This is a genomic window from Bacillus sp. 1021 (genome assembly GCF_014534735.1).
GTDB classification, from domain to species: Bacteria; Bacillota; Bacilli; order Bacillales; family Bacillaceae; genus Bacillus; species Bacillus siamensis.
The window spans coordinates 1-404967 of the sequence record NZ_JACVSR010000004.1 but is presented as its reverse complement, the minus strand read 5'-3'; the positions used below and the strand labels follow the sequence as shown (position 1 = coordinate 404967).

At 46.0% G+C, this 404967-nt stretch carries 378 protein-coding genes, 14 tRNA genes, 17 pseudogenes, 2 riboswitches and 1 other annotated feature; of the genes and pseudogenes, 135 read left to right on the top strand and 274 right to left on the bottom strand.

Going from position 1 to position 404967, the window contains the following annotated elements; all coding sequences use genetic code 11:
- Positions 1-59: 59 nt before the first annotated feature.
- From ICW23_RS16565 to ICW23_RS16550, 4 genes are all read right to left on the bottom strand, one after another.
- Positions 60-133: transfer RNA gene (locus ICW23_RS16565), tRNA-Gly, on the bottom strand.
- Between the two features lie 9 nt (positions 134-142).
- Positions 143-219, bottom strand: a tRNA-Arg gene (locus ICW23_RS16560).
- A 306-nt stretch (positions 220-525) separates the two neighbouring features.
- A complete protein-coding gene (locus tag ICW23_RS16555; protein ID WP_188154811.1) occupies positions 526-1944 on the bottom strand; it encodes a sugar porter family MFS transporter in 1419 nt (472 codons plus the stop codon).
- Positions 1945-2364: 420 nt separating this feature from the next.
- Positions 2365-3366, bottom strand: a complete 1002-nt coding sequence (locus tag ICW23_RS16550) for an NADPH:quinone oxidoreductase family protein (protein WP_045926943.1) — start codon at positions 3364-3366, stop codon at positions 2365-2367.
- 126 nt (positions 3367-3492) lie between these two features.
- Here ICW23_RS16550 and ICW23_RS16545 point away from each other — a divergent pair, with 126 nt between their 5' ends.
- The 6 genes and pseudogenes from ICW23_RS16545 (at position 3493) to ICW23_RS16520 (ending at position 8142) form a co-directional block, all read left to right on the top strand.
- Complete coding sequence (locus ICW23_RS16545) at positions 3493-3960, top strand: SRPBCC family protein (RefSeq protein ID WP_188154810.1); 468 nt, start codon at positions 3493-3495, stop codon at positions 3958-3960.
- Between the two features lie 111 nt (positions 3961-4071).
- A pseudogene (locus ICW23_RS16540) lies at positions 4072-4917 on the top strand (manganese catalase family protein).
- A 249-nt stretch (positions 4918-5166) separates the two neighbouring features.
- A complete protein-coding gene (locus ICW23_RS16535; RefSeq protein ID WP_047478243.1) occupies positions 5167-6729 on the top strand; it encodes an APC family permease in 1563 nt (520 codons plus the stop codon).
- Positions 6730-6845: 116 nt separating this feature from the next.
- Entirely contained in the window at positions 6846-7427 is a 582-nt protein-coding gene (locus ICW23_RS16530; protein WP_016937079.1) for a TetR/AcrR family transcriptional regulator, read from the top strand.
- A gap of 71 nt (positions 7428-7498) precedes the next feature.
- Positions 7499-7828 (top strand): DMT family transporter, encoded by a 330-nt coding sequence (locus ICW23_RS16525; protein ID WP_016937080.1) that lies wholly within the window; start codon positions 7499-7501, stop codon positions 7826-7828.
- Positions 7828-8142 (top strand): DMT family transporter, encoded by a 315-nt coding sequence (locus ICW23_RS16520; protein ID WP_007409295.1) that lies wholly within the window; start codon positions 7828-7830, stop codon positions 8140-8142. The genes ICW23_RS16525 and ICW23_RS16520 overlap by 1 nt, the downstream gene beginning before the upstream one ends.
- 59 nt (positions 8143-8201) lie before the next feature.
- Here ICW23_RS16520 and ICW23_RS16515 read toward each other — a convergent pair whose 3' ends face one another.
- Positions 8202-9416 carry a CynX/NimT family MFS transporter gene (locus tag ICW23_RS16515; RefSeq protein ID WP_188154809.1) on the bottom strand — a complete coding sequence of 405 codons (1215 nt, stop codon included), beginning with the start codon at positions 9414-9416 and terminating at the stop codon, positions 8202-8204.
- Entirely contained in the window at positions 9406-10092 is a 687-nt protein-coding gene (locus tag ICW23_RS16510) for a FadR/GntR family transcriptional regulator (RefSeq protein WP_188154808.1), read from the bottom strand. Before ICW23_RS16510 ends, ICW23_RS16515 begins: the two co-directional genes overlap by 11 nt.
- Positions 10093-10449: 357 nt before the next feature.
- Positions 10450-10549, top strand: a riboswitch (purine riboswitch).
- A gap of 55 nt (positions 10550-10604) precedes the next feature.
- On the opposite strand from ICW23_RS16510, the gene ICW23_RS16505 reads away from it, so the two are divergent.
- Positions 10605-11765: an MFS transporter gene (locus tag ICW23_RS16505; RefSeq protein WP_016937083.1), complete on the top strand. Its 1161-nt coding sequence runs from the start codon at positions 10605-10607 to the stop codon at positions 11763-11765.
- 53 nt (positions 11766-11818) lie between these two features.
- Here the strand turns inward: ICW23_RS16505 and ICW23_RS16500 are convergent, their stop codons facing one another.
- Positions 11819-12385: a YdhK family protein gene (locus ICW23_RS16500; RefSeq protein WP_188154807.1), complete on the bottom strand. Its 567-nt coding sequence runs from the start codon at positions 12383-12385 to the stop codon at positions 11819-11821.
- A gap of 203 nt (positions 12386-12588) precedes the next feature.
- Here ICW23_RS16500 and ICW23_RS16495 point away from each other — a divergent pair, with 203 nt between their 5' ends.
- Positions 12589-12762 carry a hypothetical protein gene (locus ICW23_RS16495; protein WP_016937085.1) on the top strand — a complete coding sequence of 58 codons (174 nt, stop codon included), beginning with the start codon at positions 12589-12591 and terminating at the stop codon, positions 12760-12762.
- A 50-nt stretch (positions 12763-12812) separates the two neighbouring features.
- Here the strand turns inward: ICW23_RS16495 and ICW23_RS16490 are convergent, their stop codons facing one another.
- Positions 12813-14171, bottom strand: a complete 1359-nt coding sequence (locus ICW23_RS16490) for a serine hydrolase (RefSeq protein WP_188154806.1) — start codon at positions 14169-14171, stop codon at positions 12813-12815.
- 139 nt (positions 14172-14310) lie between these two features.
- Positions 14311-14580, bottom strand: a complete 270-nt coding sequence (locus tag ICW23_RS16485; protein WP_047478256.1) for a hypothetical protein — start codon at positions 14578-14580, stop codon at positions 14311-14313.
- A 233-nt stretch (positions 14581-14813) separates the two neighbouring features.
- On the opposite strand from ICW23_RS16485, the gene ICW23_RS16480 reads away from it, so the two are divergent.
- Positions 14814-15068, top strand: coding sequence for a hypothetical protein (locus ICW23_RS16480; RefSeq protein ID WP_016937088.1), 255 nt, complete (start codon positions 14814-14816; stop codon positions 15066-15068).
- Positions 15069-15126: 58 nt separating this feature from the next.
- On the opposite strand, the gene ICW23_RS16475 is transcribed toward ICW23_RS16480, so the two are convergent.
- Both ICW23_RS16475 and ICW23_RS16470 read right to left on the bottom strand, forming a co-directional pair.
- A complete protein-coding gene (locus tag ICW23_RS16475) occupies positions 15127-16314 on the bottom strand; it encodes a macrolide family glycosyltransferase (RefSeq protein ID WP_016937089.1) in 1188 nt (395 codons plus the stop codon).
- Between the two features lie 140 nt (positions 16315-16454).
- Positions 16455-17141, bottom strand: coding sequence for a GntR family transcriptional regulator (locus tag ICW23_RS16470; RefSeq protein ID WP_029575258.1), 687 nt, complete (start codon positions 17139-17141; stop codon positions 16455-16457).
- Between the two features lie 180 nt (positions 17142-17321).
- On the opposite strand from ICW23_RS16470, the gene ICW23_RS16465 reads away from it, so the two are divergent.
- Both ICW23_RS16465 and ICW23_RS16460 read left to right on the top strand, forming a co-directional pair.
- On the top strand, positions 17322-18377 hold the full coding sequence (locus tag ICW23_RS16465) for a tartrate dehydrogenase (protein WP_016937090.1): 1056 nt from the start codon (positions 17322-17324) through the stop codon (positions 18375-18377).
- A gap of 21 nt (positions 18378-18398) precedes the next feature.
- Positions 18399-19304 carry an alpha/beta fold hydrolase gene (locus ICW23_RS16460; RefSeq protein ID WP_188154805.1) on the top strand — a complete coding sequence of 302 codons (906 nt, stop codon included), beginning with the start codon at positions 18399-18401 and terminating at the stop codon, positions 19302-19304.
- A gap of 131 nt (positions 19305-19435) precedes the next feature.
- On the opposite strand, the gene ICW23_RS16455 is transcribed toward ICW23_RS16460, so the two are convergent.
- Positions 19436-20053, bottom strand: a complete 618-nt coding sequence (locus ICW23_RS16455) for an NUDIX hydrolase (protein ID WP_188154804.1) — start codon at positions 20051-20053, stop codon at positions 19436-19438.
- Between the two features lie 273 nt (positions 20054-20326).
- Between ICW23_RS16455 and bltD the strand changes: the two genes are divergently transcribed.
- Both bltD and ICW23_RS16445 read left to right on the top strand, forming a co-directional pair.
- Entirely contained in the window at positions 20327-20797 is a 471-nt protein-coding gene (gene bltD / locus ICW23_RS16450; RefSeq protein WP_188154803.1) for a spermine/spermidine acetyltransferase, read from the top strand.
- 145 nt (positions 20798-20942) lie between these two features.
- Positions 20943-21686 carry a sulfite exporter TauE/SafE family protein gene (locus tag ICW23_RS16445; RefSeq protein WP_016937094.1) on the top strand — a complete coding sequence of 248 codons (744 nt, stop codon included), beginning with the start codon at positions 20943-20945 and terminating at the stop codon, positions 21684-21686.
- 39 nt (positions 21687-21725) lie between these two features.
- Here ICW23_RS16445 and ICW23_RS16440 read toward each other — a convergent pair whose 3' ends face one another.
- Entirely contained in the window at positions 21726-22565 is an 840-nt protein-coding gene (locus ICW23_RS16440; RefSeq protein ID WP_016937095.1) for a helix-turn-helix transcriptional regulator, read from the bottom strand.
- 108 nt (positions 22566-22673) lie between these two features.
- Here ICW23_RS16440 and fabF point away from each other — a divergent pair, with 108 nt between their 5' ends.
- A complete protein-coding gene (fabF, locus tag ICW23_RS16435; protein WP_016937096.1) occupies positions 22674-23909 on the top strand; it encodes a beta-ketoacyl-ACP synthase II in 1236 nt (411 codons plus the stop codon).
- 22 nt (positions 23910-23931) lie between these two features.
- Here fabF and ICW23_RS16430 read toward each other — a convergent pair whose 3' ends face one another.
- Both ICW23_RS16430 and ICW23_RS16425 read right to left on the bottom strand, forming a co-directional pair.
- Positions 23932-25149: a Bcr/CflA family efflux MFS transporter gene (locus ICW23_RS16430; protein WP_016937097.1), complete on the bottom strand. Its 1218-nt coding sequence runs from the start codon at positions 25147-25149 to the stop codon at positions 23932-23934.
- Positions 25150-25304: 155 nt separating this feature from the next.
- Positions 25305-26417, bottom strand: a complete 1113-nt coding sequence (locus ICW23_RS16425; RefSeq protein ID WP_064778145.1) for a glycerol dehydrogenase — start codon at positions 26415-26417, stop codon at positions 25305-25307.
- A 301-nt stretch (positions 26418-26718) separates the two neighbouring features.
- On the opposite strand from ICW23_RS16425, the gene ICW23_RS16420 reads away from it, so the two are divergent.
- From ICW23_RS16420 to ICW23_RS16405, 4 genes are all read left to right on the top strand, one after another.
- Positions 26719-27576 (top strand): YitT family protein, encoded by an 858-nt coding sequence (locus ICW23_RS16420; protein ID WP_003156057.1) that lies wholly within the window; start codon positions 26719-26721, stop codon positions 27574-27576.
- Positions 27577-27689: 113 nt separating this feature from the next.
- A complete protein-coding gene (locus ICW23_RS16415) occupies positions 27690-28217 on the top strand; it encodes a GNAT family N-acetyltransferase (protein ID WP_099744147.1) in 528 nt (175 codons plus the stop codon).
- A gap of 275 nt (positions 28218-28492) precedes the next feature.
- Complete coding sequence (gene abc-f, locus ICW23_RS16410) at positions 28493-30121, top strand: ribosomal protection-like ABC-F family protein (RefSeq protein WP_188154802.1); 1629 nt, start codon at positions 28493-28495, stop codon at positions 30119-30121.
- Positions 30122-30262: 141 nt separating this feature from the next.
- A complete protein-coding gene (locus tag ICW23_RS16405) occupies positions 30263-30985 on the top strand; it encodes a gamma-glutamyl-gamma-aminobutyrate hydrolase family protein (protein WP_016937100.1) in 723 nt (240 codons plus the stop codon).
- A gap of 33 nt (positions 30986-31018) precedes the next feature.
- Here the strand turns inward: ICW23_RS16405 and ICW23_RS16400 are convergent, their stop codons facing one another.
- From ICW23_RS16400 to ICW23_RS16390, 3 genes are all read right to left on the bottom strand, one after another.
- Positions 31019-33172 (bottom strand): MMPL family transporter, encoded by a 2154-nt coding sequence (locus tag ICW23_RS16400; RefSeq protein ID WP_188154801.1) that lies wholly within the window; start codon positions 33170-33172, stop codon positions 31019-31021.
- A gap of 98 nt (positions 33173-33270) precedes the next feature.
- The gene (ydfI, locus tag ICW23_RS16395) at positions 33271-33906 is read right to left on the bottom strand and encodes a two-component system response regulator YdfI (protein ID WP_188154800.1); all 636 of its coding nucleotides are present in this window, start codon (positions 33904-33906) and stop codon (positions 33271-33273) included.
- Complete coding sequence (locus ICW23_RS16390) at positions 33899-35116, bottom strand: sensor histidine kinase (protein ID WP_316936484.1); 1218 nt, start codon at positions 35114-35116, stop codon at positions 33899-33901. The genes ydfI and ICW23_RS16390 overlap by 8 nt, the downstream gene beginning before the upstream one ends.
- A 382-nt stretch (positions 35117-35498) precedes the next feature.
- On the opposite strand from ICW23_RS16390, the gene ICW23_RS16385 reads away from it, so the two are divergent.
- From ICW23_RS16385 to ICW23_RS16365, 5 genes are read left to right on the top strand one after another with little or no spacing between them, the layout of a single operon-like run.
- Positions 35499-35744 carry a hypothetical protein gene (locus ICW23_RS16385; RefSeq protein ID WP_016937104.1) on the top strand — a complete coding sequence of 82 codons (246 nt, stop codon included), beginning with the start codon at positions 35499-35501 and terminating at the stop codon, positions 35742-35744.
- Between the two features lie 17 nt (positions 35745-35761).
- Positions 35762-36130 carry a spore coat protein gene (locus ICW23_RS16380; RefSeq protein WP_016937105.1) on the top strand — a complete coding sequence of 123 codons (369 nt, stop codon included), beginning with the start codon at positions 35762-35764 and terminating at the stop codon, positions 36128-36130.
- An 18-nt stretch (positions 36131-36148) separates the two neighbouring features.
- Positions 36149-37285, top strand: a complete 1137-nt coding sequence (locus tag ICW23_RS16375) for a zinc-dependent alcohol dehydrogenase (RefSeq protein WP_188154799.1) — start codon at positions 36149-36151, stop codon at positions 37283-37285.
- Between the two features lie 18 nt (positions 37286-37303).
- Positions 37304-37501: a hypothetical protein gene (locus ICW23_RS16370; protein WP_016937107.1), complete on the top strand. Its 198-nt coding sequence runs from the start codon at positions 37304-37306 to the stop codon at positions 37499-37501.
- A gap of 14 nt (positions 37502-37515) precedes the next feature.
- Positions 37516-37815 (top strand): spore coat protein, encoded by a 300-nt coding sequence (locus tag ICW23_RS16365; RefSeq protein ID WP_016937108.1) that lies wholly within the window; start codon positions 37516-37518, stop codon positions 37813-37815.
- A 179-nt stretch (positions 37816-37994) separates the two neighbouring features.
- On the opposite strand, the gene ICW23_RS16360 is transcribed toward ICW23_RS16365, so the two are convergent.
- Positions 37995-38573, bottom strand: a complete 579-nt coding sequence (locus ICW23_RS16360; RefSeq protein WP_029575260.1) for a TetR/AcrR family transcriptional regulator — start codon at positions 38571-38573, stop codon at positions 37995-37997.
- A 248-nt stretch (positions 38574-38821) separates the two neighbouring features.
- Here ICW23_RS16360 and ICW23_RS16355 point away from each other — a divergent pair.
- Positions 38822-40012, top strand: a pseudogene (locus tag ICW23_RS16355) (MFS transporter).
- 92 nt (positions 40013-40104) lie between these two features.
- Here the strand turns inward: ICW23_RS16355 and ICW23_RS16350 are convergent.
- The 4 genes from ICW23_RS16350 to ICW23_RS16335 all read right to left on the bottom strand — a co-directional run bounded on the left by ICW23_RS16350 (position 40105) and on the right by ICW23_RS16335 (position 43196).
- Positions 40105-40740, bottom strand: coding sequence for a TVP38/TMEM64 family protein (locus ICW23_RS16350; RefSeq protein WP_316936483.1), 636 nt, complete (start codon positions 40738-40740; stop codon positions 40105-40107).
- Between the two features lie 119 nt (positions 40741-40859).
- On the bottom strand, positions 40860-41933 hold the full coding sequence (locus ICW23_RS16345) for a sensor histidine kinase (RefSeq protein WP_064778153.1): 1074 nt from the start codon (positions 41931-41933) through the stop codon (positions 40860-40862).
- Positions 41930-42616, bottom strand: coding sequence for a response regulator transcription factor (locus ICW23_RS16340; protein ID WP_016937113.1), 687 nt, complete (start codon positions 42614-42616; stop codon positions 41930-41932). The genes ICW23_RS16345 and ICW23_RS16340 overlap by 4 nt, the downstream gene beginning before the upstream one ends.
- Positions 42588-43196 (bottom strand): class I SAM-dependent methyltransferase, encoded by a 609-nt coding sequence (locus ICW23_RS16335; protein WP_016937114.1) that lies wholly within the window; start codon positions 43194-43196, stop codon positions 42588-42590. Before ICW23_RS16335 ends, ICW23_RS16340 begins: the two co-directional genes overlap by 29 nt.
- 203 nt (positions 43197-43399) lie before the next feature.
- Here ICW23_RS16335 and ICW23_RS16330 point away from each other — a divergent pair, with 203 nt between their 5' ends.
- Complete coding sequence (locus tag ICW23_RS16330) at positions 43400-43762, top strand: hypothetical protein (RefSeq protein WP_188154798.1); 363 nt, start codon at positions 43400-43402, stop codon at positions 43760-43762.
- A gap of 48 nt (positions 43763-43810) precedes the next feature.
- Here the strand turns inward: ICW23_RS16330 and ICW23_RS16325 are convergent, their stop codons facing one another.
- Positions 43811-44431: an FMN-binding negative transcriptional regulator gene (locus tag ICW23_RS16325; protein WP_188154797.1), complete on the bottom strand. Its 621-nt coding sequence runs from the start codon at positions 44429-44431 to the stop codon at positions 43811-43813.
- Between the two features lie 117 nt (positions 44432-44548).
- Between ICW23_RS16325 and pdxR (ICW23_RS16320) the strand changes: the two genes are divergently transcribed.
- Positions 44549-45931: a MocR-like pyridoxine biosynthesis transcription factor PdxR gene (gene pdxR / locus ICW23_RS16320; RefSeq protein ID WP_188154796.1), complete on the top strand. Its 1383-nt coding sequence runs from the start codon at positions 44549-44551 to the stop codon at positions 45929-45931.
- A gap of 30 nt (positions 45932-45961) precedes the next feature.
- Here pdxR (ICW23_RS16320) and ICW23_RS16315 read toward each other — a convergent pair whose 3' ends face one another.
- Positions 45962-47251: a Na+/H+ antiporter NhaC family protein gene (locus ICW23_RS16315; RefSeq protein WP_188154795.1), complete on the bottom strand. Its 1290-nt coding sequence runs from the start codon at positions 47249-47251 to the stop codon at positions 45962-45964.
- A gap of 223 nt (positions 47252-47474) precedes the next feature.
- Positions 47475-47879, bottom strand: coding sequence for a MerR family transcriptional regulator (locus ICW23_RS16310; protein ID WP_047478556.1), 405 nt, complete (start codon positions 47877-47879; stop codon positions 47475-47477).
- 159 nt (positions 47880-48038) lie between these two features.
- Between ICW23_RS16310 and ICW23_RS16305 the strand changes: the two genes are divergently transcribed.
- Positions 48039-49088 (top strand): NAD(P)-dependent alcohol dehydrogenase, encoded by a 1050-nt coding sequence (locus ICW23_RS16305; RefSeq protein ID WP_188154794.1) that lies wholly within the window; start codon positions 48039-48041, stop codon positions 49086-49088.
- Between the two features lie 57 nt (positions 49089-49145).
- On the opposite strand, the gene ICW23_RS16300 is transcribed toward ICW23_RS16305, so the two are convergent.
- The gene (locus tag ICW23_RS16300) at positions 49146-50108 is read right to left on the bottom strand and encodes an arsenic resistance protein (protein WP_016937122.1); all 963 of its coding nucleotides are present in this window, start codon (positions 50106-50108) and stop codon (positions 49146-49148) included.
- Between the two features lie 157 nt (positions 50109-50265).
- On the opposite strand from ICW23_RS16300, the gene ICW23_RS16295 reads away from it, so the two are divergent.
- The gene (locus tag ICW23_RS16295) at positions 50266-50460 is read left to right on the top strand and encodes a hypothetical protein (RefSeq protein ID WP_081484454.1); all 195 of its coding nucleotides are present in this window, start codon (positions 50266-50268) and stop codon (positions 50458-50460) included.
- Between the two features lie 69 nt (positions 50461-50529).
- On the opposite strand, the gene ICW23_RS16290 is transcribed toward ICW23_RS16295, so the two are convergent.
- The 5 genes from ICW23_RS16290 to ICW23_RS16270 form a co-directional block, all read right to left on the bottom strand.
- Positions 50530-50916 (bottom strand): hypothetical protein, encoded by a 387-nt coding sequence (locus ICW23_RS16290; RefSeq protein WP_047478546.1) that lies wholly within the window; start codon positions 50914-50916, stop codon positions 50530-50532.
- Between the two features lie 136 nt (positions 50917-51052).
- Positions 51053-51574, bottom strand: a complete 522-nt coding sequence (satA, locus tag ICW23_RS16285) for a streptothricin N-acetyltransferase SatA (protein WP_045926968.1) — start codon at positions 51572-51574, stop codon at positions 51053-51055.
- A gap of 342 nt (positions 51575-51916) precedes the next feature.
- Positions 51917-52477 carry a cupin domain-containing protein gene (locus tag ICW23_RS16280; protein ID WP_016937126.1) on the bottom strand — a complete coding sequence of 187 codons (561 nt, stop codon included), beginning with the start codon at positions 52475-52477 and terminating at the stop codon, positions 51917-51919.
- A gap of 422 nt (positions 52478-52899) precedes the next feature.
- Positions 52900-53937: a flavin-containing monooxygenase gene (locus ICW23_RS16275; RefSeq protein WP_188154793.1), complete on the bottom strand. Its 1038-nt coding sequence runs from the start codon at positions 53935-53937 to the stop codon at positions 52900-52902.
- A 63-nt stretch (positions 53938-54000) separates the two neighbouring features.
- Positions 54001-54942, bottom strand: coding sequence for a cation diffusion facilitator family transporter (locus ICW23_RS16270; RefSeq protein WP_188154792.1), 942 nt, complete (start codon positions 54940-54942; stop codon positions 54001-54003).
- Between the two features lie 207 nt (positions 54943-55149).
- On the opposite strand from ICW23_RS16270, the gene ICW23_RS16265 reads away from it, so the two are divergent.
- On the top strand, positions 55150-55572 hold the full coding sequence (locus ICW23_RS16265) for a VOC family protein (RefSeq protein WP_188154791.1): 423 nt from the start codon (positions 55150-55152) through the stop codon (positions 55570-55572).
- Positions 55573-55649: 77 nt separating this feature from the next.
- On the opposite strand, the gene ICW23_RS16260 is transcribed toward ICW23_RS16265, so the two are convergent.
- The 5 genes and pseudogenes from ICW23_RS16260 to ICW23_RS16240 form a co-directional block, all read right to left on the bottom strand.
- Complete coding sequence (locus ICW23_RS16260; protein WP_016937130.1) at positions 55650-56996, bottom strand: FAD-binding oxidoreductase; 1347 nt, start codon at positions 56994-56996, stop codon at positions 55650-55652.
- Between the two features lie 344 nt (positions 56997-57340).
- Positions 57341-57661, bottom strand: a complete 321-nt coding sequence (locus ICW23_RS16255; protein WP_016937131.1) for a hypothetical protein — start codon at positions 57659-57661, stop codon at positions 57341-57343.
- Between the two features lie 264 nt (positions 57662-57925).
- The gene (locus ICW23_RS16250; RefSeq protein WP_016937132.1) at positions 57926-58111 is read right to left on the bottom strand and encodes a hypothetical protein; all 186 of its coding nucleotides are present in this window, start codon (positions 58109-58111) and stop codon (positions 57926-57928) included.
- 112 nt (positions 58112-58223) lie between these two features.
- Entirely contained in the window at positions 58224-58589 is a 366-nt protein-coding gene (locus ICW23_RS16245; RefSeq protein ID WP_188154790.1) for a cupin domain-containing protein, read from the bottom strand.
- Positions 58590-58655: 66 nt separating this feature from the next.
- Positions 58656-59092 (bottom strand): annotated as a pseudogene (locus ICW23_RS16240) (DinB family protein).
- 178 nt (positions 59093-59270) lie between these two features.
- Between ICW23_RS16240 and cotR the strand changes: the two are divergent.
- A complete protein-coding gene (gene cotR, locus ICW23_RS16235) occupies positions 59271-60233 on the top strand; it encodes a sporulation hydrolase CotR (RefSeq protein WP_188154789.1) in 963 nt (320 codons plus the stop codon).
- A gap of 65 nt (positions 60234-60298) precedes the next feature.
- Here the strand turns inward: cotR and ICW23_RS16230 are convergent, their stop codons facing one another.
- Both ICW23_RS16230 and ICW23_RS16225 read right to left on the bottom strand, forming a co-directional pair.
- On the bottom strand, positions 60299-61561 hold the full coding sequence (locus ICW23_RS16230; RefSeq protein ID WP_016937135.1) for an MFS transporter: 1263 nt from the start codon (positions 61559-61561) through the stop codon (positions 60299-60301).
- Between the two features lie 21 nt (positions 61562-61582).
- Complete coding sequence (locus ICW23_RS16225; protein WP_016937136.1) at positions 61583-62488, bottom strand: bifunctional helix-turn-helix transcriptional regulator/GNAT family N-acetyltransferase; 906 nt, start codon at positions 62486-62488, stop codon at positions 61583-61585.
- A 306-nt stretch (positions 62489-62794) separates the two neighbouring features.
- On the opposite strand from ICW23_RS16225, the gene ICW23_RS16220 reads away from it, so the two are divergent.
- Both ICW23_RS16220 and ICW23_RS16215 read left to right on the top strand, forming a co-directional pair.
- On the top strand, positions 62795-63112 hold the full coding sequence (locus ICW23_RS16220; RefSeq protein WP_015416893.1) for a PadR family transcriptional regulator: 318 nt from the start codon (positions 62795-62797) through the stop codon (positions 63110-63112).
- Positions 63099-63668 carry a DUF2812 domain-containing protein gene (locus tag ICW23_RS16215; RefSeq protein WP_016937138.1) on the top strand — a complete coding sequence of 190 codons (570 nt, stop codon included), beginning with the start codon at positions 63099-63101 and terminating at the stop codon, positions 63666-63668. Before ICW23_RS16220 ends, ICW23_RS16215 begins: the two co-directional genes overlap by 14 nt.
- Positions 63669-63997: 329 nt before the next feature.
- On the opposite strand, the pseudogene pdxR (ICW23_RS16210) reads toward ICW23_RS16215, so the two are convergent.
- From pdxR (ICW23_RS16210) to ICW23_RS19310, 5 genes and pseudogenes are all read right to left on the bottom strand, one after another.
- A pseudogene (gene pdxR / locus ICW23_RS16210) lies at positions 63998-64960 on the bottom strand (MocR-like pyridoxine biosynthesis transcription factor PdxR); the annotation flags it as partial.
- Positions 64961-65236: 276 nt separating this feature from the next.
- Positions 65237-66640, bottom strand: coding sequence for an MFS transporter (locus ICW23_RS16205; protein WP_188154788.1), 1404 nt, complete (start codon positions 66638-66640; stop codon positions 65237-65239).
- A gap of 167 nt (positions 66641-66807) precedes the next feature.
- A pseudogene (locus ICW23_RS19130) lies at positions 66808-66989 on the bottom strand (BCCT family transporter).
- A 532-nt stretch (positions 66990-67521) separates the two neighbouring features.
- Positions 67522-68292, bottom strand: coding sequence for a TSUP family transporter (locus tag ICW23_RS16195; RefSeq protein WP_016937142.1), 771 nt, complete (start codon positions 68290-68292; stop codon positions 67522-67524).
- 160 nt (positions 68293-68452) lie between these two features.
- The gene (locus tag ICW23_RS19310) at positions 68453-68623 is read right to left on the bottom strand and encodes a TauD/TfdA family dioxygenase (protein ID WP_223152404.1); all 171 of its coding nucleotides are present in this window, start codon (positions 68621-68623) and stop codon (positions 68453-68455) included.
- A gap of 411 nt (positions 68624-69034) precedes the next feature.
- On the opposite strand from ICW23_RS19310, the pseudogene ICW23_RS16185 reads away from it, so the two are divergent.
- Positions 69035-69758: pseudogene (locus ICW23_RS16185) on the top strand (T7SS effector LXG polymorphic toxin); the annotation flags it as partial.
- Between the two features lie 326 nt (positions 69759-70084).
- Positions 70085-70546, top strand: coding sequence for a CarD family transcriptional regulator (locus tag ICW23_RS16180; protein ID WP_016937143.1), 462 nt, complete (start codon positions 70085-70087; stop codon positions 70544-70546).
- Positions 70547-71165: 619 nt separating this feature from the next.
- Here ICW23_RS16180 and cspC read toward each other — a convergent pair.
- Both cspC and ICW23_RS19290 read right to left on the bottom strand, forming a co-directional pair.
- Positions 71166-71369: a cold shock protein CspC gene (gene cspC / locus ICW23_RS16175; protein WP_003156143.1), complete on the bottom strand. Its 204-nt coding sequence runs from the start codon at positions 71367-71369 to the stop codon at positions 71166-71168.
- Between the two features lie 355 nt (positions 71370-71724).
- On the bottom strand, positions 71725-71856 hold the full coding sequence (locus ICW23_RS19290) for a molecular chaperone TorD family protein (RefSeq protein ID WP_080752466.1): 132 nt from the start codon (positions 71854-71856) through the stop codon (positions 71725-71727).
- A gap of 184 nt (positions 71857-72040) precedes the next feature.
- Between ICW23_RS19290 and desA the strand changes: the two genes are divergently transcribed.
- Positions 72041-73069 carry a Delta(5) desaturase DesA gene (gene desA, locus ICW23_RS16165; protein ID WP_188154787.1) on the top strand — a complete coding sequence of 343 codons (1029 nt, stop codon included), beginning with the start codon at positions 72041-72043 and terminating at the stop codon, positions 73067-73069.
- Between the two features lie 191 nt (positions 73070-73260).
- Here the strand turns inward: desA and ICW23_RS16160 are convergent, their stop codons facing one another.
- The gene (locus ICW23_RS16160) at positions 73261-73899 is read right to left on the bottom strand and encodes an NAD(P)-dependent oxidoreductase (RefSeq protein ID WP_016937145.1); all 639 of its coding nucleotides are present in this window, start codon (positions 73897-73899) and stop codon (positions 73261-73263) included.
- A 199-nt stretch (positions 73900-74098) separates the two neighbouring features.
- On the opposite strand from ICW23_RS16160, the gene ICW23_RS16155 reads away from it, so the two are divergent.
- On the top strand, positions 74099-74542 hold the full coding sequence (locus ICW23_RS16155) for an Rrf2 family transcriptional regulator (protein WP_095242165.1): 444 nt from the start codon (positions 74099-74101) through the stop codon (positions 74540-74542).
- A 107-nt stretch (positions 74543-74649) separates the two neighbouring features.
- Here ICW23_RS16155 and ICW23_RS19125 read toward each other — a convergent pair whose 3' ends face one another.
- Both ICW23_RS19125 and ICW23_RS16145 read right to left on the bottom strand, forming a co-directional pair.
- Positions 74650-74730 (bottom strand): hypothetical protein, encoded by an 81-nt coding sequence (locus ICW23_RS19125; protein WP_235714282.1) that lies wholly within the window; start codon positions 74728-74730, stop codon positions 74650-74652.
- Positions 74731-75021: 291 nt separating this feature from the next.
- Positions 75022-75462 carry a MarR family winged helix-turn-helix transcriptional regulator gene (locus ICW23_RS16145; RefSeq protein ID WP_045925211.1) on the bottom strand — a complete coding sequence of 147 codons (441 nt, stop codon included), beginning with the start codon at positions 75460-75462 and terminating at the stop codon, positions 75022-75024.
- A 244-nt stretch (positions 75463-75706) separates the two neighbouring features.
- Here ICW23_RS16145 and ICW23_RS16140 point away from each other — a divergent pair, with 244 nt between their 5' ends.
- The 3 genes from ICW23_RS16140 (at position 75707) to ICW23_RS16130 (ending at position 77555) form a co-directional block, all read left to right on the top strand.
- Positions 75707-76126 carry an organic hydroperoxide resistance protein gene (locus tag ICW23_RS16140; RefSeq protein ID WP_029575264.1) on the top strand — a complete coding sequence of 140 codons (420 nt, stop codon included), beginning with the start codon at positions 75707-75709 and terminating at the stop codon, positions 76124-76126.
- Positions 76127-76201: 75 nt separating this feature from the next.
- Positions 76202-77149, top strand: a complete 948-nt coding sequence (locus ICW23_RS16135; protein WP_188154786.1) for an alpha/beta hydrolase — start codon at positions 76202-76204, stop codon at positions 77147-77149.
- A gap of 148 nt (positions 77150-77297) precedes the next feature.
- Complete coding sequence (locus tag ICW23_RS16130) at positions 77298-77555, top strand: MarR family transcriptional regulator (protein WP_016937150.1); 258 nt, start codon at positions 77298-77300, stop codon at positions 77553-77555.
- A gap of 448 nt (positions 77556-78003) precedes the next feature.
- On the opposite strand, the gene ICW23_RS16125 is transcribed toward ICW23_RS16130, so the two are convergent.
- The 4 genes and pseudogenes from ICW23_RS16125 to ICW23_RS16110 all read right to left on the bottom strand — a co-directional run bounded on the left by ICW23_RS16125 (position 78004) and on the right by ICW23_RS16110 (position 79644).
- A complete protein-coding gene (locus tag ICW23_RS16125) occupies positions 78004-78528 on the bottom strand; it encodes an NAD(P)H-dependent oxidoreductase (protein WP_188154785.1) in 525 nt (174 codons plus the stop codon).
- 198 nt (positions 78529-78726) lie between these two features.
- Entirely contained in the window at positions 78727-78846 is a 120-nt protein-coding gene (locus ICW23_RS16120) for a phosphatase (protein WP_076982778.1), read from the bottom strand.
- Positions 78803-78931 (bottom strand): annotated as a pseudogene (locus ICW23_RS16115) (tetratricopeptide repeat protein); the annotation flags it as partial. The gene ICW23_RS16120 and the pseudogene ICW23_RS16115, both read right to left, overlap by 44 nt.
- 71 nt (positions 78932-79002) lie before the next feature.
- Complete coding sequence (locus ICW23_RS16110) at positions 79003-79644, bottom strand: FMN-dependent NADH-azoreductase (protein ID WP_188154784.1); 642 nt, start codon at positions 79642-79644, stop codon at positions 79003-79005.
- Between the two features lie 196 nt (positions 79645-79840).
- On the opposite strand from ICW23_RS16110, the gene ICW23_RS16105 reads away from it, so the two are divergent.
- On the top strand, positions 79841-80344 hold the full coding sequence (locus tag ICW23_RS16105; protein ID WP_188154783.1) for an RrF2 family transcriptional regulator: 504 nt from the start codon (positions 79841-79843) through the stop codon (positions 80342-80344).
- Positions 80345-80777: 433 nt separating this feature from the next.
- Here the strand turns inward: ICW23_RS16105 and ICW23_RS19020 are convergent.
- Positions 80778-80875 (bottom strand): annotated as a pseudogene (locus tag ICW23_RS19020) (cystatin-like fold lipoprotein); the annotation flags it as partial.
- 238 nt (positions 80876-81113) lie between these two features.
- On the opposite strand from ICW23_RS19020, the gene ICW23_RS16100 reads away from it, so the two are divergent.
- A complete protein-coding gene (locus ICW23_RS16100; RefSeq protein WP_188154782.1) occupies positions 81114-82835 on the top strand; it encodes a ribonuclease YeeF family protein in 1722 nt (573 codons plus the stop codon).
- A gap of 130 nt (positions 82836-82965) precedes the next feature.
- A complete protein-coding gene (locus ICW23_RS16095) occupies positions 82966-83376 on the top strand; it encodes a hypothetical protein (protein WP_223152403.1) in 411 nt (136 codons plus the stop codon).
- Positions 83377-83493: 117 nt separating this feature from the next.
- On the opposite strand, the gene gapS4b is transcribed toward ICW23_RS16095, so the two are convergent.
- From gapS4b to ICW23_RS16080, 3 genes are read right to left on the bottom strand one after another with little or no spacing between them, the layout of a single operon-like run.
- Entirely contained in the window at positions 83494-84606 is a 1113-nt protein-coding gene (gapS4b, locus tag ICW23_RS16090; RefSeq protein WP_016937157.1) for a GapS4b family protein, read from the bottom strand.
- A gap of 2 nt (positions 84607-84608) precedes the next feature.
- Positions 84609-85562 (bottom strand): GapS4a family protein, encoded by a 954-nt coding sequence (gene gapS4a / locus ICW23_RS16085; protein ID WP_016937158.1) that lies wholly within the window; start codon positions 85560-85562, stop codon positions 84609-84611.
- A gap of 15 nt (positions 85563-85577) precedes the next feature.
- Positions 85578-86639 (bottom strand): nucleoid-associated protein, encoded by a 1062-nt coding sequence (locus ICW23_RS16080; protein ID WP_016937159.1) that lies wholly within the window; start codon positions 86637-86639, stop codon positions 85578-85580.
- A 175-nt stretch (positions 86640-86814) separates the two neighbouring features.
- Here ICW23_RS16080 and ICW23_RS16075 point away from each other — a divergent pair, with 175 nt between their 5' ends.
- Positions 86815-88050: a toll/interleukin-1 receptor domain-containing protein gene (locus ICW23_RS16075; RefSeq protein WP_016937160.1), complete on the top strand. Its 1236-nt coding sequence runs from the start codon at positions 86815-86817 to the stop codon at positions 88048-88050.
- Between the two features lie 329 nt (positions 88051-88379).
- On the opposite strand, the gene ICW23_RS16070 is transcribed toward ICW23_RS16075, so the two are convergent.
- The 3 genes and pseudogenes from ICW23_RS16070 to ICW23_RS16060 all read right to left on the bottom strand — a co-directional run.
- A complete protein-coding gene (locus ICW23_RS16070) occupies positions 88380-89555 on the bottom strand; it encodes a Rap family tetratricopeptide repeat protein (RefSeq protein WP_016937161.1) in 1176 nt (391 codons plus the stop codon).
- A 339-nt stretch (positions 89556-89894) separates the two neighbouring features.
- Entirely contained in the window at positions 89895-90362 is a 468-nt protein-coding gene (locus ICW23_RS16065) for a GNAT family N-acetyltransferase (protein WP_016937163.1), read from the bottom strand.
- 114 nt (positions 90363-90476) lie between these two features.
- Positions 90477-90659: pseudogene (locus ICW23_RS16060) on the bottom strand (IS1595 family transposase); the annotation flags it as partial.
- A 19-nt stretch (positions 90660-90678) separates the two neighbouring features.
- Between ICW23_RS16060 and ICW23_RS16055 the strand changes: the two are divergent.
- Positions 90679-91224 (top strand): annotated as a pseudogene (locus ICW23_RS16055) (site-specific integrase); the annotation flags it as partial.
- Between the two features lie 99 nt (positions 91225-91323).
- On the opposite strand, the gene ICW23_RS16050 reads toward ICW23_RS16055, so the two are convergent.
- The 8 genes from ICW23_RS16050 to ICW23_RS16015 all read right to left on the bottom strand — a co-directional run bounded on the left by ICW23_RS16050 (position 91324) and on the right by ICW23_RS16015 (position 92603).
- Positions 91324-91407 (bottom strand) — tRNA-Leu (locus tag ICW23_RS16050).
- A gap of 62 nt (positions 91408-91469) precedes the next feature.
- Positions 91470-91551, bottom strand: a tRNA-Leu gene (locus ICW23_RS16045).
- 8 nt (positions 91552-91559) lie between these two features.
- Positions 91560-91635 (bottom strand) — tRNA-Lys (locus ICW23_RS16040).
- Between the two features lie 33 nt (positions 91636-91668).
- Positions 91669-91743, bottom strand: a tRNA-Gln gene (locus ICW23_RS16035).
- An 11-nt stretch (positions 91744-91754) separates the two neighbouring features.
- Positions 91755-91829 (bottom strand) — tRNA-Glu (locus tag ICW23_RS16030).
- A gap of 19 nt (positions 91830-91848) precedes the next feature.
- A tRNA-Ser gene (locus tag ICW23_RS16025) sits at positions 91849-91939 on the bottom strand.
- A 3-nt stretch (positions 91940-91942) separates the two neighbouring features.
- Positions 91943-92017: transfer RNA gene (locus ICW23_RS16020), tRNA-Asn, on the bottom strand.
- A gap of 136 nt (positions 92018-92153) precedes the next feature.
- Positions 92154-92603, bottom strand: a complete 450-nt coding sequence (locus tag ICW23_RS16015) for a SprT family protein (RefSeq protein WP_016937165.1) — start codon at positions 92601-92603, stop codon at positions 92154-92156.
- A 98-nt stretch (positions 92604-92701) separates the two neighbouring features.
- On the opposite strand from ICW23_RS16015, the gene cmpA reads away from it, so the two are divergent.
- Entirely contained in the window at positions 92702-92815 is a 114-nt protein-coding gene (cmpA, locus tag ICW23_RS16010; protein WP_003156164.1) for a cortex morphogenetic protein CmpA, read from the top strand.
- A gap of 9 nt (positions 92816-92824) precedes the next feature.
- Here the strand turns inward: cmpA and ICW23_RS16005 are convergent, their stop codons facing one another.
- From ICW23_RS16005 to acpS, 14 genes are all read right to left on the bottom strand, one after another.
- Positions 92825-94984, bottom strand: a complete 2160-nt coding sequence (locus ICW23_RS16005; RefSeq protein ID WP_188154781.1) for a Tex family protein — start codon at positions 94982-94984, stop codon at positions 92825-92827.
- A 72-nt stretch (positions 94985-95056) separates the two neighbouring features.
- Positions 95057-95659 (bottom strand): phosphoserine phosphatase RsbX, encoded by a 603-nt coding sequence (gene rsbX, locus ICW23_RS16000; protein ID WP_016937167.1) that lies wholly within the window; start codon positions 95657-95659, stop codon positions 95057-95059.
- Positions 95659-96447, bottom strand: a complete 789-nt coding sequence (gene sigB / locus ICW23_RS15995; protein WP_016937168.1) for an RNA polymerase sigma factor SigB — start codon at positions 96445-96447, stop codon at positions 95659-95661. Before sigB ends, rsbX begins: the two co-directional genes overlap by 1 nt.
- Positions 96413-96895 carry an anti-sigma B factor RsbW gene (gene rsbW, locus ICW23_RS15990; RefSeq protein WP_003156173.1) on the bottom strand — a complete coding sequence of 161 codons (483 nt, stop codon included), beginning with the start codon at positions 96893-96895 and terminating at the stop codon, positions 96413-96415. The genes sigB and rsbW overlap by 35 nt, the downstream gene beginning before the upstream one ends.
- Complete coding sequence (locus ICW23_RS15985; RefSeq protein WP_016937169.1) at positions 96892-97221, bottom strand: anti-sigma factor antagonist; 330 nt, start codon at positions 97219-97221, stop codon at positions 96892-96894. The genes rsbW and ICW23_RS15985 overlap by 4 nt, the downstream gene beginning before the upstream one ends.
- Positions 97222-97284: 63 nt before the next feature.
- A complete protein-coding gene (locus tag ICW23_RS15980) occupies positions 97285-98292 on the bottom strand; it encodes a PP2C family protein-serine/threonine phosphatase (RefSeq protein WP_016937170.1) in 1008 nt (335 codons plus the stop codon).
- An 11-nt stretch (positions 98293-98303) separates the two neighbouring features.
- Positions 98304-98705: an anti-sigma regulatory factor gene (locus tag ICW23_RS15975; protein ID WP_045927020.1), complete on the bottom strand. Its 402-nt coding sequence runs from the start codon at positions 98703-98705 to the stop codon at positions 98304-98306.
- 2 nt (positions 98706-98707) lie between these two features.
- Complete coding sequence (rsbS, locus tag ICW23_RS15970) at positions 98708-99073, bottom strand: RsbT antagonist protein RsbS (protein WP_003156180.1); 366 nt, start codon at positions 99071-99073, stop codon at positions 98708-98710.
- Positions 99074-99077: 4 nt separating this feature from the next.
- Complete coding sequence (locus tag ICW23_RS15965) at positions 99078-99899, bottom strand: STAS domain-containing protein (RefSeq protein WP_003156182.1); 822 nt, start codon at positions 99897-99899, stop codon at positions 99078-99080.
- A gap of 120 nt (positions 99900-100019) precedes the next feature.
- Positions 100020-100370 (bottom strand): type II toxin-antitoxin system endoribonuclease NdoA, encoded by a 351-nt coding sequence (gene ndoA / locus ICW23_RS15960; protein ID WP_188154780.1) that lies wholly within the window; start codon positions 100368-100370, stop codon positions 100020-100022.
- Positions 100371-100375: 5 nt separating this feature from the next.
- A complete protein-coding gene (gene endB / locus ICW23_RS15955; RefSeq protein WP_003156188.1) occupies positions 100376-100657 on the bottom strand; it encodes a type II toxin-antitoxin system antitoxin EndoAI in 282 nt (93 codons plus the stop codon).
- Between the two features lie 119 nt (positions 100658-100776).
- Complete coding sequence (gene alr, locus ICW23_RS15950; protein WP_016937171.1) at positions 100777-101946, bottom strand: alanine racemase; 1170 nt, start codon at positions 101944-101946, stop codon at positions 100777-100779.
- Between the two features lie 116 nt (positions 101947-102062).
- Positions 102063-103070 carry a LolA family protein gene (locus ICW23_RS15945; RefSeq protein ID WP_016937172.1) on the bottom strand — a complete coding sequence of 336 codons (1008 nt, stop codon included), beginning with the start codon at positions 103068-103070 and terminating at the stop codon, positions 102063-102065.
- Positions 103071-103234: 164 nt separating this feature from the next.
- Positions 103235-103600, bottom strand: coding sequence for a holo-ACP synthase (gene acpS / locus ICW23_RS15940; RefSeq protein ID WP_188154779.1), 366 nt, complete (start codon positions 103598-103600; stop codon positions 103235-103237).
- A 92-nt stretch (positions 103601-103692) separates the two neighbouring features.
- Here acpS and ICW23_RS15935 point away from each other — a divergent pair, with 92 nt between their 5' ends.
- Positions 103693-104292, top strand: a complete 600-nt coding sequence (locus tag ICW23_RS15935) for a rhomboid family intramembrane serine protease (RefSeq protein ID WP_188154778.1) — start codon at positions 103693-103695, stop codon at positions 104290-104292.
- Here the strand turns inward: ICW23_RS15935 and ICW23_RS15930 are convergent.
- From ICW23_RS15930 to ICW23_RS15910, 5 genes are all read right to left on the bottom strand, one after another.
- Entirely contained in the window at positions 104289-105755 is a 1467-nt protein-coding gene (locus ICW23_RS15930) for a PH domain-containing protein (RefSeq protein ID WP_188154777.1), read from the bottom strand. The two genes, ICW23_RS15935 and ICW23_RS15930, sit on opposite strands and share 4 nt — an antisense overlap.
- Positions 105745-106224, bottom strand: coding sequence for a PH domain-containing protein (locus ICW23_RS15925; RefSeq protein ID WP_029575265.1), 480 nt, complete (start codon positions 106222-106224; stop codon positions 105745-105747). The genes ICW23_RS15930 and ICW23_RS15925 overlap by 11 nt, the downstream gene beginning before the upstream one ends.
- A 117-nt stretch (positions 106225-106341) precedes the next feature.
- A complete protein-coding gene (cshA, locus tag ICW23_RS15920) occupies positions 106342-107829 on the bottom strand; it encodes a degradosome RNA helicase CshA (protein WP_047476319.1) in 1488 nt (495 codons plus the stop codon).
- Between the two features lie 329 nt (positions 107830-108158).
- Positions 108159-109529, bottom strand: a complete 1371-nt coding sequence (locus ICW23_RS15915) for a UDP-N-acetylmuramoyl-tripeptide--D-alanyl-D-alanine ligase (protein ID WP_064778180.1) — start codon at positions 109527-109529, stop codon at positions 108159-108161.
- Positions 109530-109606: 77 nt separating this feature from the next.
- Positions 109607-110692: a D-alanine--D-alanine ligase gene (locus ICW23_RS15910; protein WP_013351087.1), complete on the bottom strand. Its 1086-nt coding sequence runs from the start codon at positions 110690-110692 to the stop codon at positions 109607-109609.
- Between the two features lie 153 nt (positions 110693-110845).
- On the opposite strand from ICW23_RS15910, the gene ICW23_RS15905 reads away from it, so the two are divergent.
- Complete coding sequence (locus tag ICW23_RS15905; RefSeq protein ID WP_016937180.1) at positions 110846-111163, top strand: thioredoxin family protein; 318 nt, start codon at positions 110846-110848, stop codon at positions 111161-111163.
- On the opposite strand, the gene ICW23_RS15900 is transcribed toward ICW23_RS15905, so the two are convergent.
- Positions 111160-112053, bottom strand: a complete 894-nt coding sequence (locus tag ICW23_RS15900; RefSeq protein WP_047476314.1) for a cation diffusion facilitator family transporter — start codon at positions 112051-112053, stop codon at positions 111160-111162. The genes ICW23_RS15905 and ICW23_RS15900 overlap by 4 nt on opposite strands.
- Before the next feature lie 216 nt (positions 112054-112269).
- On the opposite strand from ICW23_RS15900, the pseudogene ICW23_RS15895 reads away from it, so the two are divergent.
- Positions 112270-112444 (top strand): annotated as a pseudogene (locus ICW23_RS15895) (Fur-regulated basic protein FbpA); the annotation flags it as partial.
- Positions 112437-112583, top strand: coding sequence for a Fur-regulated basic protein FbpB (fbpB, locus tag ICW23_RS15890; protein WP_003156206.1), 147 nt, complete (start codon positions 112437-112439; stop codon positions 112581-112583). The pseudogene ICW23_RS15895 and the gene fbpB, both read left to right, overlap by 8 nt.
- A 25-nt stretch (positions 112584-112608) precedes the next feature.
- Here the strand turns inward: fbpB and ICW23_RS15885 are convergent, their stop codons facing one another.
- The 8 genes from ICW23_RS15885 to ICW23_RS15850 form a co-directional block, all read right to left on the bottom strand.
- Positions 112609-113754, bottom strand: a complete 1146-nt coding sequence (locus ICW23_RS15885; protein ID WP_188154776.1) for an acyl-CoA dehydrogenase family protein — start codon at positions 113752-113754, stop codon at positions 112609-112611.
- Positions 113755-113868: 114 nt separating this feature from the next.
- Positions 113869-114204 carry a hypothetical protein gene (locus ICW23_RS15880; RefSeq protein WP_045927183.1) on the bottom strand — a complete coding sequence of 112 codons (336 nt, stop codon included), beginning with the start codon at positions 114202-114204 and terminating at the stop codon, positions 113869-113871.
- A 94-nt stretch (positions 114205-114298) separates the two neighbouring features.
- Entirely contained in the window at positions 114299-115039 is a 741-nt protein-coding gene (locus ICW23_RS15875; protein ID WP_095242095.1) for an ABC transporter permease, read from the bottom strand.
- Positions 115040-115058: 19 nt separating this feature from the next.
- Positions 115059-115985, bottom strand: coding sequence for an ABC transporter ATP-binding protein (locus ICW23_RS15870; RefSeq protein WP_188154775.1), 927 nt, complete (start codon positions 115983-115985; stop codon positions 115059-115061).
- Between the two features lie 100 nt (positions 115986-116085).
- Positions 116086-117135: an AI-2E family transporter gene (locus tag ICW23_RS15865; protein WP_016937187.1), complete on the bottom strand. Its 1050-nt coding sequence runs from the start codon at positions 117133-117135 to the stop codon at positions 116086-116088.
- Positions 117136-117320: 185 nt separating this feature from the next.
- A complete protein-coding gene (gene dctP, locus ICW23_RS15860; protein WP_012116859.1) occupies positions 117321-118577 on the bottom strand; it encodes a C4-dicarboxylate transporter DctP in 1257 nt (418 codons plus the stop codon).
- Positions 118578-118685: 108 nt separating this feature from the next.
- A complete protein-coding gene (locus ICW23_RS15855) occupies positions 118686-119357 on the bottom strand; it encodes a response regulator (protein ID WP_095242084.1) in 672 nt (223 codons plus the stop codon).
- A complete protein-coding gene (locus tag ICW23_RS15850) occupies positions 119332-120954 on the bottom strand; it encodes a two-component system sensor histidine kinase DctS (protein ID WP_188154774.1) in 1623 nt (540 codons plus the stop codon). The genes ICW23_RS15855 and ICW23_RS15850 overlap by 26 nt, the downstream gene beginning before the upstream one ends.
- An 80-nt stretch (positions 120955-121034) precedes the next feature.
- Here ICW23_RS15850 and ICW23_RS15845 point away from each other — a divergent pair, with 80 nt between their 5' ends.
- Positions 121035-122087, top strand: coding sequence for a TRAP transporter substrate-binding protein (locus ICW23_RS15845; protein WP_188154773.1), 1053 nt, complete (start codon positions 121035-121037; stop codon positions 122085-122087).
- Positions 122088-122169: 82 nt separating this feature from the next.
- Positions 122170-122991, top strand: a complete 822-nt coding sequence (locus ICW23_RS15840; protein ID WP_016937192.1) for a manganese catalase — start codon at positions 122170-122172, stop codon at positions 122989-122991.
- Positions 122992-123015: 24 nt separating this feature from the next.
- Here ICW23_RS15840 and ICW23_RS15835 read toward each other — a convergent pair whose 3' ends face one another.
- From ICW23_RS15835 to ICW23_RS15820, 4 genes are all read right to left on the bottom strand, one after another.
- Positions 123016-123375 (bottom strand): YdbC family protein, encoded by a 360-nt coding sequence (locus ICW23_RS15835; RefSeq protein WP_016937193.1) that lies wholly within the window; start codon positions 123373-123375, stop codon positions 123016-123018.
- Entirely contained in the window at positions 123369-123710 is a 342-nt protein-coding gene (locus ICW23_RS15830) for a cupin domain-containing protein (protein ID WP_099744902.1), read from the bottom strand. The genes ICW23_RS15835 and ICW23_RS15830 overlap by 7 nt, the downstream gene beginning before the upstream one ends.
- 133 nt (positions 123711-123843) lie before the next feature.
- A complete protein-coding gene (gene gsiB, locus ICW23_RS15825; protein WP_003156229.1) occupies positions 123844-124215 on the bottom strand; it encodes a glucose starvation-inducible protein GsiB in 372 nt (123 codons plus the stop codon).
- Between the two features lie 100 nt (positions 124216-124315).
- On the bottom strand, positions 124316-125122 hold the full coding sequence (locus tag ICW23_RS15820; protein WP_188154772.1) for an EcsC family protein: 807 nt from the start codon (positions 125120-125122) through the stop codon (positions 124316-124318).
- A gap of 162 nt (positions 125123-125284) precedes the next feature.
- Between ICW23_RS15820 and ICW23_RS15815 the strand changes: the two genes are divergently transcribed.
- From ICW23_RS15815 to ICW23_RS15805, 3 genes and pseudogenes are all read left to right on the top strand, one after another.
- Positions 125285-125650, top strand: coding sequence for a DMT family transporter (locus ICW23_RS15815; protein WP_188154771.1), 366 nt, complete (start codon positions 125285-125287; stop codon positions 125648-125650).
- The gene (locus tag ICW23_RS15810; protein ID WP_188154770.1) at positions 125647-126054 is read left to right on the top strand and encodes a DUF5360 family protein; all 408 of its coding nucleotides are present in this window, start codon (positions 125647-125649) and stop codon (positions 126052-126054) included. The genes ICW23_RS15815 and ICW23_RS15810 overlap by 4 nt, the downstream gene beginning before the upstream one ends.
- Before the next feature lie 57 nt (positions 126055-126111).
- Positions 126112-126327 (top strand): annotated as a pseudogene (locus tag ICW23_RS15805) (DUF2188 domain-containing protein); the annotation flags it as partial.
- Between the two features lie 58 nt (positions 126328-126385).
- On the opposite strand, the gene ICW23_RS15800 reads toward ICW23_RS15805, so the two are convergent.
- Positions 126386-126739: an SH3 domain-containing protein gene (locus ICW23_RS15800; RefSeq protein ID WP_188154769.1), complete on the bottom strand. Its 354-nt coding sequence runs from the start codon at positions 126737-126739 to the stop codon at positions 126386-126388.
- A 636-nt stretch (positions 126740-127375) separates the two neighbouring features.
- On the opposite strand from ICW23_RS15800, the gene ICW23_RS15795 reads away from it, so the two are divergent.
- The 5 genes from ICW23_RS15795 to ICW23_RS19185 all read left to right on the top strand — a co-directional run bounded on the left by ICW23_RS15795 (position 127376) and on the right by ICW23_RS19185 (position 130657).
- Positions 127376-128653 (top strand): Nramp family divalent metal transporter, encoded by a 1278-nt coding sequence (locus ICW23_RS15795; protein ID WP_156524397.1) that lies wholly within the window; start codon positions 127376-127378, stop codon positions 128651-128653.
- 107 nt (positions 128654-128760) lie between these two features.
- Positions 128761-129027 (top strand): hypothetical protein, encoded by a 267-nt coding sequence (locus ICW23_RS15790; protein ID WP_029575267.1) that lies wholly within the window; start codon positions 128761-128763, stop codon positions 129025-129027.
- A gap of 518 nt (positions 129028-129545) precedes the next feature.
- Complete coding sequence (locus ICW23_RS15785) at positions 129546-129830, top strand: hypothetical protein (protein ID WP_016937203.1); 285 nt, start codon at positions 129546-129548, stop codon at positions 129828-129830.
- Between the two features lie 72 nt (positions 129831-129902).
- The gene (locus ICW23_RS15780) at positions 129903-130460 is read left to right on the top strand and encodes a hypothetical protein (protein ID WP_095242074.1); all 558 of its coding nucleotides are present in this window, start codon (positions 129903-129905) and stop codon (positions 130458-130460) included.
- Positions 130461-130477: 17 nt separating this feature from the next.
- Complete coding sequence (locus tag ICW23_RS19185; RefSeq protein ID WP_095242073.1) at positions 130478-130657, top strand: hypothetical protein; 180 nt, start codon at positions 130478-130480, stop codon at positions 130655-130657.
- Positions 130658-131196: 539 nt separating this feature from the next.
- Here ICW23_RS19185 and ICW23_RS15775 read toward each other — a convergent pair.
- Both ICW23_RS15775 and ICW23_RS15770 read right to left on the bottom strand, forming a co-directional pair.
- The gene (locus ICW23_RS15775) at positions 131197-131358 is read right to left on the bottom strand and encodes a hypothetical protein (RefSeq protein WP_007410191.1); all 162 of its coding nucleotides are present in this window, start codon (positions 131356-131358) and stop codon (positions 131197-131199) included.
- Positions 131359-131531: 173 nt separating this feature from the next.
- Positions 131532-131735: pseudogene (locus ICW23_RS15770) on the bottom strand (ArpU family phage packaging/lysis transcriptional regulator); the annotation flags it as partial.
- 179 nt (positions 131736-131914) lie between these two features.
- Between ICW23_RS15770 and ICW23_RS15765 the strand changes: the two are divergent.
- A complete protein-coding gene (locus tag ICW23_RS15765; RefSeq protein ID WP_188154767.1) occupies positions 131915-132352 on the top strand; it encodes a GNAT family N-acetyltransferase in 438 nt (145 codons plus the stop codon).
- 120 nt (positions 132353-132472) lie between these two features.
- On the opposite strand, the gene ICW23_RS15760 is transcribed toward ICW23_RS15765, so the two are convergent.
- The 10 genes from ICW23_RS15760 to lrpC all read right to left on the bottom strand — a co-directional run bounded on the left by ICW23_RS15760 (position 132473) and on the right by lrpC (position 146939).
- The gene (locus tag ICW23_RS15760; protein WP_095242071.1) at positions 132473-134194 is read right to left on the bottom strand and encodes a pyruvate oxidase; all 1722 of its coding nucleotides are present in this window, start codon (positions 134192-134194) and stop codon (positions 132473-132475) included.
- 58 nt (positions 134195-134252) lie between these two features.
- Complete coding sequence (locus ICW23_RS15755) at positions 134253-134699, bottom strand: NUDIX hydrolase (protein WP_095242070.1); 447 nt, start codon at positions 134697-134699, stop codon at positions 134253-134255.
- A gap of 53 nt (positions 134700-134752) precedes the next feature.
- A complete protein-coding gene (locus tag ICW23_RS15750; protein WP_095242069.1) occupies positions 134753-136573 on the bottom strand; it encodes an APC family permease in 1821 nt (606 codons plus the stop codon).
- Between the two features lie 156 nt (positions 136574-136729).
- Positions 136730-136876, bottom strand: a riboswitch (cyclic di-AMP (ydaO/yuaA leader).
- A gap of 134 nt (positions 136877-137010) precedes the next feature.
- Entirely contained in the window at positions 137011-139128 is a 2118-nt protein-coding gene (locus ICW23_RS15745; protein WP_188154766.1) for a cellulose biosynthesis cyclic di-GMP-binding regulatory protein BcsB, read from the bottom strand.
- Positions 139129-139133: 5 nt separating this feature from the next.
- On the bottom strand, positions 139134-140396 hold the full coding sequence (locus tag ICW23_RS15740) for a glycosyltransferase family 2 protein (protein WP_016937212.1): 1263 nt from the start codon (positions 140394-140396) through the stop codon (positions 139134-139136).
- Positions 140389-142116, bottom strand: a complete 1728-nt coding sequence (locus ICW23_RS15735) for a DUF2334 domain-containing protein (RefSeq protein ID WP_188154765.1) — start codon at positions 142114-142116, stop codon at positions 140389-140391. The genes ICW23_RS15740 and ICW23_RS15735 overlap by 8 nt, the downstream gene beginning before the upstream one ends.
- Complete coding sequence (locus ICW23_RS15730; protein ID WP_188154764.1) at positions 142106-142954, bottom strand: diguanylate cyclase domain-containing protein; 849 nt, start codon at positions 142952-142954, stop codon at positions 142106-142108. The genes ICW23_RS15735 and ICW23_RS15730 overlap by 11 nt, the downstream gene beginning before the upstream one ends.
- Positions 142935-144020, bottom strand: a complete 1086-nt coding sequence (locus ICW23_RS15725) for a lipoprotein YdaJ (RefSeq protein ID WP_188154763.1) — start codon at positions 144018-144020, stop codon at positions 142935-142937. The genes ICW23_RS15730 and ICW23_RS15725 overlap by 20 nt, the downstream gene beginning before the upstream one ends.
- Positions 144021-144253: 233 nt before the next feature.
- Complete coding sequence (locus ICW23_RS15720; RefSeq protein ID WP_049627906.1) at positions 144254-146440, bottom strand: DNA topoisomerase III; 2187 nt, start codon at positions 146438-146440, stop codon at positions 144254-144256.
- 64 nt (positions 146441-146504) lie between these two features.
- Positions 146505-146939: a transcriptional regulator LrpC gene (gene lrpC / locus ICW23_RS15715; RefSeq protein ID WP_045926223.1), complete on the bottom strand. Its 435-nt coding sequence runs from the start codon at positions 146937-146939 to the stop codon at positions 146505-146507.
- A 176-nt stretch (positions 146940-147115) separates the two neighbouring features.
- Here lrpC and ICW23_RS15710 point away from each other — a divergent pair, with 176 nt between their 5' ends.
- Positions 147116-147406: a DUF3817 domain-containing protein gene (locus ICW23_RS15710; RefSeq protein WP_013351048.1), complete on the top strand. Its 291-nt coding sequence runs from the start codon at positions 147116-147118 to the stop codon at positions 147404-147406.
- Between the two features lie 38 nt (positions 147407-147444).
- On the opposite strand, the gene ICW23_RS15705 is transcribed toward ICW23_RS15710, so the two are convergent.
- The 9 genes from ICW23_RS15705 to ICW23_RS15665 form a co-directional block, all read right to left on the bottom strand.
- Positions 147445-148254, bottom strand: coding sequence for a lipid II flippase Amj (locus ICW23_RS15705; RefSeq protein ID WP_064778194.1), 810 nt, complete (start codon positions 148252-148254; stop codon positions 147445-147447).
- A 498-nt stretch (positions 148255-148752) separates the two neighbouring features.
- Positions 148753-149175, bottom strand: a complete 423-nt coding sequence (locus ICW23_RS15700) for a pyridoxamine 5'-phosphate oxidase family protein (protein WP_045926226.1) — start codon at positions 149173-149175, stop codon at positions 148753-148755.
- Positions 149176-149181: 6 nt separating this feature from the next.
- Positions 149182-149805: a GNAT family N-acetyltransferase gene (locus ICW23_RS15695; protein ID WP_029575270.1), complete on the bottom strand. Its 624-nt coding sequence runs from the start codon at positions 149803-149805 to the stop codon at positions 149182-149184.
- Between the two features lie 87 nt (positions 149806-149892).
- Positions 149893-150396 (bottom strand): D-lyxose/D-mannose family sugar isomerase, encoded by a 504-nt coding sequence (locus tag ICW23_RS15690; RefSeq protein WP_016937220.1) that lies wholly within the window; start codon positions 150394-150396, stop codon positions 149893-149895.
- 12 nt (positions 150397-150408) lie between these two features.
- Positions 150409-151269: an SDR family oxidoreductase gene (locus ICW23_RS15685; protein WP_099744424.1), complete on the bottom strand. Its 861-nt coding sequence runs from the start codon at positions 151267-151269 to the stop codon at positions 150409-150411.
- Positions 151270-151427: 158 nt separating this feature from the next.
- A complete protein-coding gene (locus ICW23_RS15680) occupies positions 151428-152942 on the bottom strand; it encodes a class I adenylate-forming enzyme family protein (RefSeq protein ID WP_188154762.1) in 1515 nt (504 codons plus the stop codon).
- Positions 152943-153162: 220 nt separating this feature from the next.
- Positions 153163-155247 (bottom strand): BglG family transcription antiterminator, encoded by a 2085-nt coding sequence (locus tag ICW23_RS15675; protein ID WP_188154761.1) that lies wholly within the window; start codon positions 155245-155247, stop codon positions 153163-153165.
- A gap of 301 nt (positions 155248-155548) precedes the next feature.
- Positions 155549-156451 carry an aldo/keto reductase gene (locus ICW23_RS15670; RefSeq protein ID WP_099744421.1) on the bottom strand — a complete coding sequence of 301 codons (903 nt, stop codon included), beginning with the start codon at positions 156449-156451 and terminating at the stop codon, positions 155549-155551.
- Between the two features lie 114 nt (positions 156452-156565).
- On the bottom strand, positions 156566-158569 hold the full coding sequence (locus ICW23_RS15665; RefSeq protein ID WP_188154760.1) for a penicillin-binding transpeptidase domain-containing protein: 2004 nt from the start codon (positions 158567-158569) through the stop codon (positions 156566-156568).
- A gap of 155 nt (positions 158570-158724) precedes the next feature.
- Between ICW23_RS15665 and ICW23_RS15660 the strand changes: the two genes are divergently transcribed.
- Positions 158725-159045 carry an antibiotic biosynthesis monooxygenase family protein gene (locus tag ICW23_RS15660; protein WP_016937227.1) on the top strand — a complete coding sequence of 107 codons (321 nt, stop codon included), beginning with the start codon at positions 158725-158727 and terminating at the stop codon, positions 159043-159045.
- On the opposite strand, the gene ICW23_RS15655 is transcribed toward ICW23_RS15660, so the two are convergent.
- From ICW23_RS15655 to ICW23_RS15615, 9 genes are all read right to left on the bottom strand, one after another.
- Positions 159016-159231 carry a YczI family protein gene (locus ICW23_RS15655; RefSeq protein ID WP_395941101.1) on the bottom strand — a complete coding sequence of 72 codons (216 nt, stop codon included), beginning with the start codon at positions 159229-159231 and terminating at the stop codon, positions 159016-159018. The two genes, ICW23_RS15660 and ICW23_RS15655, sit on opposite strands and share 30 nt — an antisense overlap.
- A 196-nt stretch (positions 159232-159427) precedes the next feature.
- Positions 159428-160069 carry a GDSL-type esterase/lipase family protein gene (locus tag ICW23_RS15650; protein WP_016937229.1) on the bottom strand — a complete coding sequence of 214 codons (642 nt, stop codon included), beginning with the start codon at positions 160067-160069 and terminating at the stop codon, positions 159428-159430.
- 64 nt (positions 160070-160133) lie between these two features.
- Entirely contained in the window at positions 160134-160883 is a 750-nt protein-coding gene (locus tag ICW23_RS15645) for an IclR family transcriptional regulator (protein ID WP_016937230.1), read from the bottom strand.
- 18 nt (positions 160884-160901) lie between these two features.
- On the bottom strand, positions 160902-161909 hold the full coding sequence (locus ICW23_RS15640) for a 5-oxoprolinase subunit C family protein (RefSeq protein WP_155816730.1): 1008 nt from the start codon (positions 161907-161909) through the stop codon (positions 160902-160904).
- A gap of 2 nt (positions 161910-161911) precedes the next feature.
- Positions 161912-162643 (bottom strand): 5-oxoprolinase subunit PxpB, encoded by a 732-nt coding sequence (gene pxpB / locus ICW23_RS15635; RefSeq protein ID WP_188154759.1) that lies wholly within the window; start codon positions 162641-162643, stop codon positions 161912-161914.
- A gap of 28 nt (positions 162644-162671) precedes the next feature.
- The gene (locus ICW23_RS15630; RefSeq protein ID WP_047476258.1) at positions 162672-163466 is read right to left on the bottom strand and encodes a putative hydro-lyase; all 795 of its coding nucleotides are present in this window, start codon (positions 163464-163466) and stop codon (positions 162672-162674) included.
- A gap of 4 nt (positions 163467-163470) precedes the next feature.
- Complete coding sequence (locus ICW23_RS15625; protein ID WP_188154758.1) at positions 163471-164685, bottom strand: NRAMP family divalent metal transporter; 1215 nt, start codon at positions 164683-164685, stop codon at positions 163471-163473.
- A gap of 22 nt (positions 164686-164707) precedes the next feature.
- Positions 164708-165472, bottom strand: coding sequence for a 5-oxoprolinase subunit PxpA (locus ICW23_RS15620; RefSeq protein WP_047476256.1), 765 nt, complete (start codon positions 165470-165472; stop codon positions 164708-164710).
- A 200-nt stretch (positions 165473-165672) separates the two neighbouring features.
- Positions 165673-166422: a Cof-type HAD-IIB family hydrolase gene (locus ICW23_RS15615; RefSeq protein ID WP_188154757.1), complete on the bottom strand. Its 750-nt coding sequence runs from the start codon at positions 166420-166422 to the stop codon at positions 165673-165675.
- Positions 166423-166549: 127 nt separating this feature from the next.
- Here ICW23_RS15615 and ICW23_RS15610 point away from each other — a divergent pair, with 127 nt between their 5' ends.
- A complete protein-coding gene (locus tag ICW23_RS15610) occupies positions 166550-166714 on the top strand; it encodes a hypothetical protein (RefSeq protein WP_016937237.1) in 165 nt (54 codons plus the stop codon).
- 39 nt (positions 166715-166753) lie between these two features.
- On the opposite strand, the gene ICW23_RS15605 is transcribed toward ICW23_RS15610, so the two are convergent.
- The 5 genes from ICW23_RS15605 to ICW23_RS15585 all read right to left on the bottom strand — a co-directional run bounded on the left by ICW23_RS15605 (position 166754) and on the right by ICW23_RS15585 (position 170753).
- Positions 166754-167149 carry a 3-hydroxyacyl-ACP dehydratase FabZ family protein gene (locus ICW23_RS15605; protein WP_045926238.1) on the bottom strand — a complete coding sequence of 132 codons (396 nt, stop codon included), beginning with the start codon at positions 167147-167149 and terminating at the stop codon, positions 166754-166756.
- Between the two features lie 69 nt (positions 167150-167218).
- Entirely contained in the window at positions 167219-168340 is a 1122-nt protein-coding gene (locus tag ICW23_RS15600) for a mannitol-1-phosphate 5-dehydrogenase (RefSeq protein ID WP_188154756.1), read from the bottom strand.
- Between the two features lies 1 nt (position 168341).
- Positions 168342-168773 (bottom strand): PTS mannitol transporter subunit IIA, encoded by a 432-nt coding sequence (locus ICW23_RS15595; RefSeq protein WP_012116817.1) that lies wholly within the window; start codon positions 168771-168773, stop codon positions 168342-168344.
- Between the two features lie 25 nt (positions 168774-168798).
- Positions 168799-170229 carry a PTS mannitol transporter subunit IIBC gene (locus tag ICW23_RS15590; protein ID WP_188154755.1) on the bottom strand — a complete coding sequence of 477 codons (1431 nt, stop codon included), beginning with the start codon at positions 170227-170229 and terminating at the stop codon, positions 168799-168801.
- A gap of 182 nt (positions 170230-170411) precedes the next feature.
- The gene (locus ICW23_RS15585) at positions 170412-170753 is read right to left on the bottom strand and encodes a hypothetical protein (RefSeq protein ID WP_016937241.1); all 342 of its coding nucleotides are present in this window, start codon (positions 170751-170753) and stop codon (positions 170412-170414) included.
- A gap of 176 nt (positions 170754-170929) precedes the next feature.
- Between ICW23_RS15585 and ICW23_RS15580 the strand changes: the two genes are divergently transcribed.
- The 3 genes from ICW23_RS15580 to ICW23_RS15570 are packed head-to-tail and all read left to right on the top strand — an operon-like array spanning position 170930 to position 173784.
- Positions 170930-171502, top strand: coding sequence for a DeoR family transcriptional regulator (locus tag ICW23_RS15580; RefSeq protein WP_047476249.1), 573 nt, complete (start codon positions 170930-170932; stop codon positions 171500-171502).
- Positions 171503-171534: 32 nt separating this feature from the next.
- Complete coding sequence (locus ICW23_RS15575) at positions 171535-173160, top strand: copper resistance CopC/CopD family protein (RefSeq protein WP_188154754.1); 1626 nt, start codon at positions 171535-171537, stop codon at positions 173158-173160.
- A 12-nt stretch (positions 173161-173172) separates the two neighbouring features.
- Positions 173173-173784 carry a YcnI family copper-binding membrane protein gene (locus tag ICW23_RS15570; protein WP_060963597.1) on the top strand — a complete coding sequence of 204 codons (612 nt, stop codon included), beginning with the start codon at positions 173173-173175 and terminating at the stop codon, positions 173782-173784.
- Between the two features lie 45 nt (positions 173785-173829).
- On the opposite strand, the gene gdh is transcribed toward ICW23_RS15570, so the two are convergent.
- The 4 genes from gdh to gabT all read right to left on the bottom strand — a co-directional run bounded on the left by gdh (position 173830) and on the right by gabT (position 178457).
- Complete coding sequence (gdh, locus tag ICW23_RS15565) at positions 173830-174615, bottom strand: glucose 1-dehydrogenase (protein ID WP_188154753.1); 786 nt, start codon at positions 174613-174615, stop codon at positions 173830-173832.
- 21 nt (positions 174616-174636) lie between these two features.
- Entirely contained in the window at positions 174637-175500 is an 864-nt protein-coding gene (locus tag ICW23_RS15560; RefSeq protein WP_016937246.1) for a RhaT/GlcU family sugar-proton symporter, read from the bottom strand.
- A 155-nt stretch (positions 175501-175655) separates the two neighbouring features.
- Positions 175656-177044: a succinate-semialdehyde dehydrogenase gene (gabD, locus tag ICW23_RS15555; RefSeq protein WP_016937248.1), complete on the bottom strand. Its 1389-nt coding sequence runs from the start codon at positions 177042-177044 to the stop codon at positions 175656-175658.
- A 105-nt stretch (positions 177045-177149) separates the two neighbouring features.
- Positions 177150-178457, bottom strand: coding sequence for a 4-aminobutyrate--2-oxoglutarate transaminase (gene gabT / locus ICW23_RS15550; RefSeq protein ID WP_188154752.1), 1308 nt, complete (start codon positions 178455-178457; stop codon positions 177150-177152).
- 108 nt (positions 178458-178565) lie between these two features.
- Here gabT and gabR point away from each other — a divergent pair, with 108 nt between their 5' ends.
- Entirely contained in the window at positions 178566-179975 is a 1410-nt protein-coding gene (gene gabR, locus ICW23_RS15545; RefSeq protein ID WP_188154751.1) for a MocR-like transcriptional regulator GabR, read from the top strand.
- Positions 179976-180001: 26 nt separating this feature from the next.
- Here the strand turns inward: gabR and ICW23_RS15540 are convergent, their stop codons facing one another.
- Complete coding sequence (locus ICW23_RS15540) at positions 180002-180316, bottom strand: ArsR/SmtB family transcription factor (protein ID WP_003156322.1); 315 nt, start codon at positions 180314-180316, stop codon at positions 180002-180004.
- 141 nt (positions 180317-180457) lie between these two features.
- Here ICW23_RS15540 and ICW23_RS15535 point away from each other — a divergent pair, with 141 nt between their 5' ends.
- The 4 genes from ICW23_RS15535 (at position 180458) to ICW23_RS15520 (ending at position 183987) form a co-directional block, all read left to right on the top strand.
- The gene (locus tag ICW23_RS15535) at positions 180458-180745 is read left to right on the top strand and encodes a putative quinol monooxygenase (RefSeq protein WP_012116809.1); all 288 of its coding nucleotides are present in this window, start codon (positions 180458-180460) and stop codon (positions 180743-180745) included.
- A 16-nt stretch (positions 180746-180761) separates the two neighbouring features.
- Positions 180762-181508: an NADPH-dependent oxidoreductase gene (locus ICW23_RS15530; protein WP_188154750.1), complete on the top strand. Its 747-nt coding sequence runs from the start codon at positions 180762-180764 to the stop codon at positions 181506-181508.
- A 161-nt stretch (positions 181509-181669) separates the two neighbouring features.
- Positions 181670-182545 (top strand): TetR/AcrR family transcriptional regulator, encoded by an 876-nt coding sequence (locus ICW23_RS15525; protein WP_188154749.1) that lies wholly within the window; start codon positions 181670-181672, stop codon positions 182543-182545.
- A gap of 17 nt (positions 182546-182562) precedes the next feature.
- A complete protein-coding gene (locus ICW23_RS15520) occupies positions 182563-183987 on the top strand; it encodes an MDR family MFS transporter (RefSeq protein ID WP_188154748.1) in 1425 nt (474 codons plus the stop codon).
- 41 nt (positions 183988-184028) lie between these two features.
- Here ICW23_RS15520 and ICW23_RS15515 read toward each other — a convergent pair whose 3' ends face one another.
- The 4 genes from ICW23_RS15515 to ICW23_RS15500 are packed head-to-tail and all read right to left on the bottom strand — an operon-like array spanning position 184029 to position 187637.
- Complete coding sequence (locus tag ICW23_RS15515) at positions 184029-184973, bottom strand: siderophore ABC transporter substrate-binding protein (RefSeq protein WP_016937255.1); 945 nt, start codon at positions 184971-184973, stop codon at positions 184029-184031.
- Between the two features lie 21 nt (positions 184974-184994).
- Entirely contained in the window at positions 184995-185753 is a 759-nt protein-coding gene (locus tag ICW23_RS15510; RefSeq protein ID WP_016937256.1) for an iron ABC transporter ATP-binding protein, read from the bottom strand.
- Positions 185747-186694, bottom strand: coding sequence for an iron chelate uptake ABC transporter family permease subunit (locus ICW23_RS15505; RefSeq protein ID WP_064778210.1), 948 nt, complete (start codon positions 186692-186694; stop codon positions 185747-185749). Before ICW23_RS15505 ends, ICW23_RS15510 begins: the two co-directional genes overlap by 7 nt.
- Complete coding sequence (locus ICW23_RS15500) at positions 186684-187637, bottom strand: ABC transporter permease (RefSeq protein WP_045926248.1); 954 nt, start codon at positions 187635-187637, stop codon at positions 186684-186686. The genes ICW23_RS15505 and ICW23_RS15500 overlap by 11 nt, the downstream gene beginning before the upstream one ends.
- Positions 187638-188051: 414 nt before the next feature.
- Between ICW23_RS15500 and ICW23_RS15495 the strand changes: the two genes are divergently transcribed.
- Both ICW23_RS15495 and ICW23_RS15490 read left to right on the top strand, forming a co-directional pair.
- Positions 188052-189416, top strand: coding sequence for an aspartate kinase (locus ICW23_RS15495; protein WP_016937259.1), 1365 nt, complete (start codon positions 188052-188054; stop codon positions 189414-189416).
- 96 nt (positions 189417-189512) lie between these two features.
- A complete protein-coding gene (locus ICW23_RS15490) occupies positions 189513-189611 on the top strand; it encodes a YjcZ family sporulation protein (RefSeq protein ID WP_016937260.1) in 99 nt (32 codons plus the stop codon).
- A gap of 141 nt (positions 189612-189752) precedes the next feature.
- Here the strand turns inward: ICW23_RS15490 and phrC are convergent, their stop codons facing one another.
- From phrC to yclJ, 4 genes are all read right to left on the bottom strand, one after another.
- Positions 189753-189872, bottom strand: a complete 120-nt coding sequence (gene phrC / locus ICW23_RS15485; RefSeq protein ID WP_016937261.1) for a phosphatase RapC inhibitor PhrC — start codon at positions 189870-189872, stop codon at positions 189753-189755.
- Positions 189856-191004: a response regulator aspartate phosphatase gene (locus ICW23_RS15480; protein ID WP_016937262.1), complete on the bottom strand. Its 1149-nt coding sequence runs from the start codon at positions 191002-191004 to the stop codon at positions 189856-189858. Before ICW23_RS15480 ends, phrC begins: the two co-directional genes overlap by 17 nt.
- A gap of 153 nt (positions 191005-191157) precedes the next feature.
- Positions 191158-192591: a two-component system sensor histidine kinase YclK gene (gene yclK, locus ICW23_RS15475; protein WP_162183917.1), complete on the bottom strand. Its 1434-nt coding sequence runs from the start codon at positions 192589-192591 to the stop codon at positions 191158-191160.
- Complete coding sequence (gene yclJ, locus ICW23_RS15470; RefSeq protein ID WP_016937264.1) at positions 192578-193261, bottom strand: two-component system response regulator YclJ; 684 nt, start codon at positions 193259-193261, stop codon at positions 192578-192580. Before yclJ ends, yclK begins: the two co-directional genes overlap by 14 nt.
- A gap of 212 nt (positions 193262-193473) precedes the next feature.
- On the opposite strand from yclJ, the gene ICW23_RS15465 reads away from it, so the two are divergent.
- Entirely contained in the window at positions 193474-194910 is a 1437-nt protein-coding gene (locus ICW23_RS15465; protein WP_188154747.1) for an ABC transporter permease, read from the top strand.
- A gap of 14 nt (positions 194911-194924) precedes the next feature.
- The gene (locus ICW23_RS15460; RefSeq protein WP_188154746.1) at positions 194925-195608 is read left to right on the top strand and encodes an ABC transporter ATP-binding protein; all 684 of its coding nucleotides are present in this window, start codon (positions 194925-194927) and stop codon (positions 195606-195608) included.
- A gap of 102 nt (positions 195609-195710) precedes the next feature.
- Here the strand turns inward: ICW23_RS15460 and ICW23_RS15455 are convergent, their stop codons facing one another.
- The 10 genes from ICW23_RS15455 to gerKA form a co-directional block, all read right to left on the bottom strand.
- Positions 195711-197057, bottom strand: coding sequence for an MmgE/PrpD family protein (locus tag ICW23_RS15455; protein ID WP_188154745.1), 1347 nt, complete (start codon positions 197055-197057; stop codon positions 195711-195713).
- Complete coding sequence (locus ICW23_RS15450; RefSeq protein WP_188154744.1) at positions 197054-198205, bottom strand: M20 peptidase aminoacylase family protein; 1152 nt, start codon at positions 198203-198205, stop codon at positions 197054-197056. Before ICW23_RS15450 ends, ICW23_RS15455 begins: the two co-directional genes overlap by 4 nt.
- A 17-nt stretch (positions 198206-198222) precedes the next feature.
- Positions 198223-198972 carry an amino acid ABC transporter ATP-binding protein gene (locus ICW23_RS15445; RefSeq protein WP_060963614.1) on the bottom strand — a complete coding sequence of 250 codons (750 nt, stop codon included), beginning with the start codon at positions 198970-198972 and terminating at the stop codon, positions 198223-198225.
- A gap of 13 nt (positions 198973-198985) precedes the next feature.
- Entirely contained in the window at positions 198986-199660 is a 675-nt protein-coding gene (locus tag ICW23_RS15440) for an amino acid ABC transporter permease (protein ID WP_016937270.1), read from the bottom strand.
- Positions 199661-199682: 22 nt separating this feature from the next.
- Positions 199683-200474 carry an amino acid ABC transporter substrate-binding protein gene (locus tag ICW23_RS15435; protein WP_045926256.1) on the bottom strand — a complete coding sequence of 264 codons (792 nt, stop codon included), beginning with the start codon at positions 200472-200474 and terminating at the stop codon, positions 199683-199685.
- 28 nt (positions 200475-200502) lie between these two features.
- Positions 200503-200994, bottom strand: coding sequence for a GNAT family N-acetyltransferase (locus tag ICW23_RS15430; protein ID WP_045926257.1), 492 nt, complete (start codon positions 200992-200994; stop codon positions 200503-200505).
- A 13-nt stretch (positions 200995-201007) separates the two neighbouring features.
- The gene (locus ICW23_RS15425) at positions 201008-202330 is read right to left on the bottom strand and encodes an LLM class flavin-dependent oxidoreductase (protein ID WP_045926258.1); all 1323 of its coding nucleotides are present in this window, start codon (positions 202328-202330) and stop codon (positions 201008-201010) included.
- 170 nt (positions 202331-202500) lie between these two features.
- Positions 202501-203619 carry an endospore germination permease GerKB gene (locus ICW23_RS15420; RefSeq protein ID WP_016937274.1) on the bottom strand — a complete coding sequence of 373 codons (1119 nt, stop codon included), beginning with the start codon at positions 203617-203619 and terminating at the stop codon, positions 202501-202503.
- Between the two features lie 24 nt (positions 203620-203643).
- Positions 203644-204870 carry a Ger(x)C family spore germination protein gene (locus ICW23_RS15415; RefSeq protein WP_016937275.1) on the bottom strand — a complete coding sequence of 409 codons (1227 nt, stop codon included), beginning with the start codon at positions 204868-204870 and terminating at the stop codon, positions 203644-203646.
- On the bottom strand, positions 204857-206497 hold the full coding sequence (gene gerKA / locus ICW23_RS15410) for a spore germination protein GerKA (protein ID WP_188154743.1): 1641 nt from the start codon (positions 206495-206497) through the stop codon (positions 204857-204859). Before gerKA ends, ICW23_RS15415 begins: the two co-directional genes overlap by 14 nt.
- A 121-nt stretch (positions 206498-206618) precedes the next feature.
- On the opposite strand from gerKA, the gene ICW23_RS15405 reads away from it, so the two are divergent.
- A complete protein-coding gene (locus ICW23_RS15405) occupies positions 206619-206840 on the top strand; it encodes a YczF family membrane protein (protein ID WP_047476210.1) in 222 nt (73 codons plus the stop codon).
- A gap of 92 nt (positions 206841-206932) precedes the next feature.
- Here ICW23_RS15405 and ICW23_RS15400 read toward each other — a convergent pair whose 3' ends face one another.
- Positions 206933-208678 carry a right-handed parallel beta-helix repeat-containing protein gene (locus ICW23_RS15400; protein ID WP_188154742.1) on the bottom strand — a complete coding sequence of 582 codons (1746 nt, stop codon included), beginning with the start codon at positions 208676-208678 and terminating at the stop codon, positions 206933-206935.
- A gap of 277 nt (positions 208679-208955) precedes the next feature.
- Here ICW23_RS15400 and ICW23_RS15395 point away from each other — a divergent pair, with 277 nt between their 5' ends.
- The gene (locus ICW23_RS15395; protein ID WP_095242023.1) at positions 208956-210434 is read left to right on the top strand and encodes a peptide MFS transporter; all 1479 of its coding nucleotides are present in this window, start codon (positions 208956-208958) and stop codon (positions 210432-210434) included.
- A gap of 44 nt (positions 210435-210478) precedes the next feature.
- On the opposite strand, the gene ICW23_RS15390 is transcribed toward ICW23_RS15395, so the two are convergent.
- The 4 genes and pseudogenes from ICW23_RS15390 to ICW23_RS15375 form a co-directional block, all read right to left on the bottom strand.
- A complete protein-coding gene (locus tag ICW23_RS15390) occupies positions 210479-210940 on the bottom strand; it encodes a hypothetical protein (RefSeq protein ID WP_016937280.1) in 462 nt (153 codons plus the stop codon).
- Positions 210940-211167, bottom strand: a complete 228-nt coding sequence (locus ICW23_RS15385; protein WP_016937281.1) for a non-oxidative hydroxyarylic acid decarboxylases subunit D — start codon at positions 211165-211167, stop codon at positions 210940-210942. The genes ICW23_RS15390 and ICW23_RS15385 overlap by 1 nt, the downstream gene beginning before the upstream one ends.
- A gap of 17 nt (positions 211168-211184) precedes the next feature.
- Positions 211185-212606: a phenolic acid decarboxylase BsdC gene (bsdC, locus tag ICW23_RS15380; RefSeq protein ID WP_016937282.1), complete on the bottom strand. Its 1422-nt coding sequence runs from the start codon at positions 212604-212606 to the stop codon at positions 211185-211187.
- Between the two features lie 2 nt (positions 212607-212608).
- Positions 212609-213228: pseudogene (locus ICW23_RS15375) on the bottom strand (non-oxidative hydroxyarylic acid decarboxylases subunit B).
- 84 nt (positions 213229-213312) lie between these two features.
- Between ICW23_RS15375 and ICW23_RS15370 the strand changes: the two are divergent.
- The 6 genes from ICW23_RS15370 (at position 213313) to ICW23_RS15345 (ending at position 218061) form a co-directional block, all read left to right on the top strand.
- Positions 213313-214185 (top strand): transcriptional regulator BsdA, encoded by an 873-nt coding sequence (locus ICW23_RS15370; RefSeq protein WP_045926264.1) that lies wholly within the window; start codon positions 213313-213315, stop codon positions 214183-214185.
- Positions 214186-214314: 129 nt separating this feature from the next.
- A complete protein-coding gene (gene tcyA / locus ICW23_RS15365) occupies positions 214315-215112 on the top strand; it encodes a cystine ABC transporter substrate-binding lipoprotein TcyA (protein WP_016937284.1) in 798 nt (265 codons plus the stop codon).
- Positions 215099-215803: an amino acid ABC transporter permease gene (locus ICW23_RS15360; RefSeq protein WP_016937285.1), complete on the top strand. Its 705-nt coding sequence runs from the start codon at positions 215099-215101 to the stop codon at positions 215801-215803. The genes tcyA and ICW23_RS15360 overlap by 14 nt, the downstream gene beginning before the upstream one ends.
- A 12-nt stretch (positions 215804-215815) precedes the next feature.
- Entirely contained in the window at positions 215816-216559 is a 744-nt protein-coding gene (gene tcyC / locus ICW23_RS15355) for a cystine ABC transporter ATP-binding protein TcyC (RefSeq protein WP_060963627.1), read from the top strand.
- Positions 216560-216658: 99 nt separating this feature from the next.
- Positions 216659-217288: a YczE/YyaS/YitT family protein gene (locus ICW23_RS15350; protein WP_016937287.1), complete on the top strand. Its 630-nt coding sequence runs from the start codon at positions 216659-216661 to the stop codon at positions 217286-217288.
- A 98-nt stretch (positions 217289-217386) separates the two neighbouring features.
- Positions 217387-218061: a 4'-phosphopantetheinyl transferase family protein gene (locus ICW23_RS15345; RefSeq protein ID WP_016937288.1), complete on the top strand. Its 675-nt coding sequence runs from the start codon at positions 217387-217389 to the stop codon at positions 218059-218061.
- A gap of 35 nt (positions 218062-218096) precedes the next feature.
- Here ICW23_RS15345 and ICW23_RS15340 read toward each other — a convergent pair whose 3' ends face one another.
- The 6 genes from ICW23_RS15340 to hxlR form a co-directional block, all read right to left on the bottom strand.
- Complete coding sequence (locus ICW23_RS15340) at positions 218097-219407, bottom strand: aminotransferase class I/II-fold pyridoxal phosphate-dependent enzyme (protein ID WP_188154741.1); 1311 nt, start codon at positions 219405-219407, stop codon at positions 218097-218099.
- A gap of 121 nt (positions 219408-219528) precedes the next feature.
- On the bottom strand, positions 219529-220260 hold the full coding sequence (srfAD, locus tag ICW23_RS15335; RefSeq protein ID WP_016937291.1) for a surfactin biosynthesis thioesterase SrfAD: 732 nt from the start codon (positions 220258-220260) through the stop codon (positions 219529-219531).
- An 18-nt stretch (positions 220261-220278) separates the two neighbouring features.
- Positions 220279-224115, bottom strand: coding sequence for a surfactin non-ribosomal peptide synthetase SrfAC (gene srfAC, locus ICW23_RS15330; RefSeq protein ID WP_188154740.1), 3837 nt, complete (start codon positions 224113-224115; stop codon positions 220279-220281).
- 34 nt (positions 224116-224149) lie between these two features.
- Positions 224150-234910, bottom strand: coding sequence for a surfactin non-ribosomal peptide synthetase SrfAB (srfAB, locus tag ICW23_RS19010; RefSeq protein ID WP_188154739.1), 10761 nt, complete (start codon positions 234908-234910; stop codon positions 224150-224152).
- 21 nt (positions 234911-234931) lie between these two features.
- Positions 234932-245686 (bottom strand): surfactin non-ribosomal peptide synthetase SrfAA, encoded by a 10755-nt coding sequence (gene srfAA, locus ICW23_RS15320; protein WP_188154738.1) that lies wholly within the window; start codon positions 245684-245686, stop codon positions 234932-234934.
- A gap of 591 nt (positions 245687-246277) precedes the next feature.
- Complete coding sequence (gene hxlR, locus ICW23_RS15315; RefSeq protein WP_016936795.1) at positions 246278-246640, bottom strand: transcriptional activator HxlR; 363 nt, start codon at positions 246638-246640, stop codon at positions 246278-246280.
- Between the two features lie 232 nt (positions 246641-246872).
- Here hxlR and hxlA point away from each other — a divergent pair, with 232 nt between their 5' ends.
- From hxlA to comJ, 4 genes are all read left to right on the top strand, one after another.
- The gene (gene hxlA / locus ICW23_RS15310) at positions 246873-247508 is read left to right on the top strand and encodes a 3-hexulose-6-phosphate synthase (protein WP_016936796.1); all 636 of its coding nucleotides are present in this window, start codon (positions 246873-246875) and stop codon (positions 247506-247508) included.
- Positions 247505-248062 (top strand): 6-phospho-3-hexuloisomerase, encoded by a 558-nt coding sequence (gene hxlB / locus ICW23_RS15305; protein ID WP_016936797.1) that lies wholly within the window; start codon positions 247505-247507, stop codon positions 248060-248062. Before hxlA ends, hxlB begins: the two co-directional genes overlap by 4 nt.
- A gap of 356 nt (positions 248063-248418) precedes the next feature.
- On the top strand, positions 248419-248856 hold the full coding sequence (locus ICW23_RS15300; protein WP_188154737.1) for a NucA/NucB deoxyribonuclease domain-containing protein: 438 nt from the start codon (positions 248419-248421) through the stop codon (positions 248854-248856).
- A 21-nt stretch (positions 248857-248877) separates the two neighbouring features.
- The gene (comJ, locus tag ICW23_RS15295) at positions 248878-249276 is read left to right on the top strand and encodes a competence protein ComJ (protein WP_016936799.1); all 399 of its coding nucleotides are present in this window, start codon (positions 248878-248880) and stop codon (positions 249274-249276) included.
- 153 nt (positions 249277-249429) lie between these two features.
- Here the strand turns inward: comJ and ICW23_RS18995 are convergent.
- The 5 genes and pseudogenes from ICW23_RS18995 to ICW23_RS15270 all read right to left on the bottom strand — a co-directional run.
- Positions 249430-249572 (bottom strand): annotated as a pseudogene (locus tag ICW23_RS18995) (family 1 glycosylhydrolase); the annotation flags it as partial.
- A gap of 55 nt (positions 249573-249627) precedes the next feature.
- Positions 249628-249906 (bottom strand): YckD family protein, encoded by a 279-nt coding sequence (locus ICW23_RS15285; RefSeq protein ID WP_395941100.1) that lies wholly within the window; start codon positions 249904-249906, stop codon positions 249628-249630.
- A gap of 117 nt (positions 249907-250023) precedes the next feature.
- A complete protein-coding gene (locus ICW23_RS15280; protein WP_016936803.1) occupies positions 250024-250458 on the bottom strand; it encodes an RDD family protein in 435 nt (144 codons plus the stop codon).
- A gap of 16 nt (positions 250459-250474) precedes the next feature.
- On the bottom strand, positions 250475-251611 hold the full coding sequence (locus ICW23_RS15275) for a zinc-dependent alcohol dehydrogenase (RefSeq protein ID WP_029575240.1): 1137 nt from the start codon (positions 251609-251611) through the stop codon (positions 250475-250477).
- Positions 251612-251674: 63 nt separating this feature from the next.
- Positions 251675-252877 carry a GTP-binding protein gene (locus tag ICW23_RS15270; protein ID WP_095241778.1) on the bottom strand — a complete coding sequence of 401 codons (1203 nt, stop codon included), beginning with the start codon at positions 252875-252877 and terminating at the stop codon, positions 251675-251677.
- Between the two features lie 147 nt (positions 252878-253024).
- On the opposite strand from ICW23_RS15270, the pseudogene ICW23_RS18990 reads away from it, so the two are divergent.
- The 4 genes and pseudogenes from ICW23_RS18990 to cobA all read left to right on the top strand — a co-directional run.
- A pseudogene (locus tag ICW23_RS18990) lies at positions 253025-253163 on the top strand (hypothetical protein); the annotation flags it as partial.
- 109 nt (positions 253164-253272) lie between these two features.
- Positions 253273-255690, top strand: a complete 2418-nt coding sequence (gene nasD, locus ICW23_RS15265; protein ID WP_188154735.1) for an NADPH-nitrite reductase — start codon at positions 253273-253275, stop codon at positions 255688-255690.
- A 20-nt stretch (positions 255691-255710) separates the two neighbouring features.
- Complete coding sequence (gene nirD / locus ICW23_RS15260) at positions 255711-256031, top strand: nitrite reductase small subunit NirD (protein ID WP_064777951.1); 321 nt, start codon at positions 255711-255713, stop codon at positions 256029-256031.
- 47 nt (positions 256032-256078) lie between these two features.
- The gene (gene cobA / locus ICW23_RS15255) at positions 256079-257518 is read left to right on the top strand and encodes a uroporphyrinogen-III C-methyltransferase (RefSeq protein WP_188154734.1); all 1440 of its coding nucleotides are present in this window, start codon (positions 256079-256081) and stop codon (positions 257516-257518) included.
- A 33-nt stretch (positions 257519-257551) separates the two neighbouring features.
- On the opposite strand, the gene ICW23_RS15250 is transcribed toward cobA, so the two are convergent.
- From ICW23_RS15250 to ICW23_RS15210, 9 genes are all read right to left on the bottom strand, one after another.
- Positions 257552-258562 (bottom strand): NAD(P)/FAD-dependent oxidoreductase, encoded by a 1011-nt coding sequence (locus tag ICW23_RS15250; RefSeq protein ID WP_188154733.1) that lies wholly within the window; start codon positions 258560-258562, stop codon positions 257552-257554.
- 205 nt (positions 258563-258767) lie between these two features.
- Positions 258768-260003: a proline utilization transcriptional regulator PutR gene (gene putR, locus ICW23_RS15245; protein ID WP_188154732.1), complete on the bottom strand. Its 1236-nt coding sequence runs from the start codon at positions 260001-260003 to the stop codon at positions 258768-258770.
- A gap of 157 nt (positions 260004-260160) precedes the next feature.
- Complete coding sequence (putP, locus tag ICW23_RS15240) at positions 260161-261615, bottom strand: sodium/proline symporter PutP (RefSeq protein WP_016936811.1); 1455 nt, start codon at positions 261613-261615, stop codon at positions 260161-260163.
- A 91-nt stretch (positions 261616-261706) separates the two neighbouring features.
- Positions 261707-263254 carry an L-glutamate gamma-semialdehyde dehydrogenase gene (gene pruA / locus ICW23_RS15235; protein WP_064777953.1) on the bottom strand — a complete coding sequence of 516 codons (1548 nt, stop codon included), beginning with the start codon at positions 263252-263254 and terminating at the stop codon, positions 261707-261709.
- Between the two features lie 17 nt (positions 263255-263271).
- Complete coding sequence (locus tag ICW23_RS15230) at positions 263272-264183, bottom strand: proline dehydrogenase family protein (RefSeq protein WP_095241879.1); 912 nt, start codon at positions 264181-264183, stop codon at positions 263272-263274.
- A gap of 187 nt (positions 264184-264370) precedes the next feature.
- Positions 264371-265156 carry a nucleotidyltransferase domain-containing protein gene (locus ICW23_RS15225; RefSeq protein WP_188154731.1) on the bottom strand — a complete coding sequence of 262 codons (786 nt, stop codon included), beginning with the start codon at positions 265154-265156 and terminating at the stop codon, positions 264371-264373.
- A 65-nt stretch (positions 265157-265221) separates the two neighbouring features.
- Complete coding sequence (gene cah / locus ICW23_RS15220; RefSeq protein WP_016936815.1) at positions 265222-266178, bottom strand: cephalosporin C deacetylase; 957 nt, start codon at positions 266176-266178, stop codon at positions 265222-265224.
- Between the two features lie 176 nt (positions 266179-266354).
- On the bottom strand, positions 266355-266915 hold the full coding sequence (locus ICW23_RS15215) for a shikimate kinase (RefSeq protein WP_003156609.1): 561 nt from the start codon (positions 266913-266915) through the stop codon (positions 266355-266357).
- Positions 266916-267009: 94 nt separating this feature from the next.
- Positions 267010-268320 (bottom strand): MFS transporter, encoded by a 1311-nt coding sequence (locus ICW23_RS15210; RefSeq protein ID WP_016936816.1) that lies wholly within the window; start codon positions 268318-268320, stop codon positions 267010-267012.
- A gap of 214 nt (positions 268321-268534) precedes the next feature.
- On the opposite strand from ICW23_RS15210, the gene ICW23_RS15205 reads away from it, so the two are divergent.
- Together ICW23_RS15205 and ICW23_RS15200 are read left to right on the top strand one after the other, a co-directional pair.
- Positions 268535-269323 carry a sugar phosphate isomerase/epimerase family protein gene (locus ICW23_RS15205; RefSeq protein WP_188154730.1) on the top strand — a complete coding sequence of 263 codons (789 nt, stop codon included), beginning with the start codon at positions 268535-268537 and terminating at the stop codon, positions 269321-269323.
- Positions 269324-269454: 131 nt separating this feature from the next.
- Positions 269455-269739 carry an antimicrobial peptide LCI gene (locus tag ICW23_RS15200; protein WP_045926280.1) on the top strand — a complete coding sequence of 95 codons (285 nt, stop codon included), beginning with the start codon at positions 269455-269457 and terminating at the stop codon, positions 269737-269739.
- Positions 269740-269789: 50 nt separating this feature from the next.
- Here ICW23_RS15200 and nadE read toward each other — a convergent pair whose 3' ends face one another.
- Positions 269790-270608: an ammonia-dependent NAD(+) synthetase gene (gene nadE / locus ICW23_RS15195; protein WP_188154729.1), complete on the bottom strand. Its 819-nt coding sequence runs from the start codon at positions 270606-270608 to the stop codon at positions 269790-269792.
- A 134-nt stretch (positions 270609-270742) separates the two neighbouring features.
- Complete coding sequence (locus ICW23_RS15190; protein WP_011996295.1) at positions 270743-271339, bottom strand: DUF1989 domain-containing protein; 597 nt, start codon at positions 271337-271339, stop codon at positions 270743-270745.
- A 123-nt stretch (positions 271340-271462) separates the two neighbouring features.
- Here ICW23_RS15190 and ICW23_RS15185 point away from each other — a divergent pair, with 123 nt between their 5' ends.
- On the top strand, positions 271463-272791 hold the full coding sequence (locus ICW23_RS15185) for an amino acid permease (protein ID WP_016936820.1): 1329 nt from the start codon (positions 271463-271465) through the stop codon (positions 272789-272791).
- Here ICW23_RS15185 and ICW23_RS15180 read toward each other — a convergent pair.
- The 3 genes from ICW23_RS15180 to ICW23_RS15170 all read right to left on the bottom strand — a co-directional run bounded on the left by ICW23_RS15180 (position 272786) and on the right by ICW23_RS15170 (position 274763).
- Entirely contained in the window at positions 272786-273541 is a 756-nt protein-coding gene (locus ICW23_RS15180) for a YqcI/YcgG family protein (protein WP_045926283.1), read from the bottom strand. The genes ICW23_RS15185 and ICW23_RS15180 overlap by 6 nt on opposite strands.
- A 67-nt stretch (positions 273542-273608) precedes the next feature.
- The gene (locus ICW23_RS15175) at positions 273609-274238 is read right to left on the bottom strand and encodes a LysE family translocator (RefSeq protein WP_014469715.1); all 630 of its coding nucleotides are present in this window, start codon (positions 274236-274238) and stop codon (positions 273609-273611) included.
- A 63-nt stretch (positions 274239-274301) separates the two neighbouring features.
- Positions 274302-274763, bottom strand: coding sequence for a MarR family transcriptional regulator (locus tag ICW23_RS15170; RefSeq protein ID WP_016936822.1), 462 nt, complete (start codon positions 274761-274763; stop codon positions 274302-274304).
- A 113-nt stretch (positions 274764-274876) separates the two neighbouring features.
- On the opposite strand from ICW23_RS15170, the gene ICW23_RS15165 reads away from it, so the two are divergent.
- On the top strand, positions 274877-276409 hold the full coding sequence (locus ICW23_RS15165; protein WP_016936823.1) for an MDR family MFS transporter: 1533 nt from the start codon (positions 274877-274879) through the stop codon (positions 276407-276409).
- Between the two features lie 41 nt (positions 276410-276450).
- On the opposite strand, the gene ICW23_RS15160 is transcribed toward ICW23_RS15165, so the two are convergent.
- The 4 genes from ICW23_RS15160 to ICW23_RS15145 all read right to left on the bottom strand — a co-directional run bounded on the left by ICW23_RS15160 (position 276451) and on the right by ICW23_RS15145 (position 281852).
- Entirely contained in the window at positions 276451-277404 is a 954-nt protein-coding gene (locus ICW23_RS15160; protein ID WP_016936824.1) for an L-lactate dehydrogenase, read from the bottom strand.
- Between the two features lie 238 nt (positions 277405-277642).
- Entirely contained in the window at positions 277643-279622 is a 1980-nt protein-coding gene (gene amyE / locus ICW23_RS15155; protein ID WP_188154728.1) for an alpha-amylase, read from the bottom strand.
- A 215-nt stretch (positions 279623-279837) separates the two neighbouring features.
- Positions 279838-280326: a DUF6773 family protein gene (locus ICW23_RS15150; protein ID WP_016936826.1), complete on the bottom strand. Its 489-nt coding sequence runs from the start codon at positions 280324-280326 to the stop codon at positions 279838-279840.
- Positions 280327-280418: 92 nt separating this feature from the next.
- Positions 280419-281852 carry a YfcC family protein gene (locus tag ICW23_RS15145; RefSeq protein WP_188154727.1) on the bottom strand — a complete coding sequence of 478 codons (1434 nt, stop codon included), beginning with the start codon at positions 281850-281852 and terminating at the stop codon, positions 280419-280421.
- 133 nt (positions 281853-281985) lie between these two features.
- Between ICW23_RS15145 and ICW23_RS15140 the strand changes: the two genes are divergently transcribed.
- The gene (locus ICW23_RS15140) at positions 281986-283107 is read left to right on the top strand and encodes a M20 peptidase aminoacylase family protein (protein ID WP_047476153.1); all 1122 of its coding nucleotides are present in this window, start codon (positions 281986-281988) and stop codon (positions 283105-283107) included.
- A 34-nt stretch (positions 283108-283141) separates the two neighbouring features.
- Here the strand turns inward: ICW23_RS15140 and ICW23_RS15135 are convergent, their stop codons facing one another.
- The 10 genes from ICW23_RS15135 to ICW23_RS15090 all read right to left on the bottom strand — a co-directional run bounded on the left by ICW23_RS15135 (position 283142) and on the right by ICW23_RS15090 (position 293228).
- The gene (locus tag ICW23_RS15135; protein WP_016936829.1) at positions 283142-284023 is read right to left on the bottom strand and encodes a glycine betaine ABC transporter substrate-binding protein; all 882 of its coding nucleotides are present in this window, start codon (positions 284021-284023) and stop codon (positions 283142-283144) included.
- Positions 284023-284871: a glycine/proline betaine ABC transporter permease subunit OpuAB gene (gene opuAB, locus ICW23_RS15130; protein ID WP_003156639.1), complete on the bottom strand. Its 849-nt coding sequence runs from the start codon at positions 284869-284871 to the stop codon at positions 284023-284025. The genes ICW23_RS15135 and opuAB overlap by 1 nt, the downstream gene beginning before the upstream one ends.
- The gene (gene opuAA / locus ICW23_RS15125) at positions 284872-286128 is read right to left on the bottom strand and encodes a glycine/proline betaine ABC transporter ATP-binding protein OpuAA (RefSeq protein ID WP_188154726.1); all 1257 of its coding nucleotides are present in this window, start codon (positions 286126-286128) and stop codon (positions 284872-284874) included.
- 367 nt (positions 286129-286495) lie between these two features.
- Positions 286496-287698 (bottom strand): MFS transporter, encoded by a 1203-nt coding sequence (locus tag ICW23_RS15120; protein ID WP_188154725.1) that lies wholly within the window; start codon positions 287696-287698, stop codon positions 286496-286498.
- Positions 287699-287812: 114 nt separating this feature from the next.
- Positions 287813-288901 carry a toxic anion resistance protein gene (locus ICW23_RS15115; RefSeq protein WP_064777966.1) on the bottom strand — a complete coding sequence of 363 codons (1089 nt, stop codon included), beginning with the start codon at positions 288899-288901 and terminating at the stop codon, positions 287813-287815.
- A 6-nt stretch (positions 288902-288907) separates the two neighbouring features.
- A complete protein-coding gene (locus tag ICW23_RS15110; protein ID WP_188154724.1) occupies positions 288908-290530 on the bottom strand; it encodes a YceG family protein in 1623 nt (540 codons plus the stop codon).
- A gap of 73 nt (positions 290531-290603) precedes the next feature.
- Positions 290604-291377, bottom strand: a complete 774-nt coding sequence (locus ICW23_RS15105; protein WP_003156644.1) for a TerC family protein — start codon at positions 291375-291377, stop codon at positions 290604-290606.
- Positions 291378-291415: 38 nt separating this feature from the next.
- On the bottom strand, positions 291416-291994 hold the full coding sequence (locus ICW23_RS15100; RefSeq protein WP_003156645.1) for a TerD family protein: 579 nt from the start codon (positions 291992-291994) through the stop codon (positions 291416-291418).
- A 32-nt stretch (positions 291995-292026) separates the two neighbouring features.
- Positions 292027-292608, bottom strand: coding sequence for a TerD family protein (locus ICW23_RS15095; protein WP_016936834.1), 582 nt, complete (start codon positions 292606-292608; stop codon positions 292027-292029).
- Positions 292609-292631: 23 nt separating this feature from the next.
- A complete protein-coding gene (locus ICW23_RS15090; RefSeq protein WP_003156649.1) occupies positions 292632-293228 on the bottom strand; it encodes a TerD family protein in 597 nt (198 codons plus the stop codon).
- Between the two features lie 275 nt (positions 293229-293503).
- On the opposite strand from ICW23_RS15090, the gene ICW23_RS15085 reads away from it, so the two are divergent.
- Complete coding sequence (locus ICW23_RS15085) at positions 293504-294499, top strand: LLM class flavin-dependent oxidoreductase (protein ID WP_045926292.1); 996 nt, start codon at positions 293504-293506, stop codon at positions 294497-294499.
- Between the two features lie 44 nt (positions 294500-294543).
- Here ICW23_RS15085 and ICW23_RS15080 read toward each other — a convergent pair whose 3' ends face one another.
- The 6 genes from ICW23_RS15080 to ICW23_RS15055 form a co-directional block, all read right to left on the bottom strand.
- Entirely contained in the window at positions 294544-295383 is an 840-nt protein-coding gene (locus ICW23_RS15080; RefSeq protein ID WP_016936837.1) for a metal ABC transporter permease, read from the bottom strand.
- Complete coding sequence (locus ICW23_RS15075; RefSeq protein ID WP_045926293.1) at positions 295341-296036, bottom strand: metal ABC transporter ATP-binding protein; 696 nt, start codon at positions 296034-296036, stop codon at positions 295341-295343. The genes ICW23_RS15080 and ICW23_RS15075 overlap by 43 nt, the downstream gene beginning before the upstream one ends.
- Positions 296037-296090: 54 nt before the next feature.
- Complete coding sequence (locus ICW23_RS15070; RefSeq protein ID WP_045926294.1) at positions 296091-297044, bottom strand: metal ABC transporter substrate-binding protein; 954 nt, start codon at positions 297042-297044, stop codon at positions 296091-296093.
- 181 nt (positions 297045-297225) lie between these two features.
- Positions 297226-298908, bottom strand: coding sequence for a glycoside hydrolase family 13 protein (locus tag ICW23_RS15065; RefSeq protein WP_016936840.1), 1683 nt, complete (start codon positions 298906-298908; stop codon positions 297226-297228).
- A gap of 82 nt (positions 298909-298990) precedes the next feature.
- Positions 298991-299770 (bottom strand): glucose 1-dehydrogenase, encoded by a 780-nt coding sequence (locus ICW23_RS15060; protein WP_188154723.1) that lies wholly within the window; start codon positions 299768-299770, stop codon positions 298991-298993.
- Between the two features lie 113 nt (positions 299771-299883).
- Positions 299884-301005 carry a response regulator aspartate phosphatase gene (locus ICW23_RS15055; RefSeq protein WP_016936844.1) on the bottom strand — a complete coding sequence of 374 codons (1122 nt, stop codon included), beginning with the start codon at positions 301003-301005 and terminating at the stop codon, positions 299884-299886.
- A 110-nt stretch (positions 301006-301115) separates the two neighbouring features.
- Between ICW23_RS15055 and cwlK the strand changes: the two genes are divergently transcribed.
- Complete coding sequence (gene cwlK / locus ICW23_RS15050; RefSeq protein ID WP_016936845.1) at positions 301116-301619, top strand: peptidoglycan L-alanyl-D-glutamate endopeptidase CwlK; 504 nt, start codon at positions 301116-301118, stop codon at positions 301617-301619.
- On the opposite strand, the gene ICW23_RS15045 is transcribed toward cwlK, so the two are convergent.
- Together ICW23_RS15045 and ICW23_RS15040 are read right to left on the bottom strand one after the other, a co-directional pair.
- A complete protein-coding gene (locus ICW23_RS15045) occupies positions 301616-302974 on the bottom strand; it encodes a YcdB/YcdC domain-containing protein (RefSeq protein WP_188154722.1) in 1359 nt (452 codons plus the stop codon). The two genes, cwlK and ICW23_RS15045, sit on opposite strands and share 4 nt — an antisense overlap.
- A gap of 200 nt (positions 302975-303174) precedes the next feature.
- Positions 303175-304575, bottom strand: coding sequence for a YcdB/YcdC domain-containing protein (locus tag ICW23_RS15040; RefSeq protein ID WP_188154721.1), 1401 nt, complete (start codon positions 304573-304575; stop codon positions 303175-303177).
- Positions 304576-304703: 128 nt separating this feature from the next.
- Here ICW23_RS15040 and ICW23_RS15035 point away from each other — a divergent pair, with 128 nt between their 5' ends.
- Positions 304704-305699 carry a DUF5105 domain-containing protein gene (locus ICW23_RS15035; protein WP_047476136.1) on the top strand — a complete coding sequence of 332 codons (996 nt, stop codon included), beginning with the start codon at positions 304704-304706 and terminating at the stop codon, positions 305697-305699.
- Positions 305700-305742: 43 nt separating this feature from the next.
- On the opposite strand, the gene ICW23_RS15030 is transcribed toward ICW23_RS15035, so the two are convergent.
- The 4 genes from ICW23_RS15030 to ICW23_RS15015 all read right to left on the bottom strand — a co-directional run bounded on the left by ICW23_RS15030 (position 305743) and on the right by ICW23_RS15015 (position 309967).
- The gene (locus ICW23_RS15030) at positions 305743-306675 is read right to left on the bottom strand and encodes an aldo/keto reductase (RefSeq protein WP_188154720.1); all 933 of its coding nucleotides are present in this window, start codon (positions 306673-306675) and stop codon (positions 305743-305745) included.
- 129 nt (positions 306676-306804) lie between these two features.
- The gene (locus tag ICW23_RS15025) at positions 306805-307875 is read right to left on the bottom strand and encodes a helix-turn-helix domain-containing protein (RefSeq protein WP_016936850.1); all 1071 of its coding nucleotides are present in this window, start codon (positions 307873-307875) and stop codon (positions 306805-306807) included.
- 136 nt (positions 307876-308011) lie between these two features.
- Complete coding sequence (estA, locus tag ICW23_RS15020) at positions 308012-308656, bottom strand: lipase EstA (RefSeq protein ID WP_016936851.1); 645 nt, start codon at positions 308654-308656, stop codon at positions 308012-308014.
- A gap of 195 nt (positions 308657-308851) precedes the next feature.
- A complete protein-coding gene (locus tag ICW23_RS15015) occupies positions 308852-309967 on the bottom strand; it encodes a type II asparaginase (protein ID WP_016936852.1) in 1116 nt (371 codons plus the stop codon).
- A gap of 176 nt (positions 309968-310143) precedes the next feature.
- Here ICW23_RS15015 and lmrA point away from each other — a divergent pair, with 176 nt between their 5' ends.
- Both lmrA and lmr(B) read left to right on the top strand, forming a co-directional pair.
- A complete protein-coding gene (gene lmrA / locus ICW23_RS15010) occupies positions 310144-310710 on the top strand; it encodes a transcriptional regulator LmrA (RefSeq protein ID WP_016936853.1) in 567 nt (188 codons plus the stop codon).
- A gap of 37 nt (positions 310711-310747) precedes the next feature.
- Positions 310748-312187, top strand: a complete 1440-nt coding sequence (gene lmr(B), locus ICW23_RS15005) for a lincomycin efflux MFS transporter Lmr(B) (RefSeq protein WP_032864767.1) — start codon at positions 310748-310750, stop codon at positions 312185-312187.
- 35 nt (positions 312188-312222) lie between these two features.
- Here the strand turns inward: lmr(B) and ICW23_RS15000 are convergent, their stop codons facing one another.
- On the bottom strand, positions 312223-313350 hold the full coding sequence (locus tag ICW23_RS15000) for an aminotransferase class V-fold PLP-dependent enzyme (RefSeq protein WP_188154719.1): 1128 nt from the start codon (positions 313348-313350) through the stop codon (positions 312223-312225).
- A 71-nt stretch (positions 313351-313421) separates the two neighbouring features.
- On the opposite strand from ICW23_RS15000, the gene pcp reads away from it, so the two are divergent.
- On the top strand, positions 313422-314069 hold the full coding sequence (pcp, locus tag ICW23_RS14995; protein WP_045926304.1) for a pyroglutamyl-peptidase I: 648 nt from the start codon (positions 313422-313424) through the stop codon (positions 314067-314069).
- On the opposite strand, the gene tatC is transcribed toward pcp, so the two are convergent.
- The 4 genes from tatC to ICW23_RS14975 form a co-directional block, all read right to left on the bottom strand.
- Entirely contained in the window at positions 314066-314794 is a 729-nt protein-coding gene (gene tatC, locus ICW23_RS14990; RefSeq protein WP_188154718.1) for a twin-arginine translocase subunit TatC, read from the bottom strand. The two genes, pcp and tatC, sit on opposite strands and share 4 nt — an antisense overlap.
- 60 nt (positions 314795-314854) lie before the next feature.
- Positions 314855-315052, bottom strand: a complete 198-nt coding sequence (locus ICW23_RS14985) for a twin-arginine translocase TatA/TatE family subunit (RefSeq protein WP_003156681.1) — start codon at positions 315050-315052, stop codon at positions 314855-314857.
- A 12-nt stretch (positions 315053-315064) separates the two neighbouring features.
- Positions 315065-316816 (bottom strand): alkaline phosphatase D family protein, encoded by a 1752-nt coding sequence (locus ICW23_RS14980; protein ID WP_045926306.1) that lies wholly within the window; start codon positions 316814-316816, stop codon positions 315065-315067.
- Positions 316817-317077: 261 nt separating this feature from the next.
- On the bottom strand, positions 317078-317506 hold the full coding sequence (locus ICW23_RS14975; RefSeq protein WP_188154717.1) for a cell wall hydrolase: 429 nt from the start codon (positions 317504-317506) through the stop codon (positions 317078-317080).
- Positions 317507-317657: 151 nt separating this feature from the next.
- On the opposite strand from ICW23_RS14975, the gene ICW23_RS14970 reads away from it, so the two are divergent.
- Positions 317658-318041 carry a DUF2512 family protein gene (locus tag ICW23_RS14970; protein WP_016936861.1) on the top strand — a complete coding sequence of 128 codons (384 nt, stop codon included), beginning with the start codon at positions 317658-317660 and terminating at the stop codon, positions 318039-318041.
- 64 nt (positions 318042-318105) lie between these two features.
- Here the strand turns inward: ICW23_RS14970 and ICW23_RS14965 are convergent, their stop codons facing one another.
- The 4 genes from ICW23_RS14965 to ICW23_RS14950 form a co-directional block, all read right to left on the bottom strand.
- Entirely contained in the window at positions 318106-318444 is a 339-nt protein-coding gene (locus ICW23_RS14965; RefSeq protein ID WP_045926308.1) for a thioredoxin family protein, read from the bottom strand.
- A gap of 179 nt (positions 318445-318623) precedes the next feature.
- Positions 318624-319013, bottom strand: a complete 390-nt coding sequence (locus tag ICW23_RS14960; protein ID WP_007609195.1) for a DoxX family protein — start codon at positions 319011-319013, stop codon at positions 318624-318626.
- Positions 319014-319143: 130 nt separating this feature from the next.
- Complete coding sequence (locus tag ICW23_RS14955) at positions 319144-320082, bottom strand: ring-cleaving dioxygenase (RefSeq protein ID WP_016936863.1); 939 nt, start codon at positions 320080-320082, stop codon at positions 319144-319146.
- 24 nt (positions 320083-320106) lie between these two features.
- Positions 320107-320727 (bottom strand): nitroreductase family protein, encoded by a 621-nt coding sequence (locus ICW23_RS14950; RefSeq protein WP_188154716.1) that lies wholly within the window; start codon positions 320725-320727, stop codon positions 320107-320109.
- A 428-nt stretch (positions 320728-321155) separates the two neighbouring features.
- On the opposite strand from ICW23_RS14950, the gene ICW23_RS14945 reads away from it, so the two are divergent.
- Positions 321156-322049: a cation diffusion facilitator family transporter gene (locus tag ICW23_RS14945; RefSeq protein ID WP_016936865.1), complete on the top strand. Its 894-nt coding sequence runs from the start codon at positions 321156-321158 to the stop codon at positions 322047-322049.
- 385 nt (positions 322050-322434) lie between these two features.
- On the opposite strand, the gene ICW23_RS14940 is transcribed toward ICW23_RS14945, so the two are convergent.
- The 4 genes from ICW23_RS14940 to glnK all read right to left on the bottom strand — a co-directional run bounded on the left by ICW23_RS14940 (position 322435) and on the right by glnK (position 326442).
- Positions 322435-322599 (bottom strand): tryptophan RNA-binding attenuator protein inhibitory protein, encoded by a 165-nt coding sequence (locus tag ICW23_RS14940; protein ID WP_016936867.1) that lies wholly within the window; start codon positions 322597-322599, stop codon positions 322435-322437.
- A gap of 88 nt (positions 322600-322687) precedes the next feature.
- Positions 322688-322937: a binding site (T-box leader), on the bottom strand.
- 48 nt (positions 322938-322985) lie between these two features.
- Positions 322986-323906 (bottom strand): macrolide 2'-phosphotransferase, encoded by a 921-nt coding sequence (locus ICW23_RS14935; RefSeq protein WP_188154715.1) that lies wholly within the window; start codon positions 323904-323906, stop codon positions 322986-322988.
- A 296-nt stretch (positions 323907-324202) separates the two neighbouring features.
- Entirely contained in the window at positions 324203-325150 is a 948-nt protein-coding gene (gene glnL / locus ICW23_RS14930; protein WP_188154714.1) for a glutamine utilization two-component system response regulator GlnL, read from the bottom strand.
- Positions 325150-326442 carry a two-component system sensor histidine kinase GlnK gene (gene glnK / locus ICW23_RS14925; protein WP_316936481.1) on the bottom strand — a complete coding sequence of 431 codons (1293 nt, stop codon included), beginning with the start codon at positions 326440-326442 and terminating at the stop codon, positions 325150-325152. The genes glnL and glnK overlap by 1 nt, the downstream gene beginning before the upstream one ends.
- Positions 326443-326686: 244 nt before the next feature.
- Here glnK and ICW23_RS14920 point away from each other — a divergent pair, with 244 nt between their 5' ends.
- From ICW23_RS14920 to ICW23_RS14905, 4 genes are all read left to right on the top strand, one after another.
- Positions 326687-327670 (top strand): glutaminase, encoded by a 984-nt coding sequence (locus ICW23_RS14920; protein WP_016936871.1) that lies wholly within the window; start codon positions 326687-326689, stop codon positions 327668-327670.
- A gap of 24 nt (positions 327671-327694) precedes the next feature.
- Entirely contained in the window at positions 327695-329131 is a 1437-nt protein-coding gene (locus ICW23_RS14915; protein ID WP_188154713.1) for an alanine/glycine:cation symporter family protein, read from the top strand.
- A gap of 116 nt (positions 329132-329247) precedes the next feature.
- A complete protein-coding gene (gene mmuM / locus ICW23_RS14910; protein ID WP_188154712.1) occupies positions 329248-330195 on the top strand; it encodes a homocysteine S-methyltransferase in 948 nt (315 codons plus the stop codon).
- A gap of 113 nt (positions 330196-330308) precedes the next feature.
- A complete protein-coding gene (locus ICW23_RS14905; protein WP_188154711.1) occupies positions 330309-331712 on the top strand; it encodes an amino acid permease in 1404 nt (467 codons plus the stop codon).
- Between the two features lie 41 nt (positions 331713-331753).
- Here the strand turns inward: ICW23_RS14905 and ICW23_RS14900 are convergent, their stop codons facing one another.
- The gene (locus tag ICW23_RS14900) at positions 331754-332821 is read right to left on the bottom strand and encodes a branched-chain amino acid aminotransferase (protein WP_016936875.1); all 1068 of its coding nucleotides are present in this window, start codon (positions 332819-332821) and stop codon (positions 331754-331756) included.
- Positions 332822-333190: 369 nt separating this feature from the next.
- On the opposite strand from ICW23_RS14900, the gene gltP reads away from it, so the two are divergent.
- On the top strand, positions 333191-334441 hold the full coding sequence (gltP, locus tag ICW23_RS14895) for a glutamate-aspartate/proton symporter GltP (RefSeq protein WP_016936876.1): 1251 nt from the start codon (positions 333191-333193) through the stop codon (positions 334439-334441).
- 36 nt (positions 334442-334477) lie between these two features.
- Here the strand turns inward: gltP and trhO are convergent, their stop codons facing one another.
- The 8 genes from trhO to ICW23_RS14855 form a co-directional block, all read right to left on the bottom strand.
- The gene (trhO, locus tag ICW23_RS14890) at positions 334478-335446 is read right to left on the bottom strand and encodes an oxygen-dependent tRNA uridine(34) hydroxylase TrhO (protein ID WP_016936877.1); all 969 of its coding nucleotides are present in this window, start codon (positions 335444-335446) and stop codon (positions 334478-334480) included.
- Between the two features lie 106 nt (positions 335447-335552).
- Positions 335553-335828, bottom strand: coding sequence for a hypothetical protein (locus tag ICW23_RS14885; RefSeq protein WP_016936878.1), 276 nt, complete (start codon positions 335826-335828; stop codon positions 335553-335555).
- Positions 335829-335870: 42 nt separating this feature from the next.
- Positions 335871-336686, bottom strand: coding sequence for a phosphatidylserine decarboxylase (locus ICW23_RS14880; RefSeq protein WP_016936879.1), 816 nt, complete (start codon positions 336684-336686; stop codon positions 335871-335873).
- Positions 336679-337167, bottom strand: coding sequence for a DedA family protein (locus tag ICW23_RS14875; protein WP_016936880.1), 489 nt, complete (start codon positions 337165-337167; stop codon positions 336679-336681). Before ICW23_RS14875 ends, ICW23_RS14880 begins: the two co-directional genes overlap by 8 nt.
- Positions 337158-337691, bottom strand: a complete 534-nt coding sequence (gene pssA / locus ICW23_RS14870; RefSeq protein ID WP_188154710.1) for a CDP-diacylglycerol--serine O-phosphatidyltransferase — start codon at positions 337689-337691, stop codon at positions 337158-337160. The genes ICW23_RS14875 and pssA overlap by 10 nt, the downstream gene beginning before the upstream one ends.
- 477 nt (positions 337692-338168) lie before the next feature.
- Positions 338169-339323: a phosphoribosylglycinamide formyltransferase 2 gene (purT, locus tag ICW23_RS14865; RefSeq protein ID WP_188154709.1), complete on the bottom strand. Its 1155-nt coding sequence runs from the start codon at positions 339321-339323 to the stop codon at positions 338169-338171.
- Positions 339324-339405: 82 nt separating this feature from the next.
- Positions 339406-340473 carry an iron-containing alcohol dehydrogenase family protein gene (locus tag ICW23_RS14860; protein ID WP_188154708.1) on the bottom strand — a complete coding sequence of 356 codons (1068 nt, stop codon included), beginning with the start codon at positions 340471-340473 and terminating at the stop codon, positions 339406-339408.
- Positions 340474-340545: 72 nt separating this feature from the next.
- Entirely contained in the window at positions 340546-341016 is a 471-nt protein-coding gene (locus tag ICW23_RS14855; protein ID WP_016936884.1) for a helix-turn-helix transcriptional regulator, read from the bottom strand.
- Between the two features lie 146 nt (positions 341017-341162).
- On the opposite strand from ICW23_RS14855, the gene ICW23_RS14850 reads away from it, so the two are divergent.
- The 4 genes and pseudogenes from ICW23_RS14850 to ICW23_RS19285 all read left to right on the top strand — a co-directional run.
- A complete protein-coding gene (locus tag ICW23_RS14850; RefSeq protein WP_188154707.1) occupies positions 341163-343139 on the top strand; it encodes a T7SS effector LXG polymorphic toxin in 1977 nt (658 codons plus the stop codon).
- Positions 343140-343152: 13 nt separating this feature from the next.
- Positions 343153-343551, top strand: coding sequence for a ribonuclease toxin immunity protein CdiI (cdiI, locus tag ICW23_RS14845; protein WP_016936886.1), 399 nt, complete (start codon positions 343153-343155; stop codon positions 343549-343551).
- A 142-nt stretch (positions 343552-343693) separates the two neighbouring features.
- On the top strand, positions 343694-344695 hold the full coding sequence (locus ICW23_RS14840) for an ADP-ribosylglycohydrolase family protein (protein WP_016936887.1): 1002 nt from the start codon (positions 343694-343696) through the stop codon (positions 344693-344695).
- 87 nt (positions 344696-344782) lie between these two features.
- A pseudogene (locus tag ICW23_RS19285) lies at positions 344783-345020 on the top strand (IS3 family transposase); the annotation flags it as partial.
- A 360-nt stretch (positions 345021-345380) separates the two neighbouring features.
- Here ICW23_RS19285 and ICW23_RS14835 read toward each other — a convergent pair.
- Both ICW23_RS14835 and ICW23_RS14830 read right to left on the bottom strand, forming a co-directional pair.
- On the bottom strand, positions 345381-346442 hold the full coding sequence (locus tag ICW23_RS14835; protein ID WP_223152413.1) for a DNA sulfur modification protein DndB: 1062 nt from the start codon (positions 346440-346442) through the stop codon (positions 345381-345383).
- A gap of 16 nt (positions 346443-346458) precedes the next feature.
- Positions 346459-347517 carry a DNA sulfur modification protein DndB gene (locus tag ICW23_RS14830; protein WP_188154706.1) on the bottom strand — a complete coding sequence of 353 codons (1059 nt, stop codon included), beginning with the start codon at positions 347515-347517 and terminating at the stop codon, positions 346459-346461.
- Positions 347518-347750: 233 nt separating this feature from the next.
- Between ICW23_RS14830 and ICW23_RS14825 the strand changes: the two genes are divergently transcribed.
- The 3 genes from ICW23_RS14825 to hpaB all read left to right on the top strand — a co-directional run bounded on the left by ICW23_RS14825 (position 347751) and on the right by hpaB (position 352019).
- Positions 347751-349925, top strand: a complete 2175-nt coding sequence (locus ICW23_RS14825; protein WP_188154705.1) for a glycoside hydrolase domain-containing protein — start codon at positions 347751-347753, stop codon at positions 349923-349925.
- Positions 349926-349997: 72 nt separating this feature from the next.
- Complete coding sequence (locus ICW23_RS14820) at positions 349998-350423, top strand: hypothetical protein (RefSeq protein ID WP_188154704.1); 426 nt, start codon at positions 349998-350000, stop codon at positions 350421-350423.
- A 150-nt stretch (positions 350424-350573) separates the two neighbouring features.
- Positions 350574-352019, top strand: coding sequence for a 4-hydroxyphenylacetate 3-monooxygenase, oxygenase component (hpaB, locus tag ICW23_RS14815; RefSeq protein ID WP_188154703.1), 1446 nt, complete (start codon positions 350574-350576; stop codon positions 352017-352019).
- 54 nt (positions 352020-352073) lie between these two features.
- On the opposite strand, the gene ICW23_RS14810 is transcribed toward hpaB, so the two are convergent.
- Positions 352074-352316: a DUF2651 family protein gene (locus ICW23_RS14810; RefSeq protein WP_016936891.1), complete on the bottom strand. Its 243-nt coding sequence runs from the start codon at positions 352314-352316 to the stop codon at positions 352074-352076.
- Positions 352317-352651: 335 nt separating this feature from the next.
- Between ICW23_RS14810 and glpT the strand changes: the two genes are divergently transcribed.
- Together glpT and ICW23_RS14800 are read left to right on the top strand one after the other, a co-directional pair.
- Positions 352652-353986 carry a glycerol-3-phosphate transporter gene (gene glpT / locus ICW23_RS14805; protein WP_016936892.1) on the top strand — a complete coding sequence of 445 codons (1335 nt, stop codon included), beginning with the start codon at positions 352652-352654 and terminating at the stop codon, positions 353984-353986.
- Positions 353987-354082: 96 nt separating this feature from the next.
- Positions 354083-354970, top strand: coding sequence for a glycerophosphodiester phosphodiesterase (locus ICW23_RS14800; RefSeq protein ID WP_188154702.1), 888 nt, complete (start codon positions 354083-354085; stop codon positions 354968-354970).
- Between the two features lie 95 nt (positions 354971-355065).
- On the opposite strand, the gene ICW23_RS14795 is transcribed toward ICW23_RS14800, so the two are convergent.
- Positions 355066-356685 (bottom strand): glutamate/serine transporter AimA, encoded by a 1620-nt coding sequence (locus tag ICW23_RS14795; RefSeq protein WP_045926328.1) that lies wholly within the window; start codon positions 356683-356685, stop codon positions 355066-355068.
- A gap of 185 nt (positions 356686-356870) precedes the next feature.
- On the opposite strand from ICW23_RS14795, the gene ICW23_RS14790 reads away from it, so the two are divergent.
- Positions 356871-357131 (top strand): hypothetical protein, encoded by a 261-nt coding sequence (locus ICW23_RS14790; RefSeq protein WP_016936895.1) that lies wholly within the window; start codon positions 356871-356873, stop codon positions 357129-357131.
- 43 nt (positions 357132-357174) lie between these two features.
- Here ICW23_RS14790 and ICW23_RS14785 read toward each other — a convergent pair whose 3' ends face one another.
- From ICW23_RS14785 to ICW23_RS14730, 12 genes are all read right to left on the bottom strand, one after another.
- Entirely contained in the window at positions 357175-357873 is a 699-nt protein-coding gene (locus ICW23_RS14785) for a YqeB family protein (protein WP_188154701.1), read from the bottom strand.
- 109 nt (positions 357874-357982) lie between these two features.
- Positions 357983-358231 (bottom strand): sigma-G-dependent sporulation-specific acid-soluble spore protein CsgA, encoded by a 249-nt coding sequence (locus ICW23_RS14780; RefSeq protein ID WP_029575245.1) that lies wholly within the window; start codon positions 358229-358231, stop codon positions 357983-357985.
- Positions 358232-358306: 75 nt separating this feature from the next.
- The gene (locus tag ICW23_RS14775; RefSeq protein ID WP_188154700.1) at positions 358307-358783 is read right to left on the bottom strand and encodes a DUF4879 domain-containing protein; all 477 of its coding nucleotides are present in this window, start codon (positions 358781-358783) and stop codon (positions 358307-358309) included.
- 105 nt (positions 358784-358888) lie between these two features.
- Entirely contained in the window at positions 358889-359068 is a 180-nt protein-coding gene (locus tag ICW23_RS14770; protein WP_047476096.1) for a hypothetical protein, read from the bottom strand.
- A gap of 13 nt (positions 359069-359081) precedes the next feature.
- Complete coding sequence (locus tag ICW23_RS14765; protein ID WP_188154699.1) at positions 359082-360224, bottom strand: ABC transporter permease; 1143 nt, start codon at positions 360222-360224, stop codon at positions 359082-359084.
- Positions 360221-361408: an ABC transporter permease gene (locus tag ICW23_RS14760; RefSeq protein WP_188154698.1), complete on the bottom strand. Its 1188-nt coding sequence runs from the start codon at positions 361406-361408 to the stop codon at positions 360221-360223. The genes ICW23_RS14765 and ICW23_RS14760 overlap by 4 nt, the downstream gene beginning before the upstream one ends.
- Entirely contained in the window at positions 361405-362352 is a 948-nt protein-coding gene (locus ICW23_RS14755) for an ABC transporter ATP-binding protein (RefSeq protein WP_188154697.1), read from the bottom strand. The genes ICW23_RS14760 and ICW23_RS14755 overlap by 4 nt, the downstream gene beginning before the upstream one ends.
- 138 nt (positions 362353-362490) lie before the next feature.
- Complete coding sequence (locus ICW23_RS14750) at positions 362491-363135, bottom strand: response regulator (RefSeq protein ID WP_047476092.1); 645 nt, start codon at positions 363133-363135, stop codon at positions 362491-362493.
- A 4-nt stretch (positions 363136-363139) separates the two neighbouring features.
- Positions 363140-364270 carry a sensor histidine kinase gene (locus ICW23_RS14745; RefSeq protein ID WP_188154696.1) on the bottom strand — a complete coding sequence of 377 codons (1131 nt, stop codon included), beginning with the start codon at positions 364268-364270 and terminating at the stop codon, positions 363140-363142.
- 10 nt (positions 364271-364280) lie between these two features.
- Complete coding sequence (locus ICW23_RS14740) at positions 364281-364994, bottom strand: YjjG family noncanonical pyrimidine nucleotidase (RefSeq protein WP_045926332.1); 714 nt, start codon at positions 364992-364994, stop codon at positions 364281-364283.
- Between the two features lie 92 nt (positions 364995-365086).
- Positions 365087-366472 carry an amino acid permease gene (locus ICW23_RS14735; RefSeq protein WP_016936906.1) on the bottom strand — a complete coding sequence of 462 codons (1386 nt, stop codon included), beginning with the start codon at positions 366470-366472 and terminating at the stop codon, positions 365087-365089.
- Between the two features lie 422 nt (positions 366473-366894).
- The gene (locus tag ICW23_RS14730; RefSeq protein ID WP_016936907.1) at positions 366895-367326 is read right to left on the bottom strand and encodes a MarR family winged helix-turn-helix transcriptional regulator; all 432 of its coding nucleotides are present in this window, start codon (positions 367324-367326) and stop codon (positions 366895-366897) included.
- 194 nt (positions 367327-367520) lie between these two features.
- Here ICW23_RS14730 and ICW23_RS14725 point away from each other — a divergent pair, with 194 nt between their 5' ends.
- The 3 genes from ICW23_RS14725 to ICW23_RS14715 all read left to right on the top strand — a co-directional run bounded on the left by ICW23_RS14725 (position 367521) and on the right by ICW23_RS14715 (position 369542).
- Positions 367521-367925: a CidA/LrgA family holin-like protein gene (locus ICW23_RS14725; RefSeq protein ID WP_016936908.1), complete on the top strand. Its 405-nt coding sequence runs from the start codon at positions 367521-367523 to the stop codon at positions 367923-367925.
- Positions 367895-368587 carry an LrgB family protein gene (locus tag ICW23_RS14720; RefSeq protein ID WP_016936909.1) on the top strand — a complete coding sequence of 231 codons (693 nt, stop codon included), beginning with the start codon at positions 367895-367897 and terminating at the stop codon, positions 368585-368587. Before ICW23_RS14725 ends, ICW23_RS14720 begins: the two co-directional genes overlap by 31 nt.
- Positions 368588-368699: 112 nt before the next feature.
- Positions 368700-369542, top strand: a complete 843-nt coding sequence (locus tag ICW23_RS14715) for an aldo/keto reductase (RefSeq protein ID WP_188154695.1) — start codon at positions 368700-368702, stop codon at positions 369540-369542.
- Between the two features lie 240 nt (positions 369543-369782).
- On the opposite strand, the gene ICW23_RS14710 is transcribed toward ICW23_RS14715, so the two are convergent.
- The 16 genes from ICW23_RS14710 to ICW23_RS14635 form a co-directional block, all read right to left on the bottom strand.
- Positions 369783-370625, bottom strand: coding sequence for a class I SAM-dependent methyltransferase (locus ICW23_RS14710; RefSeq protein WP_188154694.1), 843 nt, complete (start codon positions 370623-370625; stop codon positions 369783-369785).
- A gap of 163 nt (positions 370626-370788) precedes the next feature.
- Positions 370789-370926, bottom strand: coding sequence for a class III lanthipeptide (locus tag ICW23_RS14705; protein WP_188154693.1), 138 nt, complete (start codon positions 370924-370926; stop codon positions 370789-370791).
- Between the two features lie 62 nt (positions 370927-370988).
- Positions 370989-373604 (bottom strand): class III lanthionine synthetase LanKC, encoded by a 2616-nt coding sequence (gene lanKC / locus ICW23_RS14700; RefSeq protein ID WP_188154692.1) that lies wholly within the window; start codon positions 373602-373604, stop codon positions 370989-370991.
- Positions 373605-373701: 97 nt separating this feature from the next.
- Positions 373702-374355 carry an ABC-2 transporter permease gene (locus ICW23_RS14695; RefSeq protein ID WP_188154691.1) on the bottom strand — a complete coding sequence of 218 codons (654 nt, stop codon included), beginning with the start codon at positions 374353-374355 and terminating at the stop codon, positions 373702-373704.
- Complete coding sequence (locus ICW23_RS14690) at positions 374333-375205, bottom strand: ABC transporter ATP-binding protein (RefSeq protein ID WP_188154690.1); 873 nt, start codon at positions 375203-375205, stop codon at positions 374333-374335. Before ICW23_RS14690 ends, ICW23_RS14695 begins: the two co-directional genes overlap by 23 nt.
- A 664-nt stretch (positions 375206-375869) precedes the next feature.
- Positions 375870-377672 carry a glutamine--fructose-6-phosphate transaminase (isomerizing) gene (gene glmS / locus ICW23_RS14685; protein WP_045926342.1) on the bottom strand — a complete coding sequence of 601 codons (1803 nt, stop codon included), beginning with the start codon at positions 377670-377672 and terminating at the stop codon, positions 375870-375872.
- Positions 377673-378103: 431 nt separating this feature from the next.
- The gene (gene glmM, locus ICW23_RS14680) at positions 378104-379450 is read right to left on the bottom strand and encodes a phosphoglucosamine mutase (protein ID WP_016936920.1); all 1347 of its coding nucleotides are present in this window, start codon (positions 379448-379450) and stop codon (positions 378104-378106) included.
- Between the two features lie 17 nt (positions 379451-379467).
- Positions 379468-380907: a CdaA regulatory protein CdaR gene (gene cdaR / locus ICW23_RS14675; protein WP_016936921.1), complete on the bottom strand. Its 1440-nt coding sequence runs from the start codon at positions 380905-380907 to the stop codon at positions 379468-379470.
- Complete coding sequence (gene cdaA, locus ICW23_RS14670) at positions 380900-381721, bottom strand: diadenylate cyclase CdaA (RefSeq protein WP_003156763.1); 822 nt, start codon at positions 381719-381721, stop codon at positions 380900-380902. Before cdaA ends, cdaR begins: the two co-directional genes overlap by 8 nt.
- 174 nt (positions 381722-381895) lie before the next feature.
- Positions 381896-382513 carry an anti-sigma-W factor RsiW gene (gene rsiW / locus ICW23_RS14665; RefSeq protein WP_016936922.1) on the bottom strand — a complete coding sequence of 206 codons (618 nt, stop codon included), beginning with the start codon at positions 382511-382513 and terminating at the stop codon, positions 381896-381898.
- 13 nt (positions 382514-382526) lie between these two features.
- Positions 382527-383090, bottom strand: coding sequence for an RNA polymerase sigma factor SigW (gene sigW, locus ICW23_RS14660; protein WP_003156766.1), 564 nt, complete (start codon positions 383088-383090; stop codon positions 382527-382529).
- A 228-nt stretch (positions 383091-383318) separates the two neighbouring features.
- A tRNA-Gln gene (locus ICW23_RS14655) sits at positions 383319-383390 on the bottom strand.
- A 4-nt stretch (positions 383391-383394) separates the two neighbouring features.
- Positions 383395-383479, bottom strand: a tRNA-Tyr gene (locus ICW23_RS14650).
- A 19-nt stretch (positions 383480-383498) separates the two neighbouring features.
- Positions 383499-383571, bottom strand: a tRNA-Thr gene (locus ICW23_RS14645).
- Positions 383572-383576: 5 nt separating this feature from the next.
- Positions 383577-383652: transfer RNA gene (locus ICW23_RS14640), tRNA-Val, on the bottom strand.
- Positions 383653-383655: 3 nt separating this feature from the next.
- Positions 383656-383727 (bottom strand) — tRNA-Glu (locus ICW23_RS14635).
- A gap of 180 nt (positions 383728-383907) precedes the next feature.
- Between ICW23_RS14635 and ICW23_RS14630 the strand changes: the two genes are divergently transcribed.
- From ICW23_RS14630 to ICW23_RS14575, 12 genes are all read left to right on the top strand, one after another.
- On the top strand, positions 383908-384360 hold the full coding sequence (locus ICW23_RS14630) for a 2-thiouracil desulfurase family protein (protein WP_016936923.1): 453 nt from the start codon (positions 383908-383910) through the stop codon (positions 384358-384360).
- A gap of 17 nt (positions 384361-384377) precedes the next feature.
- Positions 384378-384854, top strand: coding sequence for a GNAT family N-acetyltransferase (locus ICW23_RS14625; RefSeq protein ID WP_016936924.1), 477 nt, complete (start codon positions 384378-384380; stop codon positions 384852-384854).
- Between the two features lie 79 nt (positions 384855-384933).
- Positions 384934-385863 (top strand): N-acetylmuramic acid 6-phosphate etherase, encoded by a 930-nt coding sequence (gene murQ, locus ICW23_RS14620; RefSeq protein WP_188154689.1) that lies wholly within the window; start codon positions 384934-384936, stop codon positions 385861-385863.
- Positions 385864-386000: 137 nt separating this feature from the next.
- Positions 386001-387368, top strand: a complete 1368-nt coding sequence (locus tag ICW23_RS14615) for a PTS transporter subunit EIIC (protein WP_188154688.1) — start codon at positions 386001-386003, stop codon at positions 387366-387368.
- 18 nt (positions 387369-387386) lie between these two features.
- A complete protein-coding gene (pbp4b, locus tag ICW23_RS14610) occupies positions 387387-388670 on the top strand; it encodes a penicillin binding protein PBP4B (RefSeq protein ID WP_095241891.1) in 1284 nt (427 codons plus the stop codon).
- A gap of 46 nt (positions 388671-388716) precedes the next feature.
- Positions 388717-390630, top strand: coding sequence for a glycoside hydrolase family 3 protein (locus tag ICW23_RS14605; protein WP_188154687.1), 1914 nt, complete (start codon positions 388717-388719; stop codon positions 390628-390630).
- 15 nt (positions 390631-390645) lie between these two features.
- Positions 390646-391890, top strand: coding sequence for an exo-beta-N-acetylmuramidase NamZ family protein (locus ICW23_RS14600; protein WP_188154686.1), 1245 nt, complete (start codon positions 390646-390648; stop codon positions 391888-391890).
- 137 nt (positions 391891-392027) lie between these two features.
- Positions 392028-393623 (top strand): bacillibactin transport transcriptional regulator Btr, encoded by a 1596-nt coding sequence (gene btr / locus ICW23_RS14595; protein WP_188154685.1) that lies wholly within the window; start codon positions 392028-392030, stop codon positions 393621-393623.
- A gap of 87 nt (positions 393624-393710) precedes the next feature.
- Positions 393711-394667: an iron-hydroxamate ABC transporter substrate-binding protein gene (locus tag ICW23_RS14590; RefSeq protein WP_045926353.1), complete on the top strand. Its 957-nt coding sequence runs from the start codon at positions 393711-393713 to the stop codon at positions 394665-394667.
- A gap of 19 nt (positions 394668-394686) precedes the next feature.
- Positions 394687-395694: a FecCD family ABC transporter permease gene (locus tag ICW23_RS14585; protein ID WP_016936932.1), complete on the top strand. Its 1008-nt coding sequence runs from the start codon at positions 394687-394689 to the stop codon at positions 395692-395694.
- A gap of 1 nt (position 395695) precedes the next feature.
- Positions 395696-396706, top strand: a complete 1011-nt coding sequence (feuC, locus tag ICW23_RS14580; RefSeq protein WP_188154812.1) for an iron ABC transporter permease FeuC — start codon at positions 395696-395698, stop codon at positions 396704-396706.
- On the top strand, positions 396703-397455 hold the full coding sequence (locus ICW23_RS14575; protein WP_188154684.1) for an alpha/beta hydrolase: 753 nt from the start codon (positions 396703-396705) through the stop codon (positions 397453-397455). Before feuC ends, ICW23_RS14575 begins: the two co-directional genes overlap by 4 nt.
- Here the strand turns inward: ICW23_RS14575 and ICW23_RS14570 are convergent.
- From ICW23_RS14570 to ICW23_RS14550, 5 genes are all read right to left on the bottom strand, one after another.
- A complete protein-coding gene (locus tag ICW23_RS14570) occupies positions 397444-398385 on the bottom strand; it encodes a bile acid:sodium symporter family protein (RefSeq protein WP_099743946.1) in 942 nt (313 codons plus the stop codon). The two genes, ICW23_RS14575 and ICW23_RS14570, sit on opposite strands and share 12 nt — an antisense overlap.
- Positions 398386-398535: 150 nt before the next feature.
- The gene (locus ICW23_RS14565; RefSeq protein WP_188154683.1) at positions 398536-399969 is read right to left on the bottom strand and encodes a SulP family inorganic anion transporter; all 1434 of its coding nucleotides are present in this window, start codon (positions 399967-399969) and stop codon (positions 398536-398538) included.
- Positions 399970-400200: 231 nt separating this feature from the next.
- Positions 400201-401247 carry a zinc-dependent alcohol dehydrogenase gene (locus ICW23_RS14560; RefSeq protein ID WP_016936937.1) on the bottom strand — a complete coding sequence of 349 codons (1047 nt, stop codon included), beginning with the start codon at positions 401245-401247 and terminating at the stop codon, positions 400201-400203.
- Positions 401222-402172: an inositol monophosphatase family protein gene (locus tag ICW23_RS14555; protein WP_095241903.1), complete on the bottom strand. Its 951-nt coding sequence runs from the start codon at positions 402170-402172 to the stop codon at positions 401222-401224. The genes ICW23_RS14560 and ICW23_RS14555 overlap by 26 nt, the downstream gene beginning before the upstream one ends.
- Positions 402169-403437 (bottom strand): aspartate aminotransferase family protein, encoded by a 1269-nt coding sequence (locus tag ICW23_RS14550; RefSeq protein WP_188154682.1) that lies wholly within the window; start codon positions 403435-403437, stop codon positions 402169-402171. Before ICW23_RS14550 ends, ICW23_RS14555 begins: the two co-directional genes overlap by 4 nt.
- A 228-nt stretch (positions 403438-403665) precedes the next feature.
- Here ICW23_RS14550 and ICW23_RS14545 point away from each other — a divergent pair, with 228 nt between their 5' ends.
- Positions 403666-404877: an MFS transporter gene (locus ICW23_RS14545; RefSeq protein ID WP_016936940.1), complete on the top strand. Its 1212-nt coding sequence runs from the start codon at positions 403666-403668 to the stop codon at positions 404875-404877.
- Positions 404878-404967: the final 90 nt, after the last annotated feature.

Below are 404967 nucleotides of genomic sequence, written 5' to 3'. Positions count from 1 at the left end.
TTAAAACTTTGAATTAACAGGTACGTTTTGTCTTGTTTAGTTTTCAAAGATCATTATAATGGAGCGGGTGATGAGAATCGAACTCACGACATCAGCTTGGAAGGCTGAGGTTTTACCACTAAACTACACCCGCATTTTAAATTGGCGCGCCCGAGAGGAGTCGAACCCCTAACCTTTTGATCCGTAGTCAAACGCTCTATCCAATTGAGCTACGGGCGCTTATCAGGCGACTTAACTATCATACTATCAATCAGTGATGATGTCAAGTGTTTTTTTATTTCTTTTTGAAGTTGTTTTCTCAACCTCATTTATTATACACGTTTCTGAGAATTTGTAAAGTCTTTTTTCAAAAGCTCATTTTCTCTTTTAGCGTGATCGCTTTGTTCATCAGCGACGTTTAATAATATACCATGCCCCCTTAAATCGCGTCAACACTTTTACAAAAGTTTTTTCTCGCTTATTACTTCCTTCTATATATATAGAAAATAAAAAACAGGATTCCTAAGAACCCTGCATCTCTCTTGATTACCCGCTCACCTTGACCTCTGCACTTTTTCGCTCTGGTTTTTCATAAGTACGGAAGTTTTGTTCAAGCTGTTCAAGCGACAGACCTTTTGTTTCCGGCAGGAACCTTTTCACGAATATGACGGACGCTATTCCTAACAGAACAAAAATAAAGAAGGTTGCAGACAATCCGATGTTTGCGAGCAGAACCGGGAAAGTTAAACCGACAAGGAAGTTCGCGATCCAAAGGCAGAAGACAGTGACTCCCATACCAAGCCCCCGCAATCGAAGCGGGAATATCTCCGACAGCATCAGCCAGGTCACAGGAGAAACCGCTCCCTGCTGAAACGCAAGGAAAGTGACGGTTAACCCAAGAACTACATAAGGAAGTGAAGGGGATCCTTTCAGCACGACAGATAAAATGCCGATCAGCAGCAGCACGGCAGTCGTTCCGATCAGCCCCGTCATCAGCATCGGGCGCCGGCCGACTCTGCCGAGAAGCCATATGCCCACAAAAGTCGCAAGCACGGAAATCACACCGTTAGCGATATTGCCGATCAATGCAGCTTTTGTTTCGAAGCCGGCATCTTTTAGTATTTGAGTTCCATAGTACATAATTGAATTTACGCCGGTGAGCTGCTGCACTACAGCAATTCCGATTCCGATAAACACAATGCGGCGCACCCACGGAACGGCAAGGTCCTTAAATGTCGCCTGCTCCATCTCCGCTTCCTTATGAAAAGCAGATTCAATCTCGGCGAGTTCTGACTTTGCTTTCTCGTCATTCCGTATTCGCCGGAGAACGCGCAAAGCATCTTCTTTTCTTCCTTTAGAAACCAACCAGCGCGGACTTTCGGGAACTTTCAGCATACCGAAAAACAAGAATACCGCCGGAAGAGCCGCGATAACGAGCATGTAACGCCAAGCGTGGGACGTATCACCGAGCACATTGCCGATGATGGCATTACACGTGAAGGCAAGCAGCTGGCCCGTTACAATCATCAGTTCATTTTGGGTAACCATTCTCCCCCGGCTTTCCGCCGGCGACATTTCAGCCAAGTATGCCGGAACTGTTACGGAAGCTCCCCCGACAGCAAGCCCCAGCAGAAAACGAGAGATAATCATAACCGATACGTTAGGCGCCAGTGTACATCCCAGCGTCGCCGCAAAGAACAAAACGGCAAGGAAAAGGATATTTTTACGTCTGCCGTTATAGTCTGACAGCCGCCCTCCGAAAACTGCGCCGATCGCAGCCCCCAAGAGAAGGGAGCTTGCCACCATGCCTTCAGTCAGGGCCGTAAGATTAAGCTGGTCAGCTTCCGCCATAAAAGGAAGCGCTCCATTAATTACACCTGTATCGTAACCGAAAAGAAGCCCCCCGAACGTCGATACTAAAATGATGGTTCTCAAAAATGAATACTGGCTGCTATTTTTATTCATCTTCAAATCCTCCCAGTTTTTATACAGAGATATAAACCGAATATTCAGTTATCTATATTTACGCCTATAATGACTTACCCACGTTTCGACAATTCAAAACAGCTTTTATATAAAAAATCACTCGAAAGTGTCATCATTTATATTTGCTCTCTCCTTTCGTCGAATTGTTACTTTATAGTTATTTCTTAGTTAAGTTGTAATAATATTATTGGCACTTATGTTATTATATTAATTTTAAAAGCGCTTTCAGTCAATAAATATTTCAGATAATTTAAAAACTTTTCTAAATATGATCTACATATAACCAATATTTGTTTAAAATCAGCTCACTTTCAGAATATACTCAATAATCATCTCAGTTTTAATCAGTAAATGATTATATAATGAAAAAACCCCCAACTGCTGATCGGGGGTTTTTGTTTATTCTTCGTTCAGTTTAACGATCGTTCTCCCTCTCGCTTTTCCTTTTAAGAGAGCAGGGAGCGTGTCCGGCAGTTCCTCAAGTGTAATTTCCTTTTGAATAAAGGTCTCGAGATCCGCTGGCTTGAAATCTTCAGCCAGACGCTGCCATGTTTTCTTTCTTGTCTCCATCGGACAGGATACGGAATCAATTCCCAGGAGGCTGACGCCGCGCAATATAAACGGAAAGACCGTAGCCGGGAGTTTCGTTCCCGCTGTCAGTCCGCTCACTGCAACTGCTCCGCCGTACTGAATCTGGCTGAGAACTGAAGCAAGCGGCTCACCTCCGACCGGATCGACGGCCGCGGCCCATTTTTGTTTTTGCATCGGTTTTAACGTGCCGTTGTAAACTTCGTCACGGTGAATAACCGATTTCGCACCGAGACTCTTCAGATAGCCGCTTTCTTCTTCTTTTCCCGTACTGGCCTCTACGTCATAGCCTAATGCAGAAAGAATGGAAACCGCAAAGCTTCCGACGCCTCCTGTTGCTCCCGTCACCAGCACTTTCCCTTTTTCAGGGGCGGCATGGTTTTCCTCAAGCCGCTGAACGGACAATGCGGCCGTAAAGCCGGCGGTTCCGATCGTCATGGCTTCTTTAAGAGTCAGACCTTCAGGCAGCGGCACAATCCAATCTGCTGGAATGCGGGCCATCCCGCTATAGCCGCCAAAGTGGGAAACGCCTATGCCGTAGCTTGTCGCAATGACTTTGTCCCCTTCTTTAAAACGGGCGTCATCTGAGGAAACGACGATTCCCGCTAAATCAATTCCCGGCACGAAAGGATACGAGGTTACGATCTTGCCGTCAGGAATGGCAGCCAAGCTGTCTTTGTAATTCACGCCTGAATAGCAAACCTTAATCAGCACTTCACCCTCGGGAAGGTCCTGAACTGCGAGCTCCTGTACGCTGACTGAAAACCGGTCTTCACGTTGATCGACTACTAACGCTTTAAATTGATCTGTCATCACTACGTCTCCTTAAAATGTATTGAATGGCTTTGAAAAAGCATAAACTAAGTTTGATTTGTTTTCAAATGTCATGCCCCGTGTAGTATGATCAAAAGAAAAAACAGCGAAAGAGTGGTTAGCAGCATGTCTGATAAACAACACAATGATAACAAAAATAACAACAGCAGTAATCAAACATTACCGGACATTATTCATACCGCCGTTTTCAAGGCGCCGCTGCAAGTGGTCTGGGATACGGTCTCCACTGCGGACGGACTGTCTCTCTGGTTTATGCCGAATGATTTCACGCCTCAAGAAGACAGTGATTTTCAGTTGGAATCTCCATTCGGTCCGTCTCCGTGCAAGGTGCTGGATATCGAAGCGCCGTACCGCCTTTCTTTTTCATGGGATACGGAAGGCTGGATCGTTTCTTTTATCTTGAAAGAAACGGAAAGCGGAGATACGGAATTCACTCTCATTCACGGCGGATGGAAAGAGCCGGATGCCGTCATCAATAAAGTCAATCGGAAAAGCTCGGAGATTCACAGTACGATGGACCAAGGATGGAACGGGCTTGTCAACACGAAGCTCCGCGGGGCGGTCGAGGCTTAACGCAAAAGGACGGGACACACTTTCCGTCCTTTTTTGCTGCCGATACACAAAAACCGACTTTGCTAAGACACTAACAGAAGAACTGAAAACTGATTTCAGGGTGCGCTGTTCATGTACTATTACAAAGAAGAACTGATCAATATCATTAAGCCGGATCCGGCCGCCGCCAAGGTGCTTCAGGAAATTTTAGGCGGGCACTACGGAGAAATGCGGACGATGATGCAATACTTTTTCCAAAGCTCTAATTTCAGGGGAAAAGAAAAGCAGTTCCGCGACCTGCTTCGCGGCGTATTTTTAGAAGAAATTGCACACGTTGAGCTCGTCCAGCATACGATTAATGCGCTGCTCGATGAAAGCGGGGCTGAGGGCCCCGGAAATCAGGCTTCAGATCAGGCGCCGATTGACGAAGCGGTGAAGCATGCCAATCCGCACCATTATATTATCGGGGCGCAAAGTTCTCTTCCTGTAGACGCCGGCGGCAATCCATGGAATGGGTCTTGGGTATACAACCACGGGAATCTGATTGCCGACTTATTGGACAATGTCGTGCTGGAATCAACCGGCGTGCTGCAAAAAACGCGCATTTATGAAATGAGTTCTAATCAGACGTTCAGAGAAACACTCGGTTTCCTGATTGTCCGTGACAATGCTCATCAAAATGCTTTTACAAAAGCGCTGGAAACACTTGGTGTTGAATGAGGAAAATTATTCCCCGTGCCGAATTATGACATTGAGAAATATCCGGAGTGCCGTAAATTCGTTGAGATGGGATATCACAATACCCAATTTAATTTCAGACTGGATTCGACACGGATCGGAGAAATTCTGCAGGGACAGACGCCGAGCCGAAACGGCGGCGAATTAAGTGTGTCTGAGCCGCCTAAAGGGTTCCCTGTGCCGGAACTTCCTGAGCTTCCGAATGAGCACAGCCCCGGACTGAAAGATATGAACTTGTAATAAAAAAACGCCTGCTTCGGGCGTTTTTTTATTTTTATAGATGTAAGGTTTGAACGTGAGCAAAACGGGGAATATAAGCGGGGAGATCTTGACATGCGGCCGTATCAAGTCACTCCATTATGATTTGAGCATACTGCTGTACATACTTCAGCATATAAAGCTGTCCTAATTTTCCAGCCGGCCGGCTGGGTATGTTCGAATGATAATGGGAATTATGTAAATAGAACATGTCTTATAAGGAGGCAGCGAATGTCTAAGCAAGGAAACTTCCAGAAATCTATGTCACTTTTTGATCTTATTTTAATCGGCATGGGAGCCATATTCGGTTCAGCATGGCTGTTTGCCGTCAGTAACGTCGCCTCTAAAGCGGGCCCATCAGGCATTTTTTCCTGGCTGATCGGCGGGGGAATCATCTTATTGATCGGCTTAGTTTATGCGGAACTGGGCGCCGCGCTGCCGCGGACCGGGGGAATTATCCGGTATCCCGTATATTCACACGGACACCTGGTCGGATATTTAATTTCCTTTGTCACCATTGTGGCCTACACGAGCCTTATTTCTATAGAAGTCACGGCAGTCCGCCAATACGTGGCGTATTGGTTTCCAGGGTTGACCGTGAAAGGTTCTGACTCGCCGACAATTGCCGGGTGGATATTGCAATTTGCGCTGCTCTGCATGTTCTTCCTCCTCAATTACTGGAGTGTCAAAACCTTTGCAAAAGCAAACTTTATTATTTCGATTTTTAAATATGTCGTTCCGATTACGGTTATTATAGTACTGATTTTTCATTTTCACCCGGGCAATATGACCGTTCACGGATTTGCGCCTTTTGGTTTCACCGGAATTCAGGCCGCGATTTCTACCGGCGGTGTCATGTTCGCCTATCTTGGGCTGCACCCGATTGTGGCTGTCGCAAGTGAAGTGCAGAATCCGAAGCGGAACATTCCGATCGCATTGATTGTCTGTATTATCGTTTCTACTATTATTTACACCGTGCTGCAGCTCACTTTTATCGGGGCGATTCCGGCGGATACCCTGAAGCACGGATGGCCGGCTATCGGGACTGAATTCTCTCTTCCGTTTAAAGATATCGCCGTTTTGCTCGGATTAGGGTGGCTGGCGACATTGGTTATTTTAGATGCGATTTTATCACCGGGCGGTAACGGTAATATCTTTATGAATACGACTTCACGTCTCGTCTACGCCTGGGCCAGAAACGGAACTTTATTCAGCATCTTTTCTAAAGTCAATAAAGAAACCGGGACACCGCGTGCCTCCCTTTGGCTTTCGTTCGGTCTGGCTGTTTTTTGGACGCTGCCGTTCCCTTCTTGGAACGCTCTTGTGAACGTGTGCTCCGTCGCATTGATTCTGTCTTATGCGATTGCGCCGATTTCTTCAGCGGCGCTGAGGGTGAACGCGAAGGATATTAACAGACCGTTTTATTTAAAAGGGATGAGCATCATCGGGCCGCTGTCGTTTATTTTTACCTCTTATATTGTATATTGGTCCGGATGGCGCACCGTATCCTGGCTTCTCGGTTCTCAAATTGTCATGTTTCTGATCTATCTCTGTTTCAGTAAATATGCTCCCAAAGATGATGTCAGCATACGGCAGCAGCTGAAATCAGCCTGGTGGATCGTCGGCTTTTATGTGATGATGCTGATTTTCTCCTATCTCGGCTCGTTCGGCCACGGATTGGGTATTATCAGCAATCCGCTTGACCTGATTCTGATCGCCATCGGTTCGCTCGGTATTTATTACTGGGCAAAATATACGGGACTGCCGAAGGCTATGATCGACAGTGATAAATGATGAACGCCGGAAAGAAGCATGATCTTCTTTCCGGTCTTTTTATTTTTAAGGATGACAAAAAAGCGAAAATACGATAAAATGAATGACAGTCATTCATAAAAGGAGGAACCCCTCTATTGGCAAAACAAAGCTCGGGAAAATATGAAAAGATCCTGCAAGCCGCGATTGAAGTCATTTCTGAAAAAGGATTAGACAAAGCATCCATCTCAGAAATCGTCAAAAAAGCCGGAACGGCCCAAGGGACGTTTTACTTATATTTTTCTTCTAAAAACGCCCTCATATCAGCGATTGCAGAAAACCTGCTTGATCATACGCTGGACAGAATCAAAGGGAAAACGGACGGCACTGAAGATTTTTGGACGGTGCTGGACATTTTGGTTGATGAGACATTTCACATCACCCGGCTTCATAAAGATATTATCGTCCTCTGTTATTCCGGTCTTGCCATCGATCACTCAATGGAAAAATGGGAGGCCATTTATCAGCCTTATTATTCCTGGCTGGAAGGCGTCATCAATACGGCCATTGAGCAGGGTGAGGTCATCAGCGGCATTCATGTCAGATGGACGGCCAGAACGATTATCAATGTTGTCGAGAACGCGGCTGAACGGTTTTATATCGGCTGTGAACAGGATGTTGATCTCGAAGTATATAAAAAAGAAATATTCAGCTTTCTCAAAAGAAGCTTACAGAAATGATTGGCAGAGACCGATCATTTTTGACCGCCATAAAAATGACTGACATTCATTCATAATTGAGGTGACTGTAAATGTATTGGCTGCTTGTACTGATAGCCGGACTGTTAGAAGTGGTTTGGGCGTCCGCTCTGAAACATGCGGACTCGCTCATTGATTGGATCGGTATTTTCCTGCTGATTGCCGTCAGCTTCCTGATGTTGATTCGTTCTTATAAAAAAATACCGATGGCTGCCGCATACACCGTTTTTGTCGGAATAGGCACCGTCGGCACATATGTAACGGGCGTCATTTTAGGAGAACCTTTTTCAATCGGGCAAATCTTCTTTTTGGCTCTGCTGTTGTCCGGTATTTTAGGAATGAAGGTATTTACGAAAGAAACTGAAACAAGGGGTGAACATTAATGGCTTGGCTGCTGTTATTTATTGCCGGAGCGGAGGAAGTTGTAGCGGCCGTTGCCATGAAACATATTGACGGTTTTAAAAAAAAGTGGCCGCTGATTGTCATGGTAACAGGCTTTATGCTTTCATTCTTTTGCCTTTCCGGAGCGATGCAGGTTCTTCCCACAGGTGTCGCGTATGCGGCTTGGACCGGCATGGGAAGCATCGGCGTATCAGCCGTGGGTATACTTTGGTTTAAAGAAAAATTCAATCTGTCACAATTGGTGTCTCTGGGGCTTATCCTCATCGGGGTCATCGGTTTGAAACTGACAACGTGATGTCCGGAGACAGCTTTTTAAATAAAAAACAAAGGGCCCTAAGCAGACCCTTTGTTTTTTTATGCAGTTTTAATCTGTTCCGCTTTTCCGGCCCCGACACCGAAAATGAAAATCAGAACGGAGACCGCGATCAGCATGAATAACGGAACCGTCCAGCCGTGCGTGATATCATGCAGCAGGCCGAATACGAGCGGTCCGAACGCGGCAAGCAAATATCCGAATGACTGGGCCATTCCCGAAAGCGCCGCGGCTTCATGGACATGGCGGGTCCGCAGGCTGAAGAACATCATTGCCAGACTGAACGCACAGCCTCCCGCAATTCCGATCAAAATGACCCATAGCGGAGTGAGAGCCGGGCTTCCGAAAAGAACGCCGGCAATGCCGATAAGGAAAAATAAAGCCGTCAGTCCGGCGAGTGCGCGCTGGTTTTTCATTTTAGCGGCAGCGATCGGCACGATAAAAGTAATCGGCAGGACTGAGAATTGCATTAATGAAAGCATCCATCCCGCCTTACTTGAGCTGAGTCCATTCTGCTGAAGAATTTCCGGCAGCCAAGCGATGATGGTGTAAAAAATAAGGGATTGCAGCCCCATGAACAACGTCACCTTCCAAGCCAGAGGAGACCGCAGCAGACTGCTTTTCTTCTCTCCATTTGTCCCAGTCGTGCGGACGGGCAGTTCGCGTCCTTTCATTTGCGGAATCCACATGATAAGCGCAATGAAAGAAAGGATAGCCCAGCAGCCGAGCGCGCCTTTCCAGCCTAACCCCGCTGAGGAGGCGATCGGAACGCTGATGCCGGATGCAATCGCGCCGCACAGATTCATAGAAACCGAGTAGACGCCGGTCATGACGCCTAAATTTCCGGGAAACTTATGTTTAATGAGACTCGGCAGCAGGACGTTGCATACGGCGATCGACAATCCTAACAGGATCGTTCCGAAAAAGAGAGTGCCGATCCCTGCGATGGAGCGCAGCAGAGTTCCGGCTGTCAGGACAATTAATGATGACAGTAAGACAATCTCGGTCCCGAAGCGCCGGGACAATAAAGGAACAAACGGCGACAGACATGCAAAGGCCAAAAGCGGCACTGTCGTAATGGTGCCGGCAGCCGCATTGGTCATTCCGAGGCTGTCCCGAATTGAGGAAACGAGCGGTCCGACCGATGTCAGAGGCGCTCTGAGGTTGGCCCCTATCAATATGACTCCGATAACCAGCAATATCAGTTTTTTACGCTGACTTGCTTGCAGAATTTGATGTTCGTCTTCAATTTTCATGTTCATCCTCCATGTGTATTGTATCTTTAAATACTGTGATGTATTGGTTGACGGCCTCCATGGCCTCATCCGGTTTCTGTCCGGCAATCGCAGCGGCAAGCTGGGTATGGATCCGGATAGCAGGGGTGATTTCCAAGAGATTATGGACTGACGCACAAAGCGCATCCGTCATATGCTCGTATAAATCAGAAAGCATATTGTTATGGGCCGCCTGTACAATTGTTTTGTGCAGTTTAATGTCAGCTTCGGCATACCGTTTTCGATCTTCATTTTGCAAGGCCGCCTCACATTCACCTAAGCATGCCTTCAGTGCTTTAAGGTCTTCGTCATTACGCCTTTGGGCCGCCAATCGTGCGGCTTCTCTCTCAAGTGCGTATCTGACTTCTAATGTTTCAAGCAAATTTGATTTTTTTATATGGCGGTAAAATGCAGCGCCGAGGACGCTGGATGAGCTGACATACGTACCGCTCCCCTGCCTAGTCTGAAGAAGGCCGGCATGTACGAGCGCCCGAATGGCCTCACGCAATGTGTTTCGGCTCACATCAAATTGCTTCATTAAATCCAACTCAGGGGGAATGCGCGTCCCGACCGGCCATTTATCCGATTGTATTAACGATTCAATTTGCGCCACCACTTGTTCTACGAGCGACAGTCTGCTTGTTTTGGATATTTCCATCAGAACACCTCTGTAATTTGTAGGATGATTCTATCATTGGGTAATATAACATAAATGAAGCGAAGATGTAAATCAGCCGCAACGAAAAAAAGTGAGATTTCTCTCACACTTCGGCGCTTTATGAACGTTTTAAATTGACTGACGTTACGACGAACTTGTCATGGCGGCGGCGATTTTTTCGTATTTATTCATCGGTTTCCTCCGGCTGTGTAATGTTTGATCTGTATAGACTCCTTATGGTTATCATAAATTTTTTTCTGCTTCATCAATGACCCGCTGTTGAAATTGAAAGGATTTCCTCGAATTTTCTATGGAATCTCTCTCACTATTATGGTAGAATTCTTTGCAGAAACGGACACAAACGAATATTGTATACATTGTATAACCTCAATGATATGGTTTGAGGGTGTCTACCAGGAACCGTAAAATCCTGATTACAAAAAATTGTCCCGCACACTTTTTGTAATCAGGATTTTTTATTTTCTAAAAAATAAAAAAAGGAGTATCTGTACATGAATTTCAAAGTATTTCTGCTTGCAGCATCTACTATTGCAGTCGGATTGGTTGAGTTAATTGTGGGCGGTATTCTTCCGCAAATCGCTTCCGACTTAGATATATCCATCGTCAGCGCGGGGCAGCTGATCAGCGTATTTGCGCTCGGTTACGCGGTATCCGGCCCGCTGCTTTTGGCAGTGACGGCAAAAGCTGAACGAAAGCGGCTTTATTTAATCGCACTTTTTGTTTTCTTCCTGAGTAATCTGGTCGCTTATTTCAGTCCTAATTTCGCCGTGCTGATGGTGTCACGGGTGCTCGCTTCCATGAGTACGGGACTGATTGTCGTCCTTTCTTTAACGATTGCCCCTAAAATCGTAGCGCCGGAATACAGAGCGCGGGCGATCGGCATCATTTTCATGGGCTTCAGCTCCGCAATCGCTTTAGGCGTGCCTGTCGGCATTATCATCAGCAATGCTTTCGGATGGCGCGTTCTGTTTTTGGGAATCGGCGTATTATCTCTTGTTTCCATGCTGATTATCAGCGTCTTTTTTGAAAAAATACCTGCTGAAAAAATGATTCCGTTTCGTGAGCAGATCAAGACGGTCTGGAACGCCAAAATTGCCAGCGCACATCTTGTCACCTTGTTTACACTGGCTGGGCATTACACACTCTATGCCTACTTTGCGCCTTTTTTGGAAACAACGCTTCATTTGAGTTCCGTTTGGGTCAGTGTATGCTACTTTTTGTTCGGCCTGTCAGCGGTATGCGGCGGACCGTTCGGCGGCTGGCTGTATGACCGTTTGGGATCATTTAAAAGCATCATGCTTGTGACTGTTTCTTTCGCTTTGATCCTGTTTATCCTTCCGCTGTCAACGGTTTCTTTAATCATTTTCCTGCCTGCGATGGTGATCTGGGGATTGCTCAGCTGGAGCCTTGCGCCGGCGCAGCAAAGTTATTTGATCAAAATTGCGCCTGAGTCTTCCGATATTCAGCAAAGCTTCAATACATCCGCTTTGCAAATCGGCATTGCGCTCGGGTCAGCCATCGGCGGCGGCGTGATCAGACAAACGGGTTCTGTCACAGCTACCGCCTGGTGCGGCGGTTTAATTGTCATTATCGCTGTCGCGTTAGCTGTGTTTTCTTTAACGAGACCCGCTTTGAAAAGAAAATCCGCATAAGTGTGAGACCGCAAAAAAGCCAAAGGAGTTCCTTCGGCTTTTGCGGTCTTTTTTTATTTTGCGGCGGACAGCTCGTCTTCTGTCACCCATTTATGGTTCGTTACTTTTTGGCCGCCGTCCGTCGGTGTATAGTCGACCATATAAACGGTTGTCTTTTTGGCTGAATCAATAACGGCTTCGGCGCCCTTCATGCCTTGCATATGGGATGCCTCGATGACGGCCTTGTCACCCGGCTTTAACGTCTTATCACCGGCGCCCTTTAATTCTTCCTGAATGACCCATTTATGATCTTTAACGCGCTTCCCTCCAGTTGTCGGCGTGTAAGATACACTGTAAACCGTTGTATCATAAGCACCTGTTACCGTTCCTTGCGCATTTTTCATGCCCTTCATATGAGAAGCTAAAATCATGACGTCACTGCCGACTTTATAAGTCGGATTTTCGGCCTTCTTTAAACCTTTCGGCACCTCGGATGAACCTGAGTGATTCATGTCTTCGTGAGCGTGCGTTTCTTTGTCTTTCGCTTTTTCGCTTCCTCCTGAAGATTGGCTGTTGCATCCGGCAAGCGCCAGGACGGGAATGAGGAGAAACATGCTGAATAAAAATAATCTTGCTTTCATTTCAAGAACTCCTTTGCCTTTTTGATTTTTTACTTTTCCCTTTCGGTTCGTCAGTAAAACAAAAGATGAATTGCAGCCGGTCATCTCTCCTAATTCTTCAAATCTCTCCTCATTGCCTTTCGTCAGGTGAAATTGTTCACAAAATGTACACATTAATGGAAATGCAGTATAATTCAATTATCAGATAATAGGGGGAACTCATCATGAAAACGAAGGTTTTTGCGGTGGTATTGGGCGCTGTTTTAATGGTTGCAGGTTTGATTTTGGCAGAGGTTTCACTTTATATGGAATACATCACCATGCTCGGAGCTATGATTTTCTCTTCTATCTTTATGTCAGAGCCGAAAAGGAAATTTCGCGTCATCAAAGGGGTTTGACTTTTCTATTACCGCCGTCTTCTCAGGACGGCGGTTTTTTTGTATGTCACTCAGTCTATTCGCAGAGCGGTTTCTTCTGTGCCGTCTTGATATAAAACGAAATGTGAGGCCGCTTGGTCTTTATCACCGGCAAATTCAATTTCAAGCGGCAGCGCCCGGACAAAATAACGGGTTTCCGCCATTGGGAATAATTCGAATGGTGTCTGCCCGTCTATAGTAAGATACAATCGATTTTCTTTTACCGCCACCGATGCATGTGTATCATCCTGAAATGAGTAATCACCGGTAAATCTGCTGTAAATCGCAGGATCGATATCTGCTTTTTTCTGATCCGCCGGACGTTTCGGAATCACGTATGGCTGATCAAATAAGATGTTTACGGCCGCGGCAATCACAGCTTGTTCAAATTGATACGGTTGTTCCATATTGCTGAGATAAATCAGTGTTTTGTTCTGGTCAATATATCGGATCATCAGAGTTGAATAGCCCGGCCAGCCTCCGTCGTGACTGACAACCTTCCCTTTTTGGGGGCTGTTTTGAATCATCCAGCCAAATCCATACCCGAAATGCTCTTCTTCATTCCAATAGCCAGGTGTAAAAGCTTGGTCTTTCGTCTCTTTGCTGATGATTTCTTCCGTATAAAGAGCCTGATCAAACAGATATAAATCTCTTATCGCCGAGTTAACGGTTCCGTCACCTTGAATGCCGTCAAGGAAGACGACATAATCGGTTTCCTCAAGTTCATCAGGCAGGACATACTCTCCGGAATGCACATCATAGACATAGCCATATGCATAGTTCGGGATGTTTTCTTTACTCAGCCTTCTGTTATAAACCCGCGTATCGTTCATACGGAGCGGATGAAATACAGCTTGCTGCATAAATTCAGCAAAACTCATGCCTGATACAATTTCAATCATAACCGCTAACACAACATACCCCGTATTACTGTAAAGCCACCCCTTACCCGGCGGGAAATAAGCATCCGGTTTATGCTGCTTAAGCATATCGATCACATCTTGATTAACGGCAATTCTGTCCCGGTCCCAATGTGTTAAGAACAGCTCCATATAATCCGGCAATCCTGACGTATGATGAAGTAAATGCCGAATGGTAATGCCCGGATAAGGAAAATCAGGAAGCCACCGCTCTATCATATCGTCATACCGCAGCTTCCCCTGCTGCTCTAACTTCATAATCCCGAGAGCTGTAAACGGCTTCGATACTGAGGCCAATTCAAAGACAGAGCGGTCATTCAGCATCCTGTTTGTTTCCAGTTCTGCAATGCCGAATGAACCCTGATATAAAATGCGGCCGTTTTCTGCCGCTAAAACAGCTCCGTTTATTTCATGCCTTCCGTCTAAAGTGCTGAAAAGCTGTTCAAAAGCTTGTTTTTTCTTATCCTTCATTATGATCCCCCCATATAAAAACTGTATTTCTCTTTTATACGAATGGCTTTTATATGAGTTTCAATATTATTCCTTAACCGGCACAAGTCGGTAAATATACGATGATAATCAGAAGCCGCGGAGTTTTTATGACGATCTTTTATTCACACAATACAGTACAGGCTTCGAATTCAACATGCTTCTCATCTTTTTTGGCCCCGGCAATTTCCATAGTTGAAAACATCGCACAGACGACAGCTTTGTATTCGTTCATGACGGTTTGAATTTCAATCAGGAACCGTTCGGATGAAGCCGCGCATTCCGTTACGTACTCTTTCATTTTGCCGATAATATCATCTGCCTGACGACTGAATCCTGCCGCCTCCAAATCACTCTCAAACTGGTTTTTGTTCATCATATGAATATGCATTTCCAGGCCCCTTTCAGCAGTGTGTTTGTGGTTTACACCTACTGTAAAGGACAGGGTTGGATAAACTTTTAATAAAATATGAACAAACTATGAATTGGCGCATCAGCCTGACCCGCGTGCATCCGGCTGTTCTCCATACCATTTGAACTACCTGAAAATAATACTTCTTTACTCTATTAAAAACAGCTCATATATGATCTAATACTGTAAAACAATCGTTTAGGAGGCGGCCTATGTCAACAGCAGGAAACCGGCAAAAATTTTGGGTTAAGGCGATGCTTATAGCGGTCTTTGCTGTGTTTGTCTTCTCTTTTTCTGAGAATCATTCACAAAAGGACTGGCACGCGACAGTAGATCAGGCGTCCGTGAATGTTTTCGGCCAGCAGATCTTTGAAAAAGACCGTCTGGAAAAAACACTCGGCGCACGTGAGGCAGAATCTCTTCTGACTCTTATCAAACTCGCAAATGAAGAGCATCACATCATCTAGGAATCTTTATAAAAAGCCTGTTTCCCTTTTTACAGCGGAAACAGGCTTTTTTCGTGTATTATTTTTTTTGTTCAATAAACCGGTCGATCCGGGCCAGAACATCTTTCATGTCCATGCATTCTTTAAAGCTTTCGTTAATGGCTTGAATGCCTTGTTTATATTTCCGGTTATGCAGCACTTCTTCTGCAGCAAGCTTTAACTTTTCAGCGCTTAATTCATCTTTTTGCACTGTATAGCCGGCATTCAGTTCAGTCAGGCGGCGTGCAATCATCGGCTGATCTTTATCATGCGGGATGACAACCAGCGGCACTTGATAATGAATGCCTTCATTTACACTGTTCATTCCGCCATGTGTAACAAATAGGTCAGCCTGCTCCAGCACCTCAAGCTGCGGCACGTATGGAGCGATGATAAAGTTTTCCGGCGCCTGTTTGATTTTCGACAGATCGGCTATTTCTCCGGCGGCGATGACAACCTTGCCTTCAAAATCTGAGAACGCGTCTATGCACAGATTGAAAAACGCTTCCGTGTCCCAGAGTACCGTCCCCATTGAAATATAAATGACTTTTTCATCCTTTAAAGAATCAATCGGGAAGTCGGCGTGCCCCTTTCTCTTCGGAAAACTTGGACTGATAAATAAATACTCATCTCCGAACGTCTCGCTTTCGGGCTGAAAATATCTGCTTGTATAGACGACGTTCAGTTCACCCGTGTTGTTCATAAATTGGAGCAGGCTGTCAGGAGCAACGCCGTATTTGTCTTTCATCTCAGCCAACAGCTCTTCACATTCCCTATCCGGCTGAAACGGCACGCCCGATTCCGGATGGAGCGGGAGGGTTTTCAGGCCGTCTTCGTTGAGCAGGAAGGATGCTGAAGAAGAGATGCCGGGAATGTTGAGATAATCTCTCACCAGCTCTCCCGCACCGAATTTATCATAATAGACGGCGTCGAATTGAATGTCCTCAGCCAGACGCTGCACAATATGTAAAATCTCCAGTGACGTTTTGATATGAATTTTTAAGAATGGCAGTATGCCGGACGGGCTGTCTGGATCAATGGGTGTCATTCTGAGCAGATCGCGGTGAAGGTGAACCTCCGCCCCTACTCCTTCCAGCCTGCTTTTGTATTTTTCCGTTGAGATATAATGAACGTGATCGCCCCGTTCACTGAAGGCCTTTGTCATACCGAGGGTCGGGTTTACGTGTCCTTCTGCGGGAAAATTGACCATGAGAATATGTTTTGCCATTTTCAAACTCCTTTGCCTTTTTTGCGCTTTTTCCATATCCATCATAAATGAGCAGAAAAAATCATGCAAGAAACATCAGTCAGGTCTTTATTGCAGTTTGATGACACCGCAAAAAAAAAGGACAAGGCTTTTCGCCTTGTCTATCGTGATGATTCGTCTGTTTCTTGTGCTTTCAGCACGCCTTTCAGATGTTCTGCATCGTGCTTGAGATGTTCCGTCATATAGTGCACAGCTTTTGTTTTGTCGCCTTTTTTTATTTCTTCAAAGACTTTCCGGTGCTCATGTAAGATCACTTCCGCACGGTCATCCCCTTTAAAATTAAGGACTCTGCAAAAATGAATCAGCACATTGACATGCTCAAGCAGCTTGGCCAGCTGACTGTTATGGCTGAACTCCACAAGGAGCTGATGAAACGTTTCATTCAAGGAAATAATCTCCGTCTCTTTGACGCCTTTATGGATGGCTTCTTCCGTCTCCCGCAGCTGTTTTTCGATGAGTTCAATTTCACTCTCAGCCGCTTCATCAATGACGAGTTCGACCGCCAGTGATTCAAGTGACATTCTGATTTGATAAATCTCTTCAACATCCTTTACGGATAAAGAATAGATGACAAAGCCGTTTCGATCGTCTGCCGTCAGAAGTCCGTCCTTTTCAAGGAGCCGCATCGCTTCTCTGACCGGCGACCGGCTGACTCCGAAATCCTTGGCCAGCTGTGTTTCATTCAGCCGTTCTCCCGGTTTAAAAATCCCGTCAAATATCATTTTTTTCAATTGGGAATAAAATTGCAGATAATACGGGGTTGGCTTATCTAATTTAAAGTTATCCATCTTTCCTACCTCTTCATACAATTTAGGCCTTATTGTTACCAAGATCATATAACAGTTTATCTATGGAAGCAACATTCCCGAGCTTGTCAGCATAGCGAATGTGGCGTAATATGGAATTATAACAAACGACGGTCGACGGTCTGCCGTAAACCGAAACAATTCATTCAGGGGGGATGGAATATGAAAACATACAAGATTGCCAGCATACCGGGGGACGGTGTGGGAAAAGAAGTCGTTCCGCAAGCGGAGCGGGTGTTGAACGCAATCGCCGAATTACATGGGGGCATGGCATTCGATTTTACTTCTTTTCCGTGGAGCTGCGAGTATTACTTGGAGCACGGAACCATGATGCCGGATGATGGATTAGAAACGTTACAGCACTTTGATGCTTTGTTTTTAGGAGCGGTAGGGAATCAAAAGCTCGTCCCCGACCATGTTTCGCTGTGGGGGCTGCTCATCAAGATACGCCGGGAATTTGAACAGGTGATCAATGTGCGGCCGGCGAAGCTGCTGCCGGGCATCACGTCCCCTCTCGTTAACCCTAAGGATTTTGATCTGCTGGTCGTCCGGGAAAACAGTGAGGGCGAGTACAGCTCTGTCGGCGGCAGAATGTATCAGGGCGAAGACGAAATCGCCATTCAAAACGCGGTCTTTTCCCGCAGAGGAACGGAAAGAGTGATGCGGTATGCCTTTGAACTGGCGGCAAATCGGAAAAAACACGTCACAAGCGCGACGAAATCCAACGGTATTGTTCACTCGATGCCGTTTTGGGATGACATCTTTAAAGAGGTCAGCCAGGAGTATGCCGGGATTGAAACGGACTCGCAGCATATTGACGCACTGGCGGCCTTTTTTGTCACTCACCCAGAGCGCTTCGATGTCATTGTCGCTTCAAACCTGTTCGGAGATGTGCTGACAGATATCGGCGCGGCGATTATGGGAAGCATCGGGATCGCTCCCGCCGCCAACATCAATGTAAACGGCAAATACCCTTCCATGTTTGAGCCTGTTCACGGCTCCGCTCCGGATATTGTCGGAAAAGGGATTGCCAACCCTATCGGCCAAATATGGACGGCTAAATTAATGCTCGATTCATTCGGAGAAGAGGAGCTGGGCAATCTCCTCCTGCAATCAATTGAAACGGTCACAAACAGCGGCGTCCTGACCCCGGACGTCGGCGGAAAACATTCAACGGAAGACGTCACTTCCGCTATTATTTCTCAAATAAAAAAATAACATTTTATAAGGAGAGAGAAAATGGATTCTTTTCGTGAACAATTTGAAAAGCATGTGACCCATGATTCAATTGAGGTAAATGGCATCCGCCTTCATTACGTCTTTGCGGGAAAGGAGGAGGCTCCCCCCGTCATTCTCCTGCACGGCTTTCCGCAAAGCTGGGTGACGTGGCGTTATGTAATTCCGACGCTTGCCGCTTCTCACAGAGTCATCGCTGTTGATCTGAGGGGCTACGGCGATTCTGAAAAGCCGGGCGGCATAAACGGCTATGATAACAAAACGATGGCAAGCGATATACAAGGTCTGATGCGCCGCCTGCATATACAAAAAGCGTTAATTGCCGGGCATGACAGAGGCGCCAGGGTAGCAAGACGGCTTGCTTTAGATGCTCCGGAGCTGGCGGCAGGCCTTGTGCTCATTGACATTATGCCGACTGAATACGTCTATGATTCTCTGACGGCAGCTGAAGCGGCAAAAAAATACTGGCACTGGACATTTCAAGTCGTTCCCTATCTGCCGGAAGAATTAATAAGAGGAAAAGAAGAGGAATATCTTAGATTTTTATTAAGCAGAGGTGACGGGCTTTTTGACCTGCTGACATCAGACGGCGCCTGGGACCGGTACTTAGCCGCCTGGAAGCAGCCCGGCGCTGTCCAAGCTGCGCTTAACGACTACAGAGCCGCTTATCACATTGATTTGCCGAGATATCGTTCAGAAAAGGAAGCACAGAAAAAACTGGATGTTCCCACGCTTTTGCTGTGGGGAGAAAAAGGGAACTTAGCCGGCCTTCCCGTGCTTGACACATGGAGAGAATCAATTCGTGAAGTCAGCGGATTTGAGGTAAAAGGCTGCGGCCATTACGTCCCCGAGGAAAAACCGATAGAAATTGCCCGCAGGATTATCGATTTTTCAAAAACGGTTTTTTAAGGGGCGCACCACACCGAAACAGGCAGACTCTTAAAACCCGGCCTGATGATTTACCATCTCTATCACAGGCCGGATCATTCATAAGTGAAATGGTTCTGAACGAGTTCCTCTCTTTTTCCTGCTTGCCTGCCTTAATCAAAATAAACGGGTTCGTCCGGATGTTTGAGATATGCAAACATCCTTTCAATCTGACTTTCCGTATTGCGGGCTTCAGACAGCGGCGGCAGCTCCGTTTCTGCAAAAAAAGCGGCCGCGCTGGTTTCCGTTCCCTCCCTGAGCTGTCCGCCGATGATCTCACATTTGATAAACACTTTGTAAACGTGGGCGGCGGACGGCGGATGGGAATGGCATTTCTTATCCATTACAGCTAACAGTTTAACGGGCTTTACGTCAATTCCCGATTCCTCTTTTACTTCTTTGACAGCGGCTTCGCCCGGAGAGACCCCGATATCGGCCCACCCGCCCGGCAGCGCCCATCTGCCGTCGCTTTTCTCTTTCACCATTAATATGCTCTGATCTTTAAAAACTGCCGCTCTGACATCAACTTTCGGAGTGGGATACCCGCTGTCCCCTGCGAAGACGTCTTGTATAATCTCTTTGCCGGTCCCGGTATGATGCGCCATGATATCCACGCTTATTTTTCTTATTTCTTCAAATCTCTCAATATCATATATGTCTTTGGAATAAGCCAGCCCCGCTTGCGCCGCGGATTGAAGCTGTTTTGCCCATTCAAGCCATTTTGGCTCCATTTTCAATCACCCGCCGATCTTTATGTTTTCACGAATACAGAAAATGCTGCCGGTTCATTAAACCCCAGTTTTTCCGCCGATGAGACTGGGGCCGGTTCTCCCCCCTGCCGGAGAAAGCAGACGGAACAGGGTTTGTTTTTTTACATGAATTCAACTGTTATGAAGTATTTTTTGACGTCTTCGCTCATAATACCTCCTTGACGATATGGCAACCATATCCATTATGATGATCATTGGATGATCTTCAGAAAAAGCGGAAGAGGAGTATGAAGGATGACGATTGAAATCAGAGCAGTGACGGAAGAAAACCGTGCCGATATACTGGCGCTTCATGTAAGTGAAAGCCAGGCTTTATTTATTGAAACCGCGGAAGAGTGTTTACAAGATGCTGAGGATTGCCGGCATTATCAGCCGGCCGGCCTTTATGTTGACGGGGAGTTGGTCGGCTTTGCCATGTACGGCTGGTTTCCGGAATATGATGAAGAAAATAAAAACGGCAGAGTGTGGCTTGACCGTTTTTTCATTGATGAACGATACCAGGGACGGGGATTGGGCAGACTGATGCTTGATGCCCTTATCCATTATCTCGCTCAATTATATGATTGCAGACGGATTTATTTAAGCCTGTTTGAAGATAACGTGCACGCACTGCGCCTTTATCAAAAATTCGGCTTTAGATTCAATGAAGAGCTGGACTCAAACGGGGAAAAAGTGATGGTCAAAGAGCTTCAGAGCGCTGTATAAAAGCATTCCGGCTTCTTGCCAATACTTTAAATTTGAGGTAACATAAAGATATTGAACGACGGTCGACGGACAACGGTCGATCGTTAAACATCTGGTACAGCGGATCGAAACATTGTCATCAGGCATCTAAATGGAGGAGAAGATTGTGCTTATTATACTCGTTATGTTTCTGCTCGGGATTATTCTCGGGTTTATCGGCGCGGGGGGAGCCGGCTTTGTCATTGCACTTTTAACCATACTTTTTCACGTCCCGATTCACACGGCTTTGGGCACTTCCTTAGCCGGAATGGCTTTCACAAGTTTGTCCGGGGCTTTCAGCCACTACCGTGAAGGCAATATTCAGATGAAAATCGGTCTCATCGTCGGCGTTTTTGCGGCATTCGGTTCATTTTTCGGGGCCAGACTTACTTCTCTTATCCCCGCAGATTTGCTGCATTACTTGACGGCGGGCATGCTGTTTTTATCTGCTCTATTGATTTTAGTCCGGTTATTTATTTTAAAAGAAACACAAGAGGACACCGGACCGCAAAGCAATCTGAACATATGGGTGAAAGCCGTTGTTCTCGGTATCATCGCAGGAATCTTGTCCGGAACATTCGGCATCGGCTCCGCCCCTTTCATCCAAATCGGCTTAATGATTCTTTTGCGCTTATCCATCCGCCAGTCGGTCGGCACAACCATGCTAGTCATTATCCCGCTTGCAGTCGGCGGAGGTCTCGGTTATGTGACGGAAGGGTTTGTCGACTATATGCTGTTGGTCAAAGTGCTGATCGGAACGATGTGCGGCGCATATGTCGGAGCGAAATTCACCAATCTCGTGCCGAAAGTCATTCTGAAATCAGCTATCTTTTTAACACCGGCCATCGCCGGTCTGATGCTTTTATTTTAAACTGAACGGAAGGCAGCGGCCTTCCGTTTTTTTCTGTTTTCACCTGTTTTCGAAGAGCTTTTTCAGCTTTGCTTCCGTTTCGGTATGATCTACCGGCGTATAGACGCTGCAGCGCAGGTCACTGTTGCCCTGAACCTGAAAAGAAGTCAGATTAAAGACCATTTTTCCCGCCTTCGCGTGGCGGAACTCAATTAATACTTCGGGAGCCGAGCTGACTTCGCTCTCATTCCACAACGTATGAAACTCTGAATATGTCTTCTCCATTTCTTCTATAAACTGAGAATACCACGTATCCGCTACATATTGGCCGTAATACGTTCTGAAAATGGCAATGAAACCTTTCACAAAGTGCTCCCAGTTCACGGCTAGACTTCTTAATTCTTTTCTTGAAAACAATAGCTCAATGAGATTCCGTTTTTCGGGGGGGATTTGTTCAAAATCTAAAAACACGTGAGCCGCCGCCTGGTTCCACCCTACGATATGACACCGCCTGTCCGAGATAATGGTGGGACAATAACGGAGTTCCTGCAAAATTTTTGAAAGGGACGGGCTGATGACCGCTTCTTCCTCTGCGGTAAACGGCTGTTTCACGCCCTCATCAATGGCAAGCGCGTACAAATAATTTCTTTCATCTTTATTCAGCTGCAACGCATCGGAAACGGCGTCCAATACACCTGCCGACACTTTAATGTCTCTGCCCTGCTCCAGCCACGTATACCACGTGGTGCTTACGCCGGCTAATTGCGCGACCTCTTCTCTTCTGAGTCCCGGCGTTCTTCTTCGCGTACCCGTCGGCAGGCCGGCCATCTGCGGAGAAATTTTAGCCCGCTGCGTTTTTAAAAACTCTGAAAGAGCCTGGAGTCTTCCTTCTGGTATCATTCCGAATCTCTCCTCTCCTACCCTGGTATTCATTATACTAGGATAAACAACAACTTGTAATAGGATAATTGCGAGTTACAATAAATACATACCGAAGGAGGAATGACCATGAAAAGAGTTGTAATCACCGGAATGGGAGTGATTTCACCTCTCGGCAATGATGTAAATACATTTTGGAAACACCTGACGGAAGGAAAATCGGGAATTTCTTTCATAGATTCTTTTGATGTCTCCGGCTCCAAGACAAAAATAGCCGGCACCGTCCGCGATTTTGACGCAGAAGAAAGATGGGGCAGAAAAGAAGCGAGACGGCTTGACCGTTTCAGCCAGTTTGCTTTAGCGGCAGCGGAACAGGCGCTGGAAAGCTCCGGAATTCAGCTCGATCAGATTGACCGTGAACGCCTCGGCGTGTACGTCGGCTCCGGAATCGGCGGCATCACGACTTTGATTGAGAATGTTCATACTTTAAATGAACGGGGAGCACGAAAAGTGAGCCCGAGCCTTGTCCCCATGATGATCTCAAATGCGGCCGCCGCTCAAATCAGCATCAGATTAGGCGCGCTCGGCCCCTCACTTTCTCCTGTGACCGCGTGTTCCATCGGCAATACGTCGATCGGGGAAGCATTCAACGCCATTCGGAATGATGACGCGGATATCATGTTTGCCGGGGGCGCGGAGGCGGCGATTACCAATCTGTCACTGGCCAGCTTCGGCAATGCCCATGCCCTTTCAGCAAGAAACGAAGATCCCGCCGCGGCAAGCCGGCCGTTTGACGCGGATCGTGATGGATTTGTCATGAGTGAAGGCGCAGGCATCTTAGTATTAGAATCATTGGATAGCGCAATCAGCCGAAACGCCCCTATCCTCTGTGAGGTGCTCGGCTACGGCGCGAGCTCGGATGCCTATCATATGGTAGCCTCTCATCCGGAAGGAACGGGCGCTTACCTGGCGATGAAAAACGCTTTGAAGAAGGCGAACGTTTCAGCGGAAGACATTGATATCGTAAGCGCCCATGCGACAAGCACAAAAGCCGGAGATCTCTCTGAAACATTGGCCATCAAGAAATTATTCGGGGAGCTTGCCTATGACATTCCGGTCACGGCAAACAAATCAATGCTCGGCCACATGCTTGGCGCGGCAGGCGGAGTTGAAGCCATCGCTCTGACAGAAAGCTTGAGACACGGCATCATCCCGCCGACAATCAATCTGCAAAACTCTGATTCGGCGTGTGATTTGGACTATGTATCAGACGGTCCGCGACATCAATCGTTAACGATCGGCCTTTCCAACTCATTCGGCTTTGGCGGGCATAATTCAGCGATCGTGCTCAAGACATATGAATAACGGGAACAAAAAAAGGAGTGAATCATTTCACTCCTTTTTTTGCTTTCTCCGGTTTAGTTGTTAAGGTGAAAAAAGCGATGGAACCGATAACGGATGTCGTAAACATAATCGCCCCCATCGGGACGGCTGTCGCTTCATTCATTCCGACAAGCGGCGACACGATGGAACCGAGAAGAAGCGGAAGCATGCCGAGCAGTGCGCTTGCGCTTCCCGCGCGGTGTCCCTGCTTTTCCATCGCCAATGTAAAGGTGCTTGTCAGCGTCATGCCGATCGTAATCATATAAATAAAAATTGAAATCACCAGTGCCGCCAGCGGCCCGTGAATGATCGTCATGACGAGCAGAACGGCAGTCGCCGTCATCGCTGTAATCACGCCGATTCTCAGCAGGCTTTTTTCATGAATAATTCCGCCGAAACGCCCGATGATAAAACTTCCGGAAATGATCGCCAGACCGTTTATGCCGAATAAAATACTGAATACCTGCGGCGAGACTCCGTAAATATCCTGATACACAAAAGGCGTCCCGGAAACATACGCAAAGCTCCCGCCGTGAATAAAGCCGACCGTCAGCGCATAGCCGATAAATGACCGGTCTTTCAGCAGGCTTCCCATTGTCCGCACGGAATTTCCGATGGAACTCGGAATCCGCTTTTCCGGCGGGAGGGTTTCTGTCAGCTTGAGCGCAATGATGAGAACAAGCAAAAACCCGATAACGGTTAAAAAGAGAAAAATCGTATGCCATGATGCAAACGGGAGCAGTAAAATCGCGCCTCCCGTCATCGGCGCCACCATCGGCGCGACGGCGGTAATGACCATCAGCAGCGAGAAAAACTTAGAAAGCTCTCTTCCCGTAAACACATCTCTGACGATCGCACGGGACAGAACGAGCCCCGCCGAAGCGGTGAATCCTTGAAGAAAACGGGCAATCACTAATGTTGTAATGTTCGGTGCAAGCGCGCAAAACAGAGAAAACAAAGCAAATAAAAAAATACATAGTAATAACGGTTTTCTTCTTCCCTTCGCGTCACTTAACGGGCCGACAACAACCTGTCCAATTGTCAGTCCGATCAGACATGCGGTTAAACTGAGCTGGACAAGTGATGCGCGGGCGCTTAAATCTTCAGCGATTTCAGGGAAACTCGGCAGATACATATCTATATTCAGCGGCCCCAGTATCGCAAGCATGCCGAGAAGAAAAGCCAGCGCAAGCCGCTCCTTGCCGGTCGGATTATGCAGCATATCGTTCCCACCTTTCCTTTGTTAGTCTCTCAAAACATTTGTATATTGTATCATAATTTTTTCTTTATTTTTAAAAGTTTTCAAGCAGGGCAAGAAGACATAAAAAAACCAAGAGCCGTCACAGCCCTTGGTTTCAAATCGCGCGATGAAAATGTTTACGCATGCTTTTCTTTAAACGCTTTTGCGTATTGGTCGGCCGCTATGATAGCATCCGCCACGTCATCAGCCGTCACATCAAAAGCGGCATGAATCGTTTCTTCCTCAATCGTCGCGGCTTCTGCCACTTTCATAATATCCTCTTTCGAAGCGTCTTTTAATTTGATGTCTTCAAGTGTGACAGGCAGCCCCAAGCTGATATAAAACGCAATATACCGCTCAATTTCTTCAAGTGAACGTTTTTCCAGCGCCAGCTGAACGAGCGTGCCGAATGCCACTTTTTCACCGTGGGTTAAGTGATGAATTTCTCCTTCAAGCGCGGTGAAGCCGTTGTGAATGGCATGCGCCGCAGCCAAGCCGCCGCTTTCAAATCCCAGTCCGCTCAGAAGTGTATTGGCTTCAACCACCGCTTCCAATGCGGGCGTAACGGCTTTCGCTTTTACAGACTCATAAGCGAGACGGCCGTATTTGAACAGAACTTCCTCACATTTTTCCGCGATAGCCTCTCCGGCGATTGTGGGAATTCCGCCTGCCATCGTTTTTCCGCCGCTGGCGATGACACTGCGCGCCTCTATCCACGTCGCCATCGCATCGGCAATCCCTGATGCTAAAAAGCGCGGCGGAGCTTCTGCGACGATTTTCGTATCGACCAGAACCAGATCAGGATTCTTATGGTAGAAACGATAATTTTCAAACGCGCCTTGTTCAGAATACACGACAGACAGCCCGCTTGTCGGGGCATCCGTCGAAGCGGCCGTCGGCACGATAACAGTGTAGCCGTTTATTTCATCTGATACCGCTTTGGCCGTATCAAGCGTTTTACCGCCGCCGACTCCGATTACAATGGACGCGCCCGCTTTCTCTGCGATGCCCGCAATTCTTTTCATTTCTTCTTGGGAGGCTTCCCCGTTGAAAACCGCCTCTTCAGCCGAAATGCTGCTTTTCTTTAATTCAGCCGTCACTTTGTGACCCGCGATATCCCATACGGTTTTGTCTGCAATGACGATGGCTTTTTCACCAACGCCCTCAAGGTGTCCGCCGATCGTTTCAATTGCGTTTTTTCCCTGCACATATTTAGCCGGACTGATAAAAATTCGTTCCAATGTTCTCATCCCTTCTTTGTTGCTTTATTCCATTTCTCTAATCAATAGATTAGAAGTAAAAACTCTTCTGATATAATTCCTTGTTTTTATTTCATTCAAACCTCATATATACAATAGAAAATTCAATTTTTACGTCATTGACAAGATGTGAAGGTGTCTATATAATCTTCGATATTGAAGCTGATCATTCTTTACTGAATGAACAAACGAGATTGTGAATGATTCGTCTTAAAAATTATTTAGTTCTGCTGGATAATTTTTGAGGCGTTTTTGTTTTGTATATATTTTTGACTGCGGAGGAGGTTTGCACATGAAGAATATTTGCAAGGATATACTGATGATTATGGCCGGAGCCTTTCTTATCGCGGCATCCGTGGAATTTTTCGTCATCCCGAATCATCTGGGGGACGGCAGCACCGTGGGAATCGCTCTCGTTTTATATTATCTTTTCCATATACCTGCAAGCATTACAACTCTGGTTGTAAATTTGATTTTTATCGGGCTGGCTTATAAATTTTTAACGAAAAAGACAATTTTATATACGATACTCGGCACGGGAATGACTTCTGTTTTTCTCAGTATCGTCAGCTTTATTCCATTCGGCGTGCACGACATGGTGCTCGGGATTGTATTCGGCGCTCTGCTGATGGGAGCGGGGCTGGCATTGATCTTTATCGCTGACGGATCTACCGGCGGAACCACGCTTTTGGCTTATTTATTGAATTATACAAAGGGCTTTAACATCTCCAAAAGCATGTTTTATATGGATTGCGTCATTATTTTCGCGTCCGTTTTAGCGATCGGCATCAATCATATGCTGTATACGTTTATATTCGTTTATCTGTGTGCCAAAATCGTCGATATTGTCATTGAGGGTTTCCATAATAAAAAAGCTCTCACCATTATGTCTGACCAATACGAAGAGATCGCCAAAGCCATCACGTCCGAATACGGCAATGCGGCGACGATTTTTTACGGATACGGGTATTACGGCAGCAAAGACAAGCGTATTATCTATGTCGTCATTAAAAAGAACGAATTGCTGAAAATCAAAAAACACGTTCAAAAAATTGATCCAAAATCATTTATCGTTATTCATGAAGTAAAAGAAGCTGTCGGAGGGCAATTCGGCTTTACTAACCTGCCTGCCGCCGCCAATGAGAAATAACCGCCTGCAGTGTACAGCTGCAGGCTTTTTATATCGCCCTTCCCCGCTCAAAGGTTTTTGCATCTTTTCGATCGAAGTATTAGGATGAAACCTTTTGGATGGGAGAATGTAAAATGAAGATCAAAACCGACAGGCTCGTGATCCGGACATTTGAACGGGAAGATTGGCAAGACGTTTATGAGTACACGTCAAATCCGGAGGTCATGAAGTATATACCGGAAGGCGTCTTTTCCGAAGAAGACGCCAAGAAATTCGTTATTGAAAACAGCGGTGAACATGCTGAAAAGTATCCCGTTTTATTGAAGAATGAAAAAACGGTCATTGGCCACATTGCTTTTTTTAAGTATTTTGGCGACCATACGTATGAAATCGGCTGGGTATTTCACCCGGATTATCAGGGCAAAGGATATGCTTCAGAGGCTGCACGCGCCGTGCTGGCATTCGGGTTTAACGAGATGAAATTGCATCGGATCATTGCGACATGCCAGCCGGAAAATACGGCTTCGCACCGGGTGATGGAAAAGATCGGAATGAGACGGGAAGGTTTCTTCAAAAAATGCATCCCCCATGAAAATCACTGGTGGGATGAATATTATTATGCGGTGTTAGAAGAAGAATGGGAAGCCTCGAATCTGGAATAAAAAGGCGAACACCCTTTGCTCTTACAGGTAAGTGTGTGCTACACTGTTTGTAACAAATACGAAGGGACGATGGGTGGACAATGATTAACTAATCTTATTTTGACCGTTTGAAATCAAATATTTCAAATCAGAAAAAATAGGATTAGTCTGCCCATTTTCTATACGATACGAAAGCTATGTGAAAATAGCTTATTTGATCATGCACAGGTACGGCTAATCCTTCCAAATCAATTGGGAGGATTTTTTGTCCTCCCTTTAAAGCGAGGGATTGACATATGAAAGAAATATTAAAATTAAGCGGCATCAGTTATGAAATCAACAGTGTGCCCCTTTTTGAACAGATCAGCGCAAGCGTTCAGCAGGGCGACATCATCGGCGTTATCGGCAAAAACGGCGCCGGCAAATCTTTATTGCTGCAAATGATCTGCAATAAAACAGCGCCGTCACAAGGACAGATTCAGATGATGCAAGATGTGAACATATATATGGTGGAACAAGAAACGGAAGCTTATGATTCCGGCCAACCGGAGCCTGCAGAAGCAGCCCTGTTAGAAAAATGGAACGTGCCCGCCCGCACCTTTTCACAATTAAGCGGCGGAGAAAAACTGAAAGCCCGGCTTGCCAAAGGATTCTCCTCCTCAAGCGGTCTTTTGTTATTAGATGAACCGACGAACCACCTCGATCAGCAAAGTTTAGACATATTGCTTAATCAGATCAAGAACTATAAGGGCACCATTATTTTCGTATCACATGACCGTGCATTTTTGGATGCGGCGGCGACAAAAATCTGGTCGATCGAAGGAAAGAAACTCATTGAACATAAAGGGAATTATTCAAGCTATATGGAGGTCCGCAAACAGAGAAGACTGACACAGCAGCGGGAATATGAGAATCAGCAGCATATGATCAGACGGATTGAAGCTCAAATGAACGAGCTGAGCGCCTGGTCAGCAAAAGCCCATGCCCAATCAACGAAATTAGAAGGCTTTAAAGAATACCATCGCGTAAAAGCAAAACGCACGGACGCCCAGATTAAATCAAAACGGAAGCGCCTTGAAAAAGAGCTTGAAAAAGCGAAAGCAGAACCGGTGGAGGCGGAGTATGAAGTCCGTTTTTCCATTGAGCACCGCAAAAAAGCGGGAAAGCGTTTTTTAGAAGTACGTGATCTCACAAAATCGTATGACGGCCGAACGCTGTTCAAAAACGTAAATTTCACTGTTATGCACGGCGAAAAGATTGCCATTACAGGCCCGAACGGGAGCGGGAAAACAACATTATTGAAGGTCATCCTCGGTCAGGAAAAAGCGCAGGGAAGCATATGGATATCTCCGTCTGCAAACGTCGGATATTTAACGCAGGAAGTATTCGACCTCCCGCTTGATAAAACCCCCGAACAGCTTTTTCACAAAGAAACGTTCGAAGCAAGGGGAAATGTTCAATCTCTCATGAAACATTTAGGATTTACCGCAGCGCAATGGACGGAACCCATCGGCAAGATGAGCATGGGAGAGCGGGTCAAATGCAAGCTGATGGCGTTTATTCTGGAGGAGAAAGATGTGCTGATTCTGGATGAACCGACAAACCACCTTGACCTGCCGTCACGCGAGCAGCTTGAAGACACATTGGCTCAATACGACGGTACGCTCATCATCGTATCGCACGATCGCTACTTTCTCGAAAAGACGACAGACATCCGGCTTGATATCACGAACGGCAGCGTTCAAAAAAAATGGAAAGAATCCCCCGCCGCCAGAGATGATATTGAAGAGCTGCGGTTAAAGCTTGAAACCGAACGGCAGGAAGTCCTCGGAAAGCTCAGCTTCATGACTCCGGCTGATAAACAATATCGTGAGCTTGACCAAAAATTCAAAGAGCTGACGGAAGAGATCAAGAAATTGAAATGAATGTAAAGACCCGTGATTGTTGTCACGGGTTTTGTTTTAGAAAGCTTACGTATAAAGAGAATAATTTCAAACTGATTTGTACAACCTACGTTCAGATTTGTTATGAACAGGCTCAGAAAGAAAGGTTCAGGTGAACGAAGAATGGCCAAGCGCATTGGTATTACGGGAAACATTATGGCTGATCAATCCGGTCCTTTCCCGGGTTATAATCGGGCGTATGTCAACAATGATTATATTCAGTCTGCTGCCGAGGCCGGCGGTGTGCCGTTTATATTGCCGGTAATTCAAGAAACTGAGCTTTTAAAGGAACAGGTCTCTCATGTTGACGGCATTATTCTGTCCGGCGGCCAGGATATAGACCCGCTGATGTACGGTGAAGAACCTTTACAGGCTTTAAGAAAGACCTTTCCTGACCGGGACGCCTACGAGAAGGAGCTGATCCAAACGGCGGTTGCTTTGGAGAAGCCGATACTGGCAATCTGCCGGGGGATGCATATATTAAACGTCACTTTCGGGGGGACTTTATACCAGGATCTGACACACGCTTCGTTTGCTGAAATTAAGCACGATCAAGAAAAAGATCCCCCCTTAAGAACCCATCATGTTTCTTTTGAAAAAGGAACCCGTCTTCATTCCTTGTTTGGCGATTCAACGCTTGTGAACTCGTTCCATCACCAAATCATAAAAGAGACAGCGCCATCGTTTAAAGCCGCGGCTTATGCGAAAGACGGGGCCATTGAAGCGATTGAACGGACGGGTGAATTATTTGTCGTCGGCGTGCAATGGCATCCTGAAATGCTGACAAAAAAACATGAAGATATGAAAAAGCTTTTTTCTCTTTTTATGGATGCGGTCAGCACATAAAAAAAGCAGATCATTATGATCTGCTTTTTCATTTTATTCTTCCGGTTTCTCCGGCGTTTTGCTTTGTGTCAGCTTATGGCCTTCGATATCCACGTTCGGAATGATCTTATCCAGCCACTTCGGCAAGTACCAGGCCGCATGTCCCATCAGCTTCATGACACTCGGAATGATGGTCATTCTTACAATGAACGCATCGAAAAGAACACCGAATGTCATTGCCAATCCCATGGATTTGATCGTAGAGTCCCCTGCGAAGATGAATCCCGCAAAGACGAAAATCATGATCAGTCCCGCCGCTGTTACGACAGGCCCACTATGTTTCAATCCGGCATGGATGGCTTGTACCGGATTTTTTGTTTTGACATATTCTTCTCTCATTCTGCTGACAAGGAATACTTGATAATCCATCGCCAGTCCGAAAAGAATACCGATCGCCAAAATAGGCAGGAAGGCGAGAATCGGGCCTTTTTCCGGAATGCTCAGCAAGCCGGTAAAATTCCCATCCTGCAGGACGAATACCGATAATCCGAGTGTAGCGGTCATCGTCAGCAAAAAGCCGACGACGGCGGCAAGCGGCACGAGAAGAGAACGGAAAACAACGGTCAGCAATACAAACGCAAACCCGACAATAAGAATGGCGAATTCCGGAATCGCATCGTTTAACCGGTCTGAAATATCAATATTCACCGCTGTTGACCCGGTGACGAGCAGGCGGATGCCGTTTTTGTCTGATCGTTTCCGTATATCCTGCACTAACTCTTTCGTTGCCTTATCATTCGGCCCGGTTTCAGGCACTGCCGTAATGATGGCATAATCCCCTTTTTGATTCGGCATGGCAGGTGTGACGCTCGCCACATTGTGCAAGTCCTTTATTTCTTTCACGGCGTCTTGGAATGCTTCATTTTTATTGCCCTTGACATCTTTTGCATCGGCAACAATTGTCAGCTTGCCGTTAAAGCCTTCGCCGAATCCTTTAGATAAAAGATCATAGGCACGGCGATCCGGACTGTCTTTCGCTTTCATTCCTGCATCAGGCAGCCCCAGCTCTAAATGCATGGCCGGCAGACTGATGACGGCTAAAAGAATAATGCTGAAAATGCTTAACAGAATAGGCCTCCTTGTAACGAAGCGTCCCCAGGCATTCGTGTCGGCACTTTTCTTTTCTTTCTTCTTATTTGATTTCGGAATCATCCTTTTTCCTGAAATTGATAACACCGCAGGCACCAGCGTAACAGAAGCCAATACAGCCATCAGCACACTGAGTGCCGCAGTCAGCCCCATCGCAGACATGAACGGAATGCCGACAACAGTTAATCCGCAAAGCGCCACGATCACAGTCAGTCCGGCAAAAACGACGGCGCTGCCAGCCGTTCCCGCAGCTTTAGCGATCGATTCATTTTTTTGTACACCTTCGCCCAAAAACTGACGATGCTTCGTAAAGATAAACAGCGCATAATCAATCCCGACGGCCAGTCCGATCATTCCGGATAATGAAAGACTGACCGAGGCTATCGTAAAGAACTGTGTCCCAATTAACGTCAGCGCGACGCTTACGCCTAACCCAATCAGGGCCGTGACAATCGGCAGCCCCGCTATGACTAATGAACCAAATGTAATAGCCAGTACGACGAATGCCAGCACAATGCCGATAATTTCTGATACACCGCCGACTTCAACACCGGCCCCCGGCACATCACCGCTGAGCTCCGTCTGCAGGCCCTTGCCTCCGGCGGCGGACAGACTGTGTTTAATATGTGAAACAGACGCATCCGTAATGTCATCCGCCGCTTTTTTGTACGTAACATCGGCATATGCCACTGATCCGTCTTTAGAAATGGTTCCTGTCTCAAAAGGACTTGCAATTGAAGCGACTGAATGATCTGTTTTGATCTTCTTTAAAGTATCTTCGATCGCTTGTTTTTCCGATTTTGAAGTCAGTTTTTTCCCATCTTCAGCACCGAAAATAACACGTATGCTTCCTTTATCAGGCCCCTTTGAAAATTCTTTTTGAATCATATCCATTGCCTTTTCAGAAGGTGTGTCGGGTATTGACATATCCTCAGAAAAAGCAGGTTTTAACGAGATGGCGATCACAGCCGAAGCGATCAGTATCACAAGCCACGCACTGATCATTTTTAATCGGTTGCGGGCAGACCATCCCCCTAATTTATATAAAAATCCAGACATCGAATACTCCTCTCCAATCATTACTTTCTGCCTAATTGTAGTTCACATTCACATAAAAAAAACGTACATAGGGGCATGTACGTTTGGGCAGTTTTTTATTATATATTCAGTTTCAGAATACCTTTTTGCATGGCAATGGTGACGGCTTCAGTCCGCGAATCCGCTCCTAATTTGTTATAAATCGATGTTAATCTCGCTTTTACCGTCCGCTCTGAGATTCCTAAATCGAAGGCAATTGCTTTGCTTTTATATCCTTTCGCCACGGCTTCCAGAACTGTGATTTCCTTTTCCGTCAGCTGTGTTTCATTGGCAATTGCCCGTTCCATTTTCATTTTCCGGAAACGCTGCAAGATGTCCGGCTGCAGAAGCACTTCTCCCCTGACTGCCGCATCCATCGTATGAAATAAGGTTTCTGAGCTTGTGTCTTTCAGCAGATAACCGTTTGCGCCTGATTCAATGCCTTCTATCATCAGGTGATCTTCATTATAGGTCGTCAAAATAATGATCGGCACATCAGAATGCTCTTTTATCTGTTTAATGGCTTCCAGCCCGCTCATTTCCGGCATGTACAGATCCATGAGAATGACATCGGGCTTTAGTTCCTCTGCGAGGCGGACGGCGGTTTTCCCGTTTTCCGCTTCTCCCGTTATGGTGTAATGGTCATTTGTTTCTATCAAAAGCTTCAGACCTTCTCTGACGACAAGATGGTCATCTGCTATTAACACTTTATACATGTTCCGCCTCTCCTTGAATTGGTATGATGATCTCAATTTGAGTTCCCGCTGATCTGGTGCTTGTGATACGGCAGGTGCCGTTCATCATATTGACACGTTCTTGTATCCCAAGCAGCCCGTAATGTCCGCTTTTTCTCATTTCCGTTCCGGCATCAAAGCCTTTCCCGTCATCTTTGACGGTTATGCGGATCTGTCCCTCTTCTTCCCGGACGGATACCCAGACGTTATCTGCTTCCGCATGCTTGGCGGCGTTTGTCAGGCCTTCTCCGATCATATAATGGCAGTTCTCCGCCATATGAACGTCAAGCACATGATGCACGCTGTACTCTAAAAAACAAGACAGCCCGGAGGCTTCTGTAAAATGATTGATTTGTTCAGTGATGCTTTCTTCTAAAAATCCGATCTCTTCTGATTTGCTGCGAAGGTTGTCAATGGCCGAGCGCGCATCAGCCAATGTGCCCTTCACTCTTTTCATTGACTGGCTGATGATGTCTTTCGCTCTGTCAGTGTTATCTTTCGAAAGATGAACTTGCACCGCTTCAAGCTGCATATGCAAGCTGACCAATCCTTGGGCAAGCGTATCGTGCAAGTCTCTCGCCATCCGCTGCCTTTCGTTTTGAAGCGTCAGCTGTTTCACTTGCCGGTGAGCGAGCTCTAATTTTTCAAGCGTCATCTGTGTTTTTATTTTTTCATCCACTTGCGCGAAAAACGTTGCCGCATACGTAATAATCACAATCATAATGGGAGCGGCGATAACGATGAAACGAAGCAGATGATGCGGATGCTCCTCGTGCAAGGCTGTTATGGACATTAAAATGAAAAGATAGAGTATGAGCAGCGTTTTGCCCTTATCCGTCATTCCGATAATCTGCCCGATTAAAAAGGCATAGAGACCGACGACCACCGCGATATAGCCGCCGGCCATCAAGTTAGCCGATGTATATATGATTAATCCCTGTATGATGAAATAAAGAAACGTTTTTCTCTTGACCCAGCGATAGGAATGCCAGTGCAGCACGGCAAAAGTGACGATCAATATCGTAAATAACAGCAGCAAAAAAACCGTCCAGCTTTCATAAATGTACTGCAAAGAGACTGATGCGGCATATACCATAAAAATAAATGCCAGACCGGGCACCCGAAACGCAAGCATATGCAATGAGCGTCTGTCACGGGAGAAATAGTCTTCTTGATGTTTTGTACCAAACAATCTCTGTCCACTTCCTTTTAGCCGACCGGCCTCACGAGATTTTATTCTATTTGTCATCATACCATAAGTGCCTGCCTCTCACCTTCCCCTTCTGTCCTGCATGACGGGTGAAAGAAAAAACAGCCAGCCGGAACCAGGTTCGTTGCCCTGGACAGCGTTCTGTTTGTTATCAGCACAGAGGCTTCTGCCGCTTTAAAAAGCATCTCATTTGGACTCGTTTACCATATTAGGTATATCGTTACAGGAGGGGTATGCTTCCTCTTTTTTGATGGGCCCCCAGACTTCTTCTCTGCTTTTTTTATAAACAAAATGTGCAAGAATAAAGTCCTTTTCTCAGGGGAAATTAATTACGTAATTGAGAAGAGGAGGTTTAAAGATAATTATGGAAAAGCGTGAATTAGCGGCTCACGAGTCGCTTGACTTACATGAAATGATTAACTTCAAGACGCTTTGTGTAGCGAAGTCCAAGCTCATGCAAGGGCTTGTGTTTGATCAGGACCTGAAAACGTTAATGGAGAAAGATGTTCAGCAAGCCTCTCAAGACCTGGCTGATTTACAGGCGGTTTATGAACGTGCATCTTTTCAGGCTCCTGTTCCTCAAAACCGGCCGACTTCGATCATCAATTGAAAGGAAGGTAAGCATCATTGAATCATGACTATTTAGATCCAATCAATTCATTACACGTCCCTGAACTCGCAGATACGACATTCGCAATGGATTTTCTTTTACGGGCAAAAGAAGGCGTCAGAAATACCGCCGTCGCTTTAACAGAAACCGCTTCACCTGATGTAAGAGCTTTGCTGCGCAAACAGCTCATGCAAGGAATCGCGATGCATCAGGAAATTACAGACTTGATGGTCAGCAAAAAGTGGTTTCACCCGCATGATCTGAGCGAACAGTATAAACTGGATCAGCTCTCTGCGAAAAATACCCTCATGGTCGGAAACATGAATCTGTTTCCCGTTGAAACGAACAGAAAAGGGATGTTTGACCGCACACCTGATGAACACTAACACTGGAGGTATTACAGCATGAAGGCCGTAACGTATCAAGGAGTTAAAAACGTCGTCGTCAAAGACGTGCCTGATCCGAAGATTGAAAAACACGATGACATGATTATAAAAGTCACAAGTACGGCAATTTGCGGGTCAGATTTACATTTAATCCACGGACTCATCCCGAACTTGCAGGAAGACTACATCATCGGGCATGAACCGATGGGCATCGTGGAAGAAGTCGGCCCCGGCGTGACGAAAGTCAAAAAAGGGGACCGTGTCATTATTCCTTTTAATATCGCCTGCGGAGAATGCACTTATTGTAAAAATCACCTGGAAAGCCAATGTGATCAATCAAATGATAACGGCGATATGGGCGCTTATTTCGGCTATTCAGGGAGTACCGGCGGCTATCCGGGCGGCCAGGCCGAATATTTACGCGTCCCTTTTGCGAACTTTACTCATTTTAAAGTCCCCGAAACATGCGAAGAACCGGATGAGAAATTGAGTGTTATTGCCGATGCAATGACAACCGGCTTTTGGAGCGTTGACAATGCCGGCGTAAAAGCAGGCGATACGGTCATCGTTCTCGGCTGCGGGCCTGTGGGTCTCTTCGCTCAAAAATTCTGCTGGTTAAAGGGAGCGAAACGCGTAATAGCTGTAGACTATGTCAACTACCGTCTCCAGCATGCGAAACGGACGAATAAAGTGGAAATCGTGAACTTCGAAGACCACGAAAATACGGGCAGCTACCTGAAGGAAATCACCAAAGGCGGCGCTGATGTGGTCATTGACGCCGTCGGCATGGACGGAAAAATGACGGACCTGGAGTTCCTCGCCAGCGGATTAAAACTTCAAGGCGGGGCGATGAGCGCTTTAGTCATTGCCTCCCAAGCTGTGCGCAAAGGCGGAACGATCCAGATTACGGGTGTGTACGGCGGCAGATATAACGGGTTTCCTCTTGGCGATATCATGCAGCGAAACGTCAATATCCGATCAGGACAAGCTCCGGTTATCCATTATATGCCGTATATGTTTGAACTGGTGTCAACCGGCAAAATTGATCCGGGCGATGTTGTAAGCCATGTCATTCCGCTTAGTGAAGCGAAGCACGGCTATGAGATGTTTGACACGAAAACAGATGATTGTATTAAAGTTGTACTCAAACCTTAGAGAACGGAGGCTACAGAAATGGCCAGCGCCTTACATGAATTACTCGAAATTCAGGAGATGGCTTCTTTTAAGTCACTTTGTCTGACGAAATCCAAAACCATGAAAGCGCTCGTATCCGATCCGCAGCTGAAAGAAATCATGCAGCAGGATACGGATACATCAACAAGGCAATTGCAGGAGTTTGCCTCGATTTTATCTGATGCAAAGCATGAATAGGAGATGAATAACGAATGAATCCGATTATGGAATACCTGACGGGGATGGATGCACTGACAGACCAAATTGTCGCTATGGATTTATTGAATTCGGCAAAAAGCGGAGTCAGAAACTATGCGATGGCGGCGACGGAAGCCGGAACGCCTGAAGTGAAAGCGATCCTCACCCGTCACTTAGAAGAAGCCATCGACATGCATGAGCAAATCTCACGCTATATGATGGAAAAAGGCTGGTATCATCCGTGGAACACAGATGAACAAGTCCGGTTTAATTTACAAAATATTGATACGGCGCTCCGCCTGCCCGTCCTATAAATCGTTTTGCTGCTGAGACAGCAGCTTCAGTATGTCAAACTGAGAACTGCCTTTACAGCGCCCAGGCAACGATACCCCCGCGAATATCGCGTGCGTGGCAGCCGCCCGGCGGTTCTCTAATAAAGCAGAAAAGGCAGAACAATAACCTTGTTCTGCCTTTTCATTATTTTCCGCTTTATTCAGGTAGCTTGAACTCCCTTAAACGCATTCATCACCAAATCATGCACATAGGCATCATTGACCTCGTCCCCTGTTACAAGCAGCCGATAGAAAATCGGTCCGTAAATGAGATCAATACTTACTTCAATATCAAGATCCTCTCTCAATTCACCTTTCTGAATTCCCTTTTCCAGAAGGCCTTTCGCTTGGAGGCGGCGGGGCCGGAAAAATCGTGTGCGATATTCTTCTGCCAATTTGGCATCCAGCTGCCCAGCACCTATTAATTCCTTAATCACGGTTCCTTCCCGGCTTGTCAAAAACCTTGCTAAATTCGCGGCGTGGATCGATACATCGTGTACTGTTGATCCCGTATCAGGCACAGGCAGTCTTTCCGTAGCGGTCGAAAGAAAGCTGTCCATGATAACGGCAGCTTTGTTTGCCCACCATTTATAAATCGTTGCTTTACTCACTTTTGCGCGCTCTGCAATTTTATCGACTGTCACCGCATCAAAGCCTTTTTCCAGCAAGAGGTCATAGGCCGCAGAAAGAATCGCCTTATGTGTTCCTTCATCACGCGGCCGCCCTCGTTTACTCTGCACATACATCATTCCTTCCCGAAATATAAACGATACGTTCAGTATACTTAACATGATAAAAAAATAAAACAGAAACCCATTTACAAAACTGAACGTTTAGTATATCATTCACTTATAAACAAAACTGAACGTCCAGTTTAGTAAATGCTCAACACTCCGCTAAACCTTAGCATTAAAAATCTATGGAGAGGAGAGGAATCAGCAAAATATTTATCAAGCATCATAAAATCATTAAAAAGGAGTTCATTCACATGGCTACATTAAACAAACAAAAAGCAGATCAGGGGGTCTCAACTGGTTTAACCCTTCTTCTTGCAGCTGCATGCGGCATCATTGTCGCTAATCTTTATTATGCACAGCCCTTGGCAGGATTCATCAGTGCGGCAATTGGGCTTTCTCCAAGCAGTGCCGGATTGATTGTCACGCTGACCCAGATCGGATACGTTGCCGGCTTACTGTTTCTCGTCCCTTTGGGAGATATTATCGAAAACAAAAAACTAGTCGTGGTATCGCTCCTTCTAAGCGCAGCCGCTTTGACACTGACAGCATGTGTGAAGCATGGAACACTGTTTTTAGCCGCTGCGTTTTTCATCGGATTGGGATCGATCGCAGCCCAAGTGCTTGTTCCGTTCGCATCCTACCTTGCACCGGACGCCGCACGCGGCCGGGTTGTCGGCAATGTGATGAGCGGCCTATTGCTCGGTATTATGCTTTCCCGCCCGATATCCAGTCTGGTCGCTGATATATGGGGGTGGAATGCCATATTTGCTTTCTCCGCCGCGTTAAGTGTTGTCCTGGCAATCGTCTTAGCAAAAGTGCTTCCTGCCAGAAAACCAACAGCAAACACACGCTATACCGTCTTACTCGGTTCAATGTGGAAGCTGCTGCGCACGACTCCGGTCTTACGCCGCCGCGCCATTTATCATGCGTTTGTATTTGGAGCTTTCAGCTTGTTCTGGACGACTGTACCTTTATTATTGTCCGGTCCTGCTTTTCATTTTTCTCAGAAGGCAATCGCGCTATACGCACTGGCGGGCATTGCGGGGGCAGCCGCTGCACCGATAGGCGGCCGTCTGGCTGATCGCGGCCTGACCCGGCTTGCCACCGGAATCGCTCTTGGTGCTGTCATCGTTTCTTTATTACTCCCGCTCATGATTCAGAGCAGCTCCCCCGTCGGAATAGCAGTTCTGGTGGCCGCAGCTATCCTGTTAGATGTGGGTGTATCCGCCAATCTCGTACTCAGTCAGCGTGCCATTTTTTCGTTGGCGCCTGAATTTCGCAGTCGATTAAACGGTTTATTCATGGCAATCTTCTTTCTGGGCGGTGCTGCAGGTTCATCAATCGGAGGATGGGCATACGCTTCAGGCGGGTGAAGTATCACATTATGGATTGGAATCGCTTTTCCGGTCATAGCATTGCTTTATTTCACCACGGAGAAATAAGCCTTTCACCCAAAATAAGCCGTCAGTGACCAAGCTGACAGCTTTTTTTGGGTGTATTCTTCTTTAAATCCTTCCGAACAAAAAATACGGATTCATGAAAAATTTTGCTTCATGCGGTTCCATATTCTCACCGTTAAGACCGTAATCAATATAAATGAAACAATAATAAGTGCAATGCCTGCAAAAGACTCACTGAAATTGATAACAACAAAGCTGGACAATACGATCACAGGAATATTTGAAAGCAATACAGTTAACATGTAGACAGAATACTTTAACCCGGCTGCAGCGGATAAAAAACAAATCACATCCGTAGGAGCTGCCGGGCAAAGCATCCCCAATGCCAAAAACTTATAATTGTACGCCTCCAATAACACTTTCAAATCAGGATATTTATCTTCCAGTAATTGAGTCGTTTTTTCGCTGGCGAATTTCCTCGAAAAAAGATAAACCAATGTTTCGCTTATAAACAGACCGGCCAATGATAATAAAATGCTGACCATCGGATCAAAGCATATTCCGCCCAAAAACATCAGCGTCATGCCGGGAATAAAAAAGAGAAGCCTGACGACCCACAAAGCCAAAAACAGCAGCATCGCGTATTCCGCATGCCCTGATATAAAATCCGTTACATCATTCATATCAAATGACAGCAAGTCCAGTTCCTTCAAACAATAAATGCCTAAAAACCATATACATAATAAAACAATTTTATTTTTCAATTTCACCGCTCTCCTCGCTTTCCATCACATCATAAGCAAAGAAAATGAAGAAACAGCCGGTAAAATTCTTAAGGATTCTTAAGTTATTCTAAAAAAAAGCTTATGGAATGTTTGTGCCGCAAGCTCTAATCAATCTGGTGTTCAACAGTAAAACGAAGCCAGCCGCCGCTGTAATCCGCATGAATACGGCCGCTGTGAAGCTCAACAATTCTTTTTGAAATGGCAAGTCCGAGCCCGGTGCCATGATGACCCGTCCTGGCCTTATCCCCTCTGAAAAACCGTTCAAACAATTGATTTATATCGTCAGCCGGAACATTTTCGGCCTTGTTTGATACTTGCAAAATCGCTTTTTCATCTTTCAGCTCAAGGTTTATGAAGAATTCAGAAGGTTTGATACTGTACTTTAACGCATTCATAAAAAGATTATCATAAACGCGAACCATCTTTTCTATATCAATACATACAGGTACATGTTCTTCCGTAATTGATTTTCGGACAGTTAATTGTTCCTTTTCAAACATAGGAAAGTACTCTCCGACGATTTGTTCCAATAAAGCAGACAAGTCTGTTTTGCTGCGGTTCAAAATAACATCCGGACTCGATAAATGCGTATATTCAAACAGTTCATCTATCAAATATTTCAGTCTTTGTGATTTGGAATAAATCGTTTCAAGGTATTCCTGAAATTGTGCTTTACTATTGTATTGTTCTTTTTTAAGCAGATCCAAATATCCGATAATCGATGTTAACGGGGTTCTTAAATCGTGCGATACATTTGAGATCAGCTCACTTTTCACTCGTTCCAATTGTCTTTCATGTTCAAATTTACTCTCTAATTCTTCGGACATATAATTGATATGTTGTGCAAGCTGAGTCAATTCATCCCTACTCTCCATCCTAATGGTCAAGCCCAAATTTCCATTGGCAATATGGTGAACACTCTCAGTAATGAGCTTCAAATATCCTATTTTTTTTCGTATCAATAACCAAAAAACCACAATAAAGGTCAAAATAGTTGCAGTAAACTGAAGCAATATCTTAAAATAGGCGCCGCCTACGCTCATATTTGTCAAATGGTATATTTTATCCAAATATGAAATAGATAATATAACAAGAATCAATACACCGAATGCAACAAGATAACTAATAGCGATCGCGACCAGAAGCCTGACAATCAGCTTATTTCCAAACTTCCTCATATTTTATATCCCGTTCCCCATACCGTTTTGATATAAATCGGATGTTTAGAATCCTCTTCTATCTTGTCTCTGATCTTTGTGATGTGGACCATTACAGTATTGTCCGACTTAAAAAAGTCTTCCTTCCATACCGCCTCATATATTTTTTCAACACTCATGACAATTCCTTTGTTTCTCGAAAGAAGCTCCAGAATATCAAACTCTTTCGGAGTGAGCCTGACTTCTTCTCCCCGCACCCACACCTGCCTTGTATCCGTATTAACGGTCAAATCACCGATTTCAATAACGTTTGCCGTGCTGACCGCATCTGTATTGTATTTTTTATACCTTCTCAGCTGAGATTTCACTCTGGCGATCAATTCCAACGGATTAAACGGTTTCGTTAAATAGTCATCTGCACCGGAAGCCAGCCCTTGAATTTTATCCATATCTTCTGATTTGGCGGACAGCATGATGATGGGCAGATTTCGTTCTTGTCTGATCTTCATGCATGCCTCAATCCCATCCATATTGGGCATCATAATATCCAAAATAATCAGGTCAAACTCCTTTTGCTCCAATAATTTCAAGGCTTCAGCAGCATCTTCCGCCTTGCGCGTGCTTATTCCTTCATTTTCCAAATATACAGAAATAAGATTTCGGATATCTTTGTCATCATCCACGATAAGAATGCTTGTCCCCATATGAATCCTCCCTCGTTTTTGGCGGCAATGAACAGCTGAAAACATAAGCCGGCGGAATATTCCTGAATTCTCTCCTTACTTCTGTTTTGGGAAAGAATTGCTCAATCAATGCCTTCTTATATTGAGTATATTGGAATGTGATAAATTCTCCATGATTTCTTAAGATTTTAGCTGTATCCGTCAAAATATCTTCAGAAACATTTTTTGGCAGGCTTGCAAAAGGAAGTCCGGAAACGACATAGTCGGCATAAGGGATTCCATGCTCTTTTATATGCCTCTCAATATGTTCGGCTGATCCGTGCACAATGAATAGGTTCTGTTCATCTTTATATTGTTCTTTCAGCAAAGCATAAAATTCTTCATTTTGTTCTATCAATAAGATTATTGTCCCGGGTTGCCGTTTTTCAAGCAGCTTTTTTGTAAATACTCCCGTACCGGGCCCGTATTCAACAATGTATTCAGCTTTATGAAAATCAATTTTTCCCATCATCTTCTCAGCAAGAAAACGCGAGCTGGGCAGAACGGCGCCAACAGATCTGGGATTCATAATATATTGAAATAAAAATAACAGACGTTTCATCTTTAATCTCTCCATTTGTTTTGAATTTATAAAACACACTCTACATTCAAAACCTGAAGAAAAAGCGGTGAAAGTTCTTAAGAAATCTTAAGATATAAAAAAGACGGCGGGATTTGCCGTCTTTTTCAGCTGCCGATTCTTTCAGCAGCGGTAAAACCATGTCATAATTGATAGACATAATTGCGCTATAGGCAGGTGAACACATGAAGAAGTATTTATATAAACACCTTTTGCTGGCTCTGATTTCGTCCGTTTGCTTTTTAATGATCTTTTATTTTGGTTTAAGAATGACACAAGAAGACACACCGCCGTTGTCTTCTTATCCGTTTTACCTTTTTATTTATATTTACATAGCAGCCGGATATTTGACGGTCGGCCTTTTGTCAGCATGTATGACTGATGTCTTGAAGAACCGCTGGGCATTGAATAAAACGTCTTCCATTCTATTGAAACTTATCGTTTATTTACTCATAACGTATGCTATTTCCCGTTCTTTCTTCGTTTTATCGGCGCCGTTGATTTATTTGCTGTTTGAGTCGTTATTCATCCTGAGAAAAGCTTCATAATCAGAAAAAAACATACCGCATGCTGCCGGTATGTTTTTAAGATGCGTATCAGTTTTTTGCAGTGATCCGCTTGATGTTTTCTTCCATCAGGCCGGAAATGAGCTGTTCGTTTGTGTGCGGGATCTGTTTGAGCTGTTGTACGACCATTTTCTGTCTTTGTGCTGAATGATTTTGACTCAGCTTCGCTTGCCCCTCTATCTTGCTGATTTTAATTTTAAAGCCTTTTACCCCTTTGTTCATGCCTGACAGGAATTTTGCATCGACATCCTCTAATTTGTACGGGCTGTCGGGGCTTTCGTATTTCAATACGAGATCGCCCATCGAATGCACGGTTTCTTCCTCATCCAAGAGCTCTGCCTCTCCGTAAACATGAACCGCCACATAATTCCATGTAGGAACAGCCAGATTCGTCTCATACCATTTGGGCGAGATATAACAATGAGGCCCTTGAAAAACGGCTAATACACTTTGGCCTTCAATCTCTTTCCATTGGGGGTTCGGCAAGGCAAAATGACCGTATAAGCATTCGTTGTCCTTGCTCATCATCAATGGCAGGTGGGTTGCATACGGCATGCCTCCTGCCGTTGAGAACAGTGCTGCGAAACCATACTCTTTAATAACATTGCACGCTTCGGCTTCACTCAGCTGAAATGGAGCGGGAATATACATAAAAACTCTCCTCTCTGAACCTGGATTGGTAAAGCGCTTTCCGCTATAATAAAATATCAACTGACATTTAAAAAGGTACAGTTTCGGATAAATGCACATGTCAGAGGAGAACATCTGATGAAAAATATGATTTTTGCTTTCAAAAGCGACACCCCGAAATACAAACAAATTTACGAGCAATTTAAGACATTGATTGAGCAGGGAACGATTCAGGCAAATGAGCGGCTGCCATCCATTCGGGAGCTGGCAGATTCCCTGCGGGTAAGCCGCAACACGACACTGATGGCCTATGATCTGCTTTTCGCGGAGGGATACATTCGCGGCGAAACGCGCAAAGGATATTTTGCAAATGAAATAGAGCCCTCTTTATTTCAACAAGAAAACGATGTTGTTCACGCAGAGAATACCGAATCAACTCAGCCGGCCCTGATTGATTTTCGCGCCGGAGCCGTCGATCAAAAGCATTTTCCTCTGAAAACATGGAGAAAATTATTCAATCAAGTTTTGGCATCAGAGAAAAGCTTTCTGTACGGTGAACCGTTCGGCGAGAGAAACTTGCGTGAACAAATTGCCGCTTATCTCTTGGAATCACGCGGGGTGAAAACAGATGCGGATTCGGTTATCATCGGCAGCAGCACACAGCAGATGCTGATTTATCTCAGCCGGATTCTGAAAGAAGATTTTTCCGGAGTTATAGTAGAAAACCCGGGCTTCGACGGTGCCAGAGAGGCTTTTCAATTTCACGGGCTTTCTCTTGAAACGATACCCGTCTATGAAAACGGAGCTGATTTTTCTCAATTGCATGCAATGAAAGAAAAATTAATCTACGTGACTCCTTCCCACCACAGCCCTTACGGCGTAAGCATGTCCATTCAGCAGCGCCAAACTCTGATCAATTGGGTGAATAAAAGAGAGGGATATATTCTTGAAGATGATTATGACAGTGAATTTCGTTATACGCAGCAGCCGTTTCCCGCCCTTGCTTCCATTCAGTCAGACCGGGTGATTTATTTAGGGAATTTCTCAAAATCCTTTCTTCCGGGCATCCGCATAAGCTATATGGTTTTGCCGCAGCGCATTTTGCATCGGTATAAAAAACGTTTCATTCATTTCGAAAGCACCGCTTCTTCGCTTCACCAGCTGACCATGGCTGAATTGATGAAGACCGGGGAATGGACCCGCCATATTAAGCGCATGCGCACTGTCTACAAGCGTAAGATGCAGCACTTGACTTCACATATCAAGCAGCAGTTCGGCGATCATGTGACGGTCATCGGCGAGCAGTCCGGATTGTATATATTGGTGAGAGTTCACTTGAACTGTACAGAAGAAACGTTAATTGAGAGCGCTTTTCAGTACGGAGTGAAAGTATACCCTACCTCCGTTTATTTCGTTGCCGGAAAGCCTGAACCGCCGATCATAAAGTTAGGTTTCGCCCACCTCGATACTGAACAGATCGCACAGGGCGTGCAGCTTTTGAAACATGCTTGGCTGAGATGAAAGAAAAAAGGCGCCGAACGGCGCCTTTTTTTATTTCGTATTCCTTGTGAATTTCGGCAGGCCAAACATAATGGCGATGATGCCGCAAATTCCGATTAAAACGGGGTAGAAAGAGTATGGCAGGATGCTGACGGGGGAAATATTCCCGAATTTCCCGGCCGATAACAGCTGCGCGCCGTAAGGAATCAAACCTTGCACCATGCACGAAAAGATATCCAGAATACTTGCCGATTTTCTGTTGTCGATCTTAAATTCATCAGCGATATTCTTCGCGATCGGACCGGCTGCGATAATGGAGATCGTATTATTGGCAGCAGCCAGATTCGTCACGCTGACCAGTCCGGCAATGCCGGCTTCGGCGCCTTTTTTCGAACGGATTCGTTTCGTGATGAACTCCAGTAAAAAGTCGATTCCGCCATTTTGTTTCATCACGCCGACCATTCCGCCGATCAGCATGGACAGGATGATCAGATCGCTCATTCCGGCAACTCCATCCGTAATCGCTTTAAAATAGGAATCAAACGTCAGGCTGCCGCCTGCTAAACCTATGATTCCCGTCAAAACCAATCCGCCGAATATGACAGCCATCACATTAATACCGATTAACGCAAAAACTAACACGGCGACATAAGGAAGCACCTTAATCCAGCTGTAAGATGCAGCACCCGTATGGAGGGCGTGGCCTGCCGGAATAAAAAATAAGATAATAACAGTCACAATGGCAGCGGGCAAAACAATCAGAAAGTTCGTTTTGAATTTATCCCTCATTTGTGTTTTTTGCGTCCGGACTGCCGCAATGGTCGTATCTGAAATAAAAGAAAGATTATCTCCGAACATCGCTCCGCCGACCACAGCCGCAATCGGTATCGCGCTGGAGATGCCAAGCTCGCCGCTCAAACCGGCGCTGATCGGCGCAACCGCCGCAATCGTGCCCATTGATGTTCCCATCGATATAGAAATGAAACAAGCAATGATAAACAGCCCCGGCAGCAAAAACTGCTGCGGAATAATGCTCAAAGCAAGATTGACAGTTGAATGCACCGCTCCCATCGCTTCAGCCGCTGAAGCAAAGGCACCTGCCAATATAAAAATCATAACCATAATGATAATATCAGGATGTCCCGCGCCGGAAGCAAACCATTCTATTTTTTGATTGAGCGATTTCTTCCGGTTAAATAGCAGCGCAAAAGCTGACGCAATAATCGCGGCAATCAAGATCGGCAATTTATAAAAATCTCCGGTCACCAGACCAGAGCCGACGAAAAGCCCTACGAATAAGACTAAAGGCAATAACGCCCAAGGGTTCTTTTTATTGTTCATCTGGGTAAACCACCTCTTTTCAGCATTAAAGTCGCTAATCACAGTCTAAGCAACATTTCACACTTTAAAAGTCTGCAGTAAAAAAGTCAAGCTGAAAAAAGGATAAGTAAAGATTGATAAGATAGGAAAAACTGTTTTGTCTCCTCTCTTTAGAAAATAAAAAAACCAAGGTTCGTTTCCCTTGGTACATTTCATGCGGCCCGGCGCCCGGGACATCTACTCTTCATTCAGAAATATATTCAGCTTTCAATCTGTTTTTAAGTTTCGCTTCATTTTTGAGGATGTCTTCGTAATCCTCAATCTTCCTGTTTAATCGTTTTATAGTTTCATCAATTTCCCTCTGTTTCTCCGTCAGCCTTTTCCTTTCATTGATAAGGATGTTTTTTCGGGGTTCAATCGTATGATCGGCTCCTTCAATAAATAAAGCGGTATATTCAATCAGCGCCTCAATCGACAGCCCGGCACTTCTCATGCATTTTATAAATTGAATCCAATTCACATCATCTTCGTCATAATCGCGGATGCCGCTTTCATCGCGTTTTACCGGAGGAATCAGTCCTATACTTTCATAATACCTAAGCGTCGCGGCTGATAACTCAACCTGCTTTGCAGCCTGCGCAATTTTCATCTTCTTACCACCCATCCTTCATCCCTTTCATAAGCGTGCCATTATAGAATATCATTTCATAAAAAAATAAACCAAACCCCTTGACTTAAAGTTCGCTTTAACCTTTAAAGTAAAACCGAACAGAGGATTCATCACTTTATCTTGGAAAGGAAGATAACCATGTGCAATAATCATCCGACTCGTGTATTAAGCGCTCCGCATGCAAAAGCTAAATTTGAGCGGACGACGATTGAGAGAAGAGCATTACGGCCGCACGATATCCTGATTGATATTAAGTACAGCGGGATTTGTCACTCAGACATCCACAGCGCATTCGATGAATGGGGCGGCGGAATCTTTCCGATGGTTCCCGGGCATGAAATTGCCGGAGTTGTGGAAGCCGTGGGTGAAGAAGTCACCAAATTTGCCGTCGGCGACCGTGTAGGTGTCGGCTGTTTTGTAGACTCCTGCGGGGAATGTGAATACTGCCTTAACGGAGACGAACAATATTGCACAAAAGGCGTTGTTCAGACCTACAATAACCTGGACTACGACGGAAATCCTACGTACGGCGGCTACAGCCAGAAAATAGTTGTCACTGACAGATTCGTTGTCCGGATTCCGGATCAGCTGGATTTGGATGCTGCCAGCCCGCTATTGTGCGCGGGCATTACCACGTATTCTCCGCTGAGACACTGGAATGCCGGTCCCGGCAAAAAAGTGGCGATCGTCGGAATGGGAGGGCTCGGACACTTAGCCGTTCAATTCGCGCACGCTTTAGGCGCAGAGGTCACCGTCCTCAGCCGCTCAATGAACAAAAAAGACGAAGCTCTTGAATTTGGAGCCGATCATTACTTCGCGACAAGCGATCCGGATACATTCACTGAGCTGGCCGGACATTTTGATATCATTTTAAATACGGTATCCGCGAACCTTGATGTAGATGCCTACTTATCCCTGCTACGCATTGACGGTACATTAGTAAATGTAGGAGCGCCTGCTGATCCGGACTCATATAGTGTGTTCTCCTTAATCACGGGCCGCCGCAGCATCGCGGGTTCACTCGTCGGCGGTATTCCGCAGACTCAGGAAATGCTTGATTTCGCCGCCGAGCACGGCATTGCTCCTAAAATTGAAGTGATTCCGGCCAATCAAGTCGACGAAGCATACGAACGGGTTCTTCGAAGCGATGTCCGCTACCGTTTCGTCATTGATATTTCAACTTTATAATCATCAAAAAAACATACCAATATTTATTGGTATGTTTTTTTCAGCGCAGATTATTTTTTATTTCAGCAGCCATCCGGGCACCGCTTTGATATAAATCAATTCGCCTATCAGTTCAACAATCGTCTGTGTGACGATAACAGCTGCGGCTAATGAGGCCCAAGCATCCGGCAAGGCCAGCGCTAACGGAAGGACTGCGAGAGAATTTCTTGTGCCCGTGCTGAAGATCAATGCTCTTCCTTCGCCTGTATCCAGACGGAACGCATATGCGATAAACCGGGAAACAAACGGCATCATGAGCAGGAATAACAGATAAATCGGAATTACGCGTATAATGACCTCAAAATCACTGTATACCTTGCCGATTTGTGTGGCAACGACCGCCAGCAATACGAGAGCCATAAAAGGAACAGGCAGCCAGGCCGTCCACTCTAACATCCTTTCTCCAGCCGGCTTCTTATCAGCCCACAATTGTGTCATCACTGCCGCCAGCAGCGGTCCCGCTATTAAACATAAGAATGCTTCCAGAAACGGCCCGGCATGAACAGCCCCTATGACTTCTTTCCCGATAAACAGCCACAAGTATAACGGAAGCAATACCATCTGAACGACGAACAAAACCGGCGTGGAAGCCAGTATTAATTTCTCATTACCTTTCCCGAGCTGAGTAAAGACGATGACGTAATCAATGCAAGGTGTAAGCAATACTAAACAAACTCCTAATAATATAGGAGGAGATTGAGGAAAAATGGCGGTCAAACCCCATACAACAACAGGCACAGCTAAGAAATTACCAATCAGTAAAGCCGCCATAAACTTGAGGTTTGAAATGGCTTCCCTCAGCTTCAAGAATGGGATTTGGGCAAACATGGCATACATGAGAACAGCGATTAGCGGTGATATCGTCCAGCTCCAGCTGAGTCCTGAATCCTTCCCGGCGATCCCCGCTATTCCTCCGATCACAAGAAACACACCATATATCCAAATTTGCTGATTTTCTAATGTCTCTCTGGTTATTTTCATTGACTGGCACCCCTTCCCGCCCATTATACCTTCTTTTCTGATGCTCTTGTTATTACCGGCTGCATGAGTATATTCCGCCTCGTTTTTTTATAAATAATGGTTAACAAGGTAAAAAGTATGATATATTATGATTGAAATAAATTGGGAGTGTGATAACTTGCTGAAAAATCCACCTATTCTGTTGGTTCTGTTATCAGTTGCAGGATTTCTGGCTTATATCAGCCGGACCGCTGAATTATCAGTTCCTATTAGTTGGATCGTTTTATTACTGGGTGTTGCTTTGTCATTTTACAGCGCTGTATGTCTTGTAGCATATAATGCCAATCTAAAGAAACAGCTTCGTGATAACTGAAATGTTCCAAAGAAAAAAACAAGCATGTAACAATATGCTTGTTTTTTTACTTATGCATGATCAGACCTTCTAGCCGTGTTTTGTTTTAACATCCTTATTCCTTCCAATGAATAAGGTCACGGCAACACTCGCTAAACTGACCAAAGTCCCCAGAACGGCAGCAAGAATTGTCAAAAAGCCATTAGGGATAAGAAATCCAATTGGAATGAGCCCCGCAAACGTGAGAACGATAAAACATTGATAAACTCCGGATATGATTCTCACAATCAAGCTGCCAAAAAAGGACATCACTAATGGGGGAATGAATAAACATAAGATGATTCCGAGTGAGATCAATAAAATCATAGGCTCGTCAAAAGAAATGACATGATCACCGGGAGACTCCTCAGCAGCCGCGAATACAGCAAATACAGACATTATCAGCGTAAGAAAAACAAGAAAAAACCTTTTCAGCAACGTATTATACTCCTTTTTATAAAAAATTGAGCAAGGGCCTGCTCCAACTGCAGCTGAATTTATCTCAAATTCCCTTTAGATGATCAATTTAGAATCAATGCCAAACAATTAACCTCTCATCACCCTTAAGCAGCAGTTAAAATTGATAATACCAAAAAATCGCGATCTCATTTGCCGTTGAAAAGTTGGAATAAAGCATAGTATCAACTGCGCCTATTACAAAGCCGTGTTTAGCATAAAAATGACAAGCTGATACATTAATATCTTGTGTTTCAAGCATCAGACCGCAAAAATCATTCTCCTTTGCCCATTCAATCCCTTTATTTAATAATGCCGTTCCAATACCATTGTTTCGATAGTCCTTTGCAACCGCAATGTCCTCTATCAGCGCATATCCATTCCAATTAGAACGTATCTTAATCCGGCCGATGCAGTTATTTTCATCATAATAAAAAAAGACTGCTTTCCCCTCTTCTTCAACATAACTGACATCAATTTCGTCATCTTCATATTTCTTAACATAAGGCTTAGAAAACCGTTCCTCAGTATATGTCCAAACATTGTTTTCAAGTGCGGGTATAATTCTCCCGAAAACAACCAGAGGTTCATTTGGTTTATTGAAGTCTTTCATATGAAACGAAGTCATTTTAATGATCATCTCAATCTCCTTCTCAACGAGATTACATTCCACCATTTCCATTATATGTTACTGCACAAATAAATCAATAACGTTTGCCAAATGAATGAAGAAGCAAAAAAAGAGGGTCTCTTTCTTTGCTGAAAAGCCTAATCAAGAAGGCTATTGGACTCGTGCCGAGGTATACTGGAGAACTTGAGACCGTTAAAACCGATACATTGCCCGCAGCGATCAAAGGCCGATTTAAGGAAAAATCCAACAAAAAATAAGCCGATTCATATTAAATCGGCCTTATTTACCGTACTCTTGGGCAGCCAGAAAGGCGTAATCCCAGTTTGTCAAACCTCTGCAGCATACTTTATGCTAGCCTTCCGCAGCCTCTGCATCTGCCTTAGTCGCATGAACCGTACCAAATGGATGGTTGGGAGGCGCATAAATTGAATATAGTTTTAACGGCGTATTACCCGTATTAATCACATTGTGCCAAGTGCCGGCAGGTACAACAATGGCAAAGTCATCATAGACATTTCTTTGGAAAGTTAAATTTTCCTTGCTCCTGCCCATTTTAACGATTCCCCGGCCTTGCTCAATCCGTAAGAATTGATCTACGTGGGGGTGGATTTCCAAACCGATATCTTCTCCAATGCCGATACTCATCAAGGTAATTTGAAAATGTTTTCCTGTCCATAAGGCAGTACGGAACGTGTGATTTTGTTTTGCGGCTTTATTGATATTCACAACAAATGGTTTTGGTCCATAATCTTTCAAGAGAAGGTTTCTATCTTCGTATGAAGATCGCAAATCATCATTTCGGTCTGCATACCCCATGTCGTTTGGATAAGTCCAATAAACAGATCTTCCATCGCTATACATCGGTACATTCACACAATAATAACATTGATGCGAAAAAGGTATATAATACATTTTTCATCCCCGCAATTTCAAATTTTTATGATGTTATCCTATGCTTTTTGTAATGAGAGTGTGCCACAGCAGAAACGGCCACAAAACCTGTTTGCATAAAAAATACCAAAGGTCTGCAACTCTTGGTAACACTGTTGCAGCCGGGAAACTTGAATCTGCCCGGGGTATGCACTCACCATTTCGACAACCAAGAGATATTGTATTTTCTGTTCAACAAGCCGATTAAAACAGCGTTTTTGGCGGGTTTCCTTACGTGCCGCGCAGTTAGCTCGGGAAGTACGTCAGAATGTTGCACAATCAGTGAGTCAGGGATCTTCTTACTTAATAAGTCAAAAGATTTTTTCGGCTTTACACAGTCACATAACTGGACTTATTCAATACAAAAAAGAGCAGTAAACCCGTAAGTTACTGCTCTCCTCAGTCTATCCACCGTTCATTTGTTTTACAATGTATTCAGCATCATTTCCTACACCTTGAAGCAGCGCTGAACCTCGCCTATGCTGCCAAGGCAAACCAATAAAGTACAATCCTTTCACAGCTGAAACACCCCGGTGATGTATAATTCGGCCTTCCTTATCCAAAACACCTTCTATTTTCATCCACCAAAGCGGATTCTTAAAACCAGTTGCCCAAATAACATTGTTTACTTCTAATGAAGATGAATCTTTAAAAATGATTTCATTTTGCTTTCCGGCTATGACTCTTTGTTTTAAAATGATCTTCTTCTGTCTTATTGCATGTTTTAATTCATACCCAAATATGGGGTCGCCTTTCTTTTGAATGAACTTGCCTAATATTGATGTATGACTTGCATGTAAAACTCCTAATTTATCAAACCACCAAAAGATGCTTCTTTTTCCAATCCATAAAGGGAAATAAACCGGTTTATTACTGCAAGACAAATATGTAACTCTTTCTTTGGATAATTCAACAGCTATCTGAGCCCCGCTATTCCCGCCGCCGACTACCAGTACATTCCCAGGCGCCAGTTGTTTTGAATGTTTATATTGTGAAGAATGTAATTGATGAATATGACCGGCTACATCCTTTGATATTGATGGAATGTTAGGGGTATGAAAAGGACCTGCGGCCATCACAAGATTCTTCGTTTGATAATCTTCCCGGTTTGTTTTTATTAAGAAATAGTTGTTTAATTTTTGGACACTTATTACTTCTGTCCGTAATTGGATCGGGATTTCAAATCTTTCAACATATTTTTTCAGATAAGCAGCAATTTCATTTTTTGAAGGGAGCCCATGCTTGTCTCCTTCAAGATGCATTCCAGGCAAAGAGCTGTACATTCGAGAAGTAAATAAAACCAATGAGTCATACCGGTTTTTCCAGTTTTCTCCCACTTCATGACTTTTATCTAAAATGATAAACTTTTGTTTCGACTTCTTTAGATAATATCCTGCTGAGATTCCTGCCTGACCGGCTCCGATTACTATCGTGTCGTACATCCGAATCCCCCTCCGGTTTTATCTTAATTGTCAGAGAGACAAAGTGAGTCCCTATCTCCTCCTTTAATGATGATGGTGGCCGTCCGTCTGCTCACTTTTTGCCTGACAAAGGATTGCATTGTCGTGATTATGCGCTGCTGTTTCCATTTGAATTGTTACATGCGTAATGCCTTTATCTCCAAGCTCATGTTCAATTTTGCGTAAAATACTTTCGCTTTCTGAAATGGTCAGCTGATCATCAACAACAGCGTGACAGGAAAGAGCATTCAACCCGCTTGTGATGGACCATATATGTAAATCATGAATATGCTGAATGCCCTCTGTCTCTTCAATCGTATGGATGATGTCAGTCACGTCAATATTTTCCGGGGTTCCTTCCATTAATACGTGAATGGAATCTTTCGTCACATGGAAACCGCTTCTTAAAACAAGAACAGCTACAATGACACTGGCCAATGGGTCTGCCCAGCCCCACCCGAAGAAGATGATAAGCACCGCAGCCAGAATGGCACCTACAGAGCCGAGCATATCACTTATTACATGTAAATAAGCTCCCCTTATGTTCAGGTTATTCTTTGTATCTCCGCCGTTCAGCATAATCCAAGCGACCAATATATTCACAGCTAACCCGATGATACTAATGATAAGCATGCCGGTTGTTGCCACTTCCGGCGGATGAGAGAAACGTTTGATTGCTTCATAAATGATATAAAGGGAAATCAATATTAAGGCAACACCGTTTATCACAGCTGCGAGAATCTCAAATCGTTTATAGCCGAATGTCTTATTATGACTTGCCTTTTTTTCGGCCAATTTAAAAGCAATCAGAGCAACCATTAATGAGATTGAATCACTCAGCATATGACCGGCATCTGACAAAAGCGCTAAACTATTGGTTACAAATCCGCCTATAGCTTCTATTATCATATAACCTGTAATCACGATAAAAGAGATCAATAAAACCTTCTTATTGGACCCGCCGGCGTGATTGTTATTGTGACCCATAAAAAATCTCCTCCTGCATTTATTATTCCTTTTCTGTTATGAAGCATTCTAACATGTACACAAAAATATTCATATATGATTATGTGCTCATATATGAATATATAGATTCTTTACTGAAATGTCAAAATCTTTTTCTATATGATGCTGCAGTGCAATAATGAAACTTGATATCATTTTCTTATCATCAGCTTGGGAGGTTATATTTTTATGAAACCGCGGGTTACAGTCATCACTTTAGGCGTAGATCATCTGGAACGATCACTTCGCTTCTATCGGGACGGCCTCGGACTGCCTACTGAGGGAATAGTCGGAAAAGAGTTTGAACATGGCGCCGTTGCCTTTTTTGACTTACAAACAGGACTGAAACTCGCCCTTTGGAATCGTAAAGACATCGCACATGAGACAAACGTTGCTTTAACTGCACCAAGCCCGGCAGAATTTACATTAGGACATAATGTTACGAGTAAAGCTGAAGTCGATAAAGTCATGGAACAGGTAAAACAGGCAGGAGCGACGATAACTGATCCCGCTCATGATACTTTTTGGGGCGGGTACTCCGGTCACTTCCAAGACCCCGATGGGCACCTATGGGAAATCGTTTGGAATCCGCACTGGGATGCAAGTGAATAACCAAATTTTATAGCAACAATAAAAACACACCTGAATGTTCTGGTGTGTTTTTTATTTTGTTTCCCAAAACGATCAAACTATTTATACGATGGCGGGATGCTTTGCGGAAAATGAAATACATTTTCGGGATCGTATTTCGCCTTTACTCTTTGAAGCCTTGCAAAGTTTGAGCCATAATATGCTTTTCCGAAATTTTCAATATTCTGATCCGGAACATTGACGTATGAACCTGTTACATATGGTTTCAACAGCTGACGCACTCTTTCAACTGATGCAAGGTTCGAGGCTTCTTGTGATTTATTTTTCCAACTGGCCGTCCATTCCGTATAAAACAATGGACGGCGCCAAAAGAAGGCTGTTTCGCTGCTGGGAACTCTGCTTATCGCACCGCCCCAATTGATAAAAAAGAAATTTGTTTCTGTCCCGGTGGCTTTTTCTAAAAATTGTCTCATCACTGAAATAGGTTTTTCCGGCCAAAGATTTAGCGCCCACGCCGAGGAGAATTTAACACTCTGATCAGATCTTCCCGGGATCGGTTCATCAGGGTCCAGGAAATCTATGCAATCCGGATAGTATAATGTTTTGATAATTGTCCGTGTCGGGGTTCCGGCATTTAATAAAGGTTTTAATAATTGAATCAGCTCAGGTTTTGAACCGAGGAACAATCCTTCCGCATGACACAAGCCATTTACTTTGCTGTAAATCTCAAGGTAGCACCCCAATCGTTCGTCTGTAAACGGCGCCCACTTTTGCCAAGCTTTAAAGACCGTCTCCAACTGCTCCCATGGCCAAATAATATTAAAGACGGTTGCAGTTTTAGGAGCACGGTGAACTTTGAACGTGTATTGGGTATTATATCCGAAGTTGCCTCCCCCGCCGCCTCTGGAAGCCCATAGTAAATCTTCATTGTGAGATTGATTTGCTTGAATGATCCTGCCTTTTGCATCTACCATTTTCAGTGCGAGAAGGTTATCACTTATCAGGCCGATTGATCGTGAAAGCACTCCAAACCCGCCGCCCATCGTAATTCCTCCGATTCCCACTGTCGGACTGTCTCCAAACGGAGCCATAAAACCATCCCGGGCCAATCCTTTCACAAGCGGGCCGACGTGAATGCCGGTTTGAACGGTTGCAATCGCGTTTTTTTCGTCTAATAAAACTTTATTCATGTCACTCACATCAATAACTATTCCATCACTTACGACTGAAAGGTTTCTATCCAGAGCATGGCGGCCGCTTCTGACACGCAAAGGCACATTATTCTCACGCGCCCATTTAATCGCATTACTTACATCGTATGAATTTTGTGCAAAAACAAAGACAAGCGGACAGACATCAACATAAGGGTTCCAATTCTTAACCGCCTGTGCATAGCCGGGGTCCCCTTTGAAGATGACGCGCCCTGTTAACTGTGTTGATCCCATCTGTTTCACTCCCCATAAACATTTGATTCCGATTCCAGTATATGCAGGATTTGGACAAATTCTTAGACGGATGATCTGCTGACTTAAAAATAAATACAAATACGCGAAGATGATATAAAAACACAAAAAAGACAAGAGCGGCAAGTTGCCGAAACTCTTGTCTCTCCTATCTTTTTAATATGATTGGCGTGATATACTGACCCGGCTATGGAAGCTCATAGGAAAGTTTTTGTTTGCCCTGCTATGCGTCCTTTTTGCCGCACCAGCTGAGTAATCTTCCTGTTTGATCCTCCAACAAGAATCTTTTTCTTTATCGTTTTTGCAGCCTTGGGCCGGAATTTCTCTTATTTTTTCTTCTTGTGTTTCCGTTTGCAATCATGTTTTTTCTCTTTCTTATGATGTTTTTTACATTTCGCTTTTGCTGCTGCTTTTGCTGCTTTTGCCGCTTTTACCTTTGCTTCTGCTGCTAGTCTTTCTGCTTCTGCTGTTCTGGCTCTTGCTTCTTCCGCTCTTGCTATTGCCTCTTCCGCTCTTGCTCTCGCTTCTGCTTCTCTTGCAGCTTCTGCTCTTGCTTCGTCTTCCGCCATATCAAAATCATGGCCAAGGTCACAGGCTTCGTCGTATGGTTTTTTCTGAACGTGATTTTCACCTGGGTTATAATACATGAACTACCACTCCTTCTCATATTTTTTAATCTCTTCATACTATGTATATAAAAGACTCCAGCTTGGACTATTCATTTAGTTAACCAGCACATTTCAGCCTCAATTTTCATTTATCCATACAACAGACTCTGGATGCCTGCAATAAACTTGAAAAAAATAAGCTGCGAAAACCACAAAAAAACCAAGGGGCTGAACCCTTGGTTTTTTGTGAGACTGAGAGATGCTGCACGCTGCAGCCTCCTTCTGTACCAACTTTTTTGACTTTTAATTTGCTTGCTGTGTTTGTTTTACCGGTTCTTTGCTAAAAAGTCCAACAATGTTCCACAAGACAACTACTGAAGCTATTATTAAACGAGTAGTGTTCACTTCTTGGTTAGTCAATAATTTATAACCATATATTGATCCCAATGCAACTATACAAAAAATATTGAACCATTTACTCCAACGCAATTAGAAAACTCCTTATCAAATGATAAAATTTCCAAACAATGTATTATAATATTAACAAAATTTTTCAATATTTAAACTTAAACCTTTCTTAATTTCGGTTTATCACTACAGGCTAGATCCAGACATCATTTTCAGCTGTTTGATCAGTTATTTCTTCCCCGGTATTCACAACACCTTTAGGCTCTACAAGCAAAATTTTACACTTTGATTCTGCATAAGGTTTATGTTCAGCATTTTTCGGAATGACAAACATTTCACCTTCATTTAATTTTACTTCTCCATCCCGAAATTCAATGATTAAATTCCCCTCAATCACAATAAAGACCTCAACTGTTTCCTCATGCTTATGCCAAACAAAGTCCCCTTGTACTTTAACAAGTTTAAATTGATAATCATTCATTTCAGCAATTACTTTTGGAGACCATTGATCTTGGAATGCAGCTAATTTCTCTTGAAAATTAATCGGTTTATAATTCATTCTTTCTCCTTCCCGTGTAAAACTAAAGACATCATATGTCCGCCTTTGTTCTTCTCCTGATTTTAACTAGTCCCAAATGAAAGGCCGCTCCACTTCAGCAGTTCTGAGATAGTCTAAAAGCTGACCGGTATGTACTGACTCATGATAAGCAATCCTTAATAACATGTCCCCCAGTTCACGGACGTACCCAACATCAGACCTATCAATCTTTATATTTGTTAAATCGGTTTCATTTAAAGATTTGATGAATGTCAAAAACTCGGTCCGAAACGGTTTTGCAAATTCTAATTCTTCGGCTGCTGTGGTAAACGTTTTTGATTCATAAGGATTAGCAGATTCCTCTGAAGTCTCATTCATATGTTTTAGTAAAATTTGATGATAAAGACATTCTGCTTCTAAAACATGTCTTATCATTTCCTTACACGACATGGCTTCGGAATCCGGGCGCCAGTCCATCTTTCCTTAGATATACCTGTCCATAACTTAATGCTTCGCCGTCTCACTTATTTTTAAATCATTCTCCTTCTTCCCGGAAAAACCTCTTCAAATAAAGAAGATATTATTTCCCAACCCGCTGGATTGATAAATTTTTAAGATAAAGAGATCTTCATTCATCCATACAATAGACTCTGGTTGAGCATATACTGAATGATAGTTTTCATTAGAAAGGAGACATCAGCTTTGGCAAAATATCGGATCATGACCTTTGATGGGGGAGGTACGTTAGGTGCTTTAAGTTTACAGCTATTGAACAGACTGGTTAAACAAAATCCCACTTTAATAAGCCGAACCCACGTGTTTTCAGGAAATTCAATCGGTTCATTCACTGCCCTTGCATTAGCCAGCGGAAGATCGCCGCATGAGACATTCCGCTATTTTAAGGAAAAAATCCTGCCCACATTCAGCGTTTCCCGGCCGGGCGGACCCGTTTTCAATCAACAATTACCATATTCCGGTTTTATTAAAGCGGTACGGAATTTTTTCCCGGCAGATCTTCGTCTCAAAGATTTAAGAAAGCGAATTGTTGTCCCTTCATTTAAATTATACTCTCCAAAACTGGATCGTTGGACTCCTGTATTATTTCACAACTTTCCCGGCTCTCCCTATTTAAATGAGAAAGTGAGTGATGTCATACTGCGGAGCAGCGGTGCCCCTGCGACGCAACGCGCCTATCAAAACTACGTGGACGGATATGTAGTAGCAACGAACCCCAGTACAGCCAGTATCGCGTTTGCAGTTGGTAAAGCCAACGTGCCATTGGATCAAATTGCGGTATTGTCCATCGGAACAGGTGAAGCCCCGACCCGGTTAAGAAGAGATACGAGGGGATGGGGAATGGTAAGTGCAGATAACATACGTCCCGAAAATCTGAAGAACCTTCCTCCAAATTGGGGAGTCCTTTTGGACAGGTCGCCTAATGAACCTTTACTGCCATTTCTTCAGATAATTGCTGGCGGAAATGGTTACTATGAATCCATGGTCAGTGCGAATCTTCTGGGAGATCGTTTTTTCCGATTAGATCCGCGGATTCCGAACTTCTCCAAAACGGACCCTGCCGTCGTTCCCGCTGTCATTGAAATTGCAAACAAAACCAACTTACAGCCTGCGATTGAATTCATAGAGAAAAACTGGAACAACAAATAAGAACAGACAAAATACCAAGGGTGGAAAAACCCTTGGTATTTTTAGATGCGGCCGGAGAGGACTGCTTAATATGAAACTGAATCGGTCTCCGGCTTTTGCTCTTTTTTTATTTTCACCGTTTCAGGCAGTAAGCAAGTAAATATTGCCGCTCCAAACAAAATAATAATTGAGAAATAAAAAGAAGGATCATAGTTACCCAATTCACTATAAAGAAAACCCGGTACATAAGCTCCCAGTGCTGATCCTATCTGATGGCTCAGGAATAACCAGCCTAAAATAAATCCAACTGAATATTGCTTAAAATATTGCGTGGCTAACATTTGGGCAGGAGCTACAGTTGCAAAATCAACCAGCCCAAACAGAATTGCAAAAATAAGTAATATAACCGGATGATGACTGTATAACAGGATGCAAATTGATAATGCGCGGATGACATATAAAAGAATAAGCATCTTTTTACTGCTCCAGCGGTCTGCCGCAATTCCTGAAATGATTATCCCCAAAATATTAAATCCCGCCAACACACTAACTGCAGCACTGGTTACACTTGTTGAAAACCCATGGTCATGAGAAAAAGGAATAAGGTGAGTATCCATCAGACCTGTAGTTGTAAAACCGCATATCGCAAAGGGTAATATTAAAAACCAGAATTGTTTCTTGCAAAATACTTCCCAAACAGAAATGCGGGTCGTATGCTGCCCACTTCCAGCTTCTTCTTTCATCAAGCCGCCCATAGGAGATAACCCCATCTCGCCGGGATGATTCCGTAAAAATAACAGGATGACAGGAAACACAATAACCATTAAAAGCAGACCCAAAATCACTACAGTTAACTTCCAGTCAAACCATTGAATCAAAATGAGAGAGCCGGGAACAAGAAGCATCTGACCAGCGCCAAACCCCGCCTCCATAATGCCAAAAGCAAGCCCGCGTTTTTCATTAAACCAATTTGTAACCACAACTGTTGCGGCTACATTAGATGCCCCTCCAACACCGATGGAGATAACAATTCCGTAAAGGATAAATAATTGCCATGGATGATTCACAAAAGAAGTTAAAATAAAGCTAAGCCCGACCAAGAAAGTGCTGACTGACAAAATCATTCGGGGGCCTAATTTATCAACCAGCCTCCCTATTATGGGCTGAGATATGCCATATATGATAAAACTCAGAGTAGAAATAAGGGAGATTGTTCCTCTGTTCATGGAAAAATCTTTTTCCCACGGTTCAACAAAAGCTCCAAATGAAAGACGTGCCCCTTGAACCGCTAATAAGGTTAAAAAACTGACAAAAACAATGATCCATGCGTAGTGATATTTTATTCGCATCCTATCCCCCCTCACTCTTATTTATAATTCCAAATCCCAGCGCTCTTCTATTAAATTTGATCCCCATAAAGGTTTCTCTTCATGAACTTCTGTCATTTCGAATCCGGTTTTTTTATACAATGGCCGGGCTGTTGACATGTCTTTTACCGTCCAAAGAAATATGCGCTCGTATCCATTTTCTTTACAATATTGAACAAGTTCCTTCATCAGACGGCTGCCGACACCTTTTCTTTGAAAAGACGGATCGACTAAAAACCATCTTAACTGTCCTGTTTTTTCATCGTCATTCACTAAGCCGATACAACCCGCAAATTGATTCCCGCTTTCTGCCACCCATATTTTTTCAATATCAGCTTTAAACGTATCGCGAAGATAAGATAAGAATGTGTCATCCCACCCATGGGATTTGGCATAAAATAATCGCTGTTTTTCAATTATGTTTTTGACATCCTCTGAAGTATAATAGTCTCTTATTGAAATCGGAGATTCTTTATCATAAAAAGAATGCTGCAAAATGTTTTGAATGGTTTCCATTGATTCTACAAGTTTTTCTTGTTCCTCTTTGTCTATGCATTCAAGGATATATTCAACTTGCTGATTGGCTTTTTTCTCCAGACTTTTATAAAGACTTTTCCCTGACTCGGTGACATAAAGGAAATGATTACGTGCGTCTTCTCTGCATTTTTGCTTATATATGAAGCCTTCCTTTTCTAATTTTCTGATAATTCTGCTTACATATCCTCTGTCCAGGTCTAATTTTTCTTGAATGATTTTTGCTGTACAATCCGGCGTATTATAAATTTCGTATAAAATCCTGGTTTCTGTTAAGGAGAATGGACTGTCATAAATATGTTCATTCAGAAAACCCAAAATATCTGTATAAAATCTATTAAATTGTCTGAATGCCAAAACACGTTTTGTTTCCAAATTGATGTTCCTCCTCCAAATGATTGACTTAAGCAACTTTTTTTCATCGTAATCGAGACAGTTGCTTAAGTCAACTATATTTTTCAATCCTTCTACCTTTTTTGTAATGAGCACCTTTTATTTCTAAAAAACACATTGAAAATAAACGGCACTGTTTCATCGGAGAACCGTTATGCACCGCCATAAATTCTTTTTTACTTCAAGTTCCTTTTACAAATTTTGAAAAACTCATTGACTATTCAGTTGAACTGTATTACATTATTATAAAGTTGAACTATATAGTCGAACTGAATAGAGGGTGAGGATATGAAACATAAATTATTACCGCTGTCTGAAACCATGCATTACATTTTATTAGCTCTGCGTGAGCCGCTTCATGGCTATGCCGCCATGCAGAAGATAGAAAAGATGAGTAACGGTACTGTTATATTAGCGGCCGGCACTTTATACGGCGCGATTGAAAATTTGAATAAGCATGGCTGGATTGAGCCTGTCGGAGAGTCGGGCCGGAGAAAAGTCTATATGATAACTGCGGAAGGAAGCGCCATTTTGAAAATGGAACAAAACAGGTTATTGCATATTTTATCCCTGTACGAAGGAAGTGAATCGAATGAAGAAATTTAAGATGTTTTTTGATATTGAAAAAGAGGAGCAATGGCTGAACGAGCAATTACAAAACGGCTATCGTTGTACAAATATTAGCGGATTAGGAATATACACCTTCGAAAAAACCGATAAGAGATATGTAATGCGAGTGGATTATCAAGATTATTTATCAAACAAAAAGTTCAAAGATTACAAAGGAATTTATGAAGACTTCGGCTGGAGTTATATAAATGGCCCTTGGGGGCTTGGAACTCGATATTGGCAAAAAGAAGATGATGGTCAAAATGAAATCTTCTCGGATCGCCAATCAAAGAGTAATTATTATAAAAGATTAATGAGTTATTCATCAAGTTTTGGTTTCCTGTGTTTGTTTATTTCTTATATGTTTTACAAGGATTCAGGTTTATATTTAGCTGAAGGCCTGTGGAGTATGGAAGGCTCAATGTTTTGGAAAGCATTTTTATTTGAAACTCCATTTGCCATTTTGAGGTCGCTTCCCGCCCTTATGGCTGTTATCTTCGGCATCAGTTTCTATAAAGCGTATCGAAAGTATTCAATGTTAAAAGAAGAATAATGCGGGGAAGTTACATTCAAAAAAGTAATGAAGGATCATGTACCTGTCACAGTCGGGCGCAACAAAAAATACCAAGGGCGTAAAACCCTTGGTATCATTGGGATGCTGCCGAGACGGCTTAAACCTTCACAGAGATAGTGACGTTTTTAAAACAGATGAAGCAAAACATTCTTGAAACCAGCTCTTCTACTCGTTTCATCCCGAAATGATCCTCCCCTGTTTAACGGGGATTTTTTCATTCGAGGCTTTTGGAAATATATCATAGAATGTTGCATGTTAGACTGGATACAATTTAAATTTTCAGAAAAATACCCATTCAAGTACAGCGCCTATAATGTTAATGCTTTTGCAGACAAAGCAGCTTTCAATCTTCGTATCCCTTCTTCTATTTCTTTCTCAGCTAAATTTCCGTAGCCTAAAATAATTTTGTTTTTATGAACCCCTTTCTCGATCGTATGGAGTTCAACCGGGTAAATTTTAATTTTATGCTGATCTAACTTTTTCAGCACCTGTTCAGAAAAAATGACATTTTCAAAACTGGCTATTAAATGGAGACCTGTCGAATCTCCAAATATCTTGACCTCATCTCCAAATTCACGGTTCAGGCTTTGTTTTAAAGCCTCACGACGTTTCTTATACACTTTTTTCATTTTACTAATATGGTGTTCTAGATAACGATCCTCAATAAAGTTTGCAAGTGTAAGCTGCTCCAAGGAAGAGGTATGAAGATCTGTAAACCATTTTAGATTCTTACACTTCTCAACGAGAGACGGCGGAAGAACTAAATATCCAAGACGCAGTGCCGGTGATAAGATCTTACTGAATGTACCGATATAAATAACTCTTGACGGGTCTAATCCCTGAAGGGAACTTATAGGTGATCCCTTATATCGAAATTCACTATCGTAATCATCCTCTACGATATAACAATTTGATTGACGCGCAAACTGTATTAATTGAATACGGCGTTGAATTGTTAATGTACCGCCGATTGGGAATTGATGAGACGGAGTAACAAATACAAAACTTGGTTTTTTATCGTGGGGCAGCAGCTCCGTTCGCATCCCATTATGATCTACTGGTATAGGGTAAAGCGAGCTGCCGGGTGATGAAAAAATAGTTTGAATTTCATGTGTAATAGGATCTTCAATAATGACTTCATCACCCGGTGACAATAACAATTTTGCTATAAGGGAAAGTCCTTGGGTTGCACCTGAAGTGATGACAATTTGGTCAGGATGACAATGAACCCCTCATGTTCTTCTAAGATACCTTGAAAGGACATGCCTTAATAGGATTATTAGTTAGCGTACAAGTTCCCCATATAGAAAATAAAAAGCCAGCTCTCCTTCGGGAGAAGAACTGGCATACCAAAGCTTCTTGCTTCTTATTTTGCTGTATTGCTCGGACCTTTTAATTTCTCTTCGTTCTTGCGTCAATGTTTTATTATTAGGACACAACCAATTAAATAATGACGATCGAGAAGCTGCAGTCATTGCTGCTGGGATAATCCCGGATTATTCTGAGTCTGTATTTCGAGTAGTCGGTCAATTAAATTGATGCTTTTTTCATTCCTTTTCTGTTTGCTCCATTTTCCACCACAGTGAATCTTTTGGATTTTCAACAGCTTCTTGAAACTCAGCTTTAGAAGCAACTGTTGGGTAAGAACCTTTTAAAGATTTACCTGAAGTATCTTTAAATAAGGTTAACACAACGATTAAGCCAATTAAACTGACTGCCAATAAATAGAAACCTGGCGCCAAATTGTTTCTTGTCACATGGGTTAACCAAGAAGCAACTAAAGGTGTTGTCCCGCCAAAAATAGAAACCGATAAGTTGAATGTCCAGGATAATGTACGATATCTAATGTCAGTATGGAACAACGTAGGTAAAGATCCTGGCATAGTACCTTCATATACAGATAATACAATACCTAACAATAAAAGTCCTATAAATAAGAATGTTATATTCCCCATATTAAGAAATTGGAAAGAGATAATCGAAAATACAATTCCTAATACTAATCCAATTGTTATAACTTTTTTATTTCCTAATTTATCTCCCAGTTTACCAAAAGTTAAAGCGAACGGTACCATAATAATCAATACAATTGCTGTAACCGGTGTACTTATATTATCACTTATACCAAGGTTCTCATCTAAATAAGAAGGCATATAACCTAACAATAGGTAATTGGTTATATTGAAAAACGCCACAAATACGATACATAAAAAGATATCTTTTTTATATGTTTTAATTACTTCTAATAAACCTGGTTGTCGTTCTTGGTTTTCAGAGATGTCATTTTCGAAGATTGGTGATTCATCTAAATGACTTCTCAAATACAAACCAAATAATCCAATTGGAATACTTAAGAAGAAAGGAATCCTCCATCCCCAACTATTCATTTGAACATCAGATAAAGCCCAGAAAAGTACTGTAACTAAAACAGAAGCTACTATATAGCCAGATAATGTACCGATTTCTAAACCACTGCCTAACCTTATACGTTTATTATCTGGAGAAGATTCTGCGATATATACCATTGCACCAGCGTACTCTCCACCCACAGAAAAACCTTGCAGAATACGAGCTAAGAGTAATAATATAGGGGCCCATACACCAATCTGATCATAGGTAGGAAGTACACCAATTATTAAAGTAGATAAAGCCATCATTAAAATAGTAATTGTTAATACCATTTTCCGGCCAAATTTATCACCCATTTTACCAAAAATAATTCCGCCTACCGGTCTAAGTAAAAAGGCAATTGCAAATGTAGCAAAAGTAAATATTAACTTTAATTCATCGTTTTGAACCGGACTGAAAAAGTTTTTACTAATAATAACTGCCAAATAAGAATATAAAGCAAAATCAAACCATTCCATCGCGTTTCCTATCCCTGTAGCAAACACGCTTTTCTTCGCTTTTTGAATATCTACAACGTTAATTTTTTTCTTGTTGAACTTCATTTAATAATATCAACTCCTTAATGATCAAATCCACATGATACAAGCGGATAAACGGTCCAAGCGTGCAGTCCCAGAATGTATAGCGTAATGCTTCTCTAAAAGTCTGGGGGTTTCTGTTTCACCTGATGGAGAGCTAATGGCATAGTGGCGATTGGTTCAACTGGACCTTAAAAGACTGGACCAATATCCATCTCAGCGCCAAATAACATTGTAAACCAGGAAAGAAGGATGAAATTCAGCTTTTCCGATGGTTTTCTTAACTTATTTTTGCCGATTGGACTAAAAATAATACAAACACAACAAAAAGAGAAACAACCAACAGATAATGCCAGCCAAAGTGGTTAGTGATATATCCTTGGGCTGTGGTTGATATTTTCTGCAGACTGTTTGGAGAAATGATTCTCCTTCATACAGCTCTATTGTGAATATTATCACAATCAAAAAAACTTTTATTTCTTCAAAGTATCCTAAACCTTTATTTTAGTTCTTCCATTACGTCTTCCAATATGTTTATTATGTGTTGCAGAAAGATTGAGGTCATTCCTAAGAATTATTTACTGATCCTATCTTTATTACCCCGCAATCAGGTGAAACAAAACATTATAAACGTAGCATACCTTTTTAAAACCTGACAAGCCCAACAGGGTGATAGAAACCCGGCTAAAGCCAAGCTAATCAATGGATAGAAGAAATTTTTTTTGTTTTTCCCAAGGAATAACCGTCTGTGTTTAATCTAGCCCAATAGAAAGAAAAAGAGCAGGAGTCATCCTGCTCTTTCATTCAAAACTTTAATTTGTATGACGAATTTCGTAAACCTTTTCGACTTTCTTTACCTATTAATTAGTATGCAGACTGCAACAGAAATACTCATATCGCCATCATCAATAATGCATTATAAAATCAAAGATATTTTTTCCTATTAAGATAACAGTAACTAAAATAAATAACATTCTCACATAGGTTACACCTTTTTTAATTGCGAAGTTAGATCCCACAAGCGCTCCTAATATCATTGATATACCCATTGGTACACCATATAAAAAATTAATTTTATGAAGAAAAAGAAACATAATTAGAGCTGCAATGTTACTGCCGAAATTAAGAAATTTTGCATTTCCTGCAGATTGTAAAAAATCGAAGCCTATAATCAAAAAGGCAAATAAAATAAATGAACCCGTTCCTGCACCTAAAAATCCATCATAAAAACCAATAGCGAATATTACAAAAGAAAAAAGAATGGCTTTTTTCCAAGTCAGTTTTTTATAAGTAGATTCATTACCCCAGTTTTTCTTCAAAATAGTGTAAATAGCTACACCTACTAAAAGAATTAATATTAATGGTTTTAATAATTCAGACGAAATAAAATTGACAACTAAAGCACCCAATAAGGACCCTATAAAAACAATCGGAAACAATTTAGAGACTAACTGAAAATTAACTTTTCCTGATCTTATAAAGGAAATCGTACTCGTTAATGTACCCATTGTACTGGCTAACTTATTTGTAGCGATAGCAACTGAAGGCGGGAGACCTGAAAATAACAAAGCTGGTATAGAGATCAGTCCTCCTCCTCCCACTACTGAATCAATAAAAGAAGCAAGAAATCCGAAACATACTACTATTAATAGTGTATAAAAATTAATATCCTCCACTTATAAAATCCCCCCATAATGGTAAATAATAAGAGTGATCAAACTATTTTTCAATAAATAGTTTGATCACTCTGTCCATTATTTTTGCAATTCAAGTTCGATTTTTAAAGGCATACATACATGACTTTTAATAGAACGACTTGCACTTGATTTATTACTATCAACTACAGCAAACATTCTTTGTAACCATCTGTCTTTCCCCATATTTTGGTTTAAAGGCCGTTCGAGCATGTGCCGCTAAATGGTTGTCTAATATAATAAGGTCACCAGGTTTTAGAACTACTCCTGAAGACACTTCCGATAGTGCTTTTTCAGCTCTTCTAATGCCCATCTGGCTTCATCATTTAATCCTTCCATTAAGGAACCATGAATACATAAGTCCGGTTTAATAAATCTTTTTCATTTCAATCCCTTAATGATTTAATTCCAGTATATAAAAAATTTTTTAAAAATTCCACATCTTATTCATTTCCTTTAGGTGACACGTATGGATACGTTCAAAAACACACCAAAAATTCAGGTGTGTTTCAAAAAGGCACTCAAAATTGTAAATCCATTTCACTTGTAATGAAGGTTTGTTGCATTGCACTTTCTAACTCCACATTCATCATTTCTATATGTTTGGATAAGTTGGGTTAACCATAATTAGTTAACAAAAACCACCCTTACTTTCCCACTTCTATTCCCATTACGTTCAATTTATTACCTATCCTTCAACAATTTTTTGGGAAGCCCATAACTTATCTATGGTGATATTTGGTTATTAAGTCGCCAAAAAGATTATAAAGAATTGAAAAATCAAATGATTAATTTGAAAAAGCATTTAAGGCTGTTGCTGATCTTGATGATTGTGAGTTCTCTGGGACGGGAGCAAACAATATTTAAAGCATTTTTTCACGATCACACAGGTGTCTCCGTTCAATGGATTGATTTAATTGAAATGAAGATCGTTTTCCTTTAGCATTTCCGATGTGCTGGAACATGCCAGCTTATCCGATGCATATGTCGAAGAATCCTTCTTAGAACACGAACTGACAAACGCATATAGAAAATCACAAGCAATGATGTCCGAGCAGAAGAAAGCAATGAAAGATATACTGAGTGATATTGATGACATTCTTCCACTTGATTTATTTTCAACAGAGACTTTTAAGGATGAGCTCTCTTCTGCCGAAAACAAACGGAAAAAGACGGTTGATAAAATAGACGATGTGGACGAACACTTAAAAACTGAATATGCACTGACTGGACCTAACGAACAATTCATTAAAGCAGACTTTCAAAAGTTACAGGAGTCAACAGGTAAGGGCAAAAATGCTACACCCATTCACTATAATGCCAAGGCATATCGCGACAGTGACATACATAAGAAAAAAGGCGATATCGAAAAGCAATCTAAAGCTTATTTAAAGATCAAAAAAGAAGAAGCTAAAAAACGTGAAATAAAAGATTTGAAGAAACAGCTTGTAATGGTTAAAAATCGGTGATTAAATTGTGCCCATGTAGATTGAAAACATGTCATTAATGTCAAGTCATGAACTCCTAATGGATATTTAATAACTCATTTTCAATGAAAAACTGAACTCTGATCATTAGTCGAGATTCTAAGATATACACGGACCAATCGAACTTCCCTTTTTTTGGAAACACAATGGTTCCCTCTTGTTTTGATGTTGTTTTTTTAAAAAAAGTTATTGACACCAAAAAATTATCATGTTATTATTATAAATTTGATATCGATTTCCATATATGTTAACCTTAAGTTGAGTTACCATATATGGAGGTGGATGATATGTTTCAAATTGGCGATAACATTGTTTATCCAATGCACGGAGCAGGTATAATTGAAGCCATAGAAGAAAAAGAATTCTTAGAGGAAAAAGAACATTATTATGTCATAAAAATGTCAATCAGTCATATGACAGTTATGATTCCAACGCGTAAAATAATGAGTTTAAATATACGACCAGTTACTGATATACTTGCATTAAAACACATTATCCACATTTTTCAGCATGGAGAATCAGATAAGTTGCTGCCGTGGAAACAAAGATATAAAGTAAACACAGACAAAATAAAAACGGGTAAAATCCAAGAAGGTGCTGAAGTTGTACGTGATTTAATGCGTATGAAGAAAGAAAAAGCACTTAATGCAAGCGAAAAAAAAATGTTGGATAGTGCATATGAATTTTTGATTAGTGAACTGGAAGTTATTAAAGGAATCACTGAAAATCAAATAAAAAGTTTCTGTTAAGGTTAGATAATGTTTGCTTTCCAAAACATCCTTAAGTTTTCGGAAAATTACGATTAGACGTTTAACTTCTTCAACTTACTTTTAGAACATTAACCTCTTTTATTACTCCTGCAATCTAATCTGTTTTATTTTTAATTTTCTTCAACGAACATTTTAATTTTTATCAAAAACTCGATGGAATAGTCACTTGATTTTTGTAATCCTGATTCACACTGGCACGGACAAGGAGACGTAAGGATGGAAGAGAGGCAGGTTTTTCATTGTTTTAGGTCTAAGTGATTATTTCCAGAAGAAAAAACAACCCCTCTCCTCTTTATCTTTAAGAATTTCTTACAACTGCTTCCACAGTGAATAGCAATTGTTTATCTTCTTTTCATAAAAGAGATATGCGAATTGTAACAAAGAATAACATACCGTTACAAATCATTTATATATATTCCACATATCGTCAATCCGTTATGTTATACTGTAAACAATCCTTTGAGGTTTTAAACCTTTTTTTTACCTTGTAGCATCTGTCCCTACTCGAACGTTGAGTAGGGTTTTTTATTCAGTATTATACAGAGAACATAAAAAAACAGGCCCTATAAAAGAGCCTGTTTGTATAAACGATTGAAGATTAAGCAGTTTTTTGAACGTTAGCAGCTTGGGCTCCACGAGCACCTTGCTCAACGTCAAACGTTACTTTTTGACCTTCGTCTAAAGATTTGAATCCGTCACTTTGGATTGCAGAAAAGTGTACGAATACATCGTCTCCATTTTCACGTTCGATAAATCCAAAACCTTTTTCTGCATTAAACCATTTAACTGTACCTTGTTCCATTTTTGTTGCCTCCTAGTGTGTTACACATTGTATTACTATCCTTGCCCAAAGTATCATCAAGACGAAAAGTCGATATTCATACTATCCTTTACACGAACAAAAATAATTCTCCTTTATCATAACACGAAACGGAAATAACTGCAAATTAATATCATGTTTCATTTTGTTAAACGTGTCGATACGAGTGCAAAATAAGATGCCTACTAATAACGATGGTTTGAAAACACCGTGAAAATGGATCACGAGTGTCTTCAAAAAAGCTCAGCTGTTTCTTGTTCAAGTACAAGATATTCTTTTAAAAGCAGGGCTGTTCACTGGTATAGCTTTGTTTCTGCAGATGTTTCCAAACGATCACTCAGGTATACTGTAGTGTTTGTTCCTCAAACAATGAATGTTTATGGTCTAAATAGACCGATCCCCATAGGGGAGCATGGAGAGAGTTTGGCCCGATAAAGAGCTGGGTATAATCTTCATACGCTTTTTGTATCCCGGCTGGCCATTGCTCATAAAGATTTAATCGAGATGGAGATCATTTTCTGACCTTCAATCATTTTACATAGGATGAGGAAAGATACTTATTATACATGGGGTATGACAGCTGGGACTTCAAAGGCAATAAAACGTTTTCTATACGCAGATTAAGAACATCAGGGAAGGGGAAGCTTTTAAAAATGAATGAACAAAACCTAAGGACTTTGAGAAAACTGGTTACCCCTTATGAAAAGTCCGATGCACAAAAAAGTATTTATCAAATCATTAACACATTGGTTTCATTTTTTCTGTTATGGTGTTTGGCCTATAAGAGCTTATCGATTTCTTATATCCTTACATTAGCGATTTCTGTCGTTGCAGCAGGTTTTTTAGTGAGAACCTTCATTATCTTTCATGATTGCTGCCACTATTCCTTTTTTAAGAACCGAAAGGCGAATCGAATCCTTGGAACAATTACAGGAATTCTGACTCTGCATCCGTTTGATCATTGGGCACACGATCATTCTGTCCATCATGCGACAAGCAGCAACCTGGACAAACGCGGTACGGGCGATATTTGGGTACTGACCGTTGAGGAATATAAGGAAGCCTCAACTAAGACAAAAATAATGTACCGTTTGTACAGAAATCCGTTTGTTATGTTTATTATCGGACCGATTTACGTCTTCGGGATAACCAATCGTTTTAATCGTAAAGAGGCAAAACGCAAAGAACGGATGAATACATATGTAACGAACCTGGGGATCGTCGCTTTGGCAGCACTTTTATGTTGGGCTATCGGCTGGAAAAACTTTCTGCTGGTCCAGACGCCAATTTTTATGATATCGGGATCCCTCGGAATTTGGATGTTTTATATTCAGCATACGTTTGAGGATTCATATTTCGAAGAAGATGAGCAGTGGGAATATGTAAAAGCAGCAGTTGAAGGAAGCTCTTTTTATAAGCTTCCAAAAGTCATGCAATGGTTAACAGGCAATATCGGTTTCCATCATGTTCATCATTTAAGCCCAAGAGTCCCAAACTATAAGCTTGAAATCGCACATAACAACACTGAACCATTGCAAAACGTTCCGACCATCACACTGGCAACAAGTCTTAAGTCGTTAAAGTTCCGCCTATGGGATGAAGAAGGCAAAAAATTTGTTGGTTTTAACCACTTAAAAAAAACTTCTAAAAGCCAAGTATCAGCTCGGCTAAGAACGGATTAAAAACACTCCCATAATCGATGATAATGGGCAATGTATCTTGCAGAATAAAAGTGCAGACTCGCGCAAAGATTTTGTGCAGAGATCAGCACTTTTTTAATGCCAAATGCACTTACAACAAAAAATACCAAGAGTGTCAAAACCCTTGGTATCATTGAGATGACGGCTGAGAGCCTTTGTTTCTGCTCAATAACTTATTCAGCTTCTCCAACAACTGTAAAGCGTTCATTTATATGTTTTGGATTTTCGATTTCATCCAATACTGCAATTGCATAGTCTGCATAGCTGATATAACTTTCGCCTTTCGAATTCACAAGAAGATGATCTTTTCCTGACTGATAAAATCCAGTTCTTTTCCCGTCTGGGTCAAATACCGCTGAAGGACTGATAAATGTCCAGTTAATATCAGAAGTTTCCTTTAGTTCTTGCAAGTTACGGCCTTGCCCTTTAGCTGTTGGAATAAAAATCTCAGGGAAATCAGGTGTATCCATTACACTGACAGTTTTATTTTCATCTACATAAAGACTCCCTGCTCCACCTACAATTACAGCTCTTGTACCTGTTCCTTTTAATGCCCTAATTAATGCCCGGCCAGCATCTACATGTGCCTGTTCTTCTCCTAATGGAGCACCGAAGGCATTAACTGCTACATCTAACTTTTTTAGATCATCCGATGTAAGATCAATTATATTTCTTTCAATGATTGAAATCTTATCCTCTTTAAGTTTTGCAGCATCTCTTACAATTGCAGTTACTTCATGTCCCCTGCTTACCGCTTCTTTCAAGATAAGACTTCCAGCTTTTCCGGTTGCACCAATGATTCCAATTTTCAATTTCCATTCCTCCTAATAATTCAACATTTTTAAATGTAACCACATTGATTACATGTAATCATTTTAGTTACATCATGTTTATTTGTCAATACGTTTATCATCTTGTTAATTGAGCATATTAGAGTAAAATAAACTTGTAATACATTCAGTTACAAGTGTACTATAAAGAGTGTAAAGTAATTAGGATGGTGAAGAAATCATGTCTATTAGCAGCCGTTTTGCTGTAGGAATTCATATATTGGCTCTTGTTGAAATAAATGAAGACGGAATTAGCACTTCTGAATTTTTAGCTGGGAGTGTAAATACAAATCCCGCCTTAATAAGAAAAATTATGGGGATGCTGAAAAAAGCAGGTTTAGTAAATGTACGGCCAGGTATTGCAGGAGCCGAATTAGCGAAGGATTTAACTGATATCACCTTACTTGATGTTTATAGAGCAGTTAATGTTGTTCAAGATAAAGAATTGTTTAGTATACATGAAAATCCCAATCCTCAATGTCCTGTAGGCCGGAACATTCAAAGTACAATTGGTCCAATATTTGAAATCGCCCAATCTGCCTTGGAAAAAGCTCTTAGGCATATCACAATTGAGGATGTGGTAAAGGATATTATTGAAAAAGAAAAATTGACCAATAATTGTTAAATAACTCCCTGGAAAATCTTTTATCAGAGTGAAAACAAAAAGGGACTGGATCATATTGAATCCAGCCCCGTATTGATATTGATTTTTCGATTGAAAAAATGGCTTTTTCAAGTAGTAAGCTTGCGAGAACTTTCTTCTGGTTGATAAAACGCAAGCTGAATATACTTCCCGTCATCATATACACGAATTATGGCGTTATCTCTCTTGTACTCATCTGAATCCTCGCATTACTTTTCTGACTTTCTTCTCCTGCTTCATCACTTCATTAATCATTATCATATTTACTACCGCCGCACGCAGTCAGCAGAAGGATGAAGGTGACTGACAAATCATACGACTTACTATAAGTAACTGGGCAGTAACAGATAAATTTTCTAAAAACAAAAATACCAAGGGTATCAAACCCTTGGTATCATTGATGCGGCCGAGAGGACTTGAACTTCCACTGGTTATTCACCCGCTAGGCCCACCATTTATAACTATTGCTCAGTTGTCAGCATGTTAAGTAAATTACGAATTTCCTTGTTATAACTTTTAATTTCTTCTTCATTACAACCGGTTTTATCAAATACTGCATTAGGTATCAATGTGACTTTTTCTTTAAACTCATTCCCTTCAGTTGTTAACGTTATAATTACACTTCGTTCATCCTCTTTTGAACGCTCTCTTATAATAAGACCTCGCTCCTCAAGTCGTTTTAAAACTGGAGTTAATGTTCCGGAGTCTAGATATAATTCTTCGCCTAAACCTTTAACAGATATTTTTTCCTTCTCCCATAAAACAAGAAGAACCAAATACTGCGGATAAGTAATTCCTAATTCTTTTAAGAGAGGATGGTATAACTTTATCATTTCACGGGAAGCTGCATAAATCGCAAAACATAGATGATTACGTAACAGTAATTTATCATCATTCTTCATGTTAAATCCCTCACAATATTTATATTCATTGTTACACATAATAGCACAAGAATTACATTAAGTAAAATTGAATGACTAACAATTTAATTAATCACTGTTCTTTATTTTAGTCTAATCAATAATTTAGAGGATTTTAATTGTGATTTTCAATTGAGAACAATTTAATTTCTAAAAATTTAATTGACAACGCTAATTATATTGATTAAAATTCAATTGTGTTAAACTTAATTTAGAGGAGTGTTTGATGATGACAGTATATTTTACAGCAGAAGCTACAACAAAAGGCGGAAGAGAAGGTCATGTAAAATCTAATGATCTTATTATTGATTTGGATTTAGCTATGCCAAAACCAAATCAAGTATCCACGGCTACAAATCCAGAACAATTATTTGCAGCAGGCTATTCAGCTTGTTATGACAGTGCTCTTCATTTAGCCGCCCAAAGAAAAAGATTAAAAATCGAATCAGCTGTTACTGGTAAAGTAAGTTTATTAAAAGATGAAAGTGATAATGGTTATAAACTTGGAGTTGTTTTGGAGGTGGAAATTCAAGGGGTATCTCAAGAGCAAGCGGAAGAATTAACACATGCAGCTCATCAAGTATGTCCATATTCTAAAGCTACTCGCGGAAATATTGATGTACAAATCATTACAACAGCAATGTAAGACGAAAGATGCCAAGATCAATAGGTAATGGAATAAAAAAAAGAATGATTAAAACATATATAAGGAGAGAGATTTATGCTAAAGAGAGTACAATTGGAAAAAGAAGCACAAGAATTTGCAGAAGCAACCGCGAACCCACCCTATCTATTCGACCTTGGACCTGAGAAAGGACGAGAAGCTGTAGATGAGGTTCAATCTGACCCAATTGATAAACTGCCAGTTGATATTGAAGACATTATGATTTCAGGAGGGCCGAGCGGACAGGTATCAGTAAGAATAATGCGCCCACAGAATGCGCCTGCGCACCTTCCTGTCATCGTGTACATTCATGGAGCCGGCTGGGTATTCGGTAATGAGCATACACATGATCGGCTCATCCGTGAGCTAGCAGTCGGAGCACAAGCAGCTATTGTCTTTCCAAATTACACCTTATCTCCAGAAGCAAAATATCCGACAGCCATTGAAGAAATCTATGCAGTAGTGAAGTGGGCATCTGAAAATGGCCGTGAGAACGGCATGATTCCCGAGAGTCTAACAATTGCAGGTGATAGTGTTGGAGGCAATATGACTGCTGCTGTCACGCTAATGGCCAAAGCACGAGGTGACTTGAATATCCGGCAACAATTACTTTTCTATCCGGTAACAGACGCTTCTTTCGATACAGAATCCTATCATCAGTTTGCTGAAGGATACTTTTTACGCAAGGACGCGATGATGTGGTTTTGGGATCAGTACACAACCAATTCGAATGAGCGTGCTGAAATTACAGCATCACCTCTACGTGCAACTACTGAGCAGCTTCAAGGGCTTCCGCCTGCATTGATTATCACAGCTGAAGCTGATGTACTTCGTGACGAGGGAGAAGCATATGCCAATAAACTTCGTGAAGCCGGTGTTCCGGTCACTGCCGTACGTTTCCAAGGTATCATTCACGATTTCGTGATGCTCAACGCCTTAGCTAAAACTGAAGCTGCGCGCGGAGCAATTGATCTTGCCACAGCCTGGTTGCGTAAAGGGTTTTAATTCATCTATTGTTTCGTCACATAGAGACTGCTGCAAATAAATAAAAAAACAAACAGATCCACTCAAATAATTGAGTGGATCGTATATTTATTCATACAATGATTATATAAAAACAGCACGTGATTATGGTACCGGTGAGATCTTTCATATGGTTGAAGTACACACTCTCAGTGTTATTGAAGAGAACCCAGGAATTACAGTTACTGAGGCAGCGTTGAAGCGGAACCGAACAAGGGGTGCTGTATCACAGATTATCTCTAGTCTGGAAAAACGCGATTTGATTATAAGAAAAAAAGAAGGCGGAAACGCCAAGAATGTACGTGTGTATGCAACCGAGCTGCTGGATAGACCTCTTGACATGTATATGACCATCTTAATAAACAAAAAGAGATGGCTGACAAATTAGATGACTTCCTATAAGTTAGTGGACACTTTTGGTCACAAAACACATAAAAAAATACCAAGGGCGTCTAAACCTTGATATCATTGATGCGGCCGAGAGGGCTTGAACCTCCACGGGTTATTCACCCGCTGAGCCCTCAACCTAGTAAAAACATGTCGTCATTTACAAAAGCCTCTATTCAAAGCATCTGTTTATTTTATTGACAGCTATTTTCATCATTTTTCATGAATTCTGAGCATAAATTGGGCACCTGTTAGAGACCAAGGAACTCTACATTTCATCAAGAAATATGTACTCATTGCCCTGCTGTAATTAATTTTAAGCCCTCGCTCTATGCTCCCCTGCATTCAGTATTCGATGTAAAACTTTGAAATTAAGTTTATTAAAATCTATCACAAACCCTTATTTTCACAACACATAATTTATTTCAGCTTCCCTCGCGAATACCGGATCAATGCTCAGCTTTAAGATAGCCAACCAATTTCTCCGCACTGTTCTTAACATCTTCTTTTGAAAGGTCAAGTGTCCCATATTGTGTAAAGGCAGGAAGAAAACGCATTCCTATATAGTTAGCAGTGACTTGAAACGGTCTGATAAGCTCGCTGATCGTGATATTATATTCTCCGCCTGCTTGATAATCAGATTCCGGTGCGCCTAAGGAGATAGCTAAGAGTAGTTCTTTTCCATGCAATTTAGTTCCTCCAGTTCCATAAGCCCAGCCATGTGTTAACACATCATCTTCCCATTGTTTGAGTAACGCGGGACTGCTGTACCAATACATTGGGAACTGAAAAACGATACGCTCATGATCTAACAGGAGCTGCTGCTCTTTTTCTACATCAATGATAAAATTAGGGTATTCACCGTACAGGTCATGAACCGTAATGTCATTCTCTTGCTTTAAACGATTCATCCAGGTTTTGTTGACAGCGGACGTTTCCAAATTAGGGTGTATAACGATAACTAATGTTTTCATTTGACTGATTATCCTTTCTTCGCCGATTAGTTATTATTGCTTTTGCGATAATGAATTGATTCTAATTTTAAAATAGCAACTTTATTACACCTATTTTATCCTTTTTCAAAAATTCAGGGCAACTAATTGGGCACCGATTACATTTATAGCCCAAAAAAGGCTTAACCTTTTAAAAAAGATTAAGCCTTTTTAGGACCCTCATGCCCCTACCCTATCTGCAGCAACTTTGATCTCAGTATTATGTTCACTTTGAAAATAAGTTATTGAAAATACACTACTTAAAATCAACACTGCCAGAAGAATCCGGCTGATTTTCATCAATAATCTCCCCTTTTTTTATTTTGCGTCTTGCTTCAATACTCATACGATAATATTCATTAGAGAGCATTAAATTTCCTTTTTGTATTAATGCAGGAAGGAGGGCTCGGCCAATTACTCCAGTCCCCCCAGCAACAATGATCTTCATCCTATTTCTTATTTACCTGCTAATCTTGAAGCAGCTTCTTCAACTTCTTTATTTGCTTTTTGTAATACACCCTCCGGATTTAGTACATCAGTTCCTTGCACTCGGATAGTTTGATAATCCTCAATACCTAAGAAATTGAACATTGATTTCAGGTATTTATGAGAGTATTCAACTTCTGTATACCAATCATTATTTGTATAGATTCCTCCACTTGCTTGGATGACAAGCATTCTTCGTCCGTCTTTAAGCAGACCCACTGAGCCAGTTTCAGTATATTTAAATGTTTCACGTGCGATCATGATATTGTCCATATAGTCTTTTAATTTTGATGGAATATTGAAATTATGCAAAGGTATAACGATGACATATGTTTTTGCGCTTTTGAATTGTTCCAATACTTCTGTCATGCGTTCTGTTACTTTTTGTTCCTCGCTTGTCAGTTCTTCGCCCTTGCCTGCCTTTTCCCATGCGCTTAAAACTGTTTTATCAATCATAGGCACTTCATCACTATATAAGTTAATTTGCTCAAGCTCTTCACTCTCTGGAATTAATTCTTTGTAAGCCTCTAAAAAGTGGTTCATTACCCCTAAACTGTATGACGATGTATCATCTACTTTTGGATGTGCGTTAATGATAAGTGTTTTGCTCATTTGAAACTCTCCTTTTAATTTATATTAAAGACTAAGTTAATCGACGATTGATTCAGTCACTAATATAAACCCTGTATTTTTTTTTGTCAAACGGAACAAATAATATACCTAAAGAGGGTTTTATGATTGACTATCACCAAAAATACTCCTAAGATACAATGTGATAACCCTTAAAATCAAAAGCAGGTGAGTTTATATGCAGTATAGTGTTGGGGTTGAATATGCTTTACATTGCCTGGTTTATTTAATAGATGTTCCCTCCAAGGAAAGTGTCGGGATTCGGGACCTTGCAGAGTTCCAAGGACTTTCAGAAACATTTCTTTCAAAAGTTTTCGGTAAATTATCTAAAGCTGGTATTGTAAATTCTGTCCCTGGTGTAAAGGGAGGATATAGGTTAGCAAAAACCCCAGAAGATATTTCCTTTTGGGATGTAATAGAGGCTGTTGAAGGACCAAAACCCATTTTTCAATGTAAAAATATTGTAAGCAATGGTCTGCTTTATCGAGACAAATGCAACTCCTGTGAATCCAGCAATTCCTCTTGTACAATTAACTTGGTAATGCTTGAAGCAGAAGAACACATGCGTAAGTATCTTCGTAATAAAACGCTCGCATGGTTAAATAAAGAATTGGACGCAGTATTGCCTAAAAAAACCAGGATAGATACTCGGGAATACTTCATAAAAAAAAGCTCTGACTAAATTAATTAGTTAGAGCTTTTTTGTGCTTAAAGATGCCTTTAAATTACAAGTCATATTATGTTTTTTCGTTTCTCTTGCATAAGAAAGCGCACATGTTTTACTTATATTAAAGACTGCATTAATCGTCGGTTTATATAGTCTCTTATAAACAAGAATAACTGCTGTATTGAGTGGTGCTATGTTGATTATTTTCGCTCTAGGTTTAACAGTAGGAACAGGTTTTAAGACTTCTCTTGACTATTCTGTATTCTCTGCATCTGCAGGTGCATTCATATTAATTTATTTTTAAAAAATACCCGATAGTATAGATGCTTTACTGATGAAAAAAACTGTAGAGGCTAAATCATTTTCACTAGAGTCAGACAAATAGCCCCAAACCTCTAAAAAATAGGGAAAGAAATTTTAAGCATAAAAAAGGAGCAGACATATAAATCTACTCTTCCAACTTCGTTTCCTTCCCTTTAACTTCTTCATAACCAGGTGTTTTCTTATACAGACCAAGTCGGTCGCCATCCCCGGCATATGTGCCATTTCCTCAAAAGAATCTATGAAAGCTTGTTTTCATTACACTTTCTAACATCACCCTACATCATTTCTATAGGTTTGAATGAATTATGGTTAATAATTGGTGAGCAAAAAACACCCTTACTTCCCCACTTCTCCAAATCTCATTACGTTCAATTCATTACCTCTTCTTCAACATTTTTTTCGAACTTCACATCCTATCCATGGTAATATTTAGATATAAACTTGCTGAAAGGATTGGACAATGAAGGTATTTGAAGCAAGGTCTTTGTTATCTGAAGCTGAAAACCGAGCAAAAGATTATAAAGAATTGAAAAATCAAATGATTAATTTGAAAAAAGCATTTAAGGCTGTTGCTGATCTTGATGATAGTGAGTTCTCTGGGAAGGGAGCAAACAATATTAAAGCATTTTTTCACGATCACACCGGTGTGGCTGATCAATGGATTGATTTCATTGATATGAAAATCGCTTTCCTTACTAGTATCTCCGGTATTCTGGAAGATGCCAGCCTATCAGATGCATATATCGAAGAATCCTTCTTAGAACACGAATTGGCAAACGCATATAGAAAATCACAAGCAATGATGTCCGAGCAGAAGAAAGCAATGAAAGATATCCTGATTGATATTGATGACATTCTTCCACTTGATTTATTTTCAACAGAGACTTTTAAGGATGAGCTCTCTTCCGCCGAAAACAAACGGAAAAAGACTATTGATAAAATAGACGATGTGGACGAACACTTAAAAACTGAATATGCAATGACTGAACCTAACGAACAATTTATTAAAGCAGACTTTCAAAAGTTACAGGAATCAACAGGTAAGGGCAAAAACGCTTCACCCATACATTATAATGCCAAGGCTTATCGCGAGAGTGACATACATAAGAAAAAAGGCGATATCGAAAAGCAATCTAAAGCTTATTTAAAGATCAAAAAAGAAGAAGCTAAAAAACGTGAAATTAAAGATTTGAAAAAACAGCTTGTAAATGTAACAGATCCTGACGAGTATTTAAAAATTGCTGAAAAAATTGGATACGAGAATTTGGAGCCTGACCAAAAAGTTTATTTCCGCCAGCTCGAAGAACTTCAACAAAAAGCCGATATCGGAAAAGGTATTGCAGTTGGAATGTATGAAGCCGGTAAAGATACCGTGATGGGTCTCTATCAACTTGCAATGCACCCTATTGAAACGCTTTCTGGAACGGTGAACGCCTTCTTACATCCAATCGATACTTATAAGATCATAGCAAAAGACATAGAAGACACTTTCCAACGTGATATGATTAATGGAGATAGCTACAGCAGGGCAAAATGGGTGTCCTATGTCGGCAGCACTGTTGTTCTTGCAATAGCTGGTCCGAAGGGTATTGATAAAGTATCCAAAGTTGCAAAAGCCGGTTCAAAAGTTGCTGCAATTAAGACGCTCGAAGTTTCAAAAGCAGGAATAAAAAAAGGTATTGAATACGTTAAAATACCAAATGTTTTTGAACAACAATATGCAATGGCTGGCGGTTCAGGAACTTTTCCTTTCAACACAATTGATGGACAGAGTTATAAAAACTCTGCACTTGAAGTTTTTAAGAACCAGTCTGCTACACATGGTATAAAAAAAGCAAAGCCGCATGAAGTTGTAAACGAATTAGAGACTTTTCAAAGCAGAAAATACATTTTTGGAGGACAGTCATTTCTCATTGATAAACGTGGAATGAAGCATATTTTAGAGCGCCATCATCCTAGTTTATGGGATGGTTCAGTTAAGTCTCGTCAATCTTTTCTCAATAAAGAGATGACTGTTAGCGATGTTGCAGATGCGATAGAATCAATCATGAAACAAAACCGTGAAGAGTTAGTACAAAAAGGAACAAAATTCAGTTATCAAATTAGAGGAACGTATAAGGGTCTGCAATATGTTGTAGGCTTTCAAAAAGGAAGAGTAGGTCAATTCTATCCGGAAAAATAGGAGAGGTAAAATGTTTTATATACAATCATTAATTTTCAAGCCAAATAAGAAGATAAAGAATCTTTCAGTCTTAAAAAATAATGTTGACGATTACTTTGTCCCACTTAACAATATAGGGGAACTTAAGAACATGAAATCACAGTTAGACCCAAACTATTTATCAGGAGCGATTATTTTAAAATATGGTGAACAAGAATTGCTTGATGTCACGATGTGGGACCTGATTGACCAATTATGGGCTTATTTTTTAAATCTAATTGAAGAAGCTATTGAAACAGGAAAAAGCGAAACTTATTTTCCAGATCAACCCCTTCTATTGAAAATGAAATCAATATCGAATGATATGTTGTTATTTGAAATTGACCAAAAACAAAAAGTATTACTGCCGAAACTTGATTTTTTCGAATCACTCTTAAAGAATGCGAGAAGTTTCTTTGAAACTATGAATTTTGTTTTAGAGGAAAACTGTGATTATGAATATGAACTTAATAAGGTCGATAAATTGCAAGCAAAAATTAGAAATGTGCAAGACTTAATGTAAAATAGTTAAAAAACCTGCTCATAGAGTAGGTTTTTTATTTCTCACCGTAATCACTTTACTTAAAAACACCCTGTGTTTAACTGTAAACAAGAAGAGGAACTATAACATATCTCTAAATTACTTTGTCATAATCTCTTTTAATTTATGGGCTATAAAGTTCTCAAAGGAATCATAAAGTGCTCTTTCACACTGTCTTTTATTTAAGTGTTTTATTCCTCCAATATTATTTATATTGAATTCGAACTCGATATTTTTTTCACTCTTTTTTTTCAGCAACTTTGGAAAACCATAATTGATTTTACACTTTAATGTGTGAGAATTATATATTAATTTATAACTTGCTTCTATTTCTTCTAATATTATTAACCTATTGTACGATTCATCTGTTAATAAATCAGAAGAGTGCAAAGATTTTCCATCAAGTACAATTTTGTTAACCTGATCTGTAAGCAACTTTATTTCATCAGGAAATTCTTCTACACTAGTGTCTGGACCAAATTCTATATTTGTTACTTCTATAAACTCCAGATCACCAAAGTTCCCCAGTAAACCCAATAAGAATTTATTACGATGTTCCGTTTTAAACATATTAGAAGTAATTTTCTTAGGTTCTTCTTTTTCTTCTATAAACTTCTCTTTTTTAAAGTTTTCAACTATCTTTCTCATAAATGTTTCATTACATTCTTTAGTTTCAGTCGATGTATGCTCCATTGTAATTTGAACTTCATTATTGTCATTTTTGAAGAGTTTTATTAATCCTTTATGATTAGTAAAGTGATCAGTCCAATTTTTGGTTAAATCATGTCTTTCTATCTCATATTGAAGAATAACTTCATTTTTATTTTCAATTGTAAAACTTGGAGCTCCTAATATCTCAAAGTTTTTTTCTTCATTCTCTATTATAGAATTAAAATTTATTTCTTCAGAGTTAACAAAAGCACCTATAAAGTCTGCTTCGTCATTCCATTTTAAAGATTGAGAACGCCTTTTTATACTATCTTCTTTTGTTTTTTGTTTCTCTTTTAACTTCTCAAATTCATAAGGCGCTAATAAACAAGTAGTTAAAATGGGTATTGTGTTCTCGTCGGTAGGATCTGAAATAAAAACGCCTCTATCAGCAAGAAGACTTTTAAGATCCGAATTGCTGAGATTAGAAGATAGTAATAATGGTTTTAAACTATCCCCATAAGGTAACAGATAACTCAAATGGAGTGCTTTTTCATTTTCCATCATCAATCCTCCAATTTTCTGAAGTCTCCAAAAGAGAACTTTCGCACTTCTATTTTGTTAGCATATTTTTGATCCTCGAAACTATGTAAAACTTCACTAATTGAGTGCTCATGGGTTAACTTATGATAGTCGGGAAAACAGAAAATGATTTTATTTCCCCATCCAACTGTCAAAGAATAAGACATTCCTACAAATCTTTTAAAATGATCTCGATCAAACCCAGTAATTGAAAAAAGAACCAGAATTTCCTCCGAATCACTTTTTTGTTCTTTTATTAATTTAATTGGTATAACGCTGCTATTTACAAATTGCAAAGGAAGAATCTCACCGCTTGATCTTACTGTAGTAATATCTTGATTTAATTGGTATGAAGTTTTAGGATAAAAGAATTCATGTTGATAATCAGAATAACCACTTTTTAAAAAATCAAAAATTCCTAAAATAAAGTTCGCTCGTTTATTGTCAACTAAGTAGACAGTTCCATAATTATTATCAAAAGTTTCTGTAGATCGGAAATCAGTAATCCTTTCAATTATATCTGTTTCTTGATCCTCATTATATGCTAACCATAATATTACTCCGCTAAATTTTTTTTGCTTAATTGACTTTGTTTTTTTTAAGTTTGCTATATTATTATATTTCAAACACTCTTTCGCACCAGAAATATCAATTATAAAATCCTTAAATTCTGCAGTAGGATTTTTTTTAGGGTATTCTTTACGATACTTCATAGATACAGGTATACAATCAAGTCTATGGTTTATTAAAGGAGACTCATAACTTGCAAAAAAATCTAAACCGTGCGTCCTACGCTTTGATTGGTTGATTCTGTGTTCTGCAGAGTGTAAACATTTGATATCATATCCCTCTAATAAATTATTCCAACCTAACTTTTCGAGAAATTTTTTTGCAACAGTCTCTCCAGCTTCCCCAGTACTCTTACTTTTTTCCCCCATTATATAACCTCGCTCTTATAATTCTTGATTAAAGTAAACTTTATAATAAGACATTCGTTTTTCATCATCAAAGCCCTTTTCAATTAAGTTATTTTCTTGATGTTCATTAGGGTTAATCTTAATTTTAATTTCAATTCTGTTGTCAAGTTTTATTATCTCATTTAACTTTTTTCTTTCCTTTTTTATCGGCGTTGATTCTATTAAAAACTCTCTAGGTAAGGTTTCCTTTTCAATAAAATCCTCAAATGTTTTAACCTCTTGTTTATCTCCCTTAAAAACATTTGAAGTAAATGTGTTCAAATCAAATTCACTATTCTCCTCAAAGTACTCTAATGTTTTACTTAAAAATTCAACTTTTTTTAACTTCTGTGGAACTGTTTTCTCTTTAACATATGAGTCAGAATAATTTTTACAAATATTTAAATACTTCTGAGTATGATAACGGTTATCAACATAATCTGTGACACTTAAAAAATTCTCTGTCCAATATTTTGCCTCATCGGCTTTCTTACTTGAAGTGTCTATAGTGTAAATCTTGTATCCATTTTCTTTGTCAATATTAAGAATTATGGCACCTTTATCTAATTTTTTTGCATTAATGCCTTTATCAAAATTCAGAGTAACATTATCAGATTCAGTATTAACCTGTAAAAAAGTATCTTTATTTTCGGATTTAAATATACCTATTGCATCTACTTCTTTTCCCGTAATAAAACATGATGTTAGGTAACCGATGTATAACTCTCCACCCTTTACATTTGGATGATTAGATTTGTTATATAAATGCTTTAATATGTTAATAGATTGTTCATTAAATTTCTGTAAATCTTCAAAAATAACTTTACAATACGCATAAACTTCATTAAGGTCTAAATCTGTTGTATGGTCAAATCTAAAGGCTCGATCATAAGTAAAAGAAGATAAGAAATAATTCATTAATGTTTCATTTGCATTTATGCCTTCTCTTTCGCTTAAGTTCGGAGAAGATTTTGATGCAAAATATCCTTCTTGTTTCAACTTATTACCAACTTTGTGAACAATCAATTTGTTGAGCGTAGCGCTTGTATAATCAATCATATTAAGCCCCCTTCACAAGGAAATTTTATCACTTTATTCCTTTATTTTAAATGTTTTTCAAAAATTTGTTTTTGAAATTTGCATTTAACGCTCGAAAAAAAAAACAGTTCTTTGGCACCGCGAAGAGAATAAATGTGATAACATTTAGATAAAAAATTCCTATTAGGAGGATTATATGGAGGAAGATGTCAAGGTACCAAAAGTTTTTATATCTTACAGTTGGTCTTCTGATGCTCATAAACAGTGGGTACTTGAATTAGCTAAAAGATTAGTAGCTGAAGCTGGAGTTGAAGTCATTTTAGACAGATGGCACTTAAAAATTGGACATGATAGATATAAATTTATGGAAGAGAGTATAAGACAAGCTGACAAGGTAATAGTAATTTGCGATAAAACTTACTGTGAAAAAGCAAACAATAGAGTTGGAGGAGTAGGATCAGAAACCATCATACTTACACCCGAGATTTATGAAGACACTAAACAAGATAAATTCATTCCTATTGCAATGGAATCATCAGTCGATAACCAGTTGCTCTTACCTGATTTTATAAAGTCAAGATTGGTTTTACCGATTTTAGACAAAGGAGATTTTGAAAAACAGTATGAAGATTTAATACATCTTATTTGGGATGAGCCAAGGCTAACTCCCCCAAAAAGAGGAAGTAAGCCAGACTTCAAAAGTAGTAGCGAGAGAAATGATGATTATGATATTGTCTTTGATAAAAGTAATAGCGAGAGAATAATTTGGTTACTCCCAAGGGGATTTTTATTATTGAAAGACATAACATATCAAACACATGACTCTTGGGCAATAACTGTACATTATTTCAATTACAATGGAGAGTGGCAACACAGTACACATTATCACGATTCATACTATAGAGACTGGGATAGAAATATGGAAATTCAGTTTAGTAAACTTTCAATCCCTAAAGCTGATTGGCTATGGTGTCGAGCGCCTTTAAACTTAGTTAGGGATCTAAGAGATGCAACTACAATTATTGATATAGCTAAAGTTATTCAAAAAGAACAACAATGTGATTATCCCGTTTATTATTATGGTCCACAAGAACCTATCCATTTACCTAAAGTTCCTTCTGATTACCATTTTTATTATAAGAATGGTAAGCTTAGAGATATTTTAGAGTATTTAAATAATAAACAACTAAAAAATGAAACCGACTTAAATGAACTACATTCAAATGCGTTAACAATAAGGCAACGCACCTACATTGAATGTCTTAAGTTCTTAGGCGAAAAAAATCCCTTATTTCATTTTGTCAAAGAAGTCCTTGATGAATATGATAAATCTTTTTCAATTGATGATTTAATTATATGGTTCGATAGAATTGAAAACATACTTTCTAGTACATTAAGTCACGCTTATGATGATTGGAATCTTAAAAATTAAGTTAGAAATGAAAAAGAGCAAATTTTTAATATATGCTCTTTTTCTATGTTCGCTTAACAACAACTTTATCTTATGCGATTTTTATCTCAATTGATTTGCTTATGCCCATGTAAATGAGTGAAGGCAAAAATACGCCTCAATACCACGCTAATTAATATGAGTGTTGCACAGCTTCATCTATTAGCTCGATATCCACTAAAATTTCCATGTCCATAAAATGAAAATATCGATCTATTATAATCACCTGTTAAGCACCTACTCTGTCATCAGCAACATGAAAAGGAGCTTTGATAACAGGGACATCATTTGTTAAAACCACTCCTCCTATGCTACCCAATAAAATGACTGTAAACAAAGTCCGGCTGATCTTCATTAATAATCTCCCCTTTTTTTATTTTTCGTCTTGCTTCAATACTCAGTCGATAATATTCATTGGAACGTGATAAATCCCCTTCTTCATAAAAATAATCCGCTACTCTGATTGCAAAATTTTCAATGTCTCCGAACATTCTTTTTTCATTCAGATGCGAAAAGGCTTCTTCAATTAAAGAATATTCATCATCACTAAAATAAAGTCCTTCTATAATCTTGAACTTTGCATCATATTCTAAATCCCCGTATTTCTTTGCGACAGATTGCCCCTTTTTTAAATAAGGTAAGGCTTCAACCAGAGCTTTCTGTTTTGTTTTAACGTTTACTATATTGAACAATGTTTTTGTCACAAATATATGTTCAGTCTTTTCAAAAAACTCTAATGAAGTTTGTAAATATTCAGTGGCTTTATCATATTCACCTATGTAATCATAACAAATACCAATATTCATTTTAGACATGCCAATCAAGTAATCTGCACCAATCGATTCAGCTATACGCAATGTGTCTCTAAACACATCTAATGCTCTTTCATAATCCAAAGAGTCAATTAAATTACCCGCAATTATATTTTGACATCTTATGGTTTGAACTGCATACGCATCGTACTGTTTGAAAATTTTAAGCGCCCGATTGGCATAATTTAAAGAGAAATAAGTCTGCTTCATGTAGTAATACACATGGGAGACTTTGAAAAAGAACTCCGCCCTTTCAATTTCGTCTTCCACCTCAAATAACTTTTTCTCCGCGATTCGATAAGCACTTATTGCTGTAGTAAGCTCTTTTCTTCTAAATTCATACATTCCCATAAAGAAATAGAAATAATACTCCAACATGCCGGTTAATTGGCCTTGGGATTCAATTTCCCTTAGCGTCTCATATGCAGTTTCTAAGCTATCCATATTCTTTGATTTCATATAGCTCAACATGATTTCATGTCTGAATTCTAGCAGCTGATAATATAATAGAGCATCGTGATTTTCAACTATATCAGCTAGTTCAGCTTCAGCTTCCACTTTAATTCTTTCTGCTTCATCAACCAAATCACTCTTTATCGCCATGTACCAAGCATTTAGTTTTTTTGTCACCAAATCATATGGAATTTTGCTTCTCTTTAAAAAACCCTGCTGCAAGAAAGCTCCCCCATCTTCACTAAATTGTTGTAATATTTAGATTAATCGTATTATGGCAGATCGAACATTTCTTGACAGATTTTAAACATAAAAAAAGAGCAGACTTCTATGTCTGCTCCAAATCCTTACCAATCCAATCCGCCAATATCAGCATAGACACCAGGATAATTAGGAAGAAAACGCAAGTTTGCTCCTTTAAATGTCATGCTATTCCCATATAACTTAATCCTCTTATTCTCACCCGTAAAATGACCCTTAACATATTTGGTTCCCCATACCATATCTCCCATTATCCCCTTTCTACAACAGCATATTTGATACCTGTATTGTTATGTATTTTTATAACTTTAAACTCATAATGTACTGCTCACCGATTATGCCCATTTTTCTAATTCCTGTATCTTGAAACCCAACTTTTAGATACAGTTTTTGAGCAGCTATATTTTTATGATTAACAGCTAAAACAATTTCATTACAGTCGGGGAATTCATCAGCAACGAATTTCCTTAGTAATAACAAAGCTTGCTTAGCGTAGCCTTTTCCTTGTTTGACTTGATTAATTGATAATGCTGTTAGCAACATAGCATGCGGATTATCCGAATAGTCCTTCACTTCGTCAGTTGCGTGTAATAAAAAAAACCCAACTGGTTCTCTATCATTAAGTATAACAATCCGATACTGTCCTTCTGTTACTTCTTTATAATTGCCCGGTAACGAAGTAAATTGAACTTGCACTTTAGGAAGTTCAAAAGAATCCAAAATATCACTATATTCTTCCGAAAAGTATACTAACTCAGTTTTATTCATTTGTCATTCCCCCTTAATTTCATAATACAATAAGAACTTACGTTTTGTGAATTGAAGTAAATATGAAGATAATTCTTTCACTAAACTGCCCGTTAGTTGATAAAAGAAATAACCTTAAACAGTAAACTTTGATAATCTAAGTGTATTATACGTTTCTATATTTGGAATTAAATTCTCTTTTATTATCATATCGTTCACCGTAACTTCATTTCTCTGATGATGGATGCTTTCTAATACTTGAAATCACGCCCACGCAAGGTAATTGTTCAGATATTTGGTCGCCACACCGTTAAAACGCAGACATAAAGTCTACTCATTCAAAGTGTTTTATACTACTGATTATTTAACAGGAATGCGTTTAGGTGAGATTTTAGCTCTCAAATGGAAAGACTTAGACAATTTTAGAAGAGAAATCAATGTATACAAAGCAATAACGTACATCAACCAAGAATACATTATTACTCCACCAAAAACCAAAAACTCAATTCGCAGAATAAGTATCAATTCAAAACTTATAGCACTGCTAGATCAGTGGAAGCAAAAACAAAAAGAAATTTTTGATGGATTAGGAATTAAACAAACAGAGGAATCCTATATGTTTCAGTACAAAGATAGACCGCCTACAAAGGATATTTTCAGCAGAAAGATAAAACAGATATGTAAAAGAGGAAATATTGAACCTATTCGTTTTCATGATTTGAGACACTCACACGTCGCTTTGCTTATCAACCAAGGCGAAGATTATCTAGTGATAAAAGAACGACTGGGACATGGTTCAGTTGCCTTTACAATGAACACCTATGGACATCTTTTTCCTAATAAGCAGAAGGAAACTGCCGACCGTTTGGACGAATTACTTTAAGTAACTGGTGAGTTTTGGTGAGCAAGTCCTTTTTCAAGGCCGTATTTTCAGCATAAAAAAATGATACCAAAGGCGGTTAAACCCTTGGTATCATTGAGATGCGGCCGAGAGGACTTGAACCTCCACGGGTTATTCACCCACTAGGCCCTCAACCTAGCGCGTCTGCCATTCCGCCACGACCGCGTGTTATGAAGCTGTTTTTCCACTAAGCATGTAAGCTAGTGATCAGCACTTTGAAAATAAAGTGCGGGTGAAGGGACTCGAACCCCCACGTCGTAAGACACTAGATCCTAAGTCTAGCGCGTCTGCCAATTCCGCCACACCCGCGTGACAAGTGGTGAGCCATGAAGGACTCGAACCTTCGACCCTCTGATTAAAAGTCAGATGCTCTACCAACTGAGCTAATGGCTCGCTCTAAAAGTGATTCAAAATTTTAAAATAAAATGGCTGGGCTAGCTGGATTCGAACCAACGCATGACGGAGTCAAAGTCCGTTGCCTTACCGCTTGGCTATAGCCCAACGAAGGTAAATGGTGACCCGTACGGGATTCGAACCCGTGTTACCGCCGTGAAAGGGCGGTGTCTTAACCGCTTGACCAACGGGCCGTCTGGTTGAGAACTTATCTGGCGGAGAAGGAGGGATTTGAACCCTCGCGCCGCTTACGCGACCTACACCCTTAGCAGGGGCGCCTCTTCAGCCACTTGAGTACTTCTCCATATGGCTCCACAGGCAGGATTCGAACCTGCGACCGATCGGTTAACAGCCGATAGCTCTACCACTGAGCTACTGTGGAATAATCAGACTTTCTTCATTATAAATGATGCGACATATTGTGTCAATAAGCAACATTTATTTTTTTTAAGAAAGTGTCGTTGTCTCTCAACGACTTTTATAATTTAACATAGAACATTAAAATGAGTCAAGTCTTTTTAAAAAATTCTTTTGATTTTTCCCCTGCACTTTCCGCAGGCATATCTTTCCGGATTCATTGCCCGCTTCTTTATATACTGTTGGCCGCAGGCCGTGCATCTATACATATATGTTTTCTTTTGTGTCTTTTTTGTTTGGAGCGGCGTGCAGAATCTCGGCGCTCCGACTTTCTGAAGCAGGTCTCTGAAGTCTTTGTCTCTGTGCTTGTACCCTTTTCCTTCAAGGTGAAGGTGATAATGGCAAAGCTCGTGTTTGATGATGCCTATCAGCTCGCTCCGGCCGTGTTCGAGCAGATATTTGCGGTTTAATTCGATGTTATGGGAAGACAGCATGTACCGGCCGCCTGTCGTTTTCAGCCGGTCATTGAAAAAGGCCCGGTGACGGAACGGCTTCCCGAAATCCTGTGCAGAGATGTCTTCCGTCAGCTTTTGAAGTTGTTCGTTATCCATATGTGCACCCCGCTTAAAAACATCGAACGGGACAATTTACCGTTCGCATACAATATGTTAAAACCGCCCTCTAACTAAAAGCTGAGGAGGAATGAGCCATGCCGAATTGGCTGATGAAACAAATGCAAAAAGCGTTTTTAGAAAAGGACAATTATCAAATCAAACTGCTGAACCAGTGCTGGTATTTCTACAGAAAAAAACACTGCTCGTAAGCAGTGCTTTTATTTTACCATAGACAGCGACACTCTGCCCTTTTGCACGTCCACCCCTTCGACCCATACGGTGACAATGTCTCCGACCGATACGATGTCGAGAGGATGTTTGACGAACTGATTGCTCAGTTTTGAGATATGCACAAGCCCGTCTTGCTTGACGCCGATATCGACGAAAGCGCCGAAATCCACAACGTTGCGGACGGTGCCCTGCAATTCCATTCCTTCCTTTAAATCCTCAAGCTGCAGAACGTCTTTTTTCAGCAAAGGCTTCGGCACTTCGTCACGGGGATCGCGTTCCGGCCTTGTCAGCTGTCCGCAAATATCTGCAAGCGTAATTTCCCCTATACCGAGCTCCTCAGCCGTCTCAGACAGCGGCAGTGCGCTGATTTTCTCTTTTACGTCCGCGCTTCCGATCTGATCTGCAGTGAGCTGCAGTTTTTTGAGCAGCGCCTTTGTCTCTTTATAGCTTTCCGGGTGTATCCCGGTGCGGTCAAGCGGCTCCTGGCCTCCGGGCACTCTCAAGAAGCCGATGCATTGTTCATATGTTTTTGCGCCGAGGCGCGGGATTCCTTTCAGCTCTTTACGATTTGTAAATTTGCCGAGTTCTTCCCTTTTTTTGACGATATTGCCGGCGACGGTTTTGGATAATCCGGCTACATATTGAAGCAGCGCGGCGGATGCTGTGTTGACATTTACCCCGACTTGGTTGACGACGGTTTCTACGACAAAACGGAGAGATTCGTTTAATTGCTTTTGGCTGACATCATGCTGGTATTGCCCGACACCGACGGATTTAGGATCAATTTTTACAAGCTCGGCCAGCGGGTCCTGCAATCTCCGCGCGATGGAGACGGCGCTGCGCTCTTCGACTTGAAAATCTGGAAATTCCTCACGGGCGATTTCTGACGCGGAATACACGCTTGCTCCGGCCTCATTGACGATGACGTAATAAATGTCCCGCTCTGTTTCTTTTAACACATTAACGACGAATTGCTCTGTCTCCCGTGATGCCGTGCCGTTCCCGATCGCTACAACCTCGACTTCGTACCGGTCCAGCAATTCTTTGATTTTTTTCCGGGCTTCCGCTGTCTTTTTGACGGGAGCGTGCGGATAAATGACGTCGATTTTCAGCACTTTTCCCGTCTCGTTAACGACTGCCAGTTTGCAACCCGTACGGAAAGCCGGATCGACGCCGAGCACGACCTTTCCCTTCATCGGCGGCTGCAGCAGGAGCTTACGCAGGTTTTCAGCGAAAATATGGATCGCCTGCGCGTCTGCTTTTTCTGACAGCTCTTTGCGGATGTCACGCTCAATAGCCGGCTGGATCAGGCGTTTGTAACTGTCCTCAATGACTTCTTTCAGCGTTTCTTTCACAGGCGTTTCACGGTGTTTGATGATTTGCTTTTCTAAATAAGCTTTTATCTGATCGGCGGGCGGTTCGATCGCAATCTTTAAAATGCCTTCTTTTTCACCGCGGTTCATCGCGAGCACTCTGTGAGGAACGACCTTTTGAATCGGCTCTTCGTACTCATAGTACATTTCATAGACGTTTTTCTCGTCGTCTGCGGCTGACTTGCCTGCCGCGGATGTGAGAATTCCTTTTTTATACGTTTCCTGGCGGATCCACTTTCTGAAATGAGGATCATCCGAGATTTGTTCGGCTATGATGTGCTTCGCGCCTTCAATGGCTTCTTCCCTTGTGGCGACTTCCTTTTCTGCATTGATATATTGATCAGCCGTTTCGTGTAGACGGTTTTCTTTCGGGAGTGAAAGAATATAGTCCGCAAGCGGTTCAAGCCCTTTGCTTTTGGCGACGGTCGCTTTTGTTTTCCGTTTTTGTTTGAAGGGACGGTATAAATCCTCGACTTCCTGAAGCTTGGCCGCTTGTTCGATTTTTTGCTTCAGTCCGTCCGTCAGCTTGTCCTGTTCGGCGATCAATCTGATGACTTCTTCTTTCCGCTGCGTCAGGTTTTGTATGTACTGCCACCGCTCGGAGATTGCCTGAATCTGCACCTCATCCATTGAGCCGGTCTGCTCTTTTCGGTACCGCGCAATAAACGGAACGGTATTGCCGTCTTCAAGCAGGCGGATGACACTTTCGACATGTTTTTGGGATAACGCTGTTTCTTCAGCAATTTGTTTTTTCAAAAGGGCTAATGTTTCCATCTCACCAAAGCCTCCATCTCTTCATTCTTTCTCTAGTGTATCAAAAAACGGCGGAACATAAAAAAAGCAGCCTTACGATAAAAGCTGCCCGAGAATATAGGTCAAATCATCACGTCTGGATGTTGTGTACGGATGAATTGATTTTGATATATCTTCTATTGAGTGTCCCTGCTTTAAGCAGGTGCGGATATGCGGAACCTCCAGCCCATCCGTGTAGATGATGAATGTCGCCCCTTTTTCGTATGATGACGTATACGTTTTGTATTTTTGCGGTTTGCCTGAGAGGTAACCCGAAATCGGGAGCGGATGAAAGACTTCGCCTGATGGGGAGTGCAGAAAGAAACGGACATTCCCGATCGAACAGTATGTCAGTTCTCTTTTGGTGAAATTGATTTTTAAGATGGAGGCAGTCGCCCCTCTTTTGTTTTTCATCGCTTGGTTACAGCGCTCAATGATGCTTTCCACATCCTCATCCGCATATGTTTCCACGATGTCTTTAATAGCTGAGGAGGATTCGTTGGCAAGGGATCCGCTGCCGAGACCGTCGGCTACCGCGCAAACCAATTCCTCTTCATCCGCCTTTATGAAAAAGCTGTCCCCGCATATGGACTTGCCTTCTTTATTTAATTGGTATACAAGAGTTTGAACATGTTCGTTTTCTTCAACCTGAATCATTACATTAGCTCCATGGAGGGATCTCCAATCAAGGCCTCTCTCAGTTTTTTCACCGCTTTCCGCTGTAGGCGCGAGACGTGCATTTGAGATATTCCGAGAATGTCCCCTGTTTCTTTTTGGCTTTTATTTTGCACAAATGTTAGATCGATAATTTGTTTTTCGCGGTCAGACAGCACATGAAGCACGCTTTGGATCATCATTTGCTGGTTGACGCGTTCGTATCCTTCCTCGTGCGAACCGACGATATCAAGGATCGTGACGGTGCTTCCGTCTGCATCCGCTTCGATGCTGTGATCGACAGAAAGCGCCTGATAGCTTTTTCCCATCTCCATCGTTTCAAGCACTTCCTCTTCTGACACATCGAGAAAGGCTGCGATTTCTTCGACTTTCGGCGACCGCTGTGTCTCTGTCGTCAGCTGATCCACCGCCATTTTAATGCGCGGCCCGAGTTCTTTAATCCGTCTCGGGACGTGTACGCTCCATGTTTTATCTCGGAGGAAGCGTTTGATCTCGCCGATGATGGTCGGAATCGCAAATGCTTCAAAGGATTTGCCGACCTCCGGATCATAGCGTTTAATGGCGCCGAGAAGCCCGATCATCCCGACCTGGCGCAGATCCTCGTGAAAGCTTTTTCCTTTTGAATATTTCTTTGCCAGCATTTCGACGAGATTGGTATACACCTCGACGAGTGTCTCCTGGGCTTTTTTATTATCATGTATTTGAAAGTCGCGTATGAGCCGATCAACTTCATCTTTAGTTAGTTTCGTAGTTTTTGATGGTTGTGCCATGATCAACTCGCTCCCCATTTAAATACTTTGTCATCGCCACGGTTACGCCAGAGTTGCTTTGAACTTTGACTTCATCCATGAGCGTTTCCATTAAATATAGACCGAGTCCTCCTTCTGACAATTGATCGACTGTGTGCGAAGGCGTGTACGGCCCGAGATCCTGCTGCTTCTGATCAAAATCAAAGCTGTCTCCCTGATCGGCGACAATGACCTCCAGCCGATCCTCAAACACACCGAACCGCACGGATACTTCTCCCTTGTTTTCATCTTTGTATGCATGCTGGACAGCGTTTGTACAAGCTTCGCTGACAGCAATTTTCAAATCTTCAATGTCATCGTAGGTATAGCCCATTCTGCTGGCGACACCTGATAATGTAAGCCTGACGATCCCTACGTATTCCGGTTCGGCCGGAATTTTCATCTCAATATAATCAACTGATGTACTCATTGCACGCCACCTTCTGACTTTGCCGAAATGTCGATGATATCCTTAAGCCCCGTAATTTCAAACAGACGGACGAGCCGATCGGAAAGATTCTCAAGCTTCAAAGAACCGCCTTCCTTGCTCACCGTTTTAAACACGCCTACAAAAACGCCTAAACCCGTACTGTCCATATAGTTTACATCTTTTAAGCAGATTCTCATGTTTTTCCCCTCGTTTGCCAAGGGCATCAGCTTTTCACGAACCACCGGAGCTGAGTATACATCAATTTCTCCAGCGATATTGATTTGTATATCTGAAAGATTCTCCTTCATATCTACCGTTAAATTCATCGTATCACCTCTGAAAGTTATCCTTACTCGTGCTAATGGCTTTTTACCCGTGCTGCCGTCTTGTTAAACCTTTCTTTTCAAAACTATTAACGTAAAATCGTCATGAAGCTGAAAGTCCTGGAGTCTCAGCAGGCTGTCGTAAATATTTTTGACCATATCCTGCGCCGAGCATTCCATATGTTCTTCCAGCATGCGCTGAATGTCGCTGCGCTCCAAGAAACCGTTTTCCGTACGGCATTCGGTGACGCCGTCAGAAAAAAGAACGATCATGTCTCCTTCGTCCATGTGCTGTTCGTATTGGCTGTAATCAAAATCCTGAGAAATTCCCAGCACCAATCCTTTTGCCTCCAGATCATAAAACTTCTTTTCTTTTTCAGAGTAGTAGAAGCCCGGTTCATGCCCCGCAGAAGCATACGTAAATTGGTGATTTTTCGTATTGTAGTTTGCGTAAAACATGGTGATAAACATGCTTGAGTCCACATTCTGTTCTACAACGCGGTTAAGGTTTTTCAACACTTGGGAGGGGTGAATGCCGATCTCTGGAAGAGAGTCCATGGCATACTTGATCATCGACATGCACAATGCGGCGGGAATTCCTTTTCCGATGACATCGGCTATCGCGATGTTAATCGATTCCTTGTCTTTGACAAAGTGATAATAGTCCCCGCTCATCTGCTTGGCGGGAACGCTGATCGCCCCGATATCCAGCTCTTCTTCTTCAGGAATTTTTGTGCCCAGCAGCGTCTGCTGGACATTTGCGGCAATTTCAATTTCTGAACGAAGCTCCTGCTGGATATCTCTCAGACTTTGATGTTCCTGATAAGCCATCCCGTAGCCAATCATGACTTCTATTAAAAAATCCAGCGAATGAAAAACATCTTCCGGCAGATCCGGATACAGTTCCTTTATTACTTTTCGGTGGATGCTGATAATTTCCTCCGGAGGAACCTGATGTTCAATCGTTTTTCGGCTGAATTTTTGGGCTTGATATAAAGATGTTTCTGTTAATTCGGCTATATATCGGCTAAGCAGCTGATGGTACCGCTGCTCTATAACCTCCCTGAAATCCACGTTCTAACCTCCTACCGAAGCCATTTCACGGCTTGAATCTCTGTTCCTTCCTCTGCAACAGATTGCAGGCTGAATTCATCCATCAGCCTTTTGACGCCCGGAAGCCCCGCTCCCAGTCCGCCAGACGTTGAAAAGCCGTCTTCCATCACTTTACGGATGTCGGGGATTCCGGGTCCTTTGTCTTCTGCTATGATTTTAAGGCCTTTTTTACCTCTGTCGTTTACTTGTTCTATGCTGACCTGGCCCTTGCCGGCATATAAGTAGATATTTCTGGCCAATTCTGAGATAGCCGTCGTGATTCTGGCCTGATCCACCGTGCCGAAGCCTAATTCCCTCGCAACGTTGCGGCCAAGCTGTCTGGCGGCTACGATATCCCATTCTGTCATGATTTTCACACAGGATTGGTCGTTCATCGCTATTCCCCCAATTCCCGCTTCAATGTCTCAAGCCCTTGCTCTAAGTCGAGCGCTGTTTCGATTTCCTCAAGTGAGATTCCGAGTTCAATCAATGTGACCGCCACAGCCGGCTGAATTCCCGTCAACACGACTTTTGCGCCCATTAATTTTGACATGGTAATAACATCGCCGAGCACTTTCGCGATAAATGAATCGATCATATCAACGGATGTCAGGTCGATGACGACCCCGTTCGCGCCGGTTTCATAGATTTTGTTCAGCAGGTCTTCCTGAAAATGCAAAGCAGTCTGATCGTCAAGTTCCCATTGAATGGATACCAATAAGCAGTTATACAGTTTCAAGATCGGGATTTTTGGATGTCTCACAATGTTATTCCCCCAATGAAACGATTTTTCGATTTGTCATTTCAAGCGCTGTTTGAATTCCTTTTTGAAGGGTATTCTTCGTAATAACCTGTGACAAATCAATTCCCAGATTAACGATCGTCTGCGCGATTTCCGGACGGATTCCGACGAGCAGGCATTTCGCGCCGACAAGCCGCACCGCTTCCGATGCCTGGATAATATGGTGCGCCACCATCGTATCAACGACCGGCACGCCCGTAATATCAATCAATACAACCTGTGAACGGTGCTTCACGACGCCGTTTAACAGATTTTCCATAATGTGCTTTGCACGCTCCGTATCAATCGTCCCGACAAGCGGCATGACCGTTACATGCTCAAATACCGGGATCAGCGGAGCCGACAGTTCCTGAAGCGCGATTTTTTGCAAAGTAACCGTTTTTTCCCAGGAGATAGAATACTGATTTAAGATTTCCGTGTTGATCGGATTGAAAAAGCTGTCTATTTCCAAAATCAAATCCGCTCTGTCCTGATCGGCCATATTAAGGTCGACCATCGTTTCGTAAAGCAGTTTCCAAAACTCTGACAGGGTGGCTGAAAGAAGTTTCAGTGACAGGCCGAGCTGAACGGCGCGCAGTGCGAGTTCACTGATCTGCTCTTCGGTAGCCTCGTCATTTTTAGTCGATAATAAAAGAATGTCTATATAATCTTTACAAATATTTTCACATATGTGATTCGTAAGCTGATAGTCTTCCTGATTGCCTACTTCTTTTAGTTTGGCTGTCCAAGTATCAAGCAGTTCATCATGCTGATCAATAATGAACTGATACACTTTCTGATTCGACATGGGTTTCACTGACCTCCCGACACAAAACAACAAATTTTGTTTGATTATCTCTTTATTATAGCGCTTATGTTTTTCGAAAACAAAAAAAGTTGCTCTTTATGAGCAACCAGAAAAATATGACTAAAAATCAATGAGTGCCAAACTGATTTGCAGGGCTTCATCAACCTTATCCATCATTTCATTATCCAGATGAGTTATTTTATCCGTTAATCTTTGCTTGTCAATCGTCCGAATTTGCTCCAGCAAAATAACGGAATCTCTTTCAAAACCGTAGCGTTTTGCATCAATTTCGACGTGGGTTGGTAATTTCGCTTTCTGTATTTGGGCTGTTATGGCTGCAACAATAGCAGTCGGGCTAAAGCGATTTCCGATATCATTCTGGATCACTAAAACCGGGCGTACGCCGCCTTGCTCTGAGCCAACAACAGGAGATAAATCAGCAAAATAAACATCGCCGCGCTTTACAATCAAAATGATTATCCTCCGCTGACTAAGCGCTCAACGGTCGTTTCTGCTTCGCACTCAGCATAGTGAGCCTCAGAAGAAATGTTCAAGTTGATTTTCGCCATTTCCATATACCCGCGTCTCATCAAATCACGGTTGTGGCGAGTTGTCCGTTCGCTGACATACGCTCTCACTGCTTGTGATATCAGTTCGTTTCTGCTTCGTTTCTCCCGCATCGCTACACCATCCAATTCAGCTACTAAGTTTTCAGGCAAGCTGATTTTCATTTCGGTTCTTGCGCTGGATTCAGACAAAAAACATACACCTCCACCAAACTTACGGATACGACCAATTCATCCATCCAGACATAATGATACCATTATTCAAACGTCAAGCAAAGCTGTTTTATAAATTCTCTTTTTCCGGATGACGGCTACTTGCTTGTATTTTCTTGCAGTAAAGGATTTCTTACTTCCATTATACTCTCATTTTCCAAAAACATACGGGGAACGCGGGAACTAATGGTACAAGGGACCTCGTAATTAATCGTCTCAAGCCGCCCGGCGATTTCGTCCATCGTGATCGTTTCTTCTTTCTGGCTGCCGATCAGGGTGACTTTGGTGCCCGGCGGATAAGATTGGTCTAATTCGACCATCAATTGATCCATGCAGATCCTTCCGGCAATGTTCATCCGTCTGCCGCCGATCAGCACAGCCGTGCCGCTCAGCTTGCGGAGCCATCCGTCTGCATAGCCGATGGGAACGGTTCCGATCCATTGATCCTTCTCTGCCGTATATGTTGCACCGTAGCTGACGCTTTCCCCTTTGCGGATTTTTTTCACATGGGATAAAACAGAGTGCAGTGCAAAAGCCGGCTTTAATTGAAACGGAATTTCGTTTTGGATGTCAGCGGAAGGACGGAGCCCGTACATACTGATGCCGAAACGAACCGCGTTAAAGAAGCCTTTTTTAAGACGAAGTCCGGCAGCGCTGTTCGCGCAGTGAACCATCAATTCTTTTAAAGGAAGCGGAGCGATCAATTTTTTAAAGCGTTCAAATTGGAAGAGGAAATAATCCCTGTTTTTTTCATCCGCGGTTGCAAAATGGGTGAATACGCCTTTACAGACTAAACCGGGATTTTGGCCGAGGATTTTTAACACGCTTTGGATTTCTTCCTCCGTTTTGACTCCGAGTCTGTTCATGCCGGTATCGACTTTCAGGTGAAACGGCACTGTTTCACTTCCGAGGTGGCGCGCAGCTTCCTGAAGCCATTCAACAGAATATCCCGTCAGTGTGACGTCATATTCGGCAGCGGCTTGTACATATTCAGGGGGCACGGCGCCAAGGACGAGAATCGGCGCTGTAATGCCCCGTTTTCTCAAGGAGATCGCCTCATCCAGTATCGCTACGGCAAGACACGAGGCACCCGCTTCAAGCGCGGCTTTCCCGACTTCCAAATCTCCGTGGCCGTAAGCGTTCGCCTTTACAACCGCCATGAGATGGACGTTCTCGCCGATGTGTTTTTTCATATGTGTGACATTTTCTTTAATCGCAGACAGGTTGATTTCCGCCCACGTTTCTCTGTAAAAGGATGCTGTGTTCACTCGATACACTTCCTAGCATTATTTTCAAACCATATTGTTATTATCATACTAAAATTATTCTGCAAAGTGAAATGGAATCAAAAAAAGAGGCCGGCAGCGGCGGCCTCTTTTTGACGTTATTTTGAAGACTGTCCCTGCATGCTTTTGGCGGCGGCCACCATTTCGTCTTTCGTAAGATCCTTCGATGACAGGAGATAATCCACTCCGTCATATGTCCACGTTAAAGACGTATCGGATAGTGCGGCGACCGTGAAGCCGAGATTAACCGGTTCGCCTTTCAGCGTGACGGCAGAGGCTGCTTTTGCGATTTGGGCTTTTTCTTGAATGAGCGTGAATGATTTTTCCCCGCCGTATGTCATGACGACCCGTTTGCCGTCCGCGGTTGAAATATCTTTCTCTTCAAGCTTTTTGACGCCGGCCGGGACTTGAAGCGGTGTTTTGACGGCAAATGAATCAGACGGCTTAGCGCTTGTGGCGACGTCCATCTGGGAAAGCGTCATGTTTTTCTTCTCGTCAAAAGAGTCTTTGTCAAACGGTTTGTTGAATTCAAAGCTTTTGAATTCCACTTTTACCATCACTTTCCGGTCTGTATCCATGACTTTGACGAGCGACGGGCTCATGTCCTTTTTGTTGAAAGTGATTTCTTGCGTCGGCAGCATTTTGTTATGCTGATAGTTTGTTTTTGTTTCAAACGTGTACTTTTTATCTTTGGCGGAATAGACGGCGTCTTTGTCATTTTGCACGTCTTTTACAAGTGACTCAAACAAATATACTTGGCTGCTGTTATTCGGCCAGTCGCTTTGGAAGCGGAAGCTCTTATTTAAAGACGGCGTGAGGACAAAGACTCCGTTGGCGTTCCGTAAAATGACTTGATTTTGGTCTTTTTTCGGATTTTCCAGATAGACCCGGTACAGGGAAGGTTTTTTATGCCAGATTTCCACATTGTATACTTGCGGATCACTCCCCGTTTCAATGGTCATTTTGGCTTTTGCTTTGTACGAGGTGTATTCTTTCGCCTTCTTATCTAAACCGGTCACGATATCTTCCTGTGATTTTTGGCCGCAGGCCGAAAGAATAAGGACGGCAAGCAGTCCCGTTAAAAGCAAAACAAAGCTTTTTCTCACCTTTTTCCAACCCCTTCTTCTCAATTGATGTAAAGGGAAGAAATCGCTTGTTTGACTTTAACGGTACGCCCTGAACGGCCGGACGCGTACCATAAAAGCCTCAAACAACTTGTCTCCCTTAATGCACTATCAAATATATGAAGGGGTTTCGGCTAATATGCAGACTAGCGTGACAACCTTTCAATCACGACCTGCGCCGCGGCGTATTCTTTTGTATGGGTAATAGAGACGTGAATTGCCGCGCCGTCAAGCTTGGCGCAGGTCAGCATTGGCTTTCCGGCCGTGTCCTTTCCGATTTCAATATCCTGAAAGCTGAGCTCTTTGCCGATACCCGTGCCGTACGCTTTCGAAAATGCTTCTTTTGCCGCGAATCTTCCCGCGAGAAATTCAATTTTCCTTTTGTCCGACAGCTGTGTAAAACGGACGTATTCACCGTCCGTCAATATTCTTTGCGGAAATCTCGTCTGCCGGCTGAGCATGTTTTCAATTCTGTGCAGTTCAACGATGTCGATTCCGATTCCGAAAATCATGTGAATTCCTCCTAAAAGTCCGTACTAAAAAACGGTTTGTGTCATAAACGTGTTACTATATATGTAACAAATCAAGTGCAAAGGGGCTTGCGATGTTTATACGAACGGAAAATTTCCAGACTTTTATCAGACATTATCCCGCCGTCAGCTGTATTCTGGCGCTTCAGGCGTTTTTATGGCTGTTTTTCAGCCTGCCGCTTCATTCCGTCATGATGTGGTCAGATGCAGTGACCGGCTATAATTACGGTGTTTTCGAGGGAGAATGGTGGCGGCTGGTGACACCAATGTTTTTACACGCGAATTTCACCCATCTCCTGTTCAACTCCATGTCTCTGTTTTTATTCGCGCCCCCGCTTGAGCAGATGCTCGGAAAAGTCCGTTTTCTGATTGTGTACATCGCGTCAGGCATCATCGGCAATATCGGCACGTATCTTGTCGAGCCGCTTGATTATGTGCATGTCGGCGCATCAGGGGCGATCTTCGGACTTTTCGGCGTGTATGTGTTTCTGACTGTCTTCCGGAAAGAGCTGATCGGCCGGGACCAGTCAAAAATGATTATGACGCTGCTTGTCATCGCGGTACTGTCGACCTTTATCAATTCTAATATTAACATTATGGCGCATTTGTTCGGACTGGCAGGCGGATTTTTGTTTTCTTTTTTATGCGTGCAGCAAAAAAAGCGGCGGTATTAACCGTCCGCTTTTTCATATGAATACCAGCGCCCGATGCGTTCGGCATCTTCCTCACTGACATCCTTCAGCATGACATGCTCCATGTGGTGAGCTGATTTCACTGCGGTAGCCACGGATGCGAGCCGTCTTCTTTTTTGCAGAATAGACCGGCTGACTTCCAGCATCTGCATTCTTCTTCTCAGCATAATCGTGGTCGTCTTCCCGACCAGCCTCGTGGTGATCTGAAGCCTGCCGCCGTTTATGCACCATGACGCTGTCCTAAACGAGGCATATCCAAGCACCAGTTCGGCAGGAAGCACAAGCAGCGATGCATATCCCCACGGTTTAAACAGAATACAAAGCGGGATGATCACGAAAACCGAAAAGATAACGGATCGGAATAAATACCGGCGCAGCGCCCTTTTCGGCAAATGATTCCGGTTTTCTTCCAGCACGTAATCCAGTGTGAAACCGTTCAGCATCACACCGAGCTTGGATCTGCGGATGATCGGAAACAGAATCGTTTGAGCGCCTTCTTTCTCATTCCCCGCCCTGCCTGCACTGACAATCGCAACCGTCGCGTATCCGAATAGCTGTCTGATGACATTTTCTTTAATTTTAATGGCCTGAATTTTACGGAGCGGGATCGTCACTTGATGCTTTTCAATAATTCCGCGTGTAATGACCAATTCATGTTCCTTTTTCTCTATTTTGAAGTTGGCATGCTTGATCATCATACCGGCGATGCTTAACAGCCAGGCGATGAACAATCCTATGAAAATGATCACGGCGTAAATGCCAATGCTCGCATGCTTGAGAAAAGAGAACCTGTCATAGAGCCAGTCCATCGGAAATACTTCATCAATCTGAGAAAAGAGGGCGAATACCGCTGAGATGATGACACCGATTCCCCCGGATGTTGAAGCCGCCATAAGCAGCTCGCCTAAAGACAGCCGGTAGACGGATTGCACATCACCCCTAGGCATCGGCTCCTGCTCCGCCGCTGTCTCTCGGTGTTCTTCCAGCTCGGCTTTTTGCTGAAAAACCGCCGCTCTGATCCGTTCCGCCTCTTCCACGGTAATGGCGGATAAGACGGCCTCGGCATTTTTTCCGTCGCCGGCCGTTTCGATTTGCAGCTTAACCAGCTTAAAAAGCTGCTGAATGACGCCTGCACTCGTATTCATTGATTGAATCCGGTCAATGGAGATGTATCTTTTTTTTGTAAAAAATAAGCCTTCTTCTATTCTGAATTCCCCGTCTTCAATGCGATATGTAAACTTTCTCCATTCGATCACGCTTGCTGCAATCAGCCAGATAAGCAAAACGGCGAGCGCAATGCCTCCGTAAAAGCGGATGAAATGGTTGGAATTAACAATATAGACAAGAAAAAATGGCAGAATAATGTTTTTAATGGTTTCGATAATAATATGGAATAAGTTCAAAATCACGGCCGCCGGGTGCAGACGTTTCGGTTCAGACATCATCTTCCGTCACCCTTGCCAGACGGGAAATGGAATCCCTCAGCCGGTCAGCTTCCTCCATATCAAGCGCCGGAATGGAATGAACGGTCGCCGCCGTGGAGATTTTGACTGAGGCCAGGCGGTATCTTCTGAGAAGCGGGCCTTGTGAAGTATCTACGTGCTGCACCCTCACCATCGGCACAATGACCCGTTTGACAATAAAAATGCCGGATTGAATATCTATTTCATTTTCATGGACTTCATAGCGCCAGATCCTGTGCCTGATTTTCGGTATGGCATAGATGGATATCACTGAGCCGATGATCCAAATGATGCCGAGGACTCCGGTGATCCAATACGGCCAATGGAAGAAATGGCTTAAAACAGCTGCTGCTATAACGGCCAGAAGACAAACGGCGGACAGGATGATTTCCTGAAGACGCCAGACTTTTAAGCCGCTTGGACTGATTCGATTTTTTGGCTGTGCTCTCAACATACCTACCTCCCATTTTTTATCATACATACAAATACGGCTGATTTGCAAAAAAGATTCACTTTCCGGCATATCAAAAAAAAAGCGGACCCTGTAAAAGGGTCCGCTTCCTGTGTTTTAGTATGATTTTTTCTGGCGTCTGTCACCTGAAGAACGGCGGTCAGTTGAACGTTTTTTATCGTAGGAAGAACGGTTGGTGTTTTTCCCTTTGCCGCCGCCGCGGTAGCCGCCGCCTTGGCCGTCTCTGCGCTTAGAAGTACGCTGGTTTTTATAGCGTTTGCTGACCATCGGCGCTTCATCAGTGAGGCGTACAGGCGTGCTGTCCGGCTCTTTTGTCGCCATTTTGATGGCTGCAGCCACAACTGTCACTGCATCATGATCTTCTAACAATTCCGCAGCTGCCGTCATGTAGAAGTTCAGGTTGTTTTCGCTGATCGCCGTGCGCAGACGGTCAACCGTCACCTGCTGCTGTCCTTCTAATGCTTCGTCAAGCGTCGGCTCTTTCATGCGGTCCATTTTGCGTTTTGTCGTTTGTTCAATCGCGCGAAGCATGCTTTTCTCACGCGGTGTGATAAACGTCATCGCCATACCCGTTTTTCCTGCACGGCCCGTTCTTCCGATACGGTGAACGTAGCTTTCAGGATCTTGAGGCACGTCAAAGTTGTACACGTGTGTTACGCCTGAGATATCAAGTCCGCGGGCGGCAACATCAGTCGCTACAAGAACTTCGATTGCACCTTCTTTAAATTTACGAAGCGCAACCATACGCTTCGCCTGCGTTAAGTCGCCGTGAATTCCTTCAGCTGCATATCCGCGCAGGTTCAAGGCTTCAGCCAGCTCATCGACACGGCGTTTTGTACGTCCGAATACGATCGCAAGTTCCGGAGACTGAATGTCAAGAAGACGAGTCAGCGTATCGAACTTTTTACGCTCTTGCACTTCCAAGTAGAACTGCTGAATGTTGGAAACAGTCATTTCTTTCGCTTTTACTTTTACATGCTCAGGCTCAGTCATGAAACGCTCTGCGATCCGTTTGATCGGAGCAGGCATTGTTGCTGAGAATAGAAGCGTTTGGTGCTCGCTCGGCACGTTTGAGAGAATTGATTCGATATCATCAATGAATCCCATGTTCAGCATTTCATCAGCCTCATCCATGACAACCGTATTCACGTTGTTAAGACGGATCGTGCGGCGGTTGATATGGTCAAGAAGACGCCCCGGCGTACCTACGATGATATGCGGGTTTTTCTTCAATGCGCGGATCTGACGCCCGATATCCTGGCCGCCGTAAATAGGCAGCACTTTCGCGCGCTTATCTTGTCCGATTTTATATAACTCTTCAGATACTTGAATGGCTAATTCACGGGTTGGCGCGATTACGATTGCTTGAATATTAGGAGACTCGGGGTTCATTTTTTCAACAAGGGGTATACCGAACGCAGCTGTTTTACCTGTACCTGTTTGCGCTTGTCCGATGACATCTTTATTTAAAAGTCCGAGCGGAATCGTTTGTGCCTGAATCGGTGTTGCTTCTTCAAATCCCATACGGTTGATTGACTTCATGAGATCAGAACTTAATTGGAAATCTTGAAACGTTATAGTCAAATTATTCAAACTCCTTCTGATTGCTGTTTCAGTAATGTCGTGATTTACCACTAAAAACTGCCCTTTCATCAAAGGACAGGATCATACGTATACAAAGCCCGAATTACTTTACGTTTAATCTTACCATTACACTATGTGTTTTTCAATAAGGCGAGATGTTCAAGCTGCCGGAAGCGGCCTGACCGGATTCTTCCCGCAAATGACGCCGGCCCCCGCGCCGGGCGGGATTTTCCAGCCGGCGGTCTTTCTTTTTCATACGGACAGAATTATTTCACCCGGATTTAGTTTCTTCATTTTTATAAATTTTTATGAGGCTGATCAGTATTTCTTCAGTTCTCCTCTAATAAATCTTTAACGATTTCTTCAAGCTTCATACCTCTTGATGCTTTAAACAGAAGGAGATCGCCGGAAGCGGCCTTTTCCTGTATGGCGTGAAGCAGTTCTTTTTTTTCGAGATAATGGCTGACGCGGCCTTCTTCAAAATGCCGGCGTGCTCCGTCAGCGATGAACGCGCCGAGAGTGCCGTACGTAAATACATGGTCGATCTCCTCCGGATTGATCGCGGCTCCGCATTCTTCGTGGAATGCTTTTTCATGATCACCGAGTTCAAGCATATCACCGAGCACGAGCATTTTCTTCCGGTAGCCTTTCATCGTTTCGATTAATTCGACCGCCGCTTTCATTGACGTCGGACTTGCATTATACGCGTCGTTAACGATTGAGATGCCGTTGTCCGTTTTGACCAATTCCAATCTCATTCCCGTCACTTTCAGGCGGCTCAGTCCAAGAGCGGCATTTTCGGGCGTAATGCCGAAATAGATGCCCGCGGCGTATGCAGCCATGGCATTCATGACATTATGTCTGCCGAGAACGGGAACAAAGAAAGAACGATCAATACCGTCGATACTGAAATAAGTGCCTTCTTCCGCCTGTTTCATTTCTTTCAGGCGGAGATCATTGTCCGCGCCTGCGCCGTATGTCGTTGTCCGGCAAGTGTACGCCCTTTCGCGAAGCAGCGGCTCATCCCCGAAATAAAACAGAACGCCGTCTTCCCGAAGTCCGTTTATAATTTCTAGTTTCGCCTCCGCAATTCCTTCTCTTGAACCTAAATCCTGCATATGGGATTCACCGATATTGGTAATGACGGCAGCTTCCGGTTCGGCGAGACGGCTCAGAAAATCAATTTCGCCTCTCGCGCTCATCCCCATTTCTAAAACGGCGATTTCTGTATCTTCGGGCATGGCCAACACCGTCAGCGGCAGGCCGATATGGTTGTTGAAATTGCCTGCGGTTTTGTGAACGCGGTATTGAGTGCCGAGGACGGCGTGAAGCATGTCTTTTGTTGTCGTTTTTCCGTTGCTTCCGGTCACCCCGATAACCCGTGTGCCGAGCTCTTTTAAGTAAGCTTTTGCCAATGTTTGCAGCGCCTCCAGCGTGTCATCGACAAGGATCACGGCACGCTCTTGCGGCGGATTCGGCTCAGAGCGGTCCCACAATACCGCGGAGACGCCTTTTTCGAATGCTTGCGGCACAAAGGTATGACCGTTAAAATGCTCTCCTTTTAAAGGAATGAACAGCTGATTTTTTTCCAAAGTCCGCGTATCGGTTGCGGCGCCCTCAATCATCGTTTGTTCAAATACAGGATTTGTCAGTGTGCCTTTGACCATGTCTGCGATTCGTTTTACAGTTCGCTTTATCAAAGGTGGCACCTCGCTTTCTGAAAATGTTGTCTGTTACGGGAAAAGACACTGCCCTCTTCAGGCAGTGTCCGTCTTCATTAAAATGTATGTTTAATCAGCTGTTTTTCGGCATGGCGTTCTTTTGCCAGCTCAACCAGCTGCTCGATCAGATCGCTGTAATCTACGCCGGCTTCTTTCCACAGCAGCGGGAACATGCTGAATGGCGTAAAGCCCGGCATTGTGTTCACTTCGTTAATGAGCACTTGACCGTCATTGGTCAGGAAGAAATCGGCGCGGACAAGGCCTGAGCCATCAATCGCTTTGAAGGCTTTAATCGCCATCTCGCTGATTTCCGCGTACTGTTCATCCGTCACTTGCGCGGGAATCATTAAATCCGTATCGCCGTCTTCGTATTTCGCTTTATAGTCGTAAAAGTCGGTCTTCGGAGCGATTTCACCGACGGCGGAACATTTCGGTTCGTCATTTCCGAGCACGCCGATTTCGATTTCTCTGCCGGCGATTCCTTCTTCCACAACAATTTTCCGGTCATACTCAAAAGCCAGTTCGAAAGCTTTTTCAAGCTCTTCACGGTTTCGGCATTTGCTGATTCCGACACTTGACCCGAGGTTCGCCGGTTTGACAAAGCACGGATACCCCAGCTCCTCTTCAACTTGCTGTAAGCAGCTGTCCGGCGTCTGTTTCCAATCCTTTTTTAAGAAAGCGGCATACTTCGCCTGCGGAAGCCCCGCTTGAGCGAACAAATGCTTCATGATAACTTTATCCATGCCGGCTGATGATGCAAGCACTCCGTTGCCGACATAAGGAACATTCAGCAGCTCCAGCAGCCCTTGAATCGTGCCGTCTTCACCGTTCGGTCCGTGGAGAAGCGGAAATACGACGTCAATCGGCGCCTTCTCGTCAGCCGACGCTTCAGGAAACATTTCCCGGTTCAATGCTGAAAGAGCGAAACTTTCACCATTTTGTTCCAGCTGAAGCATTTTCACGTTGGAAACCGGTTCAGTCAGAAGCGGGCCTCTTTGCCACTCTCCTTTTTCAGTGATGTAAATCGGATGTATATCAAACTTATCAGTATTAAGCGCTTTTGTTACAGCCAGTGCTGTCTGCAGCGATACATTGTGTTCGGCTGACTTTCCGCCGTACACCAATCCTAGACTTGTTTTCAATGGATATTCCCCCCACAGCAATTCATCTTTACTATCTTATCATTTTCATCAGAAAATGATCTAATTATTTTTGGGCATTCTGAATATGAAAGCATTTGTATGTAATTCCTTTTTATTTTATATTAAAATGGCATGGAAAAGGAGATGTGTCATATGAAAAAAATCAGTACAACAGAACAATTTAATGAACTTATTCAATCCGACAAGGAAATCATCGTGAAATTTTTCGCTGACTGGTGCCCTGACTGCACGCGCATGAATATGTTCATCGGCGATATTTTGGAAGAATATAATCAAAATGATTGGTATGAGCTGAACAGAGACGAACTCCCTGAGCTTGCCGACAAATATCAAGTGATGGGCATCCCGAGCCTTCTGGTCTTTAAAGACGGTGAAAAGAAAGCGCATCTGCACAGCGCAAACGCGAAAACTCCGGAAGAAGTCACAGAGTTTTTATCACAGCATATTTAATTCGTTTCGTGATCTTTGTTTATGACTTCAGGCTCTACATGAACATGGACATGAGTCACATCATGTTCATGTTTTATTGCACATTCGACCTCATCGGCTACTTCATGACCTTCTTTCACAGACAGTCCCGGATCTACCGTAATGACCATTTCCACATGAACCGTGCTTCCCAAATACCTTGCTTTCACGTCCTTCAGCCTGCTGACTTCTTTTATTTCTTTCACCGTATGTTTGTACGGTTCCAAATCTTTCAAGTCAAATCCGTCCGTCAATGAGTGGGAAGCATCTTTGAAGATGTCCCATGCCGTCTTACAGATGATGATCCCGATCAGAAAAGCAATGACCGGATCAATCCACGGCAGATGAAAGCGGGCCGTTATGACACCTATAAACGCCCCAATACTGACATATGCGTCAGATCGGCTGTCTTTCGCCGCCGCATGAAGCGCCGAACTTTTGATCCGATTTGCAAGACGGCTGTTATATACATACATGCCGTACATGACGATCGCGCTTCCGAGCGCCGTCCATGCCGCAATGTAGCTCGGCTCGGCCTCCGTTCCGCTGACAACCGCCTTCGCCCCACCGATCAGCACTTCAATCCCGACCGCCATCATAATAAAAGACGCAATTAGTGAAGAAATTGTTTCAGCCCGATAATGTCCGTAGGCATGATCGCTGTCCGCGGGGCGCTGGGAAATCCGGAGCCCGATCAGCACAGCAAGAGATGCGACAATATCCGTGGCATTATTTAACCCGTCCGCTCTGAGCGCTTCGGAATGATAAATAAGACCGATCGCCAATTTGACGGCGGCAAGGATGAGGTATGCGGCGATATTCAGAATCGCGCCTTTCTCGCCCCGTTTTAAATTTGCCGTTTGATCATTCATGTAAGGACTCCTCCATTCTCATTCATAGTATGGATGGAAAAGCAGAAAAATAGCAGCTTTGATATGCCGGAAATGCAATCAATTCGACAGCATTATTCCCCGGGAAACTTTTTGTCGAAAAATTGGCGGTATTTTCTCTTTACATATGAATAGGCTCATTGTATACTTTCATTAACTGATAATGATTCTCAATATCATTTGATTAGAAGGGTAATCATGAGATCTTCTCCTCAACTCAGATCATCATTCGAAGGACGTAAAAAACATCTGATCCATTTGCTGATCAGTAACGGAATATACAAGAAGTCGGAACGGCACTTATATGAATTATCGCTTGGAGAGTTAGAAAGCGAATATCAAATATGTAAGGAAGGTGCGGGCTCATGGCGAAACGGAAAATAAAAACATACGAACAGCTGATAAAAGAAAACAAGGCGGCCATTATGAATAATCAAAAGCTGATGAATGTCATTTATGACAGAATCGACCGCAAGCATCAAAAATTGCTCCGGCACAACAGCCATACATAAAAAGAGCCTATTTCAGGCTCTTTTTTTATTGCTCAAAGGCTTCCGCCGCTAATTTGCCGATTACCGCATCGTCCATCGGCGGGTTGTGAAGGCCGGCGCGGACGTCCCGGTAATACCGCTGAAGCGGGTTGTTTCGCTCCAGGCTTTTCGCGCCAGTGATTCTCATGGCTTTATCAACAACGGAAAGGACGGCATTTGTCACAATATGTTTTGCCGCGCCGAGTTCGCTTTTGATGAAAGGGCGGCGTTTCGGGTCATCATACATTTGCGCCGCCGTGAAAAGAAACTGTCTCGCTTTTAACAATTCAAGCTCCATTTCCCCGACCCGCTGCAAAACGGCCGGCACGTCTTTAATCGGTCCGTTCAGGCTGTTCGGCGAATATTCGGATGCAAACCGGACGGCATAGTCCCTTGCTGCTTGAGCGATACCCAAATAAGCAGCGGGAATGTGAAGCAGCCAGCCATTCACTTTCGCCGCTCTCGGCCCGCTGATAAGCTCCACGAGCCGCTCGTCACTGACCGTGACATCATTTAAAATGAGGTCGTGGCTTCCGGTCGCCTTCATGGCGATCATATCCCACGTTTCTTCGACTGAAACGCCTGCCTGATCTTTATGAATGAGAAAAACACCGGTCGTTTGTTTTTCTTCAATCCATGCCGTCACAAGCATATAATCCAAAGTCAGCGAAAGGGTTGTAAAAGTTTTCCGGCCGCTCAGCACCCATTTTCCGTCTTTTTTGACAGCGGAAGTGCCGGGTCTTCCTCCCCTCGTCGGACTGCCGGTCTGCCGTTCAGTCGCTGCCCGGTTCAGGACGGCTCCCTTTTTCACCTCTTCTGTGATAAAAGAAAAGACATCTTCATTCCAGCTGTTTTCTTCTCCGAGCTCTCCCATGACAGATAAATGCCAGCCGATTCCGAGAGCAACGGCCGCGTCTCCCCGCGCCAGCCGTTCCTGAAACAGCACCATATCATAAACGGAAATGCCTGCACCGCCGAAGGTCTCAGGTACCGTTAACGCCGTATATCCCGCGGCCCGCAGTCTTTCAATTTTCTCCGCGGGAAAACGGCCCTCTTCGTCATCAAGCGCGGCTGTTTTTTGAAATTCGTCTGCAAGCAGGCCGATTTTTCCCATCCATTCTCTCTGCCGTTCGTTCTGTATCCATAAAGACACTGGAATCCCCCCATTATAATTCCGATAAAGTTAATAAGTATTATAGAGATTCAAGTCCCGTTTCGCAACTGTAAGGCTGTACAAAAAAACACGCTATTCCATAGAATAGCGTGTTCAGACTGCTTCCGGGCCGCGGTCCTGCTTGAGCCCGAGATAAATCAGCATATATGTGAGGTAACCCATCGTCATCACCAGTCCGCCAAAGAAAAAGCTTGAGAAAATCGGCTCCTCAAACGCGGTAACCGCCGCAAGCACGATCCAGCTTGTATACAGGTAGATGATGAAATAACGGAATCCCGTCTTCATTTTATATAAGAGAAACAGACCCACTGTAGAAAACAATCCCAGCGCAAGCCTGAAATAAACAAGATGTTCGAATTGGAACATGAATGACACAAAGGAAAAACCAAGCAATAACACAATCGGTAATGCGGTAATAAAATTTCTCAAGTGAGCACCTCCGTCATTACCTTTATTATAAATCAAAATAGCATAAATTATTGATTTATCGTGATCTTTTTCACAAAAATGTCATTCCTTTACTTTATACCCGAACATCGCGTTTGCAAAAGCTCCACCAAGCGACGGCTAAGAAGAAGACGATATGGATAATGATAATGCCTGTCGAAAATAACGGCGTCATTCCCGCAAACAGCGGTTTCGCCCCGCTCATGTATTGCGTCAGGTCCGTATTCGCGAACAGCAGGAAGCTTCCCCATTTGTTTTGGAAGACTGACATAATCGTCACAAGTGATTTCGCGCCGTACAGGACGATAAATGACAGAATGACGGCCGTTGCGCTGTTACGGAATAAGGAAGAGCACAGCAATCCGAAGCATGCCATCGCAAATGCCTCGACCCAGTTCGTGCCGATTACTTTCAGTGTGTTCACAAGAAGCGTCCCTGATTCAGATGTCACCGACACTCCGAAGAAAGCCATACCGAACAGCAGAGACAGAATATAGTACGCCGCATACAGGTACAAGCTGACCAAAAATACGGTAATGAGTTTAGATATAAAAATCCGCTCCCGTTTTACCGGACGGATTAACAAAAATTTAATCGTTTTCTTATCAAATTCAGCTGAAATGATCGTCGCCGCAATGACAATCGTTAATGCTTCAAGCAGAATATTGAGCCCGGGCGCGTACGCCATATAGCCGATGAAATTCTCGTCCGTTCCGGAGCTGATGACAAGCCGTTTAATGACGAGCGCCATAATAAACTGAAGAACGGCCATCAAAATCAGCGCCACTAATGAGACTTTACGATTAAAGAGTTTCATATGCTCATTCGCTGTCAATTTAAACATTCGTCTCCCCCTCCTCTTGAAGCGCCGTCGTCACTTTCATGAATTCATCCTCAAGCGATTCCGCATACGGCATGATGGAATACACGAGAAAGTCTTGTCCGACGAGCGCCCGGTTTAATTCCGGGATGTCCTTCTTCGCTACGGTGACGGTAATGCCCCCGCCGTTTTTCTCCGGAGCAAACTGCTGTTGGGACAGCCATTCGAATGCTTCGTCAGCAGGCTGTATGTCGAGGATGGCTTTTTCTTCTTTTTCCGCTGCGCCTCGCAGAACGACCTCTGTTTTGATTTCACCTTTTTGAATGATGATGACACGGTCGCAAAGGTCCTCCACTTCACGCAATAAATGCGTCGCAAAGAGAATACTCGTCCCTTCAAGCTCCGCGAGCTCTTTTAAGTGATCGCGAAAATCTTTCATTCCGCCGGGATCAAGCCCGTTTGTCGGTTCATCTAAAATGAGCAGATTCGGACGGTGAAGAATGGCCTGTGCAATCCCGAGACGCTGACGCATGCCGAGGGAATACGTTTTAACTTTGTCGTGAACGGCATTTGCGAGCCCGACCCGCTCGATGACTTCCTGAAGCCTGTCCTCTTTGATGTTTTTGTGCATGTTGGCAAAGTGCTTCAGGTTTTCCCATCCCGTCAGATACGGGTAGAATTCAGGGTTTTCCACGATCGCGCCGACGGATTCCAACGCTTTTTCGAACTCAGTATCGTGCTGAAAGCCGTTAATTGTAATCGTGCCGCTGTTTTTCTTTAAAAGACCGACGATGATGCGGATCAATGTAGTTTTTCCCGACCCGTTCGGACCGAGCAAACCGATGATCTCGCCCTGCCTGACATCCATGCTGATGTTTTTCAAAATGTGCTTTTTGCCTATTGTTTTGTCAAGGCCTTCAATATGTAAAATCGGCTCAGTCATACAGCCTTCCTCCCTTTTCAAAAAAAAATAAACAGTGCCCGTACATAAGGCACTGTCTGCATTATAACATTTGTCATTTATTCGTGAAGAGCCGGGGCTGTTACGTCTTCTCCGGCCCCGGTCCGGATTTTTCTTTCTCTTCATTATTGACGACATCCAGAATATCCAGAAGGAACACAAAAATCGGAATCCCGATAATCAGGCCCCAAATGCCGAAGAAATGTTCCGAGAAAATCAAAACCGTAAAGGTAAAAAAGATCGGAAGTTCCGTTTTCGCTGACATCAGTTTCGGATTGAGGAAGTACGTCTCAATCGCATGAATGACGAAAATGACCAATACGATGTAGATGACGTACGCAGCGCCGCCCGTCGTATACGCGATGATACTGAGCGGGATGAGCGAAATCACCACACCCGCCACGGGAATGAGCCCGAGGAAAAAGACCATGATGGACAGGCCGAACAGCTGCGGAAAATGCAGAATGGCCAATGCGATGAAGGTGAGGATACAGTTCACCAGCGCGATAATAAATTGTGCTTCAATCACTTTGCCGAATGTTCTCGCAAACTTGCTGCCGAAAAAAGCAAGTTCATAGTAAAAGACAGACAGCTTGCTGTGCTGAAATTTTTTCATGAATTCCGTGAGCCGCTTTTTCTCGAACAGGAAAAACATGCTGAGAATCAGTGACATCACGACCTGCAAACCGAAAGTGCTGATATCGGCCAAGTATGTATACAGTACATTAAATCCTTCTTTTACATAAGAACCGATATTAATGTCCCCGAACACGCTCGATATTTCATCATAAAACGGGATGACATCGGGATGATACGCGATGTGCTTGATCTGCTTAATCAGCTGTTCAATCTGCTTGGCAACAATCGGGTAGAAGACAAAACCTCCCACAGTCGCTCCGACAGCCAGCGCAATATATAAAATGGTGATGACCACCCTCTGACTGATACGGAAAAAATGGTTCAACACGTGCCGGATGACAGTCTCCAGCCGATCCATCAGAAAAGTAAAAATAAACGTAAGCAAAATCAAATTAATCATACTTCGGAATACAACTAACACCCCAGTCAAAACAAGAAAAACGGAAAAACGTCTGACACCCGGATGCTGAAAAAATTTAAAAATAGCCGCCATTTATACACTCCTGCTAGGACAAAAAGCCCTTAGATTTCATCTTTCACTCTCTAATTGTAAATTATATAACAAAATGACGCTAAGGTCTTTGTCCACCTCCTAATAAATTTAAACAAATTTATCTTTTTTACTCATGGCAGACAAAAAAAAGAACGGCATGCCGGATGCAGGCCGTTCCTCCCATTTTATACCGCCGTTTTCATTTCTTTTACGGCCTGTGTGCTTTTTGCTTCGTCAAACTCATTTTCGCTCTTGGCTACGATGATCGTGGCGATTCCGTTTCCGATCAGATTGACGATCGCCCTTCCTTCACTCATAAAGCGGTCAACACCGAGGAGCAGCGCAAGCCCCTCCAGCGGGATCACCTGGAGCGCCGACAAAGTGGAGGCGAGCACGATAAATCCGCTTCCGGTTACGCCCGCCGCGCCTTTTGATGTCAGCATTAACACGAGAATGATTGTAACCTGCTGACCGATGGTAAGGTCAACGCCGAACACCTGCGCCAGAAAAACCGTCGCCATGGAAAGGTAAATCGAGGTGCCGTCCAGATTAAAGGAATACCCCGTCGGAATCACAAGACCGACAACCGATTTGGAACAGCCGTAGCGCTCCATTTTATCCATCATCCGCGGCAGAACGGACTCAGAAGAGCTTGTGCCGAGAACGATGAGCAGTTCATCTTTAATAAACCGGAGATAGTTCCACAAACTGAAACCGAAAAGCTTGCAAATGATATTCAAAGCGACAAATACAAACAGGAACATTGTAACGTATACAGACAGCATCAGACTCGCCAGCGGCTTGATGGAATCAAGTCCGAAGTGCCCGATCGTATAGGCCATGGCCCCAAATGCGCCGATCGGCGCCGCGCGCATGATGTAGCCGATGATCTTGAAAAAGACGTGCGACAGTTTATCGAAGAAATCAATAATGCTTTTGCCTCTTTCACCGAGCGCTGCCAAGCCGACTCCGAATAAAACAGAAAAGAATAAGACCTGAAGAATGTCACCTTTCGCAAAAGCGTCAACCATGTTTGACGGAACGATGTGAGTGATAAATTCAATCCAATCAATTCCCTGTCCCCCGTTTTGCGTGTACTGAGAGACATCCCCTTTTTCAAGCTTGCTGTAATCAAGCCCCTCACCGGGTTTCATGATATTGACGACCAGAAGTCCGATAATAAGGGCAATGGTGGTCACGACTTCAAAATAAATAAATGCTTTTCCCCCGACTTTGCCGACTTTTTTCATATCTCCCATCTTGGCGATGCCAAGCACGATCGTCAGGAATATGATCGGTGCGATAATCATTTTTACCGCATTGATAAATGTATCGCCGAGCGGTTTCATCTGTTTCCCGGCCTCAGGCCATACAAGCCCGACGATGACGCCGATGATGACCGCCGTGATGACTTGCACCGTGAGATTTTTGAATATTTTCATCCCTGCTCCCCCTTGCCTCTCGCTGTGTCTATGCTGAAATGATAGCGTTTTCAAATGAAGAGGGGAAGCTTATGTTCATAACGGACATTTTGGTCTTTTTGGTCTCGGCTAACGGACGAATTTGTAGCGGTTAATCGGCCGGCCCACTCCCCCGTACTGAATGTCGAGCTTAATCTGACCGTCTTTCTCAAGAAAATCAAGATAGCGCCGCGCCGTCACTCTGGCGATTCCGAGCGCTTTGGCGGCTTCTTCAGCTGAAAGCGGCTCCGTCTGCCGTTTCATATAGGTTATAATTTCATTCATCGTAAAATGATTTAACCCCTTCGGCAGATCCCGGGACGGATTTTGCGGAATTTTAAGCAGCGCGTCAAGCTGGTCTTGCGACATGGTGTCATGCTGTTCCATTTTCCGTTTATATTGTTTAAAGTTTTCGAGCGCCTGTCTCATCCGCTCCAGCTTAAACGGCTTCAAAATATAGTCGGCCGCGCCGTTTTGCAGCATAAGCTGGATCGTTTCTTTGTCTTTTGCAGCCGAGACGATGATGACGTCCACTTCGAGCTTTTGTTTTCTGATTTCCTGAAGCGTTTTAATTCCGTCTTTTTTCGGCATGTACACGTCTAATACCACGAGTTCGGGCCGAAGATCTTTTATAAGCCTGATTCCCTCGTCTCCGTCAGCTGCCGTGGCAATGACGCTGAATCCTGAAACGCCGGTGATAAATTCTTTATTCACCTCCTGCACCATCGGATCATCTTCAATAAGCAGCACCTTGATGTCCATCTATCGATTCCTCCCCCTTCATCGGAAATAAAATAGAAAATGCCGTTCCCTGTCCCTGCCGTGTGTCGACTTCAATGATGCCCATCCCTTTGTCGACGATCTGTTTGACGAGGTACAAGCCGTATCCCGTGCCGCCCGTTTTATTGACGGTAAACCCTTTTTCATAAATGTGCGGGATATGCTCATCTGAAATCCCGCTTCCATTGTCTTCTATTAATATCGCAAGCACTTCTTCATTTTGCTCGATACTGATGTCAATGTGTTTGTCCTCCGTGTCAGCTGTTTCGAATGCGCCGAACGCGTTTTCGATTAAATTGCCGAGCAGGACGACGATATCATGCTGGTCCACATGCACCGGAAATTGTGAAAAGCTGCTGTTTTCATCAATTTTCACAGAAATGCCGAGCTCTTTGCCTCTTTTGATTTTGCTCAACAGAAGCCCCGCCGCGGCGTCATTTTGAATGGCCTGATGAAGGAATTCTGTGACGCTTTCTTGTTCTGATGATGCCTTGAAAGCAAGCTGGAGCGCTTTTTCTGATTTTCCGAGCTGAATCAGTCCCGCGATGGTGTGAAGCTTGTTCATGTGTTCGTGGTTTTGGACTCTGAGCGCATCGACAAAATTTTTCACACCTGTCAGTTCTTCAGCCATTTTCGCCGCTTCCGTCCTGTCCTGGAATATGGCGACGGCGCCGATGACCTTCTTTTTCATGACGATCGGAATTCTGCTGCTCATGATCACCTTTCCGCTGACTTGGATTTCTTCGTTATATACAGCCCGGTTCCGCTCGACGATCTCCGGGAGCCGCGAATCTTTTAACACGTCCCAGATCAGCCTGCCATCGGTCTCTTGTCTGACATTGAATATCTGCTTCGCTTTTTCATTAAAAATGGTGATGTGATGCTGGTTATCAATGGCGATGACACCTTCATTCATTGAGTGAAACGTAGCGGTCCGTTCTTCATACATTCTTACGATCTCATGGGGCTCCAACCAAAACATCTGTTTTTTGATGTGGCGTGCCAGCAAAAAGGAGCCGGCCAGTCCGAAACAGAGCGCCAGCAGAACGATAAAGAGAATGTCATGTTTCAGCTGAAGAAGGATTTCACCAAAGCCGGGCAGCGTTTTACCGGCAAGGACGACGCCGATCTGATTCAAATCCCGATCTTTTATCGGATAAAAAGCGCGGACGGCGGTGCCGATTTCTCCCTTTGCTTCGGAAAAATAAATGTGCTCGGCAAACGCCGCCGCTTCGTCTTCACCCCTTGAACGCTTTCCGATCATCGTGCTGACGGGATGTGAATAACGGATATGGTCCATATCCATGACGACGATGTAGTCCGCTTCATTGATGATCCTTATTTCTTCGACCGCATGGCGCACGTCTTCCCTCTGCTTTTTCTGCTCCAGGGCGCGTTTGACATCGGTCATCTCAGATACCGTCCGCGCCGTATTCATCAGCCGTTTTTTCAGCTCGCGCTCCTCTGTATGCTGAATATTTCCGATCAGCACGATGCCGACGATCAAAAAGGTAAAAAGCACGACGATATAAGAAAGTATGGTGATTTTCCAGCGGATGGTGAGCTTTTTTTTCGTCATTGGCCTCTTCCTTTCCGTCTCTTTACGAAAACGGCCCGCCCGATTATGCTTGTTATAGAAAATGGCGGAGGGGGTTTTCGATGAAAAGCTTGCTGACGTGTCTCAGCCTGATGGTACTCGGTATCGGAACCGCTTTATTCATCGGCTTTCATGATCGTTTCCCAACGGATGAACCGTATTATGATGACGAACAGGAAGGCCTGAAAGATCAAATGGTGTTCAAATTCAGCCATGTCGTTGCTGAAAACACGCCTAAAGGGCGGGCGGCGAATAAATTCGCCGATCTGGTCTATCAAAAGTCAGGCGGGACCATTAAAGTAGAGGTGTTTCCAAACGGGAGCCTCTATTCAGATAATGAAGAAATAAACGCCCTCCAAAACGGGGACGTGCAATTCATCGCTCCCTCCACCTCAAAGCTCGGATTACTGTCGCCCGAATGGGGTGTTTTAGATCTGCCGTACGCGTTTACAAACTATAAAGCCGTACAAGAAGGCCTAAACGGCAAAATCGGGACTCGCCTGTTCGCTTCTTTAGAAAAGCATCATTTGAAAGGCCTGGCATACTGGACGAACGGATTTAAGCAGCTCACGTCGAACAAAGGGCCTATCTTCACTCCGGACGACTTGAAAGGACAGGCGCTCAGGATCATGCCGAGCAGCGTGATCGAAGACCAATACCGCCTGCTCGGCGCGAACCCGCGGCAGGATTCGTTTAATTCCACGTTTCAGCTCTTGGAAAGCAATCTCGTAGACGGAGAGGAAAATACGATTTCAAATATCTATTCTAAAAAATTTTATAATGTTCAAGATTATTTGACAATCAGCAATCACGGATACCTCGGTTATGCCGTGATGACCGACGAACATTTCTGGAATTCACAGACGGAAAAAACGAGAACCATCTTAACGGAGGCGATGAAAGAAACAACGGAATGGAACGAAACCTCCGCTGAGAAAATGAATAAAGACCAGCTTGAAGAAATCAAGAAGAATTCATCCATCAATATTCACATGCTGACGAAAGCGGAAAAGAAAAAGTGGATGAAACGCCTCGATCCGGTTTACGGACAATATGAACAGGTGATCGGCCGGGGGCTTGTGCAAGACTTGTTATCTTTGCGGAGCGATCCTTAGCAGGACCAATACGCCCATCTCCGTTTCATCCCTTTTCCTGATGGGGAAGTAAATAGGGACAAATAAAAAAGGAGATGGAGACATGTTTACACATACGAAAAAACTGCAGCATCCGGCTAAACCGGATCGTCCTGACCCGCTGTTCGCAAAAAAGATGCAGGAAATCTTGGGCGGACAGTACGGGGAAATATCCGTCGCCATGCAATATTTGTTCCAAGGCTGGAATACACGGGGCAATGAAAAATATAAAGATCTCCTGATGGATACCGCGACGGAAGAAATCGGCCATGTCGAAATGATCGCGACAATGATTGCGAGACTGTTAGAAGATGCCCCGCTGGCGGAGCAGGAGAAAGCGGCTGACGATCCGGTCATCGGGTCCATTTTAGGCGGAATGAATCCGCATCATGCGATCGTCTCAGGACTGGGCGCCATGCCGGAGAGCAGCACGGGCGTTCCTTGGAGCGCAGGCTATATCGTCGCAAGCGGAAACCTCCTGGCAGACTTCCGCGCCAATCTGAACGCCGAATCACAAGGAAGGCTTCAAGTCGCACGCCTGTATGAAATGACCGATGATAAAGGCGTGAAAGATATGCTCAGCTTTTTACTGGCCCGCGACACCATGCATCAAAACCAATGGCTTGCGGCCATTAAAGAATTAGAAGCACAGGAAGGCCCGATCGTTCCTTCCACTTTCCCGAAGGCGCTGGAAAAGCAGTCATTCTCGCATAAACTTATCCATTTCTCAGATGGAGCAGAAAGCGCTGAACAAAATTGGCTGAAAGAAAAAGCGCCGGACGGCGAACCTTTTGAATACGAAAAGGAACCGAAAGCGCACGGCGAAATAGCGAAGCTGGATCCCGTCCCGCCTTATGTCCACAACACGCTTCCCGGACGAAAATAAAAAAGCCCTCTAAAGGGGCTTTTTTTAGGTGCGCACAACTGTCCAATCCGGTTCGTATCGGATGTCCGGGTGATGTAACAGCTCGTGAATGAAAGGTTCATCCTCTTCGTACAGCATCACTTCTATTGAAAGAATCGCAGCCTTCTGCTCGTTTTCTTCGTATATGCGGTCATGTTCGTTCTCCATAAAATGATCATAGGCCTGTCTGTTCTCCCAAACGCTGATGATCTCTGCGATGAACAGACCGTCTGCGTTTTTCCGCCAGCCGCCGGCCTGTTTGACGAAACCATTTACACGTGATAATGCTCCCCACCGTGACTGTGCTTGCGAAAATGCTTCAGCGTTTGCAGCGTCTGTTTCACATACAATCTTTTTGATCAGCACGGCAGTTCCTCTGTGATGACTGTTTTCGCATGCGTATGCTCGACACAAAGATTCACGGTTCTGACGTATGAGCGTGTACGGTGAATCGTGCCTTTCGGGATGAGCAGGCTGTCATTTGCTTTGAGCACTGCAGTTTCTTTGTCCTTAAAATCGATCAGCAGCTCACCTTCAAGAACAATGAACCATTCATCTGAGTCAGGGTGATGGTGCCAGTCATATTCTCCCGTAAACACTGCGAGGCGCACACAGTGGTCATTGATCTCCGCGATTGAAAAATTGTCGTGTTTTTCTTTGACTTTATTAGCGATGGCGAGTAAATTTTGCATTTCAGACACAAGTAAAAACTCCTTTTTTCATTTATTGTACTGCAACGCCGGCCCAGATCAAGATTTTTCCAAAACAAAAAGCGATCCAGCTGATGCGCCGGATCGCTTTTGATCTGCAAGTTGTCTGCCTTTTATGCTTTTATTAGCTGCTTCGTCTGTTTCCGCCTTTTTGGCCGATTTCTTTATAAAACTCTTTGTCATGATTTTTGCTTGTAGCTTCTCCGCCTTTTTGGCCGATTTCTTGATAGAATTCCTTGTCATGGTTATTGCTTGTGGCTTCTCCGCCTTTTTCACCGATTTCCTGATAGAATTCTTTGTCGTGATTTTTGCTTGTGGCTTCTCCGCCTTTTTCACCGATTTCTTGATAGAATTCTTTGTCGTGATTTTTGCTTGTGGCTTCTCCGCCTTTTTGACCAATTTCCTGATAGAATTCTTTGTCATGGTTATTGCTTGTAGCTTCTCCGCCTTTTTTACCTGCTTCTTCTCTGCTCATTTTGTTATTATCTTGTGCCATTTTTGAATTCCTCCTTTAATTGGTGTTGGTTGTTGGTTTCCCGATTTCAGAACTGCTAAACAAAGAAAACACATTGAATGTGTTTTCGGGTGATTTTTTATCATTCTGCATCCTTCAGCCGGCTTAGAATCCGGCGCTTTTTATAAAGCATGATGCCTGTTTCCGCGATGCTTTCTAAAGCTGAACGGTTGGCGGATGCACCAAAGATGATGCCTGCGGCCGGAACCATTTGCAGCAGTTTTTTCGCGGCGAACGTATCGCGGTAGCTGTAAACGACTTCCCGCCAGCCCTGTACCTGCGAGGCAACGCGCTGATAGGTGCGGTCGTTTTGATCATATTGCCGTAAATCCTGCAGGATCGCTTTTTTTCCGATGACGTCACTCGATACCAGCTGAAGCAATTTGACGATAAACACGCGTTCTTTTTTGTCTTTCGGGTCAAAGCCGTAGGCGATCGCGATATCCTGCAGTGTCTTTAAAGACAGACCGAGCATCGCCGGGATGTCTGCCGCAAGCGTAAACACGCCGCCGACTCCCGTTGCGGCTCCCTGCACCGTCGCGGCCTTTACGCTTGTGCGCGCCATGGCTTCTGCAATTTCGTCCATGACGGCAAGCGGCGCATTGCGAATGTCGTGAAGCGTTTGACATGTTCCGTGCGGAAGCCGTTTTTGAAACTTTTTCATGATGCGCTTTTCTGATGTAAGATACTGTCCGCCTGACTGAATAAACGTTCCCGTTTCATCGAGTATGCGTCCGATTTTCCGCTGAATAAATTGCGGTGTCAGCTTGTCCAAAAGCTGAAACGGCAAGCGGGTGAATGTTTGCCAGAACATCACCCTCTGCTGCGCCTTTTCCCATTTTTGAATGTCTCTCAATTGTCTTTCCAGGTCTGTCCGCTCTTCTGTCACCCGTCCTGCACGTCCTTTCTGAATTCTTTCTTCATAGTATACCTTTATGGTGTTTTCTTACCCGACCGGGTTTTTTATCCGGAAGGGCATTCCATCGTTTAATTTTCTTTAAATTCTATATATTGTATAATTTTGAATAATACGAATGAAGGAGAATGTTGAATGCATTGGATTTATTTGAGTTTAGCGATTATTTTTGAAGTATTGGGTACGATCAGCATGAAATTATCAAATGGTTTCACAAAACTTGTCCCCAGTATTTTATTATTATTGTTTTATATCGGCAGCCTATGTTTTCTTACTTTGACTTTGAAATATATAAGTGTCTCCATCGCGTATGCGGTCTGGTCGGGAATGGGGATCGTACTGATTTCCTTGATCGGAATTTTTTTCTTCCATGAACAGTTCTCTGTCATAAAAGCTGTCTCTGTTCTTCTGATCATCATCGGTGTCGTTTCCTTAAACTTTATTTCTGAAAGTGAAACGTCTTCAAACGGCATCAGCGTTCATACGGACAGAAACAGATGATGAAAGGCTTAAAGGTTCTCTTCCTCATTACAGATATAGGATTTATCATTTATTGGATTGTTACTTTTTTTGAGTGGATTCCAAAAAACATGGTGTTTAAAGATTATGATAACGCCATGATCATGGCTTGGAACTGGTCATTCTTTCCCTTAGATATTTTCATTTCGATAACCGGGCTGTACAGCTTGTTTCTTTATAGACGGAAACATGCGTTATGGCGCCCTTTCGCATTAATATCACTTGTGCTGACTTTTTGTTCAGGTCTGCAGGCGATTGCCTTTTGGGTATTTATCGGTGATTTTGATCTTATGTGGTGGACATTCAACCTGTACTTGCTTCTTTACCCTTTGTATTTTATTCGGAAATTGCTGGCCTCTCGTAAAAATAGCTGTCATTCTTTTTGATGAGGCGGTTTTCTTTTTCTTCAGGCGGGAAACACTTTTTATAAAGGAGTGATAGACATGCCTTGGTCAATGAAGGATTATCCGCAATCATTGAAGAATCTCGAGGAACCTGTGAAGAAAAAAGCGATCGAAATCGCGAATGCGATGGTGGATGAGGGATATGAAGAAGGACGGGCCATTCCCATTGCGACAAGTCAGGCGAAAGAGTGGAAAGAAAATGCCTCTAAGGAAGAAATCGATCAGCTGATGAAACACGATGATGAAACGAAGCGCGGAAATTGATCCGGTATATATGGAAAAACCCCGCTCTAAAGAGAACGGGGTTTTCTGATTATAAACCGTAATAATAAGAAAGAGTGGTAACTGACACGTAGCCTGTCGCTCCGGCATACGTGACTTTCAGCCATTTATTAGAATTGGTGTAGTGGCCTTGAACATATTCACCGGTTACCCAAGAACCTGTAATTTTTTTACCGCTTGAAAATGTTGTAATTGTTGAACAGCTGACCTTAGAGCATGAGCGCATATTAGCTCCGTAAATACCGACTGTTCCCCCGCTGGCTAAAATGGAAACGTCCGGTTCAGCTTTAGGTGTAAAAGTTGCAGCTGATGCAGAGCCGCCAAAAGCGAATAAAGAAACAGCAAACATCATGGCTAAAGAAAAGACCGACAAACGACGTACCAAGAAAATTCCCCCTCTTTTATCATATGGCTGGAAAGCTTTCCTGAGGTTATTATACGTTTTCGCCCGGAAGACTGAAATAAGTCTAATGCTCCAACTTCTTTTCTGCGCGAATGATAAAGCGCTTTCTTTGTTTCGATAAATAACAGCGGTTTATTGGACTTGAATCACTGATATATCGTTGATTCAAACATTTATTCAGAGCGTCCGGAGTTTTTCCGGAGGTCATTTGAATGGTACAGGAAGGTTTTATCTTCCAATGGAAAGGTTCATTATTATTCTATTTACCCGGCAAAATGGAGGAAATGTGCCGTCTTTTTTCAAATCTTTGCTGGCGGACGGAAGGTTCTGACGATTTATGGGACAGTGTACTCTTTCACCCTTTTTAAAATGGAGAACCCGTGCGGAAACATCGTTGAGAACGGCATCGTTTCTTTCCGAATACGATGTCTTTTTCATTTTCGGACCTTTCTCGGGCGGGATACATATCATAGATAAAACAGGGCATACATGTACTGATTTATTGAACATAAAGAGCTTGACATCTCATATTAGCGGATTTATGATGTAGATAAAATAATTTGCACCTAGGAAACTTTTTGTTATTTAGCTAAAAATCTATCGGAATTTAGGTGAGACATAATGAGCAAAGACATCTCAGCACAATCATTGCAAGCAAAAGCCATTCAGGATGCACTTGACGGCAAAAGCAAGGGATTCAAGCGGCTTCTGCCTTTTTTAGGTCCCGCATTTATCGCGGCGATTGCCTACATTGATCCGGGAAACTTCGCTACGAATATCTCAGCTGGTTCGAAATTCGGGTATATGCTGTTGTGGGTCATCCTCTTTTCAAACTTGATGGCTTTTTTAATTCAAGTCCTTTCCGCGAAGCTCGGCATCGCCACGGGTAAAAACCTGCCGGAAATCGCCAGAGACCGGTATCCGAAATGGGTATCGGCCGGGTTGTGGATACAGGGTGAATTGGTGATTATGGCGACTGATCTGGCTGAGTTTATCGGAGCGGCCCTCGGGCTCAATCTGCTGTTTGGCATACCGATGATGGAAGCGGCCATTATCGCGGCGATCGGCTCATTCGCGATTTTAGAGCTGCAGCGCCGCGGTTACCGGGCGCTGGAAGCGGGCATTGCCGGACTTCTGTTTGTGGTGGTGATCGCCTTCGCCCTGCAAACCTTCTTCGCCAAGCCTGACGCCGCTTCCGTTCTCGAAGGGCTGTTTATCCCGAAAATTGACGGAATGGACAGTGTGCTTCTGGCAACCGGGATACTCGGCGCAACCGTGATGCCGCACGCCATTTACTTACATTCCGCACTGACACAGCGCCGTGTCATCGGAAAAACGGATAACGAGCGGAAAAAGATTTTTAAATTCGAGACGATTGACATTCTCATCGCGATGGTGATCGCAGGGGCGATTAACGCAAGCATGCTGATTGTAGCGGCGGCGCTTTTCTTCAAGAACGGGCTGTATGTAGAAGATTTAGACGTGGCTTATCAGCAATTCGGCCACTATATCGGGCCGGCATCAGCCGCTCTCTTCGGAATCGGGCTGCTGGCCGCGGGGCTTTCGAGCTCTTCTGTAGGCACATTGTCAGGCGACATTATCATGCAGGGCTTCATCCGTTACCGTATCCCGCTTTATTTGCGGCGTTTCATTACCATTATTCCGCCGATGGTCATCATTATCTCAGGGGTCAACGCCACAGAAGCGCTTGTATGGAGCCAGGTCGTTCTTTCATTCGGCATCTCCTTTGCGCTCGTGCCGCTGATTATGTTTACGAGCAACAGACGCCTGATGGGCGCCCTGACGAACCGTAAATGGGTGACGGCTCTCGCCTGGCTGATTGCGGTTTTGGTGATCGCGCTTAACCTGTTTGTGATTTACGATTCTTTCCGTTAGAAACACCGGCCGATATGGGCCGGTTTTTTTCTTTTGGCGCCGGCTCTCGTTCGTATCTTTTTCCGGGGGTTTTTGGTATGATAGAAGAAAAAATCGGAGTTTTGCTTATGTCAGTATTTATCCTTTTTTATCTGTGGATCGTGCCGATTGTCATCGGCATCTTCTGTTCTCTTATTGCTTATCGGACAACGGGGAAGAAACGCCTGATTCCCGGCTTTGTGATGGTTGCATTGAGTATCGTTTCCTTAATCACGGGGCTTTGGATCGGCGGAGTGAACTATCATGTGTTCATCGGGGGCATGTTTTTATTCGGTACGTTATTAGCCGGTTCCGCCTTCCCGTTTTTCTTCGCTCTTTCACGCAAAAAAAAATAAACAGGCAGCATGCCTGTTTATTTTTTTTAATTAACCCTAAATTATAAAACCGCTCCGATCATGTGGTTCCGCCTCAATCAGCCTGTACATTTGTTATATAGGCTTTAGCCCATGTTCTATTTCACGAAACTGCAGCTAAAATGAATTCTGCTAAAGAATATTTTGGATCACGAGAAAAATACTGTATAAAAATCCTATTTACCCAAAAAATACCTATTGATAGAATGGTATCTAAGAGGGGAAAATGTTCAAAGCGGATCATATAGGACCCGCCTAAATACATAGTCTTTCATTTCTCTCTACACTACATTTCTAAAGGAGGATTTCCCATTAGACACGCAGCTAAAGGCATTCTGTTTGCCGCATCTTTAGCCCTTGTAACTACTTCTTTTGTCCCCGCATCCTTAGCTAAAGAAAATCATAATAATACTGCCAATGCCACTGGAACGGCCAAATCATTTTTTTATCAGACTGATACACAATTTTCCTACGGACTAAAAGCACAAAGCGATGCATCTGTGTCAAAACCAGTTAAAGATGCAATCAGAGAGGTGCTGAAAAATAAAACAAAATTATTTAATCTTGTTGAAAGATTAGCAGGAAAGAAAATAAGAAATGAACTTGAATCTGTTTTCAATGAACACATAGAACCGGTTTTAAAGAAAATGCTGAACGAGTATGTCGCCTTAAGCTGGACTGACGTGGAAAAGAATCTTTATCTTTCACTTAAAAAGTCCGGACTTTCTGACAGCCAAGCTAAAAACCTCGCTCATTTGACAACTTTAGCAATGAAAACATTTTAAACTGATTCATAAATGATCATGCAAAGTGCTGTTAGATTCACTCTAATAGCACTTTTTCATTGGAGATTTCACATGACTATCTTTTTTACTGTTTTACTCACTCTCTTATGCTGCCTTGTTATTTCATCTCTTATTTTTATGATTCTATTAAAAAAGGAGATTGTGAATACACCACCCAACCACTTAGCTCATGCAGCATTCATAGGGCTTATTGGATTCTCCCTGTGCTTCGCTGTAACTGTACCCAGCCTAGTTATTTATTTTGCAGCTATAACTGTAAATCATTTTTTCGGAGAATATATCTTCTATGGTTCACTTTCAGACTTATACATATTTTCTGTCGTCGTCAGTATTTTAGCTTTCATTTATATGCTAATCCTTATGGCAATTGTAAAAGGAATGACTCATGTTTTTAAATTACCTGCTTGGTTAGCCTATATCCTTGAATTCATTTTTGCATGGGCTGCTGTTTACTTCTCAATTAAATATGTTTCCAATCATATCATTGAGAACATAGCTATATTTCAAGGTGGAGAAATTCTTCTTTCATTCTTCATAACTTTCTTATTTTCGGGCCTGGATATTCTTTTTACTCATTTGGATAAGATCGCAAAAGGGAAATTAGGCTAATAAAGGGGGAATTGGGTATGAAGAGCATTAAATATATATCTTATTTTTCTATTTCTTTAGTTTTGCAGGTGGTATGGCTGCTGCTAATAAAAGAAACCCCTAATATATCTCTAATAGATATGATGACGATGTCCTTTTTATTCACTCTCTTTATGTTCATCTTGGATCACATTTTTAAAGAAAAGCGGGCAAAATAGAGCCTGCTTTTTTATTTTAACATTCCTTCAGCTTCGCTTTCATTTTCGGTCTGTAAATTCCGCCAGCAGCCAGACCATACATTGACTTTTTTTAAAAAAACCCTCTTCGTCATGAAAAGAGCTTCATTCATCATACGGCCGATACTTTTATCGAATGTAAATGCAAATCCCCCGCATTTACGGAGGGACAAAAATGCTCATTAATTATCTTGTGCAAAGCTCACAAACACTTGGCTTAATATGCTTCGCGGCTAAACCAACAACTCCACCTCTAACTGCATTTTTTCCGACGATTTTTAAGATGGAATAGCCGCTTCTATCCACATTTTTTCAAGTAATTTTTGCAGACCTCCGGAAATAAAGTCAATAATTTTTTGTTTTAAGCAACCCATATAAGATGCTGTTGAGAAATCACTGTCAGTGTTCGGAACTCAGGAACGAATTTCCCAAAGACTAATTGCTCATTCACGATGTACTTCCCATCTTTAAGGAGGGATGCTTCATCAAAAGTGAACTGAAGTGGGGGCAGGGATTTTTTGTTAAAAACTTTTGAACATGAAATTCAAAAAAATAAACAGCACGATGATCGTCACAACAATAAAGGCTTCTCTTGTGAAGTTTTTATCATCTTCTTTTTGCTGTTTCTTTCTCTTAATCTCTTCTCTATATTTTCTTTGAACCTCTTTCTTTTTCTCATCCATTATCTAAACTCCTCTGAGTCCTTTTTTCTTTTTATCACTTGCACCCCTCCTTTCAGTTACTGCCATTTTATCGCGCAACAAATAAGTACACCAGTGAAAAATGCCTTGACCATAAAGCCTTCTCGCACAGCTGAGACTCTAAAAGGTGAATTTAACGGATTAAAAAACAGCCCTCAGATGATTCCGAGCGCTGTCGCGATATTGTAGATGGCCTGCCTTTTCACCTGATAAAACTTATCACTTTTCAGGCCGAGCTCAATCATAATTTCTAAATCCTTTATTTTTCTTGATGACAAATATTTCTTTTGAAGAATACTGCGCTCATCTTCATCAAGACAGTTCTCTAGCGGCGCCCTATCCATCTGCTTGGCCGTCAGTGATTTTTCCGGGAAGCGGCGGCTCATTTGAGTTAAGCGCTTCATGAGAACGGTTCCGCCTTCTTATTTTTTCTTAAACAACAAACCGGTTCTAAACCAATTTAAAACATTGCATTATTTGGAATATTTGTGTAAGTTTTGTATGACAAAAATTAAAAACAGAGTGAGGGGGGAAACATATGATCATCAGGAGCGCGGAACCTTATGATGTAAACCAATTGACCGATTTAATGTATTTATATATCGTGGATTTTTATCAAAGGCCTAAACCACCGATTGAACATATACATCGTTTGATTGAAATGCTATTTGAAAAGGACAGAGGTATTCAATTCGTTGCTGAACAAGATGGAGAACTTATTGGCTTTGCAACATTATATTTTAGTTTTAGTACGACGAAAGCAGATAAAATAACAATAATGAATGATTTATTCGTGGCAGAAAAAGCAAGAGGCACAGGAGCAGCCCAAGAACTATTTAAAAGTTGTGAGGCATTTACAAAAGAAAACGGATATGCGCATATGTCATGGATAACAGCAACTGATAATTACCGTGCACAAAAGTTCTATGAAAAAATGGGCGGCTCCCTTGGAAATTGGCTGACCTATTCCATTTAACTGAAGAAAAATGATCATACGGCTCATCTGAGTAAATAGAAGAGCCTATATGCAAACAAGCTGCACGGCAAAAAAATAAACAGGCATGCTGCCTGTTTATTTTTTTATAAGCGCCGCTTTTTAAAACAGCCGTTTCAAGCTTTTCTTGAGCGACGGCATTTCGATTTTTTGGTTTTCAAAGAAGTTTTTCAGCATGTATTTGCTGAAGCCTTTCGCTTGGCCGTAAGTGATTTTTCCCGGAAGCGGCGGCTCGTCGCCGATGACGGCGTCAATGACGACCGGTTCATTTGAGTTGAGCGCTTCATGAAAAGCGGGAGCCAATTCTTCGTGTTTCGTCACTTTGATCCCTTTTGCCCCGCAGCTTTTTGCAAAAGCGGCATAATCCACATTTTGCAGATGGGTGACGTAGTCAATGTTGCCTTTGACTTGCTGTTCATATTCAATCATGCCTAAATTTTCGTTGTTTAAAATAACAACTGTAATCGGCAGTTTATATTTAACAGCCGTCGGCAGATCCTGCATGACCATTGAAAATCCGCCGTCTCCGCAAATGGCGATGGACTGCCGCTCAGGTTCGGCAAGGCTTGCGGCAATTGCTCCCGGAAGCCCGCATCCCATCGTGGCAAGCCAGCTTGAGACGATAAAGTCCTGCTTTTTCATTTTAAAATGGCGGGCCATCCATACCGTAACTGTTCCGACATCCACTGACAGGACGGCATCCTCTGCGGCCGCATCCTGGAGCCGGGCGATGACCTGCTGCGGCTTGAGCGGATGAGTCGCCTCGGTTTCATCTTTTTCGATTTCCTTCCACCAATGCTTCATGTGCTCGGTGCAGGCGTCTAAAAATCTTCTGTCTTCTTTATATTCAATGTAATCCGTCAGCTCTTTCAGGCCCAGAGCCGCATCACTGACGATTCCCGCATTGACGGGATAGCGCTTGCCGATTTTGGCCGGATCCGAATCAAGCTGGATGGCGGGCGTATCCTCCGGGAGATAATCCCTGTATGGGAACGATGTGCCGAGCATGATCAGCAGATCGCATTCCTCCATCGCTTCGTAGGCGGGCTTTGTGCCGATTTGCCCGAGATTTCCGAGAAAATGGGGATGGCTGTCAGGTATGACCCCTTTTGCCGGCAGGGTAATGACAATCGGAGCGGCCGCTTTATCGGCGAATGCGAGCAGCTCCTCTTTTGCTGACTTTAACCCTTGGCCGGCGAGAATGACCGGTTTTTTTGCGTTGTTAATATATTGCGCGCATGTCACGAGATGTTCTTTTTTCGGCTCGATATCGGCTTTTAAGTATATCGGCGACGTGTAGACCGGCTCCCGTTTGATTTTTTGCGCAAATAAATCATCAGATACGGTTAAGACGGCAACGCCTTTTTTACTGTAAGCCGTACGGATCGCCTGGTTCAGAAGATCGGGCAGCGCTTCTGCTGTATGTACTTGCTGGTTGAATACCGCCACGTCCTCAAACATTTGCTCTAATTTGATTTCCTGAAAGCTGTCACGGCCGATTTCATCTGAGGCAACCTGTCCCGCAATCGCCAGCACCGGAACACCGTCCGCTTTGGCGTCGTATAAACCGTTCAGCAGATGAACGGCTCCCGGCCCTGCGATTGAAAGGCAGACACCGATCTTCCCGGTCAGTTTTGCCTCAGCCGCGGCGGCCAGGGCTGCGACTTCCTCGTGCCGGGTTTGGATGAATGTCAGGTTGTTTCGTTCATGTCTCAATTCTTCGATAAATTCATTAATGCTGTCTCCGGGAATGCCGTATATATGTCCGACTCCCCATTGTTCAAGCAGCTCTGTCATTACGTGTCCTGCTGTTTTACTTGGCATACTGCATCCTCCTTTTACCTGTATTCATCCCCTTTTTAAAACGGGTTGAAACACGGGGCTATCTGCCTGACTTTTTTCTCAGCAGATCAAGGATGGATAACAGATGCCGGTCTTTCAGCGTTACCTTCATATTTGCCGCACCGTTGATTCCGTCTTTTACTTGGCGTTTTCTGTTCGGCACCATCAACAGCGGCAGCCGGTTTTGGGAAAACCAGCGTAATGCGGCGGTTTCCGGCCCGTCCATCAGCGGGGTTCCGCCAGTAACGGCTCCGATGAACACGTGCTGTGTATCTTCAAATGCAGGCCTTTCATACTCACCGGATTTTTGCAGAATGGTCACGTTATAACCGGTTTCTTCGAAGGCCTCTCTGATGGCTGCGGCTTCAGGTGTTTCACCTTCTGCGATCCCGCCGCCGGGCAAATCCCATAAGGGAACGTCTTTTCGTTTTACGAGCAATATGTCCCGCCCGTCATTTTGAATGATGACAAACGCGCCTTGAGTCATGTCGTCCTCCTTTACAAAAAAGACCGCGGCACTAAGGCCTGCGGTCTTTACTGTTACTTTTTAAAATGATACGGCAGTGTGGCGACGATTATGTCCTTCTTCCAAAACAGCCGGACGCGGAGCAAGAAGGCTGATTGGTTGTGAAGGATGGTCTGCCAGCGTTTTTTCGTAATGAATTGCGGAAACAGAACCATCACGGAGAACTGTTCTTTTTTCGCTTTTTGTTCGACCGTCTCTAAAAACTTATCAAACGGGTGAACCAGACTGCGGTATGAGGAATGCAGGGTGACGAGGCGGACGCCGTTATGAAGCTCTTCCCAGCGCTTTTCCACCTTCTTTTCGTTTTCCCTGTCAAAGGAAACATGAACCGCAATGACCTGATCCGATAATGATTTCGCATACTGAATCGATTTTTGGACGACCGTGGTGACACCGGCGACAGGCACGATGACGACGGTTCCCTTAATTTCCTCAGGCTGCTGATCAACAACCCGCAGCTGTTCGCCGACCGCGGTGTAGTGATTTTTAATAACGAAAAACAAAAAGACGACAGCCGGCATGAATAACAGCACGGGCCAGACAAGATTGAATTTTGTCGCGAATAAAATGCACAGCACCATAAATGAAATGGCGGCGCCGCATGAGTTGATCAGCATTTTTACAGCCCAGCCCTTCGGCTTCTGCCTGATCCACTTGATGCACATTCCCGTCTGCGACAGCGTAAATGGAATGAACACGCCGACGGCATAAAGCGGAATGAGATGTTCCGTGCGGCCGCCGAATAAAAGAATAAGCAGGATGGACGCGATACCGAGAAAGATAATTCCGTTTGAAAAACCTAATCGGTCGCCGCGAACCGTAAACATTCTCGGCATATACTGATCGCGCGCTAAATTAAACGCCAGCTGCGGAAATGCGGAAAAGCCCGTATTCGCTGCAAGCACGAGAATCAATGATGTAACGCCTTGAATGAAATAATACACCGTATGGCGTCCGAAGGTTTCTGCGGCGATTTGCGAAATAACGGTCTCGTTAGGCTTCGGACCCGTGCCGTAGCCGTACGCCAGCACCGTAATCCCCGTAAATAAGATCGCCAGCAGAATCCCCATCATGGCCAGAGTGCGGGCCGCGTTTTTCGCCGGAGGATTTTTAAAAGCCGGGATCGCGTTTGAAATGGCTTCAACACCGGTCAGCGCCGAACACCCTGAAGAAAAGGCCTTCAGCAGCAAAAACAGCGTGATGCCCGCTACGGGCGTGCCGATCGGTGTATGCTCGGCCGGATGAACCTGGCCTGTCATGAGCTTAAACAGCCCGACGACGATCAAAAGGACAAGCGCCGCCACAAACAGATAGACGGGATACGCCAAAATGGACGCCGACTCTGACAGCCCTCTCAAATTTAAAATCATAATCAGAACCACTAGCAAAACAGCAATGAGCAAATGATGCGGGTGCAAAGCCGGAAATGCCGATGTAATGGCGTCAGTTCCGGCAGAAATGCTTACCGCCACCGTCAGAATATAATCAACAAGCAATGAGCCGCCCGCAATCAGACCGGGCTTCTCACCAAGGTTTTCTTTAGAAACCATATAAGCGCCTCCGCCTTGCGGATAAGCGTAAATAATCTGTCTGTAGGACAGAATCAAAGCAAGCAGCAAAATAAGAACGCCGGCTGCGATCGGAATGGAATACCAAAACGCGGCCGCGCTTACCGCAGCCAAAATGATCAGAATCTGTTCCGTTCCGTAAGCAACTGATGAAAGCGCGTCTGAAGAAAGCATGGCAAGCGCCTTGAGTTTCGTCAGTTTCTGCTCTCCGGCAGCCTGTGATTTCAGCGGTTTCCCAATCAAAAATCTTTTGATTGAATGATACATTTGTTGTCTTCCCCTTTTTTTCATTTTCCGTTTGATTTACAAACCCTTACTGCTATGATGTCTCCGAATGCTGATTGCATGCCTTATTTCAGGACAGCAAAAAGACACAGAGGCAAACGGATGCCCCTGCGCCATATTCGTGCACAGGTTTCATTCATCTCCTCTCATGAACGCTTACGAGGTTAGCTGTCGGATTCGGGCTTATGAGAGTTGGCCCTACCTGAAAAAGGATTCACCCCAAGCGGCATGACGCGCCGCAAATTGGTTCCCCCGCTCTGGATACAGATTAAGCGATATAGATTATAAAAGAGATCATACTCCCGTCCCGTCCGGTTGTAAAGGGGCTTTTATGCTGTTTCAAAAATAAAAAAATCACCGCCAAAAATGGAAATAAAAATACAAAAAAAGAGGCCTGTTAACAGCCTCTTTTGCTTTCATTACTCTTCACTTTTTTCATTATCCGCTTTTCTTTTTTTCCTTCTTGCCGTCAGCCAGATCAGGCCGGCAGCAATGATCATAAGCGCCGCGAAAACAGCGATATACGTGACGTTCAGTGCTGCGGAACGGCTTTTCGTATCAGCCGATGGACTGCTGTCATCGGATTTGATTTGCTGATGGTTCGAAAACAGCTGCTTGCCGCCCGTTTCGTTGACGACGGTTGCGGCATCGCTTGTGCTGTCTAAAAAGCTGATCAGCTCTTTTGTGACAGCCGCGCCGCTTCCTGATAACGGAGCAAAAACAGCAATACTGCTGTCTGAGTCCCAAGGTGATTTCTGTGTAAACGCGACTTGTTTCGTCGTCTCATTCAGCATCTGAAACGACGAAACATCGTAAGCGCCGCTGCGGTCTGACGGCACGAGAAGCTTAGAAGCGTTTGACTTCAAAAGCGGAATTTGCGGCAGACTTCCGATAAACACAACATTCCGGCCTTTGGCGTCCGCTTCCTTCATATCTGATGCCGTCTTCACGGTAAATGACTGCCGGGCGCCGTTTCCGAATGAATCGGCCACTAAAGAAAGCTCTTTAAGTGTCTGCATGGTCACGTCATCCGGGATGACGATCACTGTTTTCTTATTCACGCTACCGGCAAACGGGAGCGGCCATTGCCCGAAATCCGCTTTCTGCGCCGCATCGCTTACCGGATACGTCAGCGTACTGCTTTTATCAATATAGACCCATTTGTTTTCGTCACGGTCGATACACGGATTGTTATGTTTCAAACCTGAGGTGACAAATTGCAGATCAATGTATCTGCTGCTGCGCAGAAGCTTCGGATCAATCGGGATTGAGACGTGGTAAAAGCCGTCTTTATCCTTATTGCCGAGATCATCAAGACGCACCGCATTCGGCTGTCCGTTGACCATGACGTTCAGTTCCGCTTTCTCGGCGTCATCACCAGAATCCGCCTTCGTCCGGACCGCTTCCGACGTCTTTAATGTAAGCGAAAACTTGACCTTCCCGTCTTTATCAACAGCGGCCGCCGCAGGGTAAAAGAAATGCTCTGACGCCGTTTTGTTTGATCCGATCGTTACATTTCCCGCGCCGAAATCGTCTAAAGTCAGTTTATTGCCTGTCTTTTCAGCAGCGGGCTGAAGACGGCCGATCAACAGTGAATCTCCGCTCAGCTGGCCTGAATAAGCGCTGTCTGTCATGACGCGGATTTTTTCTGCCAGCGTTTTGTCTGATTGTGCCGTGACAAACAGGACGGGCTGCCGTTTATCCCCGGCGGTCAGCACCCGTTCAGCGAGAAGGAGTTTGTTGTGTTCCGCTTTGATGTTCCCGCGATCGATAAGCTCTTTTATTTTGCCGTTCCAATGCTGCCCGGCGCCGATGACAATTGACGGATTGCTGATTTTGCCGGCGGCGGATTCTTTTACGTATGACACTTTCAGCCTGCTGTCAGCCGTTTTCAGAAATCCTTCTGTTTTGACTGCGGCTTCAGCTTCCGCAGAGGTCGGTTTGTCAGGAAGGATAATATCGGTTTCTTCACCCGTATTGCCTGATTGGGCAAACGGATACGGGAAATGGCTCAGATCCGCCCCCTTTGACTTGCTTGCTTCTGAAAGCACAAGGCGGCTGTCCGGATAAATCTTTATCCAGTTCCCGGACGTATCCTGCCTGACGCAGACGCCCTCTTTTAATACGCCGTAAAACTGCAATGATACGTTGTGATAGCCTTGGGCGGCTTGGCTTTTGCTGAGATTGAGCTTTACTGTTTTCCGCTTGGAGCTGCCGTCAAGCTTTATGGATTTGACGGGTTCATTATCAATGGCAATCGTTAAAGAAGACGGAGCTATTAATAAGTTTGACGCCTCGTAATCAATCAGAAGCGACTGATTGGCATTCGAAGCTCCCGCAGGAATCTGATAAGTCAGCTCCGAGCTGTCTTTCGCCCCGTAAAGAGTAATCAGATCGCCCGTCAGCGCCTGCTGCTCTTTAGCGCCTGCACTTGTTCTGAGGGCGGAACCGTCTGTTTTCAGTTCCTGGGCCGCGGCCGTCTGCCCGTTATATATCAGCAGCAAAAGGCCGGTTATCAATATGATCGCTTTTTTCAAAAAGGTCACCCGCTTTTATTTTGATTGTATCGCTCCGTTTTGTACCACTTGACTTCCTGCTTGAACAAGCGGTGCTTGATCTCTGTGAATAATGACCAGATGACAAGCACGATCCAAGCCTGGGAGTATGTAAAGTACATGAGAAATACGATAAAGAAGTTTTGTTTGTTCATTTCTGTTTTTTCAATGCTTAAGGTAATCATGACCTCGGTCATAAACAGGAAAAAGGCCAGTATCCACAAAATCATCGCCAAAAACCCGACTGCCAGATGCAGGTCGTAAAAAAGATTGATGATAAAAATCGTGTTTGACATGATCACACCGAAGAAAAACAAAAAATACGTAAAAAAGAAATAAAACAGATCGAAGATGATCCGCTTGCGTTTCAGCTTAAAAAATTGGGATAAAAACTTGAGAACGACGTATTGATTGCCGCGCGCCCATCTTGTCCGCTGGCGCCACCAGACCTTCCATGTCTCAGGCTCCTGCTCCCATGTCACAGCCGCCGGGAAAAAGCGGATATGGTACCCGAGATTATAGACGCGGATCGTCAGCTCGGTGTCCTCCGCCAGCGCCTTATCATCCCAGCCGCCAAGCCGTTCGATAATGCTCCGCCTGATCGCGAAGTTTGTTCCCGGGATGGTGGCGATTTTGAACCATTTCCATCTGCCGCCCTGCGCCATCCATTGAAAGCAGATGGTTTCAATATTGATAAACTTCGTCAGGAGCGTTTTGGCCGCGTTGATGACACGGAATTTCCCGACAACCGCTCCTGCTTTCTCATCATTCATCAGACCGAGAACGAGGTAGTACACCGCCATTTTTTCCGGCGTATTGTCCGCATCATATACGCAGATCACGTCTCCGTTCGATTCGGCAAACCCTGAGTTCAGCGCCGAGGATTTTCCTTTTCCGGCGTTCGGGGGCTTTGTGACAACCATTTTAATGAAATCATACTGACGGGAAAATTCATTGACGATGTCTCCCGTCCGATCGGAGGAATTATCGTTAACGACGATGATCTCAAGCCTGTCTTTCGGATAATACAGATTCACCATCGCCTTCAGCGTCTGCCTGATGACGACTTCCTCATTATGCGCGGGAATCAGGACGCTGACCTTCGGGAGCTCCCCCGCCTTTGCGCGCCATTTCGGAATGTTTTGTTCGAAGGTCATATAATGCCTGAATCCGCCCTGCATCAGAAACATGTGATAGAGAAGCATCACCCATATTAAACTTAATGAGATAAAAAACAGAATGTTACTCAAGGGTTCTTCTCTCCTTAAAGATTCGTTTTTTTAATGTGGCGCGCAAATAAAGGACGTAGCATGCGAACATGATGATGAACAATAACACCACGCCGGAGAGAATCCAAAGCGCTTTTTCCAGAGGCGTCTGCTGATGATGATTGAAAAAGGATGTTATCGGGTGAATCTTGTTTTCCACATGAATGATTCCGTCTCCGTTCGTTTTGATTCTGACGCTGTCCGACGTTACCGTCTGCTTCGTTTTCTTCAGATCGAGCCACTCGCCGCCGGGGATTCGTTCCATCTGATTGACGAGCTCAGGGAGGTATTTCATGCCGAGATACGGATGATAGAAACCTCCCGCCACTCCGCCGCCGAAGTCAATCATCTGCGAGATATGATCCTCCATATCTCCGAGCGGATTTTCCTTTGAGTTATCGGCATAACCGATGGTTTCAGGGTACAGCGTCATCCCGTCCAGCATAGCCGGCTTTGAGACGAACGGAGGGGCGCCCGAGGTTTTCCACGTCGTGCCGCTGAGCTGCACTTGGCCGAAAATGCTGGAGAAATAAGAAGATGCGATTTTGTACCCTTCTTCAGACATCGTATAGTGCGGCGCTTCGAATGACAGCGGATAAAGGCCGAGCTCTGTCAGGTCATCAATCGCCTGCTCCAGCTTCGTTCTCGTGTAGATTTTTTCTTTTTCACGGAAAGGCTTCACATACGCCCGGTACGCTTTTTCATTCGGAAAATCCTGTTCCTTTTCAAGCTTGACCGGAGCATCGTCCGCATTTTCTGACGTAATCGGCTGATCCGTTTTGGCATCCCAAAATTCAAAGCCTTCTCCCGTTTCGCTGTACCGGTATGCGTGCGTATAGCCGTGGATAATGATGCTGCCGCCCATTTGCTGAAGTTTTTTCAGGACGCTGACCATTTTCGGCTTGTCCGCCAAATATACTTTTTCTCCGTTTTCCGGATTGAGGTAGACGGGAATCACCGCCAGAATAAACGGTATGTGTCGTTTATGCAGGTAAGTGCCCGCTTCGTAAAGCAATGTTTCATCTGACATCGGACTGATGTCTTCAAGCCGCAAATAAAGGAGGGTGCCGCCCTCTGATTCTCCAAACGCCTTGCGCAGTTCTTTTGCTGTCAGGAACGAATCATTTAACAGACTGGTCACACCGAAATAATAGTCAGAGCGCGCCGTTTTCCATATAAAAGGGCGGGTGCTGCCGTCACCGGACCGGTATGTATAAAGGGGCTCCCCTTTTATTCCCGCTGCACCGAGCACGGACATTCCTTTTTCAAGCGGCATATCTGTTTTTTCTTTCTTACTGTAAATGCGGTATACCGTTTCTTTTTCTGTGAGGGACAACCCCGCAAATCGGTTGAACTGGCCGGCGTTATACCCGATGCCGATAAGTTGCTGCGGCATGCTGCCGATCAGCGACACAAATGGTTTGCTGAGCTTTTTCTTCGTGACGCCGTAATAGATGACGCGCCGATTCTTTTCGAGGTCGGCCGCTGTGATATCTCCGTCGCTTTTCAAGGTCACGGCGGATGAGAAATGGCCCGCGATCAAATCAAGCATTTTGACTTCAGCGGTTTCTTCGCCGTCCGCGCTTGTATAAATAATGAGAATTCCGTCCTTTTTGTCTATTGCTCCCGCCGTACGGGGAATATAAACCGCCGTAATCATGAAGAGCGCCGAGAGTAAGAGACGTATCCATTTAGAGTTCATTCATCATCATCTCGTTTTCCAGTTCATTTAAGAATTGATCGGCCGTCTGTAAATCTTTTCGGTACGCCAAGTAACATACACGGAAGGTGATGGAGACGTATTTACCGTTTTGCAGCCGGTATGTATCCAATTCCTTTTTCAGCTTCGCCAGAACGGCCGGCATGTTCTCTTCAGGCGTATGGGTCAGCACGATGCCGAACCGTTCGGCGGACGGCCTGAATTTTTTATCTGTTTCCCGTACGCTTGACCGGATTTGACGGCTGATAAATGCCAGCAGGCGGTCGGTCTCTTTTTCTCCGTAGAGAGATTTGAATTCCTTGAAATAATGCATGTGCAGCAGCAAAAAGACAAAGGAATTGCCGTAGCGTTCCGCCCGCTTGATTTCCTCAGACAGTTCCAGCTTCATCCGGAGATGATTGTCAAAGCCCGTCACCCTGTCGACGGCGACAAAGCTCGTGATCTCTTCCCGCAGCTGCTTCACTGAGCGCTCAAGCCCCTTGGCCAAATCGTGTATTCTTCCCGATATGTAGGAAAAGACGAGGAGCGCAATCCCCCAAACGGCCAGCATCTGCAGACCTTCGGCACCGGCAGACGCCATAAAGCTCCCGGTCTGAAACCACAGGAGCAGGCTGCCGAGAACAAATAAGACGAGTAAGGTGATGACGAGCGCGTAGATCGCCCCGAACCATAAGCCGGCTCCCGCGACAAGCAATGTGATGCAGGTTATCAGGAGCCCTGCGGATTGCTGTGACACATAGTAAATAAAAAAAGACAGCAGCGCTAACATAACTGCTGTGTAGCTGCACAGTTTTTGTGATTCATTGAATGATATGTTCATTAAACAATTTCCTTTCAGCCAAAAGCGGCAGCAGGTTATCGAAAGAATGTGTATCGCTCCCGCTCATATAGCCGCCGTAATCAGGTTTCAGCGTGTCCAGCGTTTCAAATGAAGTCATTCTTTCATAAAGCGATCTGATGACAGCCGGATCAGCTTTTTGCTCTGTTAAAAAAAGAACGGCGAGAGCGTAAACGGACGGTGATTCGTACTGAACCGCCGGCTCCTTCGTGTCTGCGATGTACCGTCCGTACAGCTGTCCGCGCGACTTCCATTCTTCTATGATCCATTTTGACAGCGCGGCGGCTTTGTCATCGCCCCGCTTCAGATTCACGGCAGCATACAGCTGGTCGATGACATTGACTTCGCTGTCATATTTGTATTCCTTAGTTTCGGTATTGAACGATTTCGGCAGAAAACCATTTTTCACGGGCCCAAGATTGAGAACATCAAGGTTCCGTTTTTCCGTTTTCTCATCGATAATCCCCTGTTCTCTGAGCATCTGTAAGGCACCGGGGGCGACATAGGACAACGTCACGGTCTTTGATGCGGCATTTGAAGCGGCATCGTAATAATCCGTAAAATACCCTTCATTCATATTGTATTTTTTCAGAGCCTTCCCGATCTGCACCGCTGTTTTCCCGTATTCACTGTTTCCCCACAGGGTTCCAGCCTCATTCAGACAGTTCATGATTCTGAAATCATCAATCAAGGCGTTGGTGCCGCTCGCTTTATTCCCGGCAATTTTCCACGACACGAGCCCGTTGTCCGTCAAAAATGAATCGGTAAGAAGCTGATATTGGGCTTGAAACTGCCGTTCATCTTTCCTGCCGAGCAAAAATTCCATCCATAGTCCGAGAGACTCAGATAAATATTCCGGCTCACCGGATATGTTCGTCTGAATCATTCCCCGCCCGTTCATCAATTTATGATAAATAAAATGCTCCGCGGGCTGAAGCGATCCGGACGGTTCAGCAGCCGTCTGTTTTTCGGTGCCGGCCTCTGCGCATCCCGCCGTCAGCACAATTGAAATCAAAAGGATCATCAGACTAAAACCGAATTGTTTCACGTACCATCCTCCTATTTAGCAATTCCTTTTTTATACCTATATCTTATTTTTCACAAAGCAATTTTTACTATATAAGAAACGATAAAAGAATACTAGCATATTTTCACATTGGGAAATTTTAAAATAGGGGCGCCGCCGGTTCTCCTTTTCCCTGTTTGTTTGGATTTCATTCCCAATACAGCAAAAACAAGACAAAAGGCAGCATTTATTTAAAAATGCTGCCTTTCTCTGATTTATTTATCCAGGCCGAGTTTTTTCAGCTGTTCTGCCAGCGCGTTGTTCAGCGGCTCCTCTTTATTTTGGGTTTTCATATAAGAGTTGATGTCCCGCTTGGATGCGCGTCCGGATTTATCTTTCGCCTTGCGCTTTTCAAAGACGGACAGTTTCTCCCGGTGGCCGCATACACATGCGAAGGTTTGGCCTTCCCCCTGGCCGCGAAGCTCCATTTTCTTATGGCAGTTCGGACAGCGGGCGTTGGTTTTTCTCGCCACCGTTTTTCGGCTGCCGCATTCCCGATCTTGACACACGAGCATCGTGCCGCGTTTGCCATTGACTTTAAGCATCATCTTGCCGCAATCAGGGCAGGCGGTGCCTGAAATGTTGTCATGTCTGAAGGTTTGGCTGCTGTTTTTGATTTCCTTCACCGTTTTGTCCGCATATGTTTTCATGTCTTTAATAAACACGGCGGATTTCAGTTTGCCCGCTGCGATGGCGGAGAGCTTTTGCTCCCACTCGGCGGTTAACGCCGGCGATTTTAAATCTTCCGGGACGAGCTGTAAGAGCTGCTTCCCTTTTGACGTGATGAAAATATCTTTTTCTTTTTTCTCGATTAAGAAACTGTTGAACAGTTTTTCAATAATATCAGCGCGGGTGGCGACTGTTCCGAGTCCTCCGGTTTCACCCAATGTTTTCACAAGGTTCTTCTCTTCTCCCTGCATAAAGGCGCTTGGGTTCTCCATCGCGGATAACAGCGTGCCTTCATTAAAACGCGCCGGCGGTTTCGTCTGTCCGCTCGTTTCTTTCAGCGACGAGACGGACAGGCGCTGACCCTGCTGAAGGGCCGGGAGCGTCTGATCTTTGTCTTCCTCATGATCGTCGTCATCCTCATACATATCGTACACGGCTTTCCAGCCCGGCGATTGAACGATTTTCCCTTTTGCGGTAAATGTTTCGCCGCCGATATCGGCTGTGACCTTTGTTTCTTCGTATTCGAACGCCGGCATTAACACGGCGAGAAAACGTTTGGCGATCAGATCGTAAAGCTTGCGTTCTTTGTCGCTGAGGCTTGAAAGAATCAGCGGCTCCTCTGTCGGAATGATGGCATGGTGATCCGATACTTTCGCATCATTGACGAATCCTTTATGCGCTTTGACGCCGCGCTTCAGTATTTGATTGACGTATTGTGCGTACGGCTTGACTTCCATGCCGTTTAAACGGTCTTTTAAAGTCGGCACGATATCGGCGGAAAGGAATCTGGAATCCGTCCGCGGGTAAGTGACAAGCTTGTGCTGTTCATACAGCTTTTGAAGCACGGACAGCGTCTCTTTTGCGGAAAAACCGAAGCGCTTATGAGCGTCCCGCTGCAATTCCGTCAAGTCGTAAAGACCGGGAGCAAAGCTTTTCTTCGCCGTTTTTTTCAATTCTGAAATGACTGCCGGCTTTCCTTGGAGGTCTTTTGCCAAACGGCCGGTCACCGTCTGGTCGAACGTTCTTGTCTGCTTTGTTTTTTTATCCTGCCATGTCAGCGTCAACTGATCAGCCGCCGCGCGGAGACCGTAATATGGGACGGGTGTGAACGCCTGAATGTCCGCTTCACGCTTGGCGATCATCGCCAAAGTCGGAGTCTGGACGCGTCCGCATGACAGCTGCGCGTTAAATTTTGTCGTCAGGGCGCGGGTCGCATTAATGCCGACGATCCAATCCGCTTCCGCTCTGGCGACGGCGGAATGATACAGATTTTCGTACTCTTTGCCGCTGCGGAGCTTTTGGAATCCTTCTTTAATCGCCTTGTCTGTTACAGAGGAAATCCACAGCCGCTGAATCGGTTTGCGGACGTTTGCCTTTTCGATAATCCAGCGGGCCACAAGCTCCCCTTCCCGCCCTGCGTCTGTTGCGATTACGATCTGGCTGACGTCTTTCCGGACAAGCTGGGCTTTGACCGCGTTGAACTGCTTTCCTGTTTTTTTGATGACGACGAGCTTCAAAGGCTCCGGAATAATCGGCAGATCCTCAAGCCGCCATGATTGATATTCTTTGCCGTACCCTTCAGGATCAGCGAGCGTTACCAAATGCCCGAGCGCCCATGTGACGATGTAGCGGTCGCCTTCAAGATATCCGTTTCCTTTTTTATGACACTTCAGAACGCGGGCCAAGTCCCGGCCGACTGAAGGTTTTTCAGCTAATACAACTGTTTTTGACATGCTTTTTCACTTCTCTTTCTTTCACACTCATCCTGTTATTATAACAGACTTCCTCACGCTCTCTCTAATCGAGGACGTTTTTTGTGTCAATTTCTGAGAAAATGACGTGGGTCACGGTTTGGGCATACGGAGAGGTGCGGTCGATAAAGTGTTCGATCGTTTCCAGGCTGTCCGCGTTCATCTTCAGCATATAACACGCCGCGCCGGCAATCCGAAAACAAAATTCAATGTTGGGAATGGATTGAATGTAGGTTTTAAATTGATCGTATTTTCCGTTTTTCACTGTTGCTTCGACAATGCAGGAAACGGGAAGCCCGATCTTTTTTTGATCAATGTCCAGCGTATAGCGCTTAATAACGCCGAAAGATTCAAGCTGCCTGACACGCTCTGTGACCGACGGGGCTGACAATTTGATTTTTCTGCCCAGCTCCCGCATGGACAGGCGGCTGTCCCGCTGCAGCTCTTTTATGATGCTCAGATCAACATTATCTAGTTTCATGACTGTAGTCCTTTCTTACCTTTTTGGCTATATTATCAAGAGAAATCCGAAAAATGACAAGAATAACAATCTGAAATGAGGAAGGTTTTTTCAGGAACAGACGCGAAATGGTCATATTAGGACTGCCCATTGCTTATAGTATAGAGGAAAAAAGATGTCTGACAGGAGGGAATTGTATGTTACACACGCCGATCGGCAGGCTTCGCACGATGGGTTTTATTGAAGGCATGTCACTTTTGGTGCTGCTGTTTATCGCGATGCCGCTGAAGTATTGGGCTCATCATCCGCTCGCCGTCACCATTGCCGGCTCCATTCACGGCGGTTTGTTTATCATTTATTTGGCAGTGCTGGCGTATGCGGCGTTTACCGTCAAATGGCACGTGAAATGGTCAGCCGCCGGTTTTATCGCGGCCTTTATCCCATTCGGCAATTTTATTTATGATCGCGGCCTGAGAAATTATAAATGAAAAGCTCCTCTTTTTTGCAGAGGAGCTTTTTTTATGCGTTACATCCATTTCGTCACCCAGGCGATATAATAAGCGCCGGGGAGGAATACGAGCTGGGCGAGAAGCGTGCCCGCGACCCTTGAGGTCACCATCGTCAATGATGTCCATTTTAAGGAGACATAGCTGCGCTTGCCCTTCGCCACATCGTCTGCCAGTACGGATACTTTCGGATCAACAAACACGGCCAACAGCATGGTCGCAACCCCGTTGATTAAACCTGATGCCATCACCGCCGTCGTGCTGTGCTCAGGCGCCAGAAGGCCGGCGTACAGAGCGGACAGGACGCCGATCGTGTAAATGGACGTAATGACCATATTAATGACAAACAAGCGTTTCGGGATCATTCGGAATTGAAGCCCTTTTAAATAGGAGACGGACGGACGTCTGATATAAGAACGCGCATGCTTCAGCCCGTTCAGTGAAAACCCTTTTTTAAATACCTGCATGACGGAGCCTCCTCCGTCCGCCAAGTGTATAATCGCCCTGGTGAATAACGCGACGAATGTCGGCAAAAGACAGATGCCGAGTATCGTTCCGACCGTGGAGCCGAATATTAAAAACCGAAACTGAGCGCCCACAACAGACAGGGCGTTTGATCCGGCGGCATCAATCAGATGTCCGGTAAACGGCTGCTGGACCATGTTTGACATGCGAGATACGATGACCATGACATTAAATAATGACAGCGCGGACGCGATAAATCCGACTCTCGCGCCGGAAAGCCGTGTTGCATAAGCAAGCGTTTCAATCGAATGTATCAGCAGCAGAAAACAGAAGATAAACAGTACTTGTGAAGTCATAACGTGCAATGTATGATTCCTCCAAATCTTTTCATACTGATTAGACTCTGCAGACTGCGGCGAGGTTTCGGCCGGTCAAATAAAAAAACCGCCCGGATGTCCGGTGCGGTTTTGTCTTATTCTTTTCTTACGCAAATAAATAATATATGGTTTCCCGCCTTAGCCCGCGGGTGATTCGTAAATTACAGTTCCGAGAATCATTCTTCGAAAGTAAACACCATGGAAGTTCTTGAACACAAGACAACGAAAGCCCTACCTCTCAATCGTCACTGCGGCTCCGAAGCCGCGCCGGTGTGAATTGTAAAACAAAAAGTCTTTTTTCCATCTCTTCGTTAGGGGCGAATAGTCAGAAGGAAAAGAATAAGCTCAGCTTTTTTTCAAGCTGTCCGTTGAAGCCTGAAGCTTCTATATCAAAACAGAAAAAAGAAGTTTACTTTCTTTTTTATTTGCATGTTGTCACTTAGCAGTTAATTATAACAGATTGCCCCCGAATGATCAAATGATTTATTAAAGTTCCAGCTCGGCCGGCGTTTTTTCACCCGCGTTCATGAGCTTGATCTGCTTCGGTTCAATTTCGAGAATCACCAGGTTCGGATCGTCTTTTCCTTCGAACCAGCGTTCCAGTTTCGAATCCCACAGCTTTTCTTTTAAATCTGCTGAGTTGTTCAATTTGGCGGTTCCGGCCACTTCCACATAAGCGTCACCGAATCCGTCACAGTCATACCCTAACAAGATATGAACATTCGGATTGTTTTCAATTTCTTCCGCTTTATGAGTGTCTTTGCTCGTCGGCGTATAAATGGTTAAGCCGTCATGGAAAAATGTCATGTAGCGTGAATGCGGCTTGCCTTGCTCTACTGTCGCAAGCGAACCGACTTTATGATGATCCAGTACTTCAAGCACTTTTTCTTTGATTTCATTTTGATTCATGAAGAATCACTCCTTTTTAACGTCTCCGCTGTTACTTTTCCACATTGGGGAGACATTTAAACCAAGAAATGTGCTCTTCTGCCGTTCTTCGCTCCATTCCCGCTTCAGCATGCTGTAATTCACCGTGTCATGGTATGCGCCCTGTACGAAAATGCCTTCTCTCGTCAGTCCTTCTTTCTGAAATCCAAGCCGTTCCGCCACCGCCCTGCTTTTCGTGTTTTTTTCAGCGGCGCTGATCATGATGCGGTTCAGCCCGAGGCCCTGAAATGCATGGGTGATAACCGCCCTGCAGCTTGCGGTGATGATGCCGAATCCTTCATGCTCCCGATCCAGCCAGTAGCCGATTTCCGCTTTTTGATTGACTGTATCGACATTATGGATGCTGATCATGCCGCAAAACCGGCCCTTTACAAAAATTCCGGCGTCGAAACCATTCTCTTCCGCGTATTTATAGCGCCATTCCGGAATGATCACATCGCGGTACGTATCGATATCAGCCAGTTCTTCCGCCCAGCTGAGCCATTCGCTGAGATGGTTTTGATTTCGCTTCATAACAGAATACAATTCGTCCGTATCTTCTTTGGTAAGCAATCTGATCGTCAGATGTTCCCGGATTTGACAGGAAAACACGATCACACCTTCTTTCCTTTATTAGCCATTATACAGGTAAATTCATTTTTTTCCATACAAAAAAAGATGAGGCGTGCAGCCTCATCTTTAAATGCGCGGGTCGGTAAAAATGTCATGATCATCCGTGCTTGGCGATGACATTTCCGTAACGACGGCCCCTTCCTCTCCTGCTTGGAACCAATGTTTCGTATCCGGCGGAATGGTGTATTGTCCGCCCGGTTCCAGCACAATTTCATTCCAGACGGTGTAGTATTCCTTATCTTCTTCCGGCGGAAGGACGCTTGGGTTCTCTGCCTTTTCGCCTTCCACGTAGAGATACACCTTCCCCCAGCGGCAGCGGAATGTCTCTTGTTTTCCCTTTTCGCCGCCGACCGGCGGATGACGGTGTTCCGGACACGTCTGGCGCGGGAAGAGCACCAATTCTTTTGAACAGTAGCGGTCGGTATTCACATAAATAAACAGCTGAAGCCCGGTTTCCTCAAGCTTGCCTAAGCCGTAATCCATGATTTGAATATCTTCGACTTCATCATCAGTCAGAACGATTCCCGCTTTTTGATAGTATGCATTTACGTCTTGCTTCGATATCGTCATGCTTCAGCCCCCTTATGTGTTTACAAATCCGCCGCCGTTGACATGCAGCGTCTGCCCGGTCATATAAGATGATTCATCTGAGGCCAAGAGCACATAGCAGCCGACATGCTCAACAGGCTGGCCTGCCCGGCCCATCGGCGTAGTCTGACCGAAGGAAGCGACAGTTTCTTCCGAGAAGGTCGCCGGAATTAGCGGTGTCCAGATCGGCCCCGGCGCCACGGCGTTGACACGGATACCGTCGTTGACGAGCGCTTGCGCCATGGATCTCGTAAAACCGTTAATCGCGCCTTTCGTAGCCGTGTAGTCAATCAGTTGCGGATTTCCAATATATGGATTAATGGATGTCGTATTGATGATCGCGCTGCCCGGCTTCATGTAATCAATTGCTTTTTTAGTCAAATAAAATTGTGAGTAAAAGTTTGTCTTAAAGGTTCTGTGAAGCTGCTCGCTTGTAATGTCCTTAATGCTTTCTTTCGGATGCTGTTCCCCGGCATTATTCACGAGAATATCAAGACGTCCGAATTCTTCAACCGTTTTTTCAACGGCTTCATTGCAAAAGTCTTCCTCACCGACATCGCCGGAGATTAACAGACATTTTACGCCTTCTTCTTCCACTCGTTTTTTTGTATCCTCCGCATCTCCGTTTTCATCAAAATAAACGATCGCGACATTTGCGCCTTCCTTTGCGTAAGCGACCGCTACGGCGCGTCCGATACCGCTGTCGCCCCCTGTGATAAGCGCGGTTTTCCCTTTTAGTTTATCAGCGCCTTTATATTCTTTGTATTCGTAAACAGGCGCCGGATTCATTTCGTTCTCAATGCCCGGCTGGCGGTTTTGTGATTTTGCAGGGAATTCCTTCGGATAGTTTTCCATGTCAAGTTCCTCCTTATTGTTCGTTGTCATATTTCTTGTCTACCTCTGCTGGCTTTTGGATAAACATGAATGAGACAGTTCAAAACGTTTTCGGAGAAAAATGTTTCACATGAAACGCAAGAAAAAAACCCGGCTGGCAGCCGGGTTTTTGTTTTCAATTATGAACGTACCGCTTGTTTGCGGAGAACGTCTTTTCTCACTTTTCCAAGGTTGTTTTTCGGAAGTTCGCTGACGAACTCAATGTCCGGAATTTTAAAGGCAGCAAGACGTTCTTGAAGGAATCGGGTCACTTCTTCTTCTGTCAGGTCTTCTCTGCTGTTTGTCACGATGAACGCTTTCGGTTTTTCACCGTAAAGCGGATCAGGGATACCGACAACCGCTGTTTCGAGAATTCCCGGCACTTGCTGAATGACCTCTTCAATCTGGTCAGGATAAATATTGTCGCCTCCGTAGATGATGACATCTTTATAACGTCCGGTGATAAAGATAAATCCGTCTTCATCCACATATCCGGAATCGCCCGTATGGAACCAGCCGTCTTTCAGCACTTTTCGTGTCGCTTCTTCGTTACCTTCGTATCCTTTGAATAAAAACGGATTTGTCACAACGACTTCTCCGATTGAGCCTTGCGGAAGGACTTCGCCTGTTTCCGGATCTACAATGCGGACGTCCACTTCTTCCATCGGTTTACCCGCAGAAGCGGCTTTATCCATTCCCATTTGCGGATTCCAAGAGCTGATGCCCCACGCTTCAGTGCTTCCGTATCCGTGCATGAGCGGAATGCCGATGTCGCGATACTGCTGGATCAGGCTGCTTGGCACCTTTGTTCCACCAGTCATCAAATAAACGATAGAAGACATGTCAGTCTGGTGCTTTTCCCAAGCTTTCAGCAAGTATGTGTAATAGACAGGAAGCGCCATGATGGTTTGAATTTTCTCTTTTTCGATGAGCTTCAAGTTTTCTACAGGATCCTGATTGTCTGTCATAATGAATGTCGTTCCGCTCATCGTGCCGACCATCTGGCAGATAATCGCGCTCGTATGGTAATTCGGATGGCATGCTAAGAAGCGGACATTCTGCATTCTCCCCGTGTATGCCAATGTCGCTTTTACGTAGTTGTATATGCCGCCGTGAGTGATCATGCAGCGTTTCGGATTGCCAGTAGTACCCGAGGTAAACATCAGCAATGCCGTATCGTTTTCGGACACTGTTTCGACGTCTGGTGTATCGCCGGAGCCTGTCAATAAAGCGTCAAACTCAGGTGTTGTCTCCGCAGCTGTTCCGGTCACGACCTTCAGTTTAAGAGAAGATGCAAGCGCAGGAAGCACTTCTTCCATAATCTCTTTAAATTCAGTGCCGTAAAAAACAGCTTTCGGTTCACAGGCTGCTAAAATGCCTTTCATTTCATACGGTGTTAATTGCCAGCTGACCGGCACAACCACCGCTCCGATTTCAAGTGCCGCAAACATGACGATAGATGCCGCGTGGCCGTTTTTACAAAGCATCGCCACTCTGTCGTCTTTTTTTATTCCTTTATTAAGAAGCGATTGCGCAAGCTGGTTGATTCGTTTTCGATATTCCGCGTAAGTCAGGGTATGCGCACCGCTTTTTACAGCTTCGATCTCTTCGCTATTTGAAATGTCGTGCAGAATCAGATGCTGTAATGTCTCCATATTTTCATCTCCCATAATCATAAATCACAAAAAACTCTGTCAGATTTTCTTCCTCACGCAACCCATTTTAAACCAAAAAATATAACTTGTAAAACTATTTTGTTTTAGAACTATTCCATTCGTGAATGATACAATAGTCCCATGTTTTAGTTTCTTCCCTTCCCCTTACCCTCATACATGCAGAAAAAAACACACCCCATATGAGGTGTGCACCGTCTGTTCAGCGCTGTCCTTTCTCCTGAATGAAATGATAGAACAGCCTGTTTAAACGTTTGTATAAATCAGCCTGATCCTCAGTCTGGAAGGCTTTTATACTGGCTTCGGATTCAATGATGGCCGAGCTGACCGCACTTAATATTTCCGATCCTTCAGCGGGCATATCAGCCGGCGCCATCATCACTAAAGCGCGGCCGACGGTCAGGGAATTTCCGTCCATGCCTTTGACACTGCATGGAGCTGTCAAATCATAAATTTTGAAAAAAGGTGTGACAATATCTTCATTTTTGAGATGGTACAGCGCCATTGCCGTTCCCGGAATGCCGAGACCGCCCTGTTCTTCACGCTCTGCAAGGCGCTGTGCGGTTTTTCGGGCATGATGAACCAATCCTTCTTCCTCCAGCATGGCAAACATACGGTTCAAAAACAGCTCATACACCATGTTTGAATCAATGGATTTGATCGAAAAGTTCCGCAGCACGCTTTGGATAACCGCCGCATAATGCGCCATACGCCCGGCCGCTTCCAGCATATCAGGCGTCTCCGGCTGGTTCTCTTCTCTTCTGCCGTTTCTTTTCTTGTCAAGAATCAGCGGAATCTTTCTTTTGATGTACTGCTTGACCTGATCGGCGTCTTCTTCATTTAAAAGCGGACTGACCATGACATAATCAATGTTTTCATACGGGATCGGCACGGTGGACACGATCATGTCGTACGCGGCGGTATCACGGTCCTTCAGTTCAATAAGGGAAGACATATCAAAGGAACGGATTTCCGGGAGCTCTTTTTTCAGTCTGGATGCGAGCATTTTGGACGACCCGATGCCGCTTGAACAGACGATCAGCGCTTTGATTTTCGCTTCTTCCCGTTTGATTTCCAGGGCGGAGCCGAAGTGCAGAACGATGAAAGCGATCTCATCATCAGGGAAATGAAGCCCCGGAAAGAATTTTTCCATTCCTTCTTCTACGGCCATATACAGCAGGAAGTAGTCGCGTTTAATTTGCTGAGTCATCGGGTTGTACATGTCGATACTCTCTTTTACCCGGTTAATCGCAGGCTCGAGATGGGCGATTAAACCGTCGTATAAAGAGCCGTTTTCCGTCAGATCCATTTTAATTTTTTCTGAAATGAAGCCGATCAGCTGCTTTGTCTGCAAAGCCGTTTCAACTTCAATGTTCTCAGGCTTGAATTCGGTTTTGTATTGGCGGTTGGCGCTCCGTAAATGGATGGTGATATAGCCGATCTCAGCCTCCGGTATCGAAACGCCGAAGACTTTTTCAAGCTCTTTTGCCATTTCGAGCGCGGAGCCGTATTCCTTCGTCTGCTGCAGCGCTTTTAGTTCAGAAGCCTCCATCGTGATGGTTTCTCCGAGTCTGATCCGCTCCATCGCAAAGGTTAAATGAACCGCCAGCGCCATATAGGAGCTGTCAGATAAGGCGATCGAAATTTTTTCCTTGAGCTGGATCAAGAGCCGGTCCATTTTCAAAAGTTCCGCTTTATTTACGACGCCGAACATTTTATCATCAGCGTCGGGTTTTCCTTTAATATTCAATTCAACCGCTTCCAAAAAGCTTTGAATATCAAGGCGGTTGACCATGAGATTGCCGACGATTTTCCGTTTCGCATTTTCCGGTCCCGTCAGCTGAATGCCGAAGCCTCTTTTTCGGATCAGCGTCAAGCCGAAGGGCGCAATCCAAGTCTCCAGCTCATCAAGATCATAACTGATCGTCGCGTTTGTCACTTGGAGTTCGTTCGCCAGGCTGTAGAGCTTGATCGGATCTTGGGACTCTAATAGTGAACATAGGATTAAAAGTTTCCGCTCCTCAGCGCTGTATTCTTGCTGTTCATAGGACAGGTCTGACAGGAGCTTCTGTTTATCCTCCGCGTTTCCCACCGCTTTCAGTCCTTTGCCGGGCTGTTTATCAAGTGCCAAACCGAATGATTCCATCAGCGGTTTGATTGTTTTTAATTCGCGGTGAACGGTTCTTGTGCTGACTTGTAAAGCTTCCGCCAGTTCATGCACTGTTTCGTACCGGTTCTGCAGTAAAAGATGTTTCATTAATTTTTGTTCTCTCGCTGTCATATACATGAAACGCGCCTCCAGATTTTCTAGTTGTGGGGGATGCGGCACATGGGGGGTGCTTCCGGGGAAAGTGTTGTAATTAAAAATATAAAACGCTTTCAAAGATTATTCAACCATTTTCTAATGGCAATTTGGCACTGGTCCGTGTGACAGTATTGAATAAGAAAAATGTGTCAGATAATATGCCGTGATGCTTGGTTCCTTTCATCTGAACGGCTATACTTCAAAGTGACCTTACTTGTTTTTAGACATTGCACACCACATAAACAAACGCCCGGGAAGATACCTTCCGGGGCGTTTGTTTTGTTTATGGAATATCATAACCTTGGACACTTGTATAAACCCGAAACCATTGATCATGGCTGAGTGTGTAAGCTGATGCATGCACCGCGGCGGAAATGCGGCTCTGTTTTCCGCTGCCGACAATCGGCATGATGTCAGCCGGATGGGTGAACAGCCATGCGTACATGACTTCGTCAATGGACGCAGCGCCGATTTCTTCCTGTACGGAACGAAGCGCCGCGCGGATCCGGACGTCCTTATCTGATTGGCCTGTAAAAACGCTTCCGCCCGCAAGCGGTGACCACGCCATCGGCGGGATGCGTTTTTCCTGACAGAAATCCAGCGTGCCGTCATGAATATTTTCCAGCTCGTAAGCAGAAATTTCAATTTGGTTCGTGATGAGCGGATCATCCAAATAGGATTCGAGCATTCTGTACTGGTGCGCTTTAAAGTTTGACACTCCAAAATATCTGACCTTGCCCGAGCTTTTCAGCGCATGAAACGCTTCAGCCACAGCTTCCGGGTCCATAAGCGGGTCAGGTCTGTGAATGAGCAGCACATCGAGATAATCCGTATTCAGATTCAAGAGCGACTGCTCAGCCGACGCTAAGATATGAGATTTCGACGTATTATAATGGTGCGGCTTGTTGCCGGGCCGTTCCGGCGACTCAATGACGATCCCGCATTTTGTGACGATTTCGATTTGCTCCCTTATCGAAGGTGAAAGGGACAAAGCACCGCCGAACAGCTTTTCACATGTATAACTGCCGTATATATCGGCATGGTCGAAGGTGGTAATGCCTTGGCTGATACACCATTCAATCAGATCCAGCAGCTCTGTGTCCGAATAATTCCATTCGTTCAGGCGCCAAAGCCCGTGTATCACTCTTGAAAATTCCAGGTCTTCAGCCAGTTGAATACGCTGCATGTGAAATCCCCCTTTTTCTTAGTGAGCCCTTGTCTCTCTGTTTTCAGGAATTGCCCATGCTGTTTCATTCTGCTTCGGCGGCTGATTTTCCTTTCAGCCCGCAAAAATCGTCATTTAATGATTCTGAAACTGTTTTTTTGCTTTTTCAACGACGTAATGGCTTCCGCCGCGTTTTTTGACGTCTTGAATCATCATCGCGATCAAGAGGTCTTTCTTTTTATAATCGTAGCCGACAAACCAGCCGTTTTCTTTGCCGTCTTTATCTTCTTTTGACGTTTTCAGCTCGGCTGTGCCGGTTTTTCCGGCTACGGTAATGCCGCTTACGGCCGGCTGATATGCAGAGCCGCGCGGATCTTCAACGACGCCTCTCAGCCCTTTTGTGATTTCTTCGGCATTGGCTTTGGATACCACTTGCTTATGCCAGATTTGCGGTGTTTTTTCTCCGTCTTTGATTAATGTCGGTTTGACGAGATTTCCGTCTGTTACAAATGCGGTATAATCAGCCGCTAAGTGCAGCGGAGACATCAGCATCTGCCCTTGGCCGTAGCCCGTATCTCCGAGAAGAATCTCGGAATCAAGCTTGCCATTTGCGATTGACGACTTTTCAATCGGGAATTGGTACGGAATGTCTTCGTCAAAGCCAAATGTTTTTAATCCTTTTGTAAACGCGTCCGCTCCGGCGTCTATGGCATTTTGCGCAAAGTAGATGTTGTCCGATGTAATCAGCGCGTTTTCGAGATCCACTTCATTCAGGCGCTCTGATACGCGTGTGACATGGTAACCGCCCCAGCTTGAATCCTTCTGCCACTCTTTTCCGGTGATTTTTTTCTTTTCCGACGCTTTCAATGTGCCGTTTGTCAGGCCGACCGCCGCGGCAATCGGTTTAATCGTTGATCCCGGTGCATACAGCTTGTTGAATTTCGCTGAAAATGGATTGTCTTTATTTTCATTCAGCTTTTTCCATTCTTTGCCGCTCCAGCCGAAAATAAAGCCGTTCGGGTCATAAGACGGTGCGCTGACAAGCGCGAGGGTCTCTCCCGTTTGCGGTTCAAGGGCGACTGCCGCTCCGCTGTCATCTTTCATGGAATCATACAGCTTCGTCTGCGTTTTCATATCAATCGTTACATGAATATCCTGCCCGTTTTCGGCTTTCTTTTCAGCAATGACCTCTCCCGTTTGCGGGACGTAAATTTTCCAGCCGGTCGTGCCGCGCAGCTTGTCTTCGTATACATTTTCAAGGCCGGCGGTGCCGATTTTGGAGGTGTCGCTGTATTGGCCTTCTTTCGCTTTTTTCAGCTGCTCCGCTGTGATTGTTTTAATATATCCGGTCAGATGGGCCGCTTTTTCACCGTACGGATAGTAGCGGGAGCTGACTTTCGTTTTCGTCACGCCGTCTAATGCGAGCAGGCTTTTGACCTTGCTTTCATCATCCGGTCTGATTTTTTGAATCGGAACATAGGAGTCATCTTTTACCCAGCCCTGATTCAGTTTGCTTTTGATATCGTCTTCAGAAAGGTCCAGTTTTTCAGACAGTTTTTTGATCACGCTGTCTTTATCCTTGCCGAGTTTTCCAGGGATAATGCCGATTTCCGGCACCTCCGTATTCACGGCCAGGCCTTTGCCGTCTTTGTCGTAGATTTGCCCGCGCTTCGGTTCTTCATTTGCGATCTGCACGGTTTTGTCATCGGAAAGCTGTTTGAAAATAAAAGAAGGATTCCAGTCGATGTTCCATGATTCTCCATCGTCTGTTTTTTCTTTTTTCAGGACGGCCGTATTTTCAAAGGCGACCTTCCCTGCTTTTGTATCCATGCTGACTTTATAATCGATGTGCTGAAGGTCATCTTTTTTCTTATCGTCTTCGTCCTGTTTTTCGGCAGTGACTTTCAGATTTTTGACCCCTGCTTGTTCATAAATGGTTTCATATCGTTTTACAAAATCCTTTTTGGATAGTTTTTTCTTTTCATCCTGGGTGAGGCTTTGGTACATTTTATCGTAATGACCGCCATTCCAGTCTTTTACGAAATCTTTCATTCTGTCTTCGGCTGACTCCGATTTCGAGCAGCCGATTAAACCTATGATTCCTGCGAGTAAAAGTAATAGGTATAATCCTTTTTTCACTGTCTATTCCCCTGCCTTCCAATTGTTATTTTCTCCTAAACCAAATGAGGCTTGCAAGGATTTTTTATTTATAGTGTTTTAAATTTTTATGTTTTTCAGCTATTTTTGTCCATATTTTTATACAATGTATCTATTAATAAAAGGGGGAGTTTCGAATGATCAGAGAAGCAGCCATGCTGCATGTAAAAGAAGGTCTTGAAGGAGAATTCGAAGCGGCATTTCGCCGGGCGGAGCCTATTATAGCGGGGATGAAAGGTTATCTGTCCCATTCCTTGTCCAAATGTATGGAGGAAACGCATAAATATTTGCTGCTGGTGGAATGGGAAACATTAGAGGATCATACAAAAGGCTTTCGCGGATCGCCGAAATATCAGGAATGGAAAGCCTTACTGCACCGTTTTTATTCACCTTTTCCCGTTGTGGAGCATTTTCAGGATCTATCAAACTCAGATTACGTGAAGCGTAAAACCGATTAAAGAGATCGACCATACAAAAACGGCGGTATATATATTGAATTTCCCGGAGCTATCGTTTTCTTTCCATTTTTCTTCCAGCCCCTGAATGAACATGACCGCACCGAGAAACACGAGCATAATCGGCTGTATGACAGATGTATGTTCTGCATACGTAAATGCGGCAGCAGCAAGTATAATAATCAGCATCGCGAGTGACAGTTTTAAAACGCGCAGCAAAAAAATCCATCCTTTCTGTTAGCATTTTTTGAACACAATTCTATTTCTGTCTTTATCCCCCATTATTCTAGCGTACTTTTTACGCGGATAGAACGAAAGTCGGACAATTTTAAGTTTGTTTTAAGGAGAACAAAAAGCGCGCTCCCGATGAAAAGGAGCGCGCGGTTTATGAGCGGGCGAGGCTTCCGTATCCGAGCCCCCTGAGAACGCATGCCATGACTTCATATCCTCTGCCGTTGGGGTGTACGCGGTCATGAGAGAGATATTCGTTCAGCTTTCCTTTGAAAGCGCTGTGGACATCGGCGATTTTGACGTGCGGCGCCGATGCGAGTGTGCTGAGGTGCGCATTATAAGAAGATATCCATTTCTCTGCAATGGAAATACCCGGGAAAGGGTTGTATAAATTGAAGACGCGGATCTCATAAGGAGACGGGTGCGGCCCTTTTAAGGCTGTGATCTTGGCTATCATCTTTTCAAAGTTCTCGTGACAGTGACTGGACACACTGGTGAACACCGAAGCGTCCGATGTTTGCTGATATTCCCGAACCGAATCGATCAAATCGTTGCCGCAGCCTGTAATGGTAATCATATCAGCAGCCTGAATCCGCCTCTGAATGTACGGCCAGGACATAAGCCCGAGAATTTCTCCCGTCTCAAGGCCTGATTTGGCAAAGATGGATACGTCGGTTTTTGTCTGTAAATCTTCTGCCATCATACGTCCGAACCGCTGAACAAAACCGGCGGAAAACGGGCCGGATCCCCTTCCCGTCGTCAAAGAATCCCCAAGCGCCGTATAAACAAGTCCCATTTTCTTTCCTCCACTCGTTACTATCGATATTGTAATGTACGCGAGTGAAGAAAAATTGGCTCGGTCAATAACCCAATTTCTCAGAAATATGCCGAGCGGCGTTTTTGACTTTTTCGGTTAAGTACGGCAGCCTGTCCTCTGAAAACCTGGCTTCAAAGCCGGCGATGCTGATTCCCGCAGCCACCTTACCTTCGTGATTGAAAATCGGCGCCCCGATCGCTGCCGTGTAATCCTCTAATTCCGAATAGCTGATCGTATATCCTGATTGTAATGACGTTTCAATGGATTGAAGCACTTCAGCCGGATTCGTCATCGTGCCTGAAGCGATTGCGGCAAGCTTTGTTTTCTGAATGTATGTGTCAATCTCCTCACGCGGCAGAAAGGATAAAATGCTTCTGGCGCACGCTCCCGCATACAGCGGCGACCGGCGGCCGATTGCAGTATAAAGCCGTACGGTTTGCGTTCCCTCAATTTTATCGACGTAAATGGCTTCATCGCCGTCCCTCATAATCAGCTGAACGGCCTCATCCACTTCACCGCACAGCTTTTCCATCACTGGCTTGGCTATTTTCCTGATGTCCAGACGGTCAGAGACGAGCTGGCCGAATTGTAAAAAGATCAGACCAAGCTGATAACGGCCATCCGCTGCCCGGGTGAGAAATCCCATTTCCTCCAGTGAACTTGCCATCCGGTGAACCGAGGTTTTCGGCATTTCCGATAGAGAAACCAGCTCATTTAAGCTCAGGCTCGGTTCGGTCAGGAATAAATGAAGCAGCTCCATTGATTTGATGACGGTTTTGTTTTTGTTTTCCATGACCTTTCATCCCCTTTGTCAGATCAGCCATTCCATTTTGAGTCTTGCTTTCAGCTCCTTCAGCTGCTGTTCCTTCTCCAACAGCAGCATTTCCGCCTCCTCCAGCGAAACAGCAGCGAACGTGATATGTTCCCCCGGCATCGTTTGGGCGGCAAGAGGAAGATCGGCGGATATGATATGCGCCATTCGCGGGTAGCCACCCGTCGTCTGTCTGTCAGCCAGCAGTATAATCGGATTGCCGTCCGGCGGCACCTGCACCGTCCCGAATGTCACAGCCTCAGATACCATTTCAAGCGGCTCCCGCAATTCAAGCGGGGCGCCCTTCAGGCGGTAGCCCATTCGGTCGGATTGCGGCGTGACCGTATACGATTCTTGGTAAAAACGCTGTTTTGCTTCTTCTGTAAACGCATGAAATTGAGCGCCTTCAAGCACGCGAATGACCGGATTTCTTTTCAGCGGCAGAAATCCTCTGCTGCTGACAGACCAATCAGGCGCTGAGAAACCATGCTGCCCGGGAGATTCGCTCAGACGGGCAGCGATCAGTTCCGAGCACTGCGTCATACCGCCGAGCGGCAGCTCATCATCTTTTTGCAGCGCTCTTCCGCAAAAGCCGCCGATCCCCGCTCTGACATACGTGCTTTTGCTTTCCATGACGGCGGGCACGTCAAATCCCCCCGCAACGGCAAGATAAGCCCGGCTCCCCATTTTACACGGCCCGAATGAGACGACGCTTGTTTCCTTTATCAAAATCGGTTTCCACAAAGGAGCTGGTTCTCCATTAATATGAAAGGCGAAATCGGCCCCCGTGACTGCAATGACCGCCGGTTCTGAAAACTCAAAGGAAGGCCCGGGCCCCATGAGCGTAATTTCCAGCCCCGCCTCTGTTTCTTTATTTCCGGCAAGAAGATTGGCGATGCGCAGAGAGATTGTATCCATTGCGCCGCTGCCCAGTACGCCGTATTTCTGATACCCTGTTCGGCCCGTATCCTGAATCGTCGTCAGAAGACCGGGTTTCATCACTTTCATGCTCATTCGGCTCCCTCCTTGATGCGGCTGTATTCTTCCGCTGAGATCCGGACGAATTTCACAGTATCGCCCGCTCTCAACAGGCTCGGCGGTTGTTCTTCAGGCCTGAAAAGCCGAAGCGGAGTGCTGCCGATCAGCCGCCAGCCGCCGGGGGTGGATATCGGATACACACCGGTCTGCATCCCTGCGATTCCTACTGAACCAGCCGGGATCGACGGCCTTGGCGACGACTTTCTCGGCGCTCTGATCCGCTCAGACATTCCTCCTAAAAACGGAAATCCCGGCGCAAATCCGAGCATATAAACGAGATATTCGCCTTCGGTATGGATGCGGATGACGTCTTCCGGCGTCAGATCGTTCATCTCAGCGACGTCTTCTAAATCAGGACCGAAATCACCGCCGTAGCAAACGGGGATTTCCATCACCCGGCGCTCTTCCTGCCGGCCGGCCTTTATATGGCTGAGGCGTTCTGTCACTTCTTTCTTGACCAAAGCAAAAGGAGAGACGCCTTTTTTTATTTGTGAGACGGCATACACATCATAAAAGATCGTTAAGCTTGTGAATGCCGGAATACATTCAACGAAGCCCGGAAACGGCCGTTCTTCAATACAGGCGGCCGCCGCATGAACCCGGCTGTTGACTTCTTCGCTGATGTGCCCGCCAAAGCGGATGATAACGGCGGAATCACCGTGCGGCTGTATATCAAGCGCTGTATTGCCGCTATACTGCTTCATTGTCATCACCTCGTTGTTTTCTTTCTACTTACAGAACAGCAAGCGATTCGTTCCGTATATCAGTGATCAGCATGTGCCCAGGTGAATGGGTTATCACGATATCGGGCTTTGTTTCCATGATCACCGCCTGCGGTGTAACGCCGCACGCCCAGAATACAGGAACTTCGCCTTCTTTCACCGTTACGGCATCTCCGAAGTCCGGCTGATTCAGATCGCTGATGCCGATGCTTTTCGGATTCCCGATGCGGACGGGGGCGCCGTGCACGGCGGGAAAACGTGACGTGACCTGTGCTGCGCGGACTGCCAGTCTTTCCGGAATCGGCCTCATGCTGACGACCATTTTTCCTGAAAACGGGCCCGCCGGAACACAGTCAATATTTGTTTTATACATGGGAACGTTCACGCCTTCATCAATATGCCTGATTGGAATGTGCTGATTGATAAGGGCTTGCTCGAATGAAAAACTGCAGCCGATCAAAAAGCCGACAAAATCTTCCTTCCAATATGGCGTGAGATCCGTTACCTCTTCAGTAAGCACGCCATGCCGATAGATTCTGTATTTCGGAAAGTCCGTCCGGATATCAGCTCCCGGCGCCGCTATTGCCGGAACGGGTGAACCCGCATCCGTCACGTCAAGCACCGGACAAGGCTTTTGATTGCGCTGGCAGAATAAGAGAAAATCAAAGGCAAGATCCTTTTGCAAAACGACAAGATTGGCTTGTGCGTAAGAAGCGGCCAACCCCGCCGTCGGCCCGGTCATCCGCCCTTTTCTGATAAGCTGCCTGACTTCTTCGGGACTCATGTCACTCATATGTTTTTTCATGTCATCAGCCCCATAGCTGCGGCATTTGCGAGAATAATGTATAGATGCCCATAACCGCCATGACAACGACTACGATTGCCCCCGCGATTGTCAGCCAGATCGGATGCTTGTAGTCGCCGACGACTTTTTTCTTATAAGCGCCCAACAAAATCATCGCTAATGCAAGCGGCAGAATTAAACCGTTAAGCGAACCGACCGCGACCAGAATTTTGGCAGGCTGGCCGATCGTGACAAAAATGAGAGTGGATACGATGATAAAAGCGATAATTACGCCGTTCGAATGCTTTTCGATTTTTGCCGAGAACGATTTGAAGAAAGACACTGACGTATATGCGGCGCCGATGACAGACGTAATAGCCGCAGACCACATGATGACACCGAAAATTTTATAGCCGACATTTCCCGCCGCAAGCTTGAACACAGAAGCCGCGGGATTATCAGGATCAATGCGCAGGCCCTTTGAGACGACGCCGAGCACGGCGAGAAAAAGGGCAATCCGCATAACAGATGTAATCAATACGCCTGTGACGGAGCTTTTCGTGACTTGAGGAATGACTTCCTTCCCTTGAATGCCTGAATCAAGCAAACGGTGGCCGCCGGCAAATGTAATGTATCCGCCGACCGTGCCGCCGACAAGCGTCACGATCGCCAGCACACTGATATGATCAGGCATAAAAGTTTTCACAACGGCGTGTCCGACCGGCGGAGCCGTCGTTACGGCAACATACACCGTCAATACGATCATGACAATTCCGGCGATCTGCATAAAACGGTCCATGACTTTTCCGGCTTCCTTTATGACGAAAATCAAAACCGCAATCGCAGCGCTGATTAAAGCGCCGATCTCCGGTTTGATTCCGAATAATACTTGAAGGCCGAGACCCGCGCCGCCGATGTTTCCGATATTAAACGCCAGTCCGCCAAGCACCACCAGAAAAGCAATGGCATAACCGGCGCCCGGAAGTACCATATTTGCAATCTCTTGGCCGCGCTTTCCGGAAACCGCGATAATCCGCCATACATTGGTTTGCGCGAAAATGTCCAAAATAATAGAGATTAAAATGATAAAGCCGAAGCTTGCCGCCAATGTATTGGTAAACGTGGCCGTCTGCGTCAGAAAGCCGGGCCCGATTGATGATGTCGCCATCAGAAATGTCGCGCCTAAAAGCAGCGACCATTTGCCGGAAGCCTTTCCGGCTGTGTTTTTCTTTTGCTCCATGCTGTCTTCCTCCCTCTGCTGCTCAGTCTTTTGAAAGCGCACTGATTTGAATGTCCGCCGCTTTTAATTCGTTTCTGATCGTTTTTGCGAATGTCAGCGCGTGGGCGCCGTCTCCGTGAATGCAGACGGTGTCCGCTTTCAGGCTTACGGCTTGTCCTTTACGTGATGTCACCGTGTTGTCTTTCACCATTTGAATCACTTGCCCGACCGCTTTTTTGTCATCCTGAATCAGCGCATCCGGCTGTGAACGCGGCGTCAGCGTGCCGTCTTCCTGATAGGTGCGGTCTGCAAACACTTCGCTTGCCGTCTGCAGGCCGATTCGATCTCCCGCTTTAATCAGCTCGCTTCCGGCTAGCCCGAAAAGAATGAGTCCGGGATCAAAATGAGAGACCGCCTGAGCGATGGCCTCTGACAGGCCGCGGTTGACGGCGGCCATATTATATAAAGCGCCGTGCGGCTTTACATGCTGCATCGCGACACCTTCTGCTTTTAAAAAACCTGACAGCGCGCCGATTTGGTACAGTGTCAGATCATACGCTTCCTCGGGCGTAATCGCGATCTGCCGCCGCCCGAATCCTTGAAGATCGAACAGCCCGGGATGAGCGCCGATTTTCACGCCCTTTTCCGCCGCAAGCGCAACCGTTTTGCGCATCACGCTGGGATCACCCGCATGAAAGCCGCAGGCGATGTTTGCAGATGTCACATAATCCAAAATCTCTTCATCCATCCCGATCTTATATGCACCGAAACTTTCTCCTAAATCACAATTGATGTCAATCTGAAACATAAGCTCCCTCCTGTATTGTAAACGTTTTATATGATTATCATTCCGCTATTCGGAACGACTATTCCGAATTGTTGGATTTCACTCAATTATATCAATTCTGACACGTTTGAACATCCCTTTGTCAGAAAACCTACCATGGACCTAGTCACTAATGTGACAAACAAAAAAGAGAGCCTCATCCAGAGACTCTCTTTTTTCTATTATAATACCCAGTGGCGGATCGCTTTGGCGACTCCGTTTTCCGTGTTGACATCAGTCACCCAGTCAGCGGTTTCTTTTACGATATCCTGCGCATTTCCCATGGCGACGCCGACACCCGCTTTTTCAATCATCGCAATGTCATTCAGACTGTCACCCATAGCCATCACATTTTTCATCGTAAAGCCGAGTTTTTCCGATACCTTCGCCAGCGCCGCCGCTTTATTGATGCCGAGGGCATTGACTTCGATATTGATCGGGCTTGAGTTTGTGACTTCGAGCTCCTTGTTTTCTTTCAGCTCTTTCAGCACCTCATTCCGCACATCGTCATCCTCGATTTCAAATCCGAACTTGAGCCACTGGTGATCCGTAATCGTTTCCGGGAATTCCCCTCTCCACACTTTATCGACAGTAGAGGCCCAGAAATTCGTATTGTGCTTATTTCTCAGATCCCATAATTTTTGAATATGATCGGTATGAAGAAGCTTGCGCTCAACCAGCTCAAAGTTGGAATCCCAGATTTCGCTGCCGTTTGCCGTAATTAAAAAGGATGACAGCTCGAGAGACTCAGCCAGTTCGCGGCATGTCATCAGCGTGCGTCCGGTGCTGATGACGACGTGAACTCCTTTCGCCTCCGCTTCCTTGATCGCCCGCCGGTTTTCCTCCGGGATGAGCTGCTCGTCATTGAGCAGGGTTCCGTCCATATCGATCGCGATCAGTTTAATATCTGCGTCTTCTCTTTGTATCGGCATATATGTACCTCACTTTTTATAATGTAGTCGTCTCTATTTTAATACATATGACCCACAGGAACAAAAAACCGCTCCTGACGTTTGGCGGGGAGCACGTTGAGGAAAAGAAATATTGAGGTGATGGAGGATGACAGAAAGAAAACAGAAAAACAAACCGAATGAAAATCCTGAACATCATGATTTAACCGATCCGATTCCGCTGGAAGAGCTGAAGGAAAACGCCAATGACGAAAAACACAAACACGACCAAAGAGACAATTCACAGAGTGAAAGAGATTATGATACAAAATAACAAACTTGTCCGAAAGCCGCCGCTGGAGGCGGCTTTTTTTTACGATGGTGCGATAAATATGCTGATCTCAGCTTCCGCTACCGGATTCCCGGCAACGGACGCTTTCGCCCGGCCGAATACAAACCCGCGCCTCGTTCGCGTGACTTCAAACAGCAGATCCAGACGGTCTCCCGGCAAAGCGGCGCCTAATCTTTCCGCTTTCTTCACCGCGGATAAAAGACCGAGGCTGTCACCGCCGGTAATTCCCGCGCAAGCCGCCGTTTGGGCCATCGCTTCAATGACGAGTGAAAACGGCATCTCTCTTTGTGATTCGGTTATAAACCAGTCATTTTCAGTGATGTTTTTGTAAGCAGCCGCCCATTTTCCGGCTTCGCTGTTTGTCGTGCCGTCAATCAAAAGAAACGGAAAACGGTGGGGTAAGAGCTTTTGAGTCATCATACAGCCTCCCTTCCCCAACATTATAACAGAAGAAAAAAAAGCCGCGTCCCCCGACGCGGATTCATCTTATTGATTGAGTTTTTTGAGCACGATGCCGTGCAGCGGCTCATGCGGCTGAATACCGCAAATGTCTTGCAGAACACCGCTCGTTCCTTTTTCCGCGATAAGCTTCTGCAGCTCAACCGCTTCCGGATCATCCTGATAGTCAAAGCGCAGGGCGGCGGCGATGCCTTCTGCCAGCGCGTTCGGTTCTTTTATTTTTTTGGCCGGCCCTACTAATCTATCATTCGCTCCGAGTTTTCTGAGCGGTGATCTGGCGACTCTTGTCACATCATCCGTGATGTATTCATTTTCAAAACGGCCGATGATTTTCTTCATGTACTGCTCGTGTTCAGCTTGCTTAAAGCCGTACGCTTTCACCAAGTACTCGCCCGTTTCTGAAAGTGCATCGTACACGACACGCCGGATTTCCGGATGGTCGATGGCCTCTTTGACGGTTTTTAATCCGCGCTGATAGCCGACGTACGCCGTAACGGCATGGCCGGTATTGACAGTAAACAGCTTTCTCTCGATGAAAGGTGTAAGATCATCCGTAAATATCGCACCTTTAAGTGCCGGCTGACCGCCGGCAAAGCCGGTTCTGTCTATGACCCATTCAAAAAACGGCTCTACGGATACTTTCAGCGGGTCTTCATGGTGCTGAATCGGCACGATCCGGTCAACCGCAGAATCAGGGAAGCCGACCGTCCGGTCCACGAGTTCCCGCTCCCCTTCCGTCAAATGTCCGAAAACTTCTTTTTTCAGAAAACGGCTGCCGCCGATCATATTTTCACAGGCAATGATATTGAGAGGCTCAGAGGACGTTCTGCGCTTCAGCCCTTCCGCGATGGACGGGGCAATGAGTCTGAGAACGTTCGGGCCTACTGCCGTCGTAATGATCGCCGCGTCATTGATCAGCCTGTACAGCTCTTGTTCTTGCACCGCGCTGTTGATGGCTGAAACGGGGCCGATAATTTCTGTCTGCCGGCCGCCGTCGGCAAGCTCCACGGTATATTCCTTCTTATCATTGAGAAAGCCGACCATCGTTTCATTCACATCTGCAAAAACAACCTCATAGCCGGAATGATGGAGCAAAGCGCCGATAAAGCCCCGCCCGATGTTTCCCGCTCCGAAATGAAGGGCAATCATGTCAGTTCACCTCGCTGAAAATCGCGGCCAGTTCTTCTTCCGTCTTTGCACTGATCAGCCGCTCGATGTTTTCTTCCTCTGAGCAGATGATGGCGATGTTTGACAGAATGTCTAAGTGTTCATTGTTTTTTCCGGCGATACCGAAAACGACCTTTGCCGTATTGCCTTCACCGTATTCCACCCCGTCCGGAATCTGGATGACGGAAATGCCTGAATGAAGCACCTCATCCTTCGCATCTTCCGTGCCGTGCGGGATCGCAATGAAATTCCCCATGAAAGTGGATGATGTTTCTTCACGTTCGAACATTTTTTCCACGTAGCCGTTTTTCACGTAACCGTTATCAATCAACGTCTGTCCCGCCAGGCGGATGGCATCCTCTTTTGAGTTCACTGTCTGGTTCAGTTTGATGTTCGCTTTAGCCAATACTTCCATGATGAAAATCCCTCTTTCTGTTTGATTAGTTTTTAAGCCTTTCAATCAGTTCATCGTATTTCGGGCTGTTCAAGAAATTATCAACCGAAATGTGCACCGCCTGCGGCAGCTTCGCTTTCGCACGGTCAGTCAGATCCTTATGCGTAATGACGATATCCGCGTCATTCGGAAGATTATTGATTGATGTATTTGTCACATCAATGTCAAGTTCTGCTTTTTTCACTTTGTTTCTTAAAATGGAGGCGCCCATTGCGCTCGATCCCATACCTGCATCACACGCGAAGATAATGCGGCTTACTTGGTCAGCGGAAATATCAGCGGCGTTTTCCTGTTCTTCCTCTTTGTCCGCCAATGCGGCCGCCGCTTCGCTTTTCCTGCCTTTCATTTCCTGCATTTTTTCCGCAGCGGCTGTCAGATCTTCTTCTCCCGCTTTAGACGATTTCAGAATAAGCGCCGAGACGATAAACGATACGGCCGCGGCAACGATGACGCCCGCCAGCACGCCGAGATAGCTTCCCTTCGGTGTCAGCGCCAAAATGGCGATGATGCTGCCCGGAGATGATGCCGCGACAAGACCCGCGTTAAAAATCGAGAATGTGAGCAGCCCGCTCGCTCCCCCGGCGATCGCCGCGAGGATCAGCATCGGTTTCATTAAAATGTAAGGGAAATAGATTTCATGAATCCCCCCGAAGAAATGAATGATCGCCGCTCCCGGAGCCGTCGATCTTGAAGAACCTTTCCCAAAGAACATGTATGCCAGTAAAATACCGAGTCCCGGCCCGGGGTTCGCTTCCACTAAGAACAGAATGGATTTACCCGCTTTTGCTGCCTGCTCGATTCCGATCGGACTTAAAATGCCGTGGTTGATCGCGTTATTCAGGAACAGGACTTTCGCCGGTTCTACGAAAACGCTTGCAATTGGCAGCAAATTCGCGTGGACAATGACTTCCACACCCGCCGCCAGCAATTTGTTAAGAGACAGGACGACCGGGCCGATCGCATAAAACGCGATAATCGTCAGCACCGCGCCGATAATTCCCGCCGTGAAGTTGTTGATCAGCATTTCAAAACCCTGTCTGACTTTATCTTTAAACACACGGTCTAATTGTTTAATGAGATAACCGCCCAAAGGCCCCATAATCATTGCCCCTAAGAACATCGGTATGTCCGCTCCGACAATAACTCCGATGGCGGCTGTCGCTCCGACGACTCCCCCGCGGTGATCATAGATCATTTTTCCGCCCGTATATGCGATTAAAAGCGGCAGAAGATACGTAATCATCGGGCTTACCAATGTATTCAGCTGCGGATTCGGAAACCATCCCGCAGGAATAAACAGCGCGGTGATAATTCCCCATGCGATAAATGCGCCGATATTCGGCATGATCATACCGCTTAAATAACTGCCGAACCGCTGTATCTTTACTTTCATGCCAGCTTGCTGTTCTTGCTGCATATCATTTCCCTCCCTGTTTGCCTGCCTTAAGATGAAAATAAATAAGACACGGGGTTTTCTTTCGCCCCTGTGCCTTCATCATAAAACGCTTACAATCCTCATTCAATGAAAAGTAAAGAGGAGTTTGGCACAGAGACTGTGACAAATCCTTAACTAAAAAAAGACACCTCATCAAAGGTGTCTTACCGCTTCCTGTATATAATGTGTCCTTTTGTAACGACGAGTTTGGCAATGATCCGCTCACTGACAATAAACACCGGATATGCACATACGAGCGCAAAAATGGCGGCCGGCACATACCGCGCAGCCGGAAACATCGGCATGACGGCGGTTCTGGCCATCTGCACAAGATAAATCAAAAGCACGGTTATCGCAATGGCTACAGCCATAATCGGAGCTGATACTTTATATTCACGCAATTTCACATGGCAATGTCCGCACTGAAACTGGCACGGGATCATGGATGATCTGACCATGTCGCCTGTAATCGGCTTGCCGCAGTTCGGGCAGGTCGTTTCTTTCATATTTATTCCTCCATTCAACTCTTCTATTATAACAGAGTCTGTCTCCGCGTTTTACATTTGTGATTGTTCAACATATTTTCACACATTTTATCATCAGGCTCTTGTGCACATTTGTGAAAACATCTACTCTTAAAAGGAGGTTCATCACTCATTCGCATAAAAAGGAGGATGCAGAATTGCTTCCGATTAACAGACAGCAAACCTTGCTTGAATGGCTGAAAGAGGAGGGCGCGCTGAAAATCTCTGACATAAGCGAGAGATTCGGCGTCTCCGAGATGACCGTGTACAGAGACGTCAATCAGCTGGCGGATGCAAACCGGATTATCCGGACACCCGGCGGCATTACGCTCCCGCCCGCTTCAGAAAAAAGCGCCAATCAATGCGGCTATTGCCTGCGGCCGATTCAGCATTCATATTCTGTCCAGCTCATTACTGTTTCACAAGCCGTTGAGCAGATGTGCTGCATTCATTGCGCGATTTTGCGGTATGAGGATAAAAAGGAAGAAGTGTCTCATGTCATTTGTAAGGATTTTCTTCTCCAGACGACGCTGACGGCCGCTTCTGCTTACTTTTTAGTCCATGCCGATATTGACCTTCACTGCTGCCGGCCTCAGGCGATTCCCTTCTCAACGCGTGATTACGCAGAACGGTTTCAAAAAGGATTCGGCGGGGTCATTTGCACCTTTGACGAGGCGGCGGACATCATCTTACACGACAGGCAGAAGGGATGCACCTGCAGCAAGACATAACAACAACCAACCGGAAGGCGGTGTCACAAGCCATGAGACAGAACAAACGCTGGCTCATCTTTTTGCTGTTCCTTGTTTTGATTCCGAAAACAAGCTTCGCCCACGCCTACATCACAAACTCAAATCCGGGTGAGAACAGCGAATTAAAACAAGCGCCGAAGCAGATTGAAATTACGTTTAATGAACAGGTTGAAGAAGGCTTCCACTCCATTAAGGTCTATAATTCATCCGGTGAACGGGTCGATGCCGGCAAAACGGTGATTCAAAAAAGTGATGCCCGCATCATGACCGCGGCCTTGAAAAAAAATCTGCCGCATGATATTTACAGAGCGGAATGGAACGCGGTGTCGGCCGACGGTCACCCGGTATCCGGCGTCATTCCTTTCAGTATCGGGAAAGCCGGCGGTGAACTTCAGGAGCAAACATCATCGCAAGCGGCGCTTCATCCCGAAGCGGCCATCGACCGCGGTATTTTGTATACCGCTCTCTCCCTGTTTATCGGCACGGCGTTTTTTCATCTGTTTTGGTACAGAAAAAATGATTCATCAAAAGCAAAACGAACTGTAAAGCTGCTCGTGATTTCCTTATGTTTAACGGGGCTTGCGCTTGTCTGCCAGCTCCCGATCCAGACGAAAGAAAACGCGGGCGGCGCTTGGAGTTCCGCGTTTCAGCCGGACTATGTAAAAGAAACGCTTCTGAAAACGGCAGGCGGGTGTGTCTGGATGATCCAGATCAGCCTATTTATCCTGCTTGCCCTGTCCATGATCCCGCTTTTGAAGAAGAAAGCTTTCCGCTCATTTGCGTACTGGACGGCGCCGCTGCTGTTCTTTTTCGCTTCGCTTTTGGCAAAAGCGTTCGCCGGGCATGCGGCAGTTATTGACGAAAAAGCGGTCGGCATCACGATGGACTTTCTCCATTTATCAGCCGCGTCTGTATGGACCGGCGGTATAGCCGCGCTTGTGCTCCTTCTTTCATCAGAGTGGAGAACAACAGATAAAACCGCCGCATGGGAAACGGTCAGACGCTTTTCTCCTTGGGCGTTCGCTTCTGTCGGCGTGCTTTTATTTTCAGGTGTGCTGAACGGATTTTTCATTATCCGTTCGTTTGATTCACTCTTTCACACCGCTTACGGCAAGACACTCCTTTTGAAAATCGGGCTGTTTGTCATCATGCTTGCGCTCGGCGCCATTCACGTATGGATGACGAAGTTCCGCAGAAAAAGGAGCATCAGCGCAACGATAAAGGCCGAATGGGCAATCGGCATTGCGGTATTATTTACAACCGCCGTCTTCACAAGCCTGCCCAGCCCGCCGCCGCCCGCGCCATTGCCTTTTAACGGCTCAGAAATGATCGGAAACGGGGAAACCCTGTCCCTGCATATTACGCCGAACCAGCCGGGTAAAAATGAATTTCAAGTCATTGTCACCGATCATAACGGCGGCTTGGTAAAAGACATTCAGCAATTTACGGTGACGGTTTATCAGACGGGCTTCAGCGGCAAACAGCATGAAAGCACCTTTGATTTGAAGAAGACGAAGGAAGGCATATTCGAAGCCGCCAACCTGTCCATCACCGAAAAGGGAAACTGGAAGATCAAAGTCCACGGACTGACAAGCGATTTCAATGAAATCAACCAAGTATTCTCAACGACTAACTAAGGAGTGTATCTCATGTTGAAAAAAAAGGCTTTCGTATTCATATTTGCCGTGACCCTGTCACTCACCGGTTTTACGGCTGCAGCAAGCGCCCATGTCTCCGTCAAACCCGCGGAATCCGCGGCGGGTTCTTGGGAAACGTACACAATGAAAGTGCCTGTGGAAAAAAATGAGCCGACAACGAAAGTCGTGCTGAAAATGCCCGCGGGCGTTGAATTCCAGCAGTATCAGCCGATTCCGGGCTGGAAAACGTCCGTATCAAAGCATGATGACAAGGCGGTCTCCGTCACTTGGGAAGCAAAGGACGGCGGCATTCAGCCCGGCCAATTCCAGCAGTTCACATTCGTTGCGAAAAACCCTGAAAAGACCGCGGATGCGGCTTGGGACGCCTACCAATACTACAAAGACGGCAGCATTGTAGAATGGACGGGTGATGAGAACGCCGACACGCCTCACTCGATTACGAAAATCACAAAAGCGGCGAACGTGACGGATGCGCACGGAGCTGAACAGTCAAATGAAGAAAGCAAATCCGGCGTATCTGCGCTTGATATTGCGGCCATCGTTCTGTCAGCTGCGGCGATTATCCTTTCGATCGCGGCGCTTGTAAAGAAAAAACGTGCGTAAGCAAAAAGCGATCCGGCTCTAAAGAGCCTGAGATCGCTTTTTTTCTTATCCGCGGCCTGCCTGGAATGAAGGATATTTGGTCATTCCGCCGTCAGCAAACAGTGTAATGCCGGTCACGTAGCTTGATTCCTTTGAAGCGAGCCAGACGGCGACGGCCGCGATTTCTTCCGGCTCACCGATATATCCCATCGGAATCATGCTTTCCACATCTTTTTTCTGGACGGGGTCCGCGAATTTTTCCGCATTGATCGGCGTATTGATCGCGCCCGGTCCGATATTGTTAACACGGATGCGCTTCGGCGCGTACTCAAGCGCCAGCGTTTCCGTCATCAATTTAATGCCGCCTTTACTTGCCGCGTAGTGGACAAACAGCGGCCACGGAATCATTTCGTGCACGCTCGACATGTTAATGACGTTTCCTTGAATATCATTTTCTACGTAATATTTAATGGCTTCGCGGCTTCCCAGAAAAGCGCCGGTCAGATTGGTATTAATGACTTTGTTCCAGTCTTTTAACGGCATTTCATGCGACTGAACCGGGTTTTCCATGCCGGCGTTATTGATCATGATATCCAATGTGCCGAATTCTTTCATCGCGGTCTGGACGATGTTTTTCACATCTTCTTCTTTTGTGACGTCACCTTGAATGATGACTGCTTCACCGCCCGCTTTTTGAACCTCTTCTTTTACGGTTTGGGCCTCTTTTTCATTACTGTAGTAGTTAATGACGACTTTCGCCTGCTCCTGTCCGAAGCGGAGCGCCATTGCTTTTCCTAATCCTGATGATGCTCCCGTAATGGCTACGACTTTTCCTTTTAAATCCGTGTACATGTTCAAACCTCCTGCATGTTGTTATGAATTTGATTTTGCAATGCCTAAGAATATTGCGGCCACGATGATCAGGATAATCCCGATGGCAATGGCGACCAGCTGGCGCTTCGTTTTGCTCTCACGGAGGATGAAGATTCCGCCGAGCGTGCTGATGACGATTCCCATTTGAGACAGGGAAAAACTTGTCGCAACACCGACGCGCGGCTGTGAGATGAACAGAAACATATTCCCGAGCGCCCAGATGATTCCCGGCAGAATGTTCTTGAGGGCGTACTTATTAAACGGTTTATGCTTGTACGTCAGGAGCAGCCCGCCGATAACCATCCCGATCGCTTGCGGCAGAAGCGCTGACCAGCCGGATACGCCGAACAGCCGGGCCACGACGACATAGACCAAATAACCGAGCGTAGAGATCAGCAGGATGACAATGCCTTTTTTTAAGTTTCCCGGTTCTCCGTCCGCCCGCCCTTTTTTATCTTCTAAAGATGTGAGCACTATACCGACGATGATTAAAATAAGGGCGAGAATGCCCAGCGTAATCGCGATGGGGGTTGACCATTCTTTGAATACGATCACCCCGAATAAAGAAGTCGAGACGAGCTGCATTCCCGTTGATATCGGCATCGTTTTTGAAACGCCCATCAGCTGGATGCTTTTTAGCTGATTGCTTTGGCCGAGCGACCAAAACAGCCCCGATATGATGCCGACAATAAAAATGCGCCCGGACAGCACCGGGTGGACAAACAGATACAGCACAAACGAAACGATGAGCGCCCCGATTGTCGTACCCAGCGTCTGGCTGTAAGGCCCGCCGCCTAATTTGACGTTAAATAACACGATGCTCCCCCAAAACAAAGCCGGGAGAAGAGCCAGTAATATATCCATGATGGCGACCTTCTTTCAATCGTATTTGCTGTTATTTTGTCTGGAATTGAACCGATTATTCTCAAATCAGAACAAAAAAGCCTGCCGGCGATTTTACCGGCAGACTGCCCATTAAAAAAAGCCCCGCTCAGAAGCAGGGGATCTTTTTTTGACTATTAAAGTCCGATTGACATGTATTTGGTTTCCAGATACGGCTCAATGCCTTCCGTACCGCCTTCACGGCCGATGCCGCTTTCTTTCATTCCGCCGAACGGCGCTTGAACCGCTGACGGGCCGCCGTCATTCCAGCCGATGATGCCGTATTCAAGCTGTTCAGAAATATAGATGCCGCGGCGGTAGTTTTCTGTAAAGAAATAAGCCGCAAGCCCGAACGGCGTATCGTTCGCAAGCTTGATCGCTTCATCGATATCTGAGAACGTAACGATCGGCGCAACCGGGCCGAAAGTTTCTTCATGCATGATGTTCATGGATGTATCTACGTTTGACAGCACGGTCGGCGTCACGAAATAGCATCCTTTTTCATCGTTTTGGTCATATGTTCCGCCTGTCAGCACTTCTGCGCCTTTTTCCACGGCGTCATTAATTTGAGCGACGATTTTATCGAAGCCTTTTTTGTTGATGACTGGGCCGACGTTTACGCCTTTTTCAAGACCGTTTCCGACTTTGAGTTTCGCAGCTTCTTCACTCAGTTTTTTCGCAAACTCGTCTTTCACGGATTCGTGTACGATCAGACGGTTCGCACAGACGCAGGTTTGGCCGGCATTTCTGAATTTAGAGGCCATTGTTTGGGCTACCGCCAGATCAAGATCAGCGTCTTCATCTACGATCAGCGGCGCATGTCCGCCAAGCTCCATTGACATATGTTTTACGGTGTCGGCGCTGTTTTTCATCAGGATTTTGCCGACAGGCGTTGAACCGGTAAAGGTAATTTTGCGGATTTTCGGGCTGCTGGTAAAAACGTTTCCGATTTCGGCTCCGTCACCGATCACCACTTGCAGCACGTCCTTCGGAATTCCCGCTTCATATGCGAGACGCGCAAGGGCGTAAGCGGAAAGCGGCGTATCCTCCGCGGGTTTGATGATGAACGTACAGCCTGCGGCCAAAGCGGGCGCGGCTTTTCTTGTAATCATCGCATTCGGGAAATTCCACGGCGTGATCGCGGCTACCGGGCCGACCGCCTGGCGGGTGACGATGATCCGTTTGCCCGTTGTCGGCGCAGGTACGGTTCTGCCGTAAATCCGTTTTGCTTCCTCGGCAAACCATTCAATATAGCCGGCGCCGTATAAAACTTCTCCGACCGCTTCTTCGTACGGTTTACCGTTTTCCTTCGTAATTAATTCCGCCAGTTCTTCTTTATTTTCAACAATCAGCTCATACCATTTTCTCAAAAGTGAGGCACGTTCTCCCGCTGATGTTTTGGACCATGATTGAAACGCTTGATGTGAACGTTCAATCGCTTTTTCAACTTCTTCGGCCGTCTGCTGGGGGATGCTTTCGATCGCCTCTCCCGTTGCCGGGTTGTACACTGTTAATTGTTCTGGCATATTGAACATTCCTTTCTCTGCTATAGTAAAGCCATTGAATGCTTGTTGATATATCTCACACTTTCATGATAGCAGACCCATCCGCCGGCATACCAATAATTGAACTCACAGAGCTGCTTCGATAATGGAAAGGCCTTCTTTGAGCTGTTCATCCGTCACGACAAGCGGCGTCAGAAATCTGATAATATTGCCGTTAATCCCCGCCGTCAGCAGCAGCAGTCCGTTCTCATTCGCCGTTTTAGCGATCGCCGCGGCTTTTGCTTTGTCCGGTTCCCGCGTGTCCGGATCTTTGACAATTTCGATGGCCGCCATCGCGCCGAGTCTGCGCGCTTCTCCGATGCAGGCATGCTCTTTTTTCCACTCGAGCGCTTGATGCTCAATGATGCGGCCGATCTCTTCAGAACGCTGATTAAGTCCTTCTTCTTCAATAATATCCAGGACGGCAAGCGCAGCCGCACAGCCGAGCGGGCTTCCCGCATATGTGCCACCGAGTTCCCCCGGCGCGGCGGCATCAAGCATTTCCGCCCGGCCGATGACGCCGCTCAGCGGCAATCCGGCTGCAAGTGATTTGGACACGGTGATCAAATCAGGGACGGCCCCGAAATGCTCGATTGCAAAATACGTTCCCGTTCTCGCAAAACCGGTCTGAATCTCATCCGCTACAAAAACGATGCCATGTTTTTTACAAAAAGCGGCGACGTGCTGCACGAAACGTTTTGAAGGAATGATGAAACCGCCTTCTCCCTGAACCGGTTCCATTACGACACAAGCGACCGTTTCCGGCGCAACTGCAGCGATAAAGAAATCATCAAAAGCGCTGATGATAAAGTCGTCATACTGCTCGTCAGTCATGCCGGCCGGCTTTTGATAATAGTAAGGAAACGGCGCCTGATACACTTCCGGGGCAAACGGGCCGAATCCGTATTTATAAGGTTTCACCTTGCTTGTCATGCTCATCGTCATGTTCGTACGGCCGTGAAACCCTCTTGTAAATGACACGACAGCCTGGCGCTTCGTATATTTTCTGGCGATTTTCACGGCGTTTTCGACCGCTTCCGCTCCGGAGTTGAGAAAAATCGCTTTTTTCGCATGATCTCCCGGCGCAAGGGCGCAAAGTTTTTCGGCAAGCTCAATATAAGACGGATACATCATGACGTTAAATCCCGGGTGAATCAGTTCCTCCGCCTGTTTCTTCACCGCCTCCACCACTTTCGGATGGGAATGGCCGACATTCAGCGTTCCGATCGCGCCGGCAAAATCAATGAATCGTCTGCCGTCCAAATCGTATAAAAGCGCCCCTTCCCCTTTTACCGCCATGCTGCGGTTTCCGTTGCCGACCCCTTTGGAAACGAATTGATCCCGTTTTTGCTGCCACTGGGCAGTTGTCACTTCCGTTGATGCTGTTTGACTCATAGATTTCATCCCCCTGCATTGTTTTCTTATCATTCTGACTTCTTTTTGGTATGATGAAAAGTACCAAAATCAATTTATCTATGGTACCAGAAAGGGGGGATGGACTTTATGCTGACAATTTCCATTGATCATTCGGAAACGGCGGATTATATATACCAGCAGATCTATCAGCACATAAAAGCGGCCGTTTTGAAGTGCAGCCTGATGCCCCACACAAAGGTGCCGTCTAAACGGGAACTTGCCGAGACACTGAAGGTCAGCGTGAATTCAGTGAATTCGGCTTATCAGCAGCTGCTTTCGGAAGGTTATTTATATGCAGTCGAAAGAAAAGGTTTTTTCGTGGAGGAAATTGATACGGTTTATCATGAAGAAACGCCTTCGCTCTTATTGCCTGAAGATTTAAAAGAGCGGGAGACGGATAAAAGCGGCTGGATTTCATTTTCGCATATGAGCGTGGATACGGCGCATTTCCCCCTGAAAAGCTGGTTCCGCTGTGAGCATAAAGCAGCCGCCCGTTCATTTCATACACTCGGAGAACTCGTCCATCCGCAAGGCTTATACGAAGTCCGTGAAACGATTTCGAGGCTTATTTCCCTGACAAGGGGCGTTACATGCCGCCCGGAACAAATCGTGCTCGGGGCGGGCACGCAAATGCTGATGCAGCTGCTGACGGAACTGCTGCCAAAAGACGCGCTGTACGCGATGGAGAACCCGGGATATATGAGGATGTACCGGCTGCTGCAAAACCTCGGGAAAAAGACGGCCACGATCAGCCTCGATGAAAAAGGCATGTCCATGGCCGAAATCGAAAGGCGCCGGCCCAGTGTATTGATCACCACGCCGTCCCATCAATTTCCCTCAGGCGTAATCATGCCCGCTTCCCGGCGGATTCAGCTTTTAAACTGGGCCGCCGAACAGAACGGCCGCTTCATTATTGAGGATGACTATGACAGTGAATTTAAATATGACGCCGACACGATCCCTGCGCTTCAAAGCCTTGACCGGTTTCAAAATGTCATCTACATGGGGACCTTTTCAAAGTCCCTTTTCCCCGGCCTGCGCATCAGCTACATGGTTCTGCCGCCCGGGCTTTTGCGGACGTTTAAAGAGAGAACGTATGACCTTAATACGTGCAGCACGCTTGCTCAGCTGGCGCTTAAAGAATTTATCGATTCAGGTGAATATCAGAAACATATAAAAAAGATGAAGCAGCATTATAAGAACATGCGGGAGCGCCTTATTTCGGCTTTGGAAGAAACCTTCGGGGAAAGAATCAATGTAAAGGGCGCCAATGCCGGGCTTCATTTTGTCACGGAGTTTGACTGCGCCCGTTCAGAAAAAGAAATGTTGGCGCGGGCGGATGCAGAACAGCTTGATCTGTTTGCGATGAGCCGGTTCCGCCTGAAAACGGGAGGCGATTCAAATAAGCCGCAGCTCATTCTCGGCTTCGCCCGCCTGAAGGAGAGCGATATTCAGGAAGGCGTCGCAAGGCTTTACCGGACGGTTTTCGGCGCATAAAAAAACCCCCGGAATTCGGGGACTATTTACCAGCGGTCCGGCTCTGTCTGCAAAATCGCCTCCAGCAGGCCGGGAAACGCCGCTTGTAAATCATCTTTGCGCAGGGAATAATAACGGTGCTTCCCGTCTATGCGCACTTGGGCGATCCCCGCTTCCCGGAGCACTTTAAAGTGATGGGACAGCGTTGATTTGGCGACCCGGACATCCGCACATGTGCCGCACGTTTTTTCAGTTGTTTCCGCCAATTGTTTGACCAGCTCTAAGCGGAGCGGATCACTCAGAGCATGAAGAACCTTTGTCAGCTGTAAGCGGTCGGTTTCAGGATGATTTGGAATGTTCATGAGTCAAATGTAACACATAAAAGCGGCGGGTGACAATTTAGGCGGTGAGGGTTTTTTCTTTACCATTCCCTGCGAAACATGTTACAGTTAGTTCGATAATATTCGAACTATAACAAATAAACCCAATCAGGAGGAATAACAATGATCGTCTTACAGGCTTACATGAAAGTAAAAGCGGATAAACGCGAGGAATTTTTAGGAGAAGCGCAATCACTTGTTCAGCATTCACGCGCGGAAGAAGGAAATGTGCAATACGACCTTTTCGAAAAAGTCGGTGAGGAAAATACGTTCGTTATGCTTGAGCAATGGAAAGATGAAGAAGCGATGAAATCCCACAACGCAACTGACCATTTCCAAGGATTCGTGGCAAAAGCAAAAGAAGTGCTGAGTGCGCCGCTTGACGTCGTCCGCACAGAACTGTCAGAGTAACGAAAGGATGAATGACATGAACGAAGTCCTTCAAATATTAACAGACCACCGTTCCATCCGCAGCTACACAGATGAACCCGTATCGGATGAGCAGCTGGATCTTATCATCCAAGCAACTCAGGCAGCGCCGACTTCCATTAACGGCCAGCAATTTACCGTTATTGCGGTGAAAGATAAGGAGCGGAAGAAAAAAATATCCGAATTGGCCGGCGGCCAGCCGTGGATTGACCAAGCGCCTGTTTTCCTTTTATTCTGCGCTGATTTTAACCGCGCCAAAATTGCGCTTGAAGAATACAATGATACGCCGCTTGAGATCACGAACGGTTTAGAGTCCGTTCTTGTCGGCGCAGTAGACGTCGGGATTGCGCTCGGTACGGCAACAGCCGCGGCTGAATCAATGGGACTCGGCACTGTGCCGATCGGAGCCGTGCGCGGCAAGCCGGATGAACTCATTGAAATGCTGAAACTCCCGAAATACGTTTTCCCGGTTTCCGGTCTCGTCATCGGCCATCCGGCAGACCGCTCCGCGAAAAAACCGCGTCTGCCGCAAGCAGCCGTTCTGCATCATGAAACGTATCAAGAGGAAGATTTAAGAACACATATCGAAGCCTATGACAAGCAGATGTCCGAATACATGAAAAACCGCACAGGCGGACAGGAAACAAGAAACTGGTCACAAGGCATCACCTCTTACTATAAGCAGCTTTATTATCCGCACATTCGTGAAATGCTTGAAAAACAAGGGTTTAAAACGGATAAATAAGCGCATCAGCCTGCCGGAAACGCTCCGGCAGGTTTTTTCTTTTTCTCAAACAAAAGCGTTGACACTGCGCAAAAATTTTTGTTAATATTTTCATCATATACTCATTGGTTTTCTGTGAACCGATGGGTTTTCTATTGTGACGAAAGAAGGAATCTGGGCTTATGAATGATAAGAAAACGGATATTCTGCTGGCGGCAAGAAAGCTTTTTTCGGGGAGAAGCTTTTCGTCGGTATCGATGCAGGCGATTGCTGAGGAGTGCAAAGTCTCCAAAGCATCTTTATATAAGCTGTTTGAATCGAAGGAAGACCTGCTTCTGGAGCTGCTCGATTTTAACCAGAAACAGATGGTAGCGGCCGCTTCACTATTGAATGAAGAAACAAGCCTGTCTCCTGAGGAACGGTTTGCCAAAAAACTGATGGCTGAGCTTGAAGGCTTCAGGCGCAATCAGCAGTTTTTTAATATGCTGATGTACGGAAGCCCTTCCTCTATTAATGACCGGGTAAAACGGCATATTCACAGGGCCCGTTCCACTTTTATCTGCTGGCATCGCGATTCACTGATTCAGACGTACGGCGAAGACATCATTCCTTATGTATGGGAGCTGGTGATTGTCCTGCAGGGGCTCCTGAGAGAATGCATCACGCTGATTAAGCTGGAAAAAGAACCGCTCGACCTGGAACCTCTCACGGAGTTTATCATCCGCCATCTCAATCTCATCGTCGAACACAGGAAAACCGAAACCGCTTTGCCGCAGGAGATGATTGACCTTTATATCGCCTCCGCTTCCTCATTTGAGCCGAAAGACAAAACCGTATTGCTGGCTGAAAGCCTGAAGGAGCTGAAAGAAGCCGTCTCAGCCCTTCCTGAGGAGAAATATGATGCCGCGGGTCTCGCTTCCGCGGCGGCCATGCTGGAGAAAGAATCAGCGGACAAACAGCCGCGGGATTTTCTCATAAAAGCGCTCATCGGTTATTTGGAACAGGCCGGACCGCTGCACCAGCCGCTTGCAGCCGTTAAAACATTGCTCAAACTATAAAGAAAGAAGGAATCAGCTTGAATAAGAGTATTAAAACTGCACCATACAACCGCTCTGTCATTGTCGGGATTCTTTTGGCGGGAGCGTTCGTCGCCATTTTGAACCAGACGCTGCTTATTACGGCGCTGCCGCACATTATGAATGACTTCAATATAGACGCCAACAAAGCGCAATGGCTGACAACATCGTTTATGCTGACGAACGGGATTTTAATCCCGATTACAGCGTTTTTAATAGAGAAATTTACGAGCCGCACCCTCTTGATTACCGCCATGAGTATTTTCACTGCCGGAACCATTGTCGGTGCATTCGCTCCGAACTTTCCGGTACTGTTAACAGCCCGGATTATCCAGGCGGCCGGCGCCGGAATCATGCTGCCGCTCATGCAGACGGTATTTCTCACGATTTTTCCGATTGAAAAGCGCGGCCGCGCAATGGGTATGGTCGGCTTGGTGATCTCGTTCGCGCCGGCAATCGGCCCGACGCTTTCCGGATGGGCGGTCGAAGCATTCTCTTGGCGCTCTTTGTTTTATATCATCTTTCCGATCGCGGTCATCGATTTGCTTTTAGCGATTATTCTGATGAAAAACGTCACGACATTACGAGAAACACAGATTGATATTTTATCCGTGATCTTATCGACCCTCGGATTCGGCGGCCTGCTTTACGGCTTCTCAAGCGCCGGTTCATCAGGGTGGACCAGTACTGAAGTGCTGACCTCGCTGCTTGTCGGAGCGGTCGCGCTGATTTTCTTTATCGCAAGACAGATGAAGCTCAAAAAACCGATGCTGGAATTCCGCGTGTTTTCTTTCGGGATTTTCAGCCTGACCACCCTGCTCGGCACGCTTGTTTTCGCGCTGCTGATCGGAACGGAAACCATTCTCCCGCTCTACACGCAGAAGGTCCGGGGCGTATCCGCGTTTGATACCGGATTAATGCTTTTGCCGGGCGCGGTTGTGATGGGGATGATGTCTCCGTTTATCGGCCGGATTTTTGACAAAATCGGCGGAAAGGGCCTTGCGATGACCGGATTCTTTATCATCCTGCTCACGTCCCTGCCGTTTATGAATCTGACGGACTCGACTTCTCTCATTTGGATTGTCGTCGTTTATACCGCGCGGCTTTTGGGAACAGCCATGATTATGATGCCGGTGACGACAGCGGGAATCAACGCCCTGCCGCGCCACTTAATTCCGCACGGCACAGCCATGAACAATACCGTCCGCCAAATCGGCGGTTCTATCGGTACGGCGCTGCTTGTTTCCATTATGAGCAGCCAGGCCGCACACGCAAATACGTCAGCTCCGGCAAACGCCGCTCTGCACGGCATGAATGCGGCATTTGTCGTGGCCGCCTGCATCGCGCTGGCCGGCTTCCTGCTATCTTTCACTTTGAAGAAAAAACCGCGTCAGCCTGAGCGGCAGCAGGCCGTCACGCGTTAAACCAAAAAGAACCCGATCACGTATGTGACCGGGTTCTTTTTTTACTTCTCGATTCCGTCTTTTACTTCTTTCACCATTTGCGCCATGGATTCCAGGCCGCCTCCTGATAAATACCATGTAGCTGAGTCAAGGTAGACAACATGGTTGTTTTTCACGGCTTTCACCGATTTCACATAATCATTTTCAACCACTTGTTTTGTTGAAGATTTTGTGCCGATCGCTGTTCCGCGGTCAACGACAAACATGTAATCAGGGTTTGTTTTGGCGATATATTCATAGGAAATGCTTTGTCCGTGCAGTGAGGCTTCGATGTTTTTGTCAGCCGGTTTAACGCCGAACACATCATGAATGAAGCCGTATCTTGATTTAGATCCGAACGCGCTGATTTTGCCGTCGTTCGCCATCACCACTAAACCGTTTTTATCCGTGCTGCTTGTCTTTTTCTTCAGATCGGCAATGGACTTGTCAATTTTCGCAAGCTTATCTTTCACTTCATTTTCTTTGTTAAAGATTTTGCCGATCACTTCGGTGTTGTGTTTGAATCTGTCAACGTAGTTTGTATAGTCATCATCAAGATAAATCGTCGGCGCGATTTTTGAGAACTCTTTATAAGAATCAGATTGTCTGTGGGCGATAATGATTAAATCCGGATCAATATCTGCGACTTTTTCAAAATCCGGTTCTTTTAAACCGCCTGTATTGGCGTATTTATCACTATTGTATGAAGATAAGTATTTTGGAAGGTTTTGTTTCGGAAGTCCCGCCACATGGTCCTGTAAACCGAGTTCATCCATCGTGTCCAGCATTCCGAAGTTGAATACGACGACTTTTTTCGGGTTCTTCGGCACTTTGACTCCTTCTTTGTTCATGTCGTCCTTAATCGTGATCATTTCTTTTGATTTGCCGGATGTTTTGTCCCCGTTTCCGCATGCAGAAACAACAAAAATCGTAACTAGCGCAATGAATAGCAATGCGAATTTTTTCATGTCTCTCACCTCATCTGGTTTTTAAGAAAAATACACACCGATCCGCTGACTGTCAATCTCTTGAATCGGAATGGTCATATCATAAATGTCTTCAAGCACGGAAGTGTCAATAATCTCCTCCGCCGGCCCTTCTTTGACGATCCGGCCGTTTTTCAGAGCAACGATATGGTCTGAGTATACGGAAGCGAAGTTGATATCGTGAATCACTACGACGACCGTTTTTCCGAAGTCTTCCACAAGCCGCTTCAACAGCTTCATCATTTCAACGGAATGCTTCATATCTAAATTGTTCAGCGGCTCATCGAGAAAAATATAATCCGTATCCTGAGCGATAATCATCGCGATAAACGCCCTCTGGCACTGTCCTCCGCTGAGCTGATCGAGATATTTATCCTTTAAGTCGTCAAGCTTCATATAACTGAGAGCCTGGTTGATGTGCACCCAATCCTCATCCGTCAGTTTCCCCTGGGAATACGGAAATCGGCCGAAGCTGACCAAGTCTTTAATCGTCAGCCTGATATTGATTTGGTTCGTCTGTTTCAGGATGCTGATTTTTTTCGCCAGCTCATTGCTTTTGCAGGAACCGATCTCTTGCCCGTCAACCGTGATTTCTCCGGAATCCGTCTTAATCAGCCGGCTCATGATAGACAGCAGCGTGCTTTTTCCCGCGCCGTTCGGACCGATAAACGAGGTCAGCCTGCCCTTTTGAATGGAAAGAGACGTTTTCTCAAGGACGACTTTCCCGCCGTATTGTTTGCTTACATTTTTGACCTCTACCATGATTTATTCTCCTTTAACAGCAGATAGATAAAATAAATCCCGCCGGCAAAATTAATGATGACGCTCAGCGTCGTGGAAAACGTGAACACTTTTTCCACGACGAACTGGCCTCCGACAAGCGCAATGATGCTGATCAGAACAGACCCCGCGATTAAATACGTGTGCCTGAAGGTTTTTAAAAACTCTCTCGCCAGATTGACGACAAGCAGCCCTAAAAACATAATCGGCCCGACAAGAGCCGTAGAGACAGACACAAGAACAGCGACAACAATGAGCATCTGCTTCACAAGCTTATCGTAATCAATCCCAAGGTTGACGGCGTGTTCCCTGCCAAGCGACAGCACGTCAAAAAACCGTGTGAACCGCCAGACATAAATGCCTGTCAGAAGAAAGACGGCACCGGCAAATCCTAAAAGATCGGTGTTGATATTGTTAAAGCTGGCAAACATTTTGTCCTGAACAACCTGAAACTCATTCGGATCAATCAGCATCTGCATAAATGATGACAGACTGTTGAACAGCGTGCCGAACACGACGCCGACAAGCAGAAGGAAAAACACGTTCCGCCCCTCGCCTTTAAACATGAGTTGATACAATACGAGTGACAAGAGCACCATCAGCCCGACGGAGATGACGAAATTAAGGTTTTTGTTCATCATGACGATATTCATTGAACCGAACAGGAACACGATGACGGTCTGAATGAGCATATACAGGGAATCGAGGCCTAGAATGCCCGGTGTCAGTATGCGGTTATTTGTAATCGTCTGGAAGATGACCGTTGAAAATGCGATCGCTCCCCCGGTGAGCATCATGGCGAGCACTTTGAAGCACCGTCTCGGCAGGGAGTATTCCCAGTTGCCCAGTCCGTAGAACAAAAAGAATCCGATACATATCATGGCGAGCGCCGCCAGCAGCGTAATTTTTTGATTATGACTCATATGCTTTTCTCCTTAGCAGCATATACAGGAAGATGCCGCTGCCGATAACACCGACCATCAGGCCGATGGAAATTTCGTAAGGGAAGATGATCACCCTTCCCAAAATGTCGCAAAACAGCACAAAAACAGCGCCCAAGAGAGCTGTGTGGGGCAGGCTGCTCCTCAGGTTGTCCCCTTTGTAGATCGACACGATATTGGGAATGATCAAACCGAGAAACGGCAGCATCCCGACGGTCAGAATCACAAGTGACGCGATGAGCGACACGATAATCAGACCGATATTGACGACGCGTTTGTATTTCATGCCGAGATTGACGGAAAAGCTCTCTCCCATTCCCGCCACCGTAAATTTATCCGCATAGACATAAGCGATGATCACCAGCGGGATACTCAGATATAAAAGCTCGTACCGGCCTTTGACGACCAATGAGAAATCCCCCTGCAGCCAGGACGACAGGTTTTGGATCAGATCGTATTTATACGCGATAAACGTGGCGACTGAACTGACGATATTCCCAAGCATTAAACCGACGAGAGGAATAAAAATCGCATCATTGAACTTGATTCTCTCGAGGATTTTCATGAACAGGAAATTTCCCGCCAATGCGAAAATAAAAGCGATAGACATTTTCACAAGCGGACTCGCTGACGTAAAAAGCATTAATGAAATCAAAATCCCGAGCCTTGCCCAGTCCATCGTTCCCGCAGTCGTCGGCGATACAAATTTATTTCGGCTGATCTGCTGCATGATTAATCCGCAGATGCTCAGGCTCATGCCGGCAATGATAATGCTCACCAAACGCGGCAGCCGGCTGTCAAATAATGTACTTGCCTGTTCTTTATTTAAATGAAAAATATCCAGCGGCGACAAGTCTTCTACACCGATAAAAATAGAAGTACACGCCAATACCGCCAGTAGCAAAAGTAAGTAACGTAGCTTCATGCTGCCTCCCCGCACCCATCACAAACGGTATGACTCATTGCCAAACAACTCCCATATATCCCCACTCGTAATGATTATCATTATCAACGACAATTATAATCTTATCATCTTTCCAAGCGCAGTCAATACAGTTTTGCTTTTCAAAGCGGTCATCCGCGGGCCGTACACTAAATTCTTTTACAATCAGTCTATCAAGAATTTTCAGGATTTACTATAACCTTCATTTGGCTGCTTATCATTTTTTGCACAGGATGACACACTTTAAGGAAGCAAATCTGACAAACAGCGACGAAATTCCTCCCGGAGAATACAAATGTTCTTACCAAGTAGAAAAAACCCTTGATTTACCTCTTTGAAAGAGAGATAATAAAATTTAAATTTGTGAGAAAATTTAAATATTAGGGGATGTAAATCATGAAAGTTGTAAAATTCGGAGGCAGCTCCCTTGCGTCAGGAGCCCAGCTTGAGAAAGTGTTTCAAATCGTGACGGCCGATCCCGCGCGGAAAGCCGTCGTTGTATCGGCGCCGGGAAAACGCTTCTCGGACGATACAAAGGTGACGGATCTGTTAATCCGGTGTGCGGAGCATTATTTGCAAAAAGGAGCGGCGCCTGAGCTTGCCGAAGCGGTCATTGAGCGGTACGCCGCCATCGCGCGCGAGCTGGATCTCGATCCCTCTATTATAGAAAGAATCCGCCGTGACTTATTCGCTCTCTTAAACAGCAGCAAAGCCAATCCCGATCAGTATATGGATGCGGTGAAAGCGAGCGGCGAGGACAATAACGCGAAGCTGATTGCGGCCTACTTCCGCAGGCGGGGCGTGAAAGCCGAATACGTAAGCCCGAAAGAAGCGGGGCTGTTTGTGACGAATGAACCCGGCAGCGCACAGGTGCTCCCTGAGTCTTATGATCATTTGTACCGTCTGAGAAACCGTGAAGGCTTGATCATTTTTCCTGGTTTTTTCGGCTATACGAAGGAGCATGAGATTGTGACGTTTTCCCGGAGCGGTTCAGATATTACCGGCTCCATTCTCGCCAACGGCTTAAAGGCCGACCTGTACGAAAACTTTACCGATGTGGACGCCGTCTATTCCGTCAACCCGTCGATCGTGCAGCACCCGAAAGAAATTAACGAACTGACGTATCGGGAAATGCGTGAACTCTCCTATGCCGGGTTTTCCGTTTTTCATGATGAAGCGCTGATTCCCGCTTTTCGGGCCGGCATCCCCGTTCAGATTAAAAACACGAATAATCCTGATGCGAAAGGAACGCGCGTCGTCAGCAGCCGTGACAATACGAACGGGCCTGTCATCGGCATCGCAAGCGACACGGGCTTTTGCAGCATCTACATAAGCAAATATTTAATGAACCGGGAAATCGGTTTCGGCCGCAAAGCCCTTCACATTTTGGAGGAAGAAGGATTGACGTATGAGCACGTTCCATCTGGGATTGACGATATCACAATCATCCTTCGGCACAATCAGATGGACTTAGAGCTGGAACAGAAGCTCGTCACCCGTCTGAAGCAGGAACTTCAAGCAGATGAAGTCACCGTCAGGCACAATCTGGCGCTGATTATGGTAGTGGGCGAAGCGATGCGCCAAAATGTCGGCACAACCGCCAGGGCATCCAAAGCACTGTCGGGAGCCGGCGTCAACATCGAGATGATCAATCAGGGATCATCGGAAGTCAGCATGATGTTCGGGGTGAAAGAAGAACAGGAAAAACACGCGGTGCGGGCACTGTATGACGAATTTTTCGCCGGGGTCTTACTCTCATAGGGCACAGCCTCTTTTTTTCTCTTGTCCACTACTATCCCTTACAAAACAGCTTCTGAAACATATTGTATGGTATAGACAATATGGAGGTGAAGCATAATGGGATACTCAGGAGAAGGAATTAGCTCTTTCGCTTTGATCGTTGTTTTATTTATCCTGTTAGTAATTGTAGGTACTGCCTTTGTTGGCGGTTTCTAAGCATCACTCCGTCTATATGAGGACGCTGCGGGTTTTGACCTGCGGCGTTTTCTTTTTTTCTTTGAGCCGCTTCCGTACGCAAAAAAAGACTGCCGAGAACATTCTCTGGCAGTCTTTTCTTTTGTTCAGGTTATTTTCTTCTCACGTCATTCCTCTTTCAGTTACATGGAAGTCAGCCTGATCTGTCTGGCCTGCACCTGCAACTGTAAAAATCGCGGCGGCTGCTAAACAAATAACAAACCATTTAGATTTCAATTTCATACAAACCCTCACTCCTTTGTATTTGTTTTCTTGCCTCTTCGACTTTCAGAAAATAGTCAGAAGAAATTTTAAAGCAATTTTGTTCATAGTAATATTTAGCTGCTTCTAGTGCTAAATCCTCTATATCGGCGTACAAATTTTTATTCTCCAGGTAACGGAAACATGCGCTGATTTTTTCCTCATCCGGTTTCGCCTGATACAGAGCCTGCAGCCATTCGAATTTTACCGTGTAAACGGGATCGTCTGTTTCTTTAGCATATTCATATCCCCGCTTGTGATATTCCGACGCTTTATCTTTTTTTCCGAGTTTAAAGTAAATGAGTGTGATTAGAAAATATGCTTGAGGAAGAGAATTGACGATTCTTTGTGATTCAAATGTATCAACCGCCCGTTCAAAGTACGGAATCGCTTCGTCGGTGCGGTCCTGATTGTAGTAGCACAGTCCGAGGTTATACAGCGCCCTCCCGACAAGCTGCGCTTTTTGTTCTTTTTCAGCCATTTGCAGAGCGTGCTGAAAATGTTTGGCCGCCTGTTCAAAACGTCTTTCATCCATTAAATTGACGCCGAACACAAAATGGCATTGAATGATCCGGACGTTGTATGTGTCCTGCTCTACGTAAATTTCATAAGCATTCTTTATATGTATCAAAGAAAAATACGTTTGTTTCATATGATAATAAGCTTCGGCCACCTTAAAATAAAACTCTGCCCGCTCCACGTGGTCCGATACGAAGGCCAGTTTTTTCTCAGCCTGTTTATAATACGTAATCGCTGATATAAATTCTCTTTTATCAAATTCAAACATGCCTTTGAAAAAGTTGACGTAATAATCGAGAAGCCCTTTGAGCCCGGCCTGGCTGTTATCAATGTTATCAAGAATTTCCGACAGGGTCGGCTGGTCTTCTATCTTCAGTTTTTCCAGCGGCTCCAAGTAGTCCAGCATCAGCTGATGGCGAAATTCCATGAGGGAATAATAAAGCACCAAGTTCGAATCAGGCTCCATATGGTCAAGCTCCTGTTTGATCTCGGCCTTCAAGATCTCCGCATCCGGCACGCTGAATGTTCTTATGTATCGATACCACTCGTTAATCTTCTGCCCGACTGCTGAAGAAGGAATTAACCCGCTCTTCATTCCTTCACCCTCCCCATCCAAGACCTGTTTACCAGTTATTTTATCACGTTTCCGTGTCTTTCCATCCCGAAAAACACGCAAACTTTGTTTCGGCAGAGCGCAATTTTGCGCAGTGAAGATGAAACAGCCGGCAGCCAAACAGGACTGCCGGTTTTAACATGATTCATGTTTCGTATTCAGCGGAAGGCGGATTGTAAAGGTTGTGCCTTTTTCCTTTTCGCTTTCAATGTCTATCGTGCCTTTGTGCATTTCGACGAGCTGCCTGACGATGGACAGGCCGAGTCCGTATTCGCCGTATGCCGTATTCGTTCGGGACACATCCGCCTTATAAAAACGCTCCCATATGTGCTCGATTTCTTCTTTCGAAATACCGATTCCGGTGTCTTCAATTTCAATAACCGTTTCCTTATAGCCTTCATACCCGCGCAGCGTAATGTCTCCGTTTTGCGTAAATTGAATGCTGTTTTTCGTAATGTTGACGAGAATCTGGATCAGCCTGTCATAATCGGCGAACACTTTGACGCCGTCCCCTGCTTCAATCCGGAGCCGGTTTTGTTTTTCCTCGGCCTGCTGATTGAGATGCTCTTTAATAATCTCAAACACCTCGATGAGCGGCAGACTCAGCTTGTCCAGCTTGATCTGCTGGGATCTGATTTTTTCATAATCCAGGTTTTCTTTCACGAGCCTGAGCATCCGCTTCGTTTCTTCGCTGATCAGCGAGAAGCATTTCTCTTTATCTTTTTCCGGGATGGTGTTGCTGTTAAGGCCCTCCACCAGCCCGTTAATGGTCGTCAGAGGCGTTCTCAGCTCATGGGAAACATCGGCGATAAATTGGCGCCTCCGCTTTTCAAGGCGGTCAATCTGCTCTCTCGATTGCTTCAGATTTTTAGCCATCGTATTGAAATCGGACGCCAGCATGCCGATTTCATCGCCGCCGCTGTTCTTGAGCGAAATATCGTAATCACCGGAAGCCACTTTTCCCGTCGCATCCCGCAATGTCTGAATCCGCTTGACGTGAAACTTAGATAAAAGCCAGCTTAACAAAATCGTGATGATAAGGGTGCTGATAATCGCGTAAATCATATAGCGGTTGACCTGGCTGATCATCTGCTCGACCCCTTTGACGGGAGACACGAGCAGCACCGCGCCTTTAAATTGACCGTTGATAAAAAGCGGTTTTGCGACGAGCGATACTTCTAAGCCTTCCGTATTAAAACGATTCACCTCCGCTCTGATCTGAACGGTTTTCCCTTGCTTCAGCATGTGCCACTCTTTACTTTTCAGCTTCTCGCGCGGCGGCATATCGTCAGGAAAAAAGTAAGGCCGCTGATGTTCATCAAAAATAATAAACCTTGTCTCGCGCGTTTTTAACATGTCCTGATACGGATACAGGCGGCGCAGATCAAGATCGCGTCCGTTCAGCTCACTTGTGATCTGCTGGGCGTAAGAAGACAGCTCATCCACTTTATTTTGATACGCAAAATCTTTTACAAAATGCGAAAACAGGGAAATGATGATGAAAAAGGCCAAAATCAAAATGCTGACATGGCTCAGCAGCAGCTGATATAAGTATTTAATCCTCATCAAATTTATATCCTACCCCCCACACCGTGTATAAAAACGTTTTTTCGTCACTGGACAGTTTTTTGCGCAGCCGTTTAATATGAACATCAACCGTACGTTCATCGCCGTAAAATTGATAGCCCCACACCTGCTCAAGCAGCTGCTCTCTTGAAAAAACCTGGCGCGGGTTCTGCGCGAGATAAAAGAGCAGATCAAATTCCTTCGGCGTCAGATTCTCGACAGGTTTTCCGTGCAGAAACACTTCCCGCGTCTTCTTATTGATTGAAAAACACGCTGTTTCGATCAAGTCATCGCTTTTTACGGCCTGCCCCGTCGCCCGGTATCTTCTGATCACCGCTTTAATTCGCGCTACAAGCGTCAGCGGGCTGAACGGCTTGGTGACATAGTCGTCAGCCCCCATCTCAAACCCGATCACCTGATCAGACTCCGTGTCCTTTGCGGTCAGCATAATAATCGGCACACTGCTCGTCTCTCTTATTTTTCGGCAGATCGTCACTCCATCCATAGACGGAAGCATAATGTCCAAGATGACCAAATCCCACTCCTCTTCTGTGAACCGCTGATAGCCCTCCACTCCGTCATGGACAAATTCGGCTTCAAATCCTTCTTTAAAAAAGAACATTTCCGTCATGGTGCATACGCTTATATTGTCTTCTATCATTAATATCTTCATTGGTTCCTCCGCTTATCTTGACGCTTTTACTTATAATAGCACCATTTTACCCGGATATTTTCGCGTTTCACAATTGTTAGTTTTTATTTCATCACCCGGAAATAGTTTGTTCATATTTTTTTCATACATTTCTCCTACTATATACATATCGGATAACCGGTTCTAAAGAAGGGTGTTTTCACAATATATGACACCCACATGGAGGAACAGACATGAACTTTATTAAAAGAGCCTTTTGGAGCATGAAGGCAAAAAAGGGAAAAACGTTTATGCAGCTGGTTGTGTTTTCAGTGATTTGCATTTTTGTCCTGTCCGGTCTTACGATCCAGTCAGCGGCAAAGAAATCAAGCGAACTGGCAAGGCAGCAGCTCGGCGGGAGTGTCACACTCCAGGCTGACCGCCAAAAGCAAATGACGCAGCAGCAAAAAGACGGTGAAAAGAGGACGTTTGAATCAACGCCAATTTCCGTTTCGGATGCTAAGAAGCTTACATCCTTACAGCATGTTAAAAATTACAACTTCCTCACGACAGCGTCAGCAAACGCAGAAAGCTTTGACGCGATAAAAAGCTCAGGCGACTCAGCCGATAACAGTTTCGGCGGAAGGCGTTTTCAAGGCGGCGGAAGACAGATGATTTCAGCGGACATTTCGGTCGAAGGCGTGCTCTCTACGGTGTTGCTTGATGATTTCACAGGCGGGAGCTCAAAAATCACTGACGGCCGCGCCATCACAAAAGCAGATGCGGACGTAAAAGTCGCCGTGATTAATGAAACGCTGGCAGATCAAAACAAGCTGAAGGTCGGCGGCTCCATTACGGTTTCCTCAGCAACGGATGATTCTGTGAAAACGAAGCTTAAAATTGTGGGAATCTATAAAACAACATCATCAGGAGACGATCAGGCAGAGCATTTTTCATCCTTAAATCCTGACAATAAAATCTATACGCCTTACACCGCCGCGGCGGCGTTAAAAGGGTCTGATAACAAAAACAAAATCAGCTCAGCCGTTTATTATATGGATGATGCAAAATATATTGATTCATTCGTTGCGGCTGCGAAAAAAACATCTATAGATGATAAAACCTACACGCTGACGACAAATGATCAGGTGTATCAGCAAATGGTCGGCCCGATTGAAAATGTCGCGTCATTTTCTAAAAACGTGGTGTACCTTGTATCCATCGCGGGCGCGGTCATTCTCGGGTTGATCGTGATGATGTCGATCAGGGAACGCAAGTATGAAATGGGTGTCTTGATGGCGATCGGCGAAAAGCGCCGGAAGCTCATCGGACAATTCTTAACGGAAATTCTGATTGTCGCGGTTATCGCCATCGGGATCGCATCCGTCACGGGCAGCCTTGTGGCGAATCAGCTGGGAAATCAGCTTCTTTCCCAGCAGGTCAGCTCAGCCGATAATTCACAGCAGCAAACAAGCGGCTGGGGCAGCGGGGAAATGCCGCGGGGAGGCGGCATGTTCGGTCAGCATTCATCCGGTGCAGATGTCATCAGTACAATGCAGGTAAACGTTTCGCTGAATGACCTTCTGATTCTCGGCGGGATCGGCGTCGCAATTACCGTCATCGCCACATTACTGCCGTCTGTATCAGTCATGCGGCTTCACCCTAAAACGATCCTGACCAAGCAGGAATAAGAGGAGGCAGCATAATGAGCCTATTAACCTTTCAACAGACTGGCTACTGGTACCAAGATAAATCACAGCCGCTGTTTCAGGATATAACGATCAGCTTTGAAAAAGGGAAGTTTTATACAATTGCCGGCGCCTCCGGAACGGGAAAAACCACGTTTCTGTCTCTGGCGGGCGGCCTTGACACACCTAAAAAGGGAAACATCCTTTATAACGGCGAAGACATCTCCAAAATCGGATTAACCAAATTCAGAAATCAATATGTCTCTATCGTCTTTCAATCTTATAATCTGATTCCGTATATGACGGCGCTCCAGAACGTCACAACGGCGATGGAGATTACCGGATCTAAGGAGAAAAACAAAGATGCGTTCGCGCTCAGCATGCTGGATAAAGTCGGCATCACCGAACAGCAGGCCCGTCAGCGGGTGCTGACATTAAGCGGCGGACAGCAGCAGCGCGTTTCAATTGCGCGGGCTTTCTGCTGTGACACGGATTTGATTTGCGCGGACGAGCCGACGGGAAACCTCGACGAAGATACGTCAAAGGAAATCGTCCGGCTCTTTCAGGATCTGGCGCATAAAGGCGGCAAATGCGTCATCATGGTTACGCACGACGAACAAATTGCCAAAGTGTCTGATATCAACATCCGCTTATCAAGAGGAAGTTTCACAGTAAAAGAAAACGGCCCGGCCGTTTCCTGATACCGCGCCCCTGCCAGCGCAGACAGGGGCGCACCCTATATCCCCCTATTCAATAGAAGTGAACGTAAAAAAAGCGAGGGCTGCATCCCCTCGCTTTTTTATTTATATCAGCTGTAAATAGCGTTCAATATTTGATTGACCGGCTGCTTTGATCAATTCTTCCGCCTTTTCCTCTTCCCCCGGCAAAGCGAGCCGGAGTTTGTCTTCAATGTCTTTTTCAGAAAGACCGTTTCCCGGTGCTCCCTTCGGACAGTCGATACGTGTTTCATAGACATGATTGCCGGAAGCCGTGACCCGTACAATTGTAAAACGGCCCTTCGGAACGGCGTTGTCAGCCGGCAGAATTTGATCATCATAGCTTCGGTGAATTCTCGCAAACCCCTTTTGAAGGGATTCGGGAATCGGCTCGGAGGTGAAGTGTTTTGCTGAAAAATCTTTACCGTGCAGAGCCAGGGCAATCACATATTCCACACTGAAGCGCCCCGCTTCGCCTGTTTTCGGGCGCCGTTCTGTCAATGCGGCATCCCCGCCCGGCGGATAAATAACGTCGGTCCGTTCCATTTGGCCGAAAGTGAGGCCGTGCTCAGCCTTCAGCTTGAGAATGGCGTCCGCCGCGTGATGGGCCGCCGAACAAAACGGATAAACCTTAAACCAAAGCCCCGGGCTCACAATCCGCCAAGGTTTTCCCCATCCGTTTAAAAGCACGGTTTCTGCCCGTTCAAGATCGCCGTACACCCCGAAGAAGCCTTTCTCCCCGTCAAGCGCATGATCCGACCCGCCAAAACCGGCCTTCGCAAGCTTTACGGCGAACAACCCGGCTTGAGCGGCCAGTCCGGCATGAAGCGGCTTCATTTCTGTCCCGAACTGCACCCGCATGCCTCCGGAACGGGCGGCCGCAAATCCGATCGCTTTTTGCAATTCGTTTTGATTGAGATTCTCCGCGAAACCGACGGCGCAGGCCGCCGCAATCGCGCCTAACGTTCCCGTATTGTGCCAGCCTTTCTCGTAATGGTGTCTTCCCGCTGACTGACCGAGCCGCGCCATCACTTCGATGCCTGTCACGTAAGCACCGAGAAAACGGGTTTTGTCTATATGGCCGGATGATGCCGCTGCGATCAGAGCCGGAAGGATGACCGCGCTCGGATGTCCTCTTACATCAGAATGAACATCGTCAAAATCAAGCGCATGGGCGATGAATCCGTTAATCAGCGCGGATTGGGACGGCGTTGCTTTTTGATTTCTGCCGATAAGCGGAGCTGTCGGCGCCCCGCCTTCTTCTTCGGCCAGTTTAATCAGCTTCTCAATGCCTTTATCCCGTCTCCCCGCAAAGGCTGCCGCTGTAAAATCAAGCAGGCCTTTGCGCGCTTCTTTCATCGCTTCGGCGGATGTTTCCGGTACAGACGACATGACGGCCTGAGCAAGCCCGGCCGTCAGATGTTCCGTATTCATTCCGTCTGCTCCAATACATTGACGGCCAGCCGGGCGAAAAAATCAGCCGCTTGTGGGAGCGCTTTTTCGTCGAGTGTGAAGGCCGGATGGTGCCATTCTTCCGTGCCGTTTGTTCCCATCCAGACGAAGAAGCCGGGGATTTTTTCTTGATATAACGCGAAGTCTTCCCCGCCGGGAGACTGTTCTGCCCGAACCGTTTGAAGCCCGAGATCTTCAGCCGTCTGTTCCGCCGCCTGGATGAAACGGGCGTCGTTTACCACTGACGGAAGATAAGGATACCAGCGGAATTCGGCTTCTGCTCCGAATCCGGCCGCGATTCCTTCGGCAACCCGCTTCATATGTTCCGGAACAGCCTCACGCGCTTCTTTTTGAAACGTCCGGACGGTGCCTTCCATTTCAACATGGTCCGGGATGACATTCCAAGAGCTGCCGCCTTGAACTCTTGTGATGCTGACGACGGCATTGTGAAGCGAGCTGATGTTTCTGCTGACAACCGATTGCAGGCCGCCGATGATCTGCCCTGCCGCCTGAATCGGGTCAATGCTGTTATCAGGGATTCCGGCGTGGCCGCCTTTTCCTTTAACAGTGATTTCAAAGCGGTCCACACTCGCCATCAGCGGGCCTTCTTTCAGGCCGACCGTGCCGACGGGGAGGTCGGGTTTGTTATGCATGCCGAATATTGCCGATACACCGTCAAGCGCGCCGGCTTCAATGACCTGTCTCGCTCCGGCGGCGATTTCTTCCGCGGGCTGAAAAATAAACCGCACCGTTCCTTTCAGCTCGTGCTTTCTCTCATTTAATAAGAAAGCCGTGCCGAGAATAGATGCCGTATGGAAATCATGGCCGCATGCATGCATGACGCCGCTGTTTCGCGAAGCAAACGGAAGGTTTGTTTTCTCTTCGATCGGCAATGCGTCAATGTCCGCTCTGACGGCGATGACGGGGCCGGTTTTGTCTCCTTTGATTTCGGCGATCACTCCGGTTTGAAGTTTCGGAACATCAAGAACCGTGATACCCTCTTCCTCCAGCCAACGGCGGATTTTATTCGTCGTTTCGTATTCCTCGCCTGACAGCTCAGGGTGTTCATGAAGGTCGCGGCGGATATTGATTAAACGTTTGTTTAATGATTCATACGTTTCTCTTGCCATTTCTTCTTCGTCCCTTCCTATACAAGCTCAGCAGGCTCTCCCACTTGCTTTATAAATTTTTTCGTCCGTTCGTTCTGCGGATTGTCAAACAGCTCTTCCGGTGTTCCCTGCTCGATAATGCGTCCGTCCGCCATAAAGATGACCTGGTCGGCCACTTCACGCGCAAAAGCCATCTCATGTGTGACGATGACCATGGTTGTCTGTTTTTCGGCAATTGATTTGATGACTTGAAGCACACCGGTTACAAGCTCAGGGTCAAGGGCCGAAGTCGGTTCATCCAGTAAAATCGCGTGAGGGTCAACTGCCAAGGCGCGAGCAATGCCGATCCGCTGCTGCTGCCCGCCTGACATCGTAATCGGGTAGCTGTCCGCTTTTTGCTCTAAACCGACTTGCCGCAATAGATCCATACCGATCTGTTCCGCTTCTTTTTTCGGTTTCTTTTGCGCGGTGATCAGCGCTTCTGTCACGTTTTGCAGCGCGGTTTTGTTTTTGAACAGGTTGTAATTCTGAAACACCATCGCCGTCTGCTGGCGAAGCTTGTGTACGTCTTTGCGCGAATAGGAAACTGCATTCAGCTTGGCATCACCGATTTCAATGATGCCGTCATCCGGGCGCTCCAGCAGATTCAGGCAGCGGAGGAGCGTTGATTTTCCCGAGCCGGACGGGCCGATAATGGCCGTGACTTCGCCGCTTTTGATCTCAAGATCGATCCCGTCAAGTACGGTAAGGTCTTTAAATGCTTTTCGAATATGTCTGACTTGTATCATCCTGAGCCTCCTCCTATGTGCGATAAGGCTTGCTGATCGCCCGTTCGAGCAGATCCTGCAGCACGCTGTAAATAATCGTAAGAATCCAGTACATGATCGCAACGGCTAAATACGTCTCAAAATATTTGAGATTGCCTGATGCGTACATTTTTCCTTGGGCGAACATCTCCATCACTCCTAATGTAAAGGCGAGCGATGTTTCTTTTAACAGCCCGATAAACGTATTTCCCGTCGCGGGAAGCGCGTTTCTGACGGCCTGCGGGAAAATGATCCGTCTGTATGCCTGTGATTTTGTCATTCCGACGGACAGGCAGGCTTCAAGCTGCCCCTCATCGACTGAGTTGAGCGCGGCGCGGAAAATTTCAGCGAGGTAGGCGGCATTTTTCAGGCTTAGCCCGATAATCGCCGCCGTTAACGCCGTCATCTTGCTCATTCCTGGGAACAGCTGAGGCAGTCCGTAATAAATTAAGAAAAGCTGGACGAGCGTCGGCACGCCCCGAAAAAATGAAATATACACCTTTGACAGCTGGTGAAGCACAGGAATACGATTTTTTGTTATAAGCGCTAATATAAGGCCGCCGATCACGGCAAATACCATGGCTGCGACGGCCATTAGTAATGTGATCGGCAGGGCTTCAATTAACGCGGGAAAAGCTGAAAACATAAATCCCCAATCAATGCTGTTCATTCTCGATTTTCACCGCCGTTTCTTAATGCTTTGCTTCCGTTGTGATATCTTCTTTAAAGTACTTTTCAGACAGCTTTTTCAGCGTGCCGTCTTTCCGCAGTTCTTCAATGGCTTTGTCTACTTTTTTGCGGATTTTATCGTGAGCCGCATCCTTCGCAAACGGGAAGGCGACTTTTTCATAGACAATCGGATCTCCTGCTAGTTTCAGAGGCAGGCCGGTCTTTTTGATCTGGGCGATCAGGACGCTGCGGCTGTTTACGTAAGCGTCAACGCGCCCGTAAGCCACGTCTTTCAGCGTGCCTTCTTGTGTTTCATACGTTTTAATGTTGATTTTTTTATCCGGGTCCTTGCTCTCAAGGTTTTTCGCATGGTTTGAGCCGAGAACGGCCGCCACTGTTTTTCCTTTTAGATCATTGACTGATTTGATGTCTTTGTTATCGTCTTTGACGACGATTTGAGTGCCCGCATACGAATACGGTTCTGTGAAGTTATACGTTTTCTTGCGTTCGTCCGTGACAGCGACCTGGTTTGAGATGGTGTCGAGTTTGCCGGTCTGGAGCTCTCCCATCAGGCCGCTGAATTCGAGCAGCTTCCAGTCCAGTTTCATGTTGATTTTTTTCGCAACGGCTTCCATGACATCCACGTCAAAGCCGGTCAGCTTGCCGTTTTCTTTATATGCGAACGGATAGCTTTGCCCCGTGGCGCCGACATGCAGCACGTTATCGCCGCCTTCGCTTTCTTTGCCGTTACCGCATGCTGATAAGACCGCCAGAAGAGCGGCAGACAGCAGCAAAGCCCATGTTTTCTTCTTCATTGAAATCCCGCCTTTTCCTATTTCTATGTTAATCGTGCAATTGTTTTTTTAAATAGATGGTGATGTGCCCTTTTCCTAAATCCTTTTCGCCTGCGCGGACGTAGCCTTTCCGCTCGTACATGCCGATCAGCCACGGATGCTTGTCCGCTGTGCCCAATGATACGAAGGGCGCTTTTAATGTATCGCGGAGCACTGTATTCTCCAGCCACTCCAGCATGTCTGAGCCCGTCCCTTTTTTTCCGGTTTCAGGGTCGACGGCGAACCACCAAATATGAGGGACACCGTACGGACCGGGATTCGGCCCCCACGGCATCCGCAAAGAAATCGTCGCCACGATGCGTCCGTCTTCCTCCAGAACGTAACAGGTGTTTTTTTGTATGTTATTCAAAACGAGCTCTTTATCCGCCGTTGCCGCGGCAAAGTTGATGCCGAGCTTGCGGATCGGTTCATATGCCCTCAGTGTCAGTGAAAGCAGTTCATCAGCGTCCGCTTCAGTTGCGAGCCGGTATCGTTTTGACATAATGAGCCCTCCTTTAATCAGCATATCGGTTTGCCGGTTTTTCCAGTCCGAAATGTTCTCTCAGCGTCGTTCCTTCATACTCTTTTCTGAACACGCCCCGTTCTTGTAAAATCGGAATCACTTTGTCTACAAAAAGAGTGAGACCTTCAGGCAGCAGCGGCGGCATGATGTTGAAGCCGTCACAAGCTTGTTTTTCGACCCATTCCTCCATCTTATCGGCAAGCTGTTCAGGCGTTCCGACAAAGATGTGATGGCCTCTTGAACCCGCCACATATTTGTACAGCTCGCGGATGGTCATGTTATCGCGTTTGGCCATCTCCTGAACGAGCTTGAACCGGCTTTTAACGGCATTTGACGCTTCCGCATCCAATTCAGGCAGCGGGCCGTCAAGCGGGTAAGCGGAAAGATCGACGCCGCCCAGATAGTTTTGCAGAATGGTCAGGCCGACAGACGGGATGATGAGGTCTTGAAGCTCTTCATATTTGGCCCGCGCTTCTTCTTCGGTATCGGCGATAACGGGAAAAATCCCCGGCATGATCGCGATTTTTTCAGGATCCCGGCCGTAAGAAGCCGCTTGTTCTTTAATAGATTGATAGAATTCCTGAGCAGATTCCAGATGATTTTGCGCGGTAAAAATGACCTCGGCAGTTTTGGCTGCCAGCGCCTTTCCGTCTCCTGATGAGCCAGCCTGAATAATGACCGGGCGCCCTTGAGGTGTGCGGGCGACATTCAACGGCCCTCTCACTGAAAAATAGGTTCCTTTATGATTCAATTCATGCATTTTGTCTTTTTCGAAAAATGTCCCTGACTCTTTGTCGCGGATAAAGGCGTCTTCCTCCCACGAATCCCATAATCCTTTGACGACTTCCACGAATTCTTCCGCGCGCTGATATCTGAGATGATGCTCAAGATGCGTTTCGCTGCTGAAATTAAGCGCGGTCGATTCAATTGATGATGTGACGACATTCCAGCCCGCGCGGCCGTTGGAAAGATGATCCAGCGATGCAAATTGTCTCGCGATATGGAACGGTTCGCTGTATGTGGTAGACGCGGTCGCCGTCAGACCGATGCGGGATGTGACCTGAGCCAGCGCCGACAGCAGGGTAAACGGCTCAAAGCGCGTCAGCACATTCGGATGCGATTTGCTGTCTATTGATAAACTGTCCGCCAAAAACAGCATGTCCAATTTCCCCCGCTCCGCTGTTTTCGCCAGTTCTTTGAAATAATCCAAATTCATGCTCGCGTCCGCCGGCGCCTCAGGATGTCTCCAAGAGGCGACATGATGGCCGGTGCCTGCGAGAAACACACCGAGTTTGATTTCTTTTTTCTTTGTCATGACGATCTCCTTCTATAATGAAATACGGTGCGGAACATATTAACACCACTAAACCTATATTTCCTATTAAATTTATAAGAATAAATCAAAATGTACAATTGTCAGGCAAGTTTGTCAATGCATTAAGAAAAAAATCATGATTTTAAAAATAACCCGGCGCACCGGCCGGGTTATTTCTTCGAAACTGTATAGACGCTCCCTTTGACTTTTTTCTTGATGACGGCAATGATAAGCAGCAAGACGGGGAACAGCACTTGAAAAGGAAGATGAATATATATCGGGACAATTTTTAACCCTTCGTTCATGTGTTCCGACAAATTGCTTGCGATGCTGATGGAGAGAATCAGCACCCCCAACCCGACCGGGAAGGCCAGCTGGGACGGATTTTTTTCTTTAAACAGCGTGGACACGCCCACGACAACCGCATATGTAAAGAGGCTGACTTTGAAAAAACCGCCGATGACGAGCACGAGCATGAAAAAGACATCCAGCCGGTCTAAAAACTCTTCCACTTTAATCGTCTGTATGGTGCTCAGCAGCGGGAATTGAGAGCGGAGCATTAAGTTGACGTCAAGCACACAAATATTAATCGCCACTGACATCGCCAAAAACAGACCGCTGATGATAATCGCCAGAACCCCTGTTTTCTTCACCTTTTTCCGATCTTTTAAGTAGGGGAATATCATGACAAACACAATCAATTCACCGAACGGGATGAACATGGTCTGTTTAAATACGGAATAAATGACCGTCCCCATCCCGTCCGCTAAAACAGGCTGGAGAAATCTCAGGTTTATCGTGCCGGAGCTGATAATGAGGATCAGCCCGATGGCCGTCAGGAAATACATAATGCTAAACAGCAGCTCGCCGGCTCTCGCTATGACTTCAATTCCCTTTCTGACTGCAAATATCGCGGCGAGCATCAGCATGCCATTCACAATTAGAAGGGGCGTGTCCTGATATGCGAAGGTGACAAGCATTTCGCCAAAATCCCTCAATATGCGGGCGGCGATATAAGCAAAATAGAGAATATAAAGAAGAGAGACCGCCCAGCTCAGATGCCTGCCGATCAGTTCGGTCATGTAATCTCTCGGAGAGGACTCAGGAAAATATTGATACAGCGCCTGATATACGTAGAAAAGTCCGAGACCGGTAACGCACCCGAGAAGCACGGACAGCCATGCATCCCGCCCCGCCATCGTGCCCGGCGGGATCAATAACGAACTGCCCAATTCAAACAAAATGATCATCACAAACAGCTGGCGTGTGCCGATTTTCGCATTTTCCATACGCTTCGCTCCTTTCTCCTCAAATCAATCGTGATCAAGCTTGTCTGAGAGAGGGTTATTCCGCAAGCCCGTTCTTCTGATAATGACTTCCGTTTTTACGTCCACGGGGAGGTTGGGGAAAATTTCTTCATCCCACTTCCCTTCGAGCTTTTTCCATTTGTCCGGATGTTTCCGATAGATCAGGTCTCCGAACCCGACGAAATCATTCTTATGGGCTTTAATATCTTCAAGTGATTTGGTGATATCTCTATCAAGCTGCGTGCTGAGCGCCTTTTGCATGACCATGATCACTTTCGGATCAGACAGATGGAAAGGGTATCTGACAGCGTCCACCAGCCCTTCAACCTGAGCACGAACGTGAATATGCGGTTTTCCGTCCTGAAAAGTAGCCGTCACCTTTGTATTCTGACGGGTGACCTGCAGACTGATTGCATGCTTCACGTTCTTCCAATCCGCATTGATAAACGTATGCTTGATTTTGTTCAGCAGCCATACAGCGCCGACACTGTCGTCATCCTCAATCCAGTAATCCAGTCTCCCATCCTTTTTGAACACTGCCAGTCCGTCCGCTGACAGCACCGCTTTCGGTTCAGTCGTCTGCGTATTTTCCATCGTAGGGCCGGCTTTATCGTCTCCGTGCATTTCATAACCCGGTATAAACGGCGACCCGGTCGGAGAAGCAAGATCAATCAGAACGTCCTGAAGGCTTGTTTTCACGACTCTGCCGTATTGTTCCTGTGTGAAGCTGAGCGTCTTGTTCACTTTATTGGAAGGGATTTTATCAATCGGCGTCAGCACTTTAATAATGTCTTCAGCATTGCAATTATGCGCAATAACCGCGGTTGCGGTTGTTCTGAATTCGGTATCACGATCAAGATTGTCCAGAATAAAATTGAGTCCTTCCTCTTTCGCGAGCTTTTCACTGAACACCACAAGATTCGTATGCGCAAAATAGAGCCTTCTGGACACCTTCATCGAGGCTTTTCTCAAAGCCTCCGTCATATTGTCTCCGGACACGGAATAGACGGAAACCGGCGGCCGGTCTCCCGCTCCGCCGCCCTGCAGGCCGCCGGCTACGTTTCCCGGGTTGATAATCTGAAAGTGAAGGACATATTTTCCCGATTCGGTACGGTCAATACCGATGGCGGAGATTACGGCCAAATCGGTCAGCTCTCTTTTATCCCAGCATCCTGATACAAACATAAGGGAAACCATCGTACAAAGGAGGAGTATCCATTTACGTCTTTTCATTGCCGCCGCCCTCTTCTACATCTTTATTAACCATTCCTCTGGAGGTCTCCGGTTTCGGTCTTTGATGTTCTCCTTGGCGCCTGTTGTTTTTCTGCACAAGCAGCCCCGGCCTTTTTTCATCCGCCCATAACGGAGCGCGGAAAATGGAATCCTTCAGCCCGCCCGGGGTCAAAGGAGCGAGCGGGGACATATACGGAAAACCGAACGAACGCAGTCCGCACAGATGGACAAACATTATGATAATGCCCAGAATCAGCCCGTAAAATCCCATGACGGCCGCGATCAGAATAAAGACAAACCGGATCAGGCGCGCAGATATCGCCATGTCAAAAGCAGGAGTCGCAAAGCTGGCAATCGCCGTCAGCGCGACAACGATCACCATGGCCGGGGAGACGATGCCGGCCTGTACAGCAGCCTGGCCGATGACAAGCGCTCCGACAATGGAAACGGCGGAGCCGACCACTCTCGGAAGACGGACACCCGCTTCCCTGAGAATCTCGAAGGCCACTTCCATCGTCAGCGCTTCAATTACGGCCGGGAACGGCACGGTCTCCCGCTGGGCCGCGATGACGATCAGCAGCTGCGTCGGAATCATTTCTTGATGAAAGGTCGTCGCCGCCACGTAAATCCCCGGCGCCACCAGCGAAATGAAGAAAATCAAAACCCGAAGCAGCCGGATGCTCGTAGCGATATCAAATCGGGAATAATAATCCTCAACCGATTGAAAAAATTGGATGAATAAGGCCGGGGCGATAAGAACAAACGGCGTTCCGTCCACAATAATCGCAAATCTTCCCTCCAGCAGATTCCCCGCCACAACGTCCGGCCGTTCCGTATGATACACAGTGGGAAATACGGAAAACGGCGCGTCTTCAATAAGCTGTTCAATGTAGCCGGATTCAAGAATGCTGTCGATGTCAATGTGCTTCAGCCGTCTGCGGACTTCCTTAACCAGCTTTTTTTCACAGATTCCGTTAATATACATCAGCGCGACGTCCGTATTCGTTTCGTGCCCGATCTCCATTTTTTCCACCCATACATCAGGATTTTTTACATACCTGCGGATCATGGAAATATTGGTTTGCAGGGATTCAGTGAATCCCTGCCGCGGTCCGCGGAAGGACACCTGGGTGCTCGGTTCTTCAATGGACCGTTGCTCTCCCCCTTCCGTGCTGGCGATCAGCGCCTTGTCAGCCCCGTCGACAAAAATGAGCGTGCTGCCCGCCACCAGCCCGGCATAAAGGCTTTTCCATTTCTCTTCCTCTTTTACTCCGCCGATCGCAAGCGTTTTTTCATATATCAGGCAGACAGCCTGTTCCGGCTGAACGGACGGGATGTCAATTAAATCCTCCAGCAAGGATTGGCTGATAAGCTGCTCGTCTACCAAACCGGCGATATACACGATCGCAGCCGGAAGCTCTTCTTTTCCGATTTTCAGCCGGCGGATGACGACATCGGCACTGTTGCCGAATCTCTCAGACAGCTTCTTCATATTTTCCTTTAAGCTGATGGAGATCGGCTCTTCCCGCTCTTTATCTGATTTGGTTTCCGCTTCTTTTCTGTCTTCATTGTCACCGTTCTTTTGATCGTCTTTTTTTCGTTTCTTCTGCTTAAAAAATGGCGGCATATCGCAAAAAACCTTTCCTTGTTTTTTTCATATTCTTCCTGTACAGCAAAAGATTATGCACGGCGGATAGTCTGTATAAGTTTTGCGTAATCGAAAAGGATAAAAAGGGAGAGTGATGCGCATGAAAATATTGGGGGTTTCAATTTTTTTGCTGGCTTCCTGTCTGATGATTTCGATAGGAATGGATATGCTGCAAGGATTCAGTCTCTATGGAGCGGTTCGAAACAACCTGTCCGCTTTTAAATTGATGACCTTCTCAGAATGGCTGATGCTGTTTTTCTTCGCCCTCTTTTTAATGAAAGAAATGCTGGCTTTATATAAATCAGGTAAAAAAGATGCCTGACAGACGCACGTCTGTATGGTGTCAAAAAAGAACACATCCCTCCCTTTGTCGGAGTTCATGTGTTCTTTTTATTTTTCCGGCGGGGATTGTTTTCAGATGACGATATTTCCGATTTCCGTATCTGTCGTGTGTTTCACAATGATGCCTTTGATAATGCAATTGCCGATAATTTTGGTGCTTGCCGAGGAACTGGTTTGGATGGCGGAAGCAGAAGCGGCGGAAAGGTTGTTGATGGTATTTCCCGAAATGAGGGAATTGGAGGCACCGTTCAAATAGATGCCGATCGGGCTGCCCGCCGTTCGGTTGATCGTGATCGTATTGTCTATGACTTCATGCGTGCCTGAGTTCAGATACACGGTAACGATAAGCGGTGATGATTCAAAGCGGTTGCCGATGACAGAGGTCCCTGAGGATGTTGAACTGAAAATGGGGTAGTTTTTGTAGCTTTTGAAGAGATTTCCCTTGATGACGGCCCTGGCGTCATTTGTAACAGATACGGCATAGGACTCCGCGGCGCCCTGAAACGCATTCGGGATGAGCGTATTTCCTTCAATGACGGCATTTCCGCCTGTGACCCATATGCCCCGGCTGAATGATTTCAGCACATTCTGTTTTACGGTGATATTGCCGGCTGACATGCTGATTCCGTCTGTTACCTGATTCAGTGTGTTATTCATAAAGACGGCGTTGTCCGAGAGCGTCGCCCGCATCCCCGTGCTTCGTCTCGTTTCGGAACGTCCGTTTTCAATGACATTGCCGTCAACGGTCACATCTTCCGCCTGATAGACGGAAATACCCGCATTTTCAAATTGATTGATTTTGTTGTGAGTGACGAGGACGCTTTTTCCTCTTACATCTATTCCCGTGGAAAAACCGGTAATCAGATTGTTGGAAATGACGGCATTGCTGCTGTCCTGCCCTTGGGAGACACCTTGTCCGGCGATTCCGGTCCTTGAGCCGCCGTTTGACCAAAAGAGAACATTCCCGGAAATGACGGTATGTGCGCTGTATCCGTAGCTGATTGTGTTGTCGGAATGATTTCCTTCAATTAACACATTATATCCGTTAAAGTTGGTGACTGAGCTTGCGGCGTTTCCGTAAAAGAAGTTGTTTCGGATGGTGATGTGAAGAGCCTCTTCATAATCAACATCGCCTTCTCCGTACGATTCAATGTCGATTCCGAATTTCGGAGCCGTTCCGTTCCCTTGCCCGGCGTCTTCGATCACGCATTCTTCCACCGTAATGGTATTGCAGCCGGTGATTGAAATGTTGTTCCGTCTTGACTCCCTGATCTCACAGCGGCGGATGGTCACATGTTCTGATGTTTCGTAATCACTGTTTGTTTTTAAACCGAGCGGGCTGACAATAATGCCGTCTCCCGTAAAATTCGATATTTTCACATTTTCGATCAGCACATTGCTGCTGCCTTCAATACAGATGCCAAACCCCCATTCATGAGTCGACCGTAAAGGAACATTGGTATACGTGTGTTCATCCCGTTCCCCGATGATGCGGCCGCCGGTGATGGTGACATTTTCCCGCCTGCCTATATAGAAAGCCGAATAACCCCAGGAGCTGTTCGGCGACACTTTAATCGTGCATTCCGGATCCATGATGATGGAGAGATGGCTCGGCACATTAATTCCCGCGTTCCTAAACGGCTGGCTTTTGTCACCGCCAAGCGTGCCGTTGATTTTATATGTTCCGGGCGGAAAAAACACCGTATGACTGCCCTCGCTGACAGCCTTGGCCAAGCATTGATTGATGGCGGCCGTCACATCGGCAGTCCCGTCTGCTGCCACACCGCAATCCGTTATATCTAAAATACGATTCGGCAAGTAATAATCTCCTCCTTCCTCTCTTATTTCATCTTATTCCGTCATAATCCGCTCCGCCTGTACATACTTTAAATTTTATTAAAAAAGTTTATATAGATAGTTTAGTCAGATTATATGACAAAATAAGCCATTGGAATTAGGAAAATCCATCTATATTCAACGTTTTAATATCTTTTCATTCTGGAATTTTTTGAATTCAGTATAAATTATATTGACACAAGTATTATATAAGAATATGATTTTTGTAATACACTTTTTTAAGAAAGGGTTGGCTCAGGTGGCATCTATTGAAAAGGAATCTATAACAGAAACTGTGCCGCAACGAGGCTTTTTCGGTCATCCCCGCGGCCTGTTCACACTGTTTTTTACTGAATTTTGGGAGCGTTTCTCCTACTATGGTATGAGAGCTATACTGCTTTACTATTTATACACGGAAGTCGCTCATGGCGGTCTCGGATTTGATAAAACCACCGCAGTTGCCATCATGTCCATATACGGGTCTCTCGTATACATGTCGAGCGTCATCGGCGGGTGGCTGGCCGACCGGGTATTCGGTACGGCAAACACCGTTTTTTACGGCGGAATTTTAATTATGTTCGGGCACATTGCTCTTGCCTTCCCTGGCAGCACGGCGGCGTTTTTTACCAGCATGACTCTGATCATTATCGGAACCGGCCTGCTTAAACCAAACGTATCCAGCGTTGTCGGAGCTTTATATACGAAGGAAGACGAGCGCCGCGACTCAGGTTTCAGTATCTTTTACATGGGAATCAACCTCGGCGGATTGCTTGCGCCGCTAATTGTCGGAACACTCGGACAGAAGTACAACTACCACTTAGGCTTCGGATGCGCCGCGGCCGGTATGTTCCTCGGACTGATTGTTTTCGCTCTTACGAGAAAGAAATACCTCGGCAAAGCAGGCTCCAATGTACCGAATCCGATTTCTAAATCATCAGTGATCGGAACGGGAATCGGAATTATCATCGCAGCAGCGATTATCATCGTTCTGATTCAAACCGGCTGGCTGACGATCCAGCGTGTGATTGACATCGTCAGTATCCTCGGCATTGCCATTCCGGTTGTTTACTTTATTGTGATGTTCATGAGCAAAAAAGCGACAAAAACGGAAAAATCACGGCTTGCAGCTTATATTCCGCTGTTTATTGCGGCGGTTATGTTCTGGGCGATTCAGGAACAGGGCGCGACGATTCTTGCTTTATATGCCGATCAGCGCACGAGACTTTCTTTTGCGGGCATACATCTTGAGTCATCATGGTTCCAGTCTCTGAACCCATTATTCATCGTCATTTTCGCACCGGTGTTCGCTTGGATCTGGCTGAAGCTCGGCAAACGCCAGCCTTCAACACCGATTAAATTCGCGATTGGCATTATTCTTGCCGGACTGTCATTTTTAGTCATGGTGCTTCCGGTTATGGGCGGAAGCGGCGAGCTTGTGAGCCCGCTTTGGCTTGTGCTCAGCTTCCTTTTGGTTGTGCTTGGTGAGCTTTGTCTTTCACCGGTCGGTTTATCCGTCACAACGAAGCTCGCGCCTGCCGCCTTCTCAGCGCAGACCATGAGCATGTGGTTCTTAACAAACGCCTGCGGTCAAGCCCTGAACGCAAAAGTAGTCGGTTTGTTTGATAAGGTTTCTGAAGCGGCCTACTTCGGCTCAATCGGTCTTATTTCGATCATTCTCGGTATTATTTTAGTACTTCTTTCTCCTGTTATTAAACGGGCGATGAAAGGCGTACAATAACTAAAAAAGCCTGCGGACGGTTCCGCAGGCTTTTTTTTGTGCGTCTATCGTTTTAATTCCTCAAGCGTTTCGCTCCACCTCTTCAGGACACCTTCCGGCTCGTGAAGACGGATGACCGGTCCGGATGTCAGATCCGCGTATTTCGCCCGATCTTCCTTGACGGTGATCACGCGGCAGCTGAACCGCTCCCTTTCGTATTTCGCCTCTTTCAGCGGCGGAAGCGCCGCACATTCCAATGTCACGTAATATGCGGCTCCTCCGTGCCAAGCGATGAAAAGAGCTTGTCCCGAATGCAGCAGGCTGTTTACGGTCGTCGTGTTTTTCCATAAGGCGAGCCGGAGATTTGTGCGGCTTACAGCCACTATTTCACCGGCGCTGATCATGGCCGCGTGCGGACGGCCTTCTTTTGTCACGGATTGCAGCACAAATGCGTCGTGCTGTTTTTTTTCAAGCTCCGTTCCGTCTAAAAGCGTGTAAAGCGCCGCCGGCAAGTGCTCCGTCAGCATTACGCTTTTCTTTCCGGGACAGCGGGAACATGTGTGGCCGTCTCCGTTTCTTTCGGATCAATTTTAAATGCTGGGTTGAATGCCGCCGGATTGGTGATGCTTTCCGGTTCACAGGATCTCCATGTGAAAAAGCAGGTTTGGCATTGGTATATTTCCCAAGCGCCTTTGACCGGCGATTGGCTGACGGTTTCTCCTTTTTTCGATTCACAGCGCGGGCATGTTTTCATAGCAAACTCATCCTTTCTTATTGATTCATTAAGTCCATCAGTTTTTGTTCCCACTCTTTCGTTGTCAGCGGAGAATCAAGCGGCTGCGAATAATGGCCTCTTGTTTCCGGCGCGACAGGCGTCGTGGCGTCAAGAATCATTTTGTGTGTCATCCCAGCCGGATCGGATCCCGGGTCAAGCGGAAGGACGGACAGGTCAGGAATGATGACTGCGTCGTGTTTCGGATGCATTTTCGTTGAGAGCGCCCACATGACTTGCGGGAGGTTAAACGGATCGACATCCTCATCCACGACAATGACCATTTTGCAGTAGCCGAGTCCGTGCGGCGTCGTCAGGGCGCGCATGCCGACCGCCTTGGCAAAGCCGCCGTAGCGTGTTTTCGTTGAAATGATGGCGATCAGGCCGTGCGTATACATCGCGTTGACGGCGACGATTTCGTTCGGGTAGGCTTCCTTCAGCTGCTGGTAAAGCGGCACGCACGTATTAATGCCGATCATATAATCGCACTCCGTCCACGGCATGCCTAAGTATAAATGTTCAAAGATCGGATTGTTTCTATGATATACCCGTTTGATTTTGATGACCGGCATGCTGCGGCCGCCTGAATAATGGCCCGTGAACTCACCGAAAGGGCCTTCGTATTCCCGTTCTCCCGCAAGGATCTCTCCTTCCAGAACAACTTCGGCGCCCCAAGGAATGTCTAAATCGGACAGCTTAGATTTGACGATTCTGTAGGGCTCCCCTTGAATCGCGCCGGCCATTTCATACTCGGATTGATCGTATAGCAGCGGAGTTGACGCGGCCGTCGTAATCACCGGCTCACAGCCGAGCGCGATTGTAACAGGAAGATTGACGCCGCGTTCTTCAGCCTGGCGAAGATGAATCGCAATATCATGCTGAGGCACCGGCTGAATGCCGAGGCGGTCTTTTCCCTTCACCTGCATTCTGTAAATGCCGACATTCTGCTTGCCGAAATTGTCCGGATCTTCAAGATCGCGGGAAATGACGCACGCTTTATCCAAGTAATACCCGCCGTCCCCCTGGTTGATTCTGAATAGCGGAAGGATGTCAAAAAGGTTGATGTCCTCAGTAATTTCATTTTCATGAAACGGCGCGGTTTCTTCACGTTTGACCGCTACCGGGAATGAATCGTACCGTTTGGCGAACTCAAAGAATTGTTCTTTTACAGGCGTATCTTTCGGCATGCCCAGCATCATCGCGTGATTCGGCCATGAGCCGATGACATTCAGGGCGACCTGCGCATGGTGATGTCCGTAAATATTGTTAAACAAAAGCGCGGGGGTTTTATCCCCGAGGTTGCTGGCTGCACGCGCGGCGGCGCCCAGATCCGGCTCCGGTTTTACCTCTTCGTTGACTGTCAGCAGCTGCCCTTCTTTTTCAAGAGCGGCGAGAAATTCCCTAAAATCCTGATAGGCCATTATCAGATTCCTCCTTTTTGTTTTTCAATTCCGTACCACCGTTTCGCTTCCGGCAGACGGATCCCAAACTGGTCGAGCGTCCGGAACACGATGTGGTCGATCAATTCGTCCATGTCAGCCGGCTTGTTGTAAAAGGCCGGCATCGGCGGAAGAATGACGGAACCCATTTTTGTAAGCGCTAGCATATTTTCTAAATGAATTTGGCTGAGCGGCGTTTCTCTTGTCAGCAGCACAAGTTTTTTCCTCTCTTTCAGGATGACGTCTGCCGCTCTTGTCAGCAGATTGTCAGCCATTCCGGTGCGGATGCTTGCAAGTGATTTCATGCTGCACGGAGCGATGATCATCCCGTCCGTTTCAAACGAGCCGCTTGAAATCGCCGCCGCCTGGTCTTTGTGAGAATACGTATAGGACGCCAGTTTCTCGACATCTTTTAACGTATAATCGGTTTCATGTGTGATGGTGACATTTGCCCAAGGTGACACGACAAGATGGGTTTCGATCTCCGCGGCTTTTAAATATTCTAAAAGCCTGATCCCGAATATGGCCCCCGTAGCCCCGGTCATTCCGATGACGAGCTTCATATTGACCCTCCTTTACGCTTGAAATATGGTGTCAAAACCATCATACTCCTGATATATCCATATGAAAAATATTCGTTAAATCTATGTATCATACTTTAAAGGTATAAAATAAAGGAGCGTTGTTCATGGATATCAGGCAATTGCGTTATTTCGTCACCATCGCCCAAGAGCAGAAAATCACGACGGCCGCCAAAAAGCTTCATATGGCGCAGCCGCCGTTAAGCAGACAGCTGAAACAGCTGGAAGATGAATTGGGCGTCATCCTGTTTGACCGCAATAAAAAGAAACAAATGACCCTTACATATGAAGGAAATGTCTTTTTGAAAAGAGCAAAAGAGATTCTTCATAAGTTTGAGGACGCCATTATCGAGGTACAAGAGCTGAAGGAGGAAGTGGCCGGCACGCTTGCCGTAGGGTCAACCATTTACTGCGCCGCGCTCATGCTTGAAAAAGTGTCACAGATGAAAGAACGGTATCCGCATCTTACCTTTAACATTTGGGAAGATGAACCCGTCTCACTGCTGGAGCTATTGGAATCCAGACAGATTGACGCCGCCGTCACCACCACCTTGATTAAAAACGACGGCATTGAATCGAAGGAACTTGAAGACATTCCGTGCGTCTTGGTGCTGTCCGAGCATACGAAACGTCTGTGCGGTGAAACGATTAAACTGAATGACATCGCCTCTTTGCCTCTGATCCTTTTGCGCACCGTCAATGGAAGGGGTGTGTATGATCAAGTCCTCCATGTTTGTGAACAGTACGATCTCGACCTACGGGTTGTCTGTGAATGCCATGATTCCGCGACGCTCTTGAGCCTCGTATCATCAGGATTCGGCGCCACGATTCTGCCTTTGACGATGATTCCCGTCCATATGCGTTCGCATGTCAAAACGGTTATCATCGAGGACAACCCGTTTGTCATGACGCCGGCCGTCATCTGGAGAAAAGACAGCTATCTCCCGAAGCCGGTCAGACAGTTTTTGGAATTATTTTGATCGTGAAACACGAAGATTTCACACTCATGAAAACCAATTACTTGACTCATACTAAAAAAAAGTTATCCTTTACAATTGGGAGCTATTTTTTCTCAATAAAACTACTCAGAAAAGTGGGGAATAAAGAAGATGAAAAAAGCATTGTTCGCTTTATTCATGATGGTCAGCATCGCGGTGCTTGCAGCCTGCGGAAACTCACAGGGCAGCGGATCTAAGTCAAAAGACAGCGATCTTTGGGCTTCTGTCAAGAAAAAAGGCGTACTGACCGTCGGTACAGAAGGAACGTACGAACCGTTTACCTTCCATGATAAAAAGACTGATAAACTGACCGGATATGATGTGGAAGTGATTCAAGAAGTCGCGAAACGTCTCGGTCTGAAAGCTGACTTCAAAGAAACGCAATGGGACAGCATGTTTGCCGGTTTAAACTCGAAACGGTTTGACGTCGTCGCCAACCAAGTCGGCAAAACAGGCCGTGAGAACCAATATGATTTTTCTGATAAATACACAACGTCAAATGCTGTCGTCGTGACGAAAAAAGACAGCACGATTGCGAAAGAAGCTGATGTCAAAGGAAAAACAGCGGCTCAGTCATTAACAAGCAATTACAATAAATTAGCGAAAGATGCCGGCGCGAAAGTTGAAGGCGTTGAAGGCATGGCGCAATCCCTTCAGCTCATTCAGCAGGGCCGCGCTGATCTGACTTACAACGATAAACTTGCCGTACTGAACTACTTAAAAACGTCCGGCAATAAAAACGTGAAAATCGCGTTTGAAGCAGGCCAGCCGCAGCAGACATATTTCGCATTCCGAAAAGGAAGCGGCGAACTTGTGACTCACGTCAACAAAGCGTTAAAAGACATGAAAGAGGACGGGACTCTTTCTAAAATAGCTAAAAAATGGTTCGGCGAAGATGTTTCTAAGTAACATGCCCGAGCCGGTGATTGCGGCAGCCATTCCTTGGGACCTGGTGCAGCAGTCATTCTGGCCGATTCTTTCCGGGGGAATCTATTACTCGATTCCCCTTACTATTCTTTCCTTTATTTTCGGAATGATCATCGCGCTGATTACGGCGCTCGCCAGAATGTCAAATATGAAACCATTGAGATGGGTGTTCAGCGTATACGTATCAGCAGTGCGCGGCACTCCTCTTCTCGTTCAATTGTTCATCATTTTTTATCTGTTCCCGACCTTTAATATTACGCTGGACCCTTTCCCAAGCGCAGTCATCGCGTTTTCATTAAACGTGGGCGCCTATGCTTCTGAAATCATCCGGGCATCTATTTCATCCGTGCCGAAAGGGCAATGGGAAGCCGGTTATACGATCGGCATGACCTATCGCAAGACATTGTTCCGCGTGATCCTGCCGCAGGCGTTTCGCGTGTCCATTCCGCCATTATCAAATACATTTATCAGCCTGATCAAGGATACATCTCTCGCGTCACAGATTCTCGTCGCAGAGCTGTTCAGAAAAGCGCAGGAGATCGGCGCGCAAAACCTTGATCAAATCTTGGTCATCTATATTGAAGCCGCCTTTATTTATTGGATCATCTGCTTCTTGCTGTCAATCGTACAGCATGTGATCGAACGGCGTCTCGACCGTTATGTGGCCAAATAAGGAGGTTTCGATATGCTTTCCGTCAAAGGATTGAATAAATCATTCGGCCAGAATGAAATTTTAAAAACGATAGATATGGAGATAGAAAAAGGGAAAGTCATCGCCATTCTGGGACCGTCCGGTTCAGGAAAAACGACGCTCCTGCGCTGTCTGAACGCGCTTGAGATCCCCAACCGCGGCGAACTGGCATTCTCCGATTTTTCTATAGATTTCTCTAAAAAAGTGAAGCAGGCTGATATCCTCCGCCTCCGCCGCAAATCAGGCATGGTCTTTCAGGCGTATCATCTGTTTCCTCACCGTACGGCGCTTGAAAACGTCATGGAAGGACCCATTCAAGTGCAAAAACGCGACAAGGAGCAAGTCAGAAAAGAAGCGATGGAGCTTCTTGAAAAAGTCGGGCTGAAAGACAAAATGAACTTATACCCGTTCCAGCTTTCCGGCGGTCAGCAGCAGCGTGTCGGCATCGCCCGCGCGCTTGCGATTCAGCCCGAGCTGATGCTGTTTGACGAACCGACGTCAGCGCTTGATCCTGAGCTGGTCGGCGAGGTGCTTAAAGTCATTAAGGATTTGGCGAACGAAGGGTGGACGATGGTTGTCGTCACGCACGAAATCAAATTCGCGCAGGAAGTGGCCGATGAAGTCATCTTCATTGACGGCGGCGTCATTGTGGAACAAGGACCGCCGGCCCAAATTTTTTCCGCGCCGAAAGAAGAACGTACGCAGCGGTTCTTAAATCGTATACTGAATCCTTTGTAGGAGCCGGAGAAGAAGCGAAACACTGATTTCGCTTCTTCTTTTTTTCGGCGTTTATGCTACAATGACAATTAATGAGATTTTATGAAAGAAGGGACCTCTTTGAAGCGGGAATTCGTGATGCGCTGGACGTTTTATTTTGCCGGTCTGTTGATTTTGTCTTTCGGGGTATCTTTAACCATTAAAGGAAAAGCTCTCGGCATCAGCCCTTGGGATGCCTTTCATTATGGGCTTTTTCAGCATTTCGGGCTTTCCGTCGGCCAATGGTCCATCTTGGTCGGCGCGGTGATCGTCGTTTTAACCTGCCTGTTCACGAGGACGCTCCCGAAAATCGGCGCCATCTTGAATATGGTGCTGATGGGAATGTTTATTGATTTCTTTTCGTTTCTGCTTCCTGAGGCGCACGCTTTTTCCTTAGCAGCCGTGTTTTTCTCTTTCGGATTGCTGCTGATCGGCTGCGGCGTCGGGGTTTACGTATCAGCCGGGCTCGGTGCGGGCCCCCGGGACTCTCTGATGATGCTGATATCTGAAAAAACGGGCTGGAACGTGCAATGGGTGCGGAACGGCATTGAGCTGACGGTTCTGGCCGCAGCTTGGACGATGGGCGGACCGATCGGAGCCGGAACGATTATTACGGCGGTTTTGACGGGGCTGATTCTGCGCTTTTCTTTGCCGCAGTCCTCTAAACTGTTAACATATGCGATCTCAGGGCGGGCAACGTCCGTTCATTAAAAACAAAGCCGAAATGGTTTTGTTTTTTTATTTTCGGACAGCTTGCGTCTGATATGATAGGATGGTTTTGACAATATTTGCAGACGGAGGATCTGGACATGAAGATTTACGGAGTATATATGGACCGGCCGCTTTCTCCGGAAGAAGAAGATCGGATGATGGCGGCCGTGTCCGCCAATAAGCGGGAAAAATGCCGGCGCTTTTACCATAAGGAGGATGCTCACCGCACCTTGATCGGCGATATGCTGATCCGCACCGCCGCGGGGAAGGCTTACGGACTTGATCCGGCCGCGATTTCATTCAGCGTCCAGGAATACGGAAAACCGTATATCCCCGCGCTTCCGGACATGCACTTTAACATTTCCCACTCCGGGCGCTGGGTCGTGTGTGCCGTTGATTCAAAACCGATCGGCATTGATATTGAAAAAATGAAGCCCGGCACGATTGATATCGCCAAACGGTTTTTTTCGCCGACGGAATACAGTGATCTGCAAGCAAAACACCCTGACCGGCAGACCGATTATTTTTACCACCTGTGGTCGATGAAAGAAAGCTTTATCAAACAGGCCGGAAAAGGGCTTTCCCTGCCGCTTGATTCATTCAGCGTCCGCCTCAAAGACGACGGCCATGTGTCCATTGAGCTCCCGGACGGACATGAACCTTGTTTCATCCGCACATATGATGCGGACGAGGAATATAAGCTGGCCGTTTGTGCGGCTCATCCCAATTTTTGTGACGGAATTGAGATGAAAACGTATGAAGAGCTGCGGTAAAAATAGAAAAAGGAGGGTGTCCCCCTCCTTTTTTGTCAGCCTGATATTTCCGCCTGTTTCTGCAGCTGCTTTGCTTCTTGATAAATTTCTTCGAACAGATCCGCGATGTGTTCTTCTTCGACGCATGAAAATGCGATTCGCAAATCCGTCTCATTGATGGATATCGTCCCGATTCCTCTTTTTTCAAGCAATGAGACTCTCAATTCACCGGCGTTTATATCTTTCAGCCGGACACACATGAAATAGCCCGAGTTAAACGGATAAGGCGTCCATACGTCTTCATAGTGCTTGTTTTCTGCAAGAACGGCTTTTACTTTGTCAGCCCGTTTTTTCATAATGTTATATTTCAGCGATTTTTCTTTCTCGTACTCCGGTGACTGCATCGCCCGCAGCATAAACGTTTGGGAAGGGTGCGGGGCGCTTGAAATCGTCCCTCTGATAATCCCTTTTGTTTTTTCCTCGAGCACGCGCAGCGCTTTTTCGCTTTTTGTGCTGTACGTAATAAAACCGACGCGGAAGCCCCACGCGTAATTTTCCTTCGTCGCGCCGTCTATTTTCACGCAAAGCACCCGGTCGTGCACTTGGGCGAGTTTGCTGAAGATGGATTCCTGAATGGCCGTTTCATCGTAAAACAGATTGTAATACGCATCGTCTACGAGCACGACAATCTCTTTGCCGGCCTCCGCCGCCTCCAAGATCACGCTGACGATTTCTGACGCTTCCTCTTCTCCCGGCGTATAGCCTGTCGGATTATTCGGGAAATTCAGCACGACAATCGCCTTCTCTTCCTGCTTTTTCAGCAGCTCGGACAGCCCTGCCGCATTAAAACGCCCATCGTGCTGAAAGAGCGGGTACGTCTCAATAGATGCCTTGCGCCGGACACCGAAAATGAAGTTGTAATTCCCCCAATATTTATCAGGGAGAAGGAGCGTATCCCCTTCATTGACGAACAAGTCGGCGGCAATGCTCAGCCCGTGTGTCAAAGCGTTTGTCACGATCGGCGTGCTGATGTCTTTGCCGGCTAATGAAGGATTTTCGAGACGCATTTTTTTCAGCCATTCCTGTCTGAGCGGCTCTTTTCCCTGCGGCGGAGCATAATCGTAGATATCATCGGGGTTATAGGCGGACAATGTCTCTTGAATATGGGAAAAGTGCATGGACTCCCCTTGTGAGGTGGCGATTCCGATCGTGGCATTATACTTTCCGGCCTTGGCTTTCGCTTCCGCTGATTGCGTCAGCACCCCTTTCGGATAAAACAAATCTTTGCCCAAATCAGAAAGCATATGAAGCACGTACGGGTTTTCTTCAGATAATGTTCTGTTCAGCTCTTTTGCTGCATCATTCATGTACGACAATCCCTTCAAAATTATATTCCATCAAATCATAACATAAAATTTTTGATAAATGAGAAAACGATCGGGCAGATTTTGTTACAAAAAACAGACAGCGAATGCTGTCTGTCATAACCTATAACAATTGGCCTGCAGTGCTCCTGTTAATAATCTCATAGATTCGTTCCGCCACTTTTGCAGTTTCACTTAATATGAACATGTGGCCGTCCGAAAACTCGTGAAATACGGGATTTGCGGCCCATTTTTTCCATCCGTCCGCATCTTTGATACATTTTTTATCCTTCCGCCCATTAAAAATATGGACGGGTGATTGAATGGTGTGAAGATCAGACGGCCGGAAGCTTTCAAGCGCGCGGTAGTCGGATCTGAAAGAAGGCAGGAAAAATGACATGACCTCCTTATTTTCCACTAACTCCTGCGGCATTCCGCCAAGCTCGATAATATGGGCGAGAAATTTTTCATCATCAAGATGAGAAACCTTTTTCCTTTCCGCATGCGGCGGCTGAATGGCTGAGATGATCACGGCCTCAGGGTAAATGCCTTCCCGCTCCAGCTTTTGCGCCAGCCTGAAAGCGACCATGCCTCCCATACTGTGCCCGAACAGCACAAACGGACGGTCAGGACGGAGATTCAGCTCCTGCTTGTACAAGCTGACGAGCTGTTCAAAATCCTCAACGGCGGACATTTGATTTGTCCCGTGTCCAGGCGGTTCCGCGGCAAGCATCTCACATTCACCTTGGAGATAGGTGTGGAGCGGGCGGAATGATGCTGAATAGCCTCCTGCGAACGGAAAACAGATGAGCTGCGTTTTTTCTGTGGTATCGAACGATTTAAAGAGCTGGACCATTAGCGGCTTCCTCCTTGTCTATCGTGAAGTTGTCAGCTTCAGATGTTCATTTCTTAGGAATTCGAGCAAAAATGCCGCATTCCTTTCGAGACATTCACCCTGAAGCATTTCTGCGTGAGTGCCGCAGCCTTTTTTCACACGGTATTCACCTGCCGTAGCTTCCTCCCACGAAGCGAGCCACGGCGGCATCGCAAAGTCCGGTTCTGATGTTAATAGATCTATGTCCGCATTGACGGTGCCGGTGCTGACGGCATGCACGAAATAAGAATAAAATGCATTTGTTTTTTTGGCGAGTCCTTCTTTGACGGCTTCGTTATTCAGTGCTTCATTGTCCCTGTTTACCTTCATCAGCGCCTCGACATCACTTTCTACGGTGCGGCCTTCCAAGTCGCTGACGCCTTGTTTTTTATAGGAATCAACCATGATCAGCCGCTCCACTTTACGTCCTTCGGCTTCAAGCCGTTTGGCGGTTTCAAAGGCGAGCGTGCATCCTGCCGAGTATCCGAACAGCTTGACCGGGCCTTCCGGCTGCAGCTGATTGATCAGCTCTGTGTAGCGTTCGATACGGCTGTCTTCCTCGATAAAATCGAACGCGCAGATTCTATAGCCGGACAGATGTTTTGCCAGCGGCTGGTACATCAGCCCGTAACCGAGAACAGGCGGGAACGCAAACAGTGTGTCAGACTGATTTTTATTCATGATGGTGAGGTCTTTCATCCCTTTTTCTTCACCGTGAATCAGATAATCGGCAATGCCTGCGATTGTCGGCGCTTCGAACAACAGCTTCACCGGGATATCCGTACCGAGCTCTTTTTTAATACGGGACGCAGCCGTCATCGCTTTTAAGGAGTGCCCGCCGAGTGCAAAGAAATCATCATGAATGCCTATCTGCTGTCTGCCGAGAATTTCGGACCAGATGTGTGCAATCATTTCTTCCGTCGCATTTCGGGGCCCAATCCATTCTTTCGCCAGCTGAGCGGGATCAGGTTTTGGCAGCATCCGTTTATTGACCTTCCCGTTTGTCGTTAAAGGAAGCTCCTCTAAGAAAGTAAAGGTTTGCGGCACCATGTAAGCAGGAAGCTGTTTTTTCAGGTGCCCTTTTACGTCTTCAGCTGACAGCTGCGCCCGGTTCACGAGGTAGGCGTTGATTGATGCATCTCCAGACTCGTGGCGGTCAACAACAACAACCGCATCTTTCACACCCGGATATTCCTGCAGCTGCTTTTCAATTTCTTCAAGCTCGATCCGGTGTCCGCGAATTTTGACCTGATCGTCAATTCGACCGGCGTATTCAATCGTCCCATCCGGCAGCCAGCGTGCCAAATCCCCTGTGCGGTAAAGCGTTTCTCCCGGCTTGAACGGATTTGGGATAAACATTTTCTCCGTCAGATCATGACGGTTCAGATACCCTTTTGATACACCCATTCCGCTGATGCACAGTTCACCGACAGCTCCAAATGGCTGAAGCTGATTTTGCTCGTTAAGAATATAAACACTGGCATTGCTGATCGGCTTTCCGATCGGCAATGAAGAGATGGAATCCGGTAAATCATGCACGACGTGAGCTGTCGCAAACACTGTTCCCTCAGTCGGCCCGTAGCAATTAATCAGCTTGCCCGGCCCCATGATCTTAAGCGCTTTTCTGACGTGAGGCACAGACGCGCGCTCACCTCCGAATAACACGCAGCGAAGCCCCCTCAGCCAATCCTCTCCCGCATCGGTGAGAAGATTGAAAAGTGCGGTCGTCGCAAACATGACATTGACATTCTCCTGCCGGATCAGATCAGTCAGCCGTTCTGTATCAAGCAGTGTCTGTTCATCTGCGATAATGAGCCGTGCCGCATTCAGTATTGACGCGTAGAAATCAAAGGTAAATGCGTCAAAGGCGTAATTCGAAACGGATAAGAACGTATCTTGTTCAGAAAATGCCATGTAGTCTACATGCTTGACCAATCCTTGAATATTGGCATGAGTGGTGATATTGCCCTTCGGCTTTCCGGTTGTGCCGGACGTATACATAATATATGCCGGATCATCGGGTTCAATTGCGGCTGCAGGGTTTCTTGCCTGCTCTTCGAATCGTGCAGGATCATCAATGAAGAGTGTTGTTCCTGTATACGGCAGCTGATCCGCTTTTTCTTTCATCTCCTGATGTGTCAGCAGACAGGCTGCATCACTGTCAGTCAGCATATACGAGATTCGGTCCTCCGGCAGCTTCGGATCAACCGGGAGATAAGCCGCTCCTGCTTTTAATACGCCGAGAATGCCGATCACCAGTTCAAGCGAGCGCTTCGTGTACAACGCGACAACGGTGTCTTTACCCGCACCTTGCTTTTGCAAACGGCGCGCAAGACGGTTCGCTTCCTCATCTAATTCGCGATAGGAAAGAGTCTGGCCGGAATACGTAAGCGCCGGCGCATCAGGATGAACATTCACCGCCTCTTTGAACCAATCCGTCAGAGGCTTCGCCTGATGGTTTTGAGCAGGCGGGTTTAAGCCTGTAAGCAGAAACTCTCTTTCCTTTTCATCAACAAGACTGATCGTATGAACAGGCTGATCCGGCTTCTGGATGAGCTGCTGAATCGCTGTGAGAAGCTGTGATTTTAAGCGCTGGATAAATGCCTCATCAAACACATTCTCATTATAGGCAAGCTTGATCAGCATCTCGTCTCCCGGGGAAGCCATCAGGTTGAGATCATAATTCGACTTCTCAAAAACATGGACATCCTCCATTTCAAAGCCGTTTTCATTGTTTTCTTCATTTTTTGCATCCTGAAGCGGATAATTTTCAAACACAATGATGTGGTCAATCAGCTTTGGCTGATCGGCCTGGCTTTGGATGTCATAGAGCGGCACGTATTGATGCGGCTCAGACTGCAGCGATTGTTCCTGCAGCTGCTTGAGCAATCCGTTAAATGTGGTATCCTCAGACAGTTTCACCCGCCTCGGGACAACATTGATAAACAGCCCGACCATATGTTCAACGCCTTTGATTTCTGCGGGACGCCCGGAAACGACTGTGCCGAAGATCAAATCGCCGGACTGCTGGTAGCGGCTGATTAATACACTCCACACTGCCTGCAGCGCCGTACTCAAAGTGGTATGCTGTGATTTTGCAAGCTCGTTAAACGCCTTTGTGTCCGCCTCCGGCAGTGAGAAGAGCAGCTCTTTCGGCTCATAGCCGTCCTTTTGTTTCTTTCTTTGCTCCGCAAATGTCGTTTGTCCTTCAAATTCCTCTAAGTACTCGCGCCAGTAATGCAGTGATGCTTGTTTATCCTGCTTTTCAAGCCATTTGATATAGTCCTTGTATGGTTTGACCGGCGGCAGGCTGTATGGCTTTTGTTCGCGCAGGGCATTGTATACCTTGAACAGATCCTGCACGACGATGCCAAAGCACCAGCCGTCCAAAATCATGTGATGATAGCTCCACACCCATTCAAAGCTTTCTTCAGCTTTTTTAAAAATAGCCGCACGCATCGGGATATCCCGCGTCAAATCAAACCCCTTGATTTTATCCTGTTCTTTGTATTCATTGATTTTGGCTGCTTGCTCGCTGCCCGGTAAGTGTGCCAGATCGATTTCTTCTATCTGAAACTGCCGTTTTTTCAATACGACTTGAACCGGCCTTTTTACTTTTTCGTGAATGAACACGGTACGAAATACATCGTACCGGTCCATGATCACATTCATGCTTTCTTCAAGGCATTTGATATTTAAGCTGCCTTTTACTTTCATTGTCATTTGTTCGATATAAAAGCTTTGGCCGGGATTCAGGAGAGTATGAAACAGCATTCCCTCCTGCATCGGCGACAAATAATACATGTCCTGAACTTGATCTTTTTTGAACTGGCTCATCTGCTCCGCTCCCCCCTTCTGTTAACTGTTTTTATCACGTTAAATTCTCCTCAAGCATGTCAAAGATGTCTCCCATTTCATCCATCTCCAGATCCTGCGCGCTGAAGTCGCTCGGCGTAAATTCTTTCTCCTCTTTGGCCGTGCAATGGCGGATGATCATTAAGAGGTTTTCTTTAAATCGCTGCATCTGTGCTTCGACTGTGCTTCTTTCATATTCTTCCTGATTGTATGAGCAGGAAATGACGAAGCGGCCGCCTGTAACCATCCCGCTGAAGCTCAGTGCGTATAACGCCTCTGACTCTTCGCTGACTTGACGCCCCATATCATATGGAGACGGTTCAAACCATTCAGTTTTCACTTCATTGTCAAACTGCCCTAGGTAGTTAAAACTGATTTCAGGCGTGACGCCTTTTTCTGTTTCATCGGATGACAGATACCGGAGAATCCCGTATCCTACGCCTTTATCAGGAACGCGCCGCACCGTCTCTTTTACCGTTTTAATGACGGAAGAGACGCCGTCTTCTTTGCTGATCTGCAGAATCAACGGATATTGAGCCGTAAACCAGCCGACCGTCCGTGAAACATTGACATTCGGTATGATTTCTTCCCGGCCGTGCCCTTCTAAGTTGATGCCGACTTTACCGTTTTCCGTCCATTCACCGATTGTTAAGCCGAGCGCGCTAAGCAGAATGTCGTTGATTTCCGTTCCGTACGGATGATGAACATCTGTAAGCAGCTGCGCCGTTTCTTCCTCGGTTAGTTCACATTTCACGGCCGCCGTATGTTTGACGAGCCGTTTTGTCGGCTCATGGTCTTTCGGCAGCGGCTGGAGTTCTTCTGCATCTGCCTGCGCCCAATAATCCGCCTGCTTCTTCAGCTCTTCTGATTGCGCAAACGTGCTCAGCGCCTCTGCCCAATCCTTAAAGGAGTGGGTTTTCTGCGGAAGGACGATGCTGTTTTGCTGCTGCGCCTGTTTATAACCTGAAGCGAAATCCTCAAGCAAAATTCTCCATGAAACCCCGTCCACGACGAGATGGTGAACCGCAATTAACAGGTGGTCGCCTTGTTCTGTCCGATATTGCTCTGCTTTTAACAGCGGGCCGTTCTTCAGATCAAGACTGCCCTGAAGCTGATCGGCAAGCCGCTGAATCTGGCTTTTCAGCATGTCTTCGTCTGTTCCGTACAGATCAACGATTTCAAAGCTTGCCTTGCATTCACTGACAGGGAGATATGTCTGAATGATGCCTTCCCTTTCTTCACGGTAAACCATCCGCAGTGCATCATGGTGTTCCATCAATGCTCGCAGGGTTCTTTCCACCAGAACCGGATCAAAGCCGTCTTTTGCGTGAAGCATGACGGATTGGTTCCAGTGGTGTTTGTCCGTAAAGTTTTTCTCAAAGAACCAGCGCTGGATCGGTGTTAATTCCGCTTCGCCTTCGACAGGTCCCTGGTCGGCCTGCTTGCCTTCCGTCCGATCCACGTAAGAGACGAGCTCTTCGATGGTCGGGTGCTGGAAGAGGTCTTTCATCTCAAGCTTGTAGCCGTGCTGATTCAGGCGGCTCGCCATTTGAATGCCTTTGATCGAGTCGCCGCCGAGCGTGAAGAAATTATCGCTTACGCCGATCTGATCCAGTCCGAGTACTTCCTGCCAAATGTCAGAAAGCAGCGTCTCCATCTCCGTTTCCGGCGCTTTGTACGCGGCGCTTCCCGCCTCAATGTCCGGTGCCGGCAGGGCTTTTTTGTCAATCTTTCCGTTTGCGGTGACCGGAAGCTCGTCCATCTCCACCCAGAACGCCGGGACCATGTAGTCCGGAAGCGTGTTTTTCAGCGCGGCTTTGAGCGCTTCGATATCATCCTGCTGAGGTGCGACATAGGCGCAAAGCGCGGTATTGCCCGCTTTGTCTTCCACCGCCGTCACCGCCGCGTCATGAACGTCCGCAAGCTGCGCGAGGCGGACTTCGATTTCTGAAAGCTCGATTCGGTATCCGCGCACTTTGACCTGCTGGTCGATGCGGCCGATGTATTCGATGCCGCACTGCGCGTTCCATTTGACGAGGTCGCCGGTCCGGTACATGCGCTCGCCTGGCACGAACGGATCTGCGGTAAACCGCTTCGCCGTTTCTTCCTCACGGTTCAGGTATCCGCGCGCAAGTCCGCGGCCTGCCACGCACAATTCACCGGCAATGCCTTCCGGCTGCACCTGATCGCCATCACCGAGAATATACGCTCTCGTATTGGCAATCGCCCGTCCGATCGAAAGCGATCCTTCCTCCGGATTGATGACGCCGCTTGTCGCAACGACGGTGTTCTCCGTCGGGCCGTAGTTGTTGACGATCGTGTACGGCTGCTTCACCGCCCGCTTCAGCTTGTCGCCTCCGACGAGAAGCATACGGAGAGAGGTATTTTCCAGCTCCATAAATTGTTCGGCCAGCTGCGTCGGCAGGAAAGTGATCGTCACGCCGTGCTCTTCGAAATAGTGATTTAAGCGGGTGATATCCAGCCGGATCGCTTCATCAATGACATGAAGCTCAGCACCGATGGTCCATGTCGGGAACATCTCCCAGATGGAGGCGTCAAAACCGAAGCCAGCGTATTTGGCGCTTTTGTCCTCAGCCGTCATGGCGAATGCGTCGTGATGCCAGAAGCACAGGTTCACCAGCGCATGGTGTTCGACCATGACACCCTTCGGCTGTCCGGTCGTTCCTGACGTGTAAATCATATAAGCGAGATGATCCGCCGTTGTTTCCGTCTGCGGGTTCGCTTCATCGTTTTCATCAAGCGGCAGGCTCAGGATGGAGCGGCTGCCGTCAAGCAGGATCGTATCTCCTGTGTAGCTTTCCGGCACGTCGAGCGCTTCCTGTGTGAGAAGCAGCTTGGCGCCGCTGTCCTGCAGAATGTAGCTGATCCGCTCTTTCGGGTAATCCGGGTCAATCGGCACAAATGCCGCGCCCGCTTTCAGGACGCCGAGTACGCCCGCGGCCATTTCCAAGGACGGTTTCGTCAAAATGCCGACACGTTCGTCAGCTGTAATACCGCAGTCCATGAGAATGCGCGCGATCCGGTTCGCCCTTGCGTTCAGCTCGCCGTACGTCCATTTCGCGCCGTTGTATGCCACAGCCGGACGGTTCGCGTGGCGGGCGGCCGTTTCTTCAAAGAGACGGTGAACCGTTTTGTTCCGCGGCACGGAAATTGTTTTTCCTTTCCATGCGTTGAGGAGGGCTTGTTTTTCAGCATCGCTGATCAGTGAAATCTCAGGCAGCTTTCTGTCCGGACTTTCTGCCGCTTGCTTCAGAATCCGCAGGAACCCGGCGCTCCACTTTTCAATTGTTTCTTTTTTAAACAGATCAGTCGCATATTCAAACTGAAGACCGAGGCCTTCTTGATCCGTAAAGCCGCCGAGTGTCAGATCGAATTTCGCCGTGCCTTGGTTCGACTCATACGGAGTGATGCGCAGGTTCTCCAGTTCCAGTGTTTCTTTATCCGGATCTTCTGTCGTCACCATGACTTGGAACAATGGATTTCGGCTCATATCTCTCGGCAGGTCAAGCTTTCCGATCAGATCTTCAAACGGATAATCTTGATGCGCCAGCGCGTCGAGATTGGTTTGTTTTACCTGTTCGAGCAGCCCGGCGAATGTCTGTTCTTTGCGCGTTTCATTGCGAAGCGCAAGCGTATTGACAAACATCCCCGGCATTTCCTGAACTTCGGCGCTCGTTCTTCCGGCAGTCACCGAGCCGATAATGATATCGCGCTGCCCCGTAATTTTGCCTAAGAAAACATGGAACGCGGCATGAAGCACCATATGAAGAGTCGCTCCCGATTGCTCCATTAATTCACGCACCGCTTTTTCCGTTTCACGCCCCGCTCTGAAGCGGACGGACTGTCCTTTAAAGCTTTGAACCGGTGGACGCGGAAAATCGGTCGGCAAGTTCAGTTCAGGAAGCTCACCGGAGAACGCGGAGAGCCAATATTGCTCATGCTCTTTCATCCGTTCGGCCTGCTCGGGTTCATTCTGCCAGACGGCGAAGTCTTTATAATGCAGGCTCGGCGCCGGCAGACTTCCGCCTTTGTAAAGATGAGCGAGCTCTTTGACCAGCATGCTTCTGGACACGCCGTCGGCAATAATATGATGCATATCCAGCAGCAGGAGGTGTTTCTGTTCATTCAGTCTGATAAGAGCGGCCCGAATGAGCGGAGCCTCACTCAAATCAAACGGCTTAATGAATGCCCGAATGATAAGATCGGCTTTCTCTTCATCCGCTGCTTCAAAGATGTGAAGTTCGATGTCAGCCTGTTCTGCGATCCGCTGCATCGGCAGGCCATTTTGATCGATAAAGGACGTCCGCAAAGATTCGTGACGATTGATCATCTGATTGAGCGCTTCCTGAAGCCTTGAAATATCGACTTCTCCCTCCATCAGAAGAACGGACGGCATATTGTAGCTGATTGTGTCCCGGTCAAGCTGGTTCAGGACGTACATCCGTTTTTGGGCGGATGATAAAGGGTATGCGTCAGCGCTGTCTGCCGGTGAGATCATCCGATATTTCTCAGATACCGCTGAATTCTCGATATATGCGGCAAGCTGACGGACCGTCGGCTGTTCGAACAGCGCTTTTAACGGAACCGTTTTGTCCAGTTCAGCCTGGATATTGGCAAGGAGCATCATGCCTTTTAAAGAGTGCCCGCCGTAATCGAAGAAATTATCGTCGATGCCGAGTGTATCCGCACCGAGAGTCTTTTTCCAAATGCGGCACAGCTTTTCCTCCAATTCCGTTTCCGGCAAGGCTGAAACTGTTTGCGCCGTCTGGCTTGCGCCCGGTTTCGGAAGGGCGTTTTTATCTGTTTTTCCGTTGGCTGTGAGCGGAATGCGGTCTACTTGCACGAAATAGGCCGGAAGCATATGAGACGGCAGTGTTTCGGAAAGCTGTTTGCGAAGCTCAGAGCCTTTCAGCTCGCTGTCGGCTTTATAGTACGCGCACAGTTCCGGCAGTCCGCCTTCGCTGACTGCGAGAACGACCGCCTCCTGAATGCCGTTTACGCTTAACAGCACGGTTTCAACCTCTTTTAATTCGATACGGTAGCCCCGGATTTTCACCTGATCATCGGCGCGGCCGATAAATTCAATCGTCCCGTCAGAAAGCCTTCGGACGACATCTCCCGTTTTGTATATCAGGCTGTCCGGTGAAAAAGGATTTGAGAGAAATTTCTCCGCAGTCAGTTGCGGACGGTGAAGATATCCTCTTGCAAGCCCCTTCCCGGTAATATAAAGCTCGCCGCTTGCGCCCGGAGGAACGAGCTGCATTGATCCGTCCAGCACAAGGGCGCCGGTATTTGCGATCGGGCGGCCGATGACGGGACGCTGCTCATATTGATCAAGCCGTTCCATATTGATCCGTCCGGCAATGGCGCCGATCGTCGTTTCTGTCGGCCCGTAGTGATTGATGAAGTCAGTATGGGCGTATACGTCATGAAACTTGCGGACATCGGACGTGATGATTTTTTCACCGCCGAGCACCACTAAACGAAGCGGGCTGAAACGGCGTTCTGCCGTAAAACGGGCAGTATTGACGATCATATGGAACAACGACGGCGTCAGTTTCATATACGTAATGCCGTTTTTCTGTATATATTCACCAAGCTGTTCAGGCGAAGTGTACGTCTCTTTCGGCACAATGTGCAGCTCGCCGCCCGCCTGAAGAATCGGGAATATGGCCGTATATCCGAGATCAAATGCGTAAGAAGACAGCAGCACGGATTTGTCAGCTTCGGTCAAACCGGCTTCACGGCTGAACCACGTGACATAATTGACTAGATTGCGGTGCTCCAGCTGGACGCCTTTCGGTTTGCCCGTTGTTCCCGAGGTATAAATGATATATGCAAGCTGGTCGGCGTCAGGATTCGTTTCGATCCGATCGGCGCTTTCGTTCCGCCATTCTCCGCCTTCCATTACGACTGTTTTTCCTTTATAAACGGCGGCAGCGGTCATGTTTCTCTCATTGACGACCAGAAGCTTCGTTCCGCTGTCTTCAAGAGAATAGCGGATTCTCTCTTCAGGAGTCTCCGGATCAATCGGGAGAAATGCCGCTCCGGCTTTCATGACGCCGAGAATCGCGGTAATCAAATCGGCCGAACGATCCATCATAATAGCCACGATGTCCTCACTGCCCGCTCCGCACGCCTGAAGGTGGCGCGCAAACCGGTTCGACTGTTCATCAAGTTCCCGGTATGTCAGATTTGTTCCGCCTGCAACCGCCGTGAGATCAGGCGTTTTTTGCGCTTGCCGTTCAAACAGTGAAACAAAAGTGCCCTCAGGGAGATCCGCTTCCGTACGTTTTTCATCAGAGAGGAGCGCTTCCCGCTCAGGTTCAGATAACAGGCTTGCTTCGGCCAGCTGAATATCCGGATTTTCAGCGCAGGCTTTAATCAGATTGACAAAATGAGCGCTCCAGCGGCGGATGGTTTCGTCCGCAAATAAGGCTTTCGCGTAATCAAAGCTCAATCCGACCTCTTCTCCGCGCTCAGCCGCTTCTAAGGAAAGATCAAATTTAGCGACATGATGATGCATGGAGTAAGAAGAAATCTCCAAATCTCCGAGCCGCAGAGACGGGATCTCCATGTTCTGCATATTAAATAACACGCTGAACAGCGGACTCCGGCTTGTGTCCCTCGTTAACGGCAGTTTTTCAATTAATTCTTCAAGCGGATAGCTTTGATGCTCGAAAGCTTGAAGACTCGCCGTCTTCACTTCGTCCAGGAATTGCTTGAACGTTTTTTTGCCGGCAGGATGCGACCGAAGCGCGACTGTGTTGACAAACATGCCCGGCACCTCTTGGAGATCAGGATGCTGTCTTCCGGCCGCCGGAGATCCGACTATGATGTCTTCCTGCCCTGAATATTTGGACAGCAGCACTTGAAAAGCGGCTAACAAGAACATGTACATCGTCGTATCCGTATCAGCCAGCAATGTCTTAATCTGCGCCGTCACCTGTTTATCAAGCCCGAAGATGACGCGTTCCCCTTCAAAACTGCGCTCGGCAGGACGCGGGAAATCAAGCGGCAGATCCAACACCGGCAGTTCGCCTTTGAACGTTTCGAGCCAGTAGGCCTCGTGCTGATCCAGATTTGCTTTTTCACGCTGCCAGACTGCAAAATCCTTATAATGAATCTTTGGCAGCGCAAGCTCCGTGCCTTGATAAAGTTTCGCCAGATCACCGATGAAAATGCCCATAGAGCTTCCGTCCGTAATAATGTGATGCATGTCAATCAACAGAAGATATCGGTCAGCTTCAAGCCGGATCAGCTTCGAACGGACGAGCGGCGCACGGTTGAGCGCAAAGGGTCTGATAAAGGCTTTTGTCAGCTCTTCCGCATCTTCTTCCCGGCCCTCGGCGGTTTCCAGCTGAAAGCTCACATTTTCATGAATGGTCTGCACGACTTCTCCATCCGCCATGTCAAACGATGTACGCAGTGTCTCATGACGGTTGATTAATGCCTGCATGGCCTCTTCAAGACGGTTTTTGTCTACTGATCCTTCCAGCAGAAGTACAGCAGGGACGTTGTAGCTCGTGCTGGCCTGTCCGAGCTGATTAAGGATATACATCCTGCGCTGTGCTGAGGAAACAGGATAATGCTTCTGATGAGGCGCTTGCCGGATCGGTTCAAACTGCTGCTCCTCCTCACTCTCATGCTCCAAATAATGCGCAAGCTCCTGAATGGTCGGCTTTTCAAATAACACTTTGATCGGCACTTCTTTTTGAAAGTGCTCCTGAATTTTAGCGGTCATCATCATGGCTTTTAAAGAGTGTCCGCCAATCGTGAAGAAATTGTCAGTCACACCCGCTTTTACGCCGAGGATGCCTTCCCAAATGTCCGCGAGTTTCTGCTCCGCTTCCGTTTTCGGCGCTTCGTATTCTTTTTGAACGGCTTCAGTCTGCGGTTCAGGCAGCGCCTTTTTATCAATTTTTCCGTTCGCCGTCAGCGGAAACTGACTCATCTGTATGAAGTGCGCGGGAATCATGTATTCAGGAAGTGATTCCGACAGCGTTTTGCGCAGGTCTTCCGGTGAAAGGTCCCGGTCTGCGGTAAAGTAAGCGCAGATTTCATTTTCATCCGCTTTATTTTTCCGGATCACAGCTGCGGATTCCGTCACATTCTGCACCTGGCTGATTTTCGCCTCGATTTCACCGAGCTCGATTCTGAAACCGCGGACCTTTACTTGATTGTCAATTCTGCCGAGAAACTCGATCGTGCCGTCCGGAAGCCACTTCGCCAAGTCTCCCGTCCGGTATATCATTTCATCCGGTCTGAACGGATCGCGGACAAATTGCTTCTCCGTTAGTTCAGGCAGATTCACATAGCCCCTTGCCACTCCGCTTCCGCCGACGCACAGCTCACCGGGAGCGCCGATTGGCTGGAGGTTGCGGTTTTCGTCCATAATGTACGCAGTGGAATTTCCGATCGGCTTCCCGATCGGGATCGAGCCGTCGTAGTCCTGATCAATGAGAAAACTCGTCGAAAACGTCGTATTCTCCGTCGGGCCGTAGCCGTTCCAAAGAGACAGCTCCGGTGACGCCTTTCTCACTTTGCTGACGATATGCGGTACAAGCGCATCACCGCCGATAATAAGGTGCCGGAGCGTGTTAAACATGCCGGCATCTTTTTGGGCAAGCTGGTTAAACAGCGGAGACGTCAGCCACATGGTCGTGATCCGATGCTCTTTCAAAAATTGGGCGAATTGTCCGGCGTCAAGCAGCATCTCTTTTTTAACAGGATAAAGCGCAGCTCCGTTCAGCAATGCACCGAAGACTTCGAAGGTTCCGGCATCAAAGCTGACGGCTCCCGTTTGCGCCATGCGGTCTTCTTCATGAACCGGCACATAATTCGAATGTTTGACGAGCCTGATGATATTTCTGTGTTCAATCATGACGCCTTTCGGTTTGCCGGTCGATCCGGATGTATACATAATATACGCCAAGTCGTTTCCGCCGGCAGGGAGACTCAAGTTTGCTCCGCTTACCGTTTCATCCGCGCTTTCATCCAGCATGATGACCGGGACTTGCAATGCGCCCGCTTGCTCCAGATAGTCCTGAACTGTCAGCACGATCTGAATCGAACTGTCTTCCGCCATAAAGCGGAGACGGTCCTCCGGAAAAGCAGGATCAATCGGCACATATGCGCCGCCTGCTTTTAGGACGGCAAGCATGCCGATAACGGTTTCCGCAGACCGGTCGTTCATAATAGCGGCGGTCCGGCCTTTTTCCAGCCCGTTCTTCACAAGATGTCTCGCCAGGCGGTTGGCCGCTTCGTTCACTTCACGGTACGTCCATTCGCGCCCCTCTTCTTTTATCGCGATGCTTGCGGGCGTCCGGTTTGCCTGTGCTTCAAACAAACGGTGAACGGCCTCCTCTTCCGGAAGCGCCGTTTTCGTATCATTGAATATGTCAACAATCTGCCGCTCTTCTTCGCCTGAAACAAGGCCGAGATCCCGCACGGGCGCGTCAGGCGTTCCGACCGCCGCTTTCATCATGCGGGTCAGATGGTGCGCCGTTCGTTCGATGGCATCATGAGCAAAAGCCGCTCCGTTGTATTTGATTTTGACAGTCCACGTTTTTCCCGGATACACGATGAGATTGAAATCAAAGCTCGTCTGCTCAAAAGCATGTTCAACTTTAATGGAAAAGCCGAGTCTTTCCTCCATGCCCCCGTTTTCCAGCTCTTTGTCCAGCGGATAGTTTTCAAAGGCGACCAAATGATTCAAAAGGCTGCCGTCCAGAGCAGAGCGCTTTTGAATGTCATAGAGCGGCACATAATCATAGCGCTCGGCTTCCACGGCGTTTTTCTGAACTGCCGTCATCACGTCAGAAAAGGTTGCTTCTTTGTCAATCTTGATTCTGACAGGGATCGTATTGATGAACAGCCCGGCCATTGTTTCTATGCCGTTGATTTCTGAAGGACGGCCTGATACAACAGTGCCGAACACCACATCGTCTGTATAGTTGTATTTGCTGAGCACTGCGCCCCACACCGCTTGAAACAGGTTAGGCCCCGTGACTTGATGCCGGTTGGCGGTCTGCTGAATCTGCGAAACCAGCTCTTCATCCCAGACAAAAGAATATTCTTCATTTTGATAGTCTTTCTTTTCCGCTGCCAGACGGCCCGGGAGCAGGCTCGGCTGTTCGAAATCCGCTAAGCGGCTGCTCCAATATTGTTCCGCCTCATCATAATCCCGGCCTCCGAGCCATTTGATATAGTCAGAGTAAGGTTTGCCCTGGCTTCCTCCGGCGGGCCGGCCGGCACGAAGCGCTTCATAGTTTTGAAACAGGCTTTTCATCAAAACGCCCATACTCCAGCCGTCCATGACGATATGATGATTGCTCCAGACGAGATAAAGCTCCTTCTCACTGAGTCTGAATACCGCCGCTTTAAAAAGAATATCCTTCGCCAGATGAAAGCCCTGCTGCTGCACGTCGCGTTTATAACGTTCAATATATTCGGTTTGACGAGCTTCATCTAATTGACTGATATCTTCATAGTGCACTTTCGTCTTCCGCTCGGCCAATACGACTTGGCGCGGTTTTTGAAGCTGCTGATGCACGAATACCGTTCGCAGGATGTCATATGTCCGGATCAGCTCATTGACGCTTTTTTCAAAAAGCTCGAGCTGAAAACTTCCGTGAATCCTAAGCTCTAATTGTGTGAAGTAGGAGGAAGAATGCGGATCAAGCAGCGCATGATACAGCATTCCCTCCTGCATCGGTGTGAGTGCATACACCTTTTGAATCGATTTTTTGCTCATATGTCACCTCTGTCTTTTCTGTTAGAGAATTTCCATTAATTTATCAAGTTCATCAAGCGTCAGATCATCATCACCAAGATCACTAGGCGTAAGTTCAGGACCGTCTTGAGCCAGGCAATGATCTATGATTTTCAGGAGGTGCCCTTTAAAGCTGTCACTGAACGATTGGATGGTTTTTTCATGAAATTCGAGAGAATGATAGGCAAACGTCATCGTCATCTGCCCATTTTCTATAAATCCGACAATATCAAGCGCATTCGGCTTCTCTGTGTCCGGGCTCAGCGATTGTCCGGACGGCATATCGGATCTTGTAAATAAGCCGGAATCCGACATCTCATTAAACTGGCCTAAGTAGTTAAAGCTGATATCCGGATCAATCTCAAACGAAAGATTCTCTTTATGCTCAGGCGCCGTTACATAACGCAGAATGCCGTAGCCGACTCCTTTGTTCGGGATATGCCTGATGTCTTCTTTCATTTGTTTCAGCTGATATGAAAGGTCGTCGGCGTGTTTCATCTCAAGGATCATCGGATACATGCTCGTAAACCAGCCGACCGTCCGGGTGATATTCAAGCCGTCAAGAATGTCTTCACGTCCGTGGCCTTCCAAATGAACGCCGATCGTGTCTTCACCCGTCCACTCCTTGAGCGCCAGTCCGAGCGCCGTCAGCAGAATATCATTCATTTCTGTGTGGTAGGCTTCATGGACGTTTGTGGTCAGCTGTTCAGTTTGTTCAGCCGTCAGAGAGAAGCTGACCGTTCTTGTATGTCTCATGCGCTGATCCCCAGACTGCCTGTCTTTCGGGAGCTGAGTGCATACCTCTTTCTCCTCAAGCTCTTTCCAGTAATCAACTTCTTTCAGAAACGCCTTCGTATTTGCGTATTCTTTGATTCTCTCGGCAAATTCGGCGAATGAATGTGTTTTCGGCGGCAGCGCCGGGTCATTGCCTTGCTTGAGCTGTGTATAAACAGACGTGAAGTCCTCCAGTAAAATCCGCCAAGATACACCGTCTACGACTAAGTGATGGATCGCAAGGAGAAGGTGGTCTCCGTCTTCCGCCCGGAAGAGCCCGGCCTTCAGCAGAGGTCCCGCTTCCAGTGAAATACTGCTTTGAAGACGGTCTGCTTCCCGTTCGATACGGTCTTCATGATCTTCGCTGAGTCCGTTCAGTTCAAAGACGTTCAGTTCAACAGACGCCTCCTCAAGCCCTTTGTAATATGGCTTTTGCTCACGGTAAACCATACGGAGTGCATCATGGTGTTCCATCAATGCTTGCAGGGTTCTTTCCACCAGAACCGGATCAAAGCCGTCTTTTGCGTGAAGCATGACGGATTGGTTCCAGTGGTGTTTGTCCGTAAAGTTTTTCTCAAAGAACCAGCGCTGGATCGGCGTTAATTCCGCTTCGCCTTCGACAGGTCCCTGGTCGGCCTGCTTGCCTTCCGTCCGTTCCACGTAAGAGACGAGCTCTTCGATGGTCGGGTGCTGGAAGAGGTCTTTCATCTCCAGCTTGTAGCCGTGCTGGTTCAAACGGCTCGCCATTTGAATGCCTTTGATCGAGTCGCCGCCGAGCGTGAAGAAATTATCGCTTACGCCGATCTGATCCAGTCCGAGCACTTCCTGCCAAATGTCAGAAAGCAGCGTCTCCATCTCTGTTTCCGGCGCTTTGTACGCGGCGCTTCCCGCTTCAATGTCCGGCGCCGGCAGGGCTTTTTTGTCAATCTTGCCGTTTGCGGTGACCGGAAGCTCGTCCATCTCCACCCAGAACGCCGGGACCATGTAGTCCGGAAGCGTGTTTTTCAGCGCGGCTTTGAGCGCTTCGATATCATCCTGCTGAGGTGCGACATAGGCGCAAAGCGCGGTATTGCCCGCTTTGTCTTCCACCGCCGTCACCGCCGCGTCATGAACGTCCGCAAGCTGCGCGAGGCGGACTTCGATTTCTGAAAGCTCGATTCGGTATCCGCGCACTTTGACCTGCTGGTCGATGCGGCCGATGTATTCGATGCCGCACTGCGCGTTCCATTTGACGAGGTCGCCGGTCCGGTACATGCGCTCGCCTGGCACGAACGGATCTGCGGTAAACCGCTTCGCCGTTTCTTCCTCACGGTTCAGGTATCCGCGCGCAAGTCCGCGGCCTGCCACGCACAATTCACCGGCAATGCCTTCCGGCTGCACCTGATCGCCATCACCGAGAATATACGCTCTCGTATTGGCAATCGCCCGTCCGATCGAAAGCGATCCTTCCTCCGGATTGATGACGCCGCTTGTCGCAACGACGGTGTTCTCCGTCGGGCCGTAGTTGTTGACGATCGTGTACGGCTGCTTCACCGCCCGCTTCAGCTTGTCGCCTCCGACGAGAAGCATACGGAGAGAGGTATTTTCCAGCTCCATAAATTGTTCGGCCAGCTGCGTCGGCAGGAAAGTGATCGTCACGCCGTGCTCTTCGAAATAGTGATTTAAGCGGGTGATATCCAGCCGGATCGCTTCATCAATGACATGAAGCTCAGCACCGATGGTCCATGTCGGGAACATCTCCCAGATGGAGGCGTCAAAACCGAAGCCAGCGTATTTGACGCTTTTATCCTCGGCCGTCATGGCGAATGCGTCGTGATGCCAGAAACACAGGTTCACCAGCGCGTGGTGTTCGACCATGACACCCTTCGGCTGTCCGGTCGTTCCTGACGTGTAAATCATATAAGCGAGATGATCCGCCGTGGTTTCCGTCTGCGGGTTCGCTTCATCGTTTTCATCAAGCGGCAGGCTCAGAATGGAGCGGCTGCCGTCAAGCAGGATCGTGTCTCCTTTGTAGCTTTCCGGCACGTCGAGCGCTTCCTGCGTGAGAAGCAGCTTGGCCCCGCTGTCCTGCAGAATGTAGCTGATCCGCTCTTTCGGGTAATCCGGGTCAATCGGCACAAATGCCGCGCCCGCTTTCAGGACGCCGAGTACGCCCGCAGCCATTTCCAAGGACGGTTTCGTCAAAATGCCGACACGTTCGTCAGCTGTAACACCGCAGTCCATGAGAATGCGCGCGATCCGGTTCGCCCTTGCATTCAGCTCGCCGTACGTCCATTTCGCGCCGTTGTATGCCACAGCCGGACGGTTCGCGTGGCGGGCGGCCGTTTCTTCAAAGAGACGGTGAACCGTTTTGTCCCGCGGCACGGAAATTGTTTTTCCTTTCCATGCGTCAAGAAGGGCTTGTTTTTCTGTTTCATTCACCAATGAAAGCTCAGAAAGCTTCGCGGCCGGATTTTCCGCGGCGGCTTCTAACAGATGAAGCCAATAATGCTTCCACGTCTCTGCCGTTTCCGGTTTAAACAGCGCAGTGTTATATTCAAGCACAAACGTTAAGCCTCCGTCTGTGTCATCAGCCGTCATCGTCAGGTCAAACTTGGCTGTTTTTCTGTCAAACGGATGGTGCTTCAGCTCAATTCCTTCCATGACCAGATCTTCAGCATTTGCGTTTTGCATGGAGAATACCGCATCGAACAGCGGATTTCGGCTCGTATCACGCTGCACCTCAATCTTTTGCAGAAGGTCCTCAAGCGGATAATCCTGCGCATCAAATGCACGTAAAGCGGTTTGTTTTACTTCTTCAAGATAATCTGTGAACGTTTTGTCCGCTTCCGGATACGACCGAAGCGCGAGTGTATTCACAAACACACCGATGACGTTAGCGAGATCCGCATGTGACCGTCCCGCAACCGGAGAGCCGACAATGATGTCATGCTGTCCGCTCAATTTTGAGAGAAAAGCGCTGTATGACGCCAGCAGCACCATGTACATGGTAGAATCCGTTTGTTTCGCAAGACTGCGAAGAGCCGACGTCTGTTCTTCAGTCAGTGAAAAGACCAGCTTGTCTCCTTCAAAGGTTTGCACAGCCGGACGGCTGTAATCAGCCGGCAGCGTCAATACCGGAAGCTCGCCGTCAAGCTCCCGAAGCCAATGCTCCTCCTGCTTGCGGTACTGCTCTGATTGAATAAATTTCTGCTGCCATACCGCATAGTCTTTATAATGAATCCGCGGCTGCTCAAGCGTTTCGCCGCCATACAGGCGGGACAGTTCATCTATCAGCACGCCGACTGAAGCGCCGTCCGAAATGATATGGTGCATGTCAAACAGCAGCAGGTGATCATGTTCAGCCAGCTTAACCAGCCCCGTTCTGACGAGAGGAAGCTGATCCAGGCGGAACGGGCGGATAAAGCTCTGAATAATTTGTCCAGCGTCTTCCTCAGAGGCTTCGTAATATTCCATGTCAATATCAGCTTCGGCCCATATACGCTGAACTGTTTCTCCATCCTTTATGTCAAACGTCGTTCTGAAGGCTTCATGGCGTTCTGTCAGCTGTTTCATGACAGATTTCAGCTTTTCTGCATCAAGCTTCCCTTTTAAGCGGAGCACAGACGGCATGTTGTAGCTTGTTTCAGCGCCTTCCAGCTGCTGAAGCACGAACATCCGCTTCTGCGGTGAAGAAACCGGATACGTTTCCTGCACAGCCGCCGGTACGATGCTTTCAGCCGTCTTCTGCTCAGCGCCTTCAATCAGCTGCGTCAGTCCCGCAACCGTCGGAGAAGTGAACAGATCCTTTAATGTAAGCTGCACGCCGAATGTCTTCTGGATGAGAGCAAGCAGTTTCATTCCCGCTAACGAATGGCCTCCGATCTCAAAGAACTGATCGTGCACGCCGACCCGCTCCATTTGCAGCACCTCAGCCCAAATATCCGCCAGTTTTTGTTCTGTTTCATTGCGCGGCGCCGTATATGACACAGCATTCGCTGCGGTAACATCAGGCATCGGCAGCGCCCGTCTGTCGATCTTCCCGTTTCCTGTAAGAGGCAGTTCATCCATTTGAATAAAGACGGCCGGAATCATGTAAGCCGGAAGATCCTTCGCCGTATGCTCCCTCAGCTCCTGGGAAGAGATTTCTCGGAGGCCGACAAAATACGCGCAAAGAAGTTTGTCACCCGCTCCCTGGTCCACAGCGAGCACGATGCATTCCTGGATCTGGTCATGGCTTTGGATCTGGTGCTCAATTTCGCCAAGCTCAATCCGCTGGCCGCGGATTTTCACCTGATGGTCGATACGTCCGATAAACTCGATATCGCCATTCGGCAGCCATCTGGCCAAGTCGCCCGTTTTATACATCCGTTCACCTTCTTTAAACGGATGCTCCACAAATTTTTCTTCCGTCAGTTCAGGACGGTTGTAATAGCCTTCCACGAGACCTTCCCCGCTGACGCACAGCTCGCCCGGGATACCTGCCGGCTGCATTCGTCCGGCCGTGTTCATGATGAAGATTTCCGTATTGCTGACCGGTTTTCCGATCGGAACGGAGAGCGTATCCTCTTCAATCACATCTACCGGGTGGTATGTCGCAAACACCGTGCTCTCAGACGGACCGTACATATGAAGCAGTTTTCCTTTTCCGACTGCCGCCAGCGCCTTTTTGACATGCTCAACAGACGCCCTTTCGCCCCCGAACATGATTTTCCGAAGCGTCGTCAGACAGGACGGCTCCATATCAACAAGCAGGTGGAACAGGGCCGTCGTAATCATCAGAATGCTTACATTCTCCCGTTTGATCACGCGGGACAAACGGGTCATGTCCAGCACCGTATCTTTCGGGACGATCACAAGCTTTGCACCGTTTAACAGCGAACCGAACATATCAAACATAAAGGCGTCAAAGACGTAGTTTGACAGTCCGAGCACAGTATCTTCTTCAGAAACGGTCAAATAGTTCGTGTTCTTTACCGTCCGCAAAATGTTGGCATGTGTGACGATGTTTCCTTTCGGCGTTCCCGTCGTTCCTGATGTATAAGTGAGATTGGCAATCGTCTTGGAGTCAAACGGCAATGCTGGATTATGAGAGTCCTTTTCATAGCTTTCCTCATCATCAGCAAGCACAATGACGCCTTGAAAACCGGCCTTTTCCGCAATCGGCTTGAGGCTTCGCTGAGTCAGGAGCACACTCGCCCCGCTGTCGCGGAAGAAATGCTGAATCCGCTGAACCGGATGTTCAGGATCAATCGGCACATAGGCTGACCCCGCTTTTAATACAGCCATAATGGAAACAATCATGTCCATTGACCGTTCATATAAAACAGCCGCGGTTTTCCCGCCGCCTCCGACCGAAAGAATATGCCGCGCAAGCCTGTTGGCGCGTTCATTCAGCTGCTGATACGACAGGGTTTCCCCTTCGAACTGAAGAGCCGTCCGGTCAGGGTTCTTTCGGGCCTGTTCTTCAAAGATCTGCACGATCGTTTGCTCTTTCGGATAGGCCGTGCGCTCCGGATTGAACCGCTGTAATTGATTCAAAGCCTCCCGTTCAGAAAGCAGGTCATATTCGCTGATTTTTGCATCCGGCTGAGCTGCCGCACTCTCCAGCAGGCGGACATAGTGCGCAAGCAGGCGATCCGCCGTCGAGCGCTTAAACAGCTTCGTGCAATAATCCAAATCGAGCGCAATGCCTTCCGCTGTATCCCGGGCCTGCATTGTCAGATCGAATTTGGCGATATTGAAGTTGGTTTCATGAAGAGACAGCGTAAGATTGCCGATCTCCGGAATTCCGTCCGAAGCATTTTGCAGACTGAACATCGTATCAAATATCGGATGCCTGCTCATATCCCGGGGCACATTCAGCTCCTCGGTCAGCCACTCAAACGGATAGTCCTGGTGAGAAAACGCGTCCAGCACCTGCTTGCGAACATGACCTAACAAGTCTGTAAATGTCTGATCCTGCTTCACGGAGCTTCGCAGCGCAAGCGTGTTGACAAACATCCCGATCAGTCCCTCGGTATCGGAATGATTTCTTCCCGCCGATGGTGTTCCCACGATGATGTCTTCCTGTCCTGAATACTTAGAAAGCAGCGTATAATATGCCGATAACAGCACCATATAAAGGGTGGCTCCGTTTTTCCCGGCGAGCTTCTGCAGCCGGTCCCGCAGCTCTTTCGGCAGCTTGACTGATACGCGGTCACCCTCAAAGCTTTGCACCTGCGGCCGCGGGTAATCAGGGAGCAGCTGAAGCACCGGCAGTTCGCCGCTAAAGACTTCTTTCCAATACGCCCGCTCTTTCTTGTAGCCTTCTTCCGCCCGTTCCGCTTGCCAAACGGCGTAATCTTTATATTGAATATGCAAGTCAGGCAGCTGTTTTCCGCTATAGATCTCTGCCAGTTCCTTCAGCATGATGGAAATTGACACTCCGTCTGAAATCAGGTGATGCATATCAAACAGCAGCATATGGCGATTGTGACCGAGCGTTTGCAGGCCGATTCTGAACAAAGGCGCCTCCGCCAGCTCAAAACGGCGCACAAAATCCTTCATTACCTGTTCATTCGTTCTCCCGCTCGCTTCGATCATTTCAATATGAAACGGAACATGCTCGTGAATCACCTGTCTCGGCGTGCCGTCCTCTGATTGAAACGATGTTCTGAGCGCTTCATGCCTGCTGATTAAGACAGAAAATGCACGCTCAAGTTTTTCACGGTCTAACGCGCCTTCGATAACGGCTGCTGCCGGCATGTTATACCCGACCCCCGCATCTTCAAATTGGCTCGCGATATAGATGCGCTGCTGGGCGAGCGAAAGCGGATAGCTCTCCTGCTTCTCAGCCGGCTTAATCGCACTGTAATCCGGCCCTTCGTTTCGGCTTACCGCATAATCGGCAAGCGCCGCGATTGTCGGATGCTCAAACAAGTATTGCAGCGGGATTTCCACGCCCATTTGCTTATGAATTTTCGTCAAAAGCGTCATTGCCTTTAAGGAATGACCGCCAGACTCGAAGAAATGGTCATAAATACCCACCTTGTCCATTCCGAGGACTTCCTGCCAGATGACGGCGAGCGTTTTCTCCGTCTCATTTCTCGGCGCCGCATACTCTGACGAACTGACAGCCTGCACATCAAGCGCGAACAGCTTTTTGCGGTCTGCCTTCCCGCTCGGCGTAAGCGGAATTTTATCCGTTTTTGTAAAGTAAGCGGGCACCATGTAATCAGGAAGGTGTTTGGACACATACTCCCGGTACTCGGCAGGGTGAAACTCAGTTCCTTTTTCTTGAACGATATATGCGCAAACATCTAAGCTGCCCTGCTGATCCGGTCGTGCCAGCACGACGGCCTCCGCCGCGCCCGGAGCTTTTCTGAGCACCGTTTCAATTTCTCCCAGCTCAATACGGTAGCCGCGGACTTTCACTTGATCGTCTTCTCGGCCGATATATTCGATTGTTCCGTCCGGCAGCCAGCGCGCCATATCACCCGTGCGGTACATGCGGCCGCTCTCGTTAAACGGGTCCTGCAAAAACTTCTCTGCGGTCAAATCCGGAAGATTTAAATAGCCGCGGCCTACACCGTCTCCCGCGATATACAGCTCACCAGCAGTGCCGTCAGGCTGAAGCCGTTTGTGCTTATCCAATATATACAGCCGGGCGTTGCCGAGCGGTTTTCCGATCGGAACGTACGCCGCCTGCTGATTCATTCCGTTATCTTGTGACACCTCATACACGGACGCATCTACGCACGTTTCCGTCGGCCCGTAGACATTTGTCAGCCGCGGCGCTTTGCCCGATTGATGAAAGAGCGTCATCAGCTGTTCAGCAACAGCGGCGGACAGACCTTCTCCCCCAATGAGCATGTGGCGCAGTTCAATTCCGCTGACATCTCCCGTTGCGACCATCATCTGCAGATGCGCAGGCGTTCCGTCAGTGGCTTCAATCCGGTTTTGACGATAATAGTCCAGCAGTGAAGAGCCGTTTGTTACAGTTGTTTTCGGCACGATATAAAGCGTCTGACCTAAAAGAAGCGAGGCGAAAATCTGTTTAACGGACGCATCAAAATGAAACGGGGCCAACAGCGCCATTCTTAATGTCAGTTCACCGCACTGATAAATCTCCTGCTGCAGTGATTGAACCAGGTGATGAACTTGCCGATGTTCAATCATCACGCCTTTCGGCCGCCCAGTTGTACCGGACGTATAGATAATGTAAGCCAGCCGGTCTGATTGTGTGCAGACACCGTCAGCGGCCGTCTCATACTGAACGGCCTCATCAAAATCAATCTGTTCGGCATTCGTTTCAGGCGCCTGTATTCCCGCCTCTGTCAGAACAGCCTTCGCTCCGCTGTCCTCCAAGATGTACTGAATCCGATCCGCCGGAAAGTCAGGATCAATCGGCACATATGCGCCGCCCGCTTTCAAAATTCCCAATATTGCCGCAATAACACGGTCAGATCGGCCAAGCAGCACAGCGACAGGAGAATCGGCTGATATCCCGGCTTTAAGAAGGCGTCCGGCGATACGGCCTGACTGTTCATTCAATGTGCGATAGGACAATGTCCGGCCTTCATATACAACCGCGGGTTTGTCAGACAGTGCCTTCGCTTTCTCTTCAAACAGCGCCGGAATCGTCATCTCCTTGCGATAAGCGACCGGATTGCCGGAGGCACGCTTCAGAAGCAGCTCTTTCTCCGATTCTGAAAGAAGAGCGAGCTCATCAATTACACGGTCAGGAGATGATATCGCATCTTCAATCAGCGTGATCAAACGTTCAGAAACAGAAGCAATTTCGTCCGCCTTGAATATGTCACTGCGATAGTCAAAATCAATCGTCAATTTCCCGGTGTCCCATCGTTCCTTCACGTGAATCGATATATCATTTGTTCCGCTTCCGCTGAAGATCGGGTCCGTCAGGAAGGACAGATTCTCTTTTTTCTGCCACTGCATCACTTGATACTCCAGAGCCACCGTAAACAATCTGCTCAGCGAACTTTTTGAAGCACGCAAATCATTGACAAGCAGGTTATACGGATACTTTTGGTGGCGAAGAATTTTCATCAGATCCTTCATCCGGCCTTTGACGAATTCCAAGAACGGCTGGCTTCCGTCAACACTTGTCCGCACAGGCACCGTGGATACGAACATCCCGAGCATCTGCTTTTCTTTCGCATTCGTCCGGTTTCCCATAAACGTACCCGTGACGACGTCATCCCGGCCTGTCACTTTGTAGAGATAAGCGATCAGAGCTGACTGGAACAAGGAAAGAACGCTGACTTTATGCTCCCCGCAAAATGATTGAATCCGGCCGTACAGGTCATGAGGAATTTCTTGAGAAAACCGTTTCGCATCAAGACCCGCATCTGCCTGGCTCCGTTTTAAAGACACAAGCTCCGGTACGGTCTCAAACTGTCCGTTCCAAAAATCCCGATCCTTTTTAAACCGCTTCGACTGCACATATTCCTGCTCTGTCAGCACATGCTCGATGAAGGAAGGAATCTCCGCCTCGTTCTCACTTGCTCCGCCCGAAAGCTCCAAATAAATATCAGTAATCGTATTGCCCAGAATCGTCATGGAAATTCCGTCTGAAATAACGTGATGCACATTAACGTAGAACCAGACCTCATTTTCGCTGATAGTGTACACGGAAAAACGGAATAAATCCTGATCATATAACGCCAGAGGTTTGCTTGCCTCGTCACGTCCCCATTTTGACAGCTCTTCCGCAGAGCAGCCGGCTTGCCTGATGTCTGTATGCTCGATCGTCAGCGGACGGTATTCGCTCACATATTGAACGGGCTCTCCCTCATCATCAAGCCGAAGACGGATTCTCATCGACTCATGGCGACGGACGAATTCCTGTATCGCTTTCTCAACGATATGAGCTTGTACGCCGTCCTCAGAAATGAGCTTTCCGAAACCCGCAAGATTTGAAATACTTGTGTTCGGATAGAATTTTTCTGTATACCAGATACGTTTTTGTGCATTTGTTAAAGGATAAAAAGTTATTTCCATATGTGTGCGCCTCCCCTTTTTAAGATAAATTTGTCAGTTCTCCCTTAGAAACAGCCTCCCTCAATGTCCCTAACTCATTATCAAGCCAAAAGAACCACTTACCTCCAAAACGATCCCGATTTAATCACCGCCGAAATCCGCAATCCATTCACCCGCACAGTCCGAAATTCGGCTCAAATTTATGAGAAATCAAGACAAGAATCCAATGTTTGTAAGCAACAGGGTTTACCTATTTCTTCATGAATTACTATATATCTACTTACGTTCACTTTATATGAAATTATTGTTTTTATCACCGAAAAATGGGTGAAAAGTTTCATGCGGCACACCGAAAAAAATTCCGACAATTCCAGAGGGTATTTTGCGGCATCCCGCAATTTATTTTTAAAAATATTATTTATGTAAAATTAAAAATCTTTAAACTATAGTATAAATCTTTCGAATATCCAGTTATGGCAGAATGAAAATAGTTTTCATATATTAGCTGACGGGGAAAAAACAGCGCAAGAACCGAAACAGGAGATTTAATCGTTCGCAATATGATTTCATTAAACCGCGCAAAAAAAAGCGCCCTATTTTCCATAGAGCGCTTCAAAAAGATTCCTTTATTGCAGTTTTATCAATGTTGATTAATTCCATATATTCTTTTCCCCACTTATACATAGCGTCCAAAATCGGCATAAGGGTCTCTCCTTGCTCCGTTAATGAGTACTCCACTTTCGGGGGAACAACAGGGTAAACTTCCCTGTGAACGATCAGATCCTGCTCCAGCTCCCTGAGCTGATTCACAAGAATTTTGTGCGTAATATCAGGAATTAAAGCTTTCAGCTCATTAAATCGTTTTGTCCCTTCTTTTCCCAGGTGCCACATAATCAGCATTTTCCACTTCCCGCCTATCACGGCAAGCGTCAATTCCTTTTCGCAATTAAACGTTTTCTTATCCATTCGGCTCACGGGCCATTCTCCTTCCTCTTACTTTTCGTACGTTGATCATCTATAAACACTTGCTTACTTTTTCACAGAGCTTTCATCCATTTATACTACCACGCAGTTTTGCTGAGACAAAACACATTGCCTGCGGGGGACAGTATCCTCAAAGTAACTATTAGACTTTAAAGTGCGTACTTTTCAACATGCAGGGCACTCTATAGAATGTAGATACATTAAGAAGAGGAGTGAATATACAGTGGAATTACAGCTGGCATTAGACTTAGTGAATATCCCTGAAGCAATTGAACTTGTGAAAGAGGTCGAACAATATATAGATGTTGTAGAAATCGGCACTCCCGTCGTCATTAATGAAGGACTGAAAGCCGTGCAGGAAATGAAAACAGCCTTTCCTCACCTGAAAGTGCTTGCCGATCTTAAAATCATGGATGCAGGCGGTTACGAGATTATGAAAGCGGCAGAAGCAGGCGCCGACATCATCACCGTTTTAGGGGCGACAGATGATTCGACGATCAAAGGAGCGGTTGCCGAAGCAAAAAAACAACAGAAAAAAATCCTCGTCGATATGATCAACGTAAAAGACCTTGAAACACGGGCAAAAGAAATTGACCAACTCGGTGTTGATTATATTTGTGTCCACACAGGTTATGATCTTCAAGCAGAAGGAAAAAATTCATTCGAGGAACTGACGGCGATTAAAAAAGCAGTCAAGAGCGCTAAAACCGCAATTGCCGGAGGCATTAAACTTGATACGCTTCCTGAAGCCATCAAACAAAACCCAGATTTAATCATTGTCGGCGGAGGCATTACGGGAGCTGACAATAAAGCGGATACTGCTTCTAAAATGAAACAGCTGATCACACAAGGATCATGAAAACGACGGAATACTTACATGAAATCCTAAATGAATTATCCCGTACTGCAGCGTTAATAGCCGACAATGAAGCTGACAAGCTTGCGGATCAGATTTTAGCTGCAGATCAGATCTTCACGTCCGGAGCGGGCCGTTCTGGTTTTATGGCTAAAGCGTTCGCCATGAGGATGATGCATATCGGGCTGAACGCTTACATCGTCGGTGAGACGCTTGCCCCTCCCCTCAAAGAAGGCGGTCTCGTCATCATCGGCTCAGGCTCAGGCGAAACAAAAAGCCTGCTTCATACCGCTGAAAAAGCCAAAAGCCTTAATGGCACCATCACTGCATTAACGATTAATCCTGACTCGAGTCTCGGCAGACTTGCGGATCTTACGATAACGATTCCCGGCTCTCCTAAGGATGAGACCGGCGGAGACAGAAAGACGATTCAGCCGATGGGCTCTTTATTTGAACAGACTCTCCTGCTGTTTTACGATGCGGTTATTCTAAAAATCATGGAGAAAAAAGAACTGAATTCGGCAGACATGTTTGCAAATCATGCAAATCTGGAATGATATACTGGCGGCCTTCTTATCAGATGGCCGTCTTTTTATCGTCCTGCGGCGCTCGATTACACCCGGCCAAGTCTTCACCCGGAAACTCGCTGACGAAGATACCCTGCCGGTGAGCTTATCGCTATAATAGCCAATTATTCAGACGGCCGCAATCATTCATTTCTGAATAGAGAAACTGCAAAAAAGACTTTCTGACCGGTTTTTTATTGGATAAAACTGATTTGTGCAGACGGTTTTACAGATATTCAGTTGAATTGAGGCTGAAAAATATATTTTAACAGCTTTACAGCGGGCCGATTCTGCTTTATTCTTGGACCAGCTTTACAGCAATTTAAAACTGGAGGTGATTGATACTCTTGAAAACATTAAAAGCACTGCTGCTTGTTCTTATCATCATTGCCGGAGCAGTTGCGGCCCTGATCAAGGGTGATATTTTCTCAGATAACGAGCAGACCGTTCAGAAAAGCGATTACGACAAAGTAATCCTATTTCCGTCCGATCGATATCCGGAAACAGCAAAGCATATTAAGGACGCGATAAAAGAAGGACATCCCACCATATGCACCATTGACAGAGACGGAGTACATAAGCGGCGTGAGCAATCTCTTAAACATGTGCCTGTAAAAACGGGGTACGACAGAGATGAATGGCCCATGGCGGTTTGTAAACAGGGCGGAAACAATGCCTCCGTAGAATATATTTCTCCGGCAGACAACCGCGGGGCCGGCTCTTGGGTCGGACACCAGCTTACCAATGATCCAGATGGAACGAGAGTATTATTTAAAATCAAGTAACGAAACAGGAGGAGCAGCGCATTGATTAAATCATGGAAACCGCAAGAACTTATCATTTCTTATCATCAATTTACAATCTTCCAAAAAGATTCCGAACCGCCTGTTATCGATTGGACGGATGAAGCCATTGAAAAAGGATTTGCGGAGGCTGACGGAGCTGTTTCATTTGAAGCAAGGAGAAATACGAAGGCATTTATTGTCCTCAGGCTTAATACAAATGAACCGGTGCCATCCTATGAGAAAAAAGCGGCTGTTTCCTTTGAAGCTGTAAAAGATGGAATTGAGATTGAAAGCGTGATGTCAAAACGGCTTTTCTTCGATCTTCCGAAAGGCCGATACAGCCTTACTTGTTATTCAGTGCCTGCCGAATTATCCGATCTGCATGCAGATACGTATATTATCGATGCGGCCTCAATGTAAAAGAAAACCCTGAGAGAAACATATTTCTCTCAGGGAACTCTTATAAACTCTTACCGTTTATTTCGATCACGTTCCGATACCAGTAAAAACTTCAAATGCAGTTTTGTCTTCAGGGTGACTTGTAAGCGGATAAGCCGGTGAATAATCGAAGCTCGGAAAAATCCTCGGCCAGCTGACAGAAAGCGGTAAGCTTTCAAACCCATTTCTGCCATAAAGGCGACATCTTCTTTATAACGTTCATAACGGCCGGCTGCTGTATCGCCGTTTGAGCCTTTAAACGTTTTACCTGTTATTTTTGCGTTCCAGAGCAATCCCGCTAAAACAAAAAAAAGCACCCATCTTGCCGGATGCTTAAGAATGATGATGCCGCTTTTCCAATTTATGAGGGGGAGGCTTGGGGATAAAGCCATTTTGTTTCATCATGTTAAAGTGCCTGTCCATATGCTGTTTAATATGCTCTGCTTTTTCTTTCGGCAGGACACCGTATTCAACATATTTGGAAATGACATGTTTACGTTTTTCGAGTATTTCCTTTTCAAGAGATTCAATTTCTTTTTTCTGCTGTACCGTAAGTGACATTGTTGAAGGCATTTTTGTTTCAGTTGCATGTGCCGGCATTATGAAAACCATTGCCGTAATGAAAAACGCAGCCAATGATAACGCAGCTTTTTTCATGACTTTTTCCTCCTTTAGCGTTTGTTATATGTTGTGCCTCCATCCAGTTTTTATGCAAAAAAAAGAGCGAAATTATTCGCTCTTTTCAATCGATTCGTCCGGCAATGCGTATGTAACATACGTTCCTGCCACAAAATCATGGATCGACCGTTTGTCTTCTCTCATTCCGACCATAAATGCGCTCACGATCACACCGATTCCTAACGTCACACCATAAATTAAGGCGCCCACAAGCACTCTTAAAATCATAGTGAGAAAGCCTACCTGAGTGCCGTCTTTTTTGACGATGCGGATACCGCAGATCTTTTTGCCGATAACATAACCGTTCCAGTATACAGGAAGCAAGATAGAATAAAGAGTCAAAATGATGCTGATCATTGCGCTCTCCTCCGGATCTTTTCCCGTTGCCAGCATATAAATAATCGCCAAAGGCACTGAAATAATTAAATAGTCGAGTACTGCGGCTCCCAATCTGATCCAAAATCCCGCCGGTCTGTAAATATTCATTGTGTTTCCCCTCGCTCTATGGCTTCAAAATCACTTTAATGTTGCCATCTTCTTTTTTGTCAAATATATCATATGCAGCAGGGGCTTCCGCAAGACTCATTTTGTGCGTAATAATATCCGTCGGATCAATTTCATTTTGTTCGACCATTTGATACAGCATCGGCATCAGATGGATAACGGGTGCCTGGCCCATTTTTAGAGAAACGTTGCGCGTGAAAAAATCACCGATCGGAAAACCGTCCGCTTCGGAAATATATGCGCCTGTGAGCTGAACAGTACCGAACTTCTTAACGGCTTCTGACGCTGTCAGAATCGGACTGATGGTTCCGAACTGATTCGGTTTTTGCTTTTCTTTTTCTTTTGAAAGCGGCGTGCCGTCCATTCCGACACAATCAATCACAACATCCGCGCCCCCTGACGTTTGTTCATGCAGCAGTTTCCCGATCTCTTCATGCTCTGAAAAATTGAAGGTCTCTGCTCCGTTTATGCGTCTCGCATGTTCAAGGCGGTGCGGGACTTGATCGACTGCGATGACCCGCTTTGCGCCTTTTTTCCAAGCGAATTTTTGCGCCATTAAACCGATCGGACCTGAGCCCAGAATAACGACTGTGTCTCCTTTTTTCACTCCGCTGTGCTGGACGCTCCAAAAGGCGGTCGGCATGACATCTGACAGAAGCAGTACCTGTTCATCTTCTAGCTCGCTGTCTGCCGGAACCAGAAAAGAAGAGAAATCAGCATAGGGCACTCGTAAATATTCAGCCTGCCCGCCGGGATAATTACCGTTAAACTCCGAGAAACCGAATAAGCCGCCGGCATCTGTATGAGGATTGGGATTTGATTCATCACACTGGCTTTCCATCTGGTGCTTGCAATAATGACATTCTCCGCAGCCGATGTTAAAAGGAATCACGACCCGGTCGCCTTTTTTCAGCTTTTTCACTTGACTGCCCGTTTCTTCAACAATTCCCATTGGCTCGTGTCCAACGATGTAACCCGGATCAGCGGGTATTCCGTTTTTATATAAATGAAGGTCTGAACCGCAAATTCCGGTTGCGGTGATTCGAACGATGACATCCCTCTCATCTTGAATGACGGGTGCAGGGACTTCTTTCACTTCCATATGTTCTTTTCCTTGGTATGTCAGTGCTTTCACATTGTTCAGCTCCTTTTTCATCACTCCTTCCCTTCTCACATGCTTCTAAACTTGGCTGGTATGTTATTCAGCCCGCTGAATATCCCATTGAAAAGGATCTTCAAATTGAGACCAGTCAGAATCGAACTCAGACGGCGTGAGCAGACACTGATCTAATTCCTTTGTAATGGCTGCTTCATCTAAATCAATCCCGATAAATACCAGATTCGTATGACGGTCTCCGAATTGAGCGTCCCAATCCTCCAGAATCTCCGGTTCCTGCTGTTTGATCTGCTCCTGCTCAAGTTTCGGCATCGCCGCCACCCAATAAGAGACAGGCTCAACTGAGACCGCCGGACCCGCCTGAGACATCAGCAGCGCGAAGCTGTTGTGGGTTGCGCACCAGGCAATTCCCTTTGCGCGCACAATGCTGTCAGGCATTGATTGATGCAGCCAGCTGTCAAAACGAACGGTATGAAACGGCAGACGCCGTGAATACACAAACGAAGTGATTCCATACTCTTCTGTTTCCGGAGTGTGCGCTTCATGGCCTGCCGTCAGCTCCTTTATCCATCCTGCTGATGAACTCGCTTCTTCAAACTCAAATAAACCGGTATTCAAAATGCATTCGGCAGGCACTTCTCCGCGGACGGATCGGATCAGCTTGGCACGGGGCTGTAATGCGCGAAGAACTGTTTCAAGCTGTTCAAGCTCTTTTTCGCCCACCATGTCGCACTTATTTAAAATAAGCACATCACAAAACTCAATTTGATCAATTAATAGGTCGGCAATCTCCCGTTCATCCTCTTCTCCCGCAGCTTCTTTCCGGTCAAGGAGGCTGTCACCGGACTGGAAGTCATACCAGAAGCGGTTTGCATCTACCACGGTAACCATTGTGTCCAGCCTGCAGAATGTTGTCAGATCAATGCCCATTTCTTCATCTATATAAGAAAATGTCTGGGCAACGGGAATCGGTTCACTGATCCCTGTTGATTCAATCACGATATAATCAAATCTGCCGTCTTTGGCGAGTTTCTCAACTTCGACTAATAGATCCTCACGCAGCGTGCAGCAGATACAGCCGTTCGATAATTCTACGAGTTTTTCGTCTGTCCGTGATAAGCCCCCTCCCTGTTTCACCAGGCCAGCGTCTATGTTTACTTCGCTCATGTCATTAACGATGACGGCAATTTTTAAACCGTTGCGGTTTTGTAAAATATGATTCAAAACTGTCGTCTTTCCAGCACCAAGATAGCCGCTCAATACTGTAACCGGAATTTTCACCATAAAAATAGCCTCCCAACAAAATAGAATGATTACGATTTATTATCTGTGACTGTCTCTGTTCAAATAATATGTACAGTGTATTAAATCGTAATCGTTACTATTTATTCTGATGCATTCTCTATTTAAAATCAAGTAAAAGTCAGACATCATACACTGTTTGTCCCCATCCATTGGTCTGACACGCAAAACGTCAACGATTTAATTGGTGAAGCTTTGGATCCGGACTGTAAAATGACCGGTTTAAAAGATGTGCGCTGCACGTATCAGACCAATATATTTTTCATAAAATTTTTAGATTTTTTAGTATTTTTTGTTACATCTCATAACATGTATCTTAAATATCTGTTTTCGCTGTGCTACGCTAAAGAAAACACAGGTAAGGAGCGGATCATCTGATGGGAAAAAAACAGCTAGTCCTTGTTGGAAATGGAATGGCCGGGGTAAGAGCGATTGAAGAAATACTGCGTGTTTCAAAAGACGAATTCGAGATTACAATATTCGGGGCCGAACCTCATCCCAACTATAACCGAATCCTTCTGTCAAAAGTGCTTCAAGGCGATACAGATATTAAAGATATTACGTTAAACGATTGGGACTGGTACAAAGAAAACAACATTCAGCTGCATACCGGTGAAACAGTCATCAAAGTGGACCAGGATAGCAAAACCGTCATTACAGATGCAGACAGAATCCAGCCCTATGATGAACTCATCCTGGCGACAGGCTCTGTCCCTTTTATCCTTCCGATTCCGGGCGCAGATAAAAAAGGCGTCACGGCATTCCGGGACATAAAAGATACCGACACAATGCTCGCCGCGTCGAAACAATATAAAAAAGCAGCCGTCATCGGCGGAGGACTGCTTGGTTTAGAAGCCGCTCGCGGGCTGCTGAATCTCGGAATGGACGTGTCTGTCATCCACCTCTCTCCATACCTGATGGAACGCCAGCTTGATCCAACTGCAGGGCGCCTGCTGCAAAACGAATTAGAAAAACAAGGCATGACCTTTTTACTTGAAAAGCAAACCGAAGAAATTGTCGGTACTGACCGTGTCGAAGGCGTACGCTTTAAAGACGGCACAAGCATCGAAGCTGATTTAGTCGTCATGGCGGTCGGCATCCGCCCGAATACACAGCTTGGCGCGGAAAGCGGCATTCCGGTTAACCGCGGAATCATTGTTAACGATTATATGCAGACTGAAATCCCGCACATTTACGCTGTCGGTGAATGTGCCGAGCACCGCGGAATCACATACGGTCTTGTGGCGCCGCTCTATGAACAGGCAAAAGTGCTGGCCAAACATATTTGCGGCATTGAAACAAAACCGTATGAAGGCTCCGTTCTCTCCACTCAATTAAAGGTATCAGGCGTCGAGGTATTCTCTGCCGGTGACTTTAACGAATCAGAGGAGAAAAAAGCGATTAAAGTTTTCGATGAGCAGGACGGCATCTATAAAAAAATCGTTCTGAGAGGCAATCAAATTGTCGGCGCTGTTTTATTCGGCGACAGCAGCGAGGGCAGCCGCCTGTTTTCAATGATTCAAAAAGAAGCCGATATCTCCGAAACTTCCAAGATATCAATCTTACAGCCTCTTGACCAGGAAGCAGGCGCAAGCATGACCGCGGCGATGAGCGGCGATGAAATCATCTGCGGCTGCAACGGTGTATCAAAAGGCGCGATTATTCAAGCCATTCAGGAAAAAGGCTGTACATCAACGGACGAAATCAAAGCATGCACTGGGGCATCCCGTTCCTGCGGAGGCTGTAAACCGCTCGTGGAAGACATTCTTCAATATACACTGGGCTCAGAATTTGACGCATCCGCGCAAAAAGAAGCGATTTGCGGCTGCACCTCGCTTTCGAGAGATGAAGTCGTAGAAGAAATCAAAGCCAAAGGGCTATCACATACGAGAGAAATCATGAACGTGCTCGGCTGGAAAACGCCGGAGGGCTGCTCCAAATGCCGGCCTGCCCTCAACTACTACTTAGGCATGATCAATCCGTCTACATACGAGGATGACAGAACATCCCGTTTTGTTAACGAACGGATGCACGCCAATATTCAAAAAGACGGAACATACTCTGTCGTGCCCCGGATGTACGGCGGCGTGACCAACTCTCAGGATCTCCGCAAGATCGCCGATGTCGTCGACAAATATGAGATCCCGCTCGTTAAAATGACAGGCGGCCAGCGAATTGATCTCATCGGCGTCAAAAAAGAAGACCTGCCGAAAGTATGGGCCGAGCTTGATATGCCTTCAGGCTACGCGTACGGAAAAACACTCCGCACGGTAAAAACATGCGTAGGCGAACAATTCTGCCGCTTCGGCACGCAAGACTCCATGGCACTGGGCATTGCGCTTGAGAAAAAATTCGAAGGGCTCAATACGCCTCATAAGGTCAAAATGGCCGTGTCTGCCTGCCCGCGGAACTGTGCGGAGTCCGGCATTAAAGACCTTGGTGTTGTCGGCATCGACGGAGGCTGGGAGCTTTATGCCGGCGGGAACGGCGGAACACATTTGCGAGCCGGTGATTTGCTGATGAAAGTGAAAACGAATGAAGAAGTCTTAGAATACGCGGGCGCTTACCTTCAGTACTACAGAGAAACGGCTAACTATCTGGAGCGCACATCCGCATGGCTTGAGCGCATCGGTTTATCCCATGTCCAATCTGTGTTGAACGATCCGGAAAAACGGCAGGAGCTCAACGGCAGAATGAATGAAACACTCTCTGTTCACAAAGATCCGTGGCAATATTTCCTTAAAGATAAAAAAGCTTCTAAAGATTTATTTGAAAATGTCGTCACGACTTCATAAAACAGGAAGGAGGAACGGACATGGTTAACAAAGATATGACAAAGGTTTGCTTAGGCAGGCTAAACGAATTTCCTGAGGAGTTAGGAAAAACCGTATATATAGAAGAGAAAGAGCTTGCTGTATTTAAGCTTTCTGACGGAAGCGTCCGCGCCGTCGAAAACCGCTGCCCTCATAAAGGGGGCGTCCTGGCTGAAGGCATCGTCAGCGGAGAATACGTCTTCTGCCCGATGCATGACTGGAAAATTTCCTTAGAAGACGGAAAAGTCCAAGAGCCGGATCATGGCTGTATTAAAACATACGAAACACTGATCGAAGGAGAGAATGTATACCTCCTGTATTGATCAAAGGGTCGGATCACTTTTTAAACAGATGAAGGGATGACGTCATCATGAGAAACGGAATTGTATATTTTGTCGGTGCCGGACCTGGAGACCCGGGGCTGATGACAGTAAAAGGGAAACAGGTTCTGGAGAAAGCGGATATCATTTTGTATGACCGGCTTGCAAACCCAACATTTCTTGAATATGCCTCTCCAGACTGCCGGTTCATTTATTGCGGAAAACTGCCCGACCGCCATTTTATGAAACAGTCGGAGATAAATGCCCTGCTGATTGAAAAAGCGGCGGAAGGCTTCACCGTAGTCCGCTTGAAAGGCGGAGATCCAAGCGTGTTCGGCAGAGTCGGCGAAGAAGCGGAGGCGCTTCATCGGCACGGCATCCGCTACGAGATGGTGCCCGGCATCACCTCGGGAATCGCGGCGCCGCTGTATGCGGGCGTCCCCGTCACCCATCGTGATTGCGCTTCGTCCTTCGCCATGATCACTGCTCATGATACATCATTACAAGGCCGGCCGAATCTCGATTGGGAAGGGCTGGCTCGAAGCGTTCAAACGCTTGTGTTTTACATGGGTGTTAAAAATCTGTCATTTATATGCCGGAAGCTTATGGAGCACGGGAAATCCCCCTCCGTCCCCGTACTCGTCATTCAATGGGGAACATGGGGCCGCCAGCGCAGCGTAAAAGGAACGCTTCAGGATATCCATGAAAAAGTACAAAGCCAAAACATCACCAACCCCGCCATTATCGTCATCGGAGATATCGTAAATCTTCAAACATATAGCTGGTTTGAAAGCAAACCGTTCATCGGGCGGCATATCATGGTGGTCACTCATGGCGACGATGAACATACATTGACAGGCAGGCTGCGCGAGTATGGCGCAGATGTTATCGAATGGCCGAAGCGGATTGTTAAAAAAATGCCCGCAAACGAAAACATCCTGAAGCGTATCAGCACTTTTGAACAGATCTTTTTCACATCACGCCATGCGGTCTGTGAATTCTTTGACACACTGGCTCTCAAGCAGATTGACATCCGCCGGGTGACAGCAAGCCTGAATGCGGCGACTGAAGCGGCAAAGACGGAACTGACAAAACGGGGCTTCCGCCTATCCGGCCATCAAGGTGATTCTCCGCATTCGCTCATTGTAGGAAGCCGTCAAGCAGCAGAAAATATGCCAGACTCAGTATCATGCCCGTTTTATATCACTCATGAACATATCGCAGATGAGCGGTTCACTTCGATGATCGAACGCACAATCAGTGAGTCTCCTCTGCAAATGATTATCTGTCCGGGCAAAGAATCCGCTCAGCATTTGCTCAGCGCCGGAAAACAGATCGGCATATCACCGAATCCGACAGCAAACCGCCCTCCCGTCATCTGCATCGGTGAAGACGTACCCGCCGGTTACGGATTTACCGCCGTGAAAAATCAGGAACAGTTATTTGCGTTTATACAAAACGAAATGAAAGACATGCTCGTTCACAGCTGACCCCCGGCTCAACATCGGGGGCCATTCCCTTTTTTATTGTGTTACCAATTTCTTATGATGAGTCGAATACATCGCCATCTGATCCGCCTGCGGGTCCAAATAGGCTTTGGCGCTGTTCACGGCGGTCGGTCCCTCCGTGAAACCGCCGGCAATCAATCTGAGCTTGCTTTCATAATGGGCGGCGTCACCTGCAACAAACACGCCCGGAAGATTCGTCCGCATATGTCTGTCGGCTTTAATCCGGCCTTCTTCTATCTCAAGCCCCCAATCCTCCATCGGGCCGAGATCAATTTTAAACCCGTGATTGATAATGAGCTCATCGACCTTGATGTCTTCAGAAAGGCCAGACTCGGTATGACAAACGGTTACGCTCTCGATCCGTTCCCCGGTGCCGTTGAGATGCTTCAAACGATACGGCGCAAACACCCGCACGGAAGACCGCTTCATTTTCGCCACGCTGCTTTCTAAACCGCCGAACTCCTCACGGCGGTGCAGGACGGTAACAGACGCCGCAATCGGTTCCAGTTCATTCGCCCAGTCAACCGCGGTATCTCCCCCTCCGGAGATCACGATATGCTTACCTTCAAACGCATCCAGCTTCTCCACTTTATAATGAAGGTTTTTCCCTGAATAACGGCTCGCATCCGCGCTGTTGAGCTCATTGACCTCAAGCGTTCCCATGCCGACAGCCAAAATCACGGTGCGTGTATAGTGCTTTTCCCCTTCGGAACTTTCCAGCACAATGGTCCCGTCATTCAGCCGCTCAAATCCGGTCACCCGCTGATTCAACACGATATCCGGCTCAAATGTCGCCGCCTGCTCCTTCAGCTGCTTAATCAGCTGTTCCCCGGTGATCCCCGGAATTCCGCCGATATCACGGATGATTTTTTCCGGGAAAAACATAGACACTTTCCCCCCGAGCCGCGGCAAAAATTCAATCACTTTCGTTTTCAGCTCGCGCATCCCGCAATAAAAAGCCGTAAACAGGCCGATCGGGCCCCCGCCTATAATCGTGACGTCATACACCTCATGATTTTCCGCCATTATTCTGCCTCCCGTTTATATCTATACTTCAAACATTTTTAATTGAGAATCAATATCAATAAAAGTATACCATACATCGGAAAACAGTGTTTGTTCAGTTCTCATCTTGCGGAAAAGGATGGAGATTCAAGAAGCACGGCCCAATGAGATGTTGAGATTGAGGAGGGTATTAAAGCTGAAACCAGTACGGCGACTGGTTTCTTTTTTATTTCTTTTTCATCAGCATGATATCAAGATACAGCTGGCACCTTGTCCTGAAGTCGTTTAAATTAATTGATGTCATGTCAAGAATCTGTTTGATACGGTAGTTCAATGTGTTTTGATGAATAAAAAGCTGTTCTGCGGCTGGTTTTGTTTTGCAGTTATTGAGGAGATAGATTTCTAACGTTTTCAGCAGTTCGGTGCTGCTTTCTCTATCCTTGGCTTTTAATAAAGCTAGATCATGGTTTACATATTCCAGTGAGGCGTTTTTTTCTTCGATGCTTTCAAGATAGCGGTAGATCCCGAGCTTGCTGTATTCATACGGGATATTTTCCTGGTTTCCGGTAATTTCTGCGGCCTTTATGACTTCAAGGGCTTCTATATAACTTTTCCCGAGCTTCAGGATGCTGCTGTATTCATTGCCGATTCCGATATAGATGGGAGTGGGGATCTTCTGAAAGTGAAAATGAGTCAGCAGTTTGTGGATGAATTCAGATGCTGCCGAAGTGCCGGAGCTTTTTTGCGAGAAGCTTGCGACGACGATGACAATATTGGAATCAATGGTTAAGACGTGACTGACTTTATCCCGCAAATTCAAGTACGATTTGATATTTTCCTTCAAATCTTCGACTGCCTCCCCATCCCCATTTGCGGCATGCAGGACAACCACCGAGAAAACCGACGGCAGCACGGCGTTCATCTTTTCCGCCTCCCGCCTGAACTCCTTTTCAGAGGAGAATTGCTGAAAGATTGCCCGTTTCACCAGGTCTTCCGCTCTCTCTTCCTTTTCCTGTTTCAGCCGGTTCGTTTTATAGATGATTTTTCCGACATGGAATGAGGTTTCATATAAAAAGTCGAGCTCCTCCTCCGTCAAATCGCGGTCGAGCTCCTGAATCCAGATGTAGCCCATCACTTCCCCTTTATGTTTTGCGCTTACGACCACTCTCTGATTCAGCCCGATACTGTCTATTTTTTCAACACGGAACGGTTCAGGAACGGTTTTCAGTTTTTCGATCACCCCGTCCTTCAGAAACCTCTCAAAAATCTGCACGGGGCATTTTTTTGAAAATATCGTCTGCTGGTTGGCGGAGTCGAAGTGATTAATGTAATAAGAATTATAGGCAAGCAAAAAGAAATCCGCACTTTCCAGAATGACGGGCTTCTGCAATTCGTAACTGATGAAATCAATTAATTTATCAATGTCCGTAAATGAAAAAACTCTCTCTAAAAGCTCTTCCATACCTATTTCTCCTATGCTCTTTTTATCTTTATCATACTCTGAGGGGTGACTTTTTGTATAGAAAAAAATTCATATATTCCCAAAACGGCATAATCCGGAATTCTGTATCGTGAAAAGAGGAAAAAGGGCGGTCCCTTCTTCCTCTCGTTCCTTGCTTTTATTGAGAAAGTGTATCACGGTACTCATGAAACTGATCTGTGACATCTTTTGACGGAGCCTGTGTCAACAAGCTGACGACAAATACAGCGGCAAGGCTTACAGCAAACCCCGGAATGATTTCGTACAAAAAGTCTGAAAGACCGGCATTCGCCCAAATGATTACGGTAATCGCTCCCGCAATCATGCCGGCGAGTGCCCCCCATTTCGTCATCCGTTTCCAAAATAAACTGAGCAGTACGACCGGCCCGAATGACGCGCCGAATCCCGCCCATGCATAGCTGACAAGACCTAGTATCGTGTTGTTTTTCTCCCAGGCGAGCACCAAGGCGATGATTGACACCGCAAGCACTGCCATTCTCCCCAGAAATACGAGTTCCTTATCAGAAGCCGAACGTCTGAACATGGACTTATACAAATCCTCTACTAAAGAACTGGACGTAACGAGCAGCTGAGACGAAATCGTACTCATAATGGCCGCTAAAATCGCAGAAATGAGAAATCCCGTAATAATCGGGTGGAACAGAATGTTGCCGAGCTGAATAAAAATGGTTTCCGGATCAGCCAGCTTCAGTCCGTGCTGATGGTAATACGCGATTCCCGCAAGACCCGTAAACAGCGCGCCTAGCGCAGACAAAATCATCCATCCCATGCCGATCCGTCTGGCGCGTTTGATTTCTTTCACAGATGTGATCGCCATAAAGCGCACAATAATATGCGGCTGCCCGAAATAGCCGAGCCCCCACGCAAATAAAGAAATAATGCCAAGGACGGTCGTTCCTTTGAACATGTTAAACAGTTCCGGATTGACGGAACGGATATCGGCAACGGTTTCTCCCGGGCCGCCCGTATGAAAAATCGTCACAATCGGCACGAGAATAAGCGCCGCAAACATGATGATCCCTTGGACAAAGTCCGTCCAGCTTACCGCCAAAAAGCCCCCGAACAAGGTGTAGGCGACAACGACGCCTGTCACAACCCACAGGCCGGTGTGATAGTCCAACCCTAAAATGCTGTTGAATAAGACGCCTCCTGAGACCATGCCCGATGATACGTAAAATGTGAAAAAGACGAGAATGACAAGACCCGAAAACAGTCTGAGAAGCTTCGTATGATCACCGAAACGATTTTCAAGGAAACCCGGAATGGTGATGGAATTCCCTGCTTTTTCAGTATACGTTCTCAGTCTCGGCGCCACGAAAAGCCAGTTCGCCCATGCTCCGAGCACAAGGCCGATGACAATCCAAGCGCCGCTTAATCCTGTTGAGAACATGGCGCCCGGAAGCCCCATCAAGAGCCATCCGCTCATATCCGCCGCTCCCGCGCTGAGCGCTGTGACGGCAGGACCTAAAGAACGCCCCCCGAGCATGTAATCCGTCAGATTTGACGTCCGTCTGTAGGCGAAATAACCGATAAACAGCATGCCCGCCATATAAATACAAATGGATATAATCAACTGAATGTTTGCTATGGCATTTCCTCCTCCGCTTTATATGTTTATGGTGAAATGGACACCCCCCGCGAGGAGGATGCCCATTCAGTCCCTCTTAAAACATTTCACTGATTGTTTTCGCCTGCATGTGGAGGGCCAAATAATCCGGGCCGCCCGCTTTTGAATCAGTGCCGGACATTTTAAAGCCTCCGAACGGATGGTATCCGACAATCGCTCCCGTACAGTTGCGGTTGAAGTACAGGTTGCCGACATGGAATTCCTGTTTCGCCCGTTCAATATGTTTGCGGTTATTTGTAATGACCGCTCCTGTCAAACCGTATTCAGTGTTGTTTGCCACTTCCAGCGCTTCATCAAAGTTTGATACTTTAGAAAACCCGACGACCGGCCCGAAAATTTCTTCCTGCATGAGTCTGGCTTTCGGATCAAGGTCAGCGAAGATCGTCGGCTTGATAAAGTAGCCTTTTGAATCATCTCCGGTGCCGCCGCTTACTAAACGGCCTTCTTCTTTTCCGATTTCAATGTAGCTCATGATTTTATCGTAAGAGCCTTGGTCGATGACAGGCCCCATATACACGTCAGCGCTGTCAGGGCTTGCCGTCACTTTTGATTCAGTGATTTCGATGACACGCTCCAAGACGGCATCGTATACTTTTTCATGCACAACCGCGCGGGAACCTGCAGAACATTTTTGTCCCGCGAAGCCGAATGCTGATGTAAAGATGGATTGAGCCGCCAATTCAATGTCCGCATCTTCGTCAACGACAACCGTATCTTTACCGCCCATTTCTGCAATGACGCGTTTCAGATGCTGCTGTCCCGGCTGCACTTTTGCCGCGCGTTCAAAAATTCTCGTACCGACTTCGCGTGATCCCGTAAATGTAATGATGCTTGTTTTCGGGTGATCGACGAGATAGTCTCCTACTTCCGCCCCGCTTCCCGGCACAAAGTTGACAACGCCCTTCGGAAGGCCTGATTCTTCAAGCACTTCTACGAATTTCGCCGCGATGACCGGTGTCGCACTAGCCGGTTTTAGAACGACTGTGTTTCCAGTAACGATCGGCGCCACTGTTGTTCCCGCCATGATCGCGAACAAGAAATTCCAAGGCGGAATGACGACCGTTACGCCTGTCGGTGTGTAGACATATTGGTTCTTCTCGCCTTCGCGGCTGTTGACCGGCTTGCCTTTTGCCAATTCAACCATCTGGCGCGCGTAGTATTCCATAAAGTCGATGGCTTCAGCGGTATCCGCATCAGCTTCGTTCCAAGGCTTTCCCGCTTCCTTGACGAGCAAAGCGGAGAATTCATGTTTTCTTCTGCGGACTTTGGCAGCCGCGCGGAACAGGACAGCCGCTCTTTCTTCAGGAGATGTGTATCTCCACTCTTCGAACGCTTTCGCAGCCGCTTCGATCGCTTGCTCAGCGTGCTCTTGAGAAGCTTTTGACACTCTTCCGACGACTTCTTCTTTATCAGCCGGGTTGATTGAAACGATTTTCGCTTCTGTTTCCACTCTTTCACCGTTAATGACAAGAGGATAATCTTTTCCCAGATACTCGCTTACCTTCGCAAGCGCTTTCTTGAATTCTTCAACGTTCGATTGATCTTGGAAATTCGTGAATGGTTCGTGTTTATAAGGTGTAGTCATTGTCATCTCTCCCTTTTTTACTTCTTAGTCATCCCTTTAAAGGCGAATGCGATATTTGAGGGGCGTTCAGCGAGCCGTCTCATGAAATAGCCGTACCAATCATCGCCGTAAGGCAGGTAGACTCTCATGTTGTATCCTTCTTCTACTAGGCTGAGCTGGGTTTGCGAACGCATACCGTACAGCATCTGAAACTCAAAGCGGTCGTTTGGAATGCCGTGCTCTTTGACAAGCTGCTTTGTAAACTCGATCATCTTGTCGTCATGCGTGGCAATTGCCGTATAATGTCCCTTTAAAAGCTGTTTGCGGATGAGTCTTTTATAATTTTCATCTACATCGCTTTTTTCAGGATAGGCCACCTTTTCCGATTCTTTATAGGCTCCCTTGACAAGGCGCAGAAACGGATTCAGCGGGTCAAGATCATCAAGGTCCTTCTCCGTTCTGTACAGATAAGCCTGCACCACGGTGCTTACGTATTCATACCGGCTTCGGAAGTCTTTAAAGATATCCAGCGTTTTCTGGCATCTCGTCTCATCCTCCATGTCAATCGTCACCATGACTTTATGTTTTTCCGCCGTCTGGAGGATTTTCGTCATATTTTCATAGACGAGATCGAGATCTATATCAAGACCTAAAGACGTCATTTTTAATGACACTTGGGAATTCAGCTGTTCATCAGCGATTAAAGCGATGGTCTGCATGCACTCCTCGGTGCGTTCTTTCGCGACATCACCGCTGTTGACAAATTCACCCAAATGATCGACAGTAACTGACAGCCCTTGGCTGTTCAAATGTCGGATTGTCGGGATAGAACTGCGGATATCCATTCCTCCGATGATTTTGCCGGCTGCCACACGGCTTCCCCAGCCTCGCGCCATCTTATTGAGAAAGCTGCTCTTGGATAAAAATAAGAAAAAATCTCTTGTAATCACTTCCAACCTTAACACCCCGCAATCTAAGAAGTATTTGTATGAGTCTATTGTAAATGGACAAAACATCCTCTCACAATATTCTAAAAATACAAAGATTCTGATAAATTTTTGTGGTTTTTCCACAATCAGCTTCTTAGAGAGCAGGCGGATCATGCCGAAAAAAGGCGGACGAAAATGACAGAAATCGTCAATTCCCGCCTTTTTCTTCCCAAGCCTCTTCGAGAGTCTGAATCAAAAGCTGATTCAGTTCGTCCGTTATATCCGGTTTCGGTGTTTTGACCGTTTTGGCATACTGCCCGATGCGTTCTATTTCCTCTTCTATAAAGGCATGAATAATCGTATTTCCGGGTTCCGGAGCCAGTTCCTGTCCGCTTTTTTTCCTTGTAAGCAGTGTGCTGATTTCAGAAATGAGCGCTTCATCCGTCAATAGGGCATCTGCCATTACTGGAAATGACATCGGCGGTACGGTGCCGAACGTTTCAATCCACTTGCAGGCAAGGAGAGGCCGCAGGACATAAAAATACTTTTTAATCTTCACTGCACTGCCCCGCAATTCCGTTTTTTCATTCCGCTTTGCCATATTGAGATAATGATAGAGGCATGCTTCGGGCGAAAAGGCGCGGGTTTTCAGTTTTCGGAGCTTTTCAGCCGCTGTGAAAGCCTCATAATAGATCATCTCAGAAGAAAGCCATTCCAAAAGAGGCGGATTTGATTTTTTAAAGAGCCGCAGGGCTTTTCTCAGTTCCCAGCCGCTGATGTCAAGCATGTCATGGATCGGCTCCTCTATGACATCCCTATGCGGTTCAATGGAAAAGTACCATTCTTTTTTCGGCACATAGAGAAACCGTACATCGTAGTCGCTTTCGCTTGACGGAAATCCCCATGCGCGGCTTCCCGATTCTACGGCGTAAAGCACCTTAACGTCGTGCTTTGCCTCAATTCGTTTTAATTCTTCGATGATCCTTTGTTTCATTTGTATCCGTCCTTTTCCGTCATCATTCATGAAAAAAGCCCAAGTACTTGGGCTTTTCACTGCTGTCAGCCTTTCAGATGCGCTTTCAGAAAGGCCAGCTTCTCCGTATGGAAAGAAGGTATATATTCATGGCCGAAATACCGGTAAACCTTCAATTCTTTTTCCGTTTCCAGATGATTGTAGGCGGCAAATACCGTCGACGGCGGAGTCACCCGGTCAATCAGCCCGATGGACATGAGAACCGGCACCTTTACGCGGTCCGCCAGATTCATGATATCAAAATAGGCCAGTGTATTCATCGCGGCCTTCTCCGTTTCAGGGCTTCCGTTTTTTCTGAAAAAGGAGTTAATCTCAAGATACGGCTCATCAAGTGCGACATCAATCGCCCGCTCAAAATTGCTTAAGTACGGATAATCAGCCGCAACCGCTCTCGGAATGTCGGAAAGCGCCGCCGCGGCGATGGAAAGCCCGCCTCCCTGGCTCCCCCCGATGACGGCGATTCTCGTTTCATCCACTTCATCAAAGCTGCTGATGACTTCAAGAGCCCTTACTGCGTCTAAGTACACACCGCGGTAATAATATGTATCTTTGTCTAAAATCCCTTTCGTCATCCAGCCGGGAACGTGTCCGTGCGGTGAGACGCTTGTATCTGTGCTGCTGTGCTGGCCGCGGACAAGCATCCCGAACGCGGCATATCCGTGAAGCGCCCAATTGACGATGTCATGTATGTCCCCGTCATAGCTTGCGTTGTAGCCGTGGTATTTCACGATGGCCGGATGCGGGCCTTTTCGGTCGGGAACGGCGTACCATCCCTCAATTTCCGCCTTGCCGAAGCTTCGGTATTTCAGCCGGAATACTTTCACGCCGTCAGCCGGGTAGCTTTCAGGCGTCAAATCAGGCTTTGCCTCTTCCTTTGCAAGCTCATGTAATGATGATGCCCAAAAATCCGCAAAGTCATGAGGAGCGGTTTTATTTGGTTTATAGGTCTGCAGTTGGTCAAGCGGCAAGTCGTATAATTGCATATCCGATTATTCTCCTTTGTTTTATAAGATTTAATTTTCTGACTCTATCTTAACACGATTTTACACTTATTTTCTAAAAATTTTTATAAATGATCGGCGGACGCTTTCACTTTTTATCAAACGTTTGTTTAACAGAAAACAAAAAAGAGCTGTGCGCTCACAGCGGCACAGCTCTTTTACATCGGCTGATACAGGTCCCAGCCGATTTTTAACGTTTCAACGATATAATCGGCAATTTCTTCAGGTTCCAGATTATCCGTTGCCACTTTTGAATTATGTTTATCATAGATGCTTTGGCGCTCGTTAAAGAGCTGCTGCATTTCATCCATTGAACGGTTATGCAGAACGGGACGGCTTTCAATCAGCAGGTCAGCCCGCTGCTTCCAATTCTCCCATGATAAATCAAGATGGAGCACGAGACAGTTTTCCAGGCAGCATTGTCTGATTTCCTCTTGTTTAAACGAACCGCCCCCAAGAGACACGATCTTGAATTTCGTATTGCGGCAAATATCTAATATATAGTCCTTTTCAGTCTGACGGAAAAAGGCTTCACCCTTTTTCTCAAACATTTCCGGGATGGACATGTTGAAATCTTTCTCAATCTGCAAATCAATATCAATGAAGTCTCTGTATAATTTTTTAGCGACCAGCTGGCCGATTGTTGTCTTACCGACACCCATGAATCCGATCAGTACGATATTTCTTTCTCTTACGGGAATGGCACGTTTTGCGTTCATCTTCGGCGAAATCCTCCTAAGGAATGAAAAAGTTATGTTTATTATATGATAACTCCATATTGAAATATAGAGATAATGCGATGAGTTTTTCGATCTACCGGAGCGTAATGCGTTCCACCTTTCCGACAATGAAAATATAAGAAAACGCCCCGATAAAGGCGACAGCGCCGACAAACAGAATCGCTCCGTTGTATGAACCGGTCGCAGAGACGATAAACCCGATGATAAGCGGCGTAATAATACCGGCCATATTGGCGAAAAAGTTAAACACGCCCCCTGCCAATCCGATTGTCTCGCTTGGCGCCACTTCACTCAGCATCGTCCAGGAAATATTGGACATGCCCTGCGCAAAAGAAGCAATGGATAAGATCGCCAAAACCGCCGGGGAAGAATCCGTAACATTCGCGAGCACGATGGAGCCCGTCAGCAGAAGACCGAGGATAACGGGCGTCTTTCGGGCAACGTTCACCGATACGCCCCGCTTCATCATGCCGTCAGACCAAAATCCGCCGAACAATACGCCGAAAAAGGCGGCGATATACGGGATTGATGCGGCGAAGCCGACTTTTAAGAAAGCCATGTGCTTTGCCTCCGCCAGATAAGTCGGAAACCATGTCAAAAAGAAGAACAGCGTGGACGCTACGGCGAATTGACCGATATACAAGCCGACAAGCTTGCGGTATTTAAGAAGCTGGACGAAATCCCGCCACGTGATCCTGCCGGCTGATTCAGACACCTCTGTCAGCCCGCCGCCTTCTTTAATATATTCAAGCTCTTCCCGGTTCACTTTCCGATACCGGTTCGGCTCCTGATACATCTTAAACCAGAAAACAGAGAAAACAAGCCCGAGCAGCCCTGAGGAAATAAAGACGGCTCGCCAGTCGAATGCCGTTAACACCCAAAATAAAACCGGTGTGGCGAATGCCAGTCCGACATATTCCCCCGCTGTATAAACCCCCGTCGCAAAGGCGCGTTCCCTCCTCGGAAACCATGTCGTGACAATCCGGTTGTTTGCGGGAAACGCAGGCGATTCAGCCAGCCCGATAATCAGGCGGCAGCCGAATAAAAATCCGAAACTGGCCGCAAAAGCTTGCACTCCGGTGAAAACCGACCAGACGAATAAAGAAACCCCGTACGTCCGTTTTGACCCGAATTTGTCCAAAATGAGCCCGCCGGGAATCTGCATACCCGTATAGGTCCAGCTGAATGCGGAAAATACGACGCCCAAAAGCGCGGGGCTTATGTTCAGCGAAGTCTGAATGGACGGGGCGGCGATGGATACACTTGCACGGTCTATATAATTAATCGCAGTGATAAAAAACAAAAGAATCAGTATCACATAACGAGCGCGAGTCGGTTTATTGCGGACGGGCCTGAAGTCCGTCAGCTCCGTTTCATTTTTCAATGGCTTCTCCCCCTTACTCGAATGAAATTAATTGTACAACACTTCGAGCAATTATTTAATACTTTGACGCAAAAAAGCGCTAAACAATTTGTGTTCAATACTGACCGGATGCACCGCTTCCATAAAAAAAGTGTTTACCCTTTTCGTCTGTTTATCCGCAGCTTATCCGGGGAAAAAACACATATAGGATAGACAGTTAACGGGAGGATTACCGATGAAACTGAGCTTTTGCACGACAGGGTTTAAAAAAAAGCATATTCTCGATGTCATTTCTTTCGCAAAAGAGCACTCCTTTGACGGAATCGAACTGTGGTACGGGCACGCCCAACAATATATAAAAGAAATCGGCCCGCTCGACAGGCTTGATCAGCAGCTTCAGGAGGAGGGCATCGAGGTACCGGCTGTCAGCTTGTACACTGACTTCGCCACTCAGGATGAAAGGCAGGCGTTAAAGGATGTTCAAAGGGCATTAAGCGCGGCACGGCAGCTTCACAGTCCCTTGATCAGAGTGTTTGCGGGCAACCTGGCTTCGCACCGGACGTCACCGGAAAAGTGGGAGCGTGCGGTTGATCAATTTCAGGAGGCGGCACTGCTCGCAGATGACTATGACGTCAATATCGGGCTTGAGATTCATTATGATACGTACGCGGATACACCGGAAGCGGCGCTGGCATTTTTAGAGGATGTCGGACATCCGCGGGTCCGCATCATTTTTGACGGCTCCAACCTTCACGTCAATCACGTGGACCAAATGTCCGCTTTAGAAAAACTGTATCATACCGTCAGCCATATCCACCTGAAAAACTATCACTGGAATTTTGACAACTGGTATCTCAGCAGGCCGGTGTCTGTTCTGCAGGGCGACTTACGGCAGGAACCCTTTCTGAAAGAACTGTTGAACAGGCAGTACGGCGGATTCGTGTCACTCGAATACTTCGGTCGTCATGCTGAAGCGCATATGAAAGAATCTCTGAATGAGATCAGACACTGCTTTAAGAAATAAAAAACATCCCCTTTGAAGGGATGTTTTTTTCAAATTAAGAAAAAAATTTTAGAAACAGAGAAGGAATTTTATGGATAATAGTCTAATTATTAACACTGTAATACATTTCTTTTGAAAAGGGAGTGTTCGAAATGAAATTCAAAAAAGTGTTAACCGGTTCTGCGCTGTCTCTTGCCTTACTGATGTCTGCCGCTCCTGCCTTTGCCTCATCACCAACAGCATCGTCATCCGTGGAAAATAGCCCAATCTCAACAAAAGCAGATGCCGGCATTAATGCTATCAAACTCGTTCAAAGCCCTGACGGCAATTTCGCTGCTTCTTTCGTTTTAAACGGAACAAAGTGGATTTTCAAAAGCAAATACTATGACAGCAGTAAGGGATATTGGGTAGGGATTTATGAAAGTGTAGATAAATAAAAATGAGATAAACAAAAAACCTCCCTTTCAAAAGGGAGGTTTTTTTATTTCTATTTCCACCAATCATCAAACATTGATGCCGGCACCTGACGCTTATGTTCCGTACTGAGATAGCGTTTTTCCAGCGCCTCAATCACTTCGGAAGAGACGTTCTTGCCTTCTAAATAATCATCAATGTCATTGTATGTGATGCCGAGCTCTGTCTCGTCCGTCTGCTGCGGCTTTTCATCGAGCAGATCAGCCGTCGGTAATTTCAAATACAGACGTTCCGGTGCGCCGAGCTCTTCTAATAAACGTCTGCCCTGTCGTTTCGTTAATCCGGTCAGCGGCAGCAGGTCAGCTCCGCCGTCACCGTATTTCGTGAAGAAACCGGTCACCGCTTCAGCCGCATGGTCGGTACCGATGACAAGCAGCCCCTCTTGTCCGCCGATGGCATATTGCGCGATCATTCTCATTCTGGCTTTTACATTTCCTTTGTTAAAATCAGTCAGCTGATCGCCCGTTTCTTTTTTGTACTGATCGGCGAACGCGCTGACAGCGGACTTAATATCAAACGTCCATGATTTATCAGGCTTAATGAATTTGAGTGCCAATTGGGCGTCATCCTCATCCTGCTGTGCGCCGTGCGGAAGACGGACGGCGATAAACTCCGCGTCTCCGCCTTCCTCTCTGATGCTTTCAGCCGCCAATTGGGCGAGGCGTCCCGCAAGCGTGGAGTCCTGCCCCCCGCTGATGCCGAGCACAAAGCCTTTGGCACCTGTTTTTTTCAAATATTGTTTCAGAAAGTTCACTCTGTCCTCAATTTCTTGTTTCGGATCAATTGAGGGTTTTACATGGAGATCATTCATAATTTGTTTCTGGATGCTCATCCCAATCACTCCTCCTGCATTGTTTCTTTATGATTCATTTCCCGTTCATGCTGAAAATGAATCATGCCACTATGTACGACTCTCTGTTAAATATAGCACAGGTGCAGTTTTTAAGTGAATCAAATACACCGGGATCAGCTGATTTCCACCCGCAGCGCCGTAATGCTGTCTCCGTTGCATTTTCCTTTTTCGATCGGGCAGGATGAAAACGCGACGACGAGATCCATTTCCGCACGGAGCCGTACGTAATCACCCGCGTCAGACAGAGGCGTTTCGACTGACAAGTTCCCCTTCTCATCAAGCACCGTATTCATAAAGATGGCAAACGGGTAATGCATATGCGGCCGCGGCACCCCGAATGGTTCAAGCGCCCCGCTCATATTGTCATAGCACGTATCCTGGAGCTCATCTTTATGCTTTCCGTATAAAAGCCTGTTCATATCCGGGCGGCAGGCTGGAAGCAGCAGGTCATGCTTGCCGACAGTATCTTCAATCAGCGTCAGCATCGGCTTATATAAATTTGAATAAATATGATCGCCCGTTTTCACATGAATGGACTGATTGGCATCAATCGTCGCGCCCTGATCAAGATGCTCATAGAAGTCCTTGGCATGATATGCCGTAAAATCAGCCACCTGCTGCCCTTCCACATCGACTACTTTTATAATCTGCCCTTTGTGAACCTTCAGGCCGAGCCCTTTTTTCGGCGGTACGATAAATTGCTGTGTCATCAGACTGCTCCTTTTTTCTTCTATTATGAACTCCGGCCGTTTGTTTCATGTAAAGCAATTTATTGGATGTATATTCCCGTTCTGCCGGCCGCAATCTAAGCTTTGATAAAGGGGTTGAATTACATGGGTAAATCACAGGACCAGCCTAAAGGAAATCTCGCTTGGTGGCAGCTCTCTTTAATCGGCGTCGGCTGCACGATCGGGACGGGCTTTTTTCTCGGGTCCAGTATTGCTATTGTTAAAAGCGGATATTCCGCGCTGATCTCATTTCTTATTGCCGGGCTCGGCACCTATTTTGTCTTTGAGCAGCTCGCGAAGCTTTCGGCTAAGCAGCCCGAAAAGGGGTCTTTTTGCGCTTATGCGAGAAAGGCTTTCGGCTCTTGGGCCGGTTTCAGCAACGGCTGGGTGTACTGGTCGTCTGAAATGCTGATTACGGGAAGCCAGCTGACAGCCATCTCGCTGTTTACGAAGCATTGGTTTCCGAATATGCCGCTGTGGATCCTCGCCTCCATCTATGCGGTGCTCGGTCTTTTAATTATTTTTACGGGGCTGTCCGTTTTTCAAAAAACGGAGAATGTGCTCGCTGTTGTCAAGACGGCGGCCATTTTTATGTTTATCGTCATCGCCATTTTGGCGCTGTGCGGTATATTTTCTCATAAACCGGATGTTCAGGTGCCGAATGACTCAAAGGATTTGTTCCCGCACGGAGCGATGGGTTTGTGGACGGGGCTGATTTATGCGTTTTACGCTTTCGGGGGAATTGAAGTCTTGGGGCTGATGACCGTACATTTGAAAAAGCCGGAGGAAGCCTCAAAATCAGGCAGACTGATGCTTATCGTTCTTGCGGTGATTTACGTCATTTCTCTCGGCCTGGCGTTATTGTTAGTGCCGCTGGGTAAATTCACCGAACAGGACAGCCCGTTTATTACATCTCTGAAAGGCTTTCATTTAGATATCATTCTTGATATTTTTAACGGGATTTTTATTATTGCGGGGTTTTCTACGCTCGTCGCCTCGCTGTTTGCCGTGACGACATTGCTTTGTACGATGGCTGATGACGGAGATGCGCCGAAATGCTTCAGATTGAAGGAAAATAAAAAAATCTGCTGGCCTGCGCTCGGATTGACATTCGCCGGACTCATCGTCTCCATCATCCTGTCTTTGGTGCTGCCGAAAAATATATATGAACACATGACCACCGCGGCAGGCCTGATGCTTCTGTATACATGGGTGTTCATTTTGTTCTCAGGCAAGAAACTGATCGAACCGACAAAAGTGGGAACGGCACAGATTTTTATCGCCCTGGTGCTGATTGCGGCCGCCGTCTCCGGGACGCTGTTTGAGAAATCGAGCCGGCCCGGTTTTCTGGTCAGCCTTTGTTTTCTCGCCGTCATTGCGATCGTGACATGGATCGTACAAAAAAAGCAGGGACACAGCCCTGCCGGATCATAGCTTAAACAATCTTTTCAAATAGGAAAAAGGACATTTTGACACTTGCGTCTCATCATCACGGAGGAAATATTGCTTCCATTCTAAATTATCTTTTCCTCCGTACCACCCCAATTGGGGATGAAGAGGGGCTTCGTCGTATGCCTCCAAACGTTTTCTGATCAGCCGGCTCATATTGCGTCCGAACGCGGTTGAATCATTTAACCCTTCGAAAACCCATCTCGGCTGAAACGCCAGCATAAAAAACGGGAAGCTTCTGCTTTGTCTCGCTTCATGCGCAGGCGTTGCGCACAGAATAAAATACGGCTCGCCGTCAAAGCAGAACTCCCATTTATAATGTTCAGGATCTTCCGGCATATCTTCCGGCCAGTCTTTCGGGTCGCAGCCGCTCAGCCGGTTTAAAAAAGACCAGAACAGCTCTTCATACGCCTCAATGGAATAATGCTCAGCTAAATCCTCAGGCGTATCAAAAATCACAAGCAGCGACGCGTATCTTCCGGTTTCCCTTGAGATTTTTCCGTATTCGGACAGCAGCAGCCCCACTTCCTCCGGGGTCCCCTGCTCGCGGGGATCACCCGCAAAGGATATCCGAAGCTGATCTGTCAGAAATCCCTGACGTCCGGGTATGCACGGAAACGTATCCGCTTCATCGCCTACTTTTTCTGATAGAAGCTCAAAAGCGATTCTCTGCCAATTTGGCAGATCCAATAACTTTTCCTCAAGGCAACTTTTTGTGTACAGCCCGCTGGCCATCGCCCCACCTCCAGTATCGTCATGATACGTTATGATGGGGATAGGCGATGGGTGACAGTCCTTCTATTTATGAGATGAGCATTTGAATCCCCTGCCATCCGAAATAAAAACCAAAAACGATCAAAGACACACCTGCCGCTCCCGTCAGCCAGCGAAGCGCTTTTTCGTGGAGAAGATTTCTGAAAGTGCTTGCGGCAATCGCCATGCAGAAATCCCAGATCAAAATGCCGAGAAGAATGCCGGAGCTGTAAATCAAAAGCTGGTTCGCATCGAAGGATTCAGCGGTTTTGGCGAGAATGCTGCCGTATATGCCGAGCCAGAATAAAATGCTCAGCGGATTGGAAAGAGAAATAAAAAATCCCGCACCGAATGTTTTGTAAAAAGCCGGTTTTCCTTTTCCGCTTCTGACGTTCATGGCTTCCCTTATATTTTTTAACGTTTCGACGCCCGTGTAGGTCAGCACGAAAAAACCGAAAAGCCACAAAAACGTTTTCACGAAAGGCGCCGTCAAAAATTGAGACAGCCCGAAATAGATCAGAATCATATACAGCCCGTCTGCCGCCATGGCGCCAAGACCGAAAATCCATGCATGCCAAAAGCCGTTCTTGATGCCTTTGTCAATTTGCGCCGCATTGACCGGGCCGACAGGTGCTGACAATGACAGCCCGAGAACGATGTAGCTTAAAAAGATGTTCATTGGCTTCCCCCTCATTCATGCAACTTGTACAAATTATTCATGAATGGGCCGGGCTATGATATATTATTTTAATTTCTCAAGCTCGTCTTCCATTATGTCCGTCACTTTTTTGAGAAAATCGAATATCAGGTGCAGTTCTTCTTCTTTATATTGCCGGCAAAGGCTGATGGTGGACTGGGATAAGGAGCTGAACAATTGTTTCACGTTCGCTTTTCCGGCTGTCAGCGGCACAATGATCACCCGCCGTTTATCTTCAGGATCTTTTTTCCTCATGACATATCCCGCTTTTTCGAGCCGGTCAATGAGCGCCGTTACCGAACCTGTGCTGAGGCCGGTTTTTTTCCCAAGCTCCCCCGCGGTCATCGGGCCTGCTTCATTTAAAATATCAGCTGATTTCAAATCGGTCGGAAACAGACCGAGAGATTGAGCGGCCGCCTGATGAAACAGGATCGTCCTTGTGGCCATCTTCCGGAATAACTGTATCGCGGTTTCCTCCGTCTCGCTTCTGGTATTTCTTGTTGACAACTGACAGGCCTCCCTATAAAATCAATTTATCTTGACGATCAAGATAATTTTCGGCAAATCTATTATGATCATAGCAAATTTGATGATCAAAAGTAAGTATAGGAGGAAAAATCATGGAACAAACAGCCGCGAAGGACGCCTCGACGAAGTTTGTCGTCATCGGCCTTTTGCTGGGCATTTTAATGTCGGCTATGGACAATACAATCGTTGCCACCGCGATGGGAAATATCGTGGCGGACCTCGGAAGTTTCGATAAGTTCGCATGGGTGACGGCATCATACATGGTAGCCGTAATGGCCGGTATGCCGATTTACGGCAAACTGTCCGATATGTACGGGCGGAAACGTTTCTTTTTATTCGGTCTCATTCTTTTCTTAATCGGATCGGCATTATGCGGAATCGCCCAAACAATGGACCAGCTCATTATTTACCGCGTTATTCAGGGAATCGGCGGAGGCGCGCTGATGCCGATCGCTTTCACCATCATTTTTGATTTATTTCCGCCTGAAAAACGCGGAAAAATGTCAGGGATGTTCGGCGCCGTTTTCGGCCTGTCCAGCGTTCTCGGGCCGCTTTTAGGCGCGCTTATTACCGACTCCATCAGCTGGCACTGGGTATTTTACATCAACGTGCCGATCGGCATCCTGTCGTTATTTTTCATTCTTCGTTATTATAAAGAATCACTTGAGCACAAGAAACAGAAAATCGACTGGGCCGGCGCGATTACGCTGGTGGTTTCCATTGTCGGTCTGATGTTCGCTCTTGAGCTCGGCGGAAAAACGTATGATTGGGACTCCGTTCAGATCATCGGTCTGTTCGCTGTGTTCGCCGTGTTCTTTATCGCCTTTTTCATTGTAGAAAGAAAAGCGGAAGAACCGATTATTTCTTTTTGGATGTTTAAAAACCGTTTATTTGCTACGGCACAGATTCTTGCTTTCCTTTACGGAGCCACATTTGTGATTTTAGCGGTATTTATCCCGATTTTCGTTCAGGCTGTGTACGGCAGCACCGCGACAAGCGCGGGCTTTATTTTGACGCCGATGATGATCGGTTCTGTTATCGGAAGTATGATCGGCGGAATTTTCCAGACGAAAGTACGGTTCCGTAATTTGATGCTGATCTCCGTGGTCGCTTTCTTTATCGGAATGCTGCTGCTTTCCAATATGACTCCGGATACGGCGCGCACGATGCTGACGGTATTCATGCTGATCTCAGGATTCGGCGTCGGCTTCAACTTCTCACTGCTGCCGGCCGCGTCCATGAACGATCTCGAGCCGCGCTACCGCGGGAGCGCCAACTCAACAAACTCGTTTTTGAGATCATTCGGCATGACGCTCGGTGTGACGATTTTCGGAACCATCCAGACGAATGTGTTTACCAACAAGCTGACCGATTCATTCAGCGGCATGAAAGGAGCGGGCGGCGCGATGCAGAACATCGGAAATCCTCAGGACATTTTCCAGGCCGGCACGCGCGCTCATATTCCGCCGCACATTCTGGATCAAATTATTGACGCAATGTCGCAGAGCATCACGTATGTATTCACGCTTGCTCTGGCGCCGATCGTCATCGCAGCCATCACCATTTTGTTTATGGGAAAAGCGAGAGTGAAAACCTCTCAGGAAATGGCGAAAAAAGCGAATTAAAAAAAGCAGTACATGGCATTTGCCATGTACTGCTTTTTTGTTTACTCCGCGAAATGCGGAGCGAGAATGTCTTTGAGCACGTTTGCGCTATGACTGAATTGACGCTGTTCTGTTTCGTTCAGTTCAAGTTCCGTCACACCGGCGATGCCGTTCCGATTGACGACGGCCGGAATGCCGATAAAGACGTCGTTTACACCGTATTGCCCGTCCAGATATGTGCTGACGGTTAAAATACTGTTTTCATTACGCAAAATCGCTTTTGTGATGCGGGCGAGGCTCATCGCCACTCCGTAATATGTCGCGCCTTTTTTCTCAATAATATGATAGGCGGCGTTTTTCACATCGTCCACGATCTGATCCAGCTCGTCCTGTTTGTAAGCTGCATTTTTCTCCAGCAATTGCTGCACCGGCACTCCGCCAATATTGGCGTGACTCCATACAGGAAGCTCGGTATCGCCGTGCTCGCCGATAATGTGGGCGTGTACGTTTTGCGGAGCGGCTCCGAAATATTCACTCAGCATATAACGGAATCTCGCAGAATCCAGTGTCGTGCCGCTGCCAATGACGCGTTCTTTCGGCAGACCGCTGAATTTCCATGTCGCATAAGTGAGAATGTCGACCGGGTTTGTGGCAACGAGGAAGATGCCGTCAAATCCGCTTGCCATGACTTCACCGACAATGCCTTTGAAAATGGCGAGATTTTTTTCGACCAGCTCAAGTCTCGTTTCGCCCGGCTTTTGGTTGGCTCCGGCACAGATGCACACGATATCGGCATCCTTGCAATCTTCATACGTTCCGTAAGACGTTTTCACCGGATGAGGCGCAAATGCCTTTCCGTGATTTAAATCCATGACATCTCCCATGGCTTTTTCTCTATTTACATCAATGATCACAAGCTCATCTGTGATCCCTTGGTTAATTAACGCAAATGCATAACTGCTTCCAACAAAACCTGCTCCGATTAATGCTACTTTGTTCACTCGTTCGTTCATCATGTATGCTTATCCTCCAGTGTTTCGTGGTGTCTGTTTTTATTGTGAAGTATTTCACATTTATATTGTGCACTATTTCACAAACTTTTGCAAGAGAAAAGTTTTGTCTTGAAAACCCCCAGATTTTTGACAGAATCCTAAAACGGTTGGGTTTTAGGATTCTGTCATCTTTTCAGCTTGATTAAATCATTGAAGGCGGCGCTTAGTCAGGCATTCTGAGAAATCCTGATTTCTCTATTCATTAATGCCGAAGATAGCCATTCAAACCAGAATTGTTATACAAACCATTCTTTACATAATCAAAGCCGGGCTGGTTTTGTCCGGGCACTTGGGCGCTGCCATTGTTAAAAATCACTTTGGCGTTGGCCGTATCCGCATTCTCAGGCAGCGTCAGCGTGTAAATTCCATCTGCATTCTTAGTCATGGCTTTCCCTGGCCACGATCCGGTTAATTCTATGGCCCTGCCTCCATCATGTTTATAGATATAAGCATTTACCTGGCCCCAATGGTCCGGATTTTGATAGCCAATGATGTTGGTTTGAGACGGGTCTTTTTTGATAAACATGTATTCTTGGGTTCTTGCTGCACCCTCGCTGTTCGTTCCGGTTAACTTGAGGTTGTATGCCGTGCCGATTGGATCTCCTTTTCCGATCGTTAATCGGTCTCCGTCCTTAAACCCCGTCTGCTGCCCATTATTGATCTGATAAACGGCTTTTGTTGTTTTCGCATTTGCACGCAGGGTGACCGTCAGCTGATCGTTGAAAGAATGGACTGCTCCCGTTTGATAATTCTCAAGGAAGACATGAGGCGCATTTCCGATATCGTCAGGATAAAGAACAGCCGCGGATCTGGCATTGATCGTGCCTGTCAGTTTGCCGTTCGTTACTTGAAATGAACCGGTGCCGGCTCTATTATCATACCTGCCGTCAGGTAATTTCGTTGACGTATTGACGGCAACGGCAGACGATCCTGCATTTGCCAGCACAACGCCTTTTGAGCCGCGCTGATTCATAAAGATTTGATTGTTGCCATTCGGATTTGAGAGTTCCTCAGGCTGCCCGGCCATTTCGTTGTGAAATTGATTGACCGCAGTGATCGCCTGATCTTTAAATAAGGCACTCCCGCGATCGCCTATTTGACTTTTTCCGGGAAATCTTACACCATTTCCTCCGCCCTCAGGTCTGGAAAAGAAAAGAGGTGTACTTCCTGAGCGGGAACCGATCACTGCCCAGCCTAAACGGATATCGTCATCGCTCATCCATGTAGACTCTTCCTCATCATTGGCATACGTATCATGTGATTCCACCCATGTGACCAACTTGTCCGCAGACACATCAGATGCATAATGGGAAATATTCGACACACTCAGATTGCGGTTCTTCAAGGCGGACCTGATGGAATGCCCATAATTTGAAGCGGTCACGTTCATATAATTCGCATAAGCAGTATCTCTGGACGCGCTGTCTTGCAGGATTTCTCCGTATTGGAATTCCGCCGCTGTATTTGTGATATTCGGCCAAAATCGGCTGCCGTAATTCCCGTCATCCGGAAGCTCTATATGCTTGGCGGCATCATAGCGGAATCCGTCCGCTCCGTCATTCAATGCTCTTTCCAAGAAGCGTTTCAGATAGGTTTGCACCTCAGTATTTTGAGTATTCCAATCATACAGCCCCAATAGTGAATTTTGAGTGACATCCCATCTGTCCGACCAATTTTTAATTTGTGTGTTTCCATGGGTCCAGTTTGGAATACGCTTAATCTCGTCAGAAATCGCGCCATAATCACTGGTCGTATGATTGATGACCGCATCGACAATGACTTTTACGCCATATTTTTCTGCGGCTGCGCACATGTCCTTAAATTCTTGTTCAGTTCCTAAGTAACGGTTGCCGATTTGGTACGATGTCGGCTGATACAGCCAGTACCAATTCCTCATGCTCTTATCTCCTTGGTTCCCTTCCTTTACTTGGTTAATCGGAGACGTCTGAATGGCTGCATAGCCTGCATCACGAATATCTTTCATATTTTGTGTTAACGTATTGAATGACCAATTCCAGGCATGAAGGATGGTTCCGCTTTTGACTGAAGATGCGGTCACCTCATTTGATTTGTCAGCGGTTTCAGCGTTTGCAGCCGCAGGCCCTGACAAAACCAAATGAAACAGCAATAAAAATCCGGCGAATAACGGCAGTAAAGAGGTTTTGAATCGTTTTTCAAACATTTTTGACACTCCTTATTTGATTTTTTGAAGACTGACTGCGGAGTCAAAAATTCCTCTTACCCTTTCTTCAGCTTCCTCCTTTCGAATGTTGTGAAGACTGGAGAATTTTGTTAACGCTTTCATTTCAACTTATCACACACTCTCTATCAAAGCAACGTGTCAGAGTGAAATCAAATCTATATTCCTATCAGATCAACAAAAAAAGAAACCACCTATCAAGATGATTTCTTTTTCACTTCTTTTATCGCTCTTCTGTAAGACAGCTTCACAATGACATACCGAAGCAAAAACAGAACGCCTCCGCAGACGATAAAAAGAAAGATCATTTTCAGCCAAGCAAAGAATGTATGGGGCAGCCCCCTGTCGTACATCGTAAGCGCAGCTGCCGCAAAAGCAACCGCAATTGAATCGATCCGCTGCTGCTTCACTCGTTTTCGCAGTTCTTCCTTGGTGTCTATTCTCGGCATGAGCATTCCCGCCGCTCCTGCTCTGATACAATAATAAACAATTATAATGAAGAAAACCGCCAAGCTTCCGGCCCATTCCCTAAACGGACAGTTCAGGACAAGCCCGCGTACAATGATATCAAGCAAAGACAATGTGCCCACAAGCATTCCGACTTCTGACCAAATCATTCGTTCTTTCTCTTTCACACTCTCACTCTTTCCATTCACGTTTGAAAGTCGGTTCCGATGCTGATTCATGACTTCCTCCCGTACTTTTAAGAATGGCTTACAACTCCCATTATATCTTGCCGATTCATAATGATAAACCGAAATATCATTGACAAAAACGTTTAATAGGGACCCCATTTGATCAAAACGCCTATGCAGATAAACACCAGGCCGATCACAAACCAGATCAGCGCCAGCGGAATCATAAAGCGCAGCCACTTTACGTACGGAATACCGCTTGCGGCCAGCACGGCCATCAATACGCCCGATGTCGGATTGACACAGTTTACAACGCCTTCTCCGAGCATGACCGCTTCAACCGCCACCTGTCTCGTGATGCCCATCAGATCGGCAAGCGGAGCCAAAATCGGTATAAATACAACCGCCTCCCCCGATCCTGATGAAATCAGAAAATGAAGCAGAGCACTGGAAATATACATTCCGATTGCGCCTGCCATCGGGCTGAAACCGTGGAGCAGTGACGCAAGTCCATTGACTACCGTATCAAGCAGCTTTCCGTGTTCCAGGATAACGGAAATGCTTCTCGCCATTCCGACGATCAGCGCGCCGTAAACGAGACCCTGGCAGCCTGTGATAAACGTTTTTGCGATATCATTTGCCGCCATCCCCGCAGTCAGTCCGGAGACGATCGAGATGAAAATGAACACGGCGGCCATTTCTGAATCAGACCAGCCAAGGGTTAGCGCACCGTACAAAAAGCCGGCAAGCGACAAAGCCGCAACAGCCAGAATCAGCTTATGGCGGACAGTAAACGGGACATGCTTGTCCTCCTGATCAGAAACCTGCCGGATTGAGCCTGCCGCCGGAAACCAATCGTTCCCCAGCAGACTGGCGTCCTTTGCTTTTCTGAGTCTTCTCGTATACCGATAAATATATAAAATAGATGATAGTAGAAAACAAATGTAGACGGCAATCCTCAGGCCGATGCCGGAAAACATCGGCAGCTCCGCGATGCTTTGTGATAACCCGAGCGGTGAAGGTGATAGAATCGTCGCGTTAAACCCCGCATAACAGCCGATATAAATGACGGCTGCTCCGGCCACGGCATCCCATTTCAGCGAACGGGCGACGATCAGGCCGATCGGAATAAAACCGATCACGGAATTGACGACGATGCCGGTTGTGCCGAGAATCGAAAATAGAGATCCGACAATCGCAATAAACAGCAGCTGTTTTGTGCGGAACGTACTGATCACGTTATTAATCAATCCATTGATGGCGCCCGTTTTCTCTAAAATCGCAATGGTGCCGCCCGTAAACAGGATCAGAAAGATAATCGGTGCGGAACTTGTCATCCCTTCCTGAATCGCCGTAAAAAAGGCGATCGGGCTGACCGGGGACTGATCCAGAGAATGATAACTTCCAGGGACGGCAGACGTCACACTGCCCTTTGTCACCCTGTCGAATTCTCCAGCGGGAACGATGTACGACGCTATCGCGCAAAGTAAAGCGACAATGAACAGCAGCACATAAGCATCGGGCATGACAAATATTTTTTTCTTTTTCAATACAGGTTCGGTCTTCGGCACAGCCATAACATCACCATCCCGCTTTAAATTTATAAACTATTCAGAAAATACAGATATGTGCTATATTATATACAGACCGATTGCCTGTTTTCAATATCAAAAATAAAAAACAGACAGCTTTTGAAGGAGGACTTACGGCATGAACAGACTCACAGAGCATGACAAACAAGTCATTATGGATATTTTTAACCACCTGCACGCCCATCCCGAAGTAAGCTGGAAAGAATATCAAACGACTGAATATCTGGCTGAAAAACTGAAAGCGTCCGGCTGCCGGACCCGCACGTTTGATGATTGTACCGGAGTTGTCGGCGAAATCGGAGAAGGCTCCCCCGTTGTGGCTGTCCGGGCGGATATTGACGCGCTGTGGCAGGAAGTGGACGGTGTTTTTCAGGCGAACCATTCATGCGGACATGATTCACATATGACGATGGCGCTCGGCACGATGATGCTTTTAAAGAGTCAGCCGAAGCTTCCGAAGGGAACCATCCGCTTTATTTTTCAGCCGGCAGAAGAAAAAGGCGGCGGGGCGCTGAAAATGATTGAAAAAGGCGTGCTTGATGATGTTGACTACTTATACGGCGTGCACGTACGCCCCGTACAGGAAACGGCAAACGGCCGATGCGCCCCCTCCATTCTGCATGGCTCAAGCCAGCATATTGAAGGCCTGATTATCGGAGAAGAAGCCCACGGCGCGAGACCGCATCTCGGGCTTAACAGTATTGAAATCGCCGCCCTTCTCGTGCAGAAACTCAGCTTCATTCATCTCGATCCCGGCATTCCGCATTCGGTGAAGATGACAAAGCTTCAGGCAGGCGGAGAGAGTTCCAATATCATCCCGGGAAAAGCCTCCTTCAGCCTTGATCTCCGCGCGCAAACCAATGCCGCCATGGAGAAATTAACCGCCGAAACCGAAAGAGCCTGCGAGGCGGCGGCTGCCGCATTCGGCGCAAAAATCGAACTGCAAAAAGAACACAGCCTCCCGGCAGCCGAGCGAAACAAAGAAGCGGAAGCCATCATGGCGTCTGCGATAAGCAGCATTCTCGGAGAAGAACATGTGGATGAGCCTCTCGTGACAACCGGAGGAGAGGATTTTCATTTCTACGGACTGAAGGTGCCGAACTTGAAAACGACGATGCTCGGCCTCGGGTGCGGACTTCAGCCGGGGCTTCACCATCCTCATATGACATTTGACCGAAGCGCCATCTTTACAGGTGTTGAGATATTAACAGCCGCCGTCCTCGCATCGTTTGAAGCATAAAAAAAGCAGCCCGTTACAGGGCTGCTTTTCTTCGTTATTTCTTCAAATCTTCAATTGAATTGACGTTTTTCATATACTGAGGAACGACCAGACCCATCTTGACGCCTGTCAGACTCGTTCCCACATCTTCATATTTGCCTTTATATTTAGACGCATATGCTTTATGAGTGTTCGGAAGCCAAGCAGACAGTGACGCATCCGCGCTGCCTGTCGCAATCGCAGTCCACATCGGGCCTGCCTCCACTTGCGTCAGCTTCACGTCATAGCCGAGGTCTTGAAATACTTTTCCGATCACGTTCGTACTTGCGATTTCACTGTCCCACGCCACATAAGCCAGGTTGATTTTATCACCTTTTACTTTATGAGCGCCTTTTGTCCATTGAGCTACTTGATCTTTATGTTTTTTCACATATTCAGCAGCGGCTTTGGCCGGCTTTTCGCCTTCTTCAACGGCAATCATGACTTCTCCCATATCGTCCTGCGTCCAGTTGAACTGGCTGAGAACCTTGGCCGCGTTAGGCTGTTCCTTACTGAAGCCGGTTCTTGTAATCGTATGAATCTGCTCGGCAGTTCCGTACGTCTTTTTCGGATCATCGAGGAACTTCAGCTTATATCTGGAAAACATCCAGTGCGGCGTCCAGCCCGTTACGATGATCGGCTTTTTCCGGTCATATGATTTTTTCAATGTCGCCGTCATGGCGGCGCTTGATGCTGTGACGACATTCCAGTCTTTCAATCCGTAATCGTTAACGGCCTCATCCGTCAGGGCCATGATTCCCGAGCCCGGATCAATACCGATAATGGTTTTGTTCACCTGATCCGCAGCCGTTGCCTGACCATCAGTCTGCGAACCGCAGGCAGCCAAAGAAAGAGCCAGCGCAGCGGTAACGCCGACACCGATGATTTTCTTAAGCATCAGGCATTCCCCCTGCTCTTTTTCTTCACTTTAATGTTTTGCGTGATACGGTCGAGTGTAATCGCTACGATGACGATCGCGATACCCGCTTCCACTCCGACACCGGTTTTCAATTGTGTCACGGCGCTGTATACTTCAGAACCGAGACCCGGCGCTCCGACCATGGCCGCGATAACGACCATTGACAAAGCAAGCATGATGCTTTGGTTAATACCGGCAAGAATGGTTTTGGTGGCAAGCGGAAGCTGTACCTTGAACAGACGCTGAGACGTCGTTGAACCGAATGCTTCCGTCGCTTCAATCAGATCAGCCGGAACTTGTTTAATACCGAGAACCGTCATGCGGATCGTCGGAGGCATCGCGAAAATAACAGATGCCACAACGCCTGGCACAACCCCGATATTAAAGAAGAAAATGGCAGGCAGCAGGTATACGAAAGCCGGCATGGTCTGCATTAAATCCAGAATCGGTGTGACAATGCGGCGGACCGTTTCTTTCTGAGACGCCCATATGCCGATCGGAACCCCGATAATAATGGAAATCAAAACAGATGTGACGACAAGCGCCAGCGTTTGCAGCATCGGCGACCAATAACCCAAATAATCAATAACAAGGAATCCGATTAACGTAAAGAGTGCAATTCCTCTCGTACTGATCCACCAAGCGAGAGCTGCAAAAATAACAGTCAATAAAATAGACGGGATGAAACCCAATCCGCTCACAATCGCGTTTACGAAAGCGGCCAAACCGTTTGAGATTCCGTCAAAGAAACCTCCGAACGTCATGGTAAGCCAGTCAACAAACCGGTCAACGATATCTGCTAACGGAATTCTAGGCAATCTGTCCATTTACTTCACCCCCTGAACAGAAGAATCCTGAGCTTGTTCAGCAGAATCTTCAACATTTATATAATCGTTATTGCCTGAAAGCGCGCCGATTAATGCACCTTTTACGACAATGCCTTTCATGCGGTCCTTATCGTCCGTGACGGCGATCGGAATATTCGCATCAGACACGACATCGAAAATTTCCGTCAAGTAGGTGCTTTCGTGCACAGTCGTAAATTCAGTATTTAAAATATCCTGAAGCGATAAGTCGGATTCCACCGCTTTTTTCGCATCCGCCGCATGAATGACGCCGAGAAGCTGTTTCTGTTTATCAACGGCGTAAATAGAAGAAATACCCAAGTTCTTCATCAGCTGCAGCGCTACACGAGGCCCTTTGTCAATCCGCACAGTTTCAGCGCGCTTCATGATATGGCCCGCTGTCAGAACTTTTGATAAATCTACATCTTCAACGAATTTTTCAACGTATTCATTGGACGGGCTCATCAGAATTTCTTCAGGTGTCCCGATCTGAACGATATTTCCGTCTTTCATCAGCACGATTCTGTCGCCGATGCGCAATGCTTCATCAAGGTCATGCGTGATGAAGATGATCGTTTTGCCGACAGAGTCATGAAGGTCTAAAAGCTCATCCTGCATATCTTTACGGATCAGCGGATCAAGCGCACTGAAAGCTTCATCCATCAGAAGAATGTCAGGATCATTCGTTAATGCGCGGGCAAGGCCGACACGCTGCTGCATTCCTCCGCTGAGCTGATCGGGGAATTGGTGTTCAAAGCCTTCAAGACCGACAAGCTTAAGCGAATCAAGCGCTTTTTGCTCACGCTCTTTCTTGTCAACGCCTTGAAGCTCCAAACCGTATTCCGTATTTTCAAGAATCGTTCTGTGCGGAAACAGCGCAAATTTTTGAAAGACCATGCTGATTTTTTTCCGGCGCACTTCCCGGAGCTGGTCTTTTGACATATTTGTTATCATGTCACCATCAATATAGATATTCCCGGCAGTCGGTTCAATAAGCCGGTTTAACAGCCGAACTAAAGTTGATTTACCGCTCCCCGATAGACCCATGATGACAAATATCTCCCCATCATAAACATCAAAGTTTGCTTGATTGACACCAACGGTTGATCCGGTCGCTTTCAGGATCTCTTTTTTGTTTTTTCCGTTGGACAGCATCTGAATGGCTTTTTTTGTCTGTTTTCCGAAAACCTTAGATACATTTTCGACTTTTATCTTAATTGGTTTCTCATCTACACTCATATTTTCCCTCCATAATAAGCAATCCTTAATACCGTAACACGTTTGTAATAAGTCAAACAAACATCATAATCCCTGTTATTTTGTATCATTACTTTAAAAACATCCATGTGTCTGATTTTCCTCTGGTATGCTTCTAAATACTCTCTAATCCTCCTTAATGAGGATAAATTACAAAGGAAACCGGGCTTTTATCAGGCTTGAGAACGTTTCCATCGAATCTGCTGCAAACTGATTTCCTATCCTTTTTTTACAATTACAAGAATTTCTTTGCGACATTGTCCTAGTTAAAGGAGTTTCCTCATCCTAAAAATAAGGAATATCAAGGAAAAATATAGGTCTCCAAAAAAAAAGCACCCCAAAAGGGTGCTCATTGCGCAAGCTCAGTCTGTTTCGTTTCTTTACCGAGAATAAGAATGGTGATGACGGCAATCAGAATGGCCGCACAAAAGACGGCAAAAATAGCTGTAAACGAAACGTTCCGGGCTGCAAGAGATCCGACGAGAAGCGGGCCGAAAATACCGCCGATTCTGCCGACGGCCGCCGTTGTCCCGGAGCCGGTCGCACGGATCGCCGCAGGATACTGCTCCGGTGTATAGGCGTAAAGCACGCCCCACGCGCCGAGATTGAAGAAGGACAGCAGCATGCCGGCCGCCAATAACATAACCAATGAATCTGCGGCACCGAAGAAATAAGCGCTGCCCGCCGTTCCGAGCAAATAGATGACTAAGATGGTCTTCCGCCCCGCTTTTTCGATCAGCCATGCAGCGGAAAAATAGCCCGGAAGCTGAGCAAGTGTCATCAGCAGCACGTATTCAAAGCTCTCAATCATGCTGAAGCCTTTCATCAGCATCACGCTCGGCAGCCACAAAAACATGCCGTAATAGGAAAAGACGACGCAGAACCAAACGACAGACAGCATCACCGTCGGCCGGATATACGGTTTCGCCCAGACACTTCCCGCCTGGCCGCGTATACTTTTTTTCTGCGATAAAGCCTGATGCGTCGGTGATTCCGGAAGGCTTCTCCGCAAATACAGCGCATAAAACGCCGCCAGCGCCGTTAAGAGCAGCGCGGCCTGCCACCCGAATGCCGGTATGACAAAGTAAGAAATAACCGCCGCAAGAAGCCAGCCCGCCGCCCAAAAGCTCTCAAGCAGCACGATGATCCTCCCCCGCTTTTCAGGGGCGGACGCTTCTGACACGAGCGTCGAGGCGACAGGCAGCTCCCCGCCAAGCCCCATTCCGATCAGAAAACGCAATATGAGAAAAACCGTCAATCCCGTTGCGAAAGCGGATATGCCGCTTCCGACAGAAAAGAGCAACAGCGTGATCATAAACACTTTTTTCCGGCCGATCCTGTCAGCCAGCATTCCGAATACAAAGGCGCCCGCTGCCATACCGATGGAATTGACGCTTCCGATCCATTTCATTTGATCAGGCGTTAAATTCCAATCAGCGTGAAGCGCGGCGATAATAAACGATAAAATTCCGACATCCATTGCATCAAACAGCCAGCCCATTCCGGCGATAGCCAGAAGTTTGCGCGGAGTAACGGCAGGTTGTTTGTTCATAAGCAGCACCTCAAATCGAAAATGATTACCGTATAAGTTTACATCTGTCTTTACACATTGTCATTATCTTTTTCACAAAAAAATCCCGCTTGCCGTAAGCAAGCGGGGTGCAGATTAATTCTTTAAGACTGCGTTTTTAATATTATCCTGGAGCTGTTGAATCCGTTTCGCTCCGTCTTCTCTGATACGTCTGTTCTCTTCCTCGATCTGTTTTGTTTCCTGCATACCGCTGACAATCGTATTCCAAGACGTTTCGATCGTCTCAATGTCAATGCTCGGACGGCCTGCCATACGGGCGATCTCCACGCTTTGGTTTGAAATATTTTCAGCGTTGCGCTTCAGCATTTCATTCGTGCGTCGGTCCAGTTCGCTCATTGAATCAGCCACAAGCTTTTGGCGTTTGACGGTGACAGCCTGAATGATGCCGTTTTTGAAAATCGGAATCGTAATGACGAATGCGGAATTGATTTTCCCGATGAGCTTCGTGTTCCCGCGCTGAAGGAGGCGGATCTGCGGTGCCGTTTGCAGCGCCACCATCCGCGCCATATCTAAATCATACACACGTTCCTCAAGCGCTTGAAGCCCGTCGCGCAGCGTATCGAGCTGCATTTGCGCAAGCTGGTTCCCGCCGGCCGCTTTTTCTTCATAAGAAGGAATGAGCGCCTGCATTTCCTCAAGCTTCATCTGCCCGGCAACGACATATTTTTCAAGCTCCATGTAGTAGTTAATGTTGTTTTCGTACATCTCTTCAAGTGTATGGTTCGTCTTTGCCATTTCATCTTTGTATTTCGAAATTTCAACATGGATTTTTTCAATTTCTCCGCCCAGAGTGCGGTACTTCTGAAAAATCTTTTCAATCATGCTGTTGCCGCGTTTGAACATTTTAGCGAGGAATCCTTTTGGTTCATCGAAATCATTTTTGTCGAAACGGTCCATGATTTTCCCGAGTTGCGTCAGCATTGTGCCTGAATCTGTGACACTTGTTGTTTTCATCATATTTAAGATGCGGTCGGAAAACTTCGAGATCTCAACTGCCGGTTCTTTTCCGTACTCCAGCAGTTCCATTTGGTTTTTCACGTCAATCTGCTGCGCAATGCGCTGCACCTCAGGGTCTTGGCGCAGCTGCACTCTGATGTCATCTGCTTTTTGTTCAGAAATCTCTTCATTTTTATCAAGAACAAGCGGATTTTGATTTTCTGTCATGTTTATTTACTCTCCCTGCTTTTGCGTAATGGTTCTAAACAGCTTTCTTACGAGTGACGGCTCTTTATATTCCTGCCGAAACACCATGTCCTCCAGCCAATGGACATCGAATTGGCTTTCTTCTATATAATGCTCGATGTCTTGATGCCCCGGCGGATTATACAAGATGATATCAACGCCGAATTTATTTAAAAACAAAAGAGCGGCTGCGTCCGAACGTGTGAGTTCGCCATTTTGTTCGGTATGATATAAAACGAGTTTCGGAACGGTTTGGGCGTAATCAAATGTCTGAATCAATTGCAGCAGCGAGGCGGGCAGGTTCGTCGCCTGGCGGAACAAATAGATAGCGGCATCCCTTGCCTGCTCCCCGGGCAAAGCCTTCAGTCCGGGGTTTCTGCACATGTCAGAAATCACATTGGCGATCGCGCTCTGCACACCTGAAGGCAGATGCTTGTACTGCCAGATGTTGCTCCTTTTCAGCCTGTCCGCGTCAATCGCTCCTTCTTCGTTCAAAACCTGACTATAGTGATACTGGTAGTTGGCTTTCAGCTCTTCCGTAAACGGAAAACTGCGGATCATATGTGTCTCCTGGTAGTCCGCGGCGGTATGGAGTCTGTTCCAATATTCCTTCGTATCTTTGGAAACCCCCATCACCTTCGCAAAAAGGTTCGGAACGGCCACCCGCTCCCTGTCCGCTTTAAATTGCGGCCGGATAAACGCCCGCTCCTTCGCAATGAGAAATAACTCATCATACGTCGTTTTTAAGGTTACGGACTGCGGGGTGTGCTCCCTGAACTGCCAAGGCTTATACATCATGGATTCCTCATGGTTCAGCACATGCTCAATTTCTTTCGTTGACCGGTAGGCCGTCGTGGACGTTCTGTCCGGCTTTTCTTTCGGAAAAGGCTGAAGGCCGCCTGTTGCGGGGAGCTTTATCACAAGACTGAGCTCCTCATCCGGATCAATCATGCTGAACGGATCTTCCGCTGACGGATGAAACAATAGGACATCACAGCCGATCAGCATAAGATAATAGAGAAAATAGAGCTGGCTTTTGGTAGCGTCTCCATACCACACCACCTTCGGCATCTCACGCTCTATATCGGCTTGTTCGAGCCATGGATTCAGGTGGTTCAGCGAAAACTTTGACACATCTAAAAGCACCCGCCTGAAATCGGGATGATTCAGCCCGTTTTCATGCCGGTCCGCAAAAGTTTCCAAAAGCGTCATAAAAGCCGTTCTCAGCCGGCGGTGCATATGCGGATCAGCATGTTTGGCAAGCAGCCTGCCCCCGTCGAGAAACGCGACAAATCTGGAAACAGAAAGGCCTTTTTCCTTTTGATTGACCGAATGAATGTGCTGCAGCGCCTGAAACGTTTCCGGCGCGATGGTCTTATCCAGTGTCTCGCTCAACACATGAATGTTTTCATGAGAAGACAGCTCGAAAAGCTTATTGTAGTACTCCGTCTCATCATAAGGAGTGCCTAGAATCCGGACGGCTAGACGGGTAAACGCCAGCCCGTTTTGCCGCTCGTAACCGGGGCGTTCCGGAAGCGGCTGCATCAAAAACGTTTCCCAGTCATCGTTTTCCGGCTCGGCTTTTCGGATCACCAATTCTTCCTGCCTCATGATCTTCCTCCTTTCTCTTCATGATAATCGGTACAAAAAAGGAAGGAAATCAACTCTCCCTCCTTTTTTGGTTTTATTCTTCTTTAGATGCAGCCGTCTGCTCCTGAACCTGCTTTTGTTTGTTGAAATAGTGGATGATAAACGTCACCACAAACGCAGCGATGATGATTCCGAAGAACACCACGTGCGGCATTTCATAATCAAAAGCGCTCGCCGCCATTTTCACGGCGATAATCCCGATCAGCACGAAAGCTGTGTTTTCAAGCTCAGGGATTTTATCAATTAAAACAAGGAATACTTTTGCGACTGTACGCATCATGAGAATACCGAGCATACCGCCGATCAAAAGCACCCACACTTTTTCCGATACCGCGAACGCGGCCAAAATGCTGTCCACAGAGAAAGCAAGATCCATCAGTTCCACTGAAACGACAGTGGCCCAGAAAATCCCGAACGTACGGACCATCCATGAATTTTTCTTCATGCCTTCCGTATCGTCATCACCTTCTCCGATCCAGAAATGCTTAATGACGAGCCAAGCCAGGTACAGCGCGCCAAGCACTTTGATCCACCAGAACTTAATGAGCAGCATTCCGATTCCGATAAAGATAAAACGGAAAATATATGCCCCGAACAATCCGTACGTTAATGCTTTCTTCCGCTGTTTTTCCGGCAGATGCCTTACCATAACCGCAAGCACTAACGCATTGTCGGCCGACAGCAGCCCTTCCAGCAGAACCAGAGAACCGATCAGCCCCCATGATACAGGGTCAGTCAGCACCTCACCCCACATTTTCCAATCAAAAAAGGAAGCGTAGGTCGACATAATATGATGTAGAAAATCCAAGTTTTTTCCTCCTATTTAGTAAAACGGTAATTTCCTGCTTACACCTGCAAGCCGTAATTCCGGCAAAGTGATGCCAGACCGCCGGAAAACCCGCTGCCGATGGCGTTAAATTTCCACTCAGCCCCATGGCGGTAAAGCTCACAAACGACAACCGCCGTTTCAATCGAGAAGTCTTCCCCTAAATCGAAACGAAGCAGTTCATTCTGGCTGTTTTCATCGACGACGCGCACAAACGCGTTGGAAACTTGTCCGAAATTTTGGCCGCGCGCTTCCGCATCATGAATCGTGACGGTAATACCGATCTTTTCAATATTTGCGGGTATTTTTGAGAAGTCGACGATAATTTGTTCATCGTCTCCCTCGCCCTCGCCCGTCCGGTTGTCTCCCGTATGGATGACGCCGCCGCTCGGGTGTTCCAGGTTATTGTAGAAAACAAAATCAAGATCATTTACACAGTTGTCATGGGCATCGACCAGAAAAGCCGACGCGTCAAGGTCAAAGTCATGCCCTCCGGAGTACTTGTTCGTATCCCAGCCTAAGCCGATCACCGCTTTTGTAAGGCCGGGGTTCGTTTTTGTCAGATCAACACGCTGTCCTTTCGCCAATTGAATAGCCATGTGCCGTCTCTCCCTTCTGTGTTTGATATGGTTCAGCCGATTTGCAGACCGTAATCTGTCGCAATACGGGCCAGTCCGCCTTGATAGCCTGATCCGATCGCGGAAAATTTCCATTCGCCGTTATGTCTGTAAAGCTCCCCTGCGATAATGGCTGTTTCAATTGAGAAATCTTCAGCCAGATCATAGCGAATCAGCTCTTCATTTGTTTCTTCATTGACAATGCGTACAAACGCGTTGGAAACTTGTCCGAAGTTTTGGCCGCGCGCTTCCGCTTCATGAATCGTGATGACAAATGAAATTTTATCAATAGCGGCAGGCACTGCGCTCAGGTTGACTCTTACGCTTTCATCATCGCCCTCGCCCTGGCCTGTCAGGTTGTCGCCTGAATGTGCGACAGAGCCGTTTCCGCCTTCAAGCTGATTGTAGAAAATGAAATCATCGGGCGACGCGCATCTTCCTGCTTCATTTAATAGAAAGACGCTGGAATCTAAATCAAAATCATGTCCGCCGTCGTATTTGTTTGTATCCCAGCCAAGGCCGACAACGACTTTAGTAAGCCCCGGATTTGTTTTAGTCAAATCTACTTTTTGTCCTTTTGCCAATGAAATTGCCATGTGTGCACTCTCCTTTTTTTCGTTTAGGCGTATCGGTTAACGATATCGCCGATTTTCGTATCGTTTGTGCCTTCACCTACCGCAGCGAATTTCCACTCGCCGTCCTCGCGGTAGATTTCAGCCGCGATCAGGCTCGTTCTGCCTGAATAGTTATCTCTTAAATTGTAAGTCACCAGTTCTTCTCGGTTAGCCTGATCAACGACGCGGATGAACGCGTTTTGAATCATGCCGAAGTCCTGTTTTCGTCTGACGCAGTCGTAAATATTGACGACAAACACAAGTTTATTAATCTGAGCGGGCACTTTCGCCAAATCGATGAGAATTTGTTCATCATCGCCGTCGCCTTCTCCCGTCAGGTTGTCACCCGTGTGTACGACACCGCCGCATCGGCTTTTCAGATTGCCGAAATAGATGACATTTTTACTGTCTGTCATTTTATCATTTTCAAGCATCAGTACGGAAGCGTCACAGTCGATATTGGCACCGCCTCCGCCGAACAGTTTTCCGAAAAAGCCTCCGGATGATACAGGGTCCCAGCCGAGTCCGACCAGCAGTTTTGACAGGCCGGCTTTTCCTTTTGTTAAATCAATCCGCTGGCCTTTTTGTAAAGAGATCGCCATATGATTCACTCCTATTCTGTAAGGGTGCCGCTAAGCACGCCGCAAGTGCGCATTTTCACAAAATGTCGGGACATGAATCCCGGTATTTATTAAGATATACGTCTTTTATTATATCAAAGTTTCATAAAACATAAGAATTTTTGACGAAAATCGGCGAAAAATCACTTCCTATATTCTCCTTCGTTCCGGAGAGAATAGAAAAAACAAAGAAATTGACGGGGACTGAACATTTTTCCTATCCTTGTATCAAAACATGTCAGGAAAGGGGCAGACGAGTGATTGATTTAAGCATACTTGATCAGGCGCCAGTATCCAAAGGAAAAGGGCCGCACGAGACGCTCCGCCATTCTGCGGAGCTCGCCCGCCTCAGCGAAGGATGGGGCTATAAGCGGTACTGGTTTGCCGAGCATCACGGCACAAGAGGGCTCGCAAGCGTTTCGCCGGAAATTATGATCGCTCATACCGCCGCAGCCACAACGACTATCCGGGTCGGCTCAGGCGGCGTTCTGCTGCCGCAGTACAGCCCCTATAAAGTCGCGGAAACATTCCGCCAGCTTGAGGCGCTCCATCCGAACCGGATTGATCTGGGGGTCGGACGCTCACCGGGCGGCACGACGAAAATCCGGCTCGCCCTCACAGACGGGGTAAAGAAAAGCATGACTGAGTTCAACAGGCAGCTTCAGGATCTGTCATCCTTTTTGACAGATTCCGTCCCCTCGGACCATGCTTATGCCGGAATAAAAACAGCGCCTTTGATTGAAACAGCCCCGCAGCTTTGGGTGCTCGGCCTCGGGGAAAACAGCGCCAGGCGCGCCGCTCTTCAGGGTGCGGGTTATGTCTTCGGCCATTTCATTAATCCGGAACGCGGGGAAAAAGCTTTTCAGATCTATCGGGACCATTTCCGGGCCTCCGCCCATTTCTCCGCTCCCGCCTCGCTCTGTGCCATTTTCGTCATATGCGCGGCTACGGATGAGAAAGCGGAAGAACTCGCGTTAAGCCAGGATTTATGGCTGCTTCGTGTCGGGAAAGGTGCCGACAGCCGCGTGCCGAGTGTGGAAGAAGCAAAGGCTTACCCGTATTCGCCGGAGGACCGTAAGCAGATTGAAGAAAACAGGAAGCGGATGGTGATCGGCTCTCCCGCCGCAGTCAAACGCCGTCTGCTTGAACTTTCCGAACGTTATCAGACAAAAGAGATGATGGTGCTGTGCAACGTCTTTGATTTCGAAGCAAAAAAAGAGTCATATGAACGTCTCGCTGATTTATTTCTGTAAAAAAAAGCCGCCAAACGGAGCAGCAGATGAGCCTGCTGCACCGCTTAACGGCGGTTTTTTCGTTCTTTTCCTTTTTTAAACGCATTCCAAATCCCCTGCAGCGTAAAGCCGAGCAGAAGCAGAATGATTAACAGTAAAGTGATTGACGGCCCCGGAGGCGTTCCGAGCTGGTATGAAGACGTCAGCCCCGTGAACACACTGAACAGAGATATGGCAATGGCTGCCGTAAACACCCATTTAAATCCTTTGGCGATACGGATCGCAAAAGCCGCGGGCAATACGAGGAGCGCGGAAACAAGCAGCACGCCGATAATCGGAATAATGACCGAAATCGCAAGCCCCGTCACGATGCTGAAAGACATTGACAGAAGATTGGTGTTAATGCCGGATGTCTTCGCCGTCGCTTCATCAAAGGTAAGCAGATAGAGCGGCCTGTTTAAAATAATGAAATAAAGCAGGATCAGCAGGGTAATTCCGCCGATAATATAGACTTGCTGCTGGCTGACCGTCACAAGCGATCCAAATAAATATTGATCAATGCTCATCGACGCGCCGCCTTTTGACAGGCTGATCAGAAACATCGCAAACGACAGCCCGGCCGCCATTAAGATTGCGATAGAAACCTCTGAATATGTACGGTATGCCCGCCGCATGTATTCGATGCCGATGGCCCCGATCGTGACGACAACGATGCTCGCCGCCGTAATATTGGTACTGAGAAAAAAACCGATGGCGACGCCCGACAATGAAATATGAGACAGCGTATCCGCCATCAGCGCCTGTCTTCTCAGCACGAGATATACGCCTAATATCGGCGCCATAATTCCGATCATGCTTCCCGCTAGAAAAGCTCGTCGCATGAATTCCAAGTCAAACATTTCCATCCGCCTTTTTCCCCCCTCTCAAGCCGTATGACTTTATCCAAATACTGCTGTACTTCGTTTTGTTCGTGTGTCACCATGACGACGGTGCGGTTGTGATTTTTCACCTGATGGTGCATAAATTCGTAGAAGCCCTGTCTGCTTTCATAGTCAACCGCTGTTGTAGGCTCATCAAGCATCAGCAGATCCGGATTGCTCGCAAGCATTCTCGCAATGCAGATTTTCTGCTTCTGTCCGCCGGATAAGTCGCCGATTTTCCGATTGCGGAAATCCCACATCTCCACCATCTTCAGCGCGTTTTCTACTTCGTGATGATCCGTTTCGTTCAATCGTTTAAACCATTTTCCCTTCGTATAACGGCCGGATTGCACAAGCTCAAGAACCGTGCTCGGGAACCCCGCGTTAAATGAAGAAATCTGCTGCGGAACATAGCCGATTGTCAGGCGGTTTCCGGCTGCGTTTTTTTTACTGATCTCGGCCGTTCCTTCCCAAGGTCTGAGCATGCCGAGCATGACTTTCATGAGCGTCGATTTTGACGCGCCGTTCGGCCCTGTAATGCCGACGAATTCGCCGCTTTTGATTTCCAGCGACACGCCGTCAAGCACCGGTGTATGCGAATAACCAAAAACGATATCTTTTAATGTAACGAGATTCATGCTGACCTTCCTTTCCCGCATAGAAATAGTGTGCACCCTGCGGCGCACACTATGTTATTTAACCAATAGCGAATCTTTCAGTGCATCGAGGTTTTTCTCCATAATGTCGATATATCCGATGCCTTTATCCCGTTCTTTTTGGCTTAAACCTTCCAGTGTATTGAGCACTTCCGTTTTCGCGCCGATTTCACCGGCAAGTGTATCTGCAACTTTAGGCGATGCGACTTCTTCAAAGTAGATGATCTTCACATCATGCTGTTTGGCAAACGTTTTGAGATCTGCCAGTTTGGCCGCACTCGGCTCTTCTTCAGGAGAAAGGCCTGCAATCGCGACCTGTTTCAAGCCGTACTCTTTAGCGAGATAGCTGAACGCCGCATGCTGTGTGATCAATTCTTTTTTCGCCGCTTTATTTAATGTTGTACGGTATAGTTTATCAAGATCCTTCAGTTTTGCAATATATTCTTTACTATTTTTCTCATAGTATGCCTTATTCTTCGGGTCCTGTTTTACGATCTGCTCCGTAATGGTTTTGACCTCTTTTTGCGCAAGAACCGGGCTCAGCCAGACGTGAGGGTCCATGCTGCGGTCATGACCGCCGTGTTCATGCTCTTCTTCCTCTTCATCCGAGCCTTTGAGCAGGTCAATTCCTTTTGACGCCTTTACAAACTTCGCATGATTAGAACTCATGCTTTTTTCCGCTGACGGAACCCATGTCTCCATATATTCGCTGTTGTATACGAAAAGATCGGCGTTTTGAATGCCGGCGATATCCTTCGGCGTCGGCTCCCAATCATGGGGTTCGACCGAAGACGGGATGAGAATGTCTACATCGCCTTTGTCTTTTACAATTTGTTTTGTGAATTCGTACATAGGATAAAAGGTCGTCACGACGTGCAGTTTGCCGTTTTTCGAAGAACCTGACGAACCTTTTGAAGATGAATTGCCGCAGCCCGCCGCGATTAAAAAGCATGCCGCAATGACGATGATTCCGCTCCATTTTTTAAACAAGCCGTTTCCCCCTGTTCTTCAAATCAGAATGATGACGATTTCCGAATCGTACTTTCTCGCTCATTTGTTACCTATACCATAATAAAACGAAGTAATTACGTTTTGCAAGATATTTTTTCTAAATTGATATCCGATTTACCTATAAAGCCCCCGTCAGGTAAGGACAGGGGGGGTCTGACTCTTAGCAGGCCAGCAGATAGACTCTTGTTTCATAAGGGCGGAATGTGATGCGGGATTCCGCGCCGCCGCCATTTTCATAGTTGCTGAGAAGAAGCTCGGCGCTTTCAGGTTTGGAGCCATCCGGCCAATAAAAAACGGCTTCTTCTTTCGATACGTTGCTGATGGAGATGAGTTTTTGTCCGTTTGCCTGTCTTTCATACACAAACAGCTGCGGGTCATCAGGAAGCAGCAGCGTGTAGCTGCCTTTTATGACATCAGCATACTGTTTTCGCAGGCGGATCAGTTTTTTGTAAAAGTTCAATACAGAATCGGGATCATCCTGAGCCTCGGCTGCATTGACGGTTTTGTAATTGGGATTGACCTTCAGCCACGGTTCTCCCTTTGTAAACCCGGCATTCTTGCTGCCGTCCCACTGCATCGGTGTACGGGCATGGTCACGGCTTTTCGCCATAATGGACGCCATGACTTCTTCTCTGTCACAGCCCTTTTCAAATACCCTTTTGTGATACATATTGACGGTCTGAATATCCTGATAGTCCTCAATCCTGTCAAACGGGGCGTTTGTCATGCCGAGTTCTTCTCCCTGATAAATGTATGGCGTGCCTTTCATGAAATAAAGCAGGGCGGCAAGCATTTTGGCTGATGCCTTTCGGTATTTGCCTTCGTCTCCGAAGCGGGATACGATCCGGGGCTGGTCATGATTGCACCAATACAGCGTATTCCAGCCCTGATGTTCAAGTGTTTTCTGCCAGTCTGTAAGCACTTTCTTCAAATCGGCCAGCTCAAGCGGCTTTACATCCCAATGCTCTTGGCCCGGCTTCTGGTCAAGCTCCATATGCTGAAAATGAAAAATCATATTCAGCTCATGCTCATCGGTTCCCGTATAAACGAGCCCCTCCTCAGGCGTCACTGATCCGGCCTCGCCGACCGACATCACGTCATATTTGGAAAATACCTCTTTCGTCATTTCTTTTAAATAATCATGTATCCGTGCTCCGTTTGGCCGGAAAGGCTTCGGATCGGCCCGGCGAGCGATATAATCTTCATACGGCGGCAAGTATTCTTTTTTGGACAGAAAATGGAGCTGGTCTATACGCAAGCCGTCCACGCCTTTATCGAGCCAGAATCTCATCATCTCGTACACGGATTGCCGCATTTCGGGATTTTCCCAATTCAGATCGGCTTGTTTGACGGCGTTCATATGCAGATAATATTCGCCCGTATGTTCTTCGTACTGCCAGACGGATTGTCCGTAAGCCGACACCCAATCGGTCGGCGGGCCGTCCGCGGTGCCCGGCCGCCAAATATAATAATCGCGGTATTTGCTGTCGGGATTCATTTCCGCCTCTTTGAACCAAGGATGCTCTGTGGATGTATGATTTAAGACGAAGTCCATCACAAGCTTTAATCCTCGGCTGCGGCATTCCGCAAGCAGATCGTGAAAATCCTCCATCGTTCCGTATGATTCCATAATCGCTTGGTGATCTGTCACATCGTAGCCGTTGTCAACGTTTGGCGACGGGTAAATCGGGCAGATCCATATCACATCGGCGCCAAGCTCTTTTATATAATCGAGACGCGCGATAATTCCCCGCAAGTCACCTATGCCGTCACCATTCGTGTCTTGAAAGCTCCGCGGGTAGATTTGGTAGACAACGGCGTCTTTCCACCAGTCATTCGGCATCTTGGAGTCCTCCTGTTTTTTAGAGAACCATTTCCTTTATGATCCTTACCTAAACAAAAAAGAGAAGGTTTCCCCTCCTCTTTTATCTTTCCAGCTGAGACGGATAAAGCGTCATGCCTCCGTCGACGAAAAGTGTCGTTCCGGTCACGTAACTTGCTTCCTCCGACACCATCCATGCGGCGGCGGCTGCGACTTCTTCCGGTTTTCCGAAGGCGTTCATCGGAATTTTTTTCAGCTGGGCCTGTTTATGTGTTTCATCTTCCAGGTCCTTATTAGACTCCGTGGCGATCGTGCCGGGAGCGATGGCATTGACCCGGATGCCTTTGGATGCATAATTGAGCGCCATCGTTTCCGTCATCATTTTGATCCCGCCTTTGGATGCTGAGTACTGCACGTTTTCAGGGCGGGGTATTTGCTGATGGACGCTCGATATGTTTAAGACCGTTCCTTTTTTCCCGCGATCGAGCATATGTTTAAGGGCCGCTTTCGCCCCCAAAAAGGTGCCGGTCACGTTGACGTCGATGACCTTTTGCCAATCCTCCAGGCTCATTTCATGGGGCATCGCTTCGGCACCGTTAAAGCCGGAATTGTTGACCATCACGTCCACTCCGCCGAAATGCTCCTGTGCGGCATCAAACAGCGCCTGAATCTCATTCTCTGAGGATACATCGGCTTTTACGGTGACGGCTCTGCCTCCCGCTTTCTCAATCATGGCCGCTGTTTCATCTGCTCCGGCAGCATCACCGAGGTAGTTTACAACCACATTCATCCGCTCCTTGCCGAAGCGTTCGGCAATGGCTTTTCCGATTCCTTTCGAAGAACCTGTTACAATCGCCGTTTTTTCCTGTAAATCCTGATACATTGTCTCTTTTCCTCCCTGATGTTGATACAGGGCATGTACCCGGTTTTGATCGGCTGAAAACAGAAGGAATCATAAAAAGAACGATGAGACCGAAGCTCCACCGTTCATTTTCATTATGCGTAGTTGTTCATCTGCAGCCTTTTTTGCACGCCGACAAGCCGGCTGAAAAAATAAGATGCCGCTTTGTAGTTCCCCCGTTTATGAAAGAAATGGGCCGCATCCTGAAGCAGCTCCTCCGTGTCAGCCAACAGTTCCTTAGATTCCAGAATATCAAAATACTCTTTGAGCGAGTCCTGCCCGCCTTCCCCCTGATAAAGCTCTTTAATCAGACGGAATTTTGTCATATAGATCTCATCTTCCCACTCCGCCGCGCTTTTCATGCCCCGTGCGCAGCTGGCGGCGGCTTCACTGTATTTTTCCATTTTAAAGTATATATGTGTGAGTGAAAAAACAGCCTGAATGACCTGTTGGAAGCTGTGCGCTTCAAAGCCGGCAGCCGCACGTTCAAAGTCATCGGCCGCCTTGCAAAAGTCACCCAGACTGTACATACAGTGCCCGATATTATAATAGGCCGCAGCTATCATATATTGATCATCAAGCCGCTCCGCGTGCTCCAAGGCGCATTCGAGGTATTCCAGCGCTTTTTTATGCTGCTGGGCGTCCATCAAATTTCCGGCAATGATAAACTTGCACTGCACCCTTCTCATTCCGTATAATTCATATTTCTTGTAAATATCAAGCGCCTGTCCCGCGTAATTCATCGAAAAGAAAGTCTGCTTGATATGATAGTACACTTCAGAAATTTTATACAAAAACTCGGCTTTCTCTATGTCATCTTCCACATATTCAAGCTTTTCCTCAGCCCGTTTGTAATGAGAAATCGCTGAGATGAAGTTTTTCTGCTTAAATTCATACATTCCTCTGAAATAGTAAAAATAGTATTCCAGTAAACCGGTCAGCTTTTGCTGGTTCATCTCAATCTCAGTGAGCATTTCAGAGAACGGAGGCCGGCCGTCGCAGTCTTTCATGGGTTTTAATTTATCCAGCATGATGCGGTGCCGAAATTCCATCAATGAAAAATACAATAATAAGTCCTGGTTCTCTTCCATATCTTCGAGTTCATATTGAATCTCCCGCTTCAGCGCTTCAGCTTTATCGGCTTCAAACGCGCGGATCAGCTTATACCATTCATTCATCTTTACGGCTACTTCTTCAGATGGAATCTTGGATTTCATAGATTTGCCTCCTTCCTCCGGCTACTAATTATGTTATATTTTATCATAGCAAATTTATAACAGTGAGCAAACAAAGATTTTAACCAATTAAAGAAAGAGAGTATTCCGCCATGAGATTACCAGCCAGAATAGCGCTGCTTTTCATCCTCTTCTTTTCCGCAGACCTATGTTTTTCCTATGTGCAGAAAGAACTGAGGCTGCAAACGGCATTACAGGAAAGAGATATACCAAGCGATCTTCATCCGCTCGTTAAACAGAATGCGCAGTTATTGCAGACGGCCGCACTGAAAAAAGGCATCACCGTCGTTATCACAGAGGGTTTCAGATCAATTGAGGAACAAAACGAATTGTACCGTCAAGGACGTTCAAAAAAAGGAAACATCGTCACCTACGCAAAAGGCGGAGAATCATACCACAATTACGGCCTTGCCATCGACTTCGCCCTGCAGAAAAAGGATGGCAGCCTGATTTGGGATATGACGTATGACGGAAACCGAAACGGCACGCCCGATTGGCTTGAGGTCGTATCGATTGCCAAAACGCTCGGTTTTGATTGGGGAGGCGATTGGAGAGGCTTTAAAGATTATCCTCATTTACAAATGATCCCTGGCTAATAAAACCTTTTCTTTTTTCGCTTTTGCGCATCAATATACGGAGGATATACAGGCCTGTACACAAGCTTATACCCTTCACTGCCGGACGGCGTAAAATCGCGCTGCCATTCCAGCTGCAGATGGAAATCAGATAAAAAAGCTGCCTTTGCTTCTTCAAGGGTAACGGCCGGCACCGGATTGATCCGCTCCAGCTGCTCCGGATCAATATCAGGCGCCATGTAAGCTTCCACAAGCCCGGTTACGGGACTGACAATGATCCTCGCAGCGCCGAAACGGAGCGGAATATCCCGATACCATACGGAAAAATGGAAGCGGAACCGTCCCCTGCCGTCCGTTTTCAGCGGATTCATTTTGAAAAACTCGTCCGCTCTCGGATAAAGCTTGTATAAAAACTGAAGTGCGACTTCCTCACACTCTTCCGCTGAATAAACGGCCGGGCCCGTATGCTCAATAAAAGATTTAAAGGCCGTCATTTTCCCTGTCTTTTTGTCCGTTTTCATCTTCATTGTATTTTTGTTGCTGCTTTCAAAATAGCTTTCTATACTCAAATCTTTCCGTTCCGGAACTGACCCTTTCCGCCATGTCGTTCCGATCTCATCTCCGAGGCCGCGGCGGCGTGTCTGAATCATATCCGCGGTAAACCCCATCAATTCATAGATACTGGCTTCCCCTTTATATTTAAGCGCGGGAAGCGGTTTTGCCGGTTCGTTTCTGTCTTCGCAAAGCGGCTGATCCGGAACGATTTCATCTTCTCCGGCAGGATAGCTGTAGGCCGGCAGGATCGGTTCATAGACGAGACGCGGCGTTTTCTCAAAATTGACAACGTCATAGACGAGACTGAATGACAGCCCGCTCATATAATGCGAGATCACTTTCTCCTGATCGACGAATGTTTCCGGGACGGGCGCTTCACCCTTATCCCCATAATAGATAAACTGCACGACGAAGCCGCTCTCGGTTACATCAACGAAAAAACCCGAATCGGGAAGCGGCCTGCCGAACACTTTTTTTGTATAGTTAAAACGGATGCACCCATTGCGTTCTTCCCTCGCCTGAAAAGTGAAGTTCATAAAAGTAAGCGGGCGGTGTCTGGCCGCAAACCGAAGAGCCGTCAGCTTTAATTCGGCATCTGACAGCTGAATGTCTGAATCCGGACGGTCATTGCGCGAATATGCAAGCAAAGATCCGTCGCCGCCCAGCTCAATCGTTACCGTTTTGTCCGGATGGTTGCGATCTTTCCATATATAATAGGCTCTCGTTTTTTGTTTTTCATCAAAATCTTCTATTTCAAGCTCATAGTGCGGCGGTATGTTCCCGATCTCCAGCGCTTTTTTTCTCAGATGTTCTTTCAGCAATGGGGTCATCCTTTCAGAAGAGTGTATAAAAAAGAACTGTTTTTTATTATATAAAAACGTCCTTATCCTTTTAAAGGGAAGAAAGTGCCTTTTATGTGTCTATTTTTAGCAAAGAGGGAAAACAGCCGTATTCAAAGCGGCTGTTTTTCATACAAATGTCACACTTCCCGCGAAAGCCCCGGGACGAACGCCTATAACCTTCAGCCTATTAAACTCATAATCGCTTCTCCCGTATGAGCCTCAATAAACCGCGGGAAAACCGGCTTGTATACGAGCCTGTACACATTTCTGCCGCTGTCGTCATCGTAACAGCGATCCCAAGCGAGCTCGGCTTTGATATTCCGGCGGATCGCGTCCTTCGCCTCTTCCATTGTCAATGAAGGAACGGGATCGATATGATCAAGCTCTTTCGGATCAATTTCCGGCGGCATATATACAGTGACAAGACCCGTCTTTTTGCTGACACAGATTCTCCCCTCTCCGAATCGCAAATCAACGCCGCCCGAACAAGCCTTATATGTAAGTCCCACGTTTTCTCCTTCATCATCCGGTTCATCATATTGAACCCGGAAATACTGATCCGCTTCCGGAAACATGGCGAATAAAAAGCGGATGGCCATGTGATGGCATTCTTCCTCGGAAAACTCCGGTTCGCCTTCACTTTGTATAAATGACATTACCCCGGTGAGCCGGCCCGATTCTTTATCATACCTTGTTTTCAATACATGTTCATTCCGCTCTTTTAACAGACTTTCAAAGCTTTTATCTTCCCGTACGGATTTTGTTTTTTCAGGGCGCCACGCTATGCCGATACTGCCCTCTCCAAGATCGCTTTCCCTCTCTTTATAAAAACCGTCATGCAGCCCGATCATGTCATTGATGCTCATCTTTTCCGCTTCAGGTGCAGGGCGTGAAATCGGGACATACGGACGCGTGTCGTCTTCCAGCTCTTCACACTCTTCTAATTCTTCATTCTCTTCCTTCAGGTCAGCCGATATCGGCCGCGGCGGAGATACGATTTCATAGACGAGATGGGGCTTGTCATCCCCCTGCACATAGACGGACTGGTGCAGTACGGTGAACAATAGCTCTGCTTCTATTTGTTCGACAAAGTGATCCAATGCATCCCGCTTGTCCGCAATTGTCCCGGGTCTTAACAGCTCATCCGCCCTCCCATAATAAGAAAAACCGGTTACTTCCCCTGTCACAGCCTGGTCAATGTAAAACCCGGTCATCGGAAGCGGCAGACCGTCAGCCATCTGAACATAGGAATATCTCACATCACCATCATTTACGGAGCTTTTTTTCTCCCATTCGAACTCAGCCAATGCCCCCGGACGATGGGTTTCTGCAAACGCCCGCATCCGTTCTTCTATGTCCGATTCCGAAAGAGGCGGCAGATCAGTCCGAAAAGCCGGACGGGATAAGGATTTCAGTTTTCCGTCCCCGTCCAATTCGACCATGATGCCGGCTTCCGGATCATTCTTGTCTTCCCACCAAAACAGAACCTCATCTTCCTGGTATTCTTCCACCTTACTCTCGTAGCCTGCAGGTACGTTTCCGATTCTGAGAGCCAGCTGTTTCAATTCTTCTTTTTTCATCATAACACTTCCTTTTCTTCCAAAAAGATTAATGATTACCAAGACTCTTTTAAACAAATCTAGTATAATTAACCTGCCTTTCTTCATGACTATTGAATCAACCATTACAACAACAGGGGGTTAACCAGATGTCCATCAAAAAAATGAGCGCCGTGTTTTTCATTTTGCTTCTCACGGCATTTACTGCTGCATGCAGCAGCGAAACGAGCAGCGGCCAGGAAAGCGGCACGGCGAAAGTGAATATAAAAGATACGGCGTGGGCCGCTTCAGACGATACCGAACATCCGGCCGCACTTAAAGTAACGGTCACTGTCAAAAATACGGGCAAAGACCCGCTTACCGTCAAAAGCAGCGACTTCTCGCTTTACCAGGATGACGCGAAAACAGCGGCGGCCGATAAGGAAGACCAGATGCAGAGCGGCACGCTTCATGCGGGCAAGACAGTGACGGGCAATCTGTACTTCACGGCTGACGAAGGCAAATCATATGAATTGGTATATCAGCCGCAGGCAAAAGACGCGAAGCCTTTATCTTATAAACTGAAAGTCAAAGGCACAGCCTCAAACGCAAAACCTGAACCGGCGGACGCATTATCCGCATACATTGATGTGATGCTGTACGGCAAGCACAATAAAGATTTCACCCGCCTGACCGGTGTAAATGAAAAAATGACGGCCGCCGCCTATCAGGAATCAGCGAAAGCCAGCTTTATCGCTTCAGCAGGCATTTCACAGGAGCAGGCGGATTCAAAAGCCATTTCCGCTATTATTGACGCCATGTCATCAGCGCTGCGGGATAATACAGAGCTCAAGGTGCATACCAAATCCATGTCAGGCAAAAAAGCCGTCCTTGAAGCCAATGTGACGCCGCTTGATATGTCTCCGCTTGCGGGCCGGCTGCAAGACCGCGTGCAAGACTATGCCGGAAAGCACCCCGATGCTGATGAAAACGAAATTGTCAGCCACCTGCTTTCTGTCTACCCAGAAGAGTTTATGCGCCTGAAACCGGCTTCTTCTTCAGTGACAAAAGAAATTGAAATGAAGAAAAACTCCCGCGGCCAGTGGTATCTGGATACAGATGCCGATCTGGAAGGATTGACGGAAGCGTTTTTGAAAACGTCCTGACAACAAGAAAGGAAATAGCGCAGGCTATTTCCTTTTTTTATTTTCACTTAAAGATATCACTGATATATTGAACTTCGTCCTCGGTTAACTGCACATCAAGCGCGTCCAGATTGTGTTTCAGCTGGCCGGGGCGTTTGGCTCCGGGAATGATCGCATCCACCGCAGGCTGTGACAGAAGCCACGCGAGTGCGATATGCGCTGTCTGCACGCCTTTTTCTTCAGCAACGGCCCGCATCTTATCCACTCTCTCCAGGTTTTGGTGAAAAGCTTCTCCCTGAAACGGCGGCCTGTTCTTTCGGCTGTCCTCAAAGACTGTGTCTTTTGTAAACTTTCCCGTCAGCAAGCCGGAAGCAAGCGGAAAATAAGGAATAAAGGAAATGCCGTTCTTTTCACAGTAAGGCAGCAGATCGCGCTCCGCCTCACGCTGAATCAGTGAATATTCCGACTGAAAAACCTCTAAATAGCCGTCCGCGTTAAACTCCTGCAGTTGTCCGAAGCTGAGATTGGACGCGCCGATTGCTCTGATTTTCCCTTCGTCCTTCAGTTCTTTTAACGTACCCGCCACCTCGGACAGCGGTGTTTTTCCGTCAGGGAAGTGAACGTAGTACAGATCAATCACATCTGTTTTCAGCCGCTTCAGGCTTTTTTCCGCCTCACTTCGAAGAAATTCACGGCTGTTGTCCAGTTCGATCTGCCCGTTGACTTCTTTGGGCGCGCCCTTTGAGGCAATGACGAGGCTGTCCCGCACGCCGCGCTCTGCGACAACTTCACCGATTAACTCTTCTGACCGCCCCAAACCGTATATAAACGCCGTATCAATAAAATTGACGCCGCCATCCAATGCTGTGCGGATGAGTTCTTTTCCCGTTTCATCATTGAGATTAGGAAACAGATTATGTCCTCCGACCGCATTTGCGCCAAAACCGATACGCTTTACCCGTAAATCCGTCCTGCCCAGCGTACGTGTTTCCTCCATGGCTCAGGTCCCCTTCCTTTTATACCTCTGTTTAGTATTAGATAGACGGTAAGAATTATCCTGCCTGAGAGCCTATCTACAGAAAAAACCTTGAAAAGCGTTTGCCCTTCAAGGTTTTTTTGCCGTGTATTAAGATGTCAGAGCTGCGGCGAAGCGTTCGGCTTCATCCGTGAGAGCACCCTCGATTTCCTTATAGCGGCTGGAAATCGTTGAGGCGCTGACGCCGTACTTCTTCGCCAGCTTCGCTTGAGAAACGGACGCGCCGTTCAGAGAAATGCTGTTCACATAATATTCGACCGCCGCCGCGAAAGCTTCCGGCTTTCTGATCGTCGGTGCTTTTTTGACACAGAACGTTTTCCACAGATCAATAACGGCCGGAACCAGCTCAGCCGGGTATTCATCCCCGCTCAGGCCTTTTTCAATGGCGTCTGCCGTTTCCTTCTCCATGTCGTTGGCCCACTCTGTCTGTTTTTCTTCAGCAGCCTGCTCAGGCTCTTCCGCAGTTCCTAAAAGAGCGGCCAGCACAGTGTCGAAGTTTTCCTCCATAAAGCGCTCAGGCGATTTTCCTTCCGCAAGGGCCGGGGCCGCCGCTTTTTTCACTTTGCTGATCAAAGCTTCAGTCCGCTTCACAGGGAAGATCGTAAATTGCATGAAGAACTCCGCTTTTTCCGCTTCGTGGATCGGATAGCCGAGAATCAGGCTTCCCTCCGGCGGAAGATCCTGCTGGCTGACGTCCATTTCCACTTTGAATTGTTTTTTCGTCATCACATCTTCAAAGTGAATCATTCCTTCTTTCACATCTTCAAGCACCATAACCGCTGGTGTCATGCTTTTCCATGATTCAACGATTTCTCGTGTTTTCGGACGGTTGATGCCGCCGGCTTTTTTCTGAAGGTATTCTTCAAAAATCGTCTTGCCGCCTGCCAGCGGTCGGAAGAAAATGCCCCAGATGCCGAGGTTGAAGACTCCGATGTCTTTTGTCTGTCTGTCCAGCTCCGCAATGAACTCGTGCTGGTTAATAAATGATGATATGCCGTCTCTATGTGCTGTAAAGGCGTACTCCATTAGGCTTTCCTGAATCTGTTTCGCTTCTTTTGCCGCGATGTCTGCCGGAATGGCAGCTGCTTTACTTCCGCAGCATTTTTTATATTTCTTCCCGCTGCCGCATGGGCAAGGGGCATTTCTTTTCACTTTTCCCACAATAAACCCTCCGAATTCTGATATAACTTTATTATTTTAACAAAAATAACTTCAGAGGGCTTGGTTTACGGCTAAAAAAGAATTTGGAAGAAAAAAAGGCCCCGGGAGATTCTCTTTCTCCGGGGCTTTGAAACGGTTAATTTGTATTTTGTCCGCCGCCGTTCAGACCTTCTTTAATCAGCCCGTTTACTTGGCTGTTCATTAAAAGTCCGATGTGCCCGACACCGTGAATCTGCACGTTTTTCCCGCCGATCAGCCGTGACAGCGGGTTCATGACGATTAAGTCCGCTGAGCTGTAAATCGATGTATACAAAATCTTTTGGTTCGGATCAGTTCCCGGAAGCGCTCTGTTGGTCACAAGACCGTTCGCTCCGCCGAGTGTGACGACGTTTGCGATTTTGTCCCCGCCGTCAAGATTTTTAATGTAATAGAGCGTGTTGGCGCCGCCCATGCTGTGCGCGACGATATCGACTTTTTTCGCGCCCGTTTCGCTGAGCACTTTTTTCACGTAATTTGACAGTCTCGGTGCATTGTGTCTGTTGTTTCCGGTTTTGTCCAGAAAATCAATGGCGTACATCTCATTTCTTGACCAGCCTTGGGATGCCAAGTACGTTTTGATTCCCGCGAAATTAAAGGACGCCCCGCCGATTCCGTGGACCATGACAACCGGGTTATGCTCTGAGGAGGCTTTCGATACGGTCGGCTGGAAGGCAAATACGGAAATGACGGACAGCATGCAGACTGTAAGAATCGCTAGGATTTTGCTTTTGATTTGTTTCATGAACTTTCCTCCTGTTATGTAATTTTTTGCAATTTTCATTCTATTAGAGAAGAAAAGGAAAAAATAGAGTATTTTTTCCTGTTTTCAACAATTGAAAAAGAGGCGGAAAAATGAGAAAGACGCCCCTTTCCCGAAAGCACACTTATACTTTAATACGGCAAACAAAAAAAGGAGAGAACACCTGGTTCTCTTCTCCTAGTACTCATTGAAATAGGTTTGAATCCGCTTAGGGTCATGCGTTTTTGTCAGCGCGAGCATCAGCAGAATCCGCGCTTTTTGAGGGTTGAGAGAGTTTGAAGCTGTCAGATGGTCTTTTTCATACTCTCGATTAGGTGTTACCGCCCCGTTTCCCGTCCTTGTGGAGCGGACAACCGCCAGCCCGCTTTTGACCGACTTTACGGCGCCTTTTTGCGCCGCATCAGACATTGAGCCGTTTCCCGGGCCTGCAAAAATAATGCCTTGCGCTCCTGATTTTGCGGCGGCTTCAAAGAGATAGCTTCCGTCATTTTGATAGCCGTATATAATATCGACCTGCGGCAGTTTATCAAGTTTATCGATCTGGAAATCTGTATCTTTCGTATGCTTTCGGGTCATGATGTTATTAAAATAGATGTCATCAGCAATCGTACCGATATAACCCATTTCTTCCGATTTGAATGTGTCGGTCGCGGTTGTATTGGTTTTTGTCACATATCGCGCCGAAGCGATTCTGTCATTTAATACGACAAGCGTCCCCTTGCCTTTCGCATCAGGCGCAGCCGCGGTTTTTACCGCGTTATATAAGTTGGACGGCCCGTCAGCTCCGATCGCCGTGGACGGCCTCATTGACCCGGCGACCACGACGGGTTTGTCACTTTTGACCGTCAGATTGAGAAAATATGCGGTTTCCTCAAGTGTGTCTGTTCCATGTGTAATGACAATGCCGTCTGTATCATCAGACTTGAGCAGCTTGTTTACCCGTTTTGAAAGTTTCAGCAGGGTCTCGTTATTCATATTCTGGCTGCCGATATTCACAATCTGTTCTCCGCTGACATGCGCGATCTCCTTCATCTCCGGGACTGCCTGAATCAGGGCATCAACTCCGATCGCCCCTGCGGTGTACTCCGTGGCGGACGTCTTTGAAGGAGCAGCGCCTGCAATTGTGCCGCCGGTGGCAAGAATTTTAATATTCGGCAGTCCGTCTTTTTTTGCTGAGGCTGAGGCTGCCATCTGGTGCGGTGTTTCTTTCGCCTGAGGAGATTGGGAGCAGCCGGCCGCTATGAAGAATAGAGCCGTGATAAATGTAATGAATGGCATGAATTGTTTTTTCATTCTTTTCTCTCCTTTTCTTTATTTATGAAGATTTCCCTCTCATCGGTCAACGCGCTTGTCAGGCAATCTTCCGAAGAAAATAACTGTAAAAACCCTTGACACCGTCATGGGAAATCAAGATAATAGACCAGTCACTATATTTTAAATTTGTCATCAATCAGTAAGGTGGGAACATTATGAGTTATGGAGATTCTCGTGAAAAAATCCTCGCTGCGGCAACCAGGCTGTTTCAGCTTCAGGGGTATTACGGCACGGGACTGAATCAGATTATTAAAGAAAGCGGCGCGCCGAAAGGTTCTCTTTACTATCATTTTCCGGACGGCAAAGAGCAGCTCGCCATTGAGGCTGTCAAAGAAATGAGCCATTATATCCGTATGAAAATAAAAGAAAGCCTTGATGCCTATCCCGACCCTGCGGAAAGCATTCAAGCGTTTTTACAGGACTTATCAAGCCAATTCACATGTCCGGAGAATTTCGAAGGGTTTCCTGTCGGTTTACTGGCTGCCGAGACGGCTTTAACGAGCGAAAAGCTCCAGCAGGCCTGTCAATGCGCTTATCAGGAATGGGAGAATCTGTTCGCCGGCAAATTGAGATCAGCCGGTTTTTCCGATGAGAAAGCGGCGGAAATCAGCACTGTTTTAAATGCCATGATAGAAGGCGGCATCATTTTGTCTTTAGCAAAAAAAGACAAAATGCCGATCATCCATATTTCCAAACAAATCCCCAACCTGCTGAAGACATAAAATACAAGAGACATGTTACGTAAAGAAAGAGAGGAGAATGTTTTTGGAAAACGCTCAGCCTTCCAAACAATATAAAGTTATGCCGATCATGATTTCTTTGCTGATGGCAGGATTTATCGGCATGTTCAGTGAAACGGCGCTGAATATTGCCCTGACCGACCTGATGAAGGAGCTGCATATCACTCCCGCGACCGTCCAGTGGCTGACGACGGGCTATCTGCTCGTTCTCGGTATTCTTGTCCCGGTTTCAGGTCTGCTTTTGCAATGGTTTACGACGAGACAGCTGTTTATCGTTTCACTCGCTTTTTCCATTATCGGCACGCTGATTGCAGCGCTTGCACCGAGCTTTCCGTTTCTTTTGGCGGCAAGAATCGTGCAGGCTTTAGGAACCGGACTGCTGCTGCCGCTGATGTTTAATACGATCCTCGTCATCTTCCCGCCGCATAAGCGCGGAGCGGCGATGGGGACGATCGGGCTTGTCATCATGTTTGCTCCTGCAATCGGTCCGACGTTTTCAGGGCTTGTGTTAGAACACTTGAACTGGCATTGGATTTTCTGGATTTCCCTGCCGTTTCTCGTCTTGGCTCTTTTATTCGGCATCGCCTACATGCAGAATGTATCCGACATTACAAAGCCGAAAATTGACGTGCTTTCCATTATTCTGTCTACGATCGGATTCGGCGGCATCGTCTTCGGTTTCAGTAATGCGGGCGAAGGATCAGGCGGCTGGTCAAGCCCGACGGTTATCGGTTCGCTTACTGTCGGTGCGATCGCGCTCATTTTATTCTCCATCAGGCAGCTGAAAATGAAGCAGCCGATGATGAATCTGCGCGCTTTCCGCTATCCGATGTTTATTCTCGGTGTCGTGATTGTATTTATCTGTATGATGGTTATCTTATCAACAATGCTTCTCTTGCCTATGTATTTACAAAGCGGATTGCTGCTGACGGCATTTACGTCCGGGCTCATCCTGCTTCCGGGCGGTATTTTAAACGGATTTATGTCTCCGATAACGGGACGTCTGTTTGATAAATACGGACCGAAGTGGCTTGTCATTCCCGGGTTTGTCATCACGGCAACCGTGCTTTCGTTTTTCTCAAACATTAACGGCGCTTCAACGGCGCTTCTGATTGTCGCGCTTCATACATGCCTGATGATCGGAATTTCCATGATCATGATGCCGGCGCAAACGAACGGCTTAAATCAGCTGCCGCCGGAATTTTATCCGGACGGAACAGCCATTATGAATACGCTCCAGCAGATGGCCGGCGCAATCGGCACTGCGGTGGCAGTCAGCATCATGGCTGCCGGCCAGAAGAATTATATGAGCACCGCGAAAAACCCGAATGATCCTTCCGCATACTCTCACGCGCTGATTGCGGGCGTCCAGCACGCCTTTATCTTCGCGATGATTGTCGCCGTTATCGGTCTGATCAGCGCTTTCTTTATGAAACGGGTCAAAGTGAATCACTCATAAGAAAACAGCAGACTCCCCGCGGGTCTGCTGTTTTTTTATATCTTGAGCGCTTCAGCCAATTCATCAATCGCACAGATAAGGTCATCGGCCGTGTTATAGAAATGAGGCGCCAGCCGGATGATTTGTCCGCTGGGTGCGCATATGATGTTTTTCCGCTTCAAAAGCGCAGCGGTCTCCGCCGCTTTTTCATCCCGTATGGAAATCATGCCGGGTCTGTCATCGGCAGACGGCGGGCCTGTAAGAGTCAGTCCTTTTTCAAAAGCGTATTCATACGCAAATGCGCTGAGTTTTTTTACTTCCCGATGAATGCGGTCTGTGCCGACATCGTTTAAAAGGGATAAAGCCGCCTGTGCCGCATATATGCTGATAAATGCCGGGGTTCCGGTTTCAAAGCGTTTGGCTCCGTCCGCATAAGAAAAACGGGTCAAATCCAGCATCGACTCCCGCTGCTGTCCGAACCACCCGGTGACTTTCGGCTTCAGCCGTTCGGCAAGTTCCTTTCTGACATAGAGAAACGCCGTTCCCGGTATGCCGAGCATATACTTTCTCGCGCCCGCAGCGAGCATATCAACTCCCCATTCTTTTACGTCAATCGGGATGTGCCCAGCCGATTGATAAGCATCGACAAAAAGAAGCGATCCCTTCTTTGCGGATATCTCGGCAATGCGCTTCATATCCTGGACAAACCCCGACGTATATGACACATGGGGCACACAGGTGAAAAGCGTCTGCTCCGATATGTACGTCTCATACCGCTCTAGCGGGATCATTCCATCTTCAGACGGCACGACTGAAAGCTCCATCTCAGTCTGTGCCTTCAAAATGTGGGCGATCGCCGGAAAATCCAATTCCGTATACACCGCCTGTTTCTTTCGGCAATCCGGTAAAGCAGAAACGACGGCAGAGACAGCAGCCGTTACTGAAGGTAAAATGGCGATTTCTTCAGGCTTAGCGCCGATTAATTTCGCAAATTCACACCTTGCCTGCTCCGTGCGGCCCATGGCTTCATCCCAGTTTCCGCCGTTCTGAAGCAGGCTTTCCTGGTAGTCATTGATCGCTTTTGAAACCGGCCGGGCAAGAGCGCTTTGGGAGCAGCTGGCGAGCATCGTATGTGTGCGGAGCGCAGGAAATAAAGATCGGTATGGCACCAAAGACGAATTCAAGGCATGTTTCCCCCTTCGGCAGGAATATATGTCCATTATAGAGTATGGTAAAAAGAAAAGGAGGGTTTTTGATGGAGAAAAAAGTATTGCTGACAGGCTTTGACCCCTTCGGCGGGGAAACGGTCAATCCTTCATGGGAAGCGGTCAAACGGCTGGACGGTGCCGCTGAAGGCCCCGCTGCTATCGTATCTGAACAAGTGCCGACCGTTTTTTATAAGTCCCTTGCCGTGCTGCGGGAGGCAATCAAGAAACATCAGCCCGACATTATCATCTGTGCCGGACAGGCAGGCGGCAGAATGCAGGTCACGCCGGAACGGGTCGCGATCAACCTGAATGAGGCGCGCATACCGGATAACGAAGGGAATCAGCCTGTCGGGGAAGACATTTCTCAAAGCGGTCCCGCGGCCTACTGGACCGGCCTTCCGATCAAACGGATCGTTGAAGAAATAAAAAAGGAAGGCATTCCCGCGGCTGTATCCTACACGGCGGGGACGTTTGTATGCAATCATCTCTTTTACGGGCTGATGGATGAAATCAGCCGCCATCATCCGCACATCCGGGGCGGGTTTATTCACATCCCGTACATTCCGGAGCAAACCTTGCAGAAGTCCGCGCCGAGCCTCAGCCTGGATCACATCACTAAAGCGCTCAAAATCGCCGCGGTGACCGCCGCGGCGCATGAGGACGATATTGAAACCGGCGGAGGCGAGCTTCACTAAGCGGCTGACGCCGTCTCGGCCCATTTCTTCTTTCGGTAAACAATGCGGGACAGCGTCACACTGATTTCATAGAGGACGAGCAGCGGAATCATGACGAGAAAGTCAGACATAAAATCCGGCGGCGTAATCAGCACCGAGACGACGATCAGCATGAAATACGAAAGCTTCCTCGCCTTTGCCAGCCGGGATGGGTTCACAATCCCGATCCGCGTCAGAAACATGACGGCCAGAGGCATTTCAAACAAAAACCCGAACGGCAATGTCATGTTAAGCATAAAAGTAAAATACTTGTCCGCCGTAAATACTATGTCAAAATGGCCGGCGGATAATTGTGTTAAAAATCCGAGCACAATCGGAAACAGTACAAAATACCCGAAGGAAATTCCGATAATAAACAAAACCGAAAGCCCCGGAATGTAAAGCAAAGCGGCGCGGCGTTCAAACGGGGTCAAAGCCGGCGCCGTAAAACGCCAGAGCTGAAAGGCCGCAACCGGAATCGCTGCCGTAATGGCGCATATTCCCGCAATCATCATATACACCCATAAAATCTCGCTCGGCCCTAAAACGGCCAGCCTTCCATGCAAATCCTTGATCAGCCAGTCATAAATATCCTGCACAAACCAGCATGCGCCGATAAAAAACACGAGAAAGGCGATAACGGTTTTAATGAGACGCTGCCGGACTTCCTCTAAATGCCCGATCAAGTGGGTTTCTTTTTTATCCAATCGTACTTCCTCCTTATATCAAAAAGGGGCAGAAGCGGATCTCTGCCCCCGTGTCAGGATTCAGCCTGCCGTTTTGTCTTTCTCAGCCGTCTGCTTGTCCGGCTCTTCATTTGAGACCAGTGTTTTTGCGGCGCTTTTAAATTCAAGCAGCGTGCGGCCGGCGGCACGGCCTATTTCCGGAAGCTTTGAAGGCCCGAAAATGATCAGAGCGATGACAAAAATCAAGATTAACCCGGGAATGCCGATATTTGAAAACATAAGTATGCCCCCTTATTGTGAAATTTTGGCCCGTTTCTTTCTCATTTGCTTTTCATGCGCACTGTTATGGGCGAAGAAACGATCCTCTTCCACCTCATTTGACTGCTTTAAGCCGCCTGCAACCGCTGCCTGTGAGACCTTCCGAATTCCCGTCTGGTCTTTTTGATAAATGAATGAAGCCCGCGTGGAAACCTCAGCCCCCGGCTCCGTCACATAAGGCACCACTCTGTAATCCGCCCTCCATTGGGCAGGCGTCACCGTACAGCGGACATAGCCGCGGTAGTCGTTAAAAAACTTAATATGCGGGTTTTGTTTTAAGATTTGATCCGTATCCGCCCGTTTATCCGCCCCGTTTCCTCCCGATGTGATGGAAGTCCCGACGAATTCGGCTCCGAAGATCTTTGAATTCGTTTGATTAAAATCGGTATGCAGGTTTGACGCCCAGCTTGCATGAACATCACCCGTCAGCACGATGACATTGTTCAGGTTTTTGCTTTTTATAAAATTGATGACCCGCTCCCGCTGCGCCGGGTAGCCGTCCCATGAATCCATGCTGAAAATCGGCTTGTCAGTTGTTCCGAAATTCCATTGCGCGAAAAAGATTTGCTGGGCCAGCACATTCCACTTCGCTTTTGAAGCGGCTAAGTTGTCGAAGAGCCATTGCTCCTGCTCTGTCCCCATCAATGTACGCTTCGGATCTCTCCACTCATCAGAAGGCGGTTTATTCCCATCGCCGTTGGCCTGATCATCTCTGTACTGTCTTGTATCAAGCACATTGAACGACGCTAAATTGCCATAAGAAAATTGCCTGTACAGCCGCATATCAGGGCCGTTCGGAAGCGACATGCGCCTGAGCGGCATGTGTTCATAATAAGCCTGATAAGCCGCAGCCCTTCTGAGCACAAACGCTTCAACCGATTGGCCTTTTTCGGGAATGACATTGGCATAATTGTTCTCCACCTCATGATCGTCCCAAGTCACGACCCACGGAAATGCGGCGTGGGCGGCTTTCAGATTGGCATCTGAGCGATATTGGGCGTGACGGTTGCGGTAATCTGACAGCGTGTATACTTCGGCGCTGCTGTGCGTCCTGACATTCCCCGTCTTTGCCACATATTCGTTCGGCCCGTATTCATAAATGTAATCTCCGAGATGGAATACGAGATCAAGCTTTTCCTTCGCCATATGTTTATACGCCGTATAATAGCCGTGTTCATACTGCTGGCAAGAGGCAAACGCAAACGTCATGGCGGATACGTCAGCACCGGGAGCAGGCAGCGTTTTCGTCCGGCCGACGGGGCTGAGCTCATGCCCGCTTTTAAACCGGTAATAGTACACTTTATTGGGCTTAAGCCCGTCCGCTTCAACATGGACGGAATGTCCGAGATTCGGTTTGGCCATTTCCGTTCCGCGTTTGACGACATGGCGGAAATGTTCATCTGCGGCGATTTCCCATTTAACCGGAACGGCCTGATTCGGCATTCCTCCCCCATTCAGCGGGTCCGGGGCAAGACGTGTCCAGAGAATGACGCTGTCAGACAGCGGATCACCGGAGGCCACGCCGAGGGTGAACGGATAGTTTGAAAATGTCGGAGCGGCATTCACTTCAAACGCGCCGATGGATTGCGCGATCGCCAGCCCGAGGGAAAGGCCTGCGATTTTCCCGGCGCCCTGTATAAATGCGCGGCGGTCAAACGTATTGTTTTGAAAGCTTTTGTTCTCCAATTCCTTGATCCATTCATCTAAACGGCCGTCATGTGTCATGTCAGTTCCCCTTTCGTCTCATTGATCGCCCCCATTATAGAAAAGAAATGTTAAACCGTTATGAAGAAGTGTGAAGGATTTGTAAGGGCGGAAAGTGATCGGCGGGAGACATTTTTCACATTGTTTCGACAAATCTTTCCCGTCCGGGAGAAAACCCCCTCTGTTTCTGTTTGGCTTTTCATCCGTCAAGCGCACTTTGTTCCTATTTTTCTTCACAAGAAATTAAAAAACACCGTTCATTCTAAGAACGGTGCTCCGGGATTAAAATGTATTGTACACGTTTTCGCACGTTTCCCCTGTCGGCTGATAGAAGCAGTGGGATTTGAATCTGGCGACAAACGGCTGATTGTACCATGTCGGCGGGCAGTTTCCCGGCGGCCTAAAATACCACAGGCTGAATTTAGCCGGCCAAAACCGTTCTCCGCTAATATTCCGGCGGGCAAGCCTCCGCTCAGATTCGCGCGGCCTTTGGTAAAAATATCCGTGAGTCACCGCTTCAAACGCGTGCGGCTGAAACACCATCTGTCTGATGGTGCGCAGGCCTTTAAAATCAGAACAATTCGCCCGCACCCGATTGATTCCTACATTGCCGACCAAAAGCATTCCCTGCTTTCCTTCGCCTTCCGCTTCCGCCCTGAGCAGCCTTGCCATTAGATCGACATCGGCGCTCGACGCTTTTACGACTGCCATCATGACACCTCCCGTTTTTCTCCCTTCATCATATTCAGCCGTTGCCCAGTGATGACAGCCAAAAGCCAGAAAACAAATGTTCACAAAAAAAGGTTTATATTTCACGGGATGAGGAAACATACTAACATGATTTCCATAAGGAGGAATTCGCATGGAACATATTAAAGCGCTTGCCATTAAAGGCATCATGACCATCATCATTCTGTATCTCGTACTCGGCTTAGGTTTTCGCTTTACATTCGGCGACGTACTGCTGATGACCATTGTGTTGGGAGCTGTTTCCTACTTTACGGGCGACCTGTACGTGCTGCCGAGATGGAATAATATCACGGCGGCGTCCGCTGATTTCGGAATCGCGTTTCTTGTTGTCTGGCTGATGGGAATGCCGCTGTCCATGGGCATTTCAGGAGGAAGACTGGCGTTTGCGGCTCTTATTTCCGCTATCATCATCGCGGTCGGAGAATATTTTTTCCATATTTATCTGATGAGAAAAGATTTGGGCGGGTCACGTTTTTTGGAGCCTCGGTCCGAATAACGCAAAAAAGGCCGGATAACGGCCCCCTTAAAGGGGGCTTTTTATTTGTAAAGGTATAAACGCTTTATACATCTTGATATAACTGATAAACCCTTTTCAGCCTTTCTTCGAGCTGTTCAAAATGAACAAAGCGGGCTTCTCTCAGAAACTCAGTCCCATCAATGAACAAAAGAAGCACGGGGACAGTGAAGACTGAAAATCTGCCGGCCACCTCTTCTGCCTCGTCAGCATTGATATGCCCCAATTTGATATTCGGAAACTGATCCAATACCTTTCTGAGCTGCGGCAGAACAGCGTGACATACTGTACAGGCGGGTCTTGAAATGTAGATAAAACTGAATTGATGCTGTTTAATAAAATTCTCGATAGAATCTAATGAATGTAAGTCTGTCAGCTCTTTCATCAAAACCCTCCTTCAAATCGGCTCGTCTTTCATGACCAAGCCCATCAATACTCGTACATTCACTATACACATTTATATTGAACATATCCGCTTTTTTGCTATTCAGAGCACCTTAACGTTGTGCTTGAAAAATAAAAGAACAGTTACCGCTTTTCAGCAACTGTTCTTAGATCCTTATATTAAAAATGCAAAGCGTAAGCTCCTGAACCGATGAGTGCAACTCCGATGGAAACTGCAATCAGCACCAAGTTATATTCAAAACCGCCGGCACCGTTCGCAAACCCTTTCGCTCCATGGACTTTTACAATGGCACCTAACATAATGATTGTTATGATAGCAGCTCCAAGCGGGAGGAATACACCTAAAATAAATAAAATTCCGCTTGCGAGTTCCCCGAGACCTGATAAAGCGGCCGCGGCATTGCCTGGTTTAACTCCAATTGACTCGAACCATTGTCCGGTTCCTTTAATCCCGTATCCGCCAAACCAGCCGAATAGTTTTTGTGATCCATAAAACAGAAACACCACACCAATCATGATTCGAATAAGTAATAGTCCTGCATCTTCCATTTTTATCTCTCCTTATTTTTCATATTATATGATGTCTGCAAGGCAGCTGTTTACCAACAGCCGCTTCCAGCAAACATCTGTTAAATGTATGTCTTTTTATTTTTCTTCATGCTTCACGTTCATCTATCAATCAATCTAGTTCTCTCACTTCAAACGGCAGCAGCCCTTGTTCAATTTGTGCCCGGTGGGGTTCATACTGCTCAGGGAGCATCAATTTCCCGCCCATTGTTTCTTGTGACTCATCATGGGCAAAGCCCGGCGGATCAGTTGCGATCTCAAATAAGATTTCCCCATGTTCTCTGAAGTAAACCGCATTAAAATAGTTTCTATCCTGAACAGGAGTTACACCATATCCGTGCGCAGCAATGAATCTTTGCCAATCTAATTGATCTTCATCATCCTGAGCCCGCCAAGCGATGTGATGGACCGTGCCGACACCCATTTGTCCGCGGCCGATAGGCGTTAATTTCAGATCAATCACATTTCCGATATCACCGGCAGAACGATAACGAACGAAGTCTCCTTCTTTGCCGACTCGCTCAAGCCCCATGATGTTTTCTAACAATTCACCTGTTTTTTCAGGCTGTGCTGATAACAGGGTTGCACCGCCAAAGCCTTTAATGGCAACATCCGGGGTTACATCTCCGAAAGTCCACGTATTGGCGTCCCCTGCTTCTCTTTCCACGATTTCTAAATGCAGGCCATGCGGATCATCAAATTCTATATATTGTTCTCCAAAACGCTCGATTTTTGTGTATGGCACGTTGAACTTTTCAAGTCTCTTTTCCCAAAATGCCATAGCACCCCTCGGCACGACGTAAGATGTCACGCCGACCTGTCCGTCTCCAATGATGCCTTGGCGGGCGCCCGCCCACGGAAAGAAGGTGATGATTGTTCCCGGCTTCCCGCCTTCATCCCCAAAATAAAGGTGATACGTAGCCGGATCATCAAAATTGACCGTTTGCTTGACCAATCGCAGCCCCAGCACTCCAGCGTAGAAATCAGCATTCTCTTGAGGATGACCGACAATTGCTGTAATATGATGGATTCCCATCGTTTTTTTAGCCATTTTTATCCGCCCCTTTACAAATAGTTAAATATACTCCACAAACTCATTCACAGGCTTTCGGTAGCCGCGCGGCCTTCTGCTTTCTGTTTTTTCTTTCCCGATTGTAATCATCATGACAACCTCAAATTGATCATCTATATTCAAAATCTCTTTCACGGCTTCAGCATCAAACCCGATCATCGGACAGGTGTCCCAGCCTTTTTCCTTAGCACTCAGCATAAACATCATCGCAGAAAGTGAAGCATTTCTTATCGCCTCATCTCTCTTAAATGGTTCTCCCCTGTTTTCATAAAACGAAACGGTGTCTTGAACCATGTGATCATACTCTTGTTTATTTAATACCCCCAGCATCTTCAACCCTTCATAGATGTCAGCCGCTTGCTGATATGCCTGCTTATCCCCTAAAACCAAAAGAACCGCTGATGAGCTAAACACTTTATATTGTCCGTTTGCGGCCTGCTTCAGCTTTTCTTTTACATCCGGGTTAAGAACTGTCACATATTTTGTATGCTGCAAATTAAAAGCTGATGGAGCCAACGCAACCAATTCAAACATTTCGTTGAGTTCATCTCTTGTGATTGGATGATCTGGAAGAAAGTTGCTTGCAGATCTTCTTTCCTTCACCAGCTGTACAAATTCAGTCATTTCTCTCGCACTCCTTTTTATCTCGAATTCGAGATATTATGGTATAAAAAATCAAATAGCATATGATCAAAAAACGAAACGTTCTCTTACTGATCTTTTCGCGATTTAAACGATCGGCAGGTTCTTATCCTGCACTCTAATTAAATTATCTTGAATTAAAATATCTTGACTTCGAGATAATAATAAAGGATAAATACTTAAATGTCAACAGTTCATTTTTAAATTCAGCGCCATTTTGTCTATGTACTGTTTAGCCCTGCTCCAACTTTTTTTCTGTCACCTTATTTATTAGTAAACAGGAAAAAACCTTGCTATAGACCCACTCGAAACTGAATTGGTATGATAAGCAAAGTGATTACACAAGAAAGGATACGGAGAGCGAATCAAAAGCGCTCCTCTTTTTTTGCGCAGTTTTATAGGAGGACAAAATGACAAGTGAAAGAGAACAAATAAGCAAAAAGGTCGCTTTGATTGCATTGATAGCCAATCTGATCTTAATGGCAGGAAAGATCTTTTTTGGACTGATAGGCGATAGTGAAGCCGTTTTTGCCGACGGTATACACTCTGCAGCGGATGTCGTGGCTTCGATTGCTGTCCTGGCCGTCATCGGCATTTCTAATAAGCCGCCCGATCAAGACCATCCTTTCGGGCATGGCAAAGCTGAGGTCATCAGCGAAGCAATTGTAGGAATCATATTAGTGCTCGTTTCTGTGTATATTCTAATAGAAGCGATTTCGTCCTTTGTTGAAGGTCCAAGCGTTCCGCAATACAGCGCATTGTTTGCGGCTCTGATATCCTACGCGGCTAAGCAGATCTTATATCGTTATTCGATCAAACAAGGAGAAAAATGGAACAGTAAAGCGATTATAGCGATTGCATACGATCATAAAGGCGATATCGTTGCCTCTCTTGCCGCTTTTATCGGCGTCCTATTGGCGATTATCGGGAACACACGCGGATGGTCCTATCTGTTGTACGCCGATGCAATTGCCAGTGTCATCGTGGCATACCTCATTTTTAAGATTTCAATGGAATTAATTAGGCCGTCTGTTGACGTTCTCATGGAAAAAAGTGTCGATCCCGAACTGATAGAGGAATATAAAGCGGTTATTTTGCATTGTCCTCAAGTCAAACGGCTCGATAAAATCCGAGCGAGAGAACACGGCCACTATAAATTGCTTGATGTCCGGTTATCTTTGGATCATGATTTGACGATTAAGCAGGGACACGATATAGCCCGTGAAATCCGAAATGAAATCAAAAGACATTTTTCAGATGTTGAAGAAGTGCTCATCCATGTGAATCCTTATTTTGAAGAATGAAAAAGCAGCTTGTAGAGAAAATGATGTTTCTCTACAAGCTTTTTTCTTTTGTGCTGTTTCTTTCCATATTCATTTGATTTCAGGTGCAGAAAAAGCACTCCCGCATGCCTGGCCTTGCTTAGCTGGGTATGTGGCAACTTTTCAACGATGAAAAAGATTATGTTTTATATCAATTTTTCGAAGCAAATGATCCTCTTCGACGAGTTGGTCAAGCAGACGAATTCGGCTGTGTTTTGAGAAGAATTTCTTGTGTGGCACATGAGAAAGACACCGTCCTTTTCAGTCTTTCTTTTATTTTATGACAGGATATTTTAAGGGAAAAATAAAGACTGTCGAGATTTTCTCGACAGCCTGAAGGCCGGATAACGGCCTTTTTCGTTTGATTTCACTGATCAAGATGCTTTTTGATAAAATACAGCAGCGTGTTTCCCTGAGCCGTCAAAATGACCCCCTTCGCGCCGCACTTCGGGCAGGGCGCGCCTTCCTTCTCCGCCCCGGTTCCTTCACAATGCGGACAGGTGAGTTCAAGATCGTCGGTGGCGATCACCATGAATATCCCTCCTTTTTTGATTGTTTGTCCGTCTCCAGTCACTTTCCATGGCCATCACCTCCTTAACGATACAAAAAAACCCCGTCCATCAAAGGACGAGGTTTTCGCGGTGCCACCTTTATTAACGGCTGTAAAGCCTTCACTCAAAAAGTACAGAAACACACGGTTTCAATACTCCTTTCTTGATAACGGGGAAAGAATCCCGGCACCGCCTACTGTCATTTCAGCGCAGCAATTCAGAAGCCCATTCGGCACCGGACGGGGATCGGTTCACAGCGGCCACCGACTCTCTGAACCCCGCGCGCTGATGCGTACTTACTCTTCCTCAGCATTGTTCATTCGTTCTATGATTTTAAAATGTATCATACGCTGTCTTCCGGCCGAAGTCAATAACCTTTCGAATCGGACAGGCCGAGCATTTCCCGCGCCATTTGCATATGCTCCTCTTGCCCCGTTTGAAGCGCAAACTTCGCTGTTTCCATAGGATAGGCGGCCTGCCATTCTGTTACATGCTCCTGCATTTTCGGCCAGACGCGTCCGCCTTCAGCCTCGTAGCTCTTCATCAAACGTTTCGTTTCTTTTTCTCCTAATATCATTTGATAAAGAACAAAATCTTTGGCCGGATCGGCAACCTTTGCCTCCGTCCAATCGAGGAGACCCGTCACACGCTGATTTTCGCCGATTAAAATATGCGGAGGATGCAAGTCACCATGGATCAGCACGGAAAAATCAGGCCAGTACGAGCTGTCATTTATCCACGTTTGCCATCTTTGCCAAAGCTGTTCTGAGACCCCGATTTCTTTTTTTATATGATCCATTGATTCCGCCGCCCTTTGCCTGACGTCATCCGGTTTTATGATTTCGATTCCGGATCTGGAGGCCGCATCCGGGTCTGCTCCGTGCAGCTCGGCTAATGCCGCGGCAAGCGAGCCGACAAAACCGTCTGAAGGCGGCTCGTGTTCCATGTTCCAGACATACTGTTTCTTATCCAGATCAATTGCGGCAGCGGGTTTTCCGTCCAGTTTCGGATAAGCGATCAGTTCCGGTGTATGAATCCGCCAATCGGGGACTGATACCGCGGCATGGCTGCGGAGAAACGCGAGAACATCGCTTTCTGCAGCCGCTCTTTCGATAACATCGGGACGGCGCGGCTTTCGGAGCACCCATGTCACGCCGCTGTCATCTTCAGCAAATACGACTTGGAAGTCCATACCCGTTTCATTTATGTCCGCCCCTTCATGTTTTAACCGTAAGCCATTTTCCTTTGCGATGTTCAGAACGGATTCTATTTCCCTTTGTTTTGTCATCTTGTTTCCCCATTTCCCTTATTTACTGACACAGAGCTTCGCCTGAGGCGGAGGAGAAAGAGATATGTGAAGACGCCAAAAAGAGGGCGGCATAATCGCCGCCCCCTCACTATTGCTGTCAGGTTCCTTTATTCAGGCAGACAATCCCGGTTTCCTCCGCACTCAAGGCAGAGACTTTGACACTATTTCATTAGTGCGAAAACCGGAATTTGATCAGCCATCAGGATCCCTCCGTCCCTTCTTAGTTAACATTATTTTACACAAAGACCTTATATAAGTAAACCCCATTTATCAGCTTACCTGCTCCCTCCGCTGACAAACTTCGATCCTTCGCGTAAATCTTTCGCCTCCAAAAAGAAGACGTGAATAAATTTTTTCATATTCACTTTAACCGGAGAAAGCGAAACGGTTTCTTTCGCCTGCATTTCTTTCATTCTCTTGCTGACAGCAGGGAAATCAAAGAATTTCGAGGCGTAATATTCAAATTTGGGGTTTGAAAAATCAGTTGTGCCCAATGAGGCGAAATGGTTTAACGAATGAATGATCGCTCTTCTGATCCGCTGTTCGGAGGCTTTTGTCTCCCTGCTGATGTCTGCTTCCGACGCCGCCGGTCCCAGTTTCCGCAGCGCGACGTTTGTAAACACACGCTTCAGCGACGGAACGCTTTTTTGCGCCTGCTCATCCTCAAATAAAAAATGCAGCACGGCCATCAGGTCGTGCGCGCCGCTTTCTCCCACAATCCCTAGTTCTGATAACAGAAATTTCCCGGTCTCTTTCACGGATTTTTCGCAGGATTTAAAAGAGCGGCTTTGCTGCGGTTCATTGCGCTGAACAAGCCGTCTTAGCGAATTTTGGATGTCGCCGATCGAGGTTTCCAGTTCGATCCGCTCTTTCACTTTTCGGAGCACGGTGATGATTTCAATTTTGTTGATCGGTTTGTGGATAAAATATTCAATACCGAGAGAATAGGCTTCTCCCACCATTTCCTTCGCTTCCACCTGGGATATCATCACCGTTTTTCCGGTGTACGAATCCTGAAGATGCCGTATCGTCTCAATCCCGTCCCGCCCCGGCATCAGCAGGTCAATTAATAAAATATCGACTTGTTTAAAATGGAGATAATGCCCTTCAATCTGGCTTCCGTCCTCCGCCTCGCCGACGACTTCGCCTAAGTCCTCATCTTCAATGATCTGTCTTAAAATGGAACGGATCGCCCGGTCATCATCAGCTATAAAAAAGCGCATTATGAACTCACCCTTTCTGCAATTAAATGCCTCACCGGCAGCTTAATCGTAAATATGACGCCTTTTGGCTTGTTGTGAAAGGAGATGCCGCCTTCAAGTTCGGTTACGATTTCCTTCACGTATGAAAGCCCGATGCCCGTTGAAGGTGTGCCGAATTCATCGTATTTGGACGTAAATCCGGGATCATAGATTACCTCTCCGATTTTTTCCGGAATGCCGGGACCGTCATCTTCCGCCTGAAATTCGGCCATCTCCCCCTCCGCCCTGCGCAGCGTGAGGCGGATCTCACCTCTGTCCCCCATGGCCTCTACGGCATTGGCGGTCAGGTTATTCAAGATCGACAGGACGGTAAAGACGTGATAATCGGGATGTTCTCCTTCAATCACGCTCCGGAACTGAATATCCTTGCCTAAAGATTCGGCGTATTTTTCATTGATTCGGATGACGATTCCGATCAGAGCGGCGGCATCCATGTAATCCCGGAATCTCTCATTTGAAATCAGCTTCGACAGGCCGGCGAATATCCGCTGATTGTCTTTTTTCACTTCATGGATTTCTCCCGCAAGGCGCAGCATTCGGCTGCCGAGCTCCCGGTCGTTCCCGCTCATTTCCCGATACAGCTGATAGGATTCTTTCGTCACATGCTCCGTCGTTTTCAGCGTTTTTTTCAAATGAATCGTTTCTTCGTATAAGTTAGACACAATCATCAGCATGTGCTCGTGCTGCTTTCTCGTTTGCTTTTCCCTGACCTGGGATTCGTGCAGCTTCATCACGTTGAAAAAACTCAGCACAATAAATGTGTGAGAAACGGCGATGACCGCAATATCTGCCAGTTTGCCCGGCATCATAATCAGCCGGCCTCCTGAAAACTGAACGGCCATTTCAACGGTGTCGGAAGCGATTTCAATGAGAAAGCCGAGGAATCCGATCATGAGCGGCCGATCCCGAAAGAACCTGACCCTCAGCACATAAAACAAGCAGGCATATGTAAAGTAAAAAAAGAAACTGGGATATTGGCTGAAAAAAGCCTCCGTAAAGCCGGCATGCTCTCCTCCCCAGCACGACAGGCCGATCCGGAATGCCACAACGGCTGCACCTGTCAACAGCCCTGACAATACTGCCGGCACATGCCGCAGCAGCAGCAGAAAAAAGAAAAAAGCCGGGGCGCCGAAGCTGATCCGGTACACCTCATTCAGGGGGTAAAATTTTAGTTCCCCCGCCAGCGGCACGGTGATCAGCATAAGTGCGAAAAGATAGCCGTCTTTTTTTAGTAAATAGTCGAGCCTGATCACAATCACTTCCTTCTTCTATCTATTTTGAATAAGACCGAGTGAGTCCGCAAATTTCTTTAGACCCGTATGGCGGGACGTTCCTGCTGATTTATAAATCTATCGGCTTATTTTAAGAATGATTTTGTCGTATTTTATATGATTCTGTAGATGTCATTATACATTAACATGGAACACGCTATATTTGAAAACGTTTTCCAAGACCGGTTTCCGCTTGCGGACAGGCTTGTAATAGAGGAGGAATGTTATGAAAGATATGGTCAGAGAGCGCCTTGAAAAAGAGGAACTGGCTTCACTTTTACAAGATTGGGTCGAACATTACCGACCGTTTTCCGTCAATGGAAAAAGCGCAAATTATATCCCCGCCCTCGGAGAAATCAACGACTCTCAGCTGGGCATTTGCATATTAGAGCCGGATGGCTCAATGATTCATGCCGGTGAATGGAATGTGCCGTTCACATTGCAGAGCATCTCAAAAGTCATCAGCTTTATTGCCGCCTGCATGTCCAGAGGCATACCTTATGTGCTGGATCGTGTGGACGTGGAGCCGACAGGTGATGCGTTTAATTCTATCATCCGGCTTGAAATTCATAAACCCGGGAAGCCCTTCAACCCGATGATCAATGCCGGCGCCATTACCGTCGCCTCGCTTCTTCCCGGTGAAACGGCGCATGATAAATTAGAATATCTCTTTTCCGTTTTTGAAAAATTGATAGGAAAACGGCCTCACATACACGAGGAGGTCTTTCGCTCAGAATGGCAGACCGCACACCGGAACAGAGCGCTCGCCTACTATTTAAAAGAAACGAACTTTCTCGAGGCGGATGTCGAAGAAACGCTTGAAGTGTATTTAAAGCAATGCGCCATGGAGGGGACAACCGAGGACATCGCTTTGATCGGATTGATTCTTGCGCATGACGGCTACCATCCGATCCGCCGGGAACAGGTCATTCCGAAAGATGTCGCAAAACTCGCCAAAGCCCTGATGCTGACGTGCGGGATGTACAATGCATCAGGAAAATATGCGGCTTTCGTCGGCGTCCCGGCCAAAAGCGGGGTATCCGGCGGCATTATGGCATTGGTTCCCCCAAGCGCCAGAAGAGAACAGCCTTTTCATAACGGCTGCGGCATCGGCATTTACGGTCCGGCCATTGATGAATATGGCAACAGCCTGACCGGCGGCATGCTGCTGAAACATATCGCACAGGAGTGGGAGCTCAGTATTTTTTAATCAAACGAACCAAGAGGTGATTGGATGCAGGAATTCCTTGAAAATGTAATCGGCTCGGCAAATGATTTTTTATGGTCAAAACTGTTAATCGTACTGCTTCTTTCTCTGGGACTGTTTTTTACGTTCAGATCAAAGGGTCTGCAAGTCCGCATGCTGAGGGAAATGATCCGGGTTTTGAAAGAAGGCGCGGCCGCCCGGTCAAAAAACAGCATTTCCCCGTTTCAGGCATTTTGCATCAGCATGGCGGCGCGTGTCGGAACCGGGAATATTACCGGAATCGCCATTGCGATCGCACTCGGCGGCCCGGGCGCTATTTTCTGGATGTGGATTATCGCAGTCATCGGTTCGGCTTCAAGCTTTGTTGAAAGCACGCTGGCCCAAATTTATAAAGTAAAAGATCAAAACGGATTCCGCGGCGGCCCGGCCTATTACATGGAAAAAGGCCTGAAGAAACGCTGGATGGGCGCGCTGTTCGCCGTTTTAATCACGCTGTCATTCGGAGTCGTCTTTAATTCCGTTCAGTCCAATACGATCAGCGTCGCCTTTCAAAACGCATTCGGCACCAGCCGGCTTACACTTGGCATTATTTTAATCTTGGTTTTCGGCGGCGTGATTTTCGGAGGCGTCAAACGAATTGCGAAAATGGCGGAATACATCGTAGTCGTCTTAGCCGTTTTATATATCGGGGTCGCTTTCTTTGTCATTCTGACGAACATCACCCAATTGCCCGGCGTTCTGTCGCTTATCGTAAAAAATGCGTTCGGTATTGATCAGGCAGCGGGCGGCGCTTTAGGGGCGGCTTTGATGCAAGGTGTGAGACGCGGAATTTTCTCAAATGAAGCGGGAATGGGAAGCGCTCCAAACGCGGCGGCGACAGCTACGACGAGCCATCCGGTGAAACAGGGGCTCATTCAGGCCTTCGGCGTCCTGACGGATACGCTCGTCATTTGTACAAGCACGGCACTTATCATTTTATTTTCAGACGCTTATCACCAGCCGGGACTGAGCGGCATCGCGCTTTCTCAGGCTGCCTTGAGCGACCATGTCGGCGCGTGGGCATCAGGTTTCCTTGCCGTCTTAATGCTTTTGTTCGGCTTCAGCGCTCTGATGGGCAACTATTATTACGGAGAAACCAATATCGGATTTTTAAGCCAGAACAAAAAATGGCTGTTCATTTACCGCATCTGTGTACTCGGAATGGTTCTGTTCGGGTGCATTTCCAAAGTCCAGCTTGTGTGGGATATGGCTGACTTGTTCATGGGCTTAATGGTGGTCGTGAATTTAATTGCGATTTTCCTTCTGTCGAAAAAAGCGTTTGCCGCTTTGAGCGATTATGCCCGGCAAAAGAAAGCCGGAAAGGACCCCGTCTTTTACAGAGATGTGCTCCCTGATGATGACGGGATCGACTGCTGGGAGTATTCAGACATCGCGAAAAGTGCGAAAGGCAAACATATTTCCTAAACAAAAGGTGTTCGGGCAGCGTCCTGAACATCTTTTTTTCTGCCGGTTGATTGACAAAGAGGAAACTGTCCATTACCCTTTTCATATATTTTCAGGAAAGTCAGAAAGGAGCGCCTATGAACCCCATTACACACATATTAGATGAATACCCGGTTATGATCATAGACGGAGCAATGGCAACCGAGCTTGAACGGATGGGCTGTGATTTACATGACGATCTGTGGTCGGCCAAAATTCTTTTGGAAAAACCCGAACTGATCAAACAGGTGCATGCCGAATATTTTGCCGCCGGCGCTGATTGCGCGATCACCGCCAGCTATCAATCAACGATTGAAGGATTTGCGGCTCGCGGCATCTCAGAAACCGATGCGATCCGCCTGATTCAGACATCAGTTGAGCTCGCCGTCCAAGCTCGCGATGAATTTTGGGCGCATGAAGAAAACCGTTCAGACCGTCCCAAACCTTTGATCGCCGCTTCTATCGGACCTTACGGCGCGAGCCTTGCCGACGGCTCTGAATATCGCGGGCATTACGGACTGACGGAGGATGAGCTGATCAGCTTTCACCGCCCCCGGATGAAAGCCCTTATAGAATCCGGCGCCGATCTTTTGGCGTGCGAGACCATTCCGTGCCTGTCAGAAGCAAAAGCGATCATAAGGCTGCTGGAGGAATTCCCCGGCACTTATGCGTGGATGAGCTTCAGCGCCAAGGACGGACGGCATATCAGCGAAGGCACGCCTATTTCCGAATGCGCGGCCCTGCTCGGCTCCTGCAGCCAGATCGCGGCGATCGGCATCAACTGCACACCGATCGAACATATTCCGCCGCTGATAAAAGAAATCAAACGGGGAGCGTCCAAGCCGATTATCGTCTATCCGAACTCAGGCGAACAATATGACCCGAAAACAAAAACCTGGAAAGGTGAAGCGTGCGCAAAACATTTCGGAAAGAGCGCGCAAAGCTGGTACGAAAACGGCGCAAGCCTGATCGGAGGCTGCTGCCGGACGAAACCCGCGGATATTCAGGCCATTGCCGCTTGGGCCAAAACCATAAAAACAACTTGACTAATCGGAATAGTTTGTATATTCTAATCAAAAAGCCGGTTCGCCGGAATCTCGTGCCGTTCCCCGGCATGAGATTTTTTATTAGAACGGCTCTCGCAGAAAGTTGGAAAACAATGAACAACAAGAACGAGACGAATTTTCAGAGAAGTATGAAAAGCAGGCACCTCTTTATGCTCTCACTCGGAGGTGTAATCGGAACGGGGCTGTTTTTAAGCTCGGGGTATACCATTCATCAGGCGGGTCCGGCGGGTACCATTTTTGCATACCTTTTGGGCGCGGGCATCGTCTATCTTGTCATGCTTTGCCTCGGTGAACTGTCAGTGGCCATGCCGGTGACGGGCGCATTCCACACCTATGCGAAAACCTATATCGGGCCCGCCACGGGCTTTACGGTCGCATGGCTGTACTGGCTGACGTGGGCGGTGGCGCTTGGCTCTGAATTCACGGCGGCCGGGCTCTTCATGCAGCGCTGGTTCCCGCATACTTCGGTTTGGATGTGGAGTGCCGTATTCGCTCTTTTCATCTTTTTATTAAACGCCTTCTCCGTGAAATTTTTTGCTGAATCGGAGTTTTGGTTCTCAAGCATTAAAGTCTTAGCCATCCTGCTGTTTATTTTATTGGGCGGAGCGGCGATGTTCGGCATCGTTCCGATGAAAAGCGGTGAGGCGGCACCTATGCTGTCGAACTTTACGGATGGCGGCAGTCTTTTTCCAAATGGTTTTTTTCCGATACTGATGACGATGCTGTCAGTAAACTTCGCCTTTTCAGGGACGGAATTGATCGGAATTGCCGCCGGGGAAAGCGCTGATCCGGAAAAAACCGTTCCGCGCGCCATTAAGACTACAGTCTGGCGGCTGGCGCTTTTCTTTATCGGAACGATTTTTGTGCTGTCGGGCATGATCTCCATACAAGAAGCGGGTGTGATTGAAAGCCCGTTCGTCACGGTATTCGACAGAATCGGCGTGCCGTATGCGGCCGATCTGATGAATTTCGTTATTTTGACGGCGCTTCTGTCTGCGGCGAATTCGGGGCTGTACGCCTCATCACGAATGCTGTGGTCCCTGTCTAAAGAAGGTGAGCTTCACCCCGCCTTTGCCAGGCTGACGTCTAAAGGCATCCCTTTTAACGCCCTGATTTTCAGTATGATCGGCGGCATTCTGTCACTGCTGTCAAGCGTGTTCGCAGCGGATACAGTGTATCTTGTTCTCGTCTCTGTCTCAGGATTTGCGGTAGTGGCGGTGTGGATGAGCATTGCCGCATCGCAATTTTTGTTCAGAAGACGGTTTCTTAAAGAAGGCCATCAGCTTTCAGACTTAACATACAGGACACCGGGATATCCGGCCGTGCCGATAGCGGCCTTTATCCTGTGCCTTGCCTCCTGTATCGGCATTGCTTTTGATCCGAATCAGGCCATTGCCCTTTATTGCGGAATTGCCTTTATGGCCGTCTGTTACAGCGTTTATTACTTAAAAAACCGGAACAGCCGCACCCGTGTTCAAGCCGCAAAATCTCAATAAACAAAAAAAAGAACCCTGCAACGCAAGGGTTCTTTTTTTGTTTATACTTCAACCACCCATCTGAACGAATCCGGCACCTTCCCGACCTGGATGCCGGTAATCGTTTCATAGAGCCTTTCTGACACTTCACCGATCAAACCGTTATTCAGCTCAATTGTTTCTCCGTGAATGTGCAGTTCGCCGACCGGTGAGATGACTGCTGCGGTTCCCGTACCGAATACTTCTGACACCTCGCCTCTCATCGCGGCATGATAGATGTCATCAATGGCAACCCGTTCTTCCCTGACGCGGATGCCCCAGCTTTTTAACAGCTCTATCACAGATGCGCGGGTGATGCCCCCGAGAATGCTTCCGTTTAGCGCCGGCGTTACAGCCTCTCCGTTTATAATGAAAAAGATATTCATACTGCCTACCTCTTCGGCATATTTCTTTTCCACTCCGTCGAGCCAAAGCACCTGATCATAACCCAGTTCTTCGGCTTTCCGCTGAGCCTGTAAACTGGCCGCATAGTTTCCGGACGTTTTGACATCGCCCACTCCTCCGGTGACGGCACGCACATACTCATCCTCGACATAAATACGGATCGGTTTCAGCTGATCGCCGTAATACGAACCGACCGGCGTCAGGACAACCATGAATTTGTACCGCTTGGAAGGCCGGACGCCTAAAGAAGGCTCGGTCGCAATCACAAACGGACGGATATATAAAGAAGTTCCTTTTTCTTTCGGAATCCATTCCTGCTCCAGCTCCACCAATTGTACCAATGCTTCCAGCGCAAGCTTCTCATCGAGAGGCGGCATGCTCATCCGCCGCAGCGATTTATTCAGCCGCTTTATATTTTGGTCAGGTCGGAACATCAATGCCCGTCCGTCTTCTGATCTGTAAGCCTTCAGCCCTTCAAATACGGCCTGCCCGTAATGGAAAACGGATGCGGACGGATCAAGATGAACCGGTTCATATGGTGTGATTCTCGGATCATGCCAGCCTCTTTCTTCTTCGTAATCCAGGACAAACATGTAATCAGTGAAGTACTTGCCAAATCCCAATGAAGCGGAATCCGGTTTTTCTTTTCTAGCTGTGACCTTACGTCTTTCAATCAGTTGATTCAACAAAAGCACACCTTTCTTGTAATTGTTTAAATTTTCAGTCTTTTATAAGCTGCCTGTTTTCTCTGCCTGAATCGTGTATGCACAGATATATAAGGATGCAGTTGACCGTATCATATCAAATATACCACTTATAAGAGGATAATTATCAAAATTTTTGATATTTTCAAGCGAAAATCTGACTTTATTTTATTCTCCTTCATTTTTTTCAATGAGGACTTTCTGTCATATTAAATGATTGCGCTTACATAATGTAAAGAAATCCTCTCTTTCGCAAAGTCAATTTTGTGACAAATTTATGGCGGAGAGGAAGGTGGTTGCCGCCTGCTTCACGAATTACGTAAGAAATGCGCAAGTAAAAGGGGGATTCGCTTGAAAAAATTTATCGCATTTCAGATTTTGATCGCCTTAGCCATCGGAGCACTGATCGGCCATTTCTTCCCGGATTTCGGGATGGCGCTGCGGCCCGTGGGAGACGGATTTATCCGCCTGATTAAAATGATTGTCGTGCCGATCGTGTTCTCGACCATTGTCATCGGAGCCGCCGGCAGCGGCAGTATGAAAAAGATGGGCAGTCTCGGCATCAAAACGATTATTTGGTTTGAAGTGATTACGACGCTTGTTCTGGGGCTCGGCCTCCTATTGGCAAACGTGCTGAAGCCGGGAGTCGGCCTTAACCTCTCTCACCTTGCTAAAAAAGACATTCACGAGCTTTCCGGCTATACGGAAAAAGTAGTCGACCTGAAACAAATGCTTCTTGATATTATCCCCGTTAATATCATTGACGTTATGGCGAAAAACGATCTTCTCGCCGTCATCTTTTTCGCGATCCTATTCGGTGTTGCCGCAGCCGGCATCGGCAAAGCCTCCGCACCTGTCATGAATTTCTTTGAATCAACGGCAAATATTATGTTCAAGCTGACGCAAATGGTGATGGTCACCGCTCCGATCGGCGTTCTTGCCCTTATGGCCGCCTCAGTCGGACAATTCGGAATCGCGCTTTTGCTCCCGATGCTGAAGCTGATCGGCACTGTGTTTCTCGGGCTGTTTTTGATCCTCTTCGTTCTGTTTCCGATTGTCGGGCTTATCTTTAAAATCAAGTACTTTGAAGTGCTGAAAATGATTTGGGATCTGTTTTTGATTGCTTTTTCCACGACAAGCACAGAAACCATTCTGCCTCAGCTGATGGATCGGATGGAGAAATACGGCTGCCCGAAGCGGGTCGTCTCCTTTGTGGTTCCGTCAGGCTTATCGCTGAATTGTGACGGCTCCAGTCTCTATTTATCGGTGTCATGTATTTTTCTGGCGCAGGCTTTTCATGTGGAGATGCCGCTTTCTCAGCAGCTTCTGATGATGCTTGTGCTCGTCATGACAAGCAAAGGCATTGCCGCCGTCCCGTCAGGCTCACTCGTCGTGCTTCTGGCGACAGCGAATGCCGTCGGTCTCCCTGCGGAAGGCGTCGCCATCATTGCCGGTGTCGACCGCGTCATGGACATGGCGAGAACCGGCGTCAACGTGCCCGGCCATGCGGTCGCCTGTATCGTCGTATCTAAATGGGAAAAAGCCTTCACATATAAAGGGTCCGTCACGGCGGACCAGACCGCCCGGACAGAAAGTATGTAAACACAAAAAAGACCACCTCATTGGTGGTCTTTTCTATTAATCAATCGCCGCATGATCTTCTTTTTCAATCAAAGCAAGGCGTTCATTGATTTCTTCTTGAGTCATTTCGTGCTCTTTCACATACATGTTGCGTTCGTTTGTACGGCATTCGTGACTGCAGCTGCGCATGTACTTGTATTCATTCTCAGGTGTGCAGATCATTTTTTTATTACATGCCGGATTTGCGCAGTTCACATAACGCTCGCAAGGCTCGCCCGTGAAATAATCTTTTCCGATAATGACATGCTCTACGCGGTTGACCGGTACGCTGATTCTTTCGTCAAATACGTAGCACTGTCCGTCCCACAGTTTGCCTTGGACTTCAGGATCTTTACCGTAAGTGACGATACCGCCGTCAAGCTGGGACACGTCTTCAAAGCCCTGCTTCAGCAGCCAGCCGGAAAATTTCTCACAGCGTACGCCGCCTGTGCAGTACGTGAGGATTTTTTTGCCTTCGAGCATGTCTTTGTGCTCTTCAATCCAGTCCGGCAGCTCACGGAACGCCTCAATATCAGGTCTGACCGCTCCGCGGAAATGACCGAGATCATACTCATAGTCGTTTCTGGCGTCAATCACGATCGTGTCAGGATCCTGCATTTGCTCATAAAAGTCTTTCGGTTTTAAGTGTTTGCCCGTCGTGGTATTCGGATCAACATCATCTTCGAGACGAAGCGTCACCAGCTCTTTTTTATGGCGGACAAACATTTTGCGGAACGCATGTCCGTCAGTCTCATCAATTTTGATCGGCATGTCGGCAAAACGCGGATCAGCTTTCAGCGCATTCATGTATTGATCCGTCTGTTCAACCGTTCCGGACACCGTACCGTTAATGCCTTCCTCAGAAATCAAAATACGGCCTAACAGACCGAGCTCCTTACAAAACTTCAAATGCTGAGCCGTGAATTCCTCAGGCTCATCAATCTTTACATATTTATAATAAAGTAAAACTCTATATTGTTTTTCCATGATTTATACACCCTGTTCAATTATATTAATGATCACGCACACTATACTATATCATACAGGAAAACGGGCGAAAGATGAACATTTCCGTCCGGACTCTTTCTTCCAGTCACGCTTCTCCTTTTATTACCTGCTGAAAATAAAACCGATACGTATTGCGCAAAAAGGTTTCAAGTGAAAGGCCGGCGGCAGTCTGATACTTGCCGATGATAAACGGAAAACGGTCACGGCCTTTTTCGCGCAGGACATCGGCGCTGTCTTCACCCAGTTCCGAAATGAGCGATTCGATGACAGGCCAGCTGGCATCCCGCACGGCTTCCAAAGCTTGCTGATTGCCTGTAAGCAGGTATTGCTCTATCAGCTTTGCCAAATCCTTTTCTTCCATATTGTTCACTTCCTTACACCATATAAAAAAGAGGAGCAGCTTTTATAAAGCGGACGCCTCCTCCTGTGACTCCGCATAACCGATGATCTGGCCGACCTGTAACTCCCGGCCTTCAATGAGGTTATCCGAAGGGGTAAACATATCCTTCTCAAATACTAAAATAACGGTCGATCCAAATGAAAAATAGCCCAGCTCTTCACCCGTTTCAAGCCTGTTTCCGGTGTTTGTCTGAACGATGGAATTAATATTCATCGCACCTACCGGAATCATGAGCATCTGCTGGTTACCACGGGTGAGCTCGTACACATAACGGTAATTTTTTGAGAGCACGTCTTTCCCGTACTTCAATCCCATCGTATTGACGGGATAGGAGCGTTTCCCCAGCTCGGCCAGCTTCTGATACGTACAGCTGATGGGGGAATGGAAGCGGTGGTAATGTCTCGGGCTCAGATAAAGCACGGCAAAACGGCCGCCGTTGTATTTGTGATCGGCGCTTTTAAACCCCGTCAGTTCAGCGAACGAATAATCCTTCCCTTTTACCATGAAGGTTTGATTCGGATTAATCATGCCCACCGTCTGAACGACGCCGTCCACAGGACTGACGATGGCGTTCTTCTCTTTTGCCACGGGGCGGAGATTCAAATTAATATCACGAATGAAAAATGACGCCAGTGAATCAAAGTCAGAGGCTGTCCGTTCCGTTTCATTCCAGTTGATGCGATAGTGTTTGGAAAACAGCGGAATCATCGGCTTGCTCAGTTTCGATTCACAGAAGTTTTTAATGAGATGGGACGTCAATCGATTATTAGTCAGTTCAATCAATGAACGATAAAGAACTTTAGCAGCAGTATTAAACATTGATTACTCCTATGAATTTTCCTATAGTAATAAAAATAAAACACCATAAAAACGCTCCGATGGCGGCGAAGCATAAGTAGGTTTTGAAATCCATTCTGCCGATTCCGGAAAAGTAGCAGGTCACGTGTCTGATGCCTGGGATGAAATAACCCAAAATAATGGTGTACGGCCCGTACTTTTTCATCCACCTGTCTACTTTCTCCATCCTCTTTTCCTTCAGGCCGACCCATTTTCCGAACTTATTAATAAACGGCCGGCCGGCTTTTCTGCCGATGAAGTAGCTGATAATCATCCCCAGGAGAGCTCCGATAAAGCTGATCAGAATGGAGAGCTCATAATTCAGCACTTTTATATGGGCGAAGTAGCCCACAAGCGTCATCATGACTTCATCCGGAATAGGCAATCCGATAATACCAAGTGTCAGCATGAGAAAAATCGCGATATATCCGTAATCGGAGATTAATTGCTGAACTAATTCCATCTTCTGCTCTCCAGGTTTTCAGGCGCCTGTTTTTTAAAGTGGGGAAATTTAATATTGCTGACCATTAAATAACCGAGCGCGATCGTTCCCGCCCCCAGAAGAAAAGCGTTATTGATGAAGCTCAAAATGACAAGACACATCCCCGCAAACGGAATCGGCATCCCGATAAACGTCGGCAGCTTGCTTTGTCCGATATTAAATCTCGAGAGCCGGATCATTCCGCAGATGCTGTAGGAAAGCGCGATTAAAATTCCGATGAACGGAATCGCATATAGTGAAACAGTGTAAGCAAGCATAGACGGCGCCACGCCGAACGTCACGAGATCAGCAAAAGAGTCAAGCTCCCTTCCCATCTCCGATACCGCGTTCAGCTTACGGGCGGCCAAACCGTCAAAAAAATCGAGAAACATCCCGATGAAAATAAAGATCACCGCGGAGTGAATATTATGATACAAAAGGGAATGAATCGATAGAAGCCCGCAAATAAAATTTCCAATTGTGATCATACTAGGTATATAATTCACAGTTTACACAAACCTCCAATTAAAACCATATCAAATCGGACTGCGTATGCATAAAGACTCCATTTTACGGAAACATAAAATGAAATTCTTTCAATGCTATCATTCAAATTCTTTTATTATACAGCATTTGGTGTTATTTGAACAATCTAATCTGGTGATTTTTGTTTTTTCTCCGTTCATATTAAGGTAAGCAATCAGAGTTATCTCTATTCCGGATTACCCTGCTTAAATATTCCATGCGATGATACGGTCTGTCCGCGCTTCACGAATGAAAAGCCGTATGATGTATAGTTATTTCCTTCTCCGTTAAATGAGAACATTACATATAACGATTGCGGACATAAAAAGTTTCATGAATGAAAAAGCCGGCACAAAACGGCCTCATACATTATCTCACAACCCCGTTTTCCAGTATATAGTCTGCCCACACAAAAAAGGCGCCTTACCATTACGGTAAAAACGCCTCTTAAGATAGGTTTATGTAACAGATAAATGACTGAGTGCTTCAGCCGCTCTTTCTCTCGCCTCTTCAACCGTCTCGGCTGCAGAAAGCGCAACCGCCATTCGGCGTCCGGCTTTCGTGACAGGTTTTCCGAATATGCGGACCTGAGTGCTTTTTACCGCCAAGGCCTTCTCCACACCTTCAACCGCATAATCAGCAAGCTCTTTTGGCGCCTTCAGCGGACGGCTTGCCCCCGGCGACAGCAGTGTGATTTCCGGAATCGGGAATCCCATTATCGCACGGACATGCAGCGCGAACTCTGACAAATTTTGCGTCACAAGTGTGACGAGTCCCGTATCATGCGGACGGGGAGACACTTCGCTGAAATATACCTTATCTTTAGTAAGGAAAAGCTCAACCCCGAACAAACCGTATCCGCCGAGTGAGTCCGTTATGCTTTTCGCAATGTGTTTCGCCTCTTCAATCTGCTGTTCTGTCATATGATGAGGCTGCCACGATTCAATATAGTCACCGTCTTTTTGTTCATGTCCGATCGGTGCGCAAAAGGATGTACCGTTCGCCGCGCGCACTGTCAAAAGAGTGATTTCGGATTCAAACGGAATGAATTCCTCAACGATGACCCGGCCGTTTTTCACCCGGCCGCCTTCCATCGCCATATTCCAGCAGCTTTCCAGCCCGGAAGCCGAGCGGCACACGCTTTGCCCTTTTCCGGAAGAGCTCATCAGCGGCTTCACCACGCACGGAAAGCCGATTGTTTCCGCCGCTTCTTTAAATTCTTCATATGTATTCGCGAATTCATAGCCGGCAGTCGGAAGGTGCAGCTTCTCTGCCGCAAGCCGTCTGATGCCTTCACGGTCCATCGTCAGCTTCGCCGCACGCGCATTCGGGATGACGTGAAAGCCTTCTTCCTCAAGTTTCAGCAGCTCATCCGTCGCAATGGCTTCCACTTCCGGTACGATCAAGTCCGGTTTTTCTTTTTCAATGACTTCTCTGACCTGCGCTTTATCGAGCATATCGATGACATAGCTTTTGTGCGCGGTCTGCATGGCAGGGGCATGCTCATAGCTGTCAACGGCTACAGTGACAACCCCGAGCCGCTGCGCTTCAATGACGACTTCTTTCCCCAGCTCGCCTGATCCCAATAACAACATCTTTTTCGCCTGATACATGTCCTTTGGCCCCTCCCTTTCTATACCTCCCTCATTATAACGGAAATATTCAAAAAATAAAGACAAGACAGATAACCAAGCTCTATCCTGTCTTTTGCGCTGATTCGAGCGATTCAATCGCCGCTGACACGTCCTTCTCGCCATATTGCCCCATTAAGCATAACGATTCTTCCGCCCGGCAGGCGTGAGAAGAGATGCGGCGCTTGGCTTCCTCATGCATGTCACGGATGCCGAGATCTTGGAGACTGACGGGAAATCCGAGCCGGCGGTAAAACGGAAGCAGCTCTTCAATCTCATGTCTCCGATTCTCAAGCGCAAGCTGCACCAATATGCCGTAAGCAACCTTCTGACCGTGCAGCACCTGATGTGTCTCCTGAATAAAGCTGAGTCCGTTGTGCACCGCATGCGCCCCTGCCATCCTGCACAAACGGCCCCCATAGCCGCCGACCGTTCCCGCGAGCATAATAATCGTTTCCGCCGTCTGGATGAACGGTACTGACAGCTCACCTTTCTCCATGCTTACGACGGCTGCTTCACTGTAACGCAATAACAGATCACGAATATATTCCGCCTGCCTCAGCCCCGCCTGAGCCATCAGCGGCGCCGTCCCCGTATTTCTGATGACCGCTTCGGCCTCATACCATTTCGCCAGCGTATCACCGATCCCGCTTTTCATATATTCAATGGGAGAGGAAAGCAAAAACAGCGGATCAACAAGCGTCAAATAGCTTGAACGCTTATGATAATCCACTCTGATAAAATTGCCGCTCTCATCATACATGACACTTAACGGCGTACTTGCCGCACACGTTCCCGCGATGGAAGGAACCATCACAGTCTCAATATCAAGCCGGTCTGCCGCCGCTTTTGCCAAATCCAACATCGTGCCGCCTCCGATACCGATGATCACATCCGCATCTTTCGCCTGCTCACAGACCTTACGCACCGCCTCAGGTGAACAGTATCCTTTATGCTGAATCACATCCCAGGAAGAACCGCCGCTGTAATCGGAGAACGCCTGATAGGATTTGATTCCGGTCACAATCACGGGTTTTCTGAATGTCTCCAGCAGCCCCGGAAGCTCTTTTGCGATTCCTTCCTTACATATATATTGATTCGGGCCGCTTCGCACGATATCTTCAGGCTTCATTCGAATCTCTCCTCTGGCTGGAATTTATATATATTTTCTCACTTGTCAGAAAATACATCAACCGGAGGTGCGTCAGCGCTTCGCTTCCTCCGCCTCCAAAAACAGCTCATCAAGCCGCTCCAAAGCCTCTGCCTTTTCAAAACTGCTGAACCACAGATCATCATAAGAATCCAGGATGCGGTAATGGTGGGAAATCAAATGCTGCTGCAAGCGGAACTCACCTTTTTTCTCGATGGTTTTCCACCACACCTTGCCGCCCATCGTCTTCCCCTTCGGCCTGTCAATTGTGCGATGGGCAACCGCTTCAATGACCTCCAGCGGATCATCTCCTAATACGGATTGCAGTGTTTCACTTGATCTGAAAAGCGCGCAAACCGCCACAACATGCGGCCATTCCGCAAGCGCCCGCCCTTTCTCAATCTGCACCAGCGCCTTTTTGGAAAGACCGATCACATCCGCCATTTTCTCTTGCGTATAGCCTCTCTCCGACCGGATTTTCTTCAGCTGGACCGAGACAAGCTCAGTCATATAATCTTGATCCATCTCAACCTCCATATTTATCAATATAGCCATTTTACACCGCGTGACGCCTTTTTTATATCGGTACATTTTTAAATGAATCAAAAGAAGCGGTAAAAAAGTACCCTTTTCCTCTCTTTCTCAATTTACGAACAGAAATTGGCATCTTCATGGTAAAATACGGTCGGAGAAAATCAGGCGAAAGGACACTGTATATGAAATTACTCGAAACCAATACTCTCATTCAATCAGCAAACAGCCGTCTGAAAGCTTATCAAAAAACGAAAGATGACATGATTGCTTTAAAACAGCAGTTTCACGGCATTGCAAATACGGACGCCATGTCAGGGAAAGGCGCGGACGCCATTAAAGCCTTCTATACTGAACAGGCCGCCGGAGCAGAGCTTTGGCTTGATCTCTGCGACATGAAAATTACTTTTTTCAAAAGCATCCCAAGAGAAATAGAACAGGCGGGCTTCGGACGGCATGACTTGCTGGAAGAATCGTTTCTTGATAGTGAGCTTAAGCATGCCGGGCAAAGAGCTTACCATATCATTGATGGCCAGCATGATGAGATCAGGCGAATTTTAGGATCAATTGACGACATTTTGTCCTTATCACCGTTTGACAAATCTTCGGTTACCGGCAAACTTGATGCCTCCGATCACAAAAAACGGCAAACAGCAGAACACTTACATAAACTCGACGCAAAACTGGTTCACGAGTACGCTCAATCTGAAGCGCTTGAACACGAAGTTGAAGCCTTCTTCCGGACGCTGGCCGACTTAACAAGTAAGGCAGGAGGTCCGCAATCTTTTAACACCAAAGCATTTCACGATACTGACGTATATAAAAGAAAAGACAGCATACAAAAACAAGCCCATCAATACATCAAAATGAAACAGCAGGAAGAAACCGCCTTTTTACAGAAAAAACTGGACCGCATTTCTGACCCGGATGAATATGTAAACATTGCAGAAAAACTCGGGGCTGACAACTTGAGCGCCGAACAATTACAATATTACTCAAGCCTCGTCCAGCTAAAAGCCATGCGCCAAGCCGGACAAATGCTCGTCGACGGGGCAAAAGGCATTACGCTGGGGATATGGGATGCAGGAAAAGACGCCGTCATCGGCGCTTACGATTTCGCAATCTGGCTGCAAAGAGCACAAGGACACGCAGGAACAATAGAACAGGCCAAAGCCGGACAAGAACTCATCGGCGCCATTTACAATGCACCGGAAACATTCGATTATATGGTTCAATCCTTCAAAACTTCATGGAATGAAAACATCATTCACGGTGACACCTACAGCCGCACCCACTATATCGCTTACGCTGCCGTCTCCCTCTTAGGAGCAAAAGGCGCAGGAGAAGTCACCGGAGTGACAAGGGCCGGGAGATTTGTGACGAAGGAAGCGAAGACCTTTATTGCGGATCAGAAAAGAACGTTTAAAACTGTTGCTGAAAAAACAAAACCCTACCTCAAAGAACCAAATGTCTTTCAACTGAACACTGTTTCACAAGGAGCAGGAGGTATTGAGTCTTCAGTTCTGAAGATGGGAAATGGATTGGATAAGAAGCAGGAAAGTGTTATGCGGATTGATGGCGGTATGGATGGGTTTAAAAAGAATGGAAACCTTGCATATAAAGAGGGGTATTATGTAGAACATCTAACCGGAGAAGTAAAAAAGTGCACCAAACGCCATGGTGTAAGCGGCGGACATAACTATGATGAATTCCAAAAGTACTTCCACAACAATGGACAATACAGATTAGAGGAAATTCGAAAACTTGAGCACCCCGAAATTAAAGGTGTATATGATATTGAATACAGGTTGAAAGTTGAAATAAAAGATTATCGAGGACAAGGTACTGGTGATTTTAAATTTGTTCCTAAAGAAGGGGTCACGCCCCTTAAAAAAACCGTTTACGACCCGAAAGTAATTTCTAACGAGGAAATCGTGAGGTTAGGGAAGGAAGCAATGAAAGAAGGATTAAACAATAATCGAAAAAGAGCTTTAACAACACAAAAAAAAGAGAAAATATATGGAATTTCAAGCGAAGGGCTTAAATTTGAAGGGATTAGAAATATTGAAACTGGAGAAATTGATAACTTTTTTCCAGTAATCGAATTCGAAAAATAAAGGAGCAAGTACTGTGGACCATATTTTTCAGGATAGCAAATTATGTATTGAATACTTCAAAAAACGAAATCTACATAAAAGTCATGTAATAGATGTTTTGGTAGAATTTATTTTCCTTTACGATTTTCAAAACATTCTTAAAGGTTTTCTTAAAGAAGATGTCGTAAGGCGAGATACAATCGGAGTGGTCTTCTCAAGTGAGTTCGATAAAGATGATGAAGAGTACTTCGGTGAAAATAAAGTCTTATTCTACTACGGTACAGACGAAGATGGAGAAGATATCGTAACACACGAAGAACTATACAAATACGTAAAAGCGGCATGTGAATTTTATATTGAAAGACATCCCGAACAATCTGCAGATACTGAAAATCTCTTGTTACAAATAAAAGCAAAATATCAAGAGTCATGAAAACTGTTGGTGATATAGTTAAATCAAGCACTAGTAAACTAGATAATCTAAAACAGCACACATTTTTGGGAAAAGCTTATGACAAGTGAATAAATTCTCTTACTTCTCGCATTAGATCTATTTAAAAAGTAGGTGCAAACCAATGAGAAGAAAAATGAAAGACAGATGGAACGACGATGACCGTATTTACCTAGGCTTATCTATAAAAGAGAAACTTTTCCCAACGATATTGGGAGGTATTGTCGGGGATGCACTGGGTGTACCCGTGGAATTCAAGGACAGGAATTTAGAAGTAAACGGCATGACCGGATACGGTACTTACAATCAGCCCCCGGGGACGTGGTCAGATGATTCATCATTGACATTATGCTTGATAGAAAATTTAATTGAGGAAAATGGCGAAATTGAATTGATGGAAAAATTCACCTCATACCGGGAAGATGGTTATTGGACACCGCACGGCCATATGTTTGATATCGGTCGAACAACTGATGAAGCCATTGAGCGCTTTTTAAAAGAGAAAAACGTTCGTCAATGCGGCGGAATCACTGAGTTTGATAACGGCAACGGCGCGTTAATGCGCATTTCTCCTTTAGTTTTTATCTTATGCAATGAGAAAGACTTCACGACAAGAAAAAGGGAAATTGAACGGTGGGCGGAATTAACACATGCGCATCCAAGATCTACACTAGCCTGTATTGTTTATATACAATTTCTCATCCATTTATTTAATAATAATACTCCAGCTCGGGCATTTGAACGAGCAACAGGAACCTGCAGGTCAGAACTATCCAAGGATATAAAATATAGAGATGAATTGGTACATTACAGACGCGTGTTTGATCAATCTATTTTAGATGCGAAAAAAGAAGATATTATCTCTGACGGCTATGTTGTGCATTCTCTTGAGGCTGCATTGTGGTGTTTCTTTAAACATACAAACTATAGGGATGCAGTCTTAGAAGCAGTTAACCTGGGAGGAGATACAGATACTATCGCTTTTCTTACAGGTACGTTAGCCGGCATGTGCTATGAGATCAATAGTATTCCAGAAGAGTGGATTAATAAACTGACAAGAAAACAAGATATTTTAGACCTATGTGAAAGATTTTTTCAATATTGTTATAAGAGAGCGGCTCAATAGATTTAAGCAATAAACAGATCGTGATGAAACTGCCCCCTACTATGAGACAAACAAAAACACTTTCAAATTTGAAAACGGATCAATAAAATGTGGAGCTATTTTTTCTATGGAGTTGAAGTCAAACAGAAGGCTGACGAGATGAGACTAAGGGCGTGCTTATGAAAAAGATTATGCAGAATTGAGTATTGATAAGCAGGTCCAACATGGGTCAGATAATAAAGCTGGGATACACAAAGATTCACACAGCCTGTTTTGAAAGCAATACACTTACAAAAAAGGTCCAGCGTATTCCTCCGAATCAGAGAAGCTACAGACAGAAAATCATCTTTGTCTAAACTAAACAACTAGCTGCCGGTCACATACCGACAGCTGGCTGCTTAAAGGCATTTTGATCCCCGTCGCAAAAACAGGGATCAGTCTCCTATTGACGATCTGTTTTTTATTCTTCACCCGGGCTCTATACTTTCATGCTTGCATGACTGTAACAGCAACAACTTAAGGAATACTCTACATTATCCCGTTGTAATGATATTGATAAAAAGAAAATTACAGGACATTAACAACCCGAACTAATTGAAACCACATATGCAAAACAAAAATGTAAAAGGTTATTAAAATAAAGTATGGCTTCTTATTAATTTCAGCATATTAAAGTGTAAAAAAACTTGTATATCTTACAATTAAATTAGTCTAGTTGTGTTTTTAGAATTTCTAATATACCATCATATTGCCTATCAATAAAAGTCTTAAACCCTTTTTTATTTCCAGATCTGCTGTCAATCATGAATTCCGTAAAATGAGTATTTTTTATGGTCCAATCAAATTCCCCCAATTTTTCAACTTCCTGTTCCCAACAATCCTTCCACCCTATAACGTTTATTGATTCAATCATAATTAATTCATGTAAATATAGCGCTATTGCATTTTGCAAAGCTTCATGTCCCAATGTATATTTAGTTACATCTCCTAACTGATCAGGTAATATCTCAAAAAAAACATCGAAAAATTTATTTAAGAAGCTTAATACATCATCATAATTATCTTTTAAGATCTGTTCGTTTGTTTTACTCAACTTAGCCTTACCAAATAAAAGTAAAGTCAGAAAAGTATTCAAACGTGCACTCGTGCTAAATAACTTACTCCCTGGTCTCACTATTCTACTTTTTTCGAATTCTACACCAGCAACTTGTAGGGATTTGTTAATTTGATATATGTCTCTAATAAGTACTCTCATAACCTCTCTTGTATCATATTTCGAGATTAATGACATAGAAACTCTTTTTGCGTTTGAATTTATGTCTACAAAAACATTCTTTTGATCTTTATCAGATAAACCAAAGTAGATCTGAGCACTAACTATACTGTTTAATACTTGTTCTTTCCTTTCAGTATCAACTATAGTTTTTAAAAGATATTCCATTCCTTTTATTCTATGTTGTCCATCAATGACTCTTAACTTAAAACCTTTTGGCAATACTAATTCTTTAGTGCTTCTATCATAAAAATCAATAGGGTCTCCTTTAAACACCAGGACAAAAGAAGGCAAAAATATTCCGATACCAGAGTCATACGAATCAATATATTTGGCAAGTGAATTTAGTCGAGAATAATTAATGTCTCTATTGACTCTATTATCAATCTCGTAAACGTCCAACAAATCTCTAACTGATAGCTGGGTAGTCATAATGCCTTTATTTTTTCCATTTATTAAATTAATAAGACCTTTTAACCTTTTTTCGAACACCATCAAAGCCCCTTTCTCCCTACACTTTTTGTAGCAACATATTGGTAATTCGAATTGCTGTTCTTGTTCCAACCGTGAATCTGTATTTATTTGTTTTTGGATTAAAAGGGATTCCTAATTGTTTGAGTTCTTTATTTTTATGTGTCCAGTCAACATTTGAAAAAATACTTAAAAAGAAAGTTTCCATATTAAAGTCATTATTGTTTTCTCTCAGGGAGTATATACATCTTGCAATACCCTGTAACACATAAGGATTCAAGATGAAATATTTGTCTCTATCTAAAGCCTGTGAGGGTGCATACTTAAGCAAAAGCGTTAAGAAGTCCTCTAACCTTTTTTTATATTCAGAAAAGTTTTCTTTATTTATCTTTGAGGTATTATTTTTCACTTGTAGGGTACCGTCATTTAAAGCTAAACCAATATTGTATAGAGTAGATGCGGTCATAAGTTTAGTAGTTGTTCTTTGAGCACGTATTTCAAATTTATCAGGAGAAATAGATGGATGATCATTGATTATTTCTTTAACAATTTTTCCATTTAAGTCATTATCTTTATACATTATTAACAAGGTGTTACTTACTTTCGAAGATTTAGTATTAACATCAGTAAACAGTTGCCTTTCTTGTTTTTTATTTAAGTCTGAATAAATCTGAATTGTTAATGGGAATTCGTTTATATACTCAAGCTTTTTTGGATCAGCACCATTAACTTCTATCCTCTTTTTCAACGTTTTGAACGCTTCAATTCTGTGCTGACCATCCAGTATCACCATTTTCTCACCATTATGTAAATGAAACTGGCTTTTATCATGTTCAAACTTCCCTTTACCTCTCGCAGAAAAAATCAGTGGAGGAAAATAGATATCATTGCCCTCCATTCCGTATTGTATATATTTACTTATATTAGAAACCTGTTTTTCTGCTATTTCTCTTTGAACACTTTTATCTACATCCAAAAATTTAAGTATGTAATCAACTGTACATTGACATGAAATCACATCGTAACCAAATTGCTTTCCTTTTAGTCCAAACATTGTTATAAAGTTACTTTCAGGTTCAACCAATATTCTTAGACTCATGCCGTCACTCCTTTGTATTTCAATGTTATCTATGTGTTTAAATTTATTATAGATTAAACATTCAGATAAATAAAGGAATATTTATATGTTTTTTACTTTAATTACCCTATATACCCGATAACCTTCCTATTCCTATATAAATTACTCATCTTTATACCTTTACAATCACTTTTTCTCGTCATACGTTTGCCACCTATTAATGAACGCACACTACACGTAATGGAGGGATTGCAATGGACGAAATGGTCCTGGAAACACAGCAATGGCTGAATGAGACGTACAAAGGCAGACACGGGTACAACAAAGTGCCGGAAAACGGAAAAACAGGCTGGGATACCATTTACGGTCTGACACGGGCGCTTCAAATCGAGCTTGGTATTTCTGAACCTGCCGATAACTTCGGACCGACGACACAAAGATTATTTAAACCGTTGAAAAAGCAGGCTCCCGATTCTAAGCCGACAAACATGAATTACATTCTGCAAGGGGCGCTATGGTGTAAAGGATTTAACCCGGGCGGATTTTCTGGCGTTTTCTATGAAAATACCGAAAGCGCTGTAAAAGAGTTTCAAAAAGCGGCCGGGCTCACTAAGCAAGACGGCATCGTCACAGCACTCATTATGAAAGCCTTGCTGGATATGAGCGCTTTTCGGTTAGTAGCGGGCGGCGACAAAAAAATCCGCCAAATCCAGCAGAACCTGAACAGGGATTACAATGACTACATCGGCTTGATGCCTTGTGACGGCTTATATGCCCGCGATACAAACAAGGCTCTCATTTATGCCCTCCAAAAAGAAGAAGGCATGAGCACAAGCGTCGCCAATGGATTTTTCGGGAACGGAACGACCAGCTTATGTCCTACCCTGACTCCCGGCGATTCACGGACAGGCTTTGTTTTGATTGTTCAATACGCACTTTACTGTAATGGGAAATCATTTGACCCCGGTGAATTCGACGGAAAATACGGCGTCGGCGTTGTATCGGCAGTGAAAGCTTTCCAAGCGTTTATGTGCCTGCCGCAAACAGGTTATGCGGACATGCCGACGATTAAAGCTTTATTATCAAGCTCAGGCGACACAACGCGGGCTGCTTCGGCTTGTGACACTGCTGCAATTATAACGGCAGATACCGCTAAAACTTTACGTGAGAATGGCTATAAAATCGTGGGAAGATATTTGACCGGGAATGTGCGGACAAGCAGCGGACTGACATCGAAAGCCTTGACGTCAAAAGAGCTTTCCACTATTTTCGATGCCGGCTTAAGCGTTTTTCCGATTTATCAGGACGGCGGCTATGAATCTTCTTATTTTGTAAAAGATCAAGGAACGAGAGATGCGTACAGCGCTGCATCAGCCGCCCGAAGATTAGGTTTTCCGTCAGGCACGACCATCTACTTTGCCGTCGATTTCGATGCGTATGATTATGAAGTCACAGATAAAATCATCCCTTACTTTCAAGAAATCAAGTCAGCTTTTATGAAAATGCAGGCGTTTTCAACTGCGCCGAAATATGAAATCGGGGTATACGGACCGAGAAACATTTGTATCCGGACGTCAGAAGCAGGTCTGACCAAATATAGCTTTACAGCTAACATGTCGACCGGATTCAGCGGCAACCTCGGATACCCGATGCCGAAAAACTGGGCTTTTGATCAATTTTATGAAGGAACGATCGGAAGCGGAGCGGGAAAAGTCGCCATTGACAAAGACGGTTACTCCGGAAAAGACTCAGGTGTAAGCAGCGTCCATCCGCCTTCTGATCCTGTGTATGATGCAAGACTGCGTACACTGACGGACATTTTAACGACCATTCCCGCATTAGAAAATGTACCGAATCTTGCGAATGCCATGTTTGAATTCGACAAGACTGAAACCATTTATGCATCACCTGAAATGGATATTCTTTTATCAACTTCACTTTTGGCAACAGTGCCGAGTGAAGGTTCTCCCAACACAGTTACCATTACAAATGGCAAACCGGGAGCTTATATTACCGGTCTGATGGGAGATTCACAAGTCTCTTTTACAGCATCACAAATTGATTCCTATCAAAACCTGCTTAACAGTCTGAGCTTGTCAGTCCGCAACGGTTATTTAGAAGTATACGTCAATCCGGCTGCGGGATCGCTGAATATTCAATTTAAAATCTATACACCTGATATTCCGGTCGGTGACAGTGCTACAACTGGACTAACAACGACCATTACATTTAAAATAAAACAAAAGAGCTTCAGACTGCCGGATTCCGAAGAGGTTTACTCTCCGGATTGGGATTCTGTCGTGAATACCATGGCCATTGCAGGCGCAGGAATTATTGTTATTGTAGGTATCGGCGCTTTAGTCGTTTTAGCGCCTGAATTAGGGGGAGCTGCAGCCTTGTTCAGCACGGTTTTATCACTATTTCTATAATTGAACAGGCAGCTCCTTGCTCCGGGAATGCTCAATGAGTATTCTTGGAGTTATTTTTTAAGGAGGATTCGTATGAAGATTGACATGCAGACATACAAGGAAACCGTTCAAAAAATAGAAAGCGATTTGCTTCCGCGAAGTCAAAATGACAAAGAACTGCTTACATATTTAACGACACAAGATTCGCTCACACTCAATCAAATGAAATTGTGTTTCACTGAACCGCACCTCACCTTCAACCATACAGTCAAGATTGTATGCACAGTCACTTTCATCACGTTATATATCTTTTTTTTCAGCACTCATTTTAATGATTTGATTGAAATGGCGCTGCAAATGGTTTTTGGTCTGGCCGGCCTTGTTTGGATTTTTGCCGTATTTCCGTTTTCAAGGAAAATCCAAGTGTCTGACCGTTTCAGACAAAAATCTGAAAACACCCGTATCACCGGAATGATAGACTTCGTCCTCGAACAAAGATACAAAGACATGATCAGTTAAAAAACCCCTCCGCTTAAGGGGTTTTTTATTATGCAATCCTTTCATCCCCCTTGCCAAAAAAGGCTCTTCCCCACTGGAAATAACCGGAACACCCAATTTCATTCTCAATATAATGTGGTAGTGGATCTGTAAAGAAAGAAGGGCTACATGATGGGTATCATTAATGGCAAAATGTATATTGACCGATTAAACCAGCTTAAAAATGAGATTTGGCTTGACGGTGAAAAGATCGAGGGACTCATTTCTGAACATCCCGCATTTAAGGGCCTTCTGGAAACGAAGCGCTCTCTTTATGATTTGCAAACGAAACCGGGCATGAAAGACGAGATGACATACAGTCTCCCCGGTAAAAAAGAGCGGGCCGGGCTTTCATACCTGCAGCCGAAAACGAAAGAAGACATCAAAAGAAGAAGAAAGATGTTCGAGCATTGGGCCAGGCACACGCACGGAATGATGGGACGAAGCCCGGATTACATGAATACTGTGCTGATGAGCTTCGCCTCCTCTGCCGCGCTTTTGAAAGACCGGGAGCATTGTTTTCCGGAACATGTTCAGGCGCTGTACGAACGCGCTGTCACACAGGATCTTTCTTTTACGCACACGTTTATCACCCCTCAGGTGAATCGTTCACAAATGGATGTAAACGTATCACCAACACCGATCTCCGCAAAAGTCGTCGAAAAAAATGAAAAAGGCCTCGTCATTCACGGCGCCCGGATTTTGGCCACACAAGGCGGCCTGACGGATGAAGTGCTCGTGGTTTCCCTGCCTAAGATGTATTTTGAATCAGATGAAGCGTTCGCTTTTTCCATTCCTTCCAATACAAAGGGCGTAAAATTCATCTGCAGGGAATCTTTCGTACTGGGAAAATCATCATTTGATTATCCGCTCAGCTCAAGATATGAAGAAATGGATTCCATCGTTGTATTCGATAACGTTTTAGTCCCTTGGGAACGCGTATTTTTTTATGATAATTACGAGGCGGCTTATGATTTCAATATGAAAAGCTCTTTTAACGCCTTCGCATTTCACCAAGTCATCACGAGACAAATTGTAAAGACGGAGTTTCTCCTGGGTCTCGCCCAAACGCTTGTCGATGCGATAGATGTCAGCGAGTTTCAGCATATTCAGGCTAAGATGGCTGAAATCATCACCGGTCTGGAAACGATGAAAGCCCTTTTGGAAAAGTCGGAGAATGATGCCGAAACAGATGAATGGGGATATATGCGGCCGAGTGTCACTCCGCTTCGTGTGGTCAGCGCGATTTTCCCTGACATCTACCCGCGCTTCACAGAGATCATTCAGCTGATCGGGGCAAGCGGAATGGTGACTTTGCCGACTGAAAAAGCGTTTCATTCAGACATCAGAGGAGACCTTGACCAATATTTACAGGCAACTGAATTGAATGCCGAGGATCGGGTGAAAGTGTTCCGTCTGGCATGGGATTTGACCATGAGCCCTTTCGGAACAAGACAGACACAATATGAGCGGTACTTCTTCGGTGACCCCGTCCGCTTGGCCAGCCATCTGTACAATAGCTATCCGAAAGAAGAACAGACCGCTGTCATCAAGGACTTCCTGAACATTCATAAATAAAACAAAGCAGAGCCTCATCTCTGCTTATCATAGCTGGATCGGCTGCCGCCGATCCTATTTTTTATTTTGACTGATCACCACCATCGTAATATGCGATAACGCGAAAGAGACAAGCGTGTACACAGCGGCCCATCCGATAAACGAGAAATTCAATACAGTAAAAGTGCATATAAGGCAAACGGCCAAAGCGGCAGCCGGCATAATAAACGCGTTTTTAAACAGGTATGTTCCGGCGACTGACAAGATGATAATACAAAGCGGCAGAACACCGAACGCAAAATCCAATTCATCAATCAACAGAGGCACTCCTTTCCCTTTTCTTAAATCGGCCTACCACATCTTATGCCTGAGTACAAAAACAAGTACTTCAAATCCTTTCGCGCTCACGCTGATATTCCCTTCGGTGATTTATTCAAAAAAATGAAAACTTTTCTTAAAGCGTTTACATTTATGGCAGACTGTGATAATTTAAGAAAGCGCTATCATACACAAGTTAATGATTTTTGGATGGAGATGAGGAGAGCCAGAAAAACCCGCCCTTACACAAGGGTGATTTCTGGTTCTTTTTGTTATTTTTAAGGAAAGGAGTCATACATACATCATGATAGACGTTCAGCAAAGGGGAGGATATGATGTTTCAGTTGTTCAAGCCGGCTCCGCATATTGAGAGATTGGATGATTCAAAGACGGATGCGGCCTATAAACGGCTCAGGCTGCAAGTATTTTTGGGGATTTTCATCGGGTATGCCGGGTATTATTTGCTCCGCAAAAACTTTGCCTTCGCTATTCCTTACTTTCAGGAGCAAGGGTTTTCAAAAGGGGAACTTGGCTTGGTGCTTGCGGCCGTATCAATCGCTTACGGCTTTAGCAAATTTATCATGGGGATGGTGTCTGACCGCTGCAACCCGAGATATTTCCTTGCAACGGGTCTGTTTTTGTCAGGTGTCGTAAACATTTTATTTGTTTCCATGCCATGGGTCACATCAAGCGTGACGATTATGTTTATTTTTATGTTTATTAACGGGTGGTTTCAAGGGATGGGCTGGCCGCCTTGCGGACGGACGATGGCTCATTGGTTTTCCATCAGTGAACGCGGCACGAAAATGTCGATATGGAATGTCGCCCATAACATCGGCGGAGGTATCCTTGCCCCGCTCGTGACTCTCGGCATCGCCATGTTTGTTACTTGGAAAAGCGTGTTTTTCTTTCCGGCTATTATCGCCATTGTCATTTCATTTGTCATCGTTCTTCTCGTTCGTGACACGCCGCAATCCTGCGGGCTGCCGCCGATTGAAGAATACCGGAATGACTATCCGAAACATGCGTTTAAAGACCAGGAAAAAGAAATGACGACCAAAGAAATTCTTTTTAAATACGTGCTGAATAATAAATTTCTGTGGTATATCGCATTTGCCAATGTGTTTGTTTATTTCGTGCGGTACGGAGTCGTTGACTGGGCCCCGACTTATTTGACGGAAGCGAAAGGATTCTCTCCTGAAGACTCCAGATGGTCTTATTTCCTTTACGAATATGCGGGAATTCCGGGCACGATTTTGTGCGGCTGGATCAGCGACCGGTTTTTCAAAAGCCGCCGCGCGCCAGCTGGCGTACTGTTCATGGCCGGTGTATTTATCGCTGTATTGGTCTACTGGCTTAATCCTGCCGGTCATCCGCTCATCGACAATATCGCGCTGATCAGCATCGGGTTCTTAATCTATGGACCTGTCATGCTTATCGGGCTTCAGGCCATTGACCTTGCGCCTAAAAAAGCGGCGGGAACGGCAGCCGGCTTAACCGGGTTTTTCGGCTACATCGGAGGCTCGGCTTTCGCCAACGCCATCATGGGTTATGTTGTAGACCGCTTTGACTGGAACGGAGGCTTTATTATGCTTGTCACCTCATGCGCGCTGTCCATCGTCTTCTTGGCTATGACGTGGAATACCGGCAAGCGGGCGGAGCATGTATAAGAAAACAACATAAAAGATTAATATTTTTGCAGTACAGAATTTACAACGATTTTCTACGCTAGAGACAGATCTTGATTTTTTAAGGGGGAAGAAAACATGCGGAAACATAAGTTGTTTGCTTTGGTATTGCTTTCATTCGGTTTATTGTCATTCGTTGTCACGCCTGTATCGGCGGCGGGAAAAGGAAACCTCTTGTCTCCTGACAGAATTTTAACCATTGCCCATCGCGGTGCTTCGGGGTATGTCCCGGAGCACACGATCCTTTCTTATGAAACTGCGCAAAAAATGAAGGCAGACTATATTGAATTGGATTTACAAATGACAAAAGACGGCAAGCTGATCGTCATGCATGATGAAAAGCTGGACCGCACCACAAACGGACACGGCTGGGTGAAAGATCATACATCAGCCGAGATTCAAAAGCTCGACGCCGGCTCTTGGTTCAATAAAGCCTATCCGGAAAAAGCTAAACCGCAATACGCCGGACTTCGCGTTCCCGCACTTGATGACGTGTTAAAACGGTTCGGCAGACATGCAAACTATTATATTGAAACAAAGGCGCCTGAAACATATCCGGGTATGGAAGAAAAACTGATCGCTTCACTGAAAAAATATAAATTGGCAGGAAAACATGCGAAACTTGGACAAGTGATCATTCAGTCTTTCAGCAGGGACAGCCTTCTGAAAATCAAAAAGCTCGATCCGAAACTTCCCGCCGTCCAATTGCTTGAAGCGGATCAGATGACGTCAATGACTGACGCTGATTTAGCGGACATCAAAACCTATGCCGTCGGAATCGGGCCGGATTACAAAGCGCTGAACGCTCAAAACGTCCGGAACATACGCAGCCATGGCCTTCTGCTCCACCCTTATACCGTAAACAGTGAAGCGGACATGCGCCGCCTGCTGGATTGGGGCGTAACCGGTGTGTTCACCAACTATGCGGATATATTCCAAAAGGTCAAAAAAGAATACAAATCATAAAGCCAGCATGGGTTCGGAGATGATGCCGAATCCATGTTTTTTTGCGCGATCAAAAAACCCTTGCGGGAAATGTACCGCAAGGGTTTTATCAATCATTATTCTTTTCCGGCAGCGGCTTCGGCCTGTCCGCCTTTTAATTGATCGTTGATTGCTTTGGCGTCTTTCAAATACTCAGTCTTGAATCCGCTCTTCAGCGCCCACGCATAGAAGACAAGGGCAACGATTGCGATCAGCCCCATATCCCATCCGTACGGAATGATGTTCAGACCGCCGAATTTTTCACTTCCGAGCCATGAAATGGTCATCATGCTGAGCAGATAGACAACCATCCAGACGCCGCCTTTAAAGTTTCTGCGGAATCCTTTCCACTTCGCTTTCGCTTGGTAGTAGAAGTAAATCGGCAGGCCGATCAAAATGATAAACAGCACCTGCCCCGTTAGCGGCCAGCGCGCCCAATACAGCACGAGAGACGCGAACACGAAGCCGAGCGGAGCAACCACGCTGAGGCCTTTCAGACGGAGAGGCCTGTACAAATCCGCCGCCGTCCGCCGCAGCGTCATCACCGTCACAGGACCCGTGATATAAGAAATCAGTGTCGCAACGGAAATGATTTCAGCAAGCACGCCCCATCCTCTGAATAAAAACAGAAAGATAAACGATACGATCAGGTTAAAAATCATCGCCTGGCGCGGCACGCCGTACAGCGGATGAAGCTTTCCGAAAATGCTCGGCATATATTTATTTTTTTCCATGCCGTAAATCATGCGGGACGTCGTAGCGGTATAAGTGATACCGGTTCCTGACGGAGATACGAACGCATCCGCATAAAGAATAATGACAAGCCAGTTGATATTCAAGGCGATCGCCAAATCGGCAAATGGAGAGTTAAAGTTCAGGTGACTCCAGCCGTGAACGATCATAGAAGGTTCAACCGCACCGATAAACGCGATTTGCAGCAGGACGTAAATGACGGTTGCGACCAACAGCGAACCGACAACCGCAATCGGAATCGATTTACCGGGATTTTTTGCTTCTCCGGCCATGTTAATCGGGCTTTGAAACCCGTTAAACGCAAAGACGATACCTGATGTGGCCACTGCTGTCAGCACGCTCGCCCAGCCGTTCGGCGCAATGCTTGACCCGGATGTGAAATTACCGCCGTGAAAACCGGTAAACAGCAGCGCTCCGATTGTCAGCCCCGGAATAATGATTTTAAAGATGGTAATCAATGAATTCGCTTTTGAAAATAAGTTAACTGTCCAATAATTCAGTAAAAAGTAAATAATCAGCAATACGGAAGCAAAACCGAGACCCTCTCCCGTAAGTGTGCCGTTGTGAACGAGATTGCCTGTCCATTTCGCCCACTCCCACGGCCATGAGCTCATATATTGAACGGACGCGACCGCTTCCACCGGAATAACGGAAACAATCGCAATCCAGTTTGCCCATCCTGCGATAAATCCAATAAATGATCCGTGAGAATATTGAGTATATTTTACCATTCCCCCGGCTTCCGGGAACATTGAACCTAATTCACTGTAAGAAAGTGCGATAAACAAAATAACGATCATACCGATAATCCAGGAAATAATTGCGGCAGGTCCCGCAATCTGAGCCGCCCGCCATGCCCCGAATAACCAGCCAGAGCCAATCATTGACCCAAGTCCGACCATCATGAGTGCAAACGTTCCCATTCTGCGATGTAATTGATTCATAAAGTTAACACCTTTCAATTAAAATATGACTCCAGCGCTATCATATATTTATAATATTATTCTGAAAATAGTTTTGTCAATCTTTATCGCATTAAAGCAGGAATCCAAAAATTACCCTTTGATGTTTAAACAGCCGTCAAGCGGGAATAACTACTGCAAGCCAGAAATAGAAAGGAGTTTTTATCATGAAACAAAAACTGCTCATTTCAGGACTTGCCGTGTCGACTGTCGGAGTGACTTCCTACCTGCTCAAAGATAAATCAAACCGCCAAAAGGTGAAGGACTTTATCCGCAATATGAAAACATCGCTTTCAGGGAAGCACGATATTGAATCATTTCCCGTCCACAAAGCAGGCAACCCGCATCCCGAAGATATTGAAGATAACAAAATGGTATCCGAAGGCTCCATGTATCCGGTTCAATACTACGATGACAAGAAGAAATAATCTGTTCCCATGCTGCCCGGCCGTATAAACGGCGGCAGCTTTTTTATGCAGACGGCTTTTTATAGATCCGCCAATATTGACGCGACCCTTGATCCCGCACGGTAATGCCCAGTTTGGATATTTCCGCTTTCAGTTCTTTTGCATCTTCGGTTTCATCCTGCTTCAGCGCCTTTTCCCTCGCTTTTAAGAGAGCGTTTGCCCCAGGCTCCAAATCCGGCATGTCCGGCACCCACCGTTTGTATTCTTCTTTAAAAGGATCTTCCGTTCCCAGCCAGACATACCCATGACCGCGAAACGCATCAGCCGCTTTTTCAACCGCCGGCTCAAGCTTTTCCCGAAAAAGCTCCTGCCCTTCAGTCCCCAATAAGACCAGATACTTCCCATCCGTAAACACACCGGAAATGCTGTCTTTCGAAAACACGCTTTCTTTATTATGTATGGTTAAGGACACCTCACTGTCCGTCACGACTGCCACAAGACTTTCTTTAAAAGCCGCCCGCGTCAGCCACACTCCCCCAATTAAGCCGATAACGGCGGTTGCTGCCGCAGCCTTCCAGCCGTGAAAAGATGCGATGATTTTCAGCGGCCCGTGAAAAGGCAGCCAATCCAATGTTACGGCCCACTTCGCAATGACCGGCAGAAACCAGCCGATGACCAGCCCCAATAATGGCGGCACCAGAAAAACCAAAGCTTTTTCAACCGATGACAACTCAAGAACCGTCTGTTTTTTTATTTCGTTCATGTTTCTCCTCCGTCTGTGTTTTTCACAACTATCCATTATACAAGGGGTTGGATGATTCTGTAAACTATTTCCGAAACAATAAAAAGCCACCCGGCCGCCGGGAGGCTTTTTAAAACAGCAGTTCATACACTTCATTCAATTCCATCGTGCGCTTCTCATCCTGCTCGTTCTCAGCATATTTGATCTCCTTCTCAAGCACCTGATTCAGCGCATCCATTTCCAGATCATTAAGATCCTTCACGAACTCGCCCTCATTTGCATAATGCTTCACCTGCAGCTTTTTATAAATCCCGCGGCAAACATCATGCTCCAAGTGGTTCGAAAGCGACTCGCGCAAATACCCGAGTGTCGTGTCCATCATGTAAGCCCTCCCTTTTCTTTAGGAATAGCTTCCCGGAAAGAGAGAAAAACTATACATGAAAGCGCGGCTGTTTTAACTCTGTACCTGAATGGAGAAAAATCCGCTGCTTAACGGTGTGTACGGCCCATTCAGCCCCGTTGCGGAGAAAGAGAACGTTCCTGAACTGACATAAGAAAGAGGAACGCTGTAATATTTAATGTAACCTGTAATGATATTGCCGTTTTTCGTATATTCATCTTCCAGCGCTTTTGCCGTGAGATTTGTAATATTCGTTCCGTTGTTAAACGCCTGAATTGTGTTATTGTTCGGATACCCTTGGAAATATACGGCTAAATACCCCGTTGTGCCCTTCATCGGTTTTGATGCGCTGATTTGGTTCGGTCCGATATTTTCCCACTGATAATTCTGTCCGTCAGACGTCACACCGATAATACGGATTTGTGTTAAAGCAGGAGCCGGCGCCGCAGAAGCTGACGGCATCCACAACCCGCTTACAAGAATCAATACAGCGGCAGCCGCGGCGAATAACATCAAGATTCTTTTTTTCATGTTTCTTCCTCCTCTTGTCATATTTTCATAGAACTCTATTCTATTTTACATGATTCTAAAGGAAAAAGATTACATTCCAAAAAAGAGTCTGGAAAACTTTGTGAACTAGATATGAAACGCTCTGGAAACACCATTGATGATCAGAAAGATGCCGCAGATTCTTAACACGACTCTTGAACTTCTGTCATCTTTACCGAAAAAGGTTTTTCCGAGCCAGCCGATCCAGACGTTCATTGCGGCTCCAGCGAACAATTCTATGATTCCGATGATTTCTGCCATATACAAAGCAGCCATCCTCCTAACTGTGTTTTTTCATATTGCGGTTTATCAAACAGAGTGATAAGGCCAGTGCCGCTGCGCCGGCGGCAAGAAACAGGCTCAAGGGTGCAATCTGCGCGCTGTCTCCGCCATTGTTTTGAAATGCGCCGATCACACATTTTTCAGGGGTAAACAACGACAGCGTCCGCATATACTCCGGAGCCGCATCTAAAGTGAAGAAAGCCCCTCCCAATAAACCCGTAACAGCGATAAAAACAGAAGCAAGCGATGTGAATTGCTTTTGGCTCTTCATAAACGGGATCACCGCCATCGTTACAGCAGTCAGCGCAAATACACAGGCCGCAAGCATCGCTCCCGCAGCAAGAACGTGATCGGCAAAACGGATATGCAGCATGAATGTTCCGGCACCGAGAATCACTATAATATGGAGAAGTCCGAAAAGATACGCCGCCGCAAATTTAGAGATTGCATATGCCGTATAGGACACGGGCGTGCTCAGCAATCTGGCATATGTATGATTTTCTTTTTCGTCTATAAATGATCGCAAGCTTTGAACCGCAACGAACCAGATAAACATCACTAAAAATCCGATAAGCCTGTCTGCCGCTTGTCCGCCTGCATAAATGTGCTGGCGGTCAACGGTTACGGCAGAATGGCTTTGGATATCCTTCAACAGGTCAGCCGCCGCCTGCTTAGCGTCAGTGTGCAGCGTGCGGGACATCACTGCCGCATCGCGGACGATCTTTTTCAGCGTGCCCGCCTGCTGCGCAATCAGCTGCTCTGTCAAAACAGCATCACCCTTTTCTTCATTCTGAATGATTGAAACGTTCAATTCATCACCGGAAAATAATGTCTCTTCAAAATGAGATCCGATCAGCAACCCGAAAGAAATATCCTGATGATTAACCTTTGTCTTTAAAACAGCCTCTGTGACCTTCGTGACTTTTACATGGCCGACTGTCTGAATCATGTTCATCAATTGTGCTGAAAAGACGCTCTGATCCTTATCAGCCACATAGACTTCCTTCTGCTGACTGTCATCGGCAGAAAAGGAAAAGAGATAAGTCAGAAGGAGCGGGACGGAAATGGTCACAAAGATCGCAACCCGATTCTGTAACATCAGTTTCAGCTGATGTCTGATCATGAATAACAGCTGCATCATGAAACAGCCTCCTTCCGCTTAAACACCCATATGGTCAAACATAAAAACACAGCACCGATAACGAAAAGCTCTGCCAAATCCGCCAGAATACCGCTCAGGCCGGCATGCTGCGTGACACTTACGTAGCTGTTGATCGCTTTGCCATTCGGTATCAGCTCCTGCACGATTTTCAAACCGGCAGGCAGGCTGTCTTTTGCGATAAAACTTCCGCCTAAAAAACTGAAGCCATACAGAATAGGAGCCGCCATGCTTGAGACGGTCTCGTGGTTTTTTGCAGTAAACCCCCAAAGAAGCACGATACTGCCGATCGCAAATGAATAAACGATCGTAACCAGCAATATTTCAAACAAATTGCCCCATTTCACATGGTACAAGATGCTGCTTGCGATGATGACGGCAGCCATTTGTATAAGGATGGCAAGCATGATCCCCAAAAGCTTTCCAGCCACGTACTGGATATGTAATACAGGCATTGATTTTATTCTGAAGAATGTGTGCTGCTGCCTTTCTTCCACTATGCCGTGAATGAGTGCAAAAGCGGTCATGATAGAAAACATGACGACCATCGCGATTGAATAATACTGCATCGCATCAATCGGAGCCGCGTGATGGCCGGCCGACTGTTTCGGAATGGCCACAGCCTGTCCGCGCTCAGCGGAAAGTCCGCTCATTATGCTGCCGACTTCCTCCTTTGACAGATGTCCCGACTGTTTCAGCACCGTTTTTTCTTCGCTGTTTTTCATCTTTACTCTGGTGACAAACGAATCGGCCATCATCTCAACAATGTCTCCGTTTACAGAGCCTTGTTGGTCTGAAATGACGTTGATACTTGTTTTTTCATTGTGTTCCGCCGCTTTTGCAAAGCCTTTCGGCACGTATACAAAAACCGAGACTTTGCCGCTTTCGACAAGCTGTTTCCCTGCTTGATAACCGCTTATGTCTTTTACACGGATGAGATCGTTTTGTTTCAGAACGTCATTCTTTAATATGTCTCCCAAAGCACTCTCCGCGTGATCCGCATTATAAAACTCGATTTTAAATGACTTCGCTTTCGAATCGCCGTGAAAAACCGTTCCTAAAATAAAAATCATCAGCGCCGGAAACAGAATCAGTTTTATATAGAAAGACTTTTCTCCGGCCATTAACCGAAAATCTAATAAAATCAGCCTGATCAGTGTTTTCATGACGCCCCCTGTGAATCCCGCAGCGTTTTGCCGGTAAGCCGTAGGAAAATGCTTTCCAGATTGGCTTCCTCGAAATGAATGCCCTTAATAGTGATACCGATTCTTCTGATATCATCCGCAATATCAAGGATATTCCGCTCTGCCGCGGAAACGAGCATCGAAATGGTCTGATGGCTGACGGCGGCTTCGGAAACACCGGGAATGCGGCGGATTTTTTGTACGGCATCATCATTCAGACCCTCTGCATTCACGATCAGGGTATCGGAGGCTCCCGCTGACTGTTTCAATTCGTCTTTCGTTCCGCAGGCAATGATTGAGCCGCGGTCCATGATCGCCGCTCTTTCACATAGATATTCGACCTCTTCCATGTAATGGCTCGTGTAGATGACGGTCATTCCTTTTTCTTGATTTAACGTCTTAACGGTTTCAAGAATATGGTGTCTGGATTGCGGATCAATCCCGACGGTCGGTTCATCTAAAATGAATAGTTTCGGTTCGTTCATCAGAGCAGCCCCGATATTCACCCGTCTCTTCATACCGCCTGAAAATTCAGACACCCTTTGGTTCCGCTGTTCCTTTAATTCGATGACGTCCAGCACTTCATCGACCCGCTTATCGAGCTCCTTACCGGAAAGTCCGTACAGGCTCCCGAAAAAAGCCAAATTATCCTTTGCGCTTAGCGCTTGATACAAGGCTATTTCCTGCGGGACGATACCCATCACTTTTTTTATGGCCGCAGGCTGTTTTTGTAATGACATTCCATTAATGCAAATTGTTCCGCCCGTCGGTGAGAGCACGGTGCTGATCATTGACACCGTTGTTGATTTACCGGCGCCGTTTGGTCCCAGCAGGCCGAATATCTCTCCTTTTTCGACGTGCAGCGTTATATGATTGACAGCGGTAAAATCGCCGTACTTCTTTGTCAAATCGGTTAATTCAAGCATACGTGCAGCACTCCTTGTGTCATGTCTGCACTTATTCTACTCTTGGCGATCCTTGTTTTCTATTCACTTTCGTACTCGATATGGGTATTACTTTCGTCATATGTTCGATGATGAAAAGAGGGAGGGGGTGAAGCGGGGTTATATCATTTTTTGCAAATATAATGTAAGCTCAGTCCTGTTTGTCACTTCGAGTTTATCAAGGATTCTGGAAACATAGTTTTTCACAGTGCCTTCAGTCAGGAATAAGTCTGCGGCAATGCGTTTATTGCTTTTGCCTTCCATAATGTGCTTTGCGACATCAAGCTCTCTCGGCGTGAGAATCTCTGTCAGCTTTGGCTGCGGCTCCTCCTGAACGGCCGGGATGCCGATATGATTCAGCGCTTTTACGACTTGAACCGTAACCTTGGGATTCAGCATCATATTTCCTTCATAAACGGCCTGAAGAGAGGCAATAATTTCTTCTGAATCAGCATCCTTCAAGATATAGCCGTCAGCCCCGCTTTTCAGCCCGGCAAAAATATAGTGATCATCCTCAAACGTTGTCAGAATGATGACTTTTACGGACGGATAGCTGGCTTTTACTGCTTTTGTCGCTTCGATTCCGTCCATGCCGGGCATTCTGATATCCATTAAAATCACATCGGTATCGGTTTGCGGAAGCAGCTGCAGAACTTCTTCACCGCAAGAAGCTTCTCCCGATACTTGAATTTCTTCGTGTAGGCTCAGAATCATTTTCAGCCCCTCCCTGACAATGGACTGGTCGTCTGCGATCATGACATTCACTAGATCATTCCTCCTTGCACGGTATCTTTATTTTCACGTCAAAACCCGTTTCATTTCCGGAAGTGAAAACAGCTTCTCCGCCAAGCGCGGCCGCTCTTTTTTCAATTCCTTTCAGACCATTTGATTTTATAATCGTCCCGCACGCTGAGCCGTTATTATGAATATGCGCCAATATCATGTTCAGGTCCTTTTGAATCCGGACAGAAACATATGACGCATGTCCGTGCTTCACCGCGTTCGTAATCGATTCCTGGATGGTTTGATAAAGACAGTGCTTCACATCAGGCTGCGCCGCTTCTATGGCCTCGTCCATCTCCAGCTCGAAGTGTATCCCTCCCGCCTCTTGAAAATGGCTGAAAATGTCACGGAGCGCTTGTTCAAATCCCCGCCCCGGCAAAGAGCCCTGCAGCAGCATCACGGCCTGGCGAAGCTTTAAAATCGATTCTTTCGTAAGATCATGCGCCTTATGAATGATCTGCTTTACTTTTTCCGGCTGATGCCCGGCTGTCTTCCCGGCAAACTCCAAATTCATTTTCAGAGCAGCGAGATAATGACCTAAAGAATCATGCAGCTCCTGCGCAATTCTTGTTCTTTCTTTCGTAACCGCCAGTTCTTCAATGCGTTCTGAGTATTCCTTCAGTGTGGCGTTGGCCGTCTTCAGCTCTCGATTCAGCGATTCAACCTTTGACTTCTCCTGCAGATTCTTCCGATATAAATAAATCACCGCAAACATGATGAAGTAAGGGAGCACGATATCACTGACACCCGCTCCGGAGGCGTATAAAGCGGCGGCAAATGCGGCGGCGTGCATCGTTAACAAAACAGCCGAAATCTGCTTATCAGTAATAAGCACCTCCACCAATAAAAGCACCATTATGGCCTGTGCACCAATGCAATAGACATTGTACAGCAGAACTCCCGCCATGACGCTGCTCAGGAGAAAAGATCCGTGATAGATGGCGGACTGTCTCTTCATATATATCGGCCGCAGGCAGTCATTCGCCGTCAGCAGCATCACGAGTACAGACAAAAAAACCTTCAGCTCCCCCCGGCCGAAAGGAAGCTGAAGAATCGTATGAAGAATTGATAGTAACGCAAAGCCCCTGATCAGTAACTTCGTATGTGCAATCTTCATCGTATTCTCCTTACAGATGAGCGGCGGCTTTTCGCTCCACGTTCAGCAGATCATACAGCTCATCAAGCGAATGAATTTCATACGTCGGAATGATCCCCGACTCATTTATTTTCTTTCCGGGATTAAACCAGCACGTATCAATTCCCGCCATCTGACCGCCTTTTATGTCCGCGCTCAGTGAATCGCCGATAATAAGCCCGCGCTCGGCAGAAAAACCGGGAATTCTCGCAAATACATAATCAAAGTATTCCTTCATCGGCTTTTGAAAACCCGTATCCTCAGATACAAACACATCTTTAAAAAACGGATACAAACCGGAATCACCCAGCCGCTTATATTGGGATCTTGATACACCGTTTGTCACGATGTATAAATCAAATAAAGGACTCAGCCTTTCAATCAGCTCATAAGCTCCGTCTATCATCTGGTGTCCTTCTTCTAAGTATCGGCGGTACGCCTCATTCATCAGCACGCCGTCCGCCTCGAGGCCGTATTCTTTAAACAAAAGGGCAAACCGTGTATTCACCACTTCATCGCGGGTCATATCCCCCTCTTCAAACGCCTTCCACAACCCTTGATTAATTGCTTTATAACGGGCTTCCACCTCTGGCGTCAGTTCCAGCTTTGAACCTTGAAACAATTTTTGAAGAGCATCGGTTTCTGAAGCGGTAAAATCCAGCAGCGTATTGTCTATATCAAATAATAACGTACGGTAGTGACTCATCGATGTTTCCCCCGGTTCTGCTTTTTTTAACCAGTATACCACTCGCGGACAAGCCGAAAAAGACACCCCTTTAAGAGAGGTGTCTTGTTGAGTTATACAGCGTCTTCTATTTTCGAGTCTTCATCAGACATGCGCTTGCCGATGCCGAACGCATAATAGCTGATCGTCACAATCGCCATAAAAATCACCCCGACGACCAAAGATATCCGCGTCTCTTTGTTAAACCACATGCCGGCCAATACCATGATTAAGAAAGCGATCGTCAAATAGTTTGTAAACGGCGCAAAAGGCATTTTAAACGGATGCTGATCAAGCTCAGCGCCCTTCGCCCGTCTGAAACCGAGATGGCTGATTAAAATAACAAACCACGGAATCATTCCAGGGAGCACACTCGCGCTGTAGACATAGACAAATATTTTCGGAGGCGCGATGTAGTTCAGCACGACACCGATCACAAGTCCGATTAATACTGCGAGCGTACCGAATATCGGCACACCGCTCGATGAAACTTTCTTAAAGAATTTCGGCGCCTGTCCGTTCACGCCCAACGTATAAAGCATGCGTCCCGCACTGAAAATCCCGCTGTTGCAGCCGGACATCGCAGCGGTAATCACAACAAAGTTAATCAAACCGGCTGCCGCCGTAATCCCGACTTTCGCAAATGTCGAAACAAACGGACTGCCGAGTGAGTGAAGCTCATTCCACGGATACACAGTCACGATCACGAAAATCGCACCGATGTAGAAAATCAAAATCCGCCAGATAATGCTCTGAATCGCGCTTCGCAGCGTTTTTTGCGGATCTTTCGCTTCCCCTGCCGTAATCCCGATCAGCTCAACCCCTTGATAAGCCGCAACGACCAAAGACAAAGCAAAGAAAAACCCGGAAAAACCATTTGTAAAGAAACCGCCGTGCGACCATAAATTAGATAATCCGATCGCATGACCCCCGTTGCCGAAACCGAAGAAAATAATGCCGATACCCGCAACAATCATCAGAATAATGGTGACGATTTTGATCATGGCAAACCAAAATTCAAACTCACCGAAAGATTTTACCGAAATCAAATTCGCCGCACCGAGAATGGCCATGGCGATAAGCCCGGGAATCCATGCCGGCAGATCAGGAAACCAATATTTCATATACGAACCGACGGCGATAATTTCAGACATCCCGACGATCACCCATTGAAACCAGTTGCTCCACGCCGTCATATAGCCGGCTAACGGATGTATATACTTATGGCCGAATGTCGCAAACGACCCTGTACTCGGCTCTACATAAAGCATTTCGCCCATCGCACGCATGATAAAAAAGATAAAGATACCCGAGATCGCATAAGCCAGCAGAACAGACGGCCCTGTCCATCCAATCGTGCTGGATGACCCCATGAATAAACCGACACCGATCGTGCCGCCCAGCGCAATCATCTGGATATGACGCGCGCCTAAGCCTCTTTTTAATTCCTTGTTTGCCACTTCGCTTCCTCCTCTTAACAGCTCTGATATATGTGAAATAATGAAGCAGAAGGCGCATCTGTTGAACCTAACTCAATCTTCATTTCCCGCAATATTAGAAATATTCTATCTTCCTATTGTTATATAGTCTCCAATTTCCTTATTCCATCATAATAAATTTTCGTGGAAAACACAATTGTTTTTTTCAGGTAAACACCATGCACCCTAGACCGAAAGACTAAAAATAAAGCGCTTTCAATTTTGTTAAATTGAGAATATTGAGATAATAATTACCGCAGCTTCCGAGAAACAGTATTTCCCGGTAGAAAAGGTTCCACCCCCTATTCTATAAATGTTACTAAGCAGAATGGCGTAAAGCCTTACTCTCTATCATTCTCCCTCTCCTACGCCATCATCCTGCTTACCCCTGCAAAAATCATTCACTAATCGATAAATGCCTCATTCAGCCGCAGCAAAAGCCTGCCGAACATTTCTTTCTCCTCGCCGGACCAATCATCAAGCATGCGATGATATCGCTCAAGACGCATCTTTTTATCAGCTTTTAGCCTCTGTTTGCCAAGCTTCGTAATCGCAAACAGACTGACCCGCCCGTCAGAAGGATCGGAGAAGCGCTGGATCAGCTCCTTCGTTTCCAAGGCCGCAGCCTGTCGAGACAATGTAGAAATATCCAGTTTAAAGGATTCGGCCAATTCCTTTACACGTGCAGGCCCGAATTCATCCAGCTGCCGTAATAGCAGATACGCAGCTCTTTCCAGATGTCCGATTTTACGGTCGGAGTTATCGAGATAAACAGCCCTCCTGATAAAAGTAGTGAGCTCATATTCAATTAATTCAATCGGATCTTGTTTTGACAAACGCCTCACTCCTTACATTGACAACAGCAACATTAGTTGTATAATACAAACATATGCACATTTACTCAGAAAACATATAGAAAGATTTTGCATACATATATTTGTATAGTACAAATATATGTGCCAAAAGTAAAGAAACTTATCGAAGCAACCAGAAAGGGGGAAGCTGCTCTTCTCCAAAGAACAGCATCGTTGTGAAAGTCATACGCATCATACTGCAAATCATTATTTTATTCGCATTTTCCTTTATCGGGGGAGCCGTTCAGCAGCTCTTTCACCTGCCCATTCCCGGCAGTATCATCGGTTTAATCCTGCTCATCATATGTTTATCGGTTAAGATCATTCCCGCCAAAATGATTGAAGACGGAGCCGGATTTTTGCTGTCTTTTCTTCCGCTGCTATTCATTCCGGCCATGACGGGCGTCATCAATTATCCGTCACTGTTTTCCGCCAGCGGGGCGGCCCTGTTTTTAATCGTCGTGCTGAGCACCATCGTCACAATGATCGCCGCAGGGTACGCAAGCCAGCTGTTAGAGCATAAAGCCAATCAGAGAAAGGAGAAAAAGAAGTGCAGCAAGCATGTATCGCAATCCTTATAATTTTGTTCACGGCCGCCGCCTATCTGGCCATGGTGAAATTATATGTACGCTTTCCATATCCCTTTCTCATACCTGTGTTGACGACTACGATTTTCATTATTGCCGTCCTGCTTGTTTTTCATATTCCGTATAAAGAGTATATGGTCGGCGGACAATGGATCAATTCACTGCTCGGCCCCGCCGTGGTGGCTTTGGCATACCCGCTTTATAAGCAGCGCCGGATGTTAATCAAGTATATGTTTCCGATCATCGGCGGCGTATTGGCCGGTTTATTCTCCGGAATGGTCAGCGGCCTGTTATTTGCAGAGCTGTTCGGCATCAGCCGGAGTTTGATTTTGTCTATCATCCCAAAATCAATCACGACTCCCGTCGCCATTCAGATCGCGTCCGGTATCGGCGGTGTTCCTTCCATGACAGTCGTGTTCGTCATGATCGCAGGATTTTCCGGCGTCATCTTAGGACCGCTGCTTCTCAAGTGGATCCGCATCCGCAGCTCACTTGGAAAAGGAATTGCATTCGGGAGCGCCTCCCATGCGCTCGGCACCTCAAAAGCAATGGAATACGGAGAATTAACGGTCTCCATGAGTTCTGTCTCCATGACGCTCTGCGCCGTGTTAGGATCGGTCTTCGGACCTGTCGTAGCATGGATGTTTCAAATTTAAAGCTGGCGGTTCTCCGTCAGCTTTTTTATATGCAGATTATCTCATTTTCTTCCAATATTGATGTTTCATTTGTAAGAAGAATGGTAAAGTAGAAAACAAGGAGGGATTTAAGATGACTGCAGCAATTCCGCAAAAGAAACTGCTGGATGGGACAAGCATTCCCGCGATCGGCTTCGGTACATACGCTCTTCATGGAAACAACGGCGTTCATGCCGTTACCAGCGCCATTGATATCGGCTATCGTCTGATTGACACCGCTTATAACTATGAAAATGAAGGGGCGGTCGGAGAAGCCATCAAGAGAAGCTCTGTTCCGAGAGAGCAGCTATACGTGACGTCCAAGCTTCCGGGACGCTACCATGAATATGACAAAGCTGTACAAACTATCCAAGAATCTTTATACCGCGCCGGTCTGGATTACTATGACCTGTATCTCGTCCATTGGCCGAATCCGAAACAAGACCGCTACACAGAAGCGTGGCAGGCACTGATTGATGCGAAAAAATGGGGCCTGATCCGCTCCATCGGCGTCTGCAATTTCCTGCCTGAGCATATCGAACGGCTCGAACGTGAAACCGGCGTAAAGCCAGGCATAAATCAAATTGAACTGCATCCCGCTTTTAATCAGCAGCAGCAGCGGCAATGGCATGAAGAACAGGGCATCGTGACAGAATCATGGAGTCCGTTAGCCCGTGCCGGTGAAGTATTGAACGATCAAAAACTCGGACAGATTGCGGACAAATACGATAAAACCATTTCTCAAGTCATTTTACGCTGGCATATCCAGCTGGGCGCCATCCCGATTCCAAAATCAGCATCCCCAGAACGCCAGCTCGAAAACATCTCTGTTTTTGATTTCTCCCTTGATGAAAACGACATGAAACTTATCGATTCGCTTACCCGCCCCGACGGACGCATAAACGGCCAAGACCCGGGGGAGTATGAGGAGTTTTAAGCAAGCATATAAAGAAAGCTGACGGCATCATTCGTCAGCTTTTTCTGAATCTCTACCTAGTTCTCAGCTAACAAACATACTGTACATGGACTTCAATATGGCTTAAAAGCCTAACAATTTTAACACTCAGTGTTAGAGCCATAAGGAGTATACCTTTCATTTATTATGGCTAACACTGAATCCTAAATGGAATAATTATTTTAAGTACTCAACTCAGCAATTTTTAAATAGGTTTAGTTCTTATTTTTTCTTTAAGACGGCTGCAAAAAACTCTCTGTTATTTTCATATTCTTCGCCATTCACATCTGCATAGACCTTTTCAAGGTTAAACCCTGCTTCATTCACTTCTATTTCTAAATCTTCAATGCTAAAATGCTGGTTCCAATAATTATAATTCACTAATTTCCCGTCATCGAAAACCAAAACATTTTTCGCCAAAGTAACATTATCAGGATATTTAATTGCAGCATATAAGGTCAGATGTTCCTTATCCGATATCAAGCTGTCCTTTTTTGATAGGAACCACATTAAATTCTGTTCAAATTTTTCATAACTCTTCTCTGATAAGACATCTAACAGAACTAATCCTCCGGGTTTTAAAGCGCGATAGATATTGTTAAGTATTTTTCTTCTGTTGGCCGGACTAAAAACACCATAAATTTGATAAATGAGCAGAGCTGCATCAAATTCACTTTCGATTTCGAGATCAGTAATATCTTCAATCTTATAATCTATTTGCAAATTCAATTTATCCGCTTCACTAATAGCATATTCAATTGATTTTTTATTATAATCTACACCAGTCACGTTGTAGCCTTTTAATGCTAATTTTTGAGAATAGAGCCCAGGGCCACACCCTAAGTCAATAATTTTATTATTACATTCTACTGGTGCTATTTTTGTAATAAAATTCACAGTCTCATCAACAAAAGAGCTCCCTTTGCTGCCACCGGGGATATTCTCATCAAAATGTGATTTCAAAACAAGTTCAGCTCTATCTGGATCAAGCCATACCTCTTGTGTACCTTCTTCAAACGGCTCGGGGTTTTTTGCCAATTCTAATAATTTTTTAATTGTTGTCACCTTCTATAGTTTTTTCATGATTTGTTAGTTATAATCAAGAACTCTTGGGTGCTGATTTAAAGTACCAAGCACCCAAGAAATGATAAACTTGAGGCTTCTCCGACAGTCCAATACAGTGTTCATCATTTACACTTCATTAATTATTCAATGAAGAAAGATTGTTTTAACAATGATTACTTACTGAAGAAACAAAACCGCTAGTTGTTGTTACTGTCCATGTCGTTGTAATTGTCGCATCTACCGCTATACCTTTACCATCTGACTCTTTCTCTAACTTTTGCAATTCTAAAACATCATTCATTTTTCTCACCTCCTTTCAAAGTGTTAACAGACATTCATTATTATTTATTGGGGATAATTTTATTAATTTATCACAACTGGAGTATTTTTTATTTTCGTTTTCGCTAAAAATTTATCTGTGTTGACCAATGGCAGCCAATAAAGTGGATTACTTTTCACAATTCCCATTAATGCTAACACTATACCTGAGCTGCCTGTATAAACATCATCTGATAGTCTATAAGAAAATTGCCCCGGATAAACATAATAATCATTTTTCTCAATTAAAAAGATATTAAGCAGATCCATTACTTCCATTAGAATCTCCTTCTGAACACTCCTATTATAAACCATAGAAGGAATTAAAAGGAAGCTTCCTGCGCCATCAAATAAACCTCCACTAATTGTGCAGCGTGTCTTTGATAGATTTAAAATGGCTCTAAATTCTTCTTTAAATAGATCTTGTCCACTTACATGGTTTAAAAACCAAATTGACACAGCAACTCCAATAGATCCTCCAGAGAGATATGGCAATAATCGGTTTCTATCATCAAAAGTTTGTAACACACCGGTTACATCATCTTTTTTTGTATTTTCCAAGTCTTTCTTTAAAAATAACTCAGCTTCCTCTAAATACCTTTTATTATTGGTTGCTGAATAAAGCGCTGAATAAAACAGAGAGACGCCAGATAACCCGTCAATTAAACCTATACCTACCGCCATCCAGTCATTAACTTTTAATGGCTCCCCTTTAACCTTATTTACCTCAATTAACTTCTCTATCTCTTTCGCAAATTCCAAGTATTCTTTACTTTCCGTCTCAAAATATAAACTGATTAAGAACAGCCCTATTCCTGAAAGACCTGATCGTAAAGAAATGTTGGTTGTTTCATTAACACTATTTCTTAGAATATTCAATTCATTTAAAACAGCTTCCTTATACCCCTTCTCATAAAGCAAAGCCAGCATTCCTGTTTTTCCAGTTAATAAACCATTATCATCGCCACTCGATAAGTTATCCACCAAAAAACTTTGAATCCAATTATCTACATTTTCAGATTTGGTTTTACATCTGGTAAGAATATAGGCAGCACCGCTTCCCCCAGTGAGAAAGTTGAATTTTCCCCCGTTCATTTCAAACTGACGAATGTCACCGTTTACGAGCCTTTCATCATCTGTTAAGTTACTTTCTAAACCCCTTATCAACTTATTAATCACGGAATATAAGTTGATATCCCTTTTCTTGTTATAAAGGTTAACCTCTTGGGGAAGATATTTGTGATAACCTTTTATTTTATCATCACATTTTTTTTGCAACTCTAAGATGAAATTATAAAAAGATTCTCCATAATTCATCTTTATCCAGTACAAATGGTTATCTTGCAGATACCTATCTATATCGTCTGAAGAGAGCACTGGCAGTGCTAAATATCTTACTAACCTCTTTAACCCAAACCAGTCTCTTGACCCCCCTGCTTTCATTTCTTGAGAAACAAACCCGATTGTTGCCATACTAGGTTTTTCTTCAGACTCTACGGGCATTGCAGTCTCAAAATCTATTATCTTAACAGTTAAGTCTTCAGCTACCATCACATTTGCTGGCTGCAAATCACCCATAGCAACCCCATTAATATGCATTTGATCTGTCAGAGCGAAGAGTTGTAACAGTATTTTTTTTATATTCTTAGCATAGTTACATATACTATCGCCGTCTTCATCTCGAAGGAATGGATACTCTTGTGCAATCCATTGTCTCAAATCTCTTCCTTCAATGAATTCCTCTACTAAAAAATAATGTTCCCATTCTTGGAAGTATTCAATTAGATTAACCACACCATGTATGTCCTTAAGCTTTTTTAAAGTATCATATTCAATTTTTTGCCTTTCTAACGCATCTCTGACTCCTCCATCTAACCCAGCATTTGGTCTGGCTTCTTTAATAATAACTTTCAAGTTATCTTTCTTTCGAGTCGCAAGATATACCCCTCCGGCGTTACTGTAGCTCAGTGCAGTAATGATATCATACTTCGCTAAATGGCTTTCCCCCTGTTGTGCTGAGTCTTCAGAATGATTGAACGTATTAAGGTAATCGTCAAAGTCTTTGACAAAGTCAGGGATCTGATAAAACGGTGTTCTTTGATCCTTAATTAAATTACCACTTTCATCTTTAATACAGTGCTCACCATGTTCATTAAAAATAATCTTAAATCCGCCATACCTGTAAAATACATTACTATTTTTCCATCTCTTATCACTTAGTATATAAGGTCCTTTTTTAAAATCTTTTGTTATTTCAGATAAGTCTTGCAACAATTCAACAAAGATTTCTTCATTAGCCGGGTATACCGTTATAAACTTGCCAGAGGAAGCTCGGTTGGCATTTTTTGAATTCATGTTAATAAAACTATGCCTATCCTTTAGGTGTTTAAATTCAATTTTCTTATCCATACAAAAGCGGGCAACCCTATCCAATACACTTTGTGCGTCCTCTAACAATGAAGTTAAATGAATTTTCCACCCCTGCTCTGGTAATGATACACCCTTAACATGATAATATTTCCATACTGAATTACTATCTGAGATAACAGTATATGTATCAGGGATGTCATTTACTTCATATGTATTCATTGCCATCTCTTGTTTTCCGAAATACTCGGAATTTGCTTTCAGATATTGATGATATAACATGTTGCCTTCCATAAAACCCCCCCATTTCATATGCTAAATATTAACCCTTAAGGTCACAAAGTTCTTTATGCAAAGACAACACCTTATCCTGTTATAACTAGATCAGCCGCTAAAATTCTTTTTTATGATAGATAGCTGCGGCTATGAAAAATGAAATGATATATAAGATAACGCCGATCATGAGATATATAATCGAGACATATAAAGAAGGATTTATGTGCAAAAACGACGGCGATAATTGTTTTGCTACATACCCAACGACACTTTGCAATCCAAAGGTAGCAAAAAGTCCCCCCATTGCCCCTCCAATTACAATAGCATCAGACTTTTCCGGGCCTATCATGTAGAGAAGAGGATAAACGATTGCACCGGCAAAGAGAACGATGAACGTTCCAAAAGAGACAATATTCAATATGCCGACAATTTGTTCATCAGAACCCAGGCTGTATACAAAGAAAACGCCATAAGATATTACAGCTCCGATCACAACAACCAAAAGATAGAAGACATAGTGGCTTTGAACAATATTTATTCTGCTGACCGGTAAAGTCAGCACATACTTGTCATAGCCAGACTTACTCTCATACTTTATAACCTCAAGTGCGGGCATGACGACAAACAAAATAATCAGCATAGCAACAAAACGATGCATTGAAGCGTCTCCAAAATAAAAGATGACTGCTGATATCAATATGGCCAACCCCGTGTATGCAAAGAAACTTCGATAAACTAAGTAATAGTTAGTCAATAACAGACCTCTCATGTTTTTCACTCCTCGTTAAAAAGACACTGATTTCTTCTATTGAAATGGTTTTGGCCGTTACGCCATTCGGCAATTTCTGTCGATCCGATACAAGCACACTCCAATAAGATCCATGGTTCCTTTTTGCAAGAACGATATCTTCGTTGAGCTCAGCCAATTGACCTTCATCAACATCTATAACAGTATAGCTTGCAAGAACCTTATCTTTCTCTTCATTTAATAAAATTTCGCCATCTTTCATAATAATGATATGGCTTGCTATCTTCTCAACATCAGACATAATATGTGATGAAAGTAAAATACCGCCGTTGCATTTACTCACAAAGCTTTTTAATTCATTTAACAGATCATCTCTTGAAGAGGGATCAAGCCCTCCCGTTGCTTCATCCAAGATTAATAATTTTGCGTTATGCGACAAAGCAACAGCTACGGATAACTTCATTGACATACCGCGCGAGAATGTATTTACTTTTTTATCCATAGGTAAAGAGAAAGATTGAACCAACCGATAAAAATTGTCTTGGTCCCAAGCACCGAATAGTTTTTTAAATACATGATTCAGCTGCTTTATCGTAAGATGCGCGGGCAGATTCATCGCATCAAATGCGACCCCTATATCTTCTTTGAACTTTATATGTTTATCCAGATTCTGCTCACCAAAGATTTTCACTTTTCCTCTATCTTGAGAGATTAACCCTAATATCGTTTTAAATGTTGTTGATTTGCCTGCGCCGTTATCACCGATAAAACCGACAATGGACCCGGCAGGCACATTGAATGTGACATCTTTTAAAACAGCTTTATGACCAAAAGATTTGCTGAGGTTTCTGACTTCTAAAAGGTTTGACATCATACCACTCCTATCACTGTTGTCAGGACTTTTTTAAGAATTGAACTGGTTCCTTAAGCAATTGCTATTTCTGCAAAAATGATGTTATTTTCATATTTTTATTCATCACAAGTTATTCAAAATGAATCAGGAGTCGTCAAAACAAGAAGGAATTTTAAAGCATTTTTAATCATATTTTGGATGTGTAATCGATTGGATTTCGATTATATAATGGGATATTCATGATGAAAACTAGAGGAGGTGACTTACTTTCCAGAAAAGAAAATATGTATTTTATATTCTATATATGTACAGATTTATATATGCCTGTCTAATAATTGAGGATTCCGTTCAAGAATGAAGTATGTCCTATAAAGGAATCGGACATGAGAATAAAACACCAAAACAAATACTTATTCAAAAACCTTTATTTGAACATTATCATTCTTTACTAATGGTTACATTTATGGATTTTAATTGGAATATATTTATATTATAAAATAGATGTTACTTCTTTTCAATATATATACCGAGATTTCTTTACAATTATAAAAAATCTTTTGTTAACCGAAAAGACATGAACTTCTAAATTTCATACTAAAAACCCCTCTGGCTTATATAAACCAAAGGGGTCAAACTTTCCGACGATATTTTACATTTAAAATTTACCATGAATTATTTATCTTTATTCCACAGTCACACTCTTCGCAAGGTTGCGCGGTTTATCAACATCACAGCCGCGGTGCAGTGCAGCGTAGTAAGCGATCAGCTGCAATGGCACAACAGAAACCAGCGGAGCAAGCGCAGGGTTGACTTCCGGCAGGATGAATCTGTCGTCTGCGTCATCTAAGCCTTTCAGCGAGATGATGCAAGTGTTGGCGCCGCGGGCTGCGACTTCCTTCACGTTTCCGCGGATGCTCAGGTTGACGTGCTCTTGTGTTGCCAGTGCAAAGACCGGTGTTCCTTCTTCGATCAGAGCGATTGTTCCGTGCTTCAGCTCGCCGCCGGCAAAGCCTTCCGCCTGGATGTAAGAAATCTCTTTCAGCTTCAGGGCGCCTTCGACACATACGAAGTAGTCAAGGCCGCGGCCGATGAAGAAAGCGTTTCTTGAAACAGTCAGGTACTCACGCGCGATCATTTCCATTTCGTCCTTCTGGTCGCAGAGGGCTTCCATGGCATTTGCCGCGATACCTAATTCTTTGACTAAATCAAAGCCGATATCAACGCCGTTGCGTTCTGCCGCAACTGATGCAAGGATCGCAAGCACGGCAATCTGAGCCGTATACGCTTTTGTTGATGCAACCGCGATCTCAGGACCTGCATGCAGAAGCAATGTGTAATCCGCTTCACGGGAAAGCGTGGACCCCGGAACGTTTGTAATTGTCAGCGCTTTGTGGCCCAGCGCTTTGACTTGAACAAGCACGGCACGGCTGTCCGCTGTTTCTCCGCTTTGAGAAAGGAAGATAAAGAGCGGCTTCTTAGACAGAAGCGGCATGTTGTAAGAGAATTCACTCGCTACATGCACTTCAACCGGGACGTTTGCCCACATTTCAATATATTGTTTCCCGACAAGACCGGCATGGTAGCTCGTTCCGCAAGCCACGATATAAATGCGGTCCGCTTCCGCCACGGCGTCAGCGACATCGCCGGCCACAGCCAGTCTGCCATTTTCGTCTTGATACGTTTGGATGATTTTGCGCATAACAAGCGGCTGCTCATCCGTTTCTTTTAACATGTAGTGAGGGTATGTGCCTTTTTCGATATCACTGGCGTCAAGCTCAGCGATATAAGACGCACGTGTCATGACTTCACCGTCAAGGTTTTTAATCACGGTTTCGTCTTTTGTCACGATCACCATTTCTTTATCCAAAAGCTCAACGTATTCATTCGTTACTTGAAGCATAGCCATCGCGTCAGATGCCACGACGTTAAACGTATCTCCAAGACCGATTAACAGAGGGCTTTTGTTTTTTGCAACGAAAATGGTGTCTGTGTTTTCGCCGTCAAATAATGCAATTGCGTAAGAGCCTTTTAGCAGAGTGAGTGTTTTTCGGAACGCTTCTTCTGTATTAAGACCTCCCGCCACAAATTGCTCGATCATTTGAACGATTACTTCAGTGTCCGTGTCGCTTTTCAGTTCAACGTGTTCAAGATATTCGCGCTTCAGCTGAACATAGTTCTCGATCACACCGTTGTGAACAAGTGTAAAGCGGCCGAGTGCGCTTTGATGCGGGTGAGCGTTCAGGAAGCTTGGTTCGCCGTGAGTCGCCCAGCGTGTATGTCCGATTCCCGCTTGAGATTCAACCGCGGGATCCACCACTTCACGAAGGTCGGCGATGCGGCCTTTCTCTTTGTACACATGCACGCCCTGCTCGTTCGCCACAGCGATACCGGCAGAGTCATATCCGCGGTACTCAAGCTTCTCTAATCCTTTTAACAAAATCTCTTTCGCATCAAGCTGACCGATATAACCTACAATTCCACACATTTTTTCTTCCTCCTAAAGGTGTAAAAGGAGACGAAGAAAGCCGAATTACAAGGGGACTTTCAATCGTCCCCTCCCACATGTTTTTTTGGAAGATCATGTGATTTCCCTTTGTTCGGAGAGTCGCCCCTCCGGTTTGAAGAAATCCTTACGGCTGTGATCTAAATGAATCAGCCGGGAGGCATCCGCCGAAAATTCGATAACCTCCATCCTCGTCAACTAAGCCGTTTTTCGGGCGCTTAGTTCGGGCGCTGTAATTATAAAAGATGCAAACAATTCCGCCTTCCCTGCAAGTGAAAAACAAAGGCCGAACAAGCTTGATTTTACAGCATGTGCCAAGGACGGTCAATTATTTTTTGCCGCCCCGGCATCATGTTTACTATCATATTATGCTGATCGCACTTGTCTTGTTCGCTCTCTGTTTATAAACTTCGCTACTCCGCTCCCATTTCTGTCCGCACGACATCTACGATTTTTGTGACATATTCGTCACAAAGCTCTTTTGTTCTCGCTTCAGCCATCACGCGGACGAGCGGCTCGGTGCCTGACGGACGCACTAATATCCGGCCGTCTCCGTTCATTTCTTTTTCCACTTCAGAAATAACGGCCTTCACCTTAGCGTTTTCTTCCACCTTATATTTATCCGTCACTTTCACATTTACTAAAAGCTGCGGGAATTTTTTCATTTCAGCCGCAAGCTCTGAAAGGGTTTTGCCGGACGCTTTCAGCGTATTCACAAGCATGATCGCGGACAAGAGCCCGTCACCGGTAGTGTTGTAATCAAGGAAAATAAGGTGCCCTGACTGCTCGCCGCCGACATTATAGCCGTCTTTTTTCATCGCTTCTACGACATAGCGGTCTCCGACTGCCGTTTGAACGCTTTTGATTTCTTCTTTTTCAAGCGCTTTGTAGAAACCGAGATTGCTCATCACGGTTGATACGACGGTATCATCTTTGAGACGGCCCTCTGATTTCAAATACTTCGCGCATATGTACATGATCTGATCGCCGTCGACAATGTTTCCTTTTTCATCCACGGCAATGAGGCGGTCGCCGTCGCCGTCAAATGCAAGGCCGATGTCGGCGTTTTTTTCTTTGACGAAAGCACTCAGCGCTTCCGGATGTGTAGAACCGACGCCGTCATTAATATTTAATCCGTTCGGAGACGTTCCCATTGTAGACACGTCAGCATCAAGATCGGCAAAAAGGTGCGTCGCAATGGAAGATGTCGCACCATGGGCGCAGTCAAGCGCTACATGAATGCCCGTGAAATCTTCGTCTGCCGTCTGCTTTAAAAACTGCAGATATTTTTGAACGCCTTCGAAATAATCGTTCACAAGCCCGAGGTCCGCGCCTGTCGGTCTTGGCAGCTTATCTTCCGGTTCATCCATGAGACGTTCAATCTCGGCCTCCTGCTCATCGGAAAGCTTAAAGCCGTCTCCTCCGAAAAATTTAATTCCGTTATCCTGTACGGGATTGTGAGAAGCGGAAATCATGACGCCCGCCTCAGCATCCATGGCTTTCGTTAAATAGGATACCCCCGGTGTAGAAATGACGCCGAGGCGCATCACTTCAGCTCCGATCGATAAAAGTCCAGCGACAAGGGCTCCCTCCAGCATATGTCCGGAGATGCGTGTATCACGGCCGATCAGCACTTTCGGGCGCTGTTTATCTTTGGTCAGGACATAACCGCCAAAACGCCCCACTTTAAAGGCCAGCTCTGGCGTAAGCTCGCTGTTGGCAACACCTCTTACACCATCTGTTCCAAAATACTTGCCCATTTTGTATCGCTCCTTTTTCATTCTGTTGAAGATGAATCAGCGCTTGATCCGCCTTCATCCTGGTCTTGATTTTGATCCTGGTTCTGACTTTTATTCTGATCGCTGTCAGTGTCTTCTTCCCGGTTCTTGTTCTTGTCTTTATCTGCGTCTCCGCTTGTTCCGTCCTTATTGCCGGAATCGGCAGAGCTGCCGTTATTTTTATTTGAACTTGTGTTTTTCTTAGAAGTCAGCTTGATTTTAGCCGTGTCTTTGGACAGGGACCATGTGATGTTTTGCGGTCCGTTTACTGCAAGCTTTACAGAATGCTCTCCGTCATCTAAGTCTGAGACATTGGCGTACAGTTCAATGTCCGACTTTTTCAGCGCCTTAATGTTGGCCGGAGAGCCTTTGGCCGTAATATTTATCGCCCGCGATTCAGGGTCGAGAAACTCAATCTGCTGCGAGCCTCCCAATCCGACCGTCTTAATTGCGACATTGTCAAAATCCTTTTTGTCTTCACTGTCCACCTTAACATGAAGCGTAATTTTCCCCGGCGACACCTTTGTCACACCCTTAGGAAGCGGAATGTCGGCATCTATATCCGTATCTTTATCAATTTTGCCTAAATCAAGAGATACGCCGTCGATAAACTCAAGTGAATCCAGCACGTCCTGCGGGCCGTAAACCGTCACCTCACTCGGGTTCGAGTCAATGCTTGCAATGCTCACCCCGTCAGGAAGACTTCCCTTCCTTACGATTTTGAAAGGGAGCTTTTTGCTCGGACTGGCCACGGGAACCGTCACTTTAATGACTGACGGTTCAACATCAACAGGAAGTGCGTTGCCGTCTTTGTCATAGACGGTCACCTTCACTTCCTTATCAATGGTTTCATTTGCATTTTCAAGGTTCACGGATGCTTTGACAAGCGAAATGTTGTCAATTACATTTTTCGAACCCGTAATCTGTACATTTTTCGGGCTGATAATCGGCTGCTGGGGCGTATACCCCTTTTTCATTTTGCTTTTATTGTAGTATTCAACCTCAACCGGAAAACTCTCAGCCGTTTTTTCCTGAATCGTAACCGTCGTGACTGACGGGTTAATGGATATCGTCAGTCCGTCCGATACATTTTTCGCCTTCAATTCGACCTTATGAGTCCCGGTCTTCAGCTTATTCATATCGGCGTATATCTCAAAATTCTTCGTCTGTCTCGCCTTTTTCACCGCGCTTGTCGATCCTTTAATCGTGACATTTACGGTCTGAGGCACGCCGGTGACCACGTAATTCGCTTCATCATAGTATGCTTTTACAGGAATATCAGTAAGCGTAGCCTCGTCAGTCGTTGATGTCGGAAAAAAGGATTCCCCCGGCTTTTTCGGAGTCGGCGCCTGGTTGTTGTTAACCGCAACATAAAGCAGGAGCGCAAAGAGCAATGCAATGATCTTTACAGCCCAGCGGTTGTTTAAGAATTTATCCATTTTTCTTGCCCCTCCAGTACCAGCGGTTAGAAGAAGTATCTCTGGCGTTTTTCTTAAACTCGGCTTCAAGCATTTCTTTCAGTGCTTCTTCCGTCAATTCTCTGTGAAGGTCTCCGTTTTTGGCCACGCTGATGGCGCCCGTCTCTTCAGATACGATAATGGTTAAGCTGTCCGTCACTTCACTGATGCCGACAGCAGCTCTGTGCCGCGTCCCCAGCTCCTTTGAAATAAACGGGCTTTCAGAAAGCGGCAGATAACAGGCAGCCGCCGCGATCTCGTTATTTTTCATAATGACCGCTCCATCGTGCAGCGGCGTATTCGGAATGAAGATATTAATCAAAAGCTCCGAGCTGACCTGCGCATTAAGCGGGATGCCCGTCTCAATATAATCGCCCATTCCCGTATCGCGCTCAATGGCGATGAGGGCGCCGATGCGGCGTTTCGCCATGTAGCTGATTGATTTTGTAATCGCTTCAATTGTCTTATGCTGCGCTTCCTCTACGGGGGTGCCGCTCCTTGAAAAGAACCGGCCCCGTCCGAGCTGTTCAAGCGCCCGTCTCAGCTCAGGCTGGAATATAATAATGATCGCTAAAAATCCCCATGTTATCGCTTGGTCCATCAGCCACTGAAGCGTACTGAGTCCCAAATATGAACTGGCCATCCGGACCAACACGATGACGACGATTCCTTTTAAAAGCTGAACCGCCTTCGTTCCGCGTATGACCATGATTAATTTATATATCACATACCAAACAAGGAGAATATCAACGGCATTGCCGAGGTATTGCAAAAATGGGATGTCCTCAAAAGCCATTTCCTCGTCCTCCAAGAATTCAGTCATTTCGTTTTTTGTTATGAATTGTGCTGCATGAGCAATATGTACATCATATAGCGTGCTCATTATACCACATTTTGATTTATCAAGTGAAATCAGCCAGCGCGGCGCCGCGTAAAAAAAGAGTAAAGCGATTATACGCTTTACTCATCTTTAATCGGAGTCTAAAGCACTCACGACGCCCTGACCCGCTGTTTTCAGTTCGTACCAGACCCAGTCAAACAATTCGTTAATTTCTTCAATCTGCCCGGTGACTTGTCCGGCTGAGGCCATGTATTTTTCTCCGTTAACCACGGTCACGTTGCCGTCGACTTTCCCTTTAATGACCAGCTTGCCGTTTTTTACTGTGACATCGCCCTTTACGGTCTCGCCTTCAGGGACGGTGACCGTGTGATTCTGCACGACAAGGTTCGGCTGCTTTGACACACTGAAATTGTGGTCGTTATGCCAGCTGTTGAAAAAACCGCCGCCCATTAAAATCACAAAAACCGCCGCGGCTGCAATTATCGGATGAGTTTTGATCCATCGTTTTACAGAAGCGCGTTTTTTCTCTTTTGGAAGATTCGCCATAACTTTGGCAGTAAAATCAGCAGGGGCTGTGACATGCGATGTGCTCCGGACGAGCGCTACGGATTTCTCCATTTCATGAAAATGCCGTTTGCAATTCCCGCATGACCGCAAATGTTGTTTTAATACGTCTTCATCTTCAGGAAGAATATCTCCATCAAGATGCTTATGCATAAGCTGCACGATCTGTTCAGGACAGCTCATTTCATCACCCCACTTAAAGATCCCTTAATTGTTTTCTAAGAGCCTCTCTGCCTCTGTGTATCCTTGTCTTGACGGTGCCGACAGGGATATTCAGAATCTCCCCGATTTCAATTAAAGAGAGTTCATCAATATACTTTAATACAATAACTGTTCTGTACTTGTCAGGCAGCTTTAAAATCTTTTTCTGAATTGTGTCCGACAGCTCCAATGACAACACGGCGTCTTCAGGGAGAACCCCGTCCGCGGCGATCTGCGAATACATCGTCAGCCCCTCTGCGCCCGCCACTTCTGCGTCCAGATAATAATCAGGCTTTTTCTTGCGGATGCGGTCAATGGTCAGGTTGGTCGCAATTCTGTAAAGCCACGTTGAAAACTTTCTGTTGATGTCGAAACTGTCGATATTGACATACGCTCTGATGAAAGCTTCCTGCGCAATATCTTCTGCTTCGTGGACATTGCCGAGCATGCGGTAGCAAAGCTGGTAAATCTTATCTTTATAAAGGTCAACGATTTCCGCAAACGCATTTTGATCGCCTTTTTTGACTTGCTTGATTCTTTTTTTAATCAGGTTTTCCATGTTTTATCTTACCTCTGCCCTTCACCGGTCTGTATCTATACGTTGATTGTTTTAAAAGGTTTCATTTTTTTATTACATTTATTTTACCAAATTTCAGGCAGGGTGTAGATGGAAAATACAGAATATAATGCCTTAACAGCAGCTTAAAAATAGTATATCTGATGAACAATCAAAATTCGAGACGAAATACAAATAAAAAAAGACACCTTATGCAAAAGGTGTCTGAGACTGGGCTAGCTGGATTCGAACCAACGCATGACGGAGTCAAAGTCCGTTGCCTTACCGCTTGGCTATAGCCCAAAAATGGTGGAGGGGGGCAGATTCGAACTGCCGAACCCTGAGGGAGCGGATTTACAGTCCGCCGCGTTTAGCCACTTCGCTACCCCTCCGTATTTTGTTGAAAAACAGTGCCGGCCAGAGGACTTGAACCCCCAACCTACTGATTACAAGTCAGTTGCTCTACCAATTGAGCTAGGCCGGCAAATATGGTGGAGGATGACGGGCTCGAACCGCCGACCCTCTGCTTGTAAGGCAGATGCTCTCCCAGCTGAGCTAATCCTCCATATGACCCGTACGGGATTCGAACCCGTGTTACCGCCGTGAAAGGGCGGTGTCTTAACCGCTTGACCAACGGGCCGTTGTGTCCGCGTCGAGCTGACAAAAGTTATTATATACAGGTTATACCCCTTTTGTAAAGAGAAAATTTATTTTTTTTATTTTCAAACTTTTTTACCCGTTTTTTAACTGAAAAACTCATCCCTTCTCTCTTATTTCATTTAAGATGAAAGTATCAAAATATTGAAGGGAATGGACACAGATGATCTTAGTCAGCTCTTGTCTCGGCGGTATCGAATGCAGGTATAACGGCTCTCACGCCGCTTCGGAAAAAATCCGCAGACTCGTAGAGGAAAAGAAAGCTGTTATGGTCTGCCCCGAACTTTTGGGCGGCTTCACCACTCCCCGCGAACCGGCGGAAATCCTCGGCGGCACGGGCGAAGACGTGCTGAATGGAACAGCAAGAATCGTAACAGCATCAGGTGAAGACGTTACATCTTTATATATAGACGGCGCGGAAAAAACGTTAGCATACGCAAAAGAAATAGGCGCCGCAACGATCATCCTTAAAGAAAACAGTCCGTCCTGCGGCAGCAGCTTCATCTATGACGGCACTTTCTCCGGGAAAAAGATAATCGGGGACGGCATCACTTCCGCTCTATTAAAACGGGCAGGCTGCCGCGTGTTATCAGAAAATGAACTGGATCAACTATAAAAAGGAGAGTAGATATCATGGTTGCAGCCCTATCCTTTTATAAACCGGAACATGCAGACGGCCTGAATGGGTTTGTACTCAGTGAAGAAGATAAAATGTTCACAGCGCTCCCGAAGGATGTACTGCCGCAGGCTCTTGTCATCCGGGAGCGCTATCCTACAGTCGTTTTAAAAGAAGACACCCCCGTCGGTTTTTTCATTTTACATACCTCAAAGGAAACCATAGCTCCATATTCGAACAGCGTGTCTGCCATTTTACTGAGCGCACTGTCCATAGATGCGCGGCAGCAAGGAAAAGGTTATGCCAAACAAGCGATGCTGCAGCTTCCCGCTTTTGCCGCAAATTATTTTCCTTGGTGTGACGAAATCGTGCTTGCAGTGAACCATCGCAATCATCGCGCAAAGAACCTTTACCAGTCTTCCGGTTTTATTGATAAAGGGCGTCGCAGGATCGGCCCCATCGGCGAACAGCACATTCTGCATCTTTTTTTGTGAAAGCGTTTGATTTTTTTCTTGAAACATATATTCAGAAGCCCATATACTTCAAGTAATAACGACTTGGGAGGGTACATTCATGACAGACCGGCTTAACATTCACAGATTGACCACAGAAACAAGAAATCCGCAGACCGCTTCAATCCATCAAGCAGACACGTTGGAAATCCTCCGCATCATTAACCAAGAGGACTTCAAAGTGGCGGACGCCGTTCAGCAGGTGCTGCCTGATATTGAAATTGCCGTTCAATTTGCCCATCAGTCTTTGCGGCGAAACGGCAGGCTGATTTATGCGGGAGCGGGCACAAGCGGCAGGCTTGGTGTACTTGATGCGGTTGAATGCCCGCCTACATACAGCGTAAGTCCCGGCACCGTCATCGGTCTGATGGCCGGAGGGGCAGACGCCTTTTTGCAAGCGGCTGAAGGTATAGAAGACAGCGAGGAAACCGGCGCTCTCGATCTCAAAACGATCGGCCTTACCGCTGAAGACACCGTGATCGCCATCGCCGCAAGCGGGCGCACACCGTATGCGGCCGGTGTGCTGAAATACGCAAAAACAATCGGCGCCAAAACCGTCGCGCTCACATGCAATAAGCACTCATTGATCAGCACCTTTGCCGATCACAGCATTGAAGTCGTCGTCGGCCCCGAAGTGATTACAGGGTCAACACGAATGAAAGCCGCAACAGCACATAAAATGATTCTGAACATGATTTCCACGGCCATGATGATCAAAAGCGGCAAAGTGTACGAAAATTTAATGGTGGACGTTCATGTCAGCAACGAAAAATTGAAAGAACGGGCAATCGGCATTATCCAAAGCATTACGGGCGTTCCGTACGATAAAGCAAAAGAGACCCTTGAGGCCGCAGGCAGCCATGTCAAAACGGCAATCGTCATGCTGAAGACGAATTCGGACGAAACACACGCGAAAGCACTGCTCGAAGAATCGGAAGGCTTCATTGACAAAGCCATAGAACAGCATGTTTCAAGCGAAAAAAATCGCTGATCATTCTTTTGGCTCCGTTACTGATCATCATGTGCCTTTTACCAGCCGCGCCGTTTTCATGATCGGCGCAGGCGCTTTCAGGATGCGTTTCAGGCACAGCTCCGCGGGAAAAATGGTACGGAAAGAGGAGGGTCTTCATGAGCAAAGAGGCATTTTATCAGTCGCTGGCCAAAGATATTCTGGACAACTGCGGCGGTTCATCGAATATTTCGGGCTTTACCCACTGTATGACACGCCTGAGAATTACGCCTTTAGATCAGGACAAAACGGATATTGAAGCGCTGAAACGTCTTGACGGAGTAATAGGCGTCGTCGAAGCCGAAACACTGCAGATCATCCTCGGCACGGGTGTCGTCAATCATGTCGCCGACGCTTTCGCAAAACTGGTGTCACCCGGAAAAAACATTGATTTAAAAGAAGCCGCCTCACGGAAAAAAGCCGATCTCAACAGAAAAAATACAACACCCATCAAACTGCTTTTGAGAAAAATATCAAGCATCTTCATTCCTCTTATTCCCGCACTCATTGCATCAGGTTTAATCACCGGCATGACGAAAGCCGTCATTCAGGCCGGCTGGCTCCCGAAAGAATCTCAAATCGCACTTATTTTAACGGTTATCGGTTCAGGCTTATTCGCTTACCTCGGCGTCCTTGTCGGCATCAATGCGGCAAAGGAATTCGGCGGAACACCCGCGATGGGCGGCCTTGCAGGCATATTGATCTTAAACCCCGAAATCGCCAATATCAGTTTGTTCGGAGAGAATCTGCTCCCGGGCAGGGGAGGTTTAATCGGCGTTCTTTTCGCTGCGATTTTTATCGCTTATACGGAACGGTTTATCAGAAAGTACATCCATCAATCCATCGACATTATCGTCACGCCTACTTTGTCTTTGCTCATCACCGGACTGGTGACATATGTCATCTTCATCCCTGCAGGCGGTTTTATTTCTGATTTGATTACATCAGGTTTATTGTCGCTGCTGAATATCGGGGGAGTGCTGTCGGGATTTGTATTAGGAGCCGCCTTCCTGCCTCTTGTTATCACCGGCCTGCATCAAGGCTTGACTCCCGTGCATTTGGAACTCATCCGATCCATCGGGGATGACCCGCTTCTGCCGATTCTCGCAATGGGAGGCGCAGGTCAAGTAGGCGCGGCCTTCGCCATCTTTATGAAAACAAAAAAAGCCTCATTGAAAAGAGCGATTGGAGGCGGACTTCCATCCGGTCTGCTCGGAATCGGGGAGCCGCTCATCTTCGGCGTCACACTTCCGCTCGGCCGGCCGTTTTTAACAGCGTGTTTAGGGGCGGGTATCGGCGGCGCCTTTCAAGCCCATTTTCAAGTAGCGACTTTTTCAATCGGTGTCTCCGGCCTTCCGCTCTCTTTTCTCGTACAGCCGGCTCAAATCGTTTTGTATATCATCGGTCTCTTCATCTCTTATGCGGCGGGCTTTGTCTTCACCTATGCTTTCGGGTTTAAGGATGACATGGCTGCTGAATTTGAATAAGCCGGGAGGGAACAGAATATGAAAACACTGGCAGCCGCCGTACTCACCATGGTCATCAGCCTCTCTTTTCTGCCGCAGCACAAAGCCGGAGCCCAATCCAAATTATACGACACAGCAAAGCTCAGAAAGGTTGATCAAATGATTGAAAAAGACATCGCAGCAGGATTCCCGGGAGCTGTCCTCGTCGTCGTAAAGGACGGACGGGTGATCAAAAAGAAAGCATACGGCTACAGCAAAAAATATGACGGAAACAGTCTTTTATCCCGTCCGAAAAAAATGAAAACGTCAACTATGTTTGATTTAGCTTCCAACACAAAAATGTATGCGGCGAATTTTGCATTACAGCGCCTCGTCAGCCAGGGAAAGCTGGATGTGTATCAAAAAGTTTCGGCTTACCTTCCCGATTTCAAAGACAGGAAAAGCGATCCGATTCAAGGAAAAGACCGCATACGCGTCATTGATGTGCTGCAGCATCAATCCGGTCTGCCGGCAAGCTTTTATTTTTATAAGCCGGACACCGCAGGCCCTTTTTATTCACAAGAACGGGACAAAACGATCCGTTTTCTCACCCAGATCCCGCTTGAATACAAACCGGGCACAAAACACGTATACAGCGATATCGGTTACATGCTGCTCGGCTGCATTATTGAAAACATAACTGGAAAAACCCTTGATGCCTATGCGGAACAAGAACTGTACAAACCGCTGAAACTGACGCACACACTGTTTAACCCGCTGCAAAAAGGCTTCAAAGAAAAAGCATTCGCAGCTACTGAACGTTTAGGCAACACGCGTGACGGGGTTATCCATTTTCCTCATATCAGGACGTATACGCTGCAAGGGGAGGTTCATGACGAAAAAGCATTTTACTCAATGGGAGGGGTGTCCGGCCATGCAGGACTGTTTTCAAGAGCTGATGACATGGCCGTTCTTCTTCAAGTCATGCTGAACGGCGGCAGTTACAAACATGTTTCTCTCTTCACTCAGCAAACGGCCGATCTGTTCACAACGGCGTCATCCTCTGACCCGACTTTCGCTCTCGGCTGGCGGAAAAACGGCAGCCCTGATATGGAGTGGATGTTCGGCCCTTATGCAAGCAGGCAGGCTTACGGCCATACCGGATGGACCGGCACCGTCACGATCATTGACCCCGCTTATCATCTCGGGATCGCGCTTTTGACCAACAAAAAGCATTCCCCCGTCGTCAGCCCCGGTGAAAATCCGAATGTTTTTGAAGGGGATCTTTTCCCGACCGGAAGCTACGGCAGCGTCGTAAAAGCGATTTACGAAGCCATTGAATGACAACCTATGTCTTTTGTCCAAACTATGACGGCAGGAGGGCGCCATTATGAAACTTGTCATCTCAGCTGTATTACTGTTGTTTATTGTTTTCGGCACGCATCATGCATCGACAAAACCGGATATTCCATCACAGGCGGAACAAACGGTATCCCGCATGACATTAGATGAAAAATTAGGGCAGATGCTCATGCCTGACTTTCGCAATTGGCAAAAAAAGGGGCAGTCATCACCTGAGGCTCTTACTCAAATGAATGACGAAGTCGCAGGGCTTATTCAAAAGTACCGGTTCGGCGGCGTGATCTTATTTGCAGAAAATGTAAAAAACACTGAGCAAACAGTCCGCCTGACAGATGCCTTTCAAAAAGCAAGCCCTGACATTCCGCTATTATTAAGCATTGATCAAGAAGGCGGCATCGTAACAAGACTTGGTGAGGGCACTCATTTCCCAGGCAATATGGCACTCGGGGCTGCAAGAAAAACAGCATACGCGTCCCAAACCGGCGCCATTATCGGGAAAGAATTGAAAGCACTCGGCATTAATACGAATTTCGCTCCCGTTCTCGATATCAATAATAATCCCGGAAATCCGGTCATCGGCGTCAGGTCATTCAGTTCAGACCGTGATCTGACAGCAACACTCGGCCTTGCCTCAATGAAGGCTCAGCAAAAACAGGATGTCGCTTCCGCCGTCAAACATTTCCCGGGACACGGCGACACGGATGTCGATAGCCACTACGGCCTTCCGCTTGTCACCCACGGTCAAGAAAGGCTGAGGCAGATCGAACTGTATCCGTTCCGTCAGGCCATTCAGGCCGGGGCCGATATGATCATGACAGCCCATGTGCAATTTCCCGCTTTTGATGATACAACCTATAAAAGCAAGCTGGACGGTTCAGACATTCTTGTGCCTGCCACACTCTCGAAAAAAGTGATGACTCATCTTCTCCGTGAGGAAATGGGGTTTAACGGCGTCATTGTGACGGATGCATTAAACATGAAAGCCATTGCCGATCATTTCGGTCAGGAAGAGGCGGTCGTCATGGCAATAAAAGCAGGAGTCGACATCGCCCTGATGCCGGCCCAAGTGACATCGCTGCAAACAGAAAACCGCTTTGCCCAAGTTCATTCCGCTTTAAAAAAGGCGGTTCAAAAAGGGGATATTCCTCTTCAGCAAATCAACAAATCGGTTGAGCGCATCATTTCCTTGAAAATAAAACGAGGGATATATCCCGCTCCGAAAGAAACAAGTCTGAAAAAGAAGATTGCAAAAGCACATAAAACCGTCGGCAGCAAAAACCATCTGAAGGCTGAAAAACAAATCGCGGAAAGATCCGTCACCGTCTTACAAAACAAAAACCGCACGCTCCCATTCAAACCGAAAAAGAACAGCCGCGTTCTCCTTGCCGCTCCTTATGAAGATCAAACAGCGTCAATGGAACAAACCATTCGGCAGCTCATCAAGAAGAAAAAAATCCGGCCGGTAACCATCAGTAAAATGAACTTCGCCGAGCGCACATTTCATGACGAGCACAAAACGCTGGTATCAGACGCTGATTACGTCATTACAGGCTCATATGTCGTAAAAAATGATCCTGTCGTAAACGACGGCGTCATTGATGATTCCGTCACAGATCCCGGCAAATGGACGACCGCGTTTCCGCGGGCCGTCATGAAGGCTGCGCAGTCGAACCAAAAACCCTTTGTGCTGATGAGTCTTCGGAATCCTTACGACGCCGCGAATTTTGAAGAAGCTGACGCCCTTATCGCAGTCTACGGGTTTAAAGGATATGCAGACGGACAATTTCTCCAGCCAAACATTCCGGCAGGCATTGAAGCGATATTCGGGCAGACAAAACCGAAAGGCAGGCTGCCCGCTGCTATTCCTTCCGTCACCCATCCGGGAACGACACTGTATCCATATGGTTTCGGGATCAATCTGAAGACCGGAAAACCGCTTTAAACAGGAGGGCTGATCATGAAAACACATACGGCTGCACTTCTCGCCGGACTTGTCGTCATCAGTGCTATGACGGCAGTCTCGGCGGCTTCTGACAGAAACACACACACTGCCAAAAAACCAACCATCCAGACAGGCATTGACCGCCTGCTGAAAGATTATAAACAAGAACTGAAGGGAAAAAGAATCGGTCTGATCACTAATCCGACCGGTGTGAACTCAACATTAAAAAGCAGCGTTGACGTGCTTTATGAGGCACAAGACATGCATTTGACGGCATTATTCGGACCCGAGCACGGTGTTCGCGGCGACGCTCAGGCCGGAGACAAAGTCACATCCTATATAGATGAAAAAACAGGTCTTCCCGTCTACAGCCTGTACGGAGAAACGAGAAAACCGACGCCTGACATGCTGATAGATACCGATGTGCTGATTTTCGATATCCAGGATGTCGGAATGCGATACTACACCTACATTTATACAATGGCCTATGCCATGGAGGCGGCCAAAGAAAAAGGCATTCCTTTTTATGTCTTGGACCGGCCGAATCCGCAGGGCGGACGACATCCGGACGGCCCGGTTCTTGAGCCTGACTACGCTTCATTTGTCGGACTGTATCCAATCCCGCTGAAACACGGCATGACCATCGGCGAGCTTGCTCTTTTATTCAATAAAGAGTTTCATATTGGCGCCGACCTCACCGTCGTAAAGATGAAGCGCTGGAAGCGGACGATGACCATTGAAGATACCGGCCTGCCGTTCGTCCTCCCTTCGCCTAACATCCCGACCCCGGACAGCATATTCGCTTATTCGGCGACAGGACTAATCGAAGGCACGAACGTATCTGAAGGAAGGGGCACGACAAAGCCGTTTGAACTTATCGGCGCACCTTATATGAAAAGCACCGAGCTCGAAGAACGCCTTAACAGTCTCAAGCTTCCGGGCGTCACCTTCAGAGCCGCTTCATTTATCCCCAGCTTCTCCAAGCACCAGGGCAAGCTATGCCACGGCGTACAAGTCTACGTAACGAACAGAAACACCTTTGAAGCGGCAAAAACAGGGCTCTCCATTCTGAAAACCATGCATGACTTATATCCGAATGACTTCTCATTTCTGCCGACAGGAGCTTTTGACAAGCTGATCGGCAACGGCTGGGTACGCAAAAAAATAGAACAAGGCGCTTCCATTCAAGACATCACCAGCACATATCAACGCCGGCTTGACCAATTCAAACTTGTAAGAAAGCAATACCTCATATACTGACAACATTCGTGTTACACGTGTAACATTTTGACGCATTTCACATTTCCGCTTTTTATAGGAAAACATTCATTTATTTGGTACAATTCAAATGATAACAGTTATCATTTAAATGAATGTTTCCTAAAAGGTGGTTTCTCATGAAAAACACATTATTCTTTCAGCCAATTGATATCATCTCCGTAAAAAAAACAGCAGACCTTTTGTCAGAGCATCAGCTCACTGATTCCCCGGTACTGATCTTTCATGTGACAGGCGAGGGACAAATTGATATCGGAACAGACAGCTTCCCGCTGCAGAAGGAGACGCTCTACATCTGTCCTTGTGATGAGACATTCAATATTGACCCTGCATCGTCAGACGGCATCCATTTGTATATCGTCAGACTCCGTATTTTCTCATATTCATCAGATGATAAAGCGATGCTTCCGGATAACGGGGGAGACATCTTCCGCGGACTTCAGCAAATGAATTTGCAAACGGTTGAACACCTGACAAGCCGGCTTCAGTCACTTTCCGAAAACGCGCGATCGGCGGATGAATTGCAGAAAATGAAGTCAACAGCCGACTTTCAGCAGCTGATGTACGACCTTTATGCCGCAAAAGTGTGCCATCAAAACAATACGAAAGCGGCGATCGAACAGACAAAACAATTCATACATGCCCAATCCGACACAAAAATCACACTCACCCAGCTTGCTCAAATGGCGGGAATCAGTCCTAAGCATTACAGTGAAACCTTTAAAAAACTATATGGACAAAGCGTAACAGAATATATCACAGACATCCGCATAACCAATGCGAAAAAACTGATGGCCAAGGCCAGCTGCAAACTGCGGGAAATCGCTCATCAAATCGGCTACCAAGACGAATTTTATTTCAGCCGCATCTTTAAAAAACGTACGGGCAGCTCACCTACAAGCTATATGAAAAAAAGGCGCACAAAAATGGCCGCGTACGGGAAAGAAATGATGGGACATTTGATTCCTCTGCATCACGTGCCTTACGCTGCAACGCTTCATCCGAAATGGACGGCCTATTACTATAAACAATTCTCTTCAGACATTCCCGTGCACCTCAGCGCTTACCGCTATAACGCAAATTGGGAAGAGAACCTGCATACGCTGTCTCAAGCTGCGCCGGACATCATTTTCAGTCTGGATTCTGTCAGTGAAGAAGAAAAACAGCGTCTGAATGACATCACCGAAGTTTTCTACATTCCGACTCAAGACAATTGGAAAGATCAGTTTCTTCACGCAGCTGCACACTTGAATGAAGAACAGGAAGCCCGGCACTGGCTTGAAGCCTATCAAAATCTCGCACACTCAGCAAAAGACGCTCTTGAACACGTGCGGCATCAGCGTTTCTTATTTGTCCGTGTATATAAAGAAAATATGTATATCGCCCATAACAACAGCATTGAGGATGTTTTCTTCGGTGATCTGGGCTTTGCCTCCGCAAAACCGGAATCTTTTGCTCCCGACGAAAAGATTTCATTGGAAATGCTGGCGGATTGCCAGGCTGACTGCATCATGCTTTTCACTTGCAAAGAACCGGAAACGCTTCGCTATTTTCAGCGCATTCAGCAGTCTGAAATATGGCAGAACCTTAGAGCCGTCAGCAATAAACGTGTGTTTCCCGTTTCATCTGACCCGTGGATTGAATATTCTCCAAGCGGGCATCAGCGGATGATTGAACAAAGCATTTCCTTTTTTTCCGAAGATCGTCCATGGTAATACCGGAAATTGTCCATGGTCTTATCTTTGTTCATTCTCTATAATTCCAATTGATAATAGTTATCAATTGAACAGGAGGAACAATAGATGAAGAAATTGGCATTCGCTTTCATGATTTTGCTTTTGGCTTTCACCGCCGCGGCTTGCGGAAGCTCAGAAACATCTGATACAGCAAGTAAAGGTAAGGACGCTTCTTCAAATAAAAAGAAAATCGAATATCTCGGAAAAACATACGAAGTCAAAGCGCCGACTGACAAAATCGCCATTACGGGCAGCGTAGAATCAATGGAAGACGCCAAATTGCTCGACGTCCATCCGGCAGGAGCGATATCATTCTCCGGCAAATTCCCGGAACTGTTTAAAGATATTACAGATAAATCCGTATCAACAGGTGAAAAAATGCAGCCGAATATGGAGAAAATTCTTGAACTGCAGCCGGACGTCATTCTGGCATCAACCAAGTTCCCTGAAAAAACGATAAAAAAATTGAGCGGCACGGCTGAGACCATTCCTGTCTCTCATATCTCATCAAACTGGAAAGAGAACATGATGCTGCTTGCCCAGCTTACAGGCAAAGAGGAAAAAGCAAAAAAAATCATTGCTGATTACGATCAGGATCTGAAAAAGACGAAAACAAAGATGAACAGCAAAGCAAAACAGGCAAACGCACTGGTCATCAGAATCAGACAAGGCAATATTTACATTTACCCTGAACAAGTTTATTTCAACTCTACGCTTTACGGTGATTTAGGCCTGAAGGCGCCGGACGAAGTGAAAGCGGCGAAAGCGCAGGAGCTGATTTCTCTTGAAAAATTAAGCGAAATGAACCCCGACCATATATTCGTACAATTTTCTGATGATGAAAACGCAGATAAGCCGGATGCTTTGAAGGACTTAGAAAAAAATCCGATTTGGAAGAGCCTGACGGCAGTCAAAAAAGACCATGTATACGTCAATACGATCGATCCATTAGCCCAAGGCGGTACCGCTTGGAGTAAAATCCGCTTCTTACAGGTTGCGGCTGACAAATTGACTCAAGACTAATAAAGAGTAGGTTTTTCACATGTATGCAAAACGGCGGACACACATTATTATCATCGCTTCACCGATTGCCATTGTTCTGTCACTGCTGCTTTCCGTTTTATACGGTGCGAAGCAGCTTGACTTCCATACCGTGTTCTCCGCATTGCTGCACTTTAATCCGGAGAATACCGACCATCAGATCATATGGCATTCAAGAATCCCGAGGGCGGTTGGCGCGATGTTTATCGGCGCCGCCCTTGCTGTTTCCGGGGCGCTCATGCAGGGAATCACACGGAACTATCTGGCCTCGCCTTCGATCATGGGTGTGTCGGACGGCTCCGCTTTTATCATTACCCTTTGCATGGTATTGCTCCCTCAATCAACATCCATTGAAATGATCATATACTCGTTTATCGGTTCCGCATTCGGCGCTGCCCTTGTTTTCGGGCTGGCCTCCATTCTTCCCGGCGGATTTACCCCGGTGCAGCTTGCCATTATCGGAACGGTGACCAGTATGCTTCTCAGCAGTCTGTCGGCTGCGCTTTCGATTTATTTTCAAATCTCGCAGGATCTCAGTTTTTGGTACAGTGCGAGACTGCATCAAATGAACCCTGATTTTTTGAAACTGGCCGTCCCGTTTTTTGCACTCGGAATCATCACAGCCATGATTCTCAGCAAAAAGGTCACAGCCGTATCATTAGGAGACGACATTTCAAAAAGTCTGGGACAGCAGAAAAGAACCATCAAACTCATGGCAATGGCGGCCGTTGTCATATTGACCGGAAGCTCGGTGGCGCTCGCCGGAAAAATTGCCTTTGTCGGTTTGGTCGTTCCGCACATCACCCGTTTTCTCGTCGGATCGGACTACAGCCGGCTGATTCCCTGCGCATGCATCATCGGCGGCGTCTTCCTGACCCTTTGCGACCTTGCCAGCCGATTGATTAATTATCCGTTTGAGACGCCTATTGAAGTTGTCACTTCTATCATCGGTGTTCCTTTCTTTCTTTATTTGATTAAAAGAAAAGGAGGGGATCAGCGTGGTGCGTAAAATGACCGGAATCTATATCATTCTGATTGCTCTCATCCTGCTCGTAAGTTATTTCAGCATGACCAGCGGGCCTTTTTCAGCAAAACCGGGTGAACTGCTCAGTGCGCTTTTCCGCATCCATCCGAATCCTCAATATGACATTTTGCTGTTTCAGCTGAGGCTGCCGCGTATTGTCATGGCGGCTGCCATCGGACTCGGATTGGGGATAGCCGGAGCCGTTATTCAGGCCGTTACCAAGAACGGGCTTGCCGATCCCGGCATTTTGGGCATCAATGCCGGAGCCGGTGCGGGAATCGTCACGTTTATGCTTCTGTTTCAGGGGCAATCTGAAGCGACGGCGCTTGCCTCCGCAATGGGCATGCCTGTCTTTGGGCTCATCGGCGGATTAATGGCGGCCGTGCTGATTTATATTTTCGCCTGGCACCGGGGGCATTTAGAATCCGGAAGAATTATTCTTGTGGGAATCGCCATGAATTCCGGATTCAGCGCACTGTCTTTATTTCTTTCATTAAAAATGGACCCGCAGGATTATGAGATGGCGATGGTCTGGAAGAACGGCAGCATCTGGTCGGCAAACTGGATGACCATTACCGCAATACTGCCGTGGCTGATCGTGTTCATTCCTCTGCTGATGGCGAAAACGTCATTGCTGGATACCATTCGTTTCGATGAGGACACGGTGAAAAGCCTCGGAGTCTCAACCAATAAAGAAAAAACCATTTTACTCGTTGCCTGCATCGCTTTGATCAGCGCATGTGTAACCGCAGCGGGCAGCATGGCATTTGTCGGACTAATCGCGCCTCATATTTCACGCAGGCTTGCCGGCATTGAACACAGATATTCATTACCGGTCAGCGGACTGGTCGGCATGCTGCTCGTCATCTCCGCCGATTTTGCGGGCAAATTATTCTTTCAGCCTTCAGAGGTGCCGGCGGGCATTATTCTTGCGATTCTCGGCGTTCCTTATTTCTTTTTTCTTCTGTTTAAGCAAAAAAAGGGGTTGGATGCTTGAGAGGCACACTTACAAAACACCGGATAAACGGAAAGGAATGCACGGTATACCTTCCTCCTTCCGCTCCGGTTCAAACGAGGGCTTTACCCTGTGTCTACGTGCTTGATGGGGGCGATTTGTTTTTAGAGCAGATGGATAAGCTTGAACTCCAATTCGCAAACGGAAAACTCCCTGAATTGATTCTCGCCGGCATCAAACCGGATACCAGGCTCGATGAGTACACGCCATGGCCTGTGCCTTCTCTGAGTCCTGCGTTTCCTGATTTCGGCGGCAAAGGGAGCCTCTTTCTTGAGGAGCTGACAAATGTCATCATCCCAACGATTGAAAGTATGAATCCCATGTCTGCCCATCCGGATACAAGAGGACTGATCGGCGCATCATTAGGAGGACTGTTCTCGATATATGCGATGTTACTGAAGCCTGAAACATTCGGCAGAATCGGCTGTATTTCCGGGTCCTTTTGGTATGAAAAATCGGCTGACTTTGTCCGCTCCGCGTCTTTGCAGCCGGCACGGCAGCGTATCTACATGTCTGTCGGAAGCCGTGAAGCAGAGCAAAAATGTAACATCCAAAACACCATGATCCGACAAAATAAAGACGTGTACAAAAGCCTGAGGCAAAAAGGCTTTTCTCAAGCTCAGCTCTCATTCACGATCGAAGAGGGCGCCGTGCACCATCAAGAAGCGTTCAAAAGACAATTCAATTCAGCTCTAAGCTGGCTATACGGAAAAAACCGCTCACGTGGCTGAGCGGTTTTTTTCATACTTCATCACGACCGGTTTAAGTTCAAAACGTCTCAGCAAATAGCCGAACAAAGCGGCAAGGATTTGCTGAAAAAGCATCCCGATGACGACCGGAACCGCCACTTGGGACGGAAAAAAAGAAACGGCAAGAACAGCTCCCGCACTGATATTACGCATGCCTCCCGTATAAATCAGAGACACAATTTCATCCCGGCTCCGCTTCATCAGCCTTCCGATCAGCCAAGCCACGGCATAACCCGTCATGGCAATAAAAAATACCATAGCCGCGATGCCCGCAAACTTTATATCCACGTGCGTGACATACGGCGCGATTTCCGAACTGTTAATGGCGATGACAATCATCAGACAGATTTTTGAAAATGGAGACAGTGACCGGCTTATCGCCTGAGTCCTTACCGGCGGAGAGAACTGGTTGACCATCATCCCTGCGATAGACGGGATCACCACCATTTCCGCCAGCCCTTTCATCATTCCCCATACATCCATCTGAACATTCGCCCCGGCCAGGACAGAAAGGCTTAACGGTACGATAAAAGGAGACAGCACGGTATCAACAAGGATAATAGACAGCGTCAATCCGACATTTCCCTTATACATCGCAGCCCAAATCAAACTCGTAATTCCGGTCGGGATCACCACACCCATAATCAGCCCCGTCACGGTTAAAGGGTCACCGCTGAATATCAGATGGCCGCTTCCCCATGCAAAAACAGGCATGAAAATATGCAGAACAAACAATGCCATAATCATCGGGAGCGGCTGCTCAATACTGCGCTTCAGCGATTGAAAATTGGCACTCAGACTGCCCGTAAATGTAATAAACGCAAAAATCCACGGCACAGCGCCGGCCATCCAGCTGATATGCTGAGATAACAGCACACCCGCCGCTACACTTGACGGAGTCAACAGCGGCATGATTCTCCCCAACACTTGGTTCAACTTCTGAAGCCACATCATATGCAAGTCCCCTATATACGGTTTTCAAGTCTCATTCATTATAACAATGCACACCGGCGAATTTAACCGAAAAAAAGCCCGGATATATTCATCCGGACTTCACAAATCCTATGCCATTTGTTTCATTAAATCTCGGCTTTTCTGATTTAATCCCTTTAATTCAGCTTCAATCCCGTATTCTTTACATTTGCCGACAATTTTCTCAAGAGCCGCCGCTCCAGAATCATCCCAGACATGAGCATTAGTCAAATCAATGACAATCCGCTTCACACCTTCATCATAAACGATCGCATTCATCAGCTCAGACACGGAAGCAAAAAAGATCTGTCCCGTTACCTTATATGTTCTGACATCATTCTGTTCGGAATGTGACACAATTTTCAGCTTAGAAATTTTAGCCGTGAAAAAGATCGTGCTTAGCAGCACACCCGCGAAAACACCCTTTGATAAATCATTGGTCAGAACGACCGTCACGACGGTAATAACCATAACGATCGAATCAGTGAGGGGCGCTTTCCGCAAACCTTTAATCGACGACCAGTCAAACGTGCCGATGGATACCATAACCATCACCGCCACCAGCGCAGCCATCGGAATTTTCACGACGATGCCGCTTAATACGGCAATTAAAAACATTAAAAACGCTCCGGCCGTAAAAGCCGATAGCCGGCCCCGTCCGCCAGCTTTCGTATTAATGACAGACTGGCCGATCATGGCGCATCCAGCCATGCCTCCGAAAAAGCCGTTCACAATATTGGCGATGCCTTGTCCGCGGCTTTCTTTGTTCTTATCACTATCCGTATCCGTCATTTCATCAATGATCTGGGCCGTCAGCAGCGACTCAAGCAATCCGACGAATGCAAGCGCCAATGAATACGGGAAAATAATCCGCAATGTCTCAAACGTCCACGGAACATCCGGTATCAAAAAATGCGGAAGTGCACTTGTAATTCCGCCCATATCACCGACTGTGCGGACGTCCGCATGGAAAACCACCGCAATAACCGTCATGACAATAATCGCCACCAGCGGAGACGGCACGGCAGTCGTAATCTTCGGCAATACATATATGATAGCCAGTGATCCGGCAAGCATGGCATACATGACCCATGAAGCCCCTTTGAACTGCGGGAGCTGCGCAGAAAAAATTAAGATCGCCAAGGCGTTCACAAATCCGATCATGACCGAACGCGGAATAAATTTCATCAATCTCGCTATCTTACTGACACCAAGAATAAATTGAATAATACCTGTCAAAATGGTTGCCGCAAACAAATACTGCAGTCCGTAATCGCCCACCAATGTCACCATAACAACCGCCATTGAACCCGTAGCGGCTGAAATCATTCCCGGTCTGCCGCCAAAGATAGAAATAATAATCGCGATACAAAATGATGCATAAAGGCCGACCATCGGATCGACACCTGCAATAATTGAAAACCCGATCGCCTCAGGGATCAGAGCGAGAGCAACCAGAATACCGGCCAGAATGTCTTTACGGACATTCCCGAACCATTGCTGCTGTAACGTATAATCTTTCAAATGATAACGACTCCTTTTTACTATAAAAATCCGCACCCTATCAGTTGGAAACATTGATTTTCATCTGGGGAATATGAGGCAAGCTTACGGGGAAAAAGGGGACACGCTCAGAGTATAATGTCGTTGAGGAAAGGAATGGTTAACAAAGAGTATCATATTAAACTTTAAAGAAATGTGCAAGACCGTATAAATAAGAAAAGAAAACGGCTCTCACTGGAGCCGCTTCCGCTTTTATAAAAGTTCCGGATCAGACACAAGAATGGTTTTGATTGCACTGATATCCTTTCTTTCTTTTGTCACCGGGTCGATGCCCATAAGATGATCAATGGCTTCTTCATAATTCTTCAGTTCTGTCTTCTCAGTAATGAAATCATAGAGCTGGGGGAGATCGGATGCGCATGCTAACGCGGCCTCCATAATCTGCCGGGCTTCACCTGTGCCCACAATCGTCACGCCGTTTGACAGCAGCTGGTACGGCCTGACCGTCATCTCATACGTATCATCAAAGCCCATCGGCACAATTCTGCCTCCCTTTTCAATAAAAGGATAAGCCCAATCAAGCTGGTTGCCGATCGCGTCAAATATCACATCAAATTTTCTTCCTTGATTAATGCGTTTCACTTCATCTACAGTCAATGCTTCAGGATGGTAGACATAGTCCGATATTCGGCTTGCCGCCTCGCTCCGGAAACTGCCTATTTCAGTCGCAACCGTCAATCGCGCCAGTTTTTTCACCATCATTTGCACAAGCAGTCCGATCGGTCCGGAACCCAAAACCAGAACCGAGTCCTCCGGCTGAATCGAAGCCTTATCCACAACATTCAGCACACAGGAGAGAGGTTCAACCAATGTGGCCCGCTCCCATTCCATTGAATCCGGAATTTTGTACATGAACCTGTCTTCCCCCACGTAATATTCCGCAAACGTCCCGTGCGCCCCGATTCCGAGCTGCCACTCCTCGAAGGTTTCGCAATAACACGTCAGCCCTCTCCGGCAATAATGGCATTTCCCGCAAAACTGCGTAGGATCTATCACGACGCGGTCTCCGACTTTTACATTTGTCACGTCCGGTCCGACTTCCGTGACCGCTCCCACGGATTCATGCCCCATAATCATATGATGGGTCGCATTCATTTTTCCCTTCAGCACATTTAAGTCCGTGCCGCAGATTCCGGTACCGAAAATTTTCACCTTCACATCATTGGATTTTCGAATTTGAGGCTCGTCCACCTCTTGATATTCAAGCTTATCATTAGGAGTCCAGACCAACGCTTTCATATCTCTCTTCCTTTCTGCCCCAGCGGATTTGGTCTAATAATGTTTGATGAAGCTCCTTCGTTGATGCTGCAATACACGATTGCTGATTCTGATAACTTAAATCTGTCAGAAGCGTTTCGTCCAAAGACCGGCCGTACGCATCTGTAATGACCACTCCCGCTTTCTTTGCCAAAAAGACGCTTGCGGCAATGTCATAAGGAAATAAGTGCAGCACCTGTCCGTTCCCGACCTGCTGAAAATCTGAAAGCAGTTTCGGATCATCTTTCAGCAGACGATTACCGATATCCACATAAGCATCCATCTGCCCCGTAATAATTCGTGAAATCGAATAAGAAGCGCTGTTGAAAACAAAGACTCCTCCGTTATTGGCCGACCGGTCAATCAGATGACCGTATGCGTCCGTCATCAGCTGCGCCGGATGCCCGTTAAACTCAAGGCTCCAAAACATATTCTTAATATCCTGCACTCCGCTCAAATTCGGCAATTCTCCCTGATACCCCTCAAACTGAATGGCATCACTGTAAATATCACCGTACATATAAGCACCCGATTTCAATTCAAGCAAAAAAGCAAATTCGATATCCTTAATCTTTGCGTTTGGCTTATATGAAGCAAGCGCAATTGAAATACATGACATTTCAAGCCCCGCGGCGGCCGGACGCGTTCCGTCTATCGGATCTACAATTAAAATATATTGCGGATCTTCTCCAATCAGCTTCAGGCCGCCATCCTCCGTGTAAAAAGCAACCGGATGGCCCTTTTCTTGGATATAATCCAGCACCGCCTCCTCAGCAGCGGCGTCTATATTAAATTGCGCGTCGCCACCAGGTGAATATCCGTTAACAAGCCGGTTTTTCAGTGTGCCTTTTTGATTTTTCACCTTTTGATAAACAAATTGTCCAAGCTCAATGATATAGTCTCTCACTTGATTTCCTCCAATAGCTTGCGAAGTCTGTAGCAGAGCATCTCAGCTTCACTAAGTGTAATGGTTAAAGGCGGACGGATTTTAAATACATTTCCGAATCCGTAACGGGATGTCCGGAGAATCAGCCCGTAATCCATCGCCCGTTTGGCAATATAATTGGTCAATTCCACATCCGGTTCATTGTTCTCTTTGACAATTTCCACACCGATCATCAGACCGACGCCTCTTACCTCAGAAATAAAAGCAAAATCCTCTTTCATCGTTTCTAAGCAATCCATAATATAATGACCGACAGTCGTTACGTTCTCCAAAAATCCCGGACGCTGCATGATATCTATGGTTTTACAAGCGGCAGCGGCGGCCATCACATTTGACCCGTACGTGAAGGAATGCGTATACCCCGGAAGCCCGGTGTACTTGTCCTCCGTCAGAGTGGCGGCGACTTGGAAGCCTGTGCCTCCGAGCCCTTTTGCTACCGTCATCATATTAGGTTTCACATCGAAATGGTCTGCGGCAAACATTTTGCCCGTCCGTCCGAACCCGGTCTGAATTTCATCAAAGATCAGGGCGATTTCATGTTCATCACAAAGCTTTCTCAGCTGTTTAAAATACTCTTTAGGCGGGACGACATTTCCGCCATTTCCGGATATCGGCTCAATAATCATGGCGGCAATTTTTCCATTGCTCGCATACTCAATAAAATCGTTAATTCTTTCTACGCACAGCATACCGCATGAATCCGGTTTCTGATTATAAAAACAGCGGCTGCAATAGGGATCTGGAACTTGTAAGCCAAAAGAAATTTGCGGCGGGAAAGGTTCTTTTCTGAAAGAGTTGCCGGACAAAGCGGAAGTCATATACGTTTGTCCGAGGTGGCTTCGAAATAAGGAGATGACATCGGTTTTTCCGGAGTAATACTGAGCCATTTTAATAGCTCCTTCATTTGCACCGGAACCGCTGCTGACTTTAGGGTGTACTTTTGTGAGATTATCGGGGGCGATTTCTACTAGTTTTTCTGCTAGTTTATTTACGGCATCTGTTTGAAAGGACGATGTCACATGGATCAGCTTGTCGGCTTGATCTTTAACCGTATCAATGACCTCTTTGTTACCGTATCCTAAATTCAAGTTAAACGTGGCAGAGGCGCAATCAATATACTCATTTCCCTCTTGGTCGTACAGGTAAATCCCTTCTCCGCGCTCCATGACTACGTCGTCAACACTGTAATACAAGCTGTCTGGATTCGTGATTTCCTTCGTTCCCACAAATACCACCCCTATGAAATTATTAGAAACTCGCTTTTTATCGTATTAATTATTGAAAATAATGTCAACGATCTTTCTTGTAAAAAATGTTAACAATTTGTTAACGTTACCATAAGGGATGTACGTGAAATGGTTATGTGATATAGTAACAATACTTGGATTTTTTGTAAAAACAACGTGTCGTGCAAGTAGAGAGAAAAATTATTTTACCAATAAGGAGATAAAATGATGAAAACTCGTCTGCTGTGGATAAGCTGTTTCTCTTATGGATCGATTGCTTTTACACTTGTCATTCTTGGAGCCGTACTGCCTGAGTTACTCACACATTATTCACAAAGCTACAGTAATGGCGGAGTATTAGTATTTTCTCAGTTCATGGGCTTCCTCATAGGTGTCATCGGAATGCCTTACATGGTGAAAAAACTCGGACGCAAAAACGCCGTTATCCTTGGCCTGGCGCTCATCAGCTGTGAAATTTTCATCACCTTCCTGCCGCCCTGGCCGCTGCTCTTTCTTCTCGTCAGCCTCGCAGGACTTGGCGCGGGATTGGTTGAATCCTGTGTAGGCACAATCATCCTCACAGCTATAAAAGAAAGACAAGCCGTGGCCATGAGCAAGATGGAAGTGGCTTACGGATTAGGGGCGCTGTTCATGCCTCTGCTCTCAGGCTTTCTTATCAACAGCCACATGTGGACAATTGCTTTCTTAGTATTAGGGTTATCCAGTTCTGCACTTTTAGTCGCATGGAAGCAAATGAGTTTCGGCAGTATTGATGAGCTTCTCGTACGCAAAGAGGTCTCTTCTGATGATACTAAAAAGAAAAGCTCCGGGTATCGGTCACACGGAGTGCTGTTTATCGCGCTGGCGGCTGCTTATTTCTTCTTTTACGGCGGCAGTGAAGTTTCAATCGTGCATTTTATCCCCTCCATTTTCGCTGAAAAATGGGATATCCCCAGCTCTTTAGCAACGATAACAGTAACAGTGTATTGGACCGGGATGATTATCGGCAGGTTATTAACAGGCCCGGTATCTGAAAAGCTGACCTATCACCGTTATCTCCGGATCATAAGTATTGGCGGTCTGGCTGCACTTGCTGTACTAGCTTTAAGTAAAAACGTATGGTTTGGGTTTGCCCTTTGTTTCTTCTTAGGATTGTTCATGGCCGGCATGTTTGCAATTGCCCTGATCATCACCAATCATTTTTATCCCGGAAAGACAGAAACGACCACCAGTATTCTGCTCGCTTCAAATGGATTAGGAGGTTCACTCCTTCCGATCGCCGTCGGCTGGAGCTTAGATGAATATCCCGCCCAAACCGCGTTCTGGCTGTTTACTGCACTGATGCTTCTTATGCTGCTGATTGTGTTCAGTTTAAGAATACTCGAGACAATAAAATCAAACAGTCTTCAAAATCATACCAGCAAAACAAAATCAATATAAACAAAAAAGCTAATGCCTTGGAAAGGCATTAGCTTTATATATATGCATCTTTCATATAAAAAACCCAGTTCATGATGAACTGGGTCAAGT

What these genes read in the sequence shown, in the direction of transcription:
- ICW23_RS16125 (WP_188154785.1), bottom strand. Translation starts at nt 78,528, where the DNA reads ATGAAAACATTAGTTATCGTTATACACCCTAATTTGGAAACGTCCGCT.
- ICW23_RS16510 (WP_188154808.1), bottom strand. Translation starts at nt 10,092, where the DNA reads ATGGAAATATCCAAAACAAGCAGACTGTCGCTCGTAGAACAAGTGGTG.
- ICW23_RS15780 (WP_095242074.1), top strand. Translation starts at nt 129,903, where the DNA reads ATGACTATCTTTTTTACTGTTTTACTCACTCTCTTATGCTGCCTTGTT.
- srfAB (WP_188154739.1), bottom strand. Translation starts at nt 234,910, where the DNA reads ATGAGCAAAAAATCGATTCAAAAGGTGTATGCACTCACACCGATGCAG.
- ICW23_RS15185 (WP_016936820.1), top strand. Translation starts at nt 271,463, where the DNA reads ATGGGTAAATCACAGGACCAGCCTAAAGGAAATCTCGCTTGGTGGCAG.
- ICW23_RS14570 (WP_099743946.1), bottom strand. Translation starts at nt 398,385, where the DNA reads ATGCCGCTGTTGACTCCGTCAAGTGTAGCGGCGGGTGTGCTGTTATCT.
- ICW23_RS15180 (WP_045926283.1), bottom strand. Translation starts at nt 273,541, where the DNA reads ATGGCCAGCGGGCTGTACACAAAAAGTTGCCTTGAGGAAAAGTTATTG.
- ICW23_RS15600 (WP_188154756.1), bottom strand. Translation starts at nt 168,340, where the DNA reads ATGATTGCCCTTCATTTCGGAGCGGGAAACATCGGGCGGGGCTTTATC.
- ICW23_RS16545 (WP_188154810.1), top strand. Translation starts at nt 3,493, where the DNA reads ATGTCTGATAAACAACACAATGATAACAAAAATAACAACAGCAGTAAT.
- bsdC (WP_016937282.1), bottom strand. Translation starts at nt 212,606, where the DNA reads ATGGCCTATCAGGATTTTAGGGAATTTCTCGCCGCTCTTGAAAAAGAA.
- ICW23_RS16180 (WP_016937143.1), top strand. Translation starts at nt 70,085, where the DNA reads ATGTTTCAAATTGGCGATAACATTGTTTATCCAATGCACGGAGCAGGT.
- ICW23_RS16270 (WP_188154792.1), bottom strand. Translation starts at nt 54,942, where the DNA reads ATGGGTCACAATAACAATCACGCCGGCGGGTCCAATAAGAAGGTTTTA.
- ICW23_RS15015 (WP_016936852.1), bottom strand. Translation starts at nt 309,967, where the DNA reads ATGAAAAAACAATTCATGCCATTCATTACATTTATCACGGCTCTATTC.
- ICW23_RS15690 (WP_016937220.1), bottom strand. Translation starts at nt 150,396, where the DNA reads ATGACGATATCGAAGCAAGACGTAAATGCATACTATCAAAAAGCGGGA.
- ICW23_RS14630 (WP_016936923.1), top strand. Translation starts at nt 383,908, where the DNA reads ATGATCTTAGTCAGCTCTTGTCTCGGCGGTATCGAATGCAGGTATAAC.
- lanKC (WP_188154692.1), bottom strand. Translation starts at nt 373,604, where the DNA reads ATGGAAGGCAACATGTTATATCATCAATATCTGAAAGCAAATTCCGAG.
- ICW23_RS15060 (WP_188154723.1), bottom strand. Translation starts at nt 299,770, where the DNA reads ATGTATCAGGATTTACAGGAAAAAACGGCGATTGTAACAGGTTCTTCG.
- ICW23_RS14775 (WP_188154700.1), bottom strand. Translation starts at nt 358,783, where the DNA reads ATGAAAAAAAGAATCTTGATGTTATTCGCCGCGGCTGCCGCTGTATTG.
- acpS (WP_188154779.1), bottom strand. Translation starts at nt 103,600, where the DNA reads ATGATTTTCGGAATCGGAATCGACATCGTTGAACTGCACAGAATTGAA.
- ICW23_RS15670 (WP_099744421.1), bottom strand. Translation starts at nt 156,451, where the DNA reads ATGCAGCGTATTCAACTGGCTGAAGACCTGGAATTTTCAAGAGTGATA.
- ICW23_RS15660 (WP_016937227.1), top strand. Translation starts at nt 158,725, where the DNA reads ATGATCAGAGAAGCAGCCATGCTGCATGTAAAAGAAGGTCTTGAAGGA.
- ICW23_RS16280 (WP_016937126.1), bottom strand. Translation starts at nt 52,477, where the DNA reads ATGTATTATATACCTTTTTCGCATCAATGTTATTATTGTGTGAATGTA.
- ICW23_RS15450 (WP_188154744.1), bottom strand. Translation starts at nt 198,205, where the DNA reads ATGGCAAGAGAAACGTATGAATCATTAAACAAACGTTTAATCAATATC.
- ICW23_RS15480 (WP_016937262.1), bottom strand. Translation starts at nt 191,004, where the DNA reads ATGAAGAGCGGGTTAATTCCTTCTTCAGCAGTCGGGCAGAAGATTAAC.
- ICW23_RS15590 (WP_188154755.1), bottom strand. Translation starts at nt 170,229, where the DNA reads ATGCAGCAAGAACAGCAAGCTGGCATGAAAGTAAAGATACAGCGGTTC.
- ICW23_RS15905 (WP_016937180.1), top strand. Translation starts at nt 110,846, where the DNA reads ATGAAAAAAATCAGTACAACAGAACAATTTAATGAACTTATTCAATCC.
- ICW23_RS16215 (WP_016937138.1), top strand. Translation starts at nt 63,099, where the DNA reads ATGAAGAAATTTAAGATGTTTTTTGATATTGAAAAAGAGGAGCAATGG.
- ICW23_RS15100 (WP_003156645.1), bottom strand. Translation starts at nt 291,994, where the DNA reads ATGGCTATTCAATTGGCGAAAGGACAGCGTGTTGATCTGACAAAAACG.
- yclJ (WP_016937264.1), bottom strand. Translation starts at nt 193,261, where the DNA reads ATGAAGATATTAATGATAGAAGACAATATAAGCGTATGCACCATGACG.
- ICW23_RS16145 (WP_045925211.1), bottom strand. Translation starts at nt 75,462, where the DNA reads ATGAAGAATGATGATAAATTACTGTTACGTAATCATCTATGTTTTGCG.
- glnL (WP_188154714.1), bottom strand. Translation starts at nt 325,150, where the DNA reads ATGCGCTTTTTTATAGCTGATGATGACCGGGCGATCCGTTCCATTTTA.
- ICW23_RS16120 (WP_076982778.1), bottom strand. Translation starts at nt 78,846, where the DNA reads ATGAAAATCAGCCGGATTCTTCTGGCAGTGTTGATTTTAAGTAGTGTA.
- ICW23_RS15850 (WP_188154774.1), bottom strand. Translation starts at nt 120,954, where the DNA reads ATGACGAAAAAAAAGCTCACCATCCGCTGGAAAATCACCATACTTTCT.
- sigW (WP_003156766.1), bottom strand. Translation starts at nt 383,090, where the DNA reads ATGGAAAACCTGATTAAAAAAAGAATCAAGCAAGTCAAAAAAGGCGAT.
- ICW23_RS16330 (WP_188154798.1), top strand. Translation starts at nt 43,400, where the DNA reads ATGAAGAAGTATTTATATAAACACCTTTTGCTGGCTCTGATTTCGTCC.
- ICW23_RS15120 (WP_188154725.1), bottom strand. Translation starts at nt 287,698, where the DNA reads ATGAACAAACAACCTGCCGTTACTCCGCGCAAACTTCTGGCTATCGCC.
- ICW23_RS15855 (WP_095242084.1), bottom strand. Translation starts at nt 119,357, where the DNA reads ATGGACATCAAGGTGCTGCTTATTGAAGATGATCCGATGGTGCAGGAG.
- ICW23_RS14795 (WP_045926328.1), bottom strand. Translation starts at nt 356,685, where the DNA reads ATGAATCAATTACATCGCAGAATGGGAACGTTTGCACTCATGATGGTC.
- ICW23_RS15645 (WP_016937230.1), bottom strand. Translation starts at nt 160,883, where the DNA reads ATGGAAAACAAAAACAAAACCGTCATCAAATCAATGGAGCTGCTTCAT.
- ICW23_RS15110 (WP_188154724.1), bottom strand. Translation starts at nt 290,530, where the DNA reads ATGAGGCAGGAAGAATTGGTGATCCGAAAAGCCGAGCCGGAAAACGAT.
- gabT (WP_188154752.1), bottom strand. Translation starts at nt 178,457, where the DNA reads ATGAGTCAAACAGCATCAACGGAAGTGACAACTGCCCAGTGGCAGCAA.
- ICW23_RS15370 (WP_045926264.1), top strand. Translation starts at nt 213,313, where the DNA reads ATGGATATCAGGCAATTGCGTTATTTCGTCACCATCGCCCAAGAGCAG.
- abc-f (WP_188154802.1), top strand. Translation starts at nt 28,493, where the DNA reads ATGAAAGAAATATTAAAATTAAGCGGCATCAGTTATGAAATCAACAGT.
- cmpA (WP_003156164.1), top strand. Translation starts at nt 92,702, where the DNA reads ATGCCGAATTGGCTGATGAAACAAATGCAAAAAGCGTTTTTAGAAAAG.
- gerKA (WP_188154743.1), bottom strand. Translation starts at nt 206,497, where the DNA reads ATGCCGCCATTTTTTAAGCAGAAGAAACGAAAAAAAGACGATCAAAAG.
- ICW23_RS14605 (WP_188154687.1), top strand. Translation starts at nt 388,717, where the DNA reads ATGAAACTTGTCATCTCAGCTGTATTACTGTTGTTTATTGTTTTCGGC.
- ICW23_RS14850 (WP_188154707.1), top strand. Translation starts at nt 341,163, where the DNA reads ATGGTAAAATACGGTCGGAGAAAATCAGGCGAAAGGACACTGTATATG.
- feuC (WP_188154812.1), top strand. Translation starts at nt 395,696, where the DNA reads ATGACCGGAATCTATATCATTCTGATTGCTCTCATCCTGCTCGTAAGT.
- ICW23_RS15750 (WP_095242069.1), bottom strand. Translation starts at nt 136,573, where the DNA reads ATGTATCATTCAATCAAAAGATTTTTGATTGGGAAACCGCTGAAATCA.
- pruA (WP_064777953.1), bottom strand. Translation starts at nt 263,254, where the DNA reads ATGACTACACCTTATAAACACGAACCATTCACGAATTTCCAAGATCAA.
- rsbW (WP_003156173.1), bottom strand. Translation starts at nt 96,895, where the DNA reads ATGAGTACATCAGTTGATTATATTGAGATGAAAATTCCGGCCGAACCG.
- ICW23_RS15140 (WP_047476153.1), top strand. Translation starts at nt 281,986, where the DNA reads ATGAACAGACTCACAGAGCATGACAAACAAGTCATTATGGATATTTTT.
- srfAC (WP_188154740.1), bottom strand. Translation starts at nt 224,115, where the DNA reads ATGAGCCAGTTCAAAAAAGATCAAGTTCAGGACATGTATTATTTGTCG.
- ICW23_RS16155 (WP_095242165.1), top strand. Translation starts at nt 74,099, where the DNA reads ATGTCTATTAGCAGCCGTTTTGCTGTAGGAATTCATATATTGGCTCTT.
- ICW23_RS14790 (WP_016936895.1), top strand. Translation starts at nt 356,871, where the DNA reads ATGAAACAAAAACTGCTCATTTCAGGACTTGCCGTGTCGACTGTCGGA.
- ICW23_RS15675 (WP_188154761.1), bottom strand. Translation starts at nt 155,247, where the DNA reads ATGTATATGACAGCGAGAGAACAAAAATTAATGAAACATCTTTTACTG.
- opuAB (WP_003156639.1), bottom strand. Translation starts at nt 284,871, where the DNA reads ATGGACAGATTGCCTAGAATTCCGTTAGCAGATATCGTTGACCGGTTT.
- ICW23_RS19185 (WP_095242073.1), top strand. Translation starts at nt 130,478, where the DNA reads ATGAAGAGCATTAAATATATATCTTATTTTTCTATTTCTTTAGTTTTG.
- phrC (WP_016937261.1), bottom strand. Translation starts at nt 189,872, where the DNA reads ATGAAATTGAAATCTAAATGGTTTGTTATTTGTTTAGCAGCCGCCGCG.
- ICW23_RS15595 (WP_012116817.1), bottom strand. Translation starts at nt 168,773, where the DNA reads ATGGAAGTATTGGCTAAAGCGAACATCAAACTGAACCAGACAGTGAAC.
- estA (WP_016936851.1), bottom strand. Translation starts at nt 308,656, where the DNA reads ATGAAACAAATCAAAAGCAAAATCCTAGCGATTCTTACAGTCTGCATG.
- ICW23_RS15625 (WP_188154758.1), bottom strand. Translation starts at nt 164,685, where the DNA reads ATGGAGCAAAAGAAAAACACAGCCGGAAAGGCTTCCGGCAAATGGTCG.
- ICW23_RS14935 (WP_188154715.1), bottom strand. Translation starts at nt 323,906, where the DNA reads ATGACAAAACAAAGGGAAATAGAATCCGTTCTGAACATCGCAAAGGAA.
- ICW23_RS15500 (WP_045926248.1), bottom strand. Translation starts at nt 187,637, where the DNA reads ATGAAGCTACGTTACTTACTTTTGCTACTGGCGGTATTGGCGTGTACT.
- pbp4b (WP_095241891.1), top strand. Translation starts at nt 387,387, where the DNA reads ATGAAAACACTGGCAGCCGCCGTACTCACCATGGTCATCAGCCTCTCT.
- ICW23_RS15655 (WP_395941101.1), bottom strand. Translation starts at nt 159,231, where the DNA reads ATGCTGATTATTATACTTGCTGCTGCCGCATTTACGTATGCAGAACAT.
- ICW23_RS16535 (WP_047478243.1), top strand. Translation starts at nt 5,167, where the DNA reads ATGTCTAAGCAAGGAAACTTCCAGAAATCTATGTCACTTTTTGATCTT.
- ICW23_RS15040 (WP_188154721.1), bottom strand. Translation starts at nt 304,575, where the DNA reads ATGAAAAAAGAAGAATTGAAACAGCTGGCTCTCAGAATCGGAAACGTA.
- glpT (WP_016936892.1), top strand. Translation starts at nt 352,652, where the DNA reads ATGTTTCAGTTGTTCAAGCCGGCTCCGCATATTGAGAGATTGGATGAT.
- ICW23_RS16265 (WP_188154791.1), top strand. Translation starts at nt 55,150, where the DNA reads ATGAAACCGCGGGTTACAGTCATCACTTTAGGCGTAGATCATCTGGAA.
- ICW23_RS16325 (WP_188154797.1), bottom strand. Translation starts at nt 44,431, where the DNA reads ATGTATATTCCCGCTCCATTTCAGCTGAGTGAAGCCGAAGCGTGCAAT.
- ICW23_RS14625 (WP_016936924.1), top strand. Translation starts at nt 384,378, where the DNA reads ATGGTTGCAGCCCTATCCTTTTATAAACCGGAACATGCAGACGGCCTG.
- ICW23_RS15870 (WP_188154775.1), bottom strand. Translation starts at nt 115,985, where the DNA reads ATGACTGAGCCGATTTTACATATTGAAGGCCTTGACAAAACAATAGGC.
- ICW23_RS14970 (WP_016936861.1), top strand. Translation starts at nt 317,658, where the DNA reads ATGGAACATATTAAAGCGCTTGCCATTAAAGGCATCATGACCATCATC.
- ICW23_RS15755 (WP_095242070.1), bottom strand. Translation starts at nt 134,699, where the DNA reads ATGACTCAAGGCGCGTTTGTCATCATTCAAAATGACGGGCGGGACATA.
- mmuM (WP_188154712.1), top strand. Translation starts at nt 329,248, where the DNA reads ATGAACCCCATTACACACATATTAGATGAATACCCGGTTATGATCATA.
- ICW23_RS14715 (WP_188154695.1), top strand. Translation starts at nt 368,700, where the DNA reads ATGACTGCAGCAATTCCGCAAAAGAAACTGCTGGATGGGACAAGCATT.
- amyE (WP_188154728.1), bottom strand. Translation starts at nt 279,622, where the DNA reads ATGTTTGAAAAACGATTCAAAACCTCTTTACTGCCGTTATTCGCCGGA.
- ICW23_RS15865 (WP_016937187.1), bottom strand. Translation starts at nt 117,135, where the DNA reads ATGGCGGCTATTTTTAAATTTTTTCAGCATCCGGGTGTCAGACGTTTT.
- ICW23_RS14615 (WP_188154688.1), top strand. Translation starts at nt 386,001, where the DNA reads ATGAGCAAAGAGGCATTTTATCAGTCGCTGGCCAAAGATATTCTGGAC.
- ICW23_RS14820 (WP_188154704.1), top strand. Translation starts at nt 349,998, where the DNA reads ATGAAGATTGACATGCAGACATACAAGGAAACCGTTCAAAAAATAGAA.
- ICW23_RS14585 (WP_016936932.1), top strand. Translation starts at nt 394,687, where the DNA reads ATGTATGCAAAACGGCGGACACACATTATTATCATCGCTTCACCGATT.
- ICW23_RS15540 (WP_003156322.1), bottom strand. Translation starts at nt 180,316, where the DNA reads ATGAACATTCCAAATCATCCTGAAACCGACCGCTTACAGCTGACAAAG.
- ICW23_RS16455 (WP_188154804.1), bottom strand. Translation starts at nt 20,053, where the DNA reads ATGGAGCCAAAATGGCTTGAATGGGCAAAACAGCTTCAATCCGCGGCG.
- ICW23_RS14705 (WP_188154693.1), bottom strand. Translation starts at nt 370,926, where the DNA reads ATGAATGATGTTTTAGAATTGCAAAAGTTAGAGAAAGAGTCAGATGGT.
- ICW23_RS15815 (WP_188154771.1), top strand. Translation starts at nt 125,285, where the DNA reads ATGCATTGGATTTATTTGAGTTTAGCGATTATTTTTGAAGTATTGGGT.
- ICW23_RS15605 (WP_045926238.1), bottom strand. Translation starts at nt 167,149, where the DNA reads ATGACTCAAAAGCTCTTACCCCACCGTTTTCCGTTTCTTTTGATTGAC.
- ICW23_RS14915 (WP_188154713.1), top strand. Translation starts at nt 327,695, where the DNA reads ATGCAGGAATTCCTTGAAAATGTAATCGGCTCGGCAAATGATTTTTTA.
- ICW23_RS14875 (WP_016936880.1), bottom strand. Translation starts at nt 337,167, where the DNA reads ATGGAATTAGTTCAGCAATTAATCTCCGATTACGGATATATCGCGATT.
- ICW23_RS15215 (WP_003156609.1), bottom strand. Translation starts at nt 266,915, where the DNA reads ATGAACGCAAAACGTGCCATTCCCGTAAGAGAAAGAAATATCGTACTG.
- ICW23_RS16420 (WP_003156057.1), top strand. Translation starts at nt 26,719, where the DNA reads ATGAAGAATATTTGCAAGGATATACTGATGATTATGGCCGGAGCCTTT.
- nasD (WP_188154735.1), top strand. Translation starts at nt 253,273, where the DNA reads ATGGGAAAAAAACAGCTAGTCCTTGTTGGAAATGGAATGGCCGGGGTA.
- ICW23_RS15460 (WP_188154746.1), top strand. Translation starts at nt 194,925, where the DNA reads ATGAGCCTATTAACCTTTCAACAGACTGGCTACTGGTACCAAGATAAA.
- ICW23_RS15730 (WP_188154764.1), bottom strand. Translation starts at nt 142,954, where the DNA reads ATGAACATATCATTCAATGAATCACAAAAACTGTGCAGCTACACAGCA.
- rsiW (WP_016936922.1), bottom strand. Translation starts at nt 382,513, where the DNA reads ATGAGCTGTCCTGAACAGATCGTGCAGCTTATGCATAAGCATCTTGAT.
- ICW23_RS16075 (WP_016937160.1), top strand. Translation starts at nt 86,815, where the DNA reads ATGGAGGAAGATGTCAAGGTACCAAAAGTTTTTATATCTTACAGTTGG.
- ICW23_RS16005 (WP_188154781.1), bottom strand. Translation starts at nt 94,984, where the DNA reads ATGGAAACATTAGCCCTTTTGAAAAAACAAATTGCTGAAGAAACAGCG.
- ICW23_RS15610 (WP_016937237.1), top strand. Translation starts at nt 166,550, where the DNA reads ATGACAGAAAGAAAACAGAAAAACAAACCGAATGAAAATCCTGAACAT.
- ICW23_RS14765 (WP_188154699.1), bottom strand. Translation starts at nt 360,224, where the DNA reads ATGATGCAGCTGTTATTCATGATCAGACATCAGCTGAAACTGATGTTA.
- ICW23_RS15650 (WP_016937229.1), bottom strand. Translation starts at nt 160,069, where the DNA reads ATGGGACTTGTTTATACGGCGCTTGGGGATTCTTTGACGACGGGAAGG.
- bltD (WP_188154803.1), top strand. Translation starts at nt 20,327, where the DNA reads ATGACGATTGAAATCAGAGCAGTGACGGAAGAAAACCGTGCCGATATA.
- fbpB (WP_003156206.1), top strand. Translation starts at nt 112,437, where the DNA reads ATGGCGAAACGGAAAATAAAAACATACGAACAGCTGATAAAAGAAAAC.
- ICW23_RS15415 (WP_016937275.1), bottom strand. Translation starts at nt 204,870, where the DNA reads ATGAAAAGACGTAAATGGATACTCCTCCTTTGTACGATGGTTTCCCTT.
- cah (WP_016936815.1), bottom strand. Translation starts at nt 266,178, where the DNA reads ATGCAATTATACGACTTGCCGCTTGACCAACTGCAGACCTATAAACCA.
- ICW23_RS15575 (WP_188154754.1), top strand. Translation starts at nt 171,535, where the DNA reads ATGAGACAGAACAAACGCTGGCTCATCTTTTTGCTGTTCCTTGTTTTG.
- gdh (WP_188154753.1), bottom strand. Translation starts at nt 174,615, where the DNA reads ATGTACACGGATTTAAAAGGAAAAGTCGTAGCCATTACGGGAGCATCA.
- glmM (WP_016936920.1), bottom strand. Translation starts at nt 379,450, where the DNA reads ATGGGCAAGTATTTTGGAACAGATGGTGTAAGAGGTGTTGCCAACAGC.
- ICW23_RS15285 (WP_395941100.1), bottom strand. Translation starts at nt 249,906, where the DNA reads ATGGTTTTCATAATGCCGGCACATGCAACTGAAACAAAAATGCCTTCA.
- ICW23_RS15620 (WP_047476256.1), bottom strand. Translation starts at nt 165,472, where the DNA reads ATGTTTCAGATTGACATCAATTGTGATTTAGGAGAAAGTTTCGGTGCA.
- ICW23_RS14950 (WP_188154716.1), bottom strand. Translation starts at nt 320,727, where the DNA reads ATGACTGAATTTGTACAGCTGGTGAAGGAAAGAAGATCTGCAAGCAAC.
- ICW23_RS14785 (WP_188154701.1), bottom strand. Translation starts at nt 357,873, where the DNA reads ATGAACGAAATAAAAAAACAGACGGTTCTTGAGTTGTCATCGGTTGAA.
- desA (WP_188154787.1), top strand. Translation starts at nt 72,041, where the DNA reads ATGAATGAACAAAACCTAAGGACTTTGAGAAAACTGGTTACCCCTTAT.
- ICW23_RS16405 (WP_016937100.1), top strand. Translation starts at nt 30,263, where the DNA reads ATGGCCAAGCGCATTGGTATTACGGGAAACATTATGGCTGATCAATCC.
- ICW23_RS16465 (WP_016937090.1), top strand. Translation starts at nt 17,322, where the DNA reads ATGAAAACATACAAGATTGCCAGCATACCGGGGGACGGTGTGGGAAAA.
- ICW23_RS16375 (WP_188154799.1), top strand. Translation starts at nt 36,149, where the DNA reads ATGAAGGCCGTAACGTATCAAGGAGTTAAAAACGTCGTCGTCAAAGAC.
- ICW23_RS14590 (WP_045926353.1), top strand. Translation starts at nt 393,711, where the DNA reads ATGAAGAAATTGGCATTCGCTTTCATGATTTTGCTTTTGGCTTTCACC.
- lmrA (WP_016936853.1), top strand. Translation starts at nt 310,144, where the DNA reads ATGAGTTATGGAGATTCTCGTGAAAAAATCCTCGCTGCGGCAACCAGG.
- ICW23_RS14960 (WP_007609195.1), bottom strand. Translation starts at nt 319,013, where the DNA reads ATGGAAGATGCAGGACTATTACTTATTCGAATCATGATTGGTGTGGTG.
- ICW23_RS15430 (WP_045926257.1), bottom strand. Translation starts at nt 200,994, where the DNA reads ATGTCAAAACGATACCGGCTCGCAACTGAAGCGGACGCTGATGAACTG.
- cdaR (WP_016936921.1), bottom strand. Translation starts at nt 380,907, where the DNA reads ATGGATAAATTCTTAAACAACCGCTGGGCTGTAAAGATCATTGCATTG.
- ICW23_RS15735 (WP_188154765.1), bottom strand. Translation starts at nt 142,116, where the DNA reads ATGAACTCTAAATGGATACGTCTCTTACTCTCGGCGCTCTTCATGATT.
- ICW23_RS16140 (WP_029575264.1), top strand. Translation starts at nt 75,707, where the DNA reads ATGATGACAGTATATTTTACAGCAGAAGCTACAACAAAAGGCGGAAGA.
- ICW23_RS19310 (WP_223152404.1), bottom strand. Translation starts at nt 68,623, where the DNA reads ATGGGCATTAGAAGAGCTGAAAAAGCACTATCGGAAGTGTCTTCAGGA.
- ICW23_RS16100 (WP_188154782.1), top strand. Translation starts at nt 81,114, where the DNA reads ATGAAGGTATTTGAAGCAAGGTCTTTGTTATCTGAAGCTGAAAACCGA.
- cspC (WP_003156143.1), bottom strand. Translation starts at nt 71,369, where the DNA reads ATGGAACAAGGTACAGTTAAATGGTTTAATGCAGAAAAAGGTTTTGGA.
- ICW23_RS14695 (WP_188154691.1), bottom strand. Translation starts at nt 374,355, where the DNA reads ATGAGAGGTCTGTTATTGACTAACTATTACTTAGTTTATCGAAGTTTC.
- ICW23_RS16335 (WP_016937114.1), bottom strand. Translation starts at nt 43,196, where the DNA reads ATGAAACGTCTGTTATTTTTATTTCAATATATTATGAATCCCAGATCT.
- ICW23_RS15630 (WP_047476258.1), bottom strand. Translation starts at nt 163,466, where the DNA reads ATGAAAAAACATATGAGTGACATGAGTCCCGAAGAAGTCAGGCAGCTT.
- srfAD (WP_016937291.1), bottom strand. Translation starts at nt 220,260, where the DNA reads ATGGTCCAGCTCTTTAAATCGTTCGATACCACAGAAAAAACGCAGCTC.
- ICW23_RS16385 (WP_016937104.1), top strand. Translation starts at nt 35,499, where the DNA reads ATGGAAAAGCGTGAATTAGCGGCTCACGAGTCGCTTGACTTACATGAA.
- ICW23_RS15710 (WP_013351048.1), top strand. Translation starts at nt 147,116, where the DNA reads ATGTTACACACGCCGATCGGCAGGCTTCGCACGATGGGTTTTATTGAA.
- ICW23_RS15055 (WP_016936844.1), bottom strand. Translation starts at nt 301,005, where the DNA reads ATGAAATCCAAGATTCCATCTGAAGAAGTAGCCGTAAAGATGAATGAA.
- ICW23_RS15560 (WP_016937246.1), bottom strand. Translation starts at nt 175,500, where the DNA reads ATGGATATATTACTGGCTCTTCTCCCGGCTTTGTTTTGGGGGAGCATC.
- ICW23_RS16505 (WP_016937083.1), top strand. Translation starts at nt 10,605, where the DNA reads ATGAATTTCAAAGTATTTCTGCTTGCAGCATCTACTATTGCAGTCGGA.
- ICW23_RS14760 (WP_188154698.1), bottom strand. Translation starts at nt 361,408, where the DNA reads ATGAAAACACTGATCAGGCTGATTTTATTAGATTTTCGGTTAATGGCC.
- ICW23_RS16305 (WP_188154794.1), top strand. Translation starts at nt 48,039, where the DNA reads ATGTGCAATAATCATCCGACTCGTGTATTAAGCGCTCCGCATGCAAAA.
- ICW23_RS15810 (WP_188154770.1), top strand. Translation starts at nt 125,647, where the DNA reads ATGATGAAAGGCTTAAAGGTTCTCTTCCTCATTACAGATATAGGATTT.
- ICW23_RS15585 (WP_016937241.1), bottom strand. Translation starts at nt 170,753, where the DNA reads ATGAAAGAAACGACCTGCCCGAACTGCGGCAAGCCGATTACAGGCGAC.
- ICW23_RS16550 (WP_045926943.1), bottom strand. Translation starts at nt 3,366, where the DNA reads ATGACAGATCAATTTAAAGCGTTAGTAGTCGATCAACGTGAAGACCGG.
- ICW23_RS16315 (WP_188154795.1), bottom strand. Translation starts at nt 47,251, where the DNA reads ATGAACAATAAAAAGAACCCTTGGGCGTTATTGCCTTTAGTCTTATTC.
- ICW23_RS16205 (WP_188154788.1), bottom strand. Translation starts at nt 66,640, where the DNA reads ATGAAGTTCAACAAGAAAAAAATTAACGTTGTAGATATTCAAAAAGCG.
- ICW23_RS16525 (WP_016937080.1), top strand. Translation starts at nt 7,499, where the DNA reads ATGTATTGGCTGCTTGTACTGATAGCCGGACTGTTAGAAGTGGTTTGG.
- ICW23_RS15385 (WP_016937281.1), bottom strand. Translation starts at nt 211,167, where the DNA reads ATGAAAACATGCCCGCGCTGTGAATCGAAAAAAGGAGAAACCGTCAGC.
- ICW23_RS14835 (WP_223152413.1), bottom strand. Translation starts at nt 346,442, where the DNA reads ATGGTGTTCGAAAAAAGGTTAAAAGGTCTTATTAATTTAATAAATGGA.
- ICW23_RS15505 (WP_064778210.1), bottom strand. Translation starts at nt 186,694, where the DNA reads ATGAGTCATAATCAAAAAATTACGCTGCTGGCGGCGCTCGCCATGATA.
- ICW23_RS15765 (WP_188154767.1), top strand. Translation starts at nt 131,915, where the DNA reads ATGATCATCAGGAGCGCGGAACCTTATGATGTAAACCAATTGACCGAT.
- ICW23_RS16485 (WP_047478256.1), bottom strand. Translation starts at nt 14,580, where the DNA reads ATGCATATTCATATGATGAACAAAAACCAGTTTGAGAGTGATTTGGAG.
- ICW23_RS14755 (WP_188154697.1), bottom strand. Translation starts at nt 362,352, where the DNA reads ATGCTTGAATTAACCGATTTGACAAAGAAGTACGGCGATTTTACCGCT.
- ICW23_RS15930 (WP_188154777.1), bottom strand. Translation starts at nt 105,755, where the DNA reads ATGATGTCTGAACCGAAACGTCTGCACCCGGCGGCCGTGATTTTGAAC.
- ICW23_RS16495 (WP_016937085.1), top strand. Translation starts at nt 12,589, where the DNA reads ATGAAAACGAAGGTTTTTGCGGTGGTATTGGGCGCTGTTTTAATGGTT.
- ICW23_RS15965 (WP_003156182.1), bottom strand. Translation starts at nt 99,899, where the DNA reads ATGTCGAATCAGAAAGTGTATCAGTTCATTATTGATCAGCATGATGAA.
- rsbX (WP_016937167.1), bottom strand. Translation starts at nt 95,659, where the DNA reads ATGATTCAGGTTGAAGAAAACGAACATGTTCAAACTCTTGTATACCAA.
- ICW23_RS15490 (WP_016937260.1), top strand. Translation starts at nt 189,513, where the DNA reads ATGGGATACTCAGGAGAAGGAATTAGCTCTTTCGCTTTGATCGTTGTT.
- ICW23_RS14600 (WP_188154686.1), top strand. Translation starts at nt 390,646, where the DNA reads ATGAAAACACATACGGCTGCACTTCTCGCCGGACTTGTCGTCATCAGT.
- trhO (WP_016936877.1), bottom strand. Translation starts at nt 335,446, where the DNA reads ATGGAAAAACAATATAGAGTTTTACTTTATTATAAATATGTAAAGATT.
- satA (WP_045926968.1), bottom strand. Translation starts at nt 51,574, where the DNA reads ATGATCATTAAAATGACTTCGTTTCATATGAAAGACTTCAATAAACCA.
- ICW23_RS15280 (WP_016936803.1), bottom strand. Translation starts at nt 250,458, where the DNA reads ATGAATATTTACAGACCGGCGGGATTTTGGATCAGATTGGGAGCCGCA.
- ICW23_RS16310 (WP_047478556.1), bottom strand. Translation starts at nt 47,879, where the DNA reads ATGAAAATTGCGCAGGCTGCAAAGCAGGTTGAGTTATCAGCCGCGACG.
- ICW23_RS15405 (WP_047476210.1), top strand. Translation starts at nt 206,619, where the DNA reads ATGAAAATATTGGGGGTTTCAATTTTTTTGCTGGCTTCCTGTCTGATG.
- ICW23_RS14780 (WP_029575245.1), bottom strand. Translation starts at nt 358,231, where the DNA reads ATGGACACGACACTCGGGTATTTGCGCGAGTCGCTTTCGAACCACTTG.
- ICW23_RS15135 (WP_016936829.1), bottom strand. Translation starts at nt 284,023, where the DNA reads ATGCTTAAGAAAATCATCGGTGTCGGCGTTACCGCTGCGCTGGCTCTT.
- ICW23_RS15420 (WP_016937274.1), bottom strand. Translation starts at nt 203,619, where the DNA reads ATGGAAAATGCGAAAATCGGCACACGCCAGCTGTTTGTGATGATCATT.
- ICW23_RS16110 (WP_188154784.1), bottom strand. Translation starts at nt 79,644, where the DNA reads ATGAGCAAAACACTTATCATTAACGCACATCCAAAAGTAGATGATACA.
- ICW23_RS15535 (WP_012116809.1), top strand. Translation starts at nt 180,458, where the DNA reads ATGATCGTCTTACAGGCTTACATGAAAGTAAAAGCGGATAAACGCGAG.
- ICW23_RS16430 (WP_016937097.1), bottom strand. Translation starts at nt 25,149, where the DNA reads ATGCTGCATAATCCGACCGGCAAGGAGCGGCTTGCGCTGGCTTTTCTT.
- pdxR (WP_188154796.1), top strand. Translation starts at nt 44,549, where the DNA reads ATGAAAAATATGATTTTTGCTTTCAAAAGCGACACCCCGAAATACAAA.
- ICW23_RS15200 (WP_045926280.1), top strand. Translation starts at nt 269,455, where the DNA reads ATGAAATTCAAAAAAGTGTTAACCGGTTCTGCGCTGTCTCTTGCCTTA.
- ydfI (WP_188154800.1), bottom strand. Translation starts at nt 33,906, where the DNA reads ATGTATAAAGTGTTAATAGCAGATGACCATCTTGTCGTCAGAGAAGGT.
- ICW23_RS14965 (WP_045926308.1), bottom strand. Translation starts at nt 318,444, where the DNA reads ATGAAAGAGCTGACAGACTTACATTCATTAGATTCTATCGAGAATTTT.
- gapS4b (WP_016937157.1), bottom strand. Translation starts at nt 84,606, where the DNA reads ATGGAAAATGAAAAAGCACTCCATTTGAGTTATCTGTTACCTTATGGG.
- ICW23_RS16460 (WP_188154805.1), top strand. Translation starts at nt 18,399, where the DNA reads ATGGATTCTTTTCGTGAACAATTTGAAAAGCATGTGACCCATGATTCA.
- ICW23_RS14905 (WP_188154711.1), top strand. Translation starts at nt 330,309, where the DNA reads ATGAACAACAAGAACGAGACGAATTTTCAGAGAAGTATGAAAAGCAGG.
- ICW23_RS14690 (WP_188154690.1), bottom strand. Translation starts at nt 375,205, where the DNA reads ATGTCAAACCTTTTAGAAGTCAGAAACCTCAGCAAATCTTTTGGTCAT.
- dctP (WP_012116859.1), bottom strand. Translation starts at nt 118,577, where the DNA reads ATGAAAATATTCAAAAATCTCACGGTGCAAGTCATCACGGCGGTCATC.
- ICW23_RS15360 (WP_016937285.1), top strand. Translation starts at nt 215,099, where the DNA reads ATGTTTCTAAGTAACATGCCCGAGCCGGTGATTGCGGCAGCCATTCCT.
- ICW23_RS16230 (WP_016937135.1), bottom strand. Translation starts at nt 61,561, where the DNA reads ATGCGAATAAAATATCACTACGCATGGATCATTGTTTTTGTCAGTTTT.
- ICW23_RS14885 (WP_016936878.1), bottom strand. Translation starts at nt 335,828, where the DNA reads ATGGAAGAAAAGGATTTGGCAAAGCTGATAGAGCAATACCTGCTTACA.
- ICW23_RS15115 (WP_064777966.1), bottom strand. Translation starts at nt 288,901, where the DNA reads ATGACAGAAAATCAAAATCCGCTTGTTCTTGATAAAAATGAAGAGATT.
- ICW23_RS16255 (WP_016937131.1), bottom strand. Translation starts at nt 57,661, where the DNA reads ATGTATTATAACCCAGGTGAAAATCACGTTCAGAAAAAACCATACGAC.
- ICW23_RS14920 (WP_016936871.1), top strand. Translation starts at nt 326,687, where the DNA reads ATGAAAGATATGGTCAGAGAGCGCCTTGAAAAAGAGGAACTGGCTTCA.
- ICW23_RS15445 (WP_060963614.1), bottom strand. Translation starts at nt 198,972, where the DNA reads ATGATACAAGTCAGACATATTCGAAAAGCATTTAAAGACCTTACCGTA.
- ICW23_RS15345 (WP_016937288.1), top strand. Translation starts at nt 217,387, where the DNA reads ATGAAGATTTACGGAGTATATATGGACCGGCCGCTTTCTCCGGAAGAA.
- ICW23_RS15435 (WP_045926256.1), bottom strand. Translation starts at nt 200,474, where the DNA reads ATGAAGAAGAAAACATGGGCTTTGCTGCTGTCTGCCGCTCTTCTGGCG.
- ICW23_RS16520 (WP_007409295.1), top strand. Translation starts at nt 7,828, where the DNA reads ATGGCTTGGCTGCTGTTATTTATTGCCGGAGCGGAGGAAGTTGTAGCG.
- ICW23_RS16425 (WP_064778145.1), bottom strand. Translation starts at nt 26,417, where the DNA reads ATGAGAACATTGGAACGAATTTTTATCAGTCCGGCTAAATATGTGCAG.
- putR (WP_188154732.1), bottom strand. Translation starts at nt 260,003, where the DNA reads ATGGAAGAGCTTTTAGAGAGAGTTTTTTCATTTACGGACATTGATAAA.
- ICW23_RS15845 (WP_188154773.1), top strand. Translation starts at nt 121,035, where the DNA reads ATGAAAAGCTTGCTGACGTGTCTCAGCCTGATGGTACTCGGTATCGGA.
- ICW23_RS16500 (WP_188154807.1), bottom strand. Translation starts at nt 12,385, where the DNA reads ATGAAAGCAAGATTATTTTTATTCAGCATGTTTCTCCTCATTCCCGTC.
- ICW23_RS15160 (WP_016936824.1), bottom strand. Translation starts at nt 277,404, where the DNA reads ATGATGAACGAACGAGTGAACAAAGTAGCATTAATCGGAGCAGGTTTT.
- ICW23_RS15935 (WP_188154778.1), top strand. Translation starts at nt 103,693, where the DNA reads ATGTTTATACGAACGGAAAATTTCCAGACTTTTATCAGACATTATCCC.
- ICW23_RS15440 (WP_016937270.1), bottom strand. Translation starts at nt 199,660, where the DNA reads ATGAACAGCATTGATTGGGGATTTATGTTTTCAGCTTTTCCCGCGTTA.
- ICW23_RS14880 (WP_016936879.1), bottom strand. Translation starts at nt 336,686, where the DNA reads ATGTTTAATACTGCTGCTAAAGTTCTTTATCGTTCATTGATTGAACTG.
- ICW23_RS15515 (WP_016937255.1), bottom strand. Translation starts at nt 184,973, where the DNA reads ATGAAAAAATTCGCATTGCTATTCATTGCGCTAGTTACGATTTTTGTT.
- ICW23_RS14980 (WP_045926306.1), bottom strand. Translation starts at nt 316,816, where the DNA reads ATGACACATGACGGCCGTTTAGATGAATGGATCAAGGAATTGGAGAAC.
- ICW23_RS15685 (WP_099744424.1), bottom strand. Translation starts at nt 151,269, where the DNA reads ATGGAAAACTATCCGAAGGAATTCCCTGCAAAATCACAAAACCGCCAG.
- ICW23_RS15495 (WP_016937259.1), top strand. Translation starts at nt 188,052, where the DNA reads ATGAAAGTTGTAAAATTCGGAGGCAGCTCCCTTGCGTCAGGAGCCCAG.
- ICW23_RS15680 (WP_188154762.1), bottom strand. Translation starts at nt 152,942, where the DNA reads ATGGAGACATTACAGCATCTGATTCTGCACGACATTTCAAATAGCGAA.
- ICW23_RS16135 (WP_188154786.1), top strand. Translation starts at nt 76,202, where the DNA reads ATGCTAAAGAGAGTACAATTGGAAAAAGAAGCACAAGAATTTGCAGAA.
- btr (WP_188154685.1), top strand. Translation starts at nt 392,028, where the DNA reads ATGAAAAACACATTATTCTTTCAGCCAATTGATATCATCTCCGTAAAA.
- fabF (WP_016937096.1), top strand. Translation starts at nt 22,674, where the DNA reads ATGAAAAGAGTTGTAATCACCGGAATGGGAGTGATTTCACCTCTCGGC.
- pxpB (WP_188154759.1), bottom strand. Translation starts at nt 162,643, where the DNA reads ATGAAGCAGTATAGCGGCAATACAGCGCTTGATATACAGCCGCACGGT.
- cobA (WP_188154734.1), top strand. Translation starts at nt 256,079, where the DNA reads ATGAGAAACGGAATTGTATATTTTGTCGGTGCCGGACCTGGAGACCCG.
- ICW23_RS15525 (WP_188154749.1), top strand. Translation starts at nt 181,670, where the DNA reads ATGAATGATAAGAAAACGGATATTCTGCTGGCGGCAAGAAAGCTTTTT.
- ICW23_RS15225 (WP_188154731.1), bottom strand. Translation starts at nt 265,156, where the DNA reads ATGAAACAAAGGATCATCGAAGAATTAAAACGAATTGAGGCAAAGCAC.
- ICW23_RS15530 (WP_188154750.1), top strand. Translation starts at nt 180,762, where the DNA reads ATGAACGAAGTCCTTCAAATATTAACAGACCACCGTTCCATCCGCAGC.
- nadE (WP_188154729.1), bottom strand. Translation starts at nt 270,608, where the DNA reads ATGAGCATCCAGAAACAAATTATGAATGATCTCCATGTAAAACCCTCA.
- lrpC (WP_045926223.1), bottom strand. Translation starts at nt 146,939, where the DNA reads ATGAAACTAGATAATGTTGATCTGAGCATCATAAAAGAGCTGCAGCGG.
- sigB (WP_016937168.1), bottom strand. Translation starts at nt 96,447, where the DNA reads ATGGCACAACCATCAAAAACTACGAAACTAACTAAAGATGAAGTTGAT.
- ICW23_RS16340 (WP_016937113.1), bottom strand. Translation starts at nt 42,616, where the DNA reads ATGGGGACAAGCATTCTTATCGTGGATGATGACAAAGATATCCGAAAT.
- ICW23_RS15095 (WP_016936834.1), bottom strand. Translation starts at nt 292,608, where the DNA reads ATGGCAATTTCATTGGCAAAAGGACAAAAAGTAGATTTGACTAAAACA.
- ICW23_RS15775 (WP_007410191.1), bottom strand. Translation starts at nt 131,358, where the DNA reads ATGGATGAGAAAAAGAAAGAGGTTCAAAGAAAATATAGAGAAGAGATT.
- ICW23_RS16370 (WP_016937107.1), top strand. Translation starts at nt 37,304, where the DNA reads ATGGCCAGCGCCTTACATGAATTACTCGAAATTCAGGAGATGGCTTCT.
- ICW23_RS15165 (WP_016936823.1), top strand. Translation starts at nt 274,877, where the DNA reads ATGGAACAAACAGCCGCGAAGGACGCCTCGACGAAGTTTGTCGTCATC.
- ICW23_RS15075 (WP_045926293.1), bottom strand. Translation starts at nt 296,036, where the DNA reads ATGAATCTCGTTACATTAAAAGATATCGTTTTTGGTTATTCGCATACA.
- ICW23_RS16245 (WP_188154790.1), bottom strand. Translation starts at nt 58,589, where the DNA reads ATGAATTATAAACCGATTAATTTTCAAGAGAAATTAGCTGCATTCCAA.
- ICW23_RS15270 (WP_095241778.1), bottom strand. Translation starts at nt 252,877, where the DNA reads ATGGTGAAAATTCCGGTTACAGTATTGAGCGGCTATCTTGGTGCTGGA.
- cwlK (WP_016936845.1), top strand. Translation starts at nt 301,116, where the DNA reads ATGAGATTACCAGCCAGAATAGCGCTGCTTTTCATCCTCTTCTTTTCC.
- tcyC (WP_060963627.1), top strand. Translation starts at nt 215,816, where the DNA reads ATGCTTTCCGTCAAAGGATTGAATAAATCATTCGGCCAGAATGAAATT.
- ICW23_RS15145 (WP_188154727.1), bottom strand. Translation starts at nt 281,852, where the DNA reads ATGGCTGTGCCGAAGACCGAACCTGTATTGAAAAAGAAAAAAATATTT.
- ICW23_RS15080 (WP_016936837.1), bottom strand. Translation starts at nt 295,383, where the DNA reads ATGGAAATGTTTGACTTGGAATTCATGCGACGAGCTTTTCTAGCGGGA.
- ICW23_RS16220 (WP_015416893.1), top strand. Translation starts at nt 62,795, where the DNA reads ATGAAACATAAATTATTACCGCTGTCTGAAACCATGCATTACATTTTA.
- ICW23_RS14975 (WP_188154717.1), bottom strand. Translation starts at nt 317,506, where the DNA reads ATGGCAGTCGTAAAAGCGTCGAGCGCCGATGTCGATCTAATGGCAAGG.
- gabR (WP_188154751.1), top strand. Translation starts at nt 178,566, where the DNA reads ATGCTGACAATTTCCATTGATCATTCGGAAACGGCGGATTATATATAC.
- ICW23_RS16440 (WP_016937095.1), bottom strand. Translation starts at nt 22,565, where the DNA reads ATGATACCAGAAGGAAGACTCCAGGCTCTTTCAGAGTTTTTAAAAACG.
- cdaA (WP_003156763.1), bottom strand. Translation starts at nt 381,721, where the DNA reads ATGGCTTTTGAGGACATCCCATTTTTGCAATACCTCGGCAATGCCGTT.
- ICW23_RS15985 (WP_016937169.1), bottom strand. Translation starts at nt 97,221, where the DNA reads ATGAATTTAACGGTAGATATGAAGGAGAATCTTTCAGATATACAAATC.
- ICW23_RS15760 (WP_095242071.1), bottom strand. Translation starts at nt 134,194, where the DNA reads ATGCCAAGTAAAACAGCAGGACACGTAATGACAGAGCTGCTTGAACAA.
- ICW23_RS14985 (WP_003156681.1), bottom strand. Translation starts at nt 315,052, where the DNA reads ATGTTTTCAAATATCGGCATTCCCGGGTTAATCTTGATTTTTGTCATC.
- ICW23_RS16480 (WP_016937088.1), top strand. Translation starts at nt 14,814, where the DNA reads ATGTCAACAGCAGGAAACCGGCAAAAATTTTGGGTTAAGGCGATGCTT.
- ICW23_RS15840 (WP_016937192.1), top strand. Translation starts at nt 122,170, where the DNA reads ATGTTTACACATACGAAAAAACTGCAGCATCCGGCTAAACCGGATCGT.
- ICW23_RS14740 (WP_045926332.1), bottom strand. Translation starts at nt 364,994, where the DNA reads ATGAGTCACTACCGTACGTTATTATTTGATATAGACAATACGCTGCTG.
- ICW23_RS16260 (WP_016937130.1), bottom strand. Translation starts at nt 56,996, where the DNA reads ATGGGATCAACACAGTTAACAGGGCGCGTCATCTTCAAAGGGGACCCC.
- ICW23_RS15465 (WP_188154747.1), top strand. Translation starts at nt 193,474, where the DNA reads ATGAACTTTATTAAAAGAGCCTTTTGGAGCATGAAGGCAAAAAAGGGA.
- ICW23_RS16415 (WP_099744147.1), top strand. Translation starts at nt 27,690, where the DNA reads ATGAAGATCAAAACCGACAGGCTCGTGATCCGGACATTTGAACGGGAA.
- pcp (WP_045926304.1), top strand. Translation starts at nt 313,422, where the DNA reads ATGGAGAAAAAAGTATTGCTGACAGGCTTTGACCCCTTCGGCGGGGAA.
- ICW23_RS15175 (WP_014469715.1), bottom strand. Translation starts at nt 274,238, where the DNA reads ATGAACATCTTTTTAAGCTACATCGTTCTCGGGCTGTCATTGTCAGCA.
- ICW23_RS16300 (WP_016937122.1), bottom strand. Translation starts at nt 50,108, where the DNA reads ATGAAAATAACCAGAGAGACATTAGAAAATCAGCAAATTTGGATATAT.
- ICW23_RS15340 (WP_188154741.1), bottom strand. Translation starts at nt 219,407, where the DNA reads ATGAATGATGCAGCAAAAGAGCTGAACAGAACATTATCTGAAGAAAAC.
- ICW23_RS15190 (WP_011996295.1), bottom strand. Translation starts at nt 271,339, where the DNA reads ATGACACAGCAATTTATCGTACCGCCGAAAAAAGGGCTCGGCCTGAAG.
- ICW23_RS15390 (WP_016937280.1), bottom strand. Translation starts at nt 210,940, where the DNA reads ATGCTGACGGAGCACTTGCCGGCGGCGCTTTACACGCTTTTAGACGGA.
- ICW23_RS15790 (WP_029575267.1), top strand. Translation starts at nt 128,761, where the DNA reads ATGTCAGTATTTATCCTTTTTTATCTGTGGATCGTGCCGATTGTCATC.
- ICW23_RS15425 (WP_045926258.1), bottom strand. Translation starts at nt 202,330, where the DNA reads ATGACAAAGAAAAAAGAAATCAAACTCGGTGTGTTTCTCGCAGGCACC.
- ICW23_RS16515 (WP_188154809.1), bottom strand. Translation starts at nt 9,416, where the DNA reads ATGAAAATTGAAGACGAACATCAAATTCTGCAAGCAAGTCAGCGTAAA.
- ICW23_RS16080 (WP_016937159.1), bottom strand. Translation starts at nt 86,639, where the DNA reads ATGATTGATTATACAAGCGCTACGCTCAACAAATTGATTGTTCACAAA.
- ICW23_RS14830 (WP_188154706.1), bottom strand. Translation starts at nt 347,517, where the DNA reads ATGAGTCTAAGAATATTGGTTGAACCTGAAAGTAACTTTATAACAATG.
- ICW23_RS15510 (WP_016937256.1), bottom strand. Translation starts at nt 185,753, where the DNA reads ATGGTAGAGGTCAAAAATGTAAGCAAACAATACGGCGGGAAAGTCGTC.
- opuAA (WP_188154726.1), bottom strand. Translation starts at nt 286,128, where the DNA reads ATGAGTGTAGATGAGAAACCAATTAAGATAAAAGTCGAAAATGTATCT.
- gapS4a (WP_016937158.1), bottom strand. Translation starts at nt 85,562, where the DNA reads ATGGGGGAAAAAAGTAAGAGTACTGGGGAAGCTGGAGAGACTGTTGCA.
- ICW23_RS15090 (WP_003156649.1), bottom strand. Translation starts at nt 293,228, where the DNA reads ATGGCGATCTCTTTACAAAAAGGCCAGCGGATTGATTTAACAAAAGGA.
- nirD (WP_064777951.1), top strand. Translation starts at nt 255,711, where the DNA reads ATGGTTAACAAAGATATGACAAAGGTTTGCTTAGGCAGGCTAAACGAA.
- hxlB (WP_016936797.1), top strand. Translation starts at nt 247,505, where the DNA reads ATGAAAACGACGGAATACTTACATGAAATCCTAAATGAATTATCCCGT.
- ICW23_RS15250 (WP_188154733.1), bottom strand. Translation starts at nt 258,562, where the DNA reads ATGGCGGAAAATCATGAGGTGTATGACGTCACGATTATAGGCGGGGGC.
- ICW23_RS14545 (WP_016936940.1), top strand. Translation starts at nt 403,666, where the DNA reads ATGAAAACTCGTCTGCTGTGGATAAGCTGTTTCTCTTATGGATCGATT.
- ICW23_RS14955 (WP_016936863.1), bottom strand. Translation starts at nt 320,082, where the DNA reads ATGGCTAAAAAAACGATGGGAATCCATCATATTACAGCAATTGTCGGT.
- ICW23_RS15035 (WP_047476136.1), top strand. Translation starts at nt 304,704, where the DNA reads ATGTCCATCAAAAAAATGAGCGCCGTGTTTTTCATTTTGCTTCTCACG.
- ICW23_RS16400 (WP_188154801.1), bottom strand. Translation starts at nt 33,172, where the DNA reads ATGTCTGGATTTTTATATAAATTAGGGGGATGGTCTGCCCGCAACCGA.
- ICW23_RS14855 (WP_016936884.1), bottom strand. Translation starts at nt 341,016, where the DNA reads ATGGATCAAGATTATATGACTGAGCTTGTCTCGGTCCAGCTGAAGAAA.
- ICW23_RS15700 (WP_045926226.1), bottom strand. Translation starts at nt 149,175, where the DNA reads ATGAATCAAAATGAAATCAAAGAAAAAGTGCTTGAAGTACTGGATCAT.
- ICW23_RS16275 (WP_188154793.1), bottom strand. Translation starts at nt 53,937, where the DNA reads ATGTACGACACGATAGTAATCGGAGCCGGTCAGGCAGGAATCTCAGCA.
- gabD (WP_016937248.1), bottom strand. Translation starts at nt 177,044, where the DNA reads ATGCCAGAACAATTAACAGTGTACAACCCGGCAACGGGAGAGGCGATC.
- ICW23_RS16105 (WP_188154783.1), top strand. Translation starts at nt 79,841, where the DNA reads ATGCAGTATAGTGTTGGGGTTGAATATGCTTTACATTGCCTGGTTTAT.
- ICW23_RS15975 (WP_045927020.1), bottom strand. Translation starts at nt 98,705, where the DNA reads ATGAACGACCAATCCTGTGTGAAAATCATGACAGAATGGGATATCGTA.
- ICW23_RS14940 (WP_016936867.1), bottom strand. Translation starts at nt 322,599, where the DNA reads ATGGTGATCGCCACCGACGATCTTGAACTCACCTGTCCGCATTGTGAA.
- ICW23_RS16065 (WP_016937163.1), bottom strand. Translation starts at nt 90,362, where the DNA reads ATGAATAAAACTGAGTTAGTATACTTTTCGGAAGAATATAGTGATATT.
- purT (WP_188154709.1), bottom strand. Translation starts at nt 339,323, where the DNA reads ATGTATCAGGCGAAAAAGATGTTGTTATTGGGATCAGGCGAGCTGGGG.
- ICW23_RS15640 (WP_155816730.1), bottom strand. Translation starts at nt 161,909, where the DNA reads ATGAAAGTGATGAAACCCGGTCTTCTGACGACGATTCAGGATACGGGC.
- ICW23_RS15150 (WP_016936826.1), bottom strand. Translation starts at nt 280,326, where the DNA reads ATGAATCAGCATCGGAACCGACTTTCAAACGTGAATGGAAAGAGTGAG.
- ICW23_RS16015 (WP_016937165.1), bottom strand. Translation starts at nt 92,603, where the DNA reads ATGGATAACGAACAACTTCAAAAGCTGACGGAAGACATCTCTGCACAG.
- ICW23_RS15030 (WP_188154720.1), bottom strand. Translation starts at nt 306,675, where the DNA reads ATGGAGGAAACACGTACGCTGGGCAGGACGGATTTACGGGTAAAGCGT.
- ICW23_RS14800 (WP_188154702.1), top strand. Translation starts at nt 354,083, where the DNA reads ATGCGGAAACATAAGTTGTTTGCTTTGGTATTGCTTTCATTCGGTTTA.
- ICW23_RS16345 (WP_064778153.1), bottom strand. Translation starts at nt 41,933, where the DNA reads ATGAGGAAGTTTGGAAATAAGCTGATTGTCAGGCTTCTGGTCGCGATC.
- murQ (WP_188154689.1), top strand. Translation starts at nt 384,934, where the DNA reads ATGACAGACCGGCTTAACATTCACAGATTGACCACAGAAACAAGAAAT.
- ICW23_RS15455 (WP_188154745.1), bottom strand. Translation starts at nt 197,057, where the DNA reads ATGAATACGGAACATCTGACGGCCGGGCTTGCTCAGGCCGTCATGTCG.
- ICW23_RS16470 (WP_029575258.1), bottom strand. Translation starts at nt 17,141, where the DNA reads ATGGATAACTTTAAATTAGATAAGCCAACCCCGTATTATCTGCAATTT.
- tcyA (WP_016937284.1), top strand. Translation starts at nt 214,315, where the DNA reads ATGAAAAAAGCATTGTTCGCTTTATTCATGATGGTCAGCATCGCGGTG.
- ICW23_RS15205 (WP_188154730.1), top strand. Translation starts at nt 268,535, where the DNA reads ATGAAACTGAGCTTTTGCACGACAGGGTTTAAAAAAAAGCATATTCTC.
- ICW23_RS15570 (WP_060963597.1), top strand. Translation starts at nt 173,173, where the DNA reads ATGTTGAAAAAAAAGGCTTTCGTATTCATATTTGCCGTGACCCTGTCA.
- ICW23_RS16365 (WP_016937108.1), top strand. Translation starts at nt 37,516, where the DNA reads ATGAATCCGATTATGGAATACCTGACGGGGATGGATGCACTGACAGAC.
- ICW23_RS16095 (WP_223152403.1), top strand. Translation starts at nt 82,966, where the DNA reads ATGAAATCACAGTTAGACCCAAACTATTTATCAGGAGCGATTATTTTA.
- ICW23_RS15900 (WP_047476314.1), bottom strand. Translation starts at nt 112,053, where the DNA reads ATGAATGATCAAACGGCAAATTTAAAACGGGGCGAGAAAGGCGCGATT.
- hpaB (WP_188154703.1), top strand. Translation starts at nt 350,574, where the DNA reads ATGGGTATCATTAATGGCAAAATGTATATTGACCGATTAAACCAGCTT.
- glmS (WP_045926342.1), bottom strand. Translation starts at nt 377,672, where the DNA reads ATGTGTGGAATTGTAGGTTATATCGGTCAGCTTGATGCGAAAGAGATT.
- ICW23_RS16555 (WP_188154811.1), bottom strand. Translation starts at nt 1,944, where the DNA reads ATGAATAAAAATAGCAGCCAGTATTCATTTTTGAGAACCATCATTTTA.
- srfAA (WP_188154738.1), bottom strand. Translation starts at nt 245,686, where the DNA reads ATGGAAATAACTTTTTATCCTTTAACAAATGCACAAAAACGTATCTGG.
- ICW23_RS14745 (WP_188154696.1), bottom strand. Translation starts at nt 364,270, where the DNA reads ATGAAGATTGCACATACGAAGTTACTGATCAGGGGCTTTGCGTTACTA.
- ICW23_RS16475 (WP_016937089.1), bottom strand. Translation starts at nt 16,314, where the DNA reads ATGGCAAAACATATTCTCATGGTCAATTTTCCCGCAGAAGGACACGTA.
- ICW23_RS15720 (WP_049627906.1), bottom strand. Translation starts at nt 146,440, where the DNA reads ATGTCAAAAACAGTTGTATTAGCTGAAAAACCTTCAGTCGGCCGGGAC.
- ICW23_RS15615 (WP_188154757.1), bottom strand. Translation starts at nt 166,422, where the DNA reads ATGCCGATACAAAGAGAAGACGCAGATATTAAACTGATCGCGATCGAT.
- gsiB (WP_003156229.1), bottom strand. Translation starts at nt 124,215, where the DNA reads ATGGCACAAGATAATAACAAAATGAGCAGAGAAGAAGCAGGTAAAAAA.
- ICW23_RS16490 (WP_188154806.1), bottom strand. Translation starts at nt 14,171, where the DNA reads ATGAAGGATAAGAAAAAACAAGCTTTTGAACAGCTTTTCAGCACTTTA.
- ICW23_RS15065 (WP_016936840.1), bottom strand. Translation starts at nt 298,908, where the DNA reads ATGCCGAATGACTGGTGGAAAGACGCCGTTGTCTACCAAATCTACCCG.
- ICW23_RS14825 (WP_188154705.1), top strand. Translation starts at nt 347,751, where the DNA reads ATGGACGAAATGGTCCTGGAAACACAGCAATGGCTGAATGAGACGTAC.
- ICW23_RS14560 (WP_016936937.1), bottom strand. Translation starts at nt 401,247, where the DNA reads ATGAAAGCGTTGGTCTGGACTCCTAATGATAAGCTTGAATATCAAGAG.
- ICW23_RS14945 (WP_016936865.1), top strand. Translation starts at nt 321,156, where the DNA reads ATGACAAGTGAAAGAGAACAAATAAGCAAAAAGGTCGCTTTGATTGCA.
- ICW23_RS14860 (WP_188154708.1), bottom strand. Translation starts at nt 340,473, where the DNA reads ATGAAGCCTGAAGATATCGTGCGAAGCGGCCCGAATCAATATATATGT.
- ICW23_RS16130 (WP_016937150.1), top strand. Translation starts at nt 77,298, where the DNA reads ATGGTTGAAGTACACACTCTCAGTGTTATTGAAGAGAACCCAGGAATT.
- ICW23_RS14840 (WP_016936887.1), top strand. Translation starts at nt 343,694, where the DNA reads ATGAGAAGAAAAATGAAAGACAGATGGAACGACGATGACCGTATTTAC.
- ICW23_RS15875 (WP_095242095.1), bottom strand. Translation starts at nt 115,039, where the DNA reads ATGAAACTCTTTAATCGTAAAGTCTCATTAGTGGCGCTGATTTTGATG.